Consider the following 460033-nt stretch of genomic DNA (forward strand, 5'->3'; position numbering starts at 1 on the left):
CGTGGTCACCGGAGGAACGACGACACAGGACCTGGTTCTGACAGACACGCTGGGGCCGGGACTCGACTTCGGCAGTGTAACAGATATCGGATCGTTTGCCGCCGATACCGGTGGTGCACCGGAACTCACCTTCACGCTTCCTTCCGGAACGGCTGCCGGCACCTACAGTGTGTCCTATACGGCGACGGTCTCTGACAACGCGTCGGGACCGTTGTCCAATGCGGTGGTTGCGGATGTGGGCGAATGCGGTTCGTGTGCGACAGAAAACCCGCTGGTCAGGCTTAACACGACAAAGAGTTCAGATGTCGGAGACGGCGCGAATGTCCAGATCGGGGACACACTCACCTACACGCTGACAACCGTGGTTGCCGAAGGAGCGACCACGCAGGATCTCATTCTCACCGATACGCTCGGGACCGGGCTCGAATTCGGCAATATCACGAATTCCGGCCCATTTACGGCGGAGACGGGCGCGGCGCCGGAATTGTCCTTTACACTGCCTGCAGGCACGCCGGCTGGAAGCCACAGTATCAGCTATACAGCCGTCGTGGCCGAAAATGCGCCGGTGACGCTGTCCAACAGCGTGGTCGCAAGCAATGGAGACTGTATCTCCTGCAGCACCGAAAACCATATCCCGCCGAATGTGCGTATTTCCAAATCCCTCGTGTCGGAGGATGGTGCCGTTCCCGGGCTCGCAGAGCTTGGGGAAACCCTGATTTTCGAAATCGTCCTGACCAATACGGGCAGCGCCGCCGACGGTTTTTCCGTTCGTGATGTACTGGACACGCATCTCATGTTTGTCGATGCAAGCGATGGCGGCGTTCATGCTGGCGGGATCATCGACTGGACAGGTTTAACGGTTCCGCAGCGTGAGGGCAGTGTTGACGGGCAGCTCGTTCTGACAGTTGAGGCCTCGGTCGCCGAGCGGCTTTCGGAAACGGCTGATACGGTCGTCAATCTTGCCAAAATTCCTGATGCGGCGGACCCGGAATGCCCCTCCGAGCAATGCGTTGTTCTCCCGCTCCAGTTTCCCGGGCTGAGCCTGAAAAAGACGGGCGGGTTCACCGATATCGATGGTGACGGCCTGGCTTCTACTGGTGACGTTCTCCACTACGAGTACGAAGTCGTCAATACCGGCAAAATAGCGGTAACAGATATTCGGATCGAGGACGAAGGTCCGGAATTTAACGGGCATGCCGCGAACGGTCGATTGTCTGACATACGGCCGCAAACGCACTCTCTGGATGTTGGTGAAACAGGGCATTTCTCAGCCACATATCTTCTCACGCAGGCCGACATCGACAATGGTGCAGGACTTCTCGAGGCTGTCAGGAATTCAGCTGTCGCGCGTGGCTCGGTTGTGGACGGCGGCGGCGAAGAATTTCAGCTCGCCTCAAACGAAAGCGTGTTCTCGTTTACCTTGCCTGCAGGAGGCAAAAACCTGACAATCAGCAAGATGGCCGAAAGACCGACGATCCGTCGGGGCGAACAGGCACCGTTTACGATCGTCGTTGCCAACAACAGCGATGTGCCCGTTCGCGGATTGAAAGTCGAGGATCAGCTTCCCGCCGGATTCCGCTTCATTGAGGGTTCTGCGCTGATTGACGGAGCGCCGGCTGCCCCGGTCGTTAACGGCCGCTCGCTGCTGTTCGACGACATTTCCGTGGAGGCGCGAAGCTCCGTCGAAATCCGCCTGAGCATGAACGCGCCTGCCTCCATAGGTCCCGGCGTCTATGTCAATACAGCGGTTCTGGCCGATCCTCTCGGCCGCCGGATCTCCGCGGAAGCCAAAGCCAGCGTTCAGATCGAAGCGGAACCCGTCTTCGACTGCGGTGACGTGATCGGGAAGGTCTTCGACGACAGAAATCGCAACGGATATCCAGATGACGAGGAGTTCGGCCTGCCGGGCGTACGGCTGGCCGTGGTGGAGGGGAAGCTGATAACAACCGACCCGGCCGGTCGCTTCCACATACCATGCGCTGCGCTGCCAGATCAGCGCCTGGGGACCAACTTTGTCATCAAGCTCGATGCTCGTACGCTGCCCTCCGGATACCGGCTCACGACGGAACATGTGCGTGTGGTGCGTCTGACGGCAGGAAAGATGACTAAGGTCAATTTCGGTGCATCGATCCAGCGCGTTGTGCGGCTGGATCTGCGGAGCGATGCTTTCGTTCGCGGGACAAGCGCTCTCAGTCAGGGCTGGCTGTCCGGTATCGACCAGCTTATCCAGATTCTCGACAGGGAGCCCTCCGTCCTTCGGCTGAGCTATCTTGACAATGAAGGTAGCCGAACGCTTGCGAGAACCCGCCTTGCCTGGGTGGAAAAGCGTATCAGGAAACACTGGCGAAGGTGGGGAGGGCGGTATCGCCTCGACATTGAAACGCGTGTGCTCACCGGCAAAGTGCGCCCGCCGGGATATTCAGGCTTTGAACTGGACGCAGCCGCGGAGCGGTGACGTCTCTATCGGGAGCGGGTGAAAAGAAGATACCTGCCTCAAGAGCATTGTAGAAGCCCCGCCGGTTTTGCCGGCGGGGCCATTTTCCAGAGGTGCTCCGGTTACTGGAGCTGGTTGCCCTTGTCGCGCGGCCGCAGGAGTTGCGGATTGATGCGCAGGGGACGATCAAGCTGCTGCCGGGGCAACCGGTTGACAGGCGGCGTCACGCGGATCTGCCGGCAATTCGGGTATTTGCCCGTGGTGCCGGGCGGGCAGCGGCGCTGCACGACCGGACGACAGTTCGGGAAGGTTCCCGTTGTGCCCTGCGGGCAGCGGCGCTGCACAACCGGGCGGCAGTTGGGGAACGTGCCAGTCGTCCCACGGGGGCAGCGGGGCCGCACGATGGGTGCGCAGTTGGGATAGCGCCCCGTGGTTCCCGGCGGGCACTGACGCTGCACCTCCGGCTTGCGGCAGGCACCGGCCACCAGACGTGTTCCGCGCGGACAGACGCAGCGTCCATCCTGGGTGCGGATCATGCCCGGAAGCAGGCGGCACTGCTGGCGGATCGGCCGGCAATTGGGCGGCGTGCCCGTCGTGCCCCGCGGGCATTCGCGCTCGACCTGCGGCTTGACGCAGCGGCCGTTGGCCAGGCGCGTTCCGCGTGGACAGACACAACGGCCATCGCGCGTGCGGATCTGGCCCGGCAGGAGCCGGCATTGCGGCCGGGGATCTGCCTGCGGCTTGGGATCCGGCTCGCGCGGCGGTGTTGGCCGCGGCGTGGGCAGTGGGACCGGAGCGGTCTGCGTGCCGACGCACTGGCCGTTGCGGAAGGTGGTGCCTTCCGGACAGACACAGCGCCCGTCATTATTGAGAACGAGACCCGGCGAACATTGCTGATCCTCATCCTCATCCGCCAGAACCGTGAAGTCGTGGCAGTCATAGGCACGGCCATCTCCAGCACCATCCGGCGCACCTGAGAGGGACGGCGCGGTGCGCACATCCGCTCCACGGTCGATCACCGCAGCGCAGTTGCGTCCCGATGCACCATTGCCCACGGCGTTGGCGAGACCGCCATCTTCCGGCAGCTCGACAACCACCTCATGCGTGCGGCTTTCGCCACTGGCAAGGGTGAGGTCGGCTTCGCAGGCGAAGGGAAGCTCGGTCGGTTCGGGCGAACAGCCGAAGGGCGGGTTCACCGAAACAATCCGGGCCGGTACGCCGCCAAACCCTTCGACCCGAAGCGCATCGCCGATGCGAACCGGACCGGAGATCGATGACGGACCTTCGTTGCGGATGGTGATCTGGAACGTGCAGGGCTCGCCAAGCAGGCACTCTGCATCGCCGGTTTTCTCGACCGAGATCTGGGTGCCGCCTTCAGCACAGGCCTCGCCGATGGGATAGACGATGTCGTCTCCCGGAGCCGGGCCGAAGGAACCGCGTGCGCAGTTCTCGAACCGCTCATTGGGTGAGACATTGACCGTCACATCGAAGTGCCGCGCGGTTCCGGGCGTCATGACGGCGCCGGGAATCTCGCAGGTGAGATTGGCCGCAGGCACCGCGCCGCAGGACCATTCCGGACCGTCCGGCGTGACAGTCTGGATATTGACCGGCGCACCGCTGCCGATGATCTCGGCGGCGTCGTTGACGCGAACCGGGCCGACGGGTGCTGCCGTTCCGGCATTGCTGACCGTGATGCGGCAGGACACACCTTCGGCGAGCGAGACGGTGGGCTCACAGGTCTTCTGGATGCGCATTTGCGGCTGGCCGCCCGGGATGCCCGGTATGGTCGCCGTTGCGCAGGCCTCGTTGTTGGCGAGATTGGTTTCGCCTTCAAGCGCGGTCACCTTCGCACAGTTCTCGACTTCGTTTGTCGGATAGTCGCCAACGATTGTGGTCACGAGAATGTCCGTCGATGCGCCCGGCACGAGGTTCAGGCCCGGATGGTCGCACTGGAACGTGTTGCCGGCGAGCGGCGCGCACGACCAGGGCGGTGAGGGGCTGAAGGACGCCGAAGCCACATCACCGGCCGGGAACGTGTCCACGAAGCTGACGGGACCGTTGATCGGCGTGGCACCGGCATTGAGGATGGTCACGACGTAGGTGCAGAGACCGTCCGGCGTGCAGACCGTGGGTTCCGCCCGCTTGCGCACGGCGATATCCGGAATGTCGTTCTCCGGCGGCGTGCAGGCCGGATCGCCCGGCAGGCAGATCGCGATTGTGGCGCAGGCCTTGTCGTTGGTCGGATCGCCGAACGGATCCTTGCCGCTGGCCGTGTAGTCATATTCGGCGCAGTTGCGGATCGCGCTCCAGCTCCATGCCGGTCCGGGCTGGAAGCCGAGTTTCAGCTCCACGAATTCGCCGGGATTGAGGGTCGTTTCGGGGTGTTCGCAGGACATGGGGCTTGCCATCGGAACGCAGGTCCAAGGGGCGTTGGGTCCCGAGACCACCGTTGCATTGCCGGGCGTCGTTACCTCATCCAGCACGATCTTGCCGGTGTAAGGGGCGTCACCCGCATTGGAAACGCGAATGGTGAAATCGCACGAACCGTCGATCTCGCATTCGGCCTCATCGGCCCGCTTCTCGACCTTGATGTCGGGCTCGCCTTCATCGTCGGGCGGGCATTCAAGGTCTTCGGGGATTTCAATGTCGACCACCTGTGAACAGCACAGCCCAACGCCCTCGGCCGGACCCGCATAGGTCTCGATGCCGGTGACGATCAGATGCACCGTATCGCCGGGCAGTGCACCGGTGATTTCCCATTCCAGCGTCCCGCCGCCGGCCGGAACGGGCTGGCTCGGCGGATCGATGGTGATGCCGGGTGTGGTGGAGGTCACGGTGACGACATTGCCTGCCATCTCCGGACCGACATCCATGCGATAGATATAGGCACCGCCGCCGGGAAGGCAGTCCACCTCACCGGTCTCGACCGAGAAACACGCTTCTTCCGGCCCGTCGCCGGGTGGCGGGGGAGGCGGTGGCGGCTCGCAATCCGTTACATCGATCGCGATGGTGGTCGGGTCGCCCGTCTTCCAGTCACCGTCGTCCGGCAGGGCGGGATCGTGCGACGGAATGGTGGCGACAAGCCCGCCGGTTGCCGTGCGGATCACGGCCACATTGGCCTGATTGTCGACATTGGTTGCGGCAGGGAACGCCGCCTGGTCGATCTTTGCCTTGATGGTGATGTCGATGGCGCGCTCGGTCAGACTGCCGTCGCCGTCGAGATCGGCGGCGGAAAGGTGGAAGTCCGACTGGGTGAGCGTGTCATCCAGGGTTGCGGTCGTGCTGACCACATGGGGTGGAACGGCTCCGCCGCCAGCACCGATGATGTCGCCGCTGAAAGTGGCGTCGACAATCGACAGATTGGCGGGAAGTTGATCGGTAAACTCGAAGGTTACATTGGTTAGAAACGCGTCGAGGCCCGGATGGGCGATCATATCAGGTGTGCCGCGCACGCCGAGGCGCAGGCGGTATTCCACATAATCGCAATTGAGCTGTGTTCCACGCTTTTCAAGGAAAGGCGTCAGAGCGGGCTCGACTGCGGGTTCCAATGGCTCAAGTTCAATGCGTGGGCCTTCGGCGTCGCCCGGCGTTTCGAGAACCTCAAGCTCTTCGATCGTCCGGTCCTGTGCTCTGGCCTGATTGATGCCGGAAAGCGGTATGAGCGCGGTGGAGAGCGCCATGCCCGCCACCAGCAGCCAGCGCGGCGAGCGCGCTTTCTCTGCAAGGGGTTTCATGATCGTCTCCATGACGTTGTTGACCGTGGTCCGGTCGGCGGGAAAAGTGAACATGATCATCTCTTCCTCCTCACGGCGCACAGGATTCAAGCGGCGTTTCAAGTGGCAACGTCACCTTGCAACAGGGGAAGTAGCCACCCGCCTCGGCGTCGGACTGCTTATAGAAGCACAGGCCGAGATCGACGGTTTCGCCAGGGATGTGGCCGTTGATGCCGAGAGTGAACGGCGTGGCCAGGCTGGGGACCGTCTGCTTGGACGGGGAAACGCCGACGCCGGGCGTCAGCGATTTCGCGGAAAGCGAATCGCCACCGATGCCGGCGCGGTCATGGATGTAGAGATCGGCTTCAAGCCCCGCGGGCGTACAGAAATACGCAGCCGTCTCCAGCTCGATACAGGGCGGGAGATCGTTGGGCGGCGGGAAGCCGGGCGGCCAGCCGGGGACGGGAATGTCGCCCGGATAGGGGATAGGCTCATAGTAGCCGGCGCGGCCCTCGCAGGGACGCCAGACCTCCACGTCGCCGACATGCCCCTTGACCTCGGGGTCTTCGAAGAAACCGTCGAAATCGGCAAACCACGAGCCGAAGGGCGGTTCGTTCTTTGGCCGCACGAGCGTGCTTCTCGTAAGCTGTACGCCATGAACGGCAAGCGGCCCGCCTTCGATGAGCTGCTCTTCAAGGGCGGGGTTGTCGCGCAGCCTGTCGCCGGTTTTCACCAGCGTGGCTGCGCAGGCATTGCGGTTGAAGAAGCCTTCGGCGTCATAACCATATTGCAGGTCTATGCCGCCGGCTCCCTGTCGGTATGGTTCGGGAAAACCGACTGCATATTCCTGCGGTGCCGGCACCCAGATGCTTTCGGTTTCGGGATCGTCGGGGCTTTCGCGCCAGTAGCGCAGCACCGACGCCTCGCCGCTGTCGGCGAAGCTTGAGTAGTCATAGCGGTTTTCGATCTCGCCCCGCTGGGCAAGGTACATGAAGCCGCGCGTGTCGAAGGCGATGTCGGTGACCGGAAGGTCTTCCTCGGCTTCCACCGTCAGCTCCCAGCGTGGGTCGCCGGCGAAGGTGCCGTCGCGGGCGATCCCCACGGACCAGATTTCCGCTTCCTCACCGACCGCGTAGTAGAGGCGTCCGCCATGCATGGCGAGGCCATAGACGCGACGCTCTTCCTGCGTGTAGCCCCAGCTTTTGGGCTCTTCCGCGTCGAAAGCAGCACCCTGTATGTCCATCACGGCGCCATCGTCGGCCACGGGGTCGAGCCCGCGTGCCGGCCTGCCGTCCACGCCATGATCGAACGTGTCGATGAGATTGCCGTCGATATCGATGCGGTGAATGAAACCGCTGTCGAGATCGGAAGCGAAGAACTGGCGGTGTGACCGGTCGAAGGCGATGTTGCCGATGCCGGGTCCGCTGTTGGTGTCGATATTGGCAAACAGGGTCACGGCGCCCGTGATGCCGTCGATTTTCCAGATCGAACCGGGTCCGCCGCCATTCTTCTCGCCGAACTGCCCATCCATGAAGCGTGCACCGGCTTGGCCGCGGCGCTGCCGTTCGGGCCGCCCGTCCTCGTCTTCGTCTTCCGTGACGATCTGGAGGCCGTGCAGGGAGGTGGCCGCCGCATAGAGGTTCGGCACGATGGCCGTGGTCTCTTCGCGCTTACCGTCATCATAGGCAAGGCCGAACACCTGGCCGATTTCGGAGGCCGGCACTTCGAAGGGCGGTGGCGTAAAGACCACCTGCCCCTCAGGTGGGGCGCCGAGCCAGGTCATGTCGAAGATGCGCAGCGAGGCGCGCTCGGTGTCGATGAAGGTTTCGTCCACCGGGTCGACGCCGGGCAGAAGACCTTCCTCGAAACCGGGGATGAGCGTGCCGGGAAAACCGGTCACGGCCATGAACCCTGGCTGGATGATCGCGTTTTCCTGCGCGCTCGCGGGTGCATGTGCTGAAAAGCCCGCCATGACGGCGAGCGCAATGACGGCGGTGCTTTTGAGAAAGCGCCTGGCGCTTGAGCCGGGATGGAGGTCTCCGCTCCCGTCACGCCGTGCCGGGAACCCGTGGTTCTGCCCCATAACTTGCCTCCCGAAACCGTTTCGGAAGGCTGCCGGATGGGCGTCTTTTGCGCGCCCGGTCCCCTTTGTTCCGGTGTATCCCCCCGAAGCGAGGTTCATTTCAACCCCGTCATGGGAGAGCCTACGCCTCGGCTTACGCAAGGTCAACAAAACCGCCCCAGCCATGCGCCGCGGCGGCTTCAACGACCGTTTGCAGTCGATATGCCGTGTCATCAGAACACTCCTTTCCGGGTGCGCACCATGCGTACCCTGCAGGGTTTGTCTGACGAGGCTGTGAAAAGGTTCACACTGATGAGCGCCGCAAAGCCGGTAGGTGAAGGCAATTCTGTTTCCACCGAACCGCAAATGGACTAGCTTTTCAGAAACTGGGGGAAGCGATGAACCGAAACGTCCCGTCGCGCGACACACTCTCGAAGGGTCGGCCATGAGCGGTGCGGCGGAGCAAACATCCGATGCCGTGCTCGTGGCCAGAACGGCGCGCGGCGACAGGGCGGCGCTCCGGCTCTTGTTCATGCGGCATCACACGCGGGTGTTCCGTTTCGTGATGCGCCAGACGGGATCGGAAACCATGGCAGACGAGATTGCGAATGAAGTGTTTCTGGAGGTGTGGCGCCAGGCGCCGCGCTTCGAGGCGCGCTCTCAGGTCTCCACCTGGCTGCTTGGCATCGCGCGGTTCAAGGCGCTTTCGGCCCTTCGCAAGCGACGGGAAAGCGCACTGGATGAAGGGCAGGCGGAGGCGATTGCCGACAGCGCCGACACGCCCGAGGTCGCAACCATGAAGGATGACAAGGCGGCGGCCCTGCGCTCATTCGTCAACGCGCTGTCCGAGGAGCATCGCACCGTGGTGGATCTCGCCTATTATCACGGCAAGTCGGTGACCGAGATCGGCGAAATCCTTTCCGTCCCCGTCGCCACGGTGAAAACCAGAATGTTTTACGCCCGCAAGAAGCTCGGAGAAGCCCTGCAGGCGGCAGGATATGATCGAGGCTGGCCATGAGCGAGAACGCACAATCAAACCGACGCGACCGGCTTGAGGCGCTGTTGCCCTTCTTCCTGAACGGAACGCTTTCGGGCGCGGAACTGCGCGAGGTCGAGGAGTGGCTCGCATCCGACCCGCAGGCGATGGCCTCGCTTGCTGAAGCCGAGGGCGAGTATTCGGCGACCGTTGCCGACAATGAGGCGGTCCACCCGCCGGCCGATGCGCTGGCGCGTTTTTCAGAGGCGCTGGCCGAAGAGGCGGGGCCGGAAAGGGCTGCCAGACCCTCGCTGCGTGAGAGGCTGGCCGGCTTTCTGCCTTCACTGCCGGTGCAGGCTGCCTGGGTGGCCGCCGGGCTGGCGCTCGCCATTCTCGTGGGCCAGACGGTCTGGCTCAATCTTTCGCAAACGGAGCAATATTCCGTCGCCGGTGCGGATCGCGAGGATGCACCCTTCGCCTTCGTGACGTTTGCGGCGGATGCCTCCATGGCCGATGTCTCGGCACTATTGGAGGCAAGCGGTGCCGAGATCGCCGCCGGACCGCTGCCGGGTGGGCTCTACCGTGTTCTTGTGCCCGCCGAAACGGCGGAGCAATACGACGCAATTGTTGCCGGGCTCGAAAAGGCTGAATTTGTGGAAACCGTTGTGACCGGACGCAGACCGGGCGATGACTAGGCTCGTTTTACGCATCCTGGCGGGTATCGCCATCACAGCCCAACTGGCAATGGCAGCGCATGCCCAGACCACCGCACCAGCCGAGGCTGCGGACGGTGAAACGCAGGCTCGCGCAGCCTCCGGCGAACGGCACGTGGTTTATCTGCCGCAGATGCTGGCGGAGCTTTTTGGGCCGGGGACGGGCGGGGCTGCGCCGGCGCAGCCCGCGACATCCGGGGATGCGCCTTCAACAAATGGCGATGTTTCGGATGGCGGCACTGGCCCAGCAGCATCTCCTCCCACGACGGCGGGAGCGGGGGCTCTTGCCAGACCTGTCGCGCCGCAACGCGCCATCTCCGGGGCATTTGTGCCGGACGAGGTGCTTGTCACTCTTGACGGCGATGCGGATGTGGCTGCCGCCGTGGCCGCCCAGTTCGGTCTGGAGTTGCGCTCGGCCCGTGCCTCCGGGTTGCTCGGGCGCACCATAGCCCGCTTTGGCATTTCTGATGGTCGTCCGGTGGCCTTTGTGCTTGCGCAGCTCGAGGGTGACGGCCGGCTGGCAGATCGTGTGCCGAACCACGTGTTTCAGCTTCAGCAGGCGGCAGGCGTCGTCAATTATGCGTTCGAACGGATCGCACTCGATGCCGGTGCGGCGAGCGGCGAGAATGTGAGCGTGGCCGTGATAGATACGGCGCTGGATGAGGCGCATCCGGCCCTTGTCGACCGTGTGGCACGCGTGTTTGACGCGCTCCCCGACATGGCGGTGAAAGACCGGGAGCATGGCACGTCCATCTCTGGGCTGATTGCTGGCGATGGGCCGTTTCGCGGCATGGCGCCCGGCGTACGGCTCCTCCATGCACGGGCTTTCGAGGGCGGTATCTCCAGCACGAATGTGCTTCTGGCCGCGCTCGACTGGGCGGTGGAAGAGGGCGCGCAGATCGTGAATATGAGCTTTGTCGGGCCGGAGAACCCGCTTTTCTCGTCCGCCTGCCGCAATGCGATGGCGCGGGGTGTCGTGCTTGTTGCCGCTGCCGGCAACAACGGCCCCGGCGCGCCTTTCGGCTATCCTGCGGCCTATGATGGTGTGATCGCCGTGACGGCAACGGATGTGCATGACCGGGTGATGGGAAAGGCCAATCGCGGCCGCTATATCGATCTTTCGGCGCCGGGCGTGAATGTGGTGGCCCCCATTCCCGGCGGCATGGATGTGGTGACGGGCACCTCGTTTGCCGCAGCGGTTGTCTCTGGAGCGATTGCCAATCTTATCCACGCTGGCGGAGACGCTGCCCCGGAGGCGCTTTCGGAACTGTTGCGAACCACTGCGGTGGACCTCGGCGATCCGGGCCGTGACGAGGATTTTGGCGACGGACTCCTCAATGCCAGGGCAGCGATGGAGAAACGGGTCGCCGATTAGCCGGACGAGGACGTGTCCGTGAGCCCGACCGGTGCGATGATCAGGCCGCTTTCGTCATGGGCGCGGTGGGCGGTCACACCGTAGATCCTTGCCAGATTCTCCGGCGACAGCACGGCTTCGGGTTTACCGAGCGCTGCACGCTGCCCCTGGTTCAGAAGTATGACCTCATCGCACCAGCGGGCAGCGAGCGTCAGATCGTGGAGCGAGACCAGCACGGTCCTTCCTTCGGCAGCGAGCCGTTTCAACGATTGCATCAGCATGATCTGATGCGCGGCATCCAGGCCGGAGGCCGGTTCATCGGCGATGAGGAGTGGTGTTTCCTGCGCGATTGCACGCGCCATCAGGACGCGGGCCTGCTCGCCGCCCGACAGCTCGGTGGCGACCCGGCGGGCCAGCGGCGCAATGTCGGCCATTGCCATGGCGCGGGCGATCGCGGCTTCGTCCCGGACATCTGGGCGCTGGCCGAAGGCACGCCATGGCAGGCGGCCGAGTGCCACGAGATCGCGCACGGAGAGACGCCAGCCTATGGTTCTCTGCTGCGGCAGATAGGCGATGAGGCGGGCGCGTTGGGCTGGGCCGATCGCCGCGAGATCGTGTTCGCCGAGCTGCATGGCGCCCTCGGCGGCAATGTGCCCGTTCAGCGCGCGCATGAGCGTGGATTTGCCGGCGCCATTCGGCCCCAGAAGGCCAATCACCTGTCCGGGTTCAGTGTCGAAGCTGACGGCATCGAGAACCTGTCTCTTTCCGAGCCTCACGCTCAAATTGTCGACGTGAAGGTTCATCAAAGCATCTCCCGGCGGGCGCGGACAACGAGCCACAGGAAGAAGGGCGCGCCGATCAGCGCCGTCAGAACGCCGACATTGAGTTCGCCGGCTGGCAGGACGATCCGCGCGGCGATGTCTGCGGCGAGGAGAAGCGCGGCGCCGCCGAGGCCGGCAGGCAGAAGGAGGCTGCTTGGCATTCGGCTGGTCAGCGGGCGGATGAGATGCGGAACCACGAGGCCGATGAAGCCAATGGTGCCGGCGACCGCCGTTGCCGCGCCAACGGAGAGTGCCACACCGGCGACGATCAGGAAGCGTGCGCGGCCCATGTGAATGCCGAGGCTGGAGGCCGCTTCCTCGCCCAGCGAGAGCGCATCGATGGCGCGGGCCGACAGTGCGATCAGGAGCCAGCCACAGGCCATGAGAGGCAAGGCGAGTGCCACATGCTCCATGGATCGGTCCTTCAGAGACCCCAGCAGCCAGAAGATGATCTCATAGGCGGCGAAGGGGTTGGGCGACAGGTTGAGAACCAGCGAGGTGAGCGCTGCCGCGAGACTGGAGAGCGCCACACCTGCGAGGATGAGCGTGAGCGTGGAGCCCTGGCGCGCGGCGATGGCGAGCAGGATCAGAACGGCGAGAAGCGCCCCGATCAGCGCGCCGGCAGGAAGGGCGTAGAGCGAACTTCCGGCAAGGCCTGAGTAAAACACCACCACCGCGCCGAGCGCTGCCATGGAGGAGACGCCGATCACGCCGGGTTCCGCCAGCGGATTGCGCAGAAACCCCTGAAGCACCGCGCCGGAAAGCCCGAGAGAAATACCGATGGCAAGGCCGAGCAGGGCGCGTGGGAGGCGGATTTCGCGCATGATGATGGCCGCCGCCTCGCCGCCGCCGGCGAAAAGGCCGGATATGCTGTTCCCGAGGCCCAGTTCGGCGGGACCGACCAGCAGCGACACAACGAACAGCGCGAGTGTGAGGAGTGCAAGCGAGGTGGAGAGCTTCATTGCGTCGCGTCCTGCGGGCAGGGGGCGATCTCGGCGCGAAGTGCGGCCAGCGCGCGCACGGCTTCCATCACTCCCGGGGCACCGCACGACAGGGAGCCTTCGGGCACGAATGCACCGATGCGGGTTTCGGGAAGGGCGGCAATCGCCGGATGGCGCGGCACGTGTTCGCCGAGTGTCGGCGCGTCCTGTTTTCTGCTGATGCTGATGACGTCCGGCCGGGCGGCGATCACCTCTTCCAGGGGAAAGGGCGCCATACCGACGACACCGAGATCGGCGGCCAGATTGGCGAAGCCCGCGGCACGCATCACGGAATCGCCCAGCGTGCCGCCGCCTGGCGCGATGCCGTTCTGATCGTAGGCGATCATGGTGGGGCGCCTGTCGCATTGGCGTGCGGCAATTGCTTCGAGTTCGTCTGTGAAATCGCCTGCTATTCTTTCCGCCTTCTCTTCCTGACCGAGGAGCACGCCCATACGGCGGATTTCGCCCGGAATGGTCTCGAGGGTCTGCGCGAACGAAAACTCCTCGACATGAAAGTCCAGCCTTTTCAAGAGGGCGGTCGTGTTGTGGAGCGCGTAGGTGCCGGTGACCACGAGGTCGGGCTTTTCAAGGAACGCCTCTTCGGCAAGTCCGCGATTGACCGGGTAGGCCTGCGCTTCTTCATGCAGCATTGAGAGGCTCGGCTCGCGCGAAAGGAAGGAGACGGAGACGAGCTGATCCGGCCCGGCCAGCGTCATGGCAAGCTGGTCAGTGCACAGATTGAGCGACATGACGCGTTTTGGCGCGGCCGAAACCGGCGCGACAAGAAGCGCGCCGGCCAGAAGAGCAAGGCCGGAAAGGCGAGGGAGGCATCTCCGGCGCCCCAGCATCAGGGAGCGAACTTTGCGCGGAAGCCGGCGAAGACGCCGAAGCCGGGTGTGTTGTAGCCGCGTACCGTCTGATAATCCTGATCAAGCAGGTTTTCCGCCCGCACATAGAGTTCAGTGTCCTCGGTCGGCTTGTAGGCGATTTTGGCGTTGACAAGCAGATAATCGTCAAGCTTGAAACCGCCGGTATCGACCGTATCCATGGCCGTCCTGGCAGAGGCCGATATTGTCCACTTCTCTGCGGGTTTCACGCTGGCGGTCAGGCCGATTTCGTGGCGTGGCACGCGCGTCAGGCGAACGTCGTTCTGGTCTACCGAGTGTGTATAGGTGTAGGCGCCGGTGAGGACCAGCCAGTCGGTCGCGGCATAGCGGAGCGAGGCCTCGACGCCGCGCTGGCGCGACGTGCCCGCGATCTGCTGATAGTGCGTCGTGTAGCCGATCAGATCGTCGATCTCGAGCTGGAAGTAGGTGAGATCGGCGACCGCCGCTCCATTCCAGAAACGCTGCTCAACGCCGATGTCGAAGCCGAAGCTGGTTTCGGGCCGAAGGTTGGGGTTTGCGCCGAAAGGACCGAAGAGTTCGTTGAGGCTCGGCGCGCGGAAGCCGGTTCCCACGGAGCCGTGCAGGCGCGTCCCGGTCTGATCGAAGAGATAGGACGCAGTCGCGCGATATGTGGTGTGCCCCCCAAATTCGCTGTGTTCGTCCTGTCTGATACCGGCGGTCAGCGTCAGGTTTTCCAACGGTGTGGCGATGGCTTCACCCCAGACCCCGGCAATCCAGAAACTGGAATCAATCTCCGGATTGAACAAGCCGGCAGGAAAGACCGCGTTCTGGCGCTCGTAATCTGCGCCGCCCTGAACGACCAGCCATTCATTGACGTCAAAAGCGCCCTGATAGTCGGCCTTGTAGCGGCGACCATTATAGCTTCCATCGAAGCCCGTGCCGGTAATCGACCGTTCGAGGTCAAAGGCCTGCACGGAGACCGTGTTGCGGAAGCGGCCGTCCATGAGGTCGAGATTGAAACCGGCGCGGCCTGCGCGTTGTCTGCTGTGGTTGGTGGCCGTTGGATTGTCACTCGGCAGAAGAGTGCCGAAACCCTGATTGTCGAACTCGGCCTGTGCGTCGATATAAAGCGCCGATCCGAAGACGGAGAAAACTTCGGAGAACGCACGTTCGGCATTTGCATCGAACGTGATGTTCTCGTAGCCGTCGCGCTCGGTGCCGGAGGCTGCGGCCGAGATGCCGTCGGTGCGGAAGCCCGTGGCGTTGATGGAGAGTTTCGACTGCTCGCTGCCAGCTCTGAAACCGTAGGAACCCCCAAACGAGCCATGCGAACCACCTTCACCGTGAAGGATGTGGGTGATGCCGGGCTCGACGTCGTCCAGTGTTGACAGGCTGATCACTCCCGCAATGGCGTCGGAGCCGTAGAGTGTGCTCTGCGAGCCCTTCAGGACTTCGATGCTCTGTAGCCCACCGGACAGTAGATATTGGTAGGATGTCTGCACCTGGGTGCTGGTCGGGTCGGAAATGTCGATGCCGTTGTAGAGGGTTTTCACGTAGCGGCGGGGTGCGCCGCGGATCGACAGACTGCCTTCCGCGCCCACGCCCCCTGGCGATGACAGGTTTACACCCGGCAAAAGGTCAAGATATTCCACCGCAAGCGGCAGAGACTGTTCTTCGATCTCTTCGCGCCCAATCACTTCCACCGTGGAGCCCACTTTCGTTGCCTCCGTTGGGGTGCGGCTGGGGGTGATGACCAGTGTGTCGAGCTCAAAGTCCTCGGCCTGCGTGGTGAGCGTGGCGAAGCCCAGTATCAGCGCGGTCGTGCTGGACAGGATAGAGTTTCGGTGTCGATATGAACGCATGCGTATGCTCCAGAACCAAGTTTTTCCGGTTTGCTGGAGAGCGACAGACGCCTGACTTCAATCCCCCCGCCAGCGATGACAATCGCCACCACTGCGAGAAACACAGCCCCGGAAGCGTCCCGCATCCGGTCGGTGACGGCCTAAGGCAGGTTTCCTGGCTCGCGCTTCGTCGGCTGCCTCGCCTTCCCGGGTCTTGCACCCAGTGGCATTGGAGGAGCCTCAGCGCTCACAGTTGCGGGAGCAGCCACGGCTGCGGTCCATTGAAGAATGACCGTTCCGTGTTCCCTTTTCCTCCGGCGGGCGGACACCTGCCGGAGCACCTCAAGCGAACCGAAATCGCTTAGCAACTGGCTCCGGCATCGTCAATCGACCGTTGCGCGCCGTTACCGTCCGGTGCGCTGTTCCGGGTCAGTGTCTGTCAGTTGGGTGAAATACTTCATTATTGCGGAATCGGCTCTTCATGTAGTTTTTGCGGCAATACTGTCGCAAACCCGTCATTGGAATTGTCGAAAAAGTTGCAGAATTCGATTTCCGAACCCCGGGGAATTTTGACATCGGGGGCGGGATGGGAAATGCTAATCGCGAACCGAAAACGGTAGATAATGGGAGTGCGTCGATGACGTTTTTCAAGAGCAATGGCGAGAAGGTGCCGGCCCGCGTTGCCGAAATGGCGGATGAGGCACGAGCCGGCCGAATGGACCGGCGTGAGTTTCTTGCGCTCGCAAGCGCGCTCGGCGCGTCGACGGCGGCAGCCTATGGAATGCTGGGCCTCGCCGCCCCGGAGCGGGCCATGGCGCAGGAGCCAAAAATGGGCGGGACGCTGCGTGTCGCCATGTTCATCAAGGACCCGAAAGACCCGCGCACGGCCGACTGGTCGGAGATCGCAAACGCCATGCGCCAGACACTTGAGCCGCTGGTGAAGTACACGCGCGATTTCACCTTCGAGGGCAAGCTTATCGAAAGCTGGGAAGTCAACGAGGATGCGACCGAATACATCCTTCACGTGCGCCCGGGCGTGACCTGGAACAATGGCGATGCCTTCACGGCAGATGACGTGATCTACAACTTCAACCGCTGGTGCGACCAGACCGTGGAAGGCAATTCCATGCCGGCCCGCATGGCCTCGCTCGTCGATCCGGAGACCAAGAAGGCGCGCGAGGGCGCGATCGAGAAGGTCGACGACATGACGGTGAAGCTCAACCTGTCGGCGCCCGATATTTCGATCATCCCCGGCATGTCGGACTATCCGGCCCTCATCGTTCATCCGAGCTTTGACGAGACGGGCCGCGATTTTGTCGCCAATCCCATTGGCACCGGCCCCTTCGAGCTGGTGTCCTACGAAGTGGGCAACCGGGTGGAGCTGAAGAAGCGGGCCGACGGCAAATGGTGGGGTGGCGAAGCCTATCTCGATGGCATCGAGTTCATCGACTACGGCACGGATCCGTCCGCGACCGTCAGCGCCTTTGAGTCCGGGGAAATCCACACGAACTACGAGACCACCGCCGATTTCGTGGACATTCTCGATTCACTCGGCCTGGTGAAATCAGAGGTCACCACCGCCACAACGATCGTGGCGCGCACCAATGTCAACAACAAGCCTTATGATGACGAGAAGGTGCGCCGCGCGCTGCAGCGCGCGGTCGACAACACGACCGTTCTGGCGCTTGGCTACAACAATGCCGGCGAGGTGGCCGAGAACCACCATGTCTGCCCGATCCATCCTGAATATGCGGAGCTGCCGAAGCTTGAGCGCAATCTGGACGAGGCCAAGGCGCTCATGGAAGAGGCCGGCCAGATGGACCATGAGCACGAGCTCATCACCGTGGACGAGGACTGGCACAAGAACACGGGCGACGCCATCGCCGCCCAGTTGCGCGAGGCCGGCTTCAAGGTGAAGCGCACGGTGCTGCCCGGCTCCACCTTCTGGAACGACTGGACGAAGTATCCCTTCTCCATGACCAACTGGAACATGCGTCCGCTGGGCATCCAGGTGGTGGCGCTCGCTTATCGCACGGGCGAGGCGTGGAACGAATCCGCCTATTCCAATCCGGAGCTCGACAAGCTGATCGAGGAGGCGCTGGCCATTCCCGATCCCGACAATCGCCGCGAGGTGATGAAGAAGATCGAGGAGATCATCCAGGGCTCGGGCATCATCCTCCAGCCCTACTGGCGCAAGCTCTATAACCACTCGGTGGAGGCCGTGAAGAACCACGGGATGCACCAGACCTTTGAGATCGATCTGGAAAAGGTCTGGCTCGACGAGGGCTGAGACCGGACATCAGGGGGCCGAAAGGCCCCCTTTTGCGCAGGCAATCAATAACAACCTCCGCAAACGGGGGAAGGGGAAACCGTGCTTGGGTTTATTCTAAGACGTTTGGGCGTCATGGCATTGACGATGCTGTGTCTGACACTTGTCGTTTTCTTTCTGGTCAATCTAGAACCGAATCTGAAGAAGCTCGCCATCAGTCAGCTCGACATGCGCTCCTCGGCTGAGCAGCTCGAAAGCTGGCTTCAGAAAAACGGCTATCGCCAGAATTTCTTCGTACGGTACGGCCAGTGGCTCGGCGTTGTGCAGAAACAGCCGAATATCGACCCGGAAACCGGGGTGGCTTCACCGCGGTTTTCCTATTGCGATGAACCGGCGGAACCCTATTACGGCGGCATCCTGCAGGGCGACTTTGGCTGTTCAACCAAGTTCAAGGTGCCTGTTGCCGAAAAGCTCTTTCCGGCCCTTGGCGCTACCGGCATCCTGATGTTCTGGGTCATGGTGGTGATGGTTCCCGTCGCACTTCTGATCGGCGTTCTTGCCGGGATGCGGGAGGGCACACGAACGGACCGAACACTGTCCGTCGCATCGATCGCGACCACGGCAACGCCTGAATATGTGTCGGGCGTGATCTTCGCCGTGGTCTTCGCTTCATGGCTCGGATGGCTGAACGGCTCGGCCGCGACAGCCACGCGGCAGGGTATCTCCTTCTACAATTTCACCCTGCCGGTGATGACGATGGCGATTTACGGCATCGGCTATATCGCGCGCATGACACGGGCCTCCATGGTGGAGGTGATGACGCAGCAATATATCCGCACCGCCCGCCTCAAGGGGCTGGGCTTTCGCGCCGTGGTGATCAAGCACGCGCTGCGCAATGCGCTGATCGCCCCCTTCACTGTCATCATGCTGCAGTTTCCCTGGCTTTTGACGGGCGTTGTCATCGTCGAGGTAATGTTCCGCTATCAGGGGTTTGGCTTCACGCTGGTGGAGGCGGCCAGCAACAACGACATCGACCTGCTTTTAGGCTGTTCTCTGGTGTCGGTCTTCGTCGTCCTGTCCACCCAGCTCATTTCGGATGTGGGCTATGCCTATCTCAACCCGCGCATTCGCGTGCAGTAGGGAGGACACGCGATGCAGATAGAAAGCCTTGGAACCTTCGGCATCATCTTTGGCGTGCTGGCGCGCTTCTGGCCGGTGTGGATCGCGCTGGCGGTCATTCTGCTGTTCAGCACGAGTTTCCGTGAACGGCTCGGCCTCTACGGCCAGTTGTTTGAAACGGGTGTCGGCGTTGCCGGCGTCATGATCTGCTTTTTCTGGCTGTTTACGGCGATCTTCGCGGGTACGGTCGCGCCTTTCGACCCGCTGGCGCAGTTTCCGATCATGAAGAATGTTCTGCCGGGCGCCATCGAACCGGAAACCGGGCAGGCCTTTCTCTTCGGCGGGGACAGGCTGGCGCGCGACGTGTTCTCGCGCATGGTCTATGGCAGCCAGATCGTTCTGATCATCGCGCCTGCGGCGACGCTGTTCGCGCTGATGGTGGGCACCACGCTCGGCCTGCCGGCGGGTTATTATGGCGGGCGGATCGACAGTTTTCTGTCGTTCCTGGCCAATCTGGTCCTCGCCTTTCCCGTAATCCTGCTCTTCTACCTTCTGGTGACGCCGGGCATCCGCGAGACGCCAATTCCGCAATGGATGGCGGGCGTTTTCTTCATCTTCCCGATCGTGTTCTTCGTGACCCTGTTCTGGACGCGTTTTCGCAGCCGTCCGCAGCTTCTGGCCATCCAGCTTGCGCTTACGCTCCTGATCGGCGGCTGGGCCTATGTAGGGCTTGTGTTCGATGCAGATCCGCTCGGCATCATCTCGATCAGCTCCAACCAGCTCAACATCTTCGTGGCCGTGGTGTTTGCTTCTTCCCCGGGCGTTTTCCGCATCGTTCGCGGGCTGGTGATGGACATCAAGACGCGTGACTATGTGGCGGCTGCGCAGACGCGTGGTGAAACGCCCTGGTACATCATGTTGTGGGAGGTGCTGCCCAATGCGCGCGGTCCGCTCATTGTCGATGTGTGCCTGCGCATTGGCTACACGACCATCCTTCTTGGAACGCTCGGTTATTTCGGCCTCGGTCTCGCGCCCGAAAGCCCGGACTGGGGTACGGGCATCAAGGAATCGAGCCGTCTGCTCAGGGCCTATGTGCACCCGGCGCTGCCGCCCGTTTTTGCCCTCATGTCTTTCGTGCTCGGGCTGAACCTGCTTGCAGATGCGCTGCGTGAACAATCGCTGAAGGATTGAGGATGAACACTGAGAGCGACGCCATGAACGAAGCCATCAGCATCACACGCGGCCAGAAGAGCGGTAAGCCGATCCTCGAAATCGAAAACCTCTCCATCTCCTTCTTCACGCGGGCCGGCGAAATCCCGGCAGTGATGGATTTTTCCTGTGAGGTCATGCCCGGTGAGGCGATGGGCATTGTGGGCGAATCCGGTTGCGGCAAGTCGACCGTTTCACTCGGCATCATGCGCGATCTTTCCAATGTCGGGCAGATCGTCGGCGGGCGTATCAAGTTCAAGGGCCGGGACATGGCCGAGATGAGCGAGGAGGAGCTGCGGCAGATTCGAGGCAATGAGATTGCCATGATCTATCAGGAGCCGATGGCGAGCCTCAACCCGGCCATGAAGATCGGCCAGCAGCTCATGGAAGTGCCGCTCATCCACGACAATGTCTCCAAGGACGAGGCTTGGCGTCGAGCGCTGGAGATGGTGGAAGCGGTGCGACTGCCCGACCCCGAACGCATGATGCGGTCTTATCCGCACCAGCTCTCCGGCGGCCAGCAGCAGCGCATCGTCATCGCCATGGCTCTCCTGTCAAAACCGGCGCTGCTCCTGCTGGATGAGCCGACCACCGCGCTCGACGTGACAGTCGAGGCGGGGATTGTCGAACTGGTGAAGGGGCTGGGCAAGAAATACGGCACGTCGATGATCTTCGTGTCGCACAATCTGGGCCTGATCCTTGAAACCTGTGACCGTGTAACAGTGATGTACTCGGGCGAGGCGGTGGAGACGGGCCGCGTCGAAGACGTGTTCGACCGGATGCGCCACCCCTATACGCAGGGGCTCTTCCGATCCATTCCGCTGCCGGGCGCCGACAAGAACGAGAGGCCCTTGATTGCCATTCCCGGCCAGTTGCCGCTGCCGCATGAGCGCCCGAAGGGCTGCAATTTCGGCCCGCGCTGCCAGCATTTCAAGGAAGGCCTGTGCGATGCGGACGAAGTGCCGATGCTGCCGGTCGAAGGGCATGAGCGGCACCATTCGCGCTGCCTGCGCTTTGGTGAGATCGACTGGGATGCGCTGCCGGAAGGCGCGCTCGTAGACAAAGAGCCGATCGAGCCCGGCAAGCCGATGCTGCGGATCGAAAATCTGAAAAAATACTATCACGTGGCTGCCAACAGCATCTTCGGCGGCGGCGATACCAAGACCGTCAAGGCCAATGAGCAGATCAGCTTTGAGGCGCGGGAATCGGAAACCGTTGCGATTGTGGGCGAATCCGGCTGCGGAAAATCGACCCTTGCCAAGGTGCTCCTCGGGCTGGAGACCGCGACGGATGGCGAAGTGGTGCTGGCAAACGAGCCCATTCAGTCCACGGCGGTCGAAGACCGGGATACCGGCACGGTGGCCGGCATCCAGATGGTGTTTCAGAACCCGTTCGACACACTCAATCCAAGCCACTCTGTCGGTTCGCAGATCGTGCGCACGCTGGAGAAGTTCAACATCGGCAACACGCTGGCCGAACGCAGGCAGCGCATGCTGGAACTGCTCGATCTGGTAAAGTTGCCACGCGCCTTTGCCGAGCGCATGCCGCGCCAGCTTTCCGGCGGGCAGAAGCAGCGCATCGGTGTCGCCCGCGCGTTTGCCGGCAATGCCAAGGTGGTGGTGGCGGACGAGCCCGTCTCCGCGCTCGACGTTTCCGTGCAGGCGGCCGTGACCGAACTCCTGATGGACATTCAGCGCAAGAACAAGACCACCATGCTGTTCATCAGCCATGACCTTTCCGTGGTGCGCTATCTGGCCGACCGTGTGGTCGTGATGTATCTCGGCCATATCGTGGAGCAGGGGACGACCGACCAGATATTCGCGCCGCCCTATCATCCCTATACGGAGGCGCTGCTCTCGGCGATCCCGATTGCCGACACGTCTGTCCGCAAGAAGCATATCGTGCTTGAAGGCGACATTCCCTCGGCCATGAATCCGCCCTCGGGCTGTCCGTTCCAGACACGATGCCGGTACAAGGACCAGGTGCCAGGCGGCAAATGCGAACGGGAGGTGCCGCCGTTGAAGGATCTGGGCAACGGACATTTCAGCCTTTGCTGGCTGGACGATGACGTTCTGAAATCCATGGAGCCGGTGATCAGTTTCGATGCGCCACGGAAAACCGGCAAATCGGCGCGCCGGCAGGGGAAGGCAAAGGCGGCCAGTCAGAAACCGAAGGCAAAGGGCGAAATCCGGCCGATTGCCGGAGGTCGAAAGCCGGTCAGGGCTTCTGCGGCAGGCCTCTCAGCCGTGCCGGGCTCCTCCTCGCCGAAACGTGTTCAGGCGGAGGCCGGAGGCGGGCGTCAGGCCGCATCCGCCCGCGTCAAGCCGGCTACCGCAAAGGCGGCAAAAGACGCGAAGCCCGCCCGCATCCGCAAGCCTAAAAAGCCGGATGATCTGAAGCTGATTTCCGGCGTGGGGCCGAAGCTGGAGGCGCGGCTCAACGATCTCGGCGTCTACACCTTTGCGCAGATCGCGGCCTGGAAAAAGGCCGAGCGCGACTGGGTGGACGATCATCTGAGCTTCAAGGGCCGGATCGAACGCGACGATTGGGTGAAACAGGCCAAGGCGCTGGCCAAAGGCGGTGTCGAGGAATATGTGCGGGTGTTCGGCAAGAAGCCGCGCTGAGCGCGGTCCCGTCTGGCATTTTAAGCGATCTGTTCTGGATATCGTTACGACTTTGCAGCACTTTGCGCCGGCCAGTCGATGTGCGAAGGAGAGTCGCGTGCCTGCCCGGATCGTTCAGATTTTGCTTGTGTTGCTGACCTTTGCCGGTTTGTCGGTTTCTTTTTCGGATGACGCCCACGCACGGCGTGGCGTGGAAGCCGAGGCGACGGCTGATTTGAAGCTGCGCGAGGGTCCGGGCCTGCGCCATAGAGCCGTTCTCACCATCCCGCGCGGCGCGCGTGTTGCGACATTGCGGTGCACGCGCGGCTACGCCTGGTGCGAGGTTGGCTATGCAGGGCGCACCGGCTGGGTTTCCGCGCAGTATCTGCGTGACACGCGTCCGCATTATGGGGATCGACCGATTTCGGGTGTCGGTGCCCTGATTGGTCTTGAGATCTTTGACTTCGTGATGCGTGAATTGGATGAGCGCGACCGCGACAGGGCGTTTGAAGAGGCCGGAGGGGCTGGCAGAGATCGACGCCCCACGCCGCGCAATGCCTGTTTCTATGATCGCCCGAATTTCAAGGGCCGCCGGTATTGTGCGGGGATCGGAGATGACGTGCGCGGCTTGCGCGGGCGCATCGCTTCGATCCGGGTTGGAGAGCGCACATCGGTCGAGATCTGTTCGTGGCCTGATCGTGACGGGCGCTGCAGCCTGCTCACGCGCGATGTGCCTTTGCTTCGCCGGGGTGACGAGGCTTCCAGTTTTCGCGTTCTTCGCCGCCGGGCAGGGGATGAGCAGGACTTTGAACCCACGCGACGGGCCTGTTTCTATGAAGGGGCGGATTTTCGCGGGGCGAGCCTCTGTTTCGATGCGGGTGACGGAAGCCCACGGTTGCCGCGTGAATGGATCGGTCGCATTGCGTCCGTCCGTCTTGAGGGCGGGGCCGAGGCGCGCATCTGCGAGCGGCGCAATTTGACGGGCTGGTGTGAAACGATTGAGCGCAGCATGCGACGCCTGCGCGATTACTACACCGACGACATTCGCTCCATCGAGGTCTACTGAGTGAGGATCGGCAGCGGATCCTTTAAAACGCCGACCTGTACGGCGGCGTTTTGGCAAGGAATATCTACAACTTAAAATATGATTATAGAATTCATCTTTCTTTTCAAAGGGATGTGCGGCGCGTTAAAATTTGACCGATTGATAAAAAAATGAAACTGCGTTAGCCTTTCCCCAATAACAAAAGGGGAATACGGAATGGCTGATGGTCTCTATGCGGACGGCATCGCCGCCGGCCGCCTTTCCGGTGAGGAGTACGACAGGAACTTCTCCGACCTGCATCCACCGCTCGACCGCCATGAGGCGGCTGTGGAGGCGGATCGCTGTTACTTCTGCTTCGATGCGCCGTGCATGACGGCGTGTCCGACATCGATCGACATACCCATGTTCATCCGCCAGATCGCCACGGACAATCCGCTGGGGTCTGCCAGGACGATCTTCGACCAGAACATTCTTGGCGGTATGTGCGCCCGCGTTTGCCCGACGGAGACGCTGTGCGAAGAAGCCTGCGTGCGTGAAGAAGCGGAGGGCAAGCCGGTGCAGATCGGCCGCCTGCAACGCTTTGCCACCGATACGGCAATGGCCGCAGGCGCACAGTTTTATGAGCGTGCCGCGCCAACCGGCAAGCGGGTTGCCATTGTCGGAGCGGGGCCTGCGGGGCTTGCCTGCGCCCATCGACTGGCCAAGCACGGGCATGACGTCACCATCTTCGAGGCTAGATCAAAGCCTGGCGGCCTCAACGAGTTCGGCATTGCCGCCTACAAGACACCGGATGGGTTCGCCCAGGCCGAGGTGGACTATGTGATGGCGATTGGCGGCATCACGCTTGAGGAAGGCAAGGCGCTGGGGCGGGACTTTTCGCTCGGTGACCTTAGCCGGGATTTCGACGCCGTGTTCCTCGGCATGGGGCTGGCCGGCGTCAACGCGCTCGGCGCTGAGGGTGAAGATGTTGAAGGCGTGGAGAGCGCGGTAGATTACATCGCACATCTGCGTCAGGCGCAGGATCTCGCCAGCCTGCCGGTCGGTCGCCGTGTCGTCGTGATCGGCGGCGGGATGACGGCCATCGACGCTGCCGTTCAGGCAAGGCTCCTTGGCGCCGAGGAGGTGACGATCTGCTATCGCCGGGGCCAGGAACACATGAACGCATCGGAGTTCGAACAGGATCTGGCCGCCTCCAAAGGCGTTGTCATCCGGCACTGGCTGCAGCCCCGGCGCATTCTCGCGGAGAATGGCAAGGTCACGGGGATCGAACTTGAATACACGGCGCTGAAGGACGGAAAGCTTTCAGGCACCGGTGAGACACTGACCCTGCGCGCCGACCAGGTGTTCAAGGCCATCGGCCAGTCTTTCGAGGCCGGGGTTCTGAACGGCTCCGGCGCATCGATTTCGCTTGAGGGGCGTCGCATCAAGGTCGACGAGGAAGGGCGAACCTCCATGTCGATGGTCTGGGCCGGGGGCGACTGTATCGCCGGCGGCGACGATCTCACCGTTTCGGCGGTCGCGCAGGGGCGCGACGCGGCCGAGAGCATCCACCGCGCATTGGCCGGCTGAGGAGCGAGAAACCCATGGCAGACATTCGCAGCAATTTCGTTGGTATCAAGTCTCCCAATCCGTTCTGGCTTGCTTCCGCACCGCCCACGGACAAGGCCTACAATGTCGAACGTGCCTTCAAGGCGGGCTGGGGCGGTGTCGTCTGGAAGACGCTTGGCGAGGAGGGCCCACCGGTCGTCAATGTCAATGGGCCGCGCTATGGCGCGATCTGGGGGGCTGACCGCCGGCTTCTCGGCTTGAACAACATCGAGCTCATCACCGACCGCGATCTTTATCTGAACCTGCGCGAGATCAAGCAGGTGAAGAAGAACTGGCCTGACCGGGCACTGGTGGTTTCGCTCATGGTGCCTTGTGAGGAACAGGCCTGGAAGGCGATTCTTCCTTTGGTGGAAGAGACGGAGGCCGACGGCATTGAGCTCAATTTTGGCTGTCCGCACGGTATGAGCGAGCGCGGCATGGGCTCCGCCGTGGGGCAGGTGCCCGAATATGTCGAGATGGTGGTGCGCTGGTGCAAGCAGACCACGCGCATGCCGGTCATCACCAAGCTCACGCCGAACATTACCGATGTGCGCAAACCGGCTCGCGCGGCTCATGCGGGGGGCTCGGATGCGGTTTCGCTGATCAACACGATCAACTCGATCACGGGAGTGGACCTCGACAGCTTTGCGCCCGAGCCCACTATTGACGGCAAGGGCTCTCACGGCGGTTATTGCGGCCCTGCGGTTAAACCCATTGCGCTCAACATGGTGGCCGAGATCGCCCGTGATCCTGAAACTGCCGGTCTGCCGATTTCCGGCATCGGCGGTGTCACCACATGGCGCGATGCCGCCGAGTTCCTGGCGCTTGGGGCAGGGACGGTTCAGGTCTGCACCGCCGCCATGACCTATGGCTTCAAGATCGTCGAGGAGATGATCGAGGGGCTGGAAAACTGGATGGACGCCAAGGGGCACGCCACGCTCGATGATGTGATCGGCCGGGCAACACCAAACGTGACCGACTGGCAGTATCTCAATCTAAACTACGTCACCAAGGCGCGGATCGATCAGGATCAGTGCATCAAATGCGGACGGTGTCACATCGCCTGCGAGGACACGTCGCATCAGGCGATCACCGCCATGGTGGACGGAAAACGCCATTTCGAGGTGATCGAGGAGGAGTGCGTCGGCTGCAATCTGTGCGTCAATGTCTGTCCGGTGGAAGGCTGCATCGACATGGTGCCGCTGGCCGCCGGCGCGCTCGACAAGCGCACGGGTGAAAAAGTTCAGCCCTCTTATGCCAACTGGACGACACATCCCAACAATCCGTCCAGGGTGGCTGCCGAGTAGCAGTGGTGAGCGGCGGCGGGATGCCGCCGCTCCCGTTTGTGCTCAGGCGGTGACTGCGTGCCGACGCAGGATCACGCCATCTTTCTTCTCCAGAAAGCGCTTCAGCCGTTCGGGATAGTCATGCACCACGGCTTCGCGCACCGAGGCGCGCTCGGCGAGCGTTTTGCGCCACTTTTGTGTCCTGGTGAGACCATCGAAGACACCAAGATCGGCAATCTCGTCGAAGACATCGAAATAGCGGAAGGCCGGCGCAAACACCGCGTCGACAATGGTGAAGCGGTTGCCGGCGAAGAAAGGCCCTTCGCCGAGTTCGTTTTCGATGCGTGCGAATTTCTCTTTCAACGCGATGATGGCGGCGTCGAAGGCGGCCTCGTCCTTGGTCGTCTCGAGCGTCCAGATGTCAGAGAGGGCAGCCGAACCGAACTCCATCCAGGCGCGATGCCGGGCACGGGTGACGGGATTTTCGGGATGGAGGCGAGGTGTTTCGGTCTCGTCCAGATACTCGACGATCGCTGCGCTTTCGAACAGCACGTCATCACCGACCCGCAGGACGGGCACCTTGCCGCGCGGCGAAATCTTCAGAAACCAGTCGGGCTTGTTTTCAAGATCGATGTCGACGCGCTCGAATGCCACGTCCTTTTCGGCAAGGACGATGGCCGCGCGCTGCACATAGGGGCAGAGGTCGAAGGAGATCAATGTGGGCATTTGAGACATGGGATCGCTCGTTCATGGTTGATGTTGATGCAATTGCATTTATATTGCCGGTTTGGAATTGTCAAACTTGATGCAATTGCATCTAATAACGTTTTGGTGAAGCATGACCTCCACACCTGATGACGCCGCCGTTTCCGCCTGGGTTGCGCTGGCGCGCGCCTATCGACTGGCTTTCGCGACCTTCGAGGCACGGCTGAAGGCGGAGAGCCTGCCGCCGATGGCCTGGTACGATGCGCTTTGGGAACTAGAAAAGGCAGGTGAGGCGGGTCTCCGTCCGTTCGAGCTGGAGCAGGCAATGCTCTTTGAGCAGTACAACCTCTCCCGGCTGGTGGAGCGCCTGGCCAGGGCCGGTCTTGTGGAGCGCTGTGCATGCCCGGAAGACCGGCGGGGGCAGGTTCTGTCCATCACCGCTGAAGGCAAGGCAATGCGCGCACGCATGTGGCGCGTTTATGGGGAGGCGCTTGCGGAGACCATCGGAGGTCGGCTCGATGACGGGGAGTTGCGGTTACTCGCCGATCTTTTGCGCAAGCTCGGTTAGGTCTCCCTTCGCTCCATTGTCAGGAAGAGTCAGAAGACTGTCGTATCCCTATTGTGGATCTAAAATATCCTGGATATATATTATCCATAATAAGGAGAACGAGATGAAACTGAGCGAAGGTGTTGAAGCGGCAATCCACTGTGCCACGCTTCTGGCGCAGCTGGAGGAGGGGCGAACCATGCCCGCCAGCGCACTTGCCGAATATCACGGGCTTTCGCCGAGCTATCTCCTGAAACATCTGAAGACGCTGGCGGCGGCAGGGATTCTGGAATCCGTGTCCGGCCCGCATGGCGGCTATCGGCTGGCGCTGTCAGCCGATGCGATCACCCTGCTCGACGTGGTGCTGGCCATCGAAGGGCCGAAGCCGGCTTTTCGCTGTGCGGAAATCCGCCAGCGCGGGCCGGGGGCGCTGGAGCCCCGGGCTTACACGCGGCCATGCGGCATCAACGCTGCGATGCTGCGGGCCGAGCAGGCCTATCGCGCCGAGCTCCGCAAGACGCGGCTCTCAGATGTGATCGCCGATTATCAGGCAGGCGCTGATCCCCGCGCGCTCGCATTCGGCTGTGCCTTTGTGGAGCGCCATCAGCGCCCCTAGGGTCCTGACCCTAGGCCGAAAACCGATTTCCCGCAGAGAAAGGATATGATCATGCAGGAACGTCTGAATTACATGAAGATCGCCCCGGAACTGATCGGCGCTGTGCTGAACCTGAAGAAGGCGGTGGACAGATCGGGTCTCGACCATCGGCTGATCCATCTGGTGAACCTGCGCGCCTCGCAGATAAACGGCTGCAGCTATTGCGTCGACATGCACACGCGCGAGGCGCGGCGGGACGGCGAGAGCGAGCAACGCGTGCATCTCGTCTCGGCATGGCGGGAATCGCCGCTTTACACCGAGCGCGAACGTGCCGCTTTGGCCTGGACCGAGCGCCTGACGAATATTTCCGACGGTCCGGTCGAAGATGCGCTTTACGCGGAGATGCTTGAGCATTTTAGCGAGGAGGAGCTGGTGCAGCTCTCCGTGCTCGTTGGGCTGATCAATGTGTGGAACCGGATTGCGATCCCGTTCCGCTCCGTTCATCCAGTCGTCAGCGATCAGGAAATCGCCGCCGCCTGATCACGCCAGGCGCAACAGCCCCACCCGCCGTGGGTGGGGCTTTTGAAAGAGAAAGCCATGTTCCTTTCCGATTTCATGCCTCTGCCTTTTCTGGGTAGCCTGCTCCTTGGTGGGGCATTCGTCTTCGCAGGATTGCGCAATCTCGCCAACGTTCCCTTTTTAACCGGCGCTCTCGCAGCCCGCGGGGTGCCTCTGGCAAAGGTGGTGCTTTTCGCCGGGATTGCGCTTCAGTGCGGCGCAGGTGCGTTGCTGGCGGCGGGCGTTTTCCCCGTCTATGCGGCGGCTGCATTGATTGTCTTCCTCGTCACCGCAACCCTGATCTTTCACAATTTCTGGGATCATGAGGGGGCGGACCGTGTGGCGCGGATCAATGGCGTCGTCTCCAATGTGGCACTTGCCGGCGGGTTTCTGCTGATTATGGCCAGTGGCTGATTCAGCGTCCGTCATTCTTGAGAAGAGCCCGGAAACCGGTTTCGGTTTGCGGGCTTTTTCTTTAAAGAACCAGGCACAATGGGGAGGCCGGCTTGACGGACACCGCAGAGTTAAAAGCGGCGCGGCGTGAGGCGCATCGCGCTAGTGCAACAGGCGTGGAGAAGCGGCTGGGGCATCTGGCCATGCTTGGCTTTGCCACGCTCGTGGCTGGTTCCTTCTCGCTGGGGTCGCTTGCCGCGCCACATATTGGCCCGGTCGCGCTCAATGCGGCGCGCTTTCTGATCGGCATCCTTTTCATGGGGCTGGTGGTGCGTTTCGTGCTGCGTCAGCCTCTCCCCTTTCCAAAAGCCCCGTGGCGCTTTCTGGTCCTGGGTGGGCTGATGGCGTTCTATTTCGTCACCATGTTCATGGCGCTCGGCATGACAAGCCCCGTTTCCACCGGGGCCGTGTTCACGCTGATGCCGCTGCTCAGCGCGTTTTTCGGTTTTGTTTTTCTGCGGCAGGTGCCGCGCGGGCTGGTTATTCCAAGCCTCGTTCTGGCCGGGCTCGGCTCCGTGTGGGTCATTTTCGACGGGGATTTCGAGGCGATGCGCCGCTTCGACATTGGCGAGGGCGAGCTCATCTTCTTCGCGGGTGTCGTCGGGCACGCAGCCTATGCGTCGCTCGTCCGGCTTTACAATCGCGGCGAACCGGTGATCGCCTTCACCTTCTGGACGCTTCTGGCGACCGGCGTTCTGATCGCTCTTTACGGCATCGGCGAAATCGCTGCGACGGACTGGACTGCCTTGCCCTCCATCACCTGGATCGCGATCTTCTATCTTGCAATCTTCACCACGGCCGGCACATTTTTCCTGCTGCAGTTTGCCGCCCTGCGATTGCCGGCCTCCAAAGTGCTGGCCTACAACTATCTGACGCCGACACTGATCATCATGTTTGAAGGGCTGCTCGGCCATGGATGGGCGAGCCTTTCGGTCATGGCAGGCGCGGTCCTTACCATTCTTGGTCTGGTCATCCTGGCGCTTTCGCCCGAGAGGTGAGGCCTGGAGCCGCTCCTCGTTTCAGGGAAATGCTTCACCGGCCGAAACGGTGCCGGAAACTGTCCGCGTTCACAAGTGGTGGCAGGCCTGCTTGATCGAGCCAGTTTTCGCTCGGCTCCATCAGGCGTCGATAGACTTCGCGTACCAGCGTTCGTGCTTCTTCGCCGGGCCAGTCCTTCGGCAGGAGGGCCATTGGCAGGCCGGGATCGCGCAGGACGATCCGCCGCCAGTCGTGTATGAGCAGGGTGCGTGCGGCCATGGCGTCCACCGGGGCGGGAAGCGGGGACACAGCAAGGCTGCCGGCAAGGGCCGAATATTCGGCAATGAGTTCGCGATAGGCTTCGGCAATCTCGTCAGAGGGCCACAGGCTCCGCAGCATTTCGGGATGCTCGGCGCTGGAACCGTGGATGACCAGCATGTCGCTCAGTGGCGGGGCGCCGGAAGTCGGGCCGTCATCTGGTCCGGGGGTGCGCGGCAGGAGATAGACACCATCGGCGATCTTCAGAAAGCCGTGTTCCTTCAGTGCCTCGTCGTGCACGCCGTTGCTGCCGGGTGCTGCGATGGCGACAGTCCATGAGCCATCCCAATCGGGCGCACCGGCTGCATAGATGCGGCGCGTCGCAAGGTCGAAGGCGTGCTGGCCGTGCCGGTCGAGCGAGAAGAACGAGTTGCGGCCGCGCCGTTCGCGCACCACCCATCCATCGCTGGCAAGCCGGGACATGGCCGTGCGAAGGGCGCCGGCCTCGATGCCGAGCCGCGCCATCACTTCCTGAAGACCGGCAAGCGGCGCTTCACCGCCATGCGGCACGATTGCGTCGCCAAAAAGGGTGATCACCAGCGACCAGACCCGAACGCGTCCACGCCGGTGCAGGCGATCGATCAGGCCGGCAAGGGCGGTTTCGGCAGGTTCTGTCGGCACATCCATCTTTTCCAAATGCCACGGGATCGCCGGACGGGCAAGATTGTCAGGGAAGCTCCTTTACACCGCTGACAAGCAGGTGGGTGGCGAGTTTCGCATAGTCCTGCCGGGAAATACCGCGATCCTCACGAAACCACATGTAGAACCAGTTGAGCATGCCGAACAGGCTCATCGTTGCCGGTTTCAGAAGGGGCCGACTATCGAAGGCGTCGGGGTTCATCTGCCGTATGGCCTCGGCAAAGATCGCCACCAGCCGGCGTTCCAGCGCCTTCAGCTCTTCCTGCTGCGTATCCGGCAGGAGCTGGAGACCGGAAAGCTGGACGCGGTGTTCGTTGTCGGCGTCGCGGTAGGCCTCGAGGAGGGCCGTCACCAGCCCTTCGAGGCGTTCCTGCGGCGGGGCCCCTGGCCGGTCGGCCTCCTCCACCGCTTCCACAAGTTCCTGAAGATGCGTTTCGATGATGTCGAAAAGCAGGGCCTCCTTGGAGGTGTAATAGTGATAGAGAAGGGCCTTCGAGACGCCCAGTTCCGTTGCAAGCTGGTTCATCGAGGCGCGGTCATAGCCGTCGCGCGCGAAGATGCGCGCTGCGCCATGCAGCATGGCGTCGCGCTTGTCGTCATAGTCCTTGGCGCGGGTGCGGGCCATTAGCAGCTCTCACAGAGTGGATGCTTGTGAATGTGCGGCAATGTCACTGTTTCACCCGCTTGTCGACGATGCGCACGGCCTTGCCCTGGCTGCGGGCCACGCTGCCGGGGTCGGCCGCGTGGACGCGCACCGTCACGCCGACCACATCCTTGATGCGTTCGCCGAGCTGACGGCAGGCGGCAAGCCGCACTTCCTCGCCGGCTTCGAGCGATTCCATCTCCACATGGATTGTCATCGCATCCATGCGGCCTTCCTGCGTCAGCTCGATCTGGAAATGCGGTGCGAGCCCGTCAACGGTAAGGATCTGCTCCTCGATCTGTGTGGGGAAGACGTTGACGCCGCGCAGGATCATCATGTCGTCCGAGCGGCCGGTGATCTTTTCCATACGGCGCATCGAACGCGCCGTGCCTGGCAGAAGCCGTGTCAGGTCGCGGGTGCGGTAGCGCACGATGGGGAAGGCTTCCTTGGTGAGCGAGGTGAACACCAGTTCGCCCATTTCGCCATCCGGCAGCACTTCGCCGGTCTCCGGGTCGATGATTTCCGGATAAAAATGATCCTCCCAGATGTGCAGCCCGTCCTTGGTCTCCACGCATTCGTTGGCAACGCCCGGTCCCATCACTTCCGACAGGCCGTAAATGTCGACCGCGTGCATGTCGAATGCGTCTTCGATCTCGGCACGCATGGCGTTGGTCCATGGCTCTGCGCCGAAAATACCCACTTGAAGCGGGCTCCTGCGCGGGTCGAGCCCCTGCGCGCGGTATTCATCGAGGATCGACAGCATGTAGGAGGGGGTGACCATGATGGTCTGTGCCTGAAAATCCTCGATCAGCGTGACCTGGCGTGCCGTCATGCCGCCGGAGGCCGGCACAACCGTTGCGCCCAGCCGTTCAGCCCCGTAATGCGCGCCGAGCCCGCCGGTGAAGAGCCCATAGCCATAGGCGACATGCACCACATCACCCGGCCGTGTGCCCGATGCGCGGATCGAGCGCGCCATCACCTCGGCCCAGGTGTCGATGTCCTTTGCGGTGTAGCCGACAACGGTCGGCTTGCCGGTCGTGCCGGACGAGGCGTGAATGCGCGCCACCTTCTCGCGCGGCACGGCGAACATGCCGAACGGATAATTGTCGCGCAGGTCCGTCTTCACCGTGAAGGGGAATTTCGACAGGTCGGAAAGCTGCTTCAGATCGTCGGGATGAACGCCGGCGGCGTCGAAGCTCTTCTTGTAATGCGGCACGTTTTCATAGGCGTGCCTGAGCGACCATTTGAGGCGCACGAGCTGCAGGGCCTGGATTTCATCGCGCGAGGCGATTTCGATCGGGTCCAGGTCTTCTTTTTTGGGGGTCAGGTCTTTCATCGTTCTCTCCCGAAGATGAGGATGCTCTCAGGCGTCTTCCTCAAAATGCTTGCCGCTGACGACGCGGGAACTGCCGCGAAACTCCGCGATAACTTTGCCGTCCTGGTTCTCCACGCGAACATCATAGATGCCCGAGCGCCCGAACCGCGCCACCTCGCGCGCAACCGCCGTAAGCCGGTCGCCGAGCGCGCCGGGCGCAATGAAGGTTATGGAATTGTGCTGCGCGACAACGATCTGGTTGTAGGAGTTGCAGGCAAAGGCGAAGGCGGAATCCGCCAGAGTGAAGATGTAGCCGCCGTGGCAGATGTCGTGCCCGTTCGTGTGGTGCGTCTCCACCGTCATCGACAGGGTGGCGCTGCCGGGTGCGACCGCATCGAGGCTGCATCCCAGCCATTTGGAAGCGTCGTCGCGCGCCCACATTGCCTGCGCGCTGCGCTCTGCGATCTCCTGTGGAGACAGTTGCATTTGTGACATCTAGGCTCCTCCCAACGGCGTCGGTGAAGGCAGACTTGCATAAACCGACCGGTCGGTCAATAATACTGTTGAGAGGAGGCGGTGGGGCCGCTTCCGGGAGGAAAGCATGACAAAAACGGCAGACAACGCTGCAACGAATGGCGAGAAACTGGCGGAGGACTTTGAATTGATAGCGCTGCCCGCGGGCTTCGTGGACAATCCGTTTCCGGTCTATCACGCACTTCTGGAGCACGCGCCCCTGAAGCGTTTCGCCGATGGCTCGGTCATGCTGTCGCGCTATGAGGATCTCGATCGCGTCTATCGCGACACGAAAACCTTTTCCTCCGACAAGAAGGCCGAGTTCCGGCCAAAGTTCGGCGACACGCCGCTTTACGAACATCACACGACGAGCCTCGTTTTCAACGATCCGCCGCTTCACACGCGGGTGCGCAAGATCATGATGGGCGCGCTCACACCGCGCGCGCTGGCGGCGCTCGAGCCGGGCCTGATCACGCTGGTCGACGGCCTGCTCGACCGTATGGAAGAGAAGGGCGAAGTCGATCTCATCGAGGATTTCGCTGCCGCGATCCCCATCGAGGTGATCGGCAACCTGTTCGACATACCCCATGAGGAGCGTGAGCCGCTACGCGACTGGTCACTCGCCATTCTCGGTGCGCTGGAACCGGTTCTCACCGACGAGCAGCTCACATGGGGCAACACCTCCGTCACCGATTTCAAGGCGTTCCTCAAAGAGATTGCCGATGATCGCCGGCGCAATCCCGGCGATCCGGCGACCGACGTTCTGACCCGTCTCATCAATGGCAATGAGGGCGAAGAGCTCTCCGAGGTGGAGCTTCTGCAGAACTGCATCTTCATCCTCAATGCCGGTCACGAGACCACCACGAACCTGATCGGCAACGCCCTTTATGAGCTGTTGCACTGGCCTGAAGAGAAGGCGCGGCTTGAAGCCGACCCGGACCTCATCGCAACGGCCGTCGATGAATTCTTACGTTTCCAGAGCCCCAACCAGCTCGGCAACCGCATGGCGGTGGAGCCGGTGGAGTTCCATGGCGAAACCGTGGAGCCGGGCACGCCGATACATTTGTGCATCGGCGCGGCCAACCGCGATCCACGCCAGTTCGCCGATCCGGACCGGCTCGATGTGGGGCGCAGGCCCAACAAACATCTGGCCTTTGCCGGTGGTCCTCATCTGTGCGCGGGCTTCTCGCTTGCCCGCATGGAAGGACGCATCGGCATTTCGCATTTTCTCAAACGTTTCCCCGACTACCGGATGACGGGCGAGCCGGAACGCACCGGACGTGTGCGCTTTCGCGGCTTCTCCCGGCTGCCGGCGCGGGTGCGCTGATCAATAAAGGAGTTTTCCATGAGCGTGATGCGGCTTGAAAGCTATGCGGCAGGGGCGTGGGTTGCGCCCTCGGGCGACCTCAAACCCCTGCGGAGTGCGGTCACCGGCGATGTCGTTGCCGAACTCGGTTCGCAGAAGCTGGATTTCGCCGGCATGGCCGATCATGCCCGCCAGGTGGGCGGGCCGGCGCTGCGCGCGATGACGTTCCACGACCGCGCCTTCGCCATCAAGGCGCTGGCGCAGTATCTGAACGACCGCCGCGAAGCGCTCTACGAGCTTTCCTACGAGACCGGCGCGACCAAGTCTGACTCGATGATCGACATCGATGGCGGCATCGGCACGCTGTTCGTCTATTCGTCCAAGGCAAGGCGCGAGCTGCCGGACGATCACGTCTATGTGGATGGCGCGCTGGAGCAGCTTTCCCGCTCCGGAAACTTCGTTGGCCAGCATGTGGCGACCCCGCTTCAGGGCGTGGCCGTCCACATCAACGCCTTCAACTTCCCCGTCTGGGGCATGCTTGAAAAGCTTGCGCCGACGCTGATCGCTGGCGTTCCGGCCATCGTCAAGCCGGCCTCCGCCACCGCGTGGCTCGCCGAAGCCTGTTTCCGCATGATCGTGGAATCCGGCCTGTTCCCGGAAGGCGCGGTGCAGTTCATCGCCGGCTCCACCGGAGACCTGCTTGACCGCCTGACCGGTCAGGACGTGGTGTCCTTCACGGGCTCTGCCTCCACAGCATCCATGCTGCGCGCTAACCCGAAGATCATCGGCAATTCCGTGCGCTTCGTGGCCGAGCAGGATTCGCTCAACGCTTCGGTGCTTGGGCCGGATGCAGCCCCCGGAACGCCTGAATTCGATGCCTTCATCAAGGAAGTGCACCGCGAGATGACGGCCAAGGCCGGCCAGAAATGCACCGCCGTGCGCCGTATTTTCGTGCCCGACGCGCACCGCGACGCGGTCACCGACGCGCTCATCGCCCGGCTTGAGAAGACCGTGGTCGGCAATCCGCGCAGCGAGGGCGTGCGGATGGGCGCGCTCGCAAGCCTCGCCCAGCGCGACGACGTTTTTGAGAAGGTCGGCATTCTCGCCACCGAGGCACGCCGTGTGTTTGGCGACCCGGATGCCTTTTCGGTCACCGATGCCGATGCCGGCGCGGGCGCTTTCGTGCCGCCCATGCTGTTCTCCTGCGACGATCCCGATGGTGCGCAAAAGCTGCATTCCGTAGAGGCGTTCGGCCCCGTGTCCACCATCATGCCGTACCGCGATCTCGGCCATGCGCTGAAGCTTGCCAATCGCGGCGAGGGCTCGCTTGTCGCCTCGGTCTTCACGCATGATCCGGCGGTTGCCCGGCAGGCGGTTCTGGAGGCGGGCGCTTTCCATGGCCGGCTCTATTTCGCCAACCGCGACACCGGCAAGGAGGCGACCGGCCACGGTTCGCCGCTACCGCACATGGTGCATGGCGGTCCCGGCCGCGCCGGCGGCGGCGAGGAGCTGGGCGGTGTCCGTGGCGTGATGCATTACATGCAGCGCACCGCGATCCAGGCAAGCCCCGATCTGATCGCCGGCATCACCAACCGCTATGTGGCAGGCGCTTCGACCGAGGAGAAAGAGCCGCATCCCTTCCGCCTGACCTTTGGGGAACTGGAGCCCGGCCGCACGCTCTGGGCCGGCCCGCGCGAGGTGACGCTGGCGGACATCGAGCATTTCGCCGAGTTCACCGGCGATACATTCTACGCGCATATGGACGAGGAGGCGGCTGCCGCCAATCCGTTCTTCCCCGGCCGTGTCGCCCATGGCTATCTCATCCTGTCCTTTGCGGCAGGCATGTTCGTGGAGGCTGCACCCGGCCCGGTGCTTGCCAATTACGGCCTCGACAACCTGCGCTTCATGAAGCCGGTTTCGCCCGGCGACACGCTGAAAGTGCGCCTTACGGTGAAGCAGAAGACGCGCCGCAAGGACGAATATGGCGAAGTGCGCTGGGATGTCGGCGTCTACAATCAGGAAGGCGAGCAGGTTGCCGCCTACGAACTTCTGACCATGAACGCCATGTAGTGTGGGCAGATTTGGGGCGTCCTTTGCCATGTCCTCCAGCATTCTGGAGGAATGGCGCAACGCCCCTCATCCCCCTGCCGGGACCTTCTCCCCGCCTGCGGGGAGAAGGCAGCGTTGCGCCGCCGCGTTTCTGGGGAGCACCACCCGCTGAAAATTGACCCGCTACGTCAAGATCTCCCTCTCCCCGCTGGCGGGGAGAGGGTAAGGGTAAGGGTGAGGGTGAGGGGCGAGCGCTCCGCTAGGCGTTCCTGGCCTTGAACGCCAGCCCATCCACCAGGTCCGCTGCCCTGAGCGTTGCGGCACCCGTAGCAACGATCATCTGGGGCAGAAGCATCCATTCCAGCGCCCATGCCGCACCCGAGCGTTCGTTTTCATGCACCAGCGCCTGATGCATTCCTCCCACAAGCGCCGCGTTGAAGCGCGCGAGCGTTACCAGCGCTTCAGCGGCGACCGGGTTCTTCTTGTGCGGCATGGCTGAAGATCCGCCGCCCGCCGCCAGTTCGATCTCGCCGATTTCACTCTGTGCTGCCAGAGCGATGTCCTGCCCCATCTTGCCGAGGCTGCCGGTGATGAGCGAAAGGACGGAGGCAAAGGCGACGATCCCGTCACGCTCACTGTGGCGGGGGTGACCGGGCAGGGCTAGGCCAAGTCTCGCCGCAAGTCGCCCGGCAACGGGTTCACCCTTCTCGCCAAGCCTGTCGAGCGTACCCGCTGCGCCGCCGAAATGCAGCACCGCAGCCTCCTCCCGAACGGCAGCCAGCTTTTTCGTATGGCGCATGAGTGGTCCGCGCCACGAGCGGATCTTGCGGGCGGCCGGGACGGGGATGGCAGCCTGCATGCGCGTGTGCGCCATGACGTCGATCTGACCGTCGCGTTCTTCCAGAGCTTCGAGGGACTGGATGAGCCCGCCCAGTCTCTTACCGAGAATTTCAACCGCCTCACGGGCACGGAGGGCAAAGCCGGTGTCGATCACATCCTGGCTTGTCGCACCGAAATGCAGGTGCGGACGCGTTGCTTCCGATAGGGTGACCCGGATCTGCGAAACGAGGGCGGGGATCACGACCCCGTCTCGGGTAACGCCCGCTTTCAAAGCCGTGATGTCGGGGCTGAAGGTATCGAGTGAAGTGGCGATTTCTCTTGCCGCCTCGCGCGGGATGACATTCTCATCCGCTTCCGCAAGAGCGAGCTCTGCCTCAAAACGCAACATCGCCTTGATCTCCGCCCGCGCCGAAAAGAGCGGCGCCAGTTCCTCGTCGCCAAGAAGCCCGGAGAGGATGGGATGGTCGAAGGCAGAAATGGTCATGGGCTTCCTGTGCCTGATTGACGCTCGGAGGATCGACTAAGACCGATCATATGTCGAAAAACACTGTTTCCCGTTCACCTTGGAGATGGATGTCGAAGAGATAATGCGCACCGTCCTTCCGGGCGATCAGGGTCTCGACCCTGTTTTGATGTTCGAGGCGCGTCAGCACCGGGTCTTCGGCGTTGGCCGCTTCCTCGTCACCGAAATAAAGGCGCGTCGCCAGCCCCAGATTGATGCCACGGGCGACAATCCAGAGGCTGATATGCGGCGCCATCAGGCGCCCATCAGGGAAGGGGACGCGGCCGGGTTTGATCGTCTCGATTGCGATCTCTCCGGTTTCCATGTCGGAGGGGAAGCGACCCCATCCATGAAAAGTCGGGTCGGCTTTGCCCCGTGTTTCCGAAGGCGAATTGTAGAGACCATCGGCATCGGCCTGCCAGATTTCCACCAGTGCATCCCTCAGGACCGATCCGGTTCCGTCGAAGATGCGTATCTTCACGGTGATGCGCTCTCCCTTCGTCTCCGCGTTCACGGTCTTTGAGCCGAGATCGTCACGATACACACCCTCGATGCCGCCGAAATTCGGCGTCAGGCCGATATGCACATAGGGGCCTGCGGTCTGTGAGGCGCTTTCCTTCAGGCGCCCGAGGTCCTGAGCCATCAGTTCCCCTCCATGCGGTTTTCGAACAGGGTCGAACGCCGGCCGCGCAGCACGATATCGAATTTGTAGGCGCGCGCGTCCATCGGCACCGTGGCCTCCATGTCAAGCGCGGCGATCAGACCCTCCACGGCTTGACGGTCTGGTATGGTGGAGACGATCGGGCAGCGCCAGATCATGGGATCGCCCTCGAAATACATCTGTGTGATCAGGCGCTGGACGAAACTGTGACCGAAGACCGAAAAATGGATGTGTGCGGGCCGCCAGTCGTTGATGCCGTTTGGCCAGGGATAGGCGCCGGGCATGATGGTGCGGAAGGAGTAGTTTCCCTCCGCGTCCGTGATGGTGCGGCCGCAGCCGCCGAAATTCGGATCGAGCGGTGCCAGATAGCCGTCCTTTTTGTGCCGGTAGCGGCCGCCGGCATTGGCCTGCCAGAACTCGACAAGCACGTCGGGTACGGGCCGGGCATTTTCGTCAAGCACCCGCCCGTAGACGATGATCCGCGGGCCGATGGCACTTTTGCCGGGGGCGGCGAAGTTTACCGTCAGATCATTGTCCAGCGCGCCGAGAATGCTGTGCCCGAAGACGGGGCCCGTCACCTCTGAGAGCGTGTGCGGAAACGAGACTGGAGCGCGCTGCGGCGAGCGTGCAACGGAAGTCTTGTAAAGCGGGGTCAGGGCAGGCGGATGCCAACTGCGATCACGCTGAAAATAGCCTCCGGCGCCAGGCTGTTCGCTCTTCATGCCTTGCTCCCCTCCATCTCCGCCAGGGTCTGCTTGACGATCTTGATCGCGTGATTGGCCGCCGGCACACCGGCGTAGATGGCCACGTGCAGCATGGCCTCGCGCAGGTCCTCGGCGCTGGCACCCGTGTTGGCGGTGGCGCGCACGTGCAAGGCAAGCTCCTCGTCCTGACCGAGGGCAGCCAAAAGCGCGATGGTCACCATGGAGCGCTCGCGCCCCGTCCATTCGCTGCGTGACCAGACATGGCCCCAGGCCGCTTCGGTAATCAGGTCCTGAAACGGTTCGTCGAAGGCTGTCTTGCGCGCTTCGGCCCCGTCCACCCAGGCATCGCCCAGAACGCTGCGCCGGGTTTCCATCCCCTGCCGGTAGCGCTCGCTTTTCTCCTTGTCGGACATGATCGTCTCCCTCGGGCCTCAGAAAGGCAGGCCCACATAGTTTTCAGCCAGCATGGTGAGTGCGGCACGCGACTGGAAGAGATAGTCGAGTTCCGCATGCTGGATTCTCTGGCCGAATGTACCCTGATCGGGGAACCGATGCAGCGTGCTCGTCATCCACCAGGAGAAGCGCTCCGCTTTCCAGACCCGGGCAAGCGCCCTGTTCGAGTAGTCGTTGAGACCGGCAGAAGACTTCTCGATGTAGAATTCCCGAAGTGCATCAAAAAGATAGCGAACGTCGCTCGCAGCCAGATTCAAGCCCTTCGCGCCGGTGGGTGGCACAATGTGGGCGGCATCGCCGGCAAGAAAAAGCCGGCCGAAGCGCATCGGCTCGGCCACGAAGGAGCGCAGCGGAGCGATGGATTTTTCGATCGAGGGACCGGTGACCATCGCTTCCGCCGTACGACCCGGCAGGCGGCTGCGGATCTCATCCCAAAAGCGCTCGTCGGACCAGTCCTCCACGCGCTCCTCCGCGCCCACCTGAACGTAGTAGCGGCTGCGCGTTGTGGAGCGCATGGAGCAGAGCGCAAAGCCGCGTGGGTGATTTGCGTAGATCAGTTCTTCGCCCACCGGAGGCACATCGGCAATGATGCCCAGCCAGCCAAAGGGATAGACCCGCTCGAACGTTTCGATGGCGGCTTCCGGTACCGATTTGCGAGAAACGCCATGGAAGCCATCGCAACCGGCAACGAAATCGCAATCGATGCGATGGGTCTTTCCATCCTTCTCATAGGTCACGAAGGGATGGTCGCCGTCGAAGTCGTGAGGCTGGACGTTTCCGGCTTCGTAGATGGAGACAGCGTTCGCGGCTTCGCGCCCGTCCATCAGGTCGTGTGTCACCTCGGTCTGCCCGTAGACGAACACGCGCTTGCCGCCGGTGAGGCCGTGCAGGTCGACACGGTGGCGGCGATTGTCGAAGGCGAGGTCGAACCCGTCATGCGGCAGGCCTTCGCGATGCATGCGTTCGCCGACGCCTGCTTCGTCCAGCATCGCGGCAGTCCCTTCTTCCAGCACCCCGGCGCGAATGCGAGACAGAACGTGCGCTTTCGACGTTCGTTCCAGGATGATGTTGTCGATGCCGGCATTGACCAGAAGCTGCCCGAGCAGCAGGCCCGCCGGACCGGAGCCGATGATGACGACCTGTGTCCGCACGCTGAATGGTTCCTCCCTGAGGGGACCGAGAGTGTAAACTCCCAGGCGATGCGGCAATGGACAATTCCAGCAAAGGATTGCACATTTCGGTCATTGGGGTGAGGAAACGGAATGCGTGGGTCGATACCGAATTATAGACTTTATGAAGAAAAATCAGAGGAATCGTCGGACTTCTGGTTTCACTGCGAAACGCTTTCCGTTCGTAGCGGCCTGCACAATTGGAGAATCGAGGTCCACCGCCATTCTTCGCTTTTCCAGACCTTCTGGCTGACGGAGGGCGAAGGAGAGCTCTTGAATGAAGGGCCAGAGACCCGGGCGCTTTCGGCTCCCTGCGCGGTGTTTATTCCGCCCGGCACCGCGCATGGGTTTCACTTCGCGCCGAATTCCGAAGGGATTGTCGCGACGGTTCTTGCCGATCGCCTTTCGCTTCCGGTTGCGACTGACCGGGCGCTTTCAGCTTTCTTTTCGCAGACCCGTATCGTGCCTGTCGATGGTGTTGACGCAGGAGAGGGAAAGCATATCGATCACCTGTTTCGGCGCATTCTGGCAGAGAGCATGGAGGGCAGTGTCGGCCGCGATCTGATGCTCGATGCGCATGTCACGGAAGTGCTGGTCTGGCTGGCGCGTGCCGGCGCGCGCGCGACCCTGCCGGATGACGGAGGTGTCCCCACGCGCGACAGCCGACGCCTGCAGATGCTGGAAACGCTGGTCGCAGCGCATTTTCGCGAGCATCGTCCCGTTGGCTTCTATGCCGAGAAAGTGGGTGTGTCCGTGGCACAGCTCAATCGCATTGCCCGACAGGAGGCTGGCGCCAGCGTCACGCAGTTGCTGGCACGCCGCCTCATCGATGCGGCGCGCCGTGATCTTATCTTCACCCCAACCCCGGTTCAGGCCATAGCCTACTCCCTGGGGTTTCAGGATCCGGCCTATTTCAACCGCTTCTTCCGCCGGCAGACCGGCACCACGCCGGGTGCCTATCGTGAAACGGAACGGCGCCGGCTTGCAGCCTGACGCCGATCGTCACATCGCTTTCTTGGAAACCTCATGGGTGAAGGCTCCTTCCGGCTCCTTCGTGATCACCGGATCGGACCCGCCCTGCAGCAGTGTATCGACGGTTTGCTTGTAGGCCGCCTCGTCGAGCGTGGCATTCTCACCCAGAAGCTTGGCGATTTCGCCCATCATGCGCGTCTGGTGCTTTTCGGTCTGCGCACCGGTCGCGTCATTGTCGAGCACAATCATTGCCGCGTCTTCCGGGTTGTCCTTGGCCCACATCCAGCCCTTCATGGAGGCTTTCACGAAGCGCGCCATCGTGTCTACAAACTCAGGGTCCTGAAGCCTGTCTTCCAGCACGTAGAGCCCGTCTTCCAGCGTCGCCACGCCTTCGTCGGTGTAGTTGAACACCACGATGTCGTCTTCACTCAAACCGGCGTCGATGACCTGCCAGTATTCATTGTAGGTCATGGCGGTGATGCAGTCGGCCTGCTTTTGCAGGAGCGGGTCGACATTGAAACCGATCTTCTGGATGGTCACTCCGTTTTCGGACCCGTCGCGCGGCAGGCCAAGCTTAGAAAGCCAGTTGTAAAGCGGGTATTCATTGCCGAAGAACCAGGTGCCCAGTGTCTTGCCCTTGAAGTCCTCGGGCTTCTCTATACCGGTCTCTTTGCGGCAGACCATGGTGAGGCCCGAGCGGGCAAAGGGCTGGGCGATGTTGACCACCGGCGCGCCCTTTTCCCGTGCGGCAAGGGCCGACGGGAGCCAGTCCACCATGACATCGGCACCACCGCCGACCAGAACCTGAACAGGTGCCGTATCAGGTCCACCTGGTTTAATCTCGACGTTCAGGTCTTCTTCTTCGTAAAAGCCCTTGTCTTTGGCGACGTAGTACCCGGCGAACTGCGCCTGCGTCACCCATTTGAGCTGCAGGGTCACATCGTCGGCGGCGATCGCCTGCGAGGCGGTGAGCATCAGCGCGCCGGATAATAGGCCTGTCACTGCGTGTTTCATTTTCGCTTCCCTCTTTGATTGGGCCGCCGTTCTCCACGCGGCCGGTTATCCACTCCTCATGGATGGATGCCAGAAGGTGACGGCGCGCTCCAGAAGCGCCACCGCACCATAAAAGAGTGAGCCTGCAAGCGCAGCCATCGCAATCTCGGCCCACACCATGTCGATGTTCATGCGTCCCACTTCGGTGGAAATGCGGAACCCCATGCCCACAATGGGGGTGCCGAAGAATTCGGCAACAATGGCTCCGATCAGCGCCAGAGTGGAGTTGATCTTCAACGCATTGAAAATGAACGGGGCTGCCGCTGGCAGGCGCAGCTTGAACAGTGCCTGCCAGTAGGACGATGCATAGGTGCGCATCAGGTCGCGGTCGATGGCGGAGGAGGCTGAAAGCCCCTGAACCGTGTTCACCAGCATGGGGAAGAAGGTCATGATGATGACGACGGCGGCCTTGGATGGCCAGTCGAAGCCGAACCACATGACCATGATGGGTGCGACGCCGATGATCGGAAGGGCGGAGACGAAATTGCCGAGCGGCAGGAGACCGCGCTGCAGGAAGGGCGAGCGATCGATGGCGATGGCCGTCAGGAAGCCCGCGCCGCAGCCGATGGCATAACCGATCAGCACTGCTTTCAGGAAGGTCTGCTGGAAATCCGCCCAGAGTGTCGGCAGGGACGATGTGATACGGGCCCAGATGGCGCTTGGCGGCGTCAGAAGCACGGGCGATATGTTGAAACCGTGCACCAGCCCTTCCCAGACGACGAGAAGCGTGATGCCGAAAATGGCCGGGATCAGGAGACCGAGCGCACGTTTGGCGGATGCCGAGCGCGGGTTCAGCCGGGCGAGCCACTCATTGAGCGCCCAGGCTGCCGCCCAGAAAAGGAGAGCTCCCGTCAGCGCCCAGTTCATGGTTTTTCTCCCATCCGCGCCATCACCATGCGCTGGCCGATGCCAACCACGCCCACCAGAATTGCGGCGAGTGCGGCTGCCATGAAGAGGGCCGACCAGATCTGCACCGTCTGGCCGTAATAGGAGCCGGCCAGAAGCCGCGCGCCGAGACCCGAAACCGCCCCTGTCGGCAGTTCGCCGACAATCGCGCCGACAAGGCTGATCGCCACCGCCACCTTCATGGAGGTGAAGAGATAGGGAAGGGCGGCCGGCCAGCGCAGTTTCCAGAACGTCTGTGTGCCGCTGGCATTGTAGGTCCGCATCAGGTCGAGCTGGAAGGCTTCAGGGCTGCGGAAGCCCTTCACCATGCCCACCACCACGGGAAAGAAGGACAGATAGGTGGAGATCAGCGCTTTTGGCAGAAGGCCCGAGAGGCCGATGGCGTTCAGCACCACGATGATCATCGGCGCGACCGCCAGGATCGGGATTGTCTGGCTGGCGATCACCCAGGGCATGACCGATTTGTCCATCGCCCTATTGTGTACGATGCCGACGGCAAGCAGCACGCCGAGCGCGGTGCCGATCACGAAGCCGAGCAGGGTAGAGGAGAGGGTGATCCATGCGTGATAGAACAGGTTGCGCTTGGATGTGAGCCGCGTGCCGACCGTGGTTTTCCAGATTTCCGCCATCACCTGATGCGGCGATGGCAGCACGGGCCGCTCCTGCGCCATCGTATCTCGCACAAGATCGGCGGCTGTCCATTCCGTTCCCGCCCGCTCATAGGCGTCGATCTGCCAAGGCGCGTTCAGATAGACGGTGAAGGCATACCAGATCAGGAGAATGACGCCAAGCACGATCAGGATCGGTAGGGCTTTACCTTCCACCGCGCGGCGGAGGAGCGGCGTGGTTGAGCTGATGGGGGCTGTGTCCGTCGCCGCCGTCATGGTGTCACCTTTGGGGCGGGGCACTTGCCCCTCATCCTTACCTTCTCCCCGCGTACGGGGAGAAGGGGGCATAGACGTCGCCGCTTCTTCCTTCTCCCCGTGCGCGGGGAGAAGGTGCCGGCAGGCGGATGAGGGGCCGCGCAAACGGTAATCATTGGCTCAATCATCACCATGCCCCGCTCTAAGGCCCTCGCGCACCCGGTGCGCGATCTCCAGAAACTCCGGCGTTTCGCGGATGTCGAGCGGTCGTTCCTTTGGCAACGGGGAATCGATCACGTCCGTCACGCGGCCGGGCCGTGGCGACATGACGATGATGCGCGTCGAAAGATAAACCGCCTCCGGTATCGAATGGGTTACGAAGCCGATGGTCTTGCCGGTGCGGGCCCACAGGTCGAGCAACTGTTCGTTCAGATGGTCGCGCACGATTTCGTCGAGCGCGCCGAACGGCTCGTCCATGAGGAGAAGATCGGCGTCGAAGGCGAGCGCGCGGGCAATCGAGGCGCGTTGCTGCATGCCGCCGGAAAGCTGCCAGGGAAACTTCTTCTCAAAACCCGCCAGGTTCACCAGATCGAGCGTGCGGTGCACGCGCTCCTTCTGCTCGGCCTTCGAATAGCCCATGATCTCCAGCGGCAGGGCGACATTCTGCTCGATGGTGCGCCAGGGAAAGAGCCCGGCTGCCTGAAACACATAGCCATAGGCCCGCTTGCGGCGCGCCTCTTCCGGCGTCATCCCGTTGACGAGGATTTCGCCGGCGGTTGGCTGCTCCAGATCGGCGATCACACGCAGAAACGTGGTCTTGCCGCAGCCTGATGGACCGATGAAGGAGACGAACTCGCCCTTGTTGATGGTCAGGTCCACATCGGCGAGCGCGCGCACCGGCCCGTCATTGGTCTCGAAGGTGAGGCCCAGACCCTTCGCTTGCACCACGGGCTGGCTGGTTTGAGGGGAGGACGCTTCCTGGCGAATGGCTGGGTTGGCGTTCAATGGATGTGTCTCCTTATACGCCGCTCGCCGGAATGCCCGTCCGCTCCACCTTGCGCGGCGCGGTCACTTCCTTCCATTGCGAAAGCGCCCGGTTCACCGCCATGTGCGGCTCGCGCGCCACGAATTTCCCGTGGCCGGGCTTGGGCTTCACCACGCCATCCTCGACCACGATCTCGCCGCGCGACAGAACGGTCTTGGGCAGGCCCTTCACCTCAATACCCTCGAACACATTGTAATCGATGGCCGATTGCTGGCTTTTGGCCGAGATCGTCTTCGTGGCTGCCGGGTCCCAGATCACAATGTCCGCATCCGCGCCCTCAACGATCGCACCCTTTTGCGGATACATGTTCAGGATTTTTGCAATATTGGTGGAAGTCACGGCGACGAATTCATTCATGGTCAGCCGGCCAGTGTTGACCCCGTAGCTCCACAGAACGGGCATGCGGTCCTCGAGCCCGCCGGTTCCATTGGGGATCTTGGTAAAATCGCCCACGCCGTAGCGCTTCTGCTCCGTCGTGAAGGCGCAATGGTCGGTCGCCACCACCTGCAACGAGCCGGCCTGCAAGCCCGCCCAGAGCGAATCCTGGTGCTGCTTGTTGCGGAAGGGCGGGCTCATCACGCGGCGCGCGGCATGGTCCCAGTCGGCACTGGCATATTCGCTTTCGTCCAGCACCAGGTGCTGGATCAGCGGTTCACCGTAAACGCGCATGCCCTTCTGCCGCGCCCGGCGGATCGCCTCGTGGCTCTGCTCGCACGATGTGTGCACCACATAGAGCGGCGTGCCCGCCATGTCGGCGATCATGATGGCGCGGTTGGTGGCCTCGCCCTCCACCTCGGGCGGGCGCGAATAGGCGTGCGCCTCCGGCCCATTGTTGCCTTCCTCCAGAAGCTTTGCCTGAAGCTGTGCGACCACATCGCCGTTTTCGGCATGGACGAGGGGCAGGGCGCCCAGTTCCGCACAGCGCTGGAACGACGAATACATCTCGTCATCGTCCACCATCAGCGCGCCCTTGTAGGCCATGAAGTGCTTGAAGGAGGTGATGCCCTTTTCCACCACCTCAGGCATCTCGTTGAACACCTGCTCGCCCCACCAGGTGATGGCCATGTGAAAGGAATAGTCGCAGGTCGCCCGGGTCGACTTGTTGTCCCACATCTGGATGGCTTCCAGCAGGGACTGGCCGGGCGAGGGCAGGCAGAAATCCACCACCATCGTCGTGCCGCCCGAGACGGCAGCGCGGGTGCCGCTTTCGAAATCGTCGCTCGAATAGGTGCCCATGAAGGGCATTTCCAGATGGGTGTGCGGGTCGATCCCGCCCGGCATCACATAGCAGCCGGTGGCGTCGATCTCGTGATCGCCATGAAGATCGTGGCCGATCGCCACGATCTTGTCGTGCTGTACGAGAATGTCGGCCTTCCACGTCCGGTCAGCCGTGACGATGGTTCCGTTTCTGATGACCTTGGACATGAGTTTCCCCTCTTATTGTGTTGTCCTCGGCGGATTTGGGGGATCGTCAGATCATTCGACGATCTCCGCCGTTTCCACCACGGCATGGAAAAGAACGTCCGCACCCGCTTGCGCCCACTCCTTCGTGATCTCTTCCGCCTCATTGTGCGAAAGCCCGTCGACGCAGGGGCACATCACCATGGCGGTCGGCGCCACCTGATTGATCCAGCAGGCGTCGTGTCCGGCGCCCGAAACGATGTCGCGATGCGAATAGCCAAGCCGTTCGGCGGCGTCGCGGATCGCCTTCACGCAGCCTTCGTCGAAGGTGACTGGGGCGAAATGGCCGACCGGCTCGATCTCGAATTTGATGTCGAGCGCGTCGCAGATCGTCTCGATGCCCGCCTCGATCTTCGCGCGCATTTTGTTCAGCGTCTTCTCGTCAGGCGAGCGGATGTCGACGGTGAACACCGTCTTGCCCGGAATGACGTTGCGGGAATTGGGGTAGACCTCCACATGGCCGATGGCGCCCACGGCGTTTGGCTGGTGGTCCATCGCCACTTCATGCACCAGCTCCGTCACCCGCGCCATGCCGAGCCCGGCATTGCGGCGCTTGGGCATCGGCGTCGAGCCGGTGTGGCTCTCCTTGCCGGTCAGCGTCACCTGCAGCCACCACAGGCCCTGCCCATGGGTGACGACGCCGATATCGACGAGCTCGTCCTCAAGGATCGGCCCCTGCTCGATGTGCAGTTCGAAAAAGGCCTTCATCTTGCGCTGGCCAACGGGCTCGTCGCCCTTCCAGCCGATGCGCTCCAGCTCGTCGCCGAAGCGCTTGCCTTCCGCGTCCGTGCGGTCATAGGCCCAGTCGCGCTCATGGACGCCCGCAAACACGCCCGACGCCAGCATGGCCGGGGCAAAGCGCGTGCCTTCCTCATTGGTCCAGTTGGTCACCACGATGGGGTGCTTGGTCTTGATACCGAGATCGTTCATCGAGCGGATGATTTCGAGCCCGCCCAAAACGCCGAGCACACCGTCATACTTGCCGCCCGTGGGTTGGGTGTCGAGGTGGGAGCCCACATAGACGGGCAGGGCGTCCGGGTCGGTGCCTGCGCGTGTCGCAAACATGCTGCCCATTTCGTCCACGCTCATTTCGAGCCCGGCTTCCTCGCACCATTTCTGAAAGAGCTTTCGGCCTTCGCTGTCTTCGTCGGTCAGTGTCTGGCGGTTGTTGCCGCCGGCCACACCGGGCCCGATCTTCGCCATCTCCATGAGTGAATCCCAGAGGCGGTCGGCGTTGATCTTTAAGTTCTCGCCCGGTGCGGCCATGTTGCGTTGTCCCTTACTTCAATTCGACTTCGACGAACGACATCGGTTTGTCGCCGCCATTGATGACATTGTGCTCCACGCCCTCGTCGCGGCGGTAGGAAACGCCCGCTTCAAGGTTGTTGTGCACGGTTTCGCCACCCGGCATTTCCAGATGGAAGGCGCAGGGCGTGAGCGTGGTGATCACATAGTCCATGCCATGGCGGTGCCAGCCGGTTTCCGCGCCCGGCGCGAAATCCCAGCGGGTCACGCGCACGCGCTCGTCCTCGATCAGCACCTCATGGGTGGCCTTTTCGCGTTCCGTCGCCATGTCAGTCAATCATCCTCAAAACGTCGCGCAGATTGTCGATCAGCTCGTCGATCTGGCCGCGGGAGATGATCAGCGGCGGCGAAAGCGCGATGATGTCGCCCGTGGTGCGGATCAGGAACCCGCGCTCATAGGCCTTGAGGAAGGCTGAGAAGGCGCGCTTGGTCGGTTCGCCGGGAATGCTCTCCAGCTCCACCGCGCCGACAAGGCCGATATTGCGAATGTCGATCACATGCGGCTCCCCCTTGAGCGAATGCAGCGCATCGGCCCAGTGGTCGGCAAGCTCCGAGGCGCGCGTGAGCAGCCCCTCTTCCTGATAGGTGTCGAGCGTCGCCAGGCCCGCCGCACAGGCAATCGGATTGCCCGAATAGGTGTAGCCGTGGAAGAACTCGATCAGGTGTTCGGGCCCGTTCATGAAAGCGTCGTGGATTTCCTTCTTCACGAAAACCGCACCCATGGGGATGACGCCGTTGGTCACGCCCTTGGCGGTGGTCATGATGTCCGGCACCACGCCGAAATAATCCGCCGCAAACGGCGTGCCGAGACGGCCGAAACCGGTGATGACCTCATCGAAGATCAAGAGAATGCCGTGCTTGTCGCAGATCTCGCGCAGACGCTTCAGATAGCCCTTCGGCGGGATCAGGACACCCGTGGAGCCGGCCACCGGCTCGACGATCACCGCTGCCACCGTCGAGGCGTCGTGCAGTGTGACGATGCGCTCCAGCTCGTCGGCGAGATCCCCGCCATGCTCGGGCTCGCCGCGCGTGAACGCGTTCTTGCCGGGCAGATGCGTGTGCGGCATGTGGTCGACGCCTGTCAGAAGCGTGCCGAACATCTTGCGGTTGGCAACGATGCCGCCCACCGAGATGCCGCCGAAATTGACGCCATGATAGCCACGTTCGCGACCGATCAGGCGGAAGCGGGAGCCGTCGCCCTTGGCGCGGTGATAGGCGAGCGCGATCTTCAGCGCCGTATCGACGCTCTCGGAGCCGGAATTGGTGAAGAAGACGTGGTCCATCCCCTCCGGCGCGATCGCCGCCAGCCGGTTGGCGAATTCGAACGCTATAGGATGGCCCATCTGAAAGGCGGGCGCATAGTCGAGCTGCGCCGCCTGCTGCTGAATGGCCTTGGTGATCTTCGGCCGGCAGTGGCCGGCGTTCACACACCATAAGCCTGCCGTGCCGTCCATGATCTTGCGGCCGTCCTCGGCCGTGAAGTGCATGTCCTTGGCGGCGACCAGCATACGCGGCGTTTCCTTGAATTGCCGGTTCGCGGTGAACGGCATCCAGAACGCAGACAGATCGTTCGGCCTCTTGTTGAGCCTGTCGAGCATGACCAAGCTTCCCCTGATTGTTGTTTCGCTCGGCTTGTCCCGGTCAATGCTTGGTGCTTTGCGCGAAGATATGCTACGCAATTTTTGACCGTTTGGACAAACGTTAACACCGCCATGTTGGCGGTCAAGGGGATAGTAGGGGAAATGTCCTTGCGCTGGCGCATTCCACAGTGGACTAATCGGCTGGACCAGCGTGGCCTTTCGCCATGGGCTGGTGATGTCCGCCATGCGGGCGAGGCCGCCTGATGGACAAGCCCGCCGCCCGTCCAAAGCGCACCCGCATCCAGCGCGAAAAGCGCGAACTGATCGGCGAAGCCGCGCTGGAGGTTTTTTCCCAGCACGGGTTTCGCGGCTCGACCATTGACCAGATTGCCGATGCGGCGGGCATGTCGAAGCCCAATCTCCTCTATTATTTCAAGAACAAGGAGGAGATTTTTGCGACTTTGATTCACCGTCTCATGGAGACATGGCTCGCCCCCCTGCGGGAGATGGATGCGACAGGCGATCCGCACACCGAAATCCGCTCCTATATTCGCCGCAAGATCGAGATGGCGCGTGATTTCCCACGCGAGAGCCGGCTGTTTGCCAATGAGATTCTGCAGGGCGCACCGCGTATCCTGCCGCTGCTTGAAGGCGAATTGAAGGAACTGGTGGACGAGAAAGCCGCGGTCATTGCCGAATGGATGCGCGCGGGACGCCTGAAAAAGAGCGATCCCTACCACTTCATCTTCGCCATCTGGGCGACCACCCAGCATTATGCCGATTTCGATGTGCAAGTGCGTGCGGTGTTGGGAGAAAACCGCGGTGGCGAGGGCCGTTTCGAGGATGCCGCGCGGTTTCTGGAGGGGTTGTTTCTGGCCTGAGGAACGGCGCTTATCGAGACGGTTCGTCATGAGGATGCGATAGGGCTGGCCCGTCCGGGGATAAACCCGCGCTCATACCCGCAATCCTGATCTTTTTTCTTTTCCCAAGCATCTGACCAAGCATCTGAATTGTCTTCGGAACGCGCATCGTTCCCCGCATCGCATCAAGAAAAATATAGGAATTTTATCCTAATTATATACGTGACGTACCAAGATAAGAGATGGATACTGATTCGCGACAGACCGGTGCTTCAGCGGAACAGCTGAACGATAGACTGAACAAGGCGCCCGAACTCCTCCAGCGTTGCAACGACTGGTCGTCCGCGAACAGTGTCGGGTTCGGAGAAATTCAGGTCGACGCCGATCTGAGCATGGAAGCGGGTATTAGCGCTTGCGACTGCAAACGCTCTCTTCTTTTCGGTGATAGGACCGCCGCCAAGGAACTCCAAGCGTTCAATTGTCGCGTTCCCCAAGCCGAAGGAGTTGAGTCCGCCTGACATGAGAATGAGACGTGTATGCTTGCGGGTCAGATCTGCTTTATGGAGCGCAAAAAGCATGTCGTTGCCCCCGGCGTAGGGTTTCAGGCTAGCGACCACCTCACGGTCGGCATGAGAAAGGTTGCGGAGTTTCTTTTTGATTCCGTCCGACTCGAAAATGGCGAGATTTCGGGATATGGGAAAGTAGACGTTTTTGGTCCCTTTGCCGTTGCGCACAGCAAGGACGCAAGCGAGACCGTCAAGGGCCGCGCGTAGTTCGTGGATGATGACGCCGGCATCGATTGCGAAGTTGCGCGGTGGCTTCTTCTCAAGCGCGATGTAGAATGTGCCATTGCCTGTTTCTGGGTCCACGTCATGAGATATCTTGTAGGCCCCCGAAGTCGTGAAGGTGTCGATTTCGGCGGCAAGAATTAACGTCCGGTCGCGGCACCATTTGATGCGGTCGTCAATCTCGGAAAGATCGTCTGTCATGTCTGATGACTCCAAAGACAAAGACCAGGAAAAGGGCGACGAGGTATTGCGCCGCCTATTGAAGACCCCTCCCGATCCGAAGACCGGGAGGGATACGGAGCGTCGCGCTCCTGACGGCTCTAAGGACACACCGGGAGTGCCAAGAGATTGTTAGGCTCAATGCCGTCTGATTCAGTCTTGAGGTACTTACGTCCTTTGCGGACATGCACTTCAATCCAAACAGAATTACCTTGCGTATCCACGGTCCAGAATTTGTCACCGCCTTCTATCAGGCTGATCAGTTGATCAATGGTTCGATACCATTGCGTGCTGCCCTTGCCACCAAGGCCCTGAATTCGGCGGTCTGGATCGTCATTGTCTGGTTTGTGACAGTTTACTCGAAAGGTTCCCATCTGGGTCTCCTGTGGGATAAGGTCACAGGAAGCTTGACGGAATCGCCTCGAATTTTAGTGTGACGAGCGTACGTCGTAGCCAAGCCCCCTGCGGCTGGTTGCGTTAACGGCGGTGGTGCTCTGGGGAGAGAATCAGCCACCGCCGTTTTCATTGGATGCCGCAACGGCATGCGCGCGCAAGGGTTGAACCCCGCTACGCCCGTGATTCACAGGTTGCTCTTGTTCTTCTTTCGTTGGAATGGAAGGAAGCATTATGGCAAATTCGTCACGGCAGCGCCACGACCACGCACGCCGTCAGAGCAGCAATACAGCGACAGCATTCTGGCTATGATTGAGTCTCAGCCCTAGCAAGCTTCGTGCCCCGGGACGCATTCCATTCGCGCCGGTCAGTCCCCATATTGGGGGCATCCGAGTTTGAACCGTTCGAGACAGGCCATGCGTTTTTCCCTCCCGGCACTTGCCGCATCACTCATCGCATTCGTTTTCATCGCCGCTCCCGCATCCGCCGAGCAGGTGGGCGAAATCGGTGTCGACTGGCTCGGCAACGACATCGTCATCGAGGCCGTGCACGACCCCAAGGTCGAGGGCGTGACCTGTCACGTCACCTATTTCGACCGCGGCGTGATCGACCGGCTGCAAAAGGGCAACTGGTTCGAGGATCCTTCCAACTCCTCCATCTCCTGCCGGCAGACCGGTCCCATCGTCATTGGTGACATCGACCTTGGCGAAGATGGCGAGGAGGTGTTCAAGCAGCGCCAGTCGCTGATCTGGAAGTCCGTCGTCGTCAAGCGCATCTATGACGAGAAGAATGACACACTGATCTATCTTTCCCACGCCCGCCAGGTGCAGGACGGTTCGGCCAAGATGGCGATCTCCACCGTGCCGCTCTACGGGCAGGAAGCGGTCTGGAAGGAAAAGGAATAGGCGTTTATGAACGCAGATAGCGGGCGCGCCTTCAGCCGCCCGCTGTCGCATTCCGTCTGTTCACCCGTGGCTTTCAGTAAGGGCACCACCAGTAGAGCCTGCGCACGCAGTTGCCCTGCGCGTCGCCAAAAGCATGATAGGTGCGTTTGAAGCGCTTTTCGTCGATGCCGAAAAGTGCGGCCACCTCGGCGATCTGAAAATCATTGAGCCCGGCTTTCGCAAGATCCCCGAAATAGATCTTTGAAACAAAGCCGTTTTTATCAAAATCCAGGCAATGGCGGAAAAAGGAGATTTCCTCATTGCTGAGGATCGAAAGGTGCGATGAATCAAGCTTCTCGTCGTCCCCGCAAAACTCATCGAAGTCTTCAAGTGATCTGATCATAACTTTCCTCCACAGCGTAATTGCAGCAAGAATTGCCGGATCAGGCTACTTTAATAACGATTGATCTGTCACTCGAAATAAAACGCGGCTTTGCGGAAGTTTAGCCGTCAAGATAAGCATAGGCGCCGGTTGCCGTGAAGGCGAGGCGTGTGTCGCCTTCGGCGCGCATTTCCACCCGCACATAGGCCATGCGCCGTCCATTCGACAGAACTTCGACGCGTATCGCCACGGGGTCGGGCTTCAGCGGGCGAATGAAATGCGTGGTCATGTCCACCGTCGTGCAGGTGCGGAAGCGGCCATTGGCGGCGGAAAGCGCTGCCACCGCGCACGTGTCGGCGGCGGAAGCCGTTGCCTGCCCGCAGATTACGCCGCCCGCATGCGCAAGGTCCCGGTTTTCCGGCAGGCGGAAGTTCACGCCCGTTTCGTCCGCTGCGAGCGCCTCGATTTCAAGCGCTGCAATCCACGGTGCGAAAACCGTTGCAAGCGTGTCGCGCGCGGCCGTCAGCGCGTCCTTTTCGATCGCCGTTTCGCTCATCGTTCCTCCCGTCGCCAAAAAGCGTTACAAAATATTGCAATTTTCAATCTTTTTTGTTACATGTTTTCTGTGGGGCATGTTCCCCCGCCCTGAGCCGCCGCAAGCATGGAGGACAAGCGATGTATAGCCAAGGGCTTATCGGCGCTAAGACCGATACGAACGAAGACGAGGCCTTCCTCGCAGCGTTCCAGGCGCGCATCGACGCCGAAGAGAAAATCGAGCCCAACGACCCGATGCCGGAGGGCTACCGCAAGACGCTCGTCCGCCAGATCGGCCAGCACGCGCATTCCGAGATTGTCGGCATGCTGCCGGAGGGCAACTGGATCACGCGCGCTCCTTCGCTGCGCCGCAAGGCGGCCCTGCTCGCCAAGGTGCAGGATGAGGGCGGCCACGGGCTTTACCTCTATTCCGCTGCCGAGACGCTGGGCGTCTCGCGCGAGGAGATGACCGAAGAGCTTCTCAGCGGCAAGGCGAAGTATTCCTCCATCTTCAACTACCCGACGCAGACCTGGGCCGACATCGGCGCGATTGGCTGGCTGGTGGATGGCGCAGCCATCATGAACCAGATCCCGCTCTGCCGCTGTTCCTATGGCCCCTATGCGCGCGCCATGATCCGCGTGTGCAAGGAAGAGAGCTTTCACCAGCGTCAGGGGTACGAGATCATGATGCGGCTTGCGCGCGGCACGCCCGAGCAGAAGGAAATGGCGCAGGATGCGCTGAACCGCTGGTGGTGGCCCTCCCTCATGATGTTCGGTCCTTCGGACGGCGACAGCCAGCACAGCGACCAGTCCATGAAATGGAAGATCAAGCGCTTCACCAATGACGAGCTCAGGCAGAAATTCGTCGATGCGACGGTGCCGCAGGGCGAGTTCATCGGCCTGACCTTCCCCGATCCCGATCTGAAATGGAACGAGGAGAAGGGCGGTTACGATTTCGGAGCCATCGACTGGGACGAATTCTGGCGCGTGGTGAAGGGGCATGGCCCCATGAACCGCGAACGCATCGAGGCCCGGCGGAAAGCCTGGGAGGATGGCGCATGGGTGCGCGAGGCGGCCCTTGCGCATGCGGAAAAACGGAAAGCCCGCCGCGAGGCGGCGAAGATGGCGGCGGAGTGAGCGGAGAGACGCTATGAGCAAGAATCAGATCCCCCTTTGGGAAGTCTTCATCCGCCCGCGCAACGGGCTGGCCCACAAGCATTGCGGTTCGGTGCACGCCGCCGATGAGGTGATGGCGCTTCAGGCCGCGCGCGATGTCTACACGCGCCGCGGCGAGGGCACCTCCATCTGGGTCGTGCCGTCGTCTGCGATCACTGCGTCGGACCCGGAAAACAAGGACGAGAACTTCGAGCCGGCAATGTCGAAGGTCTACCGTCACCCGACCTTCTACGAAATCCCGGAAGAAGTGGGGCATATGTGATGGCCGCCGCTCCTTCCATCGCTCCTTCCATCTCAGGCGAAACGCTGACAGCGTTCCTGCTGCGGCTTGCCGACGATCATTTGGTTCTCGGCCACCGGCTTTCGGAGTGGTGCGGCCACGCGCCCATGCTGGAAGAAGATCTCGCCATGCCCAACATGGCGCTCGATCTCATAGGCCAGGCGCGCTCGCTCTACCAGTATGCCGGCGAGGTCGAGGGCAAGGGCCGCGACGAGGACCAGATCGCCTATGTGCGCCGCGAGCGTGAGTATGTGAACTGCCTGATGGCCGAGCGCCAGAATGGCGATTTCGCACACACCATGCTGCGCCAGTTCTATTTCGCAGCCCTCATGCTGCCCCTCTGGCAGGCCATGATGACGTCGACCGACGAGCGTCTGGCCGGCATTGCCGCCAAGGCCGAGAAGGAAGTCGCCTATCACATCCGCCATGCCGGCGAATGGGTGGTGCGCCTTGGCGATGGCACCGAGGAAAGCACCCGCCGCATGAAGGCGGCGGTCGAGGCGCTAGCGCCCTATGTGGACGAGCTGTTCGAGAGCGACGATGTCACCCGCGCCGTGGCCGAGGCCGGCATCGCGCCCGACCCGTCCACCCTGCGGCCTGCCTTCGACGCCATTGTCGGCCCGGTCTTTGCCGAGGCTGGCCTTGAATGGGTGGAAACGCCCTATGGCCAGACCGGTGGCCGTCAGGGTCGTCACGGCGAGGCGCTGGGTTTCCTCCTCGCCGAGCTGCAATACATGCAGCGCACCTATCCGGGGATGACGTGGTGAGTGCGAGGTCGGATAAGGTCGTGACAGCCTCCTTCTCCCCGCGAGCGGGGGTCCAAAGGACGGGCCGAGACCAGGGGCTCGGCCCCGGCGGGTCCCGGCAAGGGGATGAGGGGCGAGCCTGCCTCTCGGATGCTGTGCAAAGCCCCTCATCCGACCCTTCGGGCCACCTTCTCCCCGCGCGCGGGGAGAAGGAAGAGCGCGCCTATCGCGCCGCTGCCGCCGTGGTTGATCCGGAAATCCCCGCCGTCACCATTGCCGATCTCGGCATCCTGCGCGGCGTCGAGATGGATGGGGATGTCGCCGTCGCCCGCGTCACGCCCACCTATACGGGTTGCCCGGCGGTGCTTGCCATCGAGCTGGCGGTGGAGACGGCGCTGCGTGAGGCGGGATTCGAGCCGCGTGTCGAGCGCGTGATCTCGCCCGCCTGGACGACGGACTGGATCACGGCAGTGGGGCGGGAAAAGCTGCGCGCTTATGGCATCGCACCACCGGTAAAAGCCTCCAATTCCATTCGCGCCCTGTTTGGCGAGACGGAGGTGGCGTGCCCACGCTGCGGCTCGCTTGAGACCGCGCGCATTTCCGAATTCGGCTCCACGGCCTGCAAGGCGCTCTACCGGTGCCAGAGCTGCCACGAGCCTTTCGACTATTTCAAATGTATCTGACCGACCCCAGACCGAGGTGACCATGGCCCCGCGTTTTCACGATCTGAAAGTGGCCTCCATCGAGCGCCAGACCCCCGAAGCCGTGGCGATCGCCTTTGAGATCCCGGCCGATCAGGCCGAGGCTTTTGCCTTCACGCCCGGCCAGTATCTGACGCTCGCCACCGATATCGACGGTACGGAGGCGCGCCGGTCCTATTCCATCTGCTCCGCGCCCGGCGATCCGTATCTGCGCGTCGGCGTGAAGAAGGTGGCCGATGGCCGCTTCTCCACCTTCGTCAACGATGTCCTGTCGGTTGGTGACACGATCCGCGTGATGCCGCCGCAGGGCCGCTTCACCGCGCTGAAGGGCGAGCGCCACGACTACCTTCTGTTTGCCGCCGGCTCCGGCATCACGCCGATGCTCTCCATCGCCCGCACGGTTCTCGCCCACGAGCCCGAGAGCACCATCACGCTGGTCTATGGCAACCGCTCCACCGAGACGATCATGTTCCTTGAGGAGCTGAACGATCTCAAGGACCGCTATATGGGCCGCTTCACGCTGATCCATCTCCTGTCGCGCGAAACGCAGGATGTGGAGCTCCTGAATGGCCGCATTGATGCCGGGCGCGTTGGCGAGCTCGTCTCCGGCGGTCTCATCGAGCCCGCCGCCATGGATGGCGTGTTCCTGTGCGGCCCCGGGGAGATGATCGACGCGGTTTCCGGCGCACTTGAGACCATGGGTGTCGAGCGCGACCGCATCCGTTTCGAGCGCTTTACGCCCTCCGGCGAAGCGCCAGCGCCCCGCAAGGCGTCGAAGGCCGCACGCGAAGCAGTTCAGAATGGCGTTGCCATCGAGGTCGTGGTTGACGGCGTGCGCCGCAGCTTTTCCATGCAGGATGCCGATGGCACCGTGCTTGACGCCGCCCACAAGGCCGGCATCGAACTGCCTTATTCCTGCGCCGGCGGCATGTGCTGCACTTGCCGCTGCCGCGTGGTGGAGGGGCAGTCGGAAATGGCGGTGAACTTTTCGCTGGAACCCTGGGAAGTGGAAGCCGGTTTCACGCTCGCCTGCCAGACCCGCCCCACGGCGAAGAAATTGGTTCTCGATTTCGACGCCGCCTGATCAGCGCGCTTCATTTCTGCGCAACCGTCAATGACGCACTCCTTCTCCCCGCAAGCGGGGAGAAGGTCCCGGCAGGGGGATGAGGGGCGAGCGCCTGCTCTTATCGATTTGCCACAGCACCCTCCATGCCGCCCCCGCCCTTCGACAGGCTCAGGATGAGGGCTGGGTTGGTGAGGGCTGTGTTGGTGGATGAGCTTTGTTGCGAGCGGCTCTAAGATTACGAATGCTTTCAAACAGGCTGAGCAATCTTCCAGCCCGTTTCGCGCCCTATGCAGAAACCCGCTTACAGCCTCACCTATTCGAAGCCACAACGGTCAATCTGCCTTCTCCCTCATCCTGAGCTTGTCGAAGGGCGAGGGAGAAGGCACGCGCTGCCATGGCCGTTGGCCAACGATGCTCAGCGCTTTTCGCGGATATCCGTCAGCGTCTTTGCGGGCGTGATGGCTTCCGGGTCGAGCCGGATTTCGATCAGCGCCGGTTTGCCGCTGGCCTGTGCGCGCTCGAATGCTTCGGCAAACGCTTCCGTCTTCTCCACCGTTTCGCCATGGCCGCCATAGGCGCGGGCAAGCGCTGCGAAATCGGGATTGTTGATCGAGGTGCCGGAAACGCGGCCGGGATATTCGCGCTCCTGATGCATGCGGATCGTGCCGAAAATGCCGTTGTTCACCACCACCACGATGATCGGCAGGTTCTCCTGCACGGCGGTGGCGAATTCCTGGCCGTTCATCATGAAGCAGCCATCGCCGGCAAACGCCAGCACGGGCCGCTCGGGGAAAAGCGCCTTGGCGGCCACGGCTGCCGGCGTGCCATAGCCCATCGAGCCCGAGGTCGGCGCGCCCTGCGTGGCGAAACGACGGAAACGGTGGAAACGATGCACCCAGGTGGCGTAATTGCCGGCGCCATTGGTGAAGATCGCATCCTCCGGCAGAACGCTTTCGAGATACTCCATGATGGGACCCATCTGCACCGCGCCGGGGCCGGTTTTTGGTGGGGTCGACCAGTCGAGATAGGCCTGATGCAGACACTCGGTCTCTTCCGCCCATGGCAAGTCACCCGGCGCGAGCCTGGCAAACGCCTCGGCGAAGGCCGCTGGCGATGCATTGATGGCAAGCGTTGGGCGGTAGACACGGCCAAGCTCATTGGCGTCGGCATGCACATGCACCAGCTTCTGGTCGGGATAGGGGCTCTTGATAAGTGTGTAGTCGGAGGAGGGCATTTCGCTGAACCGGCCACCAACCAGCAGCACCAGATCGGCCTCCTTGATCGCGGCCGCGAGCTTTGGATTGGGGCCGATGCCCACATCGCCGGCATAGGAGGGATGCAGATGGTCGAACAGCATCTGCCGGCGGAACGAGCAGCCAACGGGCAGGGACCATGCTTCCGCCGCTTTCTGGAAATCAGCCACGGCCTTCTCGTTCCAGCGCGAACCGCCAAGAATGACGAAGGGCCGTTTGGCGTCCTTCAGGAGAGCGGCAAGCTCTTCCATCTCGGCCGCGCCCGGGCGCGTTTCGACCGGCGTGGCGGCCCGTGCTGCGGGCGCATCCACAAGGCTGGTCAGCATGTCCTCGGGAAGCGAAATCACCACCGGGCCGGGGCGGCCGGAGGTCGCGACCGAAAAGGCGCGCGTCAGGATTTCGGGAATCCGCGCCGCATCGTCGATTTCGGTTGCCCATTTGGCGATGGGGCCGAAGAAGGCGCGGTAATCCACTTCCTGAAACGCCTCGCGTTCGCGGGCATGGCTCGCCACCTGTCCGATGAACAGGATCATCGGCGTGGAGTCCTGCATGGCGATGTGGACGCCGGGTGATGCGTTGGTCGCGCCGGGGCCGCGTGTCACGAAACAGATGCCGGGCTGGCCGGTCAGCCGTCCGTGGCAGTCCGCCATCATCGCCGCGCCGCCTTCCTGACGGCAGACAATGTTGCGGATCTTTGAATCGTGAAGCGCGTCGAGCACCGCCAGGTAGCTTTCGCCCGGCACGCTGAAAATGCGGTCGACGCCATTGGCTTCAAGGCTGTCGACGATAAGCTGGCCGCCGGTCTTCATTCGCTGTCTTCTCCGATTTCGCACAGGATCTCTGCCGTGTGTTCGCCAAGCCGGGGGCTTGGCCGCTCATAGGCGAGCGGTGTCTGTGAAAGGTTTATGGGCGCGCGCACCGAAGGCAGCGCCGCGCCGTGTCCGTCATCAAGCGAAAGCTGCATGCCGCGTGCCTTCACCTGCGGATCATTAAACATTTCCTCAATCGTGTTGATCGGGCTTGCCGGCACCGCATTGGCGTCGAACTTGCCCAGAAGCTCAGCCTTTTCCCAGCCCGCCAGCGTGGCGACGATGCGCTCACGCAGCGCTGCGCGGTTGGCCACGCGCGCCGGGTTGGTGGCAAAACGTTCGTCTGCCGGCAGATCGTCAAGGCCGACGATCTTGCAGAAGCGCTGGAACTGGCCGTCATTGCCCACGGCGAGGATGATGTGCCCGTCTTTTACCGGCAGCACCTCATAGGGCGCGATGTTCATATGGGCATTGCCCATCTGCACCGGGCTGTTGCCGGAGATGAGGTAGTTCATATTCTGGTTGGCGAGAACCGCCACCTGGCTGTCGAGCAGCGCCATGTCGATATGCTGGCCCTGGCCGGTCGCCTCCGCATGGCGAAGTGCGGCCTGAATGGCGATCACCGAGTAGAGCCCGGTGAAGATGTCGCTCACCGCCACGCCCACCTTCTGCGGCTCGCCGCCCGGCGCGCCGGTGATGGACATCAGGCCCGACATGCCCTGAATGATGAAGTCGTAGCCCGCGCGTGGCGCATAAGGGCCGGTCTGGCCGAAGCCGGTGATGGAGCAATAGACGAGGCGCGGGTTGATGGCCTTCAGGCTCTCATAGTCGAGCCCGTATTTTTTGAGACCACCCAGCTTGAAATTCTCGATCAGAACGTCGGCGGTGGCGATCAGCTTTTTCAGCTTCTTCGCCTCTTCCGGCTTGGAGAAGTCGAGCGCGATGGAGCGTTTTCCCCGGTTGCACGAATGGTAATAGGCGGCCGAAAGGTTCTCGCCATCCGCGCCTTCCACGAAGGGCGGTCCCCATTTGCGGGTATCGTCTCCGCCATTGGGGTTTTCGACCTTGATGACGTCAGCGCCCAGATCGGCCAGAACCTGACCTGCCCATGGGCCGGCCAGAATGCGCGCCAGTTCGATGACGCGAACGCCCTTCAGGGGTAGTTTGTTCATGATCGCCGGCAGCCCTCCAAAATTCATGCCGTTTTGAGGTAGCAAACGGCTGGGTCTGCTTCCAGATGCGCAGAACGCATTATTTTGGCATTAATTGATGAATTTTCCGGCCCAGCGGACAAAGTCCTCCATCGCCCTCTCGCGGCCGATTTCGTTGAGAGATTCGTGCCGGAAACCGTCGTAAATCGTTGTTTCCAGATTCGAAAAGCCACTCTCTCGCAGTCGGCTTTCGAGCTTGCGCACGATCTTCCCGCCTTTGGTGGAGGGGTCCTCGCTGCCGCCGACAAGCATGAAGGGCAATGTCTTGCGGGCGGCCTCCAGTGCCGCACTGTCGGCTGCCTTCAGGCTGAGATCGAAGAGCGCGGTCCAGAGGCCGATGGACGCCTCCCAGCCGGAGAGGGGGTCTGCGATGTATTTGTCCACTTCGCTTTCATCCCGCGACAGCCAGTCGGCATCGGTGCGCCGGTCGGGAAAGGCACGCGCCCAGGCAGCGAAGGTGAGTTTCGGCAAGAGCCGCGAGGGCACATCGGAACCCAGGCGGAAACGCTCCCACACGAGCACGGCCTTGCCGGCCAGCGCCTCCGCCCTTGTCGCCAGCGGCGCATTCCAGATCGCCGCGCCTGCAAGGCGGTGTCCGTTGCGCAGCGCGTAGTTGAGCGCGATCATGGCGCCCATGGAGTGGCCGAAAATGATGATCGGGAGGCCGGCACGCTCCTGAGCAATGTGTCTGTGGACGGCTTCCACGTCCTTCAGAAGCGTTCCGGCGGTCGCCTTTGGGCCGATATGGCCGAGCGGAGCCCCCGGCGCCGTGGTCGCTCCATGGCCGCGATGGTCATGCGCATAGACATCGAAACCGTTTTCAGACAGAAAATCCGCAAAACCGGCATAGCGGGCCGCATGCTCTGCAACACCGTGATTGATCTGAACCGCAGCGCGCACCTTTCTGCTCGCCCGGCGCGTAAAAAGGCGCAGATCAGAGCCGGCTGGCGTTGCGAGCCGGGTTTCAGCATCGAAGCCCATCTTCCCTCCGTGCTGCGGATTGCCCCGCCGCTTCGTTTGGCCTACATACGCTGCGCAACAGGTTCCCCCCAATTCGAGTGAGACGGAGCGCGACGAGCCACATGGCACGCCAATTCATCTACCACATGTCCGGCCTCAGCAAGGCCTATGGCTCCAAGAAGGTTCTGGAGAACGTTCACCTGTCCTTCTATCCGGATGCCAAGATCGGCATTCTCGGCCCCAACGGTGCGGGTAAATCGACCGTGCTCAGGATCATGGCCGGCCTCGACAAGGAATTTACGGGTGAGGCATGGCTCGCCGACGGCGCGACCTGCGGGTATCTTCCCCAGGAGCCCCAGCTTGACCCGGCCCTCGACGTGATGGGCAATGTGATGGAGGGCGTCGCGGCCAAGAAGGCGATCCTCGACCGTTACAACGAGCTGATGATGGACTACTCCGACGAGACGGCGGAGGAGGCTTCCCAGCTTCAGGACCAGATCGACAGCCAGAACCTCTGGGACCTGGAAAGCCAGGTGGAAATGGCCATGGAGGCGCTGCGTTGCCCGCCGGGCGATGCCTCCATCGATCATCTTTCCGGCGGTGAAAAGCGCCGCGTTGCGCTGTGTCAGCTCTTGCTGCGCCAGCCCGACTTGCTTCTCCTCGACGAACCGACCAACCATCTCGATGCCGAAACCACGGCGTGGCTTGAAAAGCACCTGCGCGAATATCCCGGCGCCGTGCTGATCATCACCCACGACCGCTACTTCCTCGACAATGTCACCGGCTGGATTCTCGAGCTCGACCGCGGTCGCGGCATTCCTTATGAGGGCAACTACACCGCCTATCTGGAAGCCAAGGCCAAGCGCATGGCGCAAGAAGGCCGCGAAGAGGCTTCACGCCAGAAGGCACTTGCCCGCGAGCGCGAGTGGATGGCGGCCAGCCCCAAGGCCCGTCAGGCCAAGTCGAAGGCCCGTATCCGCGCCTATGACGAGCTGGTGCAGTCGGCCGCCGACCGGCGGCCCGGCGATGCGCAAATCATCATTCCCGCCGGCGAGCGGCTCGGCAATGTGGTGATCGAGGCAGAAGGCCTCTCCAAGGGCTATGGCGACCGCCTGCTGATCGACGGTCTCGACTTCAAGCTGCCGCCCGGCGGCATTGTCGGCGTGATCGGCGCCAACGGCGCGGGCAAGACCACGCTGTTCCGCATGATCACGGGTCAGGAAAAGCCCGATGCCGGCGAGATCCGTGTCGGTGAGACCGTCAAGCTCGGCTATGTCGACCAGAGCCGCGATTCGCTCAACCCCGACAAGACGGTCTGGGAAGAGATTTCCGGCGGCAACGACATCATCAAGCTCGGCACCCACGAGGTGAACAGCCGCGCTTATTGCTCGTCCTTCAACTTCAAGGGCGGCGACCAGCAGCAGAAGGTCGGGTCGCTCTCCGGCGGTCAGCGCAACCGCGTTCACATGGCCAAGCTGCTCAAGGAAGGCGGCAATGTGCTGCTGCTCGACGAACCGACCAACGATCTCGACACCGAGACGCTGGCGGCTCTTGAGGACGCGCTGGAAAACTTCGCCGGCTGCGCCGTTATCATCTCGCATGACCGCATGTTCCTCGACCGCCTGGCCACCCACATCCTCGCCTTCGAGGGGGACAGCCATGTGGAATGGTTCGAAGGCAATTTCGAGGATTACGAGCAGGACAAGATCCGCCGCCTCGGCCCCGACAGCGTCAATCCGAAGCGGGTGACCTATAAGCGGCTGACGCGGTAGACAGGATTTGGGGAGGGGGCGATGTTTGATGCGCTCAAGGAGAAGGGCTTCGATATTTTGGCCCTTCATCATGCCGAAGCGATTTTGACGCATGATATGCCTGAGGCTGAAAGTGAATTGGAAAGTGTCCTTTTGGACCTTTCCATTCCGATCTCTGAGATTGTAGCTGGCGGAGGTGGTGAGGCGCAGGGGACACAGCGTATGCGCCGTGCGCTGAACGATCTCGATTGGAAGAAGCGCAATATCAGTGTGAAAAAGTCAGTGCGTTGGGAGGAGGATGCTGATGAGCAGATCGTTGCTTCTCTCTCACACGAAATCGATCATGTGAAGTCTTTCAATGGCAAGGTCGTCGCCTTTGAAATCGAGTGGAACAATAAGGATCCATTCTTTGATAGAGACTTGGAGAATTTCAAACGACTTCACGCTGAAGGGGCGGTGTCTGTCGCTGGGGTTATCACTCGAGGCGAAAGTTTGCAGCGTGAGATACGGACGCTCTTGCGACGCTTTGCTGATGAGCAGAAGATCGATTCGGTCGAGCAACTTGACCCGTTTGGTTATAATCCAACACGGCGTCAGAGAAAATTGATCCTGGATCGTGCTGAGAGAATCGGAGACTTCCGTCAGGCTTGGGTGGATGTATTTGTCTCAGACAAATACGGCGAAGCTACCACTCATTGGCGAAAACTGCAGGACCGTGTGCTGCGTGGAGTGGGAAATCCTTGCCCATTGCTGCTGATCGGTATTCCTGAAACAGTCGTAAACTTCGATTATTCGGCTGCTACAGAATTGTAAGCATAAGTCTTCCAGGTGGGACGGTAATTTTCATCTGCCTGATTGCCCCAAATGGTCCACCCGGGTCTGGCGCCGCGCGCAAATAGCTCTAGGTAGGGACCCGGCGAGCAACTTTCGATAAGCTTATATTGCTCGTCAGGTTTGCGAGAATGCTCTCGCTTTCTTGATTGAATCATGTTCACTTGGCTACGCGCAGGGGCCAGAGTGCGTGCGTTTTTACCACGGACACCGAAAAGAACTAATTCTGTAACGTTCCGAAAATAAAATCCGACCCCGCGTCCGTCAGAACCTCCATCTTTCCGTATTTTGTGCCACACGATGTTGGCTTTGTATTCAAACCCCCAAGATTTCATCACTTCGAGGCCGTCAGGAAGCAATGCATTGGGTACCCAAAGATACAAATGGGCAGGCTCAACCGTTAGCGTTTTGACAGGAAGTGCGCAGATCTCTTCCGTCGTCATCGTTTCATATCTTGAAAGTCGACGGTGCTCGGGAGCTACTTTTCCGGTGCGGTTCATAAAACGCCAAGGGGGATCAGCAAGGACGGTTTGAAAAGCCTGTCCTTCCGTTTTCCGAAGTAGATCAAGTGCGGCGTTTTGCGGTTCCGCGTTCATAAATCAAATCCCCCTGCTGGGCGGGAACAAAAACAGAACTTTTGTGCGGAGTCAATGTGCCACGAATCGGCACATGCTGTCTCCATTCTGTGTTCAACCTTGACACACGCATGATCTCACATAAACCACGATTGGAGAATTTAAGGCATTTAAACTCCGATACACACAGGCACGGATCATGCTGCGCACCAGCGAGCAAGAGGCTTCAGATTTCGCACCGCACCACTCCAACGCGATGACGCGCGTCTGCGTTGGCGGGATTGGCGTCGAAATCCCCGAAGCGTCCATTTCCAATGAAGAGCTGGTCGACAGCTTCAACGCGTGGGTCGATGCGGAAAACCCGAAGCGCGAGGCGAGGGGGCTGCCGCCGTTGGCGAAGTCCGATGCGGAGTTCATCGAGCATGCTTCCGGCATCAGGCAGCGTCATGTCTATGAGCGTGACGGCATTCTCGATCCTGCCCGCATGGCGCCCAACATTCCCGCCCGCGCCGATGACGAACTTTCCGTCATGGCCGAGTTCGGCGCTGCCGCAGCCAGAAAGGCGCTCGCCCATGCCGGTGTCGAGGCGCGCGACGTCGATCTCGTCATCTGTGCTTCCGCCCATCATCAGCGGCCCTATCCGGCCATCGCCATCGAAATCCAGAAAGCGCTCGGCACCAGCGGTGCAGGCTTCGACATGGGGCTTGGCTGCTCCTCGGCGCTCGCCGGTCTGCATGTGGCGACCAATCTCGTGCGCTCCGGCGCACACCGCCGTGTGCTCGTCGTCACGCCGGAGCTCATAACCGCGCATCTGAATTTCCGCGATCGGCAGACGCATTTCATCTTCGGTGACGCCTCGGTGGCCGTCCTCATCGAGGCACTGGGTGCGAGCGAAGAGCGGCCCGGCCGTTTCGAGATTGTCGACACGCGCAGCTGGACCCAGTTTTCCAACAACATCCGCACCAATTTCGGCTTCATGAGTCGTCTGGCGCAGGACGATCCGTCCTACCTCGCCATGGAAGGCAATCTCATCAAGCAAAACGGCAACAAGGTCTTCAAGGATGTGACCATTGCCGGACACAAGTTCATTGTCGACTTCCTGGCGGAGCACGGCCACACGCCGGAGACGATGCGCCGCTTCTGGCTGCATCAGGCGAATGCCCGCATGAACGCCATGATCCTCAAGCTCGCCTTCGGTGGCGAGGTGGGGCAGGATCGTGCACCCACCGTGCTCGACCGGCTGGGCAACACCGCTGCCGCCGGCGCGATCGTCGCGCTGGAAGAGACGCATCGAGACATGCAGCCGGGCGAACATGGGTTGCTCTGCGCCTTCGGTGCCGGATACTCCATCGGCGGTGCGCTTCTGCGCATGATGTAGGCGCGGCTGCTTTTCAATCCTGCCGGGCTTCCAGCCCGTCTTCTTCTTCCGGGACCAGCAGGCGGGTGGCGCGCCAGCGCGTGAGCACTGTGTTGATGTCATCGACGATAAAATGGCGGGCGGCGTCCCGGTCGTAACCGTCTTCGAGCATGGAATCGTAATCCGTATGCTCATGGCGGATATGGGTGATCGTTGCCAGCCATACCGCTATTGCCGGCGGCAGGGTGCGCAGCTTGCGGTCATTGGCCCTGTCGCGGATCGCTTCGGCATCGGCCATGGGCGCCCATGGAATAAGCAGCGTCAGCGCCTTGTCGACCGATTTGCGCCGCCCGGTGGATGCCCGCTTCATATTCTGGAACCTGTTCCCGCACGCCTTCTGCGCATTGCCGCCTAGGGCATCGGACCGAAAAGTGGAAACCGGTTTTCGGATTGTTCCGATGCTCCATTAAAAGTTTAGATCGTCCTTTGTGCGTCCGGATGGACGCACGGCGATCTAGTGTGAACATTGAACCCTGTCATCTTGCCAAGCAAGCCCAAACGATATAAACATATCTTTATATGTATTGGGAGAAGCGCATGCTCATGCGTCCGGCAATTCATCTCGACCAGATGGTCGACACGTTGAAGGCGGCGGCCGAAACCAGCCGCCTGCGTATCCTTGCGCTCCTTTCGCAGGGTGATCTGACCGTGACCGACCTGACAGAGATTCTCGGCCAGTCGCAGCCGCGCGTTTCCCGTCATCTGAAGCTCCTGCTCGAGGCGCAGCTCATCGTTCGCTATCAGGAAGGGTCTTGGGCTTATTTTCGCCTGTCGGATGCCGATGCGGCGCGTGAATTCGTCGATGGTGTGGTTGGTCGGCTCGACCAGGCCGATGCCGTCATCGAGCGTGATCTGGAGCGGCTTGGCGCGATCAAGCGCCGCCGTGAGGAGAGGGCGGCGGAGTATTTTTCGCAGAATGCAGCGAGCTGGGATCAGATTCGCTCGCTCCACGTGCCCGACAAGGCCGTGGAGGAAGAGCTTTTGAAACTCATCGGCGCGCGGCCGTTCCAGTCCATGGTCGATCTCGGCACCGGCACGGGCCGTATGCTGGAACTCTTTGCGCCGCTCTATCAGCGCGCTGTCGGTATCGATCTTTCCCGAGAGATGCTGGCGGTGGCGCGGGCAAATCTCGATCGTGCCGGCATCGCCCACGCGCAGGTGCGGCTTGGCGATATTTCCGCTCCGCAGCTAGAGCGCGATGCGCATGATCTGGTGACCATCCACCAGGTGCTGCATTACATCGACAGACCGGCTGTGGCCATTCGAGAGGCCGCCCGGCTACTCCGACCGGGTGGGCGTCTTGTGATTGTCGATTTCGCGCCCCATGAGCACGAGTTCCTGCGCGAGGAACATGCCCATATGCGGCTCGGTCTGGCTGACAGCCAGATTGCCGAGTGGCTTGAAGAGGCCGAGCTAGACCTCACCGAAACACTGGAATTTGCGCCACGGGGCGAGGCTGGAGAGGGCCTGACGGTCAAGCTCTGGCTTGCCCACGACCGGCGCATGCAGATTGCCGACGGTATAGTGCCGTCGTTTGCCCAAAAGGAGACGGCTTGATGCCGCAACAGCGTTTTTCCCGCCAGCCCGATGTGGCCGGCAAGCTCCGTGTGTCGTTCGAGTTCTTCCCGCCGAAGACGGATGCGATGGAGGCCCGGCTCTGGGAGACGGTACAGCGTCTGGAACCCCTGGCTCCGTCCTTTGTCTCTGTCACCTACGGCGCGGGTGGCTCGACGCGTGAGCGCACGGCCCGCACGGTCAGGCGTATTCTCGACGAGACCGGCCTTACGCCGGCCGCACACATGACCTGTGTCGATGCCTCGCGTGAGGATGTCGACCAGGTGGTGGGCGAGTTTGTCGATATGGGCGTAAAGCGCTTCGTGGCGCTGCGCGGCGATCCAAGCGCCGGCGTGGGAGCAGCATACCGCCCGCATCCCGACGGCTACGCCAATGGCGCGGAGCTGGTGGGGGCGATGAAACGTCAGGGCGATTTCGACATTTCGGTATCGGCCTATCCCGAGAAGCATCCGGAAAGTCCGGACTTCGCCACCGATATAGACATGCTCAAACGCAAGGTCGACAACGGGGCGACGCGCGCCATCACCCAGTTCTTCTTCGACAACGATCACTATGAGCGCTATGTCGAGCGTGCGCGGCGCGCGGGCATCTACATTCCCATCGTGCCGGGCATCCTGCCGGTGCACAATTTCACACAGGTCGCCAATTTCGCCGGGCGGTGCGGCGCCAGTGTTCCCGGCTGGCTGGCCGAACGTTTCGAGGGGCTGGAAGACGAGCCGCAGATTCATGCGCTTGTGGCTTCGGCCGTCGCTGCCGAACAGGTGCTCGACCTCATGGAACGCGGAATTGACGATTTCCACTTCTACACGATGAACCGGGCCGATCTCGTCTATGCGGTCTGCCACATGATCGGCATTCGCCCGCGTCCCAGCAAGGGCCTGGAACAACCTGCCGCCGCATAAAATAAAGGGCCGGATCGACCGGCCCTTTCTCGTATCGTATTAACAAATTCCGGATACGCTGCCTTTGAGGTGGCTGCTCCGGTCATGCGTTTACGGCAAAACGCCCATCACCAGGGCGCCGATGAACACGAATGCCGCGCAAATGATCAGTGCATTCACAGGCCGTGTCAGTCCCATGGCAAAGCCTCCTCTGCTTATTTACCCGCCGGATTCTATGGATGAGGTGCCGTCCGGCAAGCGGATTTTATGCTGCGCTGCGGTAGGTTTGTGAAAAAAACAACCGCCCGTCGCCGCGTTCATTTGAAATCATTGGTGAAATCACTGGGCTGCCGGTTCGATTCACTTTGTGTTAACGGATGCGCGCAAGAAGACGCCCGTCGATGATGATCAATCCGGTGGCGATCAGCACCATTCCCGCAATTTCAAAGGGCGCCAGTCGTTCACCCAGAACAAGACTTCCCAGCAGGATGGCGCTGACGGGATTGAGGAAGGTGACGAGCGATGCATTGGTAGCGCCCGCACTTGCCAGCACCCGGAAATAGATCAGATAGGCAAACGCCGTTGACAGAACGGCAAGCCCGATGACCGCAGCCCAGATGTTGCCGGAAAAGCTGAACAGGTTTCCGGGGCCGTAGAGCGTGAGCACCAGCGGAATCATGATGACGGTGGAGGCGGTGAGCTGCCCCGTGGCGACGAGGGTTGGGGGAACGCCGCGAAAGCGACGCCCGTAGATGAAGGCGAGGCCATAGGAGACGGCGCCGCCGATCAGGGCGAGCTTCGCCCAGAGAGGACCGCCCAGTCCGTTGAGGAGGCCGGGGCCGATCATCACGCCCGTTCCTGCAATGCCGAACGCGATGCCGGTCAGCTTCACCGGAGTAAGCTTTTCATCTGCGGTGAGCATGTTGGCCAGGATCGCAGTCCAGAACGGCGTCGTCGCATTCAGCACCGAAGCGAGCCCCGCACCCACCTCGGTCTGCCCCATGAAGATCAGCGAAAAGGGGATGACGTTGTTGAGGAGGGCGAGCACGAAGAAGCTGCCGGCGAGCGGCAATGCAATGCGAAACGACGGTCCGCGAACGGCAAGGAATGCCTGCAGGACAAGCGCGGCAATAGACACGCGAAACATGACCAGCATGAGTGGCGGCATTTCGCTGACCGCAATGCGGGCGAAGAAGTAAGAGCCGCCCCACACCGCGCCAAGAAGCAGGAGAAGCGCCCAGTTCCGGGCAGACATCTGAGGCGCGGTTGTCTGGGCGGGTGCCTGTGCGGTCATTGCGGTCTCTCAATTCGGGATCGTTCGTGCATCCTGTGCATTAGGTCATGGGGAGGGAGGCGCCCACCCGAAACCTGCCGGCCGCATTTTCAACGGCGAACGTCCGGGCGGAGCGTTTACATGAACGACAAATCCATTACGCTTCCCTTCCGTCCTTTGCGTTCATCCGAACCAGGAGCTGCCCATGCAGATTTTTGAGACCGCCCGAGACGCTGCCCTCAAGCTTCGTCCCGATGATCCGGTCTACTGCTTCCGGCCCGAGGTGCTGAAAGCCGATGCACGCGATTTCATGGGCCAGTTTCCCGGCAAGACCGCCTATGCCGTGAAAACCAATGGCGAGAAGCTTGTGCTGAAAACGCTGGCGGAGGCTGGCGTTGAAGCTTTCGATGTGGCGTCTCCGGCAGAGTTCGCCGCGGTTCGCTCCGTCGCGCCCAATGCCGAGATGCTCTACATGCATCCGGTCAAGGCGCAGTCGGATATCCGCCTGGCACTGGAGGAATATGGCATCCGGGTCATCGTGGTCGATCACGAAGATGAGGTGACCAAACTGATCCGCGTGGTTCGGGCGCTCGACATCGACCCCGGTTCGCTCACCGTTTTCGTGCGCATTCAGACCAAGGGCCATGCCGCCTATGAACTGTCGAAGAAATTCGGAGCCGGGCCGGCGCAGGCGGTCGAGCTTCTGCGCCGTCTGGACCGGCACGGCTATAAGCTCGGCCTGTGTTTCCATGTCGGCTCGCAGATCCAAGACCCGGACACCTATGAGCGCGCGCTCGCCTCGGCAGACTGGGTGCGGGGCAGGGCAGGCGTCGAGCTTGCCGCGCTCGACGTGGGCGGCGGCTTCCCGGCGGAGTATGGCCACGACCCCAACCGCAAAAAGCCCGAGATGCCAAGCCTTGACGAGATCATGGCCCGGCTGCGGGCCGATATCGTGGAGTGGGGTTTTGACGATATGCCGCTCGTGGCGGAGCCCGGCCGCGTGATCGTTGCGCGCGCGTTCTCGCTGATCGTGCGCGTTCTCCTTCGCAAGGGGCGCCGACTCTACATCAATGACGGCATCTGGGCCTCGCTTTCGGATTCCTGGACCGGAAAGATCACCCTGCCGGCCCGTTTCATTCCCGATCCCGCGATCCGCAATCGCAATGGCAATCCTGAAAAGCTGGTTCCGTTCAAGGTTTGCGGGGCGACCTGCGATTCCGTGGACATCCTCTCGCGGCCTTTCTGGCTGCCGGAAACAGTGGATACGGGCGACTGGATCGAGATCGGCCATATTGGCGCCTATTCCCTGTCGCTAAGAACCCGCTTCAACGGGTTTTACCCCGATACGTTCGTCGAGGTGAAAACACCTTTCGATGCGGGTTCTGCGCCGGAAGGTTTTGCCAGCCTCGAAACCATGGCGGACTGATCGGGCAGCGAAAGGGAAGGAAACTTTACCTTGGAAGCGGAAGCACATGCCTTTCCATTGACGGAGGTCGCCTTTGTCCTGCTGGTGGCCATTGCGCTTGGGCTCAGCCTGATGCGTCTGAAACAGCCACCTCTGGTGGGTTTCATTCTGGCTGGCGTTCTCATGGGACCAACCGGCTTCGGTCTCATTGGCAATTCCGAAAGCGTCACCGCGCTTGCCGAGATGGGCGTATTAATGCTGCTCTTCTTCATCGGCATGGAATTGTCGTTGAGAGCCTTCATCATCAGCCTCAGACCGGCCGTTCTGGTGGCTGTCGGGCAGCTTTCGGTGGCGCTGGCCATTGGCTTTTCCATTGCGTGGATGGGCGGAACAGGCCTTTCCGAAGGCATCATCTTCGGCTTTATCATCGGCATCTCCAGCACCGTTGTTGCGATGAAGATGCTGGACGACATGGATGAACTGCGCCGCGACGCGGGCCGCATCGCCATCGCCGTTCTGATCGCGCAGGACATTGCAGTGGTGCCGATGCTCATCATCGTGTCGGCGCTCGGAGGAGCTGATACAAGCCTCGTCGCCATCGCGGCCAAGGTGGCGCTGGCGGTCGGGTTTCTCGGCTGGCTCCTGTGGTGGCTCGGGCGGCGCGGCAAGCTGCGCGTGCCCTTCGCTGCCGCCATTGCCGACAATGTCGAGATCCTGGCGCTTGGCGCGCTGGGCGTCTGTTTCGGTGCGGCCGCGCTCTCCGGTTTTCTCGGTCTCTCGCCCGCCTATGGCGCGTTCGTGGCCGGCATTCTGGTGGGCAATTCCAACCTGCGCGCCCGCATCATCCCGGTCATCGAGCCGATCCAGAGCATCCTCGTGGTGATCTTCTTCCTGTCCATCGGCCTTCTGTTCGACCTGACCTATATCTGGAACAATCTCTGGATGGTGCTGGGGGCTGCCCTTCTGGTCATCGCCGCCAAAACGCTGCTCAACGTCTTCCTGCTGCGCGCCACCGGGCACGACCGCAACACCGCGCTGATCGGCGGTCTCTCCATGGCGCAGATCGGCGAGTTCTCCTTCGTGCTGGCGGCTGCCGGCCTGTCGGCGGGCGCGCTGGGGCAGGATAGCTATCGCCTTGCCATCGCCGTCACCGCCATCTCGCTTCTCTTCTCGCCGGCGTGGATGTCGGTCATGCGCCGCATCGAGGACGTCGCGGCCAAGGGCTTTTCTTCCTATCGGGAAGCACTGTCGGAAGCCTATGCCGACGAGATCGGGAATGTGGGCGAGGGGCTCTGGTGGGTGCGCGCCCGCTATCGCGCCGGCCGTCTGACCCTGCGCAAATGGCGCGCCCGCCGCGCGCTCGAAAAGGCAGCGAAAGCGGCCCGGAAGAAAGAAGAGAAAGCGGAAAAGGAAGCCGCCGAGGCGACGGACGCATCTGAGGCGGCGGAAGAAAAACCCCGGCAACCCGATGAAGAACCGGCTGCCGGGGCGTCTAAACAAAAAACCTAGAGATTCGAGAACAGCGTCGGCGTCGGCCAGCCATCGGCAGGCAGGCCAAGACGCTGCTGTTCCTGGCGCACCGCTTCGCGGGTGCCGGCGCCCAGAATGCCGTCGATTTTGCCCACGTCATGGCCGCGCGCGGCAAGCTTGGTCTGCAACTGCTTCATCGTCTCGGGCGCAAGACCCTGCTCGGGCGAGCGCACGTCAAAGCGCGGCGCGCCGGCAAGGCGCGCCGCCAGATGCGCCGCCGTCAGCGTGTAGATGAGCGACTGGTTCCATTCCAGATAGATGTCGTAATTGTCGTAGACGAGGAAGGCCGGTCCCTTGTGGCCCATCGGCAGCACGACCGCCGTCGCCATGCCATCGGCTGGCAGCGGGCTGCCATCGCGATAGGTCACGCCCATCGCCGCCCATTCCGAGCGCGGCAGCTTGGTCACGCGACCGGTCTTCTCCCAGGCCATCTGATCCGGCACGCGCACCTCTTCCATCCATGGCTGGCCGGGTTTCCAGCCAAGCGACTGGAGGTTTTTTGCAGCCGTCAGGATGGCGTCGGGCGAACTGCCCTTCAGATCCACCTTGCCATCGCCGTCGCCATCGACACCCTTGGTGTAATAGTCGGACGGCAGCATCTGCATCTGGCCGATCTCGCCGGCCCACGCGCCGGTCACATTGGCCGGCACCCAGCCCTTATCGATCAAATGCAGAAGCGCGATGAGCTGCGGGCGGAAGATTTCCGGACGGCGGCAGTCATGAGCCAGCGTGGCGAGCGCGTCGAGCGTCGAGAAATCGCCCTGCACCGCGCCGAAATCCGTTTCCAGCGCCCAGAAGGAGGCGATCACCGGACCGGGCACGCCGAACTCGTTTTCGGCGCGCGCGAAGGTGTTGGCGTATTTCTTCAGATTGGCCGCGCCGTTCCGCAACCGGTAATCATTGATCATGCGGCCGGCGAATTCGGCAAAGGTCTGGTTGAACACGCCCTGTGCGCGGTCGCGCTGCAGAACCTTCTGGTCGATGCCTGCGCCGTTGAGCGCCGAAAGGCCGCGCTCGCCGATGCCATCGGCCGCAGCCTCCTGGCGCACGCCTTCCCGCCAGGCGTTGAAATCGCCCCCGCATTGCTGCGCCACGGCGCTGCCGGCGAAGCCAAAGGCGAACAGCGCTCCAAGCGCGATGGATTTCTTGCGCATCTGTAGTCTCCTTGAAAACACGGGCTGAAGGCGTCGGGCGCGATCAGCTGGCATTGGCCTTGAGCCAGTTCTTCCAGGCTCTGGCATTTCCGTTGAACACGTTGATGTCCGCCTTCCCCTCAATGCCCGGGATCACGCCGGTGCCCGTATATTGCCAGAAGACCCATGGATGGTTCGAATATTTGTCATCCGGATGACCGGCCACCGAGCGTAACCAGAAGGGATAACCATTGAAGCTGCTAAGATCGTTATCGTCGAAGAAGTCGATCGAGGTGTAGATGATCGGTCGCTTGCCATAATGACGTTCCACCGCGTTGAGGAAGATGCGCATCTCCGAACGCACCTTGTCTGCCGGCGGGCGTATGGTGCAGGTGGGAGAGAAGGGCGTCCATTCCATGTCCAGAACGGGCGGCAGGGCCGAAGCGTCGCGCGGCACATTGCGGATGAACCACCGCGCCTGCTCAATGGCCGGGCGGCAATGGTAGTAGAAGTGATAGGCCCCGCGCGGAACGCCGGCCGCCTTCGCCGCGCGCCAGTTGCGCGCAAAATAGTCATCAACAATGTCGCCACCCTCCGTCGCCTTGATGAAGGCGAAGGAGATGTCGTTGCGCGCAACCTTCTTCCAGTCGATGTCGGCCTGATATTTGGCGACATCCGTTCCGTGCACCGCATAGTGCCAAGGCGCGCCGCCCTCCCATTCATGCGGGTCGGTGTCGGCGAAGCGCAGGCCGCCGCTGCTGCGCATTGTCGAGGGTTGCGCCTTGGGCGCAACGTCGGAAAAATCATAGTCGACGGTCGAGCAGCCGACGAGCAAAGCGGATAGACTGGCGATCATCAATCGACGCATGATGAGCGGGGCTCCTCAGGGTGCGAATCAGCAAATAGGGGCGTCGCCGACAGAAATAGGCGAAGTTGCCGGCCCCGTCACCACAGGATGAAAGGGCGGGCCGCCAGGGAAGACGGAGAAGACGACGGAATGCGAACTGCTCTCAGGCTCTTCAAATGGCTCCTCGGTCTCCTCGTTGTAGCAATCGCCGGTGCCGCGCTCTGGCTCTATGTCTCGCCGCCCGCGCTCATCCGTGTCGGCTCCAATTACGCCGCCAAGATTATTTGCTCCAATGTGTTCATAGCCGGGCGCGACCCACAGACCGTGCTCGAGCGCGACGTTCAGGCCCCGGGCCATCCGCTTTTGAAGCTCATGCGTGTGCGGGTCGAGCCGTCCGACGCCACGGTTCACACCGGGCTCTTCGGTGTCTTTGGCGACGGGCTTGCCATCTATCGCGGTGCGACCGGCTGCGCCGCCGTGCCCGATGGCGATGTGACCGCGGCGCTGGGCGCTCGTTTCGACAGGCCGGAGCCTTCGCCTCAGGGGACGGATCTGTGGCCGGATGGCCCGCGCATCGACGTCAAGGGGCATGAGATGGTGGCGGAACTCCTTGATGATCCGGCGCTCACCGGCCCCGGCATGCGCGCCGTGGTCGTCGTGCAGAATGGCCGCATCATCGGCGAGCGCTTTGGCGAGGATGTCGCCCATTACACGCAGCCCCTGATCGGCTGGTCCATGACCAAGACCGTCACCGCCGCCCTCATAGGCACCCGCGTCAAGGCCGGTCGCCTGTCCGTCGAGGACAGCAATCTGTTCCCCGAATGGGAGGATGACGAGCGATCGAAGATCACCGTTGCCGATCTTCTCGCCATGGAGAGCGGTCTCTACTTCAACGAAGATTACGGCGACGTGAGCGATGTCACCCGCATGCTCTATCTCGCCTCCGACATGCCGGCCTTCGCGGCTGACCAGAAGCTTGAAAGCCCGGTCGGCGAGGTTTTCAACTATTCGAGCGGCACGAGTGTTCTCCTGTCGCGTGTGTGGCAGGACACGTTCAGCGCGCCCCAGGATGCGCTGGCCTGGCCCTATGAGGCCCTGTTCGGTCCGCTCGGCATGGACAGCGCCGTCTTCGAGACCGATACGCGTGGCACTTATGTCGGGTCCTCAAACCTTTATGCATCTGCGCGTGACTGGGCGAAGTTCGGCCAGCTTCTCCTTCAGGATGGCGTGTGGAAGGGCGAGCGCATTCTGCCCGAAGGCTGGGTGCGGTGGATGCGCACCCCCACCGAGGCTTCGGGCGGCGAATATGGCCGTCATGTCTGGCTGCACGGCCCGCGCGCCAACACACCGCGCGGTGTACCGGAAGACGGGGGTTTCGACCTGCCTTCTGATGCATTCTGGATGCTCGGCCATGATGGCCAGACCATCACGGTCATCCCCTCGCTGCGCATGGTGGTTGTGCGCATGGGCCTCACACCCTCACGCCTCGGCTACAAGCCGCAGGCGCTGATCGAGGCTCTGGCGAAGATCCCGGGGGAGGTGGAGTAGGGTGGAGTGGTGCGTGGTTCGACAAGCTCACCATGAGGGATGGGATTGGCTGCACAACTGGTGAGCAAGGGCGTGGAACCGGTCTTCACCGCGAAGCTCCACTTCCCTCATGGTGAGCTTGTCGAACCACGCACCACGTCAATGCAACATCATCTCGTCCACCGCAGGCAGTTCCACAATCGCCTGCACGGCGTAACCGCGAAAAGACGAGTCGAAACGCAGGCTTGCGCCGCGTTTCTCGCATTCCGATTCCAGTGCCTCACGCAGTGAATCACGCGGCGTCACGTGAAAGGCTGAAAGCCAGCGCCGCAGTCCTGCGCGGAACCAGCCGGGCAGCCGCTCCTGCCGACCGAAATCCACGATGTGCAGCGAGCCACCCGGCGCGACGCAGTCGAGGCCGGCTGCAATGGTCTCACGCCATGGCGGGATCATCGACAGCGAATAGGAAATGAAAACCCGGTCGAACCGGGTTTGCCCGAACAGCGCTTCGGCATTGAAGGACGATGCATCGGCTTTGGCCAGTCGGGCATCGATCCCCTCGCGCTCCATGCGGCGCCTTGCGGTGACAAGCATCTCCTGCGAGATGTCGAGGCCGAAGAGACGCGCCTTCGGATAATGGTCCGAAACGAGCGCCAGATTGCGCCCCGTTCCGCAGCCCAGCTCCAGCACCGCGCCGCCTTCCGGTACATTCAGCCCGCCGATCAAACCGTCACGCCCAAGCAGATAATATTTGCGCGTCAGGTCGTAGATGTGGCGCTGACGGCGATAGACGCCGTCCATCAGGCTGGCGTGGCCGGCGGCCTGTGGCATGGCCATTCTCAGGCCGCTTTCACATAGAGGTGGAACCCGCCATAGATTGCCGAGCGGTCATTGGCCGAGAGTTCGCGCGAGCGGATTTTCTCATAGTGCCACTGGTGCAGTATGTGGTTGTTCACGCGGCCCGGCAGCAGGCTCGGTGCTGCGGCTGTGCGGAAGATGACGCGCGCGCCGGGCGCTGCCGTGCGGGTGATCTCGCTCCACAGCGCGTTGAGCTGATCATCGTTCATCCAGTCCTGCGCGTCGAGCAGCACATAGCGGTCCACGCTCTGCGCCGGCTTGTTGCCCAGCACATCCATCAGGTTCGCGTGGTGCACCGTCACATTGTCCGCCGCAGCGCGGATCGTGTCGAAATTCCTGCGCTCCAGATAGGCGGGCAGGGTGGCTTCGCCCTGTGCGGGGTAATGCCGGGCGAAGGCCTGCCAGGCGAAATAGTTTTCTTTCAGCGGAAAATGGCAGGCAAGTTTTTCAAGCCGGCTCGACAGAACATCCGCCATGGTGCCGTCACCCGCCGTGATCAGCGAGTCGTACTGCGCCGGTGGAATGCCGAGGCCAAAAAGCGATGCCTTGCGCGAGGTGGCCCAGCGCACAAGCCCGCGGTCGAACAGCGGGCGTAACTGCTCATCGAAGAAGATGCGCTGATCGCGCAGCGAGCGCGATTTCATGATGTCGGCCGGGTTCACGCCATAGAATTTTGCGACCGTGTGGCCCGTGGCGATGAAGAAGCCCAGCAGGCCCTTGCGGTAGAAATTGCGTGTGAAGGCGTCGATGCGCCTGCGGCCAAGCGGCCCGCGGCTTTCCCAGTGCCGGCGCGACTGGGCGTCGAGCGCTGGCGCGATGAAGCGGCGATAGGCTTCGCTGTTGCTGCGCTGGTTGGTTGCGCCGAAGAAGCGCAGCAGGTCGCCATGGGCGGGCAGTGTCTTGAAGGCGGTGAGCTTCAGCCGGTTGAGCGCCACATGCGCGGCGTTCAGGTCCACGGCGTCGATCTTCGCCGGCTGGCGGGTGAGATAGGCCAGCACATTGCAGCCGCCCGACGCGATGGTGACGACGCGATGGCTCTCATCGAGCTCCATCGCCGCGATGTCCACGTCCGGGTCTTCCCAGATCTGCGGATAGACGAGGCCCGAAAAAAGAAGGGCGAAGAGGCGTTCGGAAAGGCCGGCGCGCGTGGTGGCCTTGTTCTGATAGACCGCCTTGCCGAGATGGCGGCGGGTGGAAAGGCCGGTGCCGGCTGAAAGATCTGTCATGGGTCTCTCCCCTCAATCTTTCCCTGAGGGGCTACTGCGCTTCCATGACAGGCGCGTGAACGCTGAATGACCGAGTGTGACGGGGCTGTTAAAGGCGGGGAGTATTCCCCGCCCGCAGTGCCGAGCGCTCTACGCCTTTCCGAACCCACCGGCGGTGGGCGTGGTCACGATCACCGCTTCACCGGCCTCGATCACCGTCTGGTCGCAGCCCTTGAGCGTCTCGACATGACCGTCCTTGCGGCGCACCTCGGTCTTGCCCATCTCGCCATCGCCGCCGCCCTCAACGCCGCGTGGCGGCCCGCTGCGGTGGGAGGAGAGAATGGCGCATTCCATGGTCTTCAGGAAGCGGATGGTGCGGCGCGTGCCGTCGCCCGCATTCCACTTGCCCTTGCCGCCCGAGCCTTCGCGGATGTGGAAGTCCTCGAGCAGAACCGGGAAGCGCAGTTCAAGGATTTCCGGGTCCGTCAGGCGTGAATTGGTCATGTGGACATGAACGCCCGACGCGCCATCAAAGCCGCGACCGTCATTCATGCGGCCGGCGGGAGAGCCGGAGCAGATGGTCTCGTAATACTGATACTCTTCATTGCCGAAGGTCAGATTGTTCATCGTGCCCTGGCTGTTGGCGATGGCCTTCATCGCGCCGAACAGCGCATTGGTGACGTGCTGCGACGTCTCCACATTGCCTGCCACGACCGCCGCCGGATAGGAGGGGCGCAGCATGCAGCCTTCCGGGATCACGATGTTGATTGGCCTGAGGCAGCCCGCATTCATCGGGATCTGCCCTTCCACCATCACGCGGAAGGCATAGAGCACGGCCGCGCGGGTCACCGGTTCAGGCGCGTTGAAATTGTTCTTCTGAACGTTCGACGTGCCGGTGAAGTCGACGGTCGCCTCGCGCTTCTCGCGGTCGACGGTGATCTTCACCTTGATCACCTGGCCCGTGTCGGTCGGATATTCATATTCCGACGCATCCGGCAGGCGTTCGAGCACGCGGCGCACGGCTTCTGCCGCATTGTCCTGCACATGGCCCATATAGGCCTGCACCACGTCCAGACCGAACTGCTCGATCATCTTGCGCAGTTCCGCCACGCCCTTTTCGTTGGCGGCAATCTGCGCCTTCAGATCGGCGATGTTCTGGTGCGGGTTGCGCGCCGGATAGGGGTGGTCGGTCAGAAGCGTGTGCAGCTCCGCTTCGCGGAATTTGCCGCCTTCGACAAGGCGGAAATTGTCGAACAGAACGCCTTCCTCATCCACCGTGGTCGCCAGCGGCGTCATGGAGCCGGGTGCGGTGCCGCCGACATCGGCATGGTGGCCGCGCGAGGCGGTGTAGAACAGGATGTTCTCGCCGTGATCGTCGAACACGGGCGTGACCACCGTGATGTCGGGCAGATGCGTGCCGCCATTATAGGGCGCGTTCAGCGCGAACACGTCGCCGGGGCGGATATTGCCCTTGTTCAGCCGGATGACGGTTTCCACCGAACGGTCCATGGAGCCCAGATGCACCGGCATGTGCGGGGCATTGGCCACCAGCGCGCCATTCTGGTCGAACACCGCGCAGGAGAAGTCGAGCCGCTCCTTGATGTTCACCGAATAGGCGGTGTTCTGCAGCGTCACGCCCATCTGTTCGGCGATCGACATGAACAGGTTGTTGAAGACCTCGAGCATCACCGGGTCGGCCTTGGTGCCGAGTGCGGCCATGCGGGCCTTCTTTTCCACGCGGCGCATCAGAATGTGGTCGAGCGCGGTGATCTCGGCCTGCCAGCCGGGCTCCACGACAACCGTCTGGTTGGCCTCGATGATGAGGGCAGGGCCGTTGACCTTCGCGCCGCGCGACAGCGTCTCGCGGCGGTAGATGCCGGCATCGTGCCAAGCGCCATCGCAGAAGATCGCGCGCGTCTCGCCGGGAGCGGGCGTGGCGTCGCTGGTCGCCTGCTCCTGCTCCACCGGACGGCCGTCGCCCGCGTCCAGTCCCTCGACGCTGACGGCTTCCACCACCATCGGCTTGTCGTCATAGACGAAACCGAACTGCGCCTTGTGCGCCGCCTCGAAGGCGGCCCTGGCGGTCTCAAGCGTGCCGTCGAAGGCGATGGGCAGCGTGGTGTCGGTGCCCTCGTAGCGGATTTCAAGCTTGGTCGCCCAGACCACCTTGTCGCCGGTGATGCCCTGATCGGCCAGCTCCGCGCGCACCTCTTCGCGCAGCGACGTCGAAAGCGCGTCGATGGCGTCCAGAGAGCTTTCCGCAAAGGGCTTCAAAAGCGCCTGCTGGCGCGAGGCGAACACGGTCGCAAGCCCGATGCCATAGGCCGAGAGCAGGCCCGACATCGGATGGATCAGCACCGCTTCCATGCCGAGCGCGTCGGCCACGAGACAGGCATGCTGACCGCCCGCGCCGCCAAAACAGTTCAGAAGATAGCCGGTCACGTCATAGCCGCGCTGCACGGAAATCTTCTTCACCGCATTGGCCATGTTTTCGACCGCAATGGTGATGAAGCCTTCCGCCACGGCTTCCGCCGGGCGTCCGTCGCCAATCTTTTCGGCAAGCTCGGTGAAGCGTGCGCGCACGGCGTCCACATCGAGCGGCTCGTTCTGCTCGGGGCCGAAAATGGCCGGGAAGAAGTCCGGCTGCAGCTTGCCCAGCATCACATTCGCATCGGTCACGGCCAGCGGCCCGCCACGGCGATAGCAGGCGGGGCCGGGGTTCGCGCCAGCCGAATCCGGACCCGCCTTCAGGCGGTTGTCCTCATAATGCAGGATCGAACCGCCGCCGGCGGCCACGGTGTGAATGCGCATCATCGGCGCGCGAATGCGCACGCCCGCCACTTCCGTGTCGAAGGCGCGTTCATATTCGCCGTCATAATGGGCCACGTCCGTCGAGGTGCCGCCCATGTCGAAGCCGATCACCTTGTCGAAGCCGGCAAGCCGCGCCGTCTCCACCATGCCGACCACGCCGCCGGCCGGGCCGGAAAGGATCGCGTCCTTGCCCTGGAACTTGTCGGCCGCCGTCAGACCGCCCGACGACATCATGAATTTGAGGCCCGGGCCTTGGCCGTTCTCATCGACGCCCAGTTCCGCCGCCACGCGGCTCACATAGCGCGACAGGATCGGTGACAGATAGGCGTCCACAACCGTGGTGTCGCCACGACCCACCAGCTTGATCAGCGGCGAGGTCTCGTGGCTGACCGAAACCTGCGAAAAACCGGAATCCCGGCAAAGACTTGCCGCCGCTTTCTCATGCTCGGGATATTTCCACGCATGCATGAAGACGATGGCGACCGCATCGATGCCATCGGCCTTCGCCGCCTCGATCTCGCCCTTCACGGCGTCGAGGTCGAGTTCCGTTTCCACCGTGCCGTCGACACGGCGGCGCTCCGGCACCTCGATCACGCGTTCATAGAGCTGTTCGGGAAGAATGATCTCCTTGGCGAAGATGTCGGGCCGCGCCTGATAGGCGATCTTGAGCGCGTCGCGGAAACCCTTGGTGACGAGCAGCGCCACGCGGTCGCCCTTGCGCTCCAGAAGCGCATTGGTCGCCACGGTCGTGCCCATCTTCACGTCGCCGATCAGGTGCGAAGGCATGGCTTCGCCCTTCTTGACACCGAGATGATCGCGAATGCCCTGAATGCCGGCATCGGCGTAGGCTTCCGGATTTTCAGAAAGCAGCTTGCGGGCAAAGAGCCCGCCATCGGGGGCGCGGCCGATAACGTCGGTAAAAGTGCCGCCGCGGTCGATCCAAAAATCCCATTTGCCTTCTGTCATCATCGGTTCCTTCGCATTATCCTTGGCAAAAGGAGAACCATGTCTCGGATAAAACGTCAATAATTTATTGACATATTATCTGAATGTGCCACGCTGTCCTTATTGCAATGAGAAGGGTGAGGGAACACCTCCGTTGCTTCACAAAATGGGAGATATGAACATGCATCATTCCGTGAAATTCGTTCTGGCCGCAGCTGCGCTCGGCTTTGCTACGTCGGCATCGGCCCAGACCAAGTGGGACATGCCGGTGCCCTATGGCGACACCAATTTCCACACGCAGAATATCGTCCAGTTCGCCGAGGATGTGAAATCGGCCACCGATGGCGGGCTTGAAATCACCGTTCACTCCAACGGATCGCTCTTCAAGCATCCCGACATCAAGAACGCCGTGCGACAGGGCCTTGCCCAGATCGGCGAAATCCTTGGCTCGCGTCTTTCAAACGAAGACCCGATCTATGAAGTGGATTCCATCCCCTTCCTGGCCACCAGCTATGACGACGCGAAGAAACTCTATGACGCGTCGAAGGACCAGCTTGCCGCAAAGCTTCAGGAGCAGGGGCTTCAGTTGCTCTTCTCCGTGCCGTGGCCGCCGCAGGGCATCTACACCCAGAAGGAAATCTCTTCGGTCGACGACCTCAAGGGTCTGAAGATGCGCGCCTACAATGCCGCCACCGAGCGTCTGGCGCAGCTCGCGGGCTCGCTTCCGACCCAGGTTGAGGTGCCGGACCTGCCGACCGCCTTCGCCACCGGTCGTGTCGAGGCCATGATCACTTCGCCCTCCACCGGTGCGAATTCCAAGGTCTGGGACTTCCTCTCTCATTACTCCGACGCGCAGGCCTGGCTGCCGCGCAACATGGTGTTTGTCAACAAGGCCGCATTCGATGCACTGCCGGAAGATCAGCAGGCAGCCGTGCTTGAGGCAGCGGCCACGGCTGAGACGCGTGGCTGGGAGGCTTCCGTCAAGGAGACGATGGAAAAGACTCAGGTTCTGAAAGACAACGGCATCACCGTGACTGCGCCCAGCGCCGAGCTGAAGGAAGGGCTTGCCGCCATCGGTGCGGAAATGTCCGCCGAATGGGCTGAAAAAGCCGGCGACGAAGGCAAGGCTATCCTCGAAGCCTACCAAAACTGACCGCTTTGACAGGCGCTGCAGGTGGCCGGTTCTCCAGCCGCCTGCAGATCGGTCGCCATATGCGACCACAATGAGACCGTCGGAGTGGAGACGACGACTATGAGAAAACTAGTGAACGGGCTTTATGGTGCAGCCGAATGGCTGGCCATGGCCGCCCTCTGCGTGATCGCAATTCTGGTGTTCGCCCAGGTCATGGGGCGCGTGGTGGACAGCCTGCTTGGGCTTTTCGGCCTGCCACCCTTTGGCTTTCTTGTGCCGTCGTTGGCGGAGATTGCGGGCTTCCTGCTGGTCGGAGCCTCTTTCATGGCGCTTGCCGGCTCTCTGCGTGGCGGCGCGCAGATTCGCGTAACGCTGGGTCTTGCCGCCATGCCCGAGGGCATGCGCCGGGTGGCCGAGGTGTTTGTGCTTCTGGTCGGCGCGGCGCTGGCCAGCTTCTTCTTCTATTATGCGGCGAAGCTCGCCCTCGACAGTCACCGCTTCAACGAATTGTCCTACGGCATCATCGCCATCCCGCTCTGGATACCGCAGGCGGTCATGGCGCTCGGGATCGGCATCTTCGCTGTTGCGCTGCTGGATGATCTGTTCGCCGCGCTCACGGGCCGGTCTCCATCCTATCTCGCCACCGAAGACGGCGCGGCGGAGGAGGTGTGATGGACCTCCTGACCATTTCCCTCACGCTCGGCGGGCTGATGCTCGTCCTGCTTGCCGCCGGCCTCTGGGTCGCTCTGGCGCTCATGGTGGCCGGTCTTGCGGCCATCTATCTCATGGTTCCGGTGCCGCCCGGCGCGGTGATGGCCACCACCGTGTGGGGCTCCATCAATTCGTGGGATCTTGCAGCGCTGCCCATGTTTATCTGGATGGGGGAAATCCTGTTCCGCACGCGGCTGGCCGAAGACATGTTCGCCGGTCTGGCACCCTGGATGCGGCGTCTGCCGGGCCGGCTCCTGCACGTCAACATTCTGGGCTGCGCCATCTTTGCCGCCGTGTCCGGCTCGTCCGCCGCCACCACGGCCACCATCGGCCGCATGTCTCTGCCCGAGCTCAGAAAGCGCGGCTATGACGAGCGCATGGCCATCGGCTCGCTTGCCGGTTCCGGCACGCTCGGCCTGCTTATCCCGCCATCGATCATTCTGATCGTCTATGGTGCGGCCACCGAGCAGTCGATCGCCCGTCTATTCATCGCCGGCGTCGTTCCCGGCATCATGCTGGCGGCGCTCTTCATGGGCTACACGGCCGTGTGGTCGATGATCAATCACAAGCGCATGCCCGAGGCCGATCCGCGCATCCCTTATCTTCAGCGCATCTGGCAGACGCGTCGCCTGTTCCCGATCCTGGCGCTCATCATCGGTGTCATCGGTTCGATCTATGGCGGCTTTGCTTCACCCACCGAGGCCGCCGTTGTCGGTGTGGTCCTCTCGCTGGCGCTTTCATGGTTCACCGGCACGTTAAGCCGCTCGACCTTCTTCGATGCGCTGCGCAACGCCTCGCGCACCTCCTGCATGATCGTGCTCATCCTTGCCGGTGCGTCCGTTCTGACGGTGGCCATGGGCTATACGGGCATTCCTCGCGCGCTGGCGCAGTTCATCGCCGAGCAGGGCTATTCGCCCTATGCGCTTCTTGCGGTGCTGACCCTGTTCTTCGTCGTGCTGGGCTGTTTTCTGGACGGAATTTCCATCGTTGTGCTCACCGCATCGGTTATTCTGCCCATGGTCGAGGCTGCGGGGCTCGACATCATCTGGTTCGGCATCTATCTCGTGCTCGTGGTCGAGATGAGTCAGATCACGCCGCCGGTCGGCTTCAACCTGTTCGTCATTCAGGGGCTTACCGGTCACAACATTCTCAAGGTTGCCGGCATGACCCTGCCGTTCTTCCTCATGATGATCGTCGCCGTGGCATTGATCGTCCTGTTCCCGCAACTGGCGCTATGGCTGCCGCAAACCATGCTCGCGAGGTAAAGATGTCGAACGCCGAAAGGAAAGTCGGACCGGTCGTCTCCGCAGCCCATCTGGCCGCTGGCGCCATGCCGGCGCTGTCGGAGATCGAGTTTGCGATGACCGTGATGAGCCATTCCTTCGAGCGCTGGATGGTGCGCTGCATGGCGGCGGCAGGTGTGCCGGGGCTGCAGCCCACCGCTGTGCAGATCCTGCATGCCGTCAATCACAGGAACCGGGAAAAGACGCTTTCGGAACTGTGCATGATGTTCAACATCGAAGACGTTCACGTCGCGTCCTACGCCATCAAGAAGCTGGCCGCGCTCGGTCTGGTCAAGACCGGGCGCAGGGGCAAGGAAAAGACGGTGAAGGCCACACCCGAAGGGGCTGCCGCCTGCGAGCGCTATCACGAGGTTCGTGAAGCGCTGCTCGTTGCCAGCACCAAGCGCCTCAAGCTCGACGAGGAAGCGCTTTCCGGCATCGCTGCGGTGATGCACGCCCTTTCCGGGCAATATGATCAGGCGGCACGCAGCGCGACCAGCCTTTGATCCCGCATCGTTACGAACGGTCATTCAACGTTACGAAACCCCAGACGCGTCCGCGCATTTCTTTGGTGTGAGCGCGCGGTGTCGCGCTCTTGGAGCATCGGACCGAAAAGTGGAATCCGGTTTTCGGGTTATTCCGATGCTCTATCCATGGTTTGGATCGTCCTTTGTGCGTCCGGATGGACGCACGGCGATCCAAGATGCGCTTTGTATGGAGAGTCGACATGAAAAAGTTTCTAGCCGCCACCGTTTCGGGCCTCGCCCTTCTTGGACTTGCAGCCTGCAGTGAAGGCGACAACACGACCACCCAGAGCATTGAGCCCGAACAGCAGGATGCAACCCCGATGGATCCGCCGGCTGCTGCCCCGGAAGCTGATCCGATGCAGGATCAGGGCACGACCAGCCAGTAAGGCGTCGATCCATTCAGGTCGCGTATTGAGTGCCTGAAGGGAAAGCAACCGGATGGGATGAAAATCCCATCCGGCTCTGCTTGCGCCAAACTGCGCCTCGAAATCCCGGGCGTTTGCGGTTACAAAACCGGCATGACGTTTTGGGATCGTATAACAGACTTTATCACGCGCGCGCCCGGCAGTGCGCTGTCAGCGATGGTCGAGGCCATTCGCACCGTATTCGAAGGCGACCCGCAACTGCGCCGGCGCGTTGCCTTTTCCATCGCCATCATCGCCCTGTCGGCCAAGATGGCGAAGGCCGATGGTGTCGTGACACAGGACGAGGTCCGGGCCTTTCACGAAATTTTTTCCGTTCCGCGCAACGAGCAGGCCAATGTCTCGCGGCTCTACAATCTCGCACAGCAGGATGTGGCGGGTTTCGAGGCCTATGCGCACCAGATGGCCAATCTGTGCGGCTATGGCGGACCGAACTGCATGGTGCTTGAAGATATTCTCGATGCGCTGTTCCATATCGCCAAGGCAGATGGCGTGATCCATGAGCGTGAAACGGAATTTCTGCAACGCGTTGCAGAGATATTCGATATTGGCGACGACCATTTCGAGCAGATGCTGTCTCGTCATGCGATCACCGGAGATGGTAACCCTTATCTGGTTCTCGGTGTCGAACACGGAGCGCCATTCGACGAGATCAAGCGCCGGTATCGCCGGCTTGTTGCCGAGAACCATCCCGACAAGCTCATTGCGCGCGGGGTTCCGGAAGAGTTCCTGGCCATCGCAAATACGCGTCTTGCGGCAATCAACGCGGCCTATGAGAGCATCGAGAAAGCGCAGGTGCGTGCGTGAGTGCGACCGTCTGCGCGGCCGCCATGTTCGAGCCGGATTTTAGCGGGGCGGAGGTTTGTCCCTCTCCGAATTTCGGCGGGCGGCGGGACGGTCAAAAGCCTGATGCGCTCATTCTCCACTATACCGGCATGGAAACTGGCGAGAGTGCGCAGGACTGGCTTTGCGCCCCCGAAAGCGAGGTTTCGAGCCACTATCTCGTCCATGAAGACGGGCGCATCGTTCAGATGGTGCGGGAGGCGGACCGGGCCTGGCATGCGGGGCGGGGATCATGGCAGGGGCGTGACGATGTTAACTCCTGGTCCATCGGTATCGAGATCGCGAATGCGGGGCATCCGCAGAACCTGCCGGACTTTCCCGAGGTGCAGATCAAGGCCGTTCTCGAGCTTGGCCTGGACATCTGCCGACGTCACGGAATCCTGGCAAAGCGGGTTCTTGCCCATTCCGACATTGCGCCCGGTCGCAAGGTCGACCCGGGAGAAAAGTTTCCCTGGGAGCAGTTGGCGGCGGCAGGTCTTGGCCATTTTGTCGCAATTGCGCCCATCCCGGGAGGGCGCGTTCTCGGGTCTGACGACGGCGGACCGGCCGTTCTGGCGCTCCAGAGACTGCTTCAGCGGTACGGATACGGGATTGCCATTACCGGTATATACGACAGGCAAACGCAAACGGTTGTCAGGGAATTTCAAAGGCATTTCAGGCCTTTAGAGGTTAGTGGCCTGGCTGATGTGACAACATGCGAGATTCTGCGCAAATTGTTGTATAATTAATTTGTGATTGATTCTTCTCCCTGACGATCACTCACTCCCAAGACTGGCGCAAAATTTCATCGATTCATATTATTTGAATTGAAGCGCCTTTTTTGTTTCCCCTTCGCCTGCAAAACACCGACCCGTGTTGAGGCCGTGGGGTATTGATCCCGGCTTCGTTAAAGACAAAACCTGCCGCGCACGGATGCTGCGGCACAGATTTACGGGTCGAAATGAAAATCAAAACCTTACTCGCGGCAGCGATCGCTGTCGGCGCTGCAACGTCTTTGTCCCATGCCGGCGAAAAGACGAATTATGGACAGGTGATCGCGGCCCACTCTGCCAAGAAGAGTGCCGAGAAAGCGGAAAAGGGTGAAGCCGCGCCCAATCTGCTTCGTACAATCATCCGCGGTGGAAAAGGTTCCCAGGCGAGCAAAGTGGACATGACCACCACCGCCTCGATAAAGCCGGCGAAACCGGCCAAGGCGGAAAAGAAAGTCACAGCGAAGTCCAGCAAGAAGAAGACCACGGTCAAAACCACCGTGCGCACCAGCGGCAAGAGCTCCAAGGGCAGGAAGAGTGCCAAGGGCGGTTCCTACCAGACGATCATTGCCCAATACGCTTCTGCCTATGGCGTCCCGGTTTCGCTGGCCAACGCCGTTGTCCGGGTTGAAAGTAACTACCGTGCGAATGCACGTGGCGCGGCGGGCGAAATCGGCCTTATGCAGATCAAGCCGGCCACGGCGCGCATGATGGGCTATCGCGGCTCGGCCAAGGGCCTCTACAATCCCGATACCAACATCAAGTACGGCATGAAGTACCTCGCCAAGGCGCACAAGCTGGGTGGCGGCACGACCTGCGGCACGATTCTCAAATACAATGCGGGTCACGGCGCGAAGCGCATGAACCCGATTTCCTCGCGCTATTGCTCGAAAGTGAAGCGGATTCTCGGGCGTTAAGTTCGGGAATGAGGGGTTTCGTGCGCAAACGCGTCTGTTTTGAGTTGCGTTTTGCCGTGCGAAACCCTTTATACGTCCTGCCAGCCGGTCGGACGGCCGCGCGAACGGGAGCCGAAAGGCTGTTTGCGAGGAAAGTCCGGGCTCCACGGAAAAACGGTGCCGGATAACATCCGGCGGGGGCAACCCCAGGGACAGTGCCACAGAAAGCAGACCGCCCCGCCTGTTTTTCGGTTCTTTTTCAGGCTCTTGCCGGGAACCGAAATACTGGCGGGGTCAGGGTGAAAGGGTGGGGTAAGAGCCCACCGCGTCGACGGTAACGAAGACGGCATGGTAAACCCCACCGGGAGCAAAACCGAATAGGAATGGCGCGAGGGGCAACCCTCAGGGCGTTTTCCAGTCCAGCCGTTCGGGTAGGTTGCTTGAGGCCGATGGCAACATCGGTCCCAGAGGAATGGCCGTCACGTTGCGTCGCTTTCGGGCGGCGCGGCCATACAGAACCCGGCTTACAGACCGGCTGGCACATTTTTCCCGAATTTGCCGATTTTTCCGGAATTCGAGGGATTCCGGCTCCTTTTCAGAAAATTCCGAACAGTTTTACGCCGTTTTCAATGCAGCGTCGATCGTCTGCCAGAGTGTCTCCGTCGGCTCACATCCGACCGAGAGACGAACGAACCCTTCCGCCACATCGTCACCCCATCGCGCGCGCCGTTCGGCGGATGTGTGGACGCCGCCGAAAGAGGTTGTCGCCTCGATGAGCGGGCAGGTGTCGATGAAGGCTTCGGCCTTTTCTTTCGAACCCAGCGTCAATCCGATGAGCGAACCGAAGCGCAGCATCTGTGTTTTGGCGAGTGAATGCGATGGATCGCCTTTGAGGCCGGGATAGCGCACCGAGCGGATCGCCGGATGATCTGCAAGGCGCGTTGCAATCGTTTCGGCGGATGAGCACATGCGGTCGAAGCGCAGTTCGAGTGTTTCGAGGCCGCGCAGGACCAGCCATGCTTCGAACGGGCCGGGGATGACACCGGCCAGTTTGCGCCATTCGCGGATGGTTTCGATCATCTCCCCATTGCGGCTTGCGACGTGGCCGAAAAGCACGTCCGAATGCCCGTTGGGCGCCTTGGTGTCGGCGGCAAGCACGATGTCGACGCCCAGATCCAGCGGGCGCTGGCCATAGGGTGTCATAGTCGTGTTGTCGGCAACGACGATTGCGCCCGCAGCATGGGCGGCCTCTGCCACCGCCCTGATGTCGCAGACATCAAGCCCCGGGTTGGAAGGGGTTTCGACGAGCACCATGCGGTATCCGGCAAACCCGCCTTCGAGAAACGACGCGGTCGGTCGGGTTTCGTAGCTTATGCCAAGCCGGGTCAGGTGCTTTTCCAAAAGGACGCGGGGCGTGTAGTAGCCATCCGAGGGCAGGAGCACCCGGTCGCCGCCTGAAAGCAGGGCCAGAAAAACCGACGAGATCGCGGCCATGCCGGAGGGGAAGGCGATGGCGTCGGCATCTTCAAGATGGGCGAGTGCTGCCTCCACCGCTTCCCAGGTGGGATTGTCGAAACGGCCGTATTGACGTGCGCCTGCCGGGTCGCCCGGCAGATGAAACACCGAGCTCATGACGATGGGCGTGGAGAGCGGATCGCCTTTGGCAAGGCTGCCCGAATGAAGGTGTGAGAGGCTTGCAGCACGGGCGTTCTGGCTGTCGGACATTGGGCTCCTCGCGGTCATGTCGGGTGGATGCGGGCCGGACGGCATGAAGCTCTTCCTAACCTTTTGTTAGCCTTAATGCACGATAAATGACCATGGCCCGATGCATGTCCAAAACGCCTGTCATTGCGGCATTTGTGAAGCTTAATCCCGTTGACGCCCATAACGGCCCATGGTACCCCATATAACAAATCAGCGTTTCGTTGCAGTTGGAGTACGGGTTCCTCTCATGTCGGCCTCTTTGGCGGGGCGGCGTGGCAGTTGGGATTCACCCTTGCAGGGGGGCGGGCAAGTGTTCGGAGAGCCGCATCTGAAAGCGGCTGAAGAGATGCAGAGGGGCATGGGCCTTTTGGCCGCAACGCGTCATGGACCGGTTTCTGTCGAATGCAGTAAACAAGATCGACTCCAAGGGTCGGGTCTCGGTGCCGGCGCACTTTCGCTCCGTCGTTCAAAAGCGTGGTTTTACCGAACTCTATGCGCTTCGCGCGCTCGACATCCCGGCGATGGATGTGGGCGGTCTCGATCTACTCGACCGCTACGAGGAGCGGATCGCGCAGGAAGACCCATTTCTGCAGACTGCGGACGACATGTCCTTTTTCGTGCATGGCGACGGCGCCTTCCTGAAACTCGATCAAGACGGGCGCATCACCGTGACGGATTTCATTCGCGAGCACACAGGCATCACGAAGGATGTGGCCTTCGTTGGCCGTGGGCATTTCTTTCAGATCTGGGAGCCGGAGCGGCTGAAGGCCCACGGGCAGGCGGTGCGCGAACGGCTTCTGAAACTTCGGCAAGCGGCCACTTCGAGCCGAACTGCCGGACAGTCGGAATGATGGCGGGCCCCGGCGGCGAAAGCCCGGCCGGTGGCGGACTGGCCCGCCACATTCCGGTTCTTTTGCGCGAAGTTCTCGAGGCGCTACAGCCTCTCGACGGCCAGCATTTCATTGACGGCACGTTCGGCGCCGGCGGCTACACGACGGCCCTCCTTGAAGAGGGGGCCTCGGTCACGGCCATCGACCGCGACCCGACCGCCATCGAGGCCGGTCAGGCGCTGGTGAAGACGTGGGACGGGCGCCTGCGGCTGGTGGAAAACCGCTTTTCCAGGCTCGACGAGGTTGTCGACGGCCAGGTCGATGGCGTGGTGCTCGATATTGGCGTTTCCTCCATGCAGATCGATCAGGCCGTGCGCGGTTTCTCCTTCCAGAAGGATGGACCGCTCGACATGCGCATGGAGCGCTCGGGCCTGAGCGCTGCCGATGTGGTCAACACAATGAAAGCGGGCGACCTCGCCCGCATCTTCGGCATTCTCGGCGAGGAGCGTCAGGCGGGCCGCATTGCGCGTGGACTGGAACGGGCGAGGGCCGAAAAGCCTTTCGAGACGACGCTGGACCTTGCCAGCGCGGTCGAGAAGATCGTCGGCCGGCGTCCGCAGGAGAAAATCCACCCCGCAACCCGCGTTTTTCAGGGGTTGCGCATTTTCGTCAATGACGAGCTCGGCGAACTGGCGCGTGCGCTCTTTGCAGCCGAACGCGTTCTGAAACCAGGCGGCCGGCTGGTGGTGGTGACGTTCCACTCGCTTGAAGACCGGATCGTCAAACGCTTCATGGTGGAGCGTGCCGGCGGACAGGGCGGATCGCGCCATCTGCCCGAGGTGCATGGCGCGGCTCCGACTTTCGAGAAGTCGGTCAAGCCCGTGGCGCCATCGCGCGGGGAGACGGAGCGGAATCCGCGGGCGCGTTCCGCGCGGCTGCGCCTGGCGAGGCGCACCGATGCGCCGGCCGGGGAGGCTGATTTCGAGATTGTCGGTCTGTCGCGGTTTCCGCGGCCGACGCGTGCAGGTGAGAGGTAGAGGCAAAGATGTTTCGCACGAGCGATATTGTGCTGATCACGGTCATGCTGGCAGCGGCGGCCTTCACCTACAAGACCAAGCACGATGCCGAAGCCAAATATGACGAATTGCACAGGATCGAGCGCCAGGTTGAGCTTGAGGAAGACTCAATCGATATCCTCAAGGCGGACTGGAGCCTGCTGACGCAACCCGCGCGCCTGCAGCGGCTGGCCGAGACGTATAAGGACGAACTGGGGCTTGAACCCGTTGAGGCGCCGCGGATCGCCGAGTTTTCCGATCTTCCGGAAAAGCCTCTGACCATCGAGGGGCTTGTCGGCGGCATGGCCGATGCCGGGGGCGTGCCTGACGAGACGACAACCGGGGCGGTGCGGCCATGACGAGCACAAGCGGATACAGGGACGACATGGCTTCGTCGGCGGTGCGCCGGGGCGCTGCAACCATTGTGATGGACGGGGCCGGCAAGGCCCGTGGCGGACGAGCGCAGAACCGGGTCGTGATGGCCATGGCCGTCATGTTCGGAATTTATGCAGTGCTTGGTGGCCGCCTGGTTCACCTTGCCATGCAGGACGAGCCGGAGGCGAGCCTGCCGGCAGCGCGTGTGACCGCTTCGCGTCCCGACCTTGTGGACCGCAACGGTGAGGTTCTTGCGACCGACATCAAGACGGCGTCGCTCTTTGCAGAGCCGCGACGCATCGTGGACATCGACGAGGCCATCGAGAAGCTCTCCACGGTTCTTCCCGACCTCAACTACCAGCAGACCTATCGAAGGCTCGACAGCGATGCGGGCTTCGTGTGGCTGCGCCGCCAGCTCTCGCCGCGCCAGCAGGCTGACATTCTCGCGCTGGGCGTGCCGGGTCTCGGTTTCCGCACGGAAAAACGCCGCTTCTATCCCGGCGGGGCGACCGCCTCGCATATCCTTGGCCTTGTGAACATCGACAACAAGGGCATCGCAGGCATCGAGAAATTCGTTGACGATCAGGGGCTGGCGGACCTGCAGGCCACGGGGCTCGCGGTCGAGGGACACCTGGAGCCGGTCAGGCTTTCGATCGACCTGCGTGTGCAGCACATCATCCGCGACGAACTCGTGCAGGCGCTGGACCGCTATAAGGCAATTGCCGCCGGTGCCGTGGTGCTCAAGGCCGATACGGGTGAAGTGGTGGGCATGGCATCCGTACCCGACTATGACCCGAACAATCCGGTCAACGCGCTGGACAAGGATCGTCTGAACCGCATGTCGGCCGGTGTGTTCGAAATGGGTTCGACGTTCAAGATATTCACCACGGCCATGGGGCTCGATTCCGGCCTGGTAAGCATCAATGACAGTTTTGATGCGACACGGCCGATCCGCATTGGCGGTTTCACGATCAACGACTTCCACGGCAAACGCCGGGTGCTGAGCGTGCCCGAAATCTTCATCTATTCCTCCAATATCGGCACGGCGAAGATGGCGGACGTGGTGGGGATTGAGGGACACAGGGAATTTCTGAAAAAGATCGGCCTTCTTGGACGGATGTCGACGGAACTGCCCGAGGTGGCTCTCCCGACAGAGCCGAAGGAATGGAAGAAGATCAATTCCGTGACGATCTCCTATGGTCATGGCATGGCCACGACACCCCTCCAGACGGCGGTGGCGGCCGCGGCCATGCTGAACGGCGGCAAGCTCATTCCGCCAACCTTCCTGCCGCGCTCCGAAGCGGAGGCGAATGAGATCGCAACACAGGTGATCTCGCCTAAGACCAGTGCACAGATGCGCTATCTCTTCCGGCTCAATTCCGAAAAGGGATCAGGCCGGCGCGCCGAGGTCGAGGGTTATTATGTCGGCGGCAAGACCGGTACTGCAGAGAAGGTTGTCAACGGTCGCTACTCCAACAATGTCCGGTTCAACGCGTTCATCGCAGGATTCCCGGTCGACGATCCCGAATATGTCGTGCTGGTGTTCATCGACGAACCGAAGCCCGAGCGGGAAGGGATCGGCGCAACTGCCGGCCTGAACGCGGCGCCAATGGTGCGCAACATCATCCGCCGTTCAGCGCCGCTGCTTGGCGTCAAGCCTGAATTCGGTCAAGAAAGTGATGCTTTGCTGATTTCGCAGCAGTGAGTCGGCGCAGTGAGTCGGCCATGTGCCGAGGGAACAAACGCAACTGAAAGTACCGGGGCCTCATGAAGTTCAGTGAATTTGCGGACATTCTTCCTCAACAGGGATCGTTGCCTGCGCAAGCGGAGGTCTCGGGGATTTCGGCGGATTCGCGGAAGGTGAAGGCAGGAGACCTGTTTTTTGCCCTGGCCGGCGTCAAGGCCAATGGAGCCACTTTTGCCGCCGACGCTGCGCGCAAGGGAGCAGCCGCCATCATCACGGCGCCGGGCGCCCTTTCTTCCGATCCCGGGGTGCCTGTCATTGAAACGGACGATCCCCGACGGACCCTTGCGCTCTGTGCGGCGCGGCTTTTTCCGCGCCAGCCTGCGACAATGGTCGCGGTCACCGGCACCAGCGGCAAGACCTCGGTCGCTTCTTTCACGCGCCAGATCTGGGAACATGCCGGACTGCCGGCGGCGAGCATCGGCACCACGGGTGTGGTGGCACCGGGCCGGGACGAGTATGGCGAGTTGACGACTCCCGATCCGATCGCGCTGCATCGCCTGCTCGATGAACTGGCGGGAGAGGGCGTGAGCCACGCCTCGATGGAGGCTTCGAGCCACGGGCTCGACCAGCGCCGCCTCGACGGTGTGCGGCTTGCCGCCGGGGGCTTTACCAATCTCGGGCGCGACCACATGGATTATCATCCGACGGTGGAGGAATATCATCAGGCGAAGCTGCGCCTGTTCGATACGCTTTTGCCCAAGGGCGCGCCGGCGGTGATCTTTGCCGACGATCCCTGGTCGGACCCGACAGTGGCGGCGGCGAAGGCCGCGGGTCTCGATGTGCGCACGGTGGGTCGCAAGGGCGCGTTCCTGACGCTGAAGCGGGTCGAGCACGAGCGCCATCGCCAGCGGGCCGAGGTGGATGTCGGCGGTGTTATCTACGAGGTGGACCTGCCGCTTGCAGGTGATTTTCAGGTGGCCAATGCGCTGGTCGCCGCAGGTCTGGCGATCAGCACGGGAACGGCGGCGGAGACCGCGTTTGCAGCGCTCGAGACGCTCAGGGGCGCGTCGGGCCGGCTGGAACTTGTTGGAACGGCCAAGAATGGCGCGCAGGTCTATGTGGACTATGCGCACAAGCCCGACGGGCTGGAAAATGTGCTGCAATCGGTGCGGCCCTTCACGACGGGACGGGTGATCGTGGTGTTCGGCTGCGGCGGCGACCGGGATACGGGCAAGCGCCCGATCATGGGCGAGATCGCCTCCCGGCTGGCCGATGTGGCGATCGTGACGGATGACAACCCGCGCTCGGAGGATCCGGAGGCGATCCGGGCGGCGATCATGGCCGCGGCTCCGGGAGCGCGCGAGATCGGCGACCGGCACGAGGCGATCCGTTCAGCCGTTGCCATGCTCGAGGAAGGCGACACGCTGATCGTTGCCGGCAAGGGGCATGAGACCGGGCAGGAGATCGCCGGCAAAAAACATCATTTTTCCGATCATGAGGAAGTGCGGGCCGCACTCGCGGAGCGTGGCGGATGAGCGCGCTGTGGACACATGAAGCGCTGGTGCAGGCGACGGGCGGCAGGCCGCTCGGGCAGCCTGTAGCGGCGATCACGGGGATTTCCATCGACACGCGGACGCTCCAGCCGGGCGACGCGTTCTTTGCCATTCAGGGCGAGCGGTTTGACGGGCACGATTTCGCCACCGCTGCCATGGCGGCGGGTGCATCCGTACTGGTGGTCTCGGAAGCAAAGCTGCCGGCGCTGGGGCGGCTCTCCGTACCGAAAGTCGTGGTGCCGGACGTGCAGAAGGCCATGGAGGATCTCGGTCGTGCCGCACGGTTGCGCAGCCGTGCCAAGATCGTGGCGGTGACGGGATCGGTCGGAAAGACTTCGACCAAGAACATGATGCGCCAGGCATTTTCCGCCTGCGGCAGCGTCCATGCGGCCGACCGTTCCTTCAACAATCACTGGGGTGTGCCGCTGACGCTCGCCCGCATGCCGGCCGACTGCGACTTCGCGATCTTCGAGATCGGCATGAACCACCCGGACGAAATCCGCCCGCTCGTGAAGATGGTGCGCCCGCACATCGCCGTGGTGACGCTGGTGGCGGCGGCGCATCTGGGTTTCTTCAAGAGCATCGAAGAGATTGCCCGCGCCAAGGGCGAAATTTTCGAGGGCGTGGTGAAGGGCGGGGCAGCCCTGATCAATCGTGACGACAAGCGCTGGAAGCTTCTTTCCTCACTTGCTGAAGAGGCCGGCGTGAAGACAATTGCCGGGTTTGGCGAGAATACCCGCGCCGATATCCGGCTGATGCATGCGGAATGCGGGGCGCAATCCTCCACCTTTGCCGTGAAGATCGACGGCGAGGAGACGGAAGTGCGGCTGGGCGCGCCGGGACGGCACATGGTTCAGAATGCGCTTGCGACGCTGGGCGCGGTGCATCTGGCGCAGGCCGATGTGCGGAAGGCGGCCATGGCGCTGGGCTCGTTCGGCGCCGAAGCGGGGCGCGGCGCGCGACATCGGCTAAAGGTCGGCGCTGGCACGTTCACGCTGATCGATGAAAGCTTCAACGCCAATCCGGCCTCGATGGAGGCGGCGTTCGACCTTCTGAAACGGGCGGATCTCGGCGAAGGCGGACGGCGCATCGCCATTCTGGGCGATATGGCCGAACTTGGCTCCCATGCGGAGAAGCTGCATGCCGGGCTCGCCGATCTGGTGACCGGGGCGGGGACGGACTGCGTTTATCTCGCCGGGCGGGAAATGAAGGCGCTGGCGGCGGCGCTGCCGCAGGGGCTGCCGGTGGAACACCGCGAGGCGACCGACGACTTGCGCGATCTCGTGGTGAAGGCGGTGAAACCCGGCGACGCCGTGATGATCAAATCTTCGAAGAGCATCGGCTTCAACAGACTGGTCGACGCCTTTATCAACACCTATCCGGGCGCGGCGACGGGAGACTGATCCATGCTCATGATGCTCGTTGAACTGGCCGATGAAGTTTCGGTCTTCAACGTATTCCGCTACATCACCTTCCGCACCGGCGGCGCGCTGATAACCTCGGCGCTGATCGTGTTCCTGTTCGGGCCGATGATCATCGCTTCGCTCAGGGTTCGGCAGGGCAAGGGCCAGCCGATCCGTGCCGACGGGCCGCAGACCCATTTCAAGAAGGCGGGAACGCCGACCATGGGCGGGCTGATGATGCTCTCGGGTATCCTCGGCTCCTGCGCGCTGTGGGCGAACCTTTCCAGCGTCTATGTCTGGGTGGTGCTGATGGTGACGGTGGGCTTTGGCGCCATCGGTTTCTATGACGATTATCTCAAGGTGACGAAGCAGTCGCATCTGGGCTTTTCGGGCAAGGCGCGGCTTTCGGCGGAATTCCTGATCGCGGGGCTTGCCGCATGGACCATCATGCAGGCGGGGCAGGCGCCGTTTTCCTCGTCGCTGACCTTTCCGTTCTTCAAGGATTTTCTGCTCAATCTCGGTATCTTCTTCATCCCGTTCGCGGCCTTCGTGATCGTGGGGGCCGGCAATGCGGTGAACCTGACGGACGGGCTCGACGGACTGGCGACCGTGCCGGTGATGGTGGCGGCGGCGTCGTTCGGCGTGATCGCCTATCTTTCGGGTAACGCCATTTTCGCCAATTACCTGCAGATTCATTTCGTGCCGGGTACGGGTGAGCTGGCGGTGATCCTGGGGGCGGTGATCGGTGCGGGGCTCGGCTTCCTGTGGTTCAACGCGCCGCCGGCGGCGATCTTCATGGGAGATACGGGATCGCTGGCGCTGGGTGGCCTGATCGGCTCGGTGGCCGTGGCCACCAAACACGAGATCGTGCTCGCCATTATCGGCGGGCTGTTCGTGGTGGAAATCCTGTCGGTGATCATCCAGGTGGCGGTGTTCAAGATGACGGGCAAGCGGGTGTTTCTGATGGCGCCGATCCATCACCATTTCGAGAAGCTTGGCTGGACCGAAAGCCAGGTGGTGATCCGGTTCTGGATCATCGCCGTGCTGCTCGCCCTGATCGGGCTTTCAACGCTCAAGCTGCGCTAGGAAGAGCGAATGATCCCGGCTTCGGTTTTCAAGGACAGGACCATTGCCCTTTTCGGGCTCGGCGGGTCGGGCATCGCCACAGCGCGGGCGCTTGTAGCGGGCGGGGCGCGGGTGACGGCGTTCGACGACAACCCCGACAGCGTGGCGCGGGCGGCGGGCGAGGGTGTGCCGACCGGCGACCTGCGTGCCATCGACTGGAGCGCGCAGGACGCGTTCGTCCTCTCGCCGGGTGTGCCGCTGACGCATCCGCGTCCGCACTGGAGCGTGGAACTGGCACGGGCGGCAGATGTCGAGATCATCGGAGACGTGGAACTTTTTGCACGCGAGCGCCGGGCGCATGCGCCCGAGGCGCCCTTCGTCGCGATCACGGGCACGAACGGCAAATCGACCACGACGGCGCTGATCGCGCATGTTCTCGAGCAGGCTGGACGTGACACGCAGATGGGCGGCAATATCGGCCGTGCCGTGATGACGCTCAATCCGCCAGAGGCGGGGCGGCATTATGTGGTGGAGTGTTCTTCCTACCAGATCGACCTCGCGCCGACACTGGACCCCTCGGTCGGGATTTTGCTCAACCTTTCGCCCGATCACCTGGACCGTCATGGCTCGTTTGAGAATTACGCCGGGATAAAGGAACGGCTGGTGGCGAAGAGCGGGCTTGCCATTGTCGGCGTCGACGACCCCGATTGCCGGCGCATCGCCGACCGGCTGGAGAAGGACGGGCGCAGGCTCCTGCGCATTTCGGCGACATCCTCGCTGGCGGACGGGTTCTATCTTGAGGGCTTCGATCTCATGCGGGCGGTCGGCGGGGTCGCCGAGAAGCTGGCGACGCTTGAGGGGATCGGTTCCCTGCGCGGCACGCACAATGCGCAGAACGCGCTTGCCGCCCTCGCTGCCTGTCTCGATTGCGGTCTTTCGGCGCCAGAAATCCAGGCCGGCTTCAACAGCTTCCCGGGACTTGCACACCGTATGGAGCAGGTCGCACGCAGGGGGCGGGTACTCTTCGTCAACGATTCCAAGGCCACCAATGCCGATGCGGCGGAACGGGCACTGGCAAGTTTCGAGCGTATTTACTGGATCGCCGGCGGCCTGCCCAAGGACGGCGGAATTGAAACATTGAAGAGCTTTTTTCCACGCATCGCCAAAACCTACCTGATCGGCGAGGCGGCGCCGGCTTTCGCCGCCACCATCGGGGAGGCGACGGCGTTCGAGATTTCGGGTACCATAGACAAGGCCGTCGACCATGCGGCGCGCGATGCGGCGGGCGATCCCGCGCCGGAGACTGTTGTCCTGTTTTCGCCAGCCTGTGCGAGTTTCGATCAGTTCAGAAATTTTGAGGTGCGTGGCGATGCCTTCCGCGAAGCGGTGCGTTCGCTCGCCGGCGCCGAGATGATGGGGAGCAAGTGACATGGTGAGCCGCACCGACCGAAGCCCGGTTGCCAACTGGTGGTGGACCATCGACCGGTGGTTCCTCGCAGCCTTCCTGATGCTTATGGGACTGGGCGTGCTTCTGTCCTTCGCCGCCAGCCCCGCGGTTGCGGAGCGCATTGGTCTGTCGAGCTTTCACTTCGTCGTACGTCAGACCATCTATATGGTGCCCGCGGTGGTGGTGATGATCGCGGTGTCGTTCTTAAACGTGCGCCACGTGCGACGCCTGGCGCTGCTCATGCTTGTCGGCTCGCTTGTACTGATGGTGGTCACGCTCTTTGCGGGTATGGAGGTAAAGGGCTCGCGGCGCTGGCTCCATATCTTCGGCTTTTCGGTTCAGCCTTCGGAATATCTGAAGCCGGCTTTTGTGGTGATCTGCGCCTGGCTTTTCCACGAACATGCCCGACAGCCTGAAATTCCCGGCAATCTGTTTGCCATGCTCCTGCTCGGTCTGGTCATGGCACTGCTGGTTGCGCAGCCCGATCTCGGACAGACAATGCTGGTGCTCGGTACATGGGGGGCGATGTTCTTCATTGCCGGTATGCCCTGGCTGTGGATCGCTGTGCTGGGAACACTGGGCGCAGGCGGCGCTTTCCTAGCCTACACGATATTTCCGCATGCGGCTTCCCGTATCGACCGCTTTCTGACCGGCGAGGGCGACACATATCAGGTGGATATGAGCATTGAAGCGATCACCCGTGGTGGCTGGTTCGGACGCGGGCCGGGCGAGGGCACGGTGAAGCGTATCCTTCCCGACAGCCACTCCGACTTTGTGTTCGCGGTGGCGGGTGAGGAGTTCGGCATCATCCTTTGCCTTATTCTGCTCGGGCTGTTTGCGTTTGTCGTCCTGCGTGGTCTGGCAAAGGCACGGCGCGAGGATGATGATTTCACGCGGTATGCCGTTAGCGGTCTCGTGATTCTGTTCGGTTTTCAGTCGATCATCAACATGGGAGTGAATGTCCGTCTTCTGCCCGCCAAGGGCATGACGCTGCCGTTTGTCTCCTATGGCGGCACCTCTTTGTTCGCCATGGCCATTTCCATGGGCTTTGTGCTGGCGCTGACGCGCCGCAAGCCTGAAAAACGCCGCCCGGTCACCTATGCGCCGCCATCGGGACGCGAGGCGGTCGCTGGCTGACATGGCAAAAGGCACGATACTTCTTGCCGCCGGGGGGACCGGCGGGCATCTGTTTCCGGCCGAAGCGCTCGCACATGCGCTTCATGAGCGCGGCTGGCAGGTGCATCTGGCGACCGATAAGCGGGCGGCGCGATTTTCAGGCGATTTTCCGGCTGCGGAAACGCATATCGTCGAAAGCGCCACATTCGGATCGAAGAACCCCATCGCCCTTCTCAGGGCAGGCTGGACCATCTGGCGCGGTGTCAAGCAGGCATCCGCACTGCTGCAGCGGCTGAAACCTGCTGCCGTGGTCGGGTTTGGCGGGTATCCCACACTGCCGCCTCTGTGGGCGGCGACGCGGCGGGGCGTTCCGGCGCTGATCCATGAGCAGAACGCGGTGATGGGACGCGCAAACAAGGCGCTGGCGGCACGTGTGCAGGCGATTGCCGGCGGATTTCTGGCTGATGAAGGACCTTTCGCGGACAAGATCATTGCCACGGGAAATCCGGTCCGTCCGGCGGTGATCGAGGCGGCAGCGGTGCCCTATCGCGCGCCGGATGCGGGAGAGCCGTTCCATCTTCTCGTTTTCGGCGGCAGCCAGGGTGCGCAGTTTTTTTCGGAGGCGATCCCCGCAGCCGTCGCAGAGCTGAAGCCGGAACAGCGCGCGCGGCTTGTCGTGACCCAGCAGGCGAGGCCCGAAGACGAGGCGGATGTTCGCGCTGCCTATGAAAAGCTCGGTGTGCCTGCGGAAGTCTCTCCCTTTTTCAATGACATGGCGCGCCGGATTGCCGGGAGCCATCTGGTGATTTCGCGTTCCGGCGCGTCGACCGTTTCGGAAATCGCAGCCATTGGCCGACCGGCCTTTCTGGTGCCGTATCCCCATGCGCTCGATCACGATCAGGCAGCCAATGCCGCGGCACTGGAGCGGGCCGGCGGTGCGGAACTTCATCCGCAGGCCACGCTGAACGCGGAGCGACTTGCCGGTCTGATCGGCGGGGCAATGGAGAACTCCCGGCGCCTGACTGAAATGGCCGGGGCCGCGCATGGCGTTGGCAAAACGAATGCGGCGACGTTGCTTGCAGACGTGGTTGAGGCTATTGCCTCCGGCCAATCCGCCAAAACAGTGAAAGAAGGAAGCCACGCATGAAAATGCCGGAGACGATCGGAACCGTGCACTTCGTCGGCATCGGCGGCATTGGCATGAGCGGCATTGCCGAGGCGTTGCATACGCTTGGTTACAAGGTGCAGGGTTCGGATCAGTCCGAGAATGCCAATGTGGTGCGCCTGCGTGAGAAGGGCATCGAAGTTTTCGTCGGCCATGCCGCGGAGAATCTGGGCGAGGCTGAAGTCATCGTTGTCTCCACGGCCATCAGGAAGAACAATCCCGAGCTTGTTGCGGCACGTGAGAAGCATCTGCCGATCGTGCGCCGTGCGGAAATGCTGGCTGAGCTGATGCGGTTTCGCCAGGCGGTCGCCATTGGCGGCACGCATGGCAAGACAACGACCACCTCTATGGTGGCTGCGCTGTTCGATGCAGGCGGGTTCGATCCGACGGTCATCAATGGGGGCATCATCAACGCCTATGGAACCAATGCCCGTATGGGTGAGGGCGACTGGATGGTGGTGGAAGCCGATGAGAGCGACGGCAGCTTTCTGAAACTCCCCGCCGAAATTGCGGTCATCACCAATATCGATCCCGAACATCTCGATCACTATGGCGATTTCGACAAGTTGCGGGCGGCGTTTCGTCAGTTCGTCGAAAACGTGCCGTTCTACGGCTTCGCAGCCATGTGCATCGATCATGCCGAAGTGCAGGCACTGGTGGGGCGGATCGAAGACCGCCGCGTCGTCACCTATGGCGAGAACCCGCAGTCGGATGTGCGCTTTTCCAATCATCGCATGGATGGGCCGGTTTCCGTGTTCGACGTGACCTTTCGCGATCGCAAGACGGGTGACACGGAAACGCTCGAAGGACTGCGCCTGCCCATGCCCGGAAAACACAATGTTTCGAACGCGACGGCGGCGATTGCCGTCGCGCATGAACTGGGCATCGACCATGAAGCGATCCGCGCGGGGCTTGCGGGTTTCGGTGGCGTGAAGCGCCGCTTCACGCTGACCGGAACCTGGAACGGCGTGAGCGTTTTTGACGATTACGGGCATCACCCGGTGGAAATCCGCGCCGTTCTCAAAGCCGCGCGTGAGGCCTGCAAGGGGCGTATTCTCGCCATCGCCCAGCCGCACCGCTATTCGCGCCTGCACGATCTCTATGACGATTTCGCCGCATGCTTCAACGAAGCGGACAAGGTGCTGATCGCGCCGGTTTATGCCGCGGGCGAAGACCCGATTGACGGCGTATCTTCCGAGGCGCTGGTTTCGCGCGTTCGTGCGGCGGGCCACCGCGACGTCGCTCATATCGAGGGACCGGAAGCGGTGGAGCCCATTGTGCGGGGCTGGGCGAAGGAGGGCGACTTCATCGTCTATCTGGGTGCCGGCAACATCACGCAATGGGCATATGCCCTGCCGGACGATCTGGGGGCAAGGGGATGAGCGGTGCCGCGCTGCTTGACCGTCTTGGGGACCGCCTGTCGGGTCTGCGGGGGCGCCTGACGCCCGATGCCGGCATGGACAAGATCACATGGTTTCGTGCCGGCGGTCCCGCGGATGCGCTGTTTCAGCCGGCTGACGAAGAGGACCTGGCTGCCTTCCTGAAGGCGGTACCGGAAGACATTCCGGTTACCATGGTGGGGATCGGCTCGAACCTGCTTGTGCGCGAAGGCGGCATTCGTGGTTTTGTGGTGCGCCTGTCGGCCAAGGGATTTGGCCAGGCGGAGATCGTTTCCGATACGCAAATCCGAGCCGGAGCGGCCATCCCCGACAAGCGGCTCGCAGCAGCAGCGCTGGAGGCGGGCATCGGTGGATTTCACTTTTACCACGGCATACCCGGCGGGCTGGGTGGGGCGCTGCGCATGAATGCGGGCGCCAATGGCGTCGAGACGAAGGAGCGCGTCGTGGAAGTGCGCGCGCTCGACCGGAAGGGCGAACTGCACGTCTTCTCGAACGCCGATATGGGGTATGCCTATCGGCATTCCTCCGTGCCGAAGGATCTGATTTTCACCTCGGCCCTGATGGAGGGCTACCCCGAAGACCGGAAGACCATCCAGAATGAGATGGATGCGGTGCAGCACCATCGCGAGACCGTGCAGCCGGTGCGGGAGAAGACGGGCGGCTCGACATTCAAGAATCCGCCCGGAACGTCGGCCTGGAAAGAGGTCGACAAGGCGGGATGCCGCGGGCTCACCGTCGGCGGAGCGCAGATGTCGCCCATGCACTGCAATTTCATGATCAACACGGGTACGGCGAGCGGGTACGACCTCGAATATCTCGGCGAGACGGTCCGGGCGCGCGTACTCGAACATTCGGGCATTCGCCTGGAATGGGAGATCAGGCGTATCGGCGAGTTCAAGCCAGGGCGTGAGATCGATCCGCTGCTGGGGCAGATGCTCTGAAGTTGCATGCAACCTTTCGCATGACGCAAAGAACCTTCCCAGTTGTAGCACCCGTGATCCCGACCCGTGTCAAGTTGCACGGCGCGGGTGTTCGCGTTCACAAAGTGTAAAATTTTCAGAAAATTGAATCTTCGGGAATCTCAAGCCCTTGCCTTGGAATCAAACCTCTGATTCTTTGGCTCATAAGTAATCACTGATTTGAGTCGCGGCGTTCGGGTCGGGGGCTTTCCTAATCGAGGAGGTCTCACTCGGCCAATGCAGCTTATCGCCCAAAATTCTGGGCGGCCGGACAAGGGGGTAGCCGGACCATGAAGAGAAAGAACGTCGCCGTCCTGATGGGAGGTTTCTCTTCCGAGCGGCCGGTCAGTCTTTCTTCCGGCACTGCCTGCGCCGATGCTCTCGAGGTCGAGGGGTATGCCGTCACGCGCGTCGATGTCGGGCGCGATGTGGCGCGTGTTCTGTCCGAACTCAACCCGGATGTCGCCTTCAATGCGCTGCATGGCCCGTTCGGCGAGGACGGGGCTATCCAGGGTATTCTCGAATATCTCGACATTCCCTACACGCATTCCGGCGTGCTGGCATCCGCGCTGGCCATGGACAAGCAGCTTGCCAAAACGGTGGCGAAGGCGGAGGGCATTCCGGTCGCTGACGCGCTGGTGGTCAATCGCTTCGAGATCGGCAATGAGCACCCTATGGCGCCACCCTATGTGGTGAAGCCAGTCAATGAGGGGTCGAGCTTCGGGGTGGTGATCGTTGCCGAGGGGCAGAGCAATCCGCCGCAGATCATCAGTTCGACCGAGTGGCAATATGGCGAACGCGTCATGGTGGAGCGCTACATTGCCGGGCGTGAATTCACCTGCGCGGTGATGGGCGAGCGGGTGCTCGGCATCGCGGAGATCATTCCGGTCGGGCACGCCTTTTACGATTACGATTCAAAATACGTTCCGGGCGGCTCAAAACACGAATGCCCGGCAAAACTTTCACCAAATATTTACCAAAAAATAGAAACACTGGCCCTTAAGGCACACAAGGCTATTGGCTGCCGGGGCGTGTCCCGGTCCGACTTCCGTTTCGACGATCGCAAATCCGATGATGGGGAGCTTGTCTGGTTGGAGGTGAACACGCAGCCCGGCATGACGCCAACCTCTCTGGTGCCCGAGATCGCCGCTGCGGCGGGAATTGGGTTTGGTGAATTGTTGAGTTGGATTGTGGAGGACGCCTCGTGTTCTCGCTGACGTCATCTCAAGCCGGGACAGGCCGGAGCGGTGGACGCTTTCGCGGCGGCGATGTCGTGTTGCCGCGCTGGCTGCGTCGTCCGGCGCGTTTCATGCACAGGGTCAACGCGGGTGAAGTCGAGGCGCCGCGCTACGGCGCGACGATCGCGACCGCCGTGCTGCTTGGTGCGACGGCGGTATACGGGACGCTGGCCGGCGGGCATCTGCCGCAGGTTCTGCAGAGCGTTACCGCGCGGACGGGACTTGCAATCGCACAGGTCCATGTGGTCGGAAATGAGGAAACCTCGGAGATCGATGTTCTGCAGGAGGTCGGTCTGAACGGCTGGACGGCGCTGGTCGGCTTCAACGCCGAGGAGGCGCGGCAGCGCCTTGCCGGTCTGCCCTGGGTCGAGGGTGTTGCCGTGCGCAAGGTCTATCCGGCGACGCTGGAAGTGGACATCACCGAGAAGAAGGCATTTGCGATCTGGCAGCATGGCAACGAGCTGTCGCTGATCGAAAAGGATGGCTCCGTGATCGCGCCGTTCGATGGCGGGCGCTACACGGCGCTGCCGATGGTGATCGGTGCGGGTGCGCGTGAGGCGGGGCCCGAATTCATCGCCAAGGTGGCGCGTCATCCTACCATCGCGGGCGAGGTGCGTGCCTATATCCGTGTTGGCGGACGGCGCTGGGATCTGCGTCTGAAGAATGGCGTGACGATCAAGCTGCCCGAGACCAACGAGGCGCTGACGCTGGCGACGCTGGCCGCTCTCGACCGCAAGAACGGTCTTCTGTCGCGCGACATCACTTCGGTGGACATGCGCCTTCCCGACCGTATGGCGATCGGCCTTTCGGAAGAGGCGGCCGAGGCGCATCAGGAAACGATGCGCGAGCGCTACAAGGCGCGGATTGCAGGCGGGGCGCAGATATGAGCTGGTTATCAGAACCCAAGAAAGGCGCCGCGCGCCGCTCCGGCATCATCACGGTTCTCGACGTCGGTTCGAGCAAGGTCTGCTGCATCATCGCCAGGCTCATGCCGGCGGAAGAGGGGCGGGCACTGCGCCATCGCACGCATCGTGTGAAGGTCATCGGCATCGGCCATCAGCAGTCGCAGGGCATGAAGTCGGGTGTGATCGTCGATCTCGACCGGGCCGAGGAAGCGATCCGGCTGGCGGTGGACGCGGCCGAGCGCATGGCGGGGCTGACCGTGGATTCGCTGATCGTCAACGTATCGGCGGGGCGGCTGCGCAGCGAGACGATCTCGGCGTCGATCAATCTTGGCGGGCATGAGGTCGCCCAGTCCGACATCAACCGCGTTCTCGCGGCCGGTGCGCGGCAGGGGCTCGAGACCGAGCGCGAAGTGGTGCATTCGCTGGCGACGGGGTTCAGCCTCGACGCGGAGCGCGGCATTCGCGATCCGCGCGGCATGGTCGGTTCCGAACTCGGCGTCGACATGCACATTCTGACGGCGGATGCGGCGCCGCTGCGCAATCTGGAGCTTTGCATCAACCGCTCGCATCTTTCGGTGGAGCGCATGGTGGCGACGCCTTACGCAAGCGGTCTGGCGGCACTGGTGGATGACGAGGCGCAGATGGGTGCGGCCTGCATCGACATGGGCGGCGGCACGACGACGATCTCCGTTTTCGCGGAGGGCAAGTTCGTGTGGGCCGATGCGCTGCCGGTTGGCGGCAACCATGTGACGATGGATCTGGTGCGCGGCCTCTCGGCGCGGCTTGAGGACGCGGAGCGGCTGAAGGTGATGCACGGTTCGGCGCTGATCTCTTCGAGCGACGACAGGGATATCGTTTCGATCCACCCGATGGGTGCGGATCCGGGCGAACAGCCGATCCAGGTGCCGCGCGCGGTGATGACGCGGATCATCCGCGCGCGCATTGAGGAAACGCTGGAGATGGTGCGCGACAAGCTCAACCGCTCCGGCTATGGCGGCCTTGTGGGGCGTCGTGTGGTTCTGACGGGTGGCGCAAGCCAGCTTGTCGGTCTGCCCGAGGCAACCCGCCGGCTGTTCGGGCGCAATGTCAGGCTCGGGCGTCCGCTCGGCGTGGCAGGACTTCCCGAGGCGGCCAAGGGGGCGGCGTTCTCCGCTTCCGTGGGGCTGTTGATTTATCCGCAGGTGGCGGAGTTCGAAAACCGTGGCCGCAGCGGCAAGAGCGGCATATTCACCCGTGCGACCGGCACTGGCGGCCGGTTTCAGCGCGTCAGCCAGTGGCTGAGAAGCAACTTCTAGCGGGGGCGGCCCCGAATGACGACCGCGGCGGCGAGGCGGCGGCAAAGGCGGAAAGGACGAGGACAATGACTATCAATCTGCAGAAGCCGGATATTACCGAGCTGAAGCCACGCATCACCGTGTTCGGTGTCGGGGGCGGGGGCGGCAATGCCGTCAACAACATGATCAATGCGGGCCTGCGGGGCGTCGAGTTCGTCGTCGCCAATACCGACGCACAGGCGCTGACCCAGTCCAAGGCCGAGCGCCTGATCCAGCTCGGCGCTGCCGTAACCGAGGGACTGGGTGCCGGCTCGCAGCCGGAAGTCGGCAAGGCCGCCGCCGAAGAATGCATCGACGAGCTGGTCGATCACCTGTCCTCGACCCATATGTGCTTCGTGACCGCCGGCATGGGCGGCGGCACCGGCACGGGTGCTGCGCCCGTTGTGGCGCGCGCTGCCCGCGAAAAGGGCATCCTGACCGTTGGCGTCGTCACCAAGCCGTTCCACTTCGAAGGCCAGCGCCGCATGAAGACGGCGGAAGCCGGCATCGAGGAGCTGCAGAAGTGCGTCGACACGCTGATCGTCATCCCGAACCAGAACCTCTTCCGCATCGCCAACGACAAGACCACCTTCGCCGACGCTTTCGCGATGGCCGACCAGGTGCTCTATTCGGGTGTCGCCTGCATCACCGACCTGATGGTCAAGGAAGGCCTGATCAACCTCGACTTCGCCGACGTTCGCTCGGTGATGCGCGAGATGGGCAAGGCCATGATGGGTACGGGCGAGGCTTCCGGCGAGGGCCGCGCCATGGCCGCTGCCGAAGCTGCCATCGCCAACCCGCTGCTGGACGAGAGCTCCATGAAGGGCGCGCGCGGCCTTCTGATCTCGATCACCGGCGGTCGCGACCTGACCCTGTTCGAGGTGGACGAGGCAGCAACCCGCATCCGCGAGGAAGTGGACCCGGACGCGAACATCATTCTCGGCGCGACCTTCGACGAGGACCTGGAAGGCGTTATCCGCGTCTCGGTGGTGGCGACTGGCATCGACAAATCCGCAGCGGAGATTTCCGCACCCGCTACCGCGACGCGCCCGGTGCAGCAGCCCCGTGCCATCGAAACCCAGCGCCCGGCGGCAGCCGCCGTCGAAGCTAAGCCGCAGCCTGTCGCTACCGATCCGGTCGCAGACGCGATTCGCCAGGCAGAACGTGTGGCATCGGAGCCCACGCCGGCTCCAGCGCCTGCGCCGCGCCCGGCGGCGACCAATGGCGGTTTCCAGCCGCAGAGCTCGCTTTTCCGTGGTGCCCAGCCGGTTCAGCCGGCTCCGCGTACCCCTGCACCGGCACCCAGGCCGGCTCCGGCCGCTCCGGCAGCTGAGCAGGTTCAGTCCCAGCCACCGCAGCAGCAGGCGCGGGTTGAGGAAGAGCAGCTTTCCGCGCCGCGCATGCCGCGTGTGGAAGACTTCCCGCCGGTTGTGAAGGCCGAGATGGAAGCCAAGACGCAGGAACATGAGGATCGCGGTCCGATGGGGCTCATCAAGCGGCTTACGCACGGTCTTTCCCGCCGCGACGGCGAGCAGGGCTATGTGGAGCAGCCGCGTGAGCCGAAGCTGCGTCAGGCGACGCCTCAGCCGCGCCGCACGCCCGAAAACGAGGGGCAGCTCTACGCACCGCGTCAGGGACGCCTGGATGAGCACGGCCGTCTCACCACACAGCCGCGCAATGTGCAGGAAGACGATCACCTGGAGATTCCCGCGTTCCTTCGCCGGCAAGCCAACTAGAGCGCTTCCACTTTCAGGTCCGATGCTCCGGGCAATAGAATCGGTTACATATGTTCGATGGGGGGATGCGACGCATCCCCCTTTTTGTTAAAATTCCGTAAATAATTCAGAAAGTTATACGACATTCGTATTTTTCTTATGCCGTAACATCGAGTAAGAAACCGTGATTTGGAGTCTGTATTCGGCAACATTATCTTTCGTTGCGATTAAAGGTGGGGTGTGGGACGCATTTTGGGGGTGTCGTCCTGAAACGTTGGACACGCTGGCGCTGAAACAGCGCAGGCCTTGAAGAGCACACGGGGACCATTTTGCTCGAATATCAGACGACACTCAAAGCGCGCTGCTCGCTCTCGGGCATCGGTGTCCATAGCGGCAAGCCCGTCTCCATTCATTTCTCCCCTGCCGAGCCCGACACGGGTGTCGTTTTCCAGCGAATCGATGAGGCCGGTACCGGCCGTGTGATTCGCGCGCTCGCTTCCGAGGTCTGCCAGACCGATCTCTGTACTGCCCTTGGTGATGCACGCGGCGAGTTCGTCGCAACCGTCGAACACCTTATGGCTGCCCTTCTGGCTGTCGGCATCGACAATGTTGCGATCGAAATCGATGGAAGCGAGGTACCTGTTCTCGACGGCAGCGCCATTGGTTTTGTCGACGCGTTCGAGCAGGCGGGTATTGCCACGCTCCCCATCAAGCGGCGCTATATCCGCGTCGTGAAGCCCGTGCGGATCGACAATGGCGGCTCATGGGCGGAATTCCGCCCTTATGACGGAACGCGCTTCGAGGTCGAAATCGACTTCGACACGCCGGCCATTGGCCGTCAGTCGCTCGGCCTCGATCTCAATGCAGCCAACTTCCGGCAGGAGGTTGCGCGCGCACGCACGTTCGGTTTCATCAAGGATGTCGAACGGTTGTGGGCTGCCGGCTATGCGCTGGGCTCTTCTCTGGAGAACTCGGTCGTGATTGGCGAAGACCACAAGGTCATCAATATGGAAGGCCTGCGTTATTCCGACGAGTTCGTCCGCCACAAGATGCTCGACGCAGTTGGCGATCTGGCTCTTGCAGGCGCGCGCTTCATCGGCTGCTTCCGTTCCTATCGCGGCGGGCACCGGCTCAATGCAGCGGCGCTGCGCCATCTCCTGACCGACCGTTCTGCCTATGAGATCGTCGAGACGACGCGCCGCGAGCAGGGGCGTCGGGCGGAAATGGTGGCCGTGAGCGCGCCGGTCTATGCGCCCTGGACGCTCTGAAAGCCACGTTCTACTGCGGTTGCGAACGGGCTTTCCTCGCCAGACGCCACAAAATTGTACGATTGGCGGGCAATAGCGTTGCCGCGTGGCGGTCATATGCTCTATGACTGCGTTCCGAAATCGATTTTCCGTTTGTGAGAGGCGAAATGCGTTCAACTTTTGTTGCCGGCATGACCAGAGCAGGCAGAGCTGCCGTTACGACAGCTTCGGTGCTTGGCGTTTCGCTTCTTCTTTCTGCGTGCAATGCGGAGAAGGATCTGGACCTGTCGACCTATGTCGAGCAGACCGATCCGGCTGACGTGCTTTACAATCAGGCACTGGCGAACATGAATGCAGGCCGCCTGAAAGAGGCGAGCGCGAAATTCGAATCCATCGACAGGCAGCATCCCTATTCAGAGTATGCCCGCAAGGCGATGGTGATGAACACCTTCGCCAACTATCGGCAGGGCAACTACGATGAAGCGATCAATGGCGGCAAGCGCTATGTGGCGCTTTATCCCACCACGGACGATGCTGCCTATGCGCAGTATCTCGTGGGACTGAGCTATTTCCGCCAGATTCGCGACGTGACGCAGGATCAGCGCGAGGCACGCCGTACGCTGGAAGCGATGGAAGAGGTGGTGCAGCGCTGGCCCGATTCCGAGTATGTCGAGGATGCGCAGGCCAAGATCCGCTTCGCCCGCGACCAGCTCGCAGGCAAGGAAATGCAGATCGGACGCTATTATCTCGAGCGCCGCGAGTATGTTGCCGCCGTGCGCCGTTTCCGTGGTGTGGTGGAGAGCTATCCCAACACGCGCCATGTCGAGGAAGCGCTGGCACGTCTGACGGAATCCTATTACGCCATGGGGCTCGTCTCGGAAGCGCAGACGGCCGCTGCCGTTCTGGGGCATAACTTCCCGGACAGCGACTGGTACAAGGACTCCTACGCCCTGCTGCAGTCTGGCGGACTGGAACCGCGCGAGAATGCCGGTTCGTGGATCTCCAAGGCTGGGGCAGCGATTCTGGGCGGCTGACGCATTAGGGTCAGGACCTGTTGATATGGTCGCAATGGCGTTCGATGGACCACGAGATGCAAGGAAAAGCCCGCAGAGCAGGGGCTTCCCCCCGGTCAAGGGGTTTGACGCGGCAGGTCGCCGGTCTATCGAACGTCCTTCGGATCGACCTTATTTGCACGGATTACTTTGTCGCAAGGCCTTGAAAGACAATAAGTCTTCCTGCAGCCTTGCTTCGCGTATCCGCACAAATCAGGCCGACCATTACGGCCATATCAACAGGTCCTGACCCTCACCATGCTGTCTCATCTGTCGATCCGCGATATCGTCCTGATTGAACGCCTCGACATGGATTTCTCCGGGGGGCTCTCGGTGCTGACCGGTGAAACCGGTGCCGGCAAATCCATTCTTCTCGATTCTCTTTCGCTGGCGCTTGGCGGGCGCGGCGATGCGTCTCTGGTGCGCCATGGCGCGGATCAGGGGCAGGTTATCGCCGTGTTCGATCTGCCGGGCTCTCACCCCGTACGCGCGGTGCTGGCGGAGAACGCGATCGACGATGAGGGCGACATCATTCTGCGCCGTGTGCAGAGCGCCGACGGGCGCACGCGCGTCTTCATCAACGATCAACCCTCCAGCGTGGCGCTGATGCGGCAGGTGGGACGCCAGCTCGTGGAGATCCACGGGCAGCATGACGAGCGCGCGCTGGTGGACGCAGGTATTCACCGCGATCTCCTCGATGCTTTCGGCGGGCATGGTGAGGCTGTCGCGCGGGTGCGGCTTGCATGGCGCGACCTGCGCAAATGCGAGCAGGATCTGGCGCGGCACAGGGCGCGTGTGGACGCGGCAGCGCGGGAGGCCGATTTTCTGAGGGCTTCGGTCGAGGAGCTTTCCAAGCTCGACCCGCGGCCTGATGAAGAAGCGGTGCTGGCCGAGGAGCGCGCAGGGATGATGCGTGCGGAAAAGATCGCCAGCGATATTTCAGATGCGCAGGAGGTGCTGTCCGGCAACGCCTCGCCGGTGTCGCAGCTTTCGAGCCTTTTGCGCCGGCTGCAGCGCAAGGCGCAGGATGCGCCTGGTCTGCTGGACGGGATCATCGAGCCGCTTGATTCGGCCCTGCTTTCGCTCGATGCCGCTCAATCTGCCGTGGATGAGGCGATGCGGGCTACGGAATTCGATCCGCAGCGTCTGGAAGACACGGAAGAGCGGCTTTTTGCGCTGCGCGCCGTTGCCCGCAAACACAATGTGCAGGTGGACGACCTCGCCGAGCTCTGCGCCCGCATGGTGGGCGATCTGGATGAGCTGGACGCTGGCGAAGAGCGGCTGGCGGTGCTGGAGCAGGAGGCCAGGGCGGCAGTCGGCACTTATGACGCTGCGGCGGCGGAGCTGTCGCAATTGCGCCGCGAGACAGCAGCCTCTCTCAGCAGGGCGGTGATGGCTGAGCTGCCGGCCCTGAAGCTCGAGCGCGCGGAGTTCATAGTCGAGATTGCCACGGAAGCCGACGACCGCGGCGAGGAAGGCATCGACCATGTGGAGTTCTGGGTGCGCACCAACCCCGGCACGCGGGCAGGGCCGATGATGAAGGTGGCCTCCGGCGGCGAGCTCTCGCGCTTTCTTCTCGCACTCAAGGTGGTGCTGGCGGATCGCGGATCAGCGCCAACGCTGGTGTTCGACGAGATCGATACGGGTGTCGGCGGTGCCGTGGCGGATGCCATCGGGCAGCGCCTCGCGCGACTCGCCGAGCGTATCCAGGTGCTTTCGGTGACCCATGCGCCACAGGTGGCCGCGCGCGCAGGCACGCACTATCTCATCGCCAAGAGCGGCGGCACCGACCGGGTTGCCACCGGGGTTTCGGTCATGGACACCGATGCCAGGCAGGAAGAGATTGCCCGCATGCTGGCAGGTGCGACCGTGACCGACGAGGCGCGCGCTGCCGCCCAGCGACTTCTCAGGGGCAGCGAGGCCGTTTCCTGAACGGTTCCTGTTCAAGGGCTTTTGGCTGGCCTTGTCAGCAGGGATGAGCCGCGTAAAAAGACGGCTGCCAAAACCGCGCGCGGATAGACTAAACTGCGCTCCAGTTCACATCCGGATATGTTGTCATGCCCAAAGCCAAGCAAGCCGTTGACAGTTTGACGGAAGCCCAAGCCAGGGACGAGCTTGAAAAGCTCGCTCAGGAGATTGCCGGGCACGACAAACGCTATCATGCCGAAGACGCGCCGACGATTTCGGATGCGGAGTATGATGCGCTGCGGCGGCGCAATCTGGCCATCGAGCAGCGCTTTCCCGAACTGGTGCGGGCGGATTCGCCTTCCCGGCGTGTGGGGGCGCCCGTTTCGGAGAAGTTCGAGAAGGTGCGGCACAAGGTGCCGATGCTTTCGCTCGACAACGCGTTTTCCGATGAGGATGTGGTCGATTTCGTGGCGCGCATCCGCCGCTATCTGAAACTCGACGCGGATGCGCCGGTGGCGATGACGGCCGAGCCGAAGATCGACGGTCTTTCGCTTTCCCTGCGCTACGAAAAGGGGCGTCTCGTTTCGGCAGCGACCCGGGGAGACGGGCAGGAAGGCGAGAACGTGACTGCCAATGCGCGGGCCGTGACGGATATTCCCAATGTGCTCGATGGAGAGCCGCCCGAGGTGATCGAGGTGCGCGGCGAGGTCTACATGACCCATGCCGACTTTTTCGCGCTTAACAAGAGGCAGGAGGAAGCGGGCAAGCAGACCTATGTGAACCCGCGCAACACGGCGGCGGGCTCGCTGCGCCAGCTCGATTCCTCCGTGACGGCGGCACGGCCGCTCAAATTCTTCGCCTATGCCTGGGGTGAGGTCTCCGACATGCCGTCCGACACGCAGACGGGCATGGTGGCGGCGCTGGAGCGCTATGGCTTTCGCGTCAACGATCTGATGAAGCGGTGCGAGAGCGCGGAGGCGCTTCTGGCGCAATACCGCATGATCGAGGAAAGGCGGGCGACGCTGCCCTATGACATCGATGGCGTGGTCTACAAGGTGGACGATCTGGCGCTGCAGCAGCGGCTGGGCTTCGTGTCGCGCAGCCCGCGCTGGGCGATCGCCCACAAATTTCCTGCCGAGAAGGCGACGACCATTCTGAACGGGATCGACATTCAGGTGGGCCGCACGGGCGCGCTGACGCCTGTTGCGCGGCTCGAGCCCGTCACGGTGGGCGGTGTGGTGGTGACCAATGCAACGCTGCACAATGCCGAAGAGATCGAACGGCTCGGCGTAATGATCGGCGACACGGTGACGGTTCAGCGCGCGGGCGATGTGATCCCGCAGATCCTCGGTGTGATCGAGGAGAAGCGACCGGCGGATGCGCAGGCCTTCGAGTTTCCCAGTGTGTGCCCGTGCGAACTGAAGACGCCTGTGGTGCGTGAGGGGATAGGCTCTGGTGCGGAGGGCGTGGTGCGGCGCTGTTCAGGCGAATTTGCCTGCCCGTTCCAGCGGGTCGAGCATCTGCGCCACTTCGTGTCGCGGCGCGCCTTCGACATTGACGGGCTGGGCGACAAGCAGATCGAGTTCTTCTTCAACGATCCCGATCTGCCGGTGAAGGCGCCGGGCGATATTTTCACGCTCGCAAGACGCGATGCCGACAATCTCAAGAAGCTGAAGGACAAGGAAGGGTGGGGCGCGACCTCGGCCGCCAATCTGTTCGATGCCATCGAGGCGCGGCGCTCCATCGCGCTGGAGCGGGTCATCTATGCGCTCGGCATTCGCCATGTGGGCGAGCAGACGGCGAAGACGCTGGCGCGGGCCTATGGCTCCTGGCAGGAGTTCCACGATGCCGTGCTGGCGGTGGCCAATGGCGACACGCAAGCGCGCGAGGAGATGGACGCGCTGGACGACATCGGCGATGCGGTGATCGATTCGCTGGCACACTATTTCGGCGAGGCGCACAATCGCGAACTGGTCGAGGCGCTGGCGGGCGAAATCGATGTGCAGGAGGCGGAACGGCCGACGATGGATTCGCCCGTTGCCGGCAAGACCATCGTGTTTACCGGCGCGCTGGAGCGCATGTCGCGCGATGAAGCCAAGGCCATGGCCGAACGACTGGGGGCGAAGGTGGCAGGGTCCGTGTCCAAGAAGACGGATCTGGTGGTTGCCGGGCCCGGTGCGGGATCAAAACTCAAGAAGGCCGCGGATCTCGGCGTGGAGGTTATCGACGAGGACGCCTGGTTCGAGCGGGTGGGGGCGTAAACTGCCGCTGATGCGTGGCTCAACGGAATTCATGTGACTGGTCAGTCCTGTTGACCTACAGCTCATTCACTTTCATCGAAGCGAGAAAGCGCTCGATCTTGTTATTTTTTACGCAATTCCGGACGGAAAGCGGGTTCCCACTTTTCCTGGAAGTGCTTTAGGTTGCAGGCCTCTGGAGGGATGATGACTGCCGACATTGCCAAGGAAAGCGCGCGCCCGCGCGATTTTGCGCAAGGGGTGCGCGATAGCGTGCCCGTGGTGGTCGCGGCGTTGCCGTTCGGCTTTCTGTTCGGTGCGCTGGCGGTCGAGAACGGTCTGACCGTGTTTGAAGCCGTGTTGATGAGCGCTACCGTATTCGCGGGCGCCAGCCAGATGGTGGGGATCGATCTCTTCGGCCAGAAGGTTGCGCCGTGGCTGATTGTGCTGTCGATCCTTGCCGTCAATTTCCGTCACGTTCTCTACTCGGCCACCACCGGCCGGCGCATTGCCCACTGGGGGCCGGTGCAGCGGCTGCTGGGTTTCTTTCTTCTGGCCGATCCAGTTTTCGCCGAGGCCGAGCGGCGCAGCGAAACGCATGGCAGGATCACGTTCGGCTGGTATATGGGAGCGGCGCTGCCGCTTTATCTCTGCTGGGTGGTGGAAGGCTGGCTCGGAGCGCTGTTCGGCAATCTTCTGCCCGATGCGCATGCGCTTGGCATCGACTTCTTGCTGCCGATCTATTTCCTTGGCCTCGTCATGAGCTTTCGCAGGCGCTCGTTCTGGCTACCGGTCGTGCTGATGAGCGCGGCGGTTTCCATGCTTGCCTATTCCACGGTCGGCTCTCCCTGGCATGTTTCCATCGGCGCCATAGCGGGTGTGGCGCTGGCAGCCGTCATGGCACCGAACGCGCGCGGGCGTGAGGAGGGCTCATGAGCACGACGGTCTGGATCATACTTGCCGGCGCGGTGCTGACCTTCCTGACGCGCATCGGTGGCCACATGGTGCTGTCGCGGTTCGAGCGCATTCATCCGCGGGTCGAGGCCGGGCTGAACGCCGTTCCCGCCGCCGTTCTGACCACGCTGGTGGCGCCGGCGGCGATGAATGGCGGCATACCCGAAATCGCCGCGCTGGCGACCGGCGTCGTCGTCTCGCTTGTTGCCGGCGGCATGATGCCGATGTTCCTCTCCGCGGCAGCGGTGCTCATTCTGCTCCGCCACCTCACCGGTCAGTAAGGCGTCGTCAGTCCAACGGGGCCGTTGCCTTTTCGAGCCAGTCGAGCGTTTCACCGTCGAGCAGCGGTGCAAGCGTTTCACGCACGCGGGCATGATAGGTGTCGAGCCAGCCGCGCTCCTGCGGTGACAGCAGCCCGGTGTCGATCAGGCGGCGGTCGAAGGGGCAGAGCGTCAGCGTCTCGAAACCATGCATGTCGACCTCTCCGCCGGGAATTGGGGAGGCCGGCTCCACGACGATCAGGTTCTCAAGCCGGATCCCATAGCTGCCGGGCTTGTAGTAGCCGGGTTCGTTGGACAGGATCATGCCTGCTTCCAGAACCTGCGTTCCTGTTTTGGCGATGCGCTGAGGGCCTTCATGGACGGCAAGATAGGAACCGACACCGTGGCCGGTGCCATGCGCATAGTCGAGACCTGCCTGCCATAAGGCGTGGCGGGCGAACGGGTCGAGGTCCATGCCGCGCGTGCCTTTGGGAAAGCGTATGGTGGAGAGCGCGATGAGACCCTTCAGAACCCGTGTGTAGCGCTCGCGCATCTCGTCGCCTGGACGGCCGATGATGACCGTCCGGGTGATGTCTGTGGTTCCATCGTCATACTGTGCGCCGGAATCGACCAGATAGAGCTCGTCTGCGGCCAGCGTACGGTTGGTCTTCGTCGTCACGCGATAATGGATGATCGCACCATTGGGACCCGCGCCGGAGATCGTATCGAAGGAAATGTCGCGCAGAGGCATCTGCAGGCTCTGCCCCGTCTCGGCCCGGCTTTCCTCCAGTTTTCGCACCGCGCTGATCTCGTCAGCCGTGCCCGGCTCCTGCCGGTCGAGCCATGAGAGAAAACGGACCATGGCAACGCCGTCCCGGCGATGGGCGGTGCGCGCGCCCTCAAGCTCAGTTGCGTTTTTGACTGCCCGGGGGAGGCGGGCGGGATCGTCAAGATCGGTGACGGTTCCACCGGCTTCTTCCACAACCAGTCGCAGACGTTCTGCAGCAAGCGAGGGATCAAGTCCGATCGACCCGGTGCTCTTTGCGCAGCGGGAAAGCTCTGCCTCCAGTGTGGATGGCGCCTTGAGATCGGCGAGCTGTGTCAGATAGGCCTCGGTTTCACGGTCGAGCTTGCGTCTGTCGAGGAAAAGCAGCGGGCGCCCGTCCACGGGGAGAATGGCGAAGCCAAGGGCCAGTGGCGTATGCGGCACATCCTGTCCACGAATGTTGAACGCCCAGGCAATCGATGACGGGTCGGTGAGGACGGTGCAGTCGGCACTGGCTTCGCGGATGGCCTTCGCCATGCGTTCCAGCTTTGCGGTGGCGAGCTCTCCGGCATAATCCTTTGACTGAATGCGGGCCTGTGCCAGCGGTGGAGAGGGGCGATCCTCCCAGATGCCGTCGATCATGTTGTCGTCTACCGGAACGAGCTCGATGCTGCGCGCCCTGGCTTTGTCGCGCAGGGCCCGCAGCTCGGCGACGGTGTGCAGCCATGGATCAAAACCGATGCGGCTGCCCGTGGGTGCGTTCCTGGCGATCCATTCGCGCGGCGGGGTGTCTATCAGGCTTTCAACGGTGAAGATCGATGGATCGGTCTGCTCGACCGCCTGAAGGGTGTAGCGGCCGTCGACGAAGAGAATGGCACGATCTTTGAGGACCAGTGCTGCGCCTGCCGATCCGGTGAAGCCCGTCAGCCACGCAAGCCGCTCGGAGGACGGGGCGACATATTCGCCCTGATGTTCGTCTGCGCGGGGAACCAGATAGCCGTCGAGGCTCGCTTTCGCCAGCGCCTTGCGCAGTTGGCCAACGCGCGTGATGCCCTGGCTCGGGTCGGCGGTAACGTCAAAAGATTGAAACATGGAATCTTGCCGCTTCGTCTGAAAATCGGCCCGAACCTATAGCATGGTCTCAGGAAGCGGAACGTCTTTCCGACAACAGAACGCTTATATTGCACTGCACAATTGATTTGCTGCAATGCAAAAACAGATGGTAGCCATGCGCAATCCGCGCTGGTTGCATGGGCTTCGCGGGCTTATTTATAGGGCCATGGACAACGGTACTTCCGTTGCAAACATTCAAGGAGATATCAGATGGCCCAAAAGCGTGGCTTTTTCCGCGGCGCATTCGACGCGCTGATCGAAGCTCGTCAGAAGCAGGTCCGGAGCTATGTCAACGGCGCGCTTCTGATGCTGGACGACGAAACCCTGCGCGCGCACGGCTACAACCGTGATGAACTCAAGCGCAGCCGCAGCGTTTCACACATGTTCTGATCCGCTGGACGGCGTTTCTGTCAAAACCCCGAAAGCTCTGCTTTCGGGGTTTTTTGTTTGTGCAGGCGCTGCGCTCCGTCAGCGCTTCATATGAATGGTGACCCAGCCTTCGCGCGCCTGCGTGCGCACATGGCGGAAACCCTGTCCGCCATAGGCTGCCACGACCGCGCGCCTCTGACGCTCCAGAATGCCCGACAATACGAGTGAGCCACCGGGCGTGAGGTGCTGCGCCATCGCCGGTGCGAGCGCCATCAGCGGACGGGCAAGGATATTGGCGACGATCAGGTCGAAGGGCTTCTTGCGGGCGAAAACACTGTGGTGGAAACCGGACGCCGTGTGTGTGTCCACCAGACCGGTAACGCCATTGAGACGGACGTTCGATCTGGCGACTTCGGTGGCCACGGGGTCGATGTCGGTCGCCAGAACCGGAATGCGGGCGCTCCTGGCAATTGCAATGGCCAGAACGGCACTGCCGGTGCCCAGGTCCAGTGCGTTGCGCGGCTGTTCGCTCTTCAGGATATCGGCAAGCGCGCTGAGGCAGCCAGCGGTCGTTCCGTGATGGCCCGTGCCAAAGGCGAGGCCGGCATCGATTTCTATCGCGATGTCGCCGATGCGCTGCAAATGCCGGTCATGGCTGCCGTGAACCAGAAAGCGGCCGACGCGAACCGGGCGCAGCCCCTCCAGAGAATGACTGACCCAGTCGATCTCCGGAACGTCCTCCCGCTCCAGCGGAGGAAGGGGCGAAACGTCTGCAAGGCTTTCCAGCACCCGCTGTTCCAGGCTGTCGGCGTCGTCTTCGGTGTAAATCGAGATCTGGAAGATACCGCTGTCTTCCTCCGGCTCGAATATGCTGATCGGCAGCCCGTCATCTTCAAAATGCGCGTCGAGAATAGAAAAGATCGATTCGGCCTGCTCGCGCGGCGCCGTCAGGAAAAGTCGTGTCTGGCCCATGAATTTCCGGTGTCAGGTTTCGTTTGCCAGACGCTTCAGCTTGGCGATGGCGGTTTCACTGTTTTCTTCATAGGCGATCGTGCCGAAAAAGTCGCCATCGCTGTCGAGCAGCAGGATCGAGGCCGTGTGATCCATCGTGTAGTCGCCATCCTCGAGCTCAACCTTGCGTACATAGATGGAAAACCCCTTGGCCATGGCCGCAACCTTTTCCGGATCACCGGTGATGCCGGTGATGCGGTCGGAGAAGTTCGACAGATAGGTTTTCATGACTGCAGGCGTATCGCGCTCCGGATCAATGGAGACGAAATAGGGTTTGATGTCGGCGGCTTCCTCACCGAGTTCTTCGAGATAGCCATCGAGCTCGAAGAGGGTGGTCGGGCACACTTCCGGGCAATGGGTAAAACCGAAGAAGACGACTCGCGGTCCGCCCCTGAAGGCGGCTTCAGTGATCGGATTGCCATCCTGATCGACCAGTTCGAACGGCACACCGAAGGCTTCGCCCGAATTCTGCTTTTGATACCACTGGAATGTGAGGAGCCCGACGCCGACGGCCATGACCGCCAGGATGCCGATGAGGATGGATCGCATCATTGAAGTTTACCCGAAACGAAATGCTGAAAGATGGCGTCAAAAGCACCAGGACAACCCGGACTCGACGAGTGCGAGAAAAATGCCGGCCCCGTTTTCCAGCCACATGGCAAAGGCCAGCCCGGTGAATGCAGCCAGGAGCAGTGTCGCCGCGCCCAGTTTGAACCAGATGGCCGTGTGCCAGGGTTGCTGTGTTTTCATAGCCCATAATAGGCGCAAGTCCGGATCGCACGCAAAGCCTCATCTTGTCGCAACGGGGTGGTCATGAAGAAAACCTCCCGTCGCCTGGAGGCCGACGGGAGGTTCAGGGTTGAGGTTGTATGTTGCCATGACGGCTATGGGGACGGGTTCAACCCCACATACGCACTTTACTGAGATATGGTTTGGAAAGGATTGCCTTGACTTTCAATCCTGGGGTGTACTCGATTGCAGCGAGAGGTTTACCGGGAGGATCGTCATGGTGATTTCCGATATTCGACTGAAGCGCATCTATGACCCGGTGGAGAACAGCGATGGGACGCGGGTCCTGATTGATCGTCTATGGCCGCGTGGTATCAGCAAGGAACGCGCAGCACTTGACGCATGGATGCCGGAGATCGGCCCCAGTCATGAATTGCGCAAATGGTATGCCCACGAGCCCGGGCGCTGGGAAACGTTTCGTCAGCGATACCGGGAGGAACTGGCCGGCCGTGAAGAATGGCTCGAACAATTGAGGGCGGCGGCCAGGAAAGGACCTCTGACGCTGTTGTTCTCCGCTACGGACCGGGACCGGAATCAGGCGGTGGTCGTTCGTCAATTCCTGCAGGAAGACGATGGCTCCTGACAATGCGATCTCAATTTATGATTGTATTTGATGCGTGCCGGCAATCTATTCGCCGGAAATCAGGGGAATATCCGGCACAGAGTAGACGTTTAGCCTATACGGCGTGGCCGCACTCTTGACTCACGGAATGCTTATGGAGACATATGTGCACGGTTCGCCCGTGCAGAATGGGCGTTCGTGGTGCCGGGGCGGATTTCATGATCAAGGATTTCGACAAGTTAAAGCAGCAGCTTACCGAGCTGTCCGAGGCGGTAAACAAGTTCGAATCGGAGGCTGTCCAGCTGCGCGTGGTCGAACTGGTGCTGGGGCAACGCGAGGGGCAGGCCGGCGGTTTCGCCGAAGGCGGGATTAACGAGTTTATCGCAGGCCCGGGTATGATGCATGTCGTGCGCAATACGCCACGCCCGGGGCGCCGCAAGACAACCACCGATAGCGCAAAGGGCGCCGTTGCTGCATTGAACGAGCTGCTTGAGAGCGATTTTTTCGATGAACCACGGACCATTGGCGACATTGTCGCCCGCTGTCAGGAGGCGTTTGGCATGCGTTACAAGTCGAATGCGTTTTCCGGACCGCTTTCGCGCCATGCGCGTACGGGCGTTCTCAACCGCGAGAAGAATGCGGACGGCAAGTTCGTATATGTAAAGCCTGAAGCCGCCTGACACTCATTGGGCGTTCAGAACCTGACGAAACGCCGACCGGCCTGGCCTCCCCGCTTTTTCGCGGATATGCGGCTGTTGGAACGCTTCCGCTTTCCATTGAGACGCAGAAGCGCCATGTCTGTCTGTTTTTCCGCATTTGTGCGGACGTAGGTTAATCCAACTGACTGCAGAAAGTTTTAAACCCGCTGGACGAAGCCGTCGAGCACGCGCTTCTGGCCCGCCTTGTCGAAATCGATGGTGAGCTTGTTGCCCTCGATTGCCGCGATATTGCCATTGCCGAATTTGAGATGGAACACCCGGTCGCCGACCTTGAAGGCAGAGGGGGTGTCGGAGACCGATTTGGCGACCAGCTCTCCTTCGATCACACGGCCCTTGACCGAACCGCGTCCGGCGCCATAGCCCGAATCCGCCTCGCCATAACCGATGCGCTCCACCTGATGGCCGGAGCGGTTGCCCCAGTTGCGCGCCGTCGCCTCGGTCCGGTTTTTCTGGGCACGCTGCCAGCCGGGTGTGGCGTAGCTGTTTGAAAAGGCGGGCTGATCGTCGAAGCGGGATTTGCCATAGGGGTTGGGCCGGCCGGGCTGACCGGCGGAATAACCGCCATAGCCGCTGCTCTCCTCGGCCACGTCCACATGAGCTTCGGGAAGCTCGTCGAGAAAGCGCGAGGGGATGGTGGATTGCCAGAGGCCGTGGATCCGCCGGTTGGAGGCGAACCACAGATGCAGGTTCTTCTTGGCGCGGGTCAGGCCCACATAGGCCAGACGCCGCTCTTCCTCAAGCCCTGAGCGGCCGCCCTCATCGAGCGCGCGCTGGTGGGGAAATAGGCCTTCCTCCCAACCGGGCAGAAAGACGGTTGGAAATTCGAGACCCTTGGCCGAATGCAGCGTCATGAGGCTGACGGCGTCGAGCTCTTCGTCGCGCTCGGCATCCATGACGAGAGCCACATGCTCCAGGAAGCCGCGCAGGCTGTCGTAATCCTCCATGGAGCGGATCAGCTCCTTGAGGTTTTCGAGCCTGCCCGGCGCTTCGGCGGAGCGGTCGTTCTTCCACATGTCCGTATAGCCGGATTCTTCGAGGATGGTCTCGGCCAGTTCGGTGTGAGGCGTGCGGTCGAGCATGGCCTGCCAGCGCTCGATATTGTCGACCAGCGTGCGCAGCGATGCGCGCGGCTTGGGCTTCATTTCCTCGGTGCCGACAAGATCGCGCGCGGCCTGGAGGAGGGGGGCCTCGCGCATGCGCGACACATCGTGAATCTGCCGGACGCTGGCTTCGCCAAGCCCGCGCTTGGGCACATTGACGATGCGCTCGAAGGCGAGGTCGTCGGCTGCCTGCGCGACGATGCGGAAATAGGCAAGCGCGTCGCGGATTTCCATGCGCTCATAGAAGCGCGGGCCGCCGATGACGCGGTAGTTGAGCCCCAGCGTGACGAAACGGTCTTCGAACTCGCGCATCTGGAAGGAGGCGCGCACGAGGATGGCGATGTCGTTGAGCGCGTGGCCCTTCACCTGAAGCGCCTCGATCTCCTCGCCGACGGCGCGGGCTTCCTCTTCCGAATCCCAGGCGGCGTGGACCTTCACCTTGGGGTCGTCGGGGTCGGAATGCTCGGTGAAGAGGGTTTTGCCGAGGCGGCCTTCATTGTTGGCGATGAGATGCGAGGCGGCGCCCAGAATATGCGCGGTGGAGCGGTAATTGCGCTCCAGCCGGATGACAGCGGCGCCTGGAAAATCCTTCTCGAAGCGCAGGATGTTGTCCACCTCGGCGCCGCGCCAGCCATAGATGGACTGGTCGTCATCGCCGACGCAGCAGATGTTGACCGGCTCGGTGCTCTTGGGGCGCTGGGCGAGCAGGCGCAGCCACAGATACTGTGCGGTGTTGGTGTCCTGATACTCGTCGACGAGGATGTAGCGGAACCTGCGGTGATACTCTGCAAGCACATCCGGATTGTCGCGCAGGATGCGGATCGGGTGGCACAGGAGATCGCCGAAATCGACGGCGTTGAGCGTCTTCAGGCGCTCCTGATAGGCGGTGTAAAGCTCGCGGCCCTTGCCATTGGCGAAGGCACGTGCATCCCCCTCGGGGATCTCCTTCGGGGCGAGCCCCTTGTTCTTCCAGCCGTCGATCATCTGGGCGAACTGGCGTGGCGGCCAGCGCTTGTCGTCCAGCCCCTCTGCCTGGATGATCTGCTTCAGGAGGCGGATCTGGTCGTCGGTGTCGAGAATGGTGAAGGAGCTCTTCAGGCCCGCAAGTTCTGCATGTTTGCGCAGGATCTTGACGCCGATGGAGTGGAAGGTGCCGAGCCACGGCATGCCCTCGATGGCCTCGCCCACCAGTGTGCCGATGCGCAGCTTCATCTCGCGGGCGGCCTTGTTGGTGAAGGTCACGGCGAGGATCTGCGAGGGATAGGCGCGGCCGGAGGCCAGAATATGCGCGATGCGGGTGGTCAGAACCCGTGTCTTGCCGGTGCCGGCGCCGGCGAGCACGAGGACGGGACCTTCGGTCGTCTCCACGGCAAGGCGCTGCTCGGGATTGAGCGCATCGAGATAGCGCGTGTCGGGACCGCCCGAGCGCGCGGCCATGGCGCGCGCTGCAATGCCCGAAGGTTTCTGCGCTGCCGGGGGAGGCGGGGTCGGGTCGTCCTCATCGAAGAACGGAATATCGTCAGGGAAGCCGGACATCGGACCTGCATATGGTGATTCGGGGGGCAAAGCCCAAGGATGTTTTCTATTTGTACCGGTTTGTGGCCCATGAACCAAGATGCTGACAGCCGGCAAACCCAACCGTTCTGACGGTCAATGCTCGCTTTCGCACAGGGAATGGTCTGCGAGTGCCCGCAGAACATGGCAGTCGCAGACAGTGCCGCTGTCGCAGCTATCGACAATGCGCTGCAGTTCGTGCTCGAGCCTTTGCAGGCGCGCGATGCGTTCGCGCACTTCTATGAGATGTTCGCGGGCGATGCTGTCGGCCGCCTCGCACGGTTTTTCGGGGTGGCCGCTCAGTTCGATGAGTGAACGGATGGCGTCGATGCCGAGACCCAGGTCGCGCGCATGACGGATGAAGGCGAGGCGCTCCATGGCTTGCCTGCCATAGCGACGCTGGTTGCCGGAGGAGCGTTCCGGCGGCTCGATCAGGCCCGTCTCTTCGTAGTACCGGATTGTCGGTACCTTCACGCCCACGCGCTTCGATAGTTCTCCGATGGACCACATGAGGCATCGCTCCTTTTTTGTGCGCGTCAAATATAGGAAGTCCCCGCCGGAGGTGGAAGGACTGCCGCGCGCTCACGCGGCTGTGAATGGACGTTTTCCATGCGGGCCCTACCTTGCAAAGCGGCGGGAACCAACCAGCGAACGGGAGGGAATTCATGCAGGATCAGCCGAAGATCACCCAGGCGATGATTGACGCCTATGACGAATACACGCATCTCACACTCGACCGCCGCGCCTTCATGAGCAGACTGACGAAGCTGGCGGGTTCCGGAGCCGCGGCCGCAGCCATCGTGCCGATGCTCGCAGCGAATTCCGCGCGCGCTGCCATGGTCGCCGAAGACGACGCGCGCATCACCGCGGAAGACATCACCTATGCCGGCGACGGCGGGGAGATGATGGGTTATCTCGTCCGCCCTGCGGGGGTGGAGCGGAAACTGCCGGCCGTGATCGTCATTCACGAGAACCGTGGTCTCAACCCGCATATCCGCGATGTGGCGCGACGCATGGCGCTTGAAGGGTTTGTTGCGCTGGCGCCCGATTTCCTGTCGCCGTCCGGCGGCACGTCGGAGGATGAGGACAGGGCGCGCGAGATGATCGGGCAGCTCGACGGTGGCCAGACCGTGCGCAACGCGGTTGCGACACGGGCGTTTCTTGCCGGGCATGATGCGACCAATGGCAATGTCGGCGCCATCGGCTTCTGCTGGGGCGGAGGGCTGGCGAATGAGCTTGCCGTCAACGATCCCGAGCTCGATGCAGGCGTTGCCTATTACGGGCGTCAGGCCGATGCGGGCGAAGTCTCGAAGATCGAGGCGCCATTGCTGCTCCACTATGCGGGGCTCGATGAGCGGGTCAACGCGGGTATCGATGCTTATCGCACCGCGCTCGAAGGGGCGGGCAAGACGTTCACCATCCATGTCTATGAGGGGGTAAACCACGCCTTCAACAACGACACGTCGGAAGCGCGTTACGACAAGGAAGCCGCAGACCTTGCCTGGCAGAGAACGGTGACCTTCCTCAAGGAAAACCTGTCCTGAATCTCAGAATGCGTCGAAGGGCGCCGGGTCGCAGGCAATAAAGAGGCGCTTCTGGCGCGCGGTGCGGACGATGGCGCGGACATAGATCAGGTCGATGGGGATCGGCCTGCGGTTGCGTTCGAGCCAGTAGAGTTCATCCTCAATGGATTTCAGCGCGCGCCAGAAGTCATAATCCGTGATCTCGTGCGAGTGCGCGAGACCGTCTGACAGGGCTTTGGCTTCCTCGTTCAACACCGGGCTTTCCGCCACCTACGAATCGAATGCGTTTACCAAAGATGGTCGACGTGCGGCGTGAGCGCTTCAAGCGCGGCACATGGTTAAACTTGTGCAAAGATTTTAGCCGTGACGGTATGGTTAACAAAACCTTCTTCCTCGCTTCGGGCGGCCAAGCTCCTGGAAGATAATGCTTATCGGTGCTCTTCCTCGCTCATGTCCACCAGCGCGCGGTTGAAGAAGCGCAGCGCACGGACGTGGCTCGCAAAGGCGATGACCTTTGAAGAATCCTTCAGGTCGACCACCGGCAGGCGGTCATGGCCTCCCTTGTCGAATGCGCGCAGAGAGGCCTCCAGCGTATCGGTTGGCCTGAGCGATGGAGTGCCGGTTTCCGGGTCGTAGATGACGGGCTCGTCTTCTTCATCCAGCGGTTCCATGAAATCCATGACGCGGATGGTCTGACCGAGTGCCCGGTGAGGGCCTTCCACAAGGAACAGGCCACGCATTTCGAGCTGCCACTGGAACCAGGAATGGCCGTGGATGGTCTGGGTGATGCCATGTGCGACGGCGACGGTCAGCAGGAGCGCGATGGAGAGTTCGTAGCCGCCGGTCAGTTCGAAGACGATGACGGTGGTGGAGATTGGCGCACCGAGGACAGCACCTGCGACGGCCCCCATGCCGAGGATGGCGTAAAGCCCTTCGCTCGACGCCATGGTGGGAAAGACTGAGGCGGCGATGATGCCGAACGCGCCGCCCGTGAGCGCGCCGAGAAAGAGTGCGGGAGAGAAGATCCCACCGCCGAAGCGCATTGCAAGCGTGATGGACGTCGCTGCCGTCTTGACGACGATCAGCGCCAGCATGGTCATGAGCGGGAGACGGTTCCACAGCGCCATGTCGGTTATCTCGTAGCCCACGCCGAGCACGTGCGGGAACACCACGGCAATGCCGCCGACGATGAGGCCGCCGACGACGGGTCGTGTCCAGAGTGGGATGCGGATACCCCGCGCCGCGTAATCGGAAACGAAAAGCGAGAACTGGAACAGGATCGCCACCACGGCAGCCGTGACGCCCAGAAGGGCGAAAGCGGGGAACTCCCAGAACGAGGTGATCTGGTGTGTCGGTACCAGAAACGCGGCAGCGCTGCCGAACCACAGGCGCGATGCAACCGCACCCGCAGCCGAGGCGATGACGATCGGCACGAAGGAGCGCATGGCGTAGTGGCCGAGAATGACTTCATGGGCAAAGAGGACACCGGCAATGGGCGCATTGAACGAAGCGGAGATCGCGCTGGCAACGCCCGCTCCCAGAAGGGTGCGCCGGCACCATTCCGGAAGATGGGCACGCCAGGCAATCGCCGTCGCCAGAACCGCGCCCAGATGGACCACCGGCCCTTCGCGTCCGGCGCTCGCGCCCGAGCCGAGCGACAGTGCGGTGACGAAAGCGGAAAGCAAGCCTTCACGAAACCGAAGTTTGCGCCCCGACAATGCACGCGCCTCGATCACATCGGCCACGGCGCCGGTGCGCCGGGCTTCCAGACGCGTAAGCAGGATGCCAACCAGAAGACCGCCCACGACGGGCCCGGCCATGATCCAGTACCAGGGAAGTGCAAGAGCCGCGGTAAATACGCGCTCTGAGCGTGTTCCCAGCCAGAAGAGCTGGAAAAAGCCGATCAGCTCACGAAAGGCGATGGCGGCAATCGCGACTGCGAGGCCGAGAAACAGCGACAGGAGCCAGACCAGCGGTAGCCGCGCTTCAAGAAATGCGCTGACATTCGGCTCGATCCAGGTACGCAAGATCTGTGGCAGGCGCTGTATCAGCTTGAACAGGGACATGCCTGAGCCTAACGCGTCCGACGGCGAATGGCGATGGAACGACCGGCGCGTTCAGGCTCAGGCAGGTCTTTATGCAGGGCGCGCATTGCCGCAACGCGTTCAAGCACGTCGGCAGGGAACGGGGTCACCTTCGGGCCGGACATGTCAATATGCAGCGTGAGCGTTTCGCAGGTGGCTGCCAGCCATCCTTCTTCGGCGTGGCGCAGCTCCTGATAGGAATGAAGGCGCTTCTCGTCATGATCGAGAAGCTGATAGGTGCCGCGAACCCTGTCTGCGAGATGAAGCTCGCGCACGTAGCAGAGGTGGATTTCCGCCGTATAGGTGGTGAGTTGCCGTTCGGCTGCGTATCGTGCGCCCATGCCGAAGCCTTCCGACACTTCTTCATATGCACGGTCGAAAAGAACCGGATAATAAGCCATGTTGAGATGGCCGTTGAAGTCGATCCAGTCTTTCTGCAGTTCGAATATGCGTGAGCGGTGCGGCGCTTCGTCTGGCATTGTTTTTCTGTATCCCTGGGTTCTGTCCCTAGACTGCGGACTGTGTTCGACTTGCGGCAGATTCGGATAGAAACGAAAACGATCCTGTGCGGCAAGGGTTGGACCACCTGATTGGAGAAGCTGAATGGCGCTGGCGGAAATGGAAAAGGTTTTGCGGAACGACGAAGGCATCCGGCTGGTGCTGGACCTTTTGCGTCAGCGCTACGGGGAGCGTCTTGTTACCGGCCATTCGGTGCGTGAACAGCATGCCCATTCCACGAGTTACATCCCTCCACAATTGCCGGATGCGGTGTTCGCGCCCCGCACCGTCGAGGAGGTGCAGGAGGTGGTGCGCATGTGCGCCGAACACCGCGTGCCCGTCATCCCTTTCGGAACCGGGTCTTCCCTTGAAGGGCATGTGAATGCGCCGGGCGGCGGCATCTCGCTCGACCTCATGAACATGAACCGCATTCTTTCGGTCAACGCGGAGGATCTGGACTGCACGGTCGAACCGGGTGTGACACGGGAGGATCTGAACCACTATCTGCGCGACACGGGTCTCTTTTTCCCGATCGATCCGGGCGCCAATGCGAGCCTGGGCGGTATGGCTTCCACGCGCGCTTCCGGCACCAATGCAGTGCGCTATGGAACGATGCGTGACAATGTGGTGAACCTGCAGGCGGTGATGCCGGACGGCAGGCTGATCACAACGGCGCGCCGCGCGCGCAAAACCTCGGCGGGTTATGACCTGACGCGGCTTCTGGTCGGAGCGGAAGGGACGCTGGGTGTCATCACCGCGCTGACCCTGAAGCTTTACGGCATTCCACAGGCCATTTCAGGCGGTGTCTGCCCCTTCCCGGACGTGGAAACAGCCTGCCAGGCGGTCATTACGACGATCCAGATGGGTGTGCCGGTGGCGCGTATCGAATTCGTCAACGCGCTCGCCATGAAGGCCATCAACGCCTATTCCGATCTGACCTACCCGGAAAGCCCATGCCTGTTTGTCGAGTTTCATGGCAGCGATGCCGGCGTGAAGGAGCAGGCCGAGACCTTTGGTGAGATCGCGGAGGAGTTCGGTGGCGGGCCGTTTCAATGGACGAGTGTCGCCGAGGAGCGCACCAGGCTCTGGAAGGCGCGTCACAATGCCTACTGGGCCTGTGTGGCGCTGCGGCCCGGCACGCGCGGGCTTTCCACCGATGTGTGCGTGCCGATCTCACGGCTTGCCGAATGTATCGTGGAGACCGAGGCCGACATTGCCCGGGAGGGACTGATGGCAACCGTGCTTGGCCATGTGGGTGACGGTAATTTTCACGTTCTCGTTCTGATGGACATGGAAGACCCGAAGGAGATCGAGCAGGCGGAGGCCTTTGTGGCGCGGCTCAACAAGCGGGCACTCGCCATGGATGGAACCTGTACGGGGGAGCATGGCATCGGGCAGGGCAAGATGCGGTTTCTGGAAGAAGAGCTCGGAGACGCGGTCGATGTGATGCGGGCGGTCAAAGAGGCGATCGATCCGCTCAACATCATGAACCCGGGAAAAATCGTCGGGGCGAGGCGCATATAAGCGTCTCCCTGTGCCACCATGTGGCCGACGGCCTCTTTCATGCCGCTGGACCGCATTGGATCGAGCTGCACTGATCGGGGCGCAGAAAGAACGATCTAAGCCATTGATGGAGCACCGGAATAACCCGAATACCGGATTCCACTTGTCGGTCCGATGCTCTAGTGTAGAAGAACAGGCGTTTGAACCAGGGAGAGCGAACTGGCCCGGCTGTTTGTATTCTTCGGTGGACTTGTGGTGCTGGCGCTGACCTCGGCGCTGGTTGCCCCGTATTTCATCGACTGGAATCACTACCGATCCGCCTTTGAGCGGGAAGCGGGGCGGGTGCTCGGCCGCGAGGTGCGGGTGGAGGGCAGCGCAAGGGCGCGGCTTTTGCCATTTCCTTCGCTGACTTTCACCGATGTGGTCGTGGCTGGCGAGACGCGGGATGCGCCGGGCATGACGGTGGATGAATTCTCCATGCATGCCGAGCTTGCGCCGTTCCTGCGCGGCGAAGTGCTGATTTTCGACATGCAGCTCACGCGGCCGCGGGCGCGCATCGCGGTTGCCGCAGATGGCGGCATCGACTGGGCCGTGCGGCCTTCCGGACCGTTCGACCCGCGCCAGGTGACGCTCGAGAATGTCACCATCGTCGATGGTTCGGTCACGCTGCGCCACGCTGCGAGCGGACAGATTCATCAGGTTTCCGACATAGACGCGGAGCTTTCGGCGCGCACCCTGGCGGGGCCGTGGCGGATTGGAGGATCGTTGGCGTTCGACGGTTTGCCAATGCGGATTTCCGTCTCGACGGGAACGCTGGGCGATGACGGGCGCATGCGGCTGCGGATCGACGCTCTGCCCGAGGGAGCGCCGATCAGGCTGGCCACGGACGGTCAGGCCTATATCGACGTTGGAGCGGCCTACTATGACGGTACGTTTGCGCTCAACACCTATACCCGGGAGGCGATGGCCGCCCTGCGCAAGGAAGAGGAGCGACCGCTGGCGCTCACCACGGCAGCGGCGACCAACCGCCTGTCGGGCAGTTTCGACCTGAGGCACGACCGGCTTGCGGTGGATATGTTTCGCTTCGAGACCGGACCGGTCGACGCGCCATACCGCGCCGAAGGGCGGGCGAGCCTCGATTTTGGCGACGCGCCGCGTTTTTTCATAGAGGCGGATGGCGCCCAGCTTCGTTTCGAACCGGAGGAGGGGCAGGGCGGTTCCATCGCCGGACTTGATCTCAACGCGCGCTTCGATGCGTTTGCGGGCCTGATGCGCGCTTTGCCGGCGCCGGGCATACCAGGCCAAGTCTCGATCAACCTGCCGGCTATCGTGGCCGGCGATACGACGATCCGCAATATCGAACTGCGGGCGGAGCCGGCGGAGGGCGGCTGGTCGATCGGCTCAGTGGCGGCGACCCTGCCGGGGCGCACCCAGTTCGAGGCCAATGGTCTTCTCACCACAAGCGACACCCTTGCGTTCAGCGGACACATGCTGCTTGCGATCGGACAGCCATCGGGCTTTGCCGCCTGGGTTTCGCGCGATGTGGACGATGCCATCCGCCGGCTTCCTTCGGCCGGTTTCAGCGCGGATGTGAACCTTTCGCGCAGCACGCAGAGCTTCGACGCGCTGGAACTTATTCTTGGCGATGCGCGCTTCAACGGGCGCGTGGAGCGGCGCGAACCGGACAATGCAAAGCCCTCTCTGGAGGTCGCGCTCGACGGGGAGGCGCTCGATCTCGACGGTATTCAGGCCTTCATGTCGCTCTTCGTGAACGATGCGGGCGTGAACAGGCTTGCCGGCCATGACGTGGACCTCGCCGTGAAGGCGGGCCCTGTCTCGGTCGAGGGGTTGAAGGCCGAAACGGTCGACACGGCCCTACGCCTGCGCGCGGGCGTGCTCGAGATCGACCGCCTGACGCTCGGCGGTCTTGCCGGCGCCCAGCTCAGCGCCACGGGGCAGATACGCGATTTCTCCACGGCGCCCACGGGACAGATCGATGCAACCATCCTGTCGACCGATCTGGCGGACCTTGCGGTGATGCTTGCCGGCAGATTTCCCCAGAACCGGCTTTTCGAAGCCATAGCCCGCCGGGCGCAGGCCTTTCCCGGTCTTTTTGAGGATACGGAAATCAACGTCATCGCAAGTGCTGCCGACAACAATGACGGCACTGTCGGGCTTGCGGTGAGCGCGGAAGGGGTTGCCGGTGGCACCGATATCGGTCTTTCGCTTTCCGACCGCAGTCCCCGGGAAGAACTGCTTCAGGGGGACTTCAAGCTTTCCGTTACGGCCAGGAACGACGATGCGGCGGTTCTCTACGGTCTCGCCGGATTGCCGGCGCTTCCGCTCGGCCTCGTCGGAGAGGCAAGGCTCGAACTCTCCGCTGCCGGTTCGCTGGCGAATGCGGTCCGGACAAAGGCGACTGTCACGGGCGAGGGATTTGCTGCCTCGTTCGACGGGGGGCTTGCCAATGCGCTTTCCACTCCGTCTCTCGACGGCAAAGTGCGCATCGAGACCACCGATATCGAACCGTGGCTGGCGGCGGGCGGTGTCGTCCTGCCGGGGTTCGGCCTCGGATTGCCTGTCGAACTCGCAGCCGCGCTCGAGTGGAGCGAGGAGGTCGTGGTTCTTTCCGGACTTGCCGGAGCCGTGGCCGGTAGCGATGTGAGCGGTGATTTCAACATTGTGCTCGATGGCGGCAAGCCGCGTGTCGACGGGGCGCTTCGCATGGCGCGTTTCGACCTTGCACCGGCGGCGGAACTCGTGCTGGGGCCGGATGTGCTTTCGGGCGAGGAAAGCGGGGCGTGGCCCGAAGAGCCTTTCGGCAGCGATGTCGATCTTCCGTTTTCAGCCGATCTCGACCTGCGGACAGACGCGCTCTGGGCCGGGTTTCTTTCCGCCGGGCAGGAGGCGAGCCTGAAGCTGAAGCTCGACGATGAAGGGCTGACGGTTTCCGATCTGAAGGCGGCGGCCTTCGACGGTTCGATCGACGGGTTTGCCACGCTGAAGAACAATGCCGGGACAGGGCTTTTGACAGCGCAGATCGGATTGAATGGCACGGCGCTTGAAGCGCTCATGCCGCAGGGGAACCTCGAAGGACGGCTGAGCGCCCGTGCCAGCGTTACCGCCAGCGGCAAGACCGTGAACGGCATGGCGTCGGCGTTGACGGGATCGGGTTCTGCCACATTGAAGGATTTGAGCATCCGGGGGCTGAACCCGGATGCACTGGCACTGATCCTCGAGAAGGCGGATGCGCTGGGCAATGAGATCGACACTGCAAAGACAGAGGTTTTTGCACCCGCGATGATCCGCGACGGGCGTTTCCAGGTGGGAAGCACCGAGTTTGCCTTCACCATCGCCGGCGGTGTGGCGCGCACGCCGCCCATGCGGCTTGAGGCCGAGAGGGCGACGCTGACAACGACAGCCTCCGCCGATCTGCAGTCCATGACGGTTGCGACGGATGGGGCGCTGGTGTTCGATCCCGGTCTCGAATCCGTTGTCGGTGCGGAACCGCGGGTGGATGTTACCGCTTCGGGGCCGTTCGGCGATGTGGGTTCGAGGCTGTCGGTGGGGCCGCTTGCGCAGTTTTTGACCCAGCGTGCGCTGGAGCGTGAGCAGGTGCGGGTGGAGCGAATGCAATCGGTGCTTCTGGAGAAGCAGAGACTGCGCCGCGAGACGCGCTACTTCGCTGCGCTTCAGACGGAAAGAGAGCGCGCTGAAGCCGAACGCCAGAGGCTTGAGCGCGAGCTTCGCCTGAAACGCGAGGAAGAGGAGGCCCGCCGCCAGGCGGAAGAACGGGCTGAAGCAGCACGCCGGGCCGCAGAGGCGGCGCGGGCAGCCGAAGCGCTGCAGCGCCAGGGGAGAAGCGCTCCCGAGGAGAACGTTGCGCCGCGCGAAGTGGAGCGTGCCCCGCTGGAGGCGCCGGAGGGTGCGAATTCTCCAGATGCGGTTTCGGAATTTTTCCGCTCAAAGAACCTTTCGCCCGACCGGCTCCGCGAGCTTCTGGGGAACGACGGGGGCGTCAACTGAAGCGTTTCCACTTTTCGATCCGATGCTCTGATGGTCAGCAGGCCCGGGACGCCCGGGCTTTCAGGTCGTGAAGCACGTAGAGCCGGAGTTCGGAAGAGAGATTGCTTTCTTCGTCCCGCCGCGCGTCGAGCTCGGCTATGAGTGCGGCGAGCGACATCTTGCGGCGCCGGGCGATCGCTTCCAGTTCTTCCAGGAAAGGCGCTTCGAGAGAGACGCTTGTGCGGTGGCCGCGAATGCTCACCGAACGCTTGGCGATCCGGCTCATCTGGGATCGTTGTCCCGGCTCTTTTCGCGCCTGTGCCCGTCGAGCCGAGCGACCAGACCCGCCTTTGCACTTTCTTCCAGCGCACACTCGCCTCTGGTGCGGCCGTGGCGGATGCGGTTTTCAGTGGCGCGCTGCTCTTTCTCTTCGCGGGCGCGGCGTTTGCGCCTTTGCCGGAGATTGACCAGTTCGCCCATGGTCACTTCTTCCGAAATGCGTCGAGCGAGACGACTTCCGCTCCCTTGCTTTCGGATGCCGGCGCATCCTCCTGCACGGGCTCGGCTTCGGCTTCCGCCTTGTCCTTCCTGGCCTTTTTCGCAGGCTTCTTCTTTGCCGCGGGCTTTTGCGGTTCTTCCGCAGCGTCCTCCGGGTGAACCTCGGTGATGTCCGCCGTCTGTTCGCTCTGCTCCGGCTTTACGTCGAATTCGAGCTCGAAATTCACCGACGGGTCGTAAAACCCCCGGACGGCGGAGAAAGGCACGCTCAGCATTTCGGGAACATCCGCAAAGGACAAGCCGACCTCGAAGCCGGTCTCGGTGACTTTGAGATCCCAGTACTGATACTGCAATACGATTGTCATCTGCTCGGGATAACGCTCGCGCAGGCGCGAGGAAACGCGCACACCCGGAGCGTTGGTGAGAAAGGTGATGAAGAAGTGATGCTCACCGGGCAAGCCGGTGCGCGCAACTTCCGCCAGCACCTTGCGCATCACGCCGCGCAGAGCGTCCTGAGCGAGAATATCGTATCTTATGCGGTCTTCGGCCATCAACGCGAACCGGTTTGTGAATCTTTGACCTACCTCTAATCAAGGACCGCGCTCAGGTAAACCGGCAAAAAGACGGGTTCCGCTACGTCAGGCGGGGAGAGCCCTGCCGACGCGGGTCGTTTCTTCGCCCTCTTTACCGTTCCTGCGGTAGGCGCGCAGGAAGGTCTTGACCGCGCGGGCGGTTACTTCCTGTAGTCGGTCGTTTTCCAGTTTCTCGCCAAAAAGGGCGGGGATATGGAGCTCGGCGTTCACCAGTGCGATGAACTGGCGCGTGGCGACGTCGGGGTCGTCAAGTTCGAGATGCCCCGCATAGGCAAGACGGGCGAAGCGGGCTGCCAGTGCAGACCAGACCTTGCCCGGTCCTTCCGTGCGCCAGCCTGCAAACAGGTGAGGATGCCGCTCCCCTTCGCTTTGAATGAGTTTGCGAAGATATTTGCCATCTTCGTCGCACAGGCATTTCTGCGTCAGGCGCATGGCAAAGGCGACGAGTTCTTTTTCAAGATCTACTGGCTGATCCGGAAAGGTCGACAGAACCTCGAAACTGCGTGCGTTGCAACGCTGGGTGATTTCGGTGACCACAGCGGCGAAGAGCTTGTCCTTGTCGCCATAGTGATTGTAGACGGTTTGCCGCGAAGCGCCGGCTTCGGCGGCGATCATGTCGATGTTCGCGCCCGTATAGCCTTCCCGACAGAAAACCCGTGCACCCGCTTCCAGAATGGACAGGCGCTTGGCGGCGTGTCCGCGTGTCGGGAGCCTGTCAGTAGCGTTGATCGTATGCATTAAAAACATATATGTGTGATTGACATATTAGACAAGGATGTCCAAAAATATAGTCAATCAAGATCAGGTTTGTTGCCCGCGCTGTTTTTGCTCTGCCATGTTTGGGGCCATGTCGGGCCTCTCTCCAGTTTTTCGTCTTTGGTTTGAAGCCCGTTGTGGCGACCATTTTTTGAAAGTGCAAATCCATGAACACGAGATTCCTGCGCATCGCGCTGGTGCTTGGCCTTTTGACCGCTGTGGGGCCGTTCGCCATCGACATGTATCTGCCGGCGCTGCCGTCGATCGGCACCGATCTCAATGCGGACACCGTGCCGGTGCAGATGTCTCTTCTGGTGTTTTTTCTGTCGATGGGACTGGCGCAGATCATCGTCGGGCCGATTTCCGACATGGTGGGCCGCAAGGCGCCGCTTTATGCGGGGCTGGCTGTGTTCATCATCGGCAGCATCGGCTCGGCGCTGGCGACGAGCATCGAGATGCTGATCGCGTTCCGTTTCCTGCAGGGGCTGGGCGCGTCGGCCGGCATGGTGGTGCCGCGCGCGGTTGTGCGCGATCTTCACACCGGTACGGAAGCCGCCCGGCTGATGTCTCTCCTGATGCTGGTCTTCTCCATCTCGCCCATTCTGGCGCCGCTTACGGGCAGCGTGATCATCGCCACGCTCGGCTGGCGGGCGGTGTTCTGGTCGGTGACCATTGCGGCAGTCCTGGGTGTTTTCCTTCTGGCGACTGCCCTGAAGGAGACAAGGCCCGTCGGGGAACGGAAGGGGAGTTCGCTGCGCAGCGCGCTTACCGGGTATCGTTTTCTCCTGGGCGACCGGAAATTCATGGGGCTGACCTTTATCGGCGGGTTCGGCATTTCCAGCTTCTTCGTTTATCTGTCGAATTCGTCGTTTGTGCTGATCGACCATTACGGGCTGACGCCGATGCTCTATAGCGTGTTCTTTTCCATGAACGCGGTGGCGTTTTTCACCATGTCGCAGCTTACCGGGCGGTTGACCGAGCGTTATGGACTGCGCCGAGTGGTGAGGGTTGCGGTCATCTCCTATGCGACGACCATTGTGGCCCTGCTGGCGGTGATGGCATCCGGTCTGCAGTCACTCTGGGTGCTCGCTTCGTTTCTTTTTGTCGGCTACGGGTTCCTGGGTCTGGTCATTCCGACGACTTCGGTGCTTGCGATGGATGATCACGGCACCATAGCCGGCACGGCCTCGGCGCTTATGGGAACGCTGCATTTTGCCATCGGGGCCATGGCGATGGCCATCTCGGGCCTGTTCTTTGACGGAACGCCATTGCCGATGGTGACGAGCATTGCCGTGTGTGCCGTGCTTGCGCTTGCGTTGACCCATCTGACGCTGGGACGCGATGAACAGCCTGCGAGGGCTGCCGCAGAGTGAGGTCGGGTGTGCCTGACAGGGTGGGTTCTGGAAGGGCGCTCGGGCGCCCTTTCTTTTTCGCGCAAAAGGCTGACGCCTGCCGGGAGGGCGGAAACTCATAAATTCGAAGAAAGGGAAAAGTGAAGGCTTCTGTTGCCAGGTGCCTTCGAACCCCGCCTGAAAGTGCGAACCCTCAGGAGTTTAAGTGAAGCTGTCGCACCGCATTAAGCAGCGAGACGTGCCTCCGCATAGTTGTCGTTTGCAACTACTGGTTTGACCCGATAACGGTGGTATCATGCCGAGCGAAAGTCCGATCTTTACACCCTCGTCGATCCTGTTTCGCCCCCATCAGAAGCCGTCTGCGGGCTGGTTGCCCCGGGCGGTTTCTGGTGGAGGCGCCGGGCACTGCCCCCGGGTCCGAATGGTTTATTACACCGTCAGTTTATCGCCATAGTCGGTCAAGCCGACGCAGCGAATATAGTGAGACAGCCGCACCAAGAAAAGGGGGATTTTGGCGAAAAGGCTTTTCGGCATTGACTTGGCGTCATGCTTTGCGGAATGTCTGCAACGGTGTGGGAAGGAACTTTGGCAAACGTTGAGGTTGCGTTGGTGGCCGGATCGTGTCGAAGGGGCCCACGATTTGAAACGAGGGAAAAGTCATGGCCGATTATCTCGCGGATGTCCGCAAATATGATGCAACCGCTGACGAAGATACCGTCAACAAGATCGTGAAGCATCTTGGCATCGCGCTGCGCAACAGGGACTCGTCTCTGGTCTCTTGCAGCGATTCCAGCGAACTTGATCGCGTGCGCGAGAGCTGGTGCATGAAGAAGCTCGGCGAAACCGACGGCGCGAAATGCGATTCCATCATCGAAAAGGTCTGCGAGACGATGTCGGGCGACAATTCGAAAAGCCGCGTGACCTTCTACTATCTTGTGGCAAAGCATCTGGGCAAACTGTCCAGCCTCTGAGCCGCCACGCGATCTGACCTTCAAGCGCCTCCTCCCTGCCGGTGGGGGCGTTTTCATTTGCGCGTGTGGACGAGACCGATATTCGCGGTGCCTGCACTTTTCGTGCCGGTCGGCTGCTTTATGATGCGGCGATAACGCCAGCCCGAATCGGACCGCCATGCGCCAGTATCTCGATCTTCTTTCCCACGTCCTCGAAAACGGCGTCGACCGCGACGACCGCACGGGAACCGGTACACGCGGCGTTTTCGGCTATCAGATGCGTTTCGATCTGGAGCAGGGGTTCCCGGTTCTCACCACCAAGAAGCTGCACCTGCGCTCGATCATTCACGAGCTGCTGTGGTTTCTGAAGGGCGACACGAATATCGGTTATCTGAAAGAAAACGGCGTTTCGATCTGGGACGAATGGGCGGATGAGAATGGCGACCTCGGCCCGGTCTATGGCGCGCAATGGCGTTCGTGGCCGGCATCTGATGGCGGGCAGATCGACCAGATTGCGACGCTTCTGAAAGGCCTGCGTGACAACCCTCATTCGCGGCGGCATGTGGTTTCGGCCTGGAACCCGGCGGAGGTCGATTCCATGGCGCTGCCGCCATGCCACTGCCTGTTCCAGTTTCATGTGGCCAATGGGCGGCTCTCCTGTCAGCTCTACCAACGCTCCGCCGATATCTTTCTCGGCGTGCCCTTCAACATCGCTTCCTATGCGCTTCTGACCATGATGGTGGCCCAGGTGACGGGGCTGCGCGCCGGCGATTTCGTGCACACGCTGGGCGATGCGCATCTTTATTCCAACCATTTCGACCAGGCGCGCGAGCAGCTGACACGCACACCAAAGCCGCTGCCGACGATGTGGATCAATCCGGACGTCACCGATCTCTTTGCCTTCCGGTTCGAGGATTTCCGGCTTGATGGCTATGTGGCGGATCCGTCGATCCGCGCGCCGATCGCGGTTTGACCGGGGAGGGTCTGATGAGTGTCGAACTGGTCGTTGCAATGGCGCAAAACGGGGTGATCGGGCGTGACGGCGATCTGCCGTGGCGGCTTTCGACCGATCTCAAGCGCTTCAAGGCCATCACCATGGGCAAGCCCGTAATCATGGGGCGCAAGACCTGGGAGAGCATTGGCAAGCCATTGCCGGGGCGGCGCAACATCGTCGTCACGCGGCAGGCGGACTATACAGCCGAAGGGGCTGAATGCGTGTCATCGCTGGATGTCGCGCTTGCACTTGCTGCAGGTGGCGCCGCCGGTGCAGATGTCTGTGTCATCGGCGGTGGGCAGATATATGCGGAAGCGATCGACAAGGCCGACCGCCTGCATGTCACCCATGTGGATGCGCAGATTGACGGGGACACCGTGTTCCCTGAAATTGCCCCTGAAATCTGGGAGGAGGTATCTCGCGAGGAGGTGCCTGCCGGCGAAAAGGACGTTTACGCCACCTCCTATGTGGTCTACCAACGACGCTGAAGAGGCAGGGCAGGGCTCTCTTTTCGCTGGAAAGAGCGGGAAACGCGGCGGGCTGCCGCGTTGAAAGAGGATTTGCCGCTACCTATAACTGACCGGATGGGAGAGCTGTCCTCGGCGGACGGAACCCGGATCGAGAAAAGGAACAAGAATGCCCTGGAACAATCAAAGTGGCGGAGGCGGCCCTTGGGGCGGCGGCAATAACGGAGGCCCCTGGGATCAGGGACCGCGTGGGCCGAGTGGACCGCAGGGATCTCCGCCCGATCTGGAAGAGATCATCAAACGTGGCCAGGACCGGCTGAAAAACGTGCTGCCGGGCGGCGGCGGCATCAGCCCGGCCATGATCGGACTGGTGCTGATCGCGCTGGCCGGTCTGTGGCTTTTCAAATCCGTCTATACGGTGCAGCCGGACGAACTGGCGGTCGAGCTGCGTTTCGGCAAGCCGAAGCCCGAGCTTTCCGAGCCGGGCCTGCATTTCCACTGGTGGCCGATCGAGACCGTCGAGAAGGCATCCGTCGCCGAACGGCTTGTCGATATCGGCCAGACGCGGGGCGGGGCTTCGAGCGGCCTCATGCTCTCGGGCGATCAGAACATCGTCGATGTGAAGTTTTCCGTGGCTTATCAGGTCGCTGATCCTTCCGCCTACCTGTTCAATGTCGCCAATCCCGACGAGACGTTGCGCCAGGTGGCCGAGAGCGCCATGCGCGAAGTGGTTGGGCGCCGTCCGGCGCAGGACATCTTCCGTGACGACCGCCAGGGCATCGCAGAAGATGTGCGCCTGACCATCCAGACCGCGCTCGACGAATACGGCACGGGGCTGACGGTCAACGCCCTTTCGATCGAGGATGCCGCACCGCCGCGCGAAGTGGCCGACGCGTTCGACGAGGTGCAGCGCGCCGAGCAGGATGAAGACCGCTTTGTCGAGGAGTCCAACCAGTACTCCAACCAGCAGCTCGGTCAGGCGCGCGGTGAAGCCGCGCAGATCCGCGAAGAGGCGGCCGCCTACAAGAACCGTGTCGTTCAGGAAGCCGAAGGTGAGGCGCAGCGCTTCATCTCCGTTTATGACGAATACGCCAAGGCTCCCGAGGTGACGCGCAAGCGTCTCTTCCTGGAGACGATGGAAGGCGTGCTGCAGGGTTCGAACAAGGTGATTGTCGAGCAGAATGGCGGCCCCGGTGTGGTGCCCTATCTGCCCTTGCCCGAACTTCGCCAGCAATCGCAGCAGCAGCCGCGTGGAACCGCGGGAGGGAGCAACTGATGTCCAACCGTCTTCCCATACTCGTCGTTATCGGCGCGGTTCTGCTGTTCCTGGTCTACTCGGCGATCTTCGTCGTCAACGAGCGGCAGCAGGCCATCGTCCTTCGCTTTGGTGAAATAGTCGATGTGAAGACCGAACCCGGTCTCTACTTCAAACTGCCTTTCGCATTCCTCGAGGCGGACAATGTCCAGATCATCGAAGACCGCATCCTGCGCTTCGATCTCGATGACATCCGCGTGCAGGTTTCGGGCGGCAAGTTCTACGAAGTGGACGCGTTCATCGCCTATTCGATCAACGATCCCCGCCGTTTCCGACAGGCTGTGTCGGGCAGTGTTGCGCTGGCCGAGCAGCGGCTGCGCACACGTCTCGATGCTGCCCTGCGTCGTGTCTACGGTCTGCGTGGCTTCGAGGCGGCGCTTTCGGAAGAGCGTGCATCGATGATGCGTGAAGTTGCCGAGGAACTGCGGCCTGCCGCGGCTTCGCTGGGGCTTGAGATCGAGGATGTGCGCATTCGCCGGACCGATCTGACGGCTGAGGTCTCGCAGCAGACTTACGATCGCATGAAGGCGGAGCGTCTGGCTGAAGCCGAGCGTCTGCGCGCACGCGGCCGCGAGGCTGCCGCACGCATTCGCGCCCGTGCTGACCGCGAGGTGGTCGAAATTCTGGCGGCTGCCCAGCGCGAGTCGGAGATCCTGCGCGGTGAAGGCGAGGCTGAACGCAACGCCATCTTCGCCAATGCCTTTTCGCGCGATGAGGACTTTTTCGAGTTCTATCGTTCGATGAGCGCATATCAGCAGGCGCTCGATCCAAGCGGAACCACGATGCTTCTGTCGCCCGATTCGGAATTTTTCCGCTTCTTCAACGACTCGAGCGGTGGTGGTGCGCGTAGCTCTGCACCGGCCGCGCCGGGCGCGACCGCCGGCCAGTAACCGGCGGCTGGAATGAGCGATTTCATCGCCGCCCTGGGCCTGGTTCTCGTTATCGAGGGCCTGGTCTATGGCGGCATGCCGAGGCTGGCCAGGCGCCTTGCCGAACAGGTTCTCGACATGCCGGACAGCGCGTTGCGCACGGCCGGCATCGCCGCCATGGTTCTTGGGGTGGTCGTGGTCTGGCTCGTTCGAGGATAAATCTAATTTGCGGCCCGTATGGAAACGCCATGCGGGCCGCAAACGTGCCGTAATCAGGCTCGATCATGCAGATGTGAAATGCCTGTTAATGGAATTCGGGCAGTGTTCCGCCTAAGCTTCCCTTCCGGCTACGGGCCGTTCCACCACGCAAGCCATCTGGAGAAACGCTCTCAATGATCCCGACGAAGATTTTACGCGCCACGCGGGTGGCACCAGTGGCCGCTCTGATTGCGCTGGGCGGTCTCACCTCGACACCGGTGATCCTGAGCCAGCAGGCGCGGGCGGAAGGCCCGGCTTCAGTGGCAGACCTTGCAGAGCGGCTTGCCGGCGCGGTCGTCAATATCTCCACTTCCCGCTCGACCGGTGGCGGTGCGTCGGGCCGTGTCCCGCTGCCCAAGCTGCCGGAAGGCTCGCCGCTGCAGGAGTTTTTCGACGATTTCTTCCAGGACGAGCCTGAACAGGATCATGAGCCGCGACAAGCGCAGTCCCTTGGTTCCGGCTTTGTGATCGATGCGGAAGAAGGCATCGTCGTCACCAACAATCATGTCATCTCCGGTGCCGACGAAATCGTGGTCAATTTCACCGACGGTGGCAAACTCGATGCCGAGCTGCTGGGCGTCGACACCAAAACCGATCTTGCGGTGCTTAAGGTCGATGCTAGCAAACGCAAGCTGCAGGACGTTCCGTTCGGCGATTCCGACAAGATGCGGATCGGCGACTGGGTCATGGCCATCGGCAACCCGTTCGGTCTTGGCGGCACGGTGACGGTCGGCATCGTCTCGGCGCGCAACCGCGAAATCGGTTCGGGTCCCTATGACGATTTCATCCAGACGGATGCGGCCATCAACCGTGGCAATTCCGGAGGCCCGCTGTTCAACATGGACGGTGAGGTGATCGGCATCAACACGGCCATCATTTCGCCGACCGGCGGGTCCATCGGCATTGGCTTCTCCATTCCTTCTGCACTGGCGATCAAGGTGGTCGATCAGTTGCGCGAATTCGGCGAGACGCGGCGCGGCTGGCTTGGCGTGCGCATTCAGGAAGTCACGGATGAAATCGCCGAAAGCCTGGGCATGGAAAAAGCCATGGGAGCGATGGTGAGCGGCGTCATCGAAGGTGGTCCGGTGGACGATGGCTCCATTCAGCCCGGCGACGTGATCGTGGAGTTTGACGGTAAGGCCGTCGAGAATGTGCGTGAGCTGCCGCGCATTGTGGCCGAGAGCCCGGTTGGCAAGGAAGTCGACGTCACGGTTGTGCGAAAGGGCCAGGAAGAGACCGTGCGGGTGACGCTCGGACGGCTGGAAGACAGTGAAAAACTGGCCTCCGCTGAAACGAAGGAAGACAAATCCGAAGGCGAGGGAGACGTGGTTTCGTCTGCTGCAGTTCTTGGCATGCACATGGCAGCACTCGATGACGAACTGCGCGAACGGTTCGAGATTTCCGCCGACGTCAATGGCGTCGTCGTCACCGAGGTGGACGAGGATTCGCCCGCTTCCACAAAGGGTGTGACGGCAGGCGACGTGATTGTGGAAATCGCTCAGGCCACCGTCTCGACCCCCAAGGAGGCTCTGGACCGACTGGAGGAACTGAAAGGGCAGGGTCGCCGCAACGCGCTTCTGATGCTCGCTTCCAAGAACGGGGAGCTGCGCTTCGTGACACTGCGGATGGACTGACCCTTCAGCAAATATTACCGCAGATACAAAAACGGCCCGGAAGCGATTGCAACCGGGCCGTTTCGTTATCCCTGCCGGGCGCGCCAATCTGCCTGTGACAGCCGGTAGAGTGCATGCGGCTTGAGATGCGGATGGCTGTCCGGGACGCCCGGGTGATCGAAATCGCCCGCTGGATCGTGGCGCATGCCGATGCGGCGCATGACGGCGATGGAGCGGTCGTTGTCGACCACGGCGAAGGAGACGATTTCATCGAGATCGAGAATGTCAAAGCCAAACGCAAGCCACCCCCGCGCGGCTTCCGTAACATAGCCCTTGCCCCAGAATTCGGGCGCGAGACGCCAGCCGATCTCGATAGACCCTTCAGGCAAATTGGCCAGGCCTGCTGGCTTGTGCAGCCCCACAAAGCCGAGGGGCTGGCCGGTTTCCTTCAGGGCCGCCGCGGCAAACCCGAAGCCATTCCGCGTGATGCCGTCACGGATGAGGTCCATAACGGCGTCCGCTTCATCGCGGTTTCTGCGGAAAGGAAAGAACTCCATGATCGTGTCATCGGAGTTGATGTGGTGGAAGAACGGGCGGTCTTCTTCACGCCAGTTGCGCAGGATCAGACGTTCGGTCTCAAGCAGTGTCACAGGACGAACTCCTCCTCACGGTAGCCCTGCAGGAACAGGAGTGCGGTCAAATCTCCGTGGTCGATGCGCACGCCTGCCTGGGCGGCAACGGCGGGCTTGGCATGAAGGGCGACACCAAGTCCGGCCAGCCCGAGCATGTCGAGGTCGTTTGCGCCGTCACCGACCGCCAGAACATCCTCGCGCGTAAGCCCGCGCTCCGCTGCGAGGCGGTCGAGCGCTTCGGCTTTGGCAGCGCGACCCAGAATGGGTTTGGCAACCTCGCCGCTGAGCTTTCCGTCAGCGACCAGAAGCTGGTTCGCCTGCTGTGTGTGGAAGCCGAGCTTATCGCCGACGGGACCGGTGAACTGTTCAAACCCGCCTGAAACGAGCGCGGTGAAGGCGCCGGCTGCCTTCATGGTGGCAACAAGCGCCGGACCGCCAGAGGCAAGCGTGATGCGTTTCTCGATCACGCTGTCGATCACGTCGAGGGGGAGGCCGCGGAGCAGGGCAACGCGCTCTTCCAGAGCCGGTTCGAAAGCGATTTCGCCGTTCATGGCGCGGCTGGTGATCGCGGCAACGGCGTCTTTCAGTCCGAGTTCGGCGGCCAGCTCATCAATGCATTCCTGGTCGATCATGGTGGAGTCCATGTCGGCAATCAGCATTTTTTTGCGCCGGCCTTTCGCTTCCTGCACCGCCACATCAACGGGGGCACCGGCTAGGGTTTCACGCAGGAGGGTTTCTGTTGCCGCGATCTCCAGTCCGGGCTTCAGGGCGATGTCACAGGCAAGGTTTTCCCCCAGCCAGTCGATCGCGCTTGCATCGAGCGCCTTCATGGCCATAGTCGCAACGTCCGGTGTGAGTGCGCGCTTCGCCGGATGGGAGATGAGTGTGGCAACGAGGGACATGGGTGCTTTCCGGAGTGTTGGGTGGCGGGCATGCTGAATGATGCGATCCTGATAGCCGGGCCAACCGCCAGCGGCAAGTCTGCGCTCGCGCTGCGCCTGGCCATGGAAACGGGCGGGGTGATCGTCAATGCCGACTCCATGCAGGTTTACGATGTGCTTCGCGTCCTTTCGGCGCGGCCGGGCGCGGACGATCTCGCCAGGGTTCCGCACCATCTTTACGGCCACGTGCCGCCTTCCGTCGCCTATTCGACCGGTGCCTGGCTGGAGGATGTGGCAGCGCTTGCAAAAATGGGAAGTCTTTCAGACCGTCGTCCGATTTTCGTTGGCGGCACGGGGCTTTATTTTCGCGCACTCCTCGATGGGATCGCGCCGACGCCACCAGTGCCCGAGGATGTGCGAAACCATTGGCGGCAGCGGCTTCTCGAGGAAGGACCGGAAGCGCTTCATCGCCTCCTGTCGGAACGCGATGCCGCCGCGGCAGGGGCAATCGGCGTCATGGACGGGCAGCGCATCACGCGGGCGCTGGAAGTTCACGATGCAACCGGCAGAGCGTTGAGCACGTGGCAAAATGAGACGACGGTGCCATTGGTCAAAAAAAGCGAATGCACCTGTATCGTGCTTGAGCCCGAGCGTGTTTTTGTCACCGAACAAATAGAGCGCCGCTTCGACAGCATGGTCGAGGAGGGGGCGCTCGACGAAGTGCGGGCTCTGCTTGCACTCGATCTTTCTGCTGCCCTGCCGGCGATGAAGGCAATCGGGGTCCCGGAACTTGCCGCGTATCTGCGAAACGAGTGTTCTCTGGAAGACGCCATCATGCGGGCAAAAACGGCCACGCGGCGCTATTCCAAGCGGCAGGCAACCTGGTTTCGGCATCAGCTTGGCGAGGACTGGCTAAGGCTTCCGATCGGGTCGCAAACAGGATCAGCGGATGAGCTTCTCAAGTTTATCAGAAGCAATCTGGGATAGCCCAAAGTCTGTCAGTTCTACCTGTGGAGATTAACCTTGCGTAAGTGAGACTGTGCGAGAACGGCAGAAAGGGTGTCGTTCGGGGCCAGCATGCGTTTCCACAAAGCGGAGTCGGCGTTTTTTGTATTCATTTCGCTCGTTCTCGGAGCGGGGGGGATGCTTGCCTATGCCTACTGGCTGCTGCGTTCGGATATCACCACTTTTCCTGTCCCCCAGGATCTCGGAAGTTTCATCCAGATATTGTTCATCACCGGTGTGCTCCTCGCCACGGCCACGATCTTCGGCGTCTTCTTCATCTATCCGCTGATCCGCACCCAGGTGCAGGAGGAGGGGAAGCTGCGGGCGATGACGGAGACGCTGAGTGCACGATCCGAATCCCTCCAGCATGCCGCGCTCACCGATAGCCTCACGGGAATGCAGAACCGCCGGTTTTTCGATGATGCATTGCGTGAATATCTCCAGGAGTTCCGCCGCATCGAAAAGCCGGTCGGCCTGATGGTGCTCGATCTCGATCACTTCAAGCAGGTCAACGACACACATGGTCACGATGTGGGCGATGAGGTGCTTCGCGCGGTGGCGCGGTGCCTGAAGGATCTGACGCGCTATCACGATGTGGTGGCGCGCATGGGGGGCGAGGAATTCGCCATCGTTGCTCCGAACATGAACAATGAATCGCTGGTGAAGCTGGCTGAACGCATTCGCCGCGCGGTCGGCGCGTTGACGATCGAGTCCTCGAACGTGAACATCCGGGTCACCATCAGTGTCGGCCTGTCGATCTGGAACGGTCGCGAGTCGGCTGAAGAGTTTTATCGCCGTGCCGACAAGATGCTCTACGAGGCCAAACGTCTGGGACGCAACCGCGTCTGCGCCTGACCGGCGAGCATTTTCCTCTTCAACGGGTTTTCGCGGAGCCAGTTTAACGGGCCTGCGGTGGCGTGCGCCTATGCGAACCGCAGCGATATGGACTCTCTGGCCGGCGTTTGGAATGGACGGGTGTACGCCCGTCAGCGGGTTCCGAACTTGCCCCGTGGATGGGGCGTCGCGCCTGCATAGCGGCTGACGCCGGGTGCTTCATGGGAGGGGGGCGCAGATGGGGCCGGGCGCCAATGCGCCGTGGTCTCGAGTGGCTGTGGGGCATACCCCCGGTCGCCAGCCTGTATGCCGGCGGGGACAGGGGCGCCGATATCGGGAGCTGTCTCCACCTGCGCGCGCACCGTGCGCCCGGTATCGCGCAGGCGACTGACGATCGAGGCGAGGTCGACTTCCCGGTCGATCTCCTCGGGGTTCGAGACCTTCTGCTTTTCGGTGTCCCGGACGCCCGGCAGGGCATGTGGCGGCAGGGCTTCGAACTTCATGCGCATGGTGGTCGCCACACCTTCGCCGAATGCGATGGCTTCGCGCCGGCCCATGGCAGACAGGAAGGAGAGCATGGAGGCGGACGAATCCGCAATTGCCGAGCGGATGATCGCCTGGTCCTGATCGTTGGCAAGCCGCATGGCGAATACCGTCGAGCACTGTGAGAGCACCGTCGGGTCAAGCTCGCCGGGGCGCTGGGTTACTACGCCGAGATAGCAGCCATATTTGCGGCCTTCCTTGGCGATGCGCGCCAGCGCGTGGCGGGTGGGCGCAAAGCCGAGCCGTGGGTCGGCCGGCATGTAGCGGTGAGCCTCTTCGCACACAACCAGGAGATTGAGCTTGCCTTCGCTCCATAGAGCCAGGTCGAAGGCGAGACGCGCCATGACCGAACAGACGGAGTTCACCACCTCCGGCGGCATGCCGGCCATCTCGAAACAGGTCACCGTCTTGCCATGGCTGGGAACACGGAAGAGCCTGCCGATCGTTTCGTGGATCGTATCCTCGATGACCCTCGCCGCAAACATGAAGCGGTAGCGGGGATCGCTGATGGCGGCTTCGATGCGCACCTTGAGACTACGGTAAAGCGGTCGCTCCACCTTGTTTTCGAGCAGGCCGATCCGTTCGTCTATCTCCTTGAGAACGTCGGCCATCCTATAGGGAACAGGTGTGTCGGCCGTCAGGCCACCGCCATCATTGCTGCGGCGCAGAGCAGCCGCGGTGCCGGGATTGCGGTAGTGATGCTTGGCATTGGGAATGAGGTCGCGGAGGAGTTCCACTTCTTCGGCGACGGGTTCGCGGCCCCGGAACAGAACTTCGACCAGTTCCTCGAGGCGAAACAGCCAGAACGGGAGGTCAAGCGTGTGCGTGTCGACCCGAACGGCGTGTTCTGGCAGGGCCGAGGCGAATTCGTTGTGCGGATCGAGGATCAGCACGCGCAGATCCGGCCGGGAGGCAATGGTCTTGCGCAGCAGAAGCGAGACGGCGGAGGATTTGCCAACGCCTGTGGTGCCGACCACCGCGAAGTGGCGGTTGAGCGTGTCGTCGACGGCGATGCAAGCGTCAATGGCTTCATCCTGCGACAGCTTGCCAATGACCGCCTGCTGGCGCCCGGCAAGATCGTAGACTGCCTGCAGGTCGCGTGAGCGGATGCGGTGCGCGGGTGCGCCGATATGCGGGTATTCGGTGATGCCCCGATCGAAAACCGGTTCGGCGCCACCGTCGCGGACTTCTCCGACCAGTTCGACGGAGATTGCGATGGGGTTGGCCTCGCCGTCGCGCCAGCGGTGTTGCGGCCGTTCGACGGCATAGACAAGGCCGACGGTGCGGGTCGCGCCCATGTTGATGGAAATCATCTTGCCGACGGTCCAGTGGTTTGACTGGCCGGGCTCGTCGATCTCGGTATCGGCGGCAATCGTGGCGCGGGCGCCATCGCAGTGAACCACATGGCCGAGCAGGCGCCGGCGTGGCTGATCGGCTGCGCGTCGTTCCTGCGACGTGGTTTCGCCCTGCGTTGTTCCACCTTCCACAAACATCATGCCACCCCGTTATCCCTAATCCCCAACCATAGCCGTACAAGGTTAAGACCCTGTGTTTGCGGATGGTTGAGGCGGGGTAAACAGGACCATTCAACTGGTCTGCTCAAGCCGGTTGACGGGGCGGCCAAGCAACCTTATTGTGCGCAGCCATGATGACAGGAAACATTCTTATCGTAGGAAGGCGCATGGGCAAGGCGGCGTAGCCGTCTGGCGAAAGCTCCCATGCGCGAAACACAGGCTCCTTCGGGGGCCTTTTTTATTGGCCCGGTGTTTCCTTGGGGGCAGCGGGCGGCTAAACCAACTTCGCCGGTTGACAGAATGGGCCGGCAGACAGAACGGAAAGACCAAGATGAACAAGGCAGTGTCGGAGCCAGCAGCGGATGCATCCGCCCATCACGAGATGACGGGGGCTGAAATCGTCGTGCAGGCGCTCAGGGATAACGGGGTCGAGAATATTTTCGGGTATCCGGGCGGCGCGGTGCTTCCCATCTATGATGAGCTCTTCCAGCAGGAAGAGGTCCGGCACATTCTCGTGCGTCATGAGCAGGGGGCAGGTCACGCGGCTGAAGGCTATGCGCGCGCCACCGGCAAGGCCGGCGTCATGCTGGTGACGTCGGGGCCGGGTGCTACCAATGCGGTGACGCCGTTGCAGGACGCCCTGATGGATTCCATTCCGCTTGTCTGCATCAGCGGCCAGGTGCCGACCGCTCTGATCGGTTCCGATGCTTTCCAGGAGTGCGACACGGTCGGCATCACCCGCCCGTGCACCAAACACAACTGGCTGGTGAAGGACGTGAACCAGCTTGCGGCAATCATCCACGAAGCCTTTCATGTGGCGACCACGGGGCGTCCGGGTCCTGTCGTTGTGGACATTCCCAAGGATATTCAGTTCGCCAAGGGAACGTACACACCGCCGCAGACGGCGCCACGCACCAGCTATAACCCGCAGGAGCAGGGCGATATCAACCAGATCAAGGCGGCGATCGAACTGATGGCACATGCCAAAAAGCCGGTGATCTATTCGGGTGGCGGCGTGATCAATGCCGGCCCCGAGGCGAGCCATCTCCTGCGTGAACTGGTGGAACTGACCGGGTTTCCGATCACCTCGACGCTGATGGGGCTGGGCGCTTATCCGGCTTCCGGCGACAACTGGCTCGGCATGCTGGGCATGCACGGCACCTATGAAGCCAATATGGCGATGCATGATTGCGACGTGATGCTGTGTATCGGCGCGCGTTTCGACGACCGCATCACCGGACGCCTCGACGCTTTCTCGCCCAATTCACGCAAGATTCACATCGACATCGACCCCTCCTCGATCAACAAGAATGTCCGCGTCGACGTGCCGATCATCGGTGATGCCGGCCGGATTCTCGAGGATCTGGTGCGCCTGTGGCGCGCGACGGCCAAGGCCGACAAGGCTGCGCTCAAGCCATGGTGGACGCAGATCGATATCTGGCGGGCGCGCGATTCTCTGGCCTACAGGCCGAACGAGGACGTGATCATGCCGCAATACGCGATCCAGCGGCTCTACGAACTGACCAGGGACCGCGACGTCTATGTCACGACCGAGGTCGGTCAGCACCAGATGTGGGCCGCCCAGCATTTCGGCTTCGAAGCCCCCAATCGCTGGATGACGTCGGGTGGTCTGGGCACGATGGGGTATGGTCTCCCGGCGGCGCTGGGCGTTCAGATCGCGCATCCCGATGCGCTGGTGATCGACATTGCCGGCGATGCCTCGGTGCAGATGACCATTCAGGAGATGAGCGCGGCGGTCCAGCACAATGCGCCGATCAAGATCTTCATCCTGAACAACCAGTATATGGGCATGGTGCGTCAGTGGCAGCAGCTTCTGCACGGCAACCGCCTGTCGCACTCCTACACCGAGGCGATGCCCGATTTCGTCAAGCTGGCCGAAGCCTATGGCTGCCACGGCATCATGTGCGACAAGCCGGCGGCGCTGGACGATGCAATCCGCGAGATGATCGAGGTGGACAAGCCGGTGATCTTCGACTGCCGTGTTGCCGCACTTGCCAACTGCTTCCCGATGATCCCGTCCGGCAAGGCACACAACGAGATGCTGCTTCCCGACGAGGCCAGCGACGAGGCGGTCGCCAACGCGATCGACGAAAAGGGCCGGCAACTGGTCTGACGGGGCAGGGACGCCTTGTCGGGACGGCAAGGCGCTTTGTTTCCAGTCAGTTACAAGATGGTTTTGCAAAAGAGATTCATGCAATGAACGCGCAGCTACAACCCACCGGCTCTGCCTATTTCATCACCAAGGAGACCGAAGCCGCCGAAACGCACACGCTGGCGGTTCTGGTAGACAACGAACCGGGCGTTCTTGCCCGCGTCATCGGCCTGTTTTCCGGCCGGGGCTACAACATCGACAGCCTGACCGTTTCTGAGACGGAGCACGAGCGGCATCTCTCGCGCATCACCATCGTGACGCGCGGTACGGGCCACGTTCTCGAACAGATCAAGCATCAGCTCGAGCGTATCGTGCCCGTTCACCGGGTGATCGATCTTTCAGTCGTTGCCGACGAACGTGGCCATGACCGGCCGATGGAACGCGAACTCGCGCTGGTGAAGGTGAGGGGACAGGGCGATGACCGCGTAGAGGCGCTCCGTCTCGCCGATGCCTTCCGCGCGCAGGTGATCGACGCCAATACGGAGCACTTCATTTTCGAGATCACGGGGCGCGTTTCCAAGATCGAGCAGTTCATCGCCATCATGAAGCCGCTTGGCCTTGTCGAGGTCTGCCGTACCGGCGTTGCAGCGATGAACCGCGGTCCGGAGGGCATGTAGAGGTCTCCCGGCTGCGGGAAGGGACAATTTTTCGGCGCAGGGTGACAAGTTTCAAATGGCCTGCGCCGCAAACCGGGTCAATAATACTGACATTCAAACCCTCTGTCGGATTCCTGCCTGGGAGCAAACGGATGTCGCCCGACGTCTTCCTTGCCTTGCTGATTTTTTCTTTCGTTTCCTCGGTCACGCCGGGGCCCAACAATTTCATGCTGCTGGCTTCCGGCGTAAATTTCGGCTTTCGGCGCACCATTCCGCACATGTTTGGAATTGCCGGGGGTTTTGCCTCGCTGCTTCTGGCGGTTGGCTTTGGCCTGGGCGCGGTGCTTACGGCCATGCCGGCTCTTCATGTGGTGCTGAAAGTCGCCGGTGGCGCTTACCTGCTCTATCTTGCGTGGCGCATCGCCATGTCGCGGGCCCTCAGTCAGGGTGGCGACGGCAAGTCCGAACCGATGACGTTTCTGGAAGCTGCCGCCTTTCAGTGGGTCAACCCGAAGGCCTGGGTCATGGCGTTGACCGCGATGGCGGTCTACACGGATCCGGCTGCACCATTTCTCACCGTTCTCCTGGTGGCGCTCGCCTTTGTGATCGTCAATTTTCCAAGCGTTTCCGTCTGGGCCGGCTTTGGGGTCGCGCTGCGCGGTTTTCTGGCCGATCCCGTCCGCCTCAAATGGTTCAATATCGCCATGGGTGTGGCGCTGGCCGCTACGCTTTGGCCAATGCTGCGCTAGGGTCAGGACCCATTAATATGATCACAATGGCGTTCGATAGACCAAGAGATGCAAGGAGAAGCCCGCAGAGCGGGGTCTTCCCCCCGGTCAAGGGCTTTGACGCGGCAGATCGCCGGTCTATCGAGCGTCCTTCGGATCGGCCTCATTTGCACGGCCTACTTTGTCGCAAGACCTTGAAAGACGTGAAGTCTTCCTGCGGCCTTGCTTCGCGTATCCGCACAAATCAGGCCGACCATTGCGACCATATTAATGGGTCCTGACCCTAGATCGAATCCGAGACAACGAAACCGGCCGGTAACGGAACCGGCCGGTAACGGAACCGGCCGGTAACGAAACCGGACTGGCCGCACCGGATCGTCAACTTGCATATTTCTAATTAGCCGGCTACTTTATTTCTCCACGCAGCTTGGCGGAGTGGTCGGATGGCGAAGCTCGATGAAGCCACGGTGACGTGGCGGCTGTTCCTGTCCGTATTCGCGCTCTCTCTCCTTCTGTTTGCCATCGGCTGGATAACCCATGAACCGCCCGACAAGAGGCCTCTGCTCGATGTCGTGGGCGGTGGATTTACCGTCGATCACAACACGGCGGAGATTCACTACGATCTTTCAGTGAGGGAAATTCGACCGCTGCGGCACGGCATGATCATCGAGGCAGATTTCGAGGACCCGGCCGGAAATGGCTACTATGTCGTGCGCGAGCGGGTCCAGCGCTGGCGCAGGCGATACAGTCTGCGTTCGCCCCCTGTCTGCGGGGTTCGGGCCCGCAAACGCTATCTCGTGATGCTTCGGGTTCTGAATGACGGTGGGGATGACGAGCTCTGGCACGATGTCTTCTATGTCACGAGCCATCTGGATGAAGACGTCATGCCCGAACCCCCTGTCACCACCTGGCCCGGCCGAAGTCTGGCACCGTATCAATAGAACGCTGCGGCCTGTTCAGACGGTGGCGAATCTGCTTTCTGGGCTGGATGGATTTCTCCCCGCAACAGGATGCGGCGCTGAACGCCGTGGCAAGCTGGCTGAAGGCCGGTCAGAGCCAGATTTTCCGTCTGTTCGGCTATGCCGGAACGGGCAAGACCACGCTGGCGCGCTATTTCGCCGAGCACGTGGATGGCGATGTCCAGTTTGCCGCTTTCACCGGCAAGGCGGCCCAGGTTCTGCGCTCGCGCGGGGCCACCAATGCACGCACCATCCATTCGCTGATCTATCGCCCGCGCGGCGAGGAGGAGGTGGAGGACGAGGTGACGGGCCGCACGTCCATTTCGCCGACGTTCTCGCTCAACCGCCAGAGCCCCATTGCCAAGGCGGCCATGGTGATCATCGACGAGTGTTCGATGGTGGATGAGGCGCTCGGTCGCGATCTGATGTCGTTCGGAACGCCGATCCTGGTTCTGGGCGACCCCGGTCAGCTTCCGCCGATCTCGGGCGGCGGGTTTTTCACCGAGCACGAACCGGATCACCTTTTGACGGAAATCCACCGTCAGGCACGCGACAATCCGATTATCCAGCTTGCACTCGACGTGCGCGAGGGCCGCGAGATTTCTCATGGCGATTATGGCGCGGCCAAGGTGATTTCCAAGGCCGAAGTCGACCAGGATCTCGTGCTGTCGGCCGATCAGGTGCTGGTTGGAACGAACCGCACCCGCCGGCGCTACAACCAGCGCCTGCGTGAGCTGAAGGGGTTCGATGCGCAGTACCCGCAGGCCGGCGACAAGCTGGTCTGTCTGCGCAACGATCCGGCCAAGGGCCTGCTGAACGGGTCGCTCTGGAAGGTGATGACCTCTTCCAAGGAGACGGTAAAACCTGGCATCAATCTTCTGGTCTCGCCGGAGGAAGACGATCCCGATCGCGGTGTCGCCAAAATCAAGCTCCTTAAGGCGGCCTTCGAGGATCCGGGCGCGGACATCCCCTGGCAGACGAAGAAGCGGTTCGACGATTTTGACTATGGGTATGCGCTGACCGTTCACAAGGCGCAGGGTTCGCAGTGGGATGAGGTAGTTCTGTTCGACGAGAGCTACGCCTTCCGCGACACGCGTCAGCGCTGGCTTTACACGGCGATCACCCGCGCCTCCGAGCGCCTGACCATCGTGCGATAGCATGGTTCACCGGGCTTCTCTGGGGCCTCAGTCGATGATCGGTACGTCCGGGTGAAAGGCGTGAGCGACAAACGCGAAGGTGATGTCATGGGCGACATCCCTGCCGTCATGCGTCACACGCACCGTGCCCACCTCACGCCCCTGTGCGATGTCGCCGGTATCGAGCGCGGAGGCCACGCCCTCTATGTAGACAATGCTGTATCCGTCCTGTGAGAACCCGTTCCGCCTTACGCTTTCGAGGCTCACAATGACCGGGTTCCCCGGTGTGCGTATCACCACCACCCGCGCCATGGCTGGAATGTTTTCCGGCATATCCCCCGAGTACAGGAACGGGACCGCAGAACTGTCATAGCCGCGATAGGGGTTGCGTCCATAATCCCGAAAGGCGGGATCGCCTGGAACAAGAACCGCGCCATCAGGGTGTGCCTGCCGGAACGCAGCGAATGACACAATGCGTGACGGTATGAGGGAGAGCTTCTGTCCTTCCAGTTCACCGGCGATGGCTGTTCCGGTAAACTGCTGCCACCAGCTTTCGGTCTCACGATCATACATGACGAGATCGGAGTTTCTGAGTTTCCCCGTGGTGCCGAACTCCAGGACGCGGCCTTCCAGCCGACGGTCGAAAACGATGGAAGCGTTGCATAGCGGGCAGTACGTCACGGCGACGGGCCGGCCCTCGATTTCGTCATTGACGATCTCGTGCCAGGTGAGGACCCGCAGCGGGTAGGCTCGCGCGGTATCGTTGATGACGAGCTGGATGACCGGTTCACGGTCCGCGAGACCGGTCAGGCTCGACGCCGGGCTAAAACGGGGGTTGTCGATGGACGGTATGCCGTCGCGTGGTGGGCCACCTGAGCGGATTTCCTCATGCCCGACCGACATCCGCGAAAAATCGGTCTTCCAGCCCTCGCTTTTCCATCGTGCAGGATCCGCCATGGCTCCATTGGCAAGGAGGGCGAGAAAAGCGACGGCGATGGCGGGAACTGCAAGTCGCATGACCTTTACCGTGAGGTATAAAGCTCTTGGGCGTCTGCCTATCTGGCGCGCTTTCATTCTTTGAATCGCCAAAGCGCTCTATCTTGTTGTTTTCGTGCAATTCCGGACGGAAATTCGGTGCCCGCTTTTCCTGGAATCGCTCAGGATCGCAGCGCGTCCATTCGGGCGCACAAAGGACGCTCGCGTTGCCCTGCATGTCAGCATGGCTCATCCTCACAGACCAATCACCTTTGCGTGGTGAGGCTCCCCCAGCGAAGCATTTACCCGGGTTCCGCGCCCAGCCACTTCCACGCATCTTCCACCTTCTCATAGGGAAAATACTCCATTTCCATGGAGAAGAACGGGCGGAAGAAGGCGATGGTCGTGCCCATCCAGGCCGGTCCGCCAGCCACTGCATATTTGCGGATATGCTTGAGTGCGTTGGTCTTGCCGATCATCGTCTGCTCCTTGAAGGCGGCCTGCCAGTCGAAGCCTTCATAGTCGTGAATGATGACCAGCACGTCGATCTTGTCGTGCGTCTCATATGCGCCTTCGAGAAGGCCGTAGAGGTTTTCCATGTCGGCTGCCGTGATGTGGCCGACGATCTCAAAGGCGTAGGCATCGTCGCGGCTTGTCTCAATGCGCCGCACATTGGGGGGATTGTCGTTGACGGTCATGATCTGCTCCTGACGGCTTTCCAGCTTGCCTTTCTCGACAACGCGATCTGGGCCTGTCCGTTCCGTCCCGAACGCGGTATGGAGCGATGGTAACGCATCGAGCGCAACAGAAAAGCGGGACGCAACAATGCCGGCAAAACTCTCCGTCAATCTCAACGCCGTCGCCATGCTGCGCAACCGGCGTGACCTGCCATGGCCGAGCGTGACCGGGCTTGGCCGCATCGCGCTTGAGGCGGGCGCCTGCGGGCTCACCGTGCATCCGCGCCCCGATCAGCGCCATATCCGCTTTTCCGACGTGCCGGACATCCGCGCGCTGCTTGATGACGAATTTCCCGACCGCGAGTTCAACATCGAGGGGTTTCCCACCAAGGAGTTCCTGGCGCTCGTGGAAGAGCACCAGCCTGAACAGGTGACACTGGTGCCGGACGATCCGGCGCAGGCTACCTCCGACCATGGCTGGGACTTTGCCGGGCAGGGCGATTTCCTGAAACCAATCATCGCGCGGCTGAAGAAGCAGGGCTTTCGCGTTTCGCTTTTCGCGGACCCGGATCCGGACCAGGTGCCGGCAGCGGCGGCACTCGGGGCGGACCGGATCGAGCTCTACACTGGCCCTTATGGTGGTTGCCATGATGATTCCGGAAAAGCTGCTATCGAGCTGGAAAAGCTCGGCAAAACGGCGGACGCCGCCGCCGCGCACGGGCTTGGGATCAATGCCGGTCACGATCTGACGGTGGCGAACCTTCCAGCCCTGGCGCGCCGCATGCCGGAACTCTGCGAGGTTTCTATCGGCCACGGGCTCACCGCCGATGCGCTGGAATATGGCATGGCCGAAACCGTGCGCCGCTTCATCCGCGCCTGCGAGGGCTGACCCACCTCCAAATCGCCCGCAAATGGTCACGGCATTGCCCAGACCGTTAACGCGCATGGACAGGGATTCTTAGGATTCCCTGATCTATGCATGGGGCGGGTTTTGAGGTGTTCCATGCGTATCGTTGCAGTGACCATGCTGCTTGCGCTGGCGTTGGCAGGCTGTGCCTCGACGCCGCGCAGCATCAACAATGTCTGTTCCGTCTTCGACCAGAAGCAGGGCTTTTTCGGCGGCTGGTATACGGAGGCGAGGCGCGCCGAGCGCAAATATGGCGTGCCGGCGGAGGTGCTGATGGCCACGATCCGGATCGAATCCGGCTTCGATGCCGATGCGCGCCCGCCGCGCCGCAAGCTGCTCGGCTTCATCCCGTGGAAGCGCGCCTCCAGCGCCTATGGCTATTCGCAGGCGCTTGATGGCACCTGGCAGCGCTACAAGCGCGAGACCGGCAATATGATGGCACGGCGCACGAGCTTCGCCGATGCGGTGGATTTCGTCGGCTGGTATCACCAGACCAGCAACCGCACCAATGGCGTGGCGCTCAATGACGCCTATGGGCTCTATCTCAACTACTATGCCGGGCATGCGGGCTATCGGCGCGGTGTCTGGCGCAACAATCCGCAGATGCAGAAATCCGCCCGCAAGGCGGCTGGCATGGCCAATCAGTATGGTCAGCAGATGCGGCAGTGCGGGCGTTGATGCCCGCCACCTGGTACCCCGAATAGAAACGATCCTGTGCCCCAGCACCAACTCAACGCGGGGCTCGATGTTTCATTCCAGCGCATTTTCCCGAAGTGCGGCGATGTTGCCCACGAACCGGCTTGCAATCCTGCGGATCGTATGACAGAACCGTACCGTACGGTACGATACGAGAGCGGGAACAGAAACCTTCGTGCGCCACATGCCGGAAATGCAGGATGACTATACGCCGCGCCAGCGCGCGGTGCTGGACAAGGCGCTCGGTCTTCTGGTGGAGGGCGGTGAACGCGCGCTGACGACGGCTGGACTGGCGCGGGCGGCCAACTGCTCCAAGGAAAGCCTCTACAAATGGTTCGGCGACCGCGACGGGCTTCTGGCCGCGATGATCGCCCATCAGGCGAGCAAGGTGCGCGCGCGGATCGACGGAGGTGAAAAGCTCGACCATGGCCGCTTTCGTGCGCATCTGGTGGATTTCGCCAATGATCTTCTGCAGGTTTTGAGTGGTGACGTTTCGCTGGCGCTCAACCGGCTGGCCATCGGACAGGCGAGCCGCGAGGGGAGCCGGCTGGGCGCGCTTCTCATCGAGCGGGGGCGGCACGGCATCGACAAGCGCGCGGGCGCGCTTCTGGAGGCGGGCCGGCAGCGCGGGCTGATCGCCTATGGCGACCGTGACGCCGCCTATCACACATTTTATGGCCTGATCGTGCGCGACCTTCATGTGCGCATGCTTTTGGGCGAGGCCGGCGTACGCCGGCCGGAGAATTACGCCGCGCTCGCAGAGGAGGCGGTAGAGCAGTTTTTCGTTCTCTTCGGAGTGCGAAAAGAAGAGACGACCGGCCGGGACAGGGTCTAGGCAGTCGAAAACGGACAACAGTCAGTTGGATCAGGAAAGGAACTGAGTATGCGGGTGTATTACGATCGCGATGCCGATCTCAATCTCATCAAGAGCAAGAAGGTCGCCATTATCGGTTATGGCAGCCAGGGCCGCGCCCACGCGCTGAACCTGAAGGATTCTGGCGCCAAGGACATCGCCGTGGCACTGCGTCCGGGCTCTGCGACCGCCAAGAAGGTCGAGGCCGATGGCCTCAAGGTGATGTCGGTGGCCGAGGCAGCCGCTTGGGCCGACCTGATGATGATGGCCACGCCCGACGAGCTGCAGGCCGGCATCTACAATTCCGAGATCGCGCCGAACATCCGCGACGGTGCGGCCATTGCCTTCGCGCATGGCCTCAACGTGCATTTTGGCCTGATCGAGCCGAAGAAGACCGTCGACGTGCTGATGGTTGCGCCGAAGGGCCCGGGCCACACAGTGCGCGGCGAATATGAGAAGGGCGGCGGCGTGCCGTGCCTGGTTGCCGTTCACCAGGATGCTTCCGGCAATGCGCTGGACCTTGGCCTTTCCTACGCCTGCGGCGTTGGCGGCGGCCGTTCGGGCATCATCGAGACCACGTTCCGCGAAGAGTGCGAGACGGATCTGTTCGGTGAACAGGTCGTTCTGTGCGGCGGCCTGGTCGAGCTCATCCGTGCCGGCTTCGAGACGCTGGTCGAGGGCGGTTACGCTCCCGAAATGGCCTATTTCGAGTGCCTGCACGAAGTGAAGCTGATCGTCGACCTCATCTATGAGGGCGGCATTGCCAACATGAACTACTCGATCTCCAACACCGCAGAGTGGGGCGAGTATGTCACGGGCCCGCGCATCATCACGGCAGAGACCAAGGCAGAGATGAAGCGCGTTCTGCACGACATCCAGTCCGGCCGTTTCACCACCGAGTGGATGCAGGAGTGGCACGCCGGTGCGGCCCGCTTCAAGGCGACCCGTCGCCTGAACGACGAGCATCCAATCGAGGAAGTCGGCGAGAAGCTGCGCGGCATGATGCCGTGGATCTCCAAGAACAAGCTGGTGGACAAGGAAAAGAACTGATCTTTTCCAAAGTCTCAGACAGAAGGCCGCGGCATCGCTCGCGGCCTTTTTCTTTTTGTATCTGGTCGGTGCGAAACCTGTTTCGGGATGAAACAGGTTTCTGGCACGTTTTTAGCTACAGAAGCCTCATGGGAAGGTTGCCCTTGAGGAGGCAAGGATGATGTCGGATACGGAAAAGCCCACAGGTCCCGAAAACCCGGTTCACACCGAGCGGCGCGAGCGTGCGCGTGAGGATGTCGAGCGCCGCGCCAGGCTTTTCTGGAACAATGGAAGCTGCATGCTCCCTGGGGTCGTTCTCGACCTGAATGAAGACGGCGCCCGCATCCGCTTTGGCGATATCTGTGCCATTCCCGATGAGGTTTACGTCGAGATCGAAGGCAGCGACCGCGTGCGCCCGGCGGTTATCCGCTGGCGAAGCCTGACGGAGATCGGCGTGGCGTTTGATTGATGGGGCGGGTGCCGGACGTAAATCCCGTCCGGCACGGTTAGCCTATTTTGCGACACGCGCATCAATGATGGTTTTGCCGTCTTTGAAGGAGATCTTGGCCTTGTCCAGACGGATTTCTGTGCGCTCATCGGTAAGGACGACATTGCCGCTGGCATGCATAACGTTGGTGTCGTCCACTGTGATTTCTTCAGCGCTCACTTCGAATCGATCGAGATTGGAATTATCACCCGCGGCGAGTGCAGATCCGCTTATTATGATCATTGATATAATTGAAATTGATATTCTATTCATTACCTAAAACCATTGCTCTTTAAAGTATTAATTTCTTCTATGCCTGCCTTGTTATTCAGTGTTTGCGGCAAATTTGTGTTTGGCATTTTTCATAAGGTATCGAAGAAGGACAAAGCGGGCAGGCATAAGCAAGCCTTATCCCTGCCCAAAGGGAAGCGGGTTGCCTTCCATCGAAAGCGATAAATCCTGAACCCTGCTGCTTCTTTTCAACTATGCGGCGGCCAGGGTTCGCCTCGGACGGCAAACCCTTCTCGTGATCTCACGTCTCAATCCCAACCCTTCAACCCCAAGAGCTTTTCCCCCAACTCCGTAAGCTCGGCCGTCTTCGCGTTCTTCTTTTCCCATTCGCGCGGGTCGCCGGGGAAGGCGTCTCGTTTGGGGTGATCCAGTTCGCGCCACAGGCGGATGCGTTCCTGGCGTTCTTCCTCGTTCTCATATTCGGCCGGGTGCATCGAGATATACTGCGCCATCCGCACCCGGTCTTTCGAATGGTTGGGCCGCACGCCATGCGCCAGGAGCGAGTTGAAGATCAGGAGGTCGCCCGCTTCCATGTCGATATTGGTGATTTTGAAACCGGTCGTGTCCGGGTGCATGGGGTCGCGGTCGGCGGGCTGGGTCTTTACCCATTCCTCAAAATGCTCAAAAAGCTCGGGAATGCATTGGAAACCGCCGACATCGCCATCCTGCTTCTTCAGGCTCAAAACGCCCTGAACGCCGATGGGCAGGGGGCGGATCGATGTGTCTGCATCCCAGTGGATGAAGCCGTTGGGGTTGCCCGGGTTTTTCTTCGGCGCGTTGAGATTGGCGCGGTCGATGGTCACCCAAAGGTCCTCCCGGTCCCAGATGTCCACGAAGGCGTCATAGACGCGCGGTTCCATCCGATTGTCCCACAGATACTGGTGATTGTAGATCTCCAGCATGCCGGTGTTGTTGAGCTCCTTCATCTTGTGCTCGCGGCGCTGCGGGGCGTACCAGGTGGAAGGATCGTTCGGGTCTTTCTCGTCAAACGCCCAGAGCAGGTCGACGAGGCGTTCGACATTCTCCCGCGGCACGGCCTGGCGCACGATAACGTAGCCTCTGGTGATCCAGTGCTGCCAGTCTTCGGGTGAAAGAACGCGCAGCGGCAGCGTCTTCTCGATGTCTTTTAGCTGCGTGCCGATCTTGCTGGTCGAAGGGTGCGCGTCGCGTTTGATGACTGCTTCCTGCATGGTTTCCTCCCAGGAATTCTGCATTGCTGGCAACAGAATACTGCCGCCACACATGGCGGTGTTGTACTGACATGGCCGATATTGATACAATTATGGCGTTCTATGGCGAGGGAGCGCCCGATGAGGCCGTTTCTTGAGACATTGCCAACCGTGCCGGGTGCATCCTGGAGCATGCTCAACCGGCGGCTCGACGATGGCATTCCCTTCGAATGGCACCACCATCCCGAATACGAGCTGACGCTGACGCTCAATTCGAAGGGGCAGCGTTTTGTCGGCGACCATGTTGGCGAATACGGCGATGGCGATCTGGTGCTTGTGGGGGCGAACCTGCCGCACACATGGGCCTCGCGCGCCAGGCCGGACCCGGCGCAGCCACATGTGGCGCTAGTCATGTGGTTTCGTCATGAATGGGCGCAGGCGCTGGGGGAGGGGTTTGCCGAACTGCGTCCCATTGCCGGGCTTCTGGCGCGCGCGGAGGCGGGACTTGCCTTTTCGCCACAGGTTTCCCGTCGGGCGCGGCCGATGATTGAATCCCTGTTCGAGGCGGAACTGGCCGAGCGGTTTCTCGCGCTGGTCAGGGTTCTTCTGCTTTTGGCCGGGGACGGGGATGCCGAACCTCTTGCGAGCACGGTGGCCGCCCGCGACCTCGACCGTGCCGACCGCGAGCGGATCGACCGGGTATTGCTGCACATCCACACGCACTATGCGGAAGGCCTCAGCAATGGAGATCTGGCCGGGATCGCCGCGCTCAGCGCGTCCGGCCTGCATCGCCTGTTTCGCCGGCACATGCGCACCAGCATTTCCGACTATGTGATGCGGTTGCGCATCGGCGAGGCCTGCATGCGCCTTTCATCGGGAGACCAGCCAATCAGCCATGTGGCCGAGGCGGTGGGCTATCATTCGCTCGCCAATTTCAACCGACAGTTCAAGGCACTGCGCGGCATGACACCGCGTGCCTATCGGGGGCTGTTTCGCGGTTGAGCGTCATGGCTCCCCGCGGAGGGCGGCATTCTGGAGCGCTCCCGCTTTTCCTGGAATTGCTCTATCGCCCATAGGGCGAGACGCAGCGCCTGCGCGGTCCCTTGTAGGGCTGAAAGCTGTTGTCGCCGGCCCGGTAGGAGCGATATTTTTTGCTGCACCAGGCAAGATGTGCCGCACGGGCATTGTGGCCCGGATAGGCGCGCGGCATCGCCCGCTGGTAGGTGCGTTTCGGCTGGTAGCGCCAGTAAAACGACCGTGTTCCATGCCGCGGCCTGAAGAGCGGCCGTCCCGGGCCGTAAACATCGTTGAAGCCGTAGAAATAGCCTGCAAAGCGGCCATGCGGATCGTGCCAGCGCGACCATGAGGGAATGGCGCGGTCGTGAAGCCGGTACATCGTGCGGCAACGCTCTATCCAATGGCGGCGATGCATGTCGCCCAGCGTCAGTTGCATGCGGCCGGGAAAGAGACGCCGCATCGCGCGTCGTTCGTTCCAGTTGTCCAGACAGACACGGTTCCCGGCCGAAAGAACCAGACGGCCGGCAGACGCATTCTGGGCGCCGAGCAGACAAAGAGCGACAATCAGGACCAGTTTCAAAGAACGCATTTTATGCAACTCCAGATAGATTTTCTGGACTTTAGTCGCGTCCTCCCGTCATAAAAGTCGGATTGTCGTAACAGTTTTTGCAAATTGTTCCGGTGCAGGGATCCGGCCATGAAAAATGGCGCGGACCGGCCGCGCCATTCTCGGTAATCCAGCCTGCTTCCTCCTACCGGAAATACGGTGAGACGCAGGGCCTGCGCGGGCCGTGATAGGGCTGGAACGTGTTGTCGAACGCCCGATACGACCGATAGCGGTTGTAGCACCAGCGCACATGCGCACGGGACAGCCTCACAGGCCGGCCATAATAGGGACGGGCAGGGCGCGGGCGAACGTGGTAGGGCCGGTAGTAATAGGGAGCGGGGCGGCCAAACTCGAAGTAGAAGCCCGCCCGCGGGCGATGCCGGTGCCACTTGCGGCGCTCGTGGTGGCGGCGCCATTTCCTGCGATCCCGCCGGTCGACCTGCACGACAGGTGTTTCAGCTGCCGAACGCTCTACCGCACTCGAGGCTGCACCGCTGGCGATGCCAAGCGCATTGGCGTTTGCCGGCGCACCGACGAAGACGAAGCCCAGGGCGAGCAGGCCCGAACAGGCGATTTTTGTCAGTCCGTGTTTCATAGTGGTCTCCTGATTTCCAGACCCCCAAAAAATGCCCCTTCATCTCCTTCGCTTTAGCAATGTCAGAGATGCTTATAGTATCAGAAGCAAGCATAAACTCCATGAACGTGTGATGAATGGCGACCTTCACGGGCCTCTGAGCCAGGCAGCAGGGACGAAGGGCAGGGGCGCGATCGGTGCGGGCCAGGATGCGGGCTTGTAATCCGCGCTGCACCGTTTAAACGTGCAGGCATGTCGCTCCGGCTCGCCACTTTCAACGTCGAAAACCTGATGAACCGGTTCGATTTTTCCGGGTTCCGCAACGATTTGCATCGGGATCGCGCGCTTTCGCTCTACGAGATCGAGGATGAGGCGCACTATCGCGCGCTCGAACAGGCGCGCGCCATTGCGCTGACGGACGACGCCAGGCAATTGACCGCGCTTGCGATCGCCGCGACGCGTGCTGATATTCTGTGCCTTCAGGAAGTCGACAATATCGCTGCGCTCAAGGCATTCGAATACGGCTACCTCTTCAAGATGATCGGCAATGGCTACCGCGAGAAATATTCCGCTTCCGGGAATGATTCACGCGGCATTGACGTGGCGGTGATGATGCGGCCCGAGACCGCGCATGGTCAGCCGATTGAATTTGAGCGCATGACCAGCCACGCGCATCTGACCTTCGCCGATCTCGACCTCCACAACGAAGCGCTGGCGGAACTCGGGATCGAGCCGCAGGACCGCATTTTCCGTCGCGACTGTCTGGAACTCGACATCAAGGTCGGTGGGCGGCCCATGACGCTTTACGTCGTGCACTTCAAGGCCATGAGCCCGCCGCGCAACGGCATGGACGGGCGAGAGGCCTCCATGCCGGTACGAATGGCCGAGGCTGCGGCGGTTCGGCAGATCATCGAGGAGCGCTTCGGTGGAGCGGAGCGGGCTTCTGCGAAGCGCTGGGTCATCTGCGGTGACCTGAACGACTATCGCGAGCGCGTCGTCATTTCCGGTGAAGCGCATGAGGGCTACCGGTTCGAGCCCGTGCGGGAGCCGCTTTCGAGCGTCAACATGCTGACGGCCGGCGGTTTCTGCCAGAATCTCGTCGAACGCCGCCCCGAGATGGACCGCTGGACGCTTTATCACACGCGCGGGCCGGAAGAACGTCACCTTTGCCAGCTCGACTATCTGCTTGCCTCGAAGGCGCTGGCGGAGCGGAACCCCCGTGCGGTTCCGGATATTATCCGCTCGGGGCAGCCCTGGCGCACGATCTTTCCACCGGAACAGGACGTGCCACGCTTTCCGCGCGTTGGCTGGGATCGTCCGAAGGCATCCGACCATTGTCCGGTGGTTGTTCAGCTCAACATTACCTGACCGGGCGGGCGGCGCATTCAGCGATCATTCATGCCGCAGGGCGTCGATGGGATCGAGCCGCGCACCGCGCAGTGCCGGCAAGAAGCCGAAAACGACCCCAATCATGACGGAGACAGCCGCGATTGCGCTGATCGCCGAGAGGCTCGGCACAAAGCTGACATTCATGAATGCGGTGACGACCCATGCAATGGCAAGGCCGAGCCCGATGCCGATCAGCCCGCCGAGCAGCGAAAGCACGGATGCCTCGGTCAGGAACTGAACCAGAATGTCGCGCTGGCGTGCGCCGATCGCCATGCGGATGCCGATCTCACGGGTGCGTTCGGTTACCGACACCAGCATGATGTTCATGATGCCGATGCCGCCCACCAGCAGGCTGATGGCGGCGATGGCGCCGAGTATGGCCGTGACATTGCCGATGATGCTGCCCGCCTGGCGCATATATTCGGCCATGTCATCAACCTGAAAATCGTCGTTGCGCCCAGGTGCTATTCGGCGGAGACGGCGCATCTCTTCGGCAACCCGCACTTTCAGTGGCGCAACCGATGCCTCGCTGGGAGCGTTGATCAATATCTGGGCAAGCTCGTTCCTGCCGCTGATCCGGGATTGAAAGAGACCGAGTGGAATGAGGGCGAGTGCGTCCTGCTCCCCGGCGAATGAAGCGCCCTTAGGTGCGAGTTCACCGACGACCCGGCAATGGGGGCGGCCGATGCGAATGCGGGCTCCGATAGGGTTCTCCGTGCCGAAAAGGGCGTTGGCCACCTTGCTGCCGATCACACAGGTTCCGGCATGGCTGGCCACCTCGAGGGGAGAGAGCAGGCGACCGCGCTTCAGCGTCCATTCGCGCAGCGTGAAATAGGATTCGCTCACGCCCCGGATCTGTGCCGAGAGACCACGCGCCCCATAGGAAACGCGTAGCCGGGTTTCGGCCTGGGCGGCAATGGTTGCGTGCTGGCCAATGGATTTGTCCAGGTTCATCAGGTGCTCGTTTGTGAGTGGCTGCACCTTGATTTCGGCTGGCGAAGCGGGATCACGAACCATGCCGGCAAAGACGAAAATCAGGCGACTGCCCTGGCCGGCCATTTCGGCACGTATCTGCTCCCTGGCGCCGCCGCCGATGGTCAGCAGTGCGATCACCGCCGCCACGCCGATGATGACACCCAGAAGCGTCAGGAGTGAACGCATCTTGTTGCGGGCGATGGAGCGCAGCGCGAGACGGACAGACTCCAGGAACATCAGACTGCCGCCCCGGCATCGCTGTCGAAGGCGATGCGTCCGTCTCGAAAGCTGATCTGGCGGCTGGCAAAGGCTGCGATGTCGGCCTCGTGGGTCACCATGACGATGGTCAGCCCGCGTTCACGGTTGAGCGCCGTCAGCAGTGCCATGATTTCGTGGCTGCGCTCGGTGTCCAGATTGCCGGTCGGTTCGTCGGCCAAGAGCAGGGTCGGCTCCGACACCAGTGCGCGGGCGATGGCGACGCGTTGCTGCTGACCGCCGGAGAGGGCGGCCGGTGTGTGGTGCCTGCGTCCTTCGAGCCCGACCTGTTCCAGAGCCTTTTCGGCCATGGCGCGTCGCCCAGGGGCCGGAAGACCACGGTAGATGAGTGGAAGCTCGACGTTTTCGAGTGCCGTCGTCCGGGGAAGGAGATTGTAGCCCTGAAACACGAATCCGATATGCCGGTTGCGCAGTTCCGCCCTGCTGGAGTTGTCCAGCCGACCGGCATCCGAGCCCATGAAACGGTAGCTGCCGCGGAACGGAACATCGAGGGCGCCGAGAATGTTCATGGCGGTGGATTTCCCAGAGCCCGAGGGCCCGGTTACGGCGGTGAATGTTCCCCGTTCGATCCCGAAACTGACGCCTGAGAGTGCATGGACCTGTGTGTCGCCCCCACCGTAGCTGCGCCACACATTCTCGAATACGAGAAGCGGCGCGGTTTTGCCCGGCGCGTTCATTGCGCGTGCGCACCGGTCAGATCGCCGGTGACGACGCTCTGGCCCTCCGACAGGCCGGAGAGCACCTCGACCTTCTCCCAGTTGCGCACGCCAAGCCGCACACGTACCGGCTTTAGCTTGCCGTTTTCAAGCACGTGAACGAGGGCGGAGTCCTGCGGCTCTCCGGGCTCCTTCAGGGCCGGCTCCTCTTCAATGATCTGCGGCCTGTACCGCAAAGCGCTCGCAGGGATGAGGAGAGCGTTTTCGGCTTCGTCCGTTTTTATCGACACGGAAGCGGTCATGCCCGGGCGCAGCTTGAGGTCGCTGTTGCGCACGTCGAGATTGGCCTCATAGGTAACCAGATTGTCATCGCTCTTGTGGGCGAAGGACACATCGCGGATCTCCGCGCTGAAGGTCCGGTCGGGATAGGCGTCGACCGTGAAACTCGCCTCCTGCCCCTGAGCGACCGCGCCGATATCGGCTTCGTTGATTTTTGCGATCAGCTCCATCCGCTCCAGGTCTTCGGCGAGGATGAAGAGCACACCGTCGTCGGACGAGGCGAACATCGTTTTGCCCGGTTCTGCACTGCGCGAGAGCACCACGCCATCGATGGGCGAGCGGATCGTCGTTCGACTGAGATTGAAGCGCTTGAGCCTGAGTTCCACCTGCTTGACCGAAAGATCGGCCCTGGCAGTGGCGACGCGGTTCTGCGCCCGATCATATTCGGCCTGCACGTCTTCCAGCTTCTGCTCGCTGAGCGCGTTTTTGGCTCTGAGAGCCCTGGCGCGAGCGAGCTTCCTTTCTGCTTCCTTCAATGAAATCCCTGCATCGGACAGGCTTGCCCGAGCTGTTTCCACAAACGCCTCCCCGCGTTCCACCTCATATTCGAAAACCGTGGAATCGAGCTGCGCGAGGATGTCGCCGCGCCGGATGCGCTGATTTTGTCGAACGGGCACGGACTGAACCGTGCCTTTCAGCTCGCTTGAAATCTCGATCTGTGTGCGCGGGCGCAGGACGGCCGTTGTCGCGACCCGTGCGACGAGATTGCCACGTTCCACGAGCTGGCTCGCATAGGCTGCTTCCGGCTGCCCTGACCGGGCGCCTGCAAAGAACCAGATGCCGGCCGCCAACAAGGCTGCACCCGTCAGCAGCAGGGGCCAGCGGCGTTTTTTTCTCGATGACCTGGCTTTATCGCTGGGGTCTTGCGCGATCGCCGATGCGACCCCGCCGGATTCATGATCGGTCATTTTCATGGTCCGCCTGTCGTTTGCAGCGCGCCCCGTTCGCGGTGACGTGGTATGACGAAAGTGGGCAAAAGATGGCAAAGCGATGCCGGATCGACCGTATTGTGCGAATAGCGTGCATATTTCCGTGAGAGGCGAGATGACTGGGCGAAACTATTATATTTACGACGTTTTTTCCGATGAGGCTCTGGCGGGAAATCCGCTGGCCATCGTGCTCGATGCAGAGGGCCTCGACGATACGGCCATGCAGCGGATCGCGGGTGAGTTCAATCTCTCTGAGACCGTGTTCGTCCTGCCAGCGGAGCATGACAACCACACCGCCCGACTGCGCATCTTCACACCCCGTACGGAACTGCCTTTTGCCGGACATCCGACAGTCGGCACAGCCATTGCACTGGCGGAGCGGGCGGGCACCGGTGGCGACGGCATTCGGACCTCCATCCTGATGCTCGAAGAAGCGGTGGGGGCGGTGCGCTGCGCGGTGACGGTCGGGAAGAACGCGGCCTATGCGGAGTTCGATCTGCCCAGGCTTCCGGTGTCTTTGCCGATTCCGATCGAACCGGAGGCGGTGGCTGCGGCCCTCGGGCTCGGGCATCATGAAATCGGGTTCGAGAACCACGCAATCAGCACCTGGAGCGCCGGCGTGCCCTATGTGTGCGTGCCTGTCGCCGATCTGGATGTCGCGCGCCGTGCCCGGATCGACGCAGCGCTCTGGCGCTCGCTTCTCCCCGAACTGGAGGGGCCGGCCGCCGCTCCTTACATTTACTGCAGGGAGACGGTGAACCACGATCATGCCTTTCATGTGCGCATGTTTGCCCCGGACGACGGGATCGCTGAGGATCCGGCCACCGGCTCGGCGGCGGCAGCCTTTGCCGGTGCGATCATGCAGCACGATGCCCTGGTCGACGGGTCGCATGGTCTGCTGATCGAACAGGGCATTGAAATGGGGCGACCGTCCAGCATTCGCCTCGAAATCGATGTCCACGGGGGTGCGGTCGAATCCGCCCGCATCGGAGGCCATGCGATCCGCGTGGCGGAGGGCAGGCTGTTGATTTGAGCAATAAGTGACAAACTCGTGTCAGAGTGTCTTGCATGCTTGCACGAAACCGTTTAAGGAGCCGGTCATTCGGTTGACGGCGACCTGATTGCCGCACGAAACGGTCGGGTGATTAGCTCAGTTGGTAGAGCAGCTGACTCTTAATCAGCGGGTCACAGGTTCGAGCCCTGTATCACCCACCAAACCTTCTCTCATCAGCGTTTGCGCGAAAGCTCCGGGGTCCCAGGCAGCCAAGCTATGCATGTTCCGCGCGCCGTTATGCATCAGGTCATAGCCGCAAGGATGGACGTTGAGGACCGTTTGGCGGCATTATGGGATATCGACGTTTCCATGATTGAAGCTGGGCAGGTTTGAGCAGCAACACCGATACCCATATCAACGAAAACCGCCGCAGCGAAATGCTGTCGGTGCTGAGACGGCGCGGCATTGCGTCCGAAGCCGTGCTCGATGCGATGGCTGAAGTGCCGCGCGAACTGTTCGTGCCGGCGCATCTTTCCGAACTCGCCTATGAGGATGGCGCTCTGCCCATCGGCGACGGGCAAACCATATCCCAGCCCTATATCGTTGCCCTTATGACGGAAGCCGCCGATCTCGGGCCGCAAAGCCGGGTGCTCGAAGTGGGCACGGGGTCCGGCTATTCGACCGCGATTCTCTCCCGGCTTGCAGGCCATGTGTTCTCGGTTGAACGGCATGATTCGCTGGCAATTGCGGCGCGCAGGCGTCTGGCCGACGCCGGCTATCTGGACAATGTCAGCATTGTCGTCGGCGATGGAACGCTTGGATTGCCTGAAGAGGCACCGTTCGACGCCATCGTCGTGGCGGCAGCGGGGCCGCGTGTGCCGGAGGCGCTGCGCGTGCAGCTTGCACCGGGCGGGCGGCTTGTCATGCCGGTCGGTTCGGCGTCCGGTCCGCAACAGCTTAATTGCATTGTCCGGGAAGGCGAGAACTCATTTCGAACGGAGACGCTGGCGCCGGTCTCCTTCGTGCCGCTGATCGGGGCGCAGGGCTGGCAGCGTTAATGCATGTCGCTTTCAAATGAATTCATTTGAAAGACAACGAACATGCATCATTTGAAAGTGTTACAGCGTCCTTTGCGCGTCTTATAAGACGCGCGGCGCTGTAGGGTGGATTGCGGCATACCCGCCAGGCCGGGAATTGGAAAAATGAAACTTCGTTTGGAACCTTTGTTGCCCGGGCGGGTTCATGCTCAAGGCGCGCCCCCACCATCCCCCCGACCCGAACCAAGCGCGCCGTTTGCCGGCCAGTTTCACTGGCCGGCTTTCTTTTGTGCGGATCAGTAGTCTTTTTCGAAGAAGATACCGAGGCTTGAATTGCCGTCGGACCCGACTGCACCGCGCGCCTTCAGATCTTCGGTGATGTCGAGATTGATGGTGCCGCGTGTCGTGCCTTTCGCGCCTGCCTCGACCCCCAGATAGATGTTGTCCTGGATATAGCGACCGGCGCGGACGGCGGCGTTGCCCTCGCTGTCGGTAACGACATCCAGATCGTCCAGCCCGGTCGCGTTGCGCAGCGAGCCAAGGAGCGAGGTGTTGGATCCTCCGGCAAGCTCGGCTGCCGCCGCCGCAAGCTGGGCGATCTGCACGGCGGAAAGCTCGTCGATGCCGCGGTTGAAGATAAGGCGCGCCAGAACCTCGTCCTCAGGCAGTTCGGGCTGCGAGGAGAATGTGATGTTGAGGTCGGAGACACGGCCCCTGACATTGATGAAAACGATGATGTCGTTGCCGCGCGAGCGGGCGACGAAATCGAGCTGTGGGTCGAGATCGCCCACAAGGGTCACCTGGCCTTCGTCGAAGGTGATGCGCTGGCCGATGATGGACAGACGCCCACGGATCAACTTGAACCCGCCGACCGGCTGGATATTGGTCACCGGCCCCGTCAGCCTGACCGAGCCGCCGAGCTCGGCGTCGAGGCCCCGTCCGCGCACGAAGATGCGCGCGGGTGCCGTTACATTGACGTTGAGCCGCATGACGCTCGGGCGCGCCGAGGGCATCGGCGTGCCGTCGTCGGCGCGTGCGCGCTCCAGTGTCCGCTGTACAGCCGGCGGTGGGTTGAGATGACGCACGTCGATCGCCGAAGCGCCGCCACCAAGGCTTTCAGGCACAATGATCTCGGCGCGTTCGATGTTGACCTCGCCGGCAAGCAGCGGGTCGCGGGTGAGGGGGCCGGTCATGGAGAGCGCGCCGTTGACGGTCGCCGTCACCATTTCGCCGTCGGTGTGTCTGGCATTGTCCAGACCGATCCTGAGATCGGCGGGAAATCCTGCCTGTGCATTGGTCGAGATTGTGCCCGACACCGAAACCCTGCCGCCGGCTGCCAGCGCCGCCGACCCTTCCGTGATCGATATGCGATCGCCATTGACGGCTGCTGCCAGACGTACGTCGCTGATGCGCAGATTGGTGAGCGGATCGACCGCGGAGGCATTGGCGGTGGATATGGTGCCGTTGATGACCGGGTTGGCCACTGCGCCGGTGACACGGATATTGGCGGAGGCCGTGCCGGAAATCTGGGTGCCGCGGTCGGCGAGAATGCGGTTGGCGATTGAAAGCGGTGCGGTACCCGCCACGTTTAAGCCAAGGCCTGCGCCGGACAGCGGAATGGTGCCGCTCGCCTCGATGCCCAGCCCGGACGGGCCGTCGGCGGTCAGGCGGGCGAGCTGTACCGCATTGCCCGAATAGCGCCCGCTCGCGGCAAGCTGAAGCGGGCCGAGGCCCGCGCTGGTCAGGGGCGCGGCCCGCAGGCCGCTTGCGCGCATGTCGAAGCTTGCCTGCGGTGCCGCGAGCCTGCCGGTAACGCGGGCGCTGCCCGTCACCTGACCGGAAAGGTCCTGGCCGCGCACGACCCGGTTCAGGGCTGCCAGCGGGAACGCGTTGAGCGCCACATCCATGGAGAGCTGGCTGTCATCGAACGGCACCGTGCCGCGTGCAGACGCGTTCAACCCTTCAGGGCTGGTGACGCTGGTGTCAACGTTCAGCCGGTTGCCTTCGCTCGTTCCTGTCGCGTCTATCGTTAGCGTGCTGAGGCCCGCCTGCGCGAGGACCGGGGAGGTGATGCCACGCCCGTCGATGTCGAAATTCACGAGCGGCCTGTCGGGCGTGCCCTTGATGTCCGCCTTGCCGTCAAGCGTGCCACCGAGGCCGAGATCGGGCTGGATCGTGTTGGCGATGGCAAGCGGCACCCGCTCAAGATTGACGGCCAGATCGAGAACGTCGGCAACACGGCCGCCGGCGGTGATGCGCCCGCCCGCGACATCGATGGCCAGCGGATCGAGTGTAAAAGCGCTTCCCTCCACCAGGAGGGAGGTGGGTTCCACCAGCCGGGCCTGAACCGCGCCCTGCTCGAGGCCGAGGCGGTTGAGCCGGACACGATAACCGTCGCCCGCGGGCGCAAGCGCGCCCCGGGCTTCAAGCTGTGTGCCCTGGTCGAGAAGGGCCTTGCCCTCGAAATCCGTGGCACCCTCATTCTGGCGGGCGGTGGCTTCAAGCCGGGCGATGCCCACGCCACCGGCGCTGATGTCCTGCGCATTGATGGAGCCCACGACGGCGGGCACGCCGAAGAGGTCTTCCACAGTGGCCGCAACCGTGGCGCTCGAAACCCGCGTCTGTTCGATTTCCAGATCGCGAATGGTGGCGTTGATGTCGGCGATCTGACGATCATCAACCTGTGACAGGGAGAGATCGGCCTTCACACTGCCGGTCGCCTCACGCAGAAACAGGGCCGCGGCGGTCGAGACGTCGGCGGCATCGATGCTTATTCTGCCGTCGATAAGGTTTTTCCGAACATCCTGAATGATGTTGCCGCTGGCGGTCGCGCCGCCGGCCCGAAATGCGAGTTCGGTCAGTTGCCGTTGCTCGGGCGAAAGAAGGAGCCGGCCGGCAAGGTCGACACGCTCACCGGAGAGAAAGGCGTTGCCGTCTATCGTGCCGGTCAGAACCTGCTCTTCGAGCTGGCCGTCGAAGCCCAGCGTGGCTTCGCTGAGATCGCGGCCGGAAAGGCTGCCGCGTGGCGCATCTGCCTTGAATGTGAGGTTGATGCGCCCCTCACCACCCTCGGCGCGTCCCGTGGCTGACAGAGGGCCGGATGCATTCTTTGCGAGAAGTGCCATATCCTCGAGCGCGGCGTCGAAACGGAAGTTTGCGGCGCCAGACGCGAAGGTGCCGTCGGCGCGCATGCTGAACTGATCGTTGGCGAGCCGCAGGTTGCGGGCGGTCAGTCCTTCGGGGCCGCGGGCAACCCCGCCCTCGATGCGTGTGGTGCCGGCAAGAAGATTTCCCGCGGCCTCGTTTTCGATGCGCAGATCGGTTGCGGTGCCGTCGAGATTGAGATCGAAGGCGCCGCTGATGGGGCGCACCGTACCGCTTGCGGTCAGGTCGACCGCGCCACCGAGCGCCTGATCCGCAAGACCGGAGAAGGGGGCGATGTCGGAAGCGCCGAGCTTGATGTCACCGGTGAAGGCGAAGTCGTCAATCTGGCCGGTGAGGGCGGTTTCGAGACCGTTGCCGGAAACGCTGAGGTTTTCCAGCCGTACCGGGTTCCCCGCCTGCCAGTCGCCGCGAGCGGCAATCGTCAGCGCATCACCAAGCGCCTCGGCGATCTTTGCCTGCCTGGCGGTGATCTGCGAGAGGCCGCCGTCGATCTCGAAACTGACGCGGCGTGAAAGCGGGTCGTTGAGGTTTTGGGCAAGCCCGCCCATCGTCAGGACCGTGCGCCCGGCGGCGAATTCGGCGGTCTGCAGCCCGTCCAGCTCGAGCTTGCCATTCCAGCGCTCGGAACCCGCTTCGCCAAAGGTGATTTCGAGCTTCGCCGACTGCAGCGAGGTTTGCCCGCCGGCGACGGGAAGCAGAACGCGCTCGCCCGCCGGATTGGCCACGCCGGCGCTCAGCGAGAGAGCGGTCAGGAAGTTGTCGCTGCCGGTTTCAGCTGCGGCCTCAATGCGCATGGATGCGCTCGAGACCTGAAAATTCTCAAGCAGAATCCCGCCGCCATCCTTCGAGACGCCGTTGACGTTGATGCGCGTTCCTGCACCGAAGAAATCCTGAAACTGGACTGGCACAAGGCGTCGGATGGAGCCGGCAAGACGTGCGGAAAAGCCGAGCCCCTCATCGCGCTCGCGGAACTGCGCCGTGCCGCCGAAGGCAGGCACACCATCAGCCTCAAGCGCAAGCTTCACGTCGAGCGCGCTGAGCGGGCCGCTGCCGGCGAGGGTTACTTTGAGCGGCGGGCGCCCCTCGACGTTGAGAAGGTTGGCAACCACACCATCCGCCGGTTCGTCGAGTACCAGATCAAGATCGAGGATTTCGGTTTCGTTGGAAAACGCAGCCTTGAGCGCAAACTGGCCACCGGGGCCGTCCAGACGCTGGACATCGAAATCGGTATCGAGCGCCCCGCTGTCGATCCTGAGCGCGCCCGTCAGCGAGAGCTCGGCGGCAAGTCCGAAAACCGCCTCGCCGAAGCTTGCCTGCTCGACTTCAAGCTGTTCCAGATTGACCGCCAGCGGCAGTTCGGGGACCTGGAACGACCGCGATTCGGGAGCGGGCAGGCCTTCGTCCGGCAGCGGACGGCGCATCACTTCGATGGTTTCGGCAGCAAGCCTCTGCACTTCAAGGCGCTGGCGAAGCAGAAGCGTGGAACGGCTCCAGTCGATCGAGGCATTGCCTATGCGGAGCCAGATGCCTTCGCGGTCGGCAATGGTGATTTCACCGATGGTTGCCTGCGAAGAGAGGGCGCCGGAAATGCCGGAAATACGGATCTGCCGGTTCGGCGTGGAGAGCTGATCCTCCAGGAGGCGCGTGAAGAATGAGCGCTCCTCATCGGGCGTGCGCTCGCTGGGTGTATCCTGCGCCATGGCCGGCAGGAGGACGAACAACAGGGTCAGAGCTGCGAAAAAGCGGATCAAAACGCTTGTCCTATTCCGACGTAGAAGGCGACGCCCGGGTCGCCGTCTCGCTTGTCGAGAGGGACGGCGACGTCAAGGCGCACTGGGCCGAGCGGGGTAAGATAGCGCAAACCGGCGCCGACGCCGATCCGCACATCCTCGGAGAAGTCCGGGAAGGATTCGGAGCCGACGGTGCCCGCGTCGACGAAGCCGACGACACCGATGGAACTGGTGATGCGGGCGCGCAGTTCGGCGGAGGCCTCCATCAGCGAGCGGCCGCCGGCAATGCCGTTCGCCGTTTCGACGCCGATGTTCCGATAGGCATACCCGCGCACCGAACCGCCGCCACCGGCGAAGAACAGCTTGTCCGGCGGTGTCTCGTCAATCGGGGCGCCAACCAGCGCGCCGATCTTGGCGCGTCCTGCCAGGACGAAGCGGCCATCGCTGCCGAAATCATAATAGGCACGGCCCTCCAGAAGCATGCGGGCAGCCAGGTTGCGGTATTCCATCTCGTAGAACGGTTCGAGCGACAGTTCGGCGAAGTAGCCTTCGGTGGCGTCCGCGGGGTTGTCGCGGCTGTCATAGGTGAGGGTGCCTGCGAGCCCGACTGTGGTGAAATCGCGTGTGCCGAAATCGTCTTCGAAACGGGCGCGGCCGGCATTGGCGAAAAGGCTTCCTGAAAGCTCTTCGGTGAATTCGTGCCGGAAGCCGAACTCGGCGCTGACCGCCGTGCGCGTATACCGCTCGAGAACTTCGCGGTCGCCGAAGATCGACGCCTGGAAGTCCGTGTCGGGCGTATAGACGCCGGGCTTGATGAAAGTCGCGCCCACGCGGTACGTCAGATCCTCCGGCTTGAACGTGTTGCCAATGCCGGAAACCTGACCTTCAAAGCGCAGCCGTTCGGCGCGGCCGAAGAGGTTGCGGTGCATCCAGTAGGCCTGCACGCCGAGCCCGTCGAGCGTCGAATAGGTGCCGCCGACACCAAAACGGCGGGGCAGGCGCTCCTGGACGATGACGGCGAGCGGCAGAATGCCGTCGGCGCCGATCTCGTCTGCTTCCTCGATCCGGGCCGAGCGGAAGACGTCGAGCTTCGACAGCCGCTTGCGGGCCCGTTCCAGATCGTCGGGATCGTATTCGCGTCCGGGCACGAGACCGGTCTGACGCGCAACGAAATCGGGGTCCATCCGTTCCGTGCCGCTGACGGTGACGGCGCCATAGGCGGCACGGCGTCCGGGCTCGACGGTGAGGATGGCGTCAACGGTCTTGCTTTCATGAGCGGCGGTGACGCGCCGCTCCACGATCTCGGCTTTCGCGTGCCCCTGGTGCCGCCACGCTTCGACGGCGAGGCGTCCGGCTCTCAGGATGGTTCCGGATGCTGCGACTTCGCCGGTCTGGAAACCTTCTTTTGCCGGATCTTCCACGCGGTCGTTTCGGTTGAGGGGCGGCGGTGCCTGATTGACGATGCGTGCCTGGCCGAAATGGAACACCGAACCGGGATCGACGGCAACGCGGACACTGGCCGGATTGGCGATGTCGGCGTCGATGGGCAGTTCGGATACTTCCCTTCCGTCGATGGTGATGCTGATTGAGCCACCATAGTGGGCCGAACCATAGAGCGTGTTCAGCAGGCGGCGGTAATCGCCGCGCGCCTTGACGATCAGGCCGGCTGCGCCCGAGGCCGGCTTTTCCCGGTCCGCCCAGAGGGATGAGGCACCCTTGAGCTTCTTCTCGGTATCGTCTGCGCCATAGGGAAGGACGAACTCAACGGTGTAGTTCCACGGTTCGCCGATCGTGTCGGGCTCTTCGGCAGCCTTGTCCTTGCCAAAAACCTTTATGCCAAACAGCTCGAAGGCGCTGGCAGGGGGCGGCGAAAAGGCAAGCATAAGCGCGAGCAGCAACGGCCCGTGCAAACGCCGACCCATCGACGGTTTCGCGTCGATTCCACTCAAACCCGTCTCCCATTCTCGAGCCGAAGTGTCGGTCACCAACCTTGCCGTGACGTTAACGCCCGCCGCCCGTATGCTGCAAAACAGTGCGGTTAAACCACAAACCGCTGGCGCGGCCAATGTGGCTTATCGGGTGTGGCCAGACAATTGTGGCTTAAAGCCGGCGTTATTGGGAATGAAGCCGAATCGGGAACTAGGAAAAGGCCGAACGGTTGTGTCTTCAAAGACAATGATGCTCAACTGCCGCAGCAGGGCTGAACAATCGCTCATCGTCTGGTTTGTAAGGAGAGGTGTGTGTTGAATGGCACAAATGCCCCGGAAGCAGAAGAGTGAGACCCGCAAGACACCGTCGCGCCAGCGGCGCAGTGCGCCCGGCCGGTCGGCTGCGGAGAGACCGGTCTTTATCGTCGACGGAGCGCGGACCCCGTTCCTCCGAGCGCGGGGGAAGCCGGGGCCGTTTACGCCGGTGGATCTTGCCGTCCAGTGCGGACGGCCGCTCTTGGCGAGACAGCCGTTTTCGCCAGAGAGTTTCGACAAGGTCATTCTGGGCTGCGTCAATGTGATCGCCGACGAGATGAACCCTGCGCGGGTTGCCGCTTTGCGGCTTGGCATGGGCGACGCGATGCCGGCCTTCACCGTCCAGATCAATTGCGGTTCGGGCATGCAGTCGATCGATACCGCGTTCCGAACCATTCAGTCGGGAAACGCGGATCTCATTCTGGCCGGAGGCACAGAAGCGCTCTCGCACGCGCCGCTGGTGTGGCCGCAGGAGGGGGCGGCATGGTTCGGCCGGTTCGCCTTCGCCAGGTCACTGCCCGAAAAACTGTCCGCTCTGGGCGCCTTCAGGATGCGCATGCTGAAACCTGTAATCGGGCTCGAACGCGGACTGACGGACCCCGTTACCCAGCTCAACATGGGGCAGACGGCAGAAAAGATCGGCCACATCTTCAACATATCCCGGGAAGCGGCGGACGCCTACGCACTTGAAAGCCATCAACGTCTGACGAGGGCCCAGAAGAATGGTGCGCTGAAGGGGGAGGTGATCCCCGCCGTGACGCGTGAAGGCGTGCTTTATGAACACGATGACGGCGTTCGCCCCGACACGTCGATGGAGCGGCTGGCCAAATTGAAGCCGGTTTTCGAAAAACCCTATGGCAGCGTGACGCCGGGCAACTCCTCGCAGATCACCGATGGGGCCTCATGGGTCGTTCTCGCATCTGAAGACGCGGTCAAGAAACACGGGCTGACGCCGCTGGCGCAGATTGTCGACAGTGCGTGGTCGGGCCTCGATCCATCGATCATGGGGCTGGGGCCGACGCTGTGTTCGACCGCCCTGCTTGAACGCCACAAGCTCGCCCGTGACGATATCGACCTGTGGGAGCTCAACGAGGCTTTCGCGGCGCAGGTGCTTGCCTGCCTTGCGGCGTGGGAGGATGCGGATTACTGCCGCGACGTTCTCGGACTTGAAAAACCGTTCGGGCGCATCGACCGGAAACGCCTGAATGTGGATGGAGGGGCGATAAGCCTCGGTCATCCGGTGGGCACCAGCGGGAACCGGATCGTGCTTCATCTTGTAAACGCCATGCGCAAGCGTGGAGAGAAACGCGGCGTGGCGACGGAGTGTATCGGCGGTGGCCTTGGCGGTGCGATGTTGGTGGAGGTGGTCTGATGGCTGTTGGAAAGACATCCGCCCGTGAGCATCTCGCTCAGAACCGACTTTCGCTAGGTGCGAACACGAAAGAAGTCGCCAAAACCACGCACTGGTCTTTGCGAAGGGACGCGGATGCGATTGCCTGGCTTGTGCTCGACCGCGCCGGGGAGAGCACGAACACGCTTTCCGAAGCGGTCATGGCTGAGCTGGAAACCCTGCTGGATACGATCGAAACGATGCAGGCCAAGGGGCTGGTTATCCGCTCCGGCAAAGCCGGGGGCTTCATTGCCGGTGCTGACATTCGTGATTTTTCAGGTGTGAGCGAGACGGATGCGGTTGAAGCCCGTATGACGCGGGCGCATGAAATCGTCGACCGGCTGGCGGCCCTGCCGATGCCGACGGTGGCGGTTGTCCACGGCCATTGTCTTGGTGGCGGGCTTGAACTCGCGCTCGCCTGCAGGTTCCGGATCGCCGTCGAAGGCGCAGTGTTCGGCTTTCCCGAAGTGCTTCTGGGGCTTCACCCGGGTCTCGGCGGTACATTCCGGCTTCCAGCGTTGATTGCCCCCGTCGAGGCCATGAAGATGATGCTGACGGGCAAATCCGTTCACACCGGGAAGGCGAAGGCGCTCGGGCTTGTCGATGCCGTGATCGAAGAGCGACACGTCGGCAATGCCGTAAAGGCGGCCATCGGCGGGAAACTGAAGCGGCCACGGCGCAGCGCCGGGCTGAGTGGTTTTTCGCTTTTTCGTGGCATTGCCGCGCGGAAGATGCGTTCCATGGCCGCAAAACGCGCCCCGCAGGAGCACTACCCGGCGCCCCATCGGTTGATCGATCTGTGGGAGCAGCACGGCGGCGGGGAAAAAGAGGTGATGCAGAAGGAGGAAATCCGCTCCTTCGCGCGTTTGCTGACCGGCGAGACAGCGCAGAACCTCATCCACGTCTTCTTCCTGCGCGAGGCCCTGAAGGCCGGGGGCAAGGGGAAGAGCGGCATTGCCCATGTTCATGTCGTCGGCGCCGGTACCATGGGCGGCGACATCGCCTCATGGTGCGCCGCGCGCGGCCTGCGTGTGACACTCACCGATCTCGATGAAAAGGCGCTTGCCGCCGCAATCGGCCGGGCCGGCAAGCTGTTCGACAAACGCCTCTACAGCAAGATTGACCGGCGCGATGCCTTCGACCGCCTGATACCGGATTTTGCGGGCGACGGTGTGAGGCAGGCCGATCTTGTGATCGAGGCGGTGGCGGAGAAGGCTGAGGTAAAGCGCAAGGTTTTCAAGGCAGTGGCACCGCTCATGAAGAAGGGTGCGCTTCTTGCGACCAACACATCAAGCATTCCCCTGAGCGAGCTGCGCACGGCTGTTCCGTTTCCTGAAAGGCTGCTGGGGCTGCACTTCTTCAATCCCGTGGCGCGTATGGAACTTGTTGAAGTCGTCGCGCATGACAAGGTTTCGGATGCGGCGCAGGCGCGGCTGGCGGCTTTTTGCGGCTCCATCGACAGGCTTCCCGCACCGGTGAAAAGTTCGCCGGGCTTCCTCATCAACCGTATCCTGACGCCATACATCACCGAGGCATTCCTGATGCTCGACGAGGGTGTGCGCAAGGAAACCATCGATCAGGCAGCCGTCTCGTTCGGCATGCCGATGGGGCCGATCGAGCTTGCCGACCGTGTCGGTCTGGACATCTGCCTCGAAGTGGCCCGAACCATGAAGTCCGGCCTCGACACGCCGCTGCCGGATGTGCCCGGCTGGCTGGAGACGATGGTTGCGGAAGGGCGAACCGGCCGAAAGGTGGGCCGGGGGCTATATGAGTACGACCGGAATGGCGAGCCCCGGAAGAGCGGGCAGCGTCTCGCGCCGCATCCCGCCATGACAGACCGGCTTGTCCTGCCCATGCTCAACACCTGTGTGACCTGCCTGCGGGAAGGCGTTGTCGGCGACGAGAAAACACTTGAGGGGGCGATGATCTTCGCTACGGGCTTTGCGCCGTTTCGTGGCGGGCCTCTGCGATATGCGCGCGCCCGAGGATTCGCCGAGATCATCGCCGTGCTCGAACGCCTGCAGGAAAAATACGGCGATCGCTTCGCACCGGACCCGCACTGGGTGAAACTGCCGGTGACCTGAAAGAAATCGGGAACCCTGCCGGTTCTGAAGCCTTATTCTCCGGGGCGGCAAGCCAGAGGAGGTAAGAATGCCGGCAAAATCCAAGGCGCAACAAAAGGCGGCGGGTGCCGCGCTCGCGGCGAAGCGCGGCGACATGCCCAAATCCCAGCTTCAGGGCGCATCTAAGGAAATGTATGAGACCATGAGCGAAGCGGAGCTCGAAGATCTGGCGGAGACGGACCGCAAAGGTCTGCCAGAAAGAAAGGCGTGATGCTGCGGCTTAGAGCATCGGACCGAAAAGTGGAATCCGATTTTCGGATTGTTCCGATGCTCCATCAATGGTTTGGATCATCCTTTATGCGTCTGGATGGACGCACGGCGATCTAGCCGGCGGCTGCGGTCTGCCCCGATTTGTCGAGCCGGGCCGCGATGAAACGCTGCAGGCGCTTTGCGGCTTCGCGCAGGGTTTCTTCGTCCTGGCACATGGAAATGCGAATATGCCCCCTGGCCGCTTTGCCGAAGCTGGCACCGGGTAATACCGCGACGTCTTCCTCGTTTAGGAAATCCCAGGCGAACTTTTCGCAATCCTCTTCTATGGCCCGGATGTCGAGCATGACATACATGCCGCCTTCCGAGCCGCGCACGATCACACCGTTCATGCCGCGTACCGCATCGAGAAACGCTTCGCGGCGACGCGTGTAAAGCTCCGCGATCTCGCGCAGCCCGAAGCCGTTTTCGGCGGCGGCAATGGCCGCGTGGGAGGTGAAATCGGGCAGTCCATAGGTGGCGACCAGATTGAGGTTGGTCATCACGGCGATCATCCCGGCGGGGCCCGTCAGCCAGCCGACACGCCAGCCGGTCATGCCATGGCTCTTCGACAGCGAGTTGATGACCAGCGTCCGCTCCTTCATGCCGGGCAGGGCGCGGGGCGAGATGTGCTCCTTTTCGGAGCGGATCGTCCAGTAGACTTCGTCCGAGAGCAGCCACAGGTCGCGTTCGCGACAGATCTCTGCGATGCGCTCGATGGTTTCACGGGAGTAGACCGCTCCAGTGGGATTGTTTGGCGAGTTGATCAGGATCGCGCGCGTATCGGCTTCAAGTGCCGCCTCGATCTCTGAGAGGCTCGGTTCGAAATTGTTTTCCGCGTGGGTTTCGATTTCCGTATAGCGCCCGCCGGCTGCGCGCACCGTGCCTGGATAGGTGGCGTAGTAGGGCGAGACGATCACGGCATGGGCGCCGGGATCGAGCACTGCCTGAAAGGCAGCGTAAAGCGCGCCCTGGCCGCCAATGGTGACCATGATCTCGTCAGGGCTGGTCTCCGTGCCAGTGCATTCCTGCGAAAGCGCTGCCAGAGCCGCCCGCAGACGGGGAAGGCCGGGAAGCTGGGTATAGTGGTGATGCCCGCCCCGCACGGCTTCGACACAGGCTTCGACCGTTCCCTCCGGCGTGTCGAAATCATGGTCGCCGACCGAGAGCATGATGACCCTGTCGCCGGCCTGTTTTCGGGTCATGGCGGCGAAGTGGATTTCCCAGCCATTCTTGCCGGACGGGACGATGCCTGAAATACGGGATGAGGGCTTTGGCATTGGTGGCTCCAGGGGCGATCTTGGCATTCGACTTGAAAAAGAGAGGCCCTTCGACTACGAGGACCGGCGCATTGGTCGGCCTTGTAGCAAATCGACCGGCGTGAGAACAGCATAGTAAACGAGTGCATTTGGTCCTGAACGGATTGCGATATTGATGCAGGGGGCCTGTCGCAGATCCGTTCAGACTTCCAGGAAGGATGGCGGCATGTTGGCCCCTGAGAAGAAGAACGAACTGTCTGCTGCGGAGATTGTCGACGAGGCGATGCTGACACGTCGCTCTGTGCGGGCCTTTCTGCCGCGCCCGGTCGACGACGAGACGATCAGGGACATTCTTCGCGTTGCCGCGCGCGCGCCCTCCGGCACCAATATGCAGCCCTGGAAGGTCTATGTGGTTTCCGGCGAGCGCAAAGAGGCGTTGTCCGAGGCGATTCTTTCTTCCGGCGTACGTCCGGAAAAGATCGAGTGGGACGAGTACAAATATTATCCGGACAAGTTTTTCGAGCCCTATCTGGCACGGCGCCGCGCGGTGGGCTATGCGCTCTATAGCCTTTTGGGCATCGGCCGGCGCGAAGTGGAGCGCATGCGCGCCCAGCACGACCGGAATTTTACCTTCTTCGATGCGCCCGTTGGCCTGATCTTCACCATCGACCGCCGTTTGAACAAGGGCTCGTGGGTCGATCTCGGCATGTTCCTGCAATCGGTGATGATTGCCGCGCGGGGGCGTGATCTTCATACCTGTCCGCAGGCGGCATTCGCTCCCTACCACAGGCAGATTCGCCCGATCCTCGGCATTCCCGACGAGGAGATCGTGGTCTGCGGCATGGCGCTCGGCCATGAGGATGTCTCGAAACCGGAAAACGCACTGCGCAGCGAACGTGCGCCGCTGGAGGAGTTCGTTTCCTTCGTTCGCTAAGTGTCTGATCCAAAAGTCGCCAGACCGGGCTGCAAATGGCGTTTTCCTGCGCTTCGGTGCTCACGTACCGCATGTACGCTCCGCTCCGATGCTCGAAAACCGCCATTCTCGCCGCGGCCTGCCGCTTTTTGATTCAGACCCTAAGCCTGTTCTCCGCACCGACGGTTGCTTACGAAATTGTAATTTCCCGGCAAGGTCGTCGTAATGTGCGATCGGCCAAGGTCTCTTCGTTCCCTGCCGCTTCCCTTGCGGCGCCCCTACGAGGAGACAGACATGAAGAACAATATCCTTTTGTCGGCCATGGCTCTGAGCCTGATCGCCGGTTCTGCCGCCATCGCCCAGGAGGCTTCTTCTGACGAGACTGTGCCCCAGGCTACCGGCGAGCGCATGAAAGGCAAAGGCGGCAAGACGATGCGGGGCTTTGCCCGTCTTGATGCGAACGGTGACGGTAGCATCACCATTGAAGAGTTTTCCGCAGTGCGTCTCGAAGGTTTGAAGGCCGCCGATGCGGATGGTGACGGAGTGCTTTCAGAAACCGAGCTTCAGGACATGGTCACGGAGCGCATCGTCGAGCGCCGGACGAAGCGTGCTGCACAGCGTCTCGACATTGACGGCGATGGCACCGTCACCATCGCCGAGATCGAAAGCCAGCAGGCGAAGCGCTTTGCACTCATGGACGCCAATGATGACGGCAAGGTCGACCAGCGTGAAATGCGCCGCGGGTTCCGCCAGATGGCCGACAGGCGCGGCGGGCATCATGGAAAGATGATGCATCACAAGCGCGACCACGGTGGTGGACCGCGCGGTGACATGCGTCCGGGCGAACCGCCGGCTGAGATGGCACCCGACGCCGACAATGGCTGACGAAAATGCCGGGAGGTACGAACTGCCTCCCGGACGATCAAGCCGGTTCGCCTGGGGCTTCCGCGAACCGGCCGATAGGTCCGGTGTCGCCGCGCCGGGCCTATCTTCCGAACCTATCTAATTGTATAGCCCACATCTTCCGCCGCCCGGCAAAGCGTTTTGGCGAAAGCTCTTGCAAACGAGCGGAAAACGTAGAGCTCGAAGCGTTTCTCGCCCCGGCGCTGGATTTGCACGAACACATCGTGATGCGCCGTCGCCCGGCCGGCATGGACCGGGAAGGCCGCCAGGCTGAAGTCCAGCGCGAAGAGCTTGGCCAGAACCCATTCCACCCGCGGACCCTCGATGCTCAGAACCGTGCGCCCGTGGGAGAGATCGGTCACGGTGCCGGTCTCGTCGCCAATGGCAGCAATGATATCCCCTGCCAGAGCTTCATCCATCCCGCTTACGAGAAACCGGCCGGGGCCGATGTTGAAGGCGCAGGTGCCCTCGCGGCTGGCAGCGCCGTTTCCGGGCAAGGCCGGAAGCCTGAGACGGCAGGTGGCGGAAATGCTTTCTGCCAGTGCTTTCTCTTTGCCGGGCCAGGCATTTGCCTCGACAATCGAGCCCTTCAAGACTTCGGATATCGTGACGCCGCTTCCGTCGGCGAAGTCACCATGGGAGCCGGGGCGGAAACCGCCGCCCAGCGGTGATGCGCGCTCAACCATGCATGCGCTCCCCATCCGGATCGAAGAAATGGTGGCTGACGATCTCCACCTGACCGAAACGCCGGCGTAGCGGATCGGAAAGCAGGACCCGCGTTCCATGGCGCGCCTTGCCGCCCCTGATGAGCGCCAGGCCGATATATTTCTGCAGAGCCGGTGAGTAGCAATAGGCCGTCACATGACCGATGCTTTCTCCCGGCTCATCTGAACTGCCGCGCTCTACCAGATGCGCGCCGCCGCCGAGCTTCTGGCCATCGAGCGAGACGATGCCGACGAGCCGCAGCCGGTGCCTGTCGATCAGGGCAGGGCGGTCCATCAGGCCCGAACCGATGAACGGCTTTTTCTTGGACAGCATCCAGTCGAGATAAAGATCGCGGGCGGTGGTCCGGCCATCGATCTCGGCACCTGTCACGTGCCCTTTCTCGATGCGCAGTGCGCCAAGCGCCTCCATGCCGTACGGCGTGATCTCGAAGGGTTCGCCCGCTTCCATCAGCGCTTCCCACACATGCTGCCCATGACCGGCGCCACAATAAACCTCATAGGCGCGTTCGCCGGAAAAGGAGAGGCGGCAGATCATGACGGAGGCACCCTCAATCTGGCCATGAACAATGCCCATGACCGGCAGTGTCTCATTGTCGACTTTCGTTCCCGTCACGCAGCGCTCCAGCACGGCGCGGGCCTTCGGGCCGGCGATCGCGGCGCCCGCCCACTGGTCCGTCACCGAGGTGAGGTGCACCTTGAGATCGGGCCAGAGAATGTCGAGGCAATATTCCAGATGCTGCATCACCGCGCCTGCATTGGCGGTGGTTGTGGTCATCAGGAAGTCGGTTTCGCCGAGACGCCATGTGGTGCCGTCGTCGAAGGCGATGCCGTCTTCGCGCAGCATCAGACCATAGCGGGCCTTGCCCACTTTAAGCGTGGAGAAGGTGTTGGTGTAGACGCGATCAAGGAAGGTAGCGGCATCGGGGCCCTTGACCGCGATCTTGCCCAGTGTGGAGACATCGACAATGCCCACGGAGCGGCGCACCGCCGCTGCCTCGCGAATGTAAGCCTGTTCGACCGTTTCACCGGCACTTGCGTAGACCAGCGGGCGGTGCCACAGACCCGCCGGGGTCATCTCGGCGCCGTGTTCGACATGCCAGTCATGCATGGGGGTGAAGCGCTCGGGCTTCAGATCGCCATAGCGTTCCGCAGCCAAAGCACCGATGGCCACCGGGGAGTAGGGCGGGCGAAACCGCGTGGTGCCGGCTTCGGGGATCGTGATGCCGCGCGCTGCCGCCATGATGGCAAGGCCCGGCACGTTCGACGTTTTTCCCTGGTCGGTCGCCATGCCGAGCGTCGTGTAGCGCTTGAGATGCTCGACGCTGACGAAACCTTCGCGGTGGGCAAGCCGCACATCGTCGGCGGTTACATCGTGCTGGAAATCGACAAAAGCTTTGCCCTTGCCCCGAATTTCAAGAACCGGCGCTGGCGCAGGATTGAGCGCTTCGGGCACGATTTCAGGCAGTCTGGCGCGGGATGGGCGCTTGCCGGCGCATTTCAGGCCCGCATCGCGGCCACTCGCAAGTGCATCGGCGGTGCCGAATTTTCCAAGGAATGCGCCGGCGCCTGTCCAGCGTTGTGCTGGCTCGGGTGGCAGGAATGCCTGTTTATCCTCATCCCAGACCGGCTTTGCGCCCGCCTGGCTTGTCAGGTGAAGAACAGGCTGCCAGCCACCGGAAACCGCGAGACTGTCGCATTCAAGCGGCCTTGCGTCTCCCGAAAGCCTGCCCGTTTCCGCGTCGAACGCCTGAACAAGTGCTGCGGATAACGCACGGCTGCCCCTTGTGCCGACGACGGCGTGACCGGTCAGCGGCACCACGCCCGCCTCGTCGGCAAGTGCCGTGGCTGCATCGCCGATCCGTGGACGCACGTCGATAAGGGCTGCGACATGGCCGCCAGCGCGCTTGATAGCAACCGCAGCCTCGTAGGCGCTGTCATTGTTGGTAAAGAAGATGGTTCTGTTTCCGGGCAGAACGCCGAATTCCGCGGCATAGCGGCGCGTGGCGCCGGCCAGCATGACACCGGGACGGTCGTTGCCGGGAAAGACGATGGGGCGTTCCAGTGCGCCCGTCGCCAGAACCACGTCGCGGGCTCGGATTGTCCAGTGCCGCTGGCGCGGGTGGCCCTTCGGCGTGCGGGCTACATGATCGTGGACGCGCTCAAGCGCTGCCAGCGTGTTGCCGTCATAATAGCCCCAGACCGCCGTGCGCGGTAAGAGACGCACATTGTCGAAGCGGGTGAGCCTTTCCGTCAGCTCCGCCACCCATCGATGAGCGGGTTTTCCGTCGAGGGTCTCGTCCGACCAGCGGGCGAAGCCGCCGGTCTGCGGTTCCTGTTCGGCGAGGATCACGCGCTTTTCGGCCTTTGCCGCAGCCTCGGCTGCCATCAGGCCGGCGATGCCTCCGCCCACCACCAGAACGTCGCAGAAGGCGTTCACCCGCTCGTAGCGTGAAGGGTCGGCCTCGTAATCGGCTCTGCCAAGACCGGCGGCGCGGCGTATGAAATGTTCGCACATCATCCAGAAGCGCGTGCCCTTCAGTGGTCCGATCACAGGACCCATGAAGGTCTTGTAGTAGAAGCCCGCACCGATCAGTCGACCTCCGAGCTGGTTTACCGCTCCAAGATCCCACGCCAGAGAGGGAAAGCGATTCTGGCTTTCCGCACGCAGCCCGTCATAGATTTCGATCTGCGTGGCGGGAATGTTGGGCTCGCGCACGCCTTCTCGCAACAGGGTCACGAGCGCGTTCGGTTCGTCGACACCGGCACTGAAGACACCGCGCGGGCGATGATATTTGAAGGAGCGGCCTGCGAGCGAAACGCCATTGGCGAGAAGCGCCGAGGCCAGCGTGTCTCCGGCATGACCGGTGTAGCTCTCGCCATCAAACGTAAAGCGAATGGTGCGGGCGCGGTCTATTAGCCCGCCCGTTCTGGTGCGGCGGGGGCTCATGCGGCGCCTCCGCTGTCCGCACTTCTGGCGAAGGCGACCGAGCGAATTTCATGGGTCAGCGTGTCGCGCTCCACCACCAGATGCGCGCGGCATCCGCCGGCGTGCTGCCAGTATTCGCGGTGCAGCCCTGCCGGATTCGGCCGGTTATAGACATAGTCGAGCCAGGCTTTCGTATCGGTGGAAGCGGGATCAGGGCGCGTGCGCGTCGCGTCGCCCTGGTAGGAGAATTCGGCGAGGTCGCGGGGGCCGCAATGCGGGCAGTCGATCAGCATGGCGTGTCCCTCAATGCAGTTTGGGTGTCGGGCCATGGCCCGTTTCGTCAATCGCCGCACCGCGCTCGAAGCGGCTGAGCGTGAAGGGAGCGTTGATGGCGTGGGGTTCGTCCCTGGCGATGGTCCAGGCGAAGGAATAGCCGGAGGCAGGCGTCGCCTTGAACCCGCCATAGCACCAGCCGCAATTGAGATAGAGGCCGGGCAGGGGCCCTCTGGTGATGATGGGGGACCCATCCATCGACATGTCCATGACGCCGCCCCAGGAGCGCAACAGTCTCAGCCGCGCGACGGCGGGGAACATGGCGCAGATTTCACTCATCACGTCTTCCGCCGTGGGAAGGTTTCCGCGCTGGGCATAGGAATTGTAGAAATCGAGACTGCCGCCAAAGACCAGCCCGCCCTTGTCGGACTGCGACATGTAGAGATGGCCTGCGCCGAAGGTCACGACGCAGTTCACGAAGGGCTTGATCGCCTCAGAAACGAAAGCCTGAAGGACGTGGCTCTCAATAGGGAACCGTTCGATGCCAGCACGCTGCAACACCCGGCTGGTGCTGCCGGCGACCGCCAGCGCCACTTTCTTTGCCCGAATGTCGCCTCTTGTGGTGGAAACGCCGGTGATCTGATCGCCGTCGCGCAGGAAGCCTGTCACCTCGCAATTCTCGATCAGGTCGACACCGCGCCGGTCGGCGGCGCGTGCATAGCCCCATGCGACCGCGTCATGGCGGGCCGTGCCCGCACGCGGCTGCAGAAGCCCGCCGGCGATGGGAAAACGCGCCGAGCCGGAGGTGTCCAGACCCGGCACCTTGCGTGCGATCTGCTGCGGCGTCAGCCATTCGGCGTCCACGCCGCCATGGCGCATGGCGTTGCCGCGGCGGATGAAGGCGTCGGCCTGGCCGGGGCTGTGGGCAAGGTTCAGAACGCCACGCTGCGAAAACATCACATTGTAGTTGAGCTCATGGGAGAGGTTTTCCCAGAGTTTCATGGAAAATTCGTAGAAACGGACGGATTCGGGCAAAAGATAGTTGGAGCGCACAATCGTGGTGTTGCGGCCGATATTTCCGGAGCCGAGCCAGCCCTTTTCCACTACGGCAACGTTGGTGATGCCGTGTTCGGCTGCAAGATAATAGGCGGTTGCCAGACCATGTCCGCCGCCACCGATGACGATGACGTCGTATCTCGGTTTGGGATCGGGCTTGCGCCAGGCCGGTTTCCAGTCCCGATTGCCCGAAAGAGCATTCTTCAGAAGCGAAAGAGCTGAATATTCCGCCATGCGCCGCCATTCTTTTTGCCTGACCCAGCCTTAAGCTATAGGACACGCCAGACGCCGGAGGCAAATAAAGCGCCATGGCTTTTCACAGGCCCGACCCTGATGCGCCGATAAGCTTGCTGCGCAGGCGTGGCTCAGGCAATGTCCGCGTATCGACACCGACCTCCGATTGCATGTGATTCCGTGAGAAGACTGACAGAAATGTTGTTGAAGCTTCGTGCCCTGCCGGTTCTCCTGTGCCTTGTTTTCCAGTTTGCCGCGCTTGTGCCGGCGGCGGCGCAGGGGCCGGAGAACTTTCTGCAGACCCAGCGCGAAAAGCTCTCCGGGATCGAAGCCACAGTCGACAGGATGGAAAAGGAGGTTGACGATCAGGCCGCTGATGACGGCGAACTCGTCGCAGTTCGTGTTGAGCTGGAAAGGCTCGCGCGCGAGGTTTTCGATGCCAGCCTGGCGTTTCGCCCAAGGCTAACGGAGATCAACACGCGGCTCGAACAACTGGGTGAGCCGCGTAAGGAGGGGGAACCAGCCGAACCCGAGGAGGTGACGCGCGAGCGCACCCGGCTCCTGGATGAAAAGGCGAGTTTCAATGTGCTGATCGGCGATGCCGAACGGCTTTCCGTGCGCATCAACAGCGTTGTGGACGAGATCGCCGAACTCAGGCGCGACCTCTTCACGCGTACGCTTTCACGCCGCTACGACATCTCCGCGGCGCTCAGCTCTGATGTGGCCGGTGAATTCACGCAGGAGGTGGGGCGGGTCTACAAGCGGGTATCCGCCTGGCTGACCTTTGTCGTTAAATATCGCCTGAAATCACTTCTGCTCGCCACTGCGCTCGCAACGATCGCCGCCCTTGCGCTGCTTTTCGGGGGGCGGCGTCTGTTCGGCGATTTCATCGAGCCAGACCCGACCGAGACGGAACCCACCTATCTCAGCCGCCTTTCGCTGGCGCTGTTCTCCACGCTCATACCTTCGCTGTCGATCGGCGTCTTTTTGGTTTCAACCTACTACTTCCTCGATTACTTCAGCTTGCTGCGCAGCGATATCGCGCCGCTTCTCTGGTCTCTCTTCTCTGTCATTCTCCTGGTCTATTTCGTCTACCGTCTCGCACGCGCCATTCTTGCGCCCCGACGACCGAACTGGCGGCTGTTGCCCGTGCGATCGCAGGCGGCACAATGGTTGCTCGTGCTGGCCGTTTTCACGGCGGTCTCAACCGGTTTCGATTATTTCATGGATCAGGTCTATTCGCTGTTCGGCTCGCAGCTTTCGCTGACGGTGGCGACCAGCCTCGTGGCCACCGTAATCGTTGGGCTGCTCATCATGGCGATTGGCGGCGTCAGCCCTCTGGACGACGAGGAGGGCAATCCAAAGCAATGGCCCCTCAAATTCCGCTATCTCCTGTTTGCCCTCGGGGCCGCGATCATCGTCGCGGCCATGCTTGGCTATATCGGCTTTGCGCGGTTTCTTTCGCAGCAGGCGGTGGTGACGGGTGCGATCGTTGCGACCATGTATATCGGTTTCCTGACGGCCGGGGCGATCACGTCGGAAGGCGCTTTCGCCAATTCCTGGCTGGCGCGCCGGCTGGAGCGGTACACCGCCTTCGATGAAACCGCGCTCGATCAGCTCGGTCTGGTCACCGGCATGCTTATAAACACGGTTGTGGTCCTGATCGGTGTGCCGCTCATTCTTCTGCAATGGGGATTCCGCTGGGCGGACCTGACGGCCTGGGGCTACCGTATCGCCGGCAGGATCCAGGTCGGCTCCCTGTCGTTTTCCATCATCGGCATTCTCACCGGTATTCTGGTTTTCGTGGTCGGCTATTTCGTCACGCGCTGGTTTCAGAGCTGGCTCGACGGCAAGGTCATGGCGCGCAGTCGCATGGATTCAGGCGTGCGCAATTCCATCCGCACAGGCATCGGCTATGTGGGGCTGGTGATCGCTGCCCTGATCGGTATCTCTGCGGCCGGCATCAACCTCTCCAATCTGGCCCTGGTGGCCGGTGCCCTTTCACTCGGTATTGGCTTCGGGCTGCAGAACATCGTCTCGAACTTCGTCTCGGGCCTGATCCTTCTTGCCGAGCGCCCGTTCAAGGCGGGCGACTGGATCGTCGCGGGCGGCGTGTCCGGCACAGTGAAGAAGATTTCCGTGCGTGCAACGGAGATCGAAACGTTCCAGCGCCAGTCGGTGATCCTGCCGAACTCGGAACTGATCAATGCCGCCGTGGGCAACTGGACCCATCGCAACAAGCTTGGGCGCATGGAGATACCCATCGGTGTGGCCTATGGCTCCGATGTGCGCCGCGTGCACGAGATTCTGCTGGAAATCGCCAAGTCACATCCGCTTGTTCTCAAGAATCCGGAGCCGTTCGTGCTGTTTGCCGGTTTCGGCGACTCGTCGCTTGATTTCGAGATCCGCGTCTATCTTTCCGACATCCTTATGCAATTGAACGTGCAGAACGATATCCGCTTCGCCATCGTCGATGCATTCGAGGCTGAGGGGATCGAAATTCCGTTTCCGCAACGCGATATCCACGTGCGCTCGGGGCTGTTCAGAGCACAGGAGCCCGATGAGACGCCGAAGGATGAAGAACCAGCCGATGAGATGGAGGAAGAGCAGGATGAGGTGCCGGCGGGCCGGCGCCGGCGCCGGCGCAAGGTCGATCCGGAATAATCCTGATCGCCTGAATATGCCGTTCAGTTGCCGTTCAGGTTGAAATCTCTATAAACGAGGCGAAAAGGGGCTCAAGGGCCCGCTGCTACAGGGGCGGTGACACACCGATGAAGACCATGAAGACATTCTTGCTTGCAGCCGTGGCGCTGCTGGTCGCAGGCGGCGCGGCTTTCGCGGCCAGTGTCGTCAACCGTGACAGTGAACCGCGGACCATCGTTGTGACGGAAGGCGGTTCGCAATCCGAGATCGTGGTCGGCGCTGGCGAAACCATCGAGTTCTGCTCGGCCGGCTGCTTCGTGACGATGCCAAATGGCGACCGCGAAGTGCTGACCGGTTCAGAGACAGTCGAGATTTCGGAAGGCCGCGGCCGCGTGCGGTAGAGCCGCACAACATGGGCTCGGGACGTTTTGCAAACTCCGGCAAGTGATTGCCGGAGTTTTTTGCTGTTCTTACAGGGTATTTGCCAGGTGCCCTTAGGGAAACTTTAAGCGTATTCCTGAAATCTGCCTGCGGGTTTGCCCCGACTGTCTGCCGCTTCAGACTTTGGAAGCTCATTTCGCGTAAGGCCGTTGGAAGAACGGTCTTTTATGCGGGGGCTTTTATGGACGCGCGATCCGAACGCAATGCAGTGCCTTTGGCTGTCGATCTCGACGGCACTCTGATTGCGACCGATCTGTTGTGGGAGAGTCTGTTCCTTCTCCTGCGCCGCCGACCCCTCTGCCTCTTTCTGTTGCCGTTCTGGCTGATGGGCGGCAAGGCGCGGCTGAAATGCGAGATTGCGTCGCGTGTCGATCTGGATGCCGCGGGACTGCCCTATCGGCAGGACCTTCTGGCTCAGCTGCGCAAGGACAGGGCGGATGGCCGTCACATCGTCCTGGCAACGGCTTCGCCCAAAAAGTTTGCCGATGCGATCGCCTTGCATCTGGGCGTTTTTGACGAGGTCATCTCCACAGAGCCCGGCCGCAACATGGCCTCCGGCATGAAGCGTGACGCGCTGGTCAAGGCATTCGGCGATGGCGGGTTCGATTATGCGGGCAACAGCCGCGCCGATATCGCGGTCTTCGATGCCGCGCGCAGGGCCGTTGTCGTTGCTCCCGACCGCGCGGCTTCTCGCTGGCAGGCGAGGAATGGCGGCGAGCTTCTCGAGGCGGCAAAACCCACATTCAAGACCTATGTGAAGATGCTCAGAGTGCATCAATGGCTCAAGAACAGCCTGATCTTCGTGCCGTTGATCCTCAGTCACGAATATTTCAATGTTCCGCTGCTGACCCTGTGCGTCCTGGCATTCGTCTCGTTCAGCACGGCAGCGTCCGCCATTTACATTCTGAACGACTTCTTCGATCTTGGCCTCGACCGTCGACATCCCACGAAGCGGAACCGACCTTTCGCAAGCGGCATGCTTTCGATCCCGTTCGGTTTCGCGTCCATGCTCGTGCTTCTGGCGATAAGCGGCGCAACGGCGCTTTTTCTTCCGCCACTCTTCGGCCTGGTGCTGATTGGCTATCTGATTGCCACCACCGCCTATTCTCTTTCCCTCAAGCGCATGCTGCTCATCGACGTGCTGACCTTGGCGGGGCTTTACACGGTGCGTATTCTTGCCGGCAGCGCGGCGACCATGATCGGCGTGTCGTTCTGGCTCCTGGCCTTCTCCGTCTTCTTCTTTCTCTCCCTGGCGCTGGTCAAACGCTATGTGGAACTGCGTTCCACCGAGCTTCCCGCAGGCGAGCGCATCGCAGGGCGGGGCTATCGCACGGAAGATCAGGAAGTGATCGCACAGGCCGGCATGGCCTCCGCCTTTTCCTCGGCCATGGTTCTGGCGCTTTACATTCAGAGCAGCGCCGTGCGCGATCTCTACGAGATGCCCTGGCTGATCTGGCCGCTCTGTCCCATTGTCCTCTACATCACGATCCGCATGTGGATCCTGGCGCGGCGCGACGAAATGCACGACGACCCCATCGTCTTCATCATCAGCGACTGGCGCAGCCAGTTGTTTGGTGTTCTGGGCGCGGTGCTCCTCTTTACGGCGGGGTTCTGAAGCATGGCTGATTATTCGGCATTCGGACTGGTGCGCAGAAACACGGCTCAGGCGATTGGCGCTGAAGATGCGGTCGAGCGTCTGCGCGCGGGCAGGGGGCTGCCGTCGTCCGTGCTGCCTTATGGCAATGGCCGGTCCTATGGCGATACCTGCCTGAACGATGCAGGCGCGCTGATCGACATGCGCACCATGAACCGCGTTCTGGCCTTCGATGCCGAAAGCGGGCTCTTTACGGCGCAGGCCGGTCTCATGCTGTCGGACCTGATCGCTCATGTCGGTCCGCAGGGCTGGTTTCCGGCTGTGGTGCCGGGCACTCAGTTTGTCACGCTGGGCGGGGCAATTGCCAACGACGTGCATGGCAAGAACCATCACCGGCGCGGTACTTTCGGCTGTCACGTGGTTTCCTTCACGCTGCTGCGGTCCGATGGCGAGACCCGCCATTGCAGCGCGCAGGAAAACGCGGAGCTCTTTCGCGCCACCATTGGCGGCATGGGGCTGACAGGTTTGATTCTCGACGCGACGATCAGACTGATGAAGGTCGCTTCCGTCGATGTGAACGAGCGCGTGCGTGGCTTTTCCGGGCTCGACGAATATTTCGACCTGGCGGCCGATGCCGACGCCGGGAACGAGTACGCGGTGGCCTGGCTCGACCAGCTTGCTTCTGGCGCGAACACGGGCAGGGGCTTCCTGCTGACGGCAAATCATGCCGAGGACGGGGACGTCTACCGCGTGCCCGCCGCTCGCCGCCTTGCTGTTCCTTTCCGGCCTCCGGTCAATTTCCTGAACCGGTGGTCGCTTGCCGCTTTCAACCGTGCTTTCGCCTGGAGCAAGGCGCGGGCGGAGGGCGTTCGGCGCTCGTCTTACGAAAGCTATTTCTTCCCGCTCGATGCGGTGCGCCACTGGAACAGGCTCTACGGTCCGCGCGGCCTCCTGCAACATCAGAGTGTGGTGCCCTTCGAGGCCGCACGGAAGACCATACCGGCCATGATGGCGGCGGCGCGCGAGGCCGGTCAGGCCTCGTTCCTCACCGTGCTCAAGCGCTTCGGCGATGTTGCCTCACCCGGCATTCTTTCGTTTCCGAGGCCGGGCTATACGCTGACACTCGATTTCTCCAATGCGGGTTCGGCCACCCACGCGCTCTTCGAGCGCCTCGACCGCATGACGGTGGAGGCGGGTGGCGCGGTCAATCCCTATAAGGACGCGCGCATGGGAGCGGCCCTGTTCGAGGCCTCTTTTCCGGGCTGGCGCGATCTTGAGGCACTACGGGATCCTGCATTTCTTTCCGACTTCTGGCGGCGCACGGCGCTGCAATTGCCGGCAGGCGAGAAGGGAGAACGTCATGCAGCCGAATAATCGGGCATGGTTCAGGCAAACGCAAGATTTTCACGCGATGGATGCAATTTATCTCGGCTGCTTCACGCTTTGTTTGCAAGGGGGCGCTATGACGGACAAGGGCGGGACAAGATGAAATACATACCCTTCATTCTCTTCACGGTGATGACCAACGCGGCTGCGCAGCTCATGCTGAAACACGGCATGATGACACTGGGCGATTTGAGCTTTGCCGGCACCAATCCCATTCTGAAGATGCTTCAGATTGTCTTCAGCCCCTGGATCTTTGCCGGCCTGTGCGTGTTCGTCATCTCCATGGCGTCGCATCTCTACGTGCTTTCCAAGGTCGAGTTGTCCTTCGCCTATCCGTTTCTGAGCCTTGCCTATGTGGCGGTGGCGGTGTTCGCCTACTTCCTCTTCAAGGAAGACCTGAACGCCTACCGCATCGCCGGCATCGCGCTGATCTGCGTCGGCACCGTGCTGATCGCGCAGAGCGGCCGCGAAATGCCTGAAGAACAGGCGGCGCTCGCAAAAGACAAACTTCAGTCCGAAAGGTCGATGATCCAATGAGACATATCATTTTTGGCGGTGACGGCTTCGTCGGCCGGCACCTGGCTCCCAAGCTCGTGGCCGATGGCGAAGAGGTCATCGTTGCCGACATCGTGAAGAGCGACCTGCCGCACTACCGCCAGGTGGCGTTCGTCCATTGCGACGTGACCGATCCGGCTGCCATCGAGGCCGTGGGCATGAAGGCCGACGACATGGTCTACAATCTGTCGGCCAAGATGCTGTCGCCGATCCAGGTGCGCGCCAAGCGGCACGACTTCTTCTACCCGGTGAACTATCACGGCACGGTCAACATCATCGAGGCGATGGACAAGGCGGGTGCGAAAAACCTCGTCCACTTCACCACCGACATGATCTACGGCCACACCGTCACCTATCCGATGACGGAGGATCACCCGGTTTCGCCGCTTGGCGAATACGGCCAGTCCAAGCTCGACACCGAAGTGCTGGCAGCCGAATGGCGCAAGCGCGGCATGAACATTTCGCTGTTCCGCCCGCGTCTCATCATCGGGCCGGGACGTCTGGGCATTCTGGAAAAGCTGTTCAAGCTGGTGGACATGAATCTGCCGGTGCCGATGATCGGTGCGGGCAAGAACCCCTATCAGTTCATCTCCGTGTTCGACTGCGCGGAGGCTGCGCGTCTTGCCTGGAAGGCCGGCGTGCCGAACGAGGCCTACAATCTTGGCTCGCTCAATCCGCCGCCGGTGCGCAAGCTGCTTGGCGATCTGGTGAAGCATGCGGGCTCGAAATCGTTGCTTCTGCCCACGCCGGGCTGGGCCGTGAAACGCACGCTCGACATGCTCGACTGGATGAACATGCCGTTGATGGACCCCGAGCAGTATCTGATCGCCGACGAGATGTGCGTGCTCGACGTTTCCAAGGGCGAGCGCGATCTTGGCTGGGTGCCGCAATACAATGATGGCGACATGCTGATCGCCGCCTATGACGAATATCGTGCCAAGAAATCTGGCCAGGCCGTTGGCGCCAGCCAGGTTCCGGCCGAATAGGGGAGGTCGCCATGACCGTCGTGACAAAGACCGAGACGAAAGGGGCAAGGCCCGTGATGGATGCACCCGAACTCGCACCCAGGACAATCGCGAAACCCGACCTCCTGACGGTGGAAGATGCCAAGGGATTGAGCGTCGAGCGGATGACCGACCTGTTCAAGGCGCATCTCAACCCCGGTCAGCTTCACTTCATGAAGCTGCTTGGCTTCCACAAGATCAAGATCGAAAGCGCTGAGGGGATGTATTACATCGACCAGAACGGTCGAAAGATCCTCGATTTCTTCGGCGGTTTCGGGTCGCTGGCCTTCGGCCACAACCATCCTCGGATTCTCGAGGCGCGCAAGAAATTCCAGGACGAGAAGCGCCACGAGATCGCCATCGCCTTCATGTCGCAATATGCGACGGCGCTGGCGGCCAATCTCGCTGCCTGCTCACCGGGTGAGCTCGACATGGTGTTTTTGGGCTCCTCGGGCTCCGAGGCGATGGAATCGGCCATCAAGCTTGCCGAGCGCGCGGCCGGCCCCAAGCGACCGAAGGTCGTCTATGCGGAAAATTCTTTCCACGGCAAGACCAAGGGCGTTCTCACCATCACCGACGGCAATCTTTACCGCGCCGAGTTTCGCCTGACGGACAATACGGTGCGCGTGCCCTTTGGCGATATCGACGCCATCGAAACGGCTTTCCGCACCGATCCGGAGATTGGCTCGATCGTTCTTGAAACGGTGCAGGGCGGCGGCGGCATCAACGAGGCGCCGCGCGAATTCTGGCAGAAGCTGCGCCAGCTTTGCGACCAGTATGGCGTCATCTGGGTGGCCGACGAGGTGCAGTGCGGCTACGGGCGCACCGGCCGCTTCTATGCCTTCGAGCATTATGACGTGGTGCCGGACATCACCGCGCTCGCCAAGTCGCTGGGAGCCGGCAAGGCCGCCATGGCCGCGATGATCGCCAAGCGCGACGTCTACATGAAGGCCTATGGCACGCCGAAAACGGCGATGATCCACGCCATGGCCACGTTTGGCGGCATCGGCGAGGCTTGTGCCACGGCCATCGAGGGCACCAATGTGCTTTATGACGAAGCGCTGATGGAGAACGCCGAAAGCACCGGTGCTTATCTCGTCGAGCGGCTTAATGCACTGAAGGACAAGTATCCGCGCATCATCAAGGACATTCGTGGTCGTGGCTGTATGGTCGGGCTCGAATTCCATGATTTCTCGCAGACCCTGCCGGCGGTTTTGCGCCCGGTGGTGGGCGTTTTGGATGACAAGCTCAAGGGCTCGCTGTCTGGCTTTGTCGGTGCGCTTCTATTGCGCGATTACGATGTGCTGGTGGCCTTCACCGAATACAACCGCAACGTCATCCGCCTCCTGCCGCCGCTCATCATGCGACCCGAGCATGTGGACAAGCTGGTGGATTCGCTCGATGCGCTGCTTGGGCGCGGTGTCGTTTCCATCGTGAAGGATTTCGTCAAAAGCCAGGTGAAGTGAGAGCCTGCTTCTGAGAGAATGAGTCTGAAACGCTTTTCAAGGCTTTGAAACGTTTAGGAATAGCGCCTCTCGCGCGACAACTGGCCGGGCTTGTCCCGGCCTTCTTTTTGTCTGCGATGGCGTTCGCCCGGCTTTGAAAGAGCTGCCGCGCCTATTCGATCCGGTCCGCCATGCGCGGGCTCAGATAGGCGTTGAAGCATTGGTTCAGCGTGATGCGCTCATGGTCCTGCATGGCGGGCGCGTAGATCTTGAGAAGGTCCGCATTGGCCGTGGTCAACGGGCAGGTGGGATGCAGGATCAGGTCCGTCTGGCGAACGGCCTCCAGTGCTTCAGCATCTGGCGGGGGAACGGCGCGTGTGGGATCGGCTCCGATCGCCACGTGCAGTGGCGCATTCCGGTCCAGTAGCCAGGGGAAAGGGTTGACGAAGTTCAGGTTGAGGATCGTCTCGAACCTTACTCCCTGCTCTTCTTCCAGCTCGCGGATCGCATTAATGGCGCCGTCGATGGCCATCAGATGCGCCGCCTGGAAATGGAATTCCGAGTAATAGACGGAGGACGGCAATTCCTGAATGCGGATGAAGTCCGCGTAGGTGTCGCGGTGGAGCGTATAGAAATCCAGCATTTTTTCAGAACGCGCGAGGATTTCGGGTCGCATGTTGAGGCGGCCGAGCGTTTTCAGGTTCTGGTTCGGCATTTCCACATTTTTGATGGCGCCGATATAGGTGCGTGCTGCACGCTCCACCGTGTTGACCAGCGGCGGCAGGGCGGCGGCGGAGGCAAGGGCGGCAGCAACCAGAAAGACGGGGCGTTCCGTTTCGCGCTGCCAGAGCCGCACAAGCACGGGCAGGAGCACCGGCCAGATGAAGATGAGCGCCTGGCTTCCGGTGTTCTGCGTTTCGAAGAAGATGCCTGCGACAAGCACCGCCATGATCCAGAATGCGTCATGGTCGATGATGGCAGCAATGGCCGCCACACTCGGCGCGCGCAACTTGCCGGCGAGCATCCCGCGATCCCGGTAGAGCAGGAAGAGCGCCAGCAGGCCCGCGGGCGCGACAATGCCGAATGTGTGCGACGCGGCCTGGAGGAAGCGGGGCAGGAGGCTGCCTTCGTTCATGACGACGAGCGCCAGGATGTCGCTGATGTAATTGAGCGTAAAGCCGGTCCAGACTTCCAGAAGGCCCAGAATTCCCAGGAAGATGACCGCCGAGGCGACTGCAGTGCGGATGGAGACGCGGTCCGCCGCGAAAGCGAAGGCGCATAGAAGCCCACCGGAGACGAAGCCCGTAATCTTTGTCAGGAAGAGGCCCGTCATCCCGGCCACGATGGAGACGAGCAGCATCCGCTGGTCGCGCAGATAGACGAGCGCGACGGTGAGCACATAGAGAAGCTGGCAAACCTGCCGATTGTAGATGCCGAACCCGTCGGATCCGGGAAACGGATAGAATTCGCGGGTGTTGAACGGCAGAAGGGCGAAGGCGAGAAAGGGCAGAAGCAGCGCCAGCGCCGTTCCGCGCGACTTCGCATCCACCTGCCACAGCGCCAGCGCCATGAGCGGTGCGGTGACGGCGAAGAGCGACCAGTGCACCAGCAGGAGCGGCTGCGCGTTGGCAAACAGCTTCACGCCGCCTGCAAACAGATAATAGCCGAGCGGTCCCACGGGCGCGAAGAAGTCCGTGGCGGGGATCTGGCCGGAAAAGATCCGGTTTGCGGCATCGAAGTAGATGAAGAGGTCCCAGTACATGGGGCCGATCGGTACGTTGAGCGGCAGGACGAGGAAAACCGCCATGACAAGTGCCGTCATGGCCAGGATGGCCACCGGGCCTGTCAGCCATCCGCGCCGTCTTGCCGTAGCCACGTGTTCGACCGCCATTGCCATGTCTGCCCCCGGGGTGCCTTCTGCCTGTCGTCGCCTTCTTTTCTACAGAAGAGGCGGTCAGAAGAAGTTAATTCACCTGCTCAATCGCCTGTTTTGCTTAATGGCGCGGGCCGTTTCGGCGATGTCGCATTCAGGCAAAGAAGTTCTGTCTTCTGCGGACTAGGATCATTTCGGATCATGGGCGTCATCCAGCCTGCCTGCGCGGTCTGGCGGGAGAGCGATCGAGGGAGTGAGAGCATGAAGGCGAATGCGCGGGCGGTTGTCATCGGCGGTGGTGTTGTGGGCGTGTCGACGCTCTATCACCTGGCCAAAAAGGGCTGGTCGGATGTGGTGCTGCTTGAGCGCAAGGAACTGACATCCGGTTCCACCTGGCATGCCGCCGGCCTGCTGCCGCTGTTCAACATGAGCTATTCGGTCGGCCAGATCCACAAATACTCGGTGAAATTCTATCAGGAGCTCCAGGAGGAAACCGGCATGAATGTCGGCTTCACGCAATGCTCCAACATTCGTCTCGCGCGCACGAAGGACCGCTGGGACGAGTATATGTATTATGCCGGCATTGCCGAAACCATCGGCATTCCGGTCAACATCCTGACGCCCGAACAGGTGAAGGAGATCTGGCCACTTTGCGAGACCGATGGGCTTCTTGGCGCGATTCAGCATCCCGATGACGGTTATATCCAGCCTGCCGATCTGACGCAGGCGCTCGCCAAGGGCGCGCGCGATCTCGGCGCAACCATCTATCGCAACACCGCCGTGACGGCGATTGCACAGGGCGATGACGGGACCTGGACCGTCACCACCGACAAGGGCGAGATTGCCTGCGAGCACGTGATCTCCTGCACCGGCAATTTTGCCCGCAGGACCGGGGCCATGGTCGGGCTCGACGTGCCGGTGATCCCGGTCGAGCATCAATACATCGTCACCGAGCCACATCCCGCCATTGTCGCACGCAAGAAGGAAGGGCTGCCGGAAATGGGCGTCCTGCGCGAGAGCGATTCCTCCTGGTACATGCGTGAGGAAAATGGAGGTCTTTTGCTTGGTCCTTACGAGGTCGGCGCGCCCTGCTGCTATGTGGACGGTCCCAGCGAAGACAGTGAGTACGAGCTGTTCCAGGAGGACCTGGAACGCCTCATGCCCTATGTGGAAACAGCGATCGAGCGCGTTCCCGCCTTTGGCGAGGTGGGCATCAAGAAGATCTACAATGGCGCAATCGCCTATACGCCCGATGGTTCTCCCATCATCGGCCCCGCGCCGGGGCTGAAGAATTTCTGGCTGAATGAGGGCCATTCCTTCGGCGTCACGGCGGCCGGTGGCGCAGGCTGGCAGCTTGCCGAATGGATCGTCGAGGGCGAACCGTCCATCGACATGATGGGCGTCGATCCGCGCCGTTTCGGCCCCTATGCCACCGAGGGCTATCTGCGCGAGAAGAACGAGGAGGCCTATGCCAATGTCTTCACCGTTCACTATCCCGACGAGGAGCGTTCGGCGGCGCGTCCGCTCAAGACCACGCCGAGCTATGACCGGATGAAGGCTCTGGGGGCCGTGTTCGGTTCCGTCTATGGCTGGGAGCGGCCCAACTGGTTTGCGCCGGAAGGGTATGCAGTGCCTGAAAGCGAACTCGGCGTTGGTGCGGACGTGCTTTTGAAGCACAATCATGCGCCGGCGCTTGCAGATGGCCGCGTCGTTGAAAAGTGGTCGTTTCGCCGCTCGAACTATTTCAAGCATGTCGGTGATGAGGTGAGGAACGTCCACGAGAATGTCGGCCTGCTCGACATGTCGGCCTTCGCCAAGATCGAGGTTTCGGGGCCGGGCGCAAGGGGCTGGCTCGACAGCATTCTCGCCAACCGCATTCCGAAGAAGCGGGGCCGCGTGGCGCTGTGCCATCTGCTCACGAAAAATGGCGGGGTGCGCTCGGAGTTCACCGTCTATGAGTGGAAGCCGGGCCGGTTTTATCTGGTGTCCGCCGGTGCCTATGAGGCGCATGATCATGACGTGCTCTTCAAGCTGCTTCCCGATGATGGCTCCGTAACCCTGCGGCCGATCACGCAGCAATATGGCGTTTTCGTTCTTGCTGGACCCAGGAGCCGCGATGTGTTGCGCAGGCTCACGCGCACGGAGCTTTCCAATGCGGCGTTTCCCTGGCTCTCGGGCAGGGAGATTTCCGTTGGCCGTGCGAGCGCCCATGCACTGCGTGTGAACTTTGTCGGGGAGCTGGGCTGGGAGTTGCACCATCCCATCGAGCAGCAGAACCTGATCTTCGATCTGATCATGGAGGCCGGTGCGGAATTCGGCATTCGCCCCTTCGGCATCCGCGCCATGACCTCCATGGCCATCGAGAAGAGCTATCGTCTGATCCCGCGCGAACTCTCCATCGAATACACGGCCTGGGAAAGCGGGCTCGACCGTTTCGTCCACCCCGACAAGGGCAATTTCATTGGCCGTGAGGCTCTGTTGAAGCAGCGCGATGCGGGGCTTGGCTGGAACTATGTCACGCTGGAAATCGGCGGCGTCAGCGATGCCGATGCGCGCGGCAATGAGGCGATCTACAGGGCCGGAGAACTGGTCGGGCGCGCCACCCATGGCGGCTATGGCTGGCGCGTGGGAAAAAGCCTGGCGCTCGCCATGGTGCGCCCCGAATTCGCCGCCGAAGGCACGGAGCTCGAGATCAGGATACTGGGCGAGCTTCATCCGGCAAAAGTGATTGGTGAAAGCCCGTTCGATCCCGAAAACGCTGCGCTGCGCACAGATGGATGAAGTAGAGGTGGAAAGGAAGCGGAACCCATACGCACCAATGGAGACGCCATAAGTCGGGTGAATACGCCAAATTGCGTGATTTATAGCCGGCTGGACATGCGCTAGACTGGGGTATGTCCAGGTCGAGAATGGGTCTGCACCTCAATCAAAGCGGTCTGCTTGCTGCTTTTACGGGATTTTGTTGCGCCTTTCTTGCCGCCGCCCAGCCTCAACCGTCCAGAGCCCAGGAGATTGTCGACGTTCAGCTCGTCCTGGCGGTCGATGTTTCTCTTTCCATGTCGGCCGGTGAACTGGAGATACAGCGCCGCGGCTATGCGGAAGCGCTGACCCATGAAGAGGTCGTTGGCGCGATCCTGAGTGGCATGCATGGCAAGATCGCGGTGACCTATTTCGAATGGGCGGGCAATCTCTCCCAGCGCGTTGTCGTTCCCTGGACCCGGATTGCTTCGGCAGAGGATGCGCGGCATTTTGCAGAGCGGTTATCGGCCAATCCTCCAAGCAGCGCCCGTCGAACCTCGATATCAGGTGCACTCGACTATGCCGGCGATCTATTGGCTGAAAGCGACTTTCGAGGGCTTCGGCGCGTGGTGGACGTCTCGGGAGACGGCCCTAACAATCAGGGTGGTCCCGTGGTTCCGGCCCGCGACCGGCTGGCTGGCATGGGCATCACCATCAACGGGCTTCCGCTGATGACCAATGGCGGGCTGACCACCAGTTTCGACGTCAAGGATCTCGATACCTACTACCGGAACTGTGTCATCGGCGGGCCGGGGGCATTCGTCGTGCCGGTCAATGACTGGTCGCAGTTCCCCGAAGCCATTCGACGCAAGCTGGTACTGGAGCTGGCTGGAACGGGCGGGCACCGCCCGCAGGTCGTGCTCGCCCAGTTTCACAGTGCCTATGACTGCCTTGTCGGTGAAAAGATGTGGCGGGATCGCTCCTGGATGTGGCAGGAGCCCTGATCGCTTTCAGAGCGTTGCAGCAATCTCTTCGAGCTGGTCGGCGCATTGGCCCCAGCCTTCGTGAAAGCCCATCTTCTCGTGCGCTTCGCGGTCCTCCGCGTTCCAGTGCAGTGCCCGTGCGATGTAGCGTGTCCTGCCTTCTCCGGCATCCTCCAGAGTGAGTATCATGGTCATGAACGGCTTTTCAGAAGGGGTCCACGCCCCGGTGAAGGCGTCGGTCGTCACGATCTTCTCGTTCTCCACCACCTCAAGGAAAATGCCGGGATTGGGATACTCGTTGCCGTCCGGGTCCCGCATCACGATCAGGCTGGCCCCGCCCGGACGCACGTCCATCTCGACTTTCGAAATGGTCCAGGGCTTTGGCACGAACCATTGTTTGAGAATTTCCGGATCGGTCCAGGCACGGAATATCTTTTCACGGGGCGCGTCGATGATACGCGCCAGGACGAGTTCGTTTTCCAGTTCAGGTGCGACGTCGATGGTGGTGCTCATTTCATGTCTCCCAGTGTCTGTCTGTACTGCGAGGACGATCGGTGCGCAGCCAACCCGACAGGTCCCGGCAACTTTTTGTCAGGCGACGAGAAGCTGCTTGCGGTCGGCGCGTTCCTGCTGGGGTGAGCGGGCGTAGAGCTCACGGTAGCATTTGGAGAAGTGCGAAGCCGAGACGAAGCCGCAGGCAACCGCCACTTCAACGACGGGCAGGGAGGACTGGATCAGGAGGTGGCGGGCCCGGTCAAGGCGGATTTCCAGATAGTAGCGGGCGGGCGAGCGCCCCATCTCCTGTCGGAACAGGCGCTCGATCTGACGGCGGGAGAGCCCCACATTTTCCGCGATCTGCACCAGTGAAAGCGGCTCGGCCAGGTTGGCTTCCATAAGCTCGATGATGGTGAGAACCTTGGAATTCTGCACGCCAAGCCGCGCCCTCAGCGGCAGGCGCTGGCGGTCGGAGGGGCTGCGCACCCGGTCCGTCAATAACTGCTCGCAGACGCGGTTGATCAGGCTGTCGTCGAAATCCTCACCGATCAGCTTCAGCATCATGTCCATGGCCGCGGTGCCACCGGCGCAGGTGTATATGTTCGCCTCGGTCTCGAAGAGATCGGCAAAGACGTTTGCGCGTGGATATCTTTCGGCGAAGCCCGGGAGGTTCTCCCAATGGATTGCGCAGCGTCTGTCGGCCAGCAGTCCGGCCCCGGCCAGGACGTAAGCTGCCGTGCACAGCCCGCCGATGGCGACACCGCGATTGTACTCTTCGCGCAGCCAGGCAAAGACCGTCTTGTTGCTGTAATCCTCGATGTTCAGCCCGCCGCAGACAATGACCATTGAAGGGCGTTCGTGCCCGACCATTTTTTGCCGCTCGGCGGCGAGGGAAGAGCCGACGGCCACCTCAACGCCGTTCGATGCGCGGACCGGTTCGCCATCACAGCTAGCCAGTCGCCACGTATAGGCTTCGTAGCCGGCCATTCGATTGGCGGCACGCAGGGGTTCCAGCGCAGCGGAGAACGCCATCATCGTAAAATCGGGAATGAGAAAGAAAACGATCGATCGCTTGCAGCTGTTCTCGCCCGACATAGTGCCTCCCGATTGCGCATGACGCCTGTCTCCCAGGCCATGCCGCTGTCATCGAAGCGTCATCAGGAATTGTGTTTTCTGTCAATCCGAGAGGCGGTGCAAAGCGTCGTTTTGCAGGCGTTTGCGTGAAAAATGAACGTGTTGAGACCGGTCTTCGGAAACAAGCAAAACCACCGGGCCTTCCTGACCCGATGGTTCAACCGTGGCCCGGGAGGCCCCGGGGGCGCTTGCAGAAACTGATCAGTTGACCAGGAAGCCGAACCGCGAGCCGGCGAGGGCTCCGGTTTCACCGGGCATCGTTTTTTCGAGCCGCTGGCGGGCGAACACCGTGTTCGGATTCGAACCCCGATGGCGGCGTATAAAGCGTGCGAAAAGCTTCATCATGCGCTCCAATAAACAGTCACATCGAAAGACAGTCGGTTCTCACCGAGCGCCTTCTCATGCGGGATGGAGTGGGGTCGCTCGTTCGATGCTGGAGAGCTATCGCATGCGTGTCGGGGATGAGGCGGAAAATGCGAAGCGCACGTTAGGAAAAGCGACATCTGTGGGGCTCGCAACGGCATTCGGACAAAAAAAGACCCCGACATTCAGGTCGGGGTCAGGTCGGCGTTCGACAGATCGCGCGTAAGCGCGTGGCTTTTGCTTTCATGTCAGTGTGAGCTCCGCCCGGATGGCCCGGGCTTCTTCGCCGGGGGCGTGCCGTATTTGGCGTGATGGGTCATTGCGTCGAATTCGATTGCGAAATCGCGCACTGCCTTCAGGGTCTTTGTCAGCGATATCATTCAACGCTCCTGTTTGCCTGTTCCTGCGTTCAGAAACGCGAGATGCTGCGGTTGTCCCGGCCATCGGACTGGATGCTCGTGTAATGTGCCGGCCAGCCGATGTCCTTGCGGATTTCTGCGGGAAGCGTGTCGATCAGGCGCTCGGTGCGCCGGCGGTTCAATGCCGTCCGATAGTGGCGGACATAGTGGTTCATGCGTGCGAATACAGACATTGTCCTTCTCCTCTGTCTGGCTGTTTTGCCAGACGTCATCGCCTGACACGGTTGACTATGCCGCAAGGTTGATGTTCAATCAAACACAATCGAATGATCTTTTTGTTCAAAGTTATTGAATGGAGAACGGCATGAACGCCCCCCTCAATCATCCGATGCCCTTATTGGAGCTCGATGTCCTTCGCACCTTTGTGGCGATTGCCGAGACCGGCAGTTTCACGGCCGCATCCAATGCGGTCTACCGAACGCCGTCTGCCGTCTCCATGCAGATAAAGAAGCTCGAAGAGATGCTGGGGCGCTCGGTGTTCCAGCGTGATGCGCGATCGGTCTCGCTCACGGCCGATGGCGAGTTATTATTGAACTATGCGCGCAGATTGCTGGCCCTGAACCGCGAAGCGGTGTCGAAATTCGTCATGCCCGATATCAGCGGCATCGTTCGATTAGGATCGCCGGACGATTACGGCGAACGAATCTTACCCAGCGTTCTCAAACGCTTTGCAGAAACCCATCCTTCCATTGCCGTCGACGTGGTCATTGACCAGAGTGCCAACCTGCGCAAGAGGATGGCCAACCGGCAGCTCGATCTCACACTGCTCACCTGTACTGAAGGATCTGAAGACAGCAGCGTCCAGATTGTCTTCACGGAGCCCATCGTCTGGGCAGGCGCCAAAGGGGGTTGCGCGCATTTACGCGAGCCGCTGCCGCTCTCGCTCTGGGAGGAGGGGTGCGCCTGGCGCGCCGGTGCCCTTTCCGCCATGGAAAAGGACGGGCGCGATTATCGCGTCGCCTATATGAGCGCCCACACGGCCGGCCAACGCGCGGCCATTCTTTCCGATCTCGCCATCGCGCCGCTGCCAAAATCCTTCCTGCGGGACGACCTTGTGGAGCTTGGCCCGAAGGATGGACTGCCCAAACTGTGCAACTATCACATCGGCATGGTCGTTTCTCCCGATGCTTCGGCGCCGGTCAAGGCTGCTGCCGACCATATTCGCTCGACTTTCGACATGTTCAGCGAATCCGGCCGGTTCTGAGCGGTCTTAGGCGCGCTCTTGGGCACGCTCTTGGGCACTCCGGGGCGTAAAAAGCGTGGAGGCTGTTGCGCATGTGTGCTGACAAACGACTGCAGATTGCCGGCGTTTCGCTGTCGAGCCCCGACAGGCTTCTCTTCGCGGAGGAGGGCGTTACGAAAACTGCGCTGGCGCAGTATTACGAGCGCGCCGCGCCGCGTATGCTTCCGCATATCGAAAAGCGCCTCGTCAGTCTGGTGCGTTGCCCGGACGGGCGCGAAAGTCCCTGCTTTTTTCAGCGTCATGGCAGCAAGGGGTTTCCCGATGCCGTGCGGCACATGGCCATTGCCGAGAAGAGCGGTGAGAAGGCCGAATATCTTTATATCGACGATCTGAAGGGCGTCATCGCTGCCGTTCAGATGAGCACGCTCGAGTTTCACATATGGGGCTCACGCACAGACCGGCTCGAAGCCCCCGACCGGCTGGTATTCGATCTCGACCCCGATGAGGAACTCGACTTCACTGCGGTTCGTCGTGCCGCCTTCACTGTGCGTGACCGGCTTGCCGATCTCGGCCTTCAGACCGTGCCGCTTCTGACCGGTGGCAAGGGTATCCACGTGGTCGCACCGCTGGAGCGTCGTCGGGAGTGGCCCGACATCAAGGATTTTGCCAGGGGATTTGCCAAGCGCCTGTCCGAAGACGAGCCCGAGCGCTTTCTGGCTGAAGCGTCGAAGGCGAAGCGGGAAGGGCGGGTTTTTGTCGACTGGTTGCGCAATGAACGCTCCGCCACGGCCATCGCGCCCTATTCGACGCGGGCGAAACCCGGTGCGCCGGTGGCGGCGCCGGTTTCCTGGTCCGAGCTTGAGACCATTGCCGTATCAAGCGCCTTCTCGCTGGCCGATATGGATGAGCGGCTTGCAGCATCGAATCCATGGGCGGAAAGCATGGACTGGCGTCAGTCCGTCACCGAAAAAATGCTGAAAGCGGTGACATAGCGTTTCGCCTGCCGGGGAGCGACCACGCTAATCGCGGCGGCGCCGTGCCGCGCGTTCTTCGCGTGAGCGCCGGCGGGGGCGCGCCGCACCCGTTTCATCGGCTGGAGCGCCTGCCATTGCACGTGGCGGGAGTTGCACCTGTTCGGCCAGTTTCGGGAACGGGTCGACCTTGTTGGGCAGCGCCATGGCATGCACGAAATGCTCCTGAAACCTCGACTCCAGGGCGGTCTCGATTTTCTCGATGCGCCTTACCGTCTCTTCGATTTCGCGGCGGTGGTTGCGGTTGAGCAGCGCCATGCGTGCGCCTGTGCCGGCGGCATTGCCGACGGCCGAGACCCGGTCGAGGTCGCAATCGGGGATCAAGCCCAGAACCATGGCGTATTGCGGATCGATGAAGGATCCGAACGCGCCGGCAAAGCGGATCGTGTCCACGGTTTCCACGCCCTGCTTTTCCATGAGGAGCTTCGTGCCGGCATAGAGCGCGGCCTTGGCAAGCTGGATTGCCCGCACATCGTTCTGGGTGATGGTGATGCGCGGTTCGGCCTCGCTCAGAACATAGGAGAAGGTGCGACCCTCGGCGACGATGCGCGGGTTTCGAACCGCCAGCGCTCCGTCCACCACACCATCCTCCGAGATGATGCCCGCCAGATACATCTCGGCGATCACCTCGATGATGCCGGAGCCGCAGATGCCGGTGACACCGGCCTGCCCGAGCGAACCGGGAAAGCCCGGCTCGTCCGACCAGAGCTCGCTGCCGATCACCCGAAAGCGCGGAGCTAGCGTTTCCCGGTCGATGCGCACGCGTTCGATGGCGCCGGGCGCGGCGCGCTGGCCGGACGAGATTTCCGCGCCCTCGAAGGCGGGGCCTGTCGGCGAAGACGCGGCCACCACACGCGCCCGGTTGCCTAGAACGATCTCCGCATTGGTGCCCACATCGACGATCAGCATCATTTCGTCCTGGCGGTGCGGCCCCTCCGACAGCGTGACGGCGGCGGCATCGGCTCCCACATGACCGGCAATGCAGGGCAGGAGATAGGTGCGTGCGCCCGGATTGAGCTTGAGCTTCAGATCGTCGGCCCTAAGCTTGACCGCGCCGGAAACGGCCAGCGCGAAGGGGGCGCCGCCCAGCTCTGTCGGGTCTATGCCGAGAAAAAGATGGTGCATGATGGGGTTTGCGACGAACACGGCGTCCAGAATGTCGCTGCGCTCAATGCCGCCGTCGTCGGTCACTTTCTGCACCAGTTTCGATATTTCCTGGCGTACGGCACGCGTCATGGCCTCGCGTCCGTCCGGGTTCATCATCACATAGGAGACCCGGCTCATCAGGTCCTCGCCGAAGCGAATCTGGGGGTTCGACGCGCCGGCCGAGGTCACCACGCGGCCCGACAGAAGCGAAACGAGATGCATGGCGATCGTGGTCGAGCCGATGTCGCAGGCCAGCCCGTAGGCCTCGTTTTTCAGACCCGGCCACAGGGCAATGAGACGGGCAATGTCGTCATCCGCGTCCTGATGCAGGGCAGCGGTTACGGTCCAGTTGCCTTCGCGCAATATCGCCTGCACCTGCGACAGAAGATGCGCATCCGCCTCGATGCGCCCAAACCCCCAGTCCTTTTGCAGTGCAGTTTTCAGCCGGTCGAGATCGCCGAGCGGCTTGTGCATGTCGGGCTCTTCAACTTCCACATAGCAAAGGTGAACCGCGGGATGGCGCTCGATGACACGGGTATCGGCATCCTTGCGCACCACCTGCGCATTGATCACCGCGTCCTGCGGCACGTCCACCACCAGGTCGCCTTCGATGGTGGCCGAGCAGGAAAGGCGACGACCTGAGGGCAGCGCGCGCTTTTCAGCGTAACGGGCTTCCTTTGCGCCAACCGGGGAGATGTGATCCGGGGAGGAGGAGATCTTGTGTTTGGCGAAATGGCCTTCCTGCACCTCGATCTGGCATCGTCCGCAGGTGGCGCGCCCCCCGCACACGCTCTCCACATAGACGCCAAGCTGCCGCGCGGCATCGAGTATGGTCGTGCCCCGGGGAAAACGCCCCCGCTTGCCGGACGGCATGAAGAGAACGAGCGGATTATCGCTCATGATGAGGCCCGTAAGTCGGTGGTGGCAACCCGGCAGGCATGGAGTGATCGGTCAACGCAATCAAGGCATCCTCATCCCCGCGCTCTGCGTGCATCGCGGCCGCCGCGCCGCCGACCACCGGAGGAAGCGGGGGCCGCAGCGGCTGCCTTCGCCTCGCCTGCGGCGGCAGGCTGGTGGTCACGATAGGTCATGATCCAGTTGTAGCAATTGGGGTCCGTGCCGTTCAGCACATTTGCCGCACGCACCATTTCCATCTCCTGTGGGCGGCAGGGGTTCATGATGGCGCTGGTCATGCCCGCCCCGATCACCATGGGAATGAAGCCTGCATTGATGCCGTGCCGGTGCGGCAGGCCGAAGGATATGTTGGAAAGCCCGCAGGTGGTGTTTACCTTCAGTTCTTCGCGCAGCCGCCGCAGAAGCCGGAAAACCTGCTGGCCCGCCGTGCCCATGGCGCCGATGGGCATCACCAGCGGATCCACAACGATGTCGTGGGCGGGAATGCCATAATCGGCGGCGTGCTGGACGATCTTCTTCGCCACCTCGAAGCGCACGTCCGGGTCTTCGGAAATGCCGGTTTCGTCGTTGGAAATGGCGACGACCGGCACGTCGTATTTCTTGATAAGCGGCAGGATGGCTTCCAGCTTTTCCTCCTCGCCCGTCACCGAGTTCACCAGCGGTCTACCCCGGGCGACCTTGAGCCCGGCTTCGATGGCGGCAGAAACGGAGGAGTCGATCGAGAGTGGCACATCGACCAGATCCTGCACGATCTCCAGGGTTTGAACGAGAAGCCCGGGCTCGGTCGCGTTAGGGTCTACCGCCGTTACTCCGGCGTTGACGTCGAGCATGGTTGCGCCGGCTGCGACCTGCGCCAGCGCGTCCTGCTTCACCGTCTCGAAATTGCCGGCAACCATCTCGGCGGCGAGCTTCTTGCGCCCGGTCGGATTGATGCGCTCTCCGATCACGCAGAAGGGCTGGTCAAAGCCTATCACGACTTCCCGGGTTGCAGAGGCGACGATGGTACGGGTCATTCAGAATCCTCCTGGAGGCATGGCGTGAGCCCATGCTGCTGATCGATGGTCTTGACTGGCTTTCTCATTCGCTGGATGTCGCGCTTGCGTCCCTCACCATGTCGACGGGCTTCTCGCTCGGGTCGTCATGCAGAATGTGGTCGAGCCGCTCGGCAACCAGCGCATCGTCGAGGCCCGGCTCGCGCTTCCACGGCTTGCGACCCTTCAGGACGCCGGATTCGTGCACGATCTCAGCCACGAATTCCTCCTGTCGGTAGGCCATGACATGAATGCCGGACACACCCTCGATCTCCTTCACCTCGTTGATGATGTCGATACACAGGCGCTTGCCTTCCTCTTTCTGCTTTTCGGCGCCTTCAAGCCGTGTGATCACCGCATCGGGAATGTGAACGCCCGGCACGTTCGAGCGGATCCAGCGGGCGGTTTTTGCCGAAGCGAGCGGGCCGACGCCAACCAGTATGAAGCATTTTTCGACAAGCCCCATATCGCGCACCCGCTTCATGTATTCCTTCAGCATTGGCACATCATAGCAATACTGACTCTGCACGAACTGTGCACCGGCCGCTATCTTCTTGGCGAGCCGGTGGGGGCGGAAGTCGAAAGGCGGGGCAAAGGGATTGATGGCCGCGCCGAGAAAAACGGCAGGCGGTGTGGTGAGCCTGCGTCCGGAGAGAAACTTTTCCTCGTCGCGCATGGTCCGCACGGTTTCCAGAAGCGACATGCAGTCGAGATCGAAAACAGGTTTTGCGCCCGGCTGGTCGCCGGCCTGCACGCCGTCGCCCGTCAGGCACATGATGTTGCCCACACCCATGGCCGCCGCACCCAGCACGTCGCCCTGAATGGCGATGCGGTTCCGGTCGCGGCAGGCGATCTGCATGATCGTCGCATACCCCATGCGTGTCAGCAGCGCGCAGATGCCCATGGAGGACATGTGGCAATTGGCGCCGGAAGCATCCACGGCGTTGATGCCATCCACCCAGCCGTCGAAAATTGCCGCCCGCTCGTAGACGTCCTGCGCGTTGGCGCTGTCGGGTGGGTTGAGTTCAGCCGTCACCGCGAATTCGCCGCGTCGCAGTACGCGTTCCAGCCGGCCGCGCGAGGAATGGCCGGGCAGGGGCTCCAGCGGCAGGTCGACGCCGTCCGGGTTCTCGTCGATCTGCGGCGGTCGCCTCGTCATGCGGTGTTGCTCCGGAGTTTTTCGCGTTCGCGCGCTGCCTGCGCGGTTACCCTGAGCCAGGCGGAGCTTTCTCTCAACGACTGGTCGACGGGCTTCTGGACATCAAGGATCGCCTGCCGGTTCCGCATGGCCTGCGCCCCCTCCCAGGCTTTCACCCAGACGCACGGCATGTCCGGTTCCACCTCGCAGTTGCCGTTGGCGCGCACGCCCCCGCAGGGGCCGTTGCGCAATTGTTTGGGGCAGTTCATGGGGCACGACATGCCGGTGGAGGAGAGGATGCACTGGCCGCACATGCGGCAATCGAACATCAACCCTTTCACGTGGCGTTCAACGAATTTGACCGGCTTTTCCGCCCGCGCATAACCAACGGCGCTCCAGAACGGGTGCAGCGCCAGGAAAAGGTTTGAAAACCGGGCATAAACCCATTCGAGCAGCCGGGCATGGCGTACCGACCAGCGCCGCATCGTGTAGCGCCGCTGGACCCGCCGCTGGGGCGAAACGTCGGCCGGCCTGTAGGCAAGCGCCTCGCGTGCCTTCTTGACAAGGGTCGCCTGGGTGACTGTCGTGGTCTTTCCGGTGCTATCCGTCGTCATGACCACCTGCCTTGACGAGCGCCAGAAGGCGCTCTCTGTGATAGTCACGGTCAATCGCTTCCAGGGCCTGGTCCGCTTCAGCCTCCAGATCGTCGCTGACGGAGACGGGCTCGCCGCGCCGCCATTCAGCGAGGTAAGCGTCCGTGTCACGCGCGCCTACACGCATGGCACACATGTCGATGGCCTCGGTGAAGCGCAGTGGCAGTTCGCGCTTGGCGGTCTGCCGCCCCTTTCTGACAATCACCTGAGCCGGGATGTCGCGCCAGTATACAACGATCAGCTGAGCCATAAGCGCCTGTTCCTTCCTCGATTTTCAGAATTGCCGCATTGCCGCGCGCCCGCTTGCTGCAAGGCGACGCGCGTGCATTCAAATGCGACGTGTCCGAGGAGGAACCGGATGTCAGTGCATGACGGCGCCGGCCATCATGCTGGCGCCGATCACGACGCCGGCGATCACCAAGAGAGAGAGCACGCCGCAGGCGACGGCGATGCCGAGCAACACACCGTCGCGCTCGGAAAGAGCGAGCCCCACCAGCGCGCAGGAAAAGGCCGGAAACCAGTTGCCGAGCGGAATGGGAAGTGTCACGGCAATCGAGAGGATCAGCGCGGCCAGTCCGATAACCCTGTCTGCGTGATCGCGCGCAAACGGCCAGTAGCGCGGCTTGATGAGCCGCTCCAGCCAGATAAGGCGCGGAATGAGCCGTTCGCTCATGTGACGAAACTTGTCTGCGCCGATCGCCTTGTTGAGCAGGAATTGCGGCAGCCATACGGTGCGGTTGCCCATCACCATCTGCAGCGCGACCAGCACCAGCGGGGGGCCGAGGACGAGCGTGCTGCCGGGCGGGAAGGGCAGGAGGTTCAGGCTGGCGAAAAAGACCAGAAGGGTGGCAAAGCTGCGATCGCCAAGCGCCTGGCGGATTTCGCCGATGGTGACCCTGTCTTCAGCATGTTTTGCCAGGTCGCGGAAAATCCGCGAGAGCCGGCGCGGCGGCAGGTGAGCCGGCGGTGCGCCCAACACCGTGTCCAAGTCCATTCCCTCCGCCTTCATTGCACTCATTCTTGCCAGCCATTCGAATCTCGACCGGGATGGCGTACAGTTTTGTCTGGATGCCGTTAAGCCTTCATGACAGAAGCCGCAAGCATCCCGCGGCGCAGCGAAGCTCATGGGGCGCGCCGGAATTCCAGAATATCGAGCACGGATTCCCGCTCCGGTGCGGGGAATTCCATGCGCCAGCCATCGTCTTTGCCGCGAAAAACGTAGGCTACCTGATCGCTATTGCGGCCGGAGCCATAAGCAGGCGCCCGGTCGCCCTTGACGAAATAGCTGCCGAGATAGATCAATCGCGAATCGCTGTCGGTGAAAAAACGTCCTTTGGTCCGCTGCGATCCGGTCTGTTTTTCAAGAACCCAGCTCGCCCCGTCATCGCTGACCCCGCAACGAAACCAGTCATAGACCACAAGCGGTGCGAGACCCCCGGTTTTTATGGTGCGGCATTGCCAAGTGCCTGTAAGGTCGAAATCCGTAAAGGAGCGTTCCGGTCGCTGATCGATCTCATCGAGCAGCGCGACATCGGCTGACGCTCCGCCGGCCCTGGCCTGCCTGAAGGCCTCGGCGCGCATGCGTTCATAAGCATCGAGACGCGCGGCGTCGCGGTAGGTGATGTCCTGCATCACCGTGTCTTTTTCGAAACCGGCCCGCTCCATGTCGAGCTTCTCCTGAACCAGCGACTGCGCGTTTGCCGGAACGGTGATCAGGGCAAACGTGAAAATGGACAAAAGAATGCGGTGCATGAAAAATCTCCGGAAAATCAGCATGAATATGCTTTCGGGATGCACCGCCAATGTAACCATTTCATGGCGTTCGCAGAGGGATCATGTGCCCCTTGCCGCGGTCGCCAGCGCGTTCGTCAGGTCGCCATAGCCGGTTTGCCGTTTTTCGTAGGCAAGGCCGAGAAGCCTTGCCGCATCCTGCGCGACGCGCTCCAGCTGCGGGTCGTCTGTCTGCGCCAGATAAACGAGCTTTTGATAGTTGCCGAAGAAATCCTGGATAAGCTCAGGGTGCCGGTCGAGGCCGAGCGGTTTCATGAAAAATGCGTCGAACTGACGGCACAGGAAATCCGTCATGTAGAAGGAGAGCATGTCGTCTTCGGCAATCTCTTCGAACGCGGTGAGACCCTGGTAGAAGGCGAAGCAGTGGGGCCCGTCGATGCGTGCCACGCCATGCTTTTCGCAGATTCGGTCGAGCGCTCCACCGGTTCCGCAATCGGCATAGCCAACGAAGATGTGGCGATAGCCTTCTGCGCGCGCCTTCGTGATCGCGGCATCCATGGACGGTGCGATGCGGTCGGGCCGATAGTGGAATTCAGCTGGCAGGCAGGTGAGGTCCAGATGCGTGAAGCCGAGCGTTTCGCGTATCGCCAGAATTTCGCGCGCGATCATGCCGCAGGCGATCACGAGAACTTTCTCGGGCCCGAGAACTTTTTCCGGTTTCGTGCGTTCCTGCATGGTAACGCTCCCGTTTGCGCGGGGGGACTATCCTAGGTCCTGACCCTAGATCGTCGTGCGTCCATCCGGACGACGATCTAGACCATTGATAACGTTATCGGACCAAGAACCGGATTCCACTTTTCGGTCCGATGCTCTAGAGGGAGACAAACCATGAAACTGTCCGTTCTTTCCCGTCTCGCAATCCTCATTCTCGTGTCCGGCCTGGCTGCCGGTTGTGCGAACACGATCCGCGGTGTCGGCAAGGATGCCGCAAATGCGGTCGATGCGACACAGAGCGCCGGGCGCGACATTTCGCAGTCCACTTATTGAACTGTATGGCACACCCGGGAACGGGGAGGGATCAGGCGCCGGCCGTTACATTGTGCCTGCGCTTGATCAGTTCCTTGGCTGTTTCAACCGTCACCGCCGCGTCGCGGCAATAGGCGTCGGCTCCCACCGCTTTGCCAAACTCCTCGTTGAGGGGCGCACCGCCGACGAGGACAATATAGTCCTCCCGAATACCCTTTTCCTTCATCGTGTCGATCACAACTTTCATATAGGGCATGGTCGTCGTCAGGAGTGCAGACATGCCGACAATGTCGGGCTTGTGCTCCTGTATCGCATCCAGGTAGTTTTCGACCGGATTGTTGATGCCGATGTCGATCACGTCGAAGCCGGCCCCCTCCATCATCATGCCGACCAGGTTCTTGCCGATGTCGTGAATGTCGCCCTTCACGGTGCCAATCACCATCTTGCCCTGTTTGGGTGCGCCGGTTTCGGCCAGAAGCGGCCGCAGGATCGCCATGCCGGCCTTCATGGCGTTGGCCGACAGCAGGACTTCCGGCACGAACAGGATGCCGTCGCGAAAATCCTCGCCGACAATCCGCATGCCTTCGACCAGGGCGTCGGTCAGCACCTCGTAAGGCTGCCAGCCGCGGCCCAGCAGAATGTGCGTGCCTTCCTCGATTTCCTCTTTGAGTCCGTCATAAAGATCGTCGTGCATCTGCTGCACGAGTTCGTCGTCGGGAAGCTCCGAGAGGATGATTTCGTCGTCGGACATGCTCTGGCTCCTGCTGCTCACGTCGCGCGGGCAGGGCACCCCGAACCGCGCTCATGGTTGGCCGCAAACAAGCGGTATCACCAGAATAAGGCGCGAAGTCGCTGAATACATAGCTGATTTGCGACTCACGACGCCAGGAAAGCGACGGCGCAGGGCGGCGGTGCCTCTCTGGAGTGTGTGGCACTTTGGTTTGTATTTTTTGGTTGTATTACTTTGCGATGTAAATCTTAAGTGGTTGATTAGCAATATATTAAGAGGACCGCGTTTTCATAAGGCCTGTAAGAGGGGGCTTGTCTGCTTGTCCGTGAGGAGCAGGGTCATGTTCAGAACCTCTCTATCTGCATTGTTGCTTACCACCATTTTCACCGCGCCTGCCGCCGCCGTCACCGATACTGTGATTTTTAACGGCAACGTCATTTCAACGTGCCTCATAACAGTGGGAACGCCCGGCGTTCTGGGCACCAATGGCGCCCTTAACGTCCTTTCATCGACCGAAGCTGCCGGCGTTTCAGGTACGGCCACCGTCGTGACCACCGGAACGGGTTTCAATATGTCGACCTCCACGCCTGCGGCGTTTCTCGTCGCACCGGCAGGTGGGGACGATGATGTAACCTTCTCCTCAAGCTACAGCGCCTCCGGTGTGACCACGCTTCTTGATGTGGTCGGCACGGTGACCTCCCCGCTTGGGCTTGGGGTGACGAATGTCGATGTGGATCTGAGCGCTACAAAATCGGCCGGTGTTTTCCCTGCCGGCAACTACACCGCTGAAGTCACCTTGACCTGTGAGTAGCTCCATCTTGAAACTCGTCCTTCTGGCCGCGTTTATCGCGGCCGGCTGCGGCACCAGCGTTGCACAATCCATGACGCCGATGCGGGGGAAGATATCGAGCTTCGGCGACACGTTTACGGTGCGGGTTTTCCCCTACAACCCCTATCCGCACAAAATTCGAATGGCGGTGAAAGCCTATGATCAGGATTTCCGGCCGATCGAAGCACATGTTTTTCCTTCGGAAACAATGGTCGGGAGCAGAACTTCCCGCTCCGTCCTTGTTTCGGTGGGGTTTAACAACAAAAAGGTCAGGCGTGTCAGGATCTGCGCTGAAAGCATCCCGTTTCCTGGTCGCGGCACAAATATTAAGGCTCAAGTATGCGGACGTTTCATAGCTTATCGTATCGATTGATGGGGGCCTGTGCATTCTTCTTCCTGAGCGTGTCCATCGTCTATGGCGACAGCGACCGGTACGTCATCAACCAGAACCAGACTGGCGTGACACTGCCCGGGGTGGTCATGCCGAACGGCTTTGACGAGATCAGGGCTGCAGACGGAACCACGTGCCGTGCTTCCATGGCGAATTCCGGGGCCTATCTCGACTCGGGTGTCATTGGAGACAACAGCTCGCAGCGCGTTTCAGCCTACGGGCGTCTGGTGGTGCCTCTGGGGCGAAAACCGAGACGGCTGGATTGCGACAAACTCTATCAACTGGAGTTGAAACGCCTGGAACTCGAGGTTGAACTCATGCGACAGGGGCTCGATCCGCGCATGCGGTCAAACCCCGAAGGGAACTGGGCAAGTGACGCCTCGTGGACAAACAAGGGCAGGCGCTGACTGCGCCTGTTCTCTACAATAACTGTTTGCAGCAGGTATCTCTTTTTTGTTGACGGAGATTTCTTGAGTACCTAAATGGCGCCCTGATTTTCAACCCAGGGTTTTGTCATGAAGTATATCTACTCTTGTATTTTGTTGCTGCTCGGTACGAATGCGTCCCTTGGAGCCCAGTCAGACCTTCCATTTCGCGCCAATCTAGAGGAGAGCTGCACCATCGAGATCCGGTCAGACGGTGTGCTCGTGCGGGATGGCCTGGATGTCCTGGACTCTGAAGCTGCTGGTGGTAATTCCGGTGCGGCTACCGTTTATACGACAGGTGCGGGGTTTCAGGCGTCGCTGAAGGCACCGGAGGCTTTCTCAAGAGCACCGAACGGCACGGGCTCCGTCACTTTCAGGACCACGTACAGTTCGACGGGCGCCACGAGCACGGCAAAGGTGCCGGGGTCGACAATAACACCTCTGGGAGTTGGTGCGAGCAACCTTTCGGTCGATCTGCGCGCGGTGGCGGACAATGCGATCTTTCAAAAAGGTGCATATGAAGCCTTTGTCACAGTGACCTGTGAGTAGGTGCACAATGCAAAAATTGACACTGGCGGCCCTGATCGCAGTCTGTGCTGCAACAACGCCCGCATCGTCGCAATCCATGTCGCCGATGCGGGGCGTCGTTCGCAGTTTCACCGACAGTTTTGCCGTGCGGGTTCAGCCACGAAATCCGTACAAGCATCGCATAGGCGTGACCATCCGCGCTTATGACGCGGATTTCAGGCCGATTGACGCAAGGATATCGCCAGCGGACTTCTCGCTTGGTGCCGGCGCCTCCCGGTCAGTGCTGGTCGTGCTCAGTTTTGAGGGAGCGCGTGAGCGACGGGTGCGCATCTGCACCGAGAGTGCTCCCTTTCCTGGCAAAGGCGTTGGCATGAGAGCGCAGATCTGCGGAAAATTTATCGCGTATCGGCTGTGATCGATCTCCTGACAACGGGTGTTCGCGCAAAGGGGCGTGATGGCGGGACGCCGATATGGTTTCCTCATCAGCACGCCAGTTGCGACACCATCTGCCGCTTGCGGAACGGAGGTTGTTGCTGCAAACGCTAGGGTCACAATGAGGCTTGCTTTATGACCCTAGCGTGGAGTTTGCGCGATGACGATGATGGCCGGTGACGACGAAACGCAGGATCGGCCGCGCCGGGGACGTTCCGGACGCAGTGAGCGGGGCGGAGCCGCTGCCCGCAGGGCGGCGCGTGCAGGTGCAGGACCGGGACAGCAACTGACCTATATCCGCCGTGCGCTCAAGCCCTACGAGGTGCTTGACGAGGAGGCGCTGGCGCTGGTCGAGGCGAATGCCGATACGGTTCTTGAAGAGATCGGCATCGAGTTCCGCGACGACCCGGAAGCTCTCGCCCTGTGGAAAGAGGCGGGTGCCGACGTGCGCGGCGACCGGGTGCACTTTCCCAAAGGGCTGTGCCGCCAGCTTCTGAAAACGGCACCTTCGGTTTTTACCCAGCATGCGCGCAATCCCGAGCGCTCGGTCGAGATCGGCGGCAACGCCACGGTCTTTGCGCCGGTCTATGGTCCCCCCTTCGTCCGCGACCTCGACGGTATGCGCCGCTATGCGACGATTGAGGATTTCCGCAATTTCGTGAAGCTTGCCTATATGGCGCCGTCCATTCATCACTCGGGCGGCACCGTCTGCGAACCGGTGGATGTGCCGGTCAACAAACGCCATCTCGACATGGTGTTTTCGCACATGCGCTATTCCGACAAACCCTTCATGGGCTCTGTCACGGCGCCCGACCGTGCCGAAGACACGGTGGCGATGGCGAAAATCCTTTTCGGTGAGGATTTCGTCGACCAGAACACGGTGGTCATCAACCTGATCAACGCCAACTCACCCATGGTTTTCGACGAAACCATGCTGGGCGCTGCAAAGGTCTATGCACGCGCCAATCAGGCCTGCATTGTCACGCCCTTCATTCTGGCCGGGGCGATGAGCCCGGTGACGGTCATCGGTACGCTGACGCAGGTTCTGGCCGAAGTCATGGCCGGCGCGGCGTTCACACAATTGGTGCGACCGGGGGCGCCTGTTCTCTTCGGCACGTTTGCATCTTCCATTTCCATGCAGTCGGGTGCCCCGACCTTCGGCACGCCTGAACCTTCGCTCGTTTCCTACGGAGCAGCGCAGCTTGCCCGGCGTCTGGGGCTTCCGTTCCGCACGGGCGGATCGCTGACGGGATCGAAAATTCCGGATGCCCAGGCCGCCTATGAGAGCGCCAATACGCTGAATTCGACGGTGCTTGCCGGTACCAATTTCGTGCTCCACGCGGCCGGGTGGCTCGAAGGCGGTCTGGTGTCTTCCTACGAAAAATTCATGATGGATATCGACCAGCTCGGCATGCAGCAGCGCATGTGCGAACCGCTGGACGTTTCGGAAAACGGGCAGGCGATGGACGCGATCCGCGAAGTGGGGCCCGGGAGCCATTATCTCGGATGTGCTCACACGCAGGCCAACTTTCAGACGGCGTTCTACCGCTCGTCCATTGCCGACAACAATTCGTTTGAGCAATGGGCGGCGGAAGGCGAGAAGACGGCGGCGCAACGCGCCAACCAGCTCGCCCGCAGCTGGCTCGAGACCTACCAGGCACCCCCGCTCGATCCGGGGATCGAAGAGGGGCTTCTGGATTTCATCGCAAAACGCAAGGAAGCGATGCCCGACGCCTTCGCCTGAGTTCAGCCCGCCGGGAAGGCCCGGAGCCTGCGGCCGTCGACGGTCTGCAGAACCAGAGCGCCCTCAGGGGTCGTGGCGTAGAATTTGAGATCGGTCAGGATGGACAGGAATTTCTGCTCCTGGTTCATCAGCGCTTCTGCACAGGCCATTTCAGTCGACATGGCGTGTCCGATCGTCAACTTGCCGTTGTTTTCGGTCCAGCCTGCCGAATAGCTGTTGCAGGATGCGCGGCCGCCGACCCGGCCATCCTCGCCAAAGGTCAGCGTCATACGCGAATTGTCGATGATGCCGCCGCCATTGATGTCTTCCACCACCCATTCCGTGCCGGTGATTTCCTCCATGGCAACCGGGACCAGACGCGATGTGCTCCCAGATGGCTTCAGGAGAAGGGCACCAAGGGTGATGTCCGGCTCTTCCGGATCGATCACAACTGCTTCGGATGTCCAGCGCTGTTCGCGTCCGTCGTGGATGCCACCATAGAGATAATAGGTCTCTCCCGGCTTGAGCCTTGACCTTTCGACGGCAAGGCTGAAGGGGACTGGAACCTGTTTGCCGTTGAGCGTGATCTTCTGTTCGGCAATGGGAGGGGTATCTTCGGAGGCCGGCGCATGGCGCAGCTCGACCGTTGCGACACTGTCTGGCGGCAGCGCGATGCGCACGAGATAGATGAGTTCGCCTGAAATCCTATGCATGTCCTTCTCCGGTTCCTGGGCGATTGCTGCCGTGCCCGATACAGAAGCGGTCATCAAAATGATGCTGAGGAAAAAAGTACGGCGATGCATGAATATGGTTGTCCCGGTTCTGGTTGTTTCGTCCGAAAAATGCGGACTCTGGTTGTGCTTTTGACATCACTTTGTGGCGTGATTGCGTGGCGGGCGAGACTTCTGCCTGATGGTCGCTTGCGTGTCGTGGCAGGCGGCCTATGATGTGATGGATGGCGCGTTCGCGCCTGTTTTCAGCACCCGGAGAGTTTTGATGGAAAAGCGCCGTCTTGGACGCAGCGATCTCTTTGTCTCGCAGATTTGCCTTGGCACGATGACTTTTGGCGAACAGAACACCGAGGCGGAAGGCCACGAACAGATGGACCGCGCGGTCGAGCGCGGCGTCAACTTTCTCGACATGGCCGAGCTTTATCCAATCCCGCCCAAGGCCGAGACGCAGGGACGAACGGAGCGTTGCGTCGGAACCTGGATGAAAGCGCGTGGCAATCGCGACCAGGTGATCGTCGCTTCCAAGGTGATTGGCCGCACTGCCAATGAGTGGTTTCGGGGCGGCAGGCCTTCGAAGCTCGTGCGCGCCGACATCATGGACGCGATCGACAAGTCGCTCTCGCGGCTGCAGACGGACTATATCGACCTCTACCAGATCCATTGGCCGGATCGCGAAAACCCGTTCGGTTCCAACCCGACGCGTGTGACGACGCTGTCGGAGCCGCTTGCCGACGAAACGCCGATCGCCGAAACGCTCGCCGTGTTTGACGATCTGGTGAAGGCCGGGAAGATCCGCCATTTCGGTCTTTCCAACGAGAGCTCCTGGGGCGTGATGCGTTACATCGCGGAGGCCGACAGAGGCGTGGGGCCGCGGGTCGTCTCGCTGCAAAATGCCTACAATCTCATGAACCGGACCTATGAGGTGAACCTGGCCGAAACCTGCCAGCGCGAGGAGGTGGGCCTGCTTGCCTATTCGCCGCTGGCGCAGGGGTATCTGACGGGGAAATATGATGACGGGGCGCTGCCCGAGGGCTCGCGCAAGGTGCTGTTCGACCGTCTTCAGCGTTATGAGAAGCCCGGCGGGCCGGAGGCTGCGAAGGCCTATAACACCATGGCGCGGGATTTCGGGCTGACGCCGGCCGCTTTCGCGCATGCGTTTGTCAATTCGCGGCCATTCATGACCTCCAACATCATTGGCGCGACCACGATGGCGCAGCTCGAAGAGGCACTCGGTGCGCTCGATGTGTGCTGGACAGACGAGATGCAAACGGCGGTCGACGATCTGCACCAGCGGATCGGCAATCCGAGCCCCTGAGGACAGCCCCGGGCGGTGCCTGTCTTCTGGCATCGCCCCGCAAGGCGTCCTGGAAAAATTCATTCCCCTGTCGGATCGGCGTGACATTGTACGTCCTGGGAGCATCGCAATGACGGTGCGTCGCAGCGACGGCCGATTTGATGGGAGATCGCAATGTTCAAAAATGCCTTTGCTGCCGCTTGTGCGGCTCTGATCCTGGCGGTATCCGCCACCGTGCCTGCGCGTGCTGAAACCGGGGCTTCCAAACCGGTGAAGAGCGGTGAAGTGGAAGCCGGCGGCATAAAATATCACTACCAGATCCACGGGAAGGGCGAACCGCTGCTTCTGATGCATGGCGGACTTGGTCTGATCGAGATGTTCGGGCCGGTGCTCACCATGCTGGCGGCCGAGCGCGAAGTCATCGCCATTGACATGCAGGGGCACGGGCGCACCGAACTTGGCGACCGCCCGATCAGCCTTGAAGCGATGGGGGATGACGTGGCGGAGATCCTTGACCAACTGGGCTACGATCAGGTGGATGCCATGGGCTATTCGATGGGGGGCGGGGTGGTTCTGCGTCTCGCCATACAGCATCCCGAAAAGGTGCGGCGGATGGCGCTGGTTTCGGCGGGCTTTGCCCAGGACGGGTTCTATCCCGAAATGCTGCCGATGCAGGCGCAGGTCGGGGCAGGCATGGCCGAGATGATGAAGGACACGCCCATGTACCAGTCCTATGCGGCGGTGGCGCCCGATCCATCGCGGTTTCCCGAACTGCTCGACCGGATGGGCGCTTTTATGCGCAAGCCGTATAACTTCGCCGAAGATGTGAAGACGCTGGAAATGCCGGTGATGCTGGTGTTTGGCGATTCCGACATGTACCGGCCGGAGCACATTGTGGAGTTTTACAAACTGCTCGGAGGCGGGCTGAAGGATGCGGGGTGGCAGCGCGAGAACATGTCTCAGAACCGCCTGGCGATCCTGCCGAACCTCACGCATTACGACATCGGCGTGTCGCCGAGACTGGCCGAGACGGTGTTGCCGTTTCTCAACGACAGTCAGGTCAATGCACCGTGGACGGCGGATGATCTGACCCGCAAGTAGGCTGCGGTATCCATCAACGGGCCCTTGCCGCGCGAGCGTGCGGCAAGGGCGTTTTTGACGGCGCTGGCTCAGACCGTGCCGGGCTGTGGCTGGCCGCCGCCCAGCACCACCATGCGGGCGCCACGCGGAACGCGCTTGTAAAGGTCCATGATGTCGTGGTTGAGCAGGCGGATACAGCCAGAGGAAACCGATCTGCCGATGGACCACGGCTCGGTTGTGCCATGGATGCGGTAGAGCGTGTCCCTGCCATCCTTGTAGAGATATAGCGCGCGCGCACCGAGCGGATTGGTGAGGCCGCCCTGCATGCCGGCTGCGAGCGGACGATAGCGCTCGGGCTCGCGGTTGATCATGGCAAGGGTCGGAGCCCAGTTTGGCCACTCGGCCTTGCGGCCGATCACGCCGTCGCCCTGATATTCCAGCCCCGCCTTGGCGACACCAATGCCATAGCGCATGGCCTTGCCGTTCTCCATGACGAGGTAGAGGAAGCGGTTTTCCGGATCGACAACGATGGTGCCGACCGGTTCGCTGGTCGGGTAGTCGACCATCTGGCGCAGATACTGGCGGTCCATCTTGGTCACGTCGATCGCCGGAATGACGATGCCGTTGTCCTCGATCTCGCTGTACATGTCCTGATAGTAGGACATCATGGGACCGGGGACGTCGGTGGAGGGGACGGGGCTGCGGCCTGTGGTGGAGCAGGCGGCAGCGAACGCGGGCAAGAGCAACAGCAGGGCGAGCCGCGCGGCGCGAGGGGCTGCGCGTGCAACAGTGGTGTGGAACAAGGAAACTCTCCTTACGTGTGGAATTCCGGTCTTCATATGATTTGGGTCGCCTCTTCGGCGCGGGCGCGCGGAAGCGTTGAGCGGCGCTTGCCATGCGGTTCTCGACAAAATGTGGCAAAGAGCGGACGCTGTGCCCGAATGTCGCGCGAATTTTGCCGGCCATTCGCATTCGTGCCGCGCAGTGCGTTATTTTTCCCACAGTGACGCAGGGGAAAGCCGCCTTCGCCTGCATGCCGGAAAGGCTTTTCGCGGGAGCGGGGCGGGTGTATCCTAAGAATCTGAATGACCAGCAGGCAGCCGCCGGACGCGACCCTGGCGCGGCGCTGGCTCCCGCAAGCGGCGGAATGCCGCCCTTGCCCGCATTCCCGGTCCCGCGCCCCTTGCACCGGCTGGCCGCCAGGTCGACGGTCGGATCGGGCTGGGCCGCGATATCCCGTCGTATCAGCCACCGGCCGAGAGGCAGGGAAGGAGCAGGACCATGGGTATCGCGATGACGATGCATGAATTTCTCGAAGACAGCCACGTGCGCTACGATGTTGCGAAACATAATCGCACGGGCAGTTCCGCCATGACCGCGCGCGTGAGCCACATTCCGGGCCGCGAAATGGCCAAGGGTGTGGTGCTCAAATGGGACGACAGCTATCTCCTGGCGGTTGTGCCCGCGTCGCGGCAGGTGGACCTCGGCAAAGTGGGAGCGATCGTCGGCGACAAGGTCGTTCTGGCGAGCGAGGAGGAGACAGCGGCGCTGTTTCCCGATTGCGAGGAGGGGGCGGTGCCTGTGTTCGGCGCGCCCTACCGCATCGCCTGTATGATCGACGATGAGCTCGATACGGACCAAGACGTCTATTTCGAGGGCGGCGATCATCGCACGCTGGTGCATGTCACCGGAAAGGGCTTCGAGCAGTTGATGTATGGCATGCCAAGGGCGCAGATCAGCCGCTAATGCATGTCGCTTTCAAATGAATTCATTTGAAAGGCAACGAACATGCATCATTTGAAAGTGTTACAGCGTCCTTTGCGCGTCTTATAAGACGCGCGGCGCTGTAGCAGACGCATGTGATTGTTCCCGCGCGTGAAACCGGGTTTTGACAGGAAGACGGGCGGCTGAAGCGACGCTCATCTGGGTATTGTTTGTGTGCGACCCTTCAGCCGCCCGCCCGGCTCTTGACAACCTCCGGCGGGGATCGCCCCGGAACCGGGTGCGCCGGGTTCACCCCGAAAGGTGAGCCTTTGCACCAGACCGTGCATGCGCACGGCCCTTTGCCGAACCAGCCGCCACGGGCACCGGAAGCACACGTTATGCCGCCGGCCGGGCACCGTCCCATCCCCGCGAGATCACCGTCGCGACCTGCGTTCCCACGAGATGGGCAGGAAGAAGGATAGGGCAGGTTTGAACAGCGGGGAGAAAATGACCGTCAAAAAAATGCACTCTACCGAAATAGCGGGGCTTGCGGTGACGGATGACCGAAGGTTTATCCCCGCAGCGTGGTTAACAGGTTGATTCAAACTTTATTGGTAAGTTTACGGTATTGCTGGGCATTCCCCGGTGAAATGGGCGCCGGGTTTCCAAATTCCTCGAACCCTTGCAGATCGTATATGCGTATTCCTGCGTTCCTTCGACCTGTTGCTCTCACACTCGCTCTGGCCGGCTGTACGGGCGGTGCGAGCATCGATACTGCACTCAGAATCGATCCGCCTTCGCGCGAAGTTACCAGTTCCATCGTGAGGCCGGATGCCAGCGTGCCAGGGGCGGCGACTGCAGAAGTAGAGACTGACCATATGAGCGATGCAGGGATGACGGCCATTGCCGAACCCGATCGCGTTTCCGCGCCGGCGCTTGAACAGGTGGCGATGATCACACCGCCGAAACCGACACTGCGCCCGAAAACCGCAGCACAAGGCACGGTCTACCGCAGCCGGTTCGGCGATGCGCATCCCATCAATTTCGGCAAGGTGACGCCCAAGCATCACGCGGTGCACGGCGTTGACGTTTCGCGCTGGCAGGGCGACATCGACTGGGTGAAGCTGCGTGAGCGTGGTGCGAATTTCGCCTATATCAAGGCGACGGACGGCGTCGATCACATCGATCCGATGTTCAAGACGAACTGGAAGGGGGCGGCGGATGCCGGCATTCGCCGCGGTGCCTATCACTTCTTCTTCTGGTGCCGGAGGGCATCCGACCAGGCCGAGTGGTTCATCCGCAATGTGCCGAAAGTGAAGGGCGCACTGCCGCCGGTTTTGGATGTGGAGTGGAACCACCAGTCGAGCTGCAAGTGGAAACCGTCGCGTGCGGAAGTTCTGGAGAAGATGCAGGTCTTCCTCGACCGACTGGAGCGCCATTATGGCCAGCGGCCGATCATCTACACCGCGCCGGACTTCTACGAGGACAATCTGAAGGGCGCCTTCCCGAACCATCCGTTCTGGCTGCGCGCCGTGGCCGAGCATCCCTCGAAGGTCTATCCGGGCCGTGACTGGGTGTTCTGGCAGTATTCGGGATCGGGCCTCAGCCAGGGCGTGAACGGCAGGATCGACCTCAACGTCTTCCATGGCAATGAAAGCGCCTGGTGGCGCTGGGTCGGGAAGGTGGCAGGCTAATCGCCGAAAAGAGATGATTTTTTTTGGGGGGGCTTCACGCCCCCCCTTTCTTTTGCTGTGCTTTTGTATTGCGCAATTCCGGACGCAAAACCGGTTCCCACTTTTGCTGGAATTGCTTTAGCCACGGGCCTCGGCGATGGCTGCGGTAATGTCATTCCGGCGCATCGCACCGTAGTGCATCTTGGTGTTGAAGAGGAATGCCGGCGTTCCGTTGAAGCCGAACGCATTGGCCTGCTCCATGTTGCGGGAGAGAATCCCTTCAATGCGTTGGCGGTCCTTCTTGAAGTTCGACAGGAGTTTTTCCGGGTCGTGGCCAGCGGCGGAAAGTGTCTCGTCGACCTCTTCCTTCGTCAGCCGTCCGGGTGTGGCCATCAGCGCGGTGTGGACGGCTTCATAGTCCGGGCCGGCGGCGAGGACGAGGCTTGCCGCATGGACGGACGGGCCGCCGAAAATGGGCCAGTCCTTCATCACCAGCCGCACATTGCCGTCTTCACGCACCACGTCGAGCAGGTCCGGGTGGCCGCGTTTGCAATAGGGGCACTGGTAGTCGAAGAACTCGGCGATGGTTACGTCGCCATCCGGATTGCCGATGACCGGGATTTCCGGATCGAACAGAACCTCTTCGACGGTTGGGTAAAGCTGGGCGCGGGCCGGACCCGCGGCGGTGACGAGCGTCGCTGCGCCGGCGACGAGCAGGGTACGGCGGTTCATCATGGCCTTGTGTCTCCTGATGGGCTGATGCTGGTTCTGAGGTTCTCGATCTTCTCGACGAGCACCTCGCGTGAGATTTCGCCCAGATGCGCGTGTTGCAGGACGCCGTCGGCGTCGATGAACAGCGTGGCGGGCAGTCCGGGCGCGCTGTAGAAGCGCGACAGGTCGCTGAACTGGTCGACAAGTATCGTGTCGAGCGAGAGGCCGGAGGCGGCGAGATAGCGCTGGATGGCCGTGCGGCCTTCGCCCTGATTGGCGAAGACGAAGGTGACATCGTCCGTGGAAGCGGCGATGTCGGCCATCATGGGCATTTCGCGCCGGCAGGGCGGGCACCATGTGGCCCACAGATTGACCACCTGCGGCGTGCCCTTGCGCTCTTCGAGGCGGTAGCCATTGCCTTCGAGCGTTTCAAAGACCTGATCCGGTACGGCGAGCGGGTCGGTGCCGCCGGTGAGCTGCCATGTTGTGTTCCAGACGATGAGGGAGAGGGCGAGCGGCAGGGCCGCCCAGAGGCGCTGGCGGCCGGTGGGTAGCATGACGAGCAGGCTGACGATGACGGCGGCCGCGCCCGTTGGCCAGTAAAAGCCGCCCTGCCACACCGCGAAGATGCGCAGCGGGTCGGCCACAAAACTTTCCATGTTGATGAGCACATGGCCGAGGCGCGCGCCGATGATGCCGCCGAGAAACGCCCACCAGGACCAGGCGTTGAAGCGGTCGTCCACCTTGCGGGCCATGATGCCGGTGACGATGAGAAAAACGAAGATGGCGAGCACGACGGCGAAGCGGTCTGCCGCAAGGACGAGCGGCCCGAGAGAAACGGCGTTCATGATCAGAGCGCCCCTGCGGTTTTGGCCGAGCCGGTCAGGTTTTCCACCGTCACGGAGCCGACGAGGCGGGTGCCGGCGACCTCGCGGCCTGCGCTGTCGAAGAAGAGCATGGTGGGCGGGCCTGCCACTTCAAGGGCTTTCATCAGAGCTGCGTTCTCGTCATTGAAGTCCGACAGGTCGGCCTTGATGAGCTGGAAACCGTGGAGACTGTCGATCACGCCGGCATCCGGCAGGACCGAGCGCTCGATGACGCGGCAGGTGACGCACCAGTCGGCGGTGAAATAGACGAGGGTGGGCGCGTCGCCGGCGCTGGCGAGCTGCGCCTTGAGCTCGGGGATCGAGCCGGTCTGCCCGAAGGCGAGTTCGCGGGCCGGGGCGGATGCCTCCCCGCGCTGGGCGATCCGGGCCAGCGGCTTGAGCGGATCGGTGCCACCGGACGCGGCCCCCAGCATCAGGATGATGCCGTAGATGAGCGACAGCGCGCCAACCGAGCGGATGGCGGCGAGCGGCGTTGTTTCGGTGATCTTTGCGCTGAAGGCGAAGCTTGCGATGGCGATGAGAAGGGCTGACCAGAGTGCGAGATCGAGGCCGGAGGGGAGGAGAGGCGTTGCCGTCCAGATGGCGGTGGCCAGGAAGCCGAAGCCGAACACCCGCTTGACGCTTTCCATCCATGCGCCGGCGCGCGGCAGGGCCTTGCCGCCAAGCGTGCCCATGATGATGAGCGGGATGCCCTTGCCGATGCCAAGGCCGAAAAGGGCTGCCGCGCCCAAGGCCACATCGGCGGTCTGGGCGATATAGAGGAGTGCGCCGGCGAGCGGAACGGTAACGCAGGGGCCGACGATGAGGGCGGACGAGAAGCCGAGAATGGCCGCCGAGCGGCGCGACCCACTGAGCCCGCCGGTGCGGTTTGCCACCCAGCTTGTCCATGCGGTGGGCAATTGTAGTTCGAACAGGCCGAACATGGAGAGCGCCAGAACGGCGAAGAGCGCGGACAGAATGCCGATCGTGACGGGCGATTGCAGAACGAGCTGCAGGTTCTGCCCGGACCAGCCGGCGGCAGCGCCCAGAAGCGCGAAGGCCGAGGCGAGCGCAATCACATAGATCGAGGAGAGTTCGAAGCCGCGCCAGGCGGTGAGCCGGTCACCCTCGCGCGCCAGTGCGCCGGCCATGATGGGATACATGGGAAAGACGCAAGGGGTGAAGGCGAGAAGCAGGCCGAAAAGCGGGAAGCTGACGAGAACAAGAAGAACGCCGCCACGGCCGAGCAGCGACTGAATGAGCCCGTCATCTTCGGCAAGCGCAAAGCCGGTGTCTTCGCTGGCGGTGGGTGCTTCTTCTGTGACCCATTCCACGGGCGCTGCGGCCTGCAGGGCCGCCGGCGCGCTGACGGCGAGCGAAAGGGCGTTTACCTGCCGGTTTTCCGGTGCGTAGCAGATGCCGCCATCCTGACAGCCCTGAAAGGTGACGTCGAATGTGTCGAAGACCTGTTCGGCAAGATGTGCGCTCGCCGCATCGTAATAGACTTCGGAAAGGCCGAATGTGGGGTCGTCCTTGCGGATGCCGGGGCTGGTTTCGAGCGGCAGTTCCGCGCCGTCCTGCGATGCGCCGATGTGATCGCGATAGAGATAATAGCCTTTGGCGATCTGCCAGTTGAGGGCAAGCGTGCCGTCTTGCGTGCGCGTCACCTCAAGGGTGAAGGCCTCTTCGACCGGCAGCGGTCTGGTGGTCTGGGCCGAGGCGGGGGCGGGTGCAAGGCTGACGGACAGGAAAGCCACAAGCGCGATCAGGATCGTCTTCATTCTGTCACTTCAAATCGTGGGGGCCACCGGGAGCGTGCCCTCATGGCGGGTCTCGGAGGGCGGATTGAACGCCTCAACTTAAGGCAGCCTTAAGGTGGGTGTTGTTTGGGCGGCTGGCAAAACAGCAAGGAGTTTTCAGAATGGCGCAATCTCGCGCGGGCATGGGCGTTCGGATGCGTATGTCCGAACGGCCGAACGAGGAACTTACGGACGCTGGACACTCTGCAGGTTCAGCGCGGTTGGGACGGCGTGGTTTTCTGGCCGGGTTGAGCGCGCTGGCGGTTTCGGGCTGCGTTGCGACGCCGAAGCCCGAGGCTCCCAAAGTGGTTGAGCCGCCCAAGCCCAGGCGCGTCGTTCCACCGATGTATTACGCCATGCCGAATGAGCGTTTTCCCATTCCCGAAGTGGATGTCAGCCATCTGGAAGAGCGCTGGTGGCGCAAGGATGTGGATTATCCCACCAGCGAGCGCAAGGGCACGCTGATCGTGGATACGCCGAACAGGTATCTTTACCACGTGACGGGACCGAACCGCGCGACGCGCTATGGCATTGGCGTCGGACGCGACGGCTTCTCCTGGGCGGGGCGTGCGATCATGGCCTATCGCCGTGAATGGCCGCGCTGGACGCCGCCGAACGAGATGGTGGCGCGGCGGCCGGAACTGGAGCCCTACAGCATCGCCAATGGCGGCATGCCGCCGGGCCTGCGCAATCCTCTTGGCGCACGCGCGCTCTATATTCATCTCAACGGCAGGGACACGCTTTACCGTATTCACGGCACGCCGGAGCCTTGGAGCATCGGCAAGGCGGTCTCGTCCGGCTGCATCCGCCTGATCAACCAGGATGTGATTCACCTGCATGACAATGTAAGGGACGGCAGCCCTATTGTCGTCATACCCGACCCGAAGATGCAGCATCTTCTGGTATCCTGACAGGCTTTGCCCCTTGCCAATGTGAATGAGACGCGTGCGATGCGACTTTTGGTGGTTGAAGACGATCCGCTGCTTCTGGACGGACTGACCGTGGGGCTGGGACTTGCCGGCTTTGCGGTCGATGCCGTGGCCACCTGCGAGGACGCCTTCGCTGCAATCAGCGCGCAGGCCTATGACGGGGTGGTGCTCGATCTGATGCTGCCGGACGGCTCCGGCCTCGACGTGCTTTCGGACCTGCGCCGGCGGGGCGACGCCACGCCGGTGGTCCTTCTGACGGCGCGCGATCAGGTTCCCGACCGGATTGCCGGGCTGGACGCCGGTGCAGACGACTATGTGGGAAAGCCCTTCGATCTCGACGAACTGTCGGCGCGCGTGCGCGCGGCGGTGCGCCGGGGCAAGGGCCGTTCCAGCGCGACGCTTGCCTGGGGCGGGGTGACGCTCGATCCGGCAAACCAGTCGGTGACCCGCGACGGCGATCCGGTGATCCTGACGCGGCGCGAATTTGCGCTTCTGGCGGCGCTGATGGAGCGGCCGGAAAGCATACTTTCCAAACCGGCGCTCGAGGAAACCATCTATGGCTGGCAGGAAGAGGTGGAGAGCAACGCCGTGGAGGTGCACATCCACAAGCTGCGCACCAAACTTGGCTCCGACTTCATCCGCACTGTGCGCGGGGTGGGCTACCGTCTCCGGGAGACGGACGCATGAGGTCTATCCGCGCTCGGCTGATCCTGATCCTCATGGGATCGACGGGGCTGGTGTGGCTGCTCGCGGTCGGCTGGATCTATCTCAGTACGCAGGCCGAGGTGGAGCGGGTGCTCGACGCGCGGCTGATGGAGGCGGCGCGGATGGTCAATTCGCTTCTTTCCGACCACCGCATAGAAGTGGGGCTGGAAGAGGGGACGGCCAGCCATGTGGTGGGCGAATTCGAGCACAGCCATCGCCCCTATGAACGGCAGCTCTCGTGCCAGATATGGACGCTGGAGGGCAGCCTTGTCGGACGGTCGGAGAATGCGCCAACAACGCAGCTGAGCGAAGTCGTGGACGGGTTTTCCGAAACGGATGTGGAGGGTGAGCGCTGGCGCGTCTTTACCGTGGAAAACGAGCGGCTCGGCGTGCGCGTCATGGTGGGTGACAGCCTGAAAATCCGCGAAAGCCTCGTCAGTGACGTGATCACGGGGCTGGTGGTGCCCGCGCTTCTGATCCTGCCTTTTCTGGCGGGCGTCATTCTTGTTTCGGTACGACGTGGCCTCTCACCGCTGAGTGATATGGCAGACACGCTGTCGAAGCGTGCGGCAAACGATCTGCGCCCCCTGCAGGCCGGTAATCTGCCCAAGGAGATTGCGCCAGCGGTGAGTGCACTGAACGGGCTGTTCAAACGGGTGGAAGATGCGCGTGACCGCGAACGCAGTTTTACCGCCTTTGCCGCCCATGAACTCAAAACGCCGCTGGCCGGCGTGAAGACGCAGGCGCAGATTGCGCTTGCGAGTGACGATCCCGCCCTGCATGCCAATGCGCTGCGGCAGATCACAGCCGGCGTTGACCGCACCAGCCGGCTCGTGAAGCAGTTGCTTGATCTCACCGCACTGGAGGCGAACGATGCTGCGCCGAACCTTCAGGCGGTGAGTGGGCAGGCGCTTTTGAAGCGGAGCGTGGCGGAACTGCCCCTGCCTTCAGGCGGGGCGCGTCTCGCAGTCGAAGGCGGAGACGGGGAGGATGCCATGATCCTTGCCGAACCGCATTTCCTCTCGCTCGCGCTGCGCAACCTGATCGAGAACGCGCTCAACCATTCGCCGGAAAATTCCATGGTTGTGTGTCGGGTGGAGGAAGCCGGCCGCGACGTGCGCCTCGTGGTTGAGGATGAGGGGCCGGGCATTCCGAAAGCCGAGATTTGCACGGTGGTGGAGAAATTTGTGCGTGGGCGAAACCGCTCGGCGACCGGCAGTGGACTGGGCCTTGCCATCGCGCAGGCAGCAATGGCACGCATCGGCGGCGCGCTCGTGCTTGAAAACCGGAGCGGCGGTGGATTGCGCGCCGTTCTGACCGTGCGCGCGGTGGAGGCGGGTGCGTGATCTCCCGGCGTGGATTTCTGGCTGGAGCGACGGCCCTTGTGCCCGGTGTGGCGGGAGCGGCGACCGGACTTGACGAGATCGTGCGCGACCCGGCTCTTCAGGTGCTGGGCAATCCCGCCGGCGATGTGACAATTGCCGAGTTCTTCGATTATCTCTGCCCTTCCTGCAAGGCGATCCATCCTGCGCTGAAGGAGATTGTGCGCTCTGACGGCAATCTGCGACTGATAATGAAGGACTGGCCGATCAATGGCGATCTGGCCTGGTATGCCTCGCGCATGGTGCATGCTTCGGCTGCCCTTGGCGCTTATGAAGCGGCGCACAATGCGGTGATGGCCATAGAGGGCGGGCTGACACATGGCGGAGTGGACGACGCGCTCAGCAGCGCTGGTGCTGATGCCGGCGATGTGCGCGACATGCTTGATGTGCATATTGCAGGGATCGACGCCCTGATTGCCCGCAACGAAACGCATGCGAAGGCGCTGAAGCTTGCCGGAACGCCTGCTTTCCTGATCGGGAAGCGGCTTTACCGGCGGCTCCTCGCCGCCGATGAGATCGAGGCGGCGGTGGCACTGGCGCGATCCGAAAATTAGGGCGCGGGGCGCGCGCATCTCTGCTATTCAGGCACGGTTTCATGAGAGCCGGGAGGGGCGAGATGGTGCAAGCGGCGGGTTTTCCGGAAAAAGGTGTGTTTGTCGGGCGGGTCTGGAAGCCGGATGTGGCGGGACCAGCGCTTTGTGTGCTCCGGGACGGAGCGCTGATCGACATTACGTCACCCGAGGCGCCGACCATGCGCGATCTTCTGGAGATGGACGATCCGGCGGGCTATGCGCGCGAACGGGCGGCAGGCGGAGAGAGGCTTGGCACGCTCGAGGCGATCGCCGCAGAGCGCCCTGCCGACACTACGGGCAGCGCGCGCCCACATCTGCTTGCGCCCAACGATCTGCAGGCGGTGAAGGCCTGCGGCGTGACGTTTGCGCGCTCGATGATCGAGCGGGTGATCGAGGAACGTGCGGCGGGCGACCCATCGAAGGCGGCGGCGATCCGCGAACGCTGCCAGGCGATCATCGGCGACAGCCTGCGTGACCTGAAGGCGGGATCCGAGAAGGCTGAAGCGGTGAAACGGGCGCTGATTTCGGAAGGCGTGTGGTCGCAATATCTCGAAGTGGGTATCGGGCCGGACGCGGAGGTGTTTACCAAGGCACAGCCCATGTCTTCGGTCGGCCACGGAGCCGAAATCGGGCTTCACCCGGTTTCAAACTGGAACAACCCGGAGCCGGAAATCGTGCTGGCGGTGGACAGTTGCGGCCGGGTGAAGGGGGCGACGCTCGGCAATGACGTCAATCTGCGCGATGTGGAGGGGCGCTCGGCGCTGCTTCTCGGCAAGGCCAAGGACAACAACGCCTCCTGCGCCATCGGGCCTTTCATCCGGCTGTTTGACGATGGGTATGGCATTGACGATGTGCGGGGCGCGGAACTCGACCTTCTTGTGACGGGCGAAGATGGCTTCGTGCTTGAAGGCAAGAGCTCGATGGCGGAAATCAGCCGCGATCCGCTCGATCTGGTGGCGCAGACCTGCGGGCGACATCATCAATATCCCGACGGGTTCATGCTTTTCCTGGGCACGCTGTTCGCGCCGACGCAGGACCGTGACGTGCCCGGTGAGGGGTTCACGCACAGGGTGGGCGATCAGGTGACGATTTCGAGCCCGGGGCTTGGCGCGCTGACAAACACGGTGCGGCTTTCCACCGATTGCCCGCCCTGGGTTTTTGGAGCGGCGGCGCTGATGCGCAATCTGGCAGGGCGGGGACTTCTTGGGTGAGGAGAGGTGTGCCTGAATAATTACGAGCACCAGGATTCCTTGAAGCCGCGCCAGCGATGGGCGAGACCCTCGGCGATGAGCTGATCGCCGAGAGGTTTTCCATTGCGGTAGAGGCTTCTGAGTTTGCGGCCATAGACATCGCGGTCGCGCGGGCTCGTGCGCCGGACCTCAAACGGGCCGGCATTGACCATCTGCTGAAAGCGGCGCTGGGCGCGGCGGGCGAGCTGGGCTTCCTGGGCGCATTGGGGCGAAAAGAGCTCTGGCGTGTTGAAGCCGGTCACTCTGATCTTCTCGCCATCGATGTAGAGCGTATCTCCATCAACGATACAGTTGAGGCGTTTCCCGCCTGCACAGACAGGGAAATAGCGGACAACGAAGGGGTGACTTTCGGAACGAGAGCCCGTGAAGAGGTTCGAGATTCTGTCGGTAGGAATGACCGAATAATGTGCCGCCGCCCACCCGGTGACGAGGGCGAGTGTGATCAGTCCAAACCCTTCTTTCAAAACCTGAAACGGGCGCACTGGCCAGCCTTTGCGCCTGCCGGTGCGCTCTGAGCCCGTGCGCCACGGACTGTTGCTTCCGCCTGACCTTGAGGAAAAGTTGTAGATGCGTGCCATCGTCCGCTCCCTGGCGGCAGTTCATCAAACGCATCTGAAGATGGGGTTTTGTTGCGGGAGCGAATTTTAACAATTGCGCTCTGACACGTATTGCTCTCGCTGGCGCAGTTCAGCCGGGCGGAGCGATGCGCTGGAAGAGATGCTCATAGCTGATGACGAGACCCAAATCGTCCACGGTGAGGTCTGCTTCGAAGCCACTCGACAATCCCAGATCGATGTAATGAACGGTATTTGGACCCTGACGCAGATAGCGCTGACGTGAGCGCGCGACTGTGAGCGCCGGTCCGTCGATGAAGGCGGTGTCGAGCGTGAGGTGTTCGCCGGGCGTGGCCGGCGTGCGGCGGATGGGCGGAGTGTTGCAGAACGGGGTGACGGAAAGGTCCGGCTCGGCAGCCCCGTCAAGATCGGGGCGGGGCGCTCCGTTTACCCGCCAGCCGGTTCCGGCCCGCTCGAGATGCAACTGGCCATGACCCTCGCCGTTCCAGCGTTCAACTGTGAGGCTCTGCGTGTGCCACGCGGCGTCGAGCGTCCAGCTGTAGTCTATGCGGCAGCCGCCGGATTCCAGACACAGTACCGTGGAGCGGGCCTCGACGCCCTGCTGGCGGATGGAAAGGGTGAGCCGCTCCAGCCCGTCCATATCCGTGCGGCGCCAGAAAAGCTGCATGGATTGTTCGACCGAGTTTCGCATCGGATGCCTCCGGGAGCCTGCACTGCGCGGTGAGACTATCGGCTTCGCACGGGATAGCAAGAACGGGTGGCCGCGCGGGTTGCATCTCTTGACAGTGCGGGACCTGCAAAGGATATGAATGGCCATGATCGAGCAGGACACGCACATCGTTTCCCGGCTGGCCGGCATCTTCAAGGGCGAGATGCCGGAGCCTGAATCACGCTGAGAAAAAGACGCGGATCATACTCCTGCAGCCTCGCCGCGACGCGGACGGGGTTTTGTGCGTAAATCTGTGCCCCGTCCATTTTTGAGAAATGGAGACAATCAATGGCGCAGAACATCTATGACAATTCCGATTTTTTCAAAGGCTATAGCCAGCTTCCACGGCAGGTACACGGGCTGGCAGGCGCGCCGGAATGGCCGGCCATCGCTGCCATGCTGCCGGATGTGACGGATCGGCGTGTCGTTGATCTGGGATGCGGGTTTGGCTGGGCCTCACGCTATCTGCGCGAGGCCGGCGCGCGGAGCGTTCTCGGGCTCGACGTTTCGCAGAACATGATCGCGCGGGCGCGTGCCGACACTGACGATGCGGCCATCGACTATCGGATCGCCGACCTGGAAACGCTTGAGCTGCCCGGAGGGGCGTTCGACTTCGCGTTCAGCGCGCTGACCTTTCACTATATCCGTGATTTCGACCGGCTGGTGCGGACGATCCACGGAGCGCTGACACCAGGCGCGCATTTCGTGTTCACCATCGAACATCCGGTTTTCATGGCGGCCATGCGGCCGCGCTGGCTGCCGGACGAAGACGGGCACAAAACCTGGCCGGTCAATTGCTATGCAATGGAAGGGGAGCGGCGCACCGACTGGTTCGCCAGGGGCGTGCTCAAGTACCACCGCACCATGGCGACGACGCTGAACGCGTTGATCGGCAGGGGATTTGCGCTGCGCGAAATCAGGGAGTTCGCACCGACCGAGGCGCAGATTGCGCAGATGCCGGAACTGGCTGAAGAACTGGAGCGGCCGATGATGCTTCTGGTTTCGGCGCAGCGGTAAGGGAGTGGCGTGCGCAGGGGGGCGGGCGCCCCTCTGCAAGGCCACAGTGCCACAGCTCAATCAGACAGGTTTCTCGCTTCTGGAATTGGCACTGCGGTGGCTTGCATGATTTGGACAATTGTCCTAATCATGAAAAACCATTTGCAACGAGGTCTTCATGGCTGCTGCTTCCACCCGCCACAACATCATCGAAATCGCTGATGACCTGTTTTATCGGGGTGGGTTTGAGGCGACGTCGTTTGCTGACATTGCCGTGAAAGCCGGCATCTCCCGAGGCAATTTCTACTATTATTTCAAGACCAAGGACGAGATTCTGGATGCGGTCATAGACCGGCGGCTTCAGCGCACCCAGGCCATGCTGGACGGGTGGGAAGTGCAGGCTCCGAAACCGCGCGAGCGGATTGTCGCCTTCATCGAACTTCTAATCGCCAACCGTGCTCCGATCATGGCCCATGGCTGCCCGGTCGGCACACTGTGCGCCGAACTTGCCAAGCTCGATCACGTGCATCAGGAGCGGGCGGCAGAGATTTTTAGCCTGTTTACCCATTGGCTTGAAGAGCAGTTCAGGGCGCTGGGCGCGGATGAGACGGCGCGGGAATGGGCGCTGCATGTGCTGGCCTGGTCGCAGGGCGTGGCGTCGCTCGCCACGGCGCTCAAGGACGGAGATTTCATCCGCCGGGAAGTGGCGGACATTACTACCTGGCTCGACGGCCGGATCGCATCATTGTCGAATTGAGGAGTTTCTTCGCATGTTTGTGACGCTTTTGAAGTTTGCCGAGAACCGGAGTGCTGCCAGGGATTTCATGGCGGCGCACAATGAATGGATTGCCGCGGGTTTTTCCGACGGGGTTTTTCTGAGCGTCGGCTCCTTGCAGGAGGGCGGCGGCGCGGTGATTGCCCATGGCGAGAGCCGCGATGCCCATGATGCGCGCATTGCCGCCGATCCGTTCGTCGAGCACGGGGTGGTGAGCGCGGAGACTTATGAAATCGACCCGAAGCGCACGGTGCCAGCGCTGGAGTTTACGAAGGTAGCTTAGCGAGCGTGTGCGGGCAGGTGCGTTTTGACAGTTGCGATGCCATTCAACGGGGGAAAACCGCTGAAACGCTGGGCTAGGCAATGGGAAATGGGCCTGATTGAGAAAACCAATCCTGAATGGAACGCGCTTTTGCGGAATTGGGGCTTGACCCGGGGCTCCATGCCATTCCGGTGATGCTTTACGCGAATAGAAAAGGCCCGCACCTAAGGTACGGGCCTTGTTTCAATCACTTGGAGTGTCGCTGCTATCGCCTCAGCTACATCCGCTCGTTGCGCCGCAGGTGTCGCATTTTTCGCAGGTGCCGTTGCGCACCATGGTGAAGTTCTGGCACTCCGAGCACATATTGCCCGTGTAACCCTGCATGATCGCCTGCTGGCGGCGGTGGGTTTCGACCTTCTTGGCGTCGGCGGCTTCCGTGGCGGCGGCTTCGGTGAAGACATCGTTGATGTCGTTGTCCTGTGCAACCTCTTCGGCCAGTTCCTTCGCACGCTCCTCATAGTCACGACGGAAGGCGGTGGCTTCCTCGTGCAGTTCGGCGACCGCCGGTTTCAGCGCATGCACCGTTGCACCGGATGAGACAGCACGCACCGTGCTGCCGGACGAGCCCTTTGGCTCGCCACCGGACTTGCCCGAAACGACCTTGAGCGGCGCGCCGCGGGTCAGGCCCTTGGAATAGGGCAGGGCCTTGCCTTCATTGATGCCGCGGCCAAGCGCGGTGTTGGTGAAGTCGGACGTGTCCACATGGGCAAGGTCGGACCGGTCGAGATAGGAAACGGCGAGCTCGCGGAACACATAGTCGAGGATCGACGTGGCATTCTTGATCGCGTCATTGCCCATGACCATGCCGGCCGGCTCGAACTTGGTGAAGGTGAAGGCCTCCACATATTCGTCGAGCGGCACGCCATATTGCAGACCGAGCGAGATGGCGATGGCGAAATTGTTCATCATGGCGCGGAAGGCAGCGCCTTCCTTGTGCATGTCGATGAAGATCTCGCCGAGGCGGCCATCGTCGAATTCGCCGGTGCGCAGGTAGACCTTGTGCCCGCCGATCACCGCCTTCTGGGTATAGCCCTTGCGGCGGTTGGGCAGCTTCTCGCGCTCGCGCACCACTTTCTCGACCACGCGCTCGATGATCTTTTCCGAGACCGCCGCAGCCTGTGCGGCGGTTGGTGCTGCGACCAGTTCCTCGACCAGATCGTCGGCATCCTCTTCATCGTCGGCGATGAGCGAGGCATTGAGTGGCTGCGAGAGTTTTGAGCCGTCGCGGTAGAGCGCGTTGGCCTTGAGCGCCAGCTTCCAGGAAAGGAGATAGGCCTCCTTGCAGTCCTCGACCGTCGCCTCGTTGGGCATGTTGATGGTCTTGGAGATGGCGCCCGAGATGAAGGGCTGGGCAGCGGCCATCATGCGGATGTGGCTCTCGACCGAGAGATAGCGCTTGCCGATCTTGCCGCACGGATTGGCGCAGTCGAAGACGGGCAGGTGCTCTTCCTTCAGATGCGGTGCGCCTTCCAGCGTCATGGCACCGCAGATGTGGATGTTGGCTGCCTCGATCTCCTTCTTGTTGAAGCCGAGGGCGGCCAGCATGTCGAAGGAGAAATCGTCGAGCTGTTCGTCGGTGAAACCGAGCTTCTCGCGGCAGAAATCTTCACCCAGCGTCCACTTGTTGAAGGCGAACTTGATATCGAAGGCCGATTTGAGCGCGGCGTTGACGGCGGCGATCTTCTCGTCGTCGAAACCCTTGCCCCTGAGGCTGGTCGGGTTGATGGCCGGAGCCTGATCGAAATTGCCATGACCGACGGCATAGGCCTCGATCTCGGCGATCTGGGCCTCGGAATAACCGAGGGTACGCAGGGCTTCCGGCACGGCGCGGTTGATGATCTTGAAGTAGCCGCCACCGGCCAGCTTCTTGAACTTCACCAGCGCGAAATCGGGCTCGATGCCGGTCGTATCGCAGTCCATGACAAGGCCGATCGTGCCGGTGGGCGCGATCACGGTGGCCTGCGCATTGCGGTAGCCATGCTTTTCACCGAGCTCCAGCGCGCGGTCCCAGGCAGCGCGTGCATGCTCGATCAGGTCGGCATGGGGGCAATCCTCGGCAACGAGCGGCACCGGGTTCACGGCCAGCTTCTCATAGCCATCGCTTTCGCCATGGGCGGCGCGGCGATGGTTGCGGATGACGCGCAGCATGTTTTCGGCATTGCGCTCATAATCGGGGAACGCGCCGAGCTCGCCGGCCATTTCGGCCGAGGTGGCGTAGGAAACACCTGTCATGATCGCCGTGAGTGCGCCGCAGATGGCGCGGCCTTCCGGTGAATCATAGGGGATGCCGGAGGTCATCAAGAGGCCGCCAATATTGGCATAGCCAAGACCCAGCGTGCGGTATTCATAGGAGAGCTTGGCAATTTCCCTGGATGGGAACTGGGCCATCATGACGGAGATTTCGAGCACCATGGTCCACAGGCGCACCGTGTGCTCATAGGCCGCGATGTCGATGGAGCCGTCCTTGTTGCGGTACTGCAAAAGGTTCATCGATGCGAGATTGCAGGCCGTGTCGTCCAGGAACATATATTCCGAGCACGGGTTCGAGGCGCGGATCGGGCCCGCCGCCGGCGAGGTGTGCCAGTCGTTCATGGTGGTGTTGTAGTGCAGGCCCGGATCGGCGGACGCCCATGCAGCATAACCGATCTTCTCCCACAGGTCGCGGGCCTTCACGGTCTTGGCGACCTTGCCGTCGATGCGGTTGATGAGGTTCCAGTCGCTATCGGCCTCGACGGCACGCAGGAAGTCATCCTTCAAAGAGACGGAATTGTTGGAATTCTGGCCGGAGACGGTGAGATAGGCTTCCGAATCCCAGTCCGTATCATAGGTCTTGAAACCGAGATCGGTATAGCCCTGCCGCGCGAACTGGATGACGCGCTGGATGTAGTTCTCCGGCACGGCATTGCGCTTGGCGGCCTTGATCTCACGCTTCAGCGCCGGGTTCTTGGCCGGGTCGAAGCAGTCGTCATTTGCGCCTTCGCAGTTGATGCAGGCCTTCATGATGGCTTCGAGATGCTTCTTGGCAATCTTGGAACCGGTGACGAGGGCAGCAACCTTCTGCTCCTCCTTCACCTTCCAGTCGATATAAGCCTCGATATCGGGATGGTCGGCATCGACCACGACCATCTTGGCCGCGCGGCGGGTGGTGCCGCCCGACTTGATGGCACCGGCGGCACGGTCGCCGATCTTCAGGAAGGACATCAGGCCCGAAGACTTGCCGCCGCCGGAGAGCTTTTCGCCTTCGCCTCTGAGATGCGAGAAGTTGGAACCGGTACCCGAACCGTATTTGAAGAGGCGCGCTTCGCGGACCCACAGGTCCATGATGCCGCCTTCATTGACGAGATCGTCGCCGACCGACTGGATGAAACACGCATGGGGCTGCGGGTGCTCATAGGCCGATTTGGATTTCACCAGCTTGCCGGTGAAGGGGTCGACATAATAGTGGCCCTGGCCGGGACCATCGATGCCATAGGCCCAGTGCAGGCCGGTGTTGAACCACTGCGGCGAATTGGGGGCAACGCGCTGGGTGGCGAGCATGTAGCACAGCTCGTCCATGAACGCCTGCGCGTCTTCCTCGCCATTGAAATAGCCACCCTTCCAGCCCCAGTAGGTCCAGGTGCCGGCGAGGCGGTTAAAAACCTGCGCGGCGCTGGTCTCGGAGCCATAGCGCTCATCCTCGGGCAGGTCCTTCAGGGCTTCCTCGTCAGCCACCGAACGCCACAGGAAGGAGGGGACGTCGTTCTCCTCGACCTTCTTCAGGCGGGCGGGCACACCCGCCTTGCGGAAATATTTCTGGGCCAGAATGTCACTGGCGACCTGGGAGAACTGCGCCGGAACGTCGATGTTCTCCAGCCGGAAGACGATGGAGCCGTCCGGGTTCTTGATTTCACTCGTGGCCTTGCGGAAAGAAATCTCCGCGTATGGGCTCTGGCCTTGCTTTGTGAACCGGCGTTCGATGCGCATTTTATCCTCTTCGCCCCTAATCCAAATATAGTGTCTGCAACGGTCAATGCCTCATCACATTTTCACCGCGCAGACGCTGTGTCCGCCGACTGCCGTTCGCCGGAACGAACGACTCTCCTTTACCGAAGGTTGGTGCCTCGTGGCGGGCCGGGAAGACGACCCTTCTGAAGCGATGCCTCGCAGTCTGCGAAACCGCCCCCAACCTGACGCCGATGCAACGCTAACGTCACATAACATTCACATTATCTGGTGCGTAGAATATCTGAAGACACTAAATATAGTGTTAACAGCTTCTTTATGCCAGATCGGCACACGCGCCCCCGTTTGCTTTTTTCACGGCGCAAACGGCGCCGCACCGCCCAAAAATCTGTTCGGGCAGGTCTCGGAAACTCAATACAAAATTGGAAAATCGACCGGACTTTCGCCGACCAATCGCACCTTACGAACGCAGGCGCGAAACCCATAAAAGGCGACTCGTATCCTCACGTCAAGGAGTCGGGTCTGGATCATTTGTGACCGCAAGATGTTGTGTGTCGCATATGTGAATAATGGGGAAGCCGCTTCGACACTGTTGCGGTTTTAGAAACCCAGCGTTCCCGGTATCTGGCGCGGGCAGGGGGTAGAAAAAACGCGCGGTAAAAAAACGCGCGTAAAAAAAGCCGAATGTAGAAAATCGGTGTCAGGCGACGAGATCGAGCACGAGGAATATGACAGCCGAAAGCAGGGCAGCTGCCGGAACCGTCGTCACCCAGGCGGCGACGATGGTGCGCACATGGGCACGACGCACGAGCTTGCGGCGGGCGATTTCCTCACGTGACGTCTTCTGCAGTTCGATCTCGAGATCGTCGTCGTCGCTGGCGCCGTTGTCCGCCTTGAGCCGCACCCCCTTGCGTTCAAGATAAGCACGGCGGCGTTTCGAATGCGCCGTATACCATTCGCGGAAGAAGCCGACGCCGAAAATCGCGCCGACGGCGGTGTGGGTGGAACTGATCGGCAGGCCGAGACCGGAAGCAATGATGACTGTGATGGCAGCCGACAGTGCGACGCAGAAGGCGCGCATGGGGTTAAGCTTGGTGATCTGTTCGCCGACCATGCGGATGAGTTTTGGCCCGAAGAGAACGAGGCCGATGGAAATGCCGGCTGCACCAATGATCATCACCCAGAGGGGGATGGTGACGGTGGTGTTGACGGTGCTCTCGTGGACCGTGAAGACGATTGCCGCCAGCGGGCCGACAGCGTTTGCCACGTCATTGGCGCCATGGGCGAAGGAGAGGAGGGCGGCCGAGATGACCAGGGGAACCTTGAAAAGGCTGCGCAGCGACTGGTTGCGATTTTCGAGCCCCTCCGACTGGGCATGCACGAAGAGGTGCGCCAGAAACCAGGTCACGGCGAAGAAGGCGAAGCCGATGATCGCAGCGCCCGTGCCGCTGACGGGAAAGACCTTTTTAAGCCCCTTGAGCGTGAGATAGGCGGCGAATGCACCGGCCATGATGGCAATCAGGAGCGGCAGCCAGCGCCGCGCCGCCGTGATCTTGTCGTCCTGATAGATGATGGCTGTCTTGATGAAGGCGAGGAACAGGGCGGCGATAATGCCGCCGACGACGGGGGAGACCACCCAGCTCGCTGCGATCTGCGTCATCATCGCCCAGTCGACGGAAGAGAAGCCGGCTGCGGCAATGCCGGCACCCATGACACCGCCGACCACGGAATGGGTGGTTGAAACGGGAGCGCCAATCCAGGTCGCCAGGTTGATCCACAGGGCAGAGGAGATGAGAGCGGCCATCATGGCCCGCACGAAAGCCTCGGGCGTTCCCACGGCAGCCGGATCGATAATGCCCTTGGAGATCGTGTCGACCACATCACCGCCGGCAATCAGCGCGCCGGCACTTTCGAACACGGCAGCAATGAGCAGCGCGCCGCCAAGCGTCATGGCCTTGGCGCCCACTGCGGGACCGACATTGTTGGCCACATCGTTCGCGCCGATGTTCAGCGCCATATAGGCGCCGATCGCGGCGGCGGCGATGATGATCACCGCGCGCGGCTCACCGAATGTGTAGGTGGCGGCAAAAATGGCAGTAAGCGCCAGGAAGAGAAGGCCAAGGCCCGGCGCGACCAGGCCGCGCGCGACGGTGGTCGTGGCCTCCTCGACGTGCACCAGCTTGTCGAGATCCTTGTCGAGGGTCTGCTTGCGCGGATTGGTGGCGGTGTCGCTCATTCCATTTCCAGTTTCGGCCGGTGCTGTGCCGTTGAGCCGGCATATCGCAAAGAAATCCGGTCCCGGTTAGGAAACAATGTTCCGCGCGGCAAGTCCTGACGACGAAAAAGGTCGTTCAGGCAGCGATTTCCCGTGGATTGTGTGCGAACCGAATCAGGAGTTCACCCAGATCAGGTTCCTTAACGGCAGCGGCTGCCTCAGCAGGCGAAAACCACTGACGCGTTCGCTGTTTGCGCTCCGGCCATTTTGCGCGCTCTTCCGTCACCTCGAGCGGAACGACGGCGACCTCGCAGGGCCACTCGACGCCTGTTCCGTCGAGTTTGTGATAGTAGAAACGCCCGATTTCACCTTCGCCCGGCTTCCCGCGGACGCCCGCTTCCTCGCGCGCTTCGCGCTGGGCGGCCATGGCAAGCGTTTCCGCACCTTCCGGCCACCCTTTGGGCAGGACCCAGCGGCCGGTACCACGGCTGGTGACGAGCAGGAATTCGACACGTTTGCCATCCGGGGTCTTCCTCCACGGCAGGGCCGCGGCCTGCACACGGCGCGGATTGCCGCCGAACAGACGCCGGACGGTTTCTGTCAACCGCAAACGTGTGCCGTGAGTGAAAATCGTACTTCTCCTTTGCCCGGGCTCATCGCGCCGGGATTCATGACTTTCCTGCAAATAACTGTTTCTACGCTAAATTCACGCGCCGGGCGGATGTTTTCCGCCGAACTGCTCTCGCGCTCGAATCATGGGGCGCAGAAAGCCTGATGGCAGACATAGTGAATTGCCGACAGAAATCAAGCGCTTGGCGCAACAATCGTGCGCCAAACCATCAATCGTCAGGGTCGTGTTGTACGTTCCATTTCTCTTCGTGGACGTGTTTCTTCACATCATCACGGCGTCGCCAGCCGCGCTTTTCGAGTTCGGGTCGGTCATGAAAGCCGCGCACATGCCCCAGGCAGAGATAGCCCACCAGACGAATGCGATCGGGAATGCCAAGCACCGATTTGACCTGATCCTCGTGCAGAATGCTCACCCAGCCGACGCCGATGCCTTCCGCGCGCGCCGCCAGCCACAGATTCTGGATCGCGCACACGGTGCTGAAGAGATCCGTGTCGGCCATGTGGGTGGCACCGAGAATGACGGGACCACCGCGCGCGGGATCGCTGGTTACGCAGATATTGAGTGGCGCGGACAGAATTCCTTCAAGTTTCAGGGTGCGATACTGGGCCTGTTTCTGCGCGGGAAACCGTTTTGCGGCTTCTTCATTGGCCCTGGCGAAGATTTCGGCGATCCGGCTGCGCGTTTCCCTGTCGCGGACAAGAATGAAATCCCAGGGCTGGGAGAGGCCCACGGATGGCGCCTGGTGCGCGGCGGCGAGGATGCGGGAAAGCGCGTTCTCGCAGAGCGGGTCAGGCAGAAACTCGCCGCGCACGTCGCGGCGTGTCGCGATGGCACGGTACACGGCGTCGCGTTCGGCGGGAGCGAATGCTTCACCGGACGTCAGATCGTTCGCCGTGCCGGACTTTTGCTCGATGCGCGACATGGGGCGCGTTTCCCCGGGCCCGTTCAGCCGCGCTGGTCTTCGGCGATCGGCTTCTGGTAGGAAAAGCCCATGTCCCAGGGGAAATAGATCCATGTATCCTGGGAAACTTCGGTAACGAATGTATCGACCAGCGGCCGGCCCTTCGGTTTTGCGTATATCGTGGCAAAGTGTGCCTTCGGCATCATGGCGCGCACGATGGCGGCGGTCTTGCCGGTGTCGGTCAGGTCGTCGACGATCAGGACGTTTTCGCCGTCATCCTTCAGAAGTTCCGGGTTGATCTCCTTGAGAACCCTGAGATCGCCCTGTTCGGTGTAGTCGTGATAAGAGGCGACGCAGACGGTCTCGATCAGGCGGATGCCGAGTTCACGGGAGATGACGGCGGCGGGCACCAGGCCGCCGCGTGTGATGCAGACGATGGCTTTCCAGCCGCCATTGGCTCCGGCGAGCCGCCAGGCGAGGGCGCGCGCGTCGCGGTGAAACTGGTCCCAGGAGACCGGGAAGGCTTTTTCGGGAAGAGACATCGACATCGCACTCCATATACGCATCGCGGCGGCAGATCGGAATGCGCGGTGAATTAGCCGGAAAGGGATGTCGAGCGCAAGCCCGACACCCTCCGATGACGGATTTTCAGCCAGTCTCCACTGCGAAGACGGGGCAAACCGGCATCAATGTGCCATGAAGGTCGGCACGGTCATGCTCTGCAGAATGGTGCGGGTGGCACCGCCGAACACAAATTCGCGGAGCCTGGAACGCCCGAAGGCACCCATGACCAGAAGATCGGCGCCCGTGTCGGCGACGCGATTGTCCAGCACCTCACCGTGGGAGAGGCCGCCAGACTGCTCCATCTTGACCGTGACGTCGATATCGTGACGGGCGAGTGCCGCGGCGATGGCGGTGCCTGCCATGGCGGCATCGCGACGGGGCGTGTCCTGCGGGTCGACGCAGAACACTTCGACGCTGCCTGCTTCCTTCATGAAGGGCAGGGCATCGAAGGCGGCACGCGCTGCCTGACGGCTGCCGTTCCAGGCGAGTATGATCTTTTTGAACTCGGCCTCGCGTGCCTTGTGGATGTAGGGCACGAACAGGACCGGGCGGCCGCTCTCGAAAAGCAGGGCTTCGACATTGGCTTCCATGGCGCCGGCAGCGTCCGGATCGGTCTGCTGGGCGATGACGAGATCGGCACTGCGCGCGCTCTCGATGCCGGATATGGCGGAATCGCCCGAGACACTGTCGAAACCACGCCATTCACTGCCAACGGCTTCCTTGCGGGCGCGTTCGTTGAAAAGGTTGCGGATCACTGCGTGGCGGCGGTTTGTCTCCTCCTGCATGTCGACGCTCAGATCGACGACGGGGCCGCCCATGGGGGAGGCCATGACCATCGGCAATGCTTCGGCGTGGAGACCGATGACATGGCTATCATGACGGGCCGCGAGCGGCAGGGCGAGATCGAGAACGCGCGGGGCGTCGGCCTCGCTTTGAAGAATGGCAAGAATGGTCTTGTAGCTCATGTCAGCCTCCTTGGAGCTGCGATGCAGGGCCGTCTTTATTAGGTCCTGACCCTAACGCTTTGAGGGGCAAAAAGTTTTGCGCCAGATCAACCTTTTACCACCTGCCTGGCGGGAATCGCTTCCAGCATGTGGCGCGTCGCCTCGACAGCCGCCGCAAGCGCCTCCCTCGAACGGGAGCGAACCACGATTTCGGTCCAGAAGGAACCGTCCTGATATTTTGGATAAGAGCCGATGATGGTTTCGGGATGGGCGGCCTGGATTTCGCCGAGCGGACCGCCAATCGCGCCTTCGGGAAGCGGGGAAGGGATGGTCTCGGAGATAAGCCGGGCGCCGGTCCTGAGTTTGGGGATCACATTGTCGAGCATGGCCTGGAAAATTGCCGGCACACCGGCCATCACATAGACGTTTTCCACGCGGAAGCCGGGCGCGACCGAGATCGGATTTTCAATGTGTTCGGCGCCTTCGGGCATGCGCGCCATGCGCTTGCGGGCCTCGGAGAACTCGATGCCGCGACGGCCATAGTGCTCTTCAAGGAGCCGGTAGGCCTTCTCGTCATAACCGCATGGGCGACCAAAGGCACGGGCGATGGAATCGGCGGTTATGTCGTCGTGGGTGGGGCCGATGCCGCCTGTGGTGAACACATAGGTGTTGCGCGCGCGCAGCGCATTCACGGCTTCTACGATGGCCGTCTCGTCGTCGGAGACGACACGCACTTCCCGCAGATCAATGCCGACCGCCGTCAGCATGTCGGCCAGGTGGCCGATGTTCCTGTCCTTGGTGCGGCCCGACAGGATTTCGTCGCCTATGACCACCATCGCGGCCGTTACGAGTTCGCTCATTTCGTGTGTGATCCCTGTTGACCAAAGGAGAGATAAACCTCCGGCATGGCGGGGGCAATGGGCCTCAAACGGTGAACAGTGTGTCGGCTTTCGTGCGGTTTTTAGTGAACCCGACAGAGGTTAGATGCGTTGAGGCCGCGTTGTCGCGGCAGACGACCGAAACCGAGATTGCAGCGAAAGCGGAGCAGACAATGACCAAGATTCTGGTTCTCTATTATTCGAGCTGGGGCCACATGGAAGCCATGGCCAGGGCCGCCGCCGAAGGCGCGCGGGACGCAGGCGCCGACGTGACCATCAAGCGCGTGCCTGAACTGGTTCCGGAAGAGGTGGCCCAGAAGGCACATTACAAGCTCGACCAGGAGGCCCCGATCGCCGAGCCGCTGGAGCTTGCCGACTATGACGGGTTCATTTTCGGTGTGTCGACGCGCTACGGCATGATGGCGGCGCAGATCAAGAATTTCCTGGATCAGACGGGGCCGCTCTGGGCGGAAGGCAAGCTGATCGACAAGCCGGCTACGGTGATGTCGTCGACCGCCACGCAGCATGGCGGCGCGGAGCTTGCGCTGGCCTCAACGCAGCTCGCCCTTCAGCACCACGGTATGCTGATCGTGCCGCTCTCCTATGCCTATCAGGACCAGATGGGCAACGACAAGGTACGCGGCGGGGCACCCTACGGCATGACCACGACCACGAATGGTGACGGTTCGCGCATGCCCTCCGAGCAGGAGCTTGAAGGTGCGAAATTCCAGGGCAAGCGGCTGGCCGAAATCACCGCAAGGCTTGCTGGCTGACAGCGGCGAAAGCCGGAAATTCAAGCACAATCGCCCCCGCAGAATCCCGCGGGGGCGATGTCGGTCTTCAAGGCCGGAACGTTTCCGCTTTTACTGAAAGTTCTACGGGCCGGCCGGTGCCTCGCCTTTCGTGCGCCGGAACGCCCATGAAAAAAACCTGTCATCGGGGATCGAGCGCAGGACGCAGGCAATCAGGGCCGTTGCCGCGACCGCGAATGCAAGGCGCCCGGCGAGCACGCCAAGGGCGTCCGCGCCCAGAGCCATGACGATCAGGGTGTCTTCGATAATGCTGTGCGCGAAGCCCATGAATACGCATGAAATGAAGACCTGGCGGGGTGAGATGTTGCCCGTTCGTGCTTCGCGGATCAGCAATCCGCCACCGTAGGATATGCCGAGAAACAGACCCACGGCGGTAAACTGTCCCGTTTCCTCCCTGATCCCGGCAAGGCGCAATGCGGGGGCAAGTATCCTCATCAACAGTGCCATGATGCCCGTCAGCTTCAGGACTTCCAGCCCCCAGGCAAGGGCAAGGAGAATGGCAAGCATGACGGCGAGGGCTTCCAGAAGCCCGACAAGGAAACCCAGCCAGTCGGTGGAGGCAACGACCGGTATCCAGGTCGGGTTGAGCGGCTCCGCGAGCCAGCCGGTTGTCTCCAGTACATGGTGCAGGATCATGGCGTAAACGACGGCGCCGGCGATGCGGATGATCGTGGTGATCACAAATCCCGGACCGGCTCTCTGGATGATCTTCTGCTCAATCGGCAGGCCGTGCGCGATCAGCACGAGTGCCGAAAACACCGTGATGTCGGCAACGCTCATCGACGTGGCGGGCACCAGCGTGAAAATCATAGCAATCGCACCCCATATCCCCACAAGCATGCCCGTCAGCCAGGCAAGACCCAGTTCCGGAGGCAGACCGAAGAGCCCCATGACAGGAGCCAGAGCGGGTGCCGCGAGAACGATCAGTCCCGCCCGGGACATCACCTCGGTCGCGATTGTGATGGGAACCATGATGCGCACGAGTTCCCAGTATATCTGAAGCGTCTCGAGGGTTTTGTGGATGGCAAATCGGAGTGCGGACATCTCTGTCTCCAAGAATTGACTGCCGCCATCCTCTAGCCCGAGGGCATTCGCATTTGTGGTCAAAAATTGCATACTTGTGCAATTTTATTGCAAGACGGGATTCGTGCTCTGGAGGTATGGATGGATCGGATCGACAGGAAACTGCTCAATCTTCTGCAGCGTGACGCCTCGCGCACCAATGCCGCCCTGGCCGACGAGGTGGGCCTGTCCGCTTCGAGTTGTCTGCGGCGAATTCGAAGGTTGCGTCAGTCAGGTGTCATTGACCGGATTGCCGCAATCCTGAACCCGGCCAAGACCGGTCGCACGCTGAAGGCGGTGGTGACGGTGGAGTTGAGGCTTCACGGTGAACCGAACACACGGCAATTCCTCGACCTTGCGGCCAGGGAGGAAGCGGTTGCCCAGGCTTATGCCGTGACGGGAGAGGTCGATGCGGTTCTGATCCTGCGTCTGCGGCACATGGAGGAATATGATGCGCTCTGCAACCGACTGTTTCAGGAGCGGATGAATGTTGCGAGATACTGGACGATGATGGTGATTCGAACCGGTAAGGACGAAACCGCGATTCCGCTTTGACATGCGCTGACGAAAGGGGCCACGCCTGCGGTGACGCCGGAACACGCAAGACCCCATCATGTGGATGCCGACCGGGTTTCACGCGCCATCATGTACAAGTGAACATGCGTATTCTCTGAAGAACATGCGTATCGCGCTTGATCGCGCGGGTTTCTACCGCTAGTCGTTGAACCGTGCGGACGTGGCGAAACTGGTAGACGCAGCAGACTTAAAATTTGCCGCCTTCGGGCTTGCGGGTTCGACCCCCGCCGTCCGCACCAGACACGCAGGGAGCGTGAGGCGAACAATGCCGGCACAGCCTACCAGGTGATGCTCAGGCCCAGATTGGCCTCGACTATCTGCGTTTTCTCACCGCCGATATTCGTCGCATAATCCGCTGTTGCGAAAAGGCCGACCTGTTTGGTGAGGTTGGCTACAAGGCCTGCGCCGAGTTCGAGTGATGTGCCTTTGAGCTCGGTTGCAACCGCATCCCCGCCGAAACGCAGGCTATGTTCTGCCGAGAATGTATGCCAGAGATTGGCCTTGAAATACGGTTTCAGGCTCTGGCCATCGCCTGCCTGAAAATCTCCTTCCAGGCGTATTCCCAACCGCCCTGTGACGGCGTCGTCTGTTTCGAAGGTGACTGTAGAAAAACGGTCGCTCTGATCGTCGAGCGAAAGATGTTGCCAAATCAACTGGGCCTGCGGTTCCAGGCGCCAGCGATCGTTGAAAGCGACAGGATAGCCTGTCTCGACAGAGGCTGCGACACCGGTCCCGTCTACCTCGATGGCTTCGCCGGCATTGGAGCGTGCCTCTCCGCCGAACCAGGTACCCGTCACGACGCCGTCCAGATACCAGCCATTGGGCGCAACATGCGTCCAGTAGCCGCCCAGGCTGGTGCCGTGAATGTCGAGTTCGCCGACTGCCACGTCATTCCAGCCAATGGCCTGACCGGTGGTGTCACCGTTCATGCGGGCATGACTGATGAAGATTCCCGCCCGGTCTACGTGCCCATTACCGGTTTCGTTTTCGATCAGGTCCTGACCAAGCTGAAAGCCGAATAAACTCCCGTCAAAACCGGGAGCGACGGTGCCGCCCCATTTGCTTTGGACGGTCTGTCCGAAGAGCCGGCTCCAGCTCGCGGGCAGAACCGCTTCTCCATCCCGAAGAAAAGGTTGCACACCGCGTCTTTCATGAAATGTGCCAAGCGTGGACATTGCCAAATGCTGAAGTACAGGCGGAACCGTGGAATAGGTTGCGACCTCCGGACGGTAGAGAGGAACTGTCTCGCCTGCCACCAGGGTCGCGCCTGGAGTGGGCGGGGCCACCGGTGCGGCCGGATCCGGAGGCAGGATCGGAGCGGGGCCTGCACCGGGCGCAGGAGCAGGCTCCGGTACAGAGGGCGTGGGTGTCGCTGGATTGACGATGGTCGACCGCAGATACCAGTTATCCTGCGTCCCGGCGGAAACCCCGCCTCTATACAGGTAATATTCAAAAGCTCCGACCGCGACGCGGTCGTTGAGGGAGAACGCGCCGGAGGCAGTGGTTCCGCCTCCGGTGGCCTCGACCACCATAATCCCGTCCTGAACCGTGGCGCCGCCGCTGCCGCCCAGATTGACGATGGAGATGCCGGTGGAACCGGTGGCGGTTCCCTCCGCGATGACAAGCTTGTCCGAAGGCGAGGCATCGTCGCCCAGCACCGTGTTCAGAGACAGATTTCCGCCATCTCCGAAATAATCGCCGGTGATCGTGAACGTGTCGGTGGTGCTGTCGGCGCCATTGGTCAAGTCGATGGTTCCGGCATTGCTTACACTTGCGCGTTGGCCGGTGCCGAACGCATTGATGCCGCCAGTCGCCGAGCCGCCGAAGAGAGCGCTGGTCGCGTCGATGTTCATGGATCCGGTGCCGGTGCCGCTGTCGCCGAGGGTAAGCGTCTCGCTACCCGAGAAGGTCAGGGCAGATCCTGCATTCACATTGATGGTTTCAAGCGTCTGGAAACGGTCAGGGGTGTCGGCCACCACGCCTTCAAGCGTCAGGTCGTCTGCGCCGAGGCCGCCGAGAAACGCATTCAGACCACCAAGACTGGAGGCGTTCAGGTTGCGTAGCGTGGCAGTATCGTCGTCACCGCCCAAATCCACATTGCCGCCAATGCTGCCGCCACCGTCCCACAGGAGTGTATCGGTTCCCACGCTCAATCGGACATCGCCGCCGACAGAACCGCCGGTGATCGTGACGTGGTCAGTGCCTCCGCTGACGCTGATATTGCCACCGATCGAACCGTCGGAAAGGATGATGGTGTCGTGTCCGAAACCGGCCACCAGATTGCCGTCAATGGTGCCGCCAGACATGTCGAAAATGTTGTTGGCGAGTTTCATGTCGACACGACCGATGCGCCCACCCGTCATGACCGCTTCGTCGCCGTCGTCGAAATGATTGACGATATGGCCCCCGGACATGAAGAACGTGTCGAAATGTCCGCCCTGGTTTAGGCTGTCAATCTGGCCGCCAGTCATCCTGAAATCATCGACGCCGTCGCCCTGCTGCAGCTGACCGTTGATTTCGCCTGAATGCACCTCGACCGTGTCGACGCCGGGACCAAACGTGACATTGCCGTTGATAATGCCGGAGCCGCCAGCGGGCAGTGTCAGGGTGTTGTTGCCTGAAAGGTCCAGAACATCGCCCGTGTGCGTGCCGCTATCACAGACGAATACGTCGTTGCCGGCCGTAGGAACCAGAGTGCAGGCGGCGTGAGCGGTGGAAACCGGCCATGCCATGAAACTTCCCAGCGCGCTTCCCGACAATAAGATTGCCGTCAGTCGGCCGTTGAACGTCCGATAATGTATGTGCCCCCTCAAAACCACTGGCATCACGACGCAATTTTTATTTTTACCTGATGTTCTTCCCGAAATCTCAGGATCCCATACAGGCCGCATTATGATGCGAAGTGATGGTCTTATGCATTTATGACAGACAGAGTTTTGCTGCCCGAGCCCAAAATACCCGTAATTTACAAAATATACCGAGACCCAAGTCGACAGACAATTACTTAAATCAATAAAATTCTTATGTTTCGCTTCTTCTCGCGGGCGTGATTTCTTAGCGATAGCTGGCGATGACGTCCAGAAAGGCTTCGCCATATCGGTCGAGCTTGGCTTCTCCGACACCGGAAATTCCGGCCATGGCGCTGCGGGACACGGGGCGGGCGGTGGCCAGTTCGATCAGCGTGCGGTCGTGAAAGATGACATAGGGCGGCAGGTTCTGCGCGCGGGCAATCTCGATACGCTTTTCACGCAGCGCCTTGAAGAGTTCGGCATCAGCCGGGGCGAGGGCGCTGGCAGCTTCGCTGCCGGAAGAGCGGCGGCTCCTGCCCTTTGTTGCCGGGCGGGGAACACGCAGCATCAGCGTTGGCTTTTCACGCAGAAACCGCGCGCCGCGCTCGGAAATCGAGAGGCCGCCATGGCCGCTGAAATCCACATCGACGAAGCCGTGGGCGACCATCTGGCGCAGGATGGAGCGCCAGGTGCGCTGATCGTGCTCCTTGCCGATGCCGTAGGTGGAAATCTGGTCGTGCCCGAAACGGGTGATGCGTTCGTCCTCCGCGCCGAGCAGCACGGAGACGATATAGGCCTGCCCGAAGCGTTCGCCCGTGCGATAGATGCATGAGAGCGCTTTCTGCACCGCGATGGAGCCGTCGAAGCGCTCTGGCGGACTGGAGCAGGTATCGCAGTTGCCGCAGGGCTCGCAATCGTCGCCGAAATAGTTGAGCAGGACGTGGCGCCGGCACTGGGCCGTTTCGGCCAGACCGAGAAGCGCGTCGAGCTTCTGCATCTCCATGCGTTTGCGCTGGTCGGATGCGTCGGACTCCTCAATGAAGCGGCGGCGCAGCGCAATGTCGTCGAAACCATAGAGCATCATGGCTTCGGAAGGCAGGCCATCACGCCCGGCGCGACCCGTCTCCTGATAGTAGGCTTCAATGCTGCCGGGCAGATCGAGATGCGCTACGAAGCGTACATCCGGCTTGTCGATGCCCATGCCGAAGGCAATGGTGGCGACCATGATGACTGCTTCCTCGCGCTGGAATCGGGTCTGGTTGGCCTCACGCGCCTCGCGGTCCATGCCGGCGTGGTAGGCAAGCGCGTTGTAGCCTTCCGACTGAAGCCAGGCGGCGGTTTCGTCGGTCTTGCGCTTGGAAAGGCAGTAGACGATGCCACTCTCATCCCTGTGCTTTTCAAGGAACCGCTGGAGCTGACGGCGCGGATTGTCCTTTTCCTCAATGGCGTAGTTGATGTTGGGGCGGTCGAACCCGGCGATGAAGCTGTCGTGCCCGGCAATGCCCAGATGGGCGATGATTTCGGCGCGGGTGGGCGCGTCGGCGGTGGCGGTGAGCGCCATGCGCGGCGTGTCCGGAAACTCTTCGACCAGTGCATCGAGCTGACGGTAATGGGGGCGGAAATCATGGCCCCATTGGGAGAGACAGTGTGCCTCGTCGATGGCGATGAGCGAGAGACTGACCTGTTTGAGCCGGTCGAGAACCGCTGGGCGCAGCAGGGTTTCCGGCGAGACGTAGAGGATATCGAGCGAGCCGTTGCCCATGGCGCGCCAGATGGCCTGGCGGGCTTCGGGAGGCAGGTTGGAGTTGAGCGCGGCGGCCCGCACACCGGCCTGTTTCAGCGCGGCCACCTGATCGGCCATGAGGGCGATGAGCGGCGAGATGATGAGGCCGAGGCCCGGGCGGCAGAGTGCGGGGATCTGATAGCAGAGCGACTTGCCGCCGCCTGTCGGCATCAGAACGAAGGCGTTGTTGCCGGCGATGACGTGATCGACGATTTCGGCCTGGCGGCCGCGAAAGGCTTCGTATCCATAAACGGTCTTGAGGATATGCGTCGGGTCAGCGGTCACGGCGGGCCTGTCGGGAGAATCGGGTGATTATTCTCTCATAACAGGTTTGGGGGCGCACTGCAGACGTGCGCGGCGTGGACGGTCAGCCAGCTCGGGCAGGGAGCGTCTCGACAAGGAAGTCGAGGAACGCGCGCACCTTGGCCTGCACGTGGCGGGCGGAGGGGTAGATCGCGTAGAGCGTGGTGTCCATGGGCGTCCAGTCGGCGAGAAGCGGGACGAGGTGGCCGGAGGCGAGGTCGTCCTGCACATAAAGTCTCGGAATAAGGCTTACGCCGAACCCGGCGCGCAGCGCATCGCGCACGGCGAGGCTCGAGGTGACCTTGTAGCGACCGTTGACCGGCACGCTGACGCTGCGGCCGGCCTTGTGGAAAGTCCATTCGTCCGCGTGGCCTGAAAGCGTGAACTGCACGCATTCGTGGCGGCGCAGCTCCTCCGGTGCGGCGGGTGGTGCGTTGCTTTCGAGATAGGTGGGCGCGCAGCACAGGACGTGGTCGAGGATGAGCAGCCTGCGGGCGATCAGGCTCGAATTTTCCAGCCGATCGCTGCCGCGAATGACCAAGTCGAAACCGTCCTCGACAATGTTGACGCGGCGGTCGTCGAGCCTCAGATCGAGGGTTATCTCCGGATAGCGTTTGAGAAAGCGCGGGATTGATGCCGACAGGGCGACGAGGCTTGCCGCCATGGGGGCGCTGACGCGCAGGAGGCCGCGTGGCTCCTGCTGGAGCGGCCCGAGGGTGGCGTCGGCCTCCTCCAGATCGTCGAGAATGCCGGCGATGCGTTTGTGATAGAGCGCGCCCGCCTCCGTCAGGCTCATGCGACGCGTCGTGCGGTTGATGAGACGGACGGCGAGATGCGCTTCCAGCTCTCTGATGTTCTTGCTGACGGCCGCGGGGGAGAGGCGCAGGCGCCGCGCAGCCTCAGCGAAGCTGCCGAGTTCAACGACCGTGCGGAACACGGTGAGGGCGGTGAAGCGATCCATAATTCAACACTGTCAGTCAATAGTCATTCGTCTGAGTTGCATATTATCAATCGGATCGCAATGAACTAGCTATGCCTTCATGTTTGAAGCCGATAGAGTTCTGAAAGGCAGGTGACCCGTGGCGACTGACAGGGAGCAGAGTGTGATGCGTGCCCATCTGGGCATGCTTTTGTGGGCACTGATCGTCGGGGCCTCGTTCCCCGCGGTCGGCTTCCTGTCCGACGGCTTGCCGCCGCTGCTTCTGACGGCGCTGCGTTTCGCCATCGCGGCACTCGCCATGGTGCCGATGGTGCGCGGACGCGAGGACTGGCGGCCGAGCCTGCCGGCCCTTGCGCTCTACGCGGTGATGGGGCTCTGCCTTGCGGGATTTTTCGGCATCATGTTCTGGGCTGCGCATCGGGTGACCGCGCTTTCCATGTCGGCGCTTTTTGTGACGATGCCTCTGATTGCCTACGGGCTGGGGCGGATGCTGGGCGTCGAGCCGCGGGCGGGCGGGCTGTTGGCCATTCTGGGCCTTGGGGCTCTCGGTGCGCTGGCGCTGGCCATGGCGCAGACGGGCGGCGACCTTGCCCAGTTGCAGTTTGGCTGGAACGAGGTGCTGTTCTTTGTGGGCTGCATTGCGTCTGCGCTCTACCCCGTGCTTTCCAAATGGGGGCTGGCGCGGAACCTGCTTTCGAAGGATGCGGCGGCGCGTACGTTCTGGAGCCTCGCCGGCGGCGGTGTGCTGATCGCGCTGGCCGGTGTGACTTTCGAGCCGGTCGACGCGCTTTCGCGGATGCAGATGGGCGATGTCCTTCTCGTTGCCTATCTCGGCGTCTTTTCAAGCGGCGTGACCTTCTGGCTCATGCAGCGCGGCACGGGTGTGCTGACGCCGGGTGCGGTGACGGCCTACAGCTATCTGGTGCCTTTCGTTTCCATGGTGGTGCTCTTCGTGACCCGGCCGCAACTGATCGGCTGGCACTGGCTGCCGGGCAGCCTGATGGTGATTGCCGCTATCGTGACCCTTTTGAAGCGTGGCTCGGGCGTTGCCTCCCGGCCCGTTGGGCAGACTGGCTGACGCTGGCTGCACCCTTCTTCAAATCTCAAAACACTCAATTCTGGAGGACGATCATGCGGATCGCTGTACTTGGTGCGAATGGAAATGTGGGTTGTCGCGCGGCGGCCGAAGCGCTTGCGCGTGGCTATCGGGTGACGGCCGTAGTGCGGGACAGGAAACGTGTTGCGAATGTGCCTGAAGGCGCGGCGATCGTGGTTGCGGATGTGAGCGACGCAGATGCAATCGCGCGGCTGGCGCGGGAACATGATCTGCTTATCGCCGCAACACGGCCGGCAGGCGGGCATGAAGGCGATCATGCTGCGATGACGGATGGGATTCTGGCCGGACTCAAGGGCAGTTCCGCCAGGCTGATCATGGTGGGCGGGGCGGCTTGCCTCGCCGTGCCGGATTCCGATGGCGGCCTTGTGCTGGATGATCCACGCTTCGTACCGCCGGCGATCCGCCCGATCGCACAGGCAAGCCTTGACCAATACCGGCGTTGCCAGGAGGCCGACGATGTGGACTGGACCTATCTTTGCCCGCCGGCGCTGCTGGAACCGGGCGAGCGGACCGGTCGATATCGGCTCGGTGCGGGGGAATTGTTGCTCGATTCGGCCGGGCGGTCCGCGATTTCCATGGAGGATTTCGCCATCGCGCTGGTGGATGAGGCGGAAGAGGCGCGAAACCGCCGCGCCCGCTTCACCGTTGCCTATTGAGACAGGGCGGTGCTTTCTCAGGCGTTGCTGCCGCCATCAACGGCCAGCGAAGCGCCGGTGATATACTGACCTTCAGGACTGGCAAGGTGGGCGACCATGGCGGCGATATCATCCGGCGCCCCATAGTGGCCCACCGCGTTCAGGGCGCGCTGCCCGTCCGCACCTGGCCCGTCGGCGGGGTTCATGTCGGTGTCGGTGGAGCCTGGATCCACCACATTGACGGTGATGCCACGGGCGCCGACATCGCGGGCGAGCCCCTTGGTGAACCCGATGAGCGCTGATTTGCTCATGGAGTAGAGCGTGACGCCGCCATGGGGAACACGCTGGGCGAAACAGGAACCAATGGAAATGATCCGCCCGCCTTCGCGCATATGCGAAAGGGCTGCCTGTGAGGCGACGAATACGCCCTTCACGTGGATGCCGATTGTGCGGTCGATCTCTTCCACGGTGACGGCCTCCGGCGGGCCGTAGGGGAAGATGCCTGCGTTGTTCACAAGAATATCGAGCCGGCCGAAGGTCTCGGCGGCGGTGTTGACCGCAGCGGTGACAGCCTGCGGATCGGCACTATCAGCCTGAATGGCGAGGCCGCGAGCACCGGTGGCCTCTATCTCTGCCACAATGCCTTCAGCCTTTGCAGCGCTTGCGGCATAGGTGATTGCGACGTCTGCGCCGCGCACTGCAAGACGCCGGGCGATGGCCGCTCCAATGCCGCGGCTGCCCCCTGTGACGAGGGCTGCCTTGCCCTGCAGATCCCGATTGATTTCCGTTCCGGTCATATCGTTCTCCTATTTATGTACCGATCGTTATGAAAATAGTCAGGCTTGAGAAATCGGGTCAAGGAAATTATTTACGGCTTGGTACAAAAGGTATTCGAGATGGCTGGACGCGGCAGGCCCAGAGCATTTGACAGGAACGAAGCGCTGCATCATGCGATGCGGGTGTTCTGGTCGTGCGGATATGAAGGCGCTTCGATGAATGAGCTTTCGCAGGCCATGGGCATCAACAAGCCCAGCCTTTATGCGGCGTTTGGCTGCAAGGAGACGCTGTTTCGCGAAGCGATTGAGCTTTATGGACGCGAGCAGGGCGCACCGGTGAGCGAGGCGCTGGAAGGTGGTGATACCGCGCGCGGGGCGATCGAGCGTGCGCTACGGCTCAATGCCCGCTGCTACAGCGCCCCAGACAATCCCCGCGGCTGCATGGTGGTGACGGCCGCGCTCGCCGGTGCTCCAGAAAACAGCCCCGTGTGCCGCTTCCTCGCCGAAAGCCGCCGCGAGAACGAGGCGTGCTTTCGTCGCCGTGTGGAGCGTGGAATCAGCGACGGCGATGTGCCCGAAAGCGCTGATCCGGCGCGGGTCGCCGCCTTCTATGTGACCGTGTTGCACGGGCTTTCGATCCAGGCGCGTGACGGAGCCTCCTGCGCTGAACTGGAACGGGTGGTGGACAGCGCGATCGCCGCCTGGGACGCCATCGCAAGTTAGTACAGGCGCGCTCTTCTCTCCCTACAGGGATGCGATTTGAGGACTGGCGCGGAAGCCGCGGGTTTGCCAAAGTGCGCCCTCCATCAGGAGGATATCATGCCCGATACAAAGCCCGTGCGATCCACCGAACTCAAGCCATGGCACGCGGTCGCGCCGCTTCTGGTGGATGTGGCAATGGGACGCCGGCCGGCCGATCTGGTGGTGCGCAACGGGCGCTGGGTGAATGTCCATTCGGGCGAAGTGATTCCCGCGACAGATATCGCCATCGTGGCGGGGCGTTTTGCCTATTGCGGGCCGGATGCGAGCCACGCCATCGGTGAGAAGACCAAGGTGGTCGACGCGATGGGGCGCTATCTGGTGCCGGGGCTGTGCGATGCGCACATGCATGTGGAAAGCGGGATGGTGACGGTGACGGAATTTTGCCGTGCGGTGATCCCGCATGGCACGACGTCTATGTTTATCGATCCGCACGAAATTGCCAACGTCCTGGGCCTCGACGGTGTGCGGCTCATGCATGACGAGGCCATGGCGCAGGCGATCAACGTGTTCGTGCAGATGCCCTCTTGCGTGCCCTCGGCGCCCGGGCTTGAGAATGCGGGAGCCGAACTCACGGCCGAGGACGTGGCGGAAGCCATGAACTGGCCTAACATTATTGGCCTCGGCGAGGTGATGAATTTTCCCGGTGTTGCGGCGAATGACGCGACGATGACGGGGGCGATTGCTGCGACTGTGAAAGCTGGCAGGACGGTCGGCGGGCACTATGCCTCGCCTGACCTTGGCCTACCGTTCCACGGCTATGTGGCCGGCGGGCCGGAGGACGACCATGAGGGCACACGCGCGGAGGACGCGATTGCCCGTGTAAGGCAGGGCATGAAGGCCATGCTTCGGCTTGGCTCTGCGTGGTATGACGTGGCAAGCCAGATCAAGGCGGTGACGGAGCAGGGGCTCGATCCGCGCAACTTCATTCTGTGCACCGATGACAGCCATTCTGGCACGCTGGTCAATGACGGGCATATGGACCGTGTGGTGCGGCATGCGATCGCCCAGGGGCTGAAGCCGGTGACGGCGATCCAGATGGCGACGATCAACACGGCCGAGCATTTTCGCCTCGAGCGCGAGCTGGGCTCCATCGCGCCGGGGCGACGGGCGGATTTCCTCATCGTGTCGGACCTCGCCGAACTTGCGATTGACGAGGTGTTCGCGCGGGGTGTGAGGCTGGCGCGGGGCGGGCGGCTCGAAGCAGACATTCCCGCTTATGATTATCCCGAGAAGGCGAAGAACACGGTGCGGCTCGGCAAGGAACTCACGGCAGAGGATTTCGACATTGCAGCGCCGGAAGGCGCGAACCATGTGCGGGCGCGTGTGATCGGTGTGATCGAGAACCAGGCGCCGACGCGGGCGCTTGAAGCCGAGCTCGGTGTCGAGGACGGCGTTGTCGCCATGGACCGGCGCAACGATATCTGCCAGATCGCGCTGGTGGAACGGCATCGCGGCACGGGGCAGGTAACGAACGGTTTCGTCTCGGGTTTTGGCTATATGCAGGATTGCGCGATGGCCTCGTCGGTCGCGCATGATTCACATCATATGATCGTGGTGGGGACCAACAAGGAGGACATGGCGAAAGCCGCCAACCGGCTGGGCGAAGTTGGCGGCGGCGTGGTGCTCTTCTCGAAGGGGCGCGAGCTCGCGCTGGTCGAGATGCCGATTGCCGGGCTGATGTCAGACGAGAGAGCTGAAGTGGTGGCGCAGAAGGCGGCGAAGCTGACCGAGGCCATGCGCGAGATGGGCTGTACGCTCAACAACGCCTATATGCAGCACTCGCTTCTGGCGCTCGTGGTGATCCCCGAGCTTCGGATATCTGACACGGGCATTATCGACGTGTCGAATTTCCGCAAGGTCGATCTTTTTCTTTAGAGCGGTTCACCGTTTTCCGGAAACGCCGCCCGCTCTATATGTCTGTTTTTCCGCATTTATGCGGACGCTAGGTGGAATCACCCGAAAACCGGATTCCACTTTCCAGTCCGATACTCAACAAGCCCTGAGTGAAAGAAATCAGCGACGCCGTCCCTGGCCGGTGGCGAGTTCGATCACGGTGAGCGGCGTGGTGATGACGATGTCGGCCGCCGAGCCGAATGTCTGCCCGAGCCCGCGGACCAGGTTTTCGACCTGGCCGACAACAACATCCTCATTGCCTTCGTTCAACTCGCCCTCGCTGGACAGGCGCTCGCCGAGCAGGCGCACGAGAACGGGGTTTTCGGCAAATTTCGTGTGGTTCAGCCAGTCGCCCGAAGAGACCTTCGTCACGTCGATGACCGTTACGCCGAGGCCCGTCAGATCTTCTGCATTGCGATAGTCGCCGAGCCGGGGCTGATTGCCTGCGATAAAGCCGGACAGTGTCAGCGCCCGGTCGTTCTGCGACGTGAGAACGGCAAAGGGGCGCTCCGGCACGCCATAGCGCCGCATCTGTCCCTTGAAGACGTCTATGTCGATGTCGGGCGAGGCGAGAACGACATCGGCCAGCCTTCCACCGAGATCGCGGTCGCCGGAAATGGCGAGCTGGCGCAGCGCCTCCATGGTGACCCAGCTCCCCATGGAGTGCGCCACCACATCGATGCGCCGGGCTCCCGCGCGGGCGAGTGTGCGCAGCGTCTCTTCCAGCGCGTCGCGGGCCGATGTGGCGCTGTTGCTGTCGTAGACATAATCGATCGTGCGGCCTGCTGACGGCCAGGAAAACAGGATCGGCGTGCCCGCATATTCTGAATCGTGAAAGATCTGCGCGGCGCGATAGACGGCTTCGTCGAAGCCGGTGTTGTAGCCGTGGATGAACACGAGCGCGCGCCCGTTATGCGCGGCGATATCGTCCCTGAGCGCATTCTCGAAATCGCTTTCCCCGGCGAAGAGAATGGCGCGGCGGGCGGCGAAATAACGGGCCGGATCGGCAACCCTGGGATTGGGAGCAAGCTCCATCTTGCCGGTTTCATGCACGGCCGGAACGGTGATTTCCACCTTTGCGAATGCCGGGTCGGGGGCACGCCCACTGGCAAAGATTTCACCCGGTTTTTCCGTCTGCATCCGGTTGGTGGCAATGAAAATGCCGTGAGTTCCTGCAATCTGGTCCGCGCGTGCTGGCGCAATCGTTTCGGCGATCAGGCGCGAGGGATGCGGATTTGCGCAGCCTGCAATCAGCGCGACAAGGAGAAGGACGAACAGATTCTGGAATTTGTGGAATGGCATTCTACAATAACCCTGTTCGTGGCTCGCGGACCGCCAGCGTTTGGCCCGGCATTCGTTTTAGGAGGAAAGAGCTTGCGGATGGAAGGCTATCTTTCCCAGAAAACCGGCGTGAAGATGACGAGAACGGCCAAAATTTCAAGCCGACCCATCAGCATCGCGAAGGCGATGATCCATTTGGCAAGATCGGGAACCGGCGCAAAGCTGCCGGCGGGGCCAACGACCTGGCCAAGACCGGGGCCGACATTGGTGAGCCCGGTCAGCGCGGCGGAAATGGCGGTAACGAAATCGAGCCCGGTCGCGGCGAGCAGCAGGATGATGACCGCCCATATGACCAGAAATGCCGACATGAACAGAACGACGGCGCGTTGCAGGTCGTCGTCCACCGGCCGGTCGCCATAGCGGACCGTGACGATCGTGTTGGGGTAAACAAACCGGCGCAGGCCGTTTGCCAGAAGCTTGAACAGGATCAGGAAGCGATATGCCTTGATGCCGCCGGTGGTGGAACCCGAACAGCCGCCGAGAAACATGGCAACGAACGCGGCCGCGACCCCGAACGCGCCCCATTGCGAATAGTCGTCGCTGGCATAGCCGGTTGTGGTGATGATCGACACGAAATTGAACGCCGAATGGGTGAGGGCGTCGAAGAATGTGTGATCGTGGACGATACGCAGGTAGACGGCGACGGCAAGGACGAACACGATGACGTAACCGGCGAAGACGCGTATCTGTGGATCGCGCAGGGCATCGAGCCGCCCGCGGATCGCAAAAAGGATCAGGATTGAGAACGGCAGCGCGGAGATGAACATGAAGAGCGTGCTGATCCAGAGCACCGCCGGATTGTCGGCATAGTAACCCATCGAGGCGTCGTGGGTGGAAAAGCCGGCCGTAGCGATGGTTGTCAGCGCGTGGTTGATCGCATCGAAGGCGCGCATGCCAGCTGCCGCATAAGCAATGGCACAGGCGAGCGTGAGCAGGGCATAGATGCTGATGAGCCCCAGACCGAAGGTCGAGAAGCGGTCGAAGGGGCGATCCTCGATGTCCGAGGATTCGATGCGGAAATAGGAGACGCCGCCAACATTCAGGAACGGCAGGACGAAGAGGCCCAGTGCGATCACGCCGAGGCCGCCGATCCATTGCAGGATGGAGCGCCAGACGAGCAGGCCGGGCGGCATGCTGTCGAGGCCGACAATCACCGTTGCACCTGTCGCCGTGACACCTGAGACGGATTCGAAAAATGCATCGGCGACGCTGAACTCCACCGACGAGGCAAGCATCGGAACGGCGCCGGCGATGCAGGCCGTCATCCACAACAGATTGACGACAAGGAAGCCGAAGCGGGAGGAGATGACGGGCGCGCGCCCCTGGGTGGCAAGCGATACGCCGATCGCGAGCCCGCCGGTGAAGAGTGCGGAAAAGGCGAAAACCTGCCAGTCGTCATTGCCGTAATAAAGATCCACGGCTGCCGGGATGAGCATGGCGGCCGAGAGATAGATGGCAAAGACCGCCGCAATGTGCAGTGCGGCGCGTACAGCGAGATATTGCAAGGACTGAACCTCAGGCTGCTCATAAAAGCGTCTGTTGTTCGGGAAGCGATCCCCCTCCCTGGCGCGAGAGTGGCGTCCCGCGCCCCGATATGCAATAGCCCGTAGGACACAAGGACTGGATAGGCAAGAGAGCATGAGTGCAGCATCGGGTGATAGCGAATTCGTGGACGCGGTGGCAGAGGCAGCTGGTGCGCTGCGGTCGCTGTTTGCCGAAACGCCGCTTCAGGAGAACGACTATCTCTCCAAGAAGACCGGGGCGCGGGTCTTCCTGAAACGCGAGGACCTGACGCCGGTTCGCTCCTACAAGATACGCGGCGCATTCAATTTCTTCCGCAAGGCGATGGCGCAGGGCGGGACAGGGCGTACATTTGTCTGCGCTTCGGCCGGCAACCATGCACAGGGATTTGCCTATGTCTGCCGCCATTTCGGCTGCAAGGGTGTCGTTTTCATGCCGGTGACGACGCCGCAGCAGAAAATCGACAAAACGCGTATTTTTGGCGGAGATTTCGTTGAAATCCGACTGATCGGCGATTTTTTCGACGATTGCTACAGGGCTGCGCTGGCGTTTGCCGAGGAGAGCGGTGGCGCCATGGTGCCGCCCTTCGACCACCCTGACATCATCGAGGGGCAGGCAACGGTGGCGCGCGAGATTGCCGAGCAGATCCAGGCGTTCGACGGTGTGCGCATGGACGATAGCCTGGTGATCCTACCGGTGGGCGGCGGCGGTCTTGCTTCCGGTGTGACGCGCTATCTCACGGCCAGTGGGGAGGCGGGCTCCTTTGCCTTTGCCGAGCCTGAAGGGGCGGCGAGCCTGCAGCAGGCGCTGGTGCAGGACCGGCAGGTGCGGCTCGACAGGGTGGACAATTTCGTCGACGGGGCGGCGGTGGCCGAGATCGGCGCGGCGCCGTTTTCGCATCTCAAGACGTTTGACGCCGATGCCGTGCATCTGGTGCCGGAAAACCGGCTGTGCGCGACGATGATCGAAATGCTGAACATTGAGGGCGTTGTGCTGGAGCCGGCGGGCGCGCTGGCCATCGACACGCTGAAGGATTTTGCGCCGCAGGAGATTGAGGGGCGCACGGTGATTGCTGTCGTGTCGGGGGGGAATTTCGACTTCGAGCGCCTGCCGGACGTGAAGGAGCGGGCGCTGCGTTTCGAAGGATTGAAGAAGTACTTCATCTTCCGCTTCCCGCAGCGCCCCGGCGCCCTGCGCGATTTCCTCGACCTTCTGGGACCGGAAGACGACATCACGCGGTTCGAATATCTCAAGAAGTCGGCACGGAATTTCGGCTCGGTGCTGATCGGCATCGAGACCAGGAACCGTGCCAATTTCGATGTTCTGACGGGACGGTTCGACGCGGCCGGCTGGGCCTATCAGGACATAACAGACAACGATACGATTGCGGGACTGATCATCTGAGGGGCGAAAGTGTCCAAAACGCGGTTCATTGTGCTCTTTCGTGGGGTGGGTGGTGCAACACAGCTGCCTGTGAAGGAGTTGCGAGAGGTTTTGGGTGAGGGCGGCTTTTCCGGGGTCGCGACTTACATCAACAGCGGCAACGCCGTGCTGACGGCGACGTCCAGTGAAGAGGATGTGCGCAGGCGCGTTGCCGACCTCGCGAAGACGCGCATGGGCTTCCAGAAGGCGATCATGGTGCGCAGCCTCGACGAATGGGAGGCGATGATCGCCGGCAACCCGTTTCCGCAAGCCGAGAATGCACCGACCTGTGTGCATGTTTATGCGATGGAACGCGAACCTGAGCTCGAAAGAGTGCAAGCGCTCAAGGCACTGGCGACTGGGACGGAAGAGTTTCGTATCAACGGGCGCACGCTCTATCTTTACACACCCGATGGCATGGGGCAGTCGCGCTTCGCGCCCAGGATGGAGCGAACCCTGAAACTGGAGATGACCGGGCGCAACTGGCGCAGCATGCTGGCGCTCAGAAGGCTTGCCCGTGATGGGTGAGCGGTTGCGTCGCACAAATTAGCGATTGCACTTTGCCGGCAGATAGCCCATATGACGCCGAGACGCATGGGTCGGCAATGCCGGCTTTCTAAAGAGACTGGTTGCGTCTGAGGCCATCGCCTGCGGGCGAGAGCTTAAGCCGGCATCGCCGGCGCGACAGCGCAGCCGCACGGGGCACCCCCGTCGTCTTGTCGTTCATCCAAACATTTATTCGGCAGGTTGCGCCCTGCCACATATCATTTGCGGCGCCTGTGGGCGCCGGCATGGGAAAGATTGTAAATTGACCAATGACAACAATGCGAAACAGATCGGTTTCGCAGAACTGGGAATTTCAGGCGCGCTGTTGAAGGCGGCCGAAGACGTGGGGTTTGTGACCCCGAAGCCGATCCAGGAAAAAGCCATTCCGGCCATGCTGGAGAAGCGCGACGTGCTGGGCATTGCGCAGACCGGCTCGGGCAAGACGGCAGCCTTCTCGCTGCCCATTCTCTCGCAGATCATCGCGCTCGGCTCCAAGCGTGTGCGCAAGACCGCGCGCGCGCTGATCCTGTGTCCGACGCGGGAACTGGCGGTCCAGATCGACGATGTGGTGCGTGAACTTTCGCGCCACGCGCATCTGGCCACGGCGCTGGTCCTGGGCGGTGTCTCCCGCAACAGCCAGGTGAAGCGTCTTGCCCAGGGTGTCGACATTCTGGTGGCGACGCCGGGCCGGCTGACGGATATCGTGCGCTCGGGCGAGCTTTCGCTTGCCGAGACGCGCTGGCTGGTGCTCGATGAGGCTGACCGCATGCTCGACATGGGCTTTATCAACGATGTGCGCCGCATCGCGCGGGCCACGCATCCGGCCCGCCAGACGGCACTCTTCTCGGCAACAATGCCGAAGGAAGTGGAAGGGCTTGCCCAGAGCCTGCTCAACGATCCGTTGCGGGTGGAGATCGCCAAACAGTCGACCACGGCCGGTGAGATCACACAGCATCTGGTGATGGCGCGCACCAAGCAGAAGCGCAAGATCCTTTCCGACATGCTGGCCGACGAGGCCATGCGCTCGGTGATCGTGTTTGCGCGCACCAAACATGGCGCGGACCGGGTGACGCGCGACCTGGAACGCGACGGGTTCGAGGCCGCGGTCATTCATGGCAACAAGTCGCAGAATGCTCGCCAGCGCGCGCTGAACGGCTTTCGTGATGGGTCGGTGCGCATTCTCGTGGCGACCGATATTGCGGCGCGCGGGATCGACGTTCCAGGCATCAGCCACGTGGTGAACTTCGATCTGCCGGACCAGCCGGAAAGCTATGTGCATCGCATTGGACGCACGGGCCGAAACGGGGCCTCGGGCGAGGCGGTGACCCTGTGCGATCCGGGTGAGACCGACAAGTTGAAGGCGGTGGAGAAGATCATCCGCATGCGGCTGCCAGTGACGGCGGACCATACATCGGAACCCGATCCGGTGCGTCCGGTCCCCGCCAACAACGCCGGCGAGCGCCGCAATGCGCCAAAGCCCTCCAGGGGCGGTGAAAACCGCAAGCCGAAGCGGCCCGCTGCGAAACCGCAGCAACAGGCCGAGCAGCGGCAGAATGAGGGGGACAAGCCTGTGCGCCGCCGGCGCCGGAACCGGAACAGGCGACCCGGCGCACGCGCTGCATAAACTTCATTTCCCGGCTTTCGACATGAGCTGATCGGCCGATAGGCCGGTCTGGCCCAATTGTCGCCGGTCGTCCGTTCGGTTAGGCCAAACCTGTCTGGCGTTGTTGCCAGAGTGGGAGGACATGGCGAAACGATGATCGGTCTTGCGGCACTGGCGATCGGATATGTCCTGTCGCAATTCTACCGGTCGTTTCTGGCTGTTCTGACACCGGCTTTGACAACTGAGCTGGGCGCCACAAAGGCTGAGCTCTCCATGGCTTCGGGCGCGTGGTTCGTCGTGTTCGCCCTGATGCAGTTTGTCGTCGGTGTTTCACTCGACCGCTATGGCCCGCGTCGCACGGCAGCGTTTCTGCTGACGGTTTGCGGTGGGGGCGGAGCGCTGATGTTCGCATTTGCGCCAACGCCGGAAACGATCATTCTTGCCATGGCGCTCAACGGCGCCGGGTGCTCCGCCGTATTGATGGCTTCTGTCTTCATCTTCGCAAAGTCCTTTTCGGCGGGGCGGCTCACCATCCTGATCTCCTGGCTGATCGCCTTCGGCACGCTTGGCAATGTGGTGGGCTCTGCGCCAATGGCTGCGGCGGCGGAGGCATTCGGCTGGCGGAGTGTCATGGGGGGCCTGGCGTTCTTCACGATCTTGACCGGCATCGCCATCCAGTTTCTCGTGCGCGACCCCGAACCGGCAGGTGAAAGCGAGCGGGAAAAAGGACTTGGATTCAATGGCTACCGCGAACTTCTGAGCCTTCGCGTGCTCTGGCCTATCCTGCCTCTGACTGCGCTGAACTATGCACCGGCAGCGGGCATTCGCGGCCTTTGGGCCGGCCCCTATCTTGCCGATGTCTATGGTGCGGACGCGCTCATGATCGGACAGGCGACACTTTTCATGGCCCTTGCGATGTCCGCGGGCAGTTTTGTCTACGGACCGCTGGATGTGTTTTTCCGGACACGGAAATGGGTGGCGGTCGGCGGCAATCTCATCGGTCTCCTCGCCATACTGTTTCTGGCGGTTGTGCCCGTTTCTTCCATTGTCACGACCACGGTCGTGCTCGTCGTCATCGGTCTGTGTGGCGCGAGTTATGGCCTGCTGATGGCGCATGGCCGGGCCTTTGTGCCGGCCCATCTGACGGGGCGCGGTGTGACCCTCCTGAATTTCTTTTCCGTGGGAGGTGCCGGTGTGATGCAGTTTCTGACGGGCGGTGTCGTTTCGGCATCCACCGTGCCGGGTGACCCGGTGGCCGCATATCAGACCCTGTTCATTTTCTATGCTTTCCTGATCGCTCTTTCGCTGGCCATCTACCTGATCTGCAAAGATGCGCCGCCCGAGATGGAGCGGGCACATGGCAGCTAGAGCGTTTCACCGTTTCATGGAAACGCCGCTCCGCTCTATCTGTCTGATTCCCTGCATTTGTGCTGACGTCAGGTGATTCCACCTGACTGCAAAATGCTCCAGGGTCAGGACCTGGCCCGGGCACCTTTCCCTGTTTTCCTGCGTGGCCCGAGGGAGCGCCTGTTCCAGCCTGTCAGGCGATACATGACGTGAAATATGCAGGACGCTGGGAAGAGGCGCAGGAATTTCAGCGGCCAGACAAGGCGCTTTGGGAAAGCGATTTCGAAACCGCTTTTGTGAAGACCTCTGTCAATGCGGCGGGCCGCCTCCGATGCGGTGAGAAGCGCGGGCATCGAAAAGTTTGTCTTGTCGGTGAGCGGTGTGGCGACAAATCCCGGATTGATGACCTGGGTGCGGATGTTGAGTTTTTCGAAATCGTAGCGCAGCCCTTCGACAAGATTGTTGAGGGCGGCCTTGGTCGACCCGTAGGCAGCGGCTGACGGCATGCCGAAAAACGACGTGACCGACCCCATCACGGCGATCTGCCCGAAACCGCGCTCACGCATGCGATCGGAGACCGGCACAAGTCCGTTCAGCGTCCCGAAGACGTTGATCTGATAGCTGCGGACGAAGTTGGTTGTTTCCAGGCGGTCGCCGCGCACCGGAAGATAGGTTCCGGCGTTGAACACGGCGAGGGCTATGGGACCGAGATTCTTCTCGATCTGGGAAACGGTGCGTTCCATCGCGGCTTCGTTCATCACGTCGCACGGAAAGACGAAAATCCGACCGTCGAGATGCTCTGCCTCCCGCGTTATGGAGGAGAGGCCGTCTTCTGCACGTGCGGTGGCTGCAACGGTGTAGCCCTTGCGGGCGAGGCGGATGGCGAGCGCCCGCCCGATCCCGGTGCTGGCACCGGTGATCCATGCTACGCCATCCTGTGGACTGGCCCGGTAAAGCGCCATTCCAATCCCCCTACAGTTCTGGGGCAGGTTTATCGGGCGGTCGGCGCGAAGAAAAGCACCTTGTGGACAGTACACACCGAAAAGGTTCGCTTTGCCACGCAATACGCGACAGCTTTGCGCCCTTTTGGCCTGTTGCGAAAAATCCCTCCTTGCAACCCTCGGGCGGGCTTTCTAACCTCCGCAAAAATCGAAAGAGGACGCCATGAAAAACTCGGTTGTGGATGCCATCGGCAATACCCCGCTGATCCGCCTGAAGCGGGCCTCGGAGGAAACAGGCTGCGAGATTCTCGGCAAGGCCGAATTCATGAATCCGGGGCAGTCGGTGAAGGATCGTGCCGGGCTCTTCATCATCCGCGATGCAGAAAAGCGAGGGCTTTTGAGGCCTGGCGGCGTTATTGTCGAAGGGACGGCAGGGAATACGGGCATCGGCCTGACCGTGGTTGCCAAGGCGCTGGGCTATCGTACGGTGATCGTCATCCCTGAAACCCAGAGCCAGGAAAAGAAAGATGCGCTCAGGGTGCTGGGAGCCGAGCTGATCGAAGTTCCGGCCGTGCCCTACAAGAACCCGAACAACTATGTGAAGGTTTCGGGGCGTCTTGCCGAACAGATTGCAAAGTCGGACCCGAACGGAGCCATCTGGGCGAACCAGTTTGACAATGTGGCCAACCGCGAAGGCCATGTGAAAACGACGGCAGCCGAAATCTGGGAACAGACGGGCGGAAAGGTCGATGGCTTCGTCTCGGCTGTCGGCACGGGCGGCACGCTTGCCGGCGTTGCGGAAGGTCTGCGTCACAAAAACAGGGATGTGAAGGTGGCGCTTGCCGACCCGATGGGAGCAGCGCTCTTCAGCTATTACACCGATGGTGAGCTGAAATCTGAAGGGACGTCGATCACGGAAGGCATCGGGCAGGGGCGCATCACGGCCAATCTGGACGGGTTTGCGCCAGACTTTTCTTATCAGATACCGGATGATGAGGCGCTGCCGATCGTCTTCGACCTGGTGCAGGAGGAGGGGCTGTGCCTCGGCGGCTCCACGGGAATCAACATTGCCGGCGCCATTCGCCTGGCACGCGAACTCGGGCCCGGGCATCGTATCGTGACGGTGCTTTGCGACTGTGGCACACGCTATCAGTCCAAGCTGTTCAATCCGTCTTTCCTGCGTGAAAAGGGCCTGCCGGTGCCCGGCTGGATGGAGCGTTCGCCGGAAATCGATGTCCCGTTCGAGGAGGTGGCCTGATGGCGCAGACGGAGGCGCTTTTTCGTGACGATGCCTATCTGCGGGACGGGGCGGCGCGTGTCGTCGGCATCAACGATCGCGGCGGCATCCTGCTCGACCGGACGATGTTTTACGCCACGTCTGGCGGTCAGCCGGGCGACACGGGACGCTTTACCCGCGAAGACGGCTCGACCATCGCGATCGCGGCGACTGTGACGGGCGAGACGAAGGATGAGATCATCCACGTCCCGGCAGCAGAGCAGGTTCTGCCTGAAGTGGGCGAGACGCTTCAACTGGCGATCGACTGGGAACGCCGTTTCAAGCTTATGCGCATGCACACGGCCTGCCATCTTCTGAGCGTTATCTGTCCGTTTCCGATCACTGGCGCCTCGGTGAACGAGGCGGATTCGCGGGTGGATTTCGATCTCCCGGACGCGAATGTCACCAAGGAAGACGTCACCATCAGGCTGATGGAGCTGGTGAACGGGGACCATCCCGTTTTCACGCGGTGGATCAGCGAGGAAGAACTGGAGTCCAATCCCGGCCTGGTGAAATCGAAGAATGTGCGCCCGCCGCGGGGGGCAGGACGCATCCGGCTCGTGTGCATCGGCGAGGAGGCGGTTGTCGACAGCCAGCCCTGCGGCGGCACGCATGTGGCGAGCACCGCCGAAGTGGGAGAGATTCACATCGGAAAGATCGAGAAGAAGGGGCGGGAGAACCGCCGCTTCCGCATTCGTTTCGGTTCATTGCCGGCGAGTTAGAGCGGTTCATCGTTTCATGGAAACGCTGTTCCGCTCATTCTGTCTGTTTTTCCGCATTCATGCGGATGTCAGGTGATGCTACCTGACTGCAAAGTGCTCCAGGATTGCGAGGATCAGATGAGCGAGACCAGCCTTTTTACTGTTTCGTCCGCGTGGCTGGAGGAGCGGCTTGGCCAGCCCGGTCTCTCCATTGTCGATGCGTCCTGGTATCTGCCGGCGCAGGGCAGGGACGCGAAGGCGGAGTATGAGGCGGGGCATATCCCCGGTGCCGTGTTTTTTGACCAGGACGCGGTGGTGGATCCCGATTCCGACCTGCCGCATGCCTTGCCGGATGCCGCCACCTTTCAGCGTCATGCGAGCGCGATGGGGATTTCGGAGAGCGACACGATCATCGTCTATGACGGACCGGGGTTGTTCTCCGCGCCGCGCGTGTGGTGGATGTTCCGGGTGATGGGGGCAAAGGATGTGCGGGTGCTGGAGGGCGGTCTCGATGGCTGGCGGGCCGAGGGCAGGGCGCTGACAAACGAGCCAACCAGGATTGCGCCCACGGTTTTCAATGCCTCATTCGATGATACGCGCGTCGCAGACATCAAGGCCGTGCGAGGGGTTGTCGAGGACGGATCGGCGCAGATTGCCGATGCGCGGCCGGCGGGCCGGTTTACGGGGGAAGATCCGGAGCCGCGCGCAGGGATGCGGTCCGGACACATGCCGGGCGCACGCAATGTGCCGGCCTCGGCTCTTTCGCGCGATGGCAGGCTTCTTGCGACGGAAGAACTGCGGGCGCTGTTCGCACAGGCGGGGCTCGATCTCGAGCGGCCTGTGGTGACGTCGTGCGGTTCGGGCGTGACAGCGGCAGTGATCACGCTGGCGCTGGAAACGGTGGGGCATACGGACAACAGGCTCTATGACGGTTCCTGGAGCGAATGGGGCGGACGCGAAGACACCCCCGTGGCGACGGGCAGGGAAAGCTGAAAGCGGGGCAACGGCACGTTCATCGTCAATTCAGCCGCACCGCATGAAGATGCGGGCAATCGATGAACCGTTTCCCTGAAAGGAGCCTTCCATGCTGAACCGCCGTCAAATGCTGGGCGCAACCATCGCGGCATCGCTGATGCCGGGTGCGGCCATGGCGCAATCCTCCATGCCCTCGGCGTCGCGCATCCAGCGGAGCCTCGAAGCAGCTCCCGCGCAGCGCGTGCGCCCGCAGGACCGGGTGACGGTGCGCGAACTGAAACGCCGGCCGGACCTGCGCCGCCGCGCGCCCTCGATTGACATTCAGGCGATCAATTTCGGGTTCGATTCGGCTGAAATACCCTATTCGCAGTTCCGCAAGGTGGAGGAGATTGCCGATGCGCTGCACCGGCTGCGTCGCCGCCGGCCGGGAACAGTGGTGCTTCTTGAAGGACACACCGATGCGGTCGGGTCTTTCGGCTACAACCAGCAGCTCTCCGAGCGCCGGGCCGCCTCGCTGCGGCGCGTTCTGGTGCGGGAGTTCCGCGTGCCCGCTCGCATGCTGGAAACGGTGGGCTATGGCGAGGAGTTTCTTCTGGTGCCCACGCCCCATGAGAACTGGCGCAACCGGCGCGTCACGCTGCGGCGCATCGACGATTTCCTTCGCTGACAGGGGAAGTGGGCGCTGACAGGGGAAGTGGGCGCTGACAGGGGGAACTTGGCCGGAATCGGGTGGAAGCTGCGGTTCCGGCAGGCAAACTGGTCTCCATCAGCTTTGAAGGAGACCAGTCATGGGATTGATCAAGTTTGTGGCCATGGGGAGCGATGAAGCGAAAGCCTTTCGCAATGGCGCGCCCGACGCTTATGGGATGAAGCCCGAACGAAGACTATCGGACGGCGGTGGCATCCCCTGCCGCCATTGCCTGCGTTCGGTACCTGAGGGCAAACCCTATCTTATCCTGGCGTATCGGCCATTCCCGCAAACCCAGCCCTATGCCGAGACCGGGCCGGTTTTCCTGTGTGCGGAGGAATGCGAACGGGCGCCGGACAGCGATGTCATGCCGGCGCTGTTTCGCGCCCGCACGGAGTGGCTGCTGCGCGGCTACGGTCATGACAACCGCATCGTCTACGGTACGGGAGCGGTGACGCCAAAACAGGATATCTGTACGCGGGCGCACGAACTCCTGCAGCGTGAAGATATTGCCTATCTGCATATGCGTTCCGCGCAATACAACTGCTACCAGGTGCGCATAGACCGGGCCTGATCGCACTCACGCCGAACCCTGCGAAAAAAGCCCGCCGTTTCCGGCGGGCAACGTTGGAGGCAGAGTGTTTATCTTCAGGCGGCGAGCGCGGATTTCGGCTCGGCCATTTCGTAGCCCAACGCTTCGGCAACGGCCTGATTGGTGATGCGGCCCTTGTGGACGTTCAGGCCGTTGCGCAGGTTCTGATCGTCAACAAGTGCCTTGAGGCCCTTGTCGGCAAGCTGAAGACCATAGTGCAGCGTGGCGTTGTTCAGCGCGTGCGCGGAGGTGACGGGAACGGCACCCGGCATGTTGGCCACGCAATAATGGATGATGCCGTCGACCTCGTATGTCGGGTCCGAATGCGTGGTGGCATGCGAGGTTTCGAAGCAGCCACCCTGATCGATGGCGACGTCGACCAGCACGGCACCCTTCTTCATGCCCGAAAGCATCTCGCGGGTGACCAGCTTGGGCGCTGCAGCGCCCGGAATGAGCACGGCACCGACGATGACATCGGAGGAGAAGCACTCTTCCTCAAGTGCCTCGACGGTGGAATAGCGTGTGTGGACACGGCCGTTAAAGATGTCATCCAGCTCGCGCAGGCGGGGGATGGAGCGGTCGATGATCGTGACATCGGCACCGAGGCCGACCGCCATCTTGGCCGCATTGAGGCCGACCACGCCGCCGCCGATGATGGCAACCTTGCCGGGGAGAACGCCGGGCACGCCGCCAAGCAGCACGCCCCGTCCGCCATTGGCTTTCTGAAGCGCGGTGGCGCCGGCCTGGATGGCAAGGCGGCCCGCGACCTCGGACATCGGAGCGAGAAGCGGAAGCCCGCCGCGCGCATCCGTGACGGTCTCGTAGGCGATGGCAGTGACGCCGGAATCGACCAGGCCGCGTGTCTGATCCGGATCGGGCGCCAGGTGGAGATAGGTGTAGAGAATCTGGTCTTCGCGAAGCTGCACCCATTCCGAGGGTTGCGGCTCCTTGACCTTAACGATCATGTCCGACCTGGCGAAAACCTCTTCGGCCGACCTGGCGATGCTGGCGCCGGCTGCACGGTAGGCATTGTCGTCGGCACCGATGCCGGCACCGGCGCCGGCTTCCACGAGCACATCGTGCCCGTGTGCCACATATTCGCGCACGGAGCCGGGTGTCAGGCCGACGCGATATTCATGATTCTTGATTTCCTTCGGGCAGCCGACGCGCATCCGTGTCTCCTCCGAGCGTTTTGCGAATTTTCTGGCTCAATGAATGAGACCACAAAACTGGCCGAACGTCTTTGCGAAGATGTTTGCGCTCGGTGATGTTTTTCGCTATTTTTTGCGCAAAATAGAAAATCCATGGGAGGAAATTCGATTAATGGCCCTTGATAGGATTGATATCGCTATCCTGGAAGTGCTCCAGAAGGATGGGCGGATCTCCAATTCGGCGCTTGCGGAGAAGGTGGGGCTCTCCCAGTCGGCCTGCTCCCGCCGTCTCGACAATCTGGAGAAGAGCGGTGTTGTCAAGGGATACCACGCCCGGCTCTCAAATGCAGCCCTTGGACATGGCGTTACGGTGATTGTGCATATTTCGCTGTCGGGACAGTTCGAGCGGACGCTCAGCGAGTTCGAAGCAGCCGTGCAGCGTTGTCCGAATGTGGTGTCCTGCCATCTGATGTCGGGTGAGTACGACTATATTCTGCGGATCGCTGCGCGCGACCTGCAGGACTATGAGCGTGTCCACAAGGAGTGGCTGACGGGCATGCCGCACGTGATCAAGATCAACTCGGCTTTTGCATTGCGCGAGGTGGTCGACCGGACAGGCGTGGGGCTGAAGCCGCAGATGGCGTGAAGGCCTGCCGGAATCAGCCGGCGGTAACGATACGATCCATCGGAATGTCGTGCGGCTGGGGATAGATCGTTGGGAGTTGTGAGAAAGCGTATCCGATGCCGATTAGTAGCGGCTTTTTCGGCAATGCGGCAATCGTGCGGTCATAAAATCCGCCACCATAGCCCAGCCTGTAGTTGCCTTTATCGAAACCGACCAGCGGCGAGACGACGATATCGGGAACGATCTCTTTGTCGGTTGCCGGAACGGGTATGTTCCAGACACCGCGTTCGAGTGTGTCTCTGGGACGATAGGGGCGAAAGACGAGGGGCGCGGCTTTCTGGATGACGACCGGCAGGGCCGCCATGGCACCGCGATCATGGAGGGTGGCAAGCCATGGGCGCAGGTCCGGCTCGCCCCGGAACGGCCAGTAGAGGCCGACCACGCGGCCCGATGGATCGCCGATCAGAGCGTCGAGCTTCTGTGCGATGATGCCGGCAAGGCGGGTGCGTTCGGCGGCGGGAACGGCGAGGCGCTCGGCGATCAGGCGGTCGCGCGTGGCCTTGCGCCAGCGGCGGACCTCCGGCCAGATTTCCGCGATTGAGATGCCAGCGCCATCGCCCAGCTCGTGCATGAAACAGGGTGGGGAGGCATGAAGCCTGGTTCTGTCGCCCGGTGTGTCGCTCATCCTCGCGTCTCCTCCGCATTCGCTGCAGCCGGATCCGATGCTGCTGCATTTGCTGTCCGGGCGCTGTTCTGCATGCGACAGGGTTCGCTCACAACGTGCCGGTCGACTGTCATGCGCGCGTCACGAGATTTTGCTGGAAGTCTCGGCGCGACGGCGCAATCATGCTCCTTCGCCGGTTCCTTTTCAAAGGCCCAGGAGAGACGATCATGATGTCCGCATACGCCTCCATGTCCCGCCGTTCGTTTTTAACAGGCTCGGCTGCTGCAGGTTCTCTGGTGCTGATGCACCCTTTTTCCGCCAAGGCTTCGGTGAACCAGGCGCATTTGCGCATTATGGAAACCACCGACCTGCATGTGCATGTCTTTCCCTACGATTATTACGCCGACAAGCCCAATGACACGATGGGGCTCGCCCGCACGGCGTCGATCATCGACGCAATCCGCGCAGAGGCAACGAACTCGATCCTCGTCGACAATGGCGACTTCCTCCAGGGCAACCCGATGGGCGATTACATCGCCTATGAGCGCGGCATGCGCGACGGCGACATTCACCCGGTGATCAAGGGGATGAACACGCTCGGCTACGATTGCTCGACGCTTGGCAATCACGAGTTCAATTACGGGCTCGATTTCATGTTCAAGGTGCTTGCAGGCGCGAATTTTCCGTTTGTCTGCGCCAACCTGACCAAGGGGCAGCTTGCCGCCAGCGGCCGCGACGATGACTTGTTCCTGAAACCCTACGTGATCCTTGACCGGATGGTGAAGGACGGCGATGGCGCGGAGCATCCGATCCGGGTGGGGCTGATCGGCTTTGTGCCGCCTCAGATCATGAACTGGGATTCAAAGCATCTGACCGGCAAGGCGATGACGCGCGACATCGTTCGGGCGGCGGAGGCCTGGGTTCCGCAGATGCGCGAGGAGGGCGCCGATATCGTGGTGGCGCTGTCGCATTCGGGTATTGGCCCGGCGCAGTATGAGGAAAATCTCGAGAACGCCTCGCTGCTGCTTGCCGGTGTCGACGGTATCGACGCCATCGTGACCGGGCACAGCCATCTCGATTTTCCCGGTCCGAAGTTCGAAGGGCTTGAAGGTGTCGACAACGCCAGGGGCACGATCGCCGGAAAACCTGCCGTCATGGGCGGCTTCTGGGGATCGCATCTGGGCCTGATCGACCTGCTTCTGGAAAGGGACGGGCAGAGCTGGGTGGTGGTGAACGCGACGTCCGAGGCGCGCCCGATTTTCAAACGTGTGGAACGCCAGACCGAGCCGCTGGTCGAAAGCAAGGCGGAGGTCGAGGAAGCGGTGCGCGAAGACCACGAGGCAACGCTGAAATATGTGCGTACTGCTGTGGGCAAGACATCCGCGCCGCTGCATTCGTATTTCGCGCTGGTGGCCGATGACCCATCCGTGCAGATCGTAAGCCAGGCACAGACCTGGTACATCACCGACATGCTGAAGGATGGCGAATACCGGGATCTGCCCGTGCTTTCGGCGGCTGCGCCCTTCAAGGCCGGCGGGCGCGGCGGTCCAGACTATTACACGGACGTGCCAGCGGGCGATGTGGCGATCAAGAACGTCGCCGATCTTTATCTTTATCCCAACACGGTGCAGGCCGTTCTGGTGACGGGTGCGGATGTGAAGGAATGGCTCGAGATGTCGGCCGGCATTTTCAATCTCGTGGAACCGGGCAAGTCGGACCAGCCGCTGCTCGACCCCTCGTTCCCGTCCTACAATTTCGACGTGATCGACGGCGTGACCTATCGGATAGACCTGTCCCAGCCACCGAAATATTCGTCCAAGGGCGAGCTCTTGAACGCGGATTCGAACCGCATCGTGGATCTGCAGTTTAATGGCGCGGCGGTCGACCCGGCTCAGAAATTCATCGTCGCAACGAACAATTACCGTGGCGGGGGCGGAGGCAATTTCCCGGGGATCGGGCCGGACAAGGTGATCTTTGCTGCACCGGACACGAATCGCGATGTGATCGTGCGCTATATCGTGGAGCAGGGAACCATCAACCCGTCCGCAGACGCCAACTGGACCTTCAAGCCTCTGGCCGACACGTCGGTTTTGTTCGAGACAGGCCCCAAGGGTGCGGAATTCGCCTCGAGCGTCGAGGGTGTTTCGATTGAACCGGCTGGCGAGGGGCAGGAAGGTTTTGCGCTCTACCGCATCACGCTTTAGCCGCAATGAACGGTTGGAAGGCCGGGCCTCGTGTCCGGCCTTTTTCTTTTTTGAAACAGCTATTTGTTCAATGAAGCCAGGAAAGTGATTCCACCTGTGCGGCGTGGCGGCGCATTGACATTCGCCCGGAGCGGCGCGATTTGCGGGCACGTTTTCAGGAGACAGGCCCGTGATTCGACACATCGTTTTCTTCAGCGCCAGAGACGAGGCGGACGTGGAGCGGATCGCCGAGGGCCTGCGTATGTTGGCCGATATTCCGCACTCCGATTTTTTCGAGGTTGGCATCAACCGCAAGGTCGATCAGATCGGCACCGAAGTGGATGTCATCGTTTATGCGGAGTTCCGCGACGAAGCGGCGCTGGCCGCATACAAGGCAGACCCGATCTATGAGACGTGTACGGCCAGGGTGCGGCCCCTGCGCGAAATGCGCATCGCTGCCGATTTCGTTTCCCGGAAATCCGACTGACGGGCACGGTCAGCCAGCGTTTTTCACCGATTGATAGGCGTCCAGCGCGTGTTCGCGGGCCGCCCTGTGGTCGACCAGAGGGTGGGGATAGGTGTCGCCGAGTTTTACGCCAGCCTTGCCGCGAGCCTCTTCGGGAGCTTTCCACGGCTGGTGCAGATGCTTGTCTGGAAGCGCATCCAGTTCCGGCACGTACCGGCGCACGTAATCGCCCTCTGGATCGAACTTCTGACCCTGCAGCACGGGGTTGAAGATGCGGAAGAAGGGAGCGGCATCGGCACCGGAACCCGCGACCCATTGCCAGTTGGCCGGGTTGGAAGCGGGGTCGGCGTCGACAAGCGTGTCCCAGAACCACGCCTCACCCTCACGCCAGTGGATGCCCAGATGCTTGACGAGGAAAGAGGCGACGACCATGCGTGCGCGATTGTGCATCCAGCCGGTCTGCCAGAGCTGGCGCATGGCCGCGTCGACGACGGGATAACCGGTTTCGCCGCGTTGCCAGTGGCGAAGGGCGGTATCGTTCCCGCGCCAGGGAAACGCATCGAAGTCACGATTGACGTTTTCTGTGGCGAGCTTCGGGTTGTGAAACAGAAGATGCCAGCAGAATTCGCGCCAGCCGATCTCCCTGCGAAACGCCTGCAGATCCCCGTCGGCAATGCCGCTGCCGCCTTCAAGCGCCTGCCAGATCTGGAACGGCGTGATTTCGCCGTGGGCGAGATGCGGTGAAAGGGCGGACGTCCCGGCCTCGGCCATGAGATCGCGGCGGGCTTTGTAGCCCGCGCCGGCACCGTCGAGAAATGCTGCCAGCCTCTTGCGGGCGCCAGCTTCTCCGGGTTCCCAGGTTTCCCGCAGGCCCGTCGCCCAGTCAGGTTTCGTCGGCACGAGATTCCAGTCCTCAAGCCTATCGCCTGCCGTGGCTTCCCTGCATGGCGTGAGCGTTTCGGGCCGGTCGGCGGGCGGGCGGGGGTGTACGGAATCGAGCAGGGCCCGCCAGAAGGGCGTGAAAACACGGTAGGGGCCGCCCGATCCGGTCTTCAGTCGCCATGGTTCGTGCAGCAGGTGGCCAGCGAAACTTTGCGCTTCGATGCCGCGGTCCCTGAGGCGGGCTTTCAAGTCGGCGTCGGCAGTGATGCCGGCGGGGTCGTAGCGCCGGTTCCAATAGACGGTGCAGGCACGGGTCTCGTCGGCCAGTGCGAGCGCTGTCCTGGCCATGGAGCCCCTGCGCAGGACGAGCTTCAGGCCATGTTTTCCCAGGTCCTTGGTCAGGGCTGCGAGGCTGTGATGCAGCCACCAGCGGCGCGCGCCGCCAGGCGGTCGGGCGCCTTCGCTTTCCTCGTCGAGAATGAACGCGGCCACGATGGGCCGTCCCGTTTCGGCGGCAGCGCAAAGGGCGAGATTGTCCGACAGACGCAGGTCGTGCCGGAACAGGAGCAAAACCGGGCGCCGGTCGTTCTCACGGGCCATGCGATCTTCCTTGCGCGGGATGGATCAATCGTCGTTTGTTGCGTTGAGCTGCTCGGGCCGTAAACCCTCATTACCGTCATTTTCAGTGTGCAGCAGCCCTCTGGAGAGAGCCCATGTTCTGAGTGCGGTGACGAGCGCCTGTTCGCGTGTCATACCGGCGCCCTCCATGGCGCTGAAGCGATCGAGTGCTGCGACGACATCCGCTGGAAGTGCGTTGGATAAGCTTTCCAGTGTGACTGGAGGTTGCGTTTCGTTCTTCTGTTTCATCCTGCCCGCCCGAATCTTTTGTATTCTGGTACAATAGGCGGGGCCGGAAAACGTTCCGTGGATCGTCGCCTGCTCACGAATCCGTGTTCAGACGGGATCTGAAAGCAGGCATGATGTTCAAGTCTGTGCGGCGGGCGGAATTGCCGTTTTACTTCGCGCGCCGTTTCCAGAACGGCCGGCACTCCTTCAGCGCCTTCCAGTGCTCCCTGGCGGCCGGCCAATCGTAAAGCGTGCGGGTCTCGCAGGATCCAAGCAGACGACCGATGGCACGTTGCGCGGCAAGGTCGTTGATGGAGGAGAGGGGAGGCTTGCTCAGGATCACATCGGCGACAGCCGCGTCGTTGAGGCTGCCAAATACGGTCTGCAGGGTCTTGAGCCTGCCGGTCATGCGCTTCACACCGCCAGATGCGTAGAGCGGACCGAGGAACTCGATCGCATAGCGGAGCTTCTTTAGTTCCTTGCGTAACGCATGCTTTTCATCCACGGCGAAGGCATCGATCCCGCGGGCGTGCGCAAAGACGTGCTTCCAGCGCTTTTCGAGCATTTCGCTCGCCAGGTCTCTCAGTTTCCCGGGAACGGGCGGCTTTTCATGAACGCCTGTCTCAGTCAGTTCCGAGAGGCCAAGCAGGAATTCGTTCACGCGTTCTGCCGAGAGAACCTGCCGGAGGTCGGTACGGACCTCGCCCGCATGTCGCTGCAGTGTGCCGAGGACGAGTGCCGCGCCGGGCGACCGGGGGGCATCCGCGAAGAACGGTTTGGCGATATCGTTGAGCACCACTTCGAGGTCGCGCAGGCGCCCGACTTCGCGCCCCAGCCAGCGTGCTTCATTCTTATAATGCGCGACGGCTGATGGTTCCAACGCGCCGGCGAAGAGAGCGAGTGCGCTGCGCAGGCGCCGAAGGCCGATGCGTAACTGGTGCGGGCCTTCCATATCATCGGTCTGCTGTATGGCTTCGATGTTTGCTGCGATCTGCGCCAGACATTCCTGCAATATGTCGCGGGCGGCTTTGTGAACGCTGTCCTTGGGGTCGATCGGCACAGACCTTGCTCTCTGCGGTCCGGCAGGGGGCTCGATGTGCCCGTGTTCGGCGAGGAGAAAGCTGCGCGCGGCTTTCGAAAAGCGCGAAAAGCGCAGGGCGCCTTCGGGCAGAATCATGCGCGCAGCCCTGTAGAGCCCGCCCGGCTTTCCCTCGACCAGTTCGATCTCGAGCTCGTTCAGGTTTTCGCTACGACCGGCAGCCTTGATGGCGCCGCTGTCCACCGCAAGCTCGGCCCTGGTGCCGTCATCAAGAAGAAGATCGACCTGCGTGCGACGGATGTGGGTTTCCGCGACCGTCTGCAGCGGTGTGTCTTTCACCAGCTTCCTTATTCGGTCCCGGACCTGATCGTTTTCGATCGCATCGACCGAGACTGTGCCAGCAGTGGCCGGCTGCTCGATCTCAGTGACCCTGGAAAGACCGCCTGCGATGGAACCGTTGAGCTTGACGGTCTGCAGCCAGCGCTTGCCGTCACGCCGCAAGCGCAGGGAGATGCCGTTTTCGCGCAGGACACCATCCGGTGTGTCGAGGTAGATGCTGCGCAGAAGCCGGCTTTCGTGCACCCTGCGCGCATCAGGGGGCAATCGTTCGATGCGCGCGAGCAGGTCGGGCACTTGCTGCTTTTCCAGCAGCAGTTTCAACTCGACTTCGGACAAGAAGGTACCCCGCACACAAGCCTGCAAAACGAACACGCTACGCTTTATTCTAAACCGGTTCTGCACCTGATGAAAACGTTCGCCGGGAGCGCTATGCGTGCGCTCCAGTGTCTGCCTGGGCCGCGCGCAGGAGCAAGCGCAGCGACGGAACTGCGGTGCAATGCTGGATATTTTCCTGAAAAAGTGGCTCCCCGGGCCGGATTCGAACCAGCGACCAACCGGTTAACAGCCGGTTGCTCTACCACTGAGCTACCGGGGAACGCCTGTGCTCATGCGAGTGAGCGTGCCTATAGCAAACCAAATTCGGCTTTGCAAAGCGCCAAATGTGATTTTTGCCGTTTTTTTCAAACAGCCCCTCCCATCGGTGAACTTTGCAACGCATATGGAAGGTCCGGCATTGATGGGCAGACAGCGTGTGAGGGCCGGTAGAGGGCGGTGGAACGGCATATGGTGAAGCAAAACAGGAACTGCGAAGCGAAGGAGAAGGGGCGCCCGTCGGTCTCCCTCATGGGAAAACGGATACCGATTCCCAGGTCTCGGCTCGCGCGAATCGGAGGGGGGTGCCTGCTCGTCGTCCTGGGCTTCTTCGGGTTTCTGCCCGTGCTCGGGTTCTGGATGATTCCACTCGGATTGCTGATCCTCTCCTATGACATCGCATCCGTGCGGCGCCAGCGGCGCAAGGTCGCGGTCTGGTGGAGCCGTCGCAAGGATGGAAAGCAGGGGCTGCGTGACCGGTGATCCATTCGTCGTCCCCGTATCGCGCGGTCTCCCCGGATAATTTCGCGGCAATGACATTTGCCCGCTTGACGGGGAATTGGCTGCAACCTATTGAACAGCCCGTGTCGCTTGCGACATGGCCTCGTGGCGGAGTGGTTACGCAGAGGACTGCAAATCCTTGCACCCCGGTTCGATTCCGGGCGAGGCCTCCAAATTCTCTTTCTCAAATGATTTCAGACGTTTATCTGAAGGCGCTGCACGGTTTTGCGTGAGCTGCACCTCGGCAGTTCCGTGTTGCCCTGCGATTCGCTGCCTCTCCGCCAATCGTTTTCGAGCTGCTGCGTAGGCAGAAGGGCGGGTTTCTTTGCGGGTGCCGCGGGCCGGTGCGTCGCTCACACCAGCCCACCTGAATCATCCTGAAATGTGGCGCTGCCGACATTGACCGCGGGTTGCGAGAGCCCGGCCAGTCAGGTTCAAGAGCTGGCAGAAAGTGCGCTTTCTTCCCACTCGGACTTCAAGAGCGCGTAAATGAACTCATCGCCCCAGACTCCGTTGAAGCGGTCGTTTTGAAGAAGGTGTGCTTCGCGACGGAAGTGCAGCCTCTCGACAACCCCGACCGACCCCTTGTTCAGCGGATCGAGGCGGGCAAAAATCCGATGGAACCCGTATTCGCTGAAACCGATATCGAGCATCATTCGAACGGCTTCGGTGGCATATCCTGCGCCTGAGAAGTCTGGATTGAAGATATAGCCGATCTCCGCTTGAAGCGCGTCCTTGCTTGCCATCTTCAGCAGAACCTCCCCGAGGAGTGCGGAATCTTCGCGGCGGATCACTGCCAGGTGCAATGCATCTCCATTGTCCTCGAACCGTGGCTGAAGACACGCTGCAAACTGCTCAGACAGGGCGTGTTTGCCCGGGACCGGCGCATAGAGAAACCTGTAGACCTCGGGACGGCTGTGATAGGCATCATAAGCCTGGCGGTCGGATGACACGAATGGTCGTAGTTCAAGACGATCAGAACGAACTGTCGGTGGCAGGCGGGTGTCCATGGGGGCTCCAGTATGGGTGTCCGGGACACGGGCATCTATGGAGCGGCTGTTGATCCTGCAAGGTGTCTGGGGCAGCGGGCTGGCAAAATGCCGCGCCGTAGAAGATGTCCCGCAGTGCTCCCGGTGACGGACTGTCAATGCGTGCCGGCATTTCCGGCCAACGACCATGGTGATAGTCTTTTGCAGGACCGCGTTTGCTGCAAAGGATGTTGCCATGAGCTGGAATCCCGCTCTCACACCGGGTTGCCCGGATGATACCGAGGCCGACTCCATCGAAACGCTGATCATTCCGCGTGCCCGCGACATTGGCGGCTTTGAGGTGCGGCGGGCGCTGCCAGCACCAAAGCGGCAGATGGTGGGGCCGTTCATCTTTTTCGATCAGGCAGGACCGGCGGAGTTTCTGACAGGCCAGGGCATCGACGTCCGCCCCCATCCGCATATCGGGCTGGCGACCGTGACCTATCTCTTCCGGGGAGATTTTCACCATCGTGACAGCATTGGCTCGGATCAGGTGATCCATCCCGGCGCGCTGAACTGGATGGTCGCGGGGCGGGGCGTTTCCCATTCGGAGCGGACCAGCACGGCCTCGCGGCAGGGGCCGCACAGCCTGTTCGGCATTCAGACCTGGGTGGCGCTGCCGGAAGCGATGGAAGATGCCGAGCCCACGTTCGAACATCATGAGAAAGAAACGCTTCCCGAAATCGGCGATGACGGTGTGACCCTGCGGCTGATCCTGGGAACCGCCTATGGCGAGAAGGCTCCGGCCACGGTCCACACAGACATGTTCTATGCCGATGTCGTGCTCGACGCCGGCGCGCGCTTCCCGCTTCCCGATGATCATGAAGATCGGGGAATCTACGTGACGGAGGGGGCGGTCTCGGTGGCCGGGCAGATCTTTGAAGCCGGTCGAATGATGGTGTTCCGGCCCGGTGATTCCATCACTGTGGGCGCTGGAGCGGAGGGCGCGCGGCTGATGCTTCTGGGCGGCGCGACACTGAGCGGGCCGCGATACATATGGTGGAATTTCGTGGCTTCTTCCAAGGAGCGCATCGAAGCGGCCAAGGATGACTGGCGCCGGGAAAACTGGGGCGCGGGGCTTTTTGATCTGCCGCGGGGAGACGATGAGGAATTCGTTCCACTGCCTGGCTAGACCGCCGTGCGTAGTTGTGCTCCCTGTCGGGAGAGCTGATGTTCGACGTGTGTGGGCGAAGGGGTTTCCCGACGTGTCAGTGGTCCACGCCTGCCTGCCGCAGAGCGATTGACAGGGGCGACCGCAGCCGCTAGCAAACCGGTCAAATCGTTGTTTTCGGCGAAGCGGGAAGCCTGTCCCGCAGGCGGTCCGAAAACGGGCTTCGGGAAGCAGACGCATGACAATCGATTTCTCCCAGCAACGCGCCAATATGGTGGAAGGACAGTTGCGGACGTCCGATGTGACAAGCAACCCGCTTCTGGACGCGATGGGCGAGATTCCGCGCGAGGCCTTCGTTCCGGGACGAAAGAAGGCGCTCGCCTATATCGACGAAGACATTGAAATCACCCCGGCAGCGGAGGGAAATGGCGCCCGCTATCTGATGGAGCCCGCGGCCTTCGGCAAGCTGATCCAGCTTGCCGATGTGCAATCGAGCGACGTCGTTCTCGATGTGGGGTCGGGATCGGGGTATTCGGCGGCGGTTCTGTCGCGTCTTGCAAGCTTCGTGGTTGCGCTTGAAAGCGACGAAGGGCTTGCGGGTATGGCAACGGAAGCGCTCAACGAGCTTGGCTGCGTCAACGTGGCCGTCGTCGGCGGTGTGTTGCAGGGCGGGTATGCCGACGACGCGCCCTACGATGTGATTGTCATTGGCGGGGCGGTGGACCGCGTCCCGCAAAGCCTTCTCGACCAGCTGCGCGATGGCGGACGGCTTGTTGCGGTGATCGGCGAAGGGAATGCGGCCCAGGCGCATCTTTTTGTGAAGGATGACGGCATCGTTTCCAGCCGTCCCGCTTTCAATCTGGCGGTTCGGCCGCTGCCTGGGTTCCAAAATGAGCCGGTATTCGTCTTTTGAGGGGGGACTTGTTGCTTTCCTGCAACGGAATTGATCAAGGGATTGATGTAACATCTATTTGAAAGAGCGCCTGATTTGGGGGTGGGGGACAGGCTGTCATTGGTGTCTCCCGGGCGTGGACGCCGGTTGAAAGACCGGAACACATAAGTCGGGGTGGTGGTGTCCTGTATGGCGCGGCTACCGATAACAGTCCGAGGTTGACAGATCGTGCCTTTTTACCGTCGTTTCCTTATCCCTCTGGTGGCCTCATCCGCGTTGATTGCAACGCCCGTCGTGGCTTCCGCCGAGACCATTCTTGGCGCTCTGGCAAAAGCCTACGAGAACAATTCCACGCTCAACGCCGAACGCGCCGGAGTCCGGGTGACGGACGAAGATGTCGCCATTGCCAAATCCGGCATGCGCCCGCGCGTTCAGGGCACCGCTTCGCTCGCGCTGACCCACAATGACGGCACCGATATCCGCACGGGTGAATTCGGTATTTCGCTGACGCAGCCCATCTTTGACGGCTTCCAGACGCGCAACAACGTGCAGGCTGCGGAAGCGTCGGTTCGTGCGGCAAACGAGGCTCTGAGAAACCAGGAACTCGATACGCTTTTCAACGCGGCCAGCGCCTATATGGACGTCATTCGCGATCGTCAGATCGCTGCGCTGCGGGCACAGAACCTTGAATTCCTCGAGGAGCAGGTGCGTTCGGCGCGCTCACGCTTCGATGTGGGCGAGGGGACGCGTACCGATGTCGCACAGGCACAGGCGCGCCGGCAGGCCGCCCTGGCGCAACTCAGCGCAGCGCGTGCCGCCGTAACATCGAGTTCGGCTGTCTACCGCCAGTTGATCGGCGATGCGCCGAAGAATTTGAAGGCGGCCCAGCCGCTGACGAAGCTGCTCCCCAAAAATCTCGACAGCGCGCTTTCGCTCGGCCTTGCCGCGCACCCGGTCATCAAGGCGCGCCAGCATCAGATCGACACGGCGTCGTTCCGCGTGAAGTCTTCGGAAGGCGCATTCCTGCCGCAGGTCTCCGGTTCTGTCGGGCTTTCGCACAGCTATCAGGACTCATCGCCCGGCCTTTCTGCCGATGGTTCGCGCGATAGCGCACGCATCGGGCTCAACCTGACCGTGCCGATTTACCAGGGTGGCCAGGCCTCGGCGCAGGTGCGCAAGAACAAGGAATCGCTCGGTCAGGCGCGCATCAATCTCGATGTCAGCCGCGATCAGGTTCGTGCGGCTGTTGTTTCGGCCTGGAGCCAGTATCAGGCAGCGCGTGAATCGCTTTCTGCCAACCGCGAACTGGTGCAGGCTGCGCAGCTGGCGCTCAATGGCGTGATCGAAGAGCGCAATGTGGGGCAGCGTACAACGCTCGATGTCCTGAATGCGCAGGCGGACGTTATCGACGCGAAGATCAACCAGGTGAGCGCGGAGCGCGACATCGTGGTTGCCAGCTATGCCATCCTTTCGGCGACCGGACGGCTTTCCGCCAGCCGGCTTGGTCTTCAGGTCAGCGAATACCGGCCCGAGGAACATTATCAGGCAGTGAAGGACAAGTGGTACGGCCTGCGTACGCCGGACGGCCGCTGAGACCTGCCAATGTTCCCGGGCCGCTTCGCCCGGACATATTCCCTTATATTCAAGCGATAACGAAATGCCGGGCTCTCGTGAGCCCGGCATTTCTGTGTGCAACCTGAAACTGCACGGGTGCGGGGATTCTCATGCGCCCGACCGTGCGTTACGCTTCCTGTTGTGATTCGACCGTCTGCACTGGTGCCCGGACGGGCAGAGAGAACGTCGTTCCGGGCAGGGTTGGTGAAGCGGACGCAGCTGGAGGCGGCAGGTTTGACTATGTCACAGGGTTTCGGGGCGCAGAAGATGGAAGCAGCAGTCGAGGCGCTGACTTCAAATGGGAGTCAGCGTGAGCCCTCCATGGAGGAGATACTCGCGTCGATCCGGCGGATCATCGAGGACAATGATGCGCCTTCGGCCAGGTCGTCCGAGAATGCGGGCGCTGCCGCTGTTGCTGCGCGAGAGGCCACAGCTCCCCAGAGCGGAAACGTGGAGCAGGGCCAGGTGCCAGCAGACCAGCCAGAAAAGCGGGACGCGGCGGCGCATTTTGAAGCCTCGGCTGACGTTGAGAGTTTTCGAACGGAGCTGCGCGATTCTCAGGCGCATGAGGAGGATGTGCGTCCGGAGCCGGTGGAGGCGCCGCTTGCCGGTGTCTCGTCCACCGCATCTGCGCAGGATGATGCACCGGTCATCGATCGGGGGCTCGTGCAGCGGCTCGCCGAGGTTGAGGCTGTTCAGAAAGAACGAGTCGCCGAGACCGATGATCGGGAGCAGCAGGGCGAACCCCACATGCCGGTTGCTGCGGGCGCAGAGCGGGCCGATGAGGCAAAGCAGGGCATCCTTTCCGAGTATACGGGCCGCAAGGTGGCAGCTGCTTTCGGCGAACTGAATGAGGCTTTTGAGGCCAGCCGCCGACGCAATTTCGACCAGATGGCCGAGGAGATGCTGCGGCCGATGCTGCAGGACTGGCTCGACAACAATCTGCCAACCATCGTGGAGCGCCTCGTGCGCGAAGAGATCGAGCGGATCGCGCGCGGCGGATAAGCCGCGCCGCCTGCCGGTTGACTTGATCTGACCCTTCGGCTTTACACCGTTCTGTGAACAGACCAGATTGCGGGTCTGTGGCTTTGCCGTTTTTCAGAAAGACGGTGAAGCGATCCGACTGTTGATTTCATGCAGTTCCGGAGGGGCCGTTTTCACGTTTCCGGGACTGCTCTAGCGCGGAAACCCTTATGCTTGAAAAGACTTACGACGCGGCAAGCGTCGAGCCGAAAATCGCCGCTCGCTGGGAAGAGGCCGATGCGTTCAGGGCCGGAGCCGGTGCAGAAGCGGGCGCGGAAGCCTTCACCATTGTCATTCCGCCGCCGAACGTGACCGGTTCGCTGCATATGGGCCACGCGCTCAACAACACGCTGCAGGACATCATGGTGCGCTTCGAGCGCATGCGGGGCAGGGACGTGCTCTGGCAACCGGGCATGGACCATGCGGGCATCGCCACCCAGATGGTGGTCGAGCGGCAGCTTATGGAGAAACAGCAGCATCGCCGCGACATGGGTCGCGAGAAGTTCGTCGAAAAGATCTGGGACTGGAAGGCGGAGTCGGGCGGCGCGATCATGAACCAGCTCAAGCGACTGGGCGCCTCCTGCGACTGGTCGCGCGAGCGTTTCACCATGGACGAGGGCCTGTCGAAGGCCGTGGTCGAGGTGTTCGTCTCGCTCTACAAGCAGGAGCTGATCTACAAGGACAAGCGTCTCGTCAACTGGGACCCGAAGCTGCTGACGGCGATTTCGGACCTTGAGGTCGAGCAGGTCGAGACCAACGGCAATCTCTGGCACTTCCGTTATCCGCTCGCCGACGGGCTGACCTATGAGCATCCCTACAGGCTGGACGACGAGGGCAACCGCGTTATCTGGCGGCCTTCGGATGGGCAGCCGGATGGCTATGAGACGCGCGACTATGTGGTGGTGGCCACGACGCGCCCGGAAACCATGCTGGGCGATTCCGGCGTTGCGGTTCACCCCGACGATCCGCGCTACAGGGAGCTGATCGGCAAGAACGTGCTCCTGCCGCTGGTCGGCCGCCGCATTCCCATCGTTGCCGACGAATATCCGGACCCAGAGGCGGGCACCGGCGCGGTGAAGATGACGCCGGCGCACGATTTTAACGACTTCGAGGTCGGCAAGCGACACGATCTGGCACAGATCAATATCATGGCGACCGATGCCACGATTACGCTCAAGGGCAATGAGGCGTTTCTCGAAGGGCTGGAAGGGGCCGATGCGCCGCTCGCCCGCACGATCGCCGAGCTCGACGGCGTCGACCGGTTCGATGCGCGCAAGAAGATCGTGGCGATGATGGAAGAGGCCGGGCTTCTGGAGAAGATCGAGCCGCACAAGCACATGGTGCCCCATGGCGACCGTGGTGGCGTGCCGATCGAGCCGTTCCTGACAGACCAGTGGTATGTGGATGCGAAGACGCTGGCGAAGCCCGCCATCGCATCCGTGCGCGAGAGGCGCACGAAGTTCGTGCCGAAGAACTGGGAAAAAACCTATTTCGAGTGGATGGAGAACATCCAGCCCTGGTGTGTTTCCCGTCAGCTCTGGTGGGGGCACCAGATCCCCGCCTGGTATGGTCCCGACGGGCAGGTCTTCGTCGAGAAGGATGAGGAGACGGCGCTCGAGGCGGCGATCCAGCATTACATCTCGCATGAAGGTCCCTGGAAGGCCTGGGTGGAAGAGAAGCTCGAGAATTTCGAGCCGGGCGATATCCTGACGCGTGACGAAGACGTGCTCGACACCTGGTTCTCTTCGGCGCTCTGGCCATTCTCGACGCTCGGCTGGCCGGACAAGACACCGGAGCTTGCGCGCTACTATCCGACCTCGGTTCTGGTGACCGGCTTCGACATCATTTTCTTCTGGGTTGCCCGGATGATGATGATGGGCATGCACTTCATGGAAGAAGAGCCGTTCCACACGGTCTATGTTCATGCGCTGGTGCGTGACAAGAACGGCGCCAAGATGTCGAAGTCGAAGGGCAACGTCATCGATCCGCTCGAGCTGATCGATGAGTATGGCGCGGACGCGCTGCGCTTCACGCTGACGATCATGGCCGCACAGGGCCGCGACGTGAAACTCGATCCGGCGCGCGTGGCGGGCTACCGCAATTTCGGCACCAAGCTCTGGAACGCGACGCGTTTTGCCGAGATGAACGGCGTCAAGCGGGACGAGAACTTCCGTCCCGAAAACGCGAAGCTCGCAATCAACCGCTGGATCCTGACGGAGCTGACGCGGGCGGCGAAGGGCGTGACGGAGAGCATCGAGACCTATCGCTTCAACGAGGCGGCCGGCACGGCCTATCGTTTCGTATGGAGCCTGTTCTGCGACTGGTATCTGGAGCTGTTGAAGCCGGTGTTCGCCGGTGAGGACGAAGAGGCCAAGGCCGAGGCCCGCGCCTGTGCGGCCCATGTGCTCGACGAGACCTACAAGCTTCTGCATCCGATGATGCCCTTCATGACGGAAGAGCTCTGGGCGCATACCGGCGGTGAGGCCGGGCGCGACAGCGTTCTGGCGCTGACCCGCTGGCCGACGCCTGACTTCGAGGATGCGGATGCGGCTGCCGACATCAACTGGCTTGTCGACCTCGTGTCCGGCATCCGTTCGGTTCGCGCAGAGATGAATGTGCCGCCGTCTGCTACGGCGCCGCTGGTGGCCGTGGGGGCCGATGAGGCAACGCGGGCGCGCATCGCACGCCATGACCCGGCGATTCGGCGGCTTGCACGCGTGGGAGAGCTTGGCTTTGCCGGTGAAGCGCCGAAGGGCTCGGCGCAGATTGTGCTCGGCGACACCACGTTCTGCCTGCCGCTGGGCGATCTGATCGACCTGTCGGCGGAAGCAGCGCGGCTTGAGAAGGAGATCGCCAAGACGGCCTCGGAAATGCAGCGTTTGGAAAAGAAGCTTGGAAACGAGAAATTCGTTGCCAATGCGCCGCAGGAGATCGTTGCGGCCGAGCGTGAGAAGCTTGCTGAATTCGCCGATGCAAAGGGCAGGCTGGAAGTGGCGCTCGCCCGCGTCAGGGAAGCTGGCTGAGCCGGTCGACCAGCCCCGGGGAACGACAATCGAATGAAAGCCGCGCTCCCTTTTCAGGTGGGTGCGGCTTTTCTTGTTCTGCACAATCCTGATTCGTAATTTCGCGACGTGCGGAGCAATCCGAAAATGGCTTCCCTGAGGGTGGTTTGTGACGGTTGTGCGAAATCCCTGACGGGTGTTGCATTTGCGCAACTGGTGGTGAATTTGCGAAGCCAGCTAGACAAAATGTGTCGATTTCAGGGGAATTTTAAGGCGCTTGCCTCTTTGCTGGTCCGTGGCGCACGGATTGTCTCGCCAATATCCGATAGGCGTATTACGTTAACGTAAGCGTGAGGTGCGACAAGCTGTACAGTAACAATTGAGGTTCGAGACTGCGCTGCTATTCTCGGACGAGCAATTGGAGGAGAGGGGATCTCATGCGTTTGGTTCGCACTGTTTCGGCAGCGTTGATGGTCTCGGCGAGCGCGAGTATCGCTTATGCCGGTGGCTTGGAGCGCGGTGGTTACAACGTCGATCTTTTGTTCGATCCGGCACCGTTCGCCTTTGAGGCGACAGGCACCTATGTGATGCCGCAGCGCAAGCTGGACAATGTCGTTGATACGAACCCACTGGATGGCACACCGGCTGGTCCGTCGCAGGGTGTGAAAGATACGGAAAGCTATTTCTCGCCCCGCCTTGGAGTGAAGGTCGGTATAGGCGAGCAGATTGACTGTATGGTCGATTATTCGCAGCCATGGGGCGTGCATACCAACCCGGGTGCGAACTGGGCCGGCGCAAACCACAACATCGAGACAAAGGTCGACAGCCACAATTTCGGCGGCACCTGCTCCTACAAGATGCAGGCTGGCAAGGGACAGTTCCGCGTTCTTGGTGGCGTGTTCTATCAAAAGCTTGAGGGCTTCAAGGAGCGCCAAGTCTTTTTCCCGACACTAGCCGGCAATGGTATCGGACGGCTTGATCTGGAAGGAAGCGGTGTTGGCTGGCGTGTCGGTGCCGCCTACGAAATTCCGGAGATCGCGTTCCGCGCGAGCCTTGTCTACAACTCACGGGTCAAGCTTGATGACATAACCGGAACACTGGATCTTTCCCGTATACCTGGAGCCGTCAGCCCACCCGTGACGGGTCGGATCACGCCGGTTTTCGGCGCAACCGAGATGCCTGAAACCGTCGAACTGAAGGTGCAGTCCGGTATTGCTCCTGGCTGGCTGGCATTCGGTTCTGTGAAATGGGTCAACTGGAGCATCCTTCAGTCCATTCCGTTCTGCCCGGAAGCCACGCGGGGGATTGCCTGTACGACAACCGGTCCGACGCGCGCCACGTCGCTCGACCTTCTCTATCGCGACGGCTGGACGGTTTCCGGCGGCATCGGCCACAAGATAAACGAGCAGTGGAGCGCTGCGGCCAGCCTCACCTGGGACCGTGGAACCTCTCAGGGCTTCGGTCATCAGGCGGACTCCTGGACGCTTGGCGGCGGGGTTGCCTATACGCCCAACGAGAATGTCGAGATGCGCCTGAGTGGGGCGCTCGGCATTCTTACATCGGGCGAATCCGGTGCCATTGTGGGCGACGACGGTCGGGTTTACGGCAATGACATCTCCTACACCTTTGACAATGATCTTGTCGGAGCCCTGTCCGCCTCAATGAAGGTGAAGTGGTAAAACAGCTCTTCTGAGAACAGCATGCAAGACCCGGCTCCGGCCGGGTCTTTTCGTTTTTTGGAGCGGGCGCACCATGCATTTTTGCATGGCCTGTGTATGGGCGGGGCCTGCGCGGACTTGTATTGCTGCGGTTTATACCGCACATAGAGGCAGTCACCCGATCCGGGCCCCTCTGGCAGGCAAGGCGTTGCCTGTGATGTCGGATCGAACGACAACGCGCAAACGCGGCGCAAACCTCGTATCTTCCCATGACAACGCATGACTGGCTGTGGCCCGGATTTCTGGCCTTCGTGGCTGTGGTTCTCTTTTTCGATCTTTTTGTCCTGCACCGGCGCGATCACGTCATCACGACGCGCGAAGCCATGAAAACCGTTGCAGGCTACGTGGCTCTCGCCATGGTTTTTGCCATGGGCGTGTTCTACTTCGGCGGCAAGGATCGTGGCGCGGAATTCCTGACCGGCTATCTGATCGAGCAGGCGCTTTCGCTGGACAACATCTTTGTCATCGCCCTGATCTTCACCTACTTCAAGGTGCCGTCCGAGGCGCAGTACCGTGTGCTTTTCTATGGCATACTGGGGGCGATCGTCATGCGTCTCTCGCTGATCGTGCCGGGCGTGAAGCTGGTCGATCAGTTCATGATCATCGGCATGGCGCTGGGCGCGCTTCTCGTTTTCTCCGGCTTCAAGATGATGACGTCGGACGAGGAGATGGTGGATCCAGGGGAAAGCCGCATCGTGAAACTTCTGATGCGGACCGGGCGTGTAACGGAGGAATATCACGGCTCGCGTTTTCTCACCCGGCGCAATGGCGTTCTCTTCATGACGCCGCTATTTGTCGTCCTGATCACGGTGGAGTTCACGGACCTGATCTTCGCTGTCGATTCCATTCCTGCCGTTCTGGCGATCTCCAACGACCCCTTCATCGTCTTTTCTTCCAACGTGTTTGCGGTCATGGGGCTGCGTGCGATGTTCTTCGTGCTGTCCGGCATGATGCGCACCTTCAAACACCTGAAAACCGGTCTCTCGCTGGTGCTGATCTTTATCGGTCTGAAAATGCTGGCCGCTCACTGGATCAAGATTCCCTCGCCGCTGGCCCTCTCGGTTACGGTGCTTCTGATCGGCGGTTCGATCGTCGCTTCCATCATCGCGCGCAGGCGCGAGGAACAAGAGGCGCGGTCGTGAACCAGCGACCCCGGGCAGGGCGCTTTGGACGCCCTGTTCTCTCCTGCTGACGTCCCCTGACTCTTGTGCACAGGTCTCTGTGCTCATTTGGCAACAGTTTCTCAATAAGCATTCGGTTAAGACAGGGGCGGGACGAAACGCCAATTTCCCGCCATAAACCCGGCGCATCGAAAAAGCTCGATGGCGCACGGGACACAACCGACTGTTCAGGAGAAGTGCCGCGCGCTGCGGCTGGGGTAATTATGGACGCAAAAGCAATTTCGAAAGACAAACTTCCAAGCCGATACGTCACGGTGGGCCCGGCAAGGGCACCGCATCGCTCGTATCTCTACGCCATGGGGCTTTCGGAAGAAGAGATCGCGCAGCCGCTCGTGGGTGTTGCAACCTGCTGGAACGAGGCTGCGCCCTGCAACATTTCGCTGATGCGTCAGGCGCAGGTGGTCAAGAAGGGCGTCGCGGCGGCCCACGGCACGCCGCGCGAGTTCACCACCATTACGGTGACGGACGGCATTGCCATGGGGCACCAGGGCATGAAGTCTTCACTCGTTTCGCGCGAGGTCATTGCCGATTCCGTCGAACTCACCATGCGCGGCCATTGCTATGACGCGCTGGTTGGCCTGGCGGGCTGCGACAAGTCGCTCCCCGGCATGATGATGGCGATGGTGCGCCTCAACGTGCCGTCGGTCTTCATTTACGGTGGCTCGATCCTGCCCGGTACCTATCGCGGCCGGCAGATTACGGTTCAGGACGTATTCGAGGCCGTCGGCCAGCATTCCGTGGGCACGATCTCCGACGAAGACCTGACCGAGATCGAACAGGCGGCATGCCCGTCGGCCGGTTCCTGCGGCGCGCAGTTCACCGCCAACACGATGGCGACGGTTGCCGAGGCGATTGGCCTGGCGCTGCCTTATTCTTGCGGCGCGCCGGCTCCTTACGAAATGCGTGACCGGTTCAACTACGCATCGGGCGAGAAGGTGATGGAACTCATCGCCAAGCAGATCCGGCCGCGGGACATCGTGACCCGCAAGGCGCTGGAAAACGCAGCCGCGGTCGTGGCGGCCTCGGGCGGCTCGACCAACGCGGCACTGCACCTGCCGGCAATCGCCCATGAGGCGGGTATCGAATTCACCCTGTTCGACGTGGCGGAGATTTTCAAGAAGACCCCGTATATCGCCGATCTGAAGCCGGGCGGCAAATATGTCGCCAAGGACATGTTTGAGGCCGGCGGAATTCCGCTGCTGATGAAGTCGCTGCTGGAACACGGGTATCTGCACGGCGACTGCATGACCGTGACTGGCCGCACAATTGCCGAAAACATGGAGCATGTTCCATGGAATGAAGATCAGGATGTGGTTCGCCCGGCGAACAATCCGATCACGAAGACCGGAGGCGTGGTTGGCCTGAAGGGCAATCTGGCTCCCGAAGGTGCGATCGTGAAGGTCGCCGGCATGAAGAACCTGACATTTTCGGGTCCGGCGCGTTGCTTCGATTCCGAGGAAGAGTGTTTCGCAGCCGTTCAGGAGCGGAAGTACAAGGAAGGCGAAGTGCTGGTCATTCGCTATGAAGGTCCGAAAGGTGGACCGGGCATGCGCGAGATGCTTGCGACCACGGCAGCGCTCTACGGTCAGGGTATGGGCGACAAGGTTGCGCTCATCACCGATGGACGCTTCTCGGGTGCGACCCGCGGGTTCTGCATTGGCCATGTAGGGCCGGAGGCCGCCGCCTGCGGTCCGATCGGGCTCCTGAAGGACGGTGATGTGATTTCGATTGACGCCGAAGCCGGCACGATCGACGTGGCGCTCAGCGAAGAAGAACTCGCAGAGCGGGCCAAGGAATGGAAACCGCGCGAGACGGATTATCAGTCCGGCGCGATCTGGAAATACGCTCAGACGGTTGGACCGGCGCGCGATGGCGCGGTGACCCATCCCGGGGCAAAGAAAGAAACGCACTGTTATGCGGATATTTGAAGCAGGGAAAGCAGCTGTTCTTGCCGGTCTGGTAGCGTCCTCCGTGGCGCTGCCGGACACCGCTTACGCGCTGGACGAGAACGCTGTCATTCAGGAGCAGGAGAAACGCAGCCCCTGGGCTGTGTTCCGCTTCGCTTTCTCTGCTTACAAACGGGGCGACAAGGAAGAGGCCCTTGAAGCCTACCGCTATGCTGCGGAGAACGGGCAGGTCGGCGCGCGCTGGAAGCTCGCACGCATGTATGCCGAAGGCGACGGTGTTGCCCGCAACGACCGCGAGGCGTTTAAATTCTTCTCAGCGGTGGCGCAGCAGGACGTGCGACCCGGCAGCCCGGACGAGACCTATGTCTCGGACGCGCTTGTGGCGCTCGGCAAATATCTGAAAACGGGTATTCCAGACAGCCCGATCCGCGCCAATCCTCTGGCCGCACAGGAGCATTTCATGCGTGCGGCGGCGACTTACCGGAATCCGGAGGCCCAGTATCAGGTCGGCCGGATGTTTCTGGATGGCGAGGGCGTGGCCCAGAGCGTGCAGCAGGCTGCGCGCTGGTTCCAGCTTGCCGCCGAGAAAGGACATGCCGGGGCCCAGGCCATGCTTGGACACATCCTCTTCGAAAGTGGCCGCGTGGTGAAAGGGCTGGCGATGATGACGGCGGCACTTGACCGGGCCGCGCCGAACGATGTCGGCTGGATCCGGGCCATGCAGGAACAGGCTTTCGCTCTGGCCGGGGAATCGGACCGGCGCACGGCAATCGCACTGGCGCATGATCTGCGCGAAAACGGTTTCGACTGATCGGACGGATGGCGGGCAATCAGCGCGCTTCCGCTTTTCCTGGATTTGCTTCAGTCCCCGCCAAACGTGGCGCCGTAATGCGCCACCGTCATCGGGTTTTCTCTTTCCAGATGCTTCGACGTCTGGAGGCAGGCCTGATCGAGAATCTTCCAGGACGAATTGTTGAGAACCATCTCGCACCGTGCCAGACGAGGCCCGTCAGGAAGCGCGAGGCAGGTTGTTTCTCCCTGACGAAAAGCCGATCCATTGGCGCGGCACTGGCATTCGGCCGCGGAGGCGCCCGCGACCGGTAGGGAAAGCGCGACCGCCAATGCGGCGATCCCAGCGTGCCGTAACATGGTCATAACGCAATCATGTTAGCACAGACTGCGATCCGCGGTCATTGCCTGGGGCTAATGCAGCCTGGCGTTCAGGCAGGGCGCAATTTCAGATCAAGAACGACGGGGACGTGATCAGACGGCTTTTCCCAGCCGCGCGTGTGCTTTTCGACCGTGACGGATCCCAGATGGTCGGCGGCTTCTGGCGACAGCATGAGGTGATCGATGCGGATGCCGTTGTTCTTCTGCCAGGCACCGGCCTGATAATCCCAGAAGGTATAGATTCCGTCGTCCTGATTGACGGCGCGCAACGCATCGGTGAAGCCCAGAGCGCCCAGACGTCGAAAGGCCTGGCGGCTTTCCGGGCGAAAGAGAGCGTCGCCCACCCATGCGTCGGGGTTTTTCGCGTCTTCCGGCTCGGGGATGACGTTATAGTCGCCGGCCAGAACCAGCGGTTCTTCAAGCTTGAGCCGTTCGGCACTCCACTTTTCAAGCCGTTCCATCCAGCCGAGCTTGTAGGGGAATTTTTCGCTGTCGACGGGATTGCCGTTCGGTAGATAGAGCGAGACAACCCGAAGCGCGCCCCTGTCGGTGGAGAATACGCCTTCGATGAAGCGGGCCTGCTCGTCACCTTCGTCGCCCGGCAGGCCGCGATTGACCTCGTCGAAGCGTAGTTTCGAGAGGAGCGCCACACCGTTGAAGCCTTTCTGGCCGTGGGTCTCCACATGGTAGCCGAGCGCTTCGATCGGCTCGCGCGGAAAGAGCTCGTCCACGGATTTGATCTCCTGCAGGCAGGCAATGTCCGGGCTGGACTCCTCGAGCCAGTGCAGGAGGTTGTCGATGCGTGCCTTGACGCCGTTGATGTTCCAGGTAGCGATCTTCATGGGGCCCTTCCACAACTCAACTCTTTCTTAGGTGGGTCGGGAATGCGCCGCAACCGCCTTGTGCAGGATACTGACAGGTCGTGCCGTGCGATGGTCCGTTTCGGAATCAGCGCCGCCGCAGCCGAAACGGCAGGCCGGACAAGAGTGCGCGCACATAGCGTTTGCGCTGGTAGAAACCGTTCAACGATACGCGGGGGAGTGCTGTCTGAGCGTCGCGGGATGCCTGCGAAAGGAGGCCGGGCTCCGTGGTGACGGCAGCGGCAAAGCCGGCTTCCCTTGCAGCGGCGATCTCGCGCGCACCGACGGCGGACGGGTAGCCATAGGGATAGGCGAAGGTCGCTGGAGCGGCGCCCACATAGTCTCGCACCTTCCCGGCTGAGTGTATCATCTCGTGTTGCAGGCGTTGCGGACTTACCTTGCGCAGGTTTGCGTGTGTGAGTGTGTGTGCGCCAAAGCTGGCGAGGGGATCCTCCGCGAGTTCGGCAAGCGCGCCGGCATCCATTGTAAGGCGCTCGGTGATGGCCAGCGGGTCGATGCCATGGGCCCGGGCCAGTGCGTCGAGCCGGGCGACCGCCGCGTCTTCGTCTTCTGCATCGCTTACAGCGTTCGACAGCCGGTCGAACAGGCCGACCCTGTCGGCGCGGCCTTCGAGCTGGACGCGCTCATCGGCACCCCAAGGAGAAAGGTCGACACTGTTCGTTTTCATGACCAGTTCCTGCGCCGTCTTCCACCAAATCGACCTGGAGCGCTCTACAAAGCCGGATGTGAGGAAGATGGTGTAAGGAACGGCCTGACGCCGGAAAACAGGGGCGGCGAAGCGCGCATTGTCCCGATAGCCGTCGTCCAGTGTGAAGCACACGTAACGACGCGTGTCCGCAGGGTCGGAAAGTCGCTCTGGAAGCTCTTCGAGTGCGATCGGTATCAGCCCCTCTTCGCGGGCGACCCGGATGGCCTCCTCGAGGAAGGTCGGCGTTATGCTCAACCAGGCATTGGGAACCCAGCTGGCCGTGCTTTCAGGATCGACGTGATGCAGAGCGAAAATGACACCGCGTTGCGCATTGGCCAATGGCAGGCCGGCCCGCAGGGCTAGGGCAGTCCCCTCCAGGCCAGCGCGGATCAGCTCGTATCGGGCGGACCTTTTTAGAGCCTGAAGTGAGAGCATGAGGGGGCGGCGTCTTTCGATCAGAGTGGGCATGTTGCTCGTATCGGCTTCCAGGTCTTGCAGCGGTGCCGAAACAGGGATGATCCAAGCAGAAAATGCTGAAGAATTTCCTTCGGTAGATTCCTTAGTGTTTCGTGCAACTGGTGTTTGAAATCTGGCTGTCTTTCAAAAAAATATAGATAGAAGCGCCCGCGTTTGTGTCCGATGCTTGGCCAAAAAGATTTCAGGGCTTCTGAAGCACAACCGGGGAACAAGAATGACACAGACGACGATGACCGGCGGCGATCAGCTGTCGCGCGCAGACTTGAGCAATCCCGACTATACGCCGCCGCTGTTGCAGGCAGTGCCGCTTGGCATCCAGCACGTACTTGCGATGTTCGTTTCCAATGTGACACCGGCGATCATCGTGGCGGGGGCTGCCGGTTTCGGGTTTGGCTCCAACTCGCCGGATTTTCCCAACCTCATCTACATGATCCAGATGTCGATGCTGTTTGCCGGCATCGCGACCCTCTTCCAGACGATCGGTATGGGGCCGGTGGGCGGACGCCTTCCTATTGTTCAGGGCACCAGCTTCGCGTTTCTGCCGGTGATGATCCCGATTGTCGCGGGGCAGGGCGTGGCCGCCATGGGAGCGCTGATGGGCGGTGTCGTCATTGGCGGTATCTTCCACTTCTTTCTCGGCAGTTTCGTGGGACGCCTGCGTTTTGCGCTACCGCCACTCGTCACGGGATTGATCGTGCTGATGATCGGCCTGTCGCTCATTCGGGTGGGAATCCAGTATTCCGCGGGCGGTGTCCCACTGATCGGAAAGCCGGAATATGGCACTCTGCAAAACTGGAGCGTGGCGCTGGTCGTGGTGGTCGTCACGCTGCTTCTTAAATTCTTTGCGCGCGGCATGTGGTCGATCGCGGCGGTGCTGCTCGGCCTTATCGCGGGCTACGTCGTGGCGCTCGCCATGGGGATGGTGAGCTTCTCCAATGTGGGCAATGCATCGTGGGTGGCGGTTCCGGTGCCGTTCAAATGGGGCTTCGAGCTCGCCGCTCCGGCCATTATCGGCATGTGTTTCATGGCCGTCATTTCCGCTATCGAGACGGTCGGGGATGTTTCGGGAATCACCAAGGGCGGAGCGGGCCGCGAGGCGACGGAGAAAGAAATCTCCGGGGCAACCTATGCGGACGGGCTGGGAACGGCCATTGCGGGTGTTTTCGGCGGCCTGCCAAACACCTCGTTCAGCCAGAATGTCGGCCTGATTTCCATGACCGGCGTGATGAGCCGGCATGTGGTGACCTATGGTGCGATTTTCCTGATCCTGTGCGGGCTTATCCCGAAGGTGGGCGCGCTGATCTCGACGGTGCCGATCATGGTGCTCGGCGGGGGCGTGATCGTGATGTTCGGCATGGTGGCGGCAGCCGGCATCAACATGCTGGCGGATGTGAACTGGAACCGGCGGAACATGGTGATCTTCGCCGTTTCGCTGTCAGTCGGGCTGGGACTGCAGCTCGAACCGGGAGCCCTCCAGCACCTGCCGAAGACGGCGCAGATCCTCATGACCTCCGGTCTTCTGCCTGCCGCATTCCTGGCGATCGTTCTGAACCTGATCCTGCCGCAGGAGGCGGGGGCAGAGCGCGCAGGGGCAGAGCGCAATGACTGAGCGGATGCCGAGGAACAAACGGGCCCGGTGAGGGCAGCCGACGGAACACGTGAAAAAGCGCCGCGTGCTTTTGAGCTGCCCCCAGAAGTTGGTGTCCAACTTTAAGGGGTCAGTTCATTTCCACGCGGCGCTTTTTTTGAAGCCGGAGAAGATCAGATCGAGAAACTGGTTCCGCAGCCGCAGGAGGCGACGGCGTTTGGATTCCTGATCTGGAAGGACTGACCGATCAAATCGTCGACGAAGTCGATGACCGACCCGCCCATATAGACGAGCGAGAGGTCGTCGATCAACACGGTGGCTCCGTCCCGCTCGATGGCGTGGTCGTCGTCATTGCGCTGATCGGTCAGATCGAAAGCATAGGAGAAGCCAGAGCATCCGCCTCCTTCCACGGAGACGCGCAGGGCGATCTTGCCCGGTTCGTCCCTGAGGATGGTCGTGATGCGCTTCGCCGCAGCCTCGGTGAGTTCAACGCTCTTCATTTCCGTTCCCGCGTCCATGCCCATAATGGTTGTCCTGACGGTCACCTTGCGTTCGTGTTCATAGAATAGGTATGAAGCCGCAGGCGGCAAGTCAACCTGAGCGATGCGGTCGGGTTTCGGACGAGGGCAATGGCGAGCCGGAAACGGTTCGTCCGACAGGGTGTTGCGAGCAATGGACAGTGAACAGGGGTTGCAGAATATCGGTTTCGGCTATCGCCCGCGTGCCGTTTACGCAACGGACCCGGCAGCATCGCGCGGACGGCTCGTCGCGGAGCCGGAAAGCCCGACGCGCACGCCATTCCAGCGCGACCGGGACCGCATAATCCATTCGACAGCTTTTCGTCGTCTGAAGCACAAGACGCAGGTCTTCATCGCCCATGAAGGCGATCATTATCGCACACGACTGACCCATTCGATTGAAGTCGCCCAGATTGCGCGCGCGCTGGCGCGGGCGCTTTGCTGCGACGAGGATCTGGCGGAGGCCATCGCACTGGTGCATGATTTCGGCCACACCCCGTTCGGGCATACGGGGGAAGATGCGCTCGACGAGCGTATGGCACGCTGGGGCGGTTTCGACCACAATGCGCAGTCGCTGCGGATCGTGACCGAGCTTGAAAGCCGCTATGCGGAATTCGACGGTCTGAACCTTTCGTGGGAGACACTGGAAGGGCTGGTCAAGCACAATGGGCCGCTGACGAATGCCGAGGGCGAGGGGCTTGATGGTCCGGTTCCGCAGCCCATTCTCGACTATGTGGCGCGTCACGATCTGGAACTGGCCCGCTTTGCCGGTATCGAAGCGCAGTGCGCGGCGATTGCCGATGACATCGCCTATAACGCGCACGACATTGACGATGGCCTGCGCTCGGGGCTCCTGACGCTTGAAATGCTGGAAGAGGTGGGGCTGCCGGGAACGATCCTGGCGGAGGTGGCGCGCCGCTATCCCGACCTTGACCCCGTGCGTCGTGGCCATGAGCTGATGCGCCGCCAGATCACGGCCATGGTGGAGGATGTGATCGTTGCTTCGCGGGAACGGCTCCGGGCCCTGCAGCCTGCCAATGCCGATGCGATCCATGATGCGGGCTGCACAATCGTTGCGTTTTCACAGCGCATGGCCGCCGCCGAGAAGGAACTGAAGCGTTTTCTTTATGCCAATCTCTATCGTCACGAAGCGGTGGTTGCCGTCAGGGCACATGCCGACCGGATCGTGAAGGATCTCTTCGATGCCTATTTCGCCAGTCCGCGCGAGATGCCTGAGGGATGGCGGGAAGGCCTGGACGCGGTGGACGATGCGGAAAAGGCAAGGCTGGTGGCCGATTTCCTGTCGGGCATGACAGACACCTATGCGGTGAAGGAACACCGGCGCCTGTTTGACCAGACTCCTGAATTAAGCTAGTGCCAACCGCAATTCCGCCGGAGGGCGGACGACAAAGATTCATTTTTCAGGACATCGTCCATGAACATTTTCGCCGATTTCACAGATCGGGTCGCCAAGACCATTGAAGCTTTAGACCTGCGTTCCAGCAGTGGCGAGGCGCTCGACCTTTCGCGTGTGGCCGTGGAGCCGCCGCGTGATGCAAGTCATGGCGATGTGGCGACCAATGCGGCCATGGTGCTGGCAAAGACCGTTGATGAAAACCCGCGCGCGCTTGGCGAAAAGATTGCCAAGGCATTCGAGGCCGATCCTGATGTGGCAGCGGCCACGGTGGCCGGTCCGGGGTTTGTGAACCTCAAGCTCAGTGACGGCTTCTGGCAGGCGCGGCTTGGCGAAATGCTGGATCTCGGCACCGATTACGGCCGCTCGCAGATGGGCAGGGGCGAGAAGGTGAATGTCGAGTATGTTTCGGCCAACCCGACCGGGCCGATGCATGTGGGCCATTGCCGGGGCGCGGTGGTGGGCGATGCGCTCGCCAATCTCCTTGCCTTCGCGGGTTATGACGTGGCGCGCGAATATTACATCAACGATGCGGGCGTGCAGATCGACGTGCTTGGTCAGTCGGTGATGCTGCGTTACCGCGAGGCCCTGGGCGAGAAGATCGACGAAATTCCCGCAGGGCTCTATCCGGGGGACTATCTGAAGCCGCTTGGCCGGACGCTCGCCGAGGAATTCGGCACGAAACTTCTGGAGATGCCGGTCACCGAGGCGCTGACCATCGTCAAGGACAGAGCTGTCGAAAGCATGATGGCGATGATCCGCGACGACCTTGCCGCGCTCAACATTCGCCATGACGTGTTTTTCTCTGAACGCTCGCTGCATGAGGGCAATGGCGGAATGATCAGGTCGGCGATCAACGACCTGACCATGAAAGGGCATGTCTACAAGGGCAAGCTGCCGCCGCCGAAGGGGCAGAAGCCCGAAGACTGGGAAGATCGCGAGCAGACGCTGTTCCGGTCCACCGAAGTGGGGGATGACATAGACCGTCCGCTGATGAAGTCGGATGGCAGCTTCACCTATTTCGCTGCCGATGTCGCCTATATGAAAGACAAGCTGGATCGGGGCTTTGAGCATCTGATTTATGTGCTCGGCGCCGACCACAGCGGCTATGTCAAGCGGCTGCAGGCTGTGGCGCGTGCGCTCGCCGGGGACAGAGTCGATCTGACCGTGCTTCTGTGCCAGCTCGTGAAGCTGTTCCGTGGCGGCGAGCCCGTGCGCATGTCCAAGCGGGCAGGGGAGTTCGTGACCCTGCGCGAGGCGGTGGACGAAGTCGGGCGTGATCCGATCCGCTTCATGATGCTTTATCGCAAGAACGACGCTCCGCTCGATTTCGACTTTGAGAAAGTGACCGAACAGTCCAAGGACAATCCGGTCTTCTACGTCCAGTATGCGTCGGCGCGTAGCCATTCGGCGTTCCGCCAGGCGGGCGAGCAGCTCGGCGTCACCGATTTCAGCCGCGCAGAGATGAAAGCGCAGCTTGGCAAACTCACCGACGAGGGCGAAATGGCACTCGTGCGCAAGCTGGCGGAGTATCCGCGACTGATTGAAAGCGCTGCTCAGGCAATGGAGCCGCACAGGCTTGCATTCTACCTTTACGACCTGGCCAGCCTGTTCCATGCCCAGTGGAACAGAGGTAGCGAGACAGCTGACTTACGTTTTGTTAAGGTTAACGATCCAGAATTGACCCATGCCAGACTGGGTCTGGTGCAGGCAGTTCGAGATGTGTTGACATCTGGACTTGCGTTGATCGGGGCGGAGGCGCCTTCTGAGATGCGCTGACCGCATCCCGTAGGGGGTGCGGTAGTCTGTCACCTTTTGCCCACATTGCGCTGGTACCCGACAATTGTACGACGTCGCGGGCGTCTACCGAGTGTGAGTGCGGAAAAAAGCATGGCAGATCATAGCTCGAACCAACGCGCGGACAGCGCCGTTTTTTCTGAGGATGACCCTTTTGCGGAACTGACCCGCATCATGGGGCACGATCCACGGCGCGCCGAGGTGTCTGGCAGTGAAACCGAGCAGGAGGGCGATGATCTCGCACTTGAGCTCGAAAACGAACTGCTGGGCGATCTGGCGGAGTTTTCCGACGAGGTTCACGAAGAAAAGGGTGCCCAGAACGACTGGGAGCCCCGGCAATCGAGTGACTGGCGTTTCGATGTCGAGCCGGCTGCCGGTGAGGCGGTGTCGGCGCATGACGAGCCTTCGGTCGATATGGCTGCGGACATGGCCGATGAACTCGACGAAAGCTTCGCCTCCAGTTTCGAAAGCGAGATGCGCCTGGAGCCGGCTGAAGGTGTCACAGCCGTTTCTGAGCCGCAGCAGGTGGACCATCGGTCTTCCGAGCCCGCACAGGATATTGAGGGCGATGATTTCGAGCAGCATTTTTCAGAATTCGAGCTCGATGCGAGCCAGCCCTCCGCATCTGTCGGCGTCGTAGAACAGCCCCGCGATGAGCCGATTGAAGAGTCGGCAGACAGTGGCGATCTCGAATTCGGCGAGCAGGATTTCGCGCAGCTCGACAACGATCTTGAAGCTTCGCTCGCTGTCGAGGACTGGTTCAGTCCCGACGATGCAGGCGAAGATAAGGTGGATGAACCTGCGAACCCCGAGGCCTTCCACGCACATCAGTTCGATCATGTGGAGGCCGATGGGGCGGAACCGGAAAGTGCCGCAGACGATGAGCCGGCCGTCTTCGATGCTATCGAAACTGCTGGACAGCCCGACATGCCAATGGATGTCGGTTCGGCTCCAGACAGCGCCGCAAGTGCCGATCCGTTTCTTTCCCCCCAGGCGTTTGCCTCCTCAATAGCGCAGGGAGCAGAGCGTGCGAGTGCCGTCGACGGCGATGTTGCGCGCGAAGAGCACGACTTTGCCGCAAGCCTGGAGGAGCAGCTTTCTGCACAGGCCTTCGACGAGCGGGAAGCGGTCGAACCGGCGGTGCAGTCTCAGGCGGATGAGAGCGAACCGACCGACCCGACCGACCCTGCGTGGACCGTATCCGAGGTCGCCGATCAGGAGACACACGCGCCTGCCAGTGAAGATCCGGTTGAGGCATCCTTGTCTGCGCCGTTCTGGCTGCAGCCCGAAGAGCCTTCTCAGACGGTCGTTTCGGCTGGTGAGCCATCCGTGCCACACGTCGATACGGTGGACGTACCGGGCAATGAACGTGTGCAGGTGGAAGATGCCGCCCATATCCCGGAGTTTCTGAGCGAGCCAGAGCGCGCGCCGGAGGCTGAAGCCGACGATCTGGAGCGCGCCCTGGCGCGCGCTTTCGGCGACAGTGAGAGCCTGCCCGATACAGTGCCGGCAGATGGCGGCGAGGAGCCGCTCCCTGCAATGCCCGATGACGCCTATGCAGCCGCTGCCCTGCAGCCGGGTGAACCCGCTCGCGAGGATGACGATTTCGGTTTCGAGACGGCCTTTGCGGACAGTTTTCCCGAGCCGGATAGGTTTGCAGAGCAGGATGAAGCAGAAACGGCCGACAACAGAAATGCCGACGCGGCCGACGCGTTCGTGGTTTCGGACATGGCATCCTGGGATGACCCCTCCGAGCGTTTCGACGGTGCGAGCGGTGCAGCCGCTCCGGCAATGGCGGCCAGCCCTGCAGCGCGCCCGGGTCTGTTCAGCAATCGTCGCAACCTGGCAATAGCAGGCGCATTCGGTGGCATTGCGGTCCTCGCACTTGTCGGACTTTTCGCATCTGGCGGTGGCAGTGAAGACAATTCCGCGCCGGTTGTGGTCCGTGCGGATGACGAGCCGATCAAGGTGAAGCCGGACAACCCCGGCGGGCAGCAGGTACCCAACCAGGACAATCAAGTCTATCAGCGGGTTTCCGGTGCTGAGGCGGGCGACGACCCGGTGCAGGAACGGCTTGTCTCGACGGCGGAGGAGCCGGTCGACGTGCCTCAGGTGGCACCGAAGTCTGAAGAGCGTCTGGTGCCGGGCGCGGACGATTCGGTGTCTCCGACCAGCGAGCCGGTGACAGCAATGACGCCGCGCCGCGTCCGCACCATGGTGGTGCGGCCGGACGGCACGATTGTGCCCCGTGAGCCGGAAGCTCCGGCACAGGATGCAGATGTTGCGTCGGGCACTGGCAGTGATGCTCAAACGGTTCAGGAGAGCCCGGCGGTCAATGCACAGCAGCAGGCGAACCTGGAATCCACGCCCGATGCACGCCTGGCGGCGACCGATCAGGCGGGTGACGCAACAGGTGATACGGATGCTGTGGCGACAAATGTTCCGGCTACGGCGCCTGTTCCCACATCACGGCCCGCAGCGCCGCCGGCGCAGCCCCAGCAGCCTGTAGCCGAAAGAACGCAGCCCGCCCAGGTGGCGGCCGCTCCGAGCCAGCCGGCACAACCTGTCGCGCAGGCACCGGTAACCTCGGGTACGGACGGCTGGTCGGTGCAGATTTCCTCGCAGCCGACCGTGGAAGCCGCGCAAAAGTCTTATCAGGATATGGCGCAGCGCTATGGCGGCCTTCTGACCGGAAAGGGTGTGAACATCGTCAAGGCGGATATAGCCGGAAAGGGCACGTACTACCGTGTGCGTATTCCCTCGGCTTCGAAGGATGACGCGATCCGGCTGTGTTCACAGCTCAAATCCGCTGGAGGAAGCTGCTTCGTTTCGAAGTAAGGCCCAGAAAAAATACGCAAAAACCGCCGTCATCGTGCGGCGGTTTTTGTTTTCTTTTCCAGATTCGCGTGCCCGGCTATCCTGACGACATGAGCGAATCAAAATCCATGATCCTCGGAGCGACGGGGAAAGAACTGACGGCGGATGAAATCGCCTTCTATCGCGGTGAGCGGCCGTGGGGCTTTATCCTGTTTGCGCGCAATGTCAGCGAGCCCGCACAGTTGAGCGACCTCGTCGCGTCCATGCGCGACAGTGTCGGCAGGCCGGATGCGCCGGTTTTCATCGATCAGGAAGGGGGCAGGGTGCAGCGCATCCGCCCGCCCATGGCAGGCAGCTATCCGACGGCCTCCGAACTCGGCCGCATCTACGCGAAAAGCCCGGAAGCGGGACTGCGCGCGGCCTGGCTGATGTCGCGCCTGCATGCGATGGACCTCAGACGCTATGGGATCACGGCGGACTGCCTGCCGGTGCTCGACGTCCCCATTGCAGGGGCGCATGATGTGATTGGCGATCGCGCCTATGCGCATGACCCGCAGACGGTGATTGCACTTGGACGCGCTGCGAGCGAGGGGCTGATGGCGGGCGGTGTTCTGCCGGTGATGAAACACATGCCGGGCCACGGGCGTGCCTTTTCCGACAGCCACAAGGCGCTTCCCGAGGTGACGGCCCCGCTGGACGCTTTGCGCGCACACGATTTCGTGCCGTTCAAGGCGCTGGCGGACCTGCCGATGGCGATGACTGCGCATATCGTCTTCCATGCGGTCGATCCCGAGCGTCCGGCAACGACATCCAGGAAGGTGGTGCGCGACATCATCCGAGGCGAGATCGGCTTCGACGGGCTCCTGATGAGCGATGACGTGTCGATGCACGCACTTTCTGGGGATTTCTCTGAACGGGCGGAAGCAATCCTTGCGGCGGGCTGCGATCTCGTCCTTCACTGTCATGGCATTATGCCGGAAATGCAGGCTGTTGCCGAAAAGGCGCCTGAATTGTCGGGCAAGAGCCTGGAGCGGGCCAATCGTGCTCTGGCCTGCCTGAAACCGGGGGACGATACGGAAGAATTGACCGCACGCGCGGAATTCGAGGAGTGCTTCGCGGCGGTCGCCTGACGATAAGGGTCAATGACGCTTGGCGCAGAACGCTGAAAAATCGGCCGTCAAACCGGCACCCATGGACAAGCTGTGGGACGATCAGGCAAAGGAGCATGGTGTCTCCGAGCCTGCGCTGACGGTTGACGTCGACGGTTTTGAAGGTCCGCTCGACCTGCTTCTGCATCTGGCGCGCACGCAGAAGGTGGACCTCGCGCGCATTTCCGTTCTTGCCCTTGCCGAGCAATATATCGCCTTCATCGAAAAAGTGCGCAAGATGCGACTGGAACTGGCGGCCGACTATCTGGTGATGGCGGCCTGGCTCGCCTATCTGAAGTCGCGCCTGCTGATCCCCAAGAAGCCTGAGGATGAAGAGCCGACCGGCGAGGAAATGGCAGCGCTCCTGCAGTTCCGGCTGAAGCGGCTCGAGGCGATGCGCGATGCGGCGGCGCGGCTTGTCAACCGCAACCGGCTGGGCCGGGATGTGTTTGCCCGCGGCATGCCCGAACAGGTGATTGTGCAGAGGGAAAGCGCTTTTACCGCGTCTCTTTACGACCTGCTGACCGCCTATGCGGCGCAGCGTCAACGGCGCGCCGTGACGAATGTGCGCATTGCCAAGCGGGGCGTCTGGTCGCTCAAGCAGGCACGCGAAATCCTGGTGCGGATGATCGGTGATTTCGGCGACTGGACGGCGCTGGATCATTTCCTGATCCGCTATATGACGCGTGCGGAGGAACGGGCGACCGCCACTGCAAGCGCGTTTGCCGCCTCTCTCGAACTGGTGCGGGAAGGGGCCCTTGAAATACGGCAGCAGGAGCCTTTCGCGCCCCTCTATATGCGCACGGGCAAGAAGGCCCCGGCCAGCCTGTTTGAGAATGCCGATGACTGAAAACAGCAATGTGGTTCCGTTTGCCGCCAGTGAGGGCGAGCAGGAGACCGAGGCACGCGAGGTGCGCTCACCGCACCTGCTCGAGGCCAAACGCATGGTGGAGGCGATTGTTTTTGCCAGTGCCGAGCCTGTGCCTGAAAAGGTGCTGGCGGAACGTTTGCCCGATGGAACGGACATTGCTGAAGCCCTGAAGGAACTGCAGGGCGAGTATGAAAAGCGCGGGGTGAACCTCGTTCGCGTCGAAAACAGCTGGGCCTTTCGAACAGCAAGCGACCTCTCGTTCCTCATGAACCGGAACGCTGTCCAGCAGCGCAAATTGTCGCGTGCCGCGCTCGAGATGCTGGCGGTGATTGCCTATCACCAGCCCGTAACACGCGCCGAGATTGAAGAGATTCGCGGTGTCGAAACGTCCAAGGGTACACTCGACATTCTGCTCGAGACGGGCTGGGTCAAGATGCGCGGCCGCCGTCGCACACCGGGGCGCCCGGTAACCTATGGAACCAGCACGGAATTTCTGGATCACTTTGGGCTGACGGAGCTGCGCGATCTGCCGGGCATTGACGAATTGAAGGGGGCCGGGCTGCTTTCCGCCAGAATGCCGGCCAACTTCTCGGTGCCGCAGCCAATGACCGATCCGGACGAACTCACAGAAGATGAAGATCCGCTGACGGATATCGACCTGGAAGAACTTGGTCTGTTGACACCGCTCGCTGAGGATGATTGACGGAAGTCCTGCGGGACAGGGGCCGCCTGCGATCCATCCAGGGATACCGGTGCATGGACATTAAGAAGCAAAGTTCGGCGCGTGGAACGGCCGGCGTGAGCTTCGCGGCGCGTCTTTCCTTCCAGAATATCAGCCATTCCTATGCTTCGGGAGCGCAGACGCTCAGGGACGTGTCTCTCTGCGCGGAGCCTGGTGAGGTGCTTTGCCTTCTTGGGCCTTCGGGTTCCGGCAAGACGACGCTGCTCCGGATTGCCGCCGGCATCGAGGCGCAGCGCTCGGGCCAGGTGTTTTTAAATGAGCGGGAGATTGCCGGGCCTGATGTTTTTCTGCCGCCGGAGAAGCGGTCAATCGGTCTGGTGTTTCAGGATTTTGCGCTATTTCCGCATCTGACCATTCTCGACAATGTGCGTTTTGGACTGACCGCGCTTTCAGGCGAGGAAGCACGCAGGGAAGCGACGATCGCGCTGGAGCGGGTTGGGCTGGAGGGGTACGCCAATGCCTATCCGCATGTTTTGTCCGGCGGTGAGCAGCAGCGTGTCGCGCTGGCACGCGCTTTGGCGCCGCGCCCGGCCGTACTCCTGATGGATGAACCATTCTCGGGCCTCGACTCACGCCTGAAGGACAGTGTGCGTGCGGAAACGCTGTCCATCCTGCGGCAAAGCCGGGCCACCGCAGTGGTGGTGACGCATGACGCCGAAGAAGCGATGCGCATGGGCGACCGGATCGCCCTCCTCAAAGGAGGAGAGCTAGTGCAGGTGGGAACCGCCGAAGAGCTATACCACCGGCCAGCCGATCTCTTCGTTGCCGGCTTCTTTTCGGAGATCAACGAGTTTGACGGGCAGGTGCACGCCGGCAGCGTGGAAACGCCTCTGGGGCGCTTTCCCGCGGGCGGGCTTGAGGAAGGGGCCGATGCGACGGTGGCCGTGCGTCTTTCCGGTTTTCAGGTGGACCAAGAGCGCGGTTCCGTGCCGGCGCGCATCGTTTCGCGCCGCTTCCTCGGCGTGGTGGAATTCCTCGAACTTGCGATACCGGGGGCTGACCGGCATGTGCGGGCGCGCGTGCGGTGCGGACAGTTGCAGCCGGGCGTGCGGGACATTTGGCTGAACGTGGTTCCGACCGATGTTCTCGTATTCGCGAGACAATCGTTTGAAACATCGCGCGAAAGCGCATAAATCAAATCAATGGCAATTGGTGAAAGAGACTGATCATGGGTTCCTTTTCAATCTGGCACTGGCTTATCGTGCTCGTCGTGGTGCTGCTTCTCTTCGGACGCGGCAAGATCCCCGAGCTGATGGGCGACATGGCCAAGGGCATCAAGAGCTTCAAAAAGGGCATGTCCGATGATGATGAGGACACGACCAAGACGGTCGAACATCAGGCCGATGAGCCGGTGAAGGACGCGAGCAAGCCGAGCAAGAAGAAGTCCGGCTGATTCGCTGCGTTTCGCGCGGCGATTCCACTTCCCGCTATCCGTTCCGGTGACCTATGTTTGATCTTGGCTGGCCCGAAATCATGGTGATCGCCATCGTCCTGATCGTCGTGGTCGGGCCGAAGGACCTGCCGCGCATGTTGCGCACTTTTGGGCGTACGACGTCCAAACTGCGCACCATGGCCGGCGATTTTCGCAAGCAGTTCGATGAAGCGCTGCAGGAGGCGGAGCTTGATGACGTCAAATCCCTCGTGGATGACGCACGCAAGCTCGATCCGCGCAACGAGATCAAGAAACATCTCAACCCGATCGAGAAGGTGGGGCAGGAGATACGCTCCGGGCTCGATGCGGCGATGAAGCCGCAGGCGGCGAAATCGGGCGCGCCGGCGTCAAAGGAGCCGCATGCGACGGAGCCGGCCAAGGCGGGTGCAACCCGCATGCCGGGTGAGGCGAAGCCCAAGGCCACGGCCAAGCCCCGCACGGCGCGGAAAACGGCAGCGAAGCCGAGGGCGACCAAAACAGCGGCAACGAAGCCCGCGACGACGGCCAAGCCAAAAGCGGCCAGCAAGACGAAAACGGCGGGTGCGGCGAAGCGTGGTCCGGCGAAGAAGACCAGCGGAGCCAAGCCGTGAACGCCGAACGTGACGACGACATCGATCAGTCTTCCGCACCGCTGATCGACCACCTGATCGAGCTCCGCTCGCGCCTGATGTGGGCGCTTGCCGGTTTTTTTGTGGCCTTCCTCGTCTGCTTCTTCTTTGCCAAGCAGATTTTCAATCTGCTGGTTATCCCGTTTCAGTGGGCAACCCAGTGGGCGGGACTCGACGCGGACAAGGTGGACCTTATCTACACCGCGCCGCAGGAATTTTTCTTCACCCAGATCAAGCTTGCCATGTTCGGCGGTCTGGTGCTCGCCTTTCCGGTGATCGCCATGCAGGTCTATAAATTTGTGGCGCCGGGCCTCTACCGCAATGAGCGCCGGGCCTTCATGCCGTTCCTGATCGCTTCGCCTATTCTGTTCTTGATTGGCGCGGCGCTTGTCTATTTCTTCTTCACGCCGATGGTGATGTGGTTCTTCCTGTCCATGCAGCAGGTGGGGCCGGACAACACTGTGCAGATCTCGCTGCTGCCCAAGGTTTCCGAATATCTCGGGCTCATCATGACGCTGATCCTCTCCTTCGGGCTGGTGTTCCAGCTTCCGGTGGTGACGACGCTGATGGCGCGGGTGGGGCTTCTCACCTCGACGGGGCTTGCCGACAAGCGCAAATATGCGATCGTGGCGGCCTTTGTGGCGGCGGCGATCCTGACGCCGCCCGATCCGGTGAGCCAGATCGGTCTTGCGCTTCCGACCATCCTTCTCTACGAAATTGCCATCTGGGCCGCCCGTATGGTCGAGCGCCAGCGCGAGAAGGAAAAGACCGCGCAGGACGAGACCGACGAAGCGGACCAGCCGACCGCCTAGATTTGCAGGCTTTCCTGTCGCGTTCGAGGCGGTTCACCGCAATCTCTCCGCGATTGGAAATCTGACATGCTCGACATCAAATGGATTCGCGAGAACCCGCAGGCGCTGGACGAAGCGCTGAAGAAGCGCGGCGCGGACCCTGAAAGCGCAAAACTTCTTGCGCTCGACGAAGCGCGCCGCCAGCACCTGACAAAGCTGCAGGAAGCGCAGGAGCGCCGCAATGCCGCCTCCAAGGACATTGGCAAGGCGATGGCCTCCGGCGACAAGGAACTTGCCGAGAAGCTGAAGCGGAGGGTTTCCCTAGAGAAGGCCGAACTGCAGTTAAACGAAACAAAGGCTCGTGACATTGATCTGGAGCTGAACGACGCGCTGGCGCGCATTCCCAATGTTCCGCTCGACGATGTGCCGGTTGGCGCTGACGAGAACGACAATGTGGAAGTGCGCAAACATGGCGAGCCGAAGCGCGCCAACTGGGCCAGGGAGCATTTCGAGATCGGCGAGGCGCTCGGCCAGATGGATTTCGAGCGCGCGGCGAAGCTTTCGGGCGCGCGCTTCACGGTGCTTTCCGGGCAGCTTGCCCGTCTGGAGCGTGCGCTTGGGCAGTTCATGCTCGACCTGCACACGCAGGAGCATGGCTATACGGAAGTGCAACCGCCGCTTCTCGTGCGCGACGATGCGATGTTTGGCACCGGGCAGTTGCCGAAGTTCAGCGAGGACCTGTTCCGTGCAGGCGATGATCACTGGCTGATCCCGACGGCGGAAGTCTCGCTCACCAATCTGGTGCGCGAGGAAATTCTCGATGGCGAAAAGCTGCCGCTGCGCTTCACCGCGTTGACGCCGTGCTTCCGTTCGGAAGCGGGGTCTGCGGGACGCGATACGCGCGGCATGCTGCGCCAGCACCAGTTCTATAAGGTCGAGCTTGTCTCGATCACCGATGCCGAAAGCGCGATTGACGAGCATGAGCGCATGACGGCCTGTGCCGAGGCCGTGCTCAAAAAGCTCGACCTTCCCTTCCGCACCATGGTGTTGTGCACCGGCGACATGGGTTTTGGTGCACGCAAGACCTACGATCTGGAAGTGTGGCTTCCGGGGCAGAACGCCTATCGTGAGATTTCGTCCTGCTCGGTCTGCGGCGATTTTCAGGGGCGGCGCATGAATGCGCGCTACCGGGTTGCGGGCGAGAAGCAGACGCGCTTCGTGCACACGCTCAACGGCTCGGGAACGGCGGTCGGGCGGGCTCTGATCGCGGTTCTGGAGAATTACCAGAACGAGGACGGCAGTGTCACGATACCGTCAGCGCTGAAACCCTATATGGGCGGCCTGGAGAAAATCGAAGCATTAGAGGACTGAGACTTTGCGCATTCTGTTGACCAATGACGATGGCATTCACGCGGAAGGACTGGCGACGCTGGAGCGGATCGCCCTCACGCTGAGCGACGATGTGTGGGTGGTGGCACCCGAGACCGACCAGTCGGGCTTTGCCCATTCGCTGTCATTGTCCGAGCCGCTCAGAATGCGCAAGATCGATGACCGGCATTTTGCGCTGCGCGGCACGCCCACCGATTGCGTGATCATGGGCGTGCGGCACGTGATGGACACGCCGCCGGACCTGATCCTTTCGGGCGTGAACAATGGAACCAACATTGCCGACGACGTGACCTATTCCGGCACGGTGGCCGGCGCAATGGAGGGGACGCTTCTTGGCATTCCGTCCTTTGCACTGAGCCAGGCCTACGATTTCACCGATGAGAGCCGCTATATTCCTTTCGCTACGGCAGAGGCTCTTGCGCCGCCGATCCTGAAGAAGCTGATCGAGCGGCCCATGCCCGAGGGGGTGCTGGTCAACATCAACTTCCCCAATTGCGCGCCGGAAGAGGCCAAGGGCACTCTGGTAACGGCACAGGGCAAGATGGTGCACGGGCTCAACGTGGAAGAACGCCGCGACGGGCGAAACTATCCCTATTACTGGCTGCGTTTCGGGCGCAAGCAGGCCGACATCCGCCAGGGCAGCGATCAGGCGGCGGTGCGCGACGGTTATGTTTCGGTCACGCCGCTGCATCTTGACCTGACGGCGCACGAGGTGCGCGACCAACTGGCCAAGGCACTGGCATGAACGAGCCGGGGCAGGAGCGCGAGAGCTTTGCCGCCTTCATGCTGCGCATGCGCGCGAGCGGGGTCGGCGGCAAGGAGCTTTTCGCTGCGATGGAGGCGACGCCGCGCGGCAGCTTCCTGCCTTCGGAATGGCACGCGCTCGCCTGGTCGGACCGCATGGTGCCGATTGCCTGCGGCGAGGCCATGGAGGGCTGCGACCTGCAGGCGCAGGTGATCGATGCACTGGCGCTTTCATCCGGGCTTCGGGTTCTCGAAATCGGCACGGGCTCCGGGTTTACCGCCGCCGTGATGGGGCGACTGGCGGGGAGGGTGCTCACTCTCGACCGCTACCGGACGCTGGTGGCGGAGGCGCAAATGCGCTGGGAACAGCTGGGCATCACCAATGTGGTTGCCCGCCATGCCGACGGCATGGACGGGGCTGCTGGCGACGGGCCGTTCGACCGAATCGTTTCCTGGGCCGCATTCGACGAATTGCCGCGGCGTTTTGTCGACCAGCTCTCGACAGGCGGTATCATGATCGCGCCGATCGGCCCTGGAAATGATATTCAGACGATTGCGAAGCTGGAGAAGGTTGGCAGTCGTTTCGAGCGCACAGACCTTGCAGATGTGCGTCTTCAACCGCTGGTCAAGGGAGCTGCGGAAGCGATCTGACTGTGTGGCTCGTTGCGCTTACCTGCAATTTCCGCGCGCGGCTTAACCGCTGAGTAACATTAACGCGATTTAATTGCCCGTGTTCAGGTATTGGGTACGCGGGTAGTCAAATGCGTTGTATTGCACGGAATTTCGATCGCGCGCTTCTGCGCGGAGCAGCCGTCATCTTGATAGGCGGCGTGGCGGCAGGATGCAGTTCCGATCTATCGCGCTTCAAGTCCAGCGATTTTGCCGACGCACGGTCGACGAACCGCAGCGTCGCCATGGCACCTGCAAGCCAGCCCTATCCGGGCGATGTCGGCGCGGGTCTCGACAATACCTACACCGGCTCGATCAGCAGGCAGGGCGGTGGCCCGCGGCCGTCGGCTTCCGTTGGAGGGGCGATGCGGCAGCCGCTGCCCGCCCCCACGAATACCGCTGCACGCGCTGCAACACGACCCGTCGATCTGACCACCTCCGGTGTCGCCCGTAGCAGTGTGCAGCGCCAGCCCATCGCCGCGCCGTCGCAGCCGGCGCCGGTCGTTGCAGCCGCTCCTGCGCCGCAGCTTGACCGGACGCCGACCGGTTCCGTGACCCGCCAGCCGGCTCAGGCCCAGGCGCCTGTGCGCAGTGGCAACAGCGGCGATAGCGGCTGGAGCAATGTGGGCGGCACCACAATCACCGTGCGTGAGGGCGAGACGGCCTACAATCTGTCGCGGCGCTTCGGGATTCCGGTCGCGGCGATCCTCAGCGCCAACAATCTTTCAAGCGCCTCCGAGCTGAAGGCCGGGCGGAAGATCGTCATCCCGACCTATGTCTATTCGCGGCGCGCCCCGGTTTCGGCACCGGACAATGACGCGCGTGCGCAGCAGCAGGCTGTGCGTCAGCCGATCCCGAACGAACCGGAACCGCAGCGTGAACCGCAGGAGCGCCTCGCTGTTCTGCGCGAAACGCCGCGGCCCAAACCGCGCCCGCAGGGTGCGGAGACCAGCAACGCGACTGCAGGCACCAATAGTGCAAGCCAGGTGCCTTCGCAGGCCGGCACCGGCGCGGGCGGTTCCTACACGGTTGTTTCAGGCGACACGCTTTACGGCATCGCCCGCAAGACGGGAGCGAGTGTCGCCAACATCAAGGCAGCGAACGGCCTCTCGGATGGATATCTGCGGGTCGGCCAGACGCTGGCCATTCCTTCGGGCAATGTCAGCCAGCCCACCCGGGTGGCGAATGCCTCCAGCGGCGTTGACCGGACAACGACGAGCGCGACGACACGTGAACCCGCGCAGGTCGTGAAGACGTCGGCCCCACAGGCAACGTCCTCCACGCAGACCCAGGTCGCGGCGGTTGCGACGCAGAGCAGGGATGTCGCGCCGGATTCGACCGGAATCGGCAAGCTGCGCTGGCCGGTGCGCGGGCGGATCGTTTCCGATTTCGGCAACACATCCGGCTCGGCCCGCAATGACGGCATCGACATCGCGGTTCCGGCGGGTACGCCGGTGAAGGCAGCTGAGAACGGCGTGGTGATTTATGCCGGCGATGGTCTCAAGGAGTTTGGCAACACGGTGCTCGTGCGCCATGACAACGGCATGGTCACGGTCTACGGGCATGCCAGTGCGCTTCGGGTCAAACGGGGCGAGAAGGTGCGGCGTGGACAGGAAATCGCGCTTTCGGGCATGAGCGGCAGTGCCGACCGCCCGAAACTGCATTTCGAGGTGCGCAAGGACGCGACGCCCGTCAACCCGAGCGGCTATCTGGAATAAGCGTTCCCTGAATAACGAGAAAAAGCTGCGGCCTGCCAGACCTCCGGTCAGGCCGCCTCTTTGACCCGCCCGTGAGGGCGGGTCTTTTATTTTTGACCCGCCCGTGAGGGCGGGTCTTTTATTTATGTATCCAGCCGTTTGCCGAGACGTCCGGCGAGGTCCTGAATGAACTGCCAGGCGACACGGCCTGAACGGCTGCCGCGCGTGGTTGCCCATTCGAGCGCTTCGGCGCGCAGGGTTTCCGGGGCGATCTCGAGGCCGAAATGGGCGACATAGCCGTCGATCATCGCCAGATAGTCGTCCTGGGAACATTTGTGGAAACCGAGCCAGAGCCCGAAACGATCCGACAGAGAGACCTTTTCCTCGACGGCTTCCGATGGGTTGATGGCCGTGGAGCGTTCATTCTCGATCATGTCGCGGGGGAGGAGGTGGCGCCGGTTGGAGGTGGCGTAGAGAATGACGTTGGCTGGCCGGCCTTCGACCCCGCCCTCCAGCGCCGCCTTGAGAGACTTGTAGGACGTGTCGTTCTGATCGAAGGACAGATCGTCGCAGAACAGGATGAAGCGGAAGGGGGCGGCTTTCAACAGTGCCATGAGCTGGGGGAGGGTCTCGATATCCTCCCGGTGAATCTCGACCAGCTTCAGCGGCGCCTGCCCGCTTGCCGCGGTGCGGTTGACCTCGGCGTGCACCGCTTTCACCAGTGACGACTTGCCCATGCCGCGCGCGCCCCACAAAAGCACATTGTTGGCTGGCAGGTCCCTGGCAAAACGGTCGGTGTTGTCGGAGAGAATGTCGCGCACGCGGTCAACGCCGCGGATGAGGCCGATGTCCACCCGATTGACGTTTTCAACGGGTTCAAGCGCCCTGCGATCGGCCTGCCAGACAAAACAGTCGGCTCTGTCGAAGCGGGGAGGAACCGTCGGGGCGGGCCCGAGCCGCGCAACGGCTTCAACCAGCCGGTCCAGTTTTTCAGACAACGCTTCAATGGTTTTGTCGGACATGGTTTCCTCACGATGGCACATACGACTGCGATTAGCGTACCGTACGGTACGGTTCTTTCATAGAGCCGGGCAATTTGCAAGCCGGGAAGGAGGGGCTGCGGTACCGAGCGGGGGTCTGGGGGGCACATGCGTTCAGAAGTGCGTGCGCAGAGACCGGGAACAGTTGCAATGGAGAGGCGAAAGTCTATATTCCGGCCACATTTATGACCAGCCGGCTCTACGGCACATATCAGGAGTTTTCGATGTTCATCACCCCGGCATACGCACAGGCTGGCGCAGGCGGAACGCCCGACATCCTTGTCAGCATCCTGCCCTTCGTCCTGATCTTCGTGATCATGTATTTCCTTATAATCCGCCCACAGCGCCAGCAGATGAAGAAGCGCTCCGAAATGCTCGCCGCAGTGCGTCGCGGTGACACGGTGGTGACGGGCGGTGGCCTGGTCGGCAAGGTGACGAAGGTCATCAACGACGCCGAACTCGAAATCGACCTTGGCGGCGGAAACAAGGTGACGGCCATGCGCGCAATGCTCGCCGAAGTGCGGGTGAAGGGCGAACCGGTGGCAGACAACAGCCAGGCCGCCAAGAAATAACCGCAATATGACGTGATTGCCGGGAAGGGCCGGCAAACGGCCCTTCCAAACTGAACCGACGAGGCCCCATGCTACATTTCTCGCGCTGGCAAACGATCCTCATATGGCTGGCTGTGGCGCTTGGCGTCGCCTATGCGGCGCCGAATATCATTCCGCCATCCTATTTGTCCTCGATGCCGAGCTGGGCGCCTTCGCGGCCGATGACCCTGGGTCTCGACCTTCAGGGCGGTTCGCACATTCTTCTGCAGATCGAAAAGCAGGAACTGATCGAAGAGCGCATCGTCACCACGCGTGACGACATTCGCCGCCTGCTGCGCGAGAAACGGATCGGCTATACGGGCCTGACGGGCTCGGGCCAGAGCGTGCAGGTGCGTATCCGCGATGCGGGTCAGGTTGAAGAAGCCAAGGAGGCGCTGCGCGAGCTGACGCAGCCGGTCAATTCGGGCCTCTTCAGCGGCGGCACGGTGACCGAGCTTCAACTGACGGAGCCGGAACCGGGCTTGCTGCGCTATTCGCTGACGGAAGAGGGCATCAACTACCGAATCTCGTCTGCGCTGTCGCAGTCGATCGAGGTGGTGAGCCGCCGCGTCAATGAACTGGGCACGACCGAGCCGATCATTCAGCGGCAGGGCGATGACCGCATTCTCGTACAGGTGCCGGGCCTGCAGGATCCGCAGCGCCTGAAGGACATTCTCGGCCAGACTGCCAAGCTGACTTTCCAGATGGTGGACCAGTCGATGCCAGTGCAGGAAGCGATCAATGGCCGCCCGCCCATCGGCACGACAATCAAGTATTCCGTGGACGACCCGCCCGTTCCCTACCTGATCGAGGACCGGGTGATCGTTTCGGGTGAAAACCTCGTGGACGCGCAGGCGACATTCGATCAGCGCACCAATGAACCGGTGGTCAGCTTCCGCTTCGACACCAAGGGTGCGACAAGGTTCGGCCAGGCGACGCAGGAGAATGTCGGGCGCCTTTTCGCCATCATTCTCGATGACCAGGTTATCTCCGCACCGCAGATCCGCGAACCCATCCTGGGCGGTACCGGGCAGATTTCAGGAAGTTTTGACGTGCAGTCGGCCAATGATCTGGCCGTTCTTCTGCGTGCCGGTGCACTTCCGGCGACCCTGACCATCATCGAAGAGCGCACCGTCGGGCCAGGCCTTGGCCAGGATTCCATCGATGCCGGCAAGATCGCTGCAATGATCGGCGCCGCGCTCGTGGTGCTGTTCATGATCGCAGCCTATGGCCTGCTTGGCGTGTTTGCCGTGGTGGCGCTTGCGGCCAACGTAACGATGATCGTCGCCATACTGTCTGCGCTGGGAGCAACGCTGACGCTTCCGGGTATTGCCGGTATCGTGCTGACGATCGGTATGGCGGTGGATTCCAGCGTGCTCATTTTCGAGCGCATACGCGAGGAACGGGCCGGGGGACGTTCGCTGATCCAGGCGGTCGATACGGGTTTCTCCAAGGCGCTGGCCACCATTGTCGACGCCAATGTGACGACGCTGATTGCGGCGATCATCCTGTTTTATCTTGGATCGGGCCCGATTCGCGGATTCGCGGTCACACTCGCCATCGGTATTGCCACGACGGTGTTCACCGCCTACACGCTGACGCGCTGGATCGTGGCCGACTGGGTGCGTCGCCGCCGCCCCAAGGAGCTGCCGCGCACACCACTGCGTTTCGTGCCCGATGGCACCAGCATCGGCTTCATGAAGCTGCGCCGCGTGACCTTTACGCTTTCGGCCATCGCTTCGATTGCGGCCGTCGCGCTCTTCATGACCATCAACATGAACTACGGCATCGACTTCAAGGGTGGTTCGTCGATCGAGGTCCAGTCCCGCGAGGGACCAGCGGACATCGGCGATATCCGGGCGCGTCTGTCCGATCTGAACCTTGGCGAAGTTCAGGTTCAGGAGTTTGGCGATCCGCGCGAAGTGCTGATCCGCGTTCAGGCGCAGGACGGTGGCGAGAATGCCGAGCAGTCCGTGATCGCCAAGGTGCGGGGGGAACTGGAGGATGCCTATGAGTTCCGCCGCGTTGAAGTGGTGGGACCAACGGTGTCAGGCGAACTGGCGCGGGCCGGCACGATTGCCGTGCTTGTCTCGCTGATGGCGATCCTGATCTATATCTGGCTGCGGTTCGAGTGGCAGTTCGCCGTGGGTGCGATCCTGGCAACGCTGCACGATGTGATCATGACCGTCGGGTTCTTCGTGATTACCGGAATAGAGTTCAATCTTTCGAGTATCGCGGCGATCCTGACAATTGTCGGCTACTCACTGAACGATACGGTGGTCGTCTATGACCGCGTGCGCGAGAACCTCAGACGGTTCAAGAAGATGCCGCTGCCGGAGCTTCTGAACCTGTCGATGAACCAGACCCTGTCACGCACCATCATGACTTCCGTGACAACGCTTCTGGCGCTTGCGGCTCTCTTCGTCTTCGGTGGCGAGGTCATTCGCTCCTTTACGGCGGCCATGATCTTCGGCGTGGTGATCGGCACCTATTCGTCGATCTTCATCGCCGGTCCGTTGCTGATCCTGTTCCGCATGCGCTCAACCGGAGCACTCGGTGCGGAGCAGGGCGGCGATGACGCAACCGGTTCGGAGACGACCGGACAGTTGCCGGCCAAGTGATGGCGGGCGGTATCGAAATCCGCACGGCCCATTTTCCGGGCCGCGCGCCGATCGATGCCTACGGCAATGGCGGGTTTCGCTTTGCCGACATGTCGCATCGCGGCTCGATCCTGTGTCTGCCCTCGGGGATACATGGATGGGATGTGAGCAGCTTCGGTGATGTGGGGGAGGCCGATCTTGCCCGCCTGCTGGACGAAGCCGCTGAATTCGACATCCTTCTCGTGGGGACAGGCGATACGCTGATCCCGATGCCCCCGCAGATGCGCAGGAGCTTCCGCGAGGCCGGCGTGGCGGTGGAGACCATGGCCACGGGCGCGGCGGTGCGGACCTACAACGTGCTTCTCGCAGAGGATCGTACCGTGGCTGCGGCGCTGATCGCCGTCGACTGAGATGGCAGAGGTGGAGCCATTCGTCGTTTCCTTGGTGCGGGAGGCCGATCCGGACCGCTACCTCTCCGTTCTTTATGCTCCAGAAGACAAACGCGCGGCGCTTTTCGCGCTCTACGCGTTCAATGCCGAGGTGGCTGGAATCCGTGACCGCGTGAGCGAGCCCCTGCCGGGGGAGGTGCGGCTGCAGTTCTGGCGCGATGTGCTGACGGCGGACGCTGCGCCGGAAAGCTCACCGCTTGCGGTCGCGCTGCTCAATGCGATCCGCAGCCACCAGCTTCCCGTTCAGCCACTGCTCGACCTTCTGGAAGCGCGCAGCTTCGATCTTTATGACGACCCCATGCCGAGCCGGAACGATCTGGAAGGATATTGCGGCGAGACGGCGTCTGCGTTGATCCAGCTTGCCGGGCTGGTGCTCGATACGTCTGCCGCGATGCGGTTTTCCGAAGTCTCGGGGCATGCCGGCTGTGCGCAGGCCATTGCCGGGCTTCTGCGCATGCTGCCGATCCACCGCAGGCGCGGGCAGTGCTACATCCCGGGCGACCTTCTTGATGCTGCCGGGACCACGCGCGAAAACCTGTTGAATGGACAGGACAGGGCGGGCTCGGCGCGCGCGCTTGCCGCCATGATCGCACTGGGCAGGCACCACGTTGCCAGGTTCGAGGAGGGGGCGAGAGATCTGCCTGCTACGCTGCGCCCTGCCTTCCTGCCGGCGGGCCTTTCGAAGACGTATCTCGATCGTCTCGAAGCCAAGGGGGAAGCAGCCCTGAATGAAATCGTGACGCTGGCGCAATGGCGGCGGCACTGGCTGATGTTCAGGCATGCCACAAAGGGTTGGGGATAAGCCTTCGGAAGCGCTGCCTAAATTGTACCGCGCTTTCATGATCCTGATTGTGCAAAGGTTCGTTCCGGGGGAAAGTTTTTGGTAGAACAACTGAACGACGCTCATGCGAGCACCGGCTGGCTCGCCTCATCGCGGGAGGCGATTGCCGCCATGGGAGATGCGTTGTCGCGCTTTCCCGTCACGGTGATCTTCCTCTTTCTGATGGCGCTACAGGCCAACGCGATGGTCGCCGATATCGATCTCGCTCCGGTCTGGATTCCGGATTCGGTGCGAGACGAAGACCTGCTTCTGGCATTGCTCGCAGCGGTGTTTGCCTCATTCGCCGCAACACTTCTCGCGCAGGCATGGCGTTTGTCCGCTTTGATCGCGTCCCTGCTGGCGTTGCTCGCTGGCGTGGCCGCCTTCACCGTGATGTGGCCGACTATGGCGGACCGCACGGTGGAATGGGCGTTTCTTGCTTCGCTGATGGCGCTGGTGCCGATCGCGCCATTTGCGGGGAGGGGATCGGGAAATGCGTTCTGGATGTTCACGGCGCGGCTTGCCTTTGCCGCCGCACTCGGCCTTCTGGCCTTCGTGCTGTTTGGCGGTGGCATTTCCGCCATTCTGGCAAGCCTCACCCATCTCTTCGGCATCGACATCCCGAGCGATCTCTACCAACATATCTGGGCCTCCATAGGACTCTTCGTTGCACCCCTGTTCGGCCTTGGTCAGACCCCGCGCGTGTTTGACGAAGAGCCGGGCGGGCATGAGCATGACATGATGCAGCGGGGCATGCGGGCGCTGGGTGACTTCGCAGCGGTTCCGCTCCTCATCATCTACGCGGTGATCCTGCATCTCTATGTGGCGAAGATCATCGTGACGGGGGAGGTGCCGCAGGGGCAGATCGGCTGGCTGGTGCTGACCTATGGCTCCTGCATCGTCGCCGTTCTGCTTCTGACCAAACCGTTTCTCGACACTGCTCGCGCGCCGACGCGTTTCTTTGTGCGCTTCTGGCCGCTCTTTTTGCTGGTGCCGCTTTTCCTGCTGTTTTATGCGCTGTCGCTGCGCGTGGACGCATTCGGCTGGACAGTGCAGCGGTACTTCCTGGGGCTGTTCGGCCTGGTGATGCTTGTTCTGGTCGTTCTGCAGCTCGTGCCACGGGTGCGTGGCGATATACGCATGATCGCCGGCATTCCGGTTCTGGCGCTCCTTGTCGGCAGCTTTGGCCCGCAGGGCGCTCTCGACTGGTCGCTGTCGTCGCAGCGCGAGCGATTTCTGGAGATCGTCCGGGGCGAACCAGAGGACGTGCATACGAAGGCAGAGGCGCTTGCCGTCCTGCGTTATCTGAATGGAGAAAATGCTGCGCTCGACGTGGCTCCGGACGGCTTTGTCCAGGAGGACGACGAGAGCCTCTATCGGCAGGTGGCGCGCGCCTGGGGCCTCGACCCCGACAATCCCGTACAGCGCGGGCGTCAGGGGTTCTCCTATAACAACCCGGGAACTTTCGCGTTTGCCCTTGATGGGTTTGACACAGCAATCCAGAACGCGCAGTTTTACCGGGAGAACGACCCAACGGGTGGTGTCACATTGCCTGACGGGACCGTTCTCAGGCTGCTTCTGAAAAAGAACGCGGTATCACTGGAGCCGGCGGAGGGCACACCCACGCTGTTTCCCATAGATACCGCAAAAATCATCGAGCTTTCCTCGCAGGGGGATCAACCTGCGGTGCTGCGCCTTGAGGCGCACGGCCGGACGATTTTGCTGATCCCCGGCTATCTCTATGCAAGATCGGATCCGGAAACGGTTTTGGAGAATTTCACGGGAACCGTGCTTCTGCGTAGCGCCGACTGGCCCTGATCCTGAAAGAGCGGGCGCGGCCGCGGTGTGACTTTCGATCTCCGGGGTTACGGATTCGTGGTGGTAAACGAAAAAGGGGGCTGCACCGGCCCCCTTTGATCTTGCTCGTTCAAAGGCTTTTGGCAGGTTTATTCGGCTGCCGCGACGGCGGAAAGACCGTCAAGCCATGCCTTGAAGTCGACAAGCGCGCGCGCTGTCAGCGCCTTTTTCTTGGCGATGGATTTTTCCTTGCCGCGAAGCCGTTTGCCTTCGGGCTTCGGGACCTCGACGGGCGGGAAAAGGCCGAAATTGACGTTCATCGGCTGGAATGAACGCTTGCCGGGCTCGTCATCCGAAAGAATGTGTCCACCGGTGATGTGATTGAGCAGGGCGCCGAAGGCGGTGGTCGCTGGTGGCGTGGGAATGGGACGCCCCAAACGCTCGGCTGCCGCGAAGCGACCGGCGATCAAACCCATAGAGGCACTTTCCACATAGCCTTCGCAGCCGGTGATCTGACCGGCGAAGCGCAGCCCCGGGCGGCTCTTCAACTGCAATGTTCCGTCCAGAAGGGTCGGAGAGTTCAGATAGGTGTTGCGGTGCAATCCGCCGAGGCGCGCGAACTCGGCATTCTCCAGACCGGGAATCATGCGGAAAATGTGCGTCTGTTCGCCGTATTTCAGCTTCGTCTGGAAGCCAACCATATTGTAGAGCGTACCGAGTGCATTGTCCTGACGCAGCTGCACCACGGCATAGGGCTTTTCGTCTGGCCTGTGCGCATTGGTGAGCCCCATGGGCTTCATGGGGCCGTGCCGAAGCGTCTCGGGGCCGCGCTCGGCCATCACCTCGATCGGTAGGCAGCCGTCGAAATAGGGCGTGCCCTCCCATTCCTTGAACTCGGTCTTGCCACCATCGAGCAGGGCCTGGATGAAAGCTTCGTACTGCGCCTTGTCCATTGGACAGTTGATATAGTCCTTGCCCGTGCCGCCGGGACCGACCTTGTCATAGCGCGACTGGAACCATGCTACGTCGAGATTGATGGAATCGAAATGGACGATAGGGGCAATGGCATCGAAGAAAGCAAGCGATTCTGCGCCGGTTGCCTGTGAAATGGCTTCTGCCAGTGCCGGCGCGGTCAGGGGGCCGGTGGCAATGATCGCCTGATCCCAGTCTTCCGGCGGCAGCCCGGTGATTTCTCCGCGCTCAATGGTGATGAGCGGATGAGCCTCGAGCGCAGACGTGACCGCTTCTGAAAAGCCATCGCGGTCGACGGCGAGCGCGCCACCGGCCGGCACCTGATTGGCGTCGCCGCAGCGCATGATGAGCGAATCCGCCAGACGCATCTCCGCGTGAAGCAGACCGACCGCGTTGGTCTCTGCGTCGTCGGAACGGAAGGAGTTGGAGCAGACCAGTTCGGCAAGACCGTCGGTCTTGTGGGCGTCTGTCCCACGCACCGGCCGCATCTCATGCAGAATGACGGGAATTCCCGCCTGAGCAACCTGCCAGGCGGCTTCGGAGCCGGCGAGACCGCCGCCAATGATGTGTATCGGTTTCATGAAGTGGAGATAAGCCGCCGTACCGGGGAATGCAACGGCAGAGGATGCGCGCTAACCAATAATGCAGAGCGTGGCCGGCGGTGCTTTTCCGAATGCGTGCCGCAGCGTAGACTGTCTCAATGGGGCTTGCGATTTTACGTACAGGAATGGTCTGCGCGGCGCTGGCGCTCGTCTGGGTAGGCGCGGCACGGGCGGAACGCCTTGACGTTTGCAGCGGATATGGCTGCTTCTATAAGAAAAGTGTGACGATCGGATCAGCCGCCAGGCAGCGTCTGACACGTATCATGGCCTCGGGCAGGGCTTCGGCGAAGGCCGAGCGTGCGGCTGTCGGAAAGGCCGTGCGCTATTTCGAGAAGCTGGCGACACAGGCCATCGGTGTGCGGGACGACGCGAAGTCGGCACCCGGCGGAGCGCATGTCTATGGCCAGATGGACTGCATCGACGAGTCGCGCAACACGCGCGCTCTGCTGCGTTATCTCGAGCGCCACGGTCTGCTGCGCCATCACACTGTGCAGCGGAACTCAGCGCGCGGCTTTTTCGTGGATGTGCGCTATCCGCATGCGACGGCCGTGCTGCGCACGAAGAGCGGAGAGGACTGGGCGGTGGACAGCTGGTTTGAGCCGGCCGGCGGGGCGCCCGACATCATGAAACTGTCCGAATGGAAAAAGCGCGGCGTGCGCGGCGAACGCTGAACGATTCCCAAAAAAAAAAACGACACCCGCCGAGGGAGGAGGTTCGGCGGGTGTCGCTATGGGATGACCGGCAATTTGGGAGGAGGAGGTTGCCGGTCTATTCGCCAGGGTTGGGAGGAGGTAACCCGGACGAAATCTATGAAACTCAATTCCTGACAGCGCCCATATAGGTAGGCTTCTGCCCGGAAACAACACCCGCCGAGGGAGGAGGTTCGGCGGGTGTCGTTTTGGGATGACCGGCAATTGGGAGGAGGAGGTTGCCGGTCGTTTCCTTCGGAATTGGGAGGAGGATAACTCCGAAGGAAGCTCTAAAACTCTGTGTGGCGCGCTGTTTCAAGCGCTGCCGCCCGTTCCAACACCCGCCGAGGGAGGAGGTTCGGCGGGTGTTGTTTTGGGGTGACCGACAATTGGGAGGAGGAGGTTGCCGGTCATATTCGTCAGGATCGGGAGGAGGTGACCCTGGCGAAACTGTTAAACTCTTTTGCCCTTAGAGGGACTTGCGTGCCACGAACGGGATGTCGCCGCGGGAAATGCCCAGATCGTTCAGCTCACGGTTGGACAGACGGCTCAGTTCGGTGACGGTCTGACGGTAACGGCGCCAGTTGCGGTAATTGCGGATGATGTTCATCTCAGTGCTCGCTTCGTTTGAATTCCGTGTTCGTTTGTTGAGCCTGAGATAGTCCCATCCCGCCCGGCTTTGAAGTGCCAATGTTGCATGACAGCAATGCGATTTGTGCAATGCAGCATGGCCTTTTTGCGGCTGCGTTGTGGCGGGGAGTCGTCGGGATTATAATCGATTTATAAAAAATGCGGGAAACGAAGCGGGAGCGCCGGGTGTTACCGGGTCGGCAAAAGGATCAAAAAAGCCCTGAATCTTGCCAATTTTGCTTTGATAGACTAGGTGCAGGTGATATAGAACCCGCGCTTTCGGAAGCTTAGGGTGTTCCTTGGGTCTTTCGAAGCGGGTGTGGTGGAATTGGTAGACACGCAGGATTTAGGTTCCTGTGGCGCAAGCCGTGGGGGTTCAAGTCCCTCCACCCGCACCAGAAGGGCCATTCCCGGTAAGATTCCCCGACAGGAAGAGCGGTGGGCGCCGTGAACGCGGCGACAAAAGCGAATACAAAGGTATGATGGATGCAGGTAACCGAAACTCTCAACTCAGGGCTCAAGCGCGAACTTAAGGTCGTCGTTCCTGCAAAGGACATGGAGGCGCGCCTCACCCAGCGTCTCGATGATGCGAAGGGCAAGGTAAACCTCAAGGGTTTCCGCCCCGGCAAAGTGCCCGCACAGCACCTGCGCCGCGTCTATGGCAAATCCTTCATGGCTGAGGTCGTGAACGAGATCCTTGCGGACACGCAGAGCATCCTGACCGACCGCGGCGAGAAGCCGGCCATTCAGCCGGAAATCTCCATGACCGAGGACGAAAAGGAAGCCGAAAAGGTTTTGGCCGGCGATGCGGACTTCGAATTCTCGATGTCTTACGAAGTCATCCCGCCGATCGAACTCAAGAGCTTCTCCGATATCAAGATCACGCGTCAGGTTTATGACGTCACGGACGAGGAAGTCGAAGAGCAGGTCAAGCGCGTCGCCGATTCTGCCCGCACCTATGAGGTGAAGAAGGGCAAGGCCGCCGAAGGCGACAAGGTGAAGCTCGACTATCTCGGCAAGATCGATGGCGAGCCCTTTGATGGGGGCGCTGCCGAGGATTCCGAGGTCGTGATTGGTATGAACCAGTTCATCGCCGGTTTCGAAGAGCGGCTTGTCGGTCTCAAGGCCGGCGATGAGACGACGATCAAGGTGACCTTCCCGAAAGAGTATGCGGCAGCGCATCTGGCCGGCAAGGAAGCCGAGTTCGACATCAAGGTCAAAGAGGTCTCCAAGCCCAATGAGCTGGAGATCAACGACGAGACCGCAAAGCAGCTCGGCCTTGAATCGGCTGACAAGCTGCGCGAGATCGTTCGCGGCCAGCTTGAGAACCAGTTCGGCCAGGTGACGCGTCAGAAGGCGAAGCGTCAGATTCTCGACGCGCTGGACGAGGCTTACAAGTTCGAAGCGCCGTCCAAGCTCGTGGAAGCCGAGTTCGAGAACATCTGGAACCAGGTGACCCGCGATCTCGAGGCTGCCGGCCGCACCTTCGAAGACGAAGAGACGACCGAGGAAGAGGCTCGCGAAGAGTATCAGCGTCTTGCTGAGCGCCGCGTGCGTCTGGGGCTCGTTCTCTCCGAGATCGGCGAGAAGGCGGAAGTCAAGGTCGGCGACGAAGAGATGCAGCGCGCGCTCATCGAATCGATCCGCCGCTACCCCCCGCACCAGCAGCAGGAAATCTACGAGTTCTACCGTCAGAACCCGCAGGCCATGGCCAACATCCGTGCGCCGCTGTTCGAGGAGAAGGTCATCGACCATCTGCTCGGTGAGATCTCCGTCACCGACGAGAAAGTTTCGCGCGACGAGCTGATGGCGGACGACGAGGACGAGGCTGAGGCAAAGCCGGCGAAGAAGGAGAAGGCTGCTCCGAAAAAGAAAGCCGCTCCGAAAAAGGCTGCTGCCAAGAAGAAAGAAGAGGGCGAGTAATCGCTTCTCGACTTCTCCAGAACTTTATGAAGGCCGCTCCATGAGCGGCCTTTTCCGTTTTGGTCACGGGTTCTGAGACGCTTTCAGATAAGCTGGAGCCCCTTGAAGCTTACATGGCTCTTCTTGCCGATGATGATGTGGTCGTGAACCGTGATGCCAAGCGGCTTTGCCGTGTCGACGATGGTCTTCGTCATGTCTATATCGGCGCGCGAGGGGGTCGGGTCGCCAGAGGGATGGTTGTGGACGAGGATGACTGCCGTCGCGGCGAGCTCCAGAGCGCGGCGGACGAGCTCGCGCGGATAGACCGGCGTATGATCGACCGTACCGGTCTGCTGGACCTCATCGGCGATCAACTGGTTCTTCTTGTCCAGAAACAGGACGCGGAACTGCTCGCGGTCTTCGTGGGCCATGACGGCGGTGCAGTATTCGATCACCTGGGACCATGAGGTCAGAAGCTGGCGGTTGCGGAGATCTGCCTTGAGCATTCTCTGGGCAAGGGCTGCCGCGATCTTGATGTCACGCGCGGCTGACGCGCCGATGCCGTCGACTTCCTGCAGAAGGCGCTCGGGTGCGCCGAAAACCTCGGGAAGCGAGCCGAAGCGCTCCAGCAGGGCTTTCGCGGGGCCTTTCGTGTCGGCACGCGGTATCGAGCGGAACAGGAACAGTTCCAGGATCTCATAGTCGAGGAGTGCCGCGCTGCCAGCCTCCGCGAAACGCTGTCGCAGCCGGTCGCGGTGCCCGTGATAATGCGGCTTTGTTCCGGCTTTTCCAGTCGGCGCAAGTTGCTCTTCAGCAAAGAAACTGCGTTCGTCTTCCCCGTCCATGAATTGCCCCCGCCGCTGTCCCGCCGCTGCCCCCATGCGAACGTGCGCTTCCGCGATGACGCACGTTCCGGTGGCAGTTTAGGCCGGGAGACCGGGCCGGTCGAGCCCTGCGGGCGAAAGCGTGAAGATTTCGCAACCGGTTTCCGTAACGCCGATAGAGTGCTCATATTGGGCAGACAATGAGCGGTCCCGCGTGACCGCCGTCCAGCCATCGGACAGCACTTTTACATGGGGGCGGCCGAGATTGATCATCGGTTCGATGGTGAAGATCATGCCGGGGCGCATCTCGACGCCCTCATTGACGCTGCCATAGTGCAGGATATTGGGAGCGTCGTGAAACAGCTGCCCCACTCCATGGCCGCAGAAATCGCGCACCACGGAGCAGCGTTCCCCCTCGGCATAGGACTGGATGGCAGCACCGATGGCACCTGTGCGTGCGCCGGGCTTCACCGCGGCGATGCCGCGCATCAGGCACTCATGCGTGACCTCCAGAAGGCGCTCGGCAGCGCGCTTGATGGTGCCGACGGGATACATTCGGCTCGAATCGCCGTGCCACCCGTCGAGGATATAGGTGACATCGATATTGACGATGTCGCCATCACGCAGCGGCTTGTCGTCGGGAATGCCGTGACAGACCACATGGTTGATCGAGGTGCAGGTCGACTTGGTGTAACCGCGATAGTTCAGTGTCGCGGGGATCGCGCCGTTGTCCATGCCGAATTCGAACACAAACCTGTCGATTTCGTTGGTGGTCACGCCCGGCACGACACGGCTTGCGAGTTCATCCAGGCAGCGTGCGGTCAGGTTGGACGCCCTGCGCATACCTTCGAACCCTTCCTCGCCGTAAAGGCGAATCTGGCCGGTGTTTCGCATGGGGGCGGAGTCTGCTTCGAGATAGGTGACCATGGAGCTTGAGTCGCTTGCGCTTCGGTTGGGTGTTGCTGCCGGATTTTGCTGTTTTTATCGCACGATGTCTATCAGCCTGTCCGGCTCTATGGCTTCAGGGCTGATTTGGCATTTGATGGCGTAAGCTTCAACCCCGGCTTTTTCGGCAAGTGCGAATGCGGCCGTATAAACGGGGTCGAGATCGTCACACAGGCGAAAACGCTCGCAGTCGCTTCTCTGGATCAGATAGATCATGATCGCGCGATGACCGGCCCTGCGCATGGCCATCAACTCGTGCAGGTGCCGCGCTCCGCGCTCTGTCACTGTGTCGGGAAACTCCGCAAGACCCGTCTTGCGCATGAAATGCACGTTCTTGACTTCCACATAGGCCGAGGGGCGCTGCGGATCCTCCAGGAGCATGTCGATACGGGAGCGTTCCCCGTAGCGCTGCTCACGCTTCAGAATGGAATAGGTGGCAAGATCGGACACAAGTCCGGCGCGAATTGCTTCTTCGGCAAGCCTGTTGGGCAGACCGGTGTTGATGCCAACCAGCGTGCCATCGGCCTCCACGATCTCCAGACGGTGGCTGTATTTGCGCTTCGGGTCGTCGGAGTGGGAAAGGAAGATTCGCGACCCTGCGGATGTGAGACCGAGCATGGAACCGGTGTTGGGCACCGAAACGGTGATCTCCGTGCCGTCCATCAGCGTGACGTCGGCAAGGAAACGCTTGTAGCGGCGAATGAGGCGGGCTTCGATCAGGGGCGTTGGAAACTGCATTGTGTTGGTTGGTCGGGCTTTCAGCGGGGCGTTGCGGTTGTTGAGGCGGTATCAGCCCTGAGCCGAACTGCGGGCCACGGCTGCTGCACGCCTGCGATAATACGGGCCAAGGACGAGCGGTGTCAGATACATGGGGATCTGGTAGCAGCCGATGAAAAGCAGCAGCGAATCGGTAACACTGGCGGGGAGGGCTGTGAGGAAGAGGCCGATATTGCGGTTGCCGGCAGCAATGCCCAGGGGCGCTGCAATCCGTTTTCCTCCACAGCGCTCGAGCAGGGCTGTCACAGCTATCTGCAGGACGAAGTTGGCGGCAAAGGCAACCGCCAGATTGAGGCCGACACGTGCCGGATCGACGAGAACGGTCTCGCCCACCGCCGACATGAGGCCGACAACCACGACACCCATAAGAATGGCCGACAGGCCGTCAATTGACCGGATAGCCCCGGGGGCTGGGTTTGAGAGCGCCAGACGGCGCAGGAGGAAGGCGGCGGAGACCGCCAGCGCAATAACGCCCAGCAACCGGCCAGCGGCCGCCAGGATCACATCGGCGCTGCCGAGCGCCGGCGTCAGCCAGAAAACCGGAAGAACCGTTAGGGGCAGAAGGGCCGTTCCGAGCGTCATGACCCGCATGACAGGGGCGGGGTCGTTGCCGGTCATGATCGCCAGGTGCGGGCTGCCGGATACAGGCGCGGCGGCTGCCATCAGCACCAGGGCCGTGGGCAGGACCCCTTTCCATCCGATTGCCAGAAAGAAAAGTGCGAAGCCGATGGGCAGAAGCAACTGAAAGGCGAGCGTGGCAACGAGTGACTGGCGAAAATCGCCCAGCGCGCCAATAAGGGCTTTCGGGCCCACTCTAAGGGCTGCCAGGAAGAGCAGGGCCGCGATCATTTCGGCAATCCAGGGCTTTGCAGCATGGGCGGCAGCCGGTGAGGCTATGCCCACGAGAAGCCCGGCAATCAGGAAGAAGCGGGCATGGGATGCGGCAAAGCCGAGCAGTTTCTCCAGAGCGGTCAATAGGCCCTGCATTCCATCGCCTTCCTGTCCGTGCCGCTGACGCAGACACGCCTCCATCAGTCGCAACCATTTCATGCGAGGAGTACGCGTGCCGCAAGACGGGGTCAAACCCGGTTCGTCAGCGTCAATCCATATGCGATGTGGAAAGCAGGAGAAACTGGCACGCCCAACGGGACTCGAACCCGTGTTTCCGCCGTGAAAGGGCGGCGTCCTAGACCGCTAGACGATGGGCGCGCTCAAGACGATCCGGCTTATAGTGAGCTTCGCTGCCGGGGGCAACCCGTCTTGTGATGGTTCTATGCTTTTTTTGTGATTTATTTTCTGCGGCGGCAGCGCCAGTTCCAGTCGCGCTCCGGGCCGACGTCGACATGGACGGATTTTGTGTGGCAATAGGTGCCCACACCGCCACGACCGGGCATGGAACGGACATATTTGGCCAGTTCCCATTTGCTGACGCCTTCGATCTGGATGTCGGCGGCGGCGCAATACATATGCAGAGATTTGCGGGCGCCGCGCACACGGCGGTTATAGCTCGGGCTGCGGTAACCGGATGTCACCACGATTCGCTTTCCGTAATGACGCTCGATGGTCTTGAGCATGCCGACAAGGGCCGGCTTCAGGCAGGCAGTGTCCACACTTTCCCGCTGCTTCAGGAGACCGTTGGGGGCGAGGCGTGCCATGCCTGCCGCCGAAGCAACCTGATAGGCTGGCTCTTCTTCGTAAATGTCCGCGTCTGCATCAGCATTGCTGCTGCCGGACCTGCTGGAAAACTCGAAAAGACTTTCGCCCTGGCGTACGCCGGGAAGAGCCGAGCCCATGTTGACGGATGCCTGCACTGGCTTCGTGTCCGGGGAGGCGGAGGCAAGCACCACTTTCGGCTCCTCGTCTTTCGGCTTTGCACTGGCCTGACTGATAAGCGGGCGGGTTGCTTTCTCGGCCGCTTTTGCAGCCTGTGGCTCCCGGGCCGAGAAGAACGCCGATAGGAAACTCTGGCGCTTCGATGCCGCTTCTTCCTGGGAGCCGGTGCTGTCGGCGGCGACCGCAATGTCGTCGGAGAGAGCTTCGTCAGATGCTGCTGGTTCTGCAGACTGGGCGACGGTGTTGTCAGTTGCGGTGGTGGGAGCCTGCGGTGCGCTTTCGGCGGACGCCGTCTCTGCTGTCGCTTCTGCTGGTGCGATTGGTGCTGCTGCGGTTTCTGTTGTGGTTTCGACAACCGACTCCGCTTTTTCAGCAGCGCCCGGTCGTTCTTTGGGGAGTGGCACCGCGTTTGCCGATGCGGCTTCGTCCGCGCCGGGGGCAGATGCAATCAGAGCGCCATCGCTAGCCGCGAGATCGGAGTTGGTGTCGTCGCTTTGCAGTGCGGCCGGGGCGAGGCCAAGCTGGGTTACGGGATCCGAGGTGGTAGAGCAGGACGCCAGAAACAGAGCGCACATCACACTCGCCAGGCTGGTCCGGCCAAAGCTCATCACCGTCATACAGCGTTTTCCGCTCTCGTCCCCCAGCAACAGAAATGTGCCCCCTCAACTGATTTGCCACACGCTCTATGGTGAACTGAAATCTGGATCGCAAACTTGTGGCAAGTGCTTGTCTTGCCTGCGAATCTCAGCCCGTTGGAAAACCATATAGGCGTTAGAAAACAATTGAGGCAAGAACATGTTTCAGAACAAGACTATGTCAAAGTTCAAATCAGGCCCTTAAAAGCATTGTTTCATGCCGTCACGTTGTGTGATCAGACCCTCATCCTAGGCGCGGATACGCACATAATCTCCAGGGGCTTCTCCGAGGGACTTCTTGCTCTTTGCAGGTTTGCGGGCTTTCACCTTTTTGTCGTCCTGTGCGACGATCCACTCGTGCCAGCGTGGCCACCAGGAGCCGGCATTCTCCGTGGCTGTCGCCATCCAGTCGGCGAGTTCCCCGTCGGGTTCTGCACCGGTCCAGAACTGATATTTCTTCATTTCGGGCGGGTTGATGACGCCGGCGATGTGACCCGAGCCTGCAAGAACAAACTCAACCGGTCCCCCGAAAAAGCGGCTGCCAAGGAACACGGACTTTGCGGGCGCAATGTGATCTTCGCGTGTCGCAAGGTTGAATATCGGGATTTTGATCTGTTCGAGATGAAGCGCTTTGCCGCGGAGGATCGCGCGCCCGCGTGAGAGATTGTTCTCCAGATAGCAGTTGCGCAGATAGTAGGAGTGATTGGCGGCGGCCAGCCGGGTGGAATCGGAATTCCAGTAAAGGAGATCGAAGGGCAGCGGCGCCTGGCCGCGCAGGTAGTTGTTGACCACATAGGGCCAAATCAGATCACCGGCGCGCAGCATGTTGAACGCTGTCGCCATGCGTGTAGCGTCGAGGTAGCCGCGCTCGCGCATGGCTGCGTCCAGCGCCCTGATCTGATCCTCGTCGACGAAGACCTTGAGATCCCCTGCAAATGTGAAGTCCACCTGCGTGGTCAGAAGCGTCGCCGAGGCTATGCGGTTGTCATCTTCGGCAGCCATCAGGGCAAGGCCGGCTGCAAGCAGTGTGCCGCCGACGCAGTAGCCCATCGCATTGACCTGTCTTTCTCCGGTCGCAGCTTCGATCGTGTCCAGCGCAAACCGTATGCCCTGATCGATATAGTCCGCCCAGTCGAGGCGCGCGTGACGCTCGTCCGGGTTGACCCAGGAAATGACGAAGACCGTATGGCCCTGTTCGACGGCCCAGCGAATGAAGGACCGCTTCGGATTGAGGTCGAGAATGTAGAATTTGTTGATCCAGGGCGGGACGATGAGGAGCGGCCGCTTCAGTACGTTCTTCGTGGCGGGTTCGTATTGGAGGACTTCGACCAGGTCGTTGCGCGCAACGACCCTGCCGGGGGTGGTGGCGATGTTTTCGCCGACCTTGAATTTGGAACTGTCGGACTGTCTGAGTTTCAGGTCACCCTTGCCGGCGGCAATGTCCTCGGCCAGCATGCGCATGCCGCGTACCAGGTTTTCGCCATCGCTCGCCATCGTCTCACGGTAGAGCTCGGGATTGGTGAGCAGGAAATTTGATGGAGAAAGAGCCTGGCTTATCTGCTCGACGTAGAAGCGCGCCTTGTGGCGGGTTATGTCATCAAGGTCATCGGCACCGTCCACGAGATCGGCCGCCCAGCGCGCTGTAACGAGGTAGGCCTGCTTCAGGAAACTGAAAAACGCGTTGCGCCCCCATTCGGGATCCTGGAAACGCTTGTCGGTGGTGGAGGCTCGCGCGTAATCGCCGACGTTCTCCTCGCTCATGCGGCGAATTGCGTTCGCCCAGATGCCCATGAATTCTGCGAAGAGGCGGGTCTGTGCCTCGAGTGCGCGGCCGGGATCGCCAAGCCAGTATTCACTGACGCGCGAGAAGGTTCTGATCATGTCGGCAAGCGGTGCGGCTGTGATGTCGCTCGATTCGCTCTTTTCCCGTGCCTCCGTCCAGGAGGCGGCCGCCTTGCCGAGTTCCTCCAGCGCCCGCGCGAGATTTTGTGCGAGACGCTCGGGGTCTTTTGCGAAATACTGGTCGAGTGTTGTGCCTGCGTGGTTTTCTGCGCCGTTGGTCTGCTTTTTCTGAGCCATAATCTGCGCCTGCAACCTGGACGCGCCTTTAAAGCGGCGCGGTGTTAACGTAATCTCACGGGAGGCTCCCCCGCGACCATCATGCATGGTAGTGGCTTGAATCGGAAGAGAATATGAAAATCAGACCTCATGGCGGATTTTTTCGCGCTACCGGATTGATCGCCTCGGCGGTTGCGCTGTCGCTGGCCCTTGGGGGGTGCATGAGCATGAGTCTGGAAGATGCCGCGCCGTCTGCCGCGATCACAACGCCAGCACCGGTGCCGCAGCCTGCCCCGCAACCGGCACCGGAGGTCGTGAGCGGACCCGGCGTCCGCAACACCGGCGCCTATCCCGATCTGAACATCCCGCCGGAATCGGCCGGAACGCCAATCGATGCAACCGAGAAGGATGCGCTGACGCGCGACCTTTCCGCCGCGCGCGACCGTCTGGCGGGCCGCGCGCCGACCGGCAACGCCGAGGCGGAAGCGATCCGGCTGCGTCGCCTGGCGAAAACGCATGCCGACCGACGACTCGAGGAAATCGAAAAGAGCGAGTAGCTTCGGTTTGCTCCCCTCGACCGTTTGGGGGAATGGGTATATGAGGACCGGGCGTCGTCCTGCACGACCTGCATTGAGGTATGATGATGGAAGAATTCCATAAGATCCGCCGGCTTCCGCCCTATGTGTTCGAGCAGGTGAACCGCCTGAAGGCCAGCGCGCGGTCGCGCGGGGCCGACATCATCGATCTGGGCATGGGCAATCCCGACCTGCCGACCCCGCAGGCCATTGTCGACAAGCTGTGCGACGTTGTGCGCGATCCACGCACGCATCGTTACTCGTCTTCTCGCGGCATTCCGGGGCTGCGTCGGGCACAGGCCGCCTATTACGAGCGCCGCTTTGGCGTGAAGCTCGATCCTGAGACCCAGGTGGTTGCGACCCTTGGTTCCAAGGAGGGCTTTGCCAACATGGCCCAGGCGATCACAGCGCCGGGCGATGTGGTTCTGTGTCCGAACCCGACCTATCCAATCCACGCTTTCGGTTTCATCATGTCGGGTGGTGTCGTGCGCGCCATTCCCGCCGAACCGGATGCGAATTTCATACCGGCACTTGAGCGGGCGGTGCGCTATTCCACGCCGAAACCGCTGGCTCTTATCCTCAACTATCCGTCGAACCCGACGGCCTGCATGGCATCGCTGGATTTTTACAGGGACGTGGTGGCGTTCGCTCGAAAGAACGATTTGATCATCCTGTCCGATCTTGCTTATTCGGAAATCTATTTCGATGGCAATCCGCCGCCTTCCGTTCTGGAGGTGCCGGGCGCGATGGATGTGACGGTGGAGTTCACCTCCATGTCCAAAACGTTTTCCATGCCCGGCTGGCGCATGGGGTTTGCGGTCGGCAATGAGCGGCTGATTGCAGCGCTTTCGCGCGTAAAGTCTTATCTGGATTATGGCGCGTTCACACCTATCCAGGTGGCCGCCGCCGCAGCATTGAACTCGGATGGCACGGAGATTGAAGAGGTGCGCGAGGTCTATCGCCGCCGCCGCGACGTGCTTGTGGAATCGTTTGGCCGTGCGGGCTGGGATGTGCCTCCGCCGCCCGCAACAATGTTTGCCTGGGTGCCGATCCCGGACGCCTACCGCGAACTGGGCTCTCTGGAGTTTTCCAAGCTGTTGGTCGAAAAGGCTGAGGTGGCCGTGGCACCGGGCATCGGTTTCGGTGAGTTCGGCGACCAGCATGTGCGCATCGCCCTGGTGGAAAACGAGCACCGGATCCGCCAGGCCGCGCGCAGCATCAAGCGCTTCCTTGCAACGGCACCGGAAAACACCGACAACGTCATCCCGCTCGGCGCCCGGCGCTGAGTCTCACTCACTGAACTTTTGAGAAGGAGCACGCCGCATCATGGCCGAAGCGTTGCGTATTGGAATTGCGGGTTTGGGAACCGTGGGAGCTTCCGTTGTGCGCTGCATGACGGACAAGGAAGCGGAACTGACCAGGCAATGTGGACGCACGATGGCTCTGACAGCGGTTTCGGCGCGTGACCGCAACCGCGATCGCGGCATAGAGCTTGGAAATGCGCAGTGGTTTGACGATCCGGTGGAGCTGGCCAGGTCGGCCGAGATCGATGTCTTTGTCGAACTGATCGGCGGCGACAGCGGCGCGGCTTACGACGCCGTGAAGGCGGCGCTGGAGGCCGGACGCCACGTCGTCACGGCGAACAAGGCACTCCTTTCCAAACACGGTGTCGCGCTGGCGGCGATTGCTGAGGAGAAAGGCGTTCTCCTCAACTACGAGGCTGCGGTGGCGGGCGGCATTCCCGTCATCAAGACAATGCGTGAGGCGCTTGCCGGCAATGAGGTGAGCCGTGTGTTCGGCATTATGAACGGCACCGCCAACTATATCCTGACGCGGATGGAAGAAGAGGGGCTCTCCTTCGAGGACTGCCTCGCCGAGGCGCAGCATCTTGGATATGCCGAGGCTGATCCGACCTTCGACATCGAGGGGCACGACACGGCGCACAAGCTCTCCATCCTTACAAGTCTCGCTTTCGGCTGTAAGATCTCGGCTGACGACATCTATATGGAGGGCATCTCCAACATCAGCCAGGCCGACATTCGCGCGGCCAGCGAGCTCGGCTACCGTATCAAACTGCTTGGCGTTGCGGTGAAGACCGACAGCGGGATCGAACAGCGGGTTCACCCGACCATGGTTCCGACACACTCCGTTATTGCGCAGGTTCATGGCGTGACCAATGCCGTGGCCATCGAAACGGATGTGCTTGGCGAACTTCTGCTTTCGGGGCCCGGTGCCGGCGGAAATGCCACGGCATCCGCGGTTATCGGCGATATGGCTGACATTGCAAAGAGCCGCCCCGGTTTCCAGCACGGTCCCGTCTTCGGGCGTCCGGCCGCGAAGCTGAAGCCATACAAGCGCGCGCGTATGCGCTCCCACGAAGGCGGCTATTTCATCCGCATGACGGTGCATGACCGTGCCGGTGTCTTTGCCGCTATTGCCAAGCGCATGGCAGACAATGAGATTTCGCTCGAATCGATCGTCCAGCATGCCGACGGCGGTCTGCCGGACGAGCAGAAGAATGTGATTCTCGTGACCCATGAGACGACAGAGGCGGCCGTGCGCAAGGCGGTCGATGGCGTGATGAAGGACGGTCACCTGGTCGACAAGCCGCAGGTTATCCGCATCGAGCGAGCGGCCTGAAGCACAATTCGCACCTGTCACATTTATTCAATCGATTCATGTTTTTGACGGGGCGGACGGGGTCTTGCCGTGCCGCGCCGTCTTTGCCACAAGAAGCCGTCCTGCTCATGGGAAGCGGGTAAACATCAGGATCTGGATATATGTTGAAAGCCACGCAGGCGGGTCTCGACCGCATTCTCACACTGGAACTCGTTCGTGTGACAGAGCGCGCGGCGGTGGCGGCTGCGCGGCTGCGCGGGCGCGGCGACGAGAAGGCGGCGGACCAGGTGGCCGTTGATGCCATGCGCTCGGAGCTAAACCGTCTGCCTATCAAGGGCACGGTCGTCATCGGCGAGGGCGAGCGCGACGAAGCGCCCATGCTCTATATCGGCGAGGAAGTGGGCGTCGGCGAGGGGCCGGAGGTCGACATCGCGCTCGATCCGCTGGAAGGCACCACGATCTGCGCAAAAAACCTGCCCAACTCGCTGGCGGTGATCGCCATCGCAGAGCGCGGCAGCCTTCTTTATGCGCCGGACGTCTACATGGAGAAGATCGCGGTTGGACCGGGTTATCCCGACGGGGTTGTCGATCTTGACGCTCCTGCTGTGGAGAACATCGAGGCGCTGGCCAGGGCCAAGGGCGTTCCGGTCAACGAGATCACGGCGTGTATTCTCGACCGGCCCCGCCATGCGCGCCTGATCGAGGACGTGCGCGGCACGGGCGCTGCGATCCGCCTGATCGGCGACGGTGACGTGGCCGGCGTGATCCACACGACCGACCCGGATGAAACCGGTATCGACATCTATCTAGGCATTGGCGGAGCGCCAGAAGGCGCTTTGGCTGCCGCGGCATTGCGCTGCATCGGCGGCCAGATGCAGGGCCGCCTGCAGCTCAACACCGAGGAAAAGATCGCACGCGCCGCCAAGATGGGCATTTCCGACCCGAACAAGGTCTATCGCATGGACGAGATGGCCAAGGGCGACGTGCTGTTTGCGGCGACCGGTGTGACAGACGGCAATCTGCTTTCCGGTGTCAAATTCGGCCGCGACCAGATCTCCACCCACACGATCGTCATGCGCTCTTCTTCGCAGACGGTGCGCGAGATCATTGCTCGCCATCAGGATCTGGACAAGTTCTGAGGACGCCGGGAGGCGCTTGCCATTGTCCGTCCTCTGTGAAACCTAGACGGCGATGACTGGCGATAAACGATATTTCCTCGATGTCCGGAGCTCCGCGCGCGGTCTCGCCTGGGAGCACAGGCTAGACCTGCGGGGCGAGAATGCTGCGCTGGCGATGGCGCAGTCGCACGGTATTCCTGAAATCGTGGCGCGCGTGCTCGCCGGGCGCGGCGTGGATATGGATGATGCAAAGCGCTTTCTCGATCCAACCATCCGCGATCTCTTGCCCGATCCCGCAACGCTGACCGACATGGACAAGGCTGCCGAAAGGCTGGCCCACGCGGTGCGGCGCGGCGAGAAGGTAGCGATCTTTGGCGATTATGACGTCGATGGGGCTGTTTCCTCGGCCATGATGAAGCGCTTTCTTGCGCATTACGGCATCGACGCTGAAATCTATATTCCCGACCGGATTTTCGAGGGCTACGGCCCCAATCCCGATGCGATGCGCGATCTTGCGGGGCGGGCTGCTCTCATCGTGACGGTGGATTGCGGGGTCAACAGCGCCGCTGCCATCGCGGCCGCGAATGAGGCGGGCGCGGATGTGGTGGTGCTCGATCATCACCAGGTGGGGGGCGATTTGCCGGACGCGGTCGCTGTCGTGAATCCCAACCGCGAGGATGACCTTTCGGGACAGGGTTTTCTGTGTGCTGCGGGCGTCGTTTTCCTCGCGCTGGTGCAGACGGCGAAGCATCTGCGGCAGGGGGGCGTTGCCAAACCACCACCGGACCTGCTCGGGCTTCTCGATCTCGTGGCGCTCGGCACGGTGTGCGATGTGGTGCCGCTTGTGGGGGTCAACCGGGCTTTTGTGGTGAAAGGGCTTCTGGCCGCGCGCCAGATGAAGACGCCGGGGCTTGCCGCACTGGCGCGCGTGTCGCGCATCGGCGAACCGCTCAATCCCTATCATCTGGGCTTCATGATCGGACCGCGCATTAACGCCGGAGGGCGTATCGGCAATGCGGCTCTGGGCAGCAACCTGCTTGCCAGCGACGATCCGGCAGAGGCCGCGAAAATTGCCGAGACACTCGACCGGCTGAACACCGAGCGCCAGGACATGGAAACGGTGATGCTTGCGGAGGCGAAGGCCGAAGCGGATGCCGAATTGATGGCGGGTGAGGGGCCTGCCGTGCTTGTCACCGCGAGCGACCGCTGGCACCCGGGCATTGTCGGTCTGCTCGCTTCGCGCCTTAAGGATCACGCACGGCGGCCGACATTCGCGATTGCGTTCGATCCGAATGGCAAGGGAACCGGATCGGGACGCTCCATCCCGGGTTTCGACCTGGGCAAGATCGTTCGCGAAGCGGTGGCTGAAGGGCTTCTGGTGAAGGGTGGCGGGCACGCGATGGCAGCCGGCATCACAATCGAGCGCAGCAAGCTCGGGCCGCTTCGCGCGTTTTTCGAGGAACGTGCAGCGAGTGCCGTGAAGAAGCTGCGCGACGGTGAGAGCCTGAAGATCGACGCAGCACTCTCTGCCGATGGTGCCGGTTTTGCGTTGCTTGATGCGCTGGAGACGGCGGGGCCTTACGGTTCCGGCCATCCAACGCCGGTACTCGCGCTACCGCGCCACCGGCTCGCGGATGCACGTATTGTTGGCAATGGCCACATCCGCGCGGAGCTGCGTTCGCAAACTGGCGCACGCATGGAGGCCATTGCCTTTCGTGCTGCCGAGACTGATCTCGGCAATTTCCTGTTCGCCAATCGTGGCGCGACCATTCATGTGGCCGGAACGCTGGCGGTCGATCACTGGAATGGAACGAAACGCATCCAGATGCGCCTGCAGGATGCGGCAAGCGCCTGATGGAAGGGGTTACCCGAGAACGGCGATGATCCGGTCGAGCTCGGAAAGGCGTGCCTGCGTGGTCTCGTAGCCGATGGCAATGGCCTCGTCGGCGCGATGAAATTCCGTAAGGCCGATGTGGCCGAGCTTCGGCTGGAGCGACAGGTCCGGTGGGTCGCCGGCCATACGGGCACGCGAAATCCGATCCTGAATGATGTTGAAGGCTTCCACCATCACGCCGGTAATACCAAGCCGATGGTTGCGCTCGTGCGGGCCCCTGTCGACCACAAGCGGTGCTTTCTCGCCCTCTTCGGTTTCCTTGGGCATGTCGGCAGCGTGCTTGATGACCGCCGCGCGCCCGAAGAGGTCGTAGTGAAGATTGACGGCCATGACGAGTGGCTGCTCGTAGGAGCGGCAGGCGGAAACGGGAACTGGATTGACGAGCGCTCCGTCAACCAGCACGCGGCCGTTGCAGGTGACGGGCTCGAATACACCTGGTAAAGCATAGGATGCGCGCATGGCCGTGATCAGTGACCCGCTCGACAACCAGATTTCGTGACCGGTGCGGATTTCCGCCGCCACACAGACGAAGGGTTTTGACAGATCGTCGAACGTGACGCCGCGCAAATGCTCTTCCATGCGCGCCGTCAGCTTCATGCCGCCAAACAGGCCGCTGCCGCCGAAGTTGATGTCGAGAAGACCGAAAATGCGGCGTTTGGTCAGGGAGCGGGCGAATTCTTCCAGTTCGTCCAGTTTGCCTGCCAGATAACAGCCGCCGACAAGCGCACCAATTGACGTCCCGGCGATCATTCCGATGGGAATCTTGGCTTCTTCAAGGGCACGCAGAACACCAATGTGGGCCCAGCCGCGCGCCGCGCCCCCGCCCAGTGCGAGCGCTATTCCATTGCGGGGATTTGGTGCCGGAACCGGATCGACCGCAGGCGGCGCCGGCGAAACCACATCGACCTGCCGGTTTTCCTGTTTTCTGCGTAGAGATGCCCAATCGAGCATGATCATCTCCTCGTCCCCATGGCATCATGCCCGGGAACTGTATCAAATTGGTGAATATGCGTCGCTTTGGCGAACCGAACGGTTCAACGCTGCCTCACCCGGGAACGCGGGGATACCCCAACCCTTTAGATGTGCGTTCCCAAAGAGAAAGTCTATGCTACAGATGTTCAAGAAATCGAGACCGACTTTTGGTCAAGCATGTCCGTCTTTGTGACCCAGAGGCTTCATGCCAAGGTCGATGAGAACTGCTTTGCCGTCACGAATGCTTACATTTCGGTAGAAACAGGAGCGGCGGCCGGTGTGGCAGGTCGCACCACCGCCGGCGACCTTCACGCTCAGATGCACAGCGTCCTGATCGCAATCCGTCGCGATGGAGACAATGTGCTGGACGTTTCCGGAGGTCTCGCCCTTTTTCCAGAGCTTTGCGCGCGAACGCGACCAGTAATGGGCAATGCCGGTCTCCAGCGTCATGGACAGTGCCTCGGCATTCATATGGGCAACCATCAGGAGCGCATTCGTTTCGGCATCTGTCACCACCGCCGTGAGAAGGCCATTGGCATCAAAGCGCGGTGAAAAAGTCGCGCCTTCTTCAAGCGCGGCCTTGTCGGACGGGGCCGGGGGAAAGATCAATGTCGACATCAGCCGTGCTTGTCGCGCAACATGGTCATGAAGCGCGCCTGTTCTTGAAGATCTTCCCGGTAGACGCCCGTGAACGTCGTGGTGAGGGTTACGGAACCCTGCTTGCGGATGCCGCGCATGGCCATGCACATGTGCTCGGCCTCCACCAGCACGGCGACACCGCGCGGTTTGAGCACGTCCTGGATGACATGGGCGATTTGTGCCGTCATGGCTTCCTGCGTCTGCAGGCGGCGGGCGAAAATGTCCACCACGCGGGCGATCTTGGACAGACCGACCACTTTTCCATCCGGTAAATAGGCCACATGCGCCTTGCCGATGATCGGCACCATATGGTGTTCGCAGTGGGAGTGGAACGAGATGTCCTTGATGAGGACCATGTCGTTGTAGCCCTGCACTTCCTCAAAGGTACGGCCGAGTTCCTCGGCGGGGCACTGGTCGTAACCGGAAAACATTTCGCGATAGGCCTTGGCGACACGCTGGGGGGTCTCGATAAGGCCTTCGCGGGCAATATCGTCGCCGGTCCAGCGCAGAAGGGTGCGCACGGCGTTCTCCACCTCTTCCTGGGATGGGCGGTCGGTAACTGGCTTATCCATATAGGATTTTTTCTCCGCGATTTTCTCACCCTTCTCAGTGTGAGGCGGAAAGTTCTTGATAACAGCGTCCATAGAAGGCGTCTCCCGTAGTCCCTGTCTCGGCAGGGACGAGTTGAACGGTTCACGGCCTTATCCAGCGGGTAATGGAGAAAAATCTCAGCCCGGCCCGACAGTGGCGTGCACGAAACCGGAACCCGCAAGCGCATCATGCCTTGTCGCGGGCCCACGGCGATCATTATATAAGTGCCCTGGAGCAGAAGGGAAGGTGTCGAAGCGACATTGATGTGTTTCGGCTGCGGCAGAACGGAAATTCTATGCTTGACGATGTCTATAACGCAAAAATTCTTGGCTTTGCCGGCAATATTCAGCGGATCGGACGGCTGGACGCGCCGGATGCCACGGCAAAGGCGCATTCCAAACTCTGTGGCTCGACTGTCGTGGTCGATCTCAGAATGGAGGGCGATACGGTTATTGATTTCGCGCATGAGGTGAAAGCCTGTGCTCTGGGGCAGGCATCGTCTTCCATCATGGCTGCTCATGTTGTCGGCGCCAAGTCTGGTGAGCTGCGGCGGGTCCGGGAGCAGATGTACGCCATGCTCAAGGAAGAGGGTGCACCGCCGAACGGGCGTTTCGATGATCTGAAATATCTGGAGCCGGTGCGTGGCTACAAGGCACGTCACGCTTCCACGCTGCTGACTTTCGATGCGGTTGTGGATGCGATCGACCAGATTGAGAAGGCGCGTGCGGGCGCAGCCGCCTGACGCCATGGTTCACCCAGTGCGGAGCCGAAACTGGCAGGGCCCCTGGCCGAAGACGCCTGGCCGCCTGCTGGGGACCGCAATGATCCGGCTCTACCAACTCACGCTCTCCGGCTTTATCGGTAATTCCTGCCGGCATTTCCCCACCTGTTCGGAATACGCCTATGAGGCGATTGCCCGGCATGGGCTGTGGCCCGGTGGCTGGATGGGGCTTTTTCGCCTGATACGCTGTGGGCCGGGCGGCACGCATGGGGTCGATCCGGTGCCGGATGTGCTGGAGCCCGACCTGAAATGGTGGGCGCCATGGCGTTACTGGCGCGTGGCGAGGCAGAAGGCCGATCATTGATCTAACGGTCGCACCTGTGTGAATCCGGTTTGCCCTTTACCTTCACCGGCGAAACGCTTATCCCGAGCCCGCAAACCCAAAATGCCCAAACCACCCGCGCTCGTTGGCGGGACTGGATAAGGAGAAGACTGATGGCCGAGGCCGTTTCCCTAAAATTTCCCGATGGCTCCGTTCGTGAATATGACGCGGCGACGACCGGCGCTGACATTGCTGCCGGCATCTCCAAGTCGCTGGCAAAGAAGTCTGTCGCCTATGCGCTCGATGGCACGGTGCGCGACCTTTCCGAGCCCGTCGGCACGTCCGGCGAACTTGAGATCATCACCCGCGACGACCCGCGTGCGCTGGAGCTTATCCGGCACGATGCCGCGCATGTGCTCGCCGAAGCCGTGCAGGAGTTGTGGCCCGGCACCCAGGTCACCATCGGCCCGGTGATCGAAAACGGCTTCTACTACGATTTCGCCCGCAATGAGCCTTTCACGCCCGAGGACCTGCCGGTCATCGAGAAGAAGATGGCGGAGATCATTGCGCGCAACAAGCCTTTCACCAAGGAAGTCTGGTCGCGTGACAAGGCCAAGAAAGTGTTCGCCGAAAAAGGCGAGAGCTACAAGGTCGAGTTGATCGACGCGATCCCCGAGGACCAGGACGTCAAGATCTACGCGCAGGGCGACTGGTTCGACCTCTGCCGGGGACCGCACATGGTCTCGACCGGTCAGATCGGCAAGGCTTTCAAGCTGATGAAGGTGGCCGGCGCCTACTGGCGCGGCGACGCCAACAATCCGATGCTGACCCGCATCTACGGTACGGCCTGGCAGACGCAGGAAGAGCTCGACCAGTATCTCCACATGCTGGAAGAGGCCGAAAAGCGGGACCACCGTCGCCTTGGCCGCGAAATGGACCTGTTCCATTTCCAGGAGGAGGGGCCGGGCGTCGTGTTCTGGCATTCCAAGGGCTGGCGCATGTTCCAGAGCCTTGTGAGCTACATGCGCCGCAGGCTTGCGACCGATGGCTATGATGAGGTGAATGCGCCGCAGGTACTCGACAAGAGCCTGTGGGAGACCTCCGGCCACTGGGGCTGGTACAAGGAGAACATGTTTAAGGTGGAATGCGCGGACGACGAGGCGGAAGACACCCGCACCTTCGCGCTGAAGCCGATGAACTGTCCCGGTCACGTGCAGATCTTCAAGCACGGCCTGAAGTCCTACCGCGATCTGCCTATCCGGATGGCCGAGTTCGGCAATGTGCATCGCTACGAGCCTTCGGGCGCGCTGCACGGCCTGATGCGCGTGCGCGGCTTCACGCAGGACGATGCGCACATCTTCTGCACGGAAGACCAGCTTGCAGCCGAATGCCTGAAGATCAACGATCTGATCCTCTCCACCTATGCCGATTTCGGCTTTGAGGAGATCACCGTTTTCTTCTCCACGCGCCCTGAAAAGCGCGTTGGGTCGGATGCGCTGTGGGATCACGCCGAGGAGATCATGGCTGGCGTTCTCAAGAAGATCGCTGCATCCGACAGCCGCATCAAGACCGCGATCAATCCGGGTGACGGCGCGTTCTACGGGCCGAAGTTCGATTATGTTCTGAGGGACGCGATCGGTCGCGAATGGCAGTGCGGCACGACGCAGATCGACTTCAACCTGCCGGAGCGTTTCGGTGCGTTCTACATCGATCAGGATTCGGAGAAGAAGCAGCCGGTCATGGTGCACCGGGCCATCTGCGGCTCTATGGAACGCTTCCTTGGCATTCTGATCGAGAATTTCGCCGGTCACTTCCCGCTCTGGTTCGCGCCGGTGCAGGTGGTGGTGGCGACCATCACGTCCGATGCCGACGCGTATGCGCTGAAAGTGACGGAGGCGCTGAAGGAGGCCGGACTTCTGGCCGAGGCGGATCTGCGCAACGAGAAGATCAACTACAAGGTCCGCGAGCACTCGCTGGCCAAGGTTCCGGTCATCCTCGTCTGCGGCAAGCGCGAAGCGGAAGAAGGCACGGTCAATATTCGCCGGCTGGGCAGCCGCGATCAGGCGTCCATGTCGCTGGCCGATGTGACCGCAATGCTGGCCGACGAGGCAACGCCGCCTGACCTGAAGCGCAGGGCCGCAAGGGCGGCTGCCGCTTAAGGCTTTTCAGGACTTCACCAAATGGAAAGAAGCCGTGCTTTTGCGCGGCTTTTTTCATTTGAGGGGGGAATCAGTCGGGAAACTGGTTTCGCGTGTCGAGCAGGTCCGTCGGAAGCAATTCCACGTCCTGATTGCGGCCGGGCACGACCGAAAAGTCGCGCTGGTAGATGCGGTCGCGGTTCTTGGCGACAATGGTGTAGTCGCCTTCAGCGAGCACCATTGAGGCATAGGCGCTGACCGTCTCGTAGACGATTTCGCCGGTGTCGGTGAGTACGGACCACGCAGTGTCGGCGATGGCTTCGCCGCCGCGCTCACGGACAAGCTTCATGGTAAGGTCGGCAGCGCGGTGTTCGACCGTTGCCTCAGTCAGCTTTCCGGCCTCGACACGGATATCGGAGCGGATGACGGCGTTCATCGCTCCATATTTCGCCACGACATGGTAGGTGCCGGCATTGAGGCGCACGATGCTGCCCGGCTCGACATTGGGCAATATCAGGGTTCCATCGCCGATATTGTCTTCGCTCGCCTCGTAGATCGAGAAGCGGAGCTGGTTCTGCGGAATTCGCACGCCGCCGGGCAGGATCGCGTTCAGCTTGAGCCCGCCCGCATCGAGAAAGAGATCCTCGCGCACCGGCTCACGACCGACGGTGATGCGCTTGGTGACGCCAGCGCGACCGTAGGCCGCGTGGACGAGGTAACTGCCCGGTGCAAGCTCGAACACACCGTTACCGCCGCGCGCTGTGGCAACGAGCGGGAGTTTTTCGTCGGCGCCCGGCTGTGTTCCAAAAATGCGCCAGACAAGACCGTTCGGGATTTCCTCGCCGCCTTCGTTCAAATGAGCAACGAGCGTGACCTCGCCGGTATCGGCAATGGCCAGTGCATCGTCCACCGAGGCAGGAGCGTAATTGTTGAGGCCCGGCAGGCGCAGACCATCGACTGCCACTGCCGCATCATCCTGTGCATGGGCGGGAACCGCCATCCCGAATGAGGCACACAGGGCGAGAATGGAAAGTGTCGTTCTTAAAGGACTGCGCATGTCCGACATGAAGCCCAAGGCGGTGGCAATTTCAAGGCGTTTGTGCGATCTGGTTTCCACGAGCCGCCAGCTTGTGCAAACCGTCCTGGCTGTTTCAGGCCATGCATATCCCACAGGAGACAGACAATTGCACCCATCCGTGCTTGATTTCATGCTCGCGCGCCGCTCTACGCCGGTGAAGGATCTTGCGGAACCGGCACCGACCGATAAGGAAATCGAGACCATGTTGACGGTGGCCTCGCGCGTGCCCGATCATGGCCGGCTGACGCCATGGCGCTTCATTCTTTATCGTGGCGATGTGCGCAGGCAGATTGGCGAGGCGCTGGCCGCACGCGCCATCGAGCGCGAGGGTGCGTTGCCGGAGCCGCGGATCGAGCAGGAGCGGACGCGGTTTTCGCGTGCGCCTCTGGTCATCGGCGTGGTCTGCGTGCCGAAGGAGAGCCCGACCATTCCCGAATGGGAGATGTTTCTGTCCGGCGGCATGGCTGCGATGAACCTGATGATTGCCGCAAATGCGCTGGGCTACGGCACGAATCTCATCACCAACTGGTATTCGGACGATGCCGAAGGCCGCCGCATTCTGGGACTTGCACCGCGCGAACGGGTGGTCGGGTTCGTGCATATCGGTTCCTATGATGTGGAGCTTCTGGAGCGCCCGCGTCCCGAGCTCAAGACCATCGTTTCCGACTATGCCGGGCCATGGGAGGCGTGAGGGGAGGCGTGATGTTTTACGAACCGTCCAAGGGGCATGGCCTGCCGCACGATCCATTCAAGGCCATAGTGTCGCCGCGCCCGATCGGGTGGATTTCCACACTGTCGAAGGAGGGGGAGGCCAATCTGGCACCCTATTCCTTTTTCAATGCGATTTCGTCCAATCCGCATCTGGTGTTTTTTTCCTCGGAAGGGGCGAAGGACAGCGCCACGCATGCAGAAGAGACCGGCGAGTTTGTCGTGAATCTTGCCAGTCATCATCTGGCGGAGCAGCTGAATGCCAGTTCCGTCGATGCGCCGCGCGGTGTCAGCGAGTTCGCCTATGCGGGGCTCACGGAAGCACCCTCGCTGCTTGTGAAACCGCCACGTGTTGCCGAATGCCATGCGGCGCTCGAATGCAGGGTGACCGAGGTACGATGCCCCCTGGGGCTCGACGGTTCGCCGGCAGGCGTGATTGTCGTTACCGGGGAGGTGGTGGGCGTCCATATCAGCGAGGCGGTGCTGAAAGACGGGCTGTTCGATGCGGTGGCAGCCGGCAATATGGCACGCTTGGGGTATCGCGACTATTCGACTGTGACCGAGGTCTTTCAGATGACGCGCCCGCAGTGGAAGGACGGTTAATGTCTTTGTCAGGCCGATGATGCCTCAGCCGCGCGTGCGAGAACGCGTTCGGCAAGGGCGAGGTGCGGGCGGTCATACATCCGCCCGCCGATGTTGACCACGCCGGCATTGCCGGCGGCTGAAAAGGCTTCCACCACGGCGCGGGCCTTTGCCACCTCTTCATCCGAGGGCGTGAAGATGGTATTGATCGGTTCGACCTGCGCAGGGTGAATGGCCATTTTGGCAACGAAACCGTCACGGGCAGCCAGTTGGCAATCCCTTGTGAACGCCTCTGTATCCGAAAAGTTCGGGAACACGGTGTCGATCGCTGGAACGCCTGCCGCCGTAGCCGCCAGAAGCGTCATGTTGCGGGCGAGCTGGAAGAGCGGCGTATAGCTTCCGTCTTCATGGCGCGCAGCAAGCGCGCCGATATGGGCCGACAGGTCTTCCGCGCCCCAGGTCAGCCCGGCCAGCCGGTCGCTGGAACCCCGGTAGCTGGCGGCGTTGAGAACGCCCAGCGCCGTTTCCGTGATAATCGGCAGGATGCGCGTGCGGCCGTCTTCGATCCCGTTTTCTGCTTCGTGAACACGCAGCGCCGCTGCGAGACGCGCGACGTCATTCCCGCCTTCGGCCTTGGGGAGCATGATGCCATCCGGCCGGGCCTTCATGACGACAGCCAGATCGTCTTCGGTCAATCCGGTCGCAAGGTCGTTCACCCTAACGTAAAGCTGAGCATTCGTGCGCGAGCGCGCCGACTGAAGGAAGACCGCGGCGATGCGCCGCCCCTCTGCCTTGCTGTCGAGGCTGACCGAATCTTCAAGGTCGGCGATCAGGACATCGCTCTGCGAACTGATGGCCTTTTCGAGCTTGCGTTCAGAATCACCGGGCACGAAGAGCAGTGAGCGCATCAGGCATCTCTCTTTTTGAGGATCATCGCCTGGCGCAGGCAGCGGGCCACCAGCGTGTCATCCTGATTGTAGGCGCGGTGCTCGAATTCCACGATGCCGCGATCGGGCCGGGATTTCGATTCGCGCACGGATTTCACCTCTGTCTCCACGCGGATGGTGTCGCCATGGAACACCGGGTGGGGAAAGCTGGTTTCGGTCATTCCAAGATTGGCCACTGTTGTGCCGAGTGTGGTGTCGTGGACGGAAATGCCGATCATCAGGCCGAGGGTGAAGAGCGAGTTGACCAGCGGCTTGCCCCATTCGGTCTTCTCGGCAAAGGCGAAATCGATGTGCAGTGGCTGGGGGTTCAGCGTCATGGTCGAAAACAGCATGTTGTCGCTTTCGGTGACGCTTTTGCGCAGCGTGTGCTGAAACACCTGTCCCGGCTGGAACTCCTGAAGATAAAGGCCGGCCATTCCGCTCCTCCCGTCCTGCTCCGAAACGATCTTCAGCTTCTTGATAGGCGGGCCGGCCGCACCCTGCAAGCGGGCACTTATGGTAAACGTTTCCTATACGAATTCGCGCTAGGTTCGGTTCAGACAGGGCGGGAGTGTGACTTCGGTGCAGGTGGTTCAGCATTTTCTCAAGTGGACGCAGACGGCAAAAGTGGCTGAACGCGCGGGCGCGGCGGCAGCTCTTGCCAGAGCCTATCTCGACGGAGAGCTTCCGTTCGAGGATCGCTACGCCGCCGAGGCGGCGCTGACAGCCCTGCTTGACGATCCTTCTTCAAAAGTGCGGTCTGCGCTGGCGGAGGCACTCTCCATGAGCCGACACGCGCCGGTGCAGGTGGTGGCGGCCCTGGCGGCGGATCAGCCGGATGTTGCAGCCCCGATCCTGGCCCGCTCGCCGGTCTTGTCCGACCCTGACCTGATCGACCGGGTGGCTGACGGGCGCGGGGGGACGCAACACCTTATAGCGCGACGTCCCCAATTGAGCATGAGTGTCTCGGCGGCCATCGCCGAGGTTGGATCGCTCGAGGCTTGCCTGGCATTGGCCGAAAACCCGAGCGCAGACATTGCAGCCGTGAGCTTCCGCCGCATGATCGAGCGCCATGGGAGCAATGCACCTTTGCGCGAGGCGTTGGCTGCCGACCCCCGTCTTCCCTCCGATTGCCGCCATGTGCTTTTGACGCAGCTCGGAGAAGCCCTGCGCGACGCGCCGCTCGTGCGGGCGCTGGTGGGGGCGGCACGGGCGGAAAAGCTGACGCGGGACGCATGTATCCGTGCTTCGCTTACGTTGATCGAGACCATCGATCCGGAAGAACACGGAGCAATGGTTGAGCATCTGCGCATTCGCGGAGACCTGACAACGAGTTTCATCGTCAGGCTGGTGGCGCATGGAAAGATCGATTTCTTCGGTCATGTTCTCATGACCCTGACAGGGCAGCCTTTGGCCCGGATCAGCGGGCTTCTGGTGAATGGCCGCGACCTGGCGATGGCTGCGCTGCTGCAGAAGGCCGGGCTTGCAAAGCCCGTTCACCGGCCCGTCATCCGGGCTCTGTCCGTCTGGCGCGAAGTGGCGCAGGGAAAGCGCCTGGCGGGCGCACAGGAAGTCTCATGGCTGATGCTGGAGAGCATCGGTGCAACGCCCGGGCAGTCGGGCCCGGTACAGGATGCTGCTGAACTGGCCGGCCTTCTGAGGTCCATCCATCTCGACGCGCTGCGTGAAAACGCCCGCGTGCAGGCGCAGGCTATCGCCGCTGCCTGAACCCGGAACAACGATCTAAACTATTGATGGAGAATCGGAGTAGCCCGAAAACCGGATTCCACTTTTCGGGCCGATGCTCTAGATGTCCAGTTCTTCGGCGAACTCTGCATTCTCCTGAATAAAGCGGAAGCGTGCTTCGGGTTTCGTTCCCATCAGGGAATCGATGGTGCTCTTCGTCGCTTCCTGACCGTCCAGAACCGTAACGCGCAGCAATGTACGCTTGGCCGGGTCCATGGTCGTTTCCTTGAGCTGGCTCGCCATCATCTCGCCAAGGCCCTTGAACCGGCCGATCTCGACCTTGCCGCGACCGGTGAACTCGGTTTCCAGAAGCTCGTCCTTATGCGCATCGTCGCGCGCATACATGGTCTTGCCGCCCTGGCTGATGCGGTAGAGCGGGGGCACGGCCATGTAGAGATGCCCGTTTTCGATGAGCTGCGGCATCTCCTGATAGAAGAAGGTAATCAGCAGGGAGGCGATGTGCGCGCCGTCGACATCGGCGTCCGTCATGATGATGACGCGGTCGTAGCGAAGGTCGTCTTCGCGGTATTTCGAGCGCGTGCCGCAGCCGAGTGCCTGGGTGATGTCGGAGATCTGCTGGTTGGCGGCCAGTTTTCCGGTGCCGGCGCTGGCGACGTTCAGGATCTTGCCGCGCAGCGGCAGAACGGCCTGGCTGGCGCGGTTGCGTGCCTGTTTGGCGGAGCCGCCAGCCGAGTCACCCTCGACGATGAAGATTTCGGCACCCGCTGCCGCACCCATGGTGCAGTCGGCGAGCTTTCCCGGCAGGCGCAGCTTGCGCACGGCGCTCTTGCGGCTGACCTCGCGCTCCTGACGGCGGCGCAGGCGCTCGTCGGCGCGGGCCACCACCCAGTCGAGCAGCTTGGAGGCTTCCTGCGGGTTTTCCGCCAGCCAGTGATCGAAGGGATCGCGCACGGCGTTTTCGACTATGCGCATGGCAGCCGCGGTTGCCAGCTTGTCCTTGGTCTGGCCGACGAATTCCGGCTCGCGCACGAAGACGGAGAGCATGCCGGCTGCCGAAATCATCACGTCTTCCGAAGTGATGATGGAGGCCCGCTTGTTGCCGGTGAGTTCGGCATAGCCGCGCAGACCACGCAGAAGCGCATTGCGGAAACCGGTCTCGTGCGTTCCGCCCTCCGGCGTGGGCACGGTGTTACAGTAGGAATTGAGCATGGCGTCGCCGCCATACCAGGTGATCGCCCATTCCACCGCGCCATGGCCGGAGCTCTTTTCGCTGCGGCCGGAAAACACCTCCTTGGTGACCTGAAACTGGCCGTCCAGCGAGGCGTTCAGATAGTCCTTGAGACCGCCTGGGAAGTGGAAGGTCGCCTTTTCCGGCGTTTCGTCCTTCTCGCCGATAAGCTCAGGCGCGCAAACCCAGCGTATCTCGACACCGCCAAAGAGATAGGCTTTGGACCGCGCCATGCGGTAGAGCCGCGCCGGTTCGAATTTGGCGCCCTTGCCGAAGATTTGCTCATCCGGCTTGAACCGCACCTTTGTGCCGCGCCGGTTGTGAACGTCGCCGAGCTTTTCAAGCCCGCCCTGCGGCAGGCCGCGCGAAAAGGTCTGGCGGAAGAGCTGGCGATTGCGCGCGACCTCGACTTCAAGAATTTCGGAGAGCGCGTTCACCACCGAGACACCGACGCCGTGCAGGCCGCCGGAGGTCTCGTAGACCTTGGAATCGAATTTTCCGCCGGCGTGCAGCGTTGTCATGATGACTTCGAGAGCCGATTTGTCCTTGAACTTCGGGTGCGGGTCGACCGGTATGCCGCGGCCATTGTCGGTGACGGCGAGATGGCCTTCCGCGTCCAGTTCCACTTCAATGAAGGTGGCGTGACCGGCCACCGCCTCGTCCATGGAGTTGTCGATGACTTCGGCGAAGAGGTGGTGCAGCGCCTTGTCGTCGGTGCCACCGATATACATGCCGGGACGCCGGCGGACAGGCTCCAGACCTTCGAGGACCTCAATATCGGCCGCGCTGTACCCATCGCCGGAAGCAGCAGGCGAAGGAGACGGCGCGGGGCGCGCAGCGGGCTTGTGCTCGGGGGCTGCCGGCTCCGGTGCTTTCGCACGTTCCACATTGGCGGTCATTCCGGCGAAGAGGTCGTTGTTGTCGTCCATGAAGCGTGTGGTGTCCTGTCCGCGAATCACATCGCAGTTTGCCATGGATTCCAAGGCAAAGCGAAGCCTGTTCCGGTTCCGTTCGGAGTGTGTGGACGACGCTTTACCAGAAAGCGCAGGCCGCAGCCAAGAGGTGCGGCAAAAATGGGCGATCATCTCCCCAGATGGGGAGACGATCCGTTTCGTGCTGGTCAGCTCGCCAATGCCTCGATGGGCGGGCAGGCGCAGACCAGATTGCGGTCGCCGCTGACATTATCGACGCGCGAGACCGGCGGCCAGTATTTGGATGCGGACGCCAGCGAACCTTCGGGGAAGGCGGCTTCGCTGCGGCTATAGGGATGCTTCCATTCGTCTCCCATCAGCTCCATCGCGGTGTGCGGTGCGTTGGTCAACGGATTGTCGTCCTTTGGCCATTCGCCCTTTTCCACCTTCGAGGCTTCCCTGGCGATAGAGATCATCGCCTGACAGAAGCGGTCGACCTCGCTTTTCGGCTCGGATTCCGTCGGCTCCACCATCAGCGTACCCGCGACGGGGAAGCTCATGGTCGGGGCATGGAAGCCGTAGTCGATGAGCCGCTTGGCGATGTCGTCGACGGTGATGCCGGCGCGATCCTTGAAGACCCGCGTGTCGAGAATGCACTCATGCGCGACACGGTCGTTGCGGCCCTTGTAGAGCACAGGGTAATGCTCTTTCAGGCTGTGGGCGATGTAATTGGCGTTGAGGATCGCCATTTCTGTCGCGCGCTTGAGGCCGTCGCCGCCCATCATGCGGATATACATCCATGTGATCGGCAGGATCGACGCGCTGCCATAGGGGGCTGCCGCCACCGCATGGCTGCTGCCGAGCGCCACATGTCCCGGCACAAACGGCTTCAGATGCGCCTTGACGCCGATCGGTCCGACGCCGGGACCGCCGCCGCCATGGGGAATGCAGAAGGTCTTGTGCAGGTTCAGGTGGCAGACATCCGCTCCCAGATCGCCCGGACGGGCAAGCCCGACCATGGCGTTGAGGTTGGCGCCGTCGAAATAGACCTGGCCGCCATGCTCGTGGATCACCGCGCACATGTCGCGCACGCCTTCCTCGAACACACCGTGGGTCGACGGGTAGGTCAGCATGAGCGCCGCCAGCCTGTCGGCGTGCTCTTCCGCCTTCGCCTTCAGGTCGTCTTGATCGATATTGCCATCGTCCGTGCAGCGGACCACCACCACCCGCATGCCGGCCATGGAGGCGGACGCCGGGTTGGTGCCGTGGGCGGAGGAGGGGATGAGGCAGATGTCGCGATCGGCCTCGCCGCGCTCGGCGTGATAGCGGCGGATCGCCAGAAGACCGGCATATTCGCCCTGGCTGCCGGCATTGGGTTGCAGCGAGACCGCATCGAAGCCGGTGATCTCCGAAAGCCAGCGATCAAGATCGTCGATCATGCGACGATAGCCCGCCGTGTGCTCCGGCGGCGCGAACGGGTGAAGACCGCCCACTTCCGGCCAGCTCACGGGCATCATCTCGGCGGCGGCGTTGAGCTTCATGGTGCAGGAGCCGAGCGGGATCATGGCGCGGTCGAGCGCAAGATCCTTGTCGGCGAGCCTGCGCAGGAAGCGCATCATCTCTGTTTCCGAGCGGTGCGAATGGAAATCCGGCTGGGTGAGGAAGCCTTCGCCGCGTGCTGCAGCGGGGGCAAGCCGGGGCGCCGTTTCCGGCAGCGTTGCGCCGAACAGGGTCGCAAGGGCCGCGAGATCGTCCTCGTCCGTGGTTTCATCCACGTTGATGCCGATCCGGTCGGCGTCAATGACACGCAGGAGCCGCCCGTCGGCCTCTGCTTTTCTGGCGATCTCTTCTGCCTTGCCCGGAACGGTGGCGGTGACCGTATCGAAGATCACGTCGCCCGCAAGTTTTACGCCTGCGGCCTTCAGTGCGGCATGCAGACGCACAGCGCGCCCGTGAACCGTTTCGGCGATTGCCGCGAGCCCTTCCGGGCCGTGCCAGATGGCGAAGGCAGCGGCCATATTCGCAAGCAGCGCCTGTGCGGTGCAGATGTTGGAGGTCGCCTTGTCGCGGCGAATGTGTTGCTCACGGGTCTGCAGCGCCAGACGGTAGCCCGGACGGCCATGCGCATCGACCGACTGGCCGACGAGACGGCCGGGCATGAGGCGCGTCAGCTTGTCCGATACGGCGCAATAGGCCGCGTGCGGACCGCCAAAGCCCATCGGCACGCCAAAACGCTGCATCGAACCAACGGCGATGTCCGCGCCGAGCGCTGCCGGCGTTTCGCTCAAAAGCAGGCCGAGCGGGTCGGCGACCATGATGACGATGGCACCCTTGTCCTTCGCTTTGGCGATGAGGGCGCTGTGGTCACCATAGATGCCATAGGTGTCGGCCCACGGGACGATGAGGGCAAAGGTGTCATCGTCGATCGTGTCGCCATCGACCTCGATGCCAAGCGGCTCGGCACGGGTGACAACCACATCGCGCGTCTGCGGATGGAGGTCACCGGCAAATGCCAGCCTGTTGCGCCTGGAACGGTGGTGCCGCCAGGCGATGCCCACAGCTTCGGCGACGGCCGAGCCTTCGTCCAGCAGCGACGCGGAGGCAACCGGCAGGCCGGTCAGTTCCGTCACCAGTGTCTGGAAATGGAACAGGAGTTCCAGGCGGCCCTGGCTGATCTCCGACTGGTATGGCGTGTAGGCCGTATACCAGGCCGGGTTTTCAAACAGGTTGCGCTGGATGACCGGCGGCACCTTCACGCCATGATAGCCGGTGCCGATGAAGCTTTTCAGCACCCTGTTCTGGCGCATGGCGGCGCCAAGCTCGGCAAGCGCCTCGGATTCGCTGGCGGCCGGCGGCAACTCGAGCGGACGTCCGAGACGAATGGAATTCGGGACCGCCTGCGTGATCAGTGTTTCGAGCGAGGGAACGCCAAGGGCCGCCAGCATGGCCTTGGTTTCTTCCCCACGCGGGCCGATATGGCGGGCGGCAAAAGGAACGTTGTTCTGGGGCATAATGTTTCCTCAGGCAATCGACGCCTTGTAGGCGGCTTCGTCCATGAGGCCTTCAAGCTGGCTCTCATCGGTGAGCTTCATTTTCCAGAGCCAGCCATCGCCGGTGGGCGCGGAGTTGATGAGGGCGGGCTCGCTGGTCAGGGCGTCATTCACTTCCGCGACTTCGCCATCGGCCGGCGCATAGACATCGGATGCGGCCTTGACGGATTCGACCACGACGGCGGTGTCACCCTTGGAAAGCGTGGCGCCGGCTTCCGGCAACTCGACAAAGACCAGATCGCCAAGCTGTTCCTGCGCATAGTCGGTGATGCCGACGGTTGCGACGCCGTTCTCGACTTTGATCCACTCGTGATCTTCTGTGAAATAGGTCTGGCTCATCTGGCTGTTATCCTTTTTTGTAGCGCTGCGGCGTGAAGGGAAGGGAGTGGACATCAAGTGCGATGCGATTGCCGCGCACTTCGGTGAAAAGGCGGGTGCCGGGCTCGGAGAGCGTTTTTGCGACATAGCCCATGGCGACCGGATGACCCGCCGAGGGGCCAAAGCCGCCGGAGGTGACGCGACCGATCTTCTCGCCCGCCTCGTTGATGAGCGGTGCACCGGCGCGCACGGGCTGGCGTCCTTCCGGCTTCAGGCCGACGCGTTTTTCCTTTGCGCCATCTGCGATGATCTTCTGCAGAGCCAGCGCGCCAATGAATTTGCCTTCCTCGCGCAGCGCCTTTGGAACCGCCCACAGGATCGCGGCGCTTGCCGGGTCGGTGTTTTCGTCCAGATCCTGGCCGTGCAGGCAAAGACCCGCTTCCAAGCGCAGGCTGTCGCGGGCTGCAAGTCCGACCCATTGAACGCGATCATCGTCTAGCAGCGTGCGGGCGAAGCGCTCGGCATCATCGAGGGGCAGGGCGATCTCGAAGCCGTCTTCACCGGTATAGCCCGAGCGGGCAGCAAACCAGCCCTCGCGCGGCTCCGTGCCGGTCATGAAGGTGAGGTCGCTCAGATCGAGGCCGGCAGCGATCATGACGGCTTCTGCGTCGGGGCCCTGCAGCGCCAGTAGAACGCGTTCGAGTGGCGTGAACGAGACGTCGAAATCTCCAGCAATGGCGCGGAAATGGGCTTCGTCCTTGTCGGCATTGCCAGCGTTTGCAACCACCATGAAGCGATTTTCGCCAAGGCGGGTGACGATCAGATCGTCGATGATGCCGGCCTTCTCATTGAGAAGGACGGTGTATTTTGACTGACCTTCTCTCAGGGCTGCTGCATCGAGCGGGCAGGCGCGCGACAGGAAATCGGCGGCACCGGCGCCTTCGACCTCGAAAAGCTGCATGTGGGAGATGTCGAACAGGCCGGCACTTTCGCGCGTGTGCAGGTGTTCTTTCATGACGCCGGCAGGGTAGGTCAGCGGCATGCGCCAGCCAGCGAATGCGCCGAAACGCGCGCCGGCATCTTCATGCAGCGCTTCCAGCGGCAAATGTTTTTGGGGTTTCGTGTCGCTCATCATTCCTCCAGAATCGCACGCATGCCGCGGTCAGCGACATGTCCGTGCCCCTCTGTCGGAAGCCTGAGAGACTCGCGCAGCCGGAACCCTGTCGACCACGCTTACACCTTCGGCGCGGGGATCGCTCCCCGACTTTCCAGAGTGTCTTGACCCGTCTACGGTTCTTTTGCCTGAGAGATTTCGGGCGATTTCCCCTTCGGCGTCCGCTCCGGTCTTATCCGGTTTGGCTCTCTCCCGCAGACAGGCAGGGCTTCTGCCCTCGACGGCTGGAAATTAGCGCAGGCGGATGTGTTTGTCACCTGCCATAACGCGGCCCTTGGCCCTGGCATGATGGTTTCTGTGCACAATACACTGGCGGTTCGCATCTGCTGTTTATCAGCCTGCACCTGCAGCGCGGGCAAGATCGGCCTCGATCTGGGTGACGAGCCGGTTCGTCTCGTCCTGAAGTTTGCGAATCCGCTTCAGATTGGCCGAGACGGCATTGACGAGCTCGGAGCGGCTTTCGTCCGCCGGCGAGACGCCCACACCGTGGAGAAGCCATGAGAGGCTTACATTCAAAACGCCCGCGAGCATGGCTAGGCGATTGGCCCGCGGCTGCGAACGGTCGCTTTCCCATGCCTGTATCGTGGTGGCCTTCACGCCAAGGCGGCGGGCGAGTTCGGAGACCGAGAGGCCAACGGCGTCGCGTGCTCTGGAAAGACGGCCGCCCATCGTGTCGCGGTCGGGTGAATCTGTATAGATATGTGCGGTGTCCTGCACCGGTCGGCACCTCCGTTTTTTTCTGTCGAGCATCTTTGGCTGGATGACCCGTCTGATGGCGGGATTTCTCGGTCGAGCATGCCGGAAGTGACGCGCCGGCACAACCTTGTGCCGGCGTATCGATTGGGGTGCAGCTGAAAAGCGTTTTATGGCAGCGTGTTAGACGAAGAATGTAAGATGGAGATTCATCGGCTTCACGTACTGATTCAGGACGCTCGGGATTCAGGATAGCCGGCTGCGAGGCGTTTTGCGTGCCAGGCGAGGTGGTCGTCCATGAAGGTCGAGATGAAGAAGTAGGAGTGGTCGTAGCCCTCACGCATGTTGAGCGTGAGTGGAATGCCAGCCCTTTGGCAGGCTTCTTCGAACAGCCATGGGCGCAGACCTTCGTCCAGAAAGCTGTCCGCCGTACCCTGATCGATCAGGAATTCGGGAAAGCGTGCGCCATCGGCAACGAGCGCGCAGGCGTCGTGTCCGCGCCATGCGGCTTCGTCCGTTCCCAGATATTTCTCCAGCGCCGGTTTCGACCAGCCCGCCGTCGAGGGTTCGACGATGGGGGCGAAGGCGGAGCAGCTCCTGAAGCGGTCGGGATTTTTAAGCGCGATGGTCAGCGCCCCGTGGCCGCCCATGGAATGGCCGAAAATCCCTTGGCGATCCATGTCCGCCGGGAAGTTTTCGGCGATCAGCGCCGGCAGTTCCTCGGTGACGTAGGAATACATGCGGTAGTTTTTGGCGAAGGGCTCCTGCGTGGCGTCCACATAAAAGCCTGCGCCCTTGCCGAACTGCCAGTTGTCCGCCTCGTCAGGCACGTCATCGCCGCGCGGGCTCGTGTCCGGGCAGACCACGATCATGCCGAGTTCGGCGGCCATGCGGCGGTATTCGCCCTTGTCCATGACATTGGCGTGCGTGCAGGTGAGGCCTGACAGATACCACAGGACCGGGCAGGGGCCGCCGGCTGCCTGCGGCGGCACGAACACGGCGAAGGTCATGTCGCACTGGCAGGTCTTGGAAGTGTGGCTGTAAACGCCCTGGACGCCGCCATGAGAGCGGGCGGTGGAGACGGTTTTCATGAGGTCAGTCCCTGTTTTCTTTCAAAGCGCGGCGCACGGTGCGGTCGAGCGCCTGCAGGAAGTCGGAGCGGTCGCGTGCGGTGAAGCCGGGATTGTATCCCTTGATCTCACCGGATTCGCGCAGATCCTGCTTGAGGTTGCGCATGGCAACGGCCATACCGATGGTTTCAGGCGTAAACGGGCGCCCGCTGGGGCCGAGCACATGCACGTCCATCTCCACCAGGCGCGCGGCCAGCGGCACGTCCGCCGTGATGGCGATGTCGCCGGCCACGGCATTCTCCACGATCCAGTCGTCGGCGGCGTCGGCGGTGCCGGGCACCACCACATGCCGCACCATGGGATCGCGTGAAGGGCGCAGCCCGCCATTCGAGACATAGACGATGACAAGCCCGTGCCGCTCGGCGACACGGGCTGCTTCCGGTTTCACCGGACAGGCATCTGCATCCACATAGATGGTAGACAATGTGATGGCCTCAGTAGACCACCACGGAGCGGATGGATTCGCCAGCATGCATGAGGTCGAAGCCCTTGTTGATCTCGTCCAGCGACAGGGTGTGCGTGATCATCGGGTCGATGTCGATCTTGCCCTCCATGTACCAGTCGACGATCTTGGGCACATCCGTGCGGCCGCGCGCGCCGCCAAAGGCGGTGCCCTTCCAGGTGCGTCCCGTGACCAGCTGGAAGGGACGGGTAGAGATTTCCTGACCCGCACCGGCCACGCCGATGACGATGGACTCGCCCCAGCCGCGATGCGCGCTTTCCAGCGCCTGACGCATGACATGGACATTGCCCGTGCAGTCGAACGTGTAGTCCGCGCCGCCTATCTGGTCCGCGCCGCGCTTGGTCAGGTTGACGAGATAGGGAACGATGTCCTCGCCGACCTCCTTCGGATTGACGAAATGCGTCATGCCGAATTTCTCGCCCCATTCCTTCTTGTCGTTGTTCAGGTCCACGCCGATGATCATGTCGGCGCCGGCAAGCCGGAGGCCCTGGATCACGTTGAGGCCTATGCCGCCGAGGCCGAAGACGATCGCCGTCGAGCCGATCTCGACCTTGGCGGTGTTGATGACCGCGCCGACGCCTGTGGTCACGCCGCAGCCGATGTAGCAGATCTTGTCAAAGGGAGCGTCGGGATTGACCTTGGCGACCGCGATTTCGGGCAGAACGGTGAAGTTCGAGAAGGTGGAGCAACCCATATAGTGGTGGAGCTTCTCGCCGTTCAGAGAGAAGCGGCTCGTGCCGTCTGGCATCAGGCCCTGGCCCTGGGTGGAGCGGATGGCGGTGCATAGATTAGTTTTCTGCGACAGGCAGGACGGGCACGCGCGGCACTCGGGCGTGTAGAGCGGGATCACGTGATCGCCCTTCCTGAGGCTGGTCACGCCGGGGCCGACATCGACGACGACGCCAGCGCCTTCATGGCCAAGAATCGCCGGGAAGATGCCTTCCGGATCTGCGCCGGAGAGGGTGAACTCATCCGTATGGCAGATGCCGGTCGCTTTCACCTCGATCAGCACTTCGCCTTCGCGCGGGCCTTCGAGGTCGACCTCCATGATTTCAAGTGGTTTTCCTGCCTGAACGGCAACAGCGGCGCGGGTTTTCATGGACAATTCTCCTGCAAGTCCGGAATCTAAGACGAAAGTTTCGGGCGAAAGTTTCAGGAATTGTTATATCCCGCAAGCCCGAACCGGCCATAGGATGACGCAATCTGACAAACCCGCTTCTCATGCGACAATCGTGTGAAACGCTTGAGCGGGAGCATGCAAAGCCATAAAACAGAAACAACGTCGCTCGTGGGGGGAAACATCGTTCATGTTCAAGAAGATCCTCGTCGCCAATCGCGGTGAAATCGCCTGCCGGGTCATGAAGACAGCGAGGAGGATGGGCATCGCCACCGTTGCGGTCTATTCCGACGCGGATGCGGATGCCGTTCATGTGGAGATGGCGGACGAGGCGGTGCATATCGGCCCGGCCGCCGCCAGTCAGAGCTATCTTCTCGGCGACCGGATCATCGCTGCCTGCAAACAGACAGGCGCTGAGGCCGTGCACCCGGGCTACGGTTTTCTGTCCGAGAATGCTGCTTTCTGCGAGAAGCTCGAGGCAGAGGGCATTGTCTTCATCGGTCCCAAGCCGAAGGCCATTCAGGCCATGGGTGACAAGATCACTTCCAAGAAAATCGCCGCAGAGGCCGGTGTTTCCACGGTCCCCGGTTTCATGGGGCTGATCGAAGATGCCGAACATGCGGTGAAGATTGCCGGTGAGATCGGCTATCCGGTGATGATCAAGGCGTCCGCAGGCGGTGGCGGCAAGGGGATGCGCATCGCCTGGAACGATGAGGAAGCGCGCGAAGGTTTTGCGCGGTCCAGATCGGAGGCGGCGTCATCCTTTGGCGATGACCGGATTTTTATCGAGAAGTTCGTAGAAGAACCGCGGCACATTGAAATCCAGGTGTTGGCCGATGCACAGGGCAACTGCCTCTACCTCGGCGAGCGCGAGTGCTCCATACAGCGCCGCAACCAGAAAGTCGTGGAGGAGGCCCCGTCGCCCTTCCTGGATGCCGAGACGCGTGCGGCCATGGGCGCGCAGTCGGTGGCGCTGGCAAAAGCCGTTGATTATCAGAGCGCTGGCACGGTCGAGTTCATCGTCGACAAGAACCGCAATTTCTACTTTCTGGAAATGAACACGCGCCTTCAGGTGGAGCATCCGGTGACCGAGCTTGTCACCGGCATCGATCTGGTGGAGCAGATGCTGCGGGTGGCGGCAGGCGAGGCGCTGTCCTTCGGTCAGGAGGACATCAAGCTCAATGGCTGGGCCGTTGAAAGCCGCATCTATGCAGAAGACCCGGTGCGTAACTTTCTACCCTCCATCGGCAGGTTGACCCGCTACCGTCCGCCGGAGGAGGGGCGTTTTGGCGATGCCGTGCTGCGCAACGACACGGGGGTGACGGAGGGGTCGGAAATTTCCATGTTCTACGATCCTATGATCGCCAAGCTCTGCACCTGGGCGCCCGAGCGGCTGGACGCGATCAACGCGATGAGCGAGGCACTGGACCGTTTCGTGATCGACGGGATTGAACACAACATTCCCTTCCTGGCGGCTCTGATGAGCCATCCGCGCTGGCGCGAGGGGCGTCTGTCGACCGGTTTTATCGCGGAGGAGTTTCCCAATGGTTTTGCACCGCCACCGCCGATGGCAGCCGAGCGCACGGTGCTGGCTGCGGTGGCGCTGGCCGTCGAGCTTCTGCGGCGTGATCGTCTTGACCGGCTCACTGGCCGTCTTGCACCGCATTCGGGCGAATTGAAGCGCAACTGGGTGGTGCGGCTGGATGACGACTATCTGTCCGTCAGCCTTGTCGAGGGCATGATCTCGATCCCACTGGAAATGGACATACGCATAGGCGATGCCGACCCGGTGACCGTGCGCTCGTCCTGGCGTCCGGGCGAGCCTGTCTGGGAAGGCGATGTCAATGGCCGCACGGTTGCGGTTCAGGTGCGGCACATCCTGAATGGTGTGAGGCTTGCGTGGCAGGGCGTCTCTGCCGATGCTCGCGTTATGCTGCCACGTATTGCCGAGCTTGACCGGTTGATGCCCGTGCGCGAAGCGCCTGACACGTCGAAGATGCTGCTTTGCCCGATGCCTGGACTGGTCGTGTCCGTCGCAGTTGCCGAGGGACAGGAGGTTAAGGCGGGTGAAACTCTTGCCGTTGTCGAAGCGATGAAGATGGAGAATGTCCTGCGCGCCGAGCGCGACGGGATGGTGGCAAAGATCAATGCCGCGCCGGGCGACAGCCTCGCCGTGGATGCGGTCATCATGGAATTCGAATAGGAGCTTTCCCGAAATGGCGGAGAACGAAAAACGGGCAGCGGTGCTGTTCGACCTCGACGGTACGCTGACGAACCCGTTCGCGGGCATTTCCAACGGAATCCGCCATGCGATGGAAAAGATGGGGCGCACGGCGCCCGACGACGATGCCATCCGCTCCCATATCGGACCGCCATTGCAGGTGACCTTTGCCGCCTTTCTCGAAACGGACGACGAGGCGCGCATCTGGGAGGCCGTGGGGCACTACCGCGAGCGTTATCAACGGGTTGGGAAATTCGAGAACGAGATCATACCAGGCATCAGGGACGTGCTCGCTCACTGTGTGGAGACGGGGTATTTCCTGTCGCTTGCGACATCGAAGCTGGAGTCTTACAGCAGGGACATCCTCGCTCATTTCGGCCTTTCGGAATATTTCGATGCGGTCCATGGCTCAGCACCCGATGGCACCAATGCCGACAAGGCGGACCTGATCCGGCACATTCTGGCGAGCGAGCCGATTGACGCTGCCAATGCCGTGATGATCGGTGACCGGCTGCACGATGTTGCCGGTGGCAAGGCGAACGGAGTGCCTGCAATCGGTGTTTTATGGGGCTTTGGTGACAGGGTCGAACTTGAACAGGCAGGCGCGTTGGCCGTCGTCGAGCGGCCTTCAGACCTAGCCTCTGCAATTGAGAGCGTTCTCACCGTCCCGGTCTGACCTTCATAAAGCCGTGTGCTGCCCGTCTGCGGGCCTTTACCCATTCAGCTCGATGCGGAACAATAAGGCGTTGAGTCTTCAGGAACCGAGCGGCAGCAATTCATGGCGAGCGACAGGCGTTTGCGCGATCCGATTTTCGCGGCAGCGGAGCGTGAGAGAAACAGGCCCGAGCGACCTTTCATCCATCTGAGGGTGCACTCGGCCTATTCGCTGCTCGAAGGCGCGTTGCCCCTTGGCAAGATCATCGGCCATGCGCTGAAGGACGAAGCGCCTGCCATCGCCATCACCGACACCAACAATCTGTTCGGCGCGCTTGAGTTCTCGCAGAAAGCTTCCAAGGAAGGGCTGCAGCCGATCGTCGGCTGTCAGCTTGATTGTGCGTTTGAGGATGCGCTGGCGGAAAGCCGCCGCGGCAACAGTCGAAAGGGCGGCTCCCAGTATGAGCCGCTGGTTCTGATTGCCGCGACCGGGGAAGGCTATGCCAATCTCGTCCGGCTGGTCAGCCGGGCCTATCTGGAAAACGAGCCGGGTGCGGCCACCCACATCACCACCGAATGGCTGACCGAGCTTTCCGGAGGCATTATCTGCCTGAGCGGTGGTCCACGTGGACCGATTGGGGCTGCGCTGAAGGCCGACCGCCCGGAGGTGGCCGAGCAGCGTCTTCTGTTCCTGAAAGAGTGTTTTGGCAACCGGCTCTATGTGGAACTGGAGCGCTTTGAAGGCTATGATCGTGCCCTGGAGGCGGCCGCTGTGGAGCTTGCCTACAAGCATGAATTGCCGCTGGTTGCCACCAATGAGGCATTTTTCCCCGCCCGTGACGACTTTGAAGCTCATGACGCGCTGGTCGCCATCGCCGAAGGCGCGGTCATCGCCATGGACGATCGTCGGCAACTCACGCCGGACAATTATCTGAAGAGCCAGGCCGAGATGGCACGGCTCTTTTCCGATCTGCCCGAGGCCATCGACAACACGATCGAGATCGCCCGGCGCTGTTCCTATTTTACGCAGACGCATCCGCCGATCCTGCCGCGGTTTACGGGGGCAGATGCAGCCGATGCGGAAGCTGCTCTTCAGGCTGAAGCCGACGAATTGCGGCGGCAGGCTCATGAGGGGCTGGAACGCCGGATCGAAACGCAGGGACTGGCGGAAGGCTATGCGCGCGAGACCTATGTCGAACGGCTCGATTATGAGCTCGGCATTATCGAACGCATGAAGTTTCCTGGTTACTTCCTGATCGTTTCGGACTTCATCAAATGGGCCAAGGCGCAGGACATTCCCGTGGGGCCGGGGCGTGGTTCGGGTGCCGGCTCGCTGGTGGCCTATGCGCTGACGATCACGGATGTGGATCCGCTGCGGTTCTCACTGCTCTTCGAGCGCTTTCTCAATCCAGACCGCGTGTCGATGCCCGACTTCGATATCGACTTTTGTCAGGACCGCCGCGAAGAGGTGATCCGCTACGTGCAGGAGAAGTACGGCCGCGATCAGGTGGGGCAGATCATCACCTTCGGTACGTTGCAGGCACGCGCAGTGCTGCGCGATGTCGGTCGCGTGCTGCAGATGCCTTATGGACAGGTGGACAGGCTCTGCAAGATGGTGCCGTCCAATCCGGCCAATCCGACACCATTGCCCAAGGCCATCGAGGATGAGCCGCGCTTTGCCGAAGAGGTGGAGAAGGAGCCGATTGTCGGCACGCTTCTCGACTATGCCCAGAAGCTTGAGGGCCTTTACCGCCACGCCTCGACGCACGCCGCCGGCATCGTGATCGGTGATCGACCGCTTTCGGAACTGGTTCCGATGTATCGAGACCCGCGTTCCGACATGCCGGTCACCCAGTTCAACATGAAGTGGGTGGAGCAGGCGGGACTGGTCAAATTCGACTTTCTCGGCCTGAAAACACTGACGGTTCTGGAAACCGCAGTGAAACTCATCCGCCGGCGCGGGATCGAGATCGATCTTTCACGCATCCCGCTGGACGATCCCGACACCTACGCCATGCTCTCACGCGGCGAGACGGTCGGCGTGTTCCAGGTGGAATCGGCGGGCATGCGCAAGGCGCTGATCGGCATGAAGCCGGACCGGATCGAGGACATCATCGCGCTCGTGGCGCTTTACCGTCCAGGTCCGATGGAGAACATCCCCACCTACAATGCGAGAAAGCACGGCGAAGAGGAAATCGCCTCGATCCATCCCAAGATCGACCATCTGGTGAAGGAGACGCAGGGCGTCATCGTCTACCAGGAGCAGGTGATGCAGATCGCGCAGGAGCTCGCCGGCTACACGCTCGGACAGGCCGATCTTTTGCGCCGCGCCATGGGCAAGAAGATCCGCGCCGAAATGGAAAAGCAGCGGGGCATCTTCGTGAAGGGTGCGACCGAGCGTGGTGTTTCGAAGCAGCAGGCCGATTTCATTTTCGACCTTCTGGCCAAGTTCGCCGACTACGGCTTCAACAAGTCGCATGCGGCCGCCTATGCCATCGTCTCTTATCAGACGGCCTATCTGAAGGCGCATTACCCGGTCGAGTTCCTGGCCGCATCCATGACATACGACATGGCCAATACGGACAAGCTCAACGACTTCCGGCGCGACGCCATGCGGCTCGGTATCGAGGTGGTTTCGCCTTCGGTTTTGACATCGCATCGTCCGTTCGAAGTGGGCGAAAACAGAATTTATTACGCCCTGGCCGCGATCAAGGGCGTCGGCGACGCTGCGGTCGAGCACATTGTCGAAAAACGCAATGAGAAGCAGTTTGAGAGCCTTGAGGATTTCTGCGCCCGCATCGATCCGAAGATTGTTGGAAAGCGCGTCTTTGAAAGTCTCATCCAGGCCGGTGCCTTCGATTGTTTTGGACACGACCGTGCGGCTCTCTTTGGCGGCATCGACCGGTTGATGGGCATGGCAGCACGCGCTGCGGAAGATGCAGCCATGGGGCAGGGCGATATTTTCGGGATGTCGGGTGGTGGCGAGCCACAGACAATACATCTGCCGACGGTCGAGCCATGGTCGGCTGCCGACAAACTTCACCGCGAGTTCCAGGTGGTCGGCTGTTATCTCTCGGCGCATCCGCTGGATGAATATGCAGAGATACTCGACAAGATGCGGGTGCAGAACTGGGGTGATTTCCAGGCTGCCGTGAAGCGTGGCGCCAGTGCCGGCCGCCTTGCCGGCACTGTTACGTCCAAACAGGAACGGCGCACGCGCACCGGCAACAAGATGGGCATTATCCAGCTTTCCGATGCTACGGGACAGTATGAGGCGGTGCTGTTCTCCGAGGCATTGGCGCAGTACCGCGACCTGCTGGAAGCCGGCTCCTCGGTGGTGATCATGGTGGGCGCAGAGAACAGGCCGGAAGGCGTCAATCTGCGCATTCAGGCCGTGCAGTCCCTGGAGGAAGAAGCCTGCCGCATGCAGAAGGCGTTGCGCATCTATCTGCGCGACCCGAAGCCGCTGGCCGCAATCTCATCGCAACTGACACAGCGCGGTGACGCTCAGGTCAGCCTCGTCGTCATCAAGGAAGGCGGGCAGGGCGAGATCGAGGTTGGTCTGCCCAACCGATACCGCATTTCGCCACAGATCGCTGCCGCCATGCGGGCGGTTCCCGGGGTCGTCGAGGTCGAACTCGTTTAGGGTCCTGACCCCAGGGGCGGGACCTCGGCTGGCGGACGAACTATTCTGCAACTTCTGATCGTTGTTTTGTACGGCCTTTGTGATTAGAAGGCCCCATTGTTTGATTCATATTCGAGGATTTTGTTGTGACCTCTTTGAAAACGGCGGCCGCGGGCCGTGAAGCGCCTGTTCACCTCGGGTTTTCCTTTACCGGACGGGCGCTGGAGTATTTCGGTATCTGGATCGTCAACCTTTTATTGTCGATCATTACGCTTGGTATCTACACCGCATGGGCGAAGGTGCGGCGTCTGCGCTATTTTTATGGAAACACCTGGCTCGACGGTCACAATTTCGAGTATCACGCCCGTCCGGTCAAAATCCTGATCGGGCGCATTATCGTCGTGGCCCTTCTGGTTGCCTATAATCTCCTGGTCAGCATTTCCCCGATTTTCGGCCTCCTGATCATTCTTTATCTGCTGGCTTTTCCCTGGCTCCTCAACAAGTCCATGGCGTTCAACGCGCGGATGACCAGCTATCGCAATGTGCGGCTCAATTTCCGAGGGTCCTATTGGGGCGCGTTTCTGGCGTTCGTGATCATGCCGATCGTGGCGCTCCTGACGGCAGGCCTGCTCTTCCCTCTCGCTTCCAAGCTTTCCAACGACTATATCGGCCGTCATCTTGGATATGGTTCGGCCCGGTTTGAAACACGGGCGCCACTCAAGGCTCTCTATGGCAATCTGGGTGCGACGATCCTGTTCGTCATCATGGTCACCCTGGTGTGTGCAGGGATCGGTTTTCTCGTCGGTTCATCGCTTGTCGCCGCTGGAAACATGATGCAGGGCGGGGGTGACGAACTCCTGGATGTGCTGACCTTCGGGCCGGTCACCGGGGCACTCATCGGCGGGTATATCGCGCTCGCGCTTGCCTACCTTTTCTATGCCGCGGGTGTGCGCAACATCGCTTATAATCACACCGTTCTGGACGGCCAGCATCATCTGACCTCGAGTGTGAACCGTATGCGGTATGTGTGGATTCTGGTTTCAAACCTGTTTGCTACGATCCTTTCTCTCGGGCTCCTGCGGCCCTGGGCCGCGGTCCGCACGTGGCGCTACCTGGCGAGCAGCACGGGTCTTCTGGCCGCCGGACCGCTCGATCATTTCGTCGACGAAGCCGCACCTGAAGGCAATGTGGGCGCGGCAGAGTTTTTCGATATCGAAGGTATCGATTTCGGGCTTTAGCCCGGTGCGCCATGCGGTGGCGCGGGGAACGGTTGGATCATGATTGACGGACGCTATTTTCCGCCAGGGTCATCACGCGCTGTCGCGGCCAGCCTTGCCGGCGGGCCGGGGCGGCTCGCGCTGAAACGGGAAGACGAGCCGCAGGCGCAGGCGGTGGTTCTGATGTCGGTCTCCGATCCCCTGGCCGGCGTTCCACGCAAGCTCACATTTGCCGATGGCGGCGTTTTTGAAGCGCCGCTTGAAGCCGATGTGGACGATTTCCTGAACATGGGCGGGAGCTTCTTTGCGCGACTCACAAGGCTCGAGGCCAATCTCGGTCTGGTGGCTGCAGCGGCTGTTGTCACCATCGGTCTCGTATTTGCGATTTACCGGTTCGGTATTCCGCTTCTGGCATCCGGTGCTGCGGCGATCACGCCACCGCCCATCGTGGCCGCGATGGACCGCGGGACGCTGGAAACGGTGGACCGGGTGGTCTTCTCTCCATCGGAACTGGACGAGGGACGAAAGCAAGAACTGCAGGCCATGTTCGATGAACTGGCAGGTTTTGCGGACGATGCGGGGCCGGCGCTGAAACTGCAGCTGCGCCGGGGCGGTGCCATCGGTGCGAACGCGCTGGCGCTGCCTGGCGGAACGATCGTCGTTACCGACGAGCTTGTCGCGCTTGCGGCATCTGACGACGAGATCGCCGGCGTGATTGCGCATGAGATTGGCCATGTACGCGAACGACACTCGCTGCAGCAAATCTATCGGGTTTTTGGAATCGGCTTCATGGTCGGCCTGATTGGCGGTGACGCGAGCCAGTTGGTAGACGATGTGGTGACACAGGCGAGTGCGCTGCAGACACTCGTCTATTCTCGCGAGTTTGAGACCCATGCCGATCTTTACAGCGTTGCACTCATGGCCCGGGCGGGGCGCGATCCACTTGCGTTCGTGGATCTGCTTGACCGGATCGTGAGAGCGGTCGGCGGCTCGGATGAAACCGGCTGGCTGGCAACACATCCAGGCACCAGGGACCGGCGTGAGGCCGTCCGCAAGCGCGTTAAGGAACTTGGTGAGGCAGGGGAAACGGCCAGAAACTGACTGTGCCCGTGCCGCGCCGTCCATCTCAGTCGTCACCGTCTCGCTGTGGCGGTCCAGCCTTTCCGTGACCGAACGTGTAGCCGGTTTCCACCGCCTGTTTTCCGAATTTCTCGCGCAGGCTGTCCATGGCGCCTTCGGCAAGCGCACGCTTGTGGGAAAGACGGTCGACCAGATCGGGCGGGTCGGCCTTGGCCGCATCCGTCAGGTCACTCACACCGATGCCCAGAAGGCGAAAGCGTGTGCCATCGATTTCGCGCTTCAGCAGGTCGAGGCCGGTGTGGAAGATGCGGTCGGCCAACCGGGTCGGATCGCCCAACTGCCGGTTGCGCGTACGGATGCGGAAATCGGTGGTCTTGAGCTTCAGGACGATCGTGCGTCCGGCGATGTCGGCCTTCTTGAGGCGGGCGGATACGCGCTCGGAGAGTGCGCGCAGCACCGGCACCAGATCTTCGGCGCGGGACAGATCGACATTGAACGTGGTTTCGGAGGAGACGCTTTTTGCCTCGCTGCGCGGTTTCACGCTGCGCTCGTCCATCCCGCGGGAGAGGTGATAAAGGCGGTCTCCCATCGTGCCATAGCGACGCATCAGGTCGTTGCGTTCCATGGTCTGTAGCTGGCCGATCGTGTGCAGCCCGTCTCTGGCGAGTGTGGCGGTGAAGGCCTTGCCCACGCCCCAGATCAGGGTGACGGGCTGCCGGGAAAGAAAGGAGAATGCTTCCGATTTGCCAATCACCGAAAAGCCTCTCGGCTTGTCCAGATCTGAGGCGACCTTGGCCAGGAATTTGCAGTAGGAAAGACCAACCGACACGGTAATGCCGACCTCTTCTTCCACCTGGCGCGCAAAGCGGGCGAGCACCATGGCGGGAGGTGCGCCGTGCAGTTTTTCGGTGCCGGAAAGGTCGAGAAAGGCTTCGTCGATGGAGAGCGGCTCGACCATGGGGGTGAGCGCTTCCATCATCGAGCGCACCTGCCGGCCCACTCGGACGTATTTTTCCATATCCGGCTTGATCACCACTGCTTCAGGGCAGGCTTCCAGTGCCTTGAACATGGGCATGGCCGAGCGCACCCCGTTGATGCGGGCGATATAGCACGCCGTTGACACCACACCCCTTTTGCCACCGCCAATGATGACGGGCCTGTCGCGCAGCTCCGGATTGTCGCGCTTCTCGACGGCGGCGTAGAATGCGTCGCAATCGATATGTGCCAGGAACAGGTTCTCCAGTTCCGCGTGTGCAAGCATGCGTGGGCTGCCGCACGACCGGCAACGCCTGGACGCAGTCTGCGCCGGGGTCAGGCAGTCACGGCAAAGGCCGTGCGGGAGGGCGTTGACAGGCATGGTATATCATGTGAACATAAAGTGAACATGCATCTTACTGGAAACGGCATCGGGGCACAAGCTGCGGTGTGGAGGAGGCTGAGGTGAACTATCAAGTCGCGCCTCTGACGCCGGAGTTGTGGCCGGCGTTCGAGGATCTGTTTGGCAGGCAGGGGGCCTGCTATGGATGCTGGTGCACGCATTTTCGCCTGCCGCCGGCCGTGCGGCGCGAGAACAACCGCGAGCGTAACAAAGACCACATAAAGGCGCGGATCGAGGCTGGTCCGCCCCCCGGACTTCTTTTGGTTGAGGGTGGTCGCGCCGATGGCTGGATGCAGATCGGCCCGCGCGGCGACGTTCCTGAATGGAACAACAGGGGGCGTGTTTCGGCGCCCGTGGAGGATGGCGATGACCGGGATCCGACGGTCTGGGCAATCTCCTGCTTTTTCCTGCGTCCCTCGGCGCGCCGTAAAGGGCTGTCGCACCACCTGGTGGTCGCCGGGATCGACCACGCCCGTGTTCAGGGAGCCCGTTTTCTGGAAGCCTGTCCGATAACCCGCTCCAGGGATACACGCTCCATTGGTCTCTTTGTCGGATCGACGCGGGTTTTTGAGAAGGCGGGATTTGAGACGGTTCTGGAGCGCAAGGCAGGGCGCCCGCTGATGCGGCTGACGCTTTGACACCGCGTGCCATGCGGCGCCACGGTTGCACCGGCATGGGTGCAGAATTGCTTGTGGTAACGCAGCACTTTGAGCAGGGTGGTATGCCGGGTGCACCCTGGCGGGAGCATCGGACCGAAAAATGGAAGCCGGTTTTGGGGTTATTCCGGTGCCTGATCAGCGGTTCAGAGCGACTTTTGTGCGCCTGGACGGACGCACGGCCATTTTAACAGATACTGACTTCTAGAGCTTTAGCGAGCGGGCGATCTTTTCGCCGGCCTCTTTCCAGTGTTCCACCGCCGTTATCCCCTGCGGGATCGGGGGCATGAGTGCGCGTACGGAATTGTCGGCCATGAGGTGAAAAAGATGCGCGTCCACGACCGTGTCGCGTACAGAGACGAGGTTGTAATACATGTCGTCGACGAAGGCGACGGGGCGGGGGTGGTCGCCACGCAGGCGCTTGATCGCGGGGCCCTTGGCGCGTTCCGTGGTCAACAGTGGGTAGCGCATGTCGAGCTGGTCGAGCAGGGTGCGGCGTGTCTGCCGATAGCGATGCGGCATGGCGGTATGGAGCACCACCTGGCTTGCCCTGGACAGGCGTGCAATGGTCTCCGAAGCGTCTTCGGCGAGCTTCTGCCAGTCGTGCTGGACCTCGAAGAACGCATCGACAAGCTGAGCGACCGTTTCATTGTCCACGCGCTGACCGGATGAAAGGTCGGTCACGTTTCCGTTCAGGCCAAAGCTTTCAAGCTTCAGTTCAAAGCCTCGGGTGCGCAGATATTCCGGAAACGGCCTGATGAATTCCAGGATCACATCGTCCACATCGAGCACAATCAGGGGATCGTTGCTGAGTGAAAGCTCATCAATCTGCCGGGCGGTTTCCGGGTCAATCGTCATATGTCGCTGTCCAAAGTCGTGTCAGGGCTGAATATCGTAAGACGTGTTGCCGTGGGGCAGGGCGGAGGGTGCCTGCGCCACGATCCGGGGAGCAATGCCGCTTTCCTCGGAAAAGCGCAACAGGGTCGGTTCGTGTGCCAGAATGAACTGCAGAACGCCGGTCAGAAATCCTGGTTCGGCAGCGGCGGCGCGGATCTGGTTTGCCTCGATACCGGTGAGTGAGAGAAACCGTGGCAGGAGTTGGCCGTCTGCGGCTATGAATGCCAGGGCGGAAACGGCTATGGCTTCGGCTTCCTCTCGTTGCATGGTCCTTCTCTCCAATCGATGTCAGGGATGGTGCGCGGCATTTTCCGTGAGACGAATTGCGCGCAAATCCAGGGCCGCTATGCTGTAAAGCTACGATTCGCGGGCGCCCATTACCGATTCATAAATCAAATCGTGCAAGGGTGGCGTCTGAAATTTCGTTGTCTGACGTGTTCCCGGCAGGGCCGGGTCTTAGGCGAAGGCAGCGGGGTTGAGTGGGACGGGGTGTGATGTCGAAGAAAGTCATGATCGTCGAAGACAACGAGCTCAACATGAAGCTCTTTCGCGATCTTATCGAGGCGAGCGGTTACGATACGGTGCGCACCCGTGATGGATTGCATGCGCTGGACCTCGCGCGTGAGCACCGCCCCGACCTGATTCTGATGGACATTCAGTTGCCGGAGGTTTCCGGGCTCGAAGTCACGAAATGGCTCAAGCAGGACGATGACCTGCACACCATTCCCATCATCGCGGTAACGGCCTTTGCCATGAAAGGCGATGAGGAGCGTATCCGCCAGGGCGGCTGCGAGGCCTATATCTCCAAGCCGATTTCCGTGCCGAGTTTTATCGAAACGATCAAATCCTATCTGGGGGATGCCTGATGCTGCGGACGGCTTCCCGAAGACCTTCGTGAGGAGCCGGTCATGACCGCGCGCGTTCTGGTTGTCGACGACGTCCCGTCCAATGTGAAGCTTCTCGAGAGCCGGTTGCTGGCGGAGTATTTCGAGGTTGTCTGTGCGCATAGCGGTGCGGAAGCCCTGAAAATCTGCGCCGGCGGCAAGGTGGATGTCGTTCTGCTGGACGTCATGATGCCCGGGATGGACGGTTTCGAGGTCTGCCGCAGGCTCAAGTCAAATGCCGCCACACAGCATATTCCCGTTGTGATGGTGACAACGCTGGGCGAAACATCCGACCGCGTGCGGGGGCTGGAAGCCGGCGCCGACGACTTTTTGTCCAAACCCGTGGACGACCTTCAGCTGGTGACACGGGTGAAGAGCCTGGTGCGGCTGAAAATGCTGACGGATGAACTGCGGCTGCGGACGGAGACAGCGGAGAACGCCGGTTTCGAGCCGGGACTGGACGAGGACCGGCGCGATTCATCCGCCATCCTGCTGATTGACGAGGCTCCCCATTCGTCCGCTGCGATCTCGGCCATGTTGCGGGGGCATTTTTCTCTTGATGTCGAGGACGATCCGCAGGCCGGTCTCTTTCGCGCTGCCGAAGGTGGTTATGAATGCGTTCTCGTGACCTCCAGCTATGCGACCTATGATCCGCTGCGGCTCTGCGCCCAGTTGCGCGCGCTCGACCGCACCCGGCTTCTGCCGGTGATGCTGGTGGTCGACCAGGACGAGGGACCGATGATCGCGCGGGCGCTGGAACTCGGGGTGAATGATTACATCGTTCGTCCGGTCGATCAGCAGGAGCTCCAGGCTCGCCTGCGCACGCAGTTGCGGCGCAAGCGCTATAATGACCGTCTGCGCTCGAGTGTCAGCCAGAGTTTTCGGATGGCCGTGACAGACCCTCTGACGGGGCTTCACAACCGCCGCTATCTCGACACGCATCTGCCGAAGCTTCTGGCGCGCGCCGTTGCGCGTCGGCGCCCCCTGTCGGTGATGATGGCCGACATAGACCTCTTCAAGGCGATCAACGATCGCTGGGGTCACCCGAGCGGCGATGATGTGCTGCGTGAATTCGCCGACCGATTGCGTCAGAACATCCGGGGCATCGATCTGATCTGCCGTTTCGGGGGGGAAGAGTTCGTTGTTGTCATGCCGGATACCGAGCGCGACATGGCCGAAATGGTGGCCGAGCGTCTACGGGTTGCCATAGCGAGCGAGCCCTTCACGGTTGATGGCGGCAAGAACGCGATCGCGGTCACGACCAGTGTCGGTGTGGTTGGTTGTGCGGGGGGCAATGGTGACCCGGCTGACCTTCTGAAGCGCGCCGACGCCGCACTCTACGATGCGAAAAGCAAAGGGCGCAATCGCGTGGTGGCCTCCGCGGCCTGAGGCCGGGTGATGCCCATATCGTGAATGCGCGCGGCAGACAGGCGCCGTGCCTCGTGTGCCTGGATCACACCACTGCCAGCACACGGGTAGTCGTGCAGCACGAAAGAGTGATAACCCACTCCACCAATTAGGGGCTGACGAAACGCAAGGTGCACGCCATATTTAACCCTAACGTCAGGGAGTTGGCGGGAATGGTTAAGTAAGTGTTGATTTTCTGACCGCCCTGCGCAAATCTCTCGACCGACAGGGGCGGGCTTCAGGTCATGGCGTTTATCGCCGGGCTGCCGCCTCGAGATACCCCATGATGCTCAGGTCCGCCGCATCTCCTGGGTCCGTGGGGTTGGCCGGCCGGCGCTGGTTTATAGTGGCCTCCTCGTACCGCTGCCAGTTTGCCGACCGGCCCCCGATTTCTTCCCGTCGAACAGGCATTTTCAACACCCATGGCCGGCCGATCGCTCCAGACGGCCTTCAAAGCGTATGGATTCAAAGCATTTCGCAGTCAGGTGGAAACGCCTGGCGTCCGAATAAACACGCGAAAGCAGGCAGATGGAGCGCAGCGGCGTTTCGGTGAAACGGTGAACCGCCCGGGAACACAAACAAAAACGCCGCCCGAGGGCGGCGTTCCGATAAGGCGCGGCGAAACCGGATCTATTTGATCTTGGTTTCCTTGAACTCCACATGCTTCTTGGCAATGGGGTCGTATTTCCGCTTGGTCATCTTGTCGGTCATCGTGCGGCTATTCTTCTTCGTGACATAGAAGAAGCCCGTGTCCGCCGTCGACTGGAGCTTGATCTTGATGGTCGTGGCCTTCGCCATGTCTGTCGTCCGTTTCTGGTGGTTTGTCGGTCGCGCGAAAGCAGAATCTCTCCACCAGCGCTTAAAGAGTCTGGCGGACACATAAAGGGAACTCGCGGAAAGTCAAGCCGGGTTGTGCGAGTGGAGGGTGGGAACAGGCGACCTGTTGGTTTTCTCCGGGCTTGCAGATGATGTCACGGGTCCAGGCTTCGACGATGTTTGCCGCTCCTGTGTGTCGTGTCTGGGGTTTGCCGGGGGCCTCCAGGCGCTCGGCAGAACAATGTGCGGCCGGCTACGGGTTTGGGACGCACCATCGTTTCAAGTCCGTGCTGAAGCGCCGATTGTAACCGATCTGTCAAGCAAGCGTCGTCCGAACGGCGCTACAAGTAACAATTTTTCGGAAAACATCGCGCACCAATCCGTCGAAACGAGCCGAACGGTAACGATACTTCCAGGCAACTGACAGTGAAGGGTTTGTTCATCCTAGCGTCGATTGATCCGTCTTCGCCTGCGCGAAGGCTTCAAGAACAGGTTGCTAGATGGGGAACCAATGAGCCATTCGCTTCGAACATTTCTATCAGATACCGAGAGCCTGGATCGCCGGGCAGCATCGACGGTTGGCAGGTTGGCTTGCAGGCTCCTGACCCTCGGGGTGGGGCAAGGTCGACGGAAGCCAACGTCAATACTGGCGAGTTTTGTCTTCTGCCTCGCATTGATCTTCAACAGCTCTGGCGGAACGTTCGCTCAGGAGGGCTTCGGTCGGAAGGACGAAGCGAGCGTCGGTCTCATTGGTGTTTCGAAATCTCGAAACTTCGTTGTAAACTGTGGGGCAGGAAAATTTGTAGTGGGTGTCTCTCACTGGGATATTGTCAATACGACGATCCCCAGTACCCTCGGCATGACAGGACAGGTGAATCTGTCTTGCGCCCCCATAACCACCGACGGCACCACTGTTACCCTGGGAGCCACCGAAACGGTCACCGGGACTTCGTATTCTGGAACCGGAAACCGCCGCAATGCGACGTGTCCGGCCGGGCAGGTTGCGTTCCGATTCTATGGGCGGGATCGCATCTCGAACGATGGTGGCGCCCGATGGGCAAGCCAGGTGGGTATAGCTTGCCGTCCCGTTGTTCTTGTCCCCGGGGACTGGATTGAACTTGACGCAGCCGTGCCCGTCAACCGGCAGGATGCGGGTGTCGTTGAAAACAATGGCGCGCACTCGTCCAGGGGGCCATTTTGCGACACGTACGATGTCGTAGCAGGTTATGAAAGGCAATATGGCGGTCGTGGATATGATGGTATCAAGGCGCGATGCGCCAATTTTTCCCAGGCGCGCCATTCGGCGCATTTGGCCTTCAACAATTTCGCATGGGATCAGACAGTAGGCGGGGCAGGTTGGCTCGTAGATCTAACCCGCAATGGTGCTGCTATGGCAGGTGGTACCGGAAAGTTGCCTTACTCTGCCGTACCCAACAACAACACGTCCGAATTCCAGGACCCCCAGGAACTCTATGTCTACGATGGCGCCAACTACGGAGCCACCGCTGGCCAGCGGCCATCCGGAATTGATCCCAAGACCTACGTCGAGCTTGGGACCTGTAACGAGGGGCGATCGCTGGCACTTCGACAGGACGACACGTGCTCTCTGACGGTTGCAGGTCTGCCGGATATTGCCGTAACCGCTTCTCCCACATCGGCGGTTTTCACGGGTTACGACGAGCCGCAAACACTCACAATGACCGCTACGAACTATGGGCCCGGCGCGACCGGTACTGACGGCTACACCATGATTGCCACGCTCCCTTCGGGATGGTCTGTCAACGGTGCTCTGCCTGCGGACTGCGTAGAGAGCGGTCAGGTTGTTACGTGCGCGCTTGATCCGTCCCCGCTTTCTGGTTCTGCCAACCCGGGTGCGGCAGGGGGTACGAAAAGCTTCGACATCCCCGTGGCAGTCGATCATCCAACACCAGGTGGTTCGCAAAATTTTACAGTGGCACTGGGACGGGCTGCTCCTGATGGGGACGGGAACCCGGCAAATGTGGACTTTGAAACCTCGAACGATTCGGTTGCGGGGACCTTCGACTTCCAACCTGCTCCAGCATCAGTCGCCGAACCGAACAAAACCGTTACCGATGCAAATGGAAACGGAATTGCGGAGCCGGGTGAGCAACTTACTTACAAGATTACTTTGACCAATAACGGAGCCGTCGATGCGACTAACGTCGATATCGTCGATAATCTCGACCCGAACACCACCCATTTGAGTTCCGATAATGGGGGAACCCACACCGGCGCTTCCCCGGGCGGTACGGTTACGTGGTCGAACTTGACCGTTCCAGCGAAGATCGGATCGGTACCGGGTGTGCTGGAACTGACGACAATCGTCAGGGTAATTGACCCACTACCGCTTGGTGCCAAGATTTCGAACGCAGCTCACGAGTCAGGAGCTACGCCTCCAGATTGCTCCGCGAATCCGTTGCCAGTAAGCTGTGCTGTCCTGCCTGTGAGCGCCAGTCTTGCTGTAGAGACAATTGGCGTTCTCAACGATCTCAACGGAAATTCACGTCCGGATGTAGGTGAGACCATTTCTTACCAATACAACGTTGTTAATACTGGTGGCTTGGATGTCGACGATATCTCAATCACCGATCCAAATCTTTCGATTTCTGGCGGCCCCATTTCTCTTGCGGCAGGAGAGAGCAACTCCACTGCGTTCTCTGCGGAGCATACTTTGACAGCTGAGGATATCGATTCCGGAGAATTCGAAATTCATCCGGTCGCGCGCGGAACCGCCTCGGATGGGAAAATTCTGTCAGATCTATCTGATGATCCATCTGACCCAACGAACGTTGACTTGGAGGCTGATGGGGAGCCTGACGATCCGACCATCATCAGACTTGCACAGACCTCCGATTACGACCTCGTCAAGAAGGCAGAGCACGTGGACACCAACGGCAACGGGTTTGCCGATGAGGGTGAGGTGATCAATTACACTTTTACTGCAGATAATACCGGCAATGTGACACTTACGGATATCGAAGTTACCGACGACAAGGCAGAGATCACTGGCAGCCCCATCGCCTCGTTGCCAGCCGGTCGCAGCGATTCCAGCGTGAAAGGCAAGCATGTAATCACACAGGCGGATATAGACGAAGGTTCATTCTCGAACACCGCGACTGCTGTTGGCAAGAATCCTAAAGGTGAAGACGTAACCAAAGAGGCGCGGCCGCCGGATGGCAATCCAGGTGATCCGACCGTGATTTCGTTTCCGACCAACCCGGCGGTGGAGCTCGAACTGGTGAGCGAGTGGACGGACACGAATGGAAACGGGTTTCCGGATCCCGGTGAGCCGGTGGTGTATTCATTTCTGGTCCGAAACACTGGCAATGTGACACTGGAGAATCTTTCGATTGCTTCGCTTGATCTTGAGACGGCGGGTGGAGGGGTACCGGCAAAAACCATACCTGTTCCGAACGGCACGATTGCCAGTCTGGCACCGTCCGATGAGCATGATTCCCTGCCCAGCGTTTCCTATCCTTTGACGCAGACCGATATCGACGCTGGCGGTATTGTTGCAAAGACGAGCGTCAATGGACAGGCACGCGATGGCACTCCGGTGACGGACGCGTCTGACGATCCGGTTGAGACCGCAGACGTCGATACTGAAGATGATGGTGAGCCGGATGATCCGACGCCCACCCCTCTGCCGCAAATTGCTGCTCTAGGGCTGGAGAAGACCGGAGTGTTTCAGGTTGAGGGCCGGCTTGCGGAGCCCGGCGACACCATTGTCTACACGCTGACTGCGATCAATGAAGGCAATGTGACCACGTCCAATGTGACGCCTGCCGACCCGGGACCGTGGTTCGGGGGGCTGCCTGGTAGCGGATCGCTGTCATCTTTCTCCCCGCCCAGCGCCGACCTTGGAGCAGGCGAAAGCGCAGTGTTCACCGCGACATACACCGTGACGCAGGCTGATATCGATGCAGCACAGGGGCTTGAAGACGGTATCAAGAATTCGGCAACGGTTTCTGGTTTCGGCCCGGAAGGGCAGCCGGTGCTTTCACCCGTGGCGGAGGCCGCAGTGGACCTGCCTGGCTATGCGATAAGCAAAATGACGCCGCTGGCGGAGGTTCGTCGGGGTGGCCGCGTACCCTATACGATCAATGTGAAGATGCTCGGTTCCGTTGGCGAAAGCGCGGTCAACATTATCGATATGACGCCGTCCGGCCTGACTTTCGTGCGGGGAACCGCCATGCTCGACGGCAGTGCGGTGGAACCCAAAGTGGATGGGCGGAAGCTGACATTCGAGAATGTTACGCTGCCGACCGACGAGGCGATCGTTATCGAGCTTGATCTCGCAGTAACGGGAGCTGCGAAACCTGGCGAGTATGTAAATCAGGCGTGGGTGGAGACGCCCGATGGCACCATGGTGTCGCGCGTTGCGACCGCTGTAGTGGAAGTGGTGGTGGAAGCGCTGTTCGACTGCGGCGATATTCTGGGCAAGGTGTTCGACGACAGGAACCGCAACGGGTATCAGGACAAGGGTGAGCCGGGGCTCCCGGGCGTGCGGGTTGCGACGGTGAAAGGGCTTCTGCTCACGGCGGACGATCACGGGCGCTTCCATGTGGCCTGTGCGGATCTCCCCGACCAGAGGATCGGCACGAGCTACATCATGAAGCTTGATTCGCGTTCGCTGCCATCGGGGTATCGTCTGACGACGGAGAACCCGCGCGTTGTCCGGTTGACGGCCGGTAAGGCATCCGAATTCCTGTTCGGTGCGTCTATCGGTCGGGTGGTGCGGCTTGATCTCACCGATGCGGCTTTTGTTGAGGGCACCCAGGAGCTGTTGCCTGAATGGGAGGAGCGGATCATGAAGATGATCGTGCTTCTCGACCAGGAACCTTCCGTATTGCGCCTGGTCTATTCGGGGTCTGAGGGAAGCAAGCGATCAGCGCAGAAGCGCCTGCGGGAAATCCGCAGGAAGATCGCCGCAGAGTGGCGAAAGACTGGACGCGGATACCGTCTTGAGATCGAGACGAGACTCGGGACTGAAGCCACGGCGCGTTCCAAGCAGATGAGGGCATTCGAGCGCAAGTAGCCACCCTCAAAGTTGGCGGCGTGCGCTGTTCGGGCCGTCGCCAACTGTAACAATACCTTTTAACAACTGACACGTCGCGTTTGTCTGTCCCAGTGCTCGGACAGTTCGTTGCCGCCTTTGCGCGCGATCTCTGAGTCTCCCGTTTCCGCGTCTGGCCGAAGAAGGCCCAATCAGAAACCGAACCGTGGACGATGGTATGACGAGGCTGTCATGTTTGAGAATCTCCAGACGATCTGGCTTGAGCCGCAGAGAGCGGAAAGCACATTTGAATCCCACCAATATTCTTACGGGTCCACGCCCGGGCTTGACGCGATCCGGCCAGGAACGGCGGAAAAGTTACCAGAGTGGAGGCGCCAGCGCTCCGTGCGCCAGAACATGCACAGGGCATGTGGCATGGCGATGGCTGGGGTCCGAGAGATCATGCTGTTGCTCTTGCTGGCGCTCGGACTGCTGTCATTCGCCAGCGGGTCGGCCAGCGCCCAGACCATTCCGCCAACATCGCCCTGTACGCCGGGTATTAGTCAAACACCACCTGGATGGACGGACGGAGTAGGCACTCCGGATTGTTCAACCCGTACGGAGTGGGGGGCAACCTATGCTTGGAACAGTGCGCCGCTTCCCGTCGTTCCAACGGGTGATACGACGTTTGCATCCATGATTGGGGGGCCAGACTATCGCGAGTCCATCCTCACCACTATGACCGGACTTGTACCAGGTCGGACATATCGAATCCCGTTTTATGCGATAGGTCGCGGATCGAATGCCGGCAACCGCCCGAATGCCTGTGAGGGGCTCAAGCTGACAACGAGCGGCACAGATGAAACGATTCTGTTTCCAGATACGACTGTCTGGGGGCAGGCCGTGTTTGCTTTCACTGCGGTGTCGAGCTCGCAATCCCTGGAGGTCGCTGCGGACGGGACCGCCAGCTGCCTGATCAGTTTTGCACTGGGAGCGGAAGTCATTGAGATCATCAAGACGGTCTCGGAAGGCGATAAGGCTGGCGACGTTCTGACCTTCACGATGACGGTTGAGAACCAGGGCATCGGGCCGCTTAGCGATGTCTCGATCAGCGAGGATGTTCTCGGGCGGGCCGACGGCACACCGCTGACGCCCGACAGTGGGCCGACTTTCGTCTCCGCTTCGGCCGGCTCTGCCGAGGGCACGCTGGCAGAAGGGGAAACGGCCACCTATACGCTGACCTATACACTGACACAGGACGATATTGATGCTGGCGGCTTGTCCAATGTGGCTACTGCCGAGGGAACTGACGAGAACGGGAACCTCTTCAACGATATTTCCAGCGACACGGCGACTATGGACGAGAACCCGACCACGGTGATGATACCGCCCAATCCCGACTATGATTTCATCAAGCAGGGGAAACTGGAAGATCTCAACGGCAATGGTCAGGCGGATGCCGGGGAACTGATCAATTACACGTTCACGATCAAGAACACGGGCAATGTGACGTTGACGGATGTCGTTGTCGAGGATGACAAGACCCCGGTTTCGGGCAGCCCGATCGCCTCGCTGGCGCCGGACGAGAGCAAATCCGACCTGACGGGCGCCTATGCGATCACGCAGGAGGATATCGACCGCGGCTATGTCGAGAATCTGGGGAGAGCGACCGCAAAGGACCCGCAGGGGAACGATGTGGACCGGCTGTCGAGGGCACTCGAGGGCGTCCCGGGCGATCCGACGGTGGTTTCGTTCGAGGCGAAACCGGGGATCGAAGTGGACCTGATCGATGAATGGACCGACACGAACGGAAATGGCTATCCGGACGTCGGAGAACCGGTCACCTATTCCTTTGTGGTTCGCAATACCGGCAATGTGACACTGGACAACGTCGCATTCTCCTCATTGCAGATTGGGCCGGGCACAACGGCGCCCCAACCTTCGGTTGCCGTTCCCACAGGGAGCCTTTCGAGTTTTCTGCCCGGCAGCGAGGACACGACGACTTTCTCTACCTCTTACACGCTGACGCAGGCTGATATCGATGCCGGCGGGATTGTTGCAACGGCGAGCGTGGATGCCATGGCACCCAACAACACACCACTCGCCGACATATCGGACGATCCGGACGAAACGGCCGATGTTGATGCCGAAGGCGACGAGGAACCTGACGATCCAACGCCCACTCCGCTGCCGCACAACGGTTCATTGGCAATCGAAAAATCAGGAGAGTTTCAGGGAGCCGAGGGGCAGTTTGCCGAGCCCGGGGACACGATCGTCTACACGTTCAATGTCACGAACGACGGCAATGTGACTGTCACTGATGTCGTGCCTGCCGATCCGGGTCCCCGCTTCAACGGGCGCGCGGGCAGTGGAACGCTGACACCGTTCTCGCCCTCAAGCGCACAACTGGCTGCAGGAGAAAGCGCGACGTTTACCGCGACCTACACGGTGACGCAGGGCGATGTGGATGCGGCGCAGGGTGTCGAGGATGGTGTGAAAAACACGGCAACGGCAACCGGCACGGACCCGCTGGGGGAGGCTGTAATATCGCCTGATGCGATGGCCGTGGTCGACCTGCCAGGCTATGCGATCAGTAAGGTGACGCCTATGGCAGAGGTGCGGCGGGGTGACCGAGTTCCATACACGATCCGGGTGAAATCACTTGGCTCGGCAGGAGAAAGCACCGTCAACATTGTCGATATGACGCCGCCGGGTCTGACCTTTGTGCGTGGATCTGCACAGCTGGACGGCAGTCCTGTCACGCCGAAAGCGGAGGGGCGGAAGCTGACATTCGAGAATGTTGCACTTCCTGCGAACACGGCGGTGCTGATTGATCTGGAGCTCGCTGTGACCTCGGCCGCAAAACCCGGTGAATATGTAAACCAGGCCTGGGTCGAGGACCTTTCCGGTGAGATGTTGTCGAGGATTGCCGAGGCCGTTGTCGAAGTGGTGGTGGAGGCGGTATTCGACTGCGGCGACATTTTAGGCAAGGTGTTTGACGACCGGAACCGCAATGGGTATCAGGATGCAGGCGAACCGGGTCTGGCGGGTGTGCGGGTCGCGACGGTGAAGGGCCTGCTGCTGACGGCGGACGATCACGGGCGCTTTCATGTGGCCTGTGCGGATCTTCCCGACCAGCGGATCGGCACGAACTACATTATGAAGCTTGATCCGCGATCGCTGCCATCGGGGTATCGTCTGACGACGGAGAACCCGCGCGTGGTCCGGTTGACGGCCGGCAAGGCGTCCGAATTCCTGTTCGGTGCGTCCATTGGCCGTGTGGTGCGGCTCGACCTCACCGATGCGGCGTTTGTGCGGGGATCGCACAGCCTGATGTCCGACTGGCAGGGACATATCTCACAACTCATCGCCCTGCTCGAGCATGAGCCTTCGGTTCTGCGTCTGGTCTATGCCGAAGGCGGCGAGGGCAAGCGGCTGGCGAAAAGGCGTATCAACGCGCTGCGCAAGCTCATCGCAAGCGAATGGCGGGTCGTTGGCGGGCGCTATCGGCTGGAGATTGAATCTACGATGTTGAGTGCGGCCAGTCGACGTCCGGGGCAAACTCACGAGGCGGTCTACAAGTAGCGGCCTACGCAGATCAGTGACACTCAGAATATATGTTTGCCGCAACAGTATGAATACCCCTCCGTAACTTACATTTCGTGTTTGTCTGTCCCAGTGCTTGGACAGTTCGTTGCCACCTTTGCGCGCGATCTCTGAGTCTCCCGTTTCCGCGTCTGGCCGAAGAAGGCCCAATCAGAAACCGAACCGTGGACGATGGTATGACGAGGCTTGTCATGTTCGAGAATCTCCAGACGATCTTGCTTGAACCGCCGAGAGCGGAAAGCACATTGGAATCCTTTCAACGGTTTTTAGGGGGCTCTTGCAGGCTCTTTGCAAACCGGCTTGGCGGGGCGGTCAAGCCGCCGCCGTGGAGGCGCAGGAACTCCACCAGCCAAAGCATGCGCAAGGCATATGGCATGGTGCGGTCTGCGGTTTGCGCGATTGTGCTTTCACTCTTGCTGGCGCTCGGACTGCTTGCATTCTCCAACGGGCCTGCGAATGCACAGGATATTCCGCCAACATCACCCTGTACCTATGGTGCGAACCGTACACCGCCTGGGTGGACCGTCGGTTCTGGTACGCCGGATTGTTCGAACAGGACAACCAACGCTCTGACGAATGCGCCCTGGAACAGGGGCCCGATCCCTGTAACTCCGAATGGCCACACAACCTTTACCTCGTTTCACAACGAAACCATTTCGACAACGATGACAAATTTGGAAGTGGGGCGGGAGTATCGCGTGCCGATGTTTGCGGCGCCGTGGTCGACGGGTACCTACGGTGCCTGCAAGGGCCTGACCGTTTCGACAACTGGAGTCAGTACGGACCTCGAATACCCCGCCGAAAGCGGCTGGAATCAGCAGGCGTTCGTGTTTACTGCGCAATCCACGTCGCAGCCCTTGACCATTGGTTCCTACAATCCCGACGGCGGCTCCTGTATGACGGCCTTCGTTCTGGGTTCTGAGGTCGCCGAGATCATCAAGACGGTTTCGGAAGGCGATACGGCTGGCGACGTTCTGACCTTCACGATGACGGTTGAGAACCAGGGCATCGGGCCGCTTAGCGATGTCTCGATCAGCGAGGATGTTCTCGGGCGGGCCGACGGCACACCGCTGACGCCCGACAGTGGGCCGACTTTCGTCTCCGCTTCGGCCGGCTCTGCCGAGGGCACGCTGGCAGAAGGGGAAACGGCCACCTATACGCTGACCTATACACTGACACAGGACGATATTGATGCTGGCGGCTTGTCCAATGTGGCTACTGCCGAGGGAACTGACGAGCGCGGGAATCTCTTCAACGATATTTCCAGCGACACGGCGGATGTGGACGAGAACCCGACCACGGTGACGATCCCGCCCAATCCCGACTATGATTTCATCAAGCAGGGGGAACTGGAAGATCTCAACGGCAATGGTCAGGCGGATGCCGGGGAACTGATCAATTACACGTTCACGATCAAGAACACGGGCAATGTGACGTTGACGGATGTCGTTGTCGAGGATGACAAGACCCCGGTTTCGGGTAGCCCGATCGCCTCGCTGGCGCCGGACGAGAGCAAATCCGACCTGACGGGCGCCTATGCGATCACGCAGGAGGATATCGACCGCGGCTATGTCGAGAATCTGGGGAGAGCGACCGCAAAGGACCCGCAGGGGAACGATGTGGACCGGCTGTCGAGGGCGCTGGAGGGCGTCCCGGGTGATCCGACGGTGGTTTCGTTCGAGGCGAAACCGGGGATCGAAGTGGACCTGATCGATGAATGGACCGACACGAACGGAAATGGCTATCCGGACGTCGGAGAACCGGTCACCTATTCCTTTGTGGTTCGCAATACCGGCAATGTGACACTGGACAATATCGTGATTGCTTCACTGGAGGTTACGGCAGATTCGTCGCAAACCTCGATACCGGTAGCACTTCCGGGAACCAGTCTGTCCAGTTTTGCCCCTGGCAGCGAGGATACGACGACTTTCTCGGCCTCCTACACGCTGACGCAGGCTGATATTGATGCCGGCGGGATTGTTGCAACGGCGAGTATGGATGCCATGGCACCCAACAACACACCGCTCGCCGACATATCGGACGATCCGGACGAAACGGCCGATTCTGATGTCGAAGGCGACGAGGAACCTGACGATCCAACGCCCACTCCGCTGCCGCACAATGGTTCATTGGCAATCGAAAAATCAGGAGAGTTCGAGGGAACCGAGGGGCAGTTTGCCGAGCCCGGGGACACGATCGTCTACACGTTCAAGGTCACGAACGACGGCAATGTGACTGTCACTGATGTCGTGCCTGCTGATCCGGGGCCCCGTTTTAGTGACCGTCCCGGCAGTGGTGAACTTTCATCGTTCTCGCCGTCCAGCGCGGAGCTGGCGTCTGGGGAGAGCGCCACGTTCACAGCGACCTATACGGTAACACAGGAGGATATCGACGGGGCGCAGGGTATCGAGGGCGGTGTGAAGAACACGGCGACGGCAACAGGCAAGGATCCTTTGGGGCAGGACGTAATCTCGCCTGAGGCCGAGGCGGCGGTCGATCTGCCGGGCTACGCGATCAGCAAGGTGACGCCGATGGCGGAAGTCCGTCGTGGCGGCCGTGTTCCATACACGATCCGCGTCAAGTCTCTCGGGTTCTCGGGAGAAAGCACTGTCAACATCATCGACATGACGCCATCAGGTCTGACCTTTGTGCGTGGTTCGGCTCTGCTGGATGGCAGTCCTGTTGCACCGAAAGCGGAGGCACGAAAACTGACATTCGAGAATGTCACGCTTCCCGCTGGAGGAGAGGTCTTGATCGATCTCGAACTTGGTGTGACATCGGCAGCCAAACCCGGTGAATATGTCAACCGGGCCTGGGTCGAGGACCTTTCGGGTGCAGCAATCTCCCGGGTTGCCACAGCAACCGTAGAAGTGGTGGTGGAGGCTCTGTTCGACTGCGGCGACATTTTAGGCAAGGCGTTCGACGACAGGAACCGCAACGGGTATCAGGATGCAGGCGAACCTGGTCTGGCGGGTGTGCGGGTTGCGACGGTGAAGGGCCTGCTTCTGACGGCGGACGACCAAGGGCGCTTTCATGTGGCCTGTGCCGACCTTCCCGACCAGCGGATCGGCACGAACTACATCATGAAGCTTGATCCGCGATCGCTGCCATCGGGATACCGTCTGACGACGGAGAACCCGCGCGTGGTCCGGTTGACGGCCGGCAAGGCGTCCGAATTCCTGTTCGGTGCGTCCATTGGCCGTGTGGTGCGGCTTGATCTCACCGATGCGGCGTTTGTGCGGGGGTCGCACAGCCTGATGTCCGACTGGCAGGGGCATGTCTCACAACTCATCGCCCTGCTCGAGCATGAGCCTTCGGTTCTGCGTCTGGTCTATGCCGAAGGCGGCGAGGGCAAGCGGCTGGCGAAAAGGCGCATCAACGCGCTGCGCAAGCTCATCGCAAGCGAATGGCGGGTCGTTGGCGGGCGCTATCGGCTGGAGATTGAATCCACGATGTTGAGTGCGGCCAGTCGACGCCCGGGGCAAACTCACGAGGCGGTCTACAAGTAGCGCAGATGAACACCCGGACTCTGCTTCGGGTGTTCATCCACCGGTGCCGGTCTCACCCTTAATCTCGAAGAATGATGCGGTCGCCGCGAAGTTCGAAGCCGGCCAGCGTATTGATAAAGCTCATCCCAAGCAGGCTCTGATCGAGGCGCCCCGGCTGCGCGACGTAAACCGGCAGGTTGCTGCGCACAATGGCTCCCACCTGGATTTCCGCCGCGCGGGCGCGGGCCACCAGCGCGGTGCCGTTGGCGGTCGCAACCGGCGTCCGGAACTGTAATCCTTCAGGATCAAAACCCGCCGCGCGCGCACCCGCATCCGACAGGACGATGCTGCTGGCGCCTGTATCAATCAGCATGCGCAGGCCGGTACCGTTTACATTCGCGACGACCTCGAAATGGCCGCTGGCAGAACGCTGCACCATCACCTGCGCTCGTCCGTCGCCACCCACTGCCGACATCGGGCTACCCGGTATGAGGCCGGCTGTAACGCGGCTTGCAACATCCTGCAGTTCGTAGCGGTACTGATAAATAGCCACCAGGGCCAAAAGCAGAAAAACCCAAAAGGCGAGCGTTCTTGCCATCTCGCCGATCCGCAGGCCCGAGCCCAGTATCCCGACGATCAGAACGGCAGCCCAGAGCCCCATATAGAGGGTCGAGGCAAAGGCGGAGCTCTCAAGACCCAGTACCGTGCCGGAGTCATGATTGGCGATCAGCAGGATCAGGCCGCTCCCCAGTATGGCCATGGAAATCCAGAACAGCTGCATGGCTATTGTCCCTCCGCGCGCTGGCGGGCAAGGCGAGCGCGCCGCGTTTCCCGGCGCGGTCTGCGCTCCACGGTTTCAAGACGCGCGGGAAGTTCAGCCATGACGGTATCGCGCTCCAGTGGCGACATGGCGAGCCAGCCGGCAATTTCATCGCGCGTGCGCCCACAACCGAAACAGTAGCCCGACTTCATATCGATCGCGCATACCAGGATGCAGGGGGATTTGATGTCGGCCATGATCCTTCCAGCATTCTTAGCCCAGACACGAGGCCCAGACATGGGATATTGTGCCTGTCGGCGCAAGCCACAAGCGCGGCCGCTATACCATTGCGCTTGAGGCGCTTGGTGGCTATCTCGTTTCCGACACCAATCGGGAACCATTGTTCATGTCCTTCTCCGGAATGCCTTTCGACGACGTCCGCTCCCTGCTTTCCCAACTCGAAGCGCCTGACGACACCCTGGCTGAAGCGATGACACAGGCATTCGCGCGGGCCGGCTACCCGGGAACCGCGCTGGGGCGCCTGCAGGAGCTCGGCATATGGCTTGCACGTACCCGCCGGGCGGTGCCGCCGCTGATTGGCAAATCCGGCGTCGCGCTCTATGCCGCAACCCACGGCTTCGCGGAGGATGCGCTTTCGGAGCAGCGCGCGCGGGTCGATGCGGTTGCTGCGGGCGCTGCTGCCGTGTCTCATTTATGCGTGGCAGGCGATCTTTCCCTGAATGTGTTCGATCTGGCGCTTGACCTGCCATCGAAAGATATCCGCTGGGATGCCTCTCTGGACGAACGCTCCTGTGCGGCCACGATTGCGTTCGGTATGGAAGCTACCGCCGAGGGTGTCGATCTTCTCTGTGTCGGAGCTTTGGGTGCACAGGCTGCGATTGCCGCAAGCGCCATTCTTCTCGCGCTTCTGAATGGGGAGCCGGAACAGGTGGGGGCTGCGGACAGGAACATCGTGTCTGAAGCCATTTCCTTCCATGCCGACCACCTGAGTGATCCGCTCGAGGTGCTGCGGCGACTGGGCGGGCGGGACATTGCAGCGCTTGCGGGTGCCATTCTCGCAGCCCGCGCGCAGAACATCCCCGTTGTTCTCGACGGGTTGCCGGTTTTGGCCGCAGCGGCGGTGCTCTACCGGCTGGCACCGCACGCAATTTCTCACTGCGTTCTTGCGAGTTCGAATAGCCATCTCGAGATATGGGCAGCCGAACAGCTTGCTCTGAAGCCACTCCTTGAGCTGGAGTTTTCCGGTGAGGCGGGGTGTGCCGGCGCTGTCGCGGCTGGTCTGGTCAAATCAGCAGCCGCGTTGGCCGCTGGGGTCGCGGAGGTCGCCAGGCGTATGGGGTGAGCCTTGAGGCCGGGGAGGGCGCGTCAAGTGCCGCCACCCGATGCGCGCTTGCGCTCGGTGGGAACGGCGGGAAGTTCTTCCATCACGCGTGAACGCGGGAAGGCAACAATCGCATCGGTCCCGGAGCGCAGCCTGGTGTTCAGTTCGAAAACGCCATTGTGCAAAGCTGCCAGCCCCTGAACGATCGGCAAGCCGAGGCCGGTACCCTGTTCCGCGCTCTTGATGGCAATGGACCCCTGTCCGAATGCCGAGAGAACCACGGCCAGTTCGTCGTCCGGTATGCCCGGGCCGTTGTCCTTGATGGCGATGTATTGTCCGCCTCCGGCCGTCCAGCCGACCCGGATGTGCACGGAACTCCCTGTCGGGCTGAATTTGATGGCGTTGGAAAGAAGGTTGAGCGTGATCTGGCGGACAGCACGCTCGTCGGCGAAAAGCCGCAGCAGGGTTGGCTCCACATCGAGCTTGAAAGAGATGTCCTTGCCGCGTGCCTTCATTTCCATGAGGCGGCAGCAGTCCGCGACGATTGCGCCGAGTGACAGCGGCTCCTCATTGAGCCGATAGCGCCCCGCCTCGATGCGCGAGAGGTCGAGTATCTCGTTGATCAGGCTAAGCAGGTGCTTGCCGGAACTGTGAATGTCATTCGCGTAGTCGCGATAGGTCGCATTTTCCAGCGGACCTAGAACCTGATTGGCCATGACCTCGGAGAAGCCGAGAATTGCGTTCAAGGGGGTTCTGAGCTCATGGCTCATCGAAGCAAGAAACCGAGATTTCGCCAGGTTGGCTTCTTCGGCACGCCGCCGCGCCTCATCCGACATGGATTTGGCCGTTTCCAGTTCGCCCACGAGCGCATTCTTCTCGCTTTGGAATGAGAGAAGGGTCAACGCAGCGCGGTTTCGGTGGTGCGCGACATAGGCGAGGAAGGGCAGCGATGCGGCCAGGACCAGGCCCATCATTAACGCACCCATTGCAGGTTCATTGCTGACCCTGAAGGCGAACAGGCAGACCGGCAGTGCGAAAGCAGCGACCAGAGCGCCGCCCAGTGTCGCCGTCACGATTGCCGTTCCGGCGATGACGAGAAGCAGAAGGGCACCCTGCATGATCTGCGGTTCGGAGAACATGCCGGCGGGAAGCGGCAGAAACGCGAAACAAGCCCATCCGAGGCCGCTGGCGAAATGGGCGGCAAAAAGCCACTGCCGTGTCCGCGTGACCTCAATTTCGTTTTCCGGCATCCCCTCGAGACGGCGCGCAAGCAAAATGAGCGGCAGGTAACCGGCAAGGCAGGCGAGTGCCCACAGGCACGTGACTTGCGGATCAAGCCCGAGGTAAAGCCCTCCGAGGCTGATCGCCAGGATCAGCAGGACTGGCTTGATGGCGTTGGAGAGAATGGCGCGCGCGTGTAATTTGAGCATGTCGCGGTTGAAATCTGGCGGGCCGAGACTTTGAGACAGCCGGTCGCGCGTGCGGCGCACGGCAAGCCCCACATTGCTGTTGCGATGCGGCTTGGTGCGGTCCACAATGAACTTGTCGGCCGATTTTGACGCTTCCGGCACCATACCCGTTTGAATTCCCGCTATTCACCGCTCAAACTATTCGTGAATGATTAAGAGACCCTTCAAAAGATGAGAGGCCGCCGAAACGCGCGGAAACGCGGCCGCCGGTCCATGCGTCTGACGGATTTGCTGTTGGCCCTGCTGCTGCTGGGCGGAATAGCGCTTCTGGTCGACCGGCTTCAGCGTTATGGCAGCCAGACGCTGAGCGGTCAGGTCGTCGTGCATGATGGCGATACGCTGACGGTTGCCGGTGAACGTATTCGTCTTGAAGGCATCGACGCACCCGAGTTTCAGCAAAGCTGCACCCGCGACGGTCAGAACTATGCCTGCGGGCGAGACGCGCTGCGGGCGTTGCGCCGGCTGGTGGCAGGCGCAGAGGTGGTGTGTGAAGGCTATGAGCGCGACCGCTATGATCGTCTTCTGGCGCGCTGTAAGGTGAACGGGAAAGATATCGGCGAAGCGCTTGTTGCGGCTGGCTGGGCGCTGGCCTATGGCGCTTACGATGGGGTCGAGGCAGAAGCGCGCCGGGCACGGCGCGGCATATGGGCCGGCGGTTTCGAGGCTCCGCATGACTGGCGTGTCGAACATCAGGGAGAGCCGCGCCCGAGGGATGGCGATGTGCTCAAGGGTCTTTGGGACAGGTTGGTTGAGTGGTTTTCAGGCGAAGGGTGATTGGATCATGAAGCTTTACGATGGCGGCAGGGCGCCCAATCCGCGGCGTGTGCGGATTTTCCTCGCGGAGAAGGGCATCGAGATACCCATCGAACCGGTGGACATGGGGGCGCTGGAGCACAAATCTGAAACGCTGACCCGTCTCAACCCGCTGCAACGCTTGCCCGTTCTGGAACTGGACGACGGCACGGTGCTGACGGAAACCGTTGCCATCTGCCGCTATTTCGAGGCGCTTCACCCCGAACCCGCGCTGTTCGGCACGGGAGCGCTTGGAGTTGCGACTGTGGAAATGTGGCAGCGCCGGGTGGAGATGCACCTGTTCTATCCTATTGCACAGGCCTTCCGGCATCTACATCCGGCCATGAAGGAATGGGAGGTGCCGCAAGTCGCGGCATGGGGTGAAGCCAATAAGCCCAAGGCCCTTGAGTTCCTCTCCTATCTCGATGAGGCGCTGGCCGACCGTCCATTCATCGCGGGCGAAGACTACTCGATTGCCGATATCACGGGGCTTGTGAGCATCGATTTCATGAAGCTCGCGCGTCTCACAGTCCCGGACGGGCTCGATCACCTTATGCGCTGGTATCACACGGTTGCCGGGCGGCCGAGTGCCAGGGCCTGAGCGTACGGACGTGCAGAGTGCTCGGCTCGAAACGCTGCTGACGTGCATTCGTGCCTGCCGGATCTGCGTTGAGGAGCCGGCTGGTACACCGCTCCCACATGAACCGCGACCGGTTGTCGTTGGCTCGCGCAGCGCACGGATTCTCATTGCCGGGCAGGCGCCGGGAACACGGGTTCACGCTTCCGGTCTGCCGTTCGATGACCGGTCGGGAGACCGGTTGCGGGACTGGCTCGAAGTCGATCGCCCGACATTTTACGACCCATCCTGTTTCGCGATTGCCCCGATGGGGTTCTGCTTTCCCGGGCTCGATGCCAAAGGTGGGGATCTGCCGCCGCGCAGGGAGTGCGCGCCGGCCTGGCGTGCGCAATTGATGGAAGCAATGCCGCAGATCGAACTTGTTCTCGTTATTGGCCAGTATGCGCAGGCTTGGCACCTGGGCGGCGAGCGTTCCAGAACCCTCACCGAGACGGTGCGCGACTGGCGCCGGTTGCTGGCGCTCGACCTGGAGCCACGCGTTCTGCCACTGCCGCATCCTTCATGGCGCAATACGGGGTGGCTGAAAAAGAATCTCTGGTTTGAACGCGATCTGTTGCCTGTTCTTCGTGAGGAAATTCATCGGCTTCTTTCAGACAAATGAGGAATATCTGATCGCGGTTATCATTTATGGGGCAAAAAATTTCTTGTTGCTTTGGAATTCTCTTGCCATTTTAGGAAATCATTTTCTCCGGAGTTCATCATGGATCGCCTTGATCGCAAGATCCTGCGCCTGTTGCAGGAAAATTCGACCCTTGCCGTAGCCGATGTTGCAAAAAAGGTCGGTCTGTCCACGACACCCTGCTGGAGGCGTATCCAGAAGCTTGAGGAAGAAGGTGTCATTCGCCGGCGCGTGGCGGTGCTCGATCCGGAAAAGGTCAATGCCCGGGTCAATGTGTTCGTGTCGATCCGCACGAACATGCACAGCCATGAGTGGCTGAAGCGCTTCTCCGAGGTGATCCAGCAGTTTCCCGAGGTGGTCGAGTTTTATCGGATGAGCGGCGATGTAGACTATCTGCTGCGGGTCGTGGTGCCGGATATCGCTGCCTATGACGCCTTCTACAAGAGGCTGATTGCCAAGATCGAAATCCGCGATGTCTCATCCACCTTCGCGATGGAGCAGATCAAATACACGACCGAGCTGCCGCTCGACTATCTCGTTCTGGACAAGGATTCCGGCGGGACCAATGGCGGTTGACTGGACGATTTCGTGCCGTTGACAACGCGATGCCAGGGATTGTCCGGGGAGGCCGTCCGCCCCCCAGGCAAGGTTCTGGCAGGCAGGGTTCGGTTCGGGCTCACCCGGGCACCCCTTACCGTATAGCCGGACGTTATCACTGCTGCGCCATCCAGAATGAATAGCTGGGTTTTCTCCAGACCGGGCTGCAGTGCGCCGGTTATCGTCACCGGCTCGTAGTTGGAGGTCAGGCGGTAAGGGGTTGATGGCACGACCCGGATGACCTGGCTGGGTGGCGGCTGCTGCATGTGGCTGCAGGCGCCGCGGCGCGCGACCAGCATGAACGAGTAGACCAGTTCGCCCTCGCGGTCGGCGGGGAGGAGGTAGCCGGAAAGGCTGATCGTCTGGCCGCTCAGTTTGCTGGTTGCCAGGCTTTGCGGATTTTCTGGGTCCGGGGAAGCAAGGGCAGCCCATTCGACAGGGCGAACCGATCCCGGTTGCGGCGCGGTTTCGGAACCGGCGGCGGGTGAGGCGATGAAGGCCGGTGCAGAGAGCGCGCCGAGGCTTGCTGCGAGAAATGCCGCGCACCGGCCAGTCATTGCCTGCTCCTATTTTGCCAGGCGGGCGAGCAGGGACGACGTATCCCAGCGGCTGCCCCCCATCTTCTGGACATCCTTGTAGAACTGATCCACCAGAGCGGTGACAGGTAAGCTTGCACCGTTGCGGTCGGCCTCGGCAAGGCAGATACCCAAGTCCTTGCGCATCCAGTCGACCGCGAAGCCGAAATCATACGTGCCCTGGTTCATGGTCTTGTGACGGTTTTCCATCTGCCAGGAGCCGGCCGCACCCTTGGAAATCACGTCGACGACCTTCTCGATGTCGAGCCCGGCCTTCTGGCCGAAGTGAATGCCTTCAGCGAGCCCCTGCACCAGCCCGGCGATGCAGATCTGGTTGATCATCTTGGTGAGTTGTCCAGCACCGGCCGGGCCCATCAGTCCGACCATCCGGGCGAAGGATTCGATCACAGGCTTTGCCCTTTCGAACACCGCTTCCTCGCCACCGCACATCACCGTCAGGATACCGTTTTCCGCGCCGGCCTGACCGCCGGATACGGGCGCGTCGATGAAGCCGAAACCGCGCTTCCGCGCTTCTTCTGCGAGTTCACGCGCCACTTCAGCGGAAGCGGTGGTGTTGTCGATGAAGACTGCGCCCTCCTTCATGCTCTGGAAGGCGCCGTTCTCGCCGAGCGTCACCGAGCGCAGGTCATCGTCATTGCCGACGCAGGCAAAGACAAAATCCTTGCCCGCAGCGGCCTCCCGAGGCGTGGGGGCGTGCGCGCCGCCATGCTCCTTGACCCAGCTCTGCGCCTTCGCGGCGGTGCGATTGTAGACCGTGACCTTGTGCCCGCCCTTGTTCTGAAGATGCGCGGCCATCGGATATCCCATGACCCCGAGCCCGATGAATGCGACGTCTGCCATTCGGAAATTTTCTCCCTGATATGCGTGTTCTAAGTGTCAGCGCTTCAGATGTTTCGTGATACGACGCTCGATCCAGTCTATCGTGTTGCGCAGGATCTCGACGATGCCAAGATAGATAATGGCGGCCCAGATGTAAGTCTGGAAGTCGAATGTGCGAGCGTAGGCGCGCCGTGTTTCGCCCATCAGGTCGTAGACCGTGATGATTGCGACGATGGCAGAACCCTTGATCATCAGAATGACCTCGTTGCCATAGGGCCTCAGCGCGACAATCAACGCCTGCGGAATGATGATCTTGCGCGCGGTCTGGAATCTGGAGAGGCCGAGTGCCGACGCGGCCTCCCATTGGCCCTTGCCGACGCTCTCGATCGCCCCGCGCAGGATTTCGGCCTGGTAGGCGGCGGTGTTGAGGGTGAAGGCGAAGACGGCGCAGTACCAGGCCTCCCGGAAAAACGTCCACAGCCCCACCGCCTGAAGCTCGGGTCTGAAAGAGCCAAGACCGTAATAGACCAGGAATGTCTGGGCGAGCAGGGGCGTTCCGCGAAAAAAATAGACATATGCATAGGCAAGGGCGGCAATGAACCTGTTTCTCGATGCACGCCCAAGCGCGACGGGCACGGAAAGGATCGCGCCGAGAAAAACCGAAACCGCGACAAGCTGGATGGTGACCCAAAGGCCGGACAGATAGCGCGGCGCGTAACGGGTGAAGATATTTGGGTCCCAGGCGTTGATCATGAAGCCGAGGACCGCGAGGCCGAGGACTGCCCAGATCGCGAGCAGGATCACACCGATTGTCCGGGCCCTCGTCCAACCCTGTCTGGCGACGGGCGGGCGCTCGACGGTTGCTTGCATGTCTGCACTCATCGCTGCGCTCCATGGCGTTTGGTCCAGTTCTCGATGATGCCAAGGGCGATCGAGGAGAGCATGGCCAAAGCGAGATAGAGCAGGCAGGCGATGCCAAAGAACAGAAACGCCTCCTTGGTGACGCGCGCGGCGATGCCGGTCTGGCGCAGTATGTCGGCAAGGCCGATCACGGAGACGAGCGCGGTGTCTTTCAGGAGGATCAGCCAGAGATTGGAAAGGCCGGGCAGGGCCAGCCTGATGAGCTGGGGCAGGATGATGAGGCGCATGGTCTGCGCATTCGAGAGGCCAATGGCGTGACCGCCCTCATACTGTCCCTGCGGGATTGCCCGAAAGGCAGCGAGAAACACTTCGCTTGCGTAGGAAGAGAAGACGGCGCCGAGCGCCACCATGCCCGCCACAAAAGCGTTGATTTCGATGCTGGCGTCCGGGTTGAAGAGACGCACAAGCTGCTGCAGGCCGATCTGGGCACCGTAGAACACAAGGAACAGCGTCAACAGCTCCGGCAGTCCGCGGAAGATCGTTGTGTATATGTTGGCTGCCAGACGCAATGTCTTGTCGCTGGAACGTTTGCCCAATGCGACGAAAAAGCCAATCGCCAGTCCCAATGGTAATGTGGCCAGTGCCAGCGAAACCGTCAGAAGAACGCCCTTGGCGATGTCATCGCCCCAGCCTTCCGGGCCAAAACTCAAAAGGGTCCAAACCCTTTCCATCTCCCAAAATCCCTGTCCGAACCGCCTGACCCGGCATCCCTTTGCGGATTGGCGATTTTCCTTTTCATTCCGGCGCTATTTCCAGAGCCGTATGCAATACAGGCGGCCGAACACCCGGGTTCGTCCGCCTGCGGCACTATCAATCAGGACATCGTAAAGGCGCTCAATCGCCGTAGACGTCGAACGAGAAATACTTGTCGTTGATTTCCTTGTATTTTCCATTCTCGCGGATGGCCGTGATCGCGGCATTCAGCTTTTCGCGAAGTTCGTCTTCGCCCTGCCGCACGGCAATGCCGATGCCGGGACCGTAGATATCCTCACGCGGTGTAAGCGTCCCGAGAACCTTGCAGCAAGCGCCGTCCTCGCTGTCGAGAAATTCCTGCAGGACGATGATGTCGTCGATGACGGCATCAAGCCGTCCGTTGACCATGTCGAGCTTGTATTCCTCCGCGGTCGGATAAACCTTCACATCGCTATCGGTGAAGGTGGTCTCGGCGAAATTTGCATGGGTGGTTGAGCCCTGGGCGCCGATAACCTTGCCGGCGAGGTCCTCCGGCGAGGTGCCGGCGATGTCAGACTCATTCGGCACAACGAGCGCCGGTGGGGTGTTGTAGTATTTGTTGGTGAAGTCGACCTGCTTCTTGCGGTCTTCGGTGATCGACATGGAGGCGACAATGGCGTCGAACTTGCCAGCCTGAAGGGCCGGAATGATGCCGTCCCAGTCCTGTGTCACGAATTCGCACTCAGCTTTCATCTCCTCGCAGAGCGCCTTGGCGATATCGACGTCAAAACCTTCAAGAGAACCGTCCGCGGTCAGGTTGTTGAAGGGGGGATAGGCACCTTCGGTACCGATCTTGAGCTTCATCATGTCCTGGGCATGGGCCGAGCCCACTGCCAGTGCCAAAGCTGCCGCAGGCAGTGCGAGCGCGATACGCCTTGTAATACGCATTCTGGTTCCTCTCATCTTATTATCTACCGCTGCCGGCCGCGTGCCAGAGCGGAACTTGAAGCCGGATACTCCCACCGATCCGATTCAAATTGCAACCTTAAAGGTGACTGGTCCCATGCAATGAATGCGCGCGCATGGGGCCATGTTGCCAAGTGCTGACCTTAGCGCGTTTCTCCTCCGATCCCGGTATGGCTGATGATGAAGTCGGCAATGCCCTCGATATCGCCGAGGGCGAATTGCGGCAGGGTTTGGGTTTCGGTGTCGTGGTCCGTCGCCACCGCCACGATGCCAGGGTCGGTCGTCGCCAGAAAGCCGTGGTCCCTGGCGTCTTGTCGGCGACATTCCAGTTTCGGGTGATTTTCGCGCTTGAACCCTTCGATCAGCACCAGATCGCATGGGGAGAGGCGCGCGAGCATTTCCTGCAGTGTCGGCTCCCGTTCTTCAACCAGTTCATGAATAATCGCCCAGCGTCTGCCTGAAACGATCGCGACCTCCTGCGCACCGGCGGCACGATGACGGAAGGAGTCCGTGCCCTCATGGTCAATATCAAACATATGGTGGGCGTGTTTCAGGGTGGCTATCCTGAAGCCGCGTTTCGTCAACTCCGTCACAAGGGCTGCCGTCAGGGTGGTCTTGCCCGAGTTCTTCCAGCCGACAATGCCGAAAACCGGTTGTTTCACGGTGTTTCCCTCCGGTGCCTTTCGCGCGCCCTTTCAAGGTCGTCAGGCGTGTTGATGTTGAAGAACGGATCGTCCCCGGGCCCACACGGAAAGTCGACAATGGCAGCGTTGTGAAGATCGCACGCATAGGCGGTGACGCGGCGACGACCGCCTTCGACAAGATGTCGGGCGAGATCATCGGCAAGTTCGACAGGCCAGAGGGCGAAGACAGAATGCAGCCTGCCGCTGGTTCTGGCGATGGCTGGAGCCGAAGATGCCCCCGCGGCATCTGCAAGGCGCGCAACAAGATCGCGAGGAAAGAAGGGGGTGTCCGCTGCCGCCGTTGCAACATGCGAGGCCTCGGGGACGGCACTTCTCGCCCACTGCAGTGCCGCGAGCACGCCTCCCAGAGGGCCAACGGGCTCAGGAACCGGATCGGCGATCACCTCAAGTCCGAGCGCTGCAAACCTGTGCGGGTCGCCATTGGCATTGAGGGCGACGCGGTCAACCTGTGGCGAGAGCCTGTCGAGGACCGCTTCGATGACCCTTTTGCCGTTGAGGTGCAGCATTCCCTTGTCGCCACCGCCCATGCGGCGTGCCGTTCCACCTGCGAGGATTACTCCGACAATGCCCTTTCTCATCGCCCGGCCTCAGATGTTTCCAGCCTGCCTGGCAACATAGACCACGTAGAGCGATGCGGCGATGGCGAGCACGGAGGATACGAGCATCACCCAGATCAGCGGAAACGGGCCTGTTTCAGGCGAAAGGACAGCGCCGGCGATCACCGAAAGTGCGGCGCCGCCGCCAATCTGCAGCGCACCGCCGAGACCCGAGGCGGAGCCGGCCAGGTGCGGCCGGACGCTGACGATACCGGCATTGGCGTTCGGCATGGTCATGCCATTGCCTATCCCGACGAAAAATGACGGGCCGAAAAGCGACATGGGATGGAAGAAGCCGACCGCAAAGAGGACCAGCGCGAGGACAAGCCCGAGAGATGCAAGAGTATTGCCTGCCAGCATCATCGGATTGATGCCGATCCGCTTCGAAAAGCGACCGGAGAGGAAGTTGCCGATCATGTACCCCACCGAGATAAGGATGAAATACATCCCGTATTGCGAGGGGGTGAGGTCGAGGATTTCGGTTGCCACGTATGGGCCGCCGCCAAGAAAGGCGAAAAACGCTCCCGACGCCATGGCGGCTGTCGCCGTATAGCCCCAGAAACGCCGGGCCCGGAACAGCTCGGGATAGTTTCTGACCTGAGCGGTCATGCTGCTGGATGGTGTGTGGTTCGTTTCTCCGAGATCAAGATAGACGATCAGAAGAGAAAGAAGCCCGAAACCCAGGATCAGATAAAACGTTGCCTTCCAGCCATAGAGCTCATCGAGAAAACCTCCGATCAAAGGACCGAGCATCGGAGCGAGCGTCATGCCCATGGTGATGTAACCGATGCGGCTGGCGGCTTCATCTGCGCCCACCGTGTCGCGCACGATGGCGCGGGAAAGAACCATGCCCGCCGCAGCGAATGCCTGCATCACCCGGCAGATAAGAAAGACCGTAATATTAGGCGCGACCAATGCGGCGATGGTGGCCAGAATGAAGATCGCAAAGCAGGTGAGCATGACCGGGCGGCGGCCAAAGCGATCGGAGGCCGGGCCGATGCCCAGTTGCAGAACGGCCGTGGCGGCAAGGTAGAGCGAGACCGCCAGCTGGACGATGCTGTAATCCGCCTTGAAATATTCCGCCATACCAGGGAGGGAGGGAAGGAACACGTTCATCGAGACCGCGGCCGTTGCGGTGGCGATCACCAGCGTGACGATATGAGGAGGCGTAGCGGAGCGGGATAAGATTTTTTCCATAACGTCTTGCGAACCTTGCATAATCAATTGTCGGCGCGAGCAGGCCGGAGTTGGCGCGCGCTGGAATGGTATCCGAGCCAGTCAGACGGTTTTGAACCAATGGTCGAAATCTTCATGTGCCTTCCGTGGCCATGCCGGGGCCTGTGCTCCTGGCTGCGGGTTTTGTCCGGTTGACGACCTGTTCGCGGTAAAGCGTGTAGAGGCCCGAGCACACCACCAGAAAAGCGCCGGTCATCATGACGCGATCGGGCCAGTCTGCAAAAAGCACGATGCCGAGGCCGATGGCCCACAGGAGGGCGGTATAGCGGAAGGGGGCGATGAAGGAGAGCTCGCCGGCCCGCAGGGACAGAACGATGAAGTGATAGCCGCAGACAATGCATAAGGTGGCGCCTACGAGAATGGCGAAGTCTGCTCCACTCATGGGGGACCATCCTCCATAGGGGACGAGCAGGACTGCACCGGCGATGGTCACCGATGCGGCTGTCACCGTGGAAATCATCGGCGAGGGTATCTCGGACGGAATTTTCCGGGTCGTCAGGTCCCGCATGGTGGCGAATGCAACCGCAGCGACACCGTAAAGTGAATAGGCGTTGAAAGCGTCGAAGCCAGGCCGGATGATGATCAATATGCCGACGAAGCCAACGATAATCGCGCTCCAGCGGCGCCAGCCCACAGGCTCATTCAGGAAGAAGGCTGCCCCGAGTGTAACGGCCAGCGGAAGCGCCTGCATGACAGCGGCGAGGTTGGCGATCGGCATATGTGCGAGGGCCGAAAGAAAGCATATGGTGGCACCGGTCTCGCCTGCAACACGTAGCGCCACCATCGGGTGCAGGACTGCACGCGGCTTTTTCAATGCTTTCCACTGCCAGGCGAGCAGCAGCATGACAAGTGTCGCCATGACCCCGCGCACCAGCATGACCTGCGCCATGTTCATGGCTTCGGCAACGAGCTTGGTCAGACCGTCATTGACGGTGAAGCCGGCCATTGCAATGGACATAAAAAGCGCACCGCGCGCATTCGGCGAAAACGACACGACCACCCCGCGATGCACAGCGCTGGACACGTCTCAGACCCTTGGGGCCGCATGTCCACGTTGAAAGAGTTCCTACGGTTTCTGGTGAAAAACGAATCCCACCTCCAAAACAGGTATTGATGCTAAGTATACCTTATGGACTTGGCAATTGGTTCGTTGCCGAAAAACTGGCGATCCAGTCCTGGAGCGTTTCACCTTTTCACGGAAACGCCGCTCCGATCTGTCTGACTGCTTTTCCGCATTTGTGCGGACGTCAGGTGATTCCACCTGACTGCAAAATGTTCTAGCCGCCTGTGACGCTCATGTGCCGGGAGACCGAGGGACGGCTGGTGCGCCGGTCGATGACGAAGTCATGCCCCTTGGGCTTGCGGGCGATGGCATTGTCGATGGCGTCAGCCAGCAGCTCATTGCCTTCCGAAGCTCTGAGGGCGGCGCGCAGATCGGCTGAATCATCCTGGCCGAGGCACATGTAGAGCATGCCGGTGCAGGTGATGCGGACGCGGTTGCAGCTTTCGCAGAAATTATGCGTCATCGGGGTGATGAAGCCGAGTTTGCCGCCCGTTTCAGCGACTTCCACATACCGGGCCGGGCCACCTGTCTTGAAAGGGATGTCTTTCAGCGTGAACTGCCGCTCCAGTTGAGCGCGGAGGAGGGACAGCGGAAGATACTGGTCGGTCCGGTCGGCGTCGATCTCGCCCATGGGCATCGTCTCGATCACGGTCATGTCCATACCGCGCCCATGCGCCCAGCGCAGCATGTCGGGAATCTCGCCTTCGTTGAAACCCTTTAGTGCCACGGTGTTGAGCTTGATCTTAAGTCCGGCTTCCTCCGCAGCCTCAATGCCGCGCATCACCTTCTCAAGCCGGCCCCAGCGGGTGATGGCATGGAACTTGTCCGGATCGAGCGTATCGATCGAGACGTTGATGCGCTTCACACCGCAATCGGCCAGTTCGCCGGCAAAGCGTTCGAGCTGCGATCCGTTGCTGGTGAGCGTGAGTTCGTCGAGCGCACCGGATTTCAGATGCCGCGAGAGCTGGCGCACCAGATGCATGATGTTCTTGCGCACCAGCGGTTCGCCACCGGTCAGGCGCAGGCGCCGCACGCCTTTTTCAATGAAGACGGTGCAGAGCCGGTCCAGTTCTTCAAGGCTGAGCAGGTCACGCTTGGGAAGAAAGGTCATGTCCTCTGCCATGCAGTAGACACAACGGAAGTCGCAGCGGTCGGTCACCGAAACGCGCAGATAGTCGATGGCACGTCCGAAGGGATCGATCATGGTGCTCTGCGTCATGGGCTCGCTTTCGCTGGCATTCTTCATCAGGACCTTGCCCTGTTATGTCGTCACATAGTGCTCACTGTTCAAGCGCTGCAGGCTAGCATTTGTACAATTGCCGGGGCAATCGCAGGGAAGGGCTTTTCACTTGGACCAAAGCTGAATAGGTCTACGGGCGAAAGGTGGTGACGAATGAAACCTCCCAAGGAACTGCGTGTTTCAAAGGACCGTTCGGTGTTGACGGTCCTGTTCCCGGATATCGGACCGGTGCAACTTTCGGCGGAAATGCTGCGGGTTCTCTCACCCTCGGCCGAAGTGCAGGGGCACTCACCCGAGCAGCGTATAACGGTTCCCGGCAAGCGGCATGTAACGATCATTCGGGCGGAGCCAGTGGGCAATTATGCCGTGCGTCTCGTGTTCAGCGACGCGCATCAGAGCGGTATTTTCACCTGGGTTTATCTGCATGAACTGGCCACGCAGAAGGATGCCAGATGGCAGGGATATCTTGACGAACTAGAGGAGAAGGGGTTGAGCCGTGACACCTGAGGCGGACGCGTACACCATCACGTCGATTGACGCACTTGAGGCGCTCTACGGTACGCCGGGAAAGGCATCGCTGGTCAAGGTGACGGACCGGGTGATACCGGAATATGCAAAACTGATCGACGCGTCGCCCTTTGTGGCACTTGCCACCATCGGGCCGGAAGGAATCGATTGCTCGCCGCGCGGTGACAGGCCCGGCTTCGTGCGTATCCACGATGAAAAAACGCTTACGATGCCGGACCGTCGCGGCAACAACCGCGCGGATTCGCTGCGCAATATCGTTCGTGACGAACGGGCGGCCTTTCTCTTCCTCATTCCCGGATCGGGTACGACCCTGCGCGTCAACGGGCGGGCCAGGCTTTCAATTGATCCGGAACTATGTGCCTCCTTTGCCATAGACGAAGCCGCACCGCGCTCAGTCATCGTGCTTTCGGTGGACGAGGTCTACTTCCAGTGCGCGCGGGCGATTGTCCGGTCCGATCTCTGGAACGGTGCGAAGCATGCGAACCCCGAGAATCTGCCGACGCCCGGCCAGATTCTTCAGGCGACGAGTCGCAGGGAGATTGACGGTGAGGCCTATGACAGGGAATGGCCTGATCGCGCCCAGAAGACGATGTGGTGACCCGCCTCAGCGATGGGTCAGAATGTTGACCAGCTTTCCGAAGGGATCGCGGGTGTAGAAGCGCCGCACGCCCCACGGTTCCTCTGCAGGGCCGTATTCGATGGGGAAGCCTGCTTTCTCAACCCGTTCAAGCGCTTCATCGAGGTCGTCCACTTCGATGGAAAGGTCGGGCACGGGGGTGTCCGATCCGCCCTGTGACATCACGCTCACCTGCAGACGCGTCTTTTCCTGCGCGCCATAGGTCACAATCCAGCCCTGATCCATCAGCGTGTCGAGCCCGAGGACATCGGCGTAGAATCGTTTCGCTTTTCCCACCTGATCCGAGGCGATGTTGGCGACAATGCGTTTTACTTTCACGATGTGTCTCCCTTTGGGTTCAGCCTGCCTTCTTGAGGTTTGGGAGAAAAACCGTCAACAGACCGAGCAGCGGCAGGTAGGAACAGATCTGGTAGACGAACTCGATCCCGGTCCTGTCTGCGATAATCCCGAGCACGGCTGCGCCAAGGCCGCCAAGCCCAAAGGCGAAGCCGAAGAACATGCCGGCGACCATACCCACGCGACCTGGCAACAGCTCCTGTGCGAATACGACGATCTGCGGGAAAGCGGATGCAAGGATAAGGCCGATGGCGACGGTAAGAATCGGAGTCCAGAAGAAATTCGCATAGGGCAGCGCCAGCGTGAAGGGCAGCACGCCGAGGATGGAGAACCAGATGACCGTCTTGGAGCCTATACGATCACCGATCAGCCCGCCCAGTACGGTGCCGGCGGCAACCGAGCCTAGGAAAACGAACAGCAGTATCTGCGACTGCTGGACACTGACGCCGAATTTTTCGATCAGAAAGAACGTATAATAGCTTGAAATGCCGGCCATATAGACATTTTTGGCGAAAACTAGGGAGACCAGGATTGCCAGAGACATGGCAATCTTGCCGCGGGGCAGGGTGAGAGCCGGAGAAGGTGCTGCACGTGTGGCGGTGCGCTGGCGGTATTCCGCATACCACGCGCTCACGCGCCACAGGACGATCATGCCGAGAAGTGCCGCGAGAGAGAACCAAGCAACGCTGCCCTGGCCCCGGGGCACGACGATGAAGGCAGCGAGCAACGGGCCGATGGCGGTGCCGGCATTGCCGCCCACCTGGAAGACGGCCTGCGCCAGGCCGTATCGACCTCCCGAGGCGAGGCGGGCAACGCGCGAGGATTCGGGATGAAAGATCGCCGAGCCCAGGCCCACGAACATTGCGCCGACCAGGAGCAGCGAGTAGTTGGCTGCCGTCGCCAGAAGCAGAAGTCCGATAAAGGTCGATCCCATGCCGACGGGCAGGGAGTAGGGCATGGGTTTCTTGTCGGTGGTCAGCCCGATCGCCGGCTGCAGCAGCGACGCCGTCACCTGGAACGCCATGGTTAGAAGGCCGATCTGCCAGAAATCCAGCCCGTAATCGCTCTTCAGCATTGGATAGATGGCCGCAAGCATGGACTGCATGATGTCGTTCAGCATGTGGCAGAAACTGACGGCAAGCAGGACCGCGAAGGCGGTCTGTTCTGCCGGCGTGGAGGGCCGGTTGGCGGTGGTATCGGTCACGTCAATGCTCCATGAGAAGAGGCCGCCCTCAAGACAGCAGCCGCTTATACGCCTCTTGCAAATGACCTGCCTTGGTGATTTGGTCTACTTTTTTCTCAAGTGGGCCAAATGAATTCTCCGCGCAGCCCCAATACGGTGGTTTTCAACACCGATCGCCCGGTCGACGATGAAAAGCGACGCTCCTGGCTTGAGGAGGTCGAGGGCGATCTGGTTGTTGGCGAGATTGCGCAATTGGCACATGTTCAGGTGCCCATCCATCGCCACAGCCGCGGGCAGCTTCTTCACGCAAGCAGCGGCGTGGTTCTGGTCAAAACCGGCTTTGGACACTGGATGGTGCCGGCAGGGCAGGCGATCTGGATTCCGCCGGGTATCCAGCACGCGGTCGAAATGATGACCGATGTGCGCATGCAGTCGGTTTACGTGCTTCCCGAGGCAATTTCAGGGTTGCCGGCAAGACCGCGTGTGGTCGGCATCACACCATTGATGCGCAGCCTTCTGGAGGAGGTGGCGCCTTTGCCGCATGTTGCCCGGCCGACGGGCCGCAACGGCTTGCTTTATGAACTCATCATGCATGAGATTCCGCGCTTGCCGGAGCTGCCGCTGGGTCTGCCATTTCCCTCTGATCCGCGGCTGGCACGCATGTGCCGCGCCTTTCTTGACGCGCCGGAAAGCCGCGTAACGATCGATCAGTGGGCGCATTCGGCGGGCATGAGCCGCCGCACCTTCACCCGCCGTTTCAAGCAGGAGGTCGGGCTCAGCCTGTCGCTCTGGCGCCAGCAGGCCAGCCTTTTTGCTGCTTTGCCGAGGCTGGCGAGCGGCGAAGCTGTAACCAACGTGGCGCTGGACCTGGGCTATGAGAGCGTGGCCGCCTTCACGACGATGTTCAAGAGGATGTTGGGGGCTTCGCCACGCAACTATCTGAATGTTCCGGCAGCGGATGGGGAACAGTGAAGCGGCCGCGTTTCCTGAAAAAGCCGTTGTTCAGTCTTCAGCGAGCGCTTCACTGATGCGGCGCATCTGCTCGCCCATGGCCTCGCATTGCTCCGGCGTCGACTGGGCCATCACGCGGTCGATCAGCCTGGTGTAGACGGCGAGCGCTTCCATCAATCGCTCTTCACCGTCCTGCGTCAGGTAAAGCCGTAAGATTCGCCGGTCGTTGGCGTCGCTTTCACGGCGCACCAGCCCCTGCGTTTCCAGTTGCGGCAGCAGCATGGTGATGTTGGAGCGCCCGACGAGCAGGCGACGCGCAAGATCGTGCTGGGATTGCCCGGGGTGGCGATAGAGATTCATCAGCATGTCAAGCTGCGCAATCTTGAGGCCGAGTGGTTCGAGCGCCTTGCTGAGTGCCCGGACAATGGCTTTCTCCGCGCGCGCCACGGCGATCCATGTGCGAAAACGCGGATTGTCCCACGGGAGTTCTTGTATTTTGTTCATGATTGAACTAACTTTGTTCACGCTTGAACATTATATGGGTTTCCACCATGACTCGTTTCGGCCTGCGCATCCTGAAGAGCCTTTTTGGCACACTCGAACATGTCGCGCCAAGTCTCGGCGGTCGCATGGCGTTTGGGCTGTTTTGCCGAACACCCAGTCCGACGCGGCTGACGGAGAAGGAAAGGCGCGTTCTCGCCCAGTCGAAAGACTTCATGCGTCGAGCACGCAAACATCCGCTGACGACGACGCATGGCGCGGTTGTTGCCTATGAGTTTACGAACTGGGGTGCGCGTCGTGACGGTCCGGCGGTTCTTGTTCTTCACGGCTGGCGCTCGCGTACCGAGCACATGCGCGTGGTCGTTGAGGCACTGCTTCAGCGCGGCTTTCGCGTCGTTTCCATGGATCTTCCGGGACATGGCGTCTCGGGCGGACGCATTCTTAACATCCCCAAGGCGGTTGCGGCGGTGAGCGCCGTGGCGCAATGGCTGGGACCGTTTGATGCCATGGTGGGACACTCCTTCGGCGGGGCGGTCGCGCTTAATGCGATTGCCGGCTCTGTCGCCGGCGTCCCGCCGGTTTCCGTTCGACGACTGGTGACCATTGCTTCGCCGAACGCGCTGCCCGATCTCTTTTCCCAGTTCGGTGCCTTTATGGGCCTTGGACCGAAGACGCAAAAGGCGTTCGAAGGCCGGGTCGAGGCCATTGCCGGAACGCCCCTGAAGGTGTTCGTCGCGGCGGAACAGCTGCGGGAGGTGCGGCTGCCGACCCTGATCCTTCACGCTCCGGAGGACAAGGAAGTTCCTGCATCTGATGCAAGGGCCATGGGCGATGCGGGCACGCATGTTTCGCTGGTTTGGGCGCCCGGTCTGGGGCATCGCCGGATTCTTGCCGATCCCGGTATTGCGGCGCGCGTGGCGGCTTTCGTCGCGACACGCAGAGAGCGGCGCCTGGAGCCTGCTGCCGCCATGCCTTTAGAAGATTGTTTACCAATCGGCGATTGAGCGTCAAATTCATAACAATTTTATCGATCACCCCGCGACCCTGCGGCTGAGACCTGTTATTCTGGTTGTGATTCAGAATATCGTGGTTGTGGCAACGAGGCCGGGTCTCGGCGGGGTGAGCGATGATGTTAAAGTCCATGCGCAAAAGCGGGCTGAGCTGTGTGGCAGCAATGCTGTTCGCCGGAAGCGTGGGGCAGGCCCATGCGCAGTCGGACAATCTTTTTGACATGCTGTTCGGAGGCGGCAACCGCGCCACCAGCCGGGCGCGAAGCGAGCCGCCGCGGACGGTGAAACCCGCGCCGGTCAAGCGGCAGCCGGCAAAGGCACCCAGGATTTCCGGCCCGTCTTACTACAGTTACAGACCTGCGCCGCTCGCTCACGTCGAGTTTTCCGACATTTCGGTTCCAGCAGCCGATAACGCATTTCGGCCGGCGCTTGAGGGCGTTGCGTTCCGCGAGGCCCTGCCCATGCTGGAAGGGGTGGAGCTGTACGCTGAGAAGGACATTGCAGCGGCAATTGTCGCATTTTATTCGAAGTATCCTGATTTCGTCTGGGTTTCCGGCTATCAGGTCAACGAGCGGGCAAAACGCGTGTTACGGGTGCTTGCGGAAGCCTCCAGCCACGGGCTTTCCGACGTCGACTACACGGTTGGAGTGCCCGGCAGCGACTTTTCCTATGACGATATAGCGGCGCGTCAGAAGGAATTGATCCGTTTTGAAATGACTCTGACCGCGCGGGCCCTGCGTTATGCGCGTGATGCACATGCCGGGCGCGTCAATCCCAACAAGCTCTCCGGCTATCACGATTTCCCCGAAAAACCGATGGATCTGGTGCAGAGCATCGGCTTCATGGCGAATATGCCGGAGGCGGACCGCTATCTGGAAGGGCTGCATCCGCGCAACGATGTTTATCGCAAACTTCGCGCGGAACTGGAGGTTTTGCGCGGGGCTGCCGAGCGTGAAATTGTCGTCGACCCGAAGACGTTTGTGCGCCCCGGTGGAGAGAGCTCTGAACTCGCCAAGCTGCTCAAGATCATCGAACGCGACGCCAGCGGGGCCTTCATGGAGGCCCATGGTGCGGTTTTGAAAGCGCATGAGGGGAGCGAAAGATATTCCGACGCGCTGGTCCCGGTGATCAAGGCGGCGCAGGAGAGCCACGGGCTCAAGCCGGATGGCATTATTGGGCCACGCACGGTGGCGGCGATCGCCGGCGTCTCAAAGGCAGCGCGGATCGAAAAGGTGCTTTATGCGCTCGAGCGGTTGCGCTGGCATCCCTCGGAACTGGGTGACACGCGCGTGGTGATCAACGCTGCGTCGTTCAATGTCGACTTCTTCGAGAACGGGAAGCCGCGCATCTCCATGCGTACGGTCGTGGGGCGCAATGCCAACCAGACCAGTTTTTTCTACGACAAGCTCGAAACCGTAGAGTTCAATCCGTATTGGGGCGTTCCGCGGTCCATCCTCGTCAATGAGATGCTGCCGAAACTCTGGCGCGATCCGAGCTATCTCGATCGCAACGGCTATGAAGTGGTGAACAGCCAGGGGCGCCAGGTCTCGTCTTCTGCCGTGAACTGGGGGCAGTATGGAAGCAACGTGCCCTATAGCGTGCGCCAGAAGCCGGGGCGCAACAACGCGCTTGGGGAACTGAAAATCCTGTTTCCCAACCGGCATGCGATCTACATGCATGACACGCCGTCCAAGAGCCTGTTCCAGCGAGATACCCGTGCGTTCAGCCACGGTTGCGTCCGACTGGCAGATCCTCGGGCCATGGCGGCGGCGGTCCTCGACATTTCGGTCGACGAGGTCTCGCGTGCCATTGAGAGTGGCGATCGCAGCCGTCCCACACGGCGCAGGATCGAACGCGATATTCCTGTCTATGTCGGCTATTTCACGGCCTGGCCGCAGACGGATGGCGTTATCTCCTATCACGGCGACGTTTATGGACGTGATGCACGTCTGAAAACTGCGCTGGAAAAGACCACCGATCTGCGCTCCTCGAGCATCTGACACTGCACGGAACCGATGGCCTGAAGTGCCCATCGCAGACCGCAGCCATCGGCGGATTGGCTTGCGGATTTGATCAGTCGCGCCAGAAGGTGGGCACCAGAAGCACCACAACGGCGAGAATTTCGAGCCGGCCGAGCAGCATGGTCGCCGACAGGACCCATTTTGCAAAGTCGCTGAGCGGAACGAAATTGCCTGCGGGACCGATCGTGGTGCCGAGGCCGGGACCGACATTGGTCAATGCGGTGAGTGAACCGGTGATCGACGTCAGGAAATCGAGGCCCGTCGCCGACAGGAGAAGCGTCGCGACCACCCAGGACGCGAGAAAGCCGACGATGAAGAGCACGACCGATCGCTGCATCTCCTCATCGACGATGCGCTTGCCATAGCGCAGTGCCTGGACGGAGTGCGGATGAATGAGCAGACGCAGCCCGTTGCGCAGCATCGCACCAAGAATGAGGAAGCGATAAGCCTTGATGCCGCCGGACGTCGAACCGGAGCAGCCGCCCAGGAAGGTGGCGAAGAAGGCCAGGGTCACAGCGAACGGCCCCCAGAGTGTGTAATCCTCGCTGGCAAAGCCCGTCGTTGTGATGATCGAAGCAAAATTGAAGGCGGTAGACGCGAGAATGTCGTCAAACGGATCGCCGGTGGTGATGCGGCGCTGGACCGCCAGAACCGTGACAATCAAAGTCACATAGCCGAGAAACAGTCTTATCTGCGGGTCCCGCAGGGCGTCGAGGCGTCCACGTGCGAAGAAAAGAACCAGGATCGAGAAGGGCAGGGCGGCGAGGAGCATGAACACAGTGCCGACCCACAAAACCGCGTTGCCTTCGAAATAACCGAACGATGCGTCGTGGGTGGAGAAGCCACCGGTCGCGATGGTGGTCATGGCGTGATTGACGGCATCGAAATTGCTCATGCCTGCGGCCGCATAGGCCAGTGCACAGAGTGCGGTCAACAGGCAGTAGATGCCGACAAGCGCAATGAGAAAACTGATAAAGCGCTCGAAAGGGCGGTTCTCGATGTCCGACGATTCCACCCGAAAGTAGGAAAAGCCGCCGACTTTGAGTAGCGGCAACAGGAAGAGGCCAAGCGCGACAACGCCAACCCCACCGATCCATTGCAGGATGGAGCGCCACAGCAGCAGCCCGGGCGGCAGGTTGTCCAGTCCCGAAATGACGGTGGAGCCGGTGGTCGTGATGGCGGAAACCGATTCGAAGACGGCTTCAGCAAGATCAAGTTTCAGCGATGCCGTGTAAAATGGCAGTGCGCCCACCAGTCCCAGCATCAGCCATAAGAGAACCACGACCAGGAAGGTCGATCGTGTCGAGCCACGGGTGAGCGGCGCGCGCGTGGCGGCGGCAATGGTCAGGGCGATGGCGCCCGTGGCCAGCGAGCAGACGACGAAAATCTCCCAGTCGTCATTTCCGTAATAGAGATCAACCGCGGCTGGAAGAAGCATCGAAGCGGCGACGTAGACAGCGAAAATGGCCGCTGGATAGGTGGCCGTCCGGATTGTCGATGGTTGCACTTTCTCGACCTCGAAATGAACCGGCTCCGTGGTAGAGGAGAATGCGCTCCAAGGAAAGAGACTTCAGAAGAAGGGCAGACATGCGCAATCGGCATGACTGTGACTGCGGGAAACCATACGGTGCGGGCGATCAGCGCCGTGTGCAGTAGAAACCGGCGCTTTCGCTCGCACCGTATTCGGGATGCGTGTCTATCACATGAGAAAGGGAGGGAATGTTCCAGCGATCGGCGATGCGGTAGCCGATGCCTTCGAGCTCTGCCAGAAAGGAGGCCTCGTTGCGCATCTGGTAAGGGACCAGAGCCGGCCCGATCCGTTCCAGTGTGAAGATGGTTTTTCCCGTGCGCAACGCCACCTTGTTCAAAAGCAGGTGTTTTGGCGGCGCGGCGAGACGGCCGAGAAGATCGGGCAATGGAACGTTGAGATATTGCAGCAGCCCTGATCCGAGAAACACGTCGCAGGGGCCGTGGCCATCCAGCCGGCTTGTGAAGGAGAGGTTTTCAATGCCCTCGTCGCGGGCACGTTTCTCTCCCGCTTTGACAATGGCCGGCACGTCGTAGACGGTCCATTTCAGGGCTTCGATCTCGGGCAGGATCGTGCGGAAGGCGCGGAACTTGGTGCCCATGTGGCCACCTGCATCGAGCAGTGAGCGGATATCCTGCCTGATCTGGCTGAGCCAAAACAGAACCGGGTAGTCCCAGGGCACCAGCCGGCACATTTGCTCAAACGCCACGCCGGCCACCGCGTCATGATCATATCCAGCAAGGCCGCGCTGATTTGCAGCGGTCAAGGCATCCTCATATGTGTTGTAGACACCAGAAAACCGTACCGGGCGATGCGCCACCATCCGCATGCGCCCGGCCGCCGCCTGAAATGGCAGGAAAGCGGCTCCACGCGCCTGCTTGAGCCCCTGTTTGATCTGATTCAGCGCCATTTTCAGAATTCCGGCCCGCTTTCACCCGTGCCTGAAGGGCGCGGATATCTTGGGAAACCCTAGCGTTGGCCGCCTGCCTCGACCAATTCATCAATAAGGCTGATCGTGGAACCAATGTGGTTAGAGCATGGGGGCTTCGCGCAGGGCGTTTCACACTGGAAAACCATGCTTTTTGGCCAGCGCCCAGATTTCCCGGTTCGTGGCGATCAGCCGATTGATTGAACTGGTGATATTGGCGATCTCCGCATCGTCGATCGCATCGACCTTGCCGTATTTGAGCCGATCGCCGGAATCGGAAATCCTCATGAGCAGCGTTGAGACGTTTTCCCCGCTATCGTCAAAGGAATAGATGCAGTGATTGTATTTGTTCCGGAGCCTGGATTCGCTCATCATACTGCGCGTAACGTTCAACACGTCCTTACGAATATCCGCATCGGTTCGATCGAGCTTTGCGAGGCGCTCGACCAGATCGACACGGGCGCGGGAAGTGTTGAGGGTCAGGAAGATGACCGTCGCTGTCTCCATGTCCACCCGCGCCAGCCCGGCGATGAGGTGGATAAGGAGGCTCTCCGTGTTCGTCCACGTATAATTGAGCTGCCCCAGCAGCGTCAGCACGTCCCGAAAACGCGAACTGCCTTCCTTCATCGCAAGACTGCCAGCACTCACCTCGAATGGCTCAATGGAAAACATGCTAGCACCCCGCATTTCAGGCGTCCACGCCGGCAATATCCGGCTCAGTCCTCGCGGAAGGCACGGTTCATGCTGTCCATGATCGGTTTCGAGAGGTATTCGAAAAATGTGCGTTCGGCAGTCTGGATCAACACTTCCGCAGGCATGCCCGGCGTGGGCAGGAAACCGCGGACGCGTGCGAGTTCGCTCGGTGGCAGGCGCACGCGCGCAAGATAGATCTCGCGCTTGTCGGCTGCCGACTGATCGCGCAGGGCGTCGGCTGAAACGTAGAAAACCTCGCCCGTCAGAACGGGCGTGGTGCGCTGGTTAAGGGCCGTCAGCCGAACGGTCGCTTCCTGGCCCACGCGGACACTGTCGATCTTGGTACGCGGTATCTGCGTTTCGATGATCAGCGGAACGTCGGATGGCAGGATCTCGGCGATGCTCTTGCCACTCTCGATCACGCCACCGGGCGTGTGGTAGTAAAGCCGTATTACCGTGCCGGTGACAGGCGCGTTGATGGTGGCGCGGCGCAGCACGTTTTCGGCCGCCCGTGACTGTTCGCGCACTGCGTCCAATTCCGCTTCGATGGCCTGCAGTTCGTCGAGCGCCGCCTGACGATAGGCGGCAAGTGTCTGGTCGGCCTGCTGTCGATAACGAAGGATCTGGGCCTGCGTTTCGTCCACCTCGGCGGCAAGGCGCCCGATCTGTCCTTCCGCCTCGGCCATGGCGCGCTTGATCGCGGAAATCTCGGGTTTGCGCATGAGCCCCTGTTCGTAGAGCTTCTGCTTGCCGGAAAACTCGTCCGAAAGGAAGGCGAGCTGGCGCGTCAGCGCCTCGTGCTGCGCTTCGTAGCCGCGTCCACGGATTTCGAGCGCGGCGATGTTGTTGTTCAGGAGTTCGATCTCGCTGTTCAGCTTGCGTTTCGAGGATGTGAAGTTGAGCTTCTGGCTATCGAGAATCTCTGCGACTTCAGGGTCGACCGCCCGCTCCGTCAATTCGGCGGGAAAGTCGATCGTGTCCTTCTCCTGATACTCGGCACTCAGTCGGGCGACGATGGCAAGCAGGCGTGCACGCCGCAGGAAGAGCTGACGCTCGTTGGCAAGGGCGGAGGTCTCGTCGAGCTGGAGCAGGGGCTGGCCGGCCGTGATGTGGTCGCCTTCCGAAACCAGAATATCCTTGATGACGCCCCCTTCCAGATGCTGGACGATCTTGTTTTGACCAGTGGCGACAAAACTGCCCTGGGCGATAACGGCTGCAGCGAGCGGTGCGAAACTCGCCCAGATGCCGAACCCTCCGAAACAGAGAATGAGCAGTATGATCCCGGCGATGGACTGTTTGCGGATCGACCGTGGCACTTCCGCGTACCACGTCATGTCCTGGAGTTTTGCGATATCTGTTGAGCTCATCGGATGCCTGCCTTCAGGGAAGCTGGGTGGCGAATGGACCATTCTGCAACTGTCCGGCCTGGTGGGCTGCCAGCGCACGCAGCACGTCTTCGCGGCGGCCGAACATCGAAATGGTGCCGTTTGTCATCAGCAGAATCTTGTCGACATGCTGCAGCAGGGAGGGGCGCTGGGTGATCACGATCACGGTGATCCTGTTCTGCTTGGCGTGTTTCAGAGCCCGGGCAAGAGCAGCATCGCCAGCGCTGTCGAGGTTCGAGTTCGGCTCATCGAGCACAATCATGCGCGGATTGCCGAAGAAGGCGCGGGCGAGGGCAATGCGCTGTTTCTGGCCACCTGACAGAGGCGACCCGTCGGCTGCGACGATTGTTTCGTACCCTTGCGGGAATGTTGCGATCATCTCGTGCACGTCGGCAAGGATGGCAGCCTGATAGATGTCCTGATCGTCCACATCGTCGCGCATGCGCGCAATGTTGGCCTTGATCGAACCGGGGAAGAGCTGAACGTCCTGGGGGAGATAGCCGATACTGTCACCGAACTGGCGCTGGTCCCAGTTGCGCAGATCCATAAGGTCCAGCCGAACACTGCCGGAGGTGGGCAGGATCGAACCGACCAGCATCTTGCCAAGCGTTGTCTTGCCGGCACCCGAATTGCCTATCACGGCAAGCGAATCGCCGGGGCGTAGTGCGAAGTTGATGCCATTGAGCACGACGCGTTTGGTTCCCTGCGGAACATACAGCACGCGTTCCACGTCGAGCCGTCCTTCGGGCTTGGGCAGGACAAGACGTTCGAGGTTCAGCGGCGAAGACCGAAGCAGCGTCGAGATGCGCCGATAGGCGCCCCGCGAAAGAATGAACTGATTCCAGCCTTCGATCGAGCCCTCGATCGGTGCGAGCGCCCGGCCTGCAATGATGGAGGCAGCGATCACCATGCCGCCGGTGATGTAGCCCTGGATGGCGAGATACGCACCCCAGCCAAGCAACGCGACCTGCGTCAGAAGGCGGATGGCGCGGGAGGTTGCCGCCGAGACGATGTTCCGGTCCTGTGCCTTGACCTGTGCCTTCAGTGAACCGGCGGTGTCCTGACCCCATATCTTGACTGCCTCGGGGATCATCGCCAGCGCGTTGATGATCTGCGAGTTCCGCGCCATGGAGTCCAGATGCAGATTGGCCTTGCTCTGGTAGACATTTGCCTCGCCGAACGGGGCGGCAGTGGCACGCTGGTTGATGAATGCGACCAGTGTGAGCAGCAGTGCCGACAGCACCACAATGCTTCCCAGATGCGGATGGACGAGAAACACCGCCAGGATAAAGATCGGGGCGAAGGGTATGTCGAGAAATGCGAGCAGCGTGCCCGAGACCAGAAATGAACGCAATTGCTGGAGGTCGCCGAGGGTCTGGTACTCGCGCCCGGTACCATGAAGGGAGGCGCGTGCTGCCGCGCTCAGAATGGGCGCGCCGAGCTGGGCGGCGACCTCGACTGCGGTGCGCATCAGGATGAACCGTCGTATCGCGTCGAAAATCGCCTGCAGCAGCACAGCGCCCACGATCACGACCGTCAGCATGATCAGCGTGTCCGTGGAGCGGCTCGTAAGAACGCGATCGGAAATCTGAAAGAGATAGACCGGAATGGCGAGTACGAGGATGTTGCTCGCATTGGTGAAAAGCAGCACCATCAGCATGTTTTTGCGCACCGCGGCGAGGCCGGCGGTGAGGCTTTTGGAAAAGTCGGCCGGACCGAGCCGGCGGTGAAACTGATCTTTTGCTCCGTCAACCCTGGTGATCTCCGGATCGCTTCTGTTTGCTTCCGGCTTCTGGCTGTCCTGCTTTGACGCCGTCTCCGGCTGCCGTGTCTGTGCTTTTTCAGCGGCGTCTTCCGCGCCTTCGGGGGAGGCAGCCGGCTCCTCCTCGGCTGGTTTTGTTTCACTGTGACCTGCGGGGGTGGGGGCGTCACGGGTTTCCGCTTCAGTGGCTTCGGCCCGCTGCCGTGCAGCCCGAGCGTCGACCTCCCGGAAGATGCGGGAAATCTCTTCATCGGCGGTACGCAGAATACGCATTTTGCGGGCTTCGTCTTCCATACCCAGCGCGCAGGACGATGCGTCGTTCACATGCGCCGGGCGCTTGGTCGGTTTGTCCAGCATGTCGTTCCCCCCGATCGTCCTATCCGAGCATCGTCTGCATTACGTCGGCCGTGCCGCCGTCAGGCGTGGAGGGATCCGGCGCATTCTGGTCTGCGTCACCCTCCGGCGATGCCATGAGATCATCGCTGAGAAACGCCACCGCCTCGCTCACCAGTGCGTCCGCACCCTGCGTGTAAAGGTTCGTATCGTCAGAAATCAGTTCAGCCTGGATCAGCAGTTCATCCGAATAGACCGAGCCGCCCGTATATGTCGTGGAATTGACGCCACCATCGACAATCGACGCCTGGTTGATGAGCGCGTTGGAGCCTGTCGAAATGTCCCAGGAGGCGTCGGCGTGTGCGGAACTCTGGCTTTTTGCCAGCGCGACCTGGTCGGCATCGCCGAGAACGTTGATCTGGCTGACATATTGAAGATCGACCACGTCGCCGGAAATGTAGAGCACCTTGATTGTCGTCAGACCGGCGAAATCCGAACCCGACAACAGCGATTGCGGCGCTGCCCCCGGGCCATCGCCCAGTTTTTCGAGCGCCTCCAGATAGGAAGGCGGCATCGTGTCGAACGACATGGTGCCGTACTGGGTGATGGAGGCCTCGTTCCAGAGGAGGTTTCCGCCTGTCGAGAGCGACGCTGCGCCGCTGGTCTGGAAGTCGCCGACCGTGCCTACCAGATCATCGTCCAGAAGGATGTTCGTCTGGCAGATGATGTTGGCGTGATAGACGTTGCCGCCGACGATGATCAGGTCGTAATAGTTTCCCAGCGCCGCAAGTGACGTGGCATTGATAACCATGTTGTTGCCGAGAACGATTTCCGTTCCGCCGCCGCTGGCCGACATCACGGTGATGTCGTTGTCCTCCACGAAGCTGACCTGCTTGATCCAGTTGGCCAGCATCAGATCGCCATCAATCCGCGACACCTGCCAGTGTGCAGGGAAGACCGGTTCGCCGTTGGCGTTTTCCAGACCCGGTGGAGGCGGGTTGTCGATGGTCTGGATGGTGGCGGTGTTGAACGCCTGGGTCGGCGCCTCCGTCAATGATTTCCAGCCGTTGAGCGCTTCGCTTGTCGTGTCGTTGTCGCTCCACACGTTCAACTGGCTGATCGCGTTGAAATGAACATAATCGCCGGCTATCGCGAGCACCGGTGCTCCATACCAGTCGTTGACGAGGATGGCCTCGTTGACGAGAAGGTTCGCTCCTGCCTCGACATCCATTGTTGCATGTGTGGAAAAGTCGGTCTGCGCCTCGTCTACACCTTCCTCCTCGCTGAATTTCTCGGGGAGATAGGTGTCCAGGGCGGGCAGTTCATCGACCTCTTCGCCATTCAGAAACTTTCCCTCGATGCTTTCGCCCCGCATAACGAAGACGCCGTCGTTTCCATCGATCGCGTCAATGAATGCGTCGGCGATGTGCGGAGCGTGTAGAATGAAGTCCCCGATTTCAGTTGCCGAGCCCGGCTCATGAAGATCACCGAAAGGCTGGAATGGGGAGGCTGCCTTGATCAGCGCTATAAGCGCCGCATCGGTGTCGCCGACGGAGCTGAAATGCAGCCCGTGGCCGCCGATGCTGAGATAGTCGTTGTCCTCAAGGCGCGCCTGCTGCTTGAGATAGAGCGCGAGCGAGCCAAGGGGCTGGTATTCTACAAAAGCCTCTCCGCCCGCCATCAGGGGCGGTGTTCCAGCTCCCCAAATGGTAGCGGCGGGCGCGCCTTGGCCTTCATTGTAAAGAGGGATGGGATCGTACCGGATTGCAACGGAAACCTGCGCATCGAACCTGTCGACCGGAGGGGGGGTATAATCGACCCGGGGTTTGAAGCCTTCCAGAGAATAGGGGCTGACGATGTTGATTTTGATGTTGAGGAGGTCGTTCTGCTCCAGCGGCGCATCCGGAAGCGCCTTGAAATCCGAATAGTCGAGCCGCAACCGGGCTTCCTCAACCGCCTGGGAGAACAGTCCTATGAAGTGGGCGATCGCTTCCGTGGTTTGATCCATATGCATAAAGCATCACCTTGCTTCGACTTCCTGTCGATCATCGCCGCCTGTGCACCGTTCGAAGGGTGTGGAGGTTTGCGGGTGTCAGACGAAGGGTGAATTGCGCAAACCTCCAGTTCCGGCGCCCAGGGGGATCGGGCGCCGGAATGCTCTGTGCTGCCGTCAGGCGTCGTCTTCGCCGACGACCGTGCTGTTGAGATCGCCGCCGACAACCGTGGTGTCCACGGTGTTGCCGAGCACATTGGCGCCCATGACGATCTGCTGGTTGAAGGCGCTCGTATCGACAAGTGCATCGGCGCTTGCCTCGGAGATGCCGTTCACATAGCCGTCATCGCCATTGTTGGAGCCCCACATGCCGCCGGCGCCGCCTGCGCCGCCTGCGCCTGTGGTGGCGATGCCGCCCATACCGCCGGCGCCGCCATTGCCGCCTGAGACCGGTCCGGCCCATGCATCACCGGCGTCACCGCCGACTGCAGAAGCCCAACCGCCTGCGCCGTCGCCTCCATTGCCGCCATTGCCGCCACGCGCTGCGCCGAGGCCGAAGCCTTCACCGGCACCTGCGCCGAAGCCAAGGCCGCCACCGCCATCGGCTGCGCCGCCAAAGCCGCCAAGGCCACCCATGCCGCCTGTGCCGCCGTCGCCGCCTGTGCCAGTTCCGCCATTTCCGCCGGAGCCCTCACCGCCTGCAGCACCGGTTCCGGTTCCGCCGGCACCGCCGGTACCGGCCGCACCGCCGTCGCCGCCTGCCGCCGCTGCTGCGGCTGCGTCGGCATCCGCCGCCGCGGCTGCGTCAGCAACACCCAGCGCTGCGGCTGCCGCCGCGGCTGCATCTGCTGCTGCTGCACCGGCTGCTGCGCCGTCGCCGCCGTCGCCGGCATCACCGCCTTCGCCGCCTTCGCCGCCTGCGCCTTCGCCACCGGCACCGCCGGTTCCGGTGCCGCCCATGCCGCCGGTGCCATAGCCACCGAGGCCGCCAGCACCACCGGCACCGCCTGCGCCGCCGGCACCACCAGTGCCGCCATCGCCGCCGAGACCGACGCCTACACCGAGGCCGCCGAGGCCGAGACCCGTACCGGTGGCAGTTCCACCGGAACCGCCGGCTGCACCGTTGCCATTGCCGCCATAGGCCTTGGCGTCATCAGCCATGCCACCACGGGCGTAGCCGCCATCGGCATAGCCGTGATCGCCATCGCCGCCGTCGGCATCGGCATCACCACCGCCTTCGCCACCGTCGCCTCCGGCCACGATGCCGTCATCGGCTGTTGCGTTACCGCCGTTTGCGTCGCCGTTCTGGTTGAAATCGGCTTCGTTGGAGACATTCGGGTTTTCAAGCGTGTCGTTGTCGACCAGGTCGTTTACCTGTCCGATCACGAAGGCGTTGTCGTTGCCGCCACCATTGAGCGAGTCGTTGAGGATGTCCTCGAACGACATGTCGTCGCCCGGATCGTAAGAGATCTCTCCGTCGCGATTGATGAACAATTCGTCGACCGATCCACCACCATAGATGTCCACATCGGCGAAGTCGTCGTCAGAGGGAATAAAGCCGTCGAGACCGACATTCACGGATGTGTTGACGGAAGTGGCGACATTGGTTGCCACGTCGGTGTTGTTGGTTGCGTTGTTCTCGGCATTGTTCTGCGCCGCATTTCGGGCATTGTTGCTGGCTGCGTTGTCGGCCGCATTGGTGGCCGCGTTGTCTGCGGTGTTGCCAGCCTGATTGTTCGCGGCATTCTGCGCCGCGTTGGCAGCGCTATTCGCGCTGGAGTTATTGCTGGTGTTGTCTGCATCGTTGGTGGCGGCGTTGTCAGCATCGTTGCCTGCCGTATTTTCAGCAGTGTTGATGGCGTTCTGCTCCTGGCCCTGATGCTGCCATTCACCCTGGTGCTGATGCTGGTCCTGATCCTGGTCCTGCCATTGCTTGTTGCCTGGCCAACCAGGAAAGAAGACGCCAAATCCGTTTTGCTTAGGCATGATCGTGTCCTCATCCTCAAAATGAGAACCGTGCGGACACGATCACTGTTCATCTCTCAGGTGATATTGTGTCTACACGGTCCTGCTGTTTCACGGCCCGCGGGCCGTCTTTCGAAGTGCAGAGCAACGTTCGGAGTTTGAATGATGGTGCACTCCTCCCTCAGTCGGATGGTGCCGATCTTCCTGGCGCGAATCCCCACCGCCCACATCATCGTTGCGACCCATGAACAGTCTTCACGACAGGGGTTCGGACTTATCCGACGGGAGGAATTGTCGTGCCGGGAGAGCGAACAAAAAACCTGCAAATTCGGTCGATTGGGGCGCATTAAGGCCTGACCATAGGTCCACCCACCACATCAAAATGGGTAGATGCGGGGTAGCTAGGTTTGGGTGAGTCGGGGAAAGCACGACAGATTCATGCCGCTTTCCACAGTTTTGTATATGTGTTCCTGCCTGTCCATCGAGGCTGCGATTCGAAGCTCCGGCTTGGGGTCAGGACCTAGAAGCGGAACGTCCAGTAGAGACAGGCGAGGGTGGCAGCTGCGAACCCAATGAAAGCAAGCGTGCGCAAAAGCACATTGCGCCGCAGTGCATCGAGCGACAAATGGGCCATGACGATGCCGGCTGCGAACACGAACTGCCAGTCGACCAGTGCCCATAACGCTCCCGCGTTCCCGAAAGCCATCCGCGTGATCTGCATCCCGACGATCGTTGCGAAAAGCACCACGGCGGTCAGGTAGATCGGGGTCGTCCCATTGGCGTGCACCATTGCGGCTGCCCGGATCGGAAGTATGGTCACCAGCATGGCTGTAAACGCATAGAGAGCAGCGAGCGGCAAGAAGGTGGCTGCACCGGCAAGGCCATCGAGCCGTTCATTGCCGAGGCTGCCAAATCCATAGCCCTTGATCTGCAGAGCGAAGCCGAGGGCAACCAGCAATCCGGTGAGAACGGCGACGAGAAGGAAGGCGGATGCTGTGCGGTTCATGCGGGTTCACTCCGGAATCGGCTCGGTCCCCTTCGCTTAGGACGATCCGCCGGTCTTGAAAAGGCTGGAAGTGGGAGTTGCAGCCCACCATCGCCAGCGGTCCGGCTGCAAAGCTCGATTGCGATTCGTGGGGATGAAGGAACAGCGCCGAAAGCCAGTCCAACGCGTGACCTGATGCGAGAGCCATGCTTACGAGTTGGCGACCTTCTTCCGCTCCTCCCGCGCAAGGCGCCGCTTTTCCACCTCGTTTAGAACATAGCAGGCGTCTTCTGCTTCAGATTTGCTGATGCCGGCCACGACCGTCATGCCGATCATTGCCGGTTCGTTCAGCAGATTGTCCCAAACGGTCCAAAGTTCTGAAGGGTCAAGGATTATCTCGTAGCGGGGTTTCATCTCCCGTCTCCTTCATCAGATTGCTCTCCAGCGTTTGCCTAATGAGAGATCAATGATTCTGATGAAAGAGAAGTAAGCAAAAACAATAGGATAAGAGTAAAATTTTAACAGTTCAGACGGGCGCGCCAACGTCAGGGCCGGCCATTTCCAGCATGTAGGGAAAACACAAAGAAGAGAAATACAATGGTGGGCGCGGCAGGGATTGAACCTGCGACCCCACCCGTGTGAAGGGTGTGCTCTCCCGCTGAGCTACGCGCCCGCTGACGAAGCATCGTCAAGCGAGCCGCGATATAAGGGGCGGGGCGGGTGAGTGTCAAGCGCGCTTTCGCGCCTGTGCTCAGGATGCTGTCGCGGCGATCAGGCCTTCCACCATCTCGACCGTCAATTCGTCGAAGCGCGAGATCACGCGCGACGGCTCAAACGCGCTTACATGCTGGTCGGTATAGCCGAAATCGACCGCGATGACGGGGATGCCGGCAGCCTTGGCGGTGTCGATGTCCGTGCGCGAATCACCGACCATTACGGCCCGCTGCGGGTCCGCACCCGCCATGGCGATGGTGCGCAGGAGATGTCCCGGATCGGGTTTGCGCATCGGAAAGGTGTCGCCGCCGCAGATCGCGCTGAAATGTCCGACGATGCCGAGCGCTTCGAGAAGGGAGAGCGACATGCCCTCAAGTTTGTTGGTGCAGACTGCTGCAGTGTAGCCGGCCGCATGGAAGCGTTCGATCGTTTCGACGGCGCCGGGAAACGGCCTGGAGTGCCCGGGAACGTTGGCCGTATAGTGATCGAGGAAGGCAGTCTGGAGCGCGTCGAGCTGGCCGCCGTCCAGATGCCGTTTGCGCAGCGCGAAGGCCCGTTCGATCATCACACGGCTGCCGAAACCGACGATGCGGTTGACGTCCTCATGCTTCACCGGTTCCATATCGACGGTTTCAAGGCAGTGATTGAGGCTGTCGAGCAGGTCCGGTGCCGTGTCGACAAGCGTTCCGTCGAGATCGAAAACGATGATTGGCGCTGACATGATGTCCCCTTGCTTGAATTTCACTGGGATACCGCGCAAGGCCGGGTGAAGCAAGTTGGACACTGTCCCCCGCGCACGCACGCCGCCTGCATTGCGGGGAGCGGTAAAACGGGTTAGGAACCGCTGAGATATGACCGGGGGCGAGATGTCGGCGGATATGCGTGAATTGAAGATCGAGGCGGCTCGTGCCGCGCTTGATCAGGTGGAAGATGGAATGCGGCTCGGAATCGGTACGGGTTCGACCGCTGAAGAGTTCGTCCGCGTTCTGGCCGAGCGTGTTGCCGGTGGCCTGACCGTGATCGGTGTTCCCACCTCCGAGCGTACGGCTGCGCTGTGTCGGGAGCTCGGCGTTCCACTCACCACACTGGATGAAACCCCTGAACTCGACCTGACTATCGACGGTGCCGACGAAATCGGGCCGCAGCTTGGATTGATCAAGGGCGGTGGCGGCGCATTGCTGCGCGAAAAGATCGTTGCAGCCGCTTCACGGCGTATGATCGTGATTGCCGACAAGTCCAAGCTCGTCGAAACACTTGGCCGTTTTCCACTGCCGATCGAGGTCAACTCCTTTGGCCTCGGTGCGACCGTTCGGACGATTGAAAGGACAGCGCGCGCACTCGGACTGGAGGGGGCTCTGAAAGTGCGGGAGCGGGATGGAAAGCCTTTCGTTACCGATGGTGGACATCTCATCGTCGATGCATCTTTTGGCCGCATTCCCGATCCAAGAGCATTGGCGAATGCGTTAAACGCCATACCGGGTGTTGTAGAACACGGCCTGTTTCTCGACCTTGCCGACACCGCTTTCGTGGCCGGGGACGGCGAGGTGCGAACCTTCGGGGCCGCATAAACAAGAATGGAGTGAGAAACATATGAATCTGGCAACCCGCATCCGCCTTGTTGCAGCTTCTGCAGCCGTGGCGGTGACGTTCGCTTTCGCTCCTGCCGGCGCGCAGGAGATTTCCGCGTCCCATCTCGCCGCGGCGCGCTCCGCGATTGATGCGATCAACGCGACCGACGATTTTGATGGCGTGCTGCCGCAGGCCGCTGCGGCGCTCAAGTCGGAGCTGATCCGCAAGAACCCGGATATGGTGGCCCTGATCAATGCCACGGTGGACGAGAAGGCCATTGAGCTGGCAAGCCGCCGGGTCGACCTCGAGCGGGAAGCTGCGCAGGCCTATGCCCGCGTCTTCTCCGAGCAGGAACTCACCGAGATCGCGCAGTTCTACACCTCCCCGACGGGCATGAAACTGATCGAGGACGGCCCCATTGTGACCCGCGAGGTCCTGAAGGCCGGTGAAATCTGGCGTCGCGGCATCGCGCGCGATCTCGCTCAGATGGTCGGGCAGCAGATCCAGGCAGCGACTGAAGCGACCGGCAGTGGAGAGGCTGCCGGCGAGGAAACCGCCCAGTAAGCTTTCGATCACGAAACAGTTAGAGCCCGGTCGTCGCACCGGGCTTTTATTCTTCTACGGGCGATTCTAAGTGAGTGCGGCGGTGCAGCATTCCGGTTGCTGCAGAGCTTCAGAAGCGCTCGGGCGCGGCGGACTCACGGTATTCAAGGGGCGAGGATCAGAGAATGAGCGATTTCGACTACGATCTTTTTGTGATTGGCGGCGGTTCTGGTGGGGTGCGCGCTGCGCGTCTTGCGGCAGGCCTTGGAAAACGCGTCGCCATTGCCGAAGAATACCGCTTTGGCGGCACCTGCGTCATTCGCGGCTGTGTGCCGAAGAAGCTCTTTGTATACGCCTCGCAGTTTCCGGAGCATTTCGAGGATGCAGCCGGCTATGGCTGGACCGTGCCCGAGCCCACCTTCGACTGGAAAACTCTCGTCACGAACAAAGATCGTGAGATTGCCAGGCTTGAGGGCCTTTATCGCAAGGGGCTTGAGAATGCCGGCGCCGAGATATTCGAGGCCCGCGCGACGCTGGTGGATCGTCACACGCTCGATGTTGGTGGAAAGCGCGTGACGGCCGACAGGATCATCATCGCTGTCGGTGGCCGTCCCAATCCGCACCTGGCGCTTCCTGGCCATGAGCATTGCATATTTTCCAACGAGGCCTTCGACCTTGAGGCGCTGCCCGCGTCTATCGTCATTGAGGGTGGCGGCTATATTGCCGTCGAGTTCGCCAATATCTTCCACGGCCTTGGTGTCGACACCACGCTGGTCTATCGCGGCAAGGAAATCCTGTCGCGTTTCGATCAGGATCTGCGCCGTGAGCTTCACGCCACGATGGAGGCCAAGGGCATCAGGATTCTGTGCCAGGACGTCCTGACGAAAGTGGAAAAGCGCGGGGAGGGTGACCTTCTCGTTCATCTCAAGTCCGGCGCCACCCTTGAGGCCGGTCAGGTCATGCTGGCTATTGGCCGCATTCCGAACACCGAAGGTCTGGGGCTCGAGGCTGCCGGTGTGGAGACCGGCAAGATCGGCGAAATCCCGGTCGACGGTTTCTCTCGCACGAATGTCGACAACATCTGGGCACTGGGGGATGTGACCAATCGCGTGCAGCTCACCCCGGTCGCAATCCACGAAGCGATGTGCTTCATCGAGACCGAGTATAGGGGCAATCCGACCGAAGTCGATCACGACACGATTGCCACGGCCGTGTTCTCACAGCCCGAAATCGGTACGGTGGGGCTTTCCGAGGACGAAGCAGCGCAGCGCTTCGATCGACTGGAAATCTATCGCGCGAGCTTCCGGCCCATGCGCCACACGCTGTCCGGGCGCCAGGAGAAGATGCTCATGAAGCTGGTTGTCGACGGCGAGACCCGGCGTGTGCTTGGCGCTCATGTCATGGGTCCGGATGCCGGCGAAATGGCTCAGGTTCTGGGCATCTCGCTCAAGGCGCGGCTGACCAAGGATGATTTCGATCGAACGATGGCGGTGCACCCGTCCGCGGCCGAAGAGCTGGTCACGATGTATCAGCCGACATATCGCGTCGAGAACGGCAAACGGGTCGAGTGAGATGGGAGAGGGCTGCGGCGTGAATGGTCTGGTCGCCTATTTTGGCTACGGGTCGCTCGTCAACCGCGATACGCACCGCACGGAGATTGTCGGAGCATACCCGGCGCGGCTTAAGGGCTGGCGCCGCCAGTGGGTGCGCCGCGATGGCGAAAGCAGCCGTGCGCTCCTGAGTGTGCGGCGCGACCCTGCTTCCGTCATTGACGGTTTGCTCGTTGTCGATCGGGCCGAGAATCTCGCCGCCGTCGATCAGCGCGAAGAGCGCTACCGGCGTGTCTCGCTCACCCCGTCTGATCTGGAATTGTCTGCTGAGCTGCCTGCCGGGTGTTCGCTTTATGTCTATGAAGCATCAGCGGATCAGGCTTCCGTTCGTCTCGAAATCATCCAGTCTTATCTCGACGCGGTGCTGCAGGGGTTTCTGCGCGAGTATGGCCGTGCCGGCGTCGAACGTTTTGTTCGCGAGACCGAGGGTTTCGATGCTACGGTGATTGCTGATCGCAAGACGCCGGGCTATCCGCGCGCGGTGAGGCTCGAGGCCGATGAGGAGGCGTATTTCGACGCACTGATAATGCAGAAAATCTCTGATTTTGCACCTTTCGTGCGTTAGTGTTTCCTGAACGCCACAATTGCGGGCTAGTATCGGGCGCTTCCTTTGGTTAAGAAAGCGGCCTTCCAGTATCCGTCTTGGAGATTTCAGCGGATAGAGGACATGATCCTATAGCAACTGTCGAGTAAGCAAGATGACGAAGTGGTCGCCGAATTCGTGGAGAAACAAGCCAATCCTGCAGGTTCCGGCTTATCCGGACGCTGACGCCCTGGCCGAGGTCGAGGCGCGCATGGCCACGTATCCGCCGCTCGTTTTTGCAGGTGAGGCGCGTAAGCTGAAGAAGCAGCTCGCTGCCGTGGCCGAAGGCAACGGTTTTCTGCTCCAGGGCGGTGACTGCGCCGAGAGTTTTGCCGAGCACGGTGCCGATAATATCCGCGACTTCTTCCGCGCCTTCCTGCAGATGGCCGTTGTCTTGACCTATGCCGGTTCGCAGCCGGTGGTGAAGGTCGGGCGCATCGCAGGCCAGTTCGCAAAGCCGCGCTCCTCCGACAACGAGACCAAGGGTGATGTGGTGCTGCCGAGTTACCGCGGTGACATCATCAATGGCATTGAATTCGACGAAGCCTCGCGTATTCCCGATCCGGCGCGTCAGGAAATGGTGTACCGCCAGTCGGCGGCAACGCTGAACCTTCTGCGCGCCTTTGCGCAGGGCGGTTTCGCCAATCTGGAAAACGTCCACAAGTGGATGCTGGGCTTCCTGTCCGACAGTCCGCAGGCCGAGCGCTATCAGGAGCTGGCCAACCGTATCTCCGAGACGGTCGATTTCATGCGCGCCATCGGCATTACTGGCGAAAGCACGCATGCGCTGCGCGAGACGGATTTCTACACGAGCCATGAGGGGCTGCTTCTTGGCTACGAGGAGGCGCTCACGCGCGTCGATTCCACATCCGGCGACTGGTATGCAACATCCGGTCACATGATCTGGATCGGCGATCGCACCCGCCAGCCCGATCATGCGCATGTGGAATACTGCCGCGGCATCAAGAACCCGCTCGGCCTGAAATGCGGTCCCTCGCTCTCGCCCGACGGTCTGATCGAGCTGATCGATATTCTGAACCCGGAAAACGAGCCCGGCCGCCTGACCCTGATCGCACGTTTCGGTGCGGACAAGGTGGGCGAATACCTGCCCAGGCTCATCCGCGCGGTGGAGAAAGAAGGGCGCAAGGTCGTCTGGTCTTGCGATCCGATGCACGGCAACACCGTCACCGCGGCCGGCTACAAGACGCGGCCCTTCGACCGCATCCTCAAGGAGGTTCAGACCTTCTTCGAGGTGCATCGCGCCGAAGGATCGCATCCGGGCGGCCTGCACGTGGAGATGACCGGCAAGAACGTCACCGAGTGCACGGGCGGCGCGCGCGCCATCCGCGACGAGGAGCTGCAGGATCGCTACCACACCCATTGTGACCCGCGTCTCAATGCCGATCAGGCGCTTGAGCTGTCTTTCCTGGTGGCCGAACTCCTGAAGAAAGACCGCGAGGCCCTGCCGACAGGCAAGGTGGCCAACGGCTGAAACCGCCTGATGCTTAGCTTCAGGCATAGTTGATGTCGCCGGCGGCTTTGAGCTGATAAACATGGTTCCGGATACGACTGGATCGCGTTCGGAGGAAACCATGACGAAAGAAAGCAACGGATCGTGCCTGTGTGGTGCGGTCCGTTTTCGCACCAGGGGCGCGCTGCGCGGCGTTGTCTATTGTCACTGCTCGCAATGCCGTAAGCAGACAGGGCTCTACTATGCCGCGACGGATGTCGATGTGTCGAACATCGTCATTGAAGGTGAGGGGAACGTCACCTGGTATGCGGCCTCCGATTTCGCCAAACGCGGTTTCTGCAGGACATGTGGCTCCGCCCTGTTCTGGAAGCGCAATGATGCGGACAAGATCTCGATTCTGGCCGGTGCCTTCGACCTGCCATCAGGCCTCACGGCCGAAAGCCACATTTTCGTGGCCGACAGGGGCGACTTCTATGATATTGCGGATGGGCTGCCCCAACACGCGCTTGGCAGTCCGAGTGTTGCCGTCGCTCAAACCAGGCGCAACGAATGACGATGCTACCAGAAATGCCGAATCTTGAGACCCGGAACGGATTGCCTGCCGATCTGCGTTATCTCGTGGAGAAATACCCACGAGAGGTCTGGCCGTCGCATCCGAACCTTGGCGAGATGGCACGGTTCTGGCTGCAGCGTCACGACATGTTTCGTGAGCTTGGCGGCATGTTGAAGGCGGGCATGGGCGATTATCGGGAGCAGAAGCTCGCTCCGCGCGATTTCGCTGCCTGGTTCGCGCCTCGCCTGCGCTTTTTCCTGCAGCAGCTCCACGGGCATCATCAAATCGAGGACATGCACTATTTCCCGGTTTTTGCAAAAGCGGAGCCGCGCATGAAGCACGGTTTTGATTTGCTCGACAGCGACCATCACGTCATCCATGACGCGCTGGAGCGCAATGCGGAGAGTGGTACGGCGTTTTTGCAGGCACTTCAGGCGGACGGCGATCAAGTGCGCTTTGCCGCTGATGCCTATGCGCGGGAAAACGAGGCTCTGCTCGCCATGCTGCTGCGTCATCTGGACGATGAGGAGGACCTCATCATTCCGCTCATTCTGGATAGAAGTGAAGAGGGGCTTGGCGTCGGCCTCTGATACACGCCGGAGTGTTGCAAGCATGGGGTGCAAAGGCTACACGCTTTAGACACTTCGCCGTCCTTGCCTCACCGAACAGGAACGTCATGCCTCCCAAGTCTGCCCCTTCTGACATTCTGCGTATTGCCACTGCACAGCTTAATCCAGTCGTTGGTGATGTTGCGGGAAATCTGGCGAAGGCGCGCGAGGCACGGGCGGACGCTGCGCGCCATGGGGCTGATCTCGTCCTGTTCACCGAGCTGTTCATTGCCGGGTATCCGCCGGAGGACCTCGTCCTCAAACCAGCGTTTGTGGAGGCCTGCGAGACGGCCGTCCAGGCACTTGCCGATGACACAAAGGATGGTGGTCCGGGCGTCATCATCGGTGTGCCGCTGAAGCGCAAGAGCGGTCTGCACAATGCGATCATGGTGCTTGATGGCGGCAAGGTGATCGCCGAGCGATACAAACTCGACCTGCCCAATTACGGGGAGTTTGACGAGAAACGTGTCTTTCAGCCAGGCCCGGATATGCCGGGGCCCGTGAATTTCCGCGGCATCCGAATAGGTATCCCGATTTGCGAGGATATCTGGGGTGAGCTCGATGTCTGCGAAACACTGGCCGAATCCGGTGCCGAGATTTTGCTGGTGCCGAACGGCTCACCTTATTATCGCGGCAAGGTCGAGGTGCGCCACCAGGTGGTCATCCGCCAGGTCATCGAAAGCGGCTTGCCGATCCTTTATGCCAATCAGCTTGGCGGGCAGGACGAACTCGTCTTCGATGGCGCTTCCTTTGCCATCCAGGCCGACAAATCGCTTGCATTCCAGATGAGCCAGTTTGAGGAGGCAGTCTCCGTCTCCGCCTGGAAGCGCGAGGGCGAGGGCTGGCGCTGCGACGATGGCCCCATGTCGAGGATCCCGGAGAAGGAAGAGGCCGATTATCGCGCCTGCATGCTGGGTCTGCGCGACTATGTGAACAAGAACGGCTTCAGGAATGTGGTTCTTGGTCTCTCGGGCGGCATCGACTCGGCGATTTGCGCTGCGCTCGCCGTCGATGCACTGGGCGAGGAGCGGGTGCGCTGCATCATGATGCCCTATCGCTACACCTCGAAGGATTCGTTGAAGGATGCCGAAGACTGCGCCCGTGCGCTCGGTTGTCGCTACGACATCGTGCCGATTTCGGAACCGGTCGAGGGATTTTCGAACGCGCTTGGCCAGCTTTTTGAAGGCACTGCGGAGGGGGTGACGGAGGAGAACCTGCAGAGCCGCACCCGTGGCACGATCCTCATGGCCGTTTCCAACAAGTTCGGTTCCATGGTTGTCACCACCGGCAACAAGTCGGAGATGTCGGTCGGTTACGCCACGCTCTATGGCGACATGAACGGTGGCTTCAATCCGATCAAGGATGTCTACAAGATGCAGGTCTATGCCCTGTCGTCCTGGCGCAACACGACCGTGCCACCCGGTGCGCTCGGACCCTCCGGCGAGGTCATCCCGCAAAACATCATCGACAAGGCGCCGTCGGCCGAGCTTCGTCCCGACCAGACAGATCAGGATTCACTGCCGCCCTATCCGGTGCTTGACGACATTCTGGAATGCCTGGTCGAAGGCGAGATGAGTGTCGACGCGATCGTTGCGCGGGGCCATGAGCGCGAGACGGTGCATCGCGTCGAGCACCTGCTCTATATTGCCGAATACAAGCGGCGGCAGGCCGCGCCCGGCGTGAAGATCACGAAGAAGAATTTCGGGCGGGACCGTCGTTATCCGATCACGAATAGATTCAGGGATCGCTCGTAACAAGCTGTTAGAGAACAGCTTTCAGGAGCCGGCAGGCTATTGCGCCTTCTGGCGCTCCAGATCTGCCCGGGTTGAATAGACCCGGTCGACAAGGCCCCAGTCGCAGGCTTCCTGCGCGGTCATGAAGAAGTCGCGGTCGAGCGTGCGTTCCACTTCTTCTTCGGTGCGCCCGCAATGTTCCGCATAGAGCCGGATCATCCGGCGCTTCAGCTTCAATATGTCTTCCGCGTGGCGCTGCACGTCGGATGCCTGACCGCGAAAGCCGCCGGAGGGCTGGTGCAGAACGACGCTGGCATTGGCAAGTGCCGCGCGCCGGCCTGGTTCCCCCGCCATCAGAAGGAACGATCCCATGGAACCGGCGGTACCCATACAGACAGTCGCCACCGGGCTGTTGATGAAGTTCATCGTGTCATAGATCGCGAAGCCGCTCGACACCACGCCGCCCGGCGAGTTGATGTAGAAGGAAATCTCGCGCTCGGGATTCTCCGATTCCAGGAACAGAAGCTGCGCGCAGATGAGTGCGGCCGAGTCATCATTCACTTCGCCATTGAGGAAGATGATCCGCTCTCGCAGAAGTCTCGAGTAGATGTCGAAGGAACGTTCGCCTCTCGGTGATTGCTCCACGACCATAGGGACGAGCGCCATCGTGTCGCGCATCGCGATCTCCTTTTTCTCAATGTCGGTTCTGGGTCGGTTCTGGGGCGGTTCTGGTGGATGTCAGGCAGCGCGTGCGGTCGGCGCGCCGTTGCTGTTTGCAGCCAGGCGTGGCATGGCGCAGTGGCTGTGGGTTAGACGAAACCACGTATTACCGTCGGGTGCCGGGCTGATCTCGAAGGTCACCAGCGTGTCTGGCACGTCGGTCTCCTCGTCACGCCAGGTATAGCGCACACGCGAACAGGGCGCGGTGTCGAGAATTTCATAAGCCGGTTCCCCGCCACCGTCACCGGGCTCACCAAGCCAGCCTGCCGCAAGTTCGGGAACGGTAAGTGCGCGCCAGACTTTTTCGGGCGGAGATTCCAGAAGGCACTCCAGAACAATGTTTTCGTTCGTGTTTTCAGTGTCGGCATCGCTCACTGGTCCATCTCCCTGAGCAGTGTTTTGAGCCTCTCGACCCGTTCGGGCCAGAAGCCGCGATAGCGTGTAAGCCAGTCGACCACCGGCGCCATTCCATCCGGCCTTATGCGGTAGCGCATCTGCCGTCCGGATTTCTCTTCCTCAATCAGGCCGGCGCCGCGCAGCACGGCGATATGCTGCGAGACCGCCGGCTGCGACATGGCCAGCCCCTCCCGCAGTTCGGTCGCATTTCGTTCGCCTCCGCTCAATCGTTCGAGCATCTGTCTGCGTGTCGGGTCGGCAAGGGCCTTGAAGATGTCCGCTTCGTTCATGTGAATAGATAAGTCGATTCTTATGTGTTTTGCAAGGGGCTGGTGTATCCAATCGCCGCAACGCGGCCATTGCGCTTTTTCCTCCTGCGTTTACGATGTCCGCATTTCGCTTCGCAGTGTTCCGACGCCGCATCCCGCCCGGCACCAGAGTTCCGCTCATGTCCTATCTGATCTTTCTTCGCGATAACGCGCGCTGGCTTGCGGGCGGGTTTCTTCTCACACTGTTTTCATCCTTCGGCCAGACCTTCTTCATTTCGCTGTCGGCTGGCGATATCCGCGCAGAATACGGTCTGTCGCACGGTGCCTTCGGCACGCTCTACATGCTGGCCACGCTCGCCAGCGCGTTTACCCTGCCGCGGCTCGGCCAGATCGTCGATCGCTATTCGGCGCGCAGGGTCGCCTTCATCATCATTCCGCTTTTGGCGCTCGCCTGTGTGTTGATGGCGCTTTCGCATTCGCTCGTGGTGCTTGTGGTGACGATCTACATGCTGCGACTGTTCGGGCAGGGGATGATGACGCACAACTCGCTGACCGCCATGGGGCGATGGTTCTCCGCGCAGCGCGGCCGGGCTGTTTCCGTCACAACGCTTGGTCACAATGTCGGCGAGGCGACCCTGCCGCTGGCCTTCGTCGCCATTGCCGCGCTGGTCGGCTGGCGCAATAGCTGGTTCATCGCTGCCGCACTTCTTCTCGTCTTTGCGTTGCCGGTCATCTCCGGCCTGATTGCGGTGGAACGTGCGCCACGCGCCGGCGATCCGGCAGCGCGCAGGAGCACGGTGCGTGACTGGACGCGTGGGGAAGTGCTGCGCGATCCCGTCTTCTATCTCCTGCTTCTCGGCGTCATGGCGCCGGGCTTCATCGGCACCACGATCTTCTTTCACCAGATCTATCTTGTGGAACTGCGCGGCTGGTCTCTGGAGGTGTTCGCCTCCTCCTTCACCTTCATGGCGTCCATGACGGTCGTCTTCGCACTGATCTCGGGCCAGTTGATCGATCGCTTCTCAGCCGTCGCGCTTCTGCCGGGCTTCCTTGTTCCACTCGGGGCGGCCTGCCTCATTCTCGCCGGTAGCGAAGCCCAGTGGAGCGCCTTTGCCTTCATGGGGCTGATGGGCGTTTCCTATGGCTTTTCCTCGACGCTTTTCGGCGCGCTCTGGCCAGAGGTTTACGGCATCAGACATTTGGGTTCCATTCGCGCACTGACCGTTGCAATCATGGTCTTTGCCACGGCCATGGGGCCGGGCATTACAGGCTTCCTGATCGACCGCGGCGTTAGCTATCCGCTGCAGATCGGGGTGATGGGCGTTTACTGCCTGGCGGCCTGCGTGATGCTCCTGTTTGTATCGCGCGGGCTGAATGCCCGTCTGCAACCTGCCTGAGGCCCGCGTTTTTCTTGCCAAGCGATGCGCTTTTGGATACGCCCGCACCCATGACAGTCACCGTTCGTTTCGCGCCGTCTCCGACCGGCCACATTCATATCGGCAACACGCGTACTGCGCTCTTCAACTGGCTTTATGCGAAGAAGCTGAATGGACGCTTCATCCTGCGCTTCGACGACACGGATGCAGAGCGCTCGCGTCAGGAATATGCCGATGGCATCGCCCGCGATCTGGCCTGGCTCGGCATCGAACCGGATCAGACGGTTGCCCAGTCGGGCCGGTTCGAGCACTATGGTGCCGCCGCTGAAAAGCTGAAGGCGGCCGGGCTTCTCTATCCCTGCTACGAGACGCCGGAAGAGCTTGAACGCCGCCGCAAGATACGCCTGTCGCGCCGTCTGCCGCCCGTCTATGGCCGCGAGGCATTGAAACTCACAGATGCGGAGAAGTCGGCGCTGGAAGCCGAGGGGCGCAGGCCGCACTGGCGTTTTCTTCTCCCGAATTTCGCCGACGATCCTTTCGTGACCAGTCGTACGGAGGTGCATTGGGACGATGTGGTGCGCGGACCTCAGACGGTCGACCTTGCCTCCATGTCGGACCCCGTTCTGATCCGTGCGGACGGCACGTATCTCTACACGCTGCCTTCCGTGGTTGACGATATCGACCTTGGCGTGACGCATGTCATCCGTGGTGACGATCACGTCACCAATACAGGCGCGCAGATCGCGCTCTTCAGAGCGCTTGGCGCCGAGCCGCCGGCTTTCGGCCATCACAACCTGCTGACAACCGTGTCAGGCGAGGGGCTTTCGAAGCGCACCGGCGCTCTCTCCGTTGCCAGCTTGCGTGATGCGGGCATCGAGCCGATGGCGGTTGCGTCGCTTGCGGTTCTCATCGGCACATCCGAAAACGTTACCGCAGCCTCCTCGATGGAGGAACTGGCGACGCTGTTCGATCCGACATCCACGTCGAAATCGGCGGCCAGGTTCGACCCGGCGGAGCTTTCAGGCCTCAGCCGGCATCTCATTCAGGTGATGCCGTTTGACGATGTACAAGACCGGCTCGCTGCCCTTGGCATTGCCGGCGATGATGCAGAAGCCTTCTGGCTTGCCGTGCGCGGCAATCTGGAGTCCGTCGCGGAAGCGGCAGACTGGTGGAGCATCGTTCGCGCGAAACCTGCTCAGGATGCTGTTCTTTCGGAGGAGGACCGCATCTTTGTTCACGAGGCGGGGAAGCTCCTGCCGCAGGAGCCATGGGACGCCGAAACCTGGCGCGTATGGACGGCGACCGTCAAGGCCGAGACGGGACGCAAGGGGCGCGGCCTTTTCATGCCGCTCCGCATCGCCCTTACGGGGCGGGAGCAGGGGCCGGAGCTCGCAGGTCTATTGCCTCTTCTGGGTCGGGAAGAAACGCTGGCCCGACTATCCTGACACGGCGCTGGGCAGCTTCGTCTTCAAGCACCTGTTCGACGGGAGCATCCTCTTCCACATGCACTGCTGCGGCGTTGTCCTGCGTCGGGTCTCGTCTGGGCGGTGTCGCGATATAGAAGCTTGCTGAAGTCTCGCCCGACATCTCTTTCGCTACCAACCGGGTTTCGGGTGCGGGAGCCGGTCCAGTGGGTACGGGAGTGCGTGCGTCGACAGCCCTTTCCCCGGCGATGATTGTGAAACGCCTGTCCTTTCGGCAGCTGCAGGTGTCGCGCGAAACGCCGGTTCGGCGGTAGCTGAACGCTTTGGGCAACGCGCGATACGGGGTGCCGTCGGCAACCGAAATCATGTCTTCGGCTTCTTCGTTCAGAACGTCATGCGCGTACAGCTCAACTTCGGAGCCGGGGCAGCGCGCCTCGCAGGTCTTTTGGTCTCTGGAAAACTTATCCTTCGCAACCGAAAACGAGATTGGAAAATAGTATCCATCGCATGCGCGCACGCACATGGTCTGATAGACAATTCCAGGACGGTTCGGCTTTTTGGTGCCACCGGATGAGGCTGCCCGTTTCTTTTCCTTTCTTTGCGTCTGCTGCGGGCTTTTTTTTGCGTAACAATTGTTGTCTTTCAACGCTGAGCGGAGGCGAGCGCGTTCTTTGCCTGAAACGCCACCATTTCGCCCTTGCTGACTACGCAGATTGGCGAGGTTCTTCGCCATGCGAGCTTCCGATCTTCTCAAGTCAGTGCACTGGCTGCCGCGGTTCTTGAAGATGCCGAGACCACACCGCGCCTTCCTCAGGCGTGAACGTACAATGCCGAGTTGGTGCTGCTGCTTCGCTATCGCGCGGTCGTAACCCCTGGCCTTTGCCGAAGATTGCGGCGAGGCGGCTGCAAGCTGCATTTCGAGATTTGTGCAGGTTCGCGATTTCGCATTGGCGTCGGCGACTGTTGCCGCCGCGCCCAGCGCGGCAGTGAGAGCCAGAAAAACAATACGCAATAAATACTTGCCACCCAGATGCATTCCGCGCCCCGCCTGCCCACACCGACTGACACGCGAACACGCTCGCTCCGGTCTCGCGCAAACCGTCAGCCAATTGGCGAAAGATAGGCCAATCAGGTTAAGTTACAGTTAGAAATGCAACCTTATCGCGTGTTTTTTATTTGATAGCAACCTTAATTTTCTTAGAAATTTCAGCTCGTCATAACGGCCTTGCTCTTTTGCAGGGCTTCGACGGCCGCGAGTGCGGTCATGTTCACGACGCCGCGCGAGGTGACAGAGGGTGTCAGAATGTGGGCGGGCATGGCCGTTCCGAGCAGGATCGGGCCGACATGCAGCGCATCGGTCATGATCTTCAATGTGGTCAGCGTTATGTTTGCTGCATCCAGACTTGGGAACACGAGAAGATTGGCTTCGCCGGAGAGCGATGCCTGTGGATACACCCGCTGACGCAGCACTTCCGAAAGCGCGGAATCGCCATGCATTTCACCGTCGGACACGAGATCGGGGGCAACACGTTTCAACATCGATGCTGCCTCGCGCATCTTGATCGAGCTCTCGGAATCGCGCGAGCCGAAGTTGGAGTGCGAGAGAAGCGCTGCTTTAGGCTCTATGCCGAAACGACGAATCTCCTCCGCCGCAAGGATCGTCGTTTCGACGATTTCCGAAGCGGAGGGACAAAGGGTGACATAGGTGTCCGTAAAGAAGGTTACACCGAACTGAGAGATAAGCATGGAGAGGGTGGAAAGATCGCAGACGCCTTCGCGCTTGCCGATGATCATGTCCACGTAGCGCAGGTGCTTCTCAAAGCGGCCTTCAAGCCCGCAGATCATGGCATCCGCCTCGTCGCGCATCATGGCGATGGCGGCAATCACGGTGGTGTTCGTGCGCACAAGGGTGCGCGCGGCTTCGGGCGTCACGCCGCGCCGACCGGCCAGTTGCACCAGAAGATCAACATAGTCGCGATAGCGCGGGTCGTCTTCCGGGTTGATGATGGAAAAATCCTCGCCGGGACGAATACGCAGGCCATAGCGCTTCAGGCGCGTTTCCACCACATGCGGACGACCGATGATGATGGGCTCGGCTATGCCTTCCTCGATCACGACCTGGGCTGCGCGCAGCACCCGTTCGTCCTCTCCGTCTGCATAGATCACACGCTTGGTGCCCGCGCCCTTGGCTGCCGAGAAGACGGGTTTCATCACCAGGCCGGAGCGGAACACGAAGCGGTTCAGCCGGTCGAGATACTGGTCCATGTCCTCGATGGGGCGCGCCGCGACACCGCTCTTCATGGCCGCTTCGGCAACAGCCGGTGCGATGCGCAGGATGAGACGCGGATCGAAGGGTGAGGGGATCAGAAAGTCCGGGCCGAAGATTGGTGTTTCGCCCGAATAGGCGCGTGCTGCGACATCGGATGGTTCTTCGCGGGCGAGGCCCGCGATTGCCTTGACGGCAGCGCGCTTCATCTCCTCGTTGATCGCGGTCGCACCCACGTCGAGCGCCCCGCGGAAGATGTAGGGGAAGCACAGAACGTTGTTCACCTGGTTCGGGAAGTCCGAGCGCCCGGTGCAGATCATGGCGTCAGGCCGCGCTTCGCGCGCCACGTCCGGCATGATTTCGGGTACAGGATTGGCGAGCGCCAAGATTAGCGGTTTTTCGGCCATGTCCGCCAGCATTTCCGGCTTCAGCACTCCAGCCGCCGAGAGCCCGAGGAACACATCCGCTCCGCCGATCACTTCGGCCAGCTTGCGGGCGTCCGTGTCTTTCACATACGGCGCTTTCCAGCGGTCCATCTCTTCCCTCCGGCCCTCATAGACGACGCCGTGTCTATCCGTAAGCCAGATGTTTTCGGTCTTCGCGCCGAGCGAAACGAGCAGGTTGAGGCAGGCAAGCGCGGCCGCTCCCGCGCCTGAAGAAACGATCTTTGCCGAGGCGATGTCCTTGCCGGCCAGTTCGAGGCCGTTCAGAACGGCCGCGGCCACAATGATGGCTGTGCCGTGCTGGTCGTCATGGAACACCGGAATGCCCATGCGGGCTTTCAACTGTTCCTCGACCTCGAAGCATTCTGGTGCCTTGATGTCCTCCAGATTGATGCCGCCGAAGGTCGGTTCGAGCGCCGCGACCGTTTCCACCATGCGGTCGATTTCCGGTGCGTCGATCTCGATGTCGAACACGTCGATGCCGGCAAATTTTTTGAACAGTACCGCCTTGCCCTCCATCACCGGCTTGGAAGCGAGCGGGCCGATATTGCCGAGCCCGAGCACGGCTGAACCATTGGAGACCACGGCCACTAGATTGGCCCGTGCCGTATAGTCCGCGGCACTTTTCGGATCGTCATGGATGGCCATGCAGGGGGCGGCGACGCCGGGCGAATAGGCAAGCGCCAGGTCACGCTGGTTGCCCAGTGGCTTGGTGGCCTGAATTTCCAGCTTTCCGGGAGTGGGATGGCGGTGAAAGAAGAGCGCGGCTTCATCGAATTCTGATCGTTGCGGCGTCTTTTTGCTGGATGACATCGGCGGCTCCACATCATGGCTCTGGCGGCGTGGCCGTTTGGCTTGCGGCACGGTGTTCGGGCGTCATCGGAACCTGAAAGGTCGCGGCGCTCAAACGGTATGAATCGTCTCATGTGCTTAGGCGCTCGACGGCGCTTTTTCCAGCGCTGAATGTCGAGAAGCAGTTTCATACGCCGGAATCGTGCTCGGCGCGGCGTTTTGCCGTTCTTCAACGCCATTTTTCCGTATCGAAACGGTAGTCGTCATATGTCTGTGACATGAATCGGGCCATAGAATGCGCGACTTAACAAGGCTCAGGCGGGACAATGACCGGCGCTGAACACCGCAAATTTCGCGCACTCTTCATCTCCGACATCCACCTCGGCTCGAAGCCGGCGAAGGCCGAGTTTCTGATCGATTTTCTGCGCTATCACGATGCGGAGCAGATTTATCTGGTCGGAGACATTGTCGACGGTTGGCGTCTCAAGCGCTCGTGGCACTGGCCGGCGGCGCACAACGATGTGGTGCAAAAGCTCCTGCGCAAGGCGCGCAAGGGAGCCGAGATCACCTACATCGCGGGCAACCACGATGAGTTTCTTCGCTCGTTTCAGGGCGTCCACTTCGGCGGCATCGTCGTTGCTGACCGCGTGATCCACGAGGCCGCAGACGGGCGCAGATTTCTTGTCATCCACGGCGATCAGTTCGACCAGGTCGTGCACAATGTACGCTGGCTTGCCTATCTGGGCGACAAGGCCTACGACCTCGCCATTGTCATCAACCGCGTCATCGCACGCGTGCGGCGGTTTCTTCGGCGTCCATATTGGTCGTTCTCTTCCTGGGCAAAGATCAAGGTCAAGAAGGCGGTCAAGTTCATAAGCTCGTTCCAGGACGTGCTTGCCCAGGAAGCCCAGCGCTCCGAGGTTGACGGCGTTATCTGCGGACACATCCATCATGCCGCGATGGAAGACATTCGCGGCATAAGCTACATGAACACGGGCGACTGGGTGGAAAGCTGCACGGCGCTTGCCGAGAATTTCGACGGCAGCTTCGAGATCATCACGTGGGCGCAGATTCTCGAGGTCGAGCCTGCGGCTGCGGCTTCGCAGGAGCGCGCCGTCGTTGCTGCATTTCAGGGAGACCGGATCAAGGCCGCCTGAGCGGCCCTGATTGCCAAAGCGCCTTCAGCCCCAGAGCTGCGGCGAAGGGGGCGAGACCAGTGAGCCGGAATAGCTCAGTCCGTGCGGACGGTCCTTCGCCAGAAGCAGCGGGCCGTCCAGGTCCACGAAATCGGCGCCCTGGGCGAGCAGCACCGCCGGTGCCATGGCGAGCGACGTGCCCACCATGCACCCCACCATCACGCCAAACCCCATTTCACGAGCGCGGTCGCGCAGTTCCAGCGCGGCGGTGAGACCGCCGGTCTTGTCGAGCTTGATGTTGACGAAATCGTAGAGCCCGGCAAGCTCGGAGAGGCTGTCGGCGGTGTGCACGCTCTCATCCGCGCAGATTGGCACCGGGTGCGGGATGTCGCGCAGAATCCCGTCCTTTCCGGCGGGTAGCGGCTGTTCGATCAGGGCAACGTGAAATTCTGCTGCCGCCAGCATGTTTTCGCGGATGTTTTCTTCGGTCCAGCCTTCATTGGCATCGACGATCAGGCGGCTGTCGGGAGCAGCACCCGCCACGGCATGAATGCGTGCCGCATCGTTTTCACCGCCGAGCTTCACCTTCAGGAGAGGGCGTGTTGCATGCGCGCGCGCCTGTGCTGCCATTTCCTCAGGTGCGGCGAGCGAAATCGTATAGGCCGTCTGCAACGGGCGTGGCGGGATGGCGCAGGCTGTCGCGGAAGCGCGCCGGCCCGAAAGCTTCGCTTCGAGATCCCAAAGAGCGCAATCGACGGCGTTGCGGGCAGCACCGGCTGGCATGGAGGTGACGAGATCGGCGCGGCTGATGCCGTTGGCAATGTCCTTGCGCGCCGCCTCAATTTGAGCGAGGACGCTGTCCTCTGATTCGCCGTAACGCGGGTAAGGCACGCATTCCCCCTGGCCGCGAACGCCGTTTTCGCTCACCGTGCAGGTGACGACTCGCGCCTCGGTGCGCGAGCCTCTGGAGATTGTGAAGACACCTGCAATGGGAAAACCTTCGGTGTTTGTGGCCAGTTCGCGTGTCATTTCCACCCTTTTTCTCGCAAAAATCACAATTATTAGAGGAACATGCCTTATATGGCCCTTCTGCGGACCGGCAACCGGTTCCCTTTGGACCTGCTCCGCACTAATGATGGTGCCATGTTGACCAATTCCGTTGACGACGCAAGCGACGCAGGGCGTCCAGCCGGCCAGAATGGCGAGCCCCGTCTTGAGACGGACGCGGAGGGCGGCGTGCTCTCCTGTCGCCTTTCGGGTGCCTGGAACACGCGGACAGTCGCCAGGGTCGATGCCAGCATGCGCAAGCTGGAGGCGCAGGACGGTCTGCAGCGCGTTTCCGTGGACCTGTCCGGCATCACCAGCCTCGATACGGCTGGCGCCTGGATCATCGAGCGCCTCGTCCATGCGCATCAGACGCGCGGTGCCGATGTGACCGTCACCGGCGAGAGCGAAGCTGCCAAGATACTCCTGCCTGCGGTGCGCGATGCGGTCGAGCAGGGCGGCGAGAGCAGGCCGCGCCAAAAGAGTTCGCTGCTTGTCAGCCTCTTGGAGCGGATCGGCCGCGCCATGTATGAGGCGCGGGACGATATCGTCTATGGTGCGCATATTCTTGGCGCTACCATCGGTGGCGCCCAGATGAAGCTTGGCCGCGCGCACGCGATCAACCCTGCCGCCATTGTCAACCAGATCGACCGGATGGGCGTGGGCGCAGTGCCGATCATCGTTCTGATGTCTGCCATCGTCGGCGCCATCATTGCCCAGCAGGGTGCCTTTCAGTTGCGCTATTTCGGTGCCGAGATCTTCGTTGTCGATCTTGTCGGAATCCTGATCCTGCGCGAGCTTGGCGTGTTGATGACGGCAATCATGATTGCCGGTCGCTCGGGCAGCGCCATCACCGCCGAAATCGGCTCCATGAAGATGCGCGAGGAAGTGGATGCGCTGACGGTCATCGGCCTCAACCCAGTCGGCGTTCTGGTCTTTCCGCGTCTGGTCGCCCTGATGGTCGGGGTGCCCTGTCTCACCATCGTTGCAAATTTCGCGGCCCTCGGCGGCGCGATGCTCATTGCCTGGCTTTATTCAGGCATCCCGCCCGAGGCCTTCATTGATCGCCTCAGGGATTCGATCGATCTTTCAACAATCTTTGCCGGTTTGATCAAGGCGCCCTTCATGGCGCTGATCGTCGGTATTATTGCCTCCATCGAGGGGATGAAGGTTGGAGGCAGTGCCGAGTCCCTCGGCGGTCACGTCACTGCGTCCGTGGTCAAGGCGATTTTCGTCGTGATCGTCGTTGATGGGATGTTCGCCATTTTCTACGCAGCAATCGATTTCTAGGTGGCGGCATGGTGTTGATCGAGGAACGGCAGGAAGGACGAGTGGCGCAGTCGCGGGATGTGGTTCTTTCCGTGCGCGACGTCACTGTCGGTTTCGGTGATACGCTGGTGCTCGACGGTCTTTCGCTCGACGTCTATCGGGGCGAAATTCTTGGCTTTGTCGGCGCGTCGGGAGCTGGAAAATCGGTTCTTTTGCGCACGATCCTCGGTCTCGTGCGAAAACGCTCGGGAACGATCCACCTGCTAGGACAGGACCTTGACGCTGCGACGGATGAGGAACGCCTGAGGGTCGATATGCACCAGGGGGTTCTGTTTCAGCACGGGGCGCTGTTTTCAGCGTTGACGGTGCTCGAGAACATCCAGGTGCCGATGCGTGAATATCTCGACCTGCCGCGCGCGCTGATGGATGAACTGGCCTATCTGAAGCTTGAGCTTGTCGGACTGCCACGCAATGCAGCAACGAAATACCCATCCGAACTCTCGGGCGGCATGATCAAGCGGGCTGCTCTTGCGCGCGCCCTCGCACTTGATCCGGATATCGTTTTTCTGGACGAGCCGACATCCGGCCTTGACCCGATCGGTGCGGCTGAGTTCGATGAGCTGGTCGGGAAACTGCGCGACACGATGGGGCTGACGGTCTATATGGTCACCCACGATCTCGACAGTCTCTTGACGGCATGCGACCGCATCGCCGTTCTCGGTGGCAAACGTGTTCTCGTCGAAGGCACGGTCGAGGACATGCTGGCATGCGACGATCCTTGGGTGAAAGCCTATTTCAGGGGAAAGCGGGCCCGGCAGATCGACCGTTCCGCGAGAGGTTAGCAGGTTATCATGGAAACCAGAGCCAACTACGTTCTTGTCGGCTTCTTCACCGTTCTGGTCATCCTGGCTGCGTTCGGTTTCGTTTACTGGACCGCCAATATCGGTGACCGGGGCGAGACTGCGGTTCTGCGGTTTCGCATTCCCGGTTCCGCATCCGGCCTCTCGCGTGGCAGCGCAGTGCTCTTCAACGGCGTGAAGGTGGGGGATGTGCGCCGCGTCTATCTGGATCTTTCCAACCCGAGTGTCGCGATCGCCGACGCGGAAGTGGACCGCCTGACCCCGATCACGCAATCCACAAAGGCGGATGTCGGGCTTGCGGGCCTCACCGGAACGGCAAACATCGAGCTGACGGGCGGTGACCTCAACGAGCCCAATCTGTTCGACCTGGCCGAGGAGCGGGATACGGTCGCGGAAATACAGGCAAGCCCTTCGGCGGTGACCAATCTGCTGCAGACGGCCCAAAGCCTTCTGACGCGGGCTGATTCCGTTGTGTCCCAGCTTGAAGGGTTCACGAAAGACGCCCGGCAGCCGCTTACGGATACGGTCAAGAACGTCCAGCGCTTTTCCGAGGCACTGGAGCGCAATGCGTCCGGCATCGATACATTCCTCGCCAATGTGAGCTCGCTCTCGGAGACGATTTCAAAAGTGTCCGGGCAGCTCGACAGCACTCTGAAGGCCGCCGAGGAGCTGATTACGTCGGTCGACCGTGACAAGATTGCATCGATGGTCGGCAATTTCGATGAGTTTTCGGGGCGACTGGAGAAAGCGAGCCGCAACATCGACACGGTCATGACCAGTGTCGACGAGACCGTGCGTTCGATCGGCACTTTCTCGACCAATGCCAACCAGACACTCGCCAAGCTCGACGGCGTTCTTGATAGCGTCGATCCCGCTACGGTCAAATCCGCCGTCGGCAATTTCGAGCAGGCAAGCGCGACTGTGAACCGTGCTGCAAAAAGCATCGCCGATGTCAGCGAAACTGTGGACAAGCGCAAGGACGACATCGACCAGTTCATCACCAACGCGAGCGAACTTGCGAGCCAGCTGAACAAATCGTCGGTGCGGCTCGATTCCGTGCTTGCCAAGCTCGACGGCATGCTCGAATCCGGTGACGGCGACGGTCTGATGGCCGATGCACGCGAAACACTCAGGTCTTTCCGCAAAATGGCCGAAACGCTGACCGTCCGCGTTGATGCGATTTCGGGCAATCTGGAGCGGTTCTCGGGCGGCGGATTGCGTGAGGTCGAGTCACTGGTGCGCGACGCCCGCCGTTCGATCAACCGGATTGAGAGCGCGGTGACGGATTTCGAGCAGAACCCGCAACGCATCATCACTGGCGGTGAGGGGACGATTCGCCGTTATGACGGGCGGGTCCGACGTTGACATTCGTGCCACATCATCCCAAACAATTCGGGACAGGGTCTTTTGCTTTTTGAGAAGTTTCAGGGGCGAATCCCGCTGGATTCTCCGGCGTTTGGATTGAGGAGCGGTTTTTGAGGACGAGGGCGAGGATTTTCGCGCTGCTGGCGTTGGGGGGCGTTCTGGCCGGCTGTGCTGCCTTGCCAGGCGGCGGACCTGCACCTGTAGATGCTTTCGATCTCACCACGCCCCCCGTCTCGCAGGATGGACGCCGCGTCAGCCGGAAACAGATTCTTGTCACCGAGCCCACGGCCATCAAGATGCTCGACGGGCAGGACATTGTGGTCAAGACGTCGAGTGGCGCCATTCAGTATCTGGGTGGTGTCCGCTGGGCAGACCGGCTGCCGAGGATCGTTCAGACACGCATGGCCGATCTCTACCAGCGTTCGGGCCGCTTCGGCGGCGTCGGCATGCCGGGCGAGGGACTGGCGATCGACTACCAGATTCTGGCAGACCTGCGTGCTTTCAATGTGCGTGTCGACGGACAGGATCGCGCCGAGGTGGAGATTTTCGTTCGCATACTGAACGACCGAAATGGAACCGTGCGGGCTTCGCGCGTCTTCACCGCATCGACACCCGTAAACGGCAGCGGCGGGCAGGCGTTCGCCACGGCCCTTGACCGCGCCTTCGGCACAGCCATGGCGGATCTCGTGGACTGGACTGTCTCCAACAGCTGAAGCTTCAGAAGCGGTTGATCACGGTCGCGCCGACAGACTGGAACCGGTCCATCGCCATCAGCGCTTCAATCGATTCTTCAAGGCTGATCTGTTGTCCCACCAGCCGCTCAGGGGCGAGTTTGCCGGCCTGGATCATGGCCAGCATCGCGTCATAGCGATGTGCCTGCATGCCGTGACTCCCCAGAATCTCCAGTTCGTGGGCGATGACCCGCGCCATGGGAATCTGCGGCGTGCTGTGTTCAGCCAGCATCAGACCGATCTGCACATGCCTGCCACGCCGGCGCAGATTATGGATCGAGTTGAAGCAGGTTTCGGGATGGCCCAGCGCATCGAGGGAGAGATGGGCACCACCATTCGTGATGTCGAAGACCGCTTCGGCAACATTGGTCACCATTCCTGCGTTGACAGTTGCGGTTGCGCCGAGTTCGCGGGCGAGGGCCAGCTTGTCCTCTGCAATGTCCACTGCCACCACATTTGCACCCAGGGCGGAGGCTATCATGATGGCGGAAAGCCCGACGCCGCCGCAGCCGTGTACGCAGACCCATTGACCGGCAGAAACCCGGCCCTGATCCACAACCGCGCGAAACGATGTGGCGAAGCGGCAGCCGAGGCTGGCCGCAGTGACGAAATCCATGGTTTCAGGCAGTGCCACGAGATTGAGATCGGCCTGGTGGATTGCAACGAATTCGGCGAAGGAACCCCAGTGTGTGAAGCCCGGTTGAAACTGGTTGTGGCAAACCTGCTGCTGCCCGGCATGGCATTCGGGGCATGAACCGCAGCCTCCGACAAAGGGAACGGTAACGCGGTCGCCGACCTTCCAACGCTGAACGTCTTTGCCGACTGCCTCCACCGTACCGGCCAGTTCGTGGCCGGGAACATGTGGCAGTTCGATATCAGGGTCGTGCCCCATCCAGCCATGCCAGTCGCTTCGGCAAACGCCCGTGGCCTCAACCTTGATGACGACCCCGTGCGCGGCCGGTGAGGGATCGGGCAGCGTGGCGATCTGCGGCGCTTGTGCGAAGCGTTCAAAGAGCACGGCCTTCATTGACATCTCCAAGCCTGAAACGTGAGCGTGACATCCTATCGGAGTTCCGGTGCGTTTCGTTGTCAAAGGCTTTTTGTTGTTCCAGCAGGAGCCCTGCGCCCGAACAACGGTTTGCGGATTGCCATCCAAAAGGAAACGGGCCCGCGAGGGGCCCGTCCGGTTCGTTCAGCCTGTGCGCCGTATCGTGCTAGCGGAGACGGCCACTCGCGTGTGCCAGCATCGTGTAGACCTTGCCCGTGTCCGAGGTCAGATAGGTCTGGGTCATCATGTTGTCCCGATCCGAGCGCGACACGTCCCGCAGAAGTTTTTCGAAATCGCGGCAGTACAGATCGACCGCCGAATGGAACTCGGGATCGGAACGATACTTGTTCTGGATTTCGTCAAAAGTCTGCTGGCCCTTCAGCGTGTAGAGCCGGCGCGTGAAGACGTTGCGCTCCCCGCGGCGGTAGCGGTCCCACAGGTCGATCGATGCTTCATGGTCGATCGCACGGGCGATGTCCACCGAAAGCGAGTTCAGTGATTCCACGACATGCAGGGCTGAACGGTCTTCCTTCTGCACGGAAGGCGCCTGGCGTTCGCGCTCGCCGCGACCCTCTTCGTTTGAAGCACTGCGCAGGAGATCACGGATCCAGCCGCCGCCCGCTGCGGGCTGATTTGCCTGCTGGGGTGCGCGTGCGGTCTCGGCCGGTCGCGGTGAAGCCGGTGCGGGCTGGCGCGGTCGTTCGATCACCGGCTGCTGCGCGGCGGCAGGGGCCGGTTGGGATGCACGCGGCGCCGGTGTCGGTGCGGATTGGCGCAGCGGAGCCGGCTCGGCTGCGAGACGGCTTTCGCTTTGCTGGTCGAGCCCATGCATCCGGCCGGATTTCGACACGATGTCGGAAAGCTCCTTCAGCGCGTTCACCTGTTCGGTGATGGCGTTGCGCATCGCCGAAGTGGACTGCTTGGCCTCAGCCGGCAGTTCTGCGATGCCGCGCTTCACATCGCTGCGGGTCTGCTCCAGTTCGTTGCGAATTTCAGCGGCCGTGCGGCGGATTTCATCCGTGGCCCCGCTGAAGCGGCTGGTGGCCGCTTCAACGACTTCGGCAATCGACTGGCGGATGCCGTCGACCGATTGCTGCGTGCGGCCCTCGGCGGAGGTCAGTGTGCGCCCGACAAAATCTTCGAACGCATTCATCGTCCGCTCGATGTGCTCCGATTTTTCGGCCAGGCCGGAGGCGAGGGCTTCGAGCGCCTTCTGGCGGTCTTCGAGATTGCCACTCAAACCGGACTGCGCGCGTTCGAGCAGCTCGGATGCCGTTTCCAGCACTTTGCTGTGATCTTCAAAGCGGCTGGCGATGGCAGAAATCTCACGCAGCGTCCTGTCGGAGAAATCGGCCAGGCGGCCCGAGTTGGCATTGATGAGGCTTGCGGAATTGGAGAAGGTCTCCGCTGCCTTTTCCGCATTTTCGGCGAAGTTCGTGGCAGTGGAGCTGAGCCGCTCATCCACTTCGGAGAGATTCTTCGAGGCGGTGGAGATCAATGCCCCCAGACGCTGACCCGAAACGCCAAGCTTCTGCAGAAGCTCATCGATATGGCCGCTGAGGCTCGACTGCACGTGCTCGAAGGCCGAAAGCGCTTCATTCGTGCGGTTGGTGAGCGCGTTGAGGAGCGCTGCGTTCTCGGACTGCAGACGCTGCGTGGTTTCCGTCGTGATCGCTTCGATGCTTTCGCGCAGTTCTCCGCCACTGGCTGCGAAACGCTCCACGAGCGGCTTTGCCGTCTCGTCCAGAATACGCGACATCTCGGCGGTGCGCCCGGCGAGGATCGCATTGAGCTCACGGGTCCGCTCTTCCAGGTTTGAGACGGTCTCGTTCGTGCGCTTGCCAATGTGCTCGTCGACCGAAGCGAAGGTCTGGGCGATCGTATCGGCCGTGGAGACAAGGCGCGCCTGCGTTGTCGAGAGCTGCTGGTTGACATGCTGAGCGACCGATTCTGCGCTTTCGCGAAGGCGGGCGTCTGCATCGTTGATGCCGCCGGAAATCGTGCTCGCAATCATGCTGGCGCTGTTCGAGAGGCGTTCCTGCAGGCTGGAAAGGGATTCGCCCATGGCGCTGGCGCGTGCGTCCAGCTCGGCCGAAGTCTGATGCGTGCGGGCGATGATGCGCTGATCGAAATCCTCGAAGGTTTTCGACAGATCCTCGGTGCGGGCCGCCAGTTGCTCGGTGGTCTGGTCAACGCGGCTGACGAGCCTGCGGTCGGCTGCGTCGAAGGTGTCGGTAATCGCCCTTGTGTGCTGCGACAGCGTTTCGGCAGTCGATTCAAGGCGCGCTGCAATGCGGCCGTCAACTTCGGCAAATGTCTGTGCGAACACGCCGGCACGTTCGGTGAAGCGCGCGGAGGCGTCGTCGAAGGTGCGATCGATGTCCTCGATACGGGCGCCAAGGGTCGACGCGGTCTGTTCGGCACGCGCCGCGATGCGCTGGTCGGCGTCCTCGAAGACCTTGGAAGCTTCCTCGTTCAGCGTCGAGGTTGCCTCGATCACCTTATCGCGCAGAGCGCCGGCGACGACGATGGCACTGTTTTCGAGCGTGCTGCGCACATTCTCCACGCCGATGGAAAGCGCTTTTTCCATGGTCTGGGTGCGTTCTTCGATGATCCCCGTCTGCTTGGTGAAGATCTCATTGACGCGCAGGGCCTCGTCTTCGATCACCGCATTGAGGGCCGAGCGGTGCTCATCGATCTTGGCGATATTCGCGTCGAGCGCCTGACCAAAGCCGTCGCGTGTCCTGGCAAGCTGCTGAACCTGCTCTCCGATTCCGGCCTCGAAGGTTGCACGTGCCAGATCGAGCTTCTCCATATCCTCGGTGAGCGCACCGGAAAGCCGCTGGTGCGTTTCTTCAAAGGCCTGGATTTGACGCTGTGCAGCCTCACTCATGCGCGACTGGGTGGCGTCGATACGCTCAATGCCTTCATCGAAATGCGCGGCCATCTGCGACCAGTTCTGGTCGAGACGCTTGCCGAATTCGCCGGCGGTGTTCTCCAGCATGATGCTGGTCGATGCCACAAGGTCGGAAAGCTCGCTGCCGAGCGCAGACTTGCCTGCTTCGACGGCTGCCGAAACCTCGTCCTTGCCCTGTGCGAAGGTGTTGGCGATCTCCCGGGTGCGCTCGACGAGGGTTTCGTTGATGCTGCGCGCACGCGCTTCCAGGGCCGAATTGAGCTTCTGTGTGCCTGCGTCGAGCGCTTCGGCGCGGGTGGTGAACTCGGCAATGAGTGCCCGGCCACGTTCGGTGACGGCATTCTCGAGCTGGCCAAGATGGGTGTCGAATTCGCTCGACATGGAGTCGGTCGCCTCACCCAGCGAGGAGAGCAGCGCCGAGCTGCGGGTCTCGAACAGCGTGTTGAGCGACCGGGTCGTCTGGTCGGTACGCTCGGCAAGGGTTGCCATGCGTTCATCGAACAGATTGCCGAGCGTCTGCGCCGCGTCCTGGGTCTCCTTGGTGAGGGTGCCGAGGCGCGAATCGAGAACCTTCGTCAGGGTCTGTTCGGCATCTTGCGTATTCTGGCTGAACGTTGAGATACGCGAATCGAGGACGTTGCCAAGCTTGGTCGCGGCTTCTTCGGCGCCATCGGCCAGAGCCGAGACACGCGAATCGAGCAGGCCGCCGATCTTTTGCGTCGCCTCGTCGGTCCGCTCCGCCAGCGTCGCCATCCGCGTGTCGAACAGCGTGGCAAGGTTCTGTGTTGCATCCTCCGTGCCCCTGGTCAGGGACGCGATGCGTGTGTCGAGAAGGTTTGCGACAGCGTCACCGGAGGTGGTGATACGTTCCGAAAGGCTCTGGATGCGATCGTCGATGCCCTTGTGCAGAGTGCCGCCAGTGCCTTCGAGCTGCTTCAGCAGCGCCTCACTTGATGCGTTGACGGAGGCTGCGAGCTGCTTCGAAGCATCGGCGATGGTCGCGCGGATGCGCTCGCCTGCAGTGTCCAGCTCGTCCTTCAGAATTTCATGCGCGCCGGCGATGGATGCGCGTACGCGTTCAGCGTGGCCGACAATGCCTTCACGTTCCGAGCCAAGCCCGTCCACCAGGTGGCGAATGCGCGATTCGTTCTCCGAATAGGCGCGCTCCAGTTCACTCACCTCGGTGTGAACCAGGGATTCGAGCTCGACGGCGCGGGTGAGGGTGCGGTCCATGCCGTCACCCATGGCCTGCACTTCACGGCGCACGGCCTGACCAACGGTCATGATGCGCTCATGGGCGAGGTTTTCAGGCTCGGCAAGACGGAAAGCCGCTTCCGCCATCGATTGCGCGGCAAGCCGCATTTCCTGAGCGCGGCGCACCATGACGGCAAATCCCCAGAACAGGATCACCGGAACGACAATGCCGACGAGCAGTGCAATTGCGTGCGGCGCCGCCAGAAGGGCACCGGTCGAGCGAATCTGCCAGAGCTCGGAGCCGTAAAGCATCTGACCGAGAAGAATGCCGCCGCCGACCCAAAGGGCGGAGAGAGCTGCAACGAGCCAATAGGCCGTGTTGGGTGCGCGGCGGTCGAATTTGCGCATGACCGCGCTGAAATCACCAGCCCGGTCGTCATTGGCGGGGGCGAATGGCTGGGAAGCAGTGTTCTCGGGCGCCGGATCGACCGGTGTGAGGTTCTTGCGGTCGACAGGGGCGTCTTCGGTTTTTACGGGTTTGGAGGCGGTGGTGCCCGCTTTCTCTGGCGCAGCAACGCTGGAAGCCGGAGCGGCCGTCTTGGCGCTCGGGGCGTTTCCAGCCGTTTCCTTGGCGGACGGCGAGGTGTCTTTCTTCTCGCTCACGGTGACCTTGCCGTCTCCGTTCTGGTCGCGGTTTTCGCGCGCGAGTTCCTCGGCTGCTGCAGAAATCTGCGCTTCCAGGTCCTCCATGGAGGCGGCGATGTCCAGGTCGCCATTCTCCAGACCGTCTGCAAGCTCCAGATCGAGGGCATCCTCGAGTTCCTTCGCAAAATCGCGCTTGGGTTGATTTTTCTTTGCTACTGTACGCGCCATACCGCCAAACCTCAGCTACTCTCAGCCGGAGCCTCATACGCAAACTTGAGGAACCTCGTACTCCGACACTATGCCCAAAATGAGCCAATCGTATCGTAATGGGACAAGAGCCTGTTGAAAACACGCAATCGGTCCGATGTGTAAAAGTTTAAACATAAGGTTAACGACGTTTTTGATGAAAGCGTCGCTTTGAAGCGAAGCCGTTAACCCGTTGTCCATCCGGCATTAATAGTGTGTGAAGGGTGCCGTAGAGGAAGCCGGGGACCGATGCGTGGATCAAATCAGGCAGAGCTTTTTGAGGAGGAGTGCGTGTCCACTGGCCCGACACCGGTCGATCTAAAACACCTGTCGCGTCAGACCATGGGCGATCAGGCTCTGGCCCTTGAAGTCCTCGGCATGTTCCGCAGGCAGACGGAAGGGCTCGGTGAGCGCATCCGCACTACTGATCTTCAATCGAGGCGCGAGATGGCGCATGCGCTCGTCGGATCGGCACGAGGGGTCGGCGCGATGGAAATTGCCGCCTGTGCTGCTGGTATCGAAAAAGAGCCGGCAGACGAGGAGAGCATAATGCGCCTGGTAAGCCTGATCCACGAAGCCAATGAATTCATTTCTGAATTAAGCTGACGCAATGTCGCATCCCAGCATACGGATTGCCTTTCGTCTCCAAAAACCATAAGTGATGCGCGAAACTTGGAGCGCAACGGGCCTCGCCGAAGTTGCGCGCTCCATCTCCACGCACCCGCATCAAATCCAAAAAAACTGCCGAGTATCCGCATGCCGAAGATCACCTATATCGTTCCCGATGGCACGCGCTTTGAGGTGGATGCCGAAAACGGCTCCACGGTCATGGAGAACGCCATCCGCAATGCCGTGCCGGGCATTGAAGCCGAGTGTGGCGGTGCCTGTGCCTGTGCGACCTGCCATGTTTATGTGGACGAGCA

The 460033-nt window shown here is 61.5% G+C and carries 407 protein-coding genes, 7 tRNA genes, 2 other RNA genes, 1 pseudogene and 2 riboswitches (1 of these 419 cut by a window edge); of the genes and pseudogenes, 233 read left to right on the plus strand and 184 right to left on the minus strand.

The features are described 5' to 3' along the window. Window positions 1-2455: DUF7507 domain-containing protein (locus KUG85_RS00005; RefSeq protein ID WP_223003724.1), on the plus strand; the 2455-nt coding region annotated here is incomplete at its 5' end. A gap of 101 nt (window positions 2456-2556) precedes the next feature. Here KUG85_RS00005 and KUG85_RS00010 read toward each other — a convergent pair. Beyond that, window positions 2557-6228 carry a DUF7929 domain-containing protein gene (locus tag KUG85_RS00010; protein ID WP_223003725.1) on the minus strand — a complete coding sequence of 1224 codons (3672 nt, stop codon included), beginning with the start codon at window positions 6226-6228 and terminating at the stop codon, window positions 2557-2559. Window positions 6229-6238: 10 nt separating this feature from the next. Beyond that, window positions 6239-8230, minus strand: coding sequence for an NHL repeat-containing protein (locus KUG85_RS00015; protein WP_255606204.1), 1992 nt, complete (start codon window positions 8228-8230; stop codon window positions 6239-6241). Window positions 8231-8654: 424 nt separating this feature from the next. Here KUG85_RS00015 and KUG85_RS00020 point away from each other — a divergent pair, with 424 nt between their 5' ends. Genes KUG85_RS00020 through KUG85_RS00030 form a run of 3 tightly spaced genes read left to right on the plus strand, consistent with a single transcriptional unit; the run spans window position 8655 to window position 11273 of the window. Beyond that, the gene (locus KUG85_RS00020; RefSeq protein WP_223003726.1) at window positions 8655-9227 is read left to right on the plus strand and encodes a sigma-70 family RNA polymerase sigma factor; all 573 of its coding nucleotides are present in this window, start codon (window positions 8655-8657) and stop codon (window positions 9225-9227) included. Then, window positions 9224-9880 carry a hypothetical protein gene (locus KUG85_RS00025; protein ID WP_223003727.1) on the plus strand — a complete coding sequence of 219 codons (657 nt, stop codon included), beginning with the start codon at window positions 9224-9226 and terminating at the stop codon, window positions 9878-9880. Before KUG85_RS00020 ends, KUG85_RS00025 begins: the two co-directional genes overlap by 4 nt. After that, window positions 9873-11273, plus strand: coding sequence for a S8 family serine peptidase (locus KUG85_RS00030; RefSeq protein WP_223003728.1), 1401 nt, complete (start codon window positions 9873-9875; stop codon window positions 11271-11273). Before KUG85_RS00025 ends, KUG85_RS00030 begins: the two co-directional genes overlap by 8 nt. Here KUG85_RS00030 and KUG85_RS00035 read toward each other — a convergent pair. Genes KUG85_RS00035 through KUG85_RS00050 form a run of 4 tightly spaced genes read right to left on the minus strand, consistent with a single transcriptional unit; the run spans window position 11270 to window position 15763 of the window. After that, window positions 11270-12055, minus strand: a complete 786-nt coding sequence (locus tag KUG85_RS00035; RefSeq protein ID WP_223003729.1) for an ABC transporter ATP-binding protein — start codon at window positions 12053-12055, stop codon at window positions 11270-11272. The genes KUG85_RS00030 and KUG85_RS00035 overlap by 4 nt on opposite strands. Beyond that, window positions 12055-13035, minus strand: a complete 981-nt coding sequence (locus KUG85_RS00040) for a FecCD family ABC transporter permease (protein WP_223003730.1) — start codon at window positions 13033-13035, stop codon at window positions 12055-12057. Before KUG85_RS00040 ends, KUG85_RS00035 begins: the two co-directional genes overlap by 1 nt. After that, a complete protein-coding gene (locus tag KUG85_RS00045) occupies window positions 13032-13901 on the minus strand; it encodes an ABC transporter substrate-binding protein (RefSeq protein WP_223003731.1) in 870 nt (289 codons plus the stop codon). The genes KUG85_RS00040 and KUG85_RS00045 overlap by 4 nt, the downstream gene beginning before the upstream one ends. Further along, window positions 13901-15763, minus strand: coding sequence for a TonB-dependent receptor plug domain-containing protein (locus tag KUG85_RS00050; protein WP_223003732.1), 1863 nt, complete (start codon window positions 15761-15763; stop codon window positions 13901-13903). Before KUG85_RS00050 ends, KUG85_RS00045 begins: the two co-directional genes overlap by 1 nt. Before the next feature lie 127 nt (window positions 15764-15890). Next, a riboswitch (cobalamin riboswitch) is annotated at window positions 15891-16102 on the minus strand. 277 nt (window positions 16103-16379) lie between these two features. Between KUG85_RS00050 and KUG85_RS00055 the strand changes: the two genes are divergently transcribed. The 7 genes from KUG85_RS00055 (at window position 16380) to preA (ending at window position 26881) form a co-directional block, all read left to right on the plus strand. Continuing rightward, window positions 16380-18032, plus strand: coding sequence for an ABC transporter substrate-binding protein (locus KUG85_RS00055; RefSeq protein WP_065814890.1), 1653 nt, complete (start codon window positions 16380-16382; stop codon window positions 18030-18032). A gap of 114 nt (window positions 18033-18146) precedes the next feature. Continuing rightward, window positions 18147-19151: an ABC transporter permease gene (locus tag KUG85_RS00060; protein WP_255606205.1), complete on the plus strand. Its 1005-nt coding sequence runs from the start codon at window positions 18147-18149 to the stop codon at window positions 19149-19151. Between the two features lie 12 nt (window positions 19152-19163). After that, complete coding sequence (locus KUG85_RS00065; RefSeq protein ID WP_223003734.1) at window positions 19164-20321, plus strand: ABC transporter permease; 1158 nt, start codon at window positions 19164-19166, stop codon at window positions 20319-20321. 2 nt (window positions 20322-20323) lie between these two features. Continuing rightward, the gene (locus KUG85_RS00070) at window positions 20324-22963 is read left to right on the plus strand and encodes a dipeptide ABC transporter ATP-binding protein (protein ID WP_456094045.1); all 2640 of its coding nucleotides are present in this window, start codon (window positions 20324-20326) and stop codon (window positions 22961-22963) included. Window positions 22964-23060: 97 nt separating this feature from the next. Next, the gene (locus KUG85_RS00075; protein WP_223003735.1) at window positions 23061-24008 is read left to right on the plus strand and encodes an SH3 domain-containing protein; all 948 of its coding nucleotides are present in this window, start codon (window positions 23061-23063) and stop codon (window positions 24006-24008) included. Between the two features lie 195 nt (window positions 24009-24203). Next, entirely contained in the window at window positions 24204-25556 is a 1353-nt protein-coding gene (locus KUG85_RS00080) for an NAD(P)-dependent oxidoreductase (protein ID WP_223003736.1), read from the plus strand. A 14-nt stretch (window positions 25557-25570) separates the two neighbouring features. Then, window positions 25571-26881 carry an NAD-dependent dihydropyrimidine dehydrogenase subunit PreA gene (preA, locus tag KUG85_RS00085; RefSeq protein WP_223003737.1) on the plus strand — a complete coding sequence of 437 codons (1311 nt, stop codon included), beginning with the start codon at window positions 25571-25573 and terminating at the stop codon, window positions 26879-26881. Window positions 26882-26923: 42 nt separating this feature from the next. On the opposite strand, the gene KUG85_RS00090 is transcribed toward preA, so the two are convergent. Beyond that, entirely contained in the window at window positions 26924-27595 is a 672-nt protein-coding gene (locus KUG85_RS00090; RefSeq protein WP_223003738.1) for a glutathione S-transferase family protein, read from the minus strand. A gap of 103 nt (window positions 27596-27698) precedes the next feature. Between KUG85_RS00090 and KUG85_RS00095 the strand changes: the two genes are divergently transcribed. From KUG85_RS00095 to KUG85_RS00115, 5 genes are all read left to right on the plus strand, one after another. Beyond that, the gene (locus tag KUG85_RS00095) at window positions 27699-28133 is read left to right on the plus strand and encodes a MarR family winged helix-turn-helix transcriptional regulator (protein WP_223003739.1); all 435 of its coding nucleotides are present in this window, start codon (window positions 27699-27701) and stop codon (window positions 28131-28133) included. A gap of 103 nt (window positions 28134-28236) precedes the next feature. Then, the gene (locus tag KUG85_RS00100) at window positions 28237-28728 is read left to right on the plus strand and encodes an RrF2 family transcriptional regulator (RefSeq protein WP_223003740.1); all 492 of its coding nucleotides are present in this window, start codon (window positions 28237-28239) and stop codon (window positions 28726-28728) included. Window positions 28729-28779: 51 nt separating this feature from the next. Continuing rightward, complete coding sequence (locus tag KUG85_RS00105; protein ID WP_065815343.1) at window positions 28780-29247, plus strand: carboxymuconolactone decarboxylase family protein; 468 nt, start codon at window positions 28780-28782, stop codon at window positions 29245-29247. Window positions 29248-29304: 57 nt separating this feature from the next. Further along, window positions 29305-29679 carry a DoxX family protein gene (locus KUG85_RS00110; protein ID WP_223003741.1) on the plus strand — a complete coding sequence of 125 codons (375 nt, stop codon included), beginning with the start codon at window positions 29305-29307 and terminating at the stop codon, window positions 29677-29679. A 92-nt stretch (window positions 29680-29771) separates the two neighbouring features. Then, complete coding sequence (locus tag KUG85_RS00115) at window positions 29772-30716, plus strand: DMT family transporter (RefSeq protein WP_255606206.1); 945 nt, start codon at window positions 29772-29774, stop codon at window positions 30714-30716. A 34-nt stretch (window positions 30717-30750) separates the two neighbouring features. Here KUG85_RS00115 and KUG85_RS00120 read toward each other — a convergent pair whose 3' ends face one another. From KUG85_RS00120 to paaI, 4 genes are read right to left on the minus strand one after another with little or no spacing between them, the layout of a single operon-like run. Further along, entirely contained in the window at window positions 30751-31641 is an 891-nt protein-coding gene (locus tag KUG85_RS00120; RefSeq protein WP_223003742.1) for a PaaX family transcriptional regulator, read from the minus strand. A 40-nt stretch (window positions 31642-31681) separates the two neighbouring features. Then, a complete protein-coding gene (locus tag KUG85_RS00125; RefSeq protein WP_065814900.1) occupies window positions 31682-32278 on the minus strand; it encodes a TetR/AcrR family transcriptional regulator in 597 nt (198 codons plus the stop codon). A gap of 43 nt (window positions 32279-32321) precedes the next feature. Beyond that, a complete protein-coding gene (paaK, locus tag KUG85_RS00130; RefSeq protein ID WP_065814901.1) occupies window positions 32322-33632 on the minus strand; it encodes a phenylacetate--CoA ligase PaaK in 1311 nt (436 codons plus the stop codon). 27 nt (window positions 33633-33659) lie between these two features. Continuing rightward, window positions 33660-34097 carry a hydroxyphenylacetyl-CoA thioesterase PaaI gene (gene paaI, locus KUG85_RS00135; protein WP_223003743.1) on the minus strand — a complete coding sequence of 146 codons (438 nt, stop codon included), beginning with the start codon at window positions 34095-34097 and terminating at the stop codon, window positions 33660-33662. A 115-nt stretch (window positions 34098-34212) separates the two neighbouring features. On the opposite strand from paaI, the gene KUG85_RS00140 reads away from it, so the two are divergent. Together KUG85_RS00140 and paaZ are read left to right on the plus strand one after the other, a co-directional pair. Continuing rightward, window positions 34213-35451 carry a cytochrome P450 gene (locus tag KUG85_RS00140; RefSeq protein WP_223003744.1) on the plus strand — a complete coding sequence of 413 codons (1239 nt, stop codon included), beginning with the start codon at window positions 34213-34215 and terminating at the stop codon, window positions 35449-35451. Between the two features lie 18 nt (window positions 35452-35469). Then, entirely contained in the window at window positions 35470-37500 is a 2031-nt protein-coding gene (gene paaZ, locus KUG85_RS00145) for a phenylacetic acid degradation bifunctional protein PaaZ (protein WP_223003745.1), read from the plus strand. A gap of 238 nt (window positions 37501-37738) precedes the next feature. On the opposite strand, the gene KUG85_RS00150 is transcribed toward paaZ, so the two are convergent. The 5 genes from KUG85_RS00150 to pobA are packed head-to-tail and all read right to left on the minus strand — an operon-like array spanning window position 37739 to window position 41790. Then, the gene (locus tag KUG85_RS00150; protein ID WP_223003746.1) at window positions 37739-38803 is read right to left on the minus strand and encodes a 3-carboxy-cis,cis-muconate cycloisomerase; all 1065 of its coding nucleotides are present in this window, start codon (window positions 38801-38803) and stop codon (window positions 37739-37741) included. 46 nt (window positions 38804-38849) lie between these two features. Further along, window positions 38850-39464, minus strand: a complete 615-nt coding sequence (gene pcaG, locus KUG85_RS00155; protein WP_223003747.1) for a protocatechuate 3,4-dioxygenase subunit alpha — start codon at window positions 39462-39464, stop codon at window positions 38850-38852. Continuing rightward, a complete protein-coding gene (gene pcaH, locus KUG85_RS00160; protein ID WP_065814907.1) occupies window positions 39464-40204 on the minus strand; it encodes a protocatechuate 3,4-dioxygenase subunit beta in 741 nt (246 codons plus the stop codon). Before pcaH ends, pcaG begins: the two co-directional genes overlap by 1 nt. Continuing rightward, window positions 40201-40599 carry a 4-carboxymuconolactone decarboxylase gene (pcaC, locus tag KUG85_RS00165; protein WP_223003748.1) on the minus strand — a complete coding sequence of 133 codons (399 nt, stop codon included), beginning with the start codon at window positions 40597-40599 and terminating at the stop codon, window positions 40201-40203. Before pcaC ends, pcaH begins: the two co-directional genes overlap by 4 nt. Window positions 40600-40617: 18 nt before the next feature. Then, window positions 40618-41790: a 4-hydroxybenzoate 3-monooxygenase gene (gene pobA / locus KUG85_RS00170; RefSeq protein WP_223003749.1), complete on the minus strand. Its 1173-nt coding sequence runs from the start codon at window positions 41788-41790 to the stop codon at window positions 40618-40620. Window positions 41791-42081: 291 nt separating this feature from the next. On the opposite strand from pobA, the gene KUG85_RS00175 reads away from it, so the two are divergent. Next, window positions 42082-42801 (plus strand): helix-turn-helix domain-containing protein, encoded by a 720-nt coding sequence (locus tag KUG85_RS00175; protein WP_245291721.1) that lies wholly within the window; start codon window positions 42082-42084, stop codon window positions 42799-42801. Between the two features lie 9 nt (window positions 42802-42810). On the opposite strand, the gene KUG85_RS00180 is transcribed toward KUG85_RS00175, so the two are convergent. The 8 genes from KUG85_RS00180 to KUG85_RS00215 form a co-directional block, all read right to left on the minus strand. Continuing rightward, window positions 42811-43794: an ABC transporter substrate-binding protein gene (locus KUG85_RS00180; protein WP_088941483.1), complete on the minus strand. Its 984-nt coding sequence runs from the start codon at window positions 43792-43794 to the stop codon at window positions 42811-42813. 45 nt (window positions 43795-43839) lie between these two features. Next, complete coding sequence (locus KUG85_RS00185; RefSeq protein ID WP_223003750.1) at window positions 43840-44700, minus strand: ABC transporter permease; 861 nt, start codon at window positions 44698-44700, stop codon at window positions 43840-43842. Further along, the gene (locus KUG85_RS00190) at window positions 44697-45623 is read right to left on the minus strand and encodes an ABC transporter permease (protein ID WP_065814912.1); all 927 of its coding nucleotides are present in this window, start codon (window positions 45621-45623) and stop codon (window positions 44697-44699) included. The genes KUG85_RS00185 and KUG85_RS00190 overlap by 4 nt, the downstream gene beginning before the upstream one ends. 159 nt (window positions 45624-45782) lie before the next feature. Further along, window positions 45783-46607 carry an ABC transporter ATP-binding protein gene (locus tag KUG85_RS00195; RefSeq protein ID WP_407673618.1) on the minus strand — a complete coding sequence of 275 codons (825 nt, stop codon included), beginning with the start codon at window positions 46605-46607 and terminating at the stop codon, window positions 45783-45785. 13 nt (window positions 46608-46620) lie between these two features. Further along, the gene (gene hydA, locus KUG85_RS00200; RefSeq protein ID WP_223003751.1) at window positions 46621-48072 is read right to left on the minus strand and encodes a dihydropyrimidinase; all 1452 of its coding nucleotides are present in this window, start codon (window positions 48070-48072) and stop codon (window positions 46621-46623) included. Window positions 48073-48123: 51 nt separating this feature from the next. Continuing rightward, window positions 48124-49374: a Zn-dependent hydrolase gene (locus tag KUG85_RS00205; protein ID WP_223003752.1), complete on the minus strand. Its 1251-nt coding sequence runs from the start codon at window positions 49372-49374 to the stop codon at window positions 48124-48126. 13 nt (window positions 49375-49387) lie between these two features. Further along, window positions 49388-49681 carry a cupin domain-containing protein gene (locus KUG85_RS00210; protein ID WP_090327048.1) on the minus strand — a complete coding sequence of 98 codons (294 nt, stop codon included), beginning with the start codon at window positions 49679-49681 and terminating at the stop codon, window positions 49388-49390. Window position 49682: 1 nt separating this feature from the next. Further along, on the minus strand, window positions 49683-51011 hold the full coding sequence (locus tag KUG85_RS00215; protein WP_223003753.1) for an aspartate aminotransferase family protein: 1329 nt from the start codon (window positions 51009-51011) through the stop codon (window positions 49683-49685). 245 nt (window positions 51012-51256) lie between these two features. On the opposite strand from KUG85_RS00215, the gene KUG85_RS00220 reads away from it, so the two are divergent. Beyond that, window positions 51257-51874, plus strand: coding sequence for a TetR family transcriptional regulator C-terminal domain-containing protein (locus tag KUG85_RS00220; RefSeq protein ID WP_223003754.1), 618 nt, complete (start codon window positions 51257-51259; stop codon window positions 51872-51874). 251 nt (window positions 51875-52125) lie between these two features. Here KUG85_RS00220 and KUG85_RS00225 read toward each other — a convergent pair whose 3' ends face one another. Together KUG85_RS00225 and KUG85_RS00230 are read right to left on the minus strand one after the other, a co-directional pair. Beyond that, window positions 52126-52842, minus strand: a complete 717-nt coding sequence (locus KUG85_RS00225; RefSeq protein WP_223003755.1) for a hypothetical protein — start codon at window positions 52840-52842, stop codon at window positions 52126-52128. Between the two features lie 119 nt (window positions 52843-52961). Then, window positions 52962-53234 (minus strand): DUF3892 domain-containing protein, encoded by a 273-nt coding sequence (locus tag KUG85_RS00230; RefSeq protein ID WP_223003756.1) that lies wholly within the window; start codon window positions 53232-53234, stop codon window positions 52962-52964. A 435-nt stretch (window positions 53235-53669) separates the two neighbouring features. Here KUG85_RS00230 and KUG85_RS00235 point away from each other — a divergent pair, with 435 nt between their 5' ends. Beyond that, on the plus strand, window positions 53670-54158 hold the full coding sequence (locus KUG85_RS00235) for a CreA family protein (protein ID WP_223003757.1): 489 nt from the start codon (window positions 53670-53672) through the stop codon (window positions 54156-54158). 73 nt (window positions 54159-54231) lie between these two features. On the opposite strand, the gene KUG85_RS00240 is transcribed toward KUG85_RS00235, so the two are convergent. Next, the gene (locus KUG85_RS00240; RefSeq protein ID WP_065814920.1) at window positions 54232-54540 is read right to left on the minus strand and encodes a hypothetical protein; all 309 of its coding nucleotides are present in this window, start codon (window positions 54538-54540) and stop codon (window positions 54232-54234) included. A 100-nt stretch (window positions 54541-54640) separates the two neighbouring features. After that, entirely contained in the window at window positions 54641-55075 is a 435-nt protein-coding gene (locus KUG85_RS00245) for a PaaI family thioesterase (RefSeq protein WP_223003758.1), read from the minus strand. Window positions 55076-55194: 119 nt separating this feature from the next. Between KUG85_RS00245 and paaA the strand changes: the two genes are divergently transcribed. From paaA to paaE, 5 genes are all read left to right on the plus strand, one after another. Then, window positions 55195-56190, plus strand: a complete 996-nt coding sequence (paaA, locus tag KUG85_RS00250; RefSeq protein WP_065814922.1) for a 1,2-phenylacetyl-CoA epoxidase subunit PaaA — start codon at window positions 55195-55197, stop codon at window positions 56188-56190. 13 nt (window positions 56191-56203) lie between these two features. Then, on the plus strand, window positions 56204-56491 hold the full coding sequence (gene paaB, locus KUG85_RS00255; protein WP_065814923.1) for a 1,2-phenylacetyl-CoA epoxidase subunit PaaB: 288 nt from the start codon (window positions 56204-56206) through the stop codon (window positions 56489-56491). Next, window positions 56491-57276, plus strand: a complete 786-nt coding sequence (gene paaC / locus KUG85_RS00260; RefSeq protein WP_223003759.1) for a 1,2-phenylacetyl-CoA epoxidase subunit PaaC — start codon at window positions 56491-56493, stop codon at window positions 57274-57276. Before paaB ends, paaC begins: the two co-directional genes overlap by 1 nt. Before the next feature lie 134 nt (window positions 57277-57410). Further along, a complete protein-coding gene (paaD, locus tag KUG85_RS00265) occupies window positions 57411-57938 on the plus strand; it encodes a 1,2-phenylacetyl-CoA epoxidase subunit PaaD (RefSeq protein WP_223003760.1) in 528 nt (175 codons plus the stop codon). Between the two features lie 22 nt (window positions 57939-57960). Next, the gene (gene paaE / locus KUG85_RS00270; RefSeq protein WP_223003761.1) at window positions 57961-59040 is read left to right on the plus strand and encodes a 1,2-phenylacetyl-CoA epoxidase subunit PaaE; all 1080 of its coding nucleotides are present in this window, start codon (window positions 57961-57963) and stop codon (window positions 59038-59040) included. A 397-nt stretch (window positions 59041-59437) separates the two neighbouring features. Here the strand turns inward: paaE and KUG85_RS00275 are convergent, their stop codons facing one another. The 3 genes from KUG85_RS00275 to KUG85_RS00285 all read right to left on the minus strand — a co-directional run bounded on the left by KUG85_RS00275 (window position 59438) and on the right by KUG85_RS00285 (window position 63276). Beyond that, a complete protein-coding gene (locus KUG85_RS00275; RefSeq protein ID WP_223003762.1) occupies window positions 59438-61084 on the minus strand; it encodes a thiamine pyrophosphate-binding protein in 1647 nt (548 codons plus the stop codon). Continuing rightward, entirely contained in the window at window positions 61081-62256 is a 1176-nt protein-coding gene (locus KUG85_RS00280) for a CaiB/BaiF CoA transferase family protein (protein WP_223003763.1), read from the minus strand. Before KUG85_RS00280 ends, KUG85_RS00275 begins: the two co-directional genes overlap by 4 nt. A gap of 90 nt (window positions 62257-62346) precedes the next feature. Next, the gene (locus KUG85_RS00285) at window positions 62347-63276 is read right to left on the minus strand and encodes an alpha/beta fold hydrolase (protein ID WP_223003764.1); all 930 of its coding nucleotides are present in this window, start codon (window positions 63274-63276) and stop codon (window positions 62347-62349) included. A 101-nt stretch (window positions 63277-63377) separates the two neighbouring features. Between KUG85_RS00285 and ettA the strand changes: the two genes are divergently transcribed. Both ettA and KUG85_RS00295 read left to right on the plus strand, forming a co-directional pair. Beyond that, the gene (gene ettA, locus KUG85_RS00290) at window positions 63378-65027 is read left to right on the plus strand and encodes an energy-dependent translational throttle protein EttA (RefSeq protein ID WP_065814929.1); all 1650 of its coding nucleotides are present in this window, start codon (window positions 63378-63380) and stop codon (window positions 65025-65027) included. A 21-nt stretch (window positions 65028-65048) separates the two neighbouring features. Then, entirely contained in the window at window positions 65049-65819 is a 771-nt protein-coding gene (locus KUG85_RS00295) for a BglII/BstYI family type II restriction endonuclease (RefSeq protein WP_223003765.1), read from the plus strand. Here the strand turns inward: KUG85_RS00295 and KUG85_RS00300 are convergent. Continuing rightward, window positions 65795-66433: an MT-A70 family methyltransferase gene (locus tag KUG85_RS00300; protein WP_223003766.1), complete on the minus strand. Its 639-nt coding sequence runs from the start codon at window positions 66431-66433 to the stop codon at window positions 65795-65797. The genes KUG85_RS00295 and KUG85_RS00300 overlap by 25 nt on opposite strands. A gap of 235 nt (window positions 66434-66668) precedes the next feature. Here KUG85_RS00300 and KUG85_RS00305 point away from each other — a divergent pair, with 235 nt between their 5' ends. Continuing rightward, complete coding sequence (locus KUG85_RS00305; RefSeq protein ID WP_065815347.1) at window positions 66669-67790, plus strand: beta-ketoacyl-ACP synthase III; 1122 nt, start codon at window positions 66669-66671, stop codon at window positions 67788-67790. Between the two features lie 13 nt (window positions 67791-67803). Here the strand turns inward: KUG85_RS00305 and KUG85_RS00310 are convergent, their stop codons facing one another. Continuing rightward, window positions 67804-68139, minus strand: a complete 336-nt coding sequence (locus KUG85_RS00310) for a DUF2293 domain-containing protein (RefSeq protein ID WP_065814930.1) — start codon at window positions 68137-68139, stop codon at window positions 67804-67806. A gap of 227 nt (window positions 68140-68366) precedes the next feature. Between KUG85_RS00310 and KUG85_RS00315 the strand changes: the two genes are divergently transcribed. Together KUG85_RS00315 and metF are read left to right on the plus strand one after the other, a co-directional pair. Next, window positions 68367-69386 carry an ArsR/SmtB family transcription factor gene (locus KUG85_RS00315; protein ID WP_007008374.1) on the plus strand — a complete coding sequence of 340 codons (1020 nt, stop codon included), beginning with the start codon at window positions 68367-68369 and terminating at the stop codon, window positions 69384-69386. Further along, window positions 69386-70306: a methylenetetrahydrofolate reductase [NAD(P)H] gene (gene metF / locus KUG85_RS00320; RefSeq protein WP_223003767.1), complete on the plus strand. Its 921-nt coding sequence runs from the start codon at window positions 69386-69388 to the stop codon at window positions 70304-70306. Before KUG85_RS00315 ends, metF begins: the two co-directional genes overlap by 1 nt. Window positions 70307-70655: 349 nt before the next feature. Here metF and KUG85_RS00325 read toward each other — a convergent pair whose 3' ends face one another. Then, window positions 70656-71579 carry a DMT family transporter gene (locus KUG85_RS00325; protein ID WP_223003768.1) on the minus strand — a complete coding sequence of 308 codons (924 nt, stop codon included), beginning with the start codon at window positions 71577-71579 and terminating at the stop codon, window positions 70656-70658. Between the two features lie 184 nt (window positions 71580-71763). Between KUG85_RS00325 and KUG85_RS00330 the strand changes: the two genes are divergently transcribed. Next, window positions 71764-72984: an alanine racemase gene (locus tag KUG85_RS00330; protein ID WP_223003769.1), complete on the plus strand. Its 1221-nt coding sequence runs from the start codon at window positions 71764-71766 to the stop codon at window positions 72982-72984. 30 nt (window positions 72985-73014) lie between these two features. Next, window positions 73015-74472 carry a cation:proton antiporter gene (locus KUG85_RS00335; RefSeq protein ID WP_223003770.1) on the plus strand — a complete coding sequence of 486 codons (1458 nt, stop codon included), beginning with the start codon at window positions 73015-73017 and terminating at the stop codon, window positions 74470-74472. Here KUG85_RS00335 and KUG85_RS00340 read toward each other — a convergent pair. Next, window positions 74469-75647: a lytic murein transglycosylase gene (locus KUG85_RS00340; protein ID WP_223003771.1), complete on the minus strand. Its 1179-nt coding sequence runs from the start codon at window positions 75645-75647 to the stop codon at window positions 74469-74471. The genes KUG85_RS00335 and KUG85_RS00340 overlap by 4 nt on opposite strands. 43 nt (window positions 75648-75690) lie before the next feature. After that, window positions 75691-76494: a glycoside hydrolase family 25 protein gene (locus tag KUG85_RS00345; protein WP_223003772.1), complete on the minus strand. Its 804-nt coding sequence runs from the start codon at window positions 76492-76494 to the stop codon at window positions 75691-75693. A gap of 129 nt (window positions 76495-76623) precedes the next feature. On the opposite strand from KUG85_RS00345, the gene KUG85_RS00350 reads away from it, so the two are divergent. Further along, complete coding sequence (locus KUG85_RS00350) at window positions 76624-78021, plus strand: serine hydrolase domain-containing protein (RefSeq protein ID WP_223003773.1); 1398 nt, start codon at window positions 76624-76626, stop codon at window positions 78019-78021. A 138-nt stretch (window positions 78022-78159) separates the two neighbouring features. Here the strand turns inward: KUG85_RS00350 and KUG85_RS00355 are convergent, their stop codons facing one another. The 3 genes from KUG85_RS00355 to KUG85_RS00365 all read right to left on the minus strand — a co-directional run bounded on the left by KUG85_RS00355 (window position 78160) and on the right by KUG85_RS00365 (window position 83840). Further along, window positions 78160-78837: a class I SAM-dependent methyltransferase gene (locus tag KUG85_RS00355; protein WP_223003774.1), complete on the minus strand. Its 678-nt coding sequence runs from the start codon at window positions 78835-78837 to the stop codon at window positions 78160-78162. 2 nt (window positions 78838-78839) lie between these two features. Further along, on the minus strand, window positions 78840-80084 hold the full coding sequence (locus KUG85_RS00360; protein WP_223003775.1) for a DUF3419 family protein: 1245 nt from the start codon (window positions 80082-80084) through the stop codon (window positions 78840-78842). 129 nt (window positions 80085-80213) lie between these two features. Further along, window positions 80214-83840, minus strand: coding sequence for a hydantoinase B/oxoprolinase family protein (locus tag KUG85_RS00365; protein ID WP_223003776.1), 3627 nt, complete (start codon window positions 83838-83840; stop codon window positions 80214-80216). Between the two features lie 160 nt (window positions 83841-84000). Here KUG85_RS00365 and KUG85_RS00370 point away from each other — a divergent pair, with 160 nt between their 5' ends. From KUG85_RS00370 to rnpB, 9 genes are all read left to right on the plus strand, one after another. Beyond that, window positions 84001-84972: a TRAP transporter substrate-binding protein gene (locus tag KUG85_RS00370; protein WP_065815350.1), complete on the plus strand. Its 972-nt coding sequence runs from the start codon at window positions 84001-84003 to the stop codon at window positions 84970-84972. Window positions 84973-85071: 99 nt separating this feature from the next. Beyond that, entirely contained in the window at window positions 85072-85623 is a 552-nt protein-coding gene (locus KUG85_RS00375) for a TRAP transporter small permease (RefSeq protein ID WP_223003777.1), read from the plus strand. Then, window positions 85623-86927, plus strand: a complete 1305-nt coding sequence (locus KUG85_RS00380) for a TRAP transporter large permease (protein ID WP_223003778.1) — start codon at window positions 85623-85625, stop codon at window positions 86925-86927. Before KUG85_RS00375 ends, KUG85_RS00380 begins: the two co-directional genes overlap by 1 nt. Window positions 86928-86929: 2 nt before the next feature. Next, the gene (locus KUG85_RS00385; RefSeq protein WP_007010417.1) at window positions 86930-87451 is read left to right on the plus strand and encodes a winged helix DNA-binding protein; all 522 of its coding nucleotides are present in this window, start codon (window positions 86930-86932) and stop codon (window positions 87449-87451) included. 221 nt (window positions 87452-87672) lie between these two features. Next, window positions 87673-87858, plus strand: coding sequence for a hypothetical protein (locus KUG85_RS00390; protein WP_007010418.1), 186 nt, complete (start codon window positions 87673-87675; stop codon window positions 87856-87858). Window positions 87859-87990: 132 nt separating this feature from the next. Then, on the plus strand, window positions 87991-88701 hold the full coding sequence (locus tag KUG85_RS00395; protein ID WP_065815351.1) for a J domain-containing protein: 711 nt from the start codon (window positions 87991-87993) through the stop codon (window positions 88699-88701). A gap of 23 nt (window positions 88702-88724) precedes the next feature. Then, window positions 88725-89465, plus strand: coding sequence for an N-acetylmuramoyl-L-alanine amidase (locus KUG85_RS00400; RefSeq protein WP_223004453.1), 741 nt, complete (start codon window positions 88725-88727; stop codon window positions 89463-89465). A 212-nt stretch (window positions 89466-89677) separates the two neighbouring features. After that, window positions 89678-90403 carry a lytic transglycosylase domain-containing protein gene (locus KUG85_RS00405; protein ID WP_223004454.1) on the plus strand — a complete coding sequence of 242 codons (726 nt, stop codon included), beginning with the start codon at window positions 89678-89680 and terminating at the stop codon, window positions 90401-90403. 80 nt (window positions 90404-90483) lie between these two features. Next, window positions 90484-90925: RNase P RNA component class A (gene rnpB / locus KUG85_RS00410), an RNA gene on the plus strand. A 72-nt stretch (window positions 90926-90997) separates the two neighbouring features. Here rnpB and KUG85_RS00415 read toward each other — a convergent pair. After that, complete coding sequence (locus KUG85_RS00415; RefSeq protein WP_223003779.1) at window positions 90998-92107, minus strand: cystathionine gamma-lyase; 1110 nt, start codon at window positions 92105-92107, stop codon at window positions 90998-91000. Between the two features lie 362 nt (window positions 92108-92469). Between KUG85_RS00415 and mraZ the strand changes: the two genes are divergently transcribed. From mraZ to KUG85_RS00525, 22 genes are all read left to right on the plus strand, one after another. Next, complete coding sequence (mraZ, locus tag KUG85_RS00420) at window positions 92470-92937, plus strand: division/cell wall cluster transcriptional repressor MraZ (protein WP_025031382.1); 468 nt, start codon at window positions 92470-92472, stop codon at window positions 92935-92937. Continuing rightward, a complete protein-coding gene (gene rsmH, locus KUG85_RS00425) occupies window positions 92934-93953 on the plus strand; it encodes a 16S rRNA (cytosine(1402)-N(4))-methyltransferase RsmH (RefSeq protein ID WP_223003780.1) in 1020 nt (339 codons plus the stop codon). The genes mraZ and rsmH overlap by 4 nt, the downstream gene beginning before the upstream one ends. Window positions 93954-93961: 8 nt before the next feature. Next, window positions 93962-94330: a cell division protein FtsL gene (gene ftsL / locus KUG85_RS00430; protein WP_065814944.1), complete on the plus strand. Its 369-nt coding sequence runs from the start codon at window positions 93962-93964 to the stop codon at window positions 94328-94330. Next, on the plus strand, window positions 94327-96051 hold the full coding sequence (locus KUG85_RS00435; protein ID WP_083212820.1) for a peptidoglycan D,D-transpeptidase FtsI family protein: 1725 nt from the start codon (window positions 94327-94329) through the stop codon (window positions 96049-96051). Before ftsL ends, KUG85_RS00435 begins: the two co-directional genes overlap by 4 nt. Window positions 96052-96113: 62 nt before the next feature. Next, window positions 96114-97568, plus strand: a complete 1455-nt coding sequence (locus KUG85_RS00440) for a UDP-N-acetylmuramoyl-L-alanyl-D-glutamate--2,6-diaminopimelate ligase (RefSeq protein WP_223003781.1) — start codon at window positions 96114-96116, stop codon at window positions 97566-97568. After that, a complete protein-coding gene (locus KUG85_RS00445; RefSeq protein WP_223003782.1) occupies window positions 97565-98989 on the plus strand; it encodes a UDP-N-acetylmuramoylalanyl-D-glutamyl-2,6-diaminopimelate--D-alanyl-D-alanine ligase in 1425 nt (474 codons plus the stop codon). The genes KUG85_RS00440 and KUG85_RS00445 overlap by 4 nt, the downstream gene beginning before the upstream one ends. A gap of 3 nt (window positions 98990-98992) precedes the next feature. Next, window positions 98993-100075, plus strand: a complete 1083-nt coding sequence (gene mraY, locus KUG85_RS00450; RefSeq protein ID WP_065814948.1) for a phospho-N-acetylmuramoyl-pentapeptide-transferase — start codon at window positions 98993-98995, stop codon at window positions 100073-100075. Window positions 100076-100084: 9 nt separating this feature from the next. After that, window positions 100085-101482, plus strand: a complete 1398-nt coding sequence (gene murD / locus KUG85_RS00455; protein ID WP_223003783.1) for a UDP-N-acetylmuramoyl-L-alanine--D-glutamate ligase — start codon at window positions 100085-100087, stop codon at window positions 101480-101482. Between the two features lies 1 nt (window position 101483). Then, window positions 101484-102638: a putative lipid II flippase FtsW gene (gene ftsW / locus KUG85_RS00460; protein ID WP_065814950.1), complete on the plus strand. Its 1155-nt coding sequence runs from the start codon at window positions 101484-101486 to the stop codon at window positions 102636-102638. 1 nt (window position 102639) lies between these two features. After that, on the plus strand, window positions 102640-103764 hold the full coding sequence (gene murG, locus KUG85_RS00465) for an undecaprenyldiphospho-muramoylpentapeptide beta-N-acetylglucosaminyltransferase (protein ID WP_065815353.1): 1125 nt from the start codon (window positions 102640-102642) through the stop codon (window positions 103762-103764). After that, window positions 103761-105164: a UDP-N-acetylmuramate--L-alanine ligase gene (gene murC / locus KUG85_RS00470; protein ID WP_223003784.1), complete on the plus strand. Its 1404-nt coding sequence runs from the start codon at window positions 103761-103763 to the stop codon at window positions 105162-105164. The genes murG and murC overlap by 4 nt, the downstream gene beginning before the upstream one ends. Beyond that, window positions 105161-106123, plus strand: coding sequence for a UDP-N-acetylmuramate dehydrogenase (gene murB / locus KUG85_RS00475; RefSeq protein ID WP_223003785.1), 963 nt, complete (start codon window positions 105161-105163; stop codon window positions 106121-106123). The genes murC and murB overlap by 4 nt, the downstream gene beginning before the upstream one ends. A gap of 308 nt (window positions 106124-106431) precedes the next feature. Beyond that, a complete protein-coding gene (locus KUG85_RS00480) occupies window positions 106432-107358 on the plus strand; it encodes a D-alanine--D-alanine ligase (RefSeq protein WP_223003786.1) in 927 nt (308 codons plus the stop codon). After that, window positions 107346-108266, plus strand: a complete 921-nt coding sequence (locus KUG85_RS00485; RefSeq protein WP_407673621.1) for a cell division protein FtsQ/DivIB — start codon at window positions 107346-107348, stop codon at window positions 108264-108266. Before KUG85_RS00480 ends, KUG85_RS00485 begins: the two co-directional genes overlap by 13 nt. Further along, a complete protein-coding gene (gene ftsA, locus KUG85_RS00490; protein ID WP_223003787.1) occupies window positions 108263-109579 on the plus strand; it encodes a cell division protein FtsA in 1317 nt (438 codons plus the stop codon). The genes KUG85_RS00485 and ftsA overlap by 4 nt, the downstream gene beginning before the upstream one ends. Before the next feature lie 65 nt (window positions 109580-109644). Beyond that, complete coding sequence (gene ftsZ / locus KUG85_RS00495; protein ID WP_223003788.1) at window positions 109645-111333, plus strand: cell division protein FtsZ; 1689 nt, start codon at window positions 109645-109647, stop codon at window positions 111331-111333. 308 nt (window positions 111334-111641) lie between these two features. Continuing rightward, window positions 111642-112580 carry a UDP-3-O-acyl-N-acetylglucosamine deacetylase gene (gene lpxC, locus KUG85_RS00500; RefSeq protein WP_065814956.1) on the plus strand — a complete coding sequence of 313 codons (939 nt, stop codon included), beginning with the start codon at window positions 111642-111644 and terminating at the stop codon, window positions 112578-112580. Between the two features lie 170 nt (window positions 112581-112750). Next, entirely contained in the window at window positions 112751-113593 is an 843-nt protein-coding gene (locus KUG85_RS00505) for an outer membrane protein assembly factor BamD (RefSeq protein ID WP_245291743.1), read from the plus strand. 276 nt (window positions 113594-113869) lie between these two features. Then, complete coding sequence (gene recN, locus KUG85_RS00510; RefSeq protein ID WP_065814958.1) at window positions 113870-115543, plus strand: DNA repair protein RecN; 1674 nt, start codon at window positions 113870-113872, stop codon at window positions 115541-115543. Window positions 115544-115668: 125 nt separating this feature from the next. Next, a complete protein-coding gene (gene ligA, locus KUG85_RS00515) occupies window positions 115669-117780 on the plus strand; it encodes an NAD-dependent DNA ligase LigA (RefSeq protein ID WP_223003789.1) in 2112 nt (703 codons plus the stop codon). A 183-nt stretch (window positions 117781-117963) separates the two neighbouring features. Next, window positions 117964-118692, plus strand: a complete 729-nt coding sequence (locus tag KUG85_RS00520) for an AzlC family ABC transporter permease (RefSeq protein ID WP_007007724.1) — start codon at window positions 117964-117966, stop codon at window positions 118690-118692. Further along, a complete protein-coding gene (locus tag KUG85_RS00525) occupies window positions 118689-118991 on the plus strand; it encodes an AzlD family protein (RefSeq protein WP_065814960.1) in 303 nt (100 codons plus the stop codon). Before KUG85_RS00520 ends, KUG85_RS00525 begins: the two co-directional genes overlap by 4 nt. 7 nt (window positions 118992-118998) lie before the next feature. Here KUG85_RS00525 and KUG85_RS00530 read toward each other — a convergent pair whose 3' ends face one another. Continuing rightward, window positions 118999-120828: an aminopeptidase P family protein gene (locus tag KUG85_RS00530; protein ID WP_223003790.1), complete on the minus strand. Its 1830-nt coding sequence runs from the start codon at window positions 120826-120828 to the stop codon at window positions 118999-119001. A gap of 231 nt (window positions 120829-121059) precedes the next feature. Here KUG85_RS00530 and KUG85_RS00535 point away from each other — a divergent pair, with 231 nt between their 5' ends. Further along, entirely contained in the window at window positions 121060-121239 is a 180-nt protein-coding gene (locus tag KUG85_RS00535) for a hypothetical protein (protein WP_007007727.1), read from the plus strand. 78 nt (window positions 121240-121317) lie between these two features. On the opposite strand, the gene KUG85_RS00540 is transcribed toward KUG85_RS00535, so the two are convergent. Genes KUG85_RS00540 through KUG85_RS00550 form a run of 3 tightly spaced genes read right to left on the minus strand, consistent with a single transcriptional unit; the run spans window position 121318 to window position 122979 of the window. Continuing rightward, window positions 121318-122190, minus strand: a complete 873-nt coding sequence (locus KUG85_RS00540) for a 50S ribosomal protein L11 methyltransferase (RefSeq protein ID WP_223003791.1) — start codon at window positions 122188-122190, stop codon at window positions 121318-121320. A 12-nt stretch (window positions 122191-122202) separates the two neighbouring features. Continuing rightward, window positions 122203-122781: an SCO family protein gene (locus KUG85_RS00545; RefSeq protein ID WP_272491810.1), complete on the minus strand. Its 579-nt coding sequence runs from the start codon at window positions 122779-122781 to the stop codon at window positions 122203-122205. 36 nt (window positions 122782-122817) lie between these two features. Next, window positions 122818-122979, minus strand: a complete 162-nt coding sequence (locus tag KUG85_RS00550) for a hypothetical protein (RefSeq protein WP_162829773.1) — start codon at window positions 122977-122979, stop codon at window positions 122818-122820. A 256-nt stretch (window positions 122980-123235) separates the two neighbouring features. On the opposite strand from KUG85_RS00550, the gene KUG85_RS00555 reads away from it, so the two are divergent. Together KUG85_RS00555 and KUG85_RS00560 are read left to right on the plus strand one after the other, a co-directional pair. Then, window positions 123236-123601 (plus strand): DUF488 domain-containing protein, encoded by a 366-nt coding sequence (locus tag KUG85_RS00555; RefSeq protein ID WP_065815354.1) that lies wholly within the window; start codon window positions 123236-123238, stop codon window positions 123599-123601. Window positions 123602-123768: 167 nt separating this feature from the next. Then, window positions 123769-124260, plus strand: a complete 492-nt coding sequence (locus KUG85_RS00560; protein ID WP_255606207.1) for a hypothetical protein — start codon at window positions 123769-123771, stop codon at window positions 124258-124260. 176 nt (window positions 124261-124436) lie between these two features. Here the strand turns inward: KUG85_RS00560 and KUG85_RS00565 are convergent, their stop codons facing one another. Together KUG85_RS00565 and KUG85_RS00570 are read right to left on the minus strand one after the other, a co-directional pair. After that, the gene (locus KUG85_RS00565; protein WP_223003793.1) at window positions 124437-126935 is read right to left on the minus strand and encodes an ATP-dependent helicase; all 2499 of its coding nucleotides are present in this window, start codon (window positions 126933-126935) and stop codon (window positions 124437-124439) included. 114 nt (window positions 126936-127049) lie between these two features. Then, a complete protein-coding gene (locus KUG85_RS00570) occupies window positions 127050-127463 on the minus strand; it encodes a MerR family transcriptional regulator (RefSeq protein ID WP_065814965.1) in 414 nt (137 codons plus the stop codon). A gap of 155 nt (window positions 127464-127618) precedes the next feature. Here KUG85_RS00570 and KUG85_RS00575 point away from each other — a divergent pair, with 155 nt between their 5' ends. Then, window positions 127619-128497 (plus strand): dienelactone hydrolase family protein, encoded by an 879-nt coding sequence (locus KUG85_RS00575; RefSeq protein ID WP_223003794.1) that lies wholly within the window; start codon window positions 127619-127621, stop codon window positions 128495-128497. A 3-nt stretch (window positions 128498-128500) separates the two neighbouring features. Here the strand turns inward: KUG85_RS00575 and KUG85_RS00580 are convergent, their stop codons facing one another. From KUG85_RS00580 to KUG85_RS00590, 3 genes are all read right to left on the minus strand, one after another. After that, window positions 128501-128728: a hypothetical protein gene (locus KUG85_RS00580; protein WP_065814967.1), complete on the minus strand. Its 228-nt coding sequence runs from the start codon at window positions 128726-128728 to the stop codon at window positions 128501-128503. 176 nt (window positions 128729-128904) lie between these two features. Beyond that, window positions 128905-130542 (minus strand): chloride channel protein, encoded by a 1638-nt coding sequence (locus KUG85_RS00585; protein WP_223003795.1) that lies wholly within the window; start codon window positions 130540-130542, stop codon window positions 128905-128907. A gap of 8 nt (window positions 130543-130550) precedes the next feature. Further along, window positions 130551-131039, minus strand: a complete 489-nt coding sequence (locus KUG85_RS00590) for a thioesterase family protein (protein ID WP_223003796.1) — start codon at window positions 131037-131039, stop codon at window positions 130551-130553. A 124-nt stretch (window positions 131040-131163) separates the two neighbouring features. On the opposite strand from KUG85_RS00590, the gene KUG85_RS00595 reads away from it, so the two are divergent. Next, the gene (locus KUG85_RS00595) at window positions 131164-132582 is read left to right on the plus strand and encodes an FAD-binding oxidoreductase (RefSeq protein WP_223003797.1); all 1419 of its coding nucleotides are present in this window, start codon (window positions 131164-131166) and stop codon (window positions 132580-132582) included. Between the two features lie 207 nt (window positions 132583-132789). Further along, window positions 132790-136587, plus strand: a complete 3798-nt coding sequence (locus KUG85_RS00600) for an AsmA family protein (RefSeq protein ID WP_223004456.1) — start codon at window positions 132790-132792, stop codon at window positions 136585-136587. Between the two features lie 34 nt (window positions 136588-136621). Here the strand turns inward: KUG85_RS00600 and KUG85_RS00605 are convergent, their stop codons facing one another. The 4 genes from KUG85_RS00605 to KUG85_RS00620 form a co-directional block, all read right to left on the minus strand. Further along, on the minus strand, window positions 136622-136852 hold the full coding sequence (locus KUG85_RS00605; RefSeq protein ID WP_223003798.1) for a ribbon-helix-helix domain-containing protein: 231 nt from the start codon (window positions 136850-136852) through the stop codon (window positions 136622-136624). Further along, window positions 136849-137046 carry a DUF4169 family protein gene (locus tag KUG85_RS00610; protein WP_223003799.1) on the minus strand — a complete coding sequence of 66 codons (198 nt, stop codon included), beginning with the start codon at window positions 137044-137046 and terminating at the stop codon, window positions 136849-136851. The genes KUG85_RS00605 and KUG85_RS00610 overlap by 4 nt, the downstream gene beginning before the upstream one ends. 2 nt (window positions 137047-137048) lie before the next feature. Then, window positions 137049-137615 carry an SspB family protein gene (locus tag KUG85_RS00615; RefSeq protein ID WP_065814973.1) on the minus strand — a complete coding sequence of 189 codons (567 nt, stop codon included), beginning with the start codon at window positions 137613-137615 and terminating at the stop codon, window positions 137049-137051. An 87-nt stretch (window positions 137616-137702) separates the two neighbouring features. Beyond that, window positions 137703-138404: a TetR/AcrR family transcriptional regulator gene (locus tag KUG85_RS00620; protein WP_223003800.1), complete on the minus strand. Its 702-nt coding sequence runs from the start codon at window positions 138402-138404 to the stop codon at window positions 137703-137705. 176 nt (window positions 138405-138580) lie between these two features. Between KUG85_RS00620 and KUG85_RS00625 the strand changes: the two genes are divergently transcribed. After that, the gene (locus KUG85_RS00625) at window positions 138581-139786 is read left to right on the plus strand and encodes a multidrug effflux MFS transporter (RefSeq protein ID WP_223003801.1); all 1206 of its coding nucleotides are present in this window, start codon (window positions 138581-138583) and stop codon (window positions 139784-139786) included. Between the two features lie 118 nt (window positions 139787-139904). On the opposite strand, the gene ssrA is transcribed toward KUG85_RS00625, so the two are convergent. Continuing rightward, window positions 139905-140272, minus strand: a transfer-messenger RNA (tmRNA) gene (ssrA, locus tag KUG85_RS00630). Between the two features lie 152 nt (window positions 140273-140424). Between ssrA and KUG85_RS00635 the strand changes: the two genes are divergently transcribed. The 7 genes from KUG85_RS00635 to KUG85_RS00665 all read left to right on the plus strand — a co-directional run bounded on the left by KUG85_RS00635 (window position 140425) and on the right by KUG85_RS00665 (window position 146252). Then, a complete protein-coding gene (locus KUG85_RS00635; protein WP_223003802.1) occupies window positions 140425-140736 on the plus strand; it encodes a DUF2853 family protein in 312 nt (103 codons plus the stop codon). Window positions 140737-140893: 157 nt separating this feature from the next. Then, window positions 140894-141688, plus strand: a complete 795-nt coding sequence (locus KUG85_RS00640) for a thymidylate synthase (RefSeq protein ID WP_223003803.1) — start codon at window positions 140894-140896, stop codon at window positions 141686-141688. A gap of 14 nt (window positions 141689-141702) precedes the next feature. Further along, window positions 141703-142197 (plus strand): dihydrofolate reductase, encoded by a 495-nt coding sequence (locus tag KUG85_RS00645; protein WP_223003804.1) that lies wholly within the window; start codon window positions 141703-141705, stop codon window positions 142195-142197. A 148-nt stretch (window positions 142198-142345) separates the two neighbouring features. Continuing rightward, window positions 142346-143452: an FtsH protease activity modulator HflK gene (hflK, locus tag KUG85_RS00650; RefSeq protein ID WP_065814979.1), complete on the plus strand. Its 1107-nt coding sequence runs from the start codon at window positions 142346-142348 to the stop codon at window positions 143450-143452. Then, a complete protein-coding gene (hflC, locus tag KUG85_RS00655; protein ID WP_065814980.1) occupies window positions 143452-144381 on the plus strand; it encodes a protease modulator HflC in 930 nt (309 codons plus the stop codon). Before hflK ends, hflC begins: the two co-directional genes overlap by 1 nt. A gap of 12 nt (window positions 144382-144393) precedes the next feature. Further along, complete coding sequence (locus KUG85_RS00660) at window positions 144394-144579, plus strand: DUF2065 domain-containing protein (RefSeq protein WP_223003805.1); 186 nt, start codon at window positions 144394-144396, stop codon at window positions 144577-144579. 173 nt (window positions 144580-144752) lie between these two features. After that, window positions 144753-146252 carry a DegQ family serine endoprotease gene (locus tag KUG85_RS00665; RefSeq protein WP_223003806.1) on the plus strand — a complete coding sequence of 500 codons (1500 nt, stop codon included), beginning with the start codon at window positions 144753-144755 and terminating at the stop codon, window positions 146250-146252. A 65-nt stretch (window positions 146253-146317) separates the two neighbouring features. On the opposite strand, the gene KUG85_RS00670 is transcribed toward KUG85_RS00665, so the two are convergent. Both KUG85_RS00670 and serB read right to left on the minus strand, forming a co-directional pair. Continuing rightward, window positions 146318-146881, minus strand: a complete 564-nt coding sequence (locus tag KUG85_RS00670; RefSeq protein WP_223003807.1) for a GNAT family N-acetyltransferase — start codon at window positions 146879-146881, stop codon at window positions 146318-146320. After that, the gene (gene serB, locus KUG85_RS00675) at window positions 146878-147765 is read right to left on the minus strand and encodes a phosphoserine phosphatase SerB (RefSeq protein WP_065814984.1); all 888 of its coding nucleotides are present in this window, start codon (window positions 147763-147765) and stop codon (window positions 146878-146880) included. Before serB ends, KUG85_RS00670 begins: the two co-directional genes overlap by 4 nt. Before the next feature lie 30 nt (window positions 147766-147795). On the opposite strand from serB, the gene miaA reads away from it, so the two are divergent. Then, window positions 147796-148731: a tRNA (adenosine(37)-N6)-dimethylallyltransferase MiaA gene (gene miaA / locus KUG85_RS00680; protein WP_223003808.1), complete on the plus strand. Its 936-nt coding sequence runs from the start codon at window positions 147796-147798 to the stop codon at window positions 148729-148731. Window positions 148732-148821: 90 nt separating this feature from the next. Next, the gene (locus KUG85_RS00685) at window positions 148822-149604 is read left to right on the plus strand and encodes a GGDEF domain-containing protein (RefSeq protein ID WP_065814986.1); all 783 of its coding nucleotides are present in this window, start codon (window positions 148822-148824) and stop codon (window positions 149602-149604) included. Window positions 149605-149735: 131 nt separating this feature from the next. Here the strand turns inward: KUG85_RS00685 and KUG85_RS00690 are convergent, their stop codons facing one another. Then, window positions 149736-151619: an ATP-binding protein gene (locus tag KUG85_RS00690; RefSeq protein WP_255606263.1), complete on the minus strand. Its 1884-nt coding sequence runs from the start codon at window positions 151617-151619 to the stop codon at window positions 149736-149738. A 352-nt stretch (window positions 151620-151971) separates the two neighbouring features. Here KUG85_RS00690 and KUG85_RS00695 point away from each other — a divergent pair, with 352 nt between their 5' ends. The 5 genes from KUG85_RS00695 to KUG85_RS00715 all read left to right on the plus strand — a co-directional run bounded on the left by KUG85_RS00695 (window position 151972) and on the right by KUG85_RS00715 (window position 157253). Beyond that, window positions 151972-153774 carry an acetolactate synthase 3 large subunit gene (locus tag KUG85_RS00695; RefSeq protein ID WP_083212823.1) on the plus strand — a complete coding sequence of 601 codons (1803 nt, stop codon included), beginning with the start codon at window positions 151972-151974 and terminating at the stop codon, window positions 153772-153774. Window positions 153775-153857: 83 nt separating this feature from the next. Next, window positions 153858-154430, plus strand: a complete 573-nt coding sequence (ilvN, locus tag KUG85_RS00700) for an acetolactate synthase small subunit (protein WP_007007756.1) — start codon at window positions 153858-153860, stop codon at window positions 154428-154430. 131 nt (window positions 154431-154561) lie between these two features. Next, window positions 154562-155158: a LysE family translocator gene (locus KUG85_RS00705; protein WP_065814987.1), complete on the plus strand. Its 597-nt coding sequence runs from the start codon at window positions 154562-154564 to the stop codon at window positions 155156-155158. A gap of 422 nt (window positions 155159-155580) precedes the next feature. Beyond that, window positions 155581-156078: a hypothetical protein gene (locus KUG85_RS00710; protein ID WP_065814988.1), complete on the plus strand. Its 498-nt coding sequence runs from the start codon at window positions 155581-155583 to the stop codon at window positions 156076-156078. 47 nt (window positions 156079-156125) lie between these two features. Continuing rightward, window positions 156126-157253, plus strand: a complete 1128-nt coding sequence (locus tag KUG85_RS00715; protein WP_223003810.1) for an ATP-dependent DNA helicase — start codon at window positions 156126-156128, stop codon at window positions 157251-157253. A gap of 27 nt (window positions 157254-157280) precedes the next feature. Here KUG85_RS00715 and KUG85_RS00720 read toward each other — a convergent pair whose 3' ends face one another. Further along, window positions 157281-158249, minus strand: coding sequence for a DUF3179 domain-containing protein (locus KUG85_RS00720; RefSeq protein WP_223003811.1), 969 nt, complete (start codon window positions 158247-158249; stop codon window positions 157281-157283). Between the two features lie 260 nt (window positions 158250-158509). Continuing rightward, window positions 158510-158905, minus strand: a complete 396-nt coding sequence (locus tag KUG85_RS00725) for a SpoIIAA family protein (RefSeq protein ID WP_065814991.1) — start codon at window positions 158903-158905, stop codon at window positions 158510-158512. Window positions 158906-159032: 127 nt separating this feature from the next. Between KUG85_RS00725 and KUG85_RS00730 the strand changes: the two genes are divergently transcribed. From KUG85_RS00730 to KUG85_RS00750, 5 genes are all read left to right on the plus strand, one after another. Further along, window positions 159033-159773 carry a pyridoxine 5'-phosphate synthase gene (locus KUG85_RS00730; protein WP_223003812.1) on the plus strand — a complete coding sequence of 247 codons (741 nt, stop codon included), beginning with the start codon at window positions 159033-159035 and terminating at the stop codon, window positions 159771-159773. 114 nt (window positions 159774-159887) lie between these two features. Further along, a complete protein-coding gene (locus tag KUG85_RS00735; protein WP_065814993.1) occupies window positions 159888-160469 on the plus strand; it encodes a transglycosylase SLT domain-containing protein in 582 nt (193 codons plus the stop codon). Between the two features lie 202 nt (window positions 160470-160671). Then, window positions 160672-161322 (plus strand): TetR/AcrR family transcriptional regulator, encoded by a 651-nt coding sequence (locus KUG85_RS00740; RefSeq protein WP_223004457.1) that lies wholly within the window; start codon window positions 160672-160674, stop codon window positions 161320-161322. Window positions 161323-161370: 48 nt separating this feature from the next. After that, complete coding sequence (ilvC, locus tag KUG85_RS00745; RefSeq protein ID WP_025030596.1) at window positions 161371-162390, plus strand: ketol-acid reductoisomerase; 1020 nt, start codon at window positions 161371-161373, stop codon at window positions 162388-162390. Window positions 162391-162550: 160 nt separating this feature from the next. Beyond that, on the plus strand, window positions 162551-162838 hold the full coding sequence (locus tag KUG85_RS00750; RefSeq protein WP_223003813.1) for a PilZ domain-containing protein: 288 nt from the start codon (window positions 162551-162553) through the stop codon (window positions 162836-162838). Window positions 162839-162880: 42 nt separating this feature from the next. Here KUG85_RS00750 and KUG85_RS00755 read toward each other — a convergent pair whose 3' ends face one another. Continuing rightward, on the minus strand, window positions 162881-163099 hold the full coding sequence (locus tag KUG85_RS00755) for a hypothetical protein (protein ID WP_223003814.1): 219 nt from the start codon (window positions 163097-163099) through the stop codon (window positions 162881-162883). 296 nt (window positions 163100-163395) lie between these two features. Beyond that, a complete protein-coding gene (locus KUG85_RS00760; RefSeq protein ID WP_223003815.1) occupies window positions 163396-164337 on the minus strand; it encodes a phytanoyl-CoA dioxygenase family protein in 942 nt (313 codons plus the stop codon). 120 nt (window positions 164338-164457) lie between these two features. Between KUG85_RS00760 and KUG85_RS00765 the strand changes: the two genes are divergently transcribed. Further along, window positions 164458-165318 carry a helix-turn-helix domain-containing protein gene (locus KUG85_RS00765; RefSeq protein WP_223003816.1) on the plus strand — a complete coding sequence of 287 codons (861 nt, stop codon included), beginning with the start codon at window positions 164458-164460 and terminating at the stop codon, window positions 165316-165318. A 61-nt stretch (window positions 165319-165379) separates the two neighbouring features. Here the strand turns inward: KUG85_RS00765 and KUG85_RS00770 are convergent, their stop codons facing one another. Then, window positions 165380-165922, minus strand: coding sequence for a BA14K family protein (locus tag KUG85_RS00770; RefSeq protein ID WP_223003817.1), 543 nt, complete (start codon window positions 165920-165922; stop codon window positions 165380-165382). Between the two features lie 163 nt (window positions 165923-166085). Continuing rightward, window positions 166086-166535, minus strand: a complete 450-nt coding sequence (locus KUG85_RS00775; protein WP_223003818.1) for a BA14K family protein — start codon at window positions 166533-166535, stop codon at window positions 166086-166088. Between the two features lie 231 nt (window positions 166536-166766). Here KUG85_RS00775 and KUG85_RS00780 point away from each other — a divergent pair, with 231 nt between their 5' ends. Further along, a complete protein-coding gene (locus KUG85_RS00780) occupies window positions 166767-167882 on the plus strand; it encodes an endonuclease/exonuclease/phosphatase family protein (protein WP_065815000.1) in 1116 nt (371 codons plus the stop codon). A gap of 24 nt (window positions 167883-167906) precedes the next feature. Here KUG85_RS00780 and KUG85_RS00785 read toward each other — a convergent pair whose 3' ends face one another. Genes KUG85_RS00785 through KUG85_RS00795 form a run of 3 tightly spaced genes read right to left on the minus strand, consistent with a single transcriptional unit; the run spans window position 167907 to window position 171057 of the window. After that, window positions 167907-169115, minus strand: coding sequence for an ABC transporter permease (locus KUG85_RS00785; protein ID WP_223003819.1), 1209 nt, complete (start codon window positions 169113-169115; stop codon window positions 167907-167909). Next, window positions 169115-169831, minus strand: a complete 717-nt coding sequence (locus KUG85_RS00790; protein ID WP_223003820.1) for an ABC transporter ATP-binding protein — start codon at window positions 169829-169831, stop codon at window positions 169115-169117. Before KUG85_RS00790 ends, KUG85_RS00785 begins: the two co-directional genes overlap by 1 nt. Continuing rightward, window positions 169828-171057: an efflux RND transporter periplasmic adaptor subunit gene (locus KUG85_RS00795; protein WP_223003821.1), complete on the minus strand. Its 1230-nt coding sequence runs from the start codon at window positions 171055-171057 to the stop codon at window positions 169828-169830. The genes KUG85_RS00790 and KUG85_RS00795 overlap by 4 nt, the downstream gene beginning before the upstream one ends. A gap of 136 nt (window positions 171058-171193) precedes the next feature. Here KUG85_RS00795 and KUG85_RS00800 point away from each other — a divergent pair, with 136 nt between their 5' ends. The 3 genes from KUG85_RS00800 to KUG85_RS00810 all read left to right on the plus strand — a co-directional run bounded on the left by KUG85_RS00800 (window position 171194) and on the right by KUG85_RS00810 (window position 173130). Then, window positions 171194-172111, plus strand: a complete 918-nt coding sequence (locus KUG85_RS00800; protein WP_223003822.1) for a PhzF family phenazine biosynthesis protein — start codon at window positions 171194-171196, stop codon at window positions 172109-172111. A gap of 106 nt (window positions 172112-172217) precedes the next feature. Then, window positions 172218-172293: transfer RNA gene (locus tag KUG85_RS00805), tRNA-Lys, on the plus strand. Between the two features lie 168 nt (window positions 172294-172461). Further along, a complete protein-coding gene (locus KUG85_RS00810; protein WP_223003823.1) occupies window positions 172462-173130 on the plus strand; it encodes a protein-L-isoaspartate(D-aspartate) O-methyltransferase in 669 nt (222 codons plus the stop codon). Window positions 173131-173405: 275 nt separating this feature from the next. Here KUG85_RS00810 and KUG85_RS00815 read toward each other — a convergent pair whose 3' ends face one another. Both KUG85_RS00815 and KUG85_RS00820 read right to left on the minus strand, forming a co-directional pair. After that, window positions 173406-178025, minus strand: a complete 4620-nt coding sequence (locus KUG85_RS00815; protein ID WP_407673622.1) for a translocation/assembly module TamB domain-containing protein — start codon at window positions 178023-178025, stop codon at window positions 173406-173408. Further along, a complete protein-coding gene (locus KUG85_RS00820) occupies window positions 178022-179926 on the minus strand; it encodes an autotransporter assembly complex protein TamA (protein ID WP_065815005.1) in 1905 nt (634 codons plus the stop codon). The genes KUG85_RS00815 and KUG85_RS00820 overlap by 4 nt, the downstream gene beginning before the upstream one ends. A 325-nt stretch (window positions 179927-180251) precedes the next feature. Here KUG85_RS00820 and KUG85_RS00825 point away from each other — a divergent pair, with 325 nt between their 5' ends. From KUG85_RS00825 to KUG85_RS00835, 3 genes are all read left to right on the plus strand, one after another. After that, on the plus strand, window positions 180252-181619 hold the full coding sequence (locus tag KUG85_RS00825; RefSeq protein WP_407673623.1) for an acetyl-CoA C-acetyltransferase: 1368 nt from the start codon (window positions 180252-180254) through the stop codon (window positions 181617-181619). Then, a complete protein-coding gene (locus KUG85_RS00830) occupies window positions 181619-183721 on the plus strand; it encodes a 3-hydroxyacyl-CoA dehydrogenase NAD-binding domain-containing protein (RefSeq protein ID WP_223003824.1) in 2103 nt (700 codons plus the stop codon). The genes KUG85_RS00825 and KUG85_RS00830 overlap by 1 nt, the downstream gene beginning before the upstream one ends. A 67-nt stretch (window positions 183722-183788) precedes the next feature. After that, window positions 183789-183971: a DUF3008 family protein gene (locus tag KUG85_RS00835; protein WP_025030485.1), complete on the plus strand. Its 183-nt coding sequence runs from the start codon at window positions 183789-183791 to the stop codon at window positions 183969-183971. Between the two features lie 112 nt (window positions 183972-184083). On the opposite strand, the gene KUG85_RS00840 is transcribed toward KUG85_RS00835, so the two are convergent. Further along, a complete protein-coding gene (locus tag KUG85_RS00840) occupies window positions 184084-185286 on the minus strand; it encodes a pyridoxal phosphate-dependent aminotransferase (RefSeq protein ID WP_223003825.1) in 1203 nt (400 codons plus the stop codon). 205 nt (window positions 185287-185491) lie between these two features. On the opposite strand from KUG85_RS00840, the gene KUG85_RS00845 reads away from it, so the two are divergent. Continuing rightward, a complete protein-coding gene (locus tag KUG85_RS00845; protein ID WP_223003826.1) occupies window positions 185492-186199 on the plus strand; it encodes a nitroreductase in 708 nt (235 codons plus the stop codon). 273 nt (window positions 186200-186472) lie between these two features. Then, on the plus strand, window positions 186473-187063 hold the full coding sequence (locus KUG85_RS00850; protein ID WP_223003827.1) for an EF-hand domain-containing protein: 591 nt from the start codon (window positions 186473-186475) through the stop codon (window positions 187061-187063). A 113-nt stretch (window positions 187064-187176) separates the two neighbouring features. On the opposite strand, the gene KUG85_RS00855 is transcribed toward KUG85_RS00850, so the two are convergent. Genes KUG85_RS00855 through KUG85_RS00870 form a run of 4 tightly spaced genes read right to left on the minus strand, consistent with a single transcriptional unit; the run spans window position 187177 to window position 192295 of the window. Further along, the gene (locus KUG85_RS00855) at window positions 187177-187767 is read right to left on the minus strand and encodes a sarcosine oxidase subunit gamma (RefSeq protein ID WP_223003828.1); all 591 of its coding nucleotides are present in this window, start codon (window positions 187765-187767) and stop codon (window positions 187177-187179) included. Further along, window positions 187760-190753, minus strand: a complete 2994-nt coding sequence (locus KUG85_RS00860; protein WP_223003829.1) for a sarcosine oxidase subunit alpha family protein — start codon at window positions 190751-190753, stop codon at window positions 187760-187762. The genes KUG85_RS00855 and KUG85_RS00860 overlap by 8 nt, the downstream gene beginning before the upstream one ends. Next, complete coding sequence (locus KUG85_RS00865; RefSeq protein ID WP_065815011.1) at window positions 190750-191025, minus strand: sarcosine oxidase subunit delta; 276 nt, start codon at window positions 191023-191025, stop codon at window positions 190750-190752. The genes KUG85_RS00860 and KUG85_RS00865 overlap by 4 nt, the downstream gene beginning before the upstream one ends. A 10-nt stretch (window positions 191026-191035) precedes the next feature. Further along, entirely contained in the window at window positions 191036-192295 is a 1260-nt protein-coding gene (locus tag KUG85_RS00870; RefSeq protein WP_223003830.1) for a sarcosine oxidase subunit beta family protein, read from the minus strand. 198 nt (window positions 192296-192493) lie between these two features. On the opposite strand from KUG85_RS00870, the gene KUG85_RS00875 reads away from it, so the two are divergent. From KUG85_RS00875 to KUG85_RS00905, 7 genes are all read left to right on the plus strand, one after another. Further along, window positions 192494-194959: a mechanosensitive ion channel family protein gene (locus KUG85_RS00875; protein WP_223003831.1), complete on the plus strand. Its 2466-nt coding sequence runs from the start codon at window positions 192494-192496 to the stop codon at window positions 194957-194959. A gap of 107 nt (window positions 194960-195066) precedes the next feature. Then, the gene (locus tag KUG85_RS00880; RefSeq protein WP_007007793.1) at window positions 195067-195339 is read left to right on the plus strand and encodes a hypothetical protein; all 273 of its coding nucleotides are present in this window, start codon (window positions 195067-195069) and stop codon (window positions 195337-195339) included. Between the two features lie 221 nt (window positions 195340-195560). Next, window positions 195561-196994, plus strand: a complete 1434-nt coding sequence (locus tag KUG85_RS00885) for a UbiA family prenyltransferase (protein ID WP_065815014.1) — start codon at window positions 195561-195563, stop codon at window positions 196992-196994. Between the two features lie 3 nt (window positions 196995-196997). Further along, complete coding sequence (locus KUG85_RS00890; protein WP_223003832.1) at window positions 196998-198347, plus strand: FAD-binding oxidoreductase; 1350 nt, start codon at window positions 196998-197000, stop codon at window positions 198345-198347. Between the two features lie 111 nt (window positions 198348-198458). Further along, window positions 198459-198896 (plus strand): EamA family transporter, encoded by a 438-nt coding sequence (locus KUG85_RS00895; protein WP_223003833.1) that lies wholly within the window; start codon window positions 198459-198461, stop codon window positions 198894-198896. Continuing rightward, on the plus strand, window positions 198893-199900 hold the full coding sequence (locus KUG85_RS00900) for an NAD-dependent epimerase/dehydratase family protein (protein ID WP_065815016.1): 1008 nt from the start codon (window positions 198893-198895) through the stop codon (window positions 199898-199900). The genes KUG85_RS00895 and KUG85_RS00900 overlap by 4 nt, the downstream gene beginning before the upstream one ends. Window positions 199901-199956: 56 nt before the next feature. Further along, complete coding sequence (locus KUG85_RS00905; protein WP_245291744.1) at window positions 199957-201384, plus strand: aspartate aminotransferase family protein; 1428 nt, start codon at window positions 199957-199959, stop codon at window positions 201382-201384. Window positions 201385-201535: 151 nt separating this feature from the next. On the opposite strand, the gene KUG85_RS00910 is transcribed toward KUG85_RS00905, so the two are convergent. After that, complete coding sequence (locus KUG85_RS00910) at window positions 201536-203260, minus strand: hypothetical protein (protein ID WP_223003834.1); 1725 nt, start codon at window positions 203258-203260, stop codon at window positions 201536-201538. A gap of 237 nt (window positions 203261-203497) precedes the next feature. Between KUG85_RS00910 and KUG85_RS00915 the strand changes: the two genes are divergently transcribed. Both KUG85_RS00915 and KUG85_RS00920 read left to right on the plus strand, forming a co-directional pair. Beyond that, window positions 203498-206017: a GcvT family protein gene (locus KUG85_RS00915; RefSeq protein WP_223003835.1), complete on the plus strand. Its 2520-nt coding sequence runs from the start codon at window positions 203498-203500 to the stop codon at window positions 206015-206017. A 113-nt stretch (window positions 206018-206130) separates the two neighbouring features. Beyond that, complete coding sequence (locus tag KUG85_RS00920) at window positions 206131-206979, plus strand: DUF1194 domain-containing protein (RefSeq protein WP_245291724.1); 849 nt, start codon at window positions 206131-206133, stop codon at window positions 206977-206979. A 6-nt stretch (window positions 206980-206985) separates the two neighbouring features. On the opposite strand, the gene KUG85_RS00925 is transcribed toward KUG85_RS00920, so the two are convergent. From KUG85_RS00925 to KUG85_RS00940, 5 genes are all read right to left on the minus strand, one after another. Next, window positions 206986-207471 (minus strand): SRPBCC family protein, encoded by a 486-nt coding sequence (locus KUG85_RS00925; RefSeq protein WP_065815020.1) that lies wholly within the window; start codon window positions 207469-207471, stop codon window positions 206986-206988. Window positions 207472-207549: 78 nt separating this feature from the next. Further along, on the minus strand, window positions 207550-208548 hold the full coding sequence (locus KUG85_RS00930) for a GlxA family transcriptional regulator (RefSeq protein WP_065815021.1): 999 nt from the start codon (window positions 208546-208548) through the stop codon (window positions 207550-207552). A 240-nt stretch (window positions 208549-208788) separates the two neighbouring features. Continuing rightward, on the minus strand, window positions 208789-208929 hold the full coding sequence (locus tag KUG85_RS00935) for a hypothetical protein (RefSeq protein WP_088941503.1): 141 nt from the start codon (window positions 208927-208929) through the stop codon (window positions 208789-208791). 269 nt (window positions 208930-209198) lie between these two features. Beyond that, window positions 209199-209330, minus strand: a complete 132-nt coding sequence (locus KUG85_RS21055; protein WP_255606209.1) for a hypothetical protein — start codon at window positions 209328-209330, stop codon at window positions 209199-209201. 29 nt (window positions 209331-209359) lie between these two features. Then, the gene (locus KUG85_RS00940) at window positions 209360-209542 is read right to left on the minus strand and encodes a hypothetical protein (protein ID WP_065815022.1); all 183 of its coding nucleotides are present in this window, start codon (window positions 209540-209542) and stop codon (window positions 209360-209362) included. Window positions 209543-209673: 131 nt separating this feature from the next. Here KUG85_RS00940 and KUG85_RS00945 point away from each other — a divergent pair, with 131 nt between their 5' ends. Both KUG85_RS00945 and ligD read left to right on the plus strand, forming a co-directional pair. Further along, entirely contained in the window at window positions 209674-210573 is a 900-nt protein-coding gene (locus KUG85_RS00945; protein ID WP_007007020.1) for a LysR substrate-binding domain-containing protein, read from the plus strand. A gap of 71 nt (window positions 210574-210644) precedes the next feature. Next, complete coding sequence (ligD, locus tag KUG85_RS00950; RefSeq protein WP_223003836.1) at window positions 210645-211544, plus strand: non-homologous end-joining DNA ligase; 900 nt, start codon at window positions 210645-210647, stop codon at window positions 211542-211544. Window positions 211545-211571: 27 nt separating this feature from the next. Here ligD and KUG85_RS00955 read toward each other — a convergent pair whose 3' ends face one another. The 8 genes from KUG85_RS00955 to KUG85_RS00990 all read right to left on the minus strand — a co-directional run bounded on the left by KUG85_RS00955 (window position 211572) and on the right by KUG85_RS00990 (window position 218932). After that, window positions 211572-213629 carry an ASKHA domain-containing protein gene (locus tag KUG85_RS00955; protein ID WP_223003837.1) on the minus strand — a complete coding sequence of 686 codons (2058 nt, stop codon included), beginning with the start codon at window positions 213627-213629 and terminating at the stop codon, window positions 211572-211574. A 71-nt stretch (window positions 213630-213700) separates the two neighbouring features. Further along, a complete protein-coding gene (locus tag KUG85_RS00960) occupies window positions 213701-214657 on the minus strand; it encodes a methyltetrahydrofolate cobalamin methyltransferase (RefSeq protein WP_223003838.1) in 957 nt (318 codons plus the stop codon). Window positions 214658-214721: 64 nt separating this feature from the next. After that, window positions 214722-215834, minus strand: coding sequence for a methylenetetrahydrofolate reductase (locus tag KUG85_RS00965; protein WP_223003839.1), 1113 nt, complete (start codon window positions 215832-215834; stop codon window positions 214722-214724). Continuing rightward, entirely contained in the window at window positions 215831-216427 is a 597-nt protein-coding gene (locus tag KUG85_RS00970) for a methylenetetrahydrofolate reductase C-terminal domain-containing protein (protein WP_223003840.1), read from the minus strand. Before KUG85_RS00970 ends, KUG85_RS00965 begins: the two co-directional genes overlap by 4 nt. After that, entirely contained in the window at window positions 216414-216716 is a 303-nt protein-coding gene (locus KUG85_RS00975) for a virulence factor (protein ID WP_223003841.1), read from the minus strand. Before KUG85_RS00975 ends, KUG85_RS00970 begins: the two co-directional genes overlap by 14 nt. A gap of 111 nt (window positions 216717-216827) precedes the next feature. Continuing rightward, on the minus strand, window positions 216828-217460 hold the full coding sequence (locus KUG85_RS00980; RefSeq protein WP_223003842.1) for an exopolysaccharide biosynthesis protein: 633 nt from the start codon (window positions 217458-217460) through the stop codon (window positions 216828-216830). A 128-nt stretch (window positions 217461-217588) separates the two neighbouring features. After that, complete coding sequence (locus KUG85_RS00985; RefSeq protein WP_223003843.1) at window positions 217589-218218, minus strand: DUF4893 domain-containing protein; 630 nt, start codon at window positions 218216-218218, stop codon at window positions 217589-217591. Window positions 218219-218299: 81 nt separating this feature from the next. Further along, window positions 218300-218932 carry a DUF1638 domain-containing protein gene (locus KUG85_RS00990; protein ID WP_223003844.1) on the minus strand — a complete coding sequence of 211 codons (633 nt, stop codon included), beginning with the start codon at window positions 218930-218932 and terminating at the stop codon, window positions 218300-218302. Between the two features lie 153 nt (window positions 218933-219085). On the opposite strand from KUG85_RS00990, the gene KUG85_RS00995 reads away from it, so the two are divergent. Then, a complete protein-coding gene (locus KUG85_RS00995) occupies window positions 219086-219244 on the plus strand; it encodes an entericidin domain-containing protein (RefSeq protein WP_065815030.1) in 159 nt (52 codons plus the stop codon). A 31-nt stretch (window positions 219245-219275) separates the two neighbouring features. On the opposite strand, the gene KUG85_RS01000 is transcribed toward KUG85_RS00995, so the two are convergent. Continuing rightward, window positions 219276-219974: a corrinoid protein gene (locus KUG85_RS01000; RefSeq protein WP_223003845.1), complete on the minus strand. Its 699-nt coding sequence runs from the start codon at window positions 219972-219974 to the stop codon at window positions 219276-219278. Window positions 219975-220293: 319 nt separating this feature from the next. On the opposite strand from KUG85_RS01000, the gene KUG85_RS01005 reads away from it, so the two are divergent. The 6 genes from KUG85_RS01005 (at window position 220294) to KUG85_RS01030 (ending at window position 224302) form a co-directional block, all read left to right on the plus strand. After that, entirely contained in the window at window positions 220294-220764 is a 471-nt protein-coding gene (locus KUG85_RS01005) for a hypothetical protein (RefSeq protein ID WP_025031235.1), read from the plus strand. Then, the gene (locus KUG85_RS01010) at window positions 220757-221155 is read left to right on the plus strand and encodes a hypothetical protein (RefSeq protein ID WP_322098552.1); all 399 of its coding nucleotides are present in this window, start codon (window positions 220757-220759) and stop codon (window positions 221153-221155) included. Before KUG85_RS01005 ends, KUG85_RS01010 begins: the two co-directional genes overlap by 8 nt. Beyond that, window positions 221155-221580, plus strand: a complete 426-nt coding sequence (locus KUG85_RS01015; protein WP_090326824.1) for a hypothetical protein — start codon at window positions 221155-221157, stop codon at window positions 221578-221580. Before KUG85_RS01010 ends, KUG85_RS01015 begins: the two co-directional genes overlap by 1 nt. A gap of 108 nt (window positions 221581-221688) precedes the next feature. Further along, entirely contained in the window at window positions 221689-222147 is a 459-nt protein-coding gene (locus tag KUG85_RS01020) for a hypothetical protein (RefSeq protein ID WP_223003846.1), read from the plus strand. Window positions 222148-222154: 7 nt separating this feature from the next. Continuing rightward, on the plus strand, window positions 222155-222541 hold the full coding sequence (locus KUG85_RS01025) for a hypothetical protein (protein ID WP_223003847.1): 387 nt from the start codon (window positions 222155-222157) through the stop codon (window positions 222539-222541). Between the two features lie 177 nt (window positions 222542-222718). Continuing rightward, a complete protein-coding gene (locus KUG85_RS01030) occupies window positions 222719-224302 on the plus strand; it encodes a trimethylamine methyltransferase family protein (protein WP_223003848.1) in 1584 nt (527 codons plus the stop codon). 2 nt (window positions 224303-224304) lie between these two features. On the opposite strand, the gene KUG85_RS01035 is transcribed toward KUG85_RS01030, so the two are convergent. Then, a complete protein-coding gene (locus KUG85_RS01035) occupies window positions 224305-225048 on the minus strand; it encodes an META domain-containing protein (RefSeq protein WP_223003849.1) in 744 nt (247 codons plus the stop codon). A 229-nt stretch (window positions 225049-225277) separates the two neighbouring features. Here KUG85_RS01035 and KUG85_RS01040 point away from each other — a divergent pair, with 229 nt between their 5' ends. Both KUG85_RS01040 and KUG85_RS01045 read left to right on the plus strand, forming a co-directional pair. Then, window positions 225278-226327, plus strand: coding sequence for an aldo/keto reductase (locus tag KUG85_RS01040; protein WP_223003850.1), 1050 nt, complete (start codon window positions 225278-225280; stop codon window positions 226325-226327). Between the two features lie 153 nt (window positions 226328-226480). Continuing rightward, complete coding sequence (locus tag KUG85_RS01045) at window positions 226481-227407, plus strand: alpha/beta fold hydrolase (protein WP_223003851.1); 927 nt, start codon at window positions 226481-226483, stop codon at window positions 227405-227407. 68 nt (window positions 227408-227475) lie between these two features. Here the strand turns inward: KUG85_RS01045 and KUG85_RS01050 are convergent, their stop codons facing one another. Further along, entirely contained in the window at window positions 227476-228189 is a 714-nt protein-coding gene (locus KUG85_RS01050; RefSeq protein ID WP_255606210.1) for a L,D-transpeptidase, read from the minus strand. Between the two features lie 478 nt (window positions 228190-228667). On the opposite strand from KUG85_RS01050, the gene KUG85_RS01055 reads away from it, so the two are divergent. Both KUG85_RS01055 and KUG85_RS01060 read left to right on the plus strand, forming a co-directional pair. Then, window positions 228668-229132, plus strand: a complete 465-nt coding sequence (locus tag KUG85_RS01055) for an aminoacyl-tRNA deacylase (RefSeq protein WP_223003853.1) — start codon at window positions 228668-228670, stop codon at window positions 229130-229132. A 653-nt stretch (window positions 229133-229785) separates the two neighbouring features. Continuing rightward, window positions 229786-230784, plus strand: a complete 999-nt coding sequence (locus tag KUG85_RS01060; RefSeq protein ID WP_223003854.1) for a glycoside hydrolase family 25 protein — start codon at window positions 229786-229788, stop codon at window positions 230782-230784. A 117-nt stretch (window positions 230785-230901) separates the two neighbouring features. Here KUG85_RS01060 and KUG85_RS01065 read toward each other — a convergent pair whose 3' ends face one another. From KUG85_RS01065 to dsbD, 3 genes are read right to left on the minus strand one after another with little or no spacing between them, the layout of a single operon-like run. Then, a complete protein-coding gene (locus KUG85_RS01065; protein ID WP_223003855.1) occupies window positions 230902-231498 on the minus strand; it encodes a DsbA family protein in 597 nt (198 codons plus the stop codon). Next, on the minus strand, window positions 231495-232322 hold the full coding sequence (locus tag KUG85_RS01070; protein WP_223003856.1) for a TlpA disulfide reductase family protein: 828 nt from the start codon (window positions 232320-232322) through the stop codon (window positions 231495-231497). The genes KUG85_RS01065 and KUG85_RS01070 overlap by 4 nt, the downstream gene beginning before the upstream one ends. 2 nt (window positions 232323-232324) lie before the next feature. Further along, window positions 232325-234121, minus strand: a complete 1797-nt coding sequence (gene dsbD, locus KUG85_RS01075) for a protein-disulfide reductase DsbD (RefSeq protein WP_223003857.1) — start codon at window positions 234119-234121, stop codon at window positions 232325-232327. A 179-nt stretch (window positions 234122-234300) separates the two neighbouring features. Here dsbD and KUG85_RS01080 point away from each other — a divergent pair, with 179 nt between their 5' ends. From KUG85_RS01080 to KUG85_RS01100, 5 genes are all read left to right on the plus strand, one after another. Next, the gene (locus tag KUG85_RS01080) at window positions 234301-235050 is read left to right on the plus strand and encodes a L,D-transpeptidase (RefSeq protein WP_407673643.1); all 750 of its coding nucleotides are present in this window, start codon (window positions 234301-234303) and stop codon (window positions 235048-235050) included. 39 nt (window positions 235051-235089) lie between these two features. Continuing rightward, entirely contained in the window at window positions 235090-235755 is a 666-nt protein-coding gene (locus tag KUG85_RS01085) for a response regulator (RefSeq protein WP_223003858.1), read from the plus strand. Then, window positions 235752-237119, plus strand: coding sequence for an ATP-binding protein (locus KUG85_RS01090; RefSeq protein ID WP_223003859.1), 1368 nt, complete (start codon window positions 235752-235754; stop codon window positions 237117-237119). The genes KUG85_RS01085 and KUG85_RS01090 overlap by 4 nt, the downstream gene beginning before the upstream one ends. Beyond that, on the plus strand, window positions 237116-237709 hold the full coding sequence (locus KUG85_RS01095; protein WP_223003860.1) for a thioredoxin domain-containing protein: 594 nt from the start codon (window positions 237116-237118) through the stop codon (window positions 237707-237709). The genes KUG85_RS01090 and KUG85_RS01095 overlap by 4 nt, the downstream gene beginning before the upstream one ends. Before the next feature lie 62 nt (window positions 237710-237771). Beyond that, on the plus strand, window positions 237772-238938 hold the full coding sequence (locus tag KUG85_RS01100) for a fumarylacetoacetate hydrolase family protein (RefSeq protein WP_223003861.1): 1167 nt from the start codon (window positions 237772-237774) through the stop codon (window positions 238936-238938). Window positions 238939-238958: 20 nt separating this feature from the next. Here the strand turns inward: KUG85_RS01100 and KUG85_RS01105 are convergent, their stop codons facing one another. Together KUG85_RS01105 and KUG85_RS01110 are read right to left on the minus strand one after the other, a co-directional pair. Further along, entirely contained in the window at window positions 238959-239555 is a 597-nt protein-coding gene (locus tag KUG85_RS01105; protein ID WP_223003862.1) for a thermonuclease family protein, read from the minus strand. Between the two features lie 109 nt (window positions 239556-239664). Next, window positions 239665-240243 (minus strand): putative glycolipid-binding domain-containing protein, encoded by a 579-nt coding sequence (locus KUG85_RS01110; RefSeq protein WP_223003863.1) that lies wholly within the window; start codon window positions 240241-240243, stop codon window positions 239665-239667. A 306-nt stretch (window positions 240244-240549) separates the two neighbouring features. Between KUG85_RS01110 and KUG85_RS01115 the strand changes: the two genes are divergently transcribed. The 3 genes from KUG85_RS01115 (at window position 240550) to KUG85_RS01125 (ending at window position 242315) form a co-directional block, all read left to right on the plus strand. Beyond that, window positions 240550-241278 (plus strand): class I SAM-dependent methyltransferase, encoded by a 729-nt coding sequence (locus KUG85_RS01115; RefSeq protein WP_065815048.1) that lies wholly within the window; start codon window positions 240550-240552, stop codon window positions 241276-241278. A gap of 157 nt (window positions 241279-241435) precedes the next feature. After that, a complete protein-coding gene (locus KUG85_RS01120) occupies window positions 241436-242014 on the plus strand; it encodes a TetR/AcrR family transcriptional regulator (RefSeq protein ID WP_223003864.1) in 579 nt (192 codons plus the stop codon). 13 nt (window positions 242015-242027) lie between these two features. After that, the gene (locus KUG85_RS01125) at window positions 242028-242315 is read left to right on the plus strand and encodes a YciI family protein (RefSeq protein WP_223003865.1); all 288 of its coding nucleotides are present in this window, start codon (window positions 242028-242030) and stop codon (window positions 242313-242315) included. 252 nt (window positions 242316-242567) lie between these two features. Here KUG85_RS01125 and KUG85_RS01130 read toward each other — a convergent pair whose 3' ends face one another. From KUG85_RS01130 to KUG85_RS01160, 7 genes are all read right to left on the minus strand, one after another. Continuing rightward, the gene (locus KUG85_RS01130) at window positions 242568-246317 is read right to left on the minus strand and encodes a vitamin B12-dependent ribonucleotide reductase (protein WP_223003866.1); all 3750 of its coding nucleotides are present in this window, start codon (window positions 246315-246317) and stop codon (window positions 242568-242570) included. Between the two features lie 679 nt (window positions 246318-246996). Further along, window positions 246997-248532, minus strand: coding sequence for an inorganic phosphate transporter (locus KUG85_RS01135; protein ID WP_065815052.1), 1536 nt, complete (start codon window positions 248530-248532; stop codon window positions 246997-246999). Window positions 248533-248647: 115 nt separating this feature from the next. Further along, the gene (locus tag KUG85_RS01140; protein ID WP_007006977.1) at window positions 248648-249115 is read right to left on the minus strand and encodes an NUDIX hydrolase; all 468 of its coding nucleotides are present in this window, start codon (window positions 249113-249115) and stop codon (window positions 248648-248650) included. A 235-nt stretch (window positions 249116-249350) separates the two neighbouring features. Continuing rightward, on the minus strand, window positions 249351-250064 hold the full coding sequence (gene bluB / locus KUG85_RS01145; protein ID WP_223003867.1) for a 5,6-dimethylbenzimidazole synthase: 714 nt from the start codon (window positions 250062-250064) through the stop codon (window positions 249351-249353). Between the two features lie 23 nt (window positions 250065-250087). Next, window positions 250088-250585, minus strand: a complete 498-nt coding sequence (gene gpt, locus KUG85_RS01150) for a xanthine phosphoribosyltransferase (protein WP_065815054.1) — start codon at window positions 250583-250585, stop codon at window positions 250088-250090. 144 nt (window positions 250586-250729) lie between these two features. Then, window positions 250730-251572 (minus strand): universal stress protein, encoded by an 843-nt coding sequence (locus KUG85_RS01155; RefSeq protein ID WP_223003868.1) that lies wholly within the window; start codon window positions 251570-251572, stop codon window positions 250730-250732. An 86-nt stretch (window positions 251573-251658) separates the two neighbouring features. Beyond that, window positions 251659-252411, minus strand: a complete 753-nt coding sequence (locus KUG85_RS01160; protein WP_223003869.1) for a competence/damage-inducible protein A — start codon at window positions 252409-252411, stop codon at window positions 251659-251661. 191 nt (window positions 252412-252602) lie between these two features. On the opposite strand from KUG85_RS01160, the gene wrbA reads away from it, so the two are divergent. Then, the gene (wrbA, locus tag KUG85_RS01165; protein WP_007006972.1) at window positions 252603-253202 is read left to right on the plus strand and encodes an NAD(P)H:quinone oxidoreductase; all 600 of its coding nucleotides are present in this window, start codon (window positions 252603-252605) and stop codon (window positions 253200-253202) included. A 102-nt stretch (window positions 253203-253304) separates the two neighbouring features. Here the strand turns inward: wrbA and KUG85_RS01170 are convergent, their stop codons facing one another. After that, window positions 253305-254285, minus strand: a complete 981-nt coding sequence (locus tag KUG85_RS01170) for a nucleoside recognition protein (RefSeq protein WP_223003870.1) — start codon at window positions 254283-254285, stop codon at window positions 253305-253307. 120 nt (window positions 254286-254405) lie between these two features. Here KUG85_RS01170 and KUG85_RS01175 point away from each other — a divergent pair, with 120 nt between their 5' ends. Next, window positions 254406-254858, plus strand: a complete 453-nt coding sequence (locus KUG85_RS01175) for an Lrp/AsnC family transcriptional regulator (RefSeq protein WP_223003871.1) — start codon at window positions 254406-254408, stop codon at window positions 254856-254858. Window positions 254859-255033: 175 nt separating this feature from the next. After that, window positions 255034-255118 (plus strand) — tRNA-Leu (locus tag KUG85_RS01180). A 39-nt stretch (window positions 255119-255157) separates the two neighbouring features. Here KUG85_RS01180 and KUG85_RS01185 read toward each other — a convergent pair. The 3 genes from KUG85_RS01185 to KUG85_RS01195 all read right to left on the minus strand — a co-directional run bounded on the left by KUG85_RS01185 (window position 255158) and on the right by KUG85_RS01195 (window position 260715). Then, window positions 255158-257974, minus strand: coding sequence for an autotransporter family protein (locus KUG85_RS01185; RefSeq protein ID WP_255606212.1), 2817 nt, complete (start codon window positions 257972-257974; stop codon window positions 255158-255160). Next, entirely contained in the window at window positions 257934-259736 is a 1803-nt protein-coding gene (recQ, locus tag KUG85_RS01190; RefSeq protein WP_223003872.1) for a DNA helicase RecQ, read from the minus strand. Before recQ ends, KUG85_RS01185 begins: the two co-directional genes overlap by 41 nt. 82 nt (window positions 259737-259818) lie before the next feature. Further along, a complete protein-coding gene (locus KUG85_RS01195; RefSeq protein WP_065815061.1) occupies window positions 259819-260715 on the minus strand; it encodes a LysR family transcriptional regulator in 897 nt (298 codons plus the stop codon). A gap of 145 nt (window positions 260716-260860) precedes the next feature. On the opposite strand from KUG85_RS01195, the gene KUG85_RS01200 reads away from it, so the two are divergent. Continuing rightward, complete coding sequence (locus KUG85_RS01200; protein ID WP_223003873.1) at window positions 260861-261772, plus strand: DMT family transporter; 912 nt, start codon at window positions 260861-260863, stop codon at window positions 261770-261772. A gap of 53 nt (window positions 261773-261825) precedes the next feature. Next, window positions 261826-262467, plus strand: a complete 642-nt coding sequence (locus KUG85_RS01205) for an NAD(P)-dependent oxidoreductase (protein ID WP_223003874.1) — start codon at window positions 261826-261828, stop codon at window positions 262465-262467. Between the two features lie 17 nt (window positions 262468-262484). Here the strand turns inward: KUG85_RS01205 and KUG85_RS01210 are convergent, their stop codons facing one another. Further along, entirely contained in the window at window positions 262485-263243 is a 759-nt protein-coding gene (locus KUG85_RS01210; RefSeq protein WP_223003875.1) for an SDR family oxidoreductase, read from the minus strand. Between the two features lie 156 nt (window positions 263244-263399). On the opposite strand from KUG85_RS01210, the gene KUG85_RS01215 reads away from it, so the two are divergent. Further along, the gene (locus KUG85_RS01215; RefSeq protein WP_322098558.1) at window positions 263400-263945 is read left to right on the plus strand and encodes a TetR/AcrR family transcriptional regulator; all 546 of its coding nucleotides are present in this window, start codon (window positions 263400-263402) and stop codon (window positions 263943-263945) included. Between the two features lie 96 nt (window positions 263946-264041). Continuing rightward, window positions 264042-265859, plus strand: a complete 1818-nt coding sequence (gene ade, locus KUG85_RS01220; RefSeq protein ID WP_223003876.1) for an adenine deaminase — start codon at window positions 264042-264044, stop codon at window positions 265857-265859. Between the two features lie 138 nt (window positions 265860-265997). Here the strand turns inward: ade and KUG85_RS01225 are convergent, their stop codons facing one another. Beyond that, window positions 265998-267179 carry an alpha/beta hydrolase gene (locus KUG85_RS01225; protein ID WP_223003877.1) on the minus strand — a complete coding sequence of 394 codons (1182 nt, stop codon included), beginning with the start codon at window positions 267177-267179 and terminating at the stop codon, window positions 265998-266000. A gap of 86 nt (window positions 267180-267265) precedes the next feature. Next, window positions 267266-268723: a TrkH family potassium uptake protein gene (locus KUG85_RS01230; protein WP_065815065.1), complete on the minus strand. Its 1458-nt coding sequence runs from the start codon at window positions 268721-268723 to the stop codon at window positions 267266-267268. Between the two features lie 133 nt (window positions 268724-268856). Here KUG85_RS01230 and ilvA point away from each other — a divergent pair, with 133 nt between their 5' ends. The 4 genes from ilvA (at window position 268857) to KUG85_RS01250 (ending at window position 273678) form a co-directional block, all read left to right on the plus strand. Then, window positions 268857-270143 (plus strand): threonine ammonia-lyase IlvA, encoded by a 1287-nt coding sequence (ilvA, locus tag KUG85_RS01235; protein WP_223003878.1) that lies wholly within the window; start codon window positions 268857-268859, stop codon window positions 270141-270143. A 9-nt stretch (window positions 270144-270152) separates the two neighbouring features. Further along, the gene (locus KUG85_RS01240) at window positions 270153-270689 is read left to right on the plus strand and encodes a DUF1697 domain-containing protein (protein WP_223003879.1); all 537 of its coding nucleotides are present in this window, start codon (window positions 270153-270155) and stop codon (window positions 270687-270689) included. A 280-nt stretch (window positions 270690-270969) separates the two neighbouring features. Further along, window positions 270970-272331 (plus strand): DEAD/DEAH box helicase, encoded by a 1362-nt coding sequence (locus tag KUG85_RS01245; RefSeq protein ID WP_223003880.1) that lies wholly within the window; start codon window positions 270970-270972, stop codon window positions 272329-272331. A gap of 132 nt (window positions 272332-272463) precedes the next feature. Further along, window positions 272464-273678, plus strand: a complete 1215-nt coding sequence (locus KUG85_RS01250) for an MFS transporter (RefSeq protein WP_223003881.1) — start codon at window positions 272464-272466, stop codon at window positions 273676-273678. 104 nt (window positions 273679-273782) lie between these two features. Here the strand turns inward: KUG85_RS01250 and KUG85_RS01255 are convergent, their stop codons facing one another. Continuing rightward, on the minus strand, window positions 273783-274619 hold the full coding sequence (locus KUG85_RS01255; RefSeq protein ID WP_065815070.1) for an SDR family NAD(P)-dependent oxidoreductase: 837 nt from the start codon (window positions 274617-274619) through the stop codon (window positions 273783-273785). A gap of 202 nt (window positions 274620-274821) precedes the next feature. On the opposite strand from KUG85_RS01255, the gene KUG85_RS01260 reads away from it, so the two are divergent. The 5 genes from KUG85_RS01260 (at window position 274822) to KUG85_RS01280 (ending at window position 278812) form a co-directional block, all read left to right on the plus strand. Beyond that, window positions 274822-275856: a cysteine synthase A gene (locus tag KUG85_RS01260; protein ID WP_223003882.1), complete on the plus strand. Its 1035-nt coding sequence runs from the start codon at window positions 274822-274824 to the stop codon at window positions 275854-275856. Beyond that, window positions 275856-276596, plus strand: coding sequence for an alanyl-tRNA editing protein (locus tag KUG85_RS01265; protein ID WP_407673629.1), 741 nt, complete (start codon window positions 275856-275858; stop codon window positions 276594-276596). The genes KUG85_RS01260 and KUG85_RS01265 overlap by 1 nt, the downstream gene beginning before the upstream one ends. Before the next feature lie 117 nt (window positions 276597-276713). Further along, on the plus strand, window positions 276714-277568 hold the full coding sequence (gene sseA / locus KUG85_RS01270) for a 3-mercaptopyruvate sulfurtransferase (protein ID WP_065815073.1): 855 nt from the start codon (window positions 276714-276716) through the stop codon (window positions 277566-277568). A 91-nt stretch (window positions 277569-277659) separates the two neighbouring features. After that, window positions 277660-278217 (plus strand): OmpA family protein, encoded by a 558-nt coding sequence (locus KUG85_RS01275; protein ID WP_223003883.1) that lies wholly within the window; start codon window positions 277660-277662, stop codon window positions 278215-278217. A 121-nt stretch (window positions 278218-278338) separates the two neighbouring features. Further along, complete coding sequence (locus KUG85_RS01280) at window positions 278339-278812, plus strand: DUF1203 domain-containing protein (protein WP_223003884.1); 474 nt, start codon at window positions 278339-278341, stop codon at window positions 278810-278812. Between the two features lie 74 nt (window positions 278813-278886). Here KUG85_RS01280 and ald read toward each other — a convergent pair whose 3' ends face one another. Continuing rightward, complete coding sequence (ald, locus tag KUG85_RS01285; protein ID WP_065815076.1) at window positions 278887-280002, minus strand: alanine dehydrogenase; 1116 nt, start codon at window positions 280000-280002, stop codon at window positions 278887-278889. 151 nt (window positions 280003-280153) lie between these two features. On the opposite strand from ald, the gene KUG85_RS01290 reads away from it, so the two are divergent. Continuing rightward, window positions 280154-280627 carry an Lrp/AsnC family transcriptional regulator gene (locus tag KUG85_RS01290; RefSeq protein ID WP_007008270.1) on the plus strand — a complete coding sequence of 158 codons (474 nt, stop codon included), beginning with the start codon at window positions 280154-280156 and terminating at the stop codon, window positions 280625-280627. 13 nt (window positions 280628-280640) lie between these two features. Here KUG85_RS01290 and KUG85_RS01295 read toward each other — a convergent pair whose 3' ends face one another. Further along, window positions 280641-281291, minus strand: coding sequence for a 5-formyltetrahydrofolate cyclo-ligase (locus tag KUG85_RS01295; RefSeq protein WP_223003885.1), 651 nt, complete (start codon window positions 281289-281291; stop codon window positions 280641-280643). Window positions 281292-281500: 209 nt separating this feature from the next. Here KUG85_RS01295 and KUG85_RS01300 point away from each other — a divergent pair, with 209 nt between their 5' ends. Then, window positions 281501-283474, plus strand: a complete 1974-nt coding sequence (locus KUG85_RS01300; protein WP_223004465.1) for a bifunctional 2',3'-cyclic-nucleotide 2'-phosphodiesterase/3'-nucleotidase — start codon at window positions 281501-281503, stop codon at window positions 283472-283474. A 169-nt stretch (window positions 283475-283643) separates the two neighbouring features. After that, window positions 283644-283940, plus strand: a complete 297-nt coding sequence (locus KUG85_RS01305) for a Dabb family protein (protein ID WP_223003886.1) — start codon at window positions 283644-283646, stop codon at window positions 283938-283940. Between the two features lie 9 nt (window positions 283941-283949). Here KUG85_RS01305 and KUG85_RS01310 read toward each other — a convergent pair whose 3' ends face one another. The 4 genes from KUG85_RS01310 to KUG85_RS01325 form a co-directional block, all read right to left on the minus strand. Beyond that, window positions 283950-285401 (minus strand): cryptochrome/photolyase family protein, encoded by a 1452-nt coding sequence (locus tag KUG85_RS01310; RefSeq protein ID WP_223003887.1) that lies wholly within the window; start codon window positions 285399-285401, stop codon window positions 283950-283952. 24 nt (window positions 285402-285425) lie between these two features. Further along, a complete protein-coding gene (locus KUG85_RS01315) occupies window positions 285426-285668 on the minus strand; it encodes a hypothetical protein (protein ID WP_223003888.1) in 243 nt (80 codons plus the stop codon). A 148-nt stretch (window positions 285669-285816) separates the two neighbouring features. Then, window positions 285817-287361, minus strand: coding sequence for a CYTH and CHAD domain-containing protein (locus KUG85_RS01320; RefSeq protein WP_223003889.1), 1545 nt, complete (start codon window positions 287359-287361; stop codon window positions 285817-285819). A gap of 184 nt (window positions 287362-287545) precedes the next feature. Continuing rightward, a tRNA-Asn gene (locus KUG85_RS01325) sits at window positions 287546-287620 on the minus strand. 188 nt (window positions 287621-287808) lie between these two features. On the opposite strand from KUG85_RS01325, the gene KUG85_RS01330 reads away from it, so the two are divergent. Both KUG85_RS01330 and KUG85_RS01335 read left to right on the plus strand, forming a co-directional pair. Continuing rightward, window positions 287809-288099: a hypothetical protein gene (locus KUG85_RS01330; protein ID WP_223003890.1), complete on the plus strand. Its 291-nt coding sequence runs from the start codon at window positions 287809-287811 to the stop codon at window positions 288097-288099. Window positions 288100-288216: 117 nt separating this feature from the next. Next, window positions 288217-288290, plus strand: a tRNA-Cys gene (locus tag KUG85_RS01335). 261 nt (window positions 288291-288551) lie between these two features. Here the strand turns inward: KUG85_RS01335 and KUG85_RS01340 are convergent. After that, window positions 288552-289127, minus strand: coding sequence for a GNAT family N-acetyltransferase (locus tag KUG85_RS01340; RefSeq protein WP_065815084.1), 576 nt, complete (start codon window positions 289125-289127; stop codon window positions 288552-288554). A gap of 214 nt (window positions 289128-289341) precedes the next feature. On the opposite strand from KUG85_RS01340, the gene KUG85_RS01345 reads away from it, so the two are divergent. The 9 genes from KUG85_RS01345 (at window position 289342) to KUG85_RS01385 (ending at window position 302404) form a co-directional block, all read left to right on the plus strand. Next, the gene (locus KUG85_RS01345) at window positions 289342-290277 is read left to right on the plus strand and encodes a pirin family protein (protein WP_223003891.1); all 936 of its coding nucleotides are present in this window, start codon (window positions 289342-289344) and stop codon (window positions 290275-290277) included. A 217-nt stretch (window positions 290278-290494) separates the two neighbouring features. Continuing rightward, window positions 290495-291169, plus strand: a complete 675-nt coding sequence (locus tag KUG85_RS01350; protein WP_223003892.1) for a protein-L-isoaspartate O-methyltransferase family protein — start codon at window positions 290495-290497, stop codon at window positions 291167-291169. 207 nt (window positions 291170-291376) lie between these two features. After that, window positions 291377-292741: a TolC family outer membrane protein gene (locus KUG85_RS01355; RefSeq protein ID WP_065815087.1), complete on the plus strand. Its 1365-nt coding sequence runs from the start codon at window positions 291377-291379 to the stop codon at window positions 292739-292741. Between the two features lie 288 nt (window positions 292742-293029). Continuing rightward, window positions 293030-293767, plus strand: coding sequence for a PopZ family protein (locus tag KUG85_RS21195; RefSeq protein ID WP_223003893.1), 738 nt, complete (start codon window positions 293030-293032; stop codon window positions 293765-293767). Between the two features lie 188 nt (window positions 293768-293955). Continuing rightward, window positions 293956-296808: a valine--tRNA ligase gene (locus tag KUG85_RS01365; RefSeq protein WP_223003894.1), complete on the plus strand. Its 2853-nt coding sequence runs from the start codon at window positions 293956-293958 to the stop codon at window positions 296806-296808. Window positions 296809-297224: 416 nt separating this feature from the next. Continuing rightward, window positions 297225-298466, plus strand: coding sequence for an OmpP1/FadL family transporter (locus tag KUG85_RS01370; RefSeq protein WP_223003895.1), 1242 nt, complete (start codon window positions 297225-297227; stop codon window positions 298464-298466). A gap of 248 nt (window positions 298467-298714) precedes the next feature. Beyond that, on the plus strand, window positions 298715-299647 hold the full coding sequence (locus tag KUG85_RS01375; protein ID WP_065815090.1) for a TerC family protein: 933 nt from the start codon (window positions 298715-298717) through the stop codon (window positions 299645-299647). A 242-nt stretch (window positions 299648-299889) separates the two neighbouring features. Then, a complete protein-coding gene (gene ilvD, locus KUG85_RS01380; RefSeq protein WP_223003896.1) occupies window positions 299890-301614 on the plus strand; it encodes a dihydroxy-acid dehydratase in 1725 nt (574 codons plus the stop codon). Then, the gene (locus KUG85_RS01385) at window positions 301601-302404 is read left to right on the plus strand and encodes a tetratricopeptide repeat protein (protein WP_065815092.1); all 804 of its coding nucleotides are present in this window, start codon (window positions 301601-301603) and stop codon (window positions 302402-302404) included. The genes ilvD and KUG85_RS01385 overlap by 14 nt, the downstream gene beginning before the upstream one ends. Window positions 302405-302454: 50 nt before the next feature. Here KUG85_RS01385 and KUG85_RS21065 read toward each other — a convergent pair whose 3' ends face one another. The 3 genes from KUG85_RS21065 to KUG85_RS01395 form a co-directional block, all read right to left on the minus strand. Further along, the gene (locus KUG85_RS21065; RefSeq protein ID WP_255606213.1) at window positions 302455-302577 is read right to left on the minus strand and encodes a hypothetical protein; all 123 of its coding nucleotides are present in this window, start codon (window positions 302575-302577) and stop codon (window positions 302455-302457) included. A gap of 236 nt (window positions 302578-302813) precedes the next feature. Beyond that, complete coding sequence (gene xth, locus KUG85_RS01390) at window positions 302814-303605, minus strand: exodeoxyribonuclease III (protein WP_223003897.1); 792 nt, start codon at window positions 303603-303605, stop codon at window positions 302814-302816. Between the two features lie 106 nt (window positions 303606-303711). Continuing rightward, entirely contained in the window at window positions 303712-304800 is a 1089-nt protein-coding gene (locus KUG85_RS01395; RefSeq protein WP_322098553.1) for a polysaccharide deacetylase family protein, read from the minus strand. Between the two features lie 223 nt (window positions 304801-305023). On the opposite strand from KUG85_RS01395, the gene KUG85_RS01400 reads away from it, so the two are divergent. Next, a complete protein-coding gene (locus tag KUG85_RS01400) occupies window positions 305024-306418 on the plus strand; it encodes a uracil-xanthine permease family protein (RefSeq protein ID WP_223003898.1) in 1395 nt (464 codons plus the stop codon). 152 nt (window positions 306419-306570) lie between these two features. Here KUG85_RS01400 and erpA read toward each other — a convergent pair whose 3' ends face one another. Further along, window positions 306571-306921, minus strand: coding sequence for an iron-sulfur cluster insertion protein ErpA (erpA, locus tag KUG85_RS01405; protein WP_065815095.1), 351 nt, complete (start codon window positions 306919-306921; stop codon window positions 306571-306573). A gap of 148 nt (window positions 306922-307069) precedes the next feature. Here erpA and KUG85_RS01410 point away from each other — a divergent pair, with 148 nt between their 5' ends. The 14 genes from KUG85_RS01410 to KUG85_RS01475 all read left to right on the plus strand — a co-directional run bounded on the left by KUG85_RS01410 (window position 307070) and on the right by KUG85_RS01475 (window position 323055). Then, on the plus strand, window positions 307070-308290 hold the full coding sequence (locus KUG85_RS01410) for a deoxyguanosinetriphosphate triphosphohydrolase (RefSeq protein WP_223003899.1): 1221 nt from the start codon (window positions 307070-307072) through the stop codon (window positions 308288-308290). Between the two features lie 60 nt (window positions 308291-308350). Continuing rightward, complete coding sequence (argS, locus tag KUG85_RS01415) at window positions 308351-310108, plus strand: arginine--tRNA ligase (protein ID WP_223003900.1); 1758 nt, start codon at window positions 308351-308353, stop codon at window positions 310106-310108. 111 nt (window positions 310109-310219) lie between these two features. After that, a complete protein-coding gene (locus KUG85_RS01420) occupies window positions 310220-312964 on the plus strand; it encodes an SPOR domain-containing protein (protein WP_223003901.1) in 2745 nt (914 codons plus the stop codon). An 89-nt stretch (window positions 312965-313053) separates the two neighbouring features. Next, entirely contained in the window at window positions 313054-314073 is a 1020-nt protein-coding gene (nagZ, locus tag KUG85_RS01425; RefSeq protein ID WP_223003902.1) for a beta-N-acetylhexosaminidase, read from the plus strand. Between the two features lie 61 nt (window positions 314074-314134). Further along, a complete protein-coding gene (locus KUG85_RS01430; RefSeq protein WP_223004467.1) occupies window positions 314135-314941 on the plus strand; it encodes a segregation and condensation protein A in 807 nt (268 codons plus the stop codon). Continuing rightward, complete coding sequence (gene scpB, locus KUG85_RS01435) at window positions 314934-315665, plus strand: SMC-Scp complex subunit ScpB (protein ID WP_088941490.1); 732 nt, start codon at window positions 314934-314936, stop codon at window positions 315663-315665. Before KUG85_RS01430 ends, scpB begins: the two co-directional genes overlap by 8 nt. Window positions 315666-315718: 53 nt before the next feature. Continuing rightward, complete coding sequence (locus KUG85_RS01440; protein WP_065815100.1) at window positions 315719-316837, plus strand: ABC transporter ATP-binding protein; 1119 nt, start codon at window positions 315719-315721, stop codon at window positions 316835-316837. Window positions 316838-316872: 35 nt separating this feature from the next. Beyond that, window positions 316873-317097: a twin-arginine translocase TatA/TatE family subunit gene (locus KUG85_RS01445; RefSeq protein WP_007008242.1), complete on the plus strand. Its 225-nt coding sequence runs from the start codon at window positions 316873-316875 to the stop codon at window positions 317095-317097. 53 nt (window positions 317098-317150) lie between these two features. After that, a complete protein-coding gene (tatB, locus tag KUG85_RS01450) occupies window positions 317151-317726 on the plus strand; it encodes a Sec-independent protein translocase protein TatB (protein ID WP_223003903.1) in 576 nt (191 codons plus the stop codon). After that, window positions 317723-318556, plus strand: a complete 834-nt coding sequence (gene tatC, locus KUG85_RS01455) for a twin-arginine translocase subunit TatC (RefSeq protein WP_065815102.1) — start codon at window positions 317723-317725, stop codon at window positions 318554-318556. Before tatB ends, tatC begins: the two co-directional genes overlap by 4 nt. 66 nt (window positions 318557-318622) lie before the next feature. Then, complete coding sequence (gene serS, locus KUG85_RS01460) at window positions 318623-319906, plus strand: serine--tRNA ligase (protein WP_223003904.1); 1284 nt, start codon at window positions 318623-318625, stop codon at window positions 319904-319906. 4 nt (window positions 319907-319910) lie between these two features. Beyond that, window positions 319911-320669 carry a 5'/3'-nucleotidase SurE gene (gene surE, locus KUG85_RS01465; protein WP_223003905.1) on the plus strand — a complete coding sequence of 253 codons (759 nt, stop codon included), beginning with the start codon at window positions 319911-319913 and terminating at the stop codon, window positions 320667-320669. Then, a complete protein-coding gene (locus tag KUG85_RS01470; RefSeq protein ID WP_223003906.1) occupies window positions 320666-321319 on the plus strand; it encodes a protein-L-isoaspartate(D-aspartate) O-methyltransferase in 654 nt (217 codons plus the stop codon). Before surE ends, KUG85_RS01470 begins: the two co-directional genes overlap by 4 nt. Window positions 321320-321429: 110 nt before the next feature. Next, window positions 321430-323055 (plus strand): peptidoglycan DD-metalloendopeptidase family protein, encoded by a 1626-nt coding sequence (locus KUG85_RS01475; protein WP_223003907.1) that lies wholly within the window; start codon window positions 321430-321432, stop codon window positions 323053-323055. 122 nt (window positions 323056-323177) lie between these two features. Here KUG85_RS01475 and KUG85_RS01480 read toward each other — a convergent pair whose 3' ends face one another. Continuing rightward, a complete protein-coding gene (locus tag KUG85_RS01480) occupies window positions 323178-324056 on the minus strand; it encodes an ATP-binding protein (protein WP_223003908.1) in 879 nt (292 codons plus the stop codon). Between the two features lie 242 nt (window positions 324057-324298). Between KUG85_RS01480 and yajC the strand changes: the two genes are divergently transcribed. The 5 genes from yajC (at window position 324299) to KUG85_RS01505 (ending at window position 330351) form a co-directional block, all read left to right on the plus strand. Then, window positions 324299-324646, plus strand: a complete 348-nt coding sequence (gene yajC / locus KUG85_RS01485) for a preprotein translocase subunit YajC (RefSeq protein WP_007008235.1) — start codon at window positions 324299-324301, stop codon at window positions 324644-324646. A 68-nt stretch (window positions 324647-324714) separates the two neighbouring features. Further along, window positions 324715-327285: a protein translocase subunit SecDF gene (secDF, locus tag KUG85_RS01490; RefSeq protein ID WP_223003909.1), complete on the plus strand. Its 2571-nt coding sequence runs from the start codon at window positions 324715-324717 to the stop codon at window positions 327283-327285. After that, window positions 327285-327674 (plus strand): Mth938-like domain-containing protein, encoded by a 390-nt coding sequence (locus KUG85_RS01495; protein WP_223003910.1) that lies wholly within the window; start codon window positions 327285-327287, stop codon window positions 327672-327674. The genes secDF and KUG85_RS01495 overlap by 1 nt, the downstream gene beginning before the upstream one ends. Window position 327675: 1 nt before the next feature. Continuing rightward, window positions 327676-328515 carry a phytoene/squalene synthase family protein gene (locus KUG85_RS01500; RefSeq protein ID WP_223003911.1) on the plus strand — a complete coding sequence of 280 codons (840 nt, stop codon included), beginning with the start codon at window positions 327676-327678 and terminating at the stop codon, window positions 328513-328515. A gap of 78 nt (window positions 328516-328593) precedes the next feature. Next, a complete protein-coding gene (locus KUG85_RS01505) occupies window positions 328594-330351 on the plus strand; it encodes a DUF4153 domain-containing protein (protein ID WP_223003912.1) in 1758 nt (585 codons plus the stop codon). Between the two features lie 128 nt (window positions 330352-330479). Here KUG85_RS01505 and trmFO read toward each other — a convergent pair whose 3' ends face one another. Further along, window positions 330480-331883: a methylenetetrahydrofolate--tRNA-(uracil(54)-C(5))-methyltransferase (FADH(2)-oxidizing) TrmFO gene (gene trmFO / locus KUG85_RS01510; protein WP_223003913.1), complete on the minus strand. Its 1404-nt coding sequence runs from the start codon at window positions 331881-331883 to the stop codon at window positions 330480-330482. A 242-nt stretch (window positions 331884-332125) separates the two neighbouring features. Between trmFO and KUG85_RS01515 the strand changes: the two genes are divergently transcribed. Beyond that, window positions 332126-332575, plus strand: coding sequence for a hypothetical protein (locus KUG85_RS01515; RefSeq protein ID WP_255606214.1), 450 nt, complete (start codon window positions 332126-332128; stop codon window positions 332573-332575). A 487-nt stretch (window positions 332576-333062) separates the two neighbouring features. Here KUG85_RS01515 and KUG85_RS01520 read toward each other — a convergent pair whose 3' ends face one another. Beyond that, a complete protein-coding gene (locus KUG85_RS01520) occupies window positions 333063-333203 on the minus strand; it encodes a DUF1127 domain-containing protein (protein WP_007008226.1) in 141 nt (46 codons plus the stop codon). A 333-nt stretch (window positions 333204-333536) separates the two neighbouring features. On the opposite strand from KUG85_RS01520, the gene KUG85_RS01525 reads away from it, so the two are divergent. Both KUG85_RS01525 and tig read left to right on the plus strand, forming a co-directional pair. Continuing rightward, window positions 333537-333621, plus strand: a tRNA-Leu gene (locus KUG85_RS01525). Window positions 333622-333709: 88 nt separating this feature from the next. Continuing rightward, a complete protein-coding gene (tig, locus tag KUG85_RS01530) occupies window positions 333710-335146 on the plus strand; it encodes a trigger factor (protein ID WP_223003914.1) in 1437 nt (478 codons plus the stop codon). Between the two features lie 83 nt (window positions 335147-335229). Here tig and radC read toward each other — a convergent pair whose 3' ends face one another. The 7 genes from radC to KUG85_RS01565 form a co-directional block, all read right to left on the minus strand. Further along, window positions 335230-336006 carry a RadC family protein gene (gene radC, locus KUG85_RS01535; protein ID WP_407673633.1) on the minus strand — a complete coding sequence of 259 codons (777 nt, stop codon included), beginning with the start codon at window positions 336004-336006 and terminating at the stop codon, window positions 335230-335232. A gap of 42 nt (window positions 336007-336048) precedes the next feature. Further along, window positions 336049-336876, minus strand: coding sequence for a type I methionyl aminopeptidase (gene map, locus KUG85_RS01540; RefSeq protein ID WP_223003916.1), 828 nt, complete (start codon window positions 336874-336876; stop codon window positions 336049-336051). A gap of 54 nt (window positions 336877-336930) precedes the next feature. Continuing rightward, entirely contained in the window at window positions 336931-337632 is a 702-nt protein-coding gene (gene sfsA / locus KUG85_RS01545) for a DNA/RNA nuclease SfsA (protein ID WP_223003917.1), read from the minus strand. Window positions 337633-337683: 51 nt separating this feature from the next. Continuing rightward, complete coding sequence (locus KUG85_RS01550) at window positions 337684-338721, minus strand: hypothetical protein (RefSeq protein ID WP_255606215.1); 1038 nt, start codon at window positions 338719-338721, stop codon at window positions 337684-337686. Between the two features lie 83 nt (window positions 338722-338804). Continuing rightward, window positions 338805-338880: transfer RNA gene (locus KUG85_RS01555), tRNA-Glu, on the minus strand. A gap of 80 nt (window positions 338881-338960) precedes the next feature. Next, the gene (locus KUG85_RS01560) at window positions 338961-340121 is read right to left on the minus strand and encodes a YcbK family protein (protein WP_223003918.1); all 1161 of its coding nucleotides are present in this window, start codon (window positions 340119-340121) and stop codon (window positions 338961-338963) included. A gap of 267 nt (window positions 340122-340388) precedes the next feature. Continuing rightward, entirely contained in the window at window positions 340389-342218 is a 1830-nt protein-coding gene (locus tag KUG85_RS01565) for a PHA/PHB synthase family protein (protein ID WP_223003919.1), read from the minus strand. A 200-nt stretch (window positions 342219-342418) separates the two neighbouring features. Between KUG85_RS01565 and KUG85_RS01570 the strand changes: the two genes are divergently transcribed. The 5 genes from KUG85_RS01570 (at window position 342419) to recJ (ending at window position 348364) form a co-directional block, all read left to right on the plus strand. Then, a complete protein-coding gene (locus tag KUG85_RS01570) occupies window positions 342419-342754 on the plus strand; it encodes a hypothetical protein (RefSeq protein ID WP_141685983.1) in 336 nt (111 codons plus the stop codon). Between the two features lie 83 nt (window positions 342755-342837). Continuing rightward, the gene (locus KUG85_RS01575; protein WP_171900050.1) at window positions 342838-344058 is read left to right on the plus strand and encodes an LL-diaminopimelate aminotransferase; all 1221 of its coding nucleotides are present in this window, start codon (window positions 342838-342840) and stop codon (window positions 344056-344058) included. A 40-nt stretch (window positions 344059-344098) separates the two neighbouring features. Continuing rightward, on the plus strand, window positions 344099-345412 hold the full coding sequence (locus tag KUG85_RS01580; protein WP_065815119.1) for a homoserine dehydrogenase: 1314 nt from the start codon (window positions 344099-344101) through the stop codon (window positions 345410-345412). Window positions 345413-345552: 140 nt separating this feature from the next. Next, on the plus strand, window positions 345553-346530 hold the full coding sequence (glpX, locus tag KUG85_RS01585) for a class II fructose-bisphosphatase (RefSeq protein WP_223003920.1): 978 nt from the start codon (window positions 345553-345555) through the stop codon (window positions 346528-346530). Window positions 346531-346582: 52 nt separating this feature from the next. Next, window positions 346583-348364, plus strand: a complete 1782-nt coding sequence (gene recJ / locus KUG85_RS01590; protein ID WP_223003921.1) for a single-stranded-DNA-specific exonuclease RecJ — start codon at window positions 346583-346585, stop codon at window positions 348362-348364. Window positions 348365-348373: 9 nt separating this feature from the next. On the opposite strand, the gene KUG85_RS01595 is transcribed toward recJ, so the two are convergent. The 3 genes from KUG85_RS01595 to folE form a co-directional block, all read right to left on the minus strand. Further along, window positions 348374-349354: a patatin family protein gene (locus tag KUG85_RS01595; RefSeq protein WP_223003922.1), complete on the minus strand. Its 981-nt coding sequence runs from the start codon at window positions 349352-349354 to the stop codon at window positions 348374-348376. 192 nt (window positions 349355-349546) lie between these two features. Beyond that, window positions 349547-349993 (minus strand): phosphoribosyl-AMP cyclohydrolase, encoded by a 447-nt coding sequence (hisI, locus tag KUG85_RS01600; protein WP_223003923.1) that lies wholly within the window; start codon window positions 349991-349993, stop codon window positions 349547-349549. After that, entirely contained in the window at window positions 349993-350658 is a 666-nt protein-coding gene (gene folE / locus KUG85_RS01605) for a GTP cyclohydrolase I FolE (protein ID WP_065815123.1), read from the minus strand. Before folE ends, hisI begins: the two co-directional genes overlap by 1 nt. A 242-nt stretch (window positions 350659-350900) precedes the next feature. Between folE and KUG85_RS01610 the strand changes: the two genes are divergently transcribed. From KUG85_RS01610 to thrS, 3 genes are all read left to right on the plus strand, one after another. Beyond that, window positions 350901-351347, plus strand: a complete 447-nt coding sequence (locus tag KUG85_RS01610; protein WP_223003924.1) for an iron-sulfur cluster assembly scaffold protein — start codon at window positions 350901-350903, stop codon at window positions 351345-351347. Window positions 351348-351351: 4 nt separating this feature from the next. Further along, window positions 351352-351690 (plus strand): membrane protein insertion efficiency factor YidD, encoded by a 339-nt coding sequence (yidD, locus tag KUG85_RS01615; protein WP_223003925.1) that lies wholly within the window; start codon window positions 351352-351354, stop codon window positions 351688-351690. A gap of 131 nt (window positions 351691-351821) precedes the next feature. Further along, window positions 351822-353807, plus strand: coding sequence for a threonine--tRNA ligase (gene thrS / locus KUG85_RS01620; protein ID WP_223003926.1), 1986 nt, complete (start codon window positions 351822-351824; stop codon window positions 353805-353807). Between the two features lie 70 nt (window positions 353808-353877). Here the strand turns inward: thrS and KUG85_RS01625 are convergent, their stop codons facing one another. Next, on the minus strand, window positions 353878-354786 hold the full coding sequence (locus tag KUG85_RS01625; protein WP_007008208.1) for a hypothetical protein: 909 nt from the start codon (window positions 354784-354786) through the stop codon (window positions 353878-353880). 208 nt (window positions 354787-354994) lie between these two features. Here KUG85_RS01625 and KUG85_RS01630 point away from each other — a divergent pair, with 208 nt between their 5' ends. Next, entirely contained in the window at window positions 354995-355555 is a 561-nt protein-coding gene (locus tag KUG85_RS01630; RefSeq protein ID WP_407673644.1) for a nitroreductase family protein, read from the plus strand. Between the two features lie 11 nt (window positions 355556-355566). Next, window positions 355567-356175, plus strand: coding sequence for a flavin reductase family protein (locus tag KUG85_RS01635; protein WP_223003928.1), 609 nt, complete (start codon window positions 355567-355569; stop codon window positions 356173-356175). 8 nt (window positions 356176-356183) lie between these two features. Here the strand turns inward: KUG85_RS01635 and KUG85_RS01640 are convergent, their stop codons facing one another. Then, window positions 356184-357062: an HpcH/HpaI aldolase/citrate lyase family protein gene (locus KUG85_RS01640; RefSeq protein ID WP_223003929.1), complete on the minus strand. Its 879-nt coding sequence runs from the start codon at window positions 357060-357062 to the stop codon at window positions 356184-356186. Continuing rightward, entirely contained in the window at window positions 357062-357517 is a 456-nt protein-coding gene (locus KUG85_RS01645) for a MaoC family dehydratase (RefSeq protein ID WP_223003930.1), read from the minus strand. The genes KUG85_RS01640 and KUG85_RS01645 overlap by 1 nt, the downstream gene beginning before the upstream one ends. A gap of 145 nt (window positions 357518-357662) precedes the next feature. Here KUG85_RS01645 and KUG85_RS01650 point away from each other — a divergent pair, with 145 nt between their 5' ends. Further along, window positions 357663-358808, plus strand: coding sequence for a DUF2336 domain-containing protein (locus KUG85_RS01650; RefSeq protein WP_223004470.1), 1146 nt, complete (start codon window positions 357663-357665; stop codon window positions 358806-358808). 78 nt (window positions 358809-358886) lie between these two features. Here the strand turns inward: KUG85_RS01650 and parE are convergent, their stop codons facing one another. From parE to KUG85_RS01690, 8 genes are all read right to left on the minus strand, one after another. Next, complete coding sequence (parE, locus tag KUG85_RS01655) at window positions 358887-360944, minus strand: DNA topoisomerase IV subunit B (RefSeq protein WP_223004471.1); 2058 nt, start codon at window positions 360942-360944, stop codon at window positions 358887-358889. 191 nt (window positions 360945-361135) lie between these two features. Beyond that, window positions 361136-363937: an aminomethyl-transferring glycine dehydrogenase gene (gcvP, locus tag KUG85_RS01660; protein WP_223003931.1), complete on the minus strand. Its 2802-nt coding sequence runs from the start codon at window positions 363935-363937 to the stop codon at window positions 361136-361138. A gap of 9 nt (window positions 363938-363946) precedes the next feature. Then, the gene (gene gcvH / locus KUG85_RS01665) at window positions 363947-364315 is read right to left on the minus strand and encodes a glycine cleavage system protein GcvH (RefSeq protein ID WP_065815128.1); all 369 of its coding nucleotides are present in this window, start codon (window positions 364313-364315) and stop codon (window positions 363947-363949) included. A gap of 7 nt (window positions 364316-364322) precedes the next feature. Further along, window positions 364323-365426: a glycine cleavage system aminomethyltransferase GcvT gene (gcvT, locus tag KUG85_RS01670; protein WP_223003932.1), complete on the minus strand. Its 1104-nt coding sequence runs from the start codon at window positions 365424-365426 to the stop codon at window positions 364323-364325. A gap of 148 nt (window positions 365427-365574) precedes the next feature. After that, window positions 365575-365673, minus strand: a riboswitch (glycine riboswitch). Between the two features lie 128 nt (window positions 365674-365801). Further along, window positions 365802-366185, minus strand: a complete 384-nt coding sequence (locus tag KUG85_RS01675; RefSeq protein ID WP_223003933.1) for a helix-turn-helix domain-containing protein — start codon at window positions 366183-366185, stop codon at window positions 365802-365804. A gap of 206 nt (window positions 366186-366391) precedes the next feature. Beyond that, the gene (gene fghA / locus KUG85_RS01680; protein WP_223003934.1) at window positions 366392-367252 is read right to left on the minus strand and encodes an S-formylglutathione hydrolase; all 861 of its coding nucleotides are present in this window, start codon (window positions 367250-367252) and stop codon (window positions 366392-366394) included. A gap of 4 nt (window positions 367253-367256) precedes the next feature. Continuing rightward, the gene (locus tag KUG85_RS01685) at window positions 367257-367721 is read right to left on the minus strand and encodes a YaiI/YqxD family protein (protein ID WP_171900056.1); all 465 of its coding nucleotides are present in this window, start codon (window positions 367719-367721) and stop codon (window positions 367257-367259) included. Between the two features lie 4 nt (window positions 367722-367725). Next, a complete protein-coding gene (locus KUG85_RS01690) occupies window positions 367726-368853 on the minus strand; it encodes an S-(hydroxymethyl)glutathione dehydrogenase/class III alcohol dehydrogenase (RefSeq protein ID WP_223003935.1) in 1128 nt (375 codons plus the stop codon). A 208-nt stretch (window positions 368854-369061) separates the two neighbouring features. Here KUG85_RS01690 and KUG85_RS01695 point away from each other — a divergent pair, with 208 nt between their 5' ends. From KUG85_RS01695 to KUG85_RS01715, 5 genes are all read left to right on the plus strand, one after another. Then, window positions 369062-371074, plus strand: a complete 2013-nt coding sequence (locus KUG85_RS01695; RefSeq protein WP_223003936.1) for an acetyl-CoA carboxylase biotin carboxylase subunit — start codon at window positions 369062-369064, stop codon at window positions 371072-371074. Between the two features lie 13 nt (window positions 371075-371087). After that, a complete protein-coding gene (locus tag KUG85_RS01700; RefSeq protein ID WP_223003937.1) occupies window positions 371088-371768 on the plus strand; it encodes an HAD hydrolase-like protein in 681 nt (226 codons plus the stop codon). A 102-nt stretch (window positions 371769-371870) separates the two neighbouring features. Continuing rightward, window positions 371871-375392, plus strand: coding sequence for a DNA polymerase III subunit alpha (gene dnaE, locus KUG85_RS01705; RefSeq protein ID WP_255606216.1), 3522 nt, complete (start codon window positions 371871-371873; stop codon window positions 375390-375392). Between the two features lie 125 nt (window positions 375393-375517). Further along, window positions 375518-376609 (plus strand): YjgN family protein, encoded by a 1092-nt coding sequence (locus tag KUG85_RS01710; RefSeq protein ID WP_255606217.1) that lies wholly within the window; start codon window positions 375518-375520, stop codon window positions 376607-376609. A 39-nt stretch (window positions 376610-376648) separates the two neighbouring features. After that, window positions 376649-377689 (plus strand): M48 family metallopeptidase, encoded by a 1041-nt coding sequence (locus tag KUG85_RS01715; RefSeq protein ID WP_223003938.1) that lies wholly within the window; start codon window positions 376649-376651, stop codon window positions 377687-377689. Window positions 377690-377714: 25 nt separating this feature from the next. Here the strand turns inward: KUG85_RS01715 and KUG85_RS01720 are convergent, their stop codons facing one another. Next, on the minus strand, window positions 377715-379025 hold the full coding sequence (locus KUG85_RS01720; protein WP_223003939.1) for a DNA polymerase IV: 1311 nt from the start codon (window positions 379023-379025) through the stop codon (window positions 377715-377717). Between the two features lie 83 nt (window positions 379026-379108). Here KUG85_RS01720 and KUG85_RS01725 point away from each other — a divergent pair, with 83 nt between their 5' ends. Next, window positions 379109-379684, plus strand: coding sequence for a GNAT family N-acetyltransferase (locus tag KUG85_RS01725; RefSeq protein ID WP_223003940.1), 576 nt, complete (start codon window positions 379109-379111; stop codon window positions 379682-379684). Between the two features lie 222 nt (window positions 379685-379906). Here the strand turns inward: KUG85_RS01725 and KUG85_RS01730 are convergent, their stop codons facing one another. Both KUG85_RS01730 and KUG85_RS01735 read right to left on the minus strand, forming a co-directional pair. Further along, window positions 379907-380560, minus strand: a complete 654-nt coding sequence (locus KUG85_RS01730) for a hypothetical protein (protein ID WP_223003941.1) — start codon at window positions 380558-380560, stop codon at window positions 379907-379909. Window positions 380561-380581: 21 nt separating this feature from the next. Continuing rightward, window positions 380582-380866 carry a DUF3572 domain-containing protein gene (locus tag KUG85_RS01735; protein WP_223003942.1) on the minus strand — a complete coding sequence of 95 codons (285 nt, stop codon included), beginning with the start codon at window positions 380864-380866 and terminating at the stop codon, window positions 380582-380584. Window positions 380867-381093: 227 nt separating this feature from the next. On the opposite strand from KUG85_RS01735, the gene KUG85_RS01740 reads away from it, so the two are divergent. Together KUG85_RS01740 and KUG85_RS01745 are read left to right on the plus strand one after the other, a co-directional pair. Then, on the plus strand, window positions 381094-381465 hold the full coding sequence (locus KUG85_RS01740; RefSeq protein WP_223003943.1) for a response regulator: 372 nt from the start codon (window positions 381094-381096) through the stop codon (window positions 381463-381465). Between the two features lie 42 nt (window positions 381466-381507). After that, the gene (locus KUG85_RS01745) at window positions 381508-382872 is read left to right on the plus strand and encodes a PleD family two-component system response regulator (protein ID WP_223003944.1); all 1365 of its coding nucleotides are present in this window, start codon (window positions 381508-381510) and stop codon (window positions 382870-382872) included. Window positions 382873-383520: 648 nt separating this feature from the next. Here the strand turns inward: KUG85_RS01745 and rpmG are convergent. Next, on the minus strand, window positions 383521-383688 hold the full coding sequence (gene rpmG, locus KUG85_RS01750) for a 50S ribosomal protein L33 (RefSeq protein ID WP_007008183.1): 168 nt from the start codon (window positions 383686-383688) through the stop codon (window positions 383521-383523). A gap of 529 nt (window positions 383689-384217) precedes the next feature. On the opposite strand from rpmG, the gene KUG85_RS01755 reads away from it, so the two are divergent. The 3 genes from KUG85_RS01755 (at window position 384218) to KUG85_RS01765 (ending at window position 395838) form a co-directional block, all read left to right on the plus strand. Continuing rightward, the gene (locus tag KUG85_RS01755; protein WP_223003945.1) at window positions 384218-388765 is read left to right on the plus strand and encodes a DUF7507 domain-containing protein; all 4548 of its coding nucleotides are present in this window, start codon (window positions 384218-384220) and stop codon (window positions 388763-388765) included. Window positions 388766-389626: 861 nt separating this feature from the next. After that, the gene (locus KUG85_RS01760; protein WP_255606220.1) at window positions 389627-392308 is read left to right on the plus strand and encodes a DUF7507 domain-containing protein; all 2682 of its coding nucleotides are present in this window, start codon (window positions 389627-389629) and stop codon (window positions 392306-392308) included. A gap of 686 nt (window positions 392309-392994) precedes the next feature. Further along, on the plus strand, window positions 392995-395838 hold the full coding sequence (locus tag KUG85_RS01765) for a DUF7507 domain-containing protein (protein ID WP_255606221.1): 2844 nt from the start codon (window positions 392995-392997) through the stop codon (window positions 395836-395838). A 58-nt stretch (window positions 395839-395896) separates the two neighbouring features. On the opposite strand, the gene KUG85_RS01770 is transcribed toward KUG85_RS01765, so the two are convergent. Together KUG85_RS01770 and KUG85_RS01775 are read right to left on the minus strand one after the other, a co-directional pair. After that, window positions 395897-396598: a retropepsin-like aspartic protease family protein gene (locus tag KUG85_RS01770; RefSeq protein WP_223003946.1), complete on the minus strand. Its 702-nt coding sequence runs from the start codon at window positions 396596-396598 to the stop codon at window positions 395897-395899. A gap of 2 nt (window positions 396599-396600) precedes the next feature. Further along, window positions 396601-396834, minus strand: a complete 234-nt coding sequence (locus tag KUG85_RS01775; protein WP_223003947.1) for a DUF1289 domain-containing protein — start codon at window positions 396832-396834, stop codon at window positions 396601-396603. Between the two features lie 50 nt (window positions 396835-396884). Between KUG85_RS01775 and KUG85_RS01780 the strand changes: the two genes are divergently transcribed. After that, on the plus strand, window positions 396885-397940 hold the full coding sequence (locus tag KUG85_RS01780; RefSeq protein WP_223003948.1) for a nicotinate-nucleotide--dimethylbenzimidazole phosphoribosyltransferase: 1056 nt from the start codon (window positions 396885-396887) through the stop codon (window positions 397938-397940). A gap of 23 nt (window positions 397941-397963) precedes the next feature. Here the strand turns inward: KUG85_RS01780 and KUG85_RS01785 are convergent, their stop codons facing one another. Further along, complete coding sequence (locus tag KUG85_RS01785; RefSeq protein WP_223003949.1) at window positions 397964-399493, minus strand: sensor histidine kinase; 1530 nt, start codon at window positions 399491-399493, stop codon at window positions 397964-397966. A gap of 108 nt (window positions 399494-399601) precedes the next feature. Between KUG85_RS01785 and KUG85_RS01790 the strand changes: the two genes are divergently transcribed. From KUG85_RS01790 to KUG85_RS01805, 4 genes are all read left to right on the plus strand, one after another. Next, window positions 399602-400162, plus strand: a complete 561-nt coding sequence (locus tag KUG85_RS01790; protein ID WP_223003950.1) for a thermonuclease family protein — start codon at window positions 399602-399604, stop codon at window positions 400160-400162. Window positions 400163-400169: 7 nt separating this feature from the next. Further along, the gene (locus KUG85_RS01795; RefSeq protein ID WP_223003951.1) at window positions 400170-400781 is read left to right on the plus strand and encodes a glutathione S-transferase; all 612 of its coding nucleotides are present in this window, start codon (window positions 400170-400172) and stop codon (window positions 400779-400781) included. A 10-nt stretch (window positions 400782-400791) separates the two neighbouring features. After that, a complete protein-coding gene (locus KUG85_RS01800; protein ID WP_171900051.1) occupies window positions 400792-401418 on the plus strand; it encodes a uracil-DNA glycosylase family protein in 627 nt (208 codons plus the stop codon). Between the two features lie 99 nt (window positions 401419-401517). After that, the gene (locus KUG85_RS01805; protein ID WP_025030713.1) at window positions 401518-402012 is read left to right on the plus strand and encodes an Lrp/AsnC family transcriptional regulator; all 495 of its coding nucleotides are present in this window, start codon (window positions 401518-401520) and stop codon (window positions 402010-402012) included. On the opposite strand, the gene KUG85_RS01810 is transcribed toward KUG85_RS01805, so the two are convergent. From KUG85_RS01810 to moaA, 10 genes and pseudogenes are all read right to left on the minus strand, one after another. Further along, window positions 401967-402590, minus strand: a complete 624-nt coding sequence (locus KUG85_RS01810; RefSeq protein ID WP_223003952.1) for a DUF3299 domain-containing protein — start codon at window positions 402588-402590, stop codon at window positions 401967-401969. The two genes, KUG85_RS01805 and KUG85_RS01810, sit on opposite strands and share 46 nt — an antisense overlap. A gap of 9 nt (window positions 402591-402599) precedes the next feature. After that, window positions 402600-403484, minus strand: a pseudogene (locus KUG85_RS01815) (NAD(P)-dependent oxidoreductase); the annotation flags it as partial. Window positions 403485-403505: 21 nt separating this feature from the next. Beyond that, entirely contained in the window at window positions 403506-404318 is an 813-nt protein-coding gene (locus tag KUG85_RS01820; protein WP_407673636.1) for an ABC transporter permease, read from the minus strand. 8 nt (window positions 404319-404326) lie between these two features. After that, on the minus strand, window positions 404327-405040 hold the full coding sequence (locus tag KUG85_RS01825; protein ID WP_065815154.1) for an ABC transporter permease: 714 nt from the start codon (window positions 405038-405040) through the stop codon (window positions 404327-404329). Between the two features lie 163 nt (window positions 405041-405203). Continuing rightward, a complete protein-coding gene (locus tag KUG85_RS01830) occupies window positions 405204-405989 on the minus strand; it encodes an ABC transporter substrate-binding protein (RefSeq protein ID WP_223003955.1) in 786 nt (261 codons plus the stop codon). A gap of 161 nt (window positions 405990-406150) precedes the next feature. Beyond that, the gene (mobB, locus tag KUG85_RS01835; RefSeq protein WP_223003956.1) at window positions 406151-406669 is read right to left on the minus strand and encodes a molybdopterin-guanine dinucleotide biosynthesis protein B; all 519 of its coding nucleotides are present in this window, start codon (window positions 406667-406669) and stop codon (window positions 406151-406153) included. Next, on the minus strand, window positions 406666-407289 hold the full coding sequence (gene mobA, locus KUG85_RS01840; protein ID WP_223003957.1) for a molybdenum cofactor guanylyltransferase MobA: 624 nt from the start codon (window positions 407287-407289) through the stop codon (window positions 406666-406668). The genes mobB and mobA overlap by 4 nt, the downstream gene beginning before the upstream one ends. Before the next feature lie 9 nt (window positions 407290-407298). Continuing rightward, window positions 407299-408504 carry a multidrug effflux MFS transporter gene (locus KUG85_RS01845; protein WP_223003958.1) on the minus strand — a complete coding sequence of 402 codons (1206 nt, stop codon included), beginning with the start codon at window positions 408502-408504 and terminating at the stop codon, window positions 407299-407301. A gap of 112 nt (window positions 408505-408616) precedes the next feature. After that, on the minus strand, window positions 408617-409567 hold the full coding sequence (locus KUG85_RS01850; protein ID WP_322098554.1) for a DMT family transporter: 951 nt from the start codon (window positions 409565-409567) through the stop codon (window positions 408617-408619). A 253-nt stretch (window positions 409568-409820) separates the two neighbouring features. Further along, window positions 409821-410825 carry a GTP 3',8-cyclase MoaA gene (gene moaA / locus KUG85_RS01855; RefSeq protein WP_223003959.1) on the minus strand — a complete coding sequence of 335 codons (1005 nt, stop codon included), beginning with the start codon at window positions 410823-410825 and terminating at the stop codon, window positions 409821-409823. Window positions 410826-410999: 174 nt separating this feature from the next. Between moaA and KUG85_RS01860 the strand changes: the two genes are divergently transcribed. After that, window positions 411000-411353 (plus strand): gamma-butyrobetaine hydroxylase-like domain-containing protein, encoded by a 354-nt coding sequence (locus KUG85_RS01860; protein WP_223003960.1) that lies wholly within the window; start codon window positions 411000-411002, stop codon window positions 411351-411353. Next, window positions 411343-411972: a pyridoxamine 5'-phosphate oxidase family protein gene (locus KUG85_RS01865; protein WP_223003961.1), complete on the plus strand. Its 630-nt coding sequence runs from the start codon at window positions 411343-411345 to the stop codon at window positions 411970-411972. Before KUG85_RS01860 ends, KUG85_RS01865 begins: the two co-directional genes overlap by 11 nt. A gap of 6 nt (window positions 411973-411978) precedes the next feature. Here KUG85_RS01865 and KUG85_RS01870 read toward each other — a convergent pair whose 3' ends face one another. After that, on the minus strand, window positions 411979-412329 hold the full coding sequence (locus tag KUG85_RS01870; protein WP_223003962.1) for a VOC family protein: 351 nt from the start codon (window positions 412327-412329) through the stop codon (window positions 411979-411981). Window positions 412330-412348: 19 nt separating this feature from the next. Next, window positions 412349-413551: an MFS transporter gene (locus KUG85_RS01875; protein ID WP_065815161.1), complete on the minus strand. Its 1203-nt coding sequence runs from the start codon at window positions 413549-413551 to the stop codon at window positions 412349-412351. A gap of 108 nt (window positions 413552-413659) precedes the next feature. On the opposite strand from KUG85_RS01875, the gene KUG85_RS01880 reads away from it, so the two are divergent. Beyond that, on the plus strand, window positions 413660-414502 hold the full coding sequence (locus tag KUG85_RS01880) for an AraC family transcriptional regulator (RefSeq protein WP_223003963.1): 843 nt from the start codon (window positions 413660-413662) through the stop codon (window positions 414500-414502). Between the two features lie 30 nt (window positions 414503-414532). Here the strand turns inward: KUG85_RS01880 and KUG85_RS01885 are convergent, their stop codons facing one another. Next, window positions 414533-414985, minus strand: a complete 453-nt coding sequence (locus KUG85_RS01885) for a MarR family winged helix-turn-helix transcriptional regulator (RefSeq protein WP_025030722.1) — start codon at window positions 414983-414985, stop codon at window positions 414533-414535. A 47-nt stretch (window positions 414986-415032) separates the two neighbouring features. On the opposite strand from KUG85_RS01885, the gene KUG85_RS01890 reads away from it, so the two are divergent. Together KUG85_RS01890 and KUG85_RS01895 are read left to right on the plus strand one after the other, a co-directional pair. Next, window positions 415033-415986, plus strand: a complete 954-nt coding sequence (locus tag KUG85_RS01890) for an alpha/beta fold hydrolase (RefSeq protein ID WP_223003964.1) — start codon at window positions 415033-415035, stop codon at window positions 415984-415986. Window positions 415987-416108: 122 nt separating this feature from the next. Next, entirely contained in the window at window positions 416109-417992 is a 1884-nt protein-coding gene (locus KUG85_RS01895) for a L,D-transpeptidase family protein (RefSeq protein WP_223003965.1), read from the plus strand. Between the two features lie 73 nt (window positions 417993-418065). On the opposite strand, the gene KUG85_RS01900 is transcribed toward KUG85_RS01895, so the two are convergent. The 11 genes from KUG85_RS01900 to KUG85_RS01950 form a co-directional block, all read right to left on the minus strand. Then, window positions 418066-419520 (minus strand): TrkH family potassium uptake protein, encoded by a 1455-nt coding sequence (locus KUG85_RS01900; RefSeq protein ID WP_223003966.1) that lies wholly within the window; start codon window positions 419518-419520, stop codon window positions 418066-418068. 130 nt (window positions 419521-419650) lie between these two features. After that, on the minus strand, window positions 419651-420451 hold the full coding sequence (locus KUG85_RS01905; protein ID WP_223003967.1) for a methyltransferase, TIGR04325 family: 801 nt from the start codon (window positions 420449-420451) through the stop codon (window positions 419651-419653). Window positions 420452-420601: 150 nt separating this feature from the next. After that, window positions 420602-421141, minus strand: coding sequence for a hypothetical protein (locus KUG85_RS01910; protein WP_007010407.1), 540 nt, complete (start codon window positions 421139-421141; stop codon window positions 420602-420604). A gap of 44 nt (window positions 421142-421185) precedes the next feature. After that, a complete protein-coding gene (locus tag KUG85_RS01915; protein ID WP_223003968.1) occupies window positions 421186-422529 on the minus strand; it encodes an HlyD family type I secretion periplasmic adaptor subunit in 1344 nt (447 codons plus the stop codon). A gap of 13 nt (window positions 422530-422542) precedes the next feature. Further along, on the minus strand, window positions 422543-424666 hold the full coding sequence (locus KUG85_RS01920; RefSeq protein ID WP_255606223.1) for a type I secretion system permease/ATPase: 2124 nt from the start codon (window positions 424664-424666) through the stop codon (window positions 422543-422545). Window positions 424667-424685: 19 nt separating this feature from the next. Further along, entirely contained in the window at window positions 424686-426656 is a 1971-nt protein-coding gene (locus tag KUG85_RS01925; RefSeq protein WP_223003969.1) for a type I secretion protein, read from the minus strand. A 156-nt stretch (window positions 426657-426812) separates the two neighbouring features. Then, complete coding sequence (locus tag KUG85_RS01930) at window positions 426813-428621, minus strand: hypothetical protein (RefSeq protein WP_065815170.1); 1809 nt, start codon at window positions 428619-428621, stop codon at window positions 426813-426815. A gap of 499 nt (window positions 428622-429120) precedes the next feature. Continuing rightward, window positions 429121-429606, minus strand: coding sequence for a hypothetical protein (locus KUG85_RS01935; RefSeq protein ID WP_223003970.1), 486 nt, complete (start codon window positions 429604-429606; stop codon window positions 429121-429123). A gap of 189 nt (window positions 429607-429795) precedes the next feature. Next, entirely contained in the window at window positions 429796-429999 is a 204-nt protein-coding gene (locus KUG85_RS01940) for a hypothetical protein (RefSeq protein ID WP_065815172.1), read from the minus strand. Between the two features lie 184 nt (window positions 430000-430183). Next, window positions 430184-430258, minus strand: a tRNA-Val gene (locus KUG85_RS01945). Window positions 430259-430336: 78 nt separating this feature from the next. Further along, window positions 430337-431020 (minus strand): HAD family hydrolase, encoded by a 684-nt coding sequence (locus KUG85_RS01950; protein WP_223003971.1) that lies wholly within the window; start codon window positions 431018-431020, stop codon window positions 430337-430339. Window positions 431021-431165: 145 nt separating this feature from the next. Here KUG85_RS01950 and rpiA point away from each other — a divergent pair, with 145 nt between their 5' ends. The 8 genes from rpiA to KUG85_RS01990 all read left to right on the plus strand — a co-directional run bounded on the left by rpiA (window position 431166) and on the right by KUG85_RS01990 (window position 438990). Then, a complete protein-coding gene (gene rpiA, locus KUG85_RS01955; RefSeq protein ID WP_223004477.1) occupies window positions 431166-431867 on the plus strand; it encodes a ribose-5-phosphate isomerase RpiA in 702 nt (233 codons plus the stop codon). Between the two features lie 22 nt (window positions 431868-431889). Then, window positions 431890-432432 (plus strand): DUF2059 domain-containing protein, encoded by a 543-nt coding sequence (locus KUG85_RS01960; RefSeq protein ID WP_065815174.1) that lies wholly within the window; start codon window positions 431890-431892, stop codon window positions 432430-432432. Window positions 432433-432596: 164 nt separating this feature from the next. Further along, the gene (gene gor, locus KUG85_RS01965; RefSeq protein WP_223003972.1) at window positions 432597-433982 is read left to right on the plus strand and encodes a glutathione-disulfide reductase; all 1386 of its coding nucleotides are present in this window, start codon (window positions 432597-432599) and stop codon (window positions 433980-433982) included. A 19-nt stretch (window positions 433983-434001) separates the two neighbouring features. Next, window positions 434002-434586 (plus strand): gamma-glutamylcyclotransferase family protein, encoded by a 585-nt coding sequence (locus KUG85_RS01970; RefSeq protein WP_255606225.1) that lies wholly within the window; start codon window positions 434002-434004, stop codon window positions 434584-434586. Window positions 434587-434719: 133 nt separating this feature from the next. After that, window positions 434720-436096, plus strand: coding sequence for a class II 3-deoxy-7-phosphoheptulonate synthase (locus KUG85_RS01975; RefSeq protein ID WP_065815177.1), 1377 nt, complete (start codon window positions 434720-434722; stop codon window positions 436094-436096). 100 nt (window positions 436097-436196) lie between these two features. Then, window positions 436197-436628: a GFA family protein gene (locus KUG85_RS01980; RefSeq protein WP_223003973.1), complete on the plus strand. Its 432-nt coding sequence runs from the start codon at window positions 436197-436199 to the stop codon at window positions 436626-436628. After that, entirely contained in the window at window positions 436625-437218 is a 594-nt protein-coding gene (locus KUG85_RS01985) for a hemerythrin domain-containing protein (protein WP_065815179.1), read from the plus strand. Before KUG85_RS01980 ends, KUG85_RS01985 begins: the two co-directional genes overlap by 4 nt. A gap of 86 nt (window positions 437219-437304) precedes the next feature. Further along, entirely contained in the window at window positions 437305-438990 is a 1686-nt protein-coding gene (locus tag KUG85_RS01990) for an NAD+ synthase (protein WP_223003974.1), read from the plus strand. A gap of 36 nt (window positions 438991-439026) precedes the next feature. Here the strand turns inward: KUG85_RS01990 and KUG85_RS01995 are convergent, their stop codons facing one another. The 3 genes from KUG85_RS01995 to KUG85_RS02005 are packed head-to-tail and all read right to left on the minus strand — an operon-like array spanning window position 439027 to window position 440375. Next, complete coding sequence (locus KUG85_RS01995) at window positions 439027-439647, minus strand: ATP-dependent Clp protease proteolytic subunit (protein ID WP_007007113.1); 621 nt, start codon at window positions 439645-439647, stop codon at window positions 439027-439029. A 60-nt stretch (window positions 439648-439707) separates the two neighbouring features. Next, window positions 439708-440064, minus strand: a complete 357-nt coding sequence (locus tag KUG85_RS02000; RefSeq protein ID WP_223003975.1) for an SRPBCC family protein — start codon at window positions 440062-440064, stop codon at window positions 439708-439710. Continuing rightward, a complete protein-coding gene (locus tag KUG85_RS02005; protein ID WP_065815182.1) occupies window positions 440061-440375 on the minus strand; it encodes an ArsR/SmtB family transcription factor in 315 nt (104 codons plus the stop codon). The genes KUG85_RS02000 and KUG85_RS02005 overlap by 4 nt, the downstream gene beginning before the upstream one ends. A gap of 158 nt (window positions 440376-440533) precedes the next feature. Between KUG85_RS02005 and KUG85_RS02010 the strand changes: the two genes are divergently transcribed. Both KUG85_RS02010 and gltX read left to right on the plus strand, forming a co-directional pair. Beyond that, on the plus strand, window positions 440534-441751 hold the full coding sequence (locus KUG85_RS02010; protein ID WP_223004479.1) for an MFS transporter: 1218 nt from the start codon (window positions 440534-440536) through the stop codon (window positions 441749-441751). 50 nt (window positions 441752-441801) lie between these two features. Then, window positions 441802-443175 carry a glutamate--tRNA ligase gene (gene gltX / locus KUG85_RS02015; protein WP_223003976.1) on the plus strand — a complete coding sequence of 458 codons (1374 nt, stop codon included), beginning with the start codon at window positions 441802-441804 and terminating at the stop codon, window positions 443173-443175. Here the strand turns inward: gltX and KUG85_RS02020 are convergent. Both KUG85_RS02020 and KUG85_RS02025 read right to left on the minus strand, forming a co-directional pair. Then, window positions 443093-444190, minus strand: a complete 1098-nt coding sequence (locus KUG85_RS02020) for a DUF2865 domain-containing protein (protein ID WP_223003977.1) — start codon at window positions 444188-444190, stop codon at window positions 443093-443095. The genes gltX and KUG85_RS02020 overlap by 83 nt on opposite strands. Before the next feature lie 170 nt (window positions 444191-444360). Further along, on the minus strand, window positions 444361-446676 hold the full coding sequence (locus KUG85_RS02025) for an NADP-dependent malic enzyme (RefSeq protein WP_223003978.1): 2316 nt from the start codon (window positions 446674-446676) through the stop codon (window positions 444361-444363). Window positions 446677-446981: 305 nt separating this feature from the next. Between KUG85_RS02025 and KUG85_RS02030 the strand changes: the two genes are divergently transcribed. Further along, window positions 446982-447812: a UDP-2,3-diacylglucosamine diphosphatase gene (locus KUG85_RS02030; RefSeq protein ID WP_223003979.1), complete on the plus strand. Its 831-nt coding sequence runs from the start codon at window positions 446982-446984 to the stop codon at window positions 447810-447812. A gap of 24 nt (window positions 447813-447836) precedes the next feature. Here the strand turns inward: KUG85_RS02030 and dgcA are convergent, their stop codons facing one another. Beyond that, window positions 447837-448820: an N-acetyl-D-Glu racemase DgcA gene (gene dgcA, locus KUG85_RS02035; protein ID WP_223003980.1), complete on the minus strand. Its 984-nt coding sequence runs from the start codon at window positions 448818-448820 to the stop codon at window positions 447837-447839. 114 nt (window positions 448821-448934) lie between these two features. Here dgcA and KUG85_RS02040 point away from each other — a divergent pair, with 114 nt between their 5' ends. From KUG85_RS02040 to KUG85_RS02055, 4 genes are all read left to right on the plus strand, one after another. Next, complete coding sequence (locus KUG85_RS02040) at window positions 448935-450125, plus strand: ABC transporter permease (RefSeq protein WP_223003981.1); 1191 nt, start codon at window positions 448935-448937, stop codon at window positions 450123-450125. Window positions 450126-450133: 8 nt separating this feature from the next. After that, complete coding sequence (locus KUG85_RS02045) at window positions 450134-450946, plus strand: ABC transporter ATP-binding protein (RefSeq protein ID WP_065815187.1); 813 nt, start codon at window positions 450134-450136, stop codon at window positions 450944-450946. Between the two features lie 9 nt (window positions 450947-450955). After that, the gene (locus tag KUG85_RS02050) at window positions 450956-452329 is read left to right on the plus strand and encodes an MlaD family protein (protein WP_065815188.1); all 1374 of its coding nucleotides are present in this window, start codon (window positions 450956-450958) and stop codon (window positions 452327-452329) included. A gap of 110 nt (window positions 452330-452439) precedes the next feature. Then, window positions 452440-453042, plus strand: coding sequence for an ABC-type transport auxiliary lipoprotein family protein (locus KUG85_RS02055; protein ID WP_223003982.1), 603 nt, complete (start codon window positions 452440-452442; stop codon window positions 453040-453042). Between the two features lie 4 nt (window positions 453043-453046). Here the strand turns inward: KUG85_RS02055 and KUG85_RS02060 are convergent, their stop codons facing one another. Next, the gene (locus KUG85_RS02060; RefSeq protein ID WP_223003983.1) at window positions 453047-454087 is read right to left on the minus strand and encodes a zinc-dependent alcohol dehydrogenase family protein; all 1041 of its coding nucleotides are present in this window, start codon (window positions 454085-454087) and stop codon (window positions 453047-453049) included. A gap of 187 nt (window positions 454088-454274) precedes the next feature. Beyond that, complete coding sequence (locus tag KUG85_RS02065) at window positions 454275-459092, minus strand: apolipoprotein A-IV repeat region-like domain-containing protein (protein WP_223003984.1); 4818 nt, start codon at window positions 459090-459092, stop codon at window positions 454275-454277. A 309-nt stretch (window positions 459093-459401) separates the two neighbouring features. Here KUG85_RS02065 and KUG85_RS02070 point away from each other — a divergent pair, with 309 nt between their 5' ends. Beyond that, window positions 459402-459716 carry an Hpt domain-containing protein gene (locus tag KUG85_RS02070; RefSeq protein ID WP_255606226.1) on the plus strand — a complete coding sequence of 105 codons (315 nt, stop codon included), beginning with the start codon at window positions 459402-459404 and terminating at the stop codon, window positions 459714-459716. 150 nt (window positions 459717-459866) lie between these two features. Beyond that, window positions 459867-460033, plus strand: the 5' portion of a protein-coding gene (locus KUG85_RS02075) for a 2Fe-2S iron-sulfur cluster-binding protein (RefSeq protein WP_065815193.1). It continues 154 nt past the right edge of the window; only the first 167 of its 321 coding nucleotides appear in the window; it begins with the start codon at window positions 459867-459869; its stop codon lies beyond the right edge, outside the window.

The organism is Nitratireductor rhodophyticola (assembly GCF_019891355.1).
GTDB classification, from domain to species: domain Bacteria; phylum Pseudomonadota; class Alphaproteobacteria; order Rhizobiales; family Rhizobiaceae; genus Nitratireductor; species Nitratireductor rhodophyticola.

Coding starts and splice junctions, on each gene's coding strand:
- KUG85_RS01720 (WP_223003939.1), bottom strand. CDS start 379,025: ATGCCTGTCAACGCCCTCCCGCACGGCCTTTGCCGTGACTGCCTGACC.
- gcvT (WP_223003932.1), bottom strand. CDS start 365,426: ATGAGCGACACGAAACCCCAAAAACATTTGCCGCTGGAAGCGCTGCAT.
- KUG85_RS01260 (WP_223003882.1), top strand. CDS start 274,822: ATGAAAAACTCGGTTGTGGATGCCATCGGCAATACCCCGCTGATCCGC.
- ade (WP_223003876.1), top strand. CDS start 264,042: ATGCCCGATACAAAGCCCGTGCGATCCACCGAACTCAAGCCATGGCAC.
- KUG85_RS00045 (WP_223003731.1), bottom strand. CDS start 13,901: ATGCTGGGGCGCCGGAGATGCCTCCCTCGCCTTTCCGGCCTTGCTCTT.
- map (WP_223003916.1), bottom strand. CDS start 336,876: ATGGTCACCTATCTCGAAGCAGACTCCGCCCCCATGCGAAACACCGGC.
- KUG85_RS00870 (WP_223003830.1), bottom strand. CDS start 192,295: ATGGCGGAATATTCAGCTCTTTCGCTTCTGAAGAATGCTCTTTCGGGC.
- KUG85_RS01990 (WP_223003974.1), top strand. CDS start 437,305: ATGCCTCCCAAGTCTGCCCCTTCTGACATTCTGCGTATTGCCACTGCA.
- KUG85_RS00575 (WP_223003794.1), top strand. CDS start 127,619: ATGCAGGATCAGCCGAAGATCACCCAGGCGATGATTGACGCCTATGAC.
- KUG85_RS02005 (WP_065815182.1), bottom strand. CDS start 440,375: ATGAACGAAGCGGACATCTTCAAGGCCCTTGCCGACCCGACACGCAGA.
- tig (WP_223003914.1), top strand. CDS start 333,710: ATGCAGGTAACCGAAACTCTCAACTCAGGGCTCAAGCGCGAACTTAAG.
- KUG85_RS01785 (WP_223003949.1), bottom strand. CDS start 399,493: ATGGTGCCGGAAGCGTCAAAATCGGCCGACAAGTTCATTGTGGACCGC.
- KUG85_RS00785 (WP_223003819.1), bottom strand. CDS start 169,115: ATGTTCCTGGAGTCTGTCCGTCTCGCGCTGCGCTCCATCGCCCGCAAC.
- KUG85_RS01430 (WP_223004467.1), top strand. CDS start 314,135: ATGGACAAGCTGTGGGACGATCAGGCAAAGGAGCATGGTGTCTCCGAG.
- KUG85_RS00180 (WP_088941483.1), bottom strand. CDS start 43,794: ATGAAACACGCAGTGACAGGCCTATTATCCGGCGCGCTGATGCTCACC.
- KUG85_RS00625 (WP_223003801.1), top strand. CDS start 138,581: ATGAACACGAGATTCCTGCGCATCGCGCTGGTGCTTGGCCTTTTGACC.
- KUG85_RS00930 (WP_065815021.1), bottom strand. CDS start 208,548: ATGTCGGGCGAGAACAGCTGCAAGCGATCGATCGTTTTCTTTCTCATT.
- serB (WP_065814984.1), bottom strand. CDS start 147,765: ATGTCCCTCGTTGCCACACTCATCTCCCATCCGGCGAAGCGCGCACTC.
- yidD (WP_223003925.1), top strand. CDS start 351,352: ATGGTTCACCCAGTGCGGAGCCGAAACTGGCAGGGCCCCTGGCCGAAG.
- KUG85_RS01070 (WP_223003856.1), bottom strand. CDS start 232,322: ATGAACGCCGTTTCTCTCGGGCCGCTCGTCCTTGCGGCAGACCGCTTC.
- KUG85_RS00125 (WP_065814900.1), bottom strand. CDS start 32,278: ATGGCCCGCACCCGCGCCAAGGACTATGACGACAAGCGCGACGCCATG.
- KUG85_RS01005 (WP_025031235.1), top strand. CDS start 220,294: ATGTTCAGAACCTCTCTATCTGCATTGTTGCTTACCACCATTTTCACC.
- KUG85_RS00895 (WP_223003833.1), top strand. CDS start 198,459: ATGAAATACATACCCTTCATTCTCTTCACGGTGATGACCAACGCGGCT.
- KUG85_RS00325 (WP_223003768.1), bottom strand. CDS start 71,579: ATGACCGCACAGGCACCCGCCCAGACAACCGCGCCTCAGATGTCTGCC.
- KUG85_RS00750 (WP_223003813.1), top strand. CDS start 162,551: ATGTCGGATACGGAAAAGCCCACAGGTCCCGAAAACCCGGTTCACACC.
- KUG85_RS00110 (WP_223003741.1), top strand. CDS start 29,305: ATGTTCCTTTCCGATTTCATGCCTCTGCCTTTTCTGGGTAGCCTGCTC.
- KUG85_RS00935 (WP_088941503.1), bottom strand. CDS start 208,929: ATGAAGCTTTTCGCACGCTTTATACGCCGCCATCGGGGTTCGAATCCG.
- KUG85_RS00060 (WP_255606205.1), top strand. CDS start 18,147: ATGGCATTGACGATGCTGTGTCTGACACTTGTCGTTTTCTTTCTGGTC.
- scpB (WP_088941490.1), top strand. CDS start 314,934: ATGACTGAAAACAGCAATGTGGTTCCGTTTGCCGCCAGTGAGGGCGAG.
- KUG85_RS00915 (WP_223003835.1), top strand. CDS start 203,498: ATGAAGGCGAATGCGCGGGCGGTTGTCATCGGCGGTGGTGTTGTGGGC.
- KUG85_RS00590 (WP_223003796.1), bottom strand. CDS start 131,039: ATGCCAGACGAAGCGCCGCACCGCTCACGCATATTCGAACTGCAGAAA.
- KUG85_RS01610 (WP_223003924.1), top strand. CDS start 350,901: ATGCTTGACGATGTCTATAACGCAAAAATTCTTGGCTTTGCCGGCAAT.
- KUG85_RS01265 (WP_407673629.1), top strand. CDS start 275,856: ATGGCGCAGACGGAGGCGCTTTTTCGTGACGATGCCTATCTGCGGGAC.
- KUG85_RS01985 (WP_065815179.1), top strand. CDS start 436,625: ATGACGATGCTACCAGAAATGCCGAATCTTGAGACCCGGAACGGATTG.
- KUG85_RS00340 (WP_223003771.1), bottom strand. CDS start 75,647: ATGCGCAAGAAATCCATCGCGCTTGGAGCGCTGTTCGCCTTTGGCTTC.
- KUG85_RS02045 (WP_065815187.1), top strand. CDS start 450,134: ATGGTGTTGATCGAGGAACGGCAGGAAGGACGAGTGGCGCAGTCGCGG.
- KUG85_RS00315 (WP_007008374.1), top strand. CDS start 68,367: ATGCTCATGCGTCCGGCAATTCATCTCGACCAGATGGTCGACACGTTG.
- KUG85_RS00535 (WP_007007727.1), top strand. CDS start 121,060: ATGGCCCAAAAGCGTGGCTTTTTCCGCGGCGCATTCGACGCGCTGATC.
- KUG85_RS01090 (WP_223003859.1), top strand. CDS start 235,752: ATGAGGTCTATCCGCGCTCGGCTGATCCTGATCCTCATGGGATCGACG.
- glpX (WP_223003920.1), top strand. CDS start 345,553: ATGTTGAAAGCCACGCAGGCGGGTCTCGACCGCATTCTCACACTGGAA.
- KUG85_RS02060 (WP_223003983.1), bottom strand. CDS start 454,087: ATGAAGGCCGTGCTCTTTGAACGCTTCGCACAAGCGCCGCAGATCGCC.
- KUG85_RS00850 (WP_223003827.1), top strand. CDS start 186,473: ATGAAGAACAATATCCTTTTGTCGGCCATGGCTCTGAGCCTGATCGCC.
- moaA (WP_223003959.1), bottom strand. CDS start 410,825: ATGACGCAGAGCACCATGATCGATCCCTTCGGACGTGCCATCGACTAT.
- KUG85_RS02040 (WP_223003981.1), top strand. CDS start 448,935: ATGTTGACCAATTCCGTTGACGACGCAAGCGACGCAGGGCGTCCAGCC.
- hflK (WP_065814979.1), top strand. CDS start 142,346: ATGCCCTGGAACAATCAAAGTGGCGGAGGCGGCCCTTGGGGCGGCGGC.
- KUG85_RS00555 (WP_065815354.1), top strand. CDS start 123,236: ATGGTGATTTCCGATATTCGACTGAAGCGCATCTATGACCCGGTGGAG.
- paaI (WP_223003743.1), bottom strand. CDS start 34,097: ATGCAACTGTCTCCACAGGAGATCGCAGAGCGCAGCGCGCAGGCAATG.
- KUG85_RS00790 (WP_223003820.1), bottom strand. CDS start 169,831: ATGAACGCGCCGGGCAAAACCGCGCCGCTTCTCGTATTCGAGAATGTG.
- rpiA (WP_223004477.1), top strand. CDS start 431,166: ATGTCGGCGGATATGCGTGAATTGAAGATCGAGGCGGCTCGTGCCGCG.
- KUG85_RS01570 (WP_141685983.1), top strand. CDS start 342,419: ATGAGCATGAGTCTGGAAGATGCCGCGCCGTCTGCCGCGATCACAACG.
- pcaC (WP_223003748.1), bottom strand. CDS start 40,599: ATGTCCGACAAGGAGAAAAGCGAGCGCTACCGGCAGGGGATGGAAACC.
- bluB (WP_223003867.1), bottom strand. CDS start 250,064: ATGTCGCGCATCGAGCAAAAGTCCGGCACGGCGAACGATCTGACGTCC.
- paaC (WP_223003759.1), top strand. CDS start 56,491: ATGGCCGCCGCTCCTTCCATCGCTCCTTCCATCTCAGGCGAAACGCTG.
- KUG85_RS01925 (WP_223003969.1), bottom strand. CDS start 426,656: ATGCATATGGATCAAACCACGGAAGCGATCGCCCACTTCATAGGACTG.
- KUG85_RS01025 (WP_223003847.1), top strand. CDS start 222,155: ATGCAAAAATTGACACTGGCGGCCCTGATCGCAGTCTGTGCTGCAACA.
- KUG85_RS01580 (WP_065815119.1), top strand. CDS start 344,099: ATGGCCGAAGCGTTGCGTATTGGAATTGCGGGTTTGGGAACCGTGGGA.
- KUG85_RS00190 (WP_065814912.1), bottom strand. CDS start 45,623: ATGACGGCGGCGACGGACACAGCCCCCATCAGCTCAACCACGCCGCTC.
- KUG85_RS01715 (WP_223003938.1), top strand. CDS start 376,649: ATGATTGACGGACGCTATTTTCCGCCAGGGTCATCACGCGCTGTCGCG.
- KUG85_RS00150 (WP_223003746.1), bottom strand. CDS start 38,803: ATGACCATTTCTGCCTTCGACCATCCCATCCTCTCCGGGCTTCTTGGC.
- KUG85_RS00120 (WP_223003742.1), bottom strand. CDS start 31,641: ATGGATGTGCCGACAGAACCTGCCGAAACCGCCCTTGCCGGCCTGATC.
- rpmG (WP_007008183.1), bottom strand. CDS start 383,688: ATGGCGAAGGCCACGACCATCAAGATCAAGCTCCAGTCGACGGCGGAC.
- KUG85_RS01065 (WP_223003855.1), bottom strand. CDS start 231,498: ATGATGAACCGCCGTACCCTGCTCGTCGCCGGCGCAGCGACGCTCGTC.
- KUG85_RS01085 (WP_223003858.1), top strand. CDS start 235,090: ATGCGACTTTTGGTGGTTGAAGACGATCCGCTGCTTCTGGACGGACTG.
- KUG85_RS01000 (WP_223003845.1), bottom strand. CDS start 219,974: ATGTCCGACGACGAAATCATCCTCTCGGAGCTTCCCGACGACGAACTC.
- KUG85_RS01040 (WP_223003850.1), top strand. CDS start 225,278: ATGGAAAAGCGCCGTCTTGGACGCAGCGATCTCTTTGTCTCGCAGATT.
- KUG85_RS01805 (WP_025030713.1), top strand. CDS start 401,518: ATGGATCGCCTTGATCGCAAGATCCTGCGCCTGTTGCAGGAAAATTCG.
- KUG85_RS21065 (WP_255606213.1), bottom strand. CDS start 302,577: ATGGTTCTCAACAATTCGTCCTGGAAGATTCTCGATCAGGCCTGCCTC.
- KUG85_RS00970 (WP_223003840.1), bottom strand. CDS start 216,427: ATGACGACGGATAGCACCGGAAAGACCACGACAGTCACCCAGGCGACC.
- KUG85_RS00245 (WP_223003758.1), bottom strand. CDS start 55,075: ATGAGCGAAACGGCGATCGAAAAGGACGCGCTGACGGCCGCGCGCGAC.
- KUG85_RS01595 (WP_223003922.1), bottom strand. CDS start 349,354: ATGCTCGATTGGGCATCTCTACGCAGAAAACAGGAAAACCGGCAGGTC.
- KUG85_RS01385 (WP_065815092.1), top strand. CDS start 301,601: ATGCGGATATTTGAAGCAGGGAAAGCAGCTGTTCTTGCCGGTCTGGTA.
- KUG85_RS01795 (WP_223003951.1), top strand. CDS start 400,170: ATGAAGCTTTACGATGGCGGCAGGGCGCCCAATCCGCGGCGTGTGCGG.
- ilvC (WP_025030596.1), top strand. CDS start 161,371: ATGCGGGTGTATTACGATCGCGATGCCGATCTCAATCTCATCAAGAGC.
- KUG85_RS00345 (WP_223003772.1), bottom strand. CDS start 76,494: ATGCGTCGATTGATGATCGCCAGTCTATCCGCTTTGCTCGTCGGCTGC.
- secDF (WP_223003909.1), top strand. CDS start 324,715: ATGCTACATTTCTCGCGCTGGCAAACGATCCTCATATGGCTGGCTGTG.
- KUG85_RS01635 (WP_223003928.1), top strand. CDS start 355,567: ATGTTTTACGAACCGTCCAAGGGGCATGGCCTGCCGCACGATCCATTC.
- KUG85_RS01495 (WP_223003910.1), top strand. CDS start 327,285: ATGGCGGGCGGTATCGAAATCCGCACGGCCCATTTTCCGGGCCGCGCG.
- KUG85_RS00360 (WP_223003775.1), bottom strand. CDS start 80,084: ATGACAGATCTTTCAGCCGGCACCGGCCTTTCCACCCGCCGCCATCTC.
- KUG85_RS01500 (WP_223003911.1), top strand. CDS start 327,676: ATGGCAGAGGTGGAGCCATTCGTCGTTTCCTTGGTGCGGGAGGCCGAT.
- KUG85_RS00875 (WP_223003831.1), top strand. CDS start 192,494: ATGTTGTTGAAGCTTCGTGCCCTGCCGGTTCTCCTGTGCCTTGTTTTC.
- KUG85_RS01560 (WP_223003918.1), bottom strand. CDS start 340,121: ATGACGGTGATGAGCTTTGGCCGGACCAGCCTGGCGAGTGTGATGTGC.
- metF (WP_223003767.1), top strand. CDS start 69,386: ATGCCGCAACAGCGTTTTTCCCGCCAGCCCGATGTGGCCGGCAAGCTC.
- KUG85_RS01225 (WP_223003877.1), bottom strand. CDS start 267,179: ATGCCATTCCACAAATTCCAGAATCTGTTCGTCCTTCTCCTTGTCGCG.
- KUG85_RS01755 (WP_223003945.1), top strand. CDS start 384,218: ATGAGCCATTCGCTTCGAACATTTCTATCAGATACCGAGAGCCTGGAT.
- KUG85_RS01195 (WP_065815061.1), bottom strand. CDS start 260,715: ATGGATCGCTTCACCGCCCTCACCGTGTTCCGCACGGTCGTTGAACTC.
- mraZ (WP_025031382.1), top strand. CDS start 92,470: ATGGACCGGTTTCTGTCGAATGCAGTAAACAAGATCGACTCCAAGGGT.
- KUG85_RS00385 (WP_007010417.1), top strand. CDS start 86,930: ATGTCGAACGCCGAAAGGAAAGTCGGACCGGTCGTCTCCGCAGCCCAT.
- gcvP (WP_223003931.1), bottom strand. CDS start 363,937: ATGCCCCAGAACAACGTTCCTTTTGCCGCCCGCCATATCGGCCCGCGT.
- KUG85_RS00905 (WP_245291744.1), top strand. CDS start 199,957: ATGGATGCACCCGAACTCGCACCCAGGACAATCGCGAAACCCGACCTC.
- KUG85_RS01105 (WP_223003862.1), bottom strand. CDS start 239,555: ATGGCACGCATCTACAACTTTTCCTCAAGGTCAGGCGGAAGCAACAGT.
- KUG85_RS00910 (WP_223003834.1), bottom strand. CDS start 203,260: ATGGCAATGGCGGTCGAACACGTGGCTACGGCAAGACGGCGCGGATGG.
- KUG85_RS01155 (WP_223003868.1), bottom strand. CDS start 251,572: ATGAGCTACAAGACCATTCTTGCCATTCTTCAAAGCGAGGCCGACGCC.
- KUG85_RS01475 (WP_223003907.1), top strand. CDS start 321,430: ATGCGTTGTATTGCACGGAATTTCGATCGCGCGCTTCTGCGCGGAGCA.
- KUG85_RS00865 (WP_065815011.1), bottom strand. CDS start 191,025: ATGCTGATCGACTGCCCGCATTGCGGCCCCCGCGACCTCGCCGAATTC.
- KUG85_RS00205 (WP_223003752.1), bottom strand. CDS start 49,374: ATGGCCGCACCGGGCGAGAACTTAAAGATCAACGCCGACCGCCTCTGG.
- KUG85_RS00105 (WP_065815343.1), top strand. CDS start 28,780: ATGCAGGAACGTCTGAATTACATGAAGATCGCCCCGGAACTGATCGGC.
- tatB (WP_223003903.1), top strand. CDS start 317,151: ATGTTTGATCTTGGCTGGCCCGAAATCATGGTGATCGCCATCGTCCTG.
- hflC (WP_065814980.1), top strand. CDS start 143,452: ATGTCCAACCGTCTTCCCATACTCGTCGTTATCGGCGCGGTTCTGCTG.
- KUG85_RS01445 (WP_007008242.1), top strand. CDS start 316,873: ATGGGTTCCTTTTCAATCTGGCACTGGCTTATCGTGCTCGTCGTGGTG.
- paaB (WP_065814923.1), top strand. CDS start 56,204: ATGAGCAAGAATCAGATCCCCCTTTGGGAAGTCTTCATCCGCCCGCGC.
- KUG85_RS00990 (WP_223003844.1), bottom strand. CDS start 218,932: ATGCAGGAACGCACGAAACCGGAAAAAGTTCTCGGGCCCGAGAAAGTT.
- KUG85_RS00530 (WP_223003790.1), bottom strand. CDS start 120,828: ATGTTTCAATCTTTTGACGTTACCGCCGACCCGAGCCAGGGCATCACG.
- KUG85_RS00365 (WP_223003776.1), bottom strand. CDS start 83,840: ATGACAGAAGGCAAATGGGATTTTTGGATCGACCGCGGCGGCACTTTT.
- KUG85_RS00505 (WP_245291743.1), top strand. CDS start 112,751: ATGACCAGAGCAGGCAGAGCTGCCGTTACGACAGCTTCGGTGCTTGGC.
- KUG85_RS01400 (WP_223003898.1), top strand. CDS start 305,024: ATGACACAGACGACGATGACCGGCGGCGATCAGCTGTCGCGCGCAGAC.
- KUG85_RS01890 (WP_223003964.1), top strand. CDS start 415,033: ATGACTCGTTTCGGCCTGCGCATCCTGAAGAGCCTTTTTGGCACACTC.
- KUG85_RS00775 (WP_223003818.1), bottom strand. CDS start 166,535: ATGAAACACGGACTGACAAAAATCGCCTGTTCGGGCCTGCTCGCCCTG.
- KUG85_RS00780 (WP_065815000.1), top strand. CDS start 166,767: ATGTCGCTCCGGCTCGCCACTTTCAACGTCGAAAACCTGATGAACCGG.
- KUG85_RS01830 (WP_223003955.1), bottom strand. CDS start 405,989: ATGCGTATTACAAGGCGTATCGCGCTCGCACTGCCTGCGGCAGCTTTG.
- KUG85_RS00300 (WP_223003766.1), bottom strand. CDS start 66,433: ATGAACGCGGAACCGCAAAACGCCGCACTTGATCTACTTCGGAAAACG.
- KUG85_RS00380 (WP_223003778.1), top strand. CDS start 85,623: ATGGACCTCCTGACCATTTCCCTCACGCTCGGCGGGCTGATGCTCGTC.
- KUG85_RS00280 (WP_223003763.1), bottom strand. CDS start 62,256: ATGAACAAACTACCCCTGAAGGGCGTTCGCGTCATCGAACTGGCGCGC.
- KUG85_RS00705 (WP_065814987.1), top strand. CDS start 154,562: ATGTCGCCCGACGTCTTCCTTGCCTTGCTGATTTTTTCTTTCGTTTCC.
- KUG85_RS01275 (WP_223003883.1), top strand. CDS start 277,660: ATGCTGAACCGCCGTCAAATGCTGGGCGCAACCATCGCGGCATCGCTG.
- KUG85_RS00310 (WP_065814930.1), bottom strand. CDS start 68,139: ATGAAGCGGGCATCCACCGGGCGGCGCAAATCGGTCGACAAGGCGCTG.
- pcaG (WP_223003747.1), bottom strand. CDS start 39,464: ATGGCTCAGGACCTCGGGCGCCTGAAGGAAAGCGCCTCACAGACCGCA.
- murC (WP_223003784.1), top strand. CDS start 103,761: ATGAAAATGCCGGAGACGATCGGAACCGTGCACTTCGTCGGCATCGGC.
- paaK (WP_065814901.1), bottom strand. CDS start 33,632: ATGAAAGACCTGACCCCCAAAAAAGAAGACCTGGACCCGATCGAAATC.
- KUG85_RS00520 (WP_007007724.1), top strand. CDS start 117,964: ATGACTGCCGACATTGCCAAGGAAAGCGCGCGCCCGCGCGATTTTGCG.
- KUG85_RS00715 (WP_223003810.1), top strand. CDS start 156,126: ATGGATTTCTCCCCGCAACAGGATGCGGCGCTGAACGCCGTGGCAAGC.
- recN (WP_065814958.1), top strand. CDS start 113,870: ATGCTGTCTCATCTGTCGATCCGCGATATCGTCCTGATTGAACGCCTC.
- paaE (WP_223003761.1), top strand. CDS start 57,961: ATGGCCCCGCGTTTTCACGATCTGAAAGTGGCCTCCATCGAGCGCCAG.
- ilvA (WP_223003878.1), top strand. CDS start 268,857: ATGAGTGCAGCATCGGGTGATAGCGAATTCGTGGACGCGGTGGCAGAG.
- KUG85_RS00480 (WP_223003786.1), top strand. CDS start 106,432: ATGAAGAGAAAGAACGTCGCCGTCCTGATGGGAGGTTTCTCTTCCGAG.
- KUG85_RS00065 (WP_223003734.1), top strand. CDS start 19,164: ATGCAGATAGAAAGCCTTGGAACCTTCGGCATCATCTTTGGCGTGCTG.
- KUG85_RS01565 (WP_223003919.1), bottom strand. CDS start 342,218: ATGGCTCAGAAAAAGCAGACCAACGGCGCAGAAAACCACGCAGGCACA.
- KUG85_RS00390 (WP_007010418.1), top strand. CDS start 87,673: ATGAAAAAGTTTCTAGCCGCCACCGTTTCGGGCCTCGCCCTTCTTGGA.
- KUG85_RS00860 (WP_223003829.1), bottom strand. CDS start 190,753: ATGAGCCCCCGCCGCACCAGAACGGGCGGGCTAATAGACCGCGCCCGC.
- KUG85_RS00550 (WP_162829773.1), bottom strand. CDS start 122,979: ATGAAAACACAGCAACCCTGGCACACGGCCATCTGGTTCAAACTGGGC.
- sfsA (WP_223003917.1), bottom strand. CDS start 337,632: ATGCAGTTTCCAACGCCCCTGATCGAAGCCCGCCTCATTCGCCGCTAC.
- KUG85_RS00070 (WP_456094045.1), top strand. CDS start 20,324: ATGAACACTGAGAGCGACGCCATGAACGAAGCCATCAGCATCACACGC.
- KUG85_RS01215 (WP_322098558.1), top strand. CDS start 263,400: ATGCGGGTGTTCTGGTCGTGCGGATATGAAGGCGCTTCGATGAATGAG.
- KUG85_RS01125 (WP_223003865.1), top strand. CDS start 242,028: ATGTTTGTGACGCTTTTGAAGTTTGCCGAGAACCGGAGTGCTGCCAGG.
- KUG85_RS01940 (WP_065815172.1), bottom strand. CDS start 429,999: ATGAAACCCCGCTACGAGATAATCCTTGACCCTTCAGAACTTTGGACC.
- KUG85_RS00885 (WP_065815014.1), top strand. CDS start 195,561: ATGGACGCGCGATCCGAACGCAATGCAGTGCCTTTGGCTGTCGATCTC.
- KUG85_RS00080 (WP_223003736.1), top strand. CDS start 24,204: ATGGCTGATGGTCTCTATGCGGACGGCATCGCCGCCGGCCGCCTTTCC.
- paaA (WP_065814922.1), top strand. CDS start 55,195: ATGTATAGCCAAGGGCTTATCGGCGCTAAGACCGATACGAACGAAGAC.
- KUG85_RS00370 (WP_065815350.1), top strand. CDS start 84,001: ATGCATCATTCCGTGAAATTCGTTCTGGCCGCAGCTGCGCTCGGCTTT.
- KUG85_RS00755 (WP_223003814.1), bottom strand. CDS start 163,099: ATGATCATAATAAGCGGATCTGCACTCGCCGCGGGTGATAATTCCAAT.
- KUG85_RS00560 (WP_255606207.1), top strand. CDS start 123,769: ATGGGCGTTCGTGGTGCCGGGGCGGATTTCATGATCAAGGATTTCGAC.
- ald (WP_065815076.1), bottom strand. CDS start 280,002: ATGCGCGTCGGCTGCCCGAAGGAAATCAAGAATCATGAATATCGCGTC.
- KUG85_RS01700 (WP_223003937.1), top strand. CDS start 371,088: ATGGCGGAGAACGAAAAACGGGCAGCGGTGCTGTTCGACCTCGACGGT.
- KUG85_RS01480 (WP_223003908.1), bottom strand. CDS start 324,056: ATGTCCGACAAAACCATTGAAGCGTTGTCTGAAAAACTGGACCGGCTG.
- folE (WP_065815123.1), bottom strand. CDS start 350,658: ATGGACGCTGTTATCAAGAACTTTCCGCCTCACACTGAGAAGGGTGAG.
- KUG85_RS21055 (WP_255606209.1), bottom strand. CDS start 209,330: ATGATATCGCTGACAAAGACCCTGAAGGCAGTGCGCGATTTCGCAATC.
- KUG85_RS00030 (WP_223003728.1), top strand. CDS start 9,873: ATGACTAGGCTCGTTTTACGCATCCTGGCGGGTATCGCCATCACAGCC.
- KUG85_RS00920 (WP_245291724.1), top strand. CDS start 206,131: ATGTCCAGGTCGAGAATGGGTCTGCACCTCAATCAAAGCGGTCTGCTT.
- KUG85_RS00725 (WP_065814991.1), bottom strand. CDS start 158,905: ATGACCGTCAACGACAATCCCCCCAATGTGCGGCGCATTGAGACAAGC.
- KUG85_RS00215 (WP_223003753.1), bottom strand. CDS start 51,011: ATGCTCGACAGGCTCAACAAGAGGCCGAACGATCTGTCTGCGTTCTGG.
- ilvN (WP_007007756.1), top strand. CDS start 153,858: ATGAACGCGCAGCTACAACCCACCGGCTCTGCCTATTTCATCACCAAG.
- KUG85_RS01280 (WP_223003884.1), top strand. CDS start 278,339: ATGGGATTGATCAAGTTTGTGGCCATGGGGAGCGATGAAGCGAAAGCC.
- ftsL (WP_065814944.1), top strand. CDS start 93,962: ATGTTTCGCACGAGCGATATTGTGCTGATCACGGTCATGCTGGCAGCG.
- KUG85_RS00565 (WP_223003793.1), bottom strand. CDS start 126,935: ATGTCCGGCTTCCCTGACGATATTCCGTTCTTCGATGAGGACGACCCG.
- KUG85_RS02010 (WP_223004479.1), top strand. CDS start 440,534: ATGTCCTATCTGATCTTTCTTCGCGATAACGCGCGCTGGCTTGCGGGC.
- xth (WP_223003897.1), bottom strand. CDS start 303,605: ATGAAGATCGCTACCTGGAACATCAACGGCGTCAAGGCACGCATCGAC.
- KUG85_RS01880 (WP_223003963.1), top strand. CDS start 413,660: ATGAATTCTCCGCGCAGCCCCAATACGGTGGTTTTCAACACCGATCGC.
- KUG85_RS00095 (WP_223003739.1), top strand. CDS start 27,699: ATGACCTCCACACCTGATGACGCCGCCGTTTCCGCCTGGGTTGCGCTG.
- KUG85_RS02020 (WP_223003977.1), bottom strand. CDS start 444,190: ATGCATCTGGGTGGCAAGTATTTATTGCGTATTGTTTTTCTGGCTCTC.
- KUG85_RS01020 (WP_223003846.1), top strand. CDS start 221,689: ATGAAGTATATCTACTCTTGTATTTTGTTGCTGCTCGGTACGAATGCG.
- KUG85_RS00945 (WP_007007020.1), top strand. CDS start 209,674: ATGAACGCCCCCCTCAATCATCCGATGCCCTTATTGGAGCTCGATGTC.
- KUG85_RS00305 (WP_065815347.1), top strand. CDS start 66,669: ATGACGCGCGTCTGCGTTGGCGGGATTGGCGTCGAAATCCCCGAAGCG.
- KUG85_RS00740 (WP_223004457.1), top strand. CDS start 160,672: ATGCCGGAAATGCAGGATGACTATACGCCGCGCCAGCGCGCGGTGCTG.
- KUG85_RS00295 (WP_223003765.1), top strand. CDS start 65,049: ATGTTTGATGCGCTCAAGGAGAAGGGCTTCGATATTTTGGCCCTTCAT.
- KUG85_RS01340 (WP_065815084.1), bottom strand. CDS start 289,127: ATGGACACCCGCCTGCCACCGACAGTTCGTTCTGATCGTCTTGAACTA.
- KUG85_RS00400 (WP_223004453.1), top strand. CDS start 88,725: ATGTTCGAGCCGGATTTTAGCGGGGCGGAGGTTTGTCCCTCTCCGAAT.
- parE (WP_223004471.1), bottom strand. CDS start 360,944: ATGGACGACAACAACGACCTCTTCGCCGGAATGACCGCCAATGTGGAA.
- KUG85_RS01185 (WP_255606212.1), bottom strand. CDS start 257,974: ATGGCGAAGCCTTTCTGGACGTCATCGCCAGCTATCGCTAAGAAATCA.
- KUG85_RS01775 (WP_223003947.1), bottom strand. CDS start 396,834: ATGGCCGACATCAAATCCCCCTGCATCCTGGTATGCGCGATCGATATG.
- KUG85_RS00695 (WP_083212823.1), top strand. CDS start 151,972: ATGAACAAGGCAGTGTCGGAGCCAGCAGCGGATGCATCCGCCCATCAC.
- KUG85_RS01130 (WP_223003866.1), bottom strand. CDS start 246,317: ATGCGCATCGAACGCCGGTTCACAAAGCAAGGCCAGAGCCCATACGCG.
- KUG85_RS00585 (WP_223003795.1), bottom strand. CDS start 130,542: ATGTCCCTGTTCAAGCTGATACAGCGCCTGCCACAGATCTTGCGTACC.
- KUG85_RS00435 (WP_083212820.1), top strand. CDS start 94,327: ATGACGAGCACAAGCGGATACAGGGACGACATGGCTTCGTCGGCGGTG.
- ettA (WP_065814929.1), top strand. CDS start 63,378: ATGGCACGCCAATTCATCTACCACATGTCCGGCCTCAGCAAGGCCTAT.
- radC (WP_407673633.1), bottom strand. CDS start 336,006: ATGGGGGCAGCGGCGGGACAGCGGCGGGGGCAATTCATGGACGGGGAA.
- KUG85_RS00635 (WP_223003802.1), top strand. CDS start 140,425: ATGGCCGATTATCTCGCGGATGTCCGCAAATATGATGCAACCGCTGAC.
- KUG85_RS01630 (WP_407673644.1), top strand. CDS start 354,995: ATGCTCGCGCGCCGCTCTACGCCGGTGAAGGATCTTGCGGAACCGGCA.
- preA (WP_223003737.1), top strand. CDS start 25,571: ATGGCAGACATTCGCAGCAATTTCGTTGGTATCAAGTCTCCCAATCCG.
- yajC (WP_007008235.1), top strand. CDS start 324,299: ATGTTCATCACCCCGGCATACGCACAGGCTGGCGCAGGCGGAACGCCC.
- erpA (WP_065815095.1), bottom strand. CDS start 306,921: ATGGGCATGGACGCGGGAACGGAAATGAAGAGCGTTGAACTCACCGAG.
- KUG85_RS02050 (WP_065815188.1), top strand. CDS start 450,956: ATGGAAACCAGAGCCAACTACGTTCTTGTCGGCTTCTTCACCGTTCTG.
- KUG85_RS00355 (WP_223003774.1), bottom strand. CDS start 78,837: ATGGCCATGCCACAGGCCGCCGGCCACGCCAGCCTGATGGACGGCGTC.
- KUG85_RS01765 (WP_255606221.1), top strand. CDS start 392,995: ATGACAAATTTGGAAGTGGGGCGGGAGTATCGCGTGCCGATGTTTGCG.
- KUG85_RS00710 (WP_065814988.1), top strand. CDS start 155,581: ATGGCGAAGCTCGATGAAGCCACGGTGACGTGGCGGCTGTTCCTGTCC.
- KUG85_RS00835 (WP_025030485.1), top strand. CDS start 183,789: ATGCCGGCAAAATCCAAGGCGCAACAAAAGGCGGCGGGTGCCGCGCTC.
- KUG85_RS01470 (WP_223003906.1), top strand. CDS start 320,666: ATGAACGAGCCGGGGCAGGAGCGCGAGAGCTTTGCCGCCTTCATGCTG.
- KUG85_RS01080 (WP_407673643.1), top strand. CDS start 234,301: ATGTCCGAACGGCCGAACGAGGAACTTACGGACGCTGGACACTCTGCA.
- KUG85_RS00375 (WP_223003777.1), top strand. CDS start 85,072: ATGAGAAAACTAGTGAACGGGCTTTATGGTGCAGCCGAATGGCTGGCC.
- KUG85_RS00615 (WP_065814973.1), bottom strand. CDS start 137,615: ATGGCCGAAGACCGCATAAGATACGATATTCTCGCTCAGGACGCTCTG.
- KUG85_RS01300 (WP_223004465.1), top strand. CDS start 281,501: ATGTCCGCATACGCCTCCATGTCCCGCCGTTCGTTTTTAACAGGCTCG.
- KUG85_RS01370 (WP_223003895.1), top strand. CDS start 297,225: ATGCGTTTGGTTCGCACTGTTTCGGCAGCGTTGATGGTCTCGGCGAGC.
- ligD (WP_223003836.1), top strand. CDS start 210,645: ATGTGTGCTGACAAACGACTGCAGATTGCCGGCGTTTCGCTGTCGAGC.
- dgcA (WP_223003980.1), bottom strand. CDS start 448,820: ATGACACGCGAACTGGCCACAAACACCGAAGGTTTTCCCATTGCAGGT.
- KUG85_RS01375 (WP_065815090.1), top strand. CDS start 298,715: ATGACAACGCATGACTGGCTGTGGCCCGGATTTCTGGCCTTCGTGGCT.
- KUG85_RS01915 (WP_223003968.1), bottom strand. CDS start 422,529: ATGAGCTCAACAGATATCGCAAAACTCCAGGACATGACGTGGTACGCG.
- KUG85_RS00015 (WP_255606204.1), bottom strand. CDS start 8,230: ATGGGGCAGAACCACGGGTTCCCGGCACGGCGTGACGGGAGCGGAGAC.
- KUG85_RS00620 (WP_223003800.1), bottom strand. CDS start 138,404: ATGTTTTTAATGCATACGATCAACGCTACTGACAGGCTCCCGACACGC.
- KUG85_RS00610 (WP_223003799.1), bottom strand. CDS start 137,046: ATGGGCGAACTGGTCAATCTCCGGCAAAGGCGCAAACGCCGCGCCCGC.
- sseA (WP_065815073.1), top strand. CDS start 276,714: ATGAGCGAGACCAGCCTTTTTACTGTTTCGTCCGCGTGGCTGGAGGAG.
- KUG85_RS01905 (WP_223003967.1), bottom strand. CDS start 420,451: ATGGCGCTGAATCAGATCAAACAGGGGCTCAAGCAGGCGCGTGGAGCC.
- KUG85_RS00845 (WP_223003826.1), top strand. CDS start 185,492: ATGTTGGCCCCTGAGAAGAAGAACGAACTGTCTGCTGCGGAGATTGTC.
- KUG85_RS00240 (WP_065814920.1), bottom strand. CDS start 54,540: ATGATCAGATCACTTGAAGACTTCGATGAGTTTTGCGGGGACGACGAG.
- murG (WP_065815353.1), top strand. CDS start 102,640: ATGGCAAAAGGCACGATACTTCTTGCCGCCGGGGGGACCGGCGGGCAT.
- KUG85_RS00720 (WP_223003811.1), bottom strand. CDS start 158,249: ATGCGACTTGCAGTTCCCGCCATCGCCGTCGCTTTTCTCGCCCTCCTT.
- dsbD (WP_223003857.1), bottom strand. CDS start 234,121: ATGAAGACGATCCTGATCGCGCTTGTGGCTTTCCTGTCCGTCAGCCTT.
- KUG85_RS00770 (WP_223003817.1), bottom strand. CDS start 165,922: ATGCGTTCTTTGAAACTGGTCCTGATTGTCGCTCTTTGTCTGCTCGGC.
- pcaH (WP_065814907.1), bottom strand. CDS start 40,204: ATGAAGAGCGAACAGCCTGGCGCCGGAGGCTATTTTCAGCGTGATCGC.
- KUG85_RS01100 (WP_223003861.1), top strand. CDS start 237,772: ATGGTGCAAGCGGCGGGTTTTCCGGAAAAAGGTGTGTTTGTCGGGCGG.
- KUG85_RS00330 (WP_223003769.1), top strand. CDS start 71,764: ATGCAGATTTTTGAGACCGCCCGAGACGCTGCCCTCAAGCTTCGTCCC.
- fghA (WP_223003934.1), bottom strand. CDS start 367,252: ATGAAAACCGTCTCCACCGCCCGCTCTCATGGCGGCGTCCAGGGCGTT.
- KUG85_RS00100 (WP_223003740.1), top strand. CDS start 28,237: ATGAAACTGAGCGAAGGTGTTGAAGCGGCAATCCACTGTGCCACGCTT.
- KUG85_RS01640 (WP_223003929.1), bottom strand. CDS start 357,062: ATGCGCTCACTGCTCTTCGTGCCCGGTGATTCTGAACGCAAGCTCGAA.
- KUG85_RS01210 (WP_223003875.1), bottom strand. CDS start 263,243: ATGACCGGAACGGAAATCAATCGGGATCTGCAGGGCAAGGCAGCCCTC.
- wrbA (WP_007006972.1), top strand. CDS start 252,603: ATGACCAAGATTCTGGTTCTCTATTATTCGAGCTGGGGCCACATGGAA.
- KUG85_RS00980 (WP_223003842.1), bottom strand. CDS start 217,460: ATGGACTTGGACACGGTGTTGGGCGCACCGCCGGCTCACCTGCCGCCG.
- KUG85_RS01030 (WP_223003848.1), top strand. CDS start 222,719: ATGACGATGATGGCCGGTGACGACGAAACGCAGGATCGGCCGCGCCGG.
- KUG85_RS00925 (WP_065815020.1), bottom strand. CDS start 207,471: ATGAGCACCACCATCGACGTCGCACCTGAACTGGAAAACGAACTCGTC.
- KUG85_RS00975 (WP_223003841.1), bottom strand. CDS start 216,716: ATGGCTCAGCTGATCGTTGTATACTGGCGCGACATCCCGGCTCAGGTG.
- KUG85_RS02025 (WP_223003978.1), bottom strand. CDS start 446,676: ATGTCATCCAGCAAAAAGACGCCGCAACGATCAGAATTCGATGAAGCC.
- KUG85_RS21195 (WP_223003893.1), top strand. CDS start 293,030: ATGGAAGCAGCAGTCGAGGCGCTGACTTCAAATGGGAGTCAGCGTGAG.
- KUG85_RS01845 (WP_223003958.1), bottom strand. CDS start 408,504: ATGGAAAAAATCTTATCCCGCTCCGCTACGCCTCCTCATATCGTCACG.
- KUG85_RS01810 (WP_223003952.1), bottom strand. CDS start 402,590: ATGACTGGCCGGTGCGCGGCATTTCTCGCAGCAAGCCTCGGCGCGCTC.
- KUG85_RS01135 (WP_065815052.1), bottom strand. CDS start 248,532: ATGAGCGACACCGCCACCAATCCGCGCAAGCAGACCCTCGACAAGGAT.
- ftsW (WP_065814950.1), top strand. CDS start 101,484: ATGGTGAGCCGCACCGACCGAAGCCCGGTTGCCAACTGGTGGTGGACC.
- KUG85_RS01910 (WP_007010407.1), bottom strand. CDS start 421,141: ATGTTTTCCATTGAGCCATTCGAGGTGAGTGCTGGCAGTCTTGCGATG.
- KUG85_RS00235 (WP_223003757.1), top strand. CDS start 53,670: ATGCGTTTTTCCCTCCCGGCACTTGCCGCATCACTCATCGCATTCGTT.
- KUG85_RS01255 (WP_065815070.1), bottom strand. CDS start 274,619: ATGGCGCTTTACCGGGCCAGTCCACAGGATGGCGTAGCATGGATCACC.
- KUG85_RS00220 (WP_223003754.1), top strand. CDS start 51,257: ATGGACAAGCCCGCCGCCCGTCCAAAGCGCACCCGCATCCAGCGCGAA.
- KUG85_RS01575 (WP_171900050.1), top strand. CDS start 342,838: ATGATGGAAGAATTCCATAAGATCCGCCGGCTTCCGCCCTATGTGTTC.
- KUG85_RS01395 (WP_322098553.1), bottom strand. CDS start 304,800: ATGCCCACTCTGATCGAAAGACGCCGCCCCCTCATGCTCTCACTTCAG.
- ligA (WP_223003789.1), top strand. CDS start 115,669: ATGCCCAAAGCCAAGCAAGCCGTTGACAGTTTGACGGAAGCCCAAGCC.
- KUG85_RS00185 (WP_223003750.1), bottom strand. CDS start 44,700: ATGAACTGGGCGCTGACGGGAGCTCTCCTTTTCTGGGCGGCAGCCTGG.
- nagZ (WP_223003902.1), top strand. CDS start 313,054: ATGAGCGAATCAAAATCCATGATCCTCGGAGCGACGGGGAAAGAACTG.
- KUG85_RS01440 (WP_065815100.1), top strand. CDS start 315,719: ATGGACATTAAGAAGCAAAGTTCGGCGCGTGGAACGGCCGGCGTGAGC.
- KUG85_RS01120 (WP_223003864.1), top strand. CDS start 241,436: ATGGCTGCTGCTTCCACCCGCCACAACATCATCGAAATCGCTGATGAC.
- hisI (WP_223003923.1), bottom strand. CDS start 349,993: ATGTCGACATTGATCTTTCCCCCGGCCCCGTCCGACAAGGCCGCGCTT.
- serS (WP_223003904.1), top strand. CDS start 318,623: ATGCTCGACATCAAATGGATTCGCGAGAACCCGCAGGCGCTGGACGAA.
- KUG85_RS00640 (WP_223003803.1), top strand. CDS start 140,894: ATGCGCCAGTATCTCGATCTTCTTTCCCACGTCCTCGAAAACGGCGTC.
- KUG85_RS00140 (WP_223003744.1), top strand. CDS start 34,213: ATGACAAAAACGGCAGACAACGCTGCAACGAATGGCGAGAAACTGGCG.
- murB (WP_223003785.1), top strand. CDS start 105,161: ATGAGCGGTGCCGCGCTGCTTGACCGTCTTGGGGACCGCCTGTCGGGT.
- dnaE (WP_255606216.1), top strand. CDS start 371,871: ATGGCGAGCGACAGGCGTTTGCGCGATCCGATTTTCGCGGCAGCGGAG.
- ftsZ (WP_223003788.1), top strand. CDS start 109,645: ATGACTATCAATCTGCAGAAGCCGGATATTACCGAGCTGAAGCCACGC.
- KUG85_RS00020 (WP_223003726.1), top strand. CDS start 8,655: ATGAGCGGTGCGGCGGAGCAAACATCCGATGCCGTGCTCGTGGCCAGA.
- KUG85_RS00440 (WP_223003781.1), top strand. CDS start 96,114: ATGAAGTTCAGTGAATTTGCGGACATTCTTCCTCAACAGGGATCGTTG.
- KUG85_RS00900 (WP_065815016.1), top strand. CDS start 198,893: ATGAGACATATCATTTTTGGCGGTGACGGCTTCGTCGGCCGGCACCTG.
- ilvD (WP_223003896.1), top strand. CDS start 299,890: ATGGACGCAAAAGCAATTTCGAAAGACAAACTTCCAAGCCGATACGTC.
- KUG85_RS01315 (WP_223003888.1), bottom strand. CDS start 285,668: ATGAAACAGAAGAACGAAACGCAACCTCCAGTCACACTGGAAAGCTTA.
- KUG85_RS00890 (WP_223003832.1), top strand. CDS start 196,998: ATGGCTGATTATTCGGCATTCGGACTGGTGCGCAGAAACACGGCTCAG.
- KUG85_RS00940 (WP_065815022.1), bottom strand. CDS start 209,542: ATGTCTGTATTCGCACGCATGAACCACTATGTCCGCCACTATCGGACG.
- KUG85_RS01740 (WP_223003943.1), top strand. CDS start 381,094: ATGTCGAAGAAAGTCATGATCGTCGAAGACAACGAGCTCAACATGAAG.
- KUG85_RS00040 (WP_223003730.1), bottom strand. CDS start 13,035: ATGAAGCTCTCCACCTCGCTTGCACTCCTCACACTCGCGCTGTTCGTT.
- KUG85_RS01520 (WP_007008226.1), bottom strand. CDS start 333,203: ATGAACATCATCCGCAATTACCGCAACTGGCGCCGTTACCGTCAGACC.
- KUG85_RS00880 (WP_007007793.1), top strand. CDS start 195,067: ATGAAGACCATGAAGACATTCTTGCTTGCAGCCGTGGCGCTGCTGGTC.
- argS (WP_223003900.1), top strand. CDS start 308,351: ATGAACATTTTCGCCGATTTCACAGATCGGGTCGCCAAGACCATTGAA.
- KUG85_RS01975 (WP_065815177.1), top strand. CDS start 434,720: ATGACGAAGTGGTCGCCGAATTCGTGGAGAAACAAGCCAATCCTGCAG.
- KUG85_RS01885 (WP_025030722.1), bottom strand. CDS start 414,985: ATGAACAAAATACAAGAACTCCCGTGGGACAATCCGCGTTTTCGCACA.
- KUG85_RS00690 (WP_255606263.1), bottom strand. CDS start 151,619: ATGTTTGTGGAAGGTGGAACAACGCAGGGCGAAACCACGTCGCAGGAA.
- KUG85_RS00795 (WP_223003821.1), bottom strand. CDS start 171,057: ATGACCGATCATGAATCCGGCGGGGTCGCATCGGCGATCGCGCAAGAC.
- gltX (WP_223003976.1), top strand. CDS start 441,802: ATGACAGTCACCGTTCGTTTCGCGCCGTCTCCGACCGGCCACATTCAT.
- KUG85_RS00800 (WP_223003822.1), top strand. CDS start 171,194: ATGACTGGGCGAAACTATTATATTTACGACGTTTTTTCCGATGAGGCT.
- KUG85_RS01045 (WP_223003851.1), top strand. CDS start 226,481: ATGTTCAAAAATGCCTTTGCTGCCGCTTGTGCGGCTCTGATCCTGGCG.
- KUG85_RS00540 (WP_223003791.1), bottom strand. CDS start 122,190: ATGGGCCAGACACGACTTTTCCTGACGGCGCCGCGCGAGCAGGCCGAA.
- KUG85_RS01770 (WP_223003946.1), bottom strand. CDS start 396,598: ATGCAGCTGTTCTGGATTTCCATGGCCATACTGGGGAGCGGCCTGATC.
- KUG85_RS00090 (WP_223003738.1), bottom strand. CDS start 27,595: ATGTCTCAAATGCCCACATTGATCTCCTTCGACCTCTGCCCCTATGTG.
- rsmH (WP_223003780.1), top strand. CDS start 92,934: ATGATGGCGGGCCCCGGCGGCGAAAGCCCGGCCGGTGGCGGACTGGCC.
- KUG85_RS00445 (WP_223003782.1), top strand. CDS start 97,565: ATGAGCGCGCTGTGGACACATGAAGCGCTGGTGCAGGCGACGGGCGGC.
- KUG85_RS00985 (WP_223003843.1), bottom strand. CDS start 218,218: ATGCACCGCATTCTTTTGTCCATTTTCACGTTTGCCCTGATCACCGTT.
- mobA (WP_223003957.1), bottom strand. CDS start 407,289: ATGAGAAAGGGCATTGTCGGAGTAATCCTCGCAGGTGGAACGGCACGC.
- KUG85_RS01995 (WP_007007113.1), bottom strand. CDS start 439,647: ATGCGCGACACGATGGCGCTCGTCCCTATGGTCGTGGAGCAATCACCG.
- KUG85_RS00350 (WP_223003773.1), top strand. CDS start 76,624: ATGCGAACTGCTCTCAGGCTCTTCAAATGGCTCCTCGGTCTCCTCGTT.
- KUG85_RS01550 (WP_255606215.1), bottom strand. CDS start 338,721: ATGAAATGGTTGCGACTGATGGAGGCGTGTCTGCGTCAGCGGCACGGA.
- KUG85_RS00735 (WP_065814993.1), top strand. CDS start 159,888: ATGCGTATCGTTGCAGTGACCATGCTGCTTGCGCTGGCGTTGGCAGGC.
- KUG85_RS01170 (WP_223003870.1), bottom strand. CDS start 254,285: ATGTCCGCACTCCGATTTGCCATCCACAAAACCCTCGAGACGCTTCAG.
- KUG85_RS01895 (WP_223003965.1), top strand. CDS start 416,109: ATGATGTTAAAGTCCATGCGCAAAAGCGGGCTGAGCTGTGTGGCAGCA.
- KUG85_RS00545 (WP_272491810.1), bottom strand. CDS start 122,781: ATGATGCGATCCATCCTCATCGGCATCCTGGCGGTCATGGCCGTCGGC.
- KUG85_RS00525 (WP_065814960.1), top strand. CDS start 118,689: ATGAGCACGACGGTCTGGATCATACTTGCCGGCGCGGTGCTGACCTTC.
- KUG85_RS00685 (WP_065814986.1), top strand. CDS start 148,822: ATGCGTTTCCACAAAGCGGAGTCGGCGTTTTTTGTATTCATTTCGCTC.
- recJ (WP_223003921.1), top strand. CDS start 346,583: ATGACTGGCGATAAACGATATTTCCTCGATGTCCGGAGCTCCGCGCGC.
- KUG85_RS01015 (WP_090326824.1), top strand. CDS start 221,155: ATGGGGGCCTGTGCATTCTTCTTCCTGAGCGTGTCCATCGTCTATGGC.
- KUG85_RS00570 (WP_065814965.1), bottom strand. CDS start 127,463: ATGTGGTCCATCGGAGAACTATCGAAGCGCGTGGGCGTGAAGGTACCG.
- KUG85_RS00230 (WP_223003756.1), bottom strand. CDS start 53,234: ATGGGAACCTTTCGAGTAAACTGTCACAAACCAGACAATGACGATCCA.
- KUG85_RS00820 (WP_065815005.1), bottom strand. CDS start 179,926: ATGGGTCGGCGTTTGCACGGGCCGTTGCTGCTCGCGCTTATGCTTGCC.
- KUG85_RS01410 (WP_223003899.1), top strand. CDS start 307,070: ATGGACAGTGAACAGGGGTTGCAGAATATCGGTTTCGGCTATCGCCCG.
- KUG85_RS01310 (WP_223003887.1), bottom strand. CDS start 285,401: ATGGCCCGTGAGAACGACCGGCGCCCGGTTTTGCTCCTGTTCCGGCAC.
- KUG85_RS01735 (WP_223003942.1), bottom strand. CDS start 380,866: ATGCAACGAGAGGAAGCCGAAGCCATAGCCGTTTCCGCCCTGGCATTC.
- KUG85_RS00830 (WP_223003824.1), top strand. CDS start 181,619: ATGGCTGTTGGAAAGACATCCGCCCGTGAGCATCTCGCTCAGAACCGA.
- KUG85_RS00855 (WP_223003828.1), bottom strand. CDS start 187,767: ATGGTTGAGCGCGCATCACCGCTGGGCGGCGGTTTCCGCCCCGGCTCC.
- KUG85_RS01055 (WP_223003853.1), top strand. CDS start 228,668: ATGGGTATCGCGATGACGATGCATGAATTTCTCGAAGACAGCCACGTG.
- KUG85_RS01035 (WP_223003849.1), bottom strand. CDS start 225,048: ATGACCGCTTCTGTATCGGGCACGGCAGCAATCGCCCAGGAACCGGAG.
- KUG85_RS01365 (WP_223003894.1), top strand. CDS start 293,956: ATGCTTGAAAAGACTTACGACGCGGCAAGCGTCGAGCCGAAAATCGCC.
- KUG85_RS02065 (WP_223003984.1), bottom strand. CDS start 459,092: ATGGCGCGTACAGTAGCAAAGAAAAATCAACCCAAGCGCGATTTTGCG.
- KUG85_RS00765 (WP_223003816.1), top strand. CDS start 164,458: ATGAGGCCGTTTCTTGAGACATTGCCAACCGTGCCGGGTGCATCCTGG.
- KUG85_RS01695 (WP_223003936.1), top strand. CDS start 369,062: ATGTTCAAGAAGATCCTCGTCGCCAATCGCGGTGAAATCGCCTGCCGG.
- thrS (WP_223003926.1), top strand. CDS start 351,822: ATGGCCGAGGCCGTTTCCCTAAAATTTCCCGATGGCTCCGTTCGTGAA.
- KUG85_RS01745 (WP_223003944.1), top strand. CDS start 381,508: ATGACCGCGCGCGTTCTGGTTGTCGACGACGTCCCGTCCAATGTGAAG.
- KUG85_RS01200 (WP_223003873.1), top strand. CDS start 260,861: ATGCGTGCCCATCTGGGCATGCTTTTGTGGGCACTGATCGTCGGGGCC.
- KUG85_RS01110 (WP_223003863.1), bottom strand. CDS start 240,243: ATGCGAAACTCGGTCGAACAATCCATGCAGCTTTTCTGGCGCCGCACG.
- KUG85_RS02030 (WP_223003979.1), top strand. CDS start 446,982: ATGACCGGCGCTGAACACCGCAAATTTCGCGCACTCTTCATCTCCGAC.
- KUG85_RS01345 (WP_223003891.1), top strand. CDS start 289,342: ATGAGCTGGAATCCCGCTCTCACACCGGGTTGCCCGGATGATACCGAG.
- KUG85_RS01290 (WP_007008270.1), top strand. CDS start 280,154: ATGGCCCTTGATAGGATTGATATCGCTATCCTGGAAGTGCTCCAGAAG.
- KUG85_RS00605 (WP_223003798.1), bottom strand. CDS start 136,852: ATGAGCCGGATCGCCAAGCGTTCGGTGAGCATTCGCGGCCACCGCACA.
- KUG85_RS01930 (WP_065815170.1), bottom strand. CDS start 428,621: ATGCCTAAGCAAAACGGATTTGGCGTCTTCTTTCCTGGTTGGCCAGGC.
- KUG85_RS01690 (WP_223003935.1), bottom strand. CDS start 368,853: ATGAAAACCCGCGCCGCTGTTGCCGTTCAGGCAGGAAAACCACTTGAA.
- KUG85_RS00225 (WP_223003755.1), bottom strand. CDS start 52,842: ATGACAGACGATCTTTCCGAGATTGACGACCGCATCAAATGGTGCCGC.
- KUG85_RS00760 (WP_223003815.1), bottom strand. CDS start 164,337: ATGCAGGAAGCAGTCATCAAACGCGACGCGCACCCTTCGACCAGCAAG.
- gpt (WP_065815054.1), bottom strand. CDS start 250,585: ATGTCTCTTCCCGAAAAAGCCTTCCCGGTCTCCTGGGACCAGTTTCAC.
- KUG85_RS00285 (WP_223003764.1), bottom strand. CDS start 63,276: ATGGGCTTCGATGCTGAAACCCGGCTCGCAACGCCAGCCGGCTCTGAT.
- KUG85_RS01730 (WP_223003941.1), bottom strand. CDS start 380,560: ATGACGATTGACCCGGAAACCGCCCGGCAGATTGATGAGCTTTCACTC.
- gcvH (WP_065815128.1), bottom strand. CDS start 364,315: ATGAGCCAGACCTATTTCACAGAAGATCACGAGTGGATCAAAGTCGAG.
- KUG85_RS01960 (WP_065815174.1), top strand. CDS start 431,890: ATGAATCTGGCAACCCGCATCCGCCTTGTTGCAGCTTCTGCAGCCGTG.
- KUG85_RS01205 (WP_223003874.1), top strand. CDS start 261,826: ATGCGGATCGCTGTACTTGGTGCGAATGGAAATGTGGGTTGTCGCGCG.
- KUG85_RS00405 (WP_223004454.1), top strand. CDS start 89,678: ATGAAAATCAAAACCTTACTCGCGGCAGCGATCGCTGTCGGCGCTGCA.
- KUG85_RS01250 (WP_223003881.1), top strand. CDS start 272,464: ATGATCGGTCTTGCGGCACTGGCGATCGGATATGTCCTGTCGCAATTC.
- KUG85_RS00275 (WP_223003762.1), bottom strand. CDS start 61,084: ATGAAGACCGGCGGCCAGCTTATCGTCGACAGCCTTGAAGCCAATGGC.
- hydA (WP_223003751.1), bottom strand. CDS start 48,072: ATGTCCAAGGTCATCAGAAACGGAACCATCGTCACGGCTGACCGGACG.
- KUG85_RS01935 (WP_223003970.1), bottom strand. CDS start 429,606: ATGAACCGCACAGCATCCGCCTTCCTTCTCGTCGCCGTTCTCACCGGA.
- KUG85_RS00960 (WP_223003838.1), bottom strand. CDS start 214,657: ATGACCCGTACCATCGTCGCCTCTGCAACCCGGGAAGTCGTGATAGGC.
- paaZ (WP_223003745.1), top strand. CDS start 35,470: ATGAGCGTGATGCGGCTTGAAAGCTATGCGGCAGGGGCGTGGGTTGCG.
- KUG85_RS00825 (WP_407673623.1), top strand. CDS start 180,252: ATGGCACAAATGCCCCGGAAGCAGAAGAGTGAGACCCGCAAGACACCG.
- KUG85_RS01625 (WP_007008208.1), bottom strand. CDS start 354,786: ATGGCGGTTCCCGCCCATGCACAGGATGATGCGGCAGTGGCAGTCGAT.
- KUG85_RS00415 (WP_223003779.1), bottom strand. CDS start 92,107: ATGTCCGACAGCCAGAACGCCCGTGCTGCAAGCCTCTCACACCTTCAT.
- miaA (WP_223003808.1), top strand. CDS start 147,796: ATGCTGAATGATGCGATCCTGATAGCCGGGCCAACCGCCAGCGGCAAG.
- KUG85_RS00055 (WP_065814890.1), top strand. CDS start 16,380: ATGACGTTTTTCAAGAGCAATGGCGAGAAGGTGCCGGCCCGCGTTGCC.
- KUG85_RS01860 (WP_223003960.1), top strand. CDS start 411,000: ATGAAACCTCCCAAGGAACTGCGTGTTTCAAAGGACCGTTCGGTGTTG.
- KUG85_RS01295 (WP_223003885.1), bottom strand. CDS start 281,291: ATGAGCGACACACCGGGCGACAGAACCAGGCTTCATGCCTCCCCACCC.
- KUG85_RS00660 (WP_223003805.1), top strand. CDS start 144,394: ATGAGCGATTTCATCGCCGCCCTGGGCCTGGTTCTCGTTATCGAGGGC.
- KUG85_RS01330 (WP_223003890.1), top strand. CDS start 287,809: ATGGTGAAGCAAAACAGGAACTGCGAAGCGAAGGAGAAGGGGCGCCCG.
- KUG85_RS01825 (WP_065815154.1), bottom strand. CDS start 405,040: ATGGAAAGGGTTTGGACCCTTTTGAGTTTTGGCCCGGAAGGCTGGGGC.
- KUG85_RS01350 (WP_223003892.1), top strand. CDS start 290,495: ATGACAATCGATTTCTCCCAGCAACGCGCCAATATGGTGGAAGGACAG.
- KUG85_RS01645 (WP_223003930.1), bottom strand. CDS start 357,517: ATGGCCGGCCTTTATCTTCAGGAGTTCCAGCCGGGACAGGTGTTTCAG.
- KUG85_RS01950 (WP_223003971.1), bottom strand. CDS start 431,020: ATGTCAGCGCCAATCATCGTTTTCGATCTCGACGGAACGCTTGTCGAC.
- KUG85_RS00955 (WP_223003837.1), bottom strand. CDS start 213,629: ATGAGCGATAATCCGCTCGTTCTCTTCATGCCGTCCGGCAAGCGGGGG.
- KUG85_RS00995 (WP_065815030.1), top strand. CDS start 219,086: ATGAAACTGTCCGTTCTTTCCCGTCTCGCAATCCTCATTCTCGTGTCC.
- KUG85_RS00730 (WP_223003812.1), top strand. CDS start 159,033: ATGCCGGCAAAACTCTCCGTCAATCTCAACGCCGTCGCCATGCTGCGC.
- KUG85_RS00595 (WP_223003797.1), top strand. CDS start 131,164: ATGGCGCTGGCGGAAATGGAAAAGGTTTTGCGGAACGACGAAGGCATC.
- KUG85_RS00010 (WP_223003725.1), bottom strand. CDS start 6,228: ATGATCATGTTCACTTTTCCCGCCGACCGGACCACGGTCAACAACGTC.
- KUG85_RS01175 (WP_223003871.1), top strand. CDS start 254,406: ATGGATCGGATCGACAGGAAACTGCTCAATCTTCTGCAGCGTGACGCC.
- KUG85_RS01420 (WP_223003901.1), top strand. CDS start 310,220: ATGGCAGATCATAGCTCGAACCAACGCGCGGACAGCGCCGTTTTTTCT.
- KUG85_RS00965 (WP_223003839.1), bottom strand. CDS start 215,834: ATGACGAGGCGACCGCCGCAGATCGACGAGAACCCGGACGGCGTCGAC.
- KUG85_RS00665 (WP_223003806.1), top strand. CDS start 144,753: ATGATCCCGACGAAGATTTTACGCGCCACGCGGGTGGCACCAGTGGCC.
- KUG85_RS01820 (WP_407673636.1), bottom strand. CDS start 404,318: ATGCAAGCAACCGTCGAGCGCCCGCCCGTCGCCAGACAGGGTTGGACG.
- KUG85_RS00035 (WP_223003729.1), bottom strand. CDS start 12,055: ATGAACCTTCACGTCGACAATTTGAGCGTGAGGCTCGGAAAGAGACAG.
- gor (WP_223003972.1), top strand. CDS start 432,597: ATGAGCGATTTCGACTACGATCTTTTTGTGATTGGCGGCGGTTCTGGT.
- trmFO (WP_223003913.1), bottom strand. CDS start 331,883: ATGAAACCGATACACATCATTGGCGGCGGTCTCGCCGGCTCCGAAGCC.
- KUG85_RS01160 (WP_223003869.1), bottom strand. CDS start 252,411: ATGAGCGAACTCGTAACGGCCGCGATGGTGGTCATAGGCGACGAAATC.
- KUG85_RS01980 (WP_223003973.1), top strand. CDS start 436,197: ATGACGAAAGAAAGCAACGGATCGTGCCTGTGTGGTGCGGTCCGTTTT.
- KUG85_RS01115 (WP_065815048.1), top strand. CDS start 240,550: ATGGCGCAGAACATCTATGACAATTCCGATTTTTTCAAAGGCTATAGC.
- KUG85_RS00050 (WP_223003732.1), bottom strand. CDS start 15,763: ATGCGTTCATATCGACACCGAAACTCTATCCTGTCCAGCACGACCGCG.
- mraY (WP_065814948.1), top strand. CDS start 98,993: ATGCTCATGATGCTCGTTGAACTGGCCGATGAAGTTTCGGTCTTCAAC.
- ftsA (WP_223003787.1), top strand. CDS start 108,263: ATGAGCTGGTTATCAGAACCCAAGAAAGGCGCCGCGCGCCGCTCCGGC.
- KUG85_RS01920 (WP_255606223.1), bottom strand. CDS start 424,666: ATGCTGGACAAACCGACCAAGCGCCCGGCGCATGTGAACGACGCATCG.
- KUG85_RS01060 (WP_223003854.1), top strand. CDS start 229,786: ATGCGTATTCCTGCGTTCCTTCGACCTGTTGCTCTCACACTCGCTCTG.
- KUG85_RS00025 (WP_223003727.1), top strand. CDS start 9,224: ATGAGCGAGAACGCACAATCAAACCGACGCGACCGGCTTGAGGCGCTG.
- KUG85_RS00840 (WP_223003825.1), bottom strand. CDS start 185,286: ATGCCAAAGCCCTCATCCCGTATTTCAGGCATCGTCCCGTCCGGCAAG.
- KUG85_RS00210 (WP_090327048.1), bottom strand. CDS start 49,681: ATGGCGACGGAACGCGAAAAGGCCACCCATGAGGTGCTGATCGAGGAC.
- KUG85_RS00395 (WP_065815351.1), top strand. CDS start 87,991: ATGACGTTTTGGGATCGTATAACAGACTTTATCACGCGCGCGCCCGGC.
- murD (WP_223003783.1), top strand. CDS start 100,085: ATGATCCCGGCTTCGGTTTTCAAGGACAGGACCATTGCCCTTTTCGGG.
- KUG85_RS01790 (WP_223003950.1), top strand. CDS start 399,602: ATGCGTCTGACGGATTTGCTGTTGGCCCTGCTGCTGCTGGGCGGAATA.
- KUG85_RS00645 (WP_223003804.1), top strand. CDS start 141,703: ATGAGTGTCGAACTGGTCGTTGCAATGGCGCAAAACGGGGTGATCGGG.